The 448,721-nt window shown below is 70.6% G+C and carries 432 protein-coding genes, 6 tRNA genes, 1 other RNA gene and 4 pseudogenes (2 of these 443 only partly in view); 254 read left to right on the plus strand and 189 right to left on the minus strand.

All coding sequences use genetic code 11. The annotated features are described in order from the left end of the window. From ACR9Y5_RS06235 to ACR9Y5_RS06265, 7 genes are all read left to right on the plus strand, one after another. Positions 1-697: the final stretch of a ribonucleoside-diphosphate reductase subunit alpha gene (locus ACR9Y5_RS06235; protein WP_481297146.1), read on the plus strand. Its footprint begins 1,799 nt before the window's first position; 697 of the gene's 2,496 nt are visible here — the last part of the coding sequence; its start codon lies beyond the left edge, outside the window; the stop codon is at positions 695-697. 110 nt (positions 698-807) lie between these two features. Then, a complete protein-coding gene (locus ACR9Y5_RS06240; protein WP_481297147.1) occupies positions 808-1,797 on the plus strand; it encodes a ribonucleotide-diphosphate reductase subunit beta in 990 nt (329 codons plus the stop codon). Between the two features lies 1 nt (position 1,798). Next, positions 1,799-2,683, plus strand: coding sequence for a sulfurtransferase (locus ACR9Y5_RS06245; RefSeq protein ID WP_481297148.1), 885 nt, complete (start codon positions 1,799-1,801; stop codon positions 2,681-2,683). Between the two features lie 237 nt (positions 2,684-2,920). Beyond that, entirely contained in the window at positions 2,921-3,820 is a 900-nt protein-coding gene (locus ACR9Y5_RS06250) for an ABC transporter substrate-binding protein (protein ID WP_481297149.1), read from the plus strand. A gap of 5 nt (positions 3,821-3,825) precedes the next feature. Beyond that, positions 3,826-4,809, plus strand: a complete 984-nt coding sequence (locus tag ACR9Y5_RS06255; protein WP_481297150.1) for an amino acid ABC transporter permease — start codon at positions 3,826-3,828, stop codon at positions 4,807-4,809. After that, positions 4,806-5,579, plus strand: a complete 774-nt coding sequence (locus tag ACR9Y5_RS06260) for an amino acid ABC transporter ATP-binding protein (protein WP_018191676.1) — start codon at positions 4,806-4,808, stop codon at positions 5,577-5,579. The genes ACR9Y5_RS06255 and ACR9Y5_RS06260 overlap by 4 nt, the downstream gene beginning before the upstream one ends. 48 nt (positions 5,580-5,627) lie before the next feature. Next, positions 5,628-6,410: an SDR family oxidoreductase gene (locus ACR9Y5_RS06265; protein WP_481297151.1), complete on the plus strand. Its 783-nt coding sequence runs from the start codon at positions 5,628-5,630 to the stop codon at positions 6,408-6,410. An 85-nt stretch (positions 6,411-6,495) separates the two neighbouring features. Here ACR9Y5_RS06265 and hrpA read toward each other — a convergent pair whose 3' ends face one another. Next, the gene (hrpA, locus tag ACR9Y5_RS06270; protein ID WP_481297152.1) at positions 6,496-10,380 is read right to left on the minus strand and encodes an ATP-dependent RNA helicase HrpA; all 3,885 of its coding nucleotides are present in this window, start codon (positions 10,378-10,380) and stop codon (positions 6,496-6,498) included. Between the two features lie 119 nt (positions 10,381-10,499). Here hrpA and ACR9Y5_RS06275 point away from each other — a divergent pair, with 119 nt between their 5' ends. From ACR9Y5_RS06275 to ACR9Y5_RS06290, 4 genes are all read left to right on the plus strand, one after another. After that, positions 10,500-12,074: a long-chain-fatty-acid--CoA ligase gene (locus ACR9Y5_RS06275; protein WP_481297153.1), complete on the plus strand. Its 1,575-nt coding sequence runs from the start codon at positions 10,500-10,502 to the stop codon at positions 12,072-12,074. A 28-nt stretch (positions 12,075-12,102) separates the two neighbouring features. Further along, the gene (locus tag ACR9Y5_RS06280) at positions 12,103-12,936 is read left to right on the plus strand and encodes an aldo/keto reductase (protein WP_481297154.1); all 834 of its coding nucleotides are present in this window, start codon (positions 12,103-12,105) and stop codon (positions 12,934-12,936) included. 74 nt (positions 12,937-13,010) lie between these two features. Next, a complete protein-coding gene (locus tag ACR9Y5_RS06285; RefSeq protein WP_481297155.1) occupies positions 13,011-13,421 on the plus strand; it encodes a hypothetical protein in 411 nt (136 codons plus the stop codon). Positions 13,422-13,462: 41 nt separating this feature from the next. Further along, positions 13,463-15,379 (plus strand): thioredoxin domain-containing protein, encoded by a 1,917-nt coding sequence (locus tag ACR9Y5_RS06290; RefSeq protein ID WP_481297156.1) that lies wholly within the window; start codon positions 13,463-13,465, stop codon positions 15,377-15,379. Here the strand turns inward: ACR9Y5_RS06290 and ACR9Y5_RS06295 are convergent. The 4 genes from ACR9Y5_RS06295 to ACR9Y5_RS06310 all read right to left on the minus strand — a co-directional run bounded on the left by ACR9Y5_RS06295 (position 15,357) and on the right by ACR9Y5_RS06310 (position 17,813). Beyond that, positions 15,357-15,968 (minus strand): dihydrofolate reductase family protein, encoded by a 612-nt coding sequence (locus ACR9Y5_RS06295; RefSeq protein WP_481297157.1) that lies wholly within the window; start codon positions 15,966-15,968, stop codon positions 15,357-15,359. The two genes, ACR9Y5_RS06290 and ACR9Y5_RS06295, sit on opposite strands and share 23 nt — an antisense overlap. A gap of 13 nt (positions 15,969-15,981) precedes the next feature. Beyond that, a complete protein-coding gene (locus ACR9Y5_RS06300) occupies positions 15,982-16,317 on the minus strand; it encodes a hypothetical protein (RefSeq protein ID WP_481297158.1) in 336 nt (111 codons plus the stop codon). A gap of 132 nt (positions 16,318-16,449) precedes the next feature. Continuing rightward, complete coding sequence (locus ACR9Y5_RS06305; RefSeq protein ID WP_481297159.1) at positions 16,450-17,349, minus strand: aminodeoxychorismate lyase; 900 nt, start codon at positions 17,347-17,349, stop codon at positions 16,450-16,452. 188 nt (positions 17,350-17,537) lie between these two features. Continuing rightward, entirely contained in the window at positions 17,538-17,813 is a 276-nt protein-coding gene (locus ACR9Y5_RS06310; RefSeq protein ID WP_481297160.1) for an acylphosphatase, read from the minus strand. 260 nt (positions 17,814-18,073) lie between these two features. On the opposite strand from ACR9Y5_RS06310, the gene ACR9Y5_RS06315 reads away from it, so the two are divergent. Then, entirely contained in the window at positions 18,074-19,609 is a 1,536-nt protein-coding gene (locus ACR9Y5_RS06315; RefSeq protein ID WP_481297161.1) for a DUF7059 domain-containing protein, read from the plus strand. Between the two features lie 152 nt (positions 19,610-19,761). Here the strand turns inward: ACR9Y5_RS06315 and ACR9Y5_RS06320 are convergent, their stop codons facing one another. Next, positions 19,762-20,262, minus strand: a complete 501-nt coding sequence (locus ACR9Y5_RS06320) for a metallophosphoesterase family protein (protein ID WP_481297162.1) — start codon at positions 20,260-20,262, stop codon at positions 19,762-19,764. Between the two features lie 47 nt (positions 20,263-20,309). Here ACR9Y5_RS06320 and ACR9Y5_RS06325 point away from each other — a divergent pair, with 47 nt between their 5' ends. Then, positions 20,310-21,341 carry an aldo/keto reductase gene (locus ACR9Y5_RS06325; RefSeq protein ID WP_481297163.1) on the plus strand — a complete coding sequence of 344 codons (1,032 nt, stop codon included), beginning with the start codon at positions 20,310-20,312 and terminating at the stop codon, positions 21,339-21,341. A gap of 433 nt (positions 21,342-21,774) precedes the next feature. Here the strand turns inward: ACR9Y5_RS06325 and ACR9Y5_RS06330 are convergent, their stop codons facing one another. The 3 genes from ACR9Y5_RS06330 to ACR9Y5_RS06340 all read right to left on the minus strand — a co-directional run bounded on the left by ACR9Y5_RS06330 (position 21,775) and on the right by ACR9Y5_RS06340 (position 23,840). Continuing rightward, positions 21,775-22,524 carry a hypothetical protein gene (locus tag ACR9Y5_RS06330; protein WP_481297164.1) on the minus strand — a complete coding sequence of 250 codons (750 nt, stop codon included), beginning with the start codon at positions 22,522-22,524 and terminating at the stop codon, positions 21,775-21,777. 261 nt (positions 22,525-22,785) lie between these two features. After that, complete coding sequence (locus tag ACR9Y5_RS06335; RefSeq protein WP_481297165.1) at positions 22,786-23,241, minus strand: WapI family immunity protein; 456 nt, start codon at positions 23,239-23,241, stop codon at positions 22,786-22,788. Continuing rightward, positions 23,238-23,840, minus strand: a complete 603-nt coding sequence (locus ACR9Y5_RS06340; protein WP_481297166.1) for an NADPH-dependent FMN reductase — start codon at positions 23,838-23,840, stop codon at positions 23,238-23,240. Before ACR9Y5_RS06340 ends, ACR9Y5_RS06335 begins: the two co-directional genes overlap by 4 nt. A 529-nt stretch (positions 23,841-24,369) precedes the next feature. On the opposite strand from ACR9Y5_RS06340, the gene ACR9Y5_RS06345 reads away from it, so the two are divergent. Beyond that, positions 24,370-27,306, plus strand: coding sequence for a helix-turn-helix transcriptional regulator (locus tag ACR9Y5_RS06345; RefSeq protein ID WP_481297167.1), 2,937 nt, complete (start codon positions 24,370-24,372; stop codon positions 27,304-27,306). A gap of 119 nt (positions 27,307-27,425) precedes the next feature. On the opposite strand, the gene ACR9Y5_RS06350 is transcribed toward ACR9Y5_RS06345, so the two are convergent. Further along, complete coding sequence (locus ACR9Y5_RS06350; RefSeq protein ID WP_481297168.1) at positions 27,426-27,842, minus strand: TraR/DksA family transcriptional regulator; 417 nt, start codon at positions 27,840-27,842, stop codon at positions 27,426-27,428. Positions 27,843-27,942: 100 nt separating this feature from the next. Here ACR9Y5_RS06350 and ACR9Y5_RS06355 point away from each other — a divergent pair, with 100 nt between their 5' ends. After that, positions 27,943-28,233, plus strand: a complete 291-nt coding sequence (locus ACR9Y5_RS06355) for a hypothetical protein (protein WP_481297169.1) — start codon at positions 27,943-27,945, stop codon at positions 28,231-28,233. 200 nt (positions 28,234-28,433) lie between these two features. Here ACR9Y5_RS06355 and ACR9Y5_RS06360 read toward each other — a convergent pair whose 3' ends face one another. The 7 genes from ACR9Y5_RS06360 to ACR9Y5_RS06390 form a co-directional block, all read right to left on the minus strand. Next, positions 28,434-28,922, minus strand: coding sequence for a glutathione peroxidase (locus ACR9Y5_RS06360; RefSeq protein WP_481297170.1), 489 nt, complete (start codon positions 28,920-28,922; stop codon positions 28,434-28,436). 86 nt (positions 28,923-29,008) lie between these two features. Then, a complete protein-coding gene (locus tag ACR9Y5_RS06365) occupies positions 29,009-30,394 on the minus strand; it encodes an L-serine ammonia-lyase (RefSeq protein WP_481297171.1) in 1,386 nt (461 codons plus the stop codon). Positions 30,395-31,196: 802 nt separating this feature from the next. Beyond that, positions 31,197-32,015, minus strand: a complete 819-nt coding sequence (locus ACR9Y5_RS06370; protein WP_481297172.1) for an ABC transporter permease — start codon at positions 32,013-32,015, stop codon at positions 31,197-31,199. Continuing rightward, a complete protein-coding gene (locus tag ACR9Y5_RS06375; RefSeq protein WP_481297173.1) occupies positions 32,012-33,028 on the minus strand; it encodes an ATP-binding cassette domain-containing protein in 1,017 nt (338 codons plus the stop codon). Before ACR9Y5_RS06375 ends, ACR9Y5_RS06370 begins: the two co-directional genes overlap by 4 nt. Positions 33,029-33,144: 116 nt before the next feature. After that, positions 33,145-33,651, minus strand: a complete 507-nt coding sequence (locus ACR9Y5_RS06380) for a Clp protease N-terminal domain-containing protein (RefSeq protein ID WP_481297174.1) — start codon at positions 33,649-33,651, stop codon at positions 33,145-33,147. After that, positions 33,644-33,886 (minus strand): helix-turn-helix domain-containing protein, encoded by a 243-nt coding sequence (locus ACR9Y5_RS06385; protein ID WP_310130380.1) that lies wholly within the window; start codon positions 33,884-33,886, stop codon positions 33,644-33,646. The genes ACR9Y5_RS06380 and ACR9Y5_RS06385 overlap by 8 nt, the downstream gene beginning before the upstream one ends. Positions 33,887-34,064: 178 nt before the next feature. Then, entirely contained in the window at positions 34,065-37,406 is a 3,342-nt protein-coding gene (locus ACR9Y5_RS06390) for an ATP-binding protein (protein ID WP_481297175.1), read from the minus strand. Between the two features lie 51 nt (positions 37,407-37,457). Here ACR9Y5_RS06390 and ACR9Y5_RS06395 point away from each other — a divergent pair, with 51 nt between their 5' ends. Further along, a complete protein-coding gene (locus tag ACR9Y5_RS06395; RefSeq protein WP_481297176.1) occupies positions 37,458-38,039 on the plus strand; it encodes a class I SAM-dependent methyltransferase in 582 nt (193 codons plus the stop codon). Between the two features lie 110 nt (positions 38,040-38,149). On the opposite strand, the gene ACR9Y5_RS06400 is transcribed toward ACR9Y5_RS06395, so the two are convergent. The 4 genes from ACR9Y5_RS06400 to ACR9Y5_RS06415 form a co-directional block, all read right to left on the minus strand. Next, on the minus strand, positions 38,150-39,172 hold the full coding sequence (locus tag ACR9Y5_RS06400) for a YeiH family protein (protein ID WP_481297177.1): 1,023 nt from the start codon (positions 39,170-39,172) through the stop codon (positions 38,150-38,152). 40 nt (positions 39,173-39,212) lie between these two features. After that, positions 39,213-41,009, minus strand: a complete 1,797-nt coding sequence (locus ACR9Y5_RS06405) for a cell wall-binding repeat-containing protein (RefSeq protein WP_481297178.1) — start codon at positions 41,007-41,009, stop codon at positions 39,213-39,215. Between the two features lie 104 nt (positions 41,010-41,113). Then, positions 41,114-42,700, minus strand: a complete 1,587-nt coding sequence (locus ACR9Y5_RS06410) for a S53 family peptidase (protein ID WP_481297179.1) — start codon at positions 42,698-42,700, stop codon at positions 41,114-41,116. 61 nt (positions 42,701-42,761) lie between these two features. Then, positions 42,762-44,375 carry a dolichyl-phosphate-mannose--protein mannosyltransferase gene (locus tag ACR9Y5_RS06415; protein ID WP_481297180.1) on the minus strand — a complete coding sequence of 538 codons (1,614 nt, stop codon included), beginning with the start codon at positions 44,373-44,375 and terminating at the stop codon, positions 42,762-42,764. Between the two features lie 57 nt (positions 44,376-44,432). Between ACR9Y5_RS06415 and rsmI the strand changes: the two genes are divergently transcribed. The 5 genes and pseudogenes from rsmI (at position 44,433) to ACR9Y5_RS06440 (ending at position 49,666) form a co-directional block, all read left to right on the plus strand. Continuing rightward, complete coding sequence (rsmI, locus tag ACR9Y5_RS06420) at positions 44,433-45,263, plus strand: 16S rRNA (cytidine(1402)-2'-O)-methyltransferase (protein WP_481297181.1); 831 nt, start codon at positions 44,433-44,435, stop codon at positions 45,261-45,263. Between the two features lie 41 nt (positions 45,264-45,304). After that, positions 45,305-46,892, plus strand: a pseudogene (gene metG / locus ACR9Y5_RS06425) (methionine--tRNA ligase). Beyond that, positions 46,889-47,818 carry a TatD family hydrolase gene (locus tag ACR9Y5_RS06430; protein WP_481297182.1) on the plus strand — a complete coding sequence of 310 codons (930 nt, stop codon included), beginning with the start codon at positions 46,889-46,891 and terminating at the stop codon, positions 47,816-47,818. Before metG ends, ACR9Y5_RS06430 begins: the two are co-directional and overlap by 4 nt. Next, positions 47,815-48,678 (plus strand): 16S rRNA (adenine(1518)-N(6)/adenine(1519)-N(6))-dimethyltransferase RsmA, encoded by an 864-nt coding sequence (gene rsmA, locus ACR9Y5_RS06435; protein ID WP_481297183.1) that lies wholly within the window; start codon positions 47,815-47,817, stop codon positions 48,676-48,678. Before ACR9Y5_RS06430 ends, rsmA begins: the two co-directional genes overlap by 4 nt. 52 nt (positions 48,679-48,730) lie before the next feature. Further along, complete coding sequence (locus tag ACR9Y5_RS06440) at positions 48,731-49,666, plus strand: 4-(cytidine 5'-diphospho)-2-C-methyl-D-erythritol kinase (protein ID WP_481297184.1); 936 nt, start codon at positions 48,731-48,733, stop codon at positions 49,664-49,666. A 637-nt stretch (positions 49,667-50,303) separates the two neighbouring features. Here ACR9Y5_RS06440 and ACR9Y5_RS06445 read toward each other — a convergent pair. The 3 genes from ACR9Y5_RS06445 to ACR9Y5_RS06455 form a co-directional block, all read right to left on the minus strand. After that, entirely contained in the window at positions 50,304-50,447 is a 144-nt protein-coding gene (locus tag ACR9Y5_RS06445) for a response regulator transcription factor (protein WP_481299527.1), read from the minus strand. Between the two features lie 617 nt (positions 50,448-51,064). Then, positions 51,065-53,125 carry an AAA family ATPase gene (locus ACR9Y5_RS06450; protein WP_481297185.1) on the minus strand — a complete coding sequence of 687 codons (2,061 nt, stop codon included), beginning with the start codon at positions 53,123-53,125 and terminating at the stop codon, positions 51,065-51,067. A 140-nt stretch (positions 53,126-53,265) separates the two neighbouring features. Continuing rightward, positions 53,266-55,095 (minus strand): ABC-F family ATP-binding cassette domain-containing protein, encoded by a 1,830-nt coding sequence (locus ACR9Y5_RS06455; RefSeq protein ID WP_481297186.1) that lies wholly within the window; start codon positions 55,093-55,095, stop codon positions 53,266-53,268. Positions 55,096-55,139: 44 nt separating this feature from the next. Between ACR9Y5_RS06455 and ACR9Y5_RS06460 the strand changes: the two genes are divergently transcribed. Next, complete coding sequence (locus ACR9Y5_RS06460) at positions 55,140-56,819, plus strand: acyl-CoA dehydrogenase family protein (RefSeq protein ID WP_481297187.1); 1,680 nt, start codon at positions 55,140-55,142, stop codon at positions 56,817-56,819. 112 nt (positions 56,820-56,931) lie between these two features. Here the strand turns inward: ACR9Y5_RS06460 and ACR9Y5_RS06465 are convergent, their stop codons facing one another. From ACR9Y5_RS06465 to ACR9Y5_RS06505, 9 genes are all read right to left on the minus strand, one after another. Further along, on the minus strand, positions 56,932-59,421 hold the full coding sequence (locus tag ACR9Y5_RS06465) for a CDP-glycerol glycerophosphotransferase family protein (protein WP_481297188.1): 2,490 nt from the start codon (positions 59,419-59,421) through the stop codon (positions 56,932-56,934). Between the two features lie 73 nt (positions 59,422-59,494). Further along, complete coding sequence (locus ACR9Y5_RS06470; protein ID WP_481297189.1) at positions 59,495-59,863, minus strand: hypothetical protein; 369 nt, start codon at positions 59,861-59,863, stop codon at positions 59,495-59,497. Positions 59,864-59,883: 20 nt separating this feature from the next. Beyond that, positions 59,884-60,963 (minus strand): hypothetical protein, encoded by a 1,080-nt coding sequence (locus ACR9Y5_RS06475; protein ID WP_481297190.1) that lies wholly within the window; start codon positions 60,961-60,963, stop codon positions 59,884-59,886. 156 nt (positions 60,964-61,119) lie between these two features. Further along, positions 61,120-61,413, minus strand: a complete 294-nt coding sequence (locus tag ACR9Y5_RS06480) for a hypothetical protein (protein ID WP_481297191.1) — start codon at positions 61,411-61,413, stop codon at positions 61,120-61,122. Positions 61,414-61,982: 569 nt separating this feature from the next. Beyond that, positions 61,983-62,276 carry a hypothetical protein gene (locus tag ACR9Y5_RS06485; protein ID WP_481297192.1) on the minus strand — a complete coding sequence of 98 codons (294 nt, stop codon included), beginning with the start codon at positions 62,274-62,276 and terminating at the stop codon, positions 61,983-61,985. Between the two features lie 263 nt (positions 62,277-62,539). Continuing rightward, positions 62,540-63,220 carry a protein-L-isoaspartate(D-aspartate) O-methyltransferase gene (locus tag ACR9Y5_RS06490; protein WP_481297193.1) on the minus strand — a complete coding sequence of 227 codons (681 nt, stop codon included), beginning with the start codon at positions 63,218-63,220 and terminating at the stop codon, positions 62,540-62,542. 141 nt (positions 63,221-63,361) lie between these two features. Next, the gene (locus ACR9Y5_RS06495) at positions 63,362-64,387 is read right to left on the minus strand and encodes an N-acetylglucosamine kinase (protein WP_481297194.1); all 1,026 of its coding nucleotides are present in this window, start codon (positions 64,385-64,387) and stop codon (positions 63,362-63,364) included. Further along, a complete protein-coding gene (locus tag ACR9Y5_RS06500; RefSeq protein ID WP_481297195.1) occupies positions 64,375-65,646 on the minus strand; it encodes a 6-phospho-beta-glucosidase in 1,272 nt (423 codons plus the stop codon). Before ACR9Y5_RS06500 ends, ACR9Y5_RS06495 begins: the two co-directional genes overlap by 13 nt. A 3-nt stretch (positions 65,647-65,649) precedes the next feature. Next, complete coding sequence (locus ACR9Y5_RS06505; protein ID WP_481297196.1) at positions 65,650-65,859, minus strand: hypothetical protein; 210 nt, start codon at positions 65,857-65,859, stop codon at positions 65,650-65,652. 446 nt (positions 65,860-66,305) lie between these two features. On the opposite strand from ACR9Y5_RS06505, the gene ACR9Y5_RS06510 reads away from it, so the two are divergent. Further along, a complete protein-coding gene (locus ACR9Y5_RS06510) occupies positions 66,306-66,569 on the plus strand; it encodes a hypothetical protein (RefSeq protein ID WP_481297197.1) in 264 nt (87 codons plus the stop codon). Here the strand turns inward: ACR9Y5_RS06510 and ACR9Y5_RS06515 are convergent. Together ACR9Y5_RS06515 and ACR9Y5_RS06520 are read right to left on the minus strand one after the other, a co-directional pair. Further along, positions 66,547-66,951: a hypothetical protein gene (locus ACR9Y5_RS06515; RefSeq protein WP_481297198.1), complete on the minus strand. Its 405-nt coding sequence runs from the start codon at positions 66,949-66,951 to the stop codon at positions 66,547-66,549. The two genes, ACR9Y5_RS06510 and ACR9Y5_RS06515, sit on opposite strands and share 23 nt — an antisense overlap. 60 nt (positions 66,952-67,011) lie before the next feature. Beyond that, the gene (locus ACR9Y5_RS06520; RefSeq protein WP_481297199.1) at positions 67,012-68,157 is read right to left on the minus strand and encodes an ROK family transcriptional regulator; all 1,146 of its coding nucleotides are present in this window, start codon (positions 68,155-68,157) and stop codon (positions 67,012-67,014) included. A 157-nt stretch (positions 68,158-68,314) separates the two neighbouring features. On the opposite strand from ACR9Y5_RS06520, the gene ACR9Y5_RS06525 reads away from it, so the two are divergent. After that, the gene (locus tag ACR9Y5_RS06525) at positions 68,315-68,887 is read left to right on the plus strand and encodes a COG4315 family predicted lipoprotein (RefSeq protein WP_481297200.1); all 573 of its coding nucleotides are present in this window, start codon (positions 68,315-68,317) and stop codon (positions 68,885-68,887) included. 19 nt (positions 68,888-68,906) lie between these two features. Here the strand turns inward: ACR9Y5_RS06525 and ACR9Y5_RS06530 are convergent, their stop codons facing one another. Then, positions 68,907-69,902 carry an SDR family oxidoreductase gene (locus ACR9Y5_RS06530; RefSeq protein ID WP_481297201.1) on the minus strand — a complete coding sequence of 332 codons (996 nt, stop codon included), beginning with the start codon at positions 69,900-69,902 and terminating at the stop codon, positions 68,907-68,909. A 141-nt stretch (positions 69,903-70,043) separates the two neighbouring features. Here ACR9Y5_RS06530 and ACR9Y5_RS06535 point away from each other — a divergent pair, with 141 nt between their 5' ends. Both ACR9Y5_RS06535 and ACR9Y5_RS06540 read left to right on the plus strand, forming a co-directional pair. Further along, the gene (locus ACR9Y5_RS06535; RefSeq protein ID WP_481297202.1) at positions 70,044-71,408 is read left to right on the plus strand and encodes a mechanosensitive ion channel family protein; all 1,365 of its coding nucleotides are present in this window, start codon (positions 70,044-70,046) and stop codon (positions 71,406-71,408) included. After that, the gene (locus tag ACR9Y5_RS06540; protein ID WP_481297203.1) at positions 71,405-71,863 is read left to right on the plus strand and encodes a hypothetical protein; all 459 of its coding nucleotides are present in this window, start codon (positions 71,405-71,407) and stop codon (positions 71,861-71,863) included. Before ACR9Y5_RS06535 ends, ACR9Y5_RS06540 begins: the two co-directional genes overlap by 4 nt. Positions 71,864-71,891: 28 nt before the next feature. On the opposite strand, the gene ACR9Y5_RS06545 is transcribed toward ACR9Y5_RS06540, so the two are convergent. Then, positions 71,892-72,617 (minus strand): alpha/beta fold hydrolase, encoded by a 726-nt coding sequence (locus ACR9Y5_RS06545; protein WP_481297204.1) that lies wholly within the window; start codon positions 72,615-72,617, stop codon positions 71,892-71,894. Between the two features lie 883 nt (positions 72,618-73,500). Here ACR9Y5_RS06545 and ACR9Y5_RS06550 point away from each other — a divergent pair. The 6 genes from ACR9Y5_RS06550 (at position 73,501) to ACR9Y5_RS06575 (ending at position 77,573) form a co-directional block, all read left to right on the plus strand. Next, complete coding sequence (locus ACR9Y5_RS06550; protein WP_481297205.1) at positions 73,501-74,328, plus strand: type IV toxin-antitoxin system AbiEi family antitoxin domain-containing protein; 828 nt, start codon at positions 73,501-73,503, stop codon at positions 74,326-74,328. Positions 74,329-74,379: 51 nt separating this feature from the next. Then, positions 74,380-74,565 (plus strand): hypothetical protein, encoded by a 186-nt coding sequence (locus tag ACR9Y5_RS06555; protein ID WP_481297206.1) that lies wholly within the window; start codon positions 74,380-74,382, stop codon positions 74,563-74,565. A gap of 246 nt (positions 74,566-74,811) precedes the next feature. Continuing rightward, on the plus strand, positions 74,812-75,258 hold the full coding sequence (gene msrB, locus ACR9Y5_RS06560; RefSeq protein WP_481297207.1) for a peptide-methionine (R)-S-oxide reductase MsrB: 447 nt from the start codon (positions 74,812-74,814) through the stop codon (positions 75,256-75,258). A gap of 24 nt (positions 75,259-75,282) precedes the next feature. Next, on the plus strand, positions 75,283-75,792 hold the full coding sequence (gene msrA / locus ACR9Y5_RS06565) for a peptide-methionine (S)-S-oxide reductase MsrA (RefSeq protein WP_481297208.1): 510 nt from the start codon (positions 75,283-75,285) through the stop codon (positions 75,790-75,792). 99 nt (positions 75,793-75,891) lie between these two features. Then, the gene (locus tag ACR9Y5_RS06570; protein WP_481297209.1) at positions 75,892-76,764 is read left to right on the plus strand and encodes an ABC transporter ATP-binding protein; all 873 of its coding nucleotides are present in this window, start codon (positions 75,892-75,894) and stop codon (positions 76,762-76,764) included. Continuing rightward, entirely contained in the window at positions 76,761-77,573 is an 813-nt protein-coding gene (locus ACR9Y5_RS06575; protein ID WP_481297210.1) for an ABC transporter permease, read from the plus strand. Before ACR9Y5_RS06570 ends, ACR9Y5_RS06575 begins: the two co-directional genes overlap by 4 nt. A 97-nt stretch (positions 77,574-77,670) precedes the next feature. Here ACR9Y5_RS06575 and rlmC read toward each other — a convergent pair whose 3' ends face one another. The 3 genes from rlmC to ACR9Y5_RS06590 all read right to left on the minus strand — a co-directional run bounded on the left by rlmC (position 77,671) and on the right by ACR9Y5_RS06590 (position 79,565). Then, positions 77,671-78,798, minus strand: coding sequence for a 23S rRNA (uracil(747)-C(5))-methyltransferase RlmC (rlmC, locus tag ACR9Y5_RS06580; protein WP_481297211.1), 1,128 nt, complete (start codon positions 78,796-78,798; stop codon positions 77,671-77,673). A gap of 14 nt (positions 78,799-78,812) precedes the next feature. After that, positions 78,813-78,888 (minus strand) — tRNA-Arg (locus ACR9Y5_RS06585). 59 nt (positions 78,889-78,947) lie between these two features. Continuing rightward, positions 78,948-79,565 (minus strand): iron ABC transporter ATP-binding protein, encoded by a 618-nt coding sequence (locus tag ACR9Y5_RS06590; protein WP_481297212.1) that lies wholly within the window; start codon positions 79,563-79,565, stop codon positions 78,948-78,950. Positions 79,566-79,703: 138 nt separating this feature from the next. Between ACR9Y5_RS06590 and argS the strand changes: the two genes are divergently transcribed. Continuing rightward, positions 79,704-81,401 carry an arginine--tRNA ligase gene (gene argS, locus ACR9Y5_RS06595; protein WP_481297213.1) on the plus strand — a complete coding sequence of 566 codons (1,698 nt, stop codon included), beginning with the start codon at positions 79,704-79,706 and terminating at the stop codon, positions 81,399-81,401. 58 nt (positions 81,402-81,459) lie between these two features. Continuing rightward, a complete protein-coding gene (locus tag ACR9Y5_RS06600; RefSeq protein ID WP_481297214.1) occupies positions 81,460-82,257 on the plus strand; it encodes an LmeA family phospholipid-binding protein in 798 nt (265 codons plus the stop codon). Positions 82,258-82,275: 18 nt separating this feature from the next. Here ACR9Y5_RS06600 and ACR9Y5_RS06605 read toward each other — a convergent pair whose 3' ends face one another. After that, complete coding sequence (locus ACR9Y5_RS06605) at positions 82,276-82,530, minus strand: hypothetical protein (RefSeq protein ID WP_481297215.1); 255 nt, start codon at positions 82,528-82,530, stop codon at positions 82,276-82,278. 221 nt (positions 82,531-82,751) lie between these two features. On the opposite strand from ACR9Y5_RS06605, the gene lysA reads away from it, so the two are divergent. From lysA to prfA, 6 genes are all read left to right on the plus strand, one after another. Then, on the plus strand, positions 82,752-84,236 hold the full coding sequence (gene lysA / locus ACR9Y5_RS06610) for a diaminopimelate decarboxylase (RefSeq protein WP_481297216.1): 1,485 nt from the start codon (positions 82,752-82,754) through the stop codon (positions 84,234-84,236). Beyond that, a complete protein-coding gene (locus ACR9Y5_RS06615; protein WP_481297217.1) occupies positions 84,233-85,606 on the plus strand; it encodes a homoserine dehydrogenase in 1,374 nt (457 codons plus the stop codon). The genes lysA and ACR9Y5_RS06615 overlap by 4 nt, the downstream gene beginning before the upstream one ends. Next, positions 85,606-86,739 carry a threonine synthase gene (thrC, locus tag ACR9Y5_RS06620; protein ID WP_310128263.1) on the plus strand — a complete coding sequence of 378 codons (1,134 nt, stop codon included), beginning with the start codon at positions 85,606-85,608 and terminating at the stop codon, positions 86,737-86,739. The genes ACR9Y5_RS06615 and thrC overlap by 1 nt, the downstream gene beginning before the upstream one ends. Next, positions 86,736-87,707 carry a homoserine kinase gene (thrB, locus tag ACR9Y5_RS06625; protein ID WP_481297218.1) on the plus strand — a complete coding sequence of 324 codons (972 nt, stop codon included), beginning with the start codon at positions 86,736-86,738 and terminating at the stop codon, positions 87,705-87,707. Before thrC ends, thrB begins: the two co-directional genes overlap by 4 nt. A gap of 254 nt (positions 87,708-87,961) precedes the next feature. Beyond that, positions 87,962-90,196 (plus strand): transcription termination factor Rho, encoded by a 2,235-nt coding sequence (rho, locus tag ACR9Y5_RS06630; protein ID WP_481297219.1) that lies wholly within the window; start codon positions 87,962-87,964, stop codon positions 90,194-90,196. 90 nt (positions 90,197-90,286) lie between these two features. Beyond that, positions 90,287-91,360: a peptide chain release factor 1 gene (gene prfA, locus ACR9Y5_RS06635; RefSeq protein ID WP_481297220.1), complete on the plus strand. Its 1,074-nt coding sequence runs from the start codon at positions 90,287-90,289 to the stop codon at positions 91,358-91,360. A 135-nt stretch (positions 91,361-91,495) separates the two neighbouring features. Here prfA and prmC read toward each other — a convergent pair whose 3' ends face one another. After that, positions 91,496-92,404 (minus strand): peptide chain release factor N(5)-glutamine methyltransferase, encoded by a 909-nt coding sequence (gene prmC / locus ACR9Y5_RS06640; protein WP_481297221.1) that lies wholly within the window; start codon positions 92,402-92,404, stop codon positions 91,496-91,498. A gap of 103 nt (positions 92,405-92,507) precedes the next feature. Here prmC and cysK point away from each other — a divergent pair, with 103 nt between their 5' ends. After that, the gene (gene cysK / locus ACR9Y5_RS06645) at positions 92,508-93,446 is read left to right on the plus strand and encodes a cysteine synthase A (protein WP_481297222.1); all 939 of its coding nucleotides are present in this window, start codon (positions 92,508-92,510) and stop codon (positions 93,444-93,446) included. Between the two features lie 5 nt (positions 93,447-93,451). Beyond that, the gene (gene epsC, locus ACR9Y5_RS06650) at positions 93,452-94,021 is read left to right on the plus strand and encodes a serine O-acetyltransferase EpsC (protein WP_481297223.1); all 570 of its coding nucleotides are present in this window, start codon (positions 93,452-93,454) and stop codon (positions 94,019-94,021) included. A gap of 46 nt (positions 94,022-94,067) precedes the next feature. Here the strand turns inward: epsC and ACR9Y5_RS06655 are convergent, their stop codons facing one another. Beyond that, positions 94,068-95,036 (minus strand): TetR/AcrR family transcriptional regulator, encoded by a 969-nt coding sequence (locus tag ACR9Y5_RS06655; protein WP_481297224.1) that lies wholly within the window; start codon positions 95,034-95,036, stop codon positions 94,068-94,070. Positions 95,037-95,115: 79 nt separating this feature from the next. On the opposite strand from ACR9Y5_RS06655, the gene ACR9Y5_RS06660 reads away from it, so the two are divergent. Next, positions 95,116-96,021: an ABC transporter ATP-binding protein gene (locus ACR9Y5_RS06660; protein WP_481297225.1), complete on the plus strand. Its 906-nt coding sequence runs from the start codon at positions 95,116-95,118 to the stop codon at positions 96,019-96,021. Then, the gene (locus ACR9Y5_RS06665; protein ID WP_481297226.1) at positions 96,018-96,815 is read left to right on the plus strand and encodes an ABC transporter permease; all 798 of its coding nucleotides are present in this window, start codon (positions 96,018-96,020) and stop codon (positions 96,813-96,815) included. Before ACR9Y5_RS06660 ends, ACR9Y5_RS06665 begins: the two co-directional genes overlap by 4 nt. A 116-nt stretch (positions 96,816-96,931) precedes the next feature. On the opposite strand, the gene ACR9Y5_RS06670 is transcribed toward ACR9Y5_RS06665, so the two are convergent. Continuing rightward, positions 96,932-97,564, minus strand: coding sequence for an HAD family hydrolase (locus ACR9Y5_RS06670; protein ID WP_481297227.1), 633 nt, complete (start codon positions 97,562-97,564; stop codon positions 96,932-96,934). A gap of 60 nt (positions 97,565-97,624) precedes the next feature. Here ACR9Y5_RS06670 and ACR9Y5_RS06675 point away from each other — a divergent pair, with 60 nt between their 5' ends. The 13 genes from ACR9Y5_RS06675 to ACR9Y5_RS06735 all read left to right on the plus strand — a co-directional run bounded on the left by ACR9Y5_RS06675 (position 97,625) and on the right by ACR9Y5_RS06735 (position 108,384). Next, on the plus strand, positions 97,625-98,320 hold the full coding sequence (locus ACR9Y5_RS06675; protein ID WP_481297228.1) for an L-threonylcarbamoyladenylate synthase: 696 nt from the start codon (positions 97,625-97,627) through the stop codon (positions 98,318-98,320). A 3-nt stretch (positions 98,321-98,323) separates the two neighbouring features. Continuing rightward, positions 98,324-99,568 carry an MraY family glycosyltransferase gene (locus tag ACR9Y5_RS06680; protein ID WP_481297229.1) on the plus strand — a complete coding sequence of 415 codons (1,245 nt, stop codon included), beginning with the start codon at positions 98,324-98,326 and terminating at the stop codon, positions 99,566-99,568. Continuing rightward, positions 99,565-100,035 (plus strand): Cg1360 family ATP-synthase-associated protein, encoded by a 471-nt coding sequence (locus tag ACR9Y5_RS06685; RefSeq protein WP_481297230.1) that lies wholly within the window; start codon positions 99,565-99,567, stop codon positions 100,033-100,035. The genes ACR9Y5_RS06680 and ACR9Y5_RS06685 overlap by 4 nt, the downstream gene beginning before the upstream one ends. 174 nt (positions 100,036-100,209) lie before the next feature. Further along, positions 100,210-101,007 (plus strand): F0F1 ATP synthase subunit A, encoded by a 798-nt coding sequence (atpB, locus tag ACR9Y5_RS06690; RefSeq protein ID WP_481297231.1) that lies wholly within the window; start codon positions 100,210-100,212, stop codon positions 101,005-101,007. Positions 101,008-101,058: 51 nt separating this feature from the next. After that, positions 101,059-101,280 (plus strand): F0F1 ATP synthase subunit C, encoded by a 222-nt coding sequence (gene atpE, locus ACR9Y5_RS06695; protein WP_481297232.1) that lies wholly within the window; start codon positions 101,059-101,061, stop codon positions 101,278-101,280. A gap of 30 nt (positions 101,281-101,310) precedes the next feature. Then, positions 101,311-101,871, plus strand: a complete 561-nt coding sequence (locus ACR9Y5_RS06700) for a F0F1 ATP synthase subunit B (protein ID WP_481297233.1) — start codon at positions 101,311-101,313, stop codon at positions 101,869-101,871. Then, on the plus strand, positions 101,871-102,662 hold the full coding sequence (locus ACR9Y5_RS06705; protein ID WP_481297234.1) for a F0F1 ATP synthase subunit delta: 792 nt from the start codon (positions 101,871-101,873) through the stop codon (positions 102,660-102,662). The genes ACR9Y5_RS06700 and ACR9Y5_RS06705 overlap by 1 nt, the downstream gene beginning before the upstream one ends. 22 nt (positions 102,663-102,684) lie before the next feature. After that, on the plus strand, positions 102,685-104,322 hold the full coding sequence (gene atpA / locus ACR9Y5_RS06710) for a F0F1 ATP synthase subunit alpha (RefSeq protein WP_481297235.1): 1,638 nt from the start codon (positions 102,685-102,687) through the stop codon (positions 104,320-104,322). Between the two features lie 37 nt (positions 104,323-104,359). Beyond that, positions 104,360-105,259, plus strand: coding sequence for a F0F1 ATP synthase subunit gamma (locus ACR9Y5_RS06715; RefSeq protein ID WP_481297236.1), 900 nt, complete (start codon positions 104,360-104,362; stop codon positions 105,257-105,259). Positions 105,260-105,284: 25 nt separating this feature from the next. Further along, positions 105,285-106,748, plus strand: coding sequence for a F0F1 ATP synthase subunit beta (gene atpD / locus ACR9Y5_RS06720; protein ID WP_310128299.1), 1,464 nt, complete (start codon positions 105,285-105,287; stop codon positions 106,746-106,748). 2 nt (positions 106,749-106,750) lie between these two features. Next, positions 106,751-107,011 carry a F0F1 ATP synthase subunit epsilon gene (locus ACR9Y5_RS06725; protein ID WP_481297237.1) on the plus strand — a complete coding sequence of 87 codons (261 nt, stop codon included), beginning with the start codon at positions 106,751-106,753 and terminating at the stop codon, positions 107,009-107,011. Position 107,012: 1 nt separating this feature from the next. Further along, positions 107,013-107,573 carry a P-loop nucleotide/nucleoside kinase family protein gene (locus ACR9Y5_RS06730; RefSeq protein ID WP_481297238.1) on the plus strand — a complete coding sequence of 187 codons (561 nt, stop codon included), beginning with the start codon at positions 107,013-107,015 and terminating at the stop codon, positions 107,571-107,573. Between the two features lies 1 nt (position 107,574). After that, entirely contained in the window at positions 107,575-108,384 is an 810-nt protein-coding gene (locus ACR9Y5_RS06735; RefSeq protein WP_481297239.1) for a YaaA family protein, read from the plus strand. 375 nt (positions 108,385-108,759) lie between these two features. Here ACR9Y5_RS06735 and ACR9Y5_RS06740 read toward each other — a convergent pair whose 3' ends face one another. After that, on the minus strand, positions 108,760-109,353 hold the full coding sequence (locus ACR9Y5_RS06740) for a DNA-3-methyladenine glycosylase I (RefSeq protein WP_481297240.1): 594 nt from the start codon (positions 109,351-109,353) through the stop codon (positions 108,760-108,762). Then, positions 109,350-109,847, minus strand: coding sequence for a methylated-DNA--[protein]-cysteine S-methyltransferase (locus ACR9Y5_RS06745; RefSeq protein WP_481297241.1), 498 nt, complete (start codon positions 109,845-109,847; stop codon positions 109,350-109,352). Before ACR9Y5_RS06745 ends, ACR9Y5_RS06740 begins: the two co-directional genes overlap by 4 nt. Positions 109,848-109,978: 131 nt before the next feature. On the opposite strand from ACR9Y5_RS06745, the gene ACR9Y5_RS06750 reads away from it, so the two are divergent. The 4 genes from ACR9Y5_RS06750 to ACR9Y5_RS06765 are packed head-to-tail and all read left to right on the plus strand — an operon-like array spanning position 109,979 to position 115,358. Next, the gene (locus tag ACR9Y5_RS06750) at positions 109,979-110,947 is read left to right on the plus strand and encodes an aldo/keto reductase (RefSeq protein ID WP_481297242.1); all 969 of its coding nucleotides are present in this window, start codon (positions 109,979-109,981) and stop codon (positions 110,945-110,947) included. 45 nt (positions 110,948-110,992) lie between these two features. Then, positions 110,993-111,640 carry a TetR/AcrR family transcriptional regulator gene (locus ACR9Y5_RS06755; RefSeq protein ID WP_481297243.1) on the plus strand — a complete coding sequence of 216 codons (648 nt, stop codon included), beginning with the start codon at positions 110,993-110,995 and terminating at the stop codon, positions 111,638-111,640. Further along, complete coding sequence (locus ACR9Y5_RS06760) at positions 111,640-113,373, plus strand: ABC transporter ATP-binding protein (RefSeq protein ID WP_481299528.1); 1,734 nt, start codon at positions 111,640-111,642, stop codon at positions 113,371-113,373. The genes ACR9Y5_RS06755 and ACR9Y5_RS06760 overlap by 1 nt, the downstream gene beginning before the upstream one ends. 11 nt (positions 113,374-113,384) lie before the next feature. Next, the gene (locus ACR9Y5_RS06765) at positions 113,385-115,358 is read left to right on the plus strand and encodes an ABC transporter ATP-binding protein (protein ID WP_481297244.1); all 1,974 of its coding nucleotides are present in this window, start codon (positions 113,385-113,387) and stop codon (positions 115,356-115,358) included. Position 115,359: 1 nt separating this feature from the next. Here ACR9Y5_RS06765 and ACR9Y5_RS06770 read toward each other — a convergent pair whose 3' ends face one another. Beyond that, positions 115,360-116,151, minus strand: coding sequence for a DUF1206 domain-containing protein (locus ACR9Y5_RS06770; RefSeq protein WP_481297245.1), 792 nt, complete (start codon positions 116,149-116,151; stop codon positions 115,360-115,362). Between the two features lie 108 nt (positions 116,152-116,259). On the opposite strand from ACR9Y5_RS06770, the gene nusA reads away from it, so the two are divergent. Then, positions 116,260-117,267 (plus strand): transcription termination factor NusA, encoded by a 1,008-nt coding sequence (gene nusA / locus ACR9Y5_RS06775; RefSeq protein ID WP_481297246.1) that lies wholly within the window; start codon positions 116,260-116,262, stop codon positions 117,265-117,267. A 36-nt stretch (positions 117,268-117,303) separates the two neighbouring features. Here the strand turns inward: nusA and ACR9Y5_RS06780 are convergent, their stop codons facing one another. Beyond that, a complete protein-coding gene (locus ACR9Y5_RS06780) occupies positions 117,304-119,757 on the minus strand; it encodes a cell wall-binding repeat-containing protein (RefSeq protein ID WP_481297247.1) in 2,454 nt (817 codons plus the stop codon). Positions 119,758-119,896: 139 nt separating this feature from the next. Between ACR9Y5_RS06780 and ACR9Y5_RS06785 the strand changes: the two genes are divergently transcribed. From ACR9Y5_RS06785 to ACR9Y5_RS06800, 4 genes are all read left to right on the plus strand, one after another. Then, a complete protein-coding gene (locus tag ACR9Y5_RS06785) occupies positions 119,897-120,148 on the plus strand; it encodes a YlxR family protein (protein ID WP_481297248.1) in 252 nt (83 codons plus the stop codon). A 102-nt stretch (positions 120,149-120,250) separates the two neighbouring features. After that, a complete protein-coding gene (gene infB, locus ACR9Y5_RS06790; protein WP_481297249.1) occupies positions 120,251-123,025 on the plus strand; it encodes a translation initiation factor IF-2 in 2,775 nt (924 codons plus the stop codon). A gap of 80 nt (positions 123,026-123,105) precedes the next feature. Beyond that, the gene (gene rbfA, locus ACR9Y5_RS06795) at positions 123,106-123,597 is read left to right on the plus strand and encodes a 30S ribosome-binding factor RbfA (protein ID WP_481297250.1); all 492 of its coding nucleotides are present in this window, start codon (positions 123,106-123,108) and stop codon (positions 123,595-123,597) included. 67 nt (positions 123,598-123,664) lie between these two features. Further along, positions 123,665-123,964 (plus strand): YciI family protein, encoded by a 300-nt coding sequence (locus tag ACR9Y5_RS06800; protein WP_481297251.1) that lies wholly within the window; start codon positions 123,665-123,667, stop codon positions 123,962-123,964. On the opposite strand, the gene ACR9Y5_RS06805 is transcribed toward ACR9Y5_RS06800, so the two are convergent. Beyond that, a complete protein-coding gene (locus ACR9Y5_RS06805) occupies positions 123,949-124,812 on the minus strand; it encodes an HhH-GPD family protein (protein ID WP_481297252.1) in 864 nt (287 codons plus the stop codon). The two genes, ACR9Y5_RS06800 and ACR9Y5_RS06805, sit on opposite strands and share 16 nt — an antisense overlap. 39 nt (positions 124,813-124,851) lie before the next feature. Between ACR9Y5_RS06805 and ACR9Y5_RS06810 the strand changes: the two genes are divergently transcribed. Further along, complete coding sequence (locus tag ACR9Y5_RS06810) at positions 124,852-125,442, plus strand: nucleoside/nucleotide kinase family protein (RefSeq protein WP_481297253.1); 591 nt, start codon at positions 124,852-124,854, stop codon at positions 125,440-125,442. A gap of 53 nt (positions 125,443-125,495) precedes the next feature. Here ACR9Y5_RS06810 and ACR9Y5_RS06815 read toward each other — a convergent pair whose 3' ends face one another. Together ACR9Y5_RS06815 and ACR9Y5_RS06820 are read right to left on the minus strand one after the other, a co-directional pair. After that, complete coding sequence (locus ACR9Y5_RS06815; protein ID WP_481297254.1) at positions 125,496-126,500, minus strand: ketopantoate reductase family protein; 1,005 nt, start codon at positions 126,498-126,500, stop codon at positions 125,496-125,498. A gap of 130 nt (positions 126,501-126,630) precedes the next feature. After that, positions 126,631-128,127 (minus strand): DHA2 family efflux MFS transporter permease subunit, encoded by a 1,497-nt coding sequence (locus ACR9Y5_RS06820; protein WP_481297255.1) that lies wholly within the window; start codon positions 128,125-128,127, stop codon positions 126,631-126,633. Positions 128,128-128,200: 73 nt separating this feature from the next. On the opposite strand from ACR9Y5_RS06820, the gene ACR9Y5_RS06825 reads away from it, so the two are divergent. Genes ACR9Y5_RS06825 through ACR9Y5_RS06850 form a run of 6 tightly spaced genes read left to right on the plus strand, consistent with a single transcriptional unit; the run spans position 128,201 to position 133,047 of the window. Next, entirely contained in the window at positions 128,201-128,908 is a 708-nt protein-coding gene (locus tag ACR9Y5_RS06825) for a TetR/AcrR family transcriptional regulator (protein ID WP_481297256.1), read from the plus strand. Continuing rightward, on the plus strand, positions 128,905-129,828 hold the full coding sequence (gene truB / locus ACR9Y5_RS06830; RefSeq protein WP_481297257.1) for a tRNA pseudouridine(55) synthase TruB: 924 nt from the start codon (positions 128,905-128,907) through the stop codon (positions 129,826-129,828). The genes ACR9Y5_RS06825 and truB overlap by 4 nt, the downstream gene beginning before the upstream one ends. After that, positions 129,825-130,193 carry a hypothetical protein gene (locus tag ACR9Y5_RS06835; RefSeq protein ID WP_481297258.1) on the plus strand — a complete coding sequence of 123 codons (369 nt, stop codon included), beginning with the start codon at positions 129,825-129,827 and terminating at the stop codon, positions 130,191-130,193. The genes truB and ACR9Y5_RS06835 overlap by 4 nt, the downstream gene beginning before the upstream one ends. Before the next feature lie 30 nt (positions 130,194-130,223). Further along, entirely contained in the window at positions 130,224-130,799 is a 576-nt protein-coding gene (locus ACR9Y5_RS06840; protein WP_481297259.1) for a hypothetical protein, read from the plus strand. Further along, a complete protein-coding gene (locus ACR9Y5_RS06845) occupies positions 130,796-131,827 on the plus strand; it encodes a bifunctional riboflavin kinase/FAD synthetase (RefSeq protein WP_481297260.1) in 1,032 nt (343 codons plus the stop codon). The genes ACR9Y5_RS06840 and ACR9Y5_RS06845 overlap by 4 nt, the downstream gene beginning before the upstream one ends. Further along, entirely contained in the window at positions 131,827-133,047 is a 1,221-nt protein-coding gene (locus ACR9Y5_RS06850; protein WP_481297261.1) for an MFS transporter, read from the plus strand. The genes ACR9Y5_RS06845 and ACR9Y5_RS06850 overlap by 1 nt, the downstream gene beginning before the upstream one ends. A gap of 91 nt (positions 133,048-133,138) precedes the next feature. On the opposite strand, the gene ACR9Y5_RS06855 is transcribed toward ACR9Y5_RS06850, so the two are convergent. Then, on the minus strand, positions 133,139-134,119 hold the full coding sequence (locus ACR9Y5_RS06855; RefSeq protein ID WP_481297262.1) for an ROK family protein: 981 nt from the start codon (positions 134,117-134,119) through the stop codon (positions 133,139-133,141). A gap of 90 nt (positions 134,120-134,209) precedes the next feature. Here ACR9Y5_RS06855 and ACR9Y5_RS06860 point away from each other — a divergent pair, with 90 nt between their 5' ends. The 5 genes from ACR9Y5_RS06860 to ACR9Y5_RS06880 all read left to right on the plus strand — a co-directional run bounded on the left by ACR9Y5_RS06860 (position 134,210) and on the right by ACR9Y5_RS06880 (position 139,689). Then, on the plus strand, positions 134,210-135,214 hold the full coding sequence (locus ACR9Y5_RS06860; RefSeq protein ID WP_481297263.1) for a sugar-binding transcriptional regulator: 1,005 nt from the start codon (positions 134,210-134,212) through the stop codon (positions 135,212-135,214). Between the two features lie 13 nt (positions 135,215-135,227). Beyond that, positions 135,228-136,277 carry a deoxyribose-phosphate aldolase gene (gene deoC, locus ACR9Y5_RS06865; protein ID WP_481297264.1) on the plus strand — a complete coding sequence of 350 codons (1,050 nt, stop codon included), beginning with the start codon at positions 135,228-135,230 and terminating at the stop codon, positions 136,275-136,277. A gap of 37 nt (positions 136,278-136,314) precedes the next feature. Continuing rightward, complete coding sequence (locus tag ACR9Y5_RS06870; RefSeq protein WP_481297265.1) at positions 136,315-137,826, plus strand: aldehyde dehydrogenase family protein; 1,512 nt, start codon at positions 136,315-136,317, stop codon at positions 137,824-137,826. After that, positions 137,823-138,683 (plus strand): aldehyde dehydrogenase family protein, encoded by an 861-nt coding sequence (locus ACR9Y5_RS06875; RefSeq protein ID WP_481297266.1) that lies wholly within the window; start codon positions 137,823-137,825, stop codon positions 138,681-138,683. Before ACR9Y5_RS06870 ends, ACR9Y5_RS06875 begins: the two co-directional genes overlap by 4 nt. A 412-nt stretch (positions 138,684-139,095) precedes the next feature. Beyond that, positions 139,096-139,689, plus strand: a complete 594-nt coding sequence (locus tag ACR9Y5_RS06880; protein ID WP_481297267.1) for an SGNH/GDSL hydrolase family protein — start codon at positions 139,096-139,098, stop codon at positions 139,687-139,689. Positions 139,690-139,830: 141 nt separating this feature from the next. Here ACR9Y5_RS06880 and ACR9Y5_RS06885 read toward each other — a convergent pair whose 3' ends face one another. The 3 genes from ACR9Y5_RS06885 to ACR9Y5_RS06895 all read right to left on the minus strand — a co-directional run bounded on the left by ACR9Y5_RS06885 (position 139,831) and on the right by ACR9Y5_RS06895 (position 142,020). Further along, entirely contained in the window at positions 139,831-141,105 is a 1,275-nt protein-coding gene (locus ACR9Y5_RS06885) for a M20/M25/M40 family metallo-hydrolase (RefSeq protein ID WP_481299529.1), read from the minus strand. 94 nt (positions 141,106-141,199) lie between these two features. Further along, positions 141,200-141,733: an O-acetyl-ADP-ribose deacetylase gene (locus ACR9Y5_RS06890; RefSeq protein ID WP_481297268.1), complete on the minus strand. Its 534-nt coding sequence runs from the start codon at positions 141,731-141,733 to the stop codon at positions 141,200-141,202. 8 nt (positions 141,734-141,741) lie between these two features. Next, positions 141,742-142,020 (minus strand): metal-sensitive transcriptional regulator, encoded by a 279-nt coding sequence (locus ACR9Y5_RS06895; RefSeq protein ID WP_310134853.1) that lies wholly within the window; start codon positions 142,018-142,020, stop codon positions 141,742-141,744. Between the two features lie 195 nt (positions 142,021-142,215). Between ACR9Y5_RS06895 and ACR9Y5_RS06900 the strand changes: the two genes are divergently transcribed. The 3 genes from ACR9Y5_RS06900 (at position 142,216) to ACR9Y5_RS06910 (ending at position 145,431) form a co-directional block, all read left to right on the plus strand. Continuing rightward, complete coding sequence (locus ACR9Y5_RS06900; protein ID WP_481297269.1) at positions 142,216-142,644, plus strand: RbsD/FucU domain-containing protein; 429 nt, start codon at positions 142,216-142,218, stop codon at positions 142,642-142,644. A 110-nt stretch (positions 142,645-142,754) separates the two neighbouring features. Further along, the gene (locus ACR9Y5_RS06905; protein ID WP_481297270.1) at positions 142,755-143,102 is read left to right on the plus strand and encodes a DUF6804 family protein; all 348 of its coding nucleotides are present in this window, start codon (positions 142,755-142,757) and stop codon (positions 143,100-143,102) included. A gap of 169 nt (positions 143,103-143,271) precedes the next feature. Next, positions 143,272-145,431 (plus strand): DEAD/DEAH box helicase, encoded by a 2,160-nt coding sequence (locus tag ACR9Y5_RS06910; RefSeq protein ID WP_481297271.1) that lies wholly within the window; start codon positions 143,272-143,274, stop codon positions 145,429-145,431. A 48-nt stretch (positions 145,432-145,479) separates the two neighbouring features. On the opposite strand, the gene ACR9Y5_RS06915 is transcribed toward ACR9Y5_RS06910, so the two are convergent. Both ACR9Y5_RS06915 and ACR9Y5_RS06920 read right to left on the minus strand, forming a co-directional pair. Further along, positions 145,480-145,665, minus strand: a complete 186-nt coding sequence (locus ACR9Y5_RS06915) for a hypothetical protein (protein ID WP_481297272.1) — start codon at positions 145,663-145,665, stop codon at positions 145,480-145,482. Positions 145,666-145,693: 28 nt separating this feature from the next. Beyond that, positions 145,694-146,116: a DUF3224 domain-containing protein gene (locus tag ACR9Y5_RS06920; RefSeq protein WP_481297273.1), complete on the minus strand. Its 423-nt coding sequence runs from the start codon at positions 146,114-146,116 to the stop codon at positions 145,694-145,696. Between the two features lie 75 nt (positions 146,117-146,191). Between ACR9Y5_RS06920 and ACR9Y5_RS06925 the strand changes: the two genes are divergently transcribed. The 4 genes from ACR9Y5_RS06925 to ACR9Y5_RS06940 all read left to right on the plus strand — a co-directional run bounded on the left by ACR9Y5_RS06925 (position 146,192) and on the right by ACR9Y5_RS06940 (position 149,435). Further along, positions 146,192-146,806 carry a CYTH domain-containing protein gene (locus ACR9Y5_RS06925; RefSeq protein WP_481297274.1) on the plus strand — a complete coding sequence of 205 codons (615 nt, stop codon included), beginning with the start codon at positions 146,192-146,194 and terminating at the stop codon, positions 146,804-146,806. Positions 146,807-146,902: 96 nt separating this feature from the next. Then, positions 146,903-147,931 carry a 6-phosphofructokinase gene (locus ACR9Y5_RS06930; protein ID WP_481297275.1) on the plus strand — a complete coding sequence of 343 codons (1,029 nt, stop codon included), beginning with the start codon at positions 146,903-146,905 and terminating at the stop codon, positions 147,929-147,931. 134 nt (positions 147,932-148,065) lie between these two features. Further along, positions 148,066-148,989: an NADP-dependent oxidoreductase gene (locus ACR9Y5_RS06935; RefSeq protein ID WP_481297276.1), complete on the plus strand. Its 924-nt coding sequence runs from the start codon at positions 148,066-148,068 to the stop codon at positions 148,987-148,989. Positions 148,990-149,027: 38 nt separating this feature from the next. Next, positions 149,028-149,435, plus strand: coding sequence for a hypothetical protein (locus ACR9Y5_RS06940; RefSeq protein WP_481297277.1), 408 nt, complete (start codon positions 149,028-149,030; stop codon positions 149,433-149,435). A 4-nt stretch (positions 149,436-149,439) separates the two neighbouring features. On the opposite strand, the gene ACR9Y5_RS06945 is transcribed toward ACR9Y5_RS06940, so the two are convergent. The 3 genes from ACR9Y5_RS06945 to ACR9Y5_RS06955 form a co-directional block, all read right to left on the minus strand. Next, positions 149,440-150,762, minus strand: a complete 1,323-nt coding sequence (locus tag ACR9Y5_RS06945) for an alpha-hydroxy-acid oxidizing protein (protein ID WP_481297278.1) — start codon at positions 150,760-150,762, stop codon at positions 149,440-149,442. Positions 150,763-150,792: 30 nt separating this feature from the next. Next, a complete protein-coding gene (locus ACR9Y5_RS06950) occupies positions 150,793-151,032 on the minus strand; it encodes a hypothetical protein (RefSeq protein WP_481297279.1) in 240 nt (79 codons plus the stop codon). A 96-nt stretch (positions 151,033-151,128) separates the two neighbouring features. After that, positions 151,129-151,761, minus strand: coding sequence for a LysR family transcriptional regulator substrate-binding protein (locus tag ACR9Y5_RS06955; protein WP_481297280.1), 633 nt, complete (start codon positions 151,759-151,761; stop codon positions 151,129-151,131). 33 nt (positions 151,762-151,794) lie between these two features. Here ACR9Y5_RS06955 and ACR9Y5_RS06960 point away from each other — a divergent pair, with 33 nt between their 5' ends. Continuing rightward, entirely contained in the window at positions 151,795-152,193 is a 399-nt protein-coding gene (locus ACR9Y5_RS06960) for a DUF5997 family protein (RefSeq protein ID WP_481297281.1), read from the plus strand. Here ACR9Y5_RS06960 and ACR9Y5_RS06965 read toward each other — a convergent pair. Next, positions 152,190-152,612 carry a DUF1622 domain-containing protein gene (locus tag ACR9Y5_RS06965; RefSeq protein ID WP_481297282.1) on the minus strand — a complete coding sequence of 141 codons (423 nt, stop codon included), beginning with the start codon at positions 152,610-152,612 and terminating at the stop codon, positions 152,190-152,192. The two genes, ACR9Y5_RS06960 and ACR9Y5_RS06965, sit on opposite strands and share 4 nt — an antisense overlap. 29 nt (positions 152,613-152,641) lie before the next feature. On the opposite strand from ACR9Y5_RS06965, the gene ACR9Y5_RS06970 reads away from it, so the two are divergent. Together ACR9Y5_RS06970 and ACR9Y5_RS06975 are read left to right on the plus strand one after the other, a co-directional pair. Further along, on the plus strand, positions 152,642-154,144 hold the full coding sequence (locus tag ACR9Y5_RS06970) for an SDR family NAD(P)-dependent oxidoreductase (RefSeq protein WP_481297283.1): 1,503 nt from the start codon (positions 152,642-152,644) through the stop codon (positions 154,142-154,144). 40 nt (positions 154,145-154,184) lie between these two features. Then, positions 154,185-156,320, plus strand: a complete 2,136-nt coding sequence (locus ACR9Y5_RS06975) for an APC family permease (RefSeq protein ID WP_481297284.1) — start codon at positions 154,185-154,187, stop codon at positions 156,318-156,320. 211 nt (positions 156,321-156,531) lie between these two features. Here the strand turns inward: ACR9Y5_RS06975 and ACR9Y5_RS06980 are convergent, their stop codons facing one another. From ACR9Y5_RS06980 to ACR9Y5_RS06990, 3 genes are read right to left on the minus strand one after another with little or no spacing between them, the layout of a single operon-like run. After that, a complete protein-coding gene (locus ACR9Y5_RS06980) occupies positions 156,532-156,798 on the minus strand; it encodes a DUF6510 family protein (RefSeq protein ID WP_481297285.1) in 267 nt (88 codons plus the stop codon). Beyond that, entirely contained in the window at positions 156,795-157,547 is a 753-nt protein-coding gene (locus tag ACR9Y5_RS06985) for an FAD-binding oxidoreductase (RefSeq protein WP_481297286.1), read from the minus strand. The genes ACR9Y5_RS06980 and ACR9Y5_RS06985 overlap by 4 nt, the downstream gene beginning before the upstream one ends. Positions 157,548-157,561: 14 nt before the next feature. After that, positions 157,562-158,155 carry a sulfite oxidase-like oxidoreductase gene (locus ACR9Y5_RS06990; protein ID WP_481297287.1) on the minus strand — a complete coding sequence of 198 codons (594 nt, stop codon included), beginning with the start codon at positions 158,153-158,155 and terminating at the stop codon, positions 157,562-157,564. Between the two features lie 47 nt (positions 158,156-158,202). Between ACR9Y5_RS06990 and moaA the strand changes: the two genes are divergently transcribed. Both moaA and ACR9Y5_RS07000 read left to right on the plus strand, forming a co-directional pair. Beyond that, complete coding sequence (gene moaA, locus ACR9Y5_RS06995) at positions 158,203-159,300, plus strand: GTP 3',8-cyclase MoaA (protein ID WP_481297288.1); 1,098 nt, start codon at positions 158,203-158,205, stop codon at positions 159,298-159,300. Beyond that, entirely contained in the window at positions 159,293-159,544 is a 252-nt protein-coding gene (locus tag ACR9Y5_RS07000; RefSeq protein ID WP_481297289.1) for a MoaD/ThiS family protein, read from the plus strand. The genes moaA and ACR9Y5_RS07000 overlap by 8 nt, the downstream gene beginning before the upstream one ends. A gap of 104 nt (positions 159,545-159,648) precedes the next feature. On the opposite strand, the gene ACR9Y5_RS07005 is transcribed toward ACR9Y5_RS07000, so the two are convergent. The 9 genes from ACR9Y5_RS07005 to ACR9Y5_RS07045 form a co-directional block, all read right to left on the minus strand. Continuing rightward, positions 159,649-160,689 carry a sulfate/molybdate ABC transporter ATP-binding protein gene (locus ACR9Y5_RS07005; protein ID WP_481297290.1) on the minus strand — a complete coding sequence of 347 codons (1,041 nt, stop codon included), beginning with the start codon at positions 160,687-160,689 and terminating at the stop codon, positions 159,649-159,651. Further along, complete coding sequence (locus ACR9Y5_RS07010; RefSeq protein ID WP_481297291.1) at positions 160,686-161,531, minus strand: ABC transporter permease; 846 nt, start codon at positions 161,529-161,531, stop codon at positions 160,686-160,688. The genes ACR9Y5_RS07005 and ACR9Y5_RS07010 overlap by 4 nt, the downstream gene beginning before the upstream one ends. A 10-nt stretch (positions 161,532-161,541) precedes the next feature. Continuing rightward, positions 161,542-162,342: a molybdate ABC transporter substrate-binding protein gene (gene modA / locus ACR9Y5_RS07015; protein WP_481297292.1), complete on the minus strand. Its 801-nt coding sequence runs from the start codon at positions 162,340-162,342 to the stop codon at positions 161,542-161,544. Continuing rightward, on the minus strand, positions 162,339-162,743 hold the full coding sequence (locus ACR9Y5_RS07020; protein WP_481297293.1) for a TOBE domain-containing protein: 405 nt from the start codon (positions 162,741-162,743) through the stop codon (positions 162,339-162,341). Before ACR9Y5_RS07020 ends, modA begins: the two co-directional genes overlap by 4 nt. 39 nt (positions 162,744-162,782) lie before the next feature. Then, on the minus strand, positions 162,783-163,196 hold the full coding sequence (locus tag ACR9Y5_RS07025; protein WP_310128408.1) for a molybdenum cofactor biosynthesis protein MoaE: 414 nt from the start codon (positions 163,194-163,196) through the stop codon (positions 162,783-162,785). Next, positions 163,193-164,200 (minus strand): bifunctional molybdenum cofactor biosynthesis protein MoaC/MoaB, encoded by a 1,008-nt coding sequence (moaCB, locus tag ACR9Y5_RS07030; RefSeq protein WP_481297294.1) that lies wholly within the window; start codon positions 164,198-164,200, stop codon positions 163,193-163,195. Before moaCB ends, ACR9Y5_RS07025 begins: the two co-directional genes overlap by 4 nt. Then, the gene (locus ACR9Y5_RS07035) at positions 164,197-165,429 is read right to left on the minus strand and encodes a molybdopterin molybdotransferase MoeA (RefSeq protein WP_481297295.1); all 1,233 of its coding nucleotides are present in this window, start codon (positions 165,427-165,429) and stop codon (positions 164,197-164,199) included. The genes moaCB and ACR9Y5_RS07035 overlap by 4 nt, the downstream gene beginning before the upstream one ends. Positions 165,430-165,538: 109 nt before the next feature. Further along, the gene (locus ACR9Y5_RS07040) at positions 165,539-166,669 is read right to left on the minus strand and encodes a ThiF family adenylyltransferase (protein ID WP_481297296.1); all 1,131 of its coding nucleotides are present in this window, start codon (positions 166,667-166,669) and stop codon (positions 165,539-165,541) included. Between the two features lie 45 nt (positions 166,670-166,714). Next, entirely contained in the window at positions 166,715-168,241 is a 1,527-nt protein-coding gene (locus ACR9Y5_RS07045) for a molybdopterin-dependent oxidoreductase (RefSeq protein WP_481297297.1), read from the minus strand. 67 nt (positions 168,242-168,308) lie between these two features. On the opposite strand from ACR9Y5_RS07045, the gene ACR9Y5_RS07050 reads away from it, so the two are divergent. The 3 genes from ACR9Y5_RS07050 (at position 168,309) to ACR9Y5_RS07060 (ending at position 172,594) form a co-directional block, all read left to right on the plus strand. After that, positions 168,309-170,897, plus strand: coding sequence for a DEAD/DEAH box helicase (locus tag ACR9Y5_RS07050; RefSeq protein ID WP_481297298.1), 2,589 nt, complete (start codon positions 168,309-168,311; stop codon positions 170,895-170,897). A gap of 159 nt (positions 170,898-171,056) precedes the next feature. Continuing rightward, positions 171,057-172,265 (plus strand): inorganic phosphate transporter, encoded by a 1,209-nt coding sequence (locus tag ACR9Y5_RS07055; RefSeq protein ID WP_481297299.1) that lies wholly within the window; start codon positions 171,057-171,059, stop codon positions 172,263-172,265. Further along, on the plus strand, positions 172,262-172,594 hold the full coding sequence (locus ACR9Y5_RS07060) for a peptidase (protein WP_481297300.1): 333 nt from the start codon (positions 172,262-172,264) through the stop codon (positions 172,592-172,594). The genes ACR9Y5_RS07055 and ACR9Y5_RS07060 overlap by 4 nt, the downstream gene beginning before the upstream one ends. Before the next feature lie 260 nt (positions 172,595-172,854). Here the strand turns inward: ACR9Y5_RS07060 and ACR9Y5_RS07065 are convergent, their stop codons facing one another. Together ACR9Y5_RS07065 and ACR9Y5_RS07070 are read right to left on the minus strand one after the other, a co-directional pair. Then, positions 172,855-174,132 carry a uracil-xanthine permease family protein gene (locus ACR9Y5_RS07065; protein WP_481297301.1) on the minus strand — a complete coding sequence of 426 codons (1,278 nt, stop codon included), beginning with the start codon at positions 174,130-174,132 and terminating at the stop codon, positions 172,855-172,857. Between the two features lie 55 nt (positions 174,133-174,187). Beyond that, positions 174,188-174,373, minus strand: coding sequence for a hypothetical protein (locus ACR9Y5_RS07070; RefSeq protein WP_481297302.1), 186 nt, complete (start codon positions 174,371-174,373; stop codon positions 174,188-174,190). On the opposite strand from ACR9Y5_RS07070, the gene ACR9Y5_RS07075 reads away from it, so the two are divergent. The 5 genes from ACR9Y5_RS07075 to ACR9Y5_RS07095 all read left to right on the plus strand — a co-directional run bounded on the left by ACR9Y5_RS07075 (position 174,372) and on the right by ACR9Y5_RS07095 (position 179,969). Then, positions 174,372-175,697 carry an NCS2 family permease gene (locus ACR9Y5_RS07075; RefSeq protein WP_481297303.1) on the plus strand — a complete coding sequence of 442 codons (1,326 nt, stop codon included), beginning with the start codon at positions 174,372-174,374 and terminating at the stop codon, positions 175,695-175,697. The genes ACR9Y5_RS07070 and ACR9Y5_RS07075 overlap by 2 nt on opposite strands. Before the next feature lie 94 nt (positions 175,698-175,791). Further along, a complete protein-coding gene (locus ACR9Y5_RS07080) occupies positions 175,792-176,094 on the plus strand; it encodes a hypothetical protein (RefSeq protein WP_481297304.1) in 303 nt (100 codons plus the stop codon). Positions 176,095-176,118: 24 nt separating this feature from the next. Beyond that, positions 176,119-176,802, plus strand: a complete 684-nt coding sequence (gene trmB / locus ACR9Y5_RS07085) for a tRNA (guanosine(46)-N7)-methyltransferase TrmB (protein WP_481297305.1) — start codon at positions 176,119-176,121, stop codon at positions 176,800-176,802. A 44-nt stretch (positions 176,803-176,846) separates the two neighbouring features. Next, a complete protein-coding gene (locus tag ACR9Y5_RS07090) occupies positions 176,847-178,229 on the plus strand; it encodes an aldehyde dehydrogenase family protein (protein WP_481297306.1) in 1,383 nt (460 codons plus the stop codon). 168 nt (positions 178,230-178,397) lie between these two features. Next, positions 178,398-179,969, plus strand: coding sequence for an aspartate ammonia-lyase (locus ACR9Y5_RS07095; RefSeq protein ID WP_481299530.1), 1,572 nt, complete (start codon positions 178,398-178,400; stop codon positions 179,967-179,969). Positions 179,970-180,007: 38 nt separating this feature from the next. On the opposite strand, the gene ACR9Y5_RS07100 is transcribed toward ACR9Y5_RS07095, so the two are convergent. The 5 genes from ACR9Y5_RS07100 to ACR9Y5_RS07120 all read right to left on the minus strand — a co-directional run bounded on the left by ACR9Y5_RS07100 (position 180,008) and on the right by ACR9Y5_RS07120 (position 184,610). Next, positions 180,008-180,220, minus strand: a complete 213-nt coding sequence (locus ACR9Y5_RS07100) for a hypothetical protein (protein ID WP_481297307.1) — start codon at positions 180,218-180,220, stop codon at positions 180,008-180,010. A gap of 102 nt (positions 180,221-180,322) precedes the next feature. Next, on the minus strand, positions 180,323-181,246 hold the full coding sequence (locus ACR9Y5_RS07105) for an alpha/beta fold hydrolase (RefSeq protein WP_481297308.1): 924 nt from the start codon (positions 181,244-181,246) through the stop codon (positions 180,323-180,325). Positions 181,247-181,281: 35 nt separating this feature from the next. After that, positions 181,282-182,157, minus strand: coding sequence for a fumarylacetoacetate hydrolase family protein (locus ACR9Y5_RS07110; protein WP_481297309.1), 876 nt, complete (start codon positions 182,155-182,157; stop codon positions 181,282-181,284). A gap of 106 nt (positions 182,158-182,263) precedes the next feature. Continuing rightward, complete coding sequence (locus tag ACR9Y5_RS07115; protein ID WP_481297310.1) at positions 182,264-183,028, minus strand: glycosyltransferase family 2 protein; 765 nt, start codon at positions 183,026-183,028, stop codon at positions 182,264-182,266. Between the two features lie 109 nt (positions 183,029-183,137). Then, positions 183,138-184,610, minus strand: a complete 1,473-nt coding sequence (locus ACR9Y5_RS07120; RefSeq protein WP_481299531.1) for a DNA-3-methyladenine glycosylase 2 family protein — start codon at positions 184,608-184,610, stop codon at positions 183,138-183,140. A gap of 206 nt (positions 184,611-184,816) precedes the next feature. Here ACR9Y5_RS07120 and ACR9Y5_RS07125 point away from each other — a divergent pair, with 206 nt between their 5' ends. Together ACR9Y5_RS07125 and ACR9Y5_RS07130 are read left to right on the plus strand one after the other, a co-directional pair. Then, a complete protein-coding gene (locus ACR9Y5_RS07125) occupies positions 184,817-186,211 on the plus strand; it encodes an FAD-binding oxidoreductase (protein ID WP_481297311.1) in 1,395 nt (464 codons plus the stop codon). A 212-nt stretch (positions 186,212-186,423) separates the two neighbouring features. After that, positions 186,424-186,798 (plus strand): FKBP-type peptidyl-prolyl cis-trans isomerase, encoded by a 375-nt coding sequence (locus ACR9Y5_RS07130; protein WP_481297312.1) that lies wholly within the window; start codon positions 186,424-186,426, stop codon positions 186,796-186,798. Between the two features lie 87 nt (positions 186,799-186,885). On the opposite strand, the gene ACR9Y5_RS07135 is transcribed toward ACR9Y5_RS07130, so the two are convergent. Further along, positions 186,886-187,326 carry a carboxymuconolactone decarboxylase family protein gene (locus ACR9Y5_RS07135; protein WP_481297313.1) on the minus strand — a complete coding sequence of 147 codons (441 nt, stop codon included), beginning with the start codon at positions 187,324-187,326 and terminating at the stop codon, positions 186,886-186,888. A gap of 80 nt (positions 187,327-187,406) precedes the next feature. On the opposite strand from ACR9Y5_RS07135, the gene pdxR reads away from it, so the two are divergent. The 5 genes from pdxR to ACR9Y5_RS07160 all read left to right on the plus strand — a co-directional run bounded on the left by pdxR (position 187,407) and on the right by ACR9Y5_RS07160 (position 191,501). Then, positions 187,407-188,858, plus strand: coding sequence for a MocR-like pyridoxine biosynthesis transcription factor PdxR (gene pdxR / locus ACR9Y5_RS07140; RefSeq protein ID WP_481297314.1), 1,452 nt, complete (start codon positions 187,407-187,409; stop codon positions 188,856-188,858). A 7-nt stretch (positions 188,859-188,865) separates the two neighbouring features. Then, positions 188,866-189,522, plus strand: a complete 657-nt coding sequence (locus tag ACR9Y5_RS07145; RefSeq protein WP_481297315.1) for a TetR family transcriptional regulator — start codon at positions 188,866-188,868, stop codon at positions 189,520-189,522. Positions 189,523-189,586: 64 nt separating this feature from the next. Continuing rightward, a complete protein-coding gene (locus tag ACR9Y5_RS07150; protein ID WP_481297316.1) occupies positions 189,587-190,354 on the plus strand; it encodes a VOC family protein in 768 nt (255 codons plus the stop codon). A gap of 145 nt (positions 190,355-190,499) precedes the next feature. Continuing rightward, positions 190,500-190,769 (plus strand): 30S ribosomal protein S15, encoded by a 270-nt coding sequence (gene rpsO / locus ACR9Y5_RS07155; protein ID WP_090036365.1) that lies wholly within the window; start codon positions 190,500-190,502, stop codon positions 190,767-190,769. Between the two features lie 201 nt (positions 190,770-190,970). Then, entirely contained in the window at positions 190,971-191,501 is a 531-nt protein-coding gene (locus ACR9Y5_RS07160) for a DUF1269 domain-containing protein (protein ID WP_481297317.1), read from the plus strand. Between the two features lie 88 nt (positions 191,502-191,589). On the opposite strand, the gene ACR9Y5_RS07165 is transcribed toward ACR9Y5_RS07160, so the two are convergent. After that, positions 191,590-192,795 (minus strand): low temperature requirement protein A, encoded by a 1,206-nt coding sequence (locus ACR9Y5_RS07165; RefSeq protein WP_481297318.1) that lies wholly within the window; start codon positions 192,793-192,795, stop codon positions 191,590-191,592. Between the two features lie 18 nt (positions 192,796-192,813). Here ACR9Y5_RS07165 and ACR9Y5_RS07170 point away from each other — a divergent pair, with 18 nt between their 5' ends. The 3 genes from ACR9Y5_RS07170 (at position 192,814) to ACR9Y5_RS07180 (ending at position 196,643) form a co-directional block, all read left to right on the plus strand. Further along, a complete protein-coding gene (locus tag ACR9Y5_RS07170) occupies positions 192,814-193,227 on the plus strand; it encodes a VanZ family protein (protein ID WP_481297319.1) in 414 nt (137 codons plus the stop codon). Between the two features lie 18 nt (positions 193,228-193,245). Continuing rightward, a complete protein-coding gene (locus tag ACR9Y5_RS07175; protein ID WP_481299532.1) occupies positions 193,246-194,004 on the plus strand; it encodes a fructosamine kinase family protein in 759 nt (252 codons plus the stop codon). A gap of 344 nt (positions 194,005-194,348) precedes the next feature. Then, positions 194,349-196,643, plus strand: a complete 2,295-nt coding sequence (locus tag ACR9Y5_RS07180; protein WP_481297320.1) for a polyribonucleotide nucleotidyltransferase — start codon at positions 194,349-194,351, stop codon at positions 196,641-196,643. 58 nt (positions 196,644-196,701) lie between these two features. On the opposite strand, the gene ACR9Y5_RS07185 is transcribed toward ACR9Y5_RS07180, so the two are convergent. Further along, positions 196,702-197,166 carry an Lrp/AsnC family transcriptional regulator gene (locus tag ACR9Y5_RS07185; protein ID WP_481297321.1) on the minus strand — a complete coding sequence of 155 codons (465 nt, stop codon included), beginning with the start codon at positions 197,164-197,166 and terminating at the stop codon, positions 196,702-196,704. Between the two features lie 184 nt (positions 197,167-197,350). Here ACR9Y5_RS07185 and pdhA point away from each other — a divergent pair, with 184 nt between their 5' ends. Genes pdhA through ACR9Y5_RS07200 form a run of 3 tightly spaced genes read left to right on the plus strand, consistent with a single transcriptional unit; the run spans position 197,351 to position 200,903 of the window. Continuing rightward, positions 197,351-198,511: a pyruvate dehydrogenase (acetyl-transferring) E1 component subunit alpha gene (gene pdhA, locus ACR9Y5_RS07190; protein ID WP_481297322.1), complete on the plus strand. Its 1,161-nt coding sequence runs from the start codon at positions 197,351-197,353 to the stop codon at positions 198,509-198,511. After that, positions 198,508-199,518, plus strand: a complete 1,011-nt coding sequence (locus ACR9Y5_RS07195; protein WP_481297323.1) for an alpha-ketoacid dehydrogenase subunit beta — start codon at positions 198,508-198,510, stop codon at positions 199,516-199,518. Before pdhA ends, ACR9Y5_RS07195 begins: the two co-directional genes overlap by 4 nt. Then, positions 199,518-200,903 (plus strand): dihydrolipoamide acetyltransferase family protein, encoded by a 1,386-nt coding sequence (locus ACR9Y5_RS07200; RefSeq protein WP_481297324.1) that lies wholly within the window; start codon positions 199,518-199,520, stop codon positions 200,901-200,903. The genes ACR9Y5_RS07195 and ACR9Y5_RS07200 overlap by 1 nt, the downstream gene beginning before the upstream one ends. A 113-nt stretch (positions 200,904-201,016) precedes the next feature. Here the strand turns inward: ACR9Y5_RS07200 and dapD are convergent, their stop codons facing one another. Beyond that, entirely contained in the window at positions 201,017-202,006 is a 990-nt protein-coding gene (gene dapD, locus ACR9Y5_RS07205; protein WP_481297325.1) for a 2,3,4,5-tetrahydropyridine-2,6-dicarboxylate N-succinyltransferase, read from the minus strand. Positions 202,007-202,023: 17 nt separating this feature from the next. Between dapD and dapE the strand changes: the two genes are divergently transcribed. From dapE to ACR9Y5_RS07220, 3 genes are all read left to right on the plus strand, one after another. Next, complete coding sequence (gene dapE / locus ACR9Y5_RS07210) at positions 202,024-203,121, plus strand: succinyl-diaminopimelate desuccinylase (RefSeq protein WP_481297326.1); 1,098 nt, start codon at positions 202,024-202,026, stop codon at positions 203,119-203,121. Next, complete coding sequence (locus ACR9Y5_RS07215) at positions 203,090-204,355, plus strand: hypothetical protein (protein WP_481297327.1); 1,266 nt, start codon at positions 203,090-203,092, stop codon at positions 204,353-204,355. Before dapE ends, ACR9Y5_RS07215 begins: the two co-directional genes overlap by 32 nt. A gap of 68 nt (positions 204,356-204,423) precedes the next feature. Continuing rightward, positions 204,424-204,597, plus strand: a complete 174-nt coding sequence (locus tag ACR9Y5_RS07220; protein WP_310128484.1) for a DUF3117 domain-containing protein — start codon at positions 204,424-204,426, stop codon at positions 204,595-204,597. A 64-nt stretch (positions 204,598-204,661) separates the two neighbouring features. Here ACR9Y5_RS07220 and ACR9Y5_RS07225 read toward each other — a convergent pair whose 3' ends face one another. Then, a complete protein-coding gene (locus tag ACR9Y5_RS07225) occupies positions 204,662-205,294 on the minus strand; it encodes an O-methyltransferase (protein WP_481297328.1) in 633 nt (210 codons plus the stop codon). Positions 205,295-205,391: 97 nt separating this feature from the next. Between ACR9Y5_RS07225 and ACR9Y5_RS07230 the strand changes: the two genes are divergently transcribed. The 3 genes from ACR9Y5_RS07230 (at position 205,392) to ACR9Y5_RS07240 (ending at position 208,700) form a co-directional block, all read left to right on the plus strand. Further along, positions 205,392-205,754, plus strand: coding sequence for a twin-arginine translocase TatA/TatE family subunit (locus ACR9Y5_RS07230; protein WP_481297329.1), 363 nt, complete (start codon positions 205,392-205,394; stop codon positions 205,752-205,754). Positions 205,755-205,861: 107 nt separating this feature from the next. Continuing rightward, the gene (locus ACR9Y5_RS07235; protein ID WP_481297330.1) at positions 205,862-207,232 is read left to right on the plus strand and encodes an MFS transporter; all 1,371 of its coding nucleotides are present in this window, start codon (positions 205,862-205,864) and stop codon (positions 207,230-207,232) included. Continuing rightward, on the plus strand, positions 207,219-208,700 hold the full coding sequence (locus ACR9Y5_RS07240) for a pyridoxal phosphate-dependent decarboxylase family protein (RefSeq protein WP_481297331.1): 1,482 nt from the start codon (positions 207,219-207,221) through the stop codon (positions 208,698-208,700). Before ACR9Y5_RS07235 ends, ACR9Y5_RS07240 begins: the two co-directional genes overlap by 14 nt. Positions 208,701-208,757: 57 nt before the next feature. Here ACR9Y5_RS07240 and ACR9Y5_RS07245 read toward each other — a convergent pair whose 3' ends face one another. From ACR9Y5_RS07245 to ACR9Y5_RS07255, 3 genes are read right to left on the minus strand one after another with little or no spacing between them, the layout of a single operon-like run. Continuing rightward, complete coding sequence (locus ACR9Y5_RS07245; protein WP_481297332.1) at positions 208,758-209,912, minus strand: Mrp/NBP35 family ATP-binding protein; 1,155 nt, start codon at positions 209,910-209,912, stop codon at positions 208,758-208,760. Further along, entirely contained in the window at positions 209,905-210,444 is a 540-nt protein-coding gene (locus tag ACR9Y5_RS07250; RefSeq protein ID WP_481297333.1) for a DUF1003 domain-containing protein, read from the minus strand. Before ACR9Y5_RS07250 ends, ACR9Y5_RS07245 begins: the two co-directional genes overlap by 8 nt. Continuing rightward, complete coding sequence (locus ACR9Y5_RS07255) at positions 210,431-211,753, minus strand: magnesium transporter MgtE N-terminal domain-containing protein (RefSeq protein ID WP_481297334.1); 1,323 nt, start codon at positions 211,751-211,753, stop codon at positions 210,431-210,433. The genes ACR9Y5_RS07250 and ACR9Y5_RS07255 overlap by 14 nt, the downstream gene beginning before the upstream one ends. A gap of 77 nt (positions 211,754-211,830) precedes the next feature. Here ACR9Y5_RS07255 and ACR9Y5_RS07260 point away from each other — a divergent pair, with 77 nt between their 5' ends. Continuing rightward, positions 211,831-212,454 carry a YflT domain-containing protein gene (locus tag ACR9Y5_RS07260; RefSeq protein WP_481297335.1) on the plus strand — a complete coding sequence of 208 codons (624 nt, stop codon included), beginning with the start codon at positions 211,831-211,833 and terminating at the stop codon, positions 212,452-212,454. An 88-nt stretch (positions 212,455-212,542) separates the two neighbouring features. Here the strand turns inward: ACR9Y5_RS07260 and ACR9Y5_RS07265 are convergent, their stop codons facing one another. Beyond that, on the minus strand, positions 212,543-214,081 hold the full coding sequence (locus tag ACR9Y5_RS07265) for an aminopeptidase P family protein (RefSeq protein ID WP_481297336.1): 1,539 nt from the start codon (positions 214,079-214,081) through the stop codon (positions 212,543-212,545). Between the two features lie 24 nt (positions 214,082-214,105). On the opposite strand from ACR9Y5_RS07265, the gene ACR9Y5_RS07270 reads away from it, so the two are divergent. Both ACR9Y5_RS07270 and ACR9Y5_RS07275 read left to right on the plus strand, forming a co-directional pair. Further along, the gene (locus tag ACR9Y5_RS07270; RefSeq protein WP_481297337.1) at positions 214,106-214,978 is read left to right on the plus strand and encodes a PHP domain-containing protein; all 873 of its coding nucleotides are present in this window, start codon (positions 214,106-214,108) and stop codon (positions 214,976-214,978) included. 77 nt (positions 214,979-215,055) lie between these two features. Beyond that, entirely contained in the window at positions 215,056-216,156 is a 1,101-nt protein-coding gene (locus ACR9Y5_RS07275; RefSeq protein WP_481297338.1) for an aggregation-promoting factor C-terminal-like domain-containing protein, read from the plus strand. Positions 216,157-216,261: 105 nt separating this feature from the next. Here ACR9Y5_RS07275 and ACR9Y5_RS07280 read toward each other — a convergent pair whose 3' ends face one another. Further along, entirely contained in the window at positions 216,262-217,743 is a 1,482-nt protein-coding gene (locus ACR9Y5_RS07280) for a DEAD/DEAH box helicase (RefSeq protein ID WP_481297339.1), read from the minus strand. A gap of 124 nt (positions 217,744-217,867) precedes the next feature. Here ACR9Y5_RS07280 and ACR9Y5_RS07285 point away from each other — a divergent pair, with 124 nt between their 5' ends. Then, a complete protein-coding gene (locus ACR9Y5_RS07285) occupies positions 217,868-218,584 on the plus strand; it encodes a ferritin-like fold-containing protein (RefSeq protein WP_481297340.1) in 717 nt (238 codons plus the stop codon). 148 nt (positions 218,585-218,732) lie between these two features. On the opposite strand, the gene ACR9Y5_RS07290 is transcribed toward ACR9Y5_RS07285, so the two are convergent. Continuing rightward, positions 218,733-219,035, minus strand: a complete 303-nt coding sequence (locus tag ACR9Y5_RS07290) for a hypothetical protein (RefSeq protein WP_481297341.1) — start codon at positions 219,033-219,035, stop codon at positions 218,733-218,735. 10 nt (positions 219,036-219,045) lie between these two features. After that, positions 219,046-219,270: a DUF3107 domain-containing protein gene (locus tag ACR9Y5_RS07295; RefSeq protein ID WP_481297342.1), complete on the minus strand. Its 225-nt coding sequence runs from the start codon at positions 219,268-219,270 to the stop codon at positions 219,046-219,048. Between the two features lie 108 nt (positions 219,271-219,378). On the opposite strand from ACR9Y5_RS07295, the gene ACR9Y5_RS07300 reads away from it, so the two are divergent. Further along, entirely contained in the window at positions 219,379-222,549 is a 3,171-nt protein-coding gene (locus ACR9Y5_RS07300) for an ATP-dependent helicase (protein ID WP_481297343.1), read from the plus strand. Next, complete coding sequence (locus ACR9Y5_RS07305) at positions 222,546-225,947, plus strand: ATP-dependent helicase (RefSeq protein WP_481297344.1); 3,402 nt, start codon at positions 222,546-222,548, stop codon at positions 225,945-225,947. Before ACR9Y5_RS07300 ends, ACR9Y5_RS07305 begins: the two co-directional genes overlap by 4 nt. On the opposite strand, the gene ACR9Y5_RS07310 is transcribed toward ACR9Y5_RS07305, so the two are convergent. Further along, the gene (locus ACR9Y5_RS07310; RefSeq protein WP_481297345.1) at positions 225,878-226,951 is read right to left on the minus strand and encodes a phosphotransferase; all 1,074 of its coding nucleotides are present in this window, start codon (positions 226,949-226,951) and stop codon (positions 225,878-225,880) included. The two genes, ACR9Y5_RS07305 and ACR9Y5_RS07310, sit on opposite strands and share 70 nt — an antisense overlap. Positions 226,952-227,011: 60 nt before the next feature. Between ACR9Y5_RS07310 and nudC the strand changes: the two genes are divergently transcribed. Further along, positions 227,012-228,031 carry an NAD(+) diphosphatase gene (gene nudC, locus ACR9Y5_RS07315; RefSeq protein ID WP_481297346.1) on the plus strand — a complete coding sequence of 340 codons (1,020 nt, stop codon included), beginning with the start codon at positions 227,012-227,014 and terminating at the stop codon, positions 228,029-228,031. Then, a complete protein-coding gene (locus tag ACR9Y5_RS07320; RefSeq protein WP_481297347.1) occupies positions 228,028-229,881 on the plus strand; it encodes an ATP-dependent helicase in 1,854 nt (617 codons plus the stop codon). The genes nudC and ACR9Y5_RS07320 overlap by 4 nt, the downstream gene beginning before the upstream one ends. Here ACR9Y5_RS07320 and ACR9Y5_RS07325 read toward each other — a convergent pair. Continuing rightward, positions 229,826-230,632, minus strand: coding sequence for a TOMM precursor leader peptide-binding protein (locus ACR9Y5_RS07325; protein ID WP_481297348.1), 807 nt, complete (start codon positions 230,630-230,632; stop codon positions 229,826-229,828). The genes ACR9Y5_RS07320 and ACR9Y5_RS07325 overlap by 56 nt on opposite strands. 143 nt (positions 230,633-230,775) lie before the next feature. Next, positions 230,776-232,137: a zinc-dependent metalloprotease gene (locus ACR9Y5_RS07330; protein WP_481297349.1), complete on the minus strand. Its 1,362-nt coding sequence runs from the start codon at positions 232,135-232,137 to the stop codon at positions 230,776-230,778. Positions 232,138-232,310: 173 nt separating this feature from the next. Between ACR9Y5_RS07330 and ACR9Y5_RS07335 the strand changes: the two genes are divergently transcribed. From ACR9Y5_RS07335 to ACR9Y5_RS07350, 4 genes are all read left to right on the plus strand, one after another. Beyond that, on the plus strand, positions 232,311-233,477 hold the full coding sequence (locus ACR9Y5_RS07335; RefSeq protein WP_481297350.1) for a YlbL family protein: 1,167 nt from the start codon (positions 232,311-232,313) through the stop codon (positions 233,475-233,477). An 82-nt stretch (positions 233,478-233,559) separates the two neighbouring features. Beyond that, on the plus strand, positions 233,560-236,484 hold the full coding sequence (locus ACR9Y5_RS07340; protein WP_481297351.1) for a UPF0182 family membrane protein: 2,925 nt from the start codon (positions 233,560-233,562) through the stop codon (positions 236,482-236,484). Positions 236,485-236,657: 173 nt separating this feature from the next. After that, positions 236,658-237,851 (plus strand): ROK family transcriptional regulator, encoded by a 1,194-nt coding sequence (locus ACR9Y5_RS07345; protein WP_481297352.1) that lies wholly within the window; start codon positions 236,658-236,660, stop codon positions 237,849-237,851. After that, the gene (locus tag ACR9Y5_RS07350) at positions 237,851-238,324 is read left to right on the plus strand and encodes a hypothetical protein (protein WP_481297353.1); all 474 of its coding nucleotides are present in this window, start codon (positions 237,851-237,853) and stop codon (positions 238,322-238,324) included. Before ACR9Y5_RS07345 ends, ACR9Y5_RS07350 begins: the two co-directional genes overlap by 1 nt. A 27-nt stretch (positions 238,325-238,351) precedes the next feature. Here the strand turns inward: ACR9Y5_RS07350 and ACR9Y5_RS07355 are convergent, their stop codons facing one another. The 3 genes from ACR9Y5_RS07355 to ACR9Y5_RS07365 all read right to left on the minus strand — a co-directional run bounded on the left by ACR9Y5_RS07355 (position 238,352) and on the right by ACR9Y5_RS07365 (position 240,215). After that, positions 238,352-239,506, minus strand: a complete 1,155-nt coding sequence (locus tag ACR9Y5_RS07355; protein WP_481297354.1) for an ROK family transcriptional regulator — start codon at positions 239,504-239,506, stop codon at positions 238,352-238,354. 186 nt (positions 239,507-239,692) lie between these two features. Beyond that, the gene (locus ACR9Y5_RS07360) at positions 239,693-239,896 is read right to left on the minus strand and encodes a hypothetical protein (RefSeq protein WP_481297355.1); all 204 of its coding nucleotides are present in this window, start codon (positions 239,894-239,896) and stop codon (positions 239,693-239,695) included. A 242-nt stretch (positions 239,897-240,138) separates the two neighbouring features. Next, positions 240,139-240,215: transfer RNA gene (locus tag ACR9Y5_RS07365), tRNA-Met, on the minus strand. 119 nt (positions 240,216-240,334) lie between these two features. Between ACR9Y5_RS07365 and ACR9Y5_RS07370 the strand changes: the two genes are divergently transcribed. Genes ACR9Y5_RS07370 through ACR9Y5_RS07400 form a run of 7 tightly spaced genes read left to right on the plus strand, consistent with a single transcriptional unit; the run spans position 240,335 to position 246,350 of the window. After that, positions 240,335-241,402, plus strand: coding sequence for a PIG-L deacetylase family protein (locus ACR9Y5_RS07370; RefSeq protein ID WP_481297356.1), 1,068 nt, complete (start codon positions 240,335-240,337; stop codon positions 241,400-241,402). Positions 241,403-241,412: 10 nt separating this feature from the next. Further along, positions 241,413-242,426 carry an ATP-grasp domain-containing protein gene (locus tag ACR9Y5_RS07375; RefSeq protein WP_481297357.1) on the plus strand — a complete coding sequence of 338 codons (1,014 nt, stop codon included), beginning with the start codon at positions 241,413-241,415 and terminating at the stop codon, positions 242,424-242,426. Beyond that, on the plus strand, positions 242,423-243,196 hold the full coding sequence (locus ACR9Y5_RS07380) for a PHP domain-containing protein (RefSeq protein ID WP_481297358.1): 774 nt from the start codon (positions 242,423-242,425) through the stop codon (positions 243,194-243,196). Before ACR9Y5_RS07375 ends, ACR9Y5_RS07380 begins: the two co-directional genes overlap by 4 nt. Next, positions 243,193-243,351, plus strand: a complete 159-nt coding sequence (locus ACR9Y5_RS07385; protein ID WP_481297359.1) for a hypothetical protein — start codon at positions 243,193-243,195, stop codon at positions 243,349-243,351. Before ACR9Y5_RS07380 ends, ACR9Y5_RS07385 begins: the two co-directional genes overlap by 4 nt. Continuing rightward, positions 243,344-243,742: a response regulator gene (locus ACR9Y5_RS07390; RefSeq protein ID WP_481297360.1), complete on the plus strand. Its 399-nt coding sequence runs from the start codon at positions 243,344-243,346 to the stop codon at positions 243,740-243,742. Before ACR9Y5_RS07385 ends, ACR9Y5_RS07390 begins: the two co-directional genes overlap by 8 nt. Next, positions 243,739-245,517, plus strand: a complete 1,779-nt coding sequence (locus ACR9Y5_RS07395; RefSeq protein ID WP_481297361.1) for a sensor histidine kinase — start codon at positions 243,739-243,741, stop codon at positions 245,515-245,517. Before ACR9Y5_RS07390 ends, ACR9Y5_RS07395 begins: the two co-directional genes overlap by 4 nt. Next, positions 245,514-246,350 carry a carbon-nitrogen hydrolase family protein gene (locus ACR9Y5_RS07400; protein WP_481297362.1) on the plus strand — a complete coding sequence of 279 codons (837 nt, stop codon included), beginning with the start codon at positions 245,514-245,516 and terminating at the stop codon, positions 246,348-246,350. Before ACR9Y5_RS07395 ends, ACR9Y5_RS07400 begins: the two co-directional genes overlap by 4 nt. Here ACR9Y5_RS07400 and ACR9Y5_RS07405 read toward each other — a convergent pair. Further along, positions 246,337-247,536: a pyridoxal phosphate-dependent aminotransferase gene (locus tag ACR9Y5_RS07405; protein WP_481297363.1), complete on the minus strand. Its 1,200-nt coding sequence runs from the start codon at positions 247,534-247,536 to the stop codon at positions 246,337-246,339. The genes ACR9Y5_RS07400 and ACR9Y5_RS07405 overlap by 14 nt on opposite strands. Positions 247,537-248,145: 609 nt before the next feature. Further along, entirely contained in the window at positions 248,146-248,484 is a 339-nt protein-coding gene (locus ACR9Y5_RS07410) for a hypothetical protein (RefSeq protein WP_481297364.1), read from the minus strand. On the opposite strand from ACR9Y5_RS07410, the pseudogene ACR9Y5_RS07415 reads away from it, so the two are divergent. From ACR9Y5_RS07415 to ACR9Y5_RS07435, 5 genes and pseudogenes are all read left to right on the plus strand, one after another. Continuing rightward, positions 248,459-248,752, plus strand: a pseudogene (locus ACR9Y5_RS07415) (S1C family serine protease); the annotation flags it as partial. The gene ACR9Y5_RS07410 and the pseudogene ACR9Y5_RS07415 overlap by 26 nt on opposite strands. Before the next feature lie 79 nt (positions 248,753-248,831). Next, a complete protein-coding gene (locus ACR9Y5_RS07420) occupies positions 248,832-249,449 on the plus strand; it encodes a S1C family serine protease (protein ID WP_481297365.1) in 618 nt (205 codons plus the stop codon). A gap of 126 nt (positions 249,450-249,575) precedes the next feature. Next, positions 249,576-250,619, plus strand: coding sequence for a glycosyltransferase family 2 protein (locus tag ACR9Y5_RS07425; protein WP_481297366.1), 1,044 nt, complete (start codon positions 249,576-249,578; stop codon positions 250,617-250,619). Positions 250,620-250,621: 2 nt separating this feature from the next. Continuing rightward, complete coding sequence (locus tag ACR9Y5_RS07430; RefSeq protein ID WP_481299533.1) at positions 250,622-251,440, plus strand: CDP-alcohol phosphatidyltransferase family protein; 819 nt, start codon at positions 250,622-250,624, stop codon at positions 251,438-251,440. Then, the gene (locus ACR9Y5_RS07435; protein WP_481297367.1) at positions 251,433-252,338 is read left to right on the plus strand and encodes a glycosyltransferase family 2 protein; all 906 of its coding nucleotides are present in this window, start codon (positions 251,433-251,435) and stop codon (positions 252,336-252,338) included. The genes ACR9Y5_RS07430 and ACR9Y5_RS07435 overlap by 8 nt, the downstream gene beginning before the upstream one ends. A 27-nt stretch (positions 252,339-252,365) precedes the next feature. Here ACR9Y5_RS07435 and ACR9Y5_RS07440 read toward each other — a convergent pair whose 3' ends face one another. From ACR9Y5_RS07440 to ACR9Y5_RS07465, 6 genes are all read right to left on the minus strand, one after another. Continuing rightward, positions 252,366-253,373 carry a hypothetical protein gene (locus ACR9Y5_RS07440; RefSeq protein WP_481297368.1) on the minus strand — a complete coding sequence of 336 codons (1,008 nt, stop codon included), beginning with the start codon at positions 253,371-253,373 and terminating at the stop codon, positions 252,366-252,368. A 91-nt stretch (positions 253,374-253,464) separates the two neighbouring features. Further along, the gene (locus ACR9Y5_RS07445) at positions 253,465-253,776 is read right to left on the minus strand and encodes a helix-turn-helix domain-containing protein (protein WP_481297369.1); all 312 of its coding nucleotides are present in this window, start codon (positions 253,774-253,776) and stop codon (positions 253,465-253,467) included. 186 nt (positions 253,777-253,962) lie between these two features. Then, positions 253,963-254,280 (minus strand): hypothetical protein, encoded by a 318-nt coding sequence (locus ACR9Y5_RS07450; protein WP_481297370.1) that lies wholly within the window; start codon positions 254,278-254,280, stop codon positions 253,963-253,965. Positions 254,281-254,413: 133 nt separating this feature from the next. After that, on the minus strand, positions 254,414-255,148 hold the full coding sequence (locus ACR9Y5_RS07455; RefSeq protein ID WP_481297371.1) for an ABC transporter ATP-binding protein: 735 nt from the start codon (positions 255,146-255,148) through the stop codon (positions 254,414-254,416). Next, positions 255,149-256,012 (minus strand): ABC transporter permease, encoded by an 864-nt coding sequence (locus tag ACR9Y5_RS07460; RefSeq protein ID WP_481299534.1) that lies wholly within the window; start codon positions 256,010-256,012, stop codon positions 255,149-255,151. It abuts the gene before it with no gap. Between the two features lie 71 nt (positions 256,013-256,083). Further along, the gene (locus ACR9Y5_RS07465; protein ID WP_481297372.1) at positions 256,084-256,776 is read right to left on the minus strand and encodes a phosphocholine cytidylyltransferase family protein; all 693 of its coding nucleotides are present in this window, start codon (positions 256,774-256,776) and stop codon (positions 256,084-256,086) included. 346 nt (positions 256,777-257,122) lie between these two features. Here ACR9Y5_RS07465 and ACR9Y5_RS07470 point away from each other — a divergent pair, with 346 nt between their 5' ends. From ACR9Y5_RS07470 to ACR9Y5_RS07480, 3 genes are all read left to right on the plus strand, one after another. Continuing rightward, entirely contained in the window at positions 257,123-258,106 is a 984-nt protein-coding gene (locus tag ACR9Y5_RS07470) for an ABC transporter ATP-binding protein (protein ID WP_481297373.1), read from the plus strand. An 11-nt stretch (positions 258,107-258,117) separates the two neighbouring features. Next, positions 258,118-259,659, plus strand: coding sequence for a hypothetical protein (locus ACR9Y5_RS07475; RefSeq protein ID WP_481297374.1), 1,542 nt, complete (start codon positions 258,118-258,120; stop codon positions 259,657-259,659). A 70-nt stretch (positions 259,660-259,729) separates the two neighbouring features. Next, complete coding sequence (locus ACR9Y5_RS07480; RefSeq protein WP_481297375.1) at positions 259,730-260,008, plus strand: DUF3039 domain-containing protein; 279 nt, start codon at positions 259,730-259,732, stop codon at positions 260,006-260,008. A 28-nt stretch (positions 260,009-260,036) separates the two neighbouring features. On the opposite strand, the gene ACR9Y5_RS07485 is transcribed toward ACR9Y5_RS07480, so the two are convergent. After that, a complete protein-coding gene (locus ACR9Y5_RS07485) occupies positions 260,037-261,356 on the minus strand; it encodes a nicotinate phosphoribosyltransferase (protein ID WP_481297376.1) in 1,320 nt (439 codons plus the stop codon). 67 nt (positions 261,357-261,423) lie between these two features. On the opposite strand from ACR9Y5_RS07485, the gene murI reads away from it, so the two are divergent. The 4 genes from murI (at position 261,424) to ACR9Y5_RS07505 (ending at position 264,623) form a co-directional block, all read left to right on the plus strand. Then, a complete protein-coding gene (gene murI / locus ACR9Y5_RS07490) occupies positions 261,424-262,242 on the plus strand; it encodes a glutamate racemase (RefSeq protein WP_440743562.1) in 819 nt (272 codons plus the stop codon). Positions 262,243-262,272: 30 nt separating this feature from the next. After that, positions 262,273-263,022: a ribonuclease PH gene (gene rph / locus ACR9Y5_RS07495; protein WP_481297377.1), complete on the plus strand. Its 750-nt coding sequence runs from the start codon at positions 262,273-262,275 to the stop codon at positions 263,020-263,022. Then, complete coding sequence (rdgB, locus tag ACR9Y5_RS07500) at positions 263,019-263,648, plus strand: RdgB/HAM1 family non-canonical purine NTP pyrophosphatase (RefSeq protein ID WP_481297378.1); 630 nt, start codon at positions 263,019-263,021, stop codon at positions 263,646-263,648. The genes rph and rdgB overlap by 4 nt, the downstream gene beginning before the upstream one ends. A 72-nt stretch (positions 263,649-263,720) precedes the next feature. Next, complete coding sequence (locus ACR9Y5_RS07505) at positions 263,721-264,623, plus strand: cation diffusion facilitator family transporter (RefSeq protein ID WP_481297379.1); 903 nt, start codon at positions 263,721-263,723, stop codon at positions 264,621-264,623. Positions 264,624-264,920: 297 nt separating this feature from the next. Here ACR9Y5_RS07505 and ACR9Y5_RS07510 read toward each other — a convergent pair whose 3' ends face one another. The 4 genes from ACR9Y5_RS07510 to ACR9Y5_RS07525 all read right to left on the minus strand — a co-directional run bounded on the left by ACR9Y5_RS07510 (position 264,921) and on the right by ACR9Y5_RS07525 (position 268,290). Next, a complete protein-coding gene (locus ACR9Y5_RS07510; RefSeq protein ID WP_481297380.1) occupies positions 264,921-265,706 on the minus strand; it encodes a DedA family protein in 786 nt (261 codons plus the stop codon). 125 nt (positions 265,707-265,831) lie between these two features. Beyond that, positions 265,832-265,911: transfer RNA gene (locus ACR9Y5_RS07515), tRNA-Leu, on the minus strand. Positions 265,912-265,924: 13 nt separating this feature from the next. Next, positions 265,925-266,962: an LLM class flavin-dependent oxidoreductase gene (locus ACR9Y5_RS07520; RefSeq protein ID WP_481297381.1), complete on the minus strand. Its 1,038-nt coding sequence runs from the start codon at positions 266,960-266,962 to the stop codon at positions 265,925-265,927. 62 nt (positions 266,963-267,024) lie between these two features. After that, positions 267,025-268,290 (minus strand): MFS transporter, encoded by a 1,266-nt coding sequence (locus ACR9Y5_RS07525; protein ID WP_481297382.1) that lies wholly within the window; start codon positions 268,288-268,290, stop codon positions 267,025-267,027. A 79-nt stretch (positions 268,291-268,369) separates the two neighbouring features. Here ACR9Y5_RS07525 and prfB point away from each other — a divergent pair, with 79 nt between their 5' ends. From prfB to ACR9Y5_RS07555, 6 genes are all read left to right on the plus strand, one after another. Beyond that, entirely contained in the window at positions 268,370-269,488 is a 1,119-nt protein-coding gene (prfB, locus tag ACR9Y5_RS07530; RefSeq protein ID WP_481297383.1) for a peptide chain release factor 2, read from the plus strand. A 102-nt stretch (positions 269,489-269,590) separates the two neighbouring features. After that, complete coding sequence (ftsE, locus tag ACR9Y5_RS07535) at positions 269,591-270,706, plus strand: cell division ATP-binding protein FtsE (RefSeq protein ID WP_481297384.1); 1,116 nt, start codon at positions 269,591-269,593, stop codon at positions 270,704-270,706. After that, on the plus strand, positions 270,703-271,608 hold the full coding sequence (ftsX, locus tag ACR9Y5_RS07540) for a permease-like cell division protein FtsX (RefSeq protein ID WP_481297385.1): 906 nt from the start codon (positions 270,703-270,705) through the stop codon (positions 271,606-271,608). The genes ftsE and ftsX overlap by 4 nt, the downstream gene beginning before the upstream one ends. Before the next feature lie 86 nt (positions 271,609-271,694). Next, a complete protein-coding gene (gene smpB, locus ACR9Y5_RS07545) occupies positions 271,695-272,171 on the plus strand; it encodes an SsrA-binding protein SmpB (protein WP_310128589.1) in 477 nt (158 codons plus the stop codon). Between the two features lie 20 nt (positions 272,172-272,191). Then, on the plus strand, positions 272,192-272,932 hold the full coding sequence (locus ACR9Y5_RS07550; protein ID WP_481297386.1) for a tyrosine-protein phosphatase: 741 nt from the start codon (positions 272,192-272,194) through the stop codon (positions 272,930-272,932). Between the two features lie 65 nt (positions 272,933-272,997). After that, the gene (locus ACR9Y5_RS07555; protein WP_481297387.1) at positions 272,998-273,645 is read left to right on the plus strand and encodes a DUF5666 domain-containing protein; all 648 of its coding nucleotides are present in this window, start codon (positions 272,998-273,000) and stop codon (positions 273,643-273,645) included. Here the strand turns inward: ACR9Y5_RS07555 and ACR9Y5_RS07560 are convergent. Genes ACR9Y5_RS07560 through ACR9Y5_RS07570 form a run of 3 tightly spaced genes read right to left on the minus strand, consistent with a single transcriptional unit; the run spans position 273,578 to position 279,458 of the window. Then, complete coding sequence (locus tag ACR9Y5_RS07560; RefSeq protein WP_481297388.1) at positions 273,578-274,405, minus strand: FHA domain-containing protein; 828 nt, start codon at positions 274,403-274,405, stop codon at positions 273,578-273,580. The two genes, ACR9Y5_RS07555 and ACR9Y5_RS07560, sit on opposite strands and share 68 nt — an antisense overlap. Next, a complete protein-coding gene (locus ACR9Y5_RS07565; RefSeq protein WP_481297389.1) occupies positions 274,402-275,025 on the minus strand; it encodes a hypothetical protein in 624 nt (207 codons plus the stop codon). The genes ACR9Y5_RS07560 and ACR9Y5_RS07565 overlap by 4 nt, the downstream gene beginning before the upstream one ends. Beyond that, positions 275,022-279,458, minus strand: a complete 4,437-nt coding sequence (locus ACR9Y5_RS07570; protein ID WP_481297390.1) for an FtsK/SpoIIIE domain-containing protein — start codon at positions 279,456-279,458, stop codon at positions 275,022-275,024. The genes ACR9Y5_RS07565 and ACR9Y5_RS07570 overlap by 4 nt, the downstream gene beginning before the upstream one ends. Before the next feature lie 117 nt (positions 279,459-279,575). Between ACR9Y5_RS07570 and ACR9Y5_RS07575 the strand changes: the two genes are divergently transcribed. The 7 genes from ACR9Y5_RS07575 to ACR9Y5_RS07605 all read left to right on the plus strand — a co-directional run bounded on the left by ACR9Y5_RS07575 (position 279,576) and on the right by ACR9Y5_RS07605 (position 285,737). After that, positions 279,576-279,911, plus strand: coding sequence for a WXG100 family type VII secretion target (locus ACR9Y5_RS07575; protein ID WP_481297391.1), 336 nt, complete (start codon positions 279,576-279,578; stop codon positions 279,909-279,911). A 90-nt stretch (positions 279,912-280,001) separates the two neighbouring features. After that, positions 280,002-280,379, plus strand: a complete 378-nt coding sequence (locus ACR9Y5_RS07580) for a WXG100 family type VII secretion target (RefSeq protein WP_481297392.1) — start codon at positions 280,002-280,004, stop codon at positions 280,377-280,379. Then, entirely contained in the window at positions 280,376-280,705 is a 330-nt protein-coding gene (locus tag ACR9Y5_RS07585) for a type VII secretion target (protein WP_481297393.1), read from the plus strand. Before ACR9Y5_RS07580 ends, ACR9Y5_RS07585 begins: the two co-directional genes overlap by 4 nt. A 123-nt stretch (positions 280,706-280,828) precedes the next feature. Then, the gene (locus tag ACR9Y5_RS07590; protein ID WP_481299535.1) at positions 280,829-284,188 is read left to right on the plus strand and encodes an ADP-ribosyltransferase; all 3,360 of its coding nucleotides are present in this window, start codon (positions 280,829-280,831) and stop codon (positions 284,186-284,188) included. Beyond that, positions 284,185-284,592, plus strand: coding sequence for a hypothetical protein (locus ACR9Y5_RS07595; protein WP_481297394.1), 408 nt, complete (start codon positions 284,185-284,187; stop codon positions 284,590-284,592). The genes ACR9Y5_RS07590 and ACR9Y5_RS07595 overlap by 4 nt, the downstream gene beginning before the upstream one ends. 125 nt (positions 284,593-284,717) lie before the next feature. Further along, positions 284,718-285,112, plus strand: a transfer-messenger RNA (tmRNA) gene (gene ssrA, locus ACR9Y5_RS07600). A 205-nt stretch (positions 285,113-285,317) separates the two neighbouring features. Further along, entirely contained in the window at positions 285,318-285,737 is a 420-nt protein-coding gene (locus tag ACR9Y5_RS07605; protein ID WP_481297395.1) for a type II toxin-antitoxin system VapC family toxin, read from the plus strand. Positions 285,738-285,895: 158 nt separating this feature from the next. Here the strand turns inward: ACR9Y5_RS07605 and ACR9Y5_RS07610 are convergent, their stop codons facing one another. The 3 genes from ACR9Y5_RS07610 to ACR9Y5_RS07620 are packed head-to-tail and all read right to left on the minus strand — an operon-like array spanning position 285,896 to position 288,351. Beyond that, positions 285,896-286,423 carry a DUF1269 domain-containing protein gene (locus ACR9Y5_RS07610; protein ID WP_481297396.1) on the minus strand — a complete coding sequence of 176 codons (528 nt, stop codon included), beginning with the start codon at positions 286,421-286,423 and terminating at the stop codon, positions 285,896-285,898. 59 nt (positions 286,424-286,482) lie between these two features. After that, on the minus strand, positions 286,483-287,898 hold the full coding sequence (locus ACR9Y5_RS07615; RefSeq protein WP_481297397.1) for an MFS transporter: 1,416 nt from the start codon (positions 287,896-287,898) through the stop codon (positions 286,483-286,485). Between the two features lie 54 nt (positions 287,899-287,952). Then, entirely contained in the window at positions 287,953-288,351 is a 399-nt protein-coding gene (locus tag ACR9Y5_RS07620; protein WP_481297398.1) for a DUF7144 family membrane protein, read from the minus strand. Positions 288,352-288,473: 122 nt separating this feature from the next. Between ACR9Y5_RS07620 and ACR9Y5_RS07625 the strand changes: the two genes are divergently transcribed. Next, complete coding sequence (locus ACR9Y5_RS07625) at positions 288,474-288,740, plus strand: hypothetical protein (protein ID WP_481297399.1); 267 nt, start codon at positions 288,474-288,476, stop codon at positions 288,738-288,740. 33 nt (positions 288,741-288,773) lie between these two features. On the opposite strand, the gene ACR9Y5_RS07630 is transcribed toward ACR9Y5_RS07625, so the two are convergent. The 8 genes from ACR9Y5_RS07630 to ACR9Y5_RS07665 all read right to left on the minus strand — a co-directional run bounded on the left by ACR9Y5_RS07630 (position 288,774) and on the right by ACR9Y5_RS07665 (position 296,247). Further along, positions 288,774-289,619, minus strand: a complete 846-nt coding sequence (locus ACR9Y5_RS07630) for a hypothetical protein (RefSeq protein WP_481297400.1) — start codon at positions 289,617-289,619, stop codon at positions 288,774-288,776. Then, positions 289,616-290,254 carry a SatD family protein gene (locus tag ACR9Y5_RS07635; RefSeq protein ID WP_481297401.1) on the minus strand — a complete coding sequence of 213 codons (639 nt, stop codon included), beginning with the start codon at positions 290,252-290,254 and terminating at the stop codon, positions 289,616-289,618. Before ACR9Y5_RS07635 ends, ACR9Y5_RS07630 begins: the two co-directional genes overlap by 4 nt. 58 nt (positions 290,255-290,312) lie before the next feature. Continuing rightward, a complete protein-coding gene (locus ACR9Y5_RS07640) occupies positions 290,313-291,143 on the minus strand; it encodes an alpha/beta fold hydrolase (RefSeq protein WP_481297402.1) in 831 nt (276 codons plus the stop codon). Beyond that, positions 291,140-292,156: an adenosine deaminase gene (locus tag ACR9Y5_RS07645; protein WP_481297403.1), complete on the minus strand. Its 1,017-nt coding sequence runs from the start codon at positions 292,154-292,156 to the stop codon at positions 291,140-291,142. Before ACR9Y5_RS07645 ends, ACR9Y5_RS07640 begins: the two co-directional genes overlap by 4 nt. A gap of 13 nt (positions 292,157-292,169) precedes the next feature. After that, positions 292,170-293,165: an NAD(P)H-quinone oxidoreductase gene (locus tag ACR9Y5_RS07650; RefSeq protein WP_481297404.1), complete on the minus strand. Its 996-nt coding sequence runs from the start codon at positions 293,163-293,165 to the stop codon at positions 292,170-292,172. Next, a complete protein-coding gene (locus tag ACR9Y5_RS07655) occupies positions 293,165-294,418 on the minus strand; it encodes an ABC transporter permease (protein ID WP_481297405.1) in 1,254 nt (417 codons plus the stop codon). The genes ACR9Y5_RS07650 and ACR9Y5_RS07655 overlap by 1 nt, the downstream gene beginning before the upstream one ends. 4 nt (positions 294,419-294,422) lie before the next feature. Next, complete coding sequence (locus tag ACR9Y5_RS07660) at positions 294,423-295,298, minus strand: ABC transporter ATP-binding protein (RefSeq protein WP_481299536.1); 876 nt, start codon at positions 295,296-295,298, stop codon at positions 294,423-294,425. A 151-nt stretch (positions 295,299-295,449) separates the two neighbouring features. Continuing rightward, on the minus strand, positions 295,450-296,247 hold the full coding sequence (locus ACR9Y5_RS07665; RefSeq protein WP_481297406.1) for an inositol monophosphatase family protein: 798 nt from the start codon (positions 296,245-296,247) through the stop codon (positions 295,450-295,452). Positions 296,248-296,321: 74 nt separating this feature from the next. Here ACR9Y5_RS07665 and ACR9Y5_RS07670 point away from each other — a divergent pair, with 74 nt between their 5' ends. From ACR9Y5_RS07670 to ACR9Y5_RS07685, 4 genes are all read left to right on the plus strand, one after another. Continuing rightward, positions 296,322-296,606 carry a hypothetical protein gene (locus tag ACR9Y5_RS07670; protein WP_481297407.1) on the plus strand — a complete coding sequence of 95 codons (285 nt, stop codon included), beginning with the start codon at positions 296,322-296,324 and terminating at the stop codon, positions 296,604-296,606. 98 nt (positions 296,607-296,704) lie between these two features. Continuing rightward, positions 296,705-297,784, plus strand: coding sequence for an AI-2E family transporter (locus ACR9Y5_RS07675; RefSeq protein ID WP_481297408.1), 1,080 nt, complete (start codon positions 296,705-296,707; stop codon positions 297,782-297,784). A gap of 77 nt (positions 297,785-297,861) precedes the next feature. Beyond that, positions 297,862-297,937 (plus strand) — tRNA-Lys (locus ACR9Y5_RS07680). A 453-nt stretch (positions 297,938-298,390) separates the two neighbouring features. Then, entirely contained in the window at positions 298,391-298,624 is a 234-nt protein-coding gene (locus ACR9Y5_RS07685; RefSeq protein WP_481297409.1) for a hypothetical protein, read from the plus strand. Between the two features lie 135 nt (positions 298,625-298,759). Here the strand turns inward: ACR9Y5_RS07685 and ACR9Y5_RS07690 are convergent, their stop codons facing one another. The 12 genes from ACR9Y5_RS07690 to ACR9Y5_RS07745 form a co-directional block, all read right to left on the minus strand. Continuing rightward, the gene (locus tag ACR9Y5_RS07690; RefSeq protein WP_481297410.1) at positions 298,760-299,389 is read right to left on the minus strand and encodes a hypothetical protein; all 630 of its coding nucleotides are present in this window, start codon (positions 299,387-299,389) and stop codon (positions 298,760-298,762) included. A 69-nt stretch (positions 299,390-299,458) separates the two neighbouring features. Further along, the gene (locus ACR9Y5_RS07695; RefSeq protein ID WP_481297411.1) at positions 299,459-300,373 is read right to left on the minus strand and encodes a site-specific integrase; all 915 of its coding nucleotides are present in this window, start codon (positions 300,371-300,373) and stop codon (positions 299,459-299,461) included. Next, positions 300,270-300,914, minus strand: coding sequence for an SGNH/GDSL hydrolase family protein (locus tag ACR9Y5_RS07700; RefSeq protein WP_481297412.1), 645 nt, complete (start codon positions 300,912-300,914; stop codon positions 300,270-300,272). The genes ACR9Y5_RS07695 and ACR9Y5_RS07700 overlap by 104 nt, the downstream gene beginning before the upstream one ends. After that, entirely contained in the window at positions 300,915-302,999 is a 2,085-nt protein-coding gene (locus tag ACR9Y5_RS07705; protein ID WP_481297413.1) for an acyltransferase family protein, read from the minus strand. Between the two features lie 66 nt (positions 303,000-303,065). After that, positions 303,066-304,025, minus strand: coding sequence for an NAD(P)-dependent oxidoreductase (locus ACR9Y5_RS07710; RefSeq protein WP_481299537.1), 960 nt, complete (start codon positions 304,023-304,025; stop codon positions 303,066-303,068). Further along, positions 303,952-305,013, minus strand: a complete 1,062-nt coding sequence (locus ACR9Y5_RS07715) for a glycoside hydrolase family 130 protein (RefSeq protein WP_481297414.1) — start codon at positions 305,011-305,013, stop codon at positions 303,952-303,954. The genes ACR9Y5_RS07710 and ACR9Y5_RS07715 overlap by 74 nt, the downstream gene beginning before the upstream one ends. Then, positions 305,010-306,056 (minus strand): glycoside hydrolase family 130 protein, encoded by a 1,047-nt coding sequence (locus ACR9Y5_RS07720; RefSeq protein WP_481297415.1) that lies wholly within the window; start codon positions 306,054-306,056, stop codon positions 305,010-305,012. The genes ACR9Y5_RS07715 and ACR9Y5_RS07720 overlap by 4 nt, the downstream gene beginning before the upstream one ends. Continuing rightward, positions 306,053-306,976, minus strand: a complete 924-nt coding sequence (locus ACR9Y5_RS07725; protein WP_481299538.1) for a carbohydrate ABC transporter permease — start codon at positions 306,974-306,976, stop codon at positions 306,053-306,055. Before ACR9Y5_RS07725 ends, ACR9Y5_RS07720 begins: the two co-directional genes overlap by 4 nt. Further along, positions 306,973-307,929 (minus strand): carbohydrate ABC transporter permease, encoded by a 957-nt coding sequence (locus ACR9Y5_RS07730; protein WP_481297416.1) that lies wholly within the window; start codon positions 307,927-307,929, stop codon positions 306,973-306,975. The genes ACR9Y5_RS07725 and ACR9Y5_RS07730 overlap by 4 nt, the downstream gene beginning before the upstream one ends. Positions 307,930-307,931: 2 nt before the next feature. Continuing rightward, positions 307,932-309,224 (minus strand): ABC transporter substrate-binding protein, encoded by a 1,293-nt coding sequence (locus ACR9Y5_RS07735; protein ID WP_481299539.1) that lies wholly within the window; start codon positions 309,222-309,224, stop codon positions 307,932-307,934. A gap of 42 nt (positions 309,225-309,266) precedes the next feature. After that, on the minus strand, positions 309,267-310,286 hold the full coding sequence (locus tag ACR9Y5_RS07740) for a LacI family DNA-binding transcriptional regulator (RefSeq protein WP_481297417.1): 1,020 nt from the start codon (positions 310,284-310,286) through the stop codon (positions 309,267-309,269). Next, positions 310,283-312,373 (minus strand): hypothetical protein, encoded by a 2,091-nt coding sequence (locus ACR9Y5_RS07745; RefSeq protein WP_481297418.1) that lies wholly within the window; start codon positions 312,371-312,373, stop codon positions 310,283-310,285. The genes ACR9Y5_RS07740 and ACR9Y5_RS07745 overlap by 4 nt, the downstream gene beginning before the upstream one ends. Before the next feature lie 195 nt (positions 312,374-312,568). Between ACR9Y5_RS07745 and ACR9Y5_RS07750 the strand changes: the two genes are divergently transcribed. After that, positions 312,569-313,693: a baeRF11 domain-containing protein gene (locus tag ACR9Y5_RS07750; RefSeq protein ID WP_481297419.1), complete on the plus strand. Its 1,125-nt coding sequence runs from the start codon at positions 312,569-312,571 to the stop codon at positions 313,691-313,693. A gap of 74 nt (positions 313,694-313,767) precedes the next feature. Here the strand turns inward: ACR9Y5_RS07750 and ACR9Y5_RS07755 are convergent, their stop codons facing one another. From ACR9Y5_RS07755 to ACR9Y5_RS07765, 3 genes are read right to left on the minus strand one after another with little or no spacing between them, the layout of a single operon-like run. Further along, entirely contained in the window at positions 313,768-314,268 is a 501-nt protein-coding gene (locus ACR9Y5_RS07755) for a DUF2017 domain-containing protein (protein ID WP_481297420.1), read from the minus strand. Continuing rightward, the gene (clpS, locus tag ACR9Y5_RS07760; protein WP_481297421.1) at positions 314,265-314,570 is read right to left on the minus strand and encodes an ATP-dependent Clp protease adapter ClpS; all 306 of its coding nucleotides are present in this window, start codon (positions 314,568-314,570) and stop codon (positions 314,265-314,267) included. Before clpS ends, ACR9Y5_RS07755 begins: the two co-directional genes overlap by 4 nt. Then, positions 314,567-316,342, minus strand: coding sequence for a glycoside hydrolase family 15 protein (locus ACR9Y5_RS07765; protein ID WP_481297422.1), 1,776 nt, complete (start codon positions 316,340-316,342; stop codon positions 314,567-314,569). Before ACR9Y5_RS07765 ends, clpS begins: the two co-directional genes overlap by 4 nt. A gap of 29 nt (positions 316,343-316,371) precedes the next feature. On the opposite strand from ACR9Y5_RS07765, the gene ACR9Y5_RS07770 reads away from it, so the two are divergent. Next, positions 316,372-317,748, plus strand: a complete 1,377-nt coding sequence (locus tag ACR9Y5_RS07770; protein WP_481297423.1) for a glucose-6-phosphate dehydrogenase — start codon at positions 316,372-316,374, stop codon at positions 317,746-317,748. Between the two features lie 29 nt (positions 317,749-317,777). Here the strand turns inward: ACR9Y5_RS07770 and ACR9Y5_RS07775 are convergent, their stop codons facing one another. After that, entirely contained in the window at positions 317,778-318,293 is a 516-nt protein-coding gene (locus ACR9Y5_RS07775) for a hypothetical protein (RefSeq protein ID WP_481297424.1), read from the minus strand. A 99-nt stretch (positions 318,294-318,392) separates the two neighbouring features. Further along, a complete protein-coding gene (locus ACR9Y5_RS07780; protein ID WP_481297425.1) occupies positions 318,393-318,611 on the minus strand; it encodes a hypothetical protein in 219 nt (72 codons plus the stop codon). A 62-nt stretch (positions 318,612-318,673) separates the two neighbouring features. Here ACR9Y5_RS07780 and ACR9Y5_RS07785 point away from each other — a divergent pair, with 62 nt between their 5' ends. Beyond that, positions 318,674-319,828, plus strand: a complete 1,155-nt coding sequence (locus ACR9Y5_RS07785) for an SLC13 family permease (RefSeq protein ID WP_481297426.1) — start codon at positions 318,674-318,676, stop codon at positions 319,826-319,828. Positions 319,829-319,934: 106 nt separating this feature from the next. Here the strand turns inward: ACR9Y5_RS07785 and ACR9Y5_RS07790 are convergent, their stop codons facing one another. Then, positions 319,935-321,911, minus strand: coding sequence for a YhgE/Pip domain-containing protein (locus ACR9Y5_RS07790; protein WP_481297427.1), 1,977 nt, complete (start codon positions 321,909-321,911; stop codon positions 319,935-319,937). Further along, a pseudogene (locus ACR9Y5_RS07795) lies at positions 321,911-324,834 on the minus strand (MMPL family transporter). Before ACR9Y5_RS07795 ends, ACR9Y5_RS07790 begins: the two are co-directional and overlap by 1 nt. Positions 324,835-324,953: 119 nt before the next feature. Here ACR9Y5_RS07795 and ACR9Y5_RS07800 point away from each other — a divergent pair. The 9 genes from ACR9Y5_RS07800 to ACR9Y5_RS07840 all read left to right on the plus strand — a co-directional run bounded on the left by ACR9Y5_RS07800 (position 324,954) and on the right by ACR9Y5_RS07840 (position 335,203). Further along, positions 324,954-325,640 carry a TetR/AcrR family transcriptional regulator gene (locus tag ACR9Y5_RS07800; protein WP_481297428.1) on the plus strand — a complete coding sequence of 229 codons (687 nt, stop codon included), beginning with the start codon at positions 324,954-324,956 and terminating at the stop codon, positions 325,638-325,640. A gap of 64 nt (positions 325,641-325,704) precedes the next feature. Continuing rightward, the gene (locus ACR9Y5_RS07805) at positions 325,705-326,619 is read left to right on the plus strand and encodes an SGNH/GDSL hydrolase family protein (RefSeq protein WP_481297429.1); all 915 of its coding nucleotides are present in this window, start codon (positions 325,705-325,707) and stop codon (positions 326,617-326,619) included. 165 nt (positions 326,620-326,784) lie between these two features. Further along, positions 326,785-328,257: an alpha,alpha-trehalose-phosphate synthase (UDP-forming) gene (otsA, locus tag ACR9Y5_RS07810; protein WP_481297430.1), complete on the plus strand. Its 1,473-nt coding sequence runs from the start codon at positions 326,785-326,787 to the stop codon at positions 328,255-328,257. Between the two features lie 47 nt (positions 328,258-328,304). Further along, positions 328,305-329,129: a trehalose-phosphatase gene (otsB, locus tag ACR9Y5_RS07815; protein ID WP_481297431.1), complete on the plus strand. Its 825-nt coding sequence runs from the start codon at positions 328,305-328,307 to the stop codon at positions 329,127-329,129. Between the two features lie 72 nt (positions 329,130-329,201). Next, entirely contained in the window at positions 329,202-330,896 is a 1,695-nt protein-coding gene (ilvD, locus tag ACR9Y5_RS07820) for a dihydroxy-acid dehydratase (RefSeq protein ID WP_481297432.1), read from the plus strand. A 55-nt stretch (positions 330,897-330,951) separates the two neighbouring features. Then, positions 330,952-332,757 carry an acetolactate synthase large subunit gene (locus tag ACR9Y5_RS07825; RefSeq protein WP_481297433.1) on the plus strand — a complete coding sequence of 602 codons (1,806 nt, stop codon included), beginning with the start codon at positions 330,952-330,954 and terminating at the stop codon, positions 332,755-332,757. A gap of 3 nt (positions 332,758-332,760) precedes the next feature. Further along, positions 332,761-333,270, plus strand: a complete 510-nt coding sequence (ilvN, locus tag ACR9Y5_RS07830; protein ID WP_310128669.1) for an acetolactate synthase small subunit — start codon at positions 332,761-332,763, stop codon at positions 333,268-333,270. A gap of 64 nt (positions 333,271-333,334) precedes the next feature. Continuing rightward, entirely contained in the window at positions 333,335-334,363 is a 1,029-nt protein-coding gene (gene ilvC / locus ACR9Y5_RS07835; protein WP_481297434.1) for a ketol-acid reductoisomerase, read from the plus strand. A 108-nt stretch (positions 334,364-334,471) separates the two neighbouring features. Next, positions 334,472-335,203, plus strand: coding sequence for a copper homeostasis protein CutC (locus ACR9Y5_RS07840; RefSeq protein WP_481297435.1), 732 nt, complete (start codon positions 334,472-334,474; stop codon positions 335,201-335,203). A gap of 19 nt (positions 335,204-335,222) precedes the next feature. Here ACR9Y5_RS07840 and ACR9Y5_RS07845 read toward each other — a convergent pair whose 3' ends face one another. Further along, a complete protein-coding gene (locus tag ACR9Y5_RS07845) occupies positions 335,223-335,603 on the minus strand; it encodes a DoxX family protein (protein WP_481297436.1) in 381 nt (126 codons plus the stop codon). Between the two features lie 149 nt (positions 335,604-335,752). Between ACR9Y5_RS07845 and serA the strand changes: the two genes are divergently transcribed. The 3 genes from serA (at position 335,753) to ACR9Y5_RS07860 (ending at position 339,188) form a co-directional block, all read left to right on the plus strand. Beyond that, positions 335,753-337,345 carry a phosphoglycerate dehydrogenase gene (gene serA, locus ACR9Y5_RS07850; protein ID WP_481297437.1) on the plus strand — a complete coding sequence of 531 codons (1,593 nt, stop codon included), beginning with the start codon at positions 335,753-335,755 and terminating at the stop codon, positions 337,343-337,345. A gap of 103 nt (positions 337,346-337,448) precedes the next feature. Further along, entirely contained in the window at positions 337,449-337,814 is a 366-nt protein-coding gene (locus ACR9Y5_RS07855; RefSeq protein WP_481297438.1) for a YciI family protein, read from the plus strand. Further along, positions 337,815-339,188: an RNA polymerase sigma factor gene (locus tag ACR9Y5_RS07860; RefSeq protein WP_481297439.1), complete on the plus strand. Its 1,374-nt coding sequence runs from the start codon at positions 337,815-337,817 to the stop codon at positions 339,186-339,188. An 18-nt stretch (positions 339,189-339,206) separates the two neighbouring features. On the opposite strand, the gene ACR9Y5_RS07865 is transcribed toward ACR9Y5_RS07860, so the two are convergent. Further along, complete coding sequence (locus tag ACR9Y5_RS07865) at positions 339,207-339,770, minus strand: TetR/AcrR family transcriptional regulator (protein WP_481297440.1); 564 nt, start codon at positions 339,768-339,770, stop codon at positions 339,207-339,209. A 59-nt stretch (positions 339,771-339,829) separates the two neighbouring features. Here ACR9Y5_RS07865 and ACR9Y5_RS07870 point away from each other — a divergent pair, with 59 nt between their 5' ends. The 8 genes from ACR9Y5_RS07870 to ACR9Y5_RS07905 all read left to right on the plus strand — a co-directional run bounded on the left by ACR9Y5_RS07870 (position 339,830) and on the right by ACR9Y5_RS07905 (position 347,974). Next, entirely contained in the window at positions 339,830-341,365 is a 1,536-nt protein-coding gene (locus ACR9Y5_RS07870; RefSeq protein WP_481297441.1) for an MFS transporter, read from the plus strand. A gap of 98 nt (positions 341,366-341,463) precedes the next feature. Further along, positions 341,464-342,519 carry a 3-isopropylmalate dehydrogenase gene (locus ACR9Y5_RS07875; RefSeq protein ID WP_481297442.1) on the plus strand — a complete coding sequence of 352 codons (1,056 nt, stop codon included), beginning with the start codon at positions 341,464-341,466 and terminating at the stop codon, positions 342,517-342,519. Positions 342,520-342,544: 25 nt separating this feature from the next. After that, the gene (locus tag ACR9Y5_RS07880) at positions 342,545-343,675 is read left to right on the plus strand and encodes a branched-chain amino acid aminotransferase (RefSeq protein WP_481297443.1); all 1,131 of its coding nucleotides are present in this window, start codon (positions 342,545-342,547) and stop codon (positions 343,673-343,675) included. 5 nt (positions 343,676-343,680) lie between these two features. Beyond that, complete coding sequence (locus ACR9Y5_RS07885) at positions 343,681-344,544, plus strand: ketopantoate reductase family protein (RefSeq protein WP_481297444.1); 864 nt, start codon at positions 343,681-343,683, stop codon at positions 344,542-344,544. After that, on the plus strand, positions 344,541-345,326 hold the full coding sequence (locus ACR9Y5_RS07890; protein ID WP_481297445.1) for a fumarylacetoacetate hydrolase family protein: 786 nt from the start codon (positions 344,541-344,543) through the stop codon (positions 345,324-345,326). The genes ACR9Y5_RS07885 and ACR9Y5_RS07890 overlap by 4 nt, the downstream gene beginning before the upstream one ends. Positions 345,327-345,350: 24 nt before the next feature. Beyond that, entirely contained in the window at positions 345,351-346,868 is a 1,518-nt protein-coding gene (gltX, locus tag ACR9Y5_RS07895) for a glutamate--tRNA ligase (protein WP_481297446.1), read from the plus strand. Between the two features lie 11 nt (positions 346,869-346,879). Further along, a complete protein-coding gene (locus ACR9Y5_RS07900) occupies positions 346,880-347,845 on the plus strand; it encodes an NAD(P)/FAD-dependent oxidoreductase (protein ID WP_481297447.1) in 966 nt (321 codons plus the stop codon). A 57-nt stretch (positions 347,846-347,902) separates the two neighbouring features. Then, positions 347,903-347,974 (plus strand) — tRNA-Gln (locus ACR9Y5_RS07905). Between the two features lie 240 nt (positions 347,975-348,214). On the opposite strand, the gene ACR9Y5_RS07910 is transcribed toward ACR9Y5_RS07905, so the two are convergent. After that, positions 348,215-349,432, minus strand: a complete 1,218-nt coding sequence (locus ACR9Y5_RS07910) for a tyrosine-type recombinase/integrase (RefSeq protein ID WP_481297448.1) — start codon at positions 349,430-349,432, stop codon at positions 348,215-348,217. Beyond that, positions 349,429-349,641: a helix-turn-helix transcriptional regulator gene (locus tag ACR9Y5_RS07915; protein ID WP_481297449.1), complete on the minus strand. Its 213-nt coding sequence runs from the start codon at positions 349,639-349,641 to the stop codon at positions 349,429-349,431. Before ACR9Y5_RS07915 ends, ACR9Y5_RS07910 begins: the two co-directional genes overlap by 4 nt. 519 nt (positions 349,642-350,160) lie before the next feature. On the opposite strand from ACR9Y5_RS07915, the gene ACR9Y5_RS07920 reads away from it, so the two are divergent. The 6 genes from ACR9Y5_RS07920 (at position 350,161) to ACR9Y5_RS07945 (ending at position 354,309) form a co-directional block, all read left to right on the plus strand. After that, the gene (locus ACR9Y5_RS07920) at positions 350,161-350,283 is read left to right on the plus strand and encodes a hypothetical protein (protein ID WP_481297450.1); all 123 of its coding nucleotides are present in this window, start codon (positions 350,161-350,163) and stop codon (positions 350,281-350,283) included. An 809-nt stretch (positions 350,284-351,092) separates the two neighbouring features. After that, positions 351,093-351,677, plus strand: coding sequence for a hypothetical protein (locus tag ACR9Y5_RS07925; RefSeq protein WP_481297451.1), 585 nt, complete (start codon positions 351,093-351,095; stop codon positions 351,675-351,677). A 217-nt stretch (positions 351,678-351,894) separates the two neighbouring features. Beyond that, a complete protein-coding gene (locus tag ACR9Y5_RS07930; RefSeq protein WP_481297452.1) occupies positions 351,895-352,182 on the plus strand; it encodes a hypothetical protein in 288 nt (95 codons plus the stop codon). 17 nt (positions 352,183-352,199) lie between these two features. Further along, positions 352,200-352,496, plus strand: a complete 297-nt coding sequence (locus ACR9Y5_RS07935) for a hypothetical protein (RefSeq protein ID WP_481297453.1) — start codon at positions 352,200-352,202, stop codon at positions 352,494-352,496. 35 nt (positions 352,497-352,531) lie between these two features. After that, positions 352,532-353,401 carry a hypothetical protein gene (locus tag ACR9Y5_RS07940; protein WP_481297454.1) on the plus strand — a complete coding sequence of 290 codons (870 nt, stop codon included), beginning with the start codon at positions 352,532-352,534 and terminating at the stop codon, positions 353,399-353,401. A 230-nt stretch (positions 353,402-353,631) separates the two neighbouring features. After that, a complete protein-coding gene (locus ACR9Y5_RS07945; protein ID WP_481297455.1) occupies positions 353,632-354,309 on the plus strand; it encodes a GNAT family N-acetyltransferase in 678 nt (225 codons plus the stop codon). A gap of 755 nt (positions 354,310-355,064) precedes the next feature. Here the strand turns inward: ACR9Y5_RS07945 and ACR9Y5_RS07950 are convergent. Beyond that, the gene (locus ACR9Y5_RS07950; protein ID WP_481297456.1) at positions 355,065-355,460 is read right to left on the minus strand and encodes a hypothetical protein; all 396 of its coding nucleotides are present in this window, start codon (positions 355,458-355,460) and stop codon (positions 355,065-355,067) included. A gap of 482 nt (positions 355,461-355,942) precedes the next feature. On the opposite strand from ACR9Y5_RS07950, the gene ACR9Y5_RS07955 reads away from it, so the two are divergent. From ACR9Y5_RS07955 to ACR9Y5_RS07965, 3 genes are all read left to right on the plus strand, one after another. Further along, complete coding sequence (locus ACR9Y5_RS07955; protein ID WP_481297457.1) at positions 355,943-358,237, plus strand: cell wall-binding repeat-containing protein; 2,295 nt, start codon at positions 355,943-355,945, stop codon at positions 358,235-358,237. 401 nt (positions 358,238-358,638) lie between these two features. Further along, positions 358,639-359,289, plus strand: coding sequence for an HAD-IA family hydrolase (locus ACR9Y5_RS07960; RefSeq protein WP_481297458.1), 651 nt, complete (start codon positions 358,639-358,641; stop codon positions 359,287-359,289). Between the two features lie 110 nt (positions 359,290-359,399). Next, the gene (locus ACR9Y5_RS07965; protein WP_481297459.1) at positions 359,400-359,921 is read left to right on the plus strand and encodes a P-loop nucleotide/nucleoside kinase family protein; all 522 of its coding nucleotides are present in this window, start codon (positions 359,400-359,402) and stop codon (positions 359,919-359,921) included. A gap of 8 nt (positions 359,922-359,929) precedes the next feature. On the opposite strand, the gene ACR9Y5_RS07970 is transcribed toward ACR9Y5_RS07965, so the two are convergent. Then, positions 359,930-360,484, minus strand: a complete 555-nt coding sequence (locus ACR9Y5_RS07970; protein WP_481297460.1) for a P-loop nucleotide/nucleoside kinase family protein — start codon at positions 360,482-360,484, stop codon at positions 359,930-359,932. Between the two features lie 524 nt (positions 360,485-361,008). Further along, the gene (locus tag ACR9Y5_RS07975; protein WP_481297461.1) at positions 361,009-361,371 is read right to left on the minus strand and encodes a hypothetical protein; all 363 of its coding nucleotides are present in this window, start codon (positions 361,369-361,371) and stop codon (positions 361,009-361,011) included. Between the two features lie 496 nt (positions 361,372-361,867). Here ACR9Y5_RS07975 and ACR9Y5_RS07980 point away from each other — a divergent pair, with 496 nt between their 5' ends. Continuing rightward, positions 361,868-362,905 carry a hypothetical protein gene (locus ACR9Y5_RS07980; protein WP_481297462.1) on the plus strand — a complete coding sequence of 346 codons (1,038 nt, stop codon included), beginning with the start codon at positions 361,868-361,870 and terminating at the stop codon, positions 362,903-362,905. A gap of 151 nt (positions 362,906-363,056) precedes the next feature. Here the strand turns inward: ACR9Y5_RS07980 and ACR9Y5_RS07985 are convergent, their stop codons facing one another. Further along, the gene (locus ACR9Y5_RS07985) at positions 363,057-363,692 is read right to left on the minus strand and encodes a DUF4304 domain-containing protein (protein ID WP_481297463.1); all 636 of its coding nucleotides are present in this window, start codon (positions 363,690-363,692) and stop codon (positions 363,057-363,059) included. An 86-nt stretch (positions 363,693-363,778) separates the two neighbouring features. Further along, positions 363,779-364,321, minus strand: coding sequence for a phosphoribosyltransferase family protein (locus ACR9Y5_RS07990; protein WP_481297464.1), 543 nt, complete (start codon positions 364,319-364,321; stop codon positions 363,779-363,781). Positions 364,322-365,537: 1,216 nt separating this feature from the next. Here ACR9Y5_RS07990 and ACR9Y5_RS07995 point away from each other — a divergent pair. Continuing rightward, positions 365,538-366,557, plus strand: coding sequence for a tyrosine-type recombinase/integrase (locus tag ACR9Y5_RS07995; protein ID WP_481297465.1), 1,020 nt, complete (start codon positions 365,538-365,540; stop codon positions 366,555-366,557). Here ACR9Y5_RS07995 and ACR9Y5_RS08000 read toward each other — a convergent pair. Continuing rightward, positions 366,554-367,096: a type IV toxin-antitoxin system AbiEi family antitoxin domain-containing protein gene (locus tag ACR9Y5_RS08000; RefSeq protein WP_481297466.1), complete on the minus strand. Its 543-nt coding sequence runs from the start codon at positions 367,094-367,096 to the stop codon at positions 366,554-366,556. The genes ACR9Y5_RS07995 and ACR9Y5_RS08000 overlap by 4 nt on opposite strands. 711 nt (positions 367,097-367,807) lie before the next feature. Continuing rightward, complete coding sequence (locus ACR9Y5_RS08005; protein WP_481297467.1) at positions 367,808-368,554, minus strand: uracil-DNA glycosylase; 747 nt, start codon at positions 368,552-368,554, stop codon at positions 367,808-367,810. A gap of 112 nt (positions 368,555-368,666) precedes the next feature. On the opposite strand from ACR9Y5_RS08005, the gene ACR9Y5_RS08010 reads away from it, so the two are divergent. Further along, positions 368,667-368,993, plus strand: coding sequence for a hypothetical protein (locus ACR9Y5_RS08010; protein ID WP_481297468.1), 327 nt, complete (start codon positions 368,667-368,669; stop codon positions 368,991-368,993). 97 nt (positions 368,994-369,090) lie between these two features. Here ACR9Y5_RS08010 and ACR9Y5_RS08015 read toward each other — a convergent pair whose 3' ends face one another. Further along, positions 369,091-369,294 (minus strand): hypothetical protein, encoded by a 204-nt coding sequence (locus ACR9Y5_RS08015; RefSeq protein WP_481297469.1) that lies wholly within the window; start codon positions 369,292-369,294, stop codon positions 369,091-369,093. On the opposite strand from ACR9Y5_RS08015, the gene ACR9Y5_RS08020 reads away from it, so the two are divergent. The 8 genes from ACR9Y5_RS08020 (at position 369,287) to ACR9Y5_RS08055 (ending at position 373,977) form a co-directional block, all read left to right on the plus strand. Next, positions 369,287-369,511, plus strand: a complete 225-nt coding sequence (locus ACR9Y5_RS08020) for a hypothetical protein (protein ID WP_481297470.1) — start codon at positions 369,287-369,289, stop codon at positions 369,509-369,511. The two genes, ACR9Y5_RS08015 and ACR9Y5_RS08020, sit on opposite strands and share 8 nt — an antisense overlap. An 85-nt stretch (positions 369,512-369,596) precedes the next feature. After that, positions 369,597-370,286, plus strand: a complete 690-nt coding sequence (locus ACR9Y5_RS08025) for a hypothetical protein (protein ID WP_481297471.1) — start codon at positions 369,597-369,599, stop codon at positions 370,284-370,286. A gap of 103 nt (positions 370,287-370,389) precedes the next feature. Further along, positions 370,390-370,644: a hypothetical protein gene (locus ACR9Y5_RS08030; RefSeq protein WP_481297472.1), complete on the plus strand. Its 255-nt coding sequence runs from the start codon at positions 370,390-370,392 to the stop codon at positions 370,642-370,644. Further along, on the plus strand, positions 370,631-370,981 hold the full coding sequence (locus ACR9Y5_RS08035; protein ID WP_481297473.1) for a hypothetical protein: 351 nt from the start codon (positions 370,631-370,633) through the stop codon (positions 370,979-370,981). The genes ACR9Y5_RS08030 and ACR9Y5_RS08035 overlap by 14 nt, the downstream gene beginning before the upstream one ends. Further along, on the plus strand, positions 370,978-371,193 hold the full coding sequence (locus ACR9Y5_RS08040) for a hypothetical protein (protein WP_481297474.1): 216 nt from the start codon (positions 370,978-370,980) through the stop codon (positions 371,191-371,193). The genes ACR9Y5_RS08035 and ACR9Y5_RS08040 overlap by 4 nt, the downstream gene beginning before the upstream one ends. 767 nt (positions 371,194-371,960) lie before the next feature. After that, on the plus strand, positions 371,961-372,227 hold the full coding sequence (locus tag ACR9Y5_RS08045; protein WP_481297475.1) for a hypothetical protein: 267 nt from the start codon (positions 371,961-371,963) through the stop codon (positions 372,225-372,227). Positions 372,228-372,365: 138 nt separating this feature from the next. Further along, complete coding sequence (gene parA / locus ACR9Y5_RS08050) at positions 372,366-373,001, plus strand: ParA family partition ATPase (protein ID WP_481297476.1); 636 nt, start codon at positions 372,366-372,368, stop codon at positions 372,999-373,001. 373 nt (positions 373,002-373,374) lie between these two features. Beyond that, positions 373,375-373,977, plus strand: a complete 603-nt coding sequence (locus ACR9Y5_RS08055) for a hypothetical protein (protein ID WP_481297477.1) — start codon at positions 373,375-373,377, stop codon at positions 373,975-373,977. A 342-nt stretch (positions 373,978-374,319) separates the two neighbouring features. Here the strand turns inward: ACR9Y5_RS08055 and ACR9Y5_RS08060 are convergent, their stop codons facing one another. Next, a complete protein-coding gene (locus ACR9Y5_RS08060) occupies positions 374,320-375,057 on the minus strand; it encodes a TIGR02391 family protein (protein ID WP_481297478.1) in 738 nt (245 codons plus the stop codon). 544 nt (positions 375,058-375,601) lie between these two features. Between ACR9Y5_RS08060 and ACR9Y5_RS08065 the strand changes: the two genes are divergently transcribed. Further along, complete coding sequence (locus tag ACR9Y5_RS08065) at positions 375,602-377,680, plus strand: S53 family peptidase (RefSeq protein ID WP_481297479.1); 2,079 nt, start codon at positions 375,602-375,604, stop codon at positions 377,678-377,680. 68 nt (positions 377,681-377,748) lie between these two features. Here ACR9Y5_RS08065 and ACR9Y5_RS08070 read toward each other — a convergent pair whose 3' ends face one another. Next, positions 377,749-378,078 (minus strand): ferritin family protein, encoded by a 330-nt coding sequence (locus ACR9Y5_RS08070; protein ID WP_481297480.1) that lies wholly within the window; start codon positions 378,076-378,078, stop codon positions 377,749-377,751. A 122-nt stretch (positions 378,079-378,200) separates the two neighbouring features. On the opposite strand from ACR9Y5_RS08070, the gene ACR9Y5_RS08075 reads away from it, so the two are divergent. From ACR9Y5_RS08075 to solA, 3 genes are read left to right on the plus strand one after another with little or no spacing between them, the layout of a single operon-like run. Next, positions 378,201-378,590: a VOC family protein gene (locus ACR9Y5_RS08075; protein ID WP_481297481.1), complete on the plus strand. Its 390-nt coding sequence runs from the start codon at positions 378,201-378,203 to the stop codon at positions 378,588-378,590. Between the two features lie 41 nt (positions 378,591-378,631). Then, complete coding sequence (locus ACR9Y5_RS08080; RefSeq protein ID WP_481297482.1) at positions 378,632-378,970, plus strand: hypothetical protein; 339 nt, start codon at positions 378,632-378,634, stop codon at positions 378,968-378,970. 41 nt (positions 378,971-379,011) lie between these two features. Then, entirely contained in the window at positions 379,012-380,139 is a 1,128-nt protein-coding gene (gene solA / locus ACR9Y5_RS08085; RefSeq protein WP_481297483.1) for an N-methyl-L-tryptophan oxidase, read from the plus strand. A gap of 8 nt (positions 380,140-380,147) precedes the next feature. On the opposite strand, the gene ACR9Y5_RS08090 is transcribed toward solA, so the two are convergent. From ACR9Y5_RS08090 to hpaH, 7 genes are read right to left on the minus strand one after another with little or no spacing between them, the layout of a single operon-like run. Beyond that, positions 380,148-380,981 (minus strand): LysM peptidoglycan-binding domain-containing protein, encoded by an 834-nt coding sequence (locus ACR9Y5_RS08090; RefSeq protein WP_481297484.1) that lies wholly within the window; start codon positions 380,979-380,981, stop codon positions 380,148-380,150. Positions 380,982-381,015: 34 nt separating this feature from the next. Further along, entirely contained in the window at positions 381,016-382,149 is a 1,134-nt protein-coding gene (gene hpaD, locus ACR9Y5_RS08095; RefSeq protein WP_481297485.1) for a 3,4-dihydroxyphenylacetate 2,3-dioxygenase, read from the minus strand. A 40-nt stretch (positions 382,150-382,189) separates the two neighbouring features. Beyond that, on the minus strand, positions 382,190-383,737 hold the full coding sequence (hpaE, locus tag ACR9Y5_RS08100; protein ID WP_481297486.1) for a 5-carboxymethyl-2-hydroxymuconate semialdehyde dehydrogenase: 1,548 nt from the start codon (positions 383,735-383,737) through the stop codon (positions 382,190-382,192). Between the two features lie 26 nt (positions 383,738-383,763). Further along, a complete protein-coding gene (locus ACR9Y5_RS08105) occupies positions 383,764-384,447 on the minus strand; it encodes a GntR family transcriptional regulator (RefSeq protein ID WP_481297487.1) in 684 nt (227 codons plus the stop codon). Next, the gene (locus ACR9Y5_RS08110) at positions 384,429-385,904 is read right to left on the minus strand and encodes a fumarylacetoacetate hydrolase family protein (RefSeq protein WP_481297488.1); all 1,476 of its coding nucleotides are present in this window, start codon (positions 385,902-385,904) and stop codon (positions 384,429-384,431) included. Before ACR9Y5_RS08110 ends, ACR9Y5_RS08105 begins: the two co-directional genes overlap by 19 nt. A gap of 42 nt (positions 385,905-385,946) precedes the next feature. Next, positions 385,947-386,759 (minus strand): HpcH/HpaI aldolase family protein, encoded by an 813-nt coding sequence (locus ACR9Y5_RS08115; RefSeq protein ID WP_481297489.1) that lies wholly within the window; start codon positions 386,757-386,759, stop codon positions 385,947-385,949. After that, positions 386,744-387,547 carry a 2-oxo-hept-4-ene-1,7-dioate hydratase gene (gene hpaH / locus ACR9Y5_RS08120; protein WP_481297490.1) on the minus strand — a complete coding sequence of 268 codons (804 nt, stop codon included), beginning with the start codon at positions 387,545-387,547 and terminating at the stop codon, positions 386,744-386,746. Before hpaH ends, ACR9Y5_RS08115 begins: the two co-directional genes overlap by 16 nt. Positions 387,548-387,702: 155 nt before the next feature. Here hpaH and ACR9Y5_RS08125 point away from each other — a divergent pair, with 155 nt between their 5' ends. Both ACR9Y5_RS08125 and ACR9Y5_RS08130 read left to right on the plus strand, forming a co-directional pair. Then, positions 387,703-387,948 (plus strand): type II toxin-antitoxin system Phd/YefM family antitoxin, encoded by a 246-nt coding sequence (locus tag ACR9Y5_RS08125; protein ID WP_481297491.1) that lies wholly within the window; start codon positions 387,703-387,705, stop codon positions 387,946-387,948. Next, the gene (locus ACR9Y5_RS08130; protein ID WP_481297492.1) at positions 387,945-388,364 is read left to right on the plus strand and encodes a PIN domain-containing protein; all 420 of its coding nucleotides are present in this window, start codon (positions 387,945-387,947) and stop codon (positions 388,362-388,364) included. Before ACR9Y5_RS08125 ends, ACR9Y5_RS08130 begins: the two co-directional genes overlap by 4 nt. 25 nt (positions 388,365-388,389) lie before the next feature. Here the strand turns inward: ACR9Y5_RS08130 and ACR9Y5_RS08135 are convergent, their stop codons facing one another. From ACR9Y5_RS08135 to ACR9Y5_RS08160, 6 genes are all read right to left on the minus strand, one after another. Beyond that, on the minus strand, positions 388,390-389,211 hold the full coding sequence (locus ACR9Y5_RS08135) for a hypothetical protein (protein WP_481297493.1): 822 nt from the start codon (positions 389,209-389,211) through the stop codon (positions 388,390-388,392). Continuing rightward, complete coding sequence (locus tag ACR9Y5_RS08140; RefSeq protein WP_481297494.1) at positions 389,208-391,790, minus strand: DUF4062 domain-containing protein; 2,583 nt, start codon at positions 391,788-391,790, stop codon at positions 389,208-389,210. The genes ACR9Y5_RS08135 and ACR9Y5_RS08140 overlap by 4 nt, the downstream gene beginning before the upstream one ends. Positions 391,791-391,874: 84 nt before the next feature. Then, on the minus strand, positions 391,875-392,234 hold the full coding sequence (locus ACR9Y5_RS08145) for an MmyB family transcriptional regulator (protein ID WP_481297495.1): 360 nt from the start codon (positions 392,232-392,234) through the stop codon (positions 391,875-391,877). A gap of 593 nt (positions 392,235-392,827) precedes the next feature. Beyond that, positions 392,828-394,108: a polymorphic toxin type 44 domain-containing protein gene (locus ACR9Y5_RS08150; RefSeq protein WP_481297496.1), complete on the minus strand. Its 1,281-nt coding sequence runs from the start codon at positions 394,106-394,108 to the stop codon at positions 392,828-392,830. Positions 394,109-394,146: 38 nt separating this feature from the next. After that, complete coding sequence (locus ACR9Y5_RS08155) at positions 394,147-394,509, minus strand: hypothetical protein (RefSeq protein WP_481297497.1); 363 nt, start codon at positions 394,507-394,509, stop codon at positions 394,147-394,149. Beyond that, positions 394,506-394,790: a hypothetical protein gene (locus ACR9Y5_RS08160; RefSeq protein WP_481297498.1), complete on the minus strand. Its 285-nt coding sequence runs from the start codon at positions 394,788-394,790 to the stop codon at positions 394,506-394,508. Before ACR9Y5_RS08160 ends, ACR9Y5_RS08155 begins: the two co-directional genes overlap by 4 nt. A gap of 235 nt (positions 394,791-395,025) precedes the next feature. Between ACR9Y5_RS08160 and ACR9Y5_RS08165 the strand changes: the two genes are divergently transcribed. Further along, entirely contained in the window at positions 395,026-396,429 is a 1,404-nt protein-coding gene (locus ACR9Y5_RS08165; protein WP_481297499.1) for an MFS transporter, read from the plus strand. A gap of 67 nt (positions 396,430-396,496) precedes the next feature. Here ACR9Y5_RS08165 and ACR9Y5_RS08170 read toward each other — a convergent pair whose 3' ends face one another. The 3 genes from ACR9Y5_RS08170 to ACR9Y5_RS08180 form a co-directional block, all read right to left on the minus strand. After that, positions 396,497-397,300: an alpha/beta fold hydrolase gene (locus ACR9Y5_RS08170; RefSeq protein WP_481297500.1), complete on the minus strand. Its 804-nt coding sequence runs from the start codon at positions 397,298-397,300 to the stop codon at positions 396,497-396,499. A 73-nt stretch (positions 397,301-397,373) separates the two neighbouring features. Further along, a complete protein-coding gene (locus ACR9Y5_RS08175) occupies positions 397,374-397,571 on the minus strand; it encodes a hypothetical protein (RefSeq protein ID WP_310128730.1) in 198 nt (65 codons plus the stop codon). 38 nt (positions 397,572-397,609) lie between these two features. Beyond that, positions 397,610-399,277, minus strand: coding sequence for an HAD family acid phosphatase (locus ACR9Y5_RS08180; protein ID WP_481297501.1), 1,668 nt, complete (start codon positions 399,275-399,277; stop codon positions 397,610-397,612). Between the two features lie 143 nt (positions 399,278-399,420). Between ACR9Y5_RS08180 and ACR9Y5_RS08185 the strand changes: the two genes are divergently transcribed. Both ACR9Y5_RS08185 and sufU read left to right on the plus strand, forming a co-directional pair. After that, complete coding sequence (locus ACR9Y5_RS08185; protein WP_481297502.1) at positions 399,421-400,713, plus strand: cysteine desulfurase; 1,293 nt, start codon at positions 399,421-399,423, stop codon at positions 400,711-400,713. Beyond that, positions 400,710-401,150, plus strand: coding sequence for a Fe-S cluster assembly sulfur transfer protein SufU (sufU, locus tag ACR9Y5_RS08190; protein ID WP_481297503.1), 441 nt, complete (start codon positions 400,710-400,712; stop codon positions 401,148-401,150). The genes ACR9Y5_RS08185 and sufU overlap by 4 nt, the downstream gene beginning before the upstream one ends. Before the next feature lie 115 nt (positions 401,151-401,265). Here the strand turns inward: sufU and ACR9Y5_RS08195 are convergent, their stop codons facing one another. Both ACR9Y5_RS08195 and ACR9Y5_RS08200 read right to left on the minus strand, forming a co-directional pair. Beyond that, positions 401,266-401,547 carry a hypothetical protein gene (locus tag ACR9Y5_RS08195; RefSeq protein WP_481297504.1) on the minus strand — a complete coding sequence of 94 codons (282 nt, stop codon included), beginning with the start codon at positions 401,545-401,547 and terminating at the stop codon, positions 401,266-401,268. An 83-nt stretch (positions 401,548-401,630) separates the two neighbouring features. After that, entirely contained in the window at positions 401,631-402,596 is a 966-nt protein-coding gene (locus ACR9Y5_RS08200) for a Dyp-type peroxidase (protein ID WP_481297505.1), read from the minus strand. A gap of 63 nt (positions 402,597-402,659) precedes the next feature. Here ACR9Y5_RS08200 and ACR9Y5_RS08205 point away from each other — a divergent pair, with 63 nt between their 5' ends. Further along, positions 402,660-403,538 (plus strand): alanyl-tRNA editing protein, encoded by an 879-nt coding sequence (locus tag ACR9Y5_RS08205; protein WP_481297506.1) that lies wholly within the window; start codon positions 402,660-402,662, stop codon positions 403,536-403,538. On the opposite strand, the gene ACR9Y5_RS08210 is transcribed toward ACR9Y5_RS08205, so the two are convergent. Then, positions 403,501-404,052 carry a nuclease-related domain-containing protein gene (locus ACR9Y5_RS08210; protein ID WP_481297507.1) on the minus strand — a complete coding sequence of 184 codons (552 nt, stop codon included), beginning with the start codon at positions 404,050-404,052 and terminating at the stop codon, positions 403,501-403,503. The genes ACR9Y5_RS08205 and ACR9Y5_RS08210 overlap by 38 nt on opposite strands. Positions 404,053-404,115: 63 nt before the next feature. Next, positions 404,116-404,304, minus strand: coding sequence for a hypothetical protein (locus ACR9Y5_RS08215; RefSeq protein WP_481297508.1), 189 nt, complete (start codon positions 404,302-404,304; stop codon positions 404,116-404,118). 71 nt (positions 404,305-404,375) lie between these two features. Here ACR9Y5_RS08215 and ACR9Y5_RS08220 point away from each other — a divergent pair, with 71 nt between their 5' ends. Next, positions 404,376-404,639 carry a hypothetical protein gene (locus ACR9Y5_RS08220; protein WP_481297509.1) on the plus strand — a complete coding sequence of 88 codons (264 nt, stop codon included), beginning with the start codon at positions 404,376-404,378 and terminating at the stop codon, positions 404,637-404,639. Between the two features lie 10 nt (positions 404,640-404,649). On the opposite strand, the gene ACR9Y5_RS08225 is transcribed toward ACR9Y5_RS08220, so the two are convergent. Further along, positions 404,650-406,041 carry a cryptochrome/photolyase family protein gene (locus ACR9Y5_RS08225; RefSeq protein WP_481297510.1) on the minus strand — a complete coding sequence of 464 codons (1,392 nt, stop codon included), beginning with the start codon at positions 406,039-406,041 and terminating at the stop codon, positions 404,650-404,652. 13 nt (positions 406,042-406,054) lie between these two features. Next, entirely contained in the window at positions 406,055-406,693 is a 639-nt protein-coding gene (locus ACR9Y5_RS08230) for an MBL fold metallo-hydrolase (protein ID WP_481297511.1), read from the minus strand. A gap of 85 nt (positions 406,694-406,778) precedes the next feature. Between ACR9Y5_RS08230 and ACR9Y5_RS08235 the strand changes: the two genes are divergently transcribed. The 3 genes from ACR9Y5_RS08235 to ACR9Y5_RS08245 all read left to right on the plus strand — a co-directional run bounded on the left by ACR9Y5_RS08235 (position 406,779) and on the right by ACR9Y5_RS08245 (position 410,125). Continuing rightward, the gene (locus tag ACR9Y5_RS08235; protein ID WP_481297512.1) at positions 406,779-408,989 is read left to right on the plus strand and encodes a heavy metal translocating P-type ATPase; all 2,211 of its coding nucleotides are present in this window, start codon (positions 406,779-406,781) and stop codon (positions 408,987-408,989) included. 51 nt (positions 408,990-409,040) lie between these two features. Beyond that, the gene (locus ACR9Y5_RS08240) at positions 409,041-409,943 is read left to right on the plus strand and encodes a diacylglycerol kinase family protein (RefSeq protein WP_481297513.1); all 903 of its coding nucleotides are present in this window, start codon (positions 409,041-409,043) and stop codon (positions 409,941-409,943) included. Between the two features lie 106 nt (positions 409,944-410,049). Further along, positions 410,050-410,125: transfer RNA gene (locus ACR9Y5_RS08245), tRNA-Glu, on the plus strand. Positions 410,126-410,220: 95 nt separating this feature from the next. Here ACR9Y5_RS08245 and ACR9Y5_RS08250 read toward each other — a convergent pair. Both ACR9Y5_RS08250 and ACR9Y5_RS08255 read right to left on the minus strand, forming a co-directional pair. Continuing rightward, positions 410,221-410,409 (minus strand): hypothetical protein, encoded by a 189-nt coding sequence (locus ACR9Y5_RS08250; RefSeq protein WP_481297514.1) that lies wholly within the window; start codon positions 410,407-410,409, stop codon positions 410,221-410,223. A 19-nt stretch (positions 410,410-410,428) separates the two neighbouring features. Beyond that, entirely contained in the window at positions 410,429-410,725 is a 297-nt protein-coding gene (locus tag ACR9Y5_RS08255; protein WP_481297515.1) for a hypothetical protein, read from the minus strand. 115 nt (positions 410,726-410,840) lie between these two features. Here ACR9Y5_RS08255 and ACR9Y5_RS08260 point away from each other — a divergent pair, with 115 nt between their 5' ends. After that, entirely contained in the window at positions 410,841-411,182 is a 342-nt protein-coding gene (locus ACR9Y5_RS08260; protein WP_481297516.1) for a metalloregulator ArsR/SmtB family transcription factor, read from the plus strand. Next, complete coding sequence (locus ACR9Y5_RS08265) at positions 411,179-411,916, plus strand: DUF2071 domain-containing protein (RefSeq protein WP_481297517.1); 738 nt, start codon at positions 411,179-411,181, stop codon at positions 411,914-411,916. Before ACR9Y5_RS08260 ends, ACR9Y5_RS08265 begins: the two co-directional genes overlap by 4 nt. A 35-nt stretch (positions 411,917-411,951) precedes the next feature. Here the strand turns inward: ACR9Y5_RS08265 and ACR9Y5_RS08270 are convergent, their stop codons facing one another. The 3 genes from ACR9Y5_RS08270 to ACR9Y5_RS08280 form a co-directional block, all read right to left on the minus strand. Then, complete coding sequence (locus tag ACR9Y5_RS08270; protein WP_481297518.1) at positions 411,952-413,355, minus strand: GGDEF domain-containing protein; 1,404 nt, start codon at positions 413,353-413,355, stop codon at positions 411,952-411,954. After that, a complete protein-coding gene (locus ACR9Y5_RS08275; protein ID WP_481297519.1) occupies positions 413,352-414,167 on the minus strand; it encodes an alpha/beta fold hydrolase in 816 nt (271 codons plus the stop codon). The genes ACR9Y5_RS08270 and ACR9Y5_RS08275 overlap by 4 nt, the downstream gene beginning before the upstream one ends. A 117-nt stretch (positions 414,168-414,284) precedes the next feature. Further along, a complete protein-coding gene (locus ACR9Y5_RS08280; protein WP_481297520.1) occupies positions 414,285-414,512 on the minus strand; it encodes a KTSC domain-containing protein in 228 nt (75 codons plus the stop codon). A 235-nt stretch (positions 414,513-414,747) separates the two neighbouring features. Between ACR9Y5_RS08280 and ACR9Y5_RS08285 the strand changes: the two genes are divergently transcribed. From ACR9Y5_RS08285 to ACR9Y5_RS08330, 10 genes are all read left to right on the plus strand, one after another. Further along, positions 414,748-415,815, plus strand: coding sequence for a TerC family protein (locus tag ACR9Y5_RS08285; protein WP_481297521.1), 1,068 nt, complete (start codon positions 414,748-414,750; stop codon positions 415,813-415,815). After that, positions 415,812-416,630 carry a PP2C family protein-serine/threonine phosphatase gene (locus tag ACR9Y5_RS08290; protein WP_481297522.1) on the plus strand — a complete coding sequence of 273 codons (819 nt, stop codon included), beginning with the start codon at positions 415,812-415,814 and terminating at the stop codon, positions 416,628-416,630. Before ACR9Y5_RS08285 ends, ACR9Y5_RS08290 begins: the two co-directional genes overlap by 4 nt. A gap of 198 nt (positions 416,631-416,828) precedes the next feature. Then, the gene (gene leuC, locus ACR9Y5_RS08295; protein ID WP_481297523.1) at positions 416,829-418,328 is read left to right on the plus strand and encodes a 3-isopropylmalate dehydratase large subunit; all 1,500 of its coding nucleotides are present in this window, start codon (positions 416,829-416,831) and stop codon (positions 418,326-418,328) included. Further along, the gene (gene leuD, locus ACR9Y5_RS08300; protein WP_310128773.1) at positions 418,328-418,927 is read left to right on the plus strand and encodes a 3-isopropylmalate dehydratase small subunit; all 600 of its coding nucleotides are present in this window, start codon (positions 418,328-418,330) and stop codon (positions 418,925-418,927) included. Before leuC ends, leuD begins: the two co-directional genes overlap by 1 nt. Positions 418,928-418,965: 38 nt before the next feature. Then, on the plus strand, positions 418,966-420,294 hold the full coding sequence (murA, locus tag ACR9Y5_RS08305; RefSeq protein WP_481297524.1) for a UDP-N-acetylglucosamine 1-carboxyvinyltransferase: 1,329 nt from the start codon (positions 418,966-418,968) through the stop codon (positions 420,292-420,294). A 73-nt stretch (positions 420,295-420,367) separates the two neighbouring features. Next, positions 420,368-420,604 (plus strand): type II toxin-antitoxin system Phd/YefM family antitoxin, encoded by a 237-nt coding sequence (locus ACR9Y5_RS08310; RefSeq protein WP_481297525.1) that lies wholly within the window; start codon positions 420,368-420,370, stop codon positions 420,602-420,604. Next, on the plus strand, positions 420,604-421,008 hold the full coding sequence (locus ACR9Y5_RS08315; protein WP_481299540.1) for a PIN domain-containing protein: 405 nt from the start codon (positions 420,604-420,606) through the stop codon (positions 421,006-421,008). Before ACR9Y5_RS08310 ends, ACR9Y5_RS08315 begins: the two co-directional genes overlap by 1 nt. Before the next feature lie 54 nt (positions 421,009-421,062). Further along, positions 421,063-421,836, plus strand: a complete 774-nt coding sequence (locus ACR9Y5_RS08320; protein ID WP_481297526.1) for a lysophospholipid acyltransferase family protein — start codon at positions 421,063-421,065, stop codon at positions 421,834-421,836. Next, the gene (locus ACR9Y5_RS08325) at positions 421,829-422,959 is read left to right on the plus strand and encodes an NAD(P)H-dependent glycerol-3-phosphate dehydrogenase (protein WP_481297527.1); all 1,131 of its coding nucleotides are present in this window, start codon (positions 421,829-421,831) and stop codon (positions 422,957-422,959) included. Before ACR9Y5_RS08320 ends, ACR9Y5_RS08325 begins: the two co-directional genes overlap by 8 nt. Next, the gene (locus tag ACR9Y5_RS08330) at positions 422,871-423,968 is read left to right on the plus strand and encodes a D-alanine--D-alanine ligase family protein (protein WP_481297528.1); all 1,098 of its coding nucleotides are present in this window, start codon (positions 422,871-422,873) and stop codon (positions 423,966-423,968) included. The genes ACR9Y5_RS08325 and ACR9Y5_RS08330 overlap by 89 nt, the downstream gene beginning before the upstream one ends. Before the next feature lie 39 nt (positions 423,969-424,007). On the opposite strand, the gene ACR9Y5_RS08335 is transcribed toward ACR9Y5_RS08330, so the two are convergent. Then, positions 424,008-424,541 carry a DUF3515 family protein gene (locus ACR9Y5_RS08335; protein ID WP_481297529.1) on the minus strand — a complete coding sequence of 178 codons (534 nt, stop codon included), beginning with the start codon at positions 424,539-424,541 and terminating at the stop codon, positions 424,008-424,010. 25 nt (positions 424,542-424,566) lie between these two features. On the opposite strand from ACR9Y5_RS08335, the gene thiL reads away from it, so the two are divergent. Then, positions 424,567-425,571: a thiamine-phosphate kinase gene (gene thiL, locus ACR9Y5_RS08340; RefSeq protein ID WP_481297530.1), complete on the plus strand. Its 1,005-nt coding sequence runs from the start codon at positions 424,567-424,569 to the stop codon at positions 425,569-425,571. Here thiL and ACR9Y5_RS08345 read toward each other — a convergent pair. Beyond that, positions 425,562-426,146, minus strand: a complete 585-nt coding sequence (locus ACR9Y5_RS08345) for an RsmD family RNA methyltransferase (protein WP_481297531.1) — start codon at positions 426,144-426,146, stop codon at positions 425,562-425,564. The two genes, thiL and ACR9Y5_RS08345, sit on opposite strands and share 10 nt — an antisense overlap. Before the next feature lie 49 nt (positions 426,147-426,195). On the opposite strand from ACR9Y5_RS08345, the gene ACR9Y5_RS08350 reads away from it, so the two are divergent. The 11 genes and pseudogenes from ACR9Y5_RS08350 to mutM all read left to right on the plus strand — a co-directional run bounded on the left by ACR9Y5_RS08350 (position 426,196) and on the right by mutM (position 437,089). Next, complete coding sequence (locus tag ACR9Y5_RS08350; protein ID WP_481297532.1) at positions 426,196-427,032, plus strand: hypothetical protein; 837 nt, start codon at positions 426,196-426,198, stop codon at positions 427,030-427,032. Further along, positions 427,029-429,258, plus strand: a pseudogene (locus ACR9Y5_RS08355) (ATP-dependent DNA helicase RecG). Before ACR9Y5_RS08350 ends, ACR9Y5_RS08355 begins: the two are co-directional and overlap by 4 nt. Before the next feature lie 85 nt (positions 429,259-429,343). Then, complete coding sequence (coaD, locus tag ACR9Y5_RS08360; protein WP_481297533.1) at positions 429,344-429,826, plus strand: pantetheine-phosphate adenylyltransferase; 483 nt, start codon at positions 429,344-429,346, stop codon at positions 429,824-429,826. 38 nt (positions 429,827-429,864) lie between these two features. Next, positions 429,865-430,965: an AAA family ATPase gene (locus ACR9Y5_RS08365; RefSeq protein WP_481297534.1), complete on the plus strand. Its 1,101-nt coding sequence runs from the start codon at positions 429,865-429,867 to the stop codon at positions 430,963-430,965. A gap of 1 nt (position 430,966) precedes the next feature. After that, positions 430,967-432,298: a DUF58 domain-containing protein gene (locus ACR9Y5_RS08370; protein WP_481297535.1), complete on the plus strand. Its 1,332-nt coding sequence runs from the start codon at positions 430,967-430,969 to the stop codon at positions 432,296-432,298. Next, a complete protein-coding gene (locus ACR9Y5_RS08375) occupies positions 432,288-433,562 on the plus strand; it encodes a TgpA N-terminal domain-containing protein (RefSeq protein ID WP_481297536.1) in 1,275 nt (424 codons plus the stop codon). The genes ACR9Y5_RS08370 and ACR9Y5_RS08375 overlap by 11 nt, the downstream gene beginning before the upstream one ends. Beyond that, the gene (locus ACR9Y5_RS08380; protein WP_481299541.1) at positions 433,559-434,554 is read left to right on the plus strand and encodes a transglutaminase-like domain-containing protein; all 996 of its coding nucleotides are present in this window, start codon (positions 433,559-433,561) and stop codon (positions 434,552-434,554) included. Before ACR9Y5_RS08375 ends, ACR9Y5_RS08380 begins: the two co-directional genes overlap by 4 nt. A gap of 11 nt (positions 434,555-434,565) precedes the next feature. After that, positions 434,566-435,132 (plus strand): YceD family protein, encoded by a 567-nt coding sequence (locus tag ACR9Y5_RS08385; RefSeq protein WP_481297537.1) that lies wholly within the window; start codon positions 434,566-434,568, stop codon positions 435,130-435,132. A gap of 2 nt (positions 435,133-435,134) precedes the next feature. Further along, complete coding sequence (gene rpmF / locus ACR9Y5_RS08390; RefSeq protein ID WP_481297538.1) at positions 435,135-435,338, plus strand: 50S ribosomal protein L32; 204 nt, start codon at positions 435,135-435,137, stop codon at positions 435,336-435,338. Positions 435,339-435,423: 85 nt separating this feature from the next. Then, positions 435,424-436,137, plus strand: coding sequence for a ribonuclease III (gene rnc, locus ACR9Y5_RS08395; RefSeq protein WP_481299542.1), 714 nt, complete (start codon positions 435,424-435,426; stop codon positions 436,135-436,137). Next, complete coding sequence (mutM, locus tag ACR9Y5_RS08400) at positions 436,115-437,089, plus strand: bifunctional DNA-formamidopyrimidine glycosylase/DNA-(apurinic or apyrimidinic site) lyase (RefSeq protein ID WP_481297539.1); 975 nt, start codon at positions 436,115-436,117, stop codon at positions 437,087-437,089. Before rnc ends, mutM begins: the two co-directional genes overlap by 23 nt. On the opposite strand, the gene ACR9Y5_RS08405 is transcribed toward mutM, so the two are convergent. Continuing rightward, positions 437,025-438,086: a GNAT family N-acetyltransferase gene (locus ACR9Y5_RS08405; RefSeq protein WP_481297540.1), complete on the minus strand. Its 1,062-nt coding sequence runs from the start codon at positions 438,084-438,086 to the stop codon at positions 437,025-437,027. The two genes, mutM and ACR9Y5_RS08405, sit on opposite strands and share 65 nt — an antisense overlap. A 217-nt stretch (positions 438,087-438,303) precedes the next feature. Between ACR9Y5_RS08405 and ACR9Y5_RS08410 the strand changes: the two genes are divergently transcribed. From ACR9Y5_RS08410 to smc, 6 genes are all read left to right on the plus strand, one after another. Beyond that, positions 438,304-439,527 carry a branched-chain amino acid ABC transporter substrate-binding protein gene (locus ACR9Y5_RS08410; RefSeq protein ID WP_481297541.1) on the plus strand — a complete coding sequence of 408 codons (1,224 nt, stop codon included), beginning with the start codon at positions 438,304-438,306 and terminating at the stop codon, positions 439,525-439,527. Positions 439,528-439,640: 113 nt separating this feature from the next. Then, positions 439,641-440,654 carry a branched-chain amino acid ABC transporter permease gene (locus ACR9Y5_RS08415; protein ID WP_481297542.1) on the plus strand — a complete coding sequence of 338 codons (1,014 nt, stop codon included), beginning with the start codon at positions 439,641-439,643 and terminating at the stop codon, positions 440,652-440,654. After that, entirely contained in the window at positions 440,651-441,883 is a 1,233-nt protein-coding gene (locus tag ACR9Y5_RS08420; RefSeq protein ID WP_481297543.1) for a branched-chain amino acid ABC transporter permease, read from the plus strand. The genes ACR9Y5_RS08415 and ACR9Y5_RS08420 overlap by 4 nt, the downstream gene beginning before the upstream one ends. Beyond that, positions 441,880-442,791, plus strand: a complete 912-nt coding sequence (locus tag ACR9Y5_RS08425) for an ABC transporter ATP-binding protein (RefSeq protein WP_481297544.1) — start codon at positions 441,880-441,882, stop codon at positions 442,789-442,791. Before ACR9Y5_RS08420 ends, ACR9Y5_RS08425 begins: the two co-directional genes overlap by 4 nt. Next, positions 442,778-443,491, plus strand: coding sequence for an ABC transporter ATP-binding protein (locus tag ACR9Y5_RS08430; protein WP_481297545.1), 714 nt, complete (start codon positions 442,778-442,780; stop codon positions 443,489-443,491). Before ACR9Y5_RS08425 ends, ACR9Y5_RS08430 begins: the two co-directional genes overlap by 14 nt. A gap of 151 nt (positions 443,492-443,642) precedes the next feature. Next, positions 443,643-447,260 carry a chromosome segregation protein SMC gene (gene smc / locus ACR9Y5_RS08435; RefSeq protein ID WP_481297546.1) on the plus strand — a complete coding sequence of 1,206 codons (3,618 nt, stop codon included), beginning with the start codon at positions 443,643-443,645 and terminating at the stop codon, positions 447,258-447,260. Between the two features lie 27 nt (positions 447,261-447,287). Here the strand turns inward: smc and ACR9Y5_RS08440 are convergent, their stop codons facing one another. Then, on the minus strand, positions 447,288-448,145 hold the full coding sequence (locus ACR9Y5_RS08440) for a CHAD domain-containing protein (RefSeq protein ID WP_481297547.1): 858 nt from the start codon (positions 448,143-448,145) through the stop codon (positions 447,288-447,290). Between ACR9Y5_RS08440 and ftsY the strand changes: the two genes are divergently transcribed. Next, positions 448,144-448,721, plus strand: partial view of a signal recognition particle-docking protein FtsY gene (gene ftsY, locus ACR9Y5_RS08445; protein WP_310128818.1) — the 5' portion only. Its footprint extends 298 nt past the window's final position; 578 of the gene's 876 nt are visible here — the first part of the coding sequence; the start codon lies at positions 448,144-448,146; its stop codon lies beyond the right edge, outside the window. The two genes, ACR9Y5_RS08440 and ftsY, sit on opposite strands and share 2 nt — an antisense overlap.

The following is a 448,721-nucleotide window of genomic DNA, read 5'->3' on the forward strand; positions in this document are numbered from 1 at the left end:
CCTCGACTGGGACCGACTGCGCGAGAAGGTCAAGGGCGGCATGCGCAACGCGACGCTCATGGCCATCGCGCCGACCGCGTCCATCGGCCTCGTCGCCGGCACCACGCCGGGCTTCGACCCGCAGTTCTCGCAGATCTTCAGCCGGTCCACCTCGTCGGGCAAGTTCCTCGAGGTCAACCGCAACCTGGTCGAGACGCTGCAGGAGCGCGGCATCTGGCAGGACGTCCGCGAGGCGATCCTGCGCTCGCAGGGCGACATCCAGAACATCGCGGAGATCCCGGACGAGGTGAAGGCCACCTTCAAGACGAGCTTCCAGCTCTCGCCGTACGCGTTCATCGAGGTCGCGGCCCGTGCCCAGAAGTGGATCGACCAGGCGATCAGCCGCAACATGTACCTCGAGACGCGCGACCTCGGCGACATGATGGACATCTACTACGCCGCGTGGGAGAAGGGCGTCAAGACGACGTACTACCTCCACATGAAGCCGCGTCACCAGGCCGAGCAGTCGACGGTCAAGGTCAACAAGGCCGAGGAGATCAGCGGAGGCCGCAAGGGCTTCGCCTCCGTCGGCGCCGGTGCGCCGGGTCCCTCGGCGGCCCCGGCCGTCACCGAGACCGCTCCCGCGGCAGCACCCGCCCGCCGTGGCTTCGGCTTCGGCGGACTGACCTCCTCCACCTCCGCGGGGGGTGACAACTGATGAGCACCACCACCCGCGTCGAGGACTACTACGTGCCGGTCGACCCGATGGACGACCTGCAGTGCGAGTCCTGCCAGTAATCCGGCCGTAGCAACGAGGAGAGAAACACCATGGGGATTCTGGGCACCGGAATCGAAGAGGGTCTGCTGCTGAAGCCCGTGACGTACCAGTGGGCGATGGACCTGTACGACCAGGCCGTCGCGAACACGTGGTTCCCGAACGAGATCCAGCTGGGCGAGGACATCGCCGACTTCAAGCGGATGACGGACGAGGAGCGCCACGCGGTCACGTTCCTGATGAGCTACTTCAACCCGAACGAGCTGCTCGTCAACAAGGCGCTGGCCTTCGGCGTCTACCCCTACATCAACGCGGCCGAGGCGCACCTCTACCTCGCCAAGCAGATGTGGGAGGAGGCGAATCACTGCATGTCGTTCGAGTACGTCCTCGAGACGTTCCCGATCGACCGCGAGCAGGCCTACAACTCCCACGTCGATGTGCCGTCGATGGCGAAGAAGGAGGAGTTCGAGGTCCGCTTCATCAAGCGGATGACCGAGCAGGCCCTCGACATCACCACCACCGAGGGCAAGCAGGACTTCATCCGCAACCTGGTGGCGTACAACGTCATCCTCGAGGGGATCTGGTTCTACTCGGGCTTCATGGTGGCGCTGTCGTTCCGCCAGCGGAACCTGCTGCGCAACTTCGGGTCGCTGATCGACTGGGTGGTGCGCGACGAGTCGCTGCACCTCAAGTTCGGCATCAACCTCATCCTCACGGTGCTGGAGGAGAACCCCGACCTGCAGACGCCGGAGTTCGCCGACGAGATCCGCCAGATGATCCTCGACGCCGTCGAGATGGAGGAGCAGTACAACCGCGACCTCCTGCCGGGTGGCATCCTGGGCCTGAACGCGAACTACATCAACCAGTACGTGAAGTACCTGGCCGACCGCCGTCTGGAGGAGCTGGGCTTCGAGGCCGAGTACAAGGTCTCCAACCCGGCGAAGTGGATGGCCACGGCCAACGACACGCTCGAGCTCGTGAACTTCTTCGAGTCCACGAACACCTCGTACGAGTCGAACGCCAAGGCGTCCACCGGTCGCTGACATGCCGACGGAGCCCTCTCCGCTGATCACCGCCGCCGCGCTGGACGTCGCTCTCGGGGCCGAATCCCTGTGGAGCGGCGCCGGCCGACGGCGTTCGGGGTGGCGCGTGCTCGATGTGCGCTGGAAGCTGGGCGGACCGCCCGGACGTGGGGAGTACGAGCACGGCCACATCCCGGGCGCCGTCTACGTGGACCTCGACACGGAGCTGGCCGGCCATGGCGCACCCATCGATGGACGCCATCCGTTGCCGACCGAGGAGGACTTCCAGGTGGCCGCCCGTCGCTGGGGACTCGACGACGGCGACGCGGTCGTGGTGTATGACGACGCCTCCGGCACGTCGGCCGCCCGCGCCTGGTGGCTGCTGCGCCACGCGGGCGTGCGCGACGTGCGCGTGCTCGACGGCGGGATCGCCGCGTGGCGTGATGCCGGCTACGCCGTGGAGACCGGGACGCCGACGCCTCCCCGTCCGGGCGGCATCACCCTCCGGTTCGGAGCCCTCCCGACGCTGGATGCGGACGGGTCCGCCGCCCTCGCCGCCAGCGCCGACGGCATCCTGCTCGACGCCCGCGCCGCGGAGCGGTTCCGAGGTGATGTGGAGCCGGTCGACCCGCGGCCCGGCCACATTCCGGGAGCCGTCAGCGCCCCCACGACGGACAACGTCGACCCGAGTGGCCGGATGCTGCCCGCAGAGACCCTGCGGGAGCGGTTCACCGCGCTCGGCGTCGACGAGCACACCGCCGTCGGCGTCTACTGCGGCTCCGGCGTGACCGCCGCGCACGAGGCCCTGGCCCTGGTGGTCGCGGGCCTCCCGATGCCCGCCCTGTACGCCGGGTCGTATTCGGCCTGGTCGAACGACCCCGACCGTCCGGTCGTTACGGGAGCGTGACCTCGGCGCAGGAAGCGCCCGACCGGGCGCACCCCGCGACGGTTTTGCAGCGCCCCCGTGCACGAATCCACGGATTCCGCGGCCAGAATCGGCGAAACGTGCCGGAAACGTCCGCGAAAAACGCTGTTCCCTGCGCGAATTAGTGTTGAAGTGCGGCAACGCCGCTGGGGTATCCTCCCCTTACCCGTGCAATACGCATCGACACATTCCTGTACCAGGAAGAAGGACAACGACAACATGCGCATCCGTTCCGCGGCTCCCATCGCCGCAGTCGCCGCCGTTGCAGCGCTCGCGCTCACCGGCTGCGTCGACAACAGCACCCCGTCCGGCAGCTCAACGACGAGCTCGGTCTCGGACGTGAAGAAGGACGACACCCTCGCCGGGCAGCTGCCCCAGAAGGTCAAGGACGCCGGCAAGCTCGTCGTCGGCATGGACAACACCTACCCGCCGAACGAGTTCAAGGACGACAACGCCCAGCCCGTCGGCTGGGAGGTCGACCTCGCCAAGGCCATCGGCGACAAGCTCGGAGTGAAGACGGAGTTCGCGATCGCGAAGTTCGACAACATCATCCCGAGCGTCGCGGGCGGCAAGGACGACTACGGCATGTCCTCGTTCACCGACACCACCGAGCGGGAGCAGCAGGTCGACTTCGTCAACTACTACTCGGCCGGCATCCTCTGGGCCTCCCAGAAGGGCAAGAACATCGACCCGGACAATGCCTGCGGCCTGAAGGTCGCCGTCCAGTCGACGACGTACGAGGACACCGACGAGGTCCCCGCCAAGTCGAAGAAGTGCACGGATGAGGGCAAGCCCGCCATCCAGGCGCTCCGCTACGACACCCAGGACGACGCGACCAACGCGGTCATCCTGGGCAAGGCCGACGCCCTCAGCGCCGACTCGCCCGTCACGCTGTACGCGATCTCGAAGTCGGACGGCAAGCTGCAGGAGGCCGGGAAGACCTTCGACGAGGCGCCGTACGGCCTCCCCGTCAAGAAGGACTCGGAGCTCACCCCGGTGCTGCAGAAGGCCGTCCAGGCCCTCATCGATGACGGCACCTACAAGAAGATCCTCGACAAGTGGGGCGTCGCCGACGGCGCCGTCGAGTCTGCCGAGGTCAACGCGGCCTCGAAGGGCTGACCTTCATGTCACAGAGCAACACCGCCCGCCCGGCGATGGGATCCGTCCCGTCGCCGGGCGGGACCCGTCCCGAGCCGATCAAAGCGATCAAGCTCCGGCACCCCTGGCGCATCGTCATCGCGGCGATCCTCGTCCTCCTGCTGGTCTGGTTCATCGTCGACGCTTCCCAGCGCGAGGCCTACGGCTGGCAGTACGTCGGCAAGTACGTCTTCGACAGGCGCATCAGTGCTGCTGCGCTCGTGACCCTCCAGCTGACGATCTACTCGATGATCATCGGCGTCGTGCTCGGCCTCGTCCTCGCGGTCATGCGCCTCTCGCCGAACCCCGTCGTGAAGTCGGTCGCCTGGCTGTACCTGTGGATCTTCCGCGGCACCCCGGTCTACGTGCAGCTGGTCTTCTGGGGGCTGTTCTCGCTGATCTACCCGCAGATCTTCCTCGGCGTGCCGTGGACGAACATCGGCGTGGATCTGAACCTCGGGTTCATGCAGAACGCCTTCATCATCGCCGTCATCGGCCTCGCCCTGAACGAGGCCGCGTACATGGCGGAGATCGTGCGCGCCGGCCTGCTCTCGGTCGACGAGGGCCAGGAGGAAGCGGCGACCGCTCTGGGCATGTCGTGGTGGCAGACCATGACCCGGATCGTCATCCCGCAGGCCATGCGCGTCATCATCCCGCCGACCGGCAACGAGGTCATCTCGATGCTGAAGACGACGTCGCTGGTGGCGGCCATCCCGCTCACCACCGACCTGTACGGCGTCGCCCGGGACATCTCGGCGGTCACCTACACACCCATCCCGCTGCTCATCGTGGCGTCGCTGTGGTACCTGCTCTTCACGTCGCTGCTGATGGTCGGGCAGTACTTCCTCGAGAAGCGGTTCTCGCGCGGCGTCAACGCGCGCCGCCCCGACCGCAACGACCCGGCACTGGCGACGGGCGCGCTGCCCGCTGCGGGAGCACCCGACGGAAACGACCTCGGAGGCAAGGGATGACCGACACGAAGACCCCCATGGTCCTGGCGGAGGGCGTCTCGAAGAGCTTCGGCTCGAACGAGGTGCTCAAGAGCATCGACCTCAAGGTGAACCCGGGCGAGGTGCTCTGCATCATCGGGCCGTCCGGCTCGGGCAAGTCCACCTTCCTGCGCTGCATCAACCACCTGGAGCGCGTGGATGCCGGCCGGCTGTCCGTCGACGGCGAGGTCGTCGGCTACCGGCAGCACGGCGACAAGCTGTACGAGCTGAAGCCGAAGGAGGCCGCACGCCAGCGCCGCGAGATCGGCATGGTGTTCCAGCGGTTCAACCTGTTCCCGCACATGACGGCGCTGGAGAACATCATCGAGGCGCCCATCCGCGTGAAGGGGTTGTCGAAGGCGAAGGCCGTCGAACGCGCGACCGAGCTGCTCGCCCGCGTCGGCCTCTCGGACAAGGGCGACCACTACCCGTCGCAGCTGTCCGGCGGGCAGCAGCAGCGCGTCGCGATCGCCCGGGCGCTCGCGATGGACCCGAAGCTGATGCTGTTCGACGAGCCAACGTCGGCGCTCGACCCTGAGCTCGTCGGCGAGGTGCTCGACGTGATGAAGGGCCTGGCCGCCAGCGGTATGACGATGGTCGTGGTCACCCACGAGATGGGCTTCGCCCGCGAGGTCGCGGACGAGCTCGTCTTCATGGACGGCGGCGTGGTCGTCGAGTCGGGCGACCCGCGCGAGGTGCTCAGCAACCCGCAGCACCAGCGGACGCAGGCGTTCCTCTCGAAGGTGCTCTAGCCGGGAGACCGCGCCGAGCGGGCGTCGGCTGTCTGACAGAATCGTCGGATGGACAACGACGCCCGCTCCGCACGTCCGGTGGTGTTCGTGACCGGGGCCAGCCGCCCCGGGTCGATCGGCGCCGCCATCGCCCGCACGCAGGCGTCCCTCGGCTGGGATGTCTCATTCGCGTTCTGGGACGACTACGACGCGGAGATGCCGTGGGGAGCGGGCGAGCGCGCACACGACGCGCTGGCGGACGAGCTGCGCGCTCTGGGGGCGCGAGCGCTGCCCGTCGCGGTCGACCTGTCGCACCCGGAGGCCGCGGCTCGCGCCGTGGAGCGGGTCCGGTCCGGGCTCGGGCCGATCCAGGCCCTGGTCGCCAGCCACGCGCACTCGGTCGACAGCGGCGTGCTCGACACCAGCGTCGGGGCGTTCGACCAGCACTTCGCCGTGAACACCCGCGGCACCTGGCTGCTCATCAAGGCGTTCGCCGAGCAGTTCCCGTCCAGAGCATCGGGTCTCGGCCGCATCGTCGCGCTGACCAGCGACCACACCGCCCACAACCTCCCGTACGGCGCCAGCAAGGGCGCGCTCGATCGGATCGTTCAGGCCGCCGCCGTGGAGCTCGCGCACCTCGGCATCACGGCGAACCTGATCAATCCCGGCCCGATCGACACCGGCTGGATGACGCCCGAGCTCGCCGAGCAGCTGAAGTCGGAGACCGCCCTCGGCCGCCTCGGCACACCCTCCGACACCGCCGACATTGTCGCGTTCCTCCTGTCGCCCGCCGGCGGCTGGATCACCGGCCAGCTCCTCCATTCCAACGGCGGCTTCCACCTCCCCGTCTAGCCCCCACCGTCGAGTACACGAAAAGTGCACGCGAAACGCCGACCGAGCGTGCACTTTTCGTGTACTCGACGGAGGGGGAGTGGGCTCAGGGGGACGTGAGGACCTTGCGGATGCGGGGGAGGGAGACGGTCTCGGCGGTGCCGAGGGACTGGGCGAAGAGGGAGACGCGGAACTCCTCGAGCATCCAGCGGGCGTGCACGAGCGACGGTGGCGAACCGGGCGCCAGAGGGATGCGGCCGCCGGCGTCGGCGTACAGGGCGACCGCGGTCTCCACCTGGGTCTGCCAGGCGCGGTCGCGGCCCGGGTTCGTCGGGAGGGCCTGCATCCGCTGGGTGATTCCGGCGAGGTAGCGCGGGAGGTGCCGCAGCTGCTCCAGGCCGGTCGCGGAGACGAAGCCGGACCCTTTCGAATCAGCCCAGACCAGCCCGGCCAGCTGCCCCTTCGCGTCGTTGAGCGCCGGGAGGTAGGTCAGTGCTGTCACGCTCGAGATCGCCTTCTCGGCGGCCCGGGCGGCGGTGAGGATGCGTGTGACCAGCGCGACCGTTTCGAACATGGAGTCCATCACGATGCCGGACACGCGGTCGCGCACCGCCTCGAACTCGGCGCGCATGAACAGCTGGCCGTCGGGCTTCATCCGGTAGAGCACCGAGTCGACCACGGCCAGCAGGCAGTCGTCGAACAGGGCCTTGGTGTTCGGGTACGGGCTGGTCGCGAGCGTCAGCTTCTCGTTGGAGGTGAGGTGCTGCTGCACGTAGGCGACCGGCGAGGGGACGCTGGCGAGCAGCAGCCGCCGGACGCCTCCCGGCATGGCGCGCGCCTGCTCGGCCGGGGTGCCCATCAGGCGGATGGACACCGAGGCGCCGTCGTCGACGAGTGCCGGGTAGGCGCGGATGACGTTCTTCGTGCCGCCCGGCCCGGTGTGGGTCGAGTCGACGTAGCGCGGGAGTTCGTCGAAGTCCCAGGCGGTGAGGCCGGAGCGCTCGATGGCGTTCGGCGTCCGAGCCTCCGCGACCGCGGCGACCGAGTCGCGCGCCCGGGTGCGCAGCCGGTCCTGCAGCGCGGTCAGGTCCTTGCCACTCGCGAGCGGGCGGCCGCGCTCGCCGATCACCTGGAACGTCGGCCGGAGGTGCGGCGGCAGCCGGTCGAGGTCGAAGTCCGTGCCGCTGACGCGCGATCCGGTCAGCCGCGAGATCGTGGCGGCGAGGGTGTCGGCGAGGGAGGCGGCGGGCCGCTCGCCCTCGTGCGCGCGCATCCCCGCGGTGCCGCTCAGTTCGCCGAGCAAGCGCTGCGCCCAGTCGGCGGCCGGCACCACCTGGCGGCGGATCGCCTTCGGCAGCGACTTGATGAGAGCCGTGACCAGCTCGTGCCGGAGGCCGGGCACCTGCCAGTCGAATCCGTCCGGCAGCAGGCCGGCGAGCAACGGCAGCGGCACCTGGACGGTCACGCCGTCGTCCTCGGCGCCCGGCTCGAACCGGTACCGCAGGGTGAGCCGCTGGTCGCCCTGCCGCCACACCGGCGGGAACGCCTCCTCGTCCACCTCGGCGGCTTCGTCGTCGAGCAGCGCCTCCGGGGTCATCGTCAACAGGTCCGGCGTCTCCTGCCGCACCTTCTTCCACCAGCCCTCGAAGGAGCGGGTGGAGACGACATCCGCCGGGATGCGGGCGTCGTAGAACTCGAACACCGCTTCGTCGTCGTTCAGGATGTCGCGCCGCCGGGTGCGCTCCTCCAGTTCGCGCAGCTCGGCGCGCAGCTTGCGATTGGCGCGGTCGAAGGCCTGGTGCGAGTCCCACTCGCCGTCGACGAGGGCGTGCCGGATGAACAGCTCGCGGGAGAGCGGCGCATCGATCCGGGCGTACTGCACCCGGCGGCGCGGGATGATCGGCACGCCGAACAGGGTGACGCGCTCATAGGCGACGACCGCGCCCTGGTTCTTCTCCCAGTGCGGCTCGCTGTACTGCCGCTTGCACAGGTCGCCCGCGATCGGCTCGGCCCAGGCGGGGTCGATGGATGCGTTCATCCGGGCGAACAGGCGGGAGGTCTCGACGAGTTCGGCGCTCATCAGCGCGTTCGGCTGCTTCTTGGCGAGCGTCGAGCCGGGGAAGATCACGAACCGGGTCTGCCGGGCGCCGAGGTACTCCGCCTGCCGGGGGCCGCGCGCGCCGCCGCCCTTTCCGCCCGAACCCGACTCGCGCACATCCTTCAGCCCGATGTGCGAGAGCAGCCCGGCGAGCAGCGAGCGGTGGATGCCGTCCGGATTGACGGACGGCTCGCCGATCGTCAGCCCGAGCGGCTTGGCGAGCTGGCGGAGCTGGCGGTAGACGTCCTGCCACTCGCGCACGCGCAGGAAATTGAGGTACTCGGCCTTGCAGAGTCGGCGGAAGGCGCTGGACGAGAGTTCGCGCTGCTGCTCCTCCAGGTAGTTCCAAAGGTTGAGCAGGGTGAGGAAGTCGCTGGTCGGGTCGGCGAAGCGCGCGTGCTTCTCGTCGGCGCTGCCGCGCTTCTCGACGGGACGCTCGCGCGGGTCCTGGATGGTGAGCCCGGCGACGATGGCCATCACCTCGCGCGAGGTGCCGTGGCGCTTGGACTCGACCACCATGCGGGCGAATCGCGGGTCGATCGGGAGCTGCGCGAGCTGGCGGCCGATGGCCGTGAGCTTCGTGCCGTCCTTCGCGGTCGTGATGGCGCCGAGTTCGGTGAGGAGGTCGAGGCCGTCCTTGATGCCGCGGGAGTCGGGCGGCGTGAGGAACGGGAACGCCGCGATGTCGCCGAGGCCGAGCGAGATCATCTGCAGGATGACCGCGGCGAGGTTGGTGCGCAGGATCTCCGGTTCGGTGAACTCCGGGCGCTTCTCGAAGTCCTCCTCCGAGTACAGGCGGATGGCGATGCCGTCGCTCGTGCGGCCGGACCGGCCTGACCGCTGGTTGGCGCTCGCCTGCGAGATGGCCTCGATGGGGAGCCGCTGCACTTTGGCGCGCGTGCTGTACCGGCTGATGCGGGCCGTTCCCGCATCCACCACGTACTTGATCCCGGGAACGGTGAGGCTCGTCTCGGCGACGTTCGTGGCCAGCACCACGCGGCGGCGCACGCCGGGCTGCGTGGACGGCTGGAAGACGCGGTGCTGCTCGGCGGCGGAGAGCCGGCCGTAGAGCGGGAGCACCTCGGTGCCGGCCAGATTGCGGCCGCGGATCGCGTCGGCCGCATCCCGGATCTCGTTCTCGCCGGAGAGGAAGACCAGCACGTCCCCGCGGTCCTCGCGGGCGAGCTCGTCGAGCGCGTCGTTGATGCCCTGCAGGTAGTCGCGGTCGGCGGCGGGGATGGGGTCAGGATCGTCATCGTCCTCCTCCATCGCCTCGGAGACGAGCGGACGGTAGCGGATCTCGACCGGGTACGTGCGCCCGGATACCTCGACCACGGGTGCGGGCGTCCCGTCGGCGGCGGCGAAATGCCGGGCGAAGCTCTCCGGATCGATGGTCGCCGAGGTGATGATCAGCTTGAGGTCGGGCCGCTGGGGGAGCAGCTGCTTGAGGTAGCCGAGCAGGAAGTCGATGTTGAGGCTGCGCTCGTGCGCTTCGTCGATGATGATCGTGTCGTAGGCGCGCAGCAGCCGGTCGCGGCGTAGCTCGTTGAGCAGGATGCCGTCGGTCATCAGCTTGATCCGGGTCGCCTTCGACACGCGGTCGGTGAACCGCACCTGGTAGCCGACCAGCTCGCCGACGGACTGGCCGAGCTCCTCGGCGATCCGCTCGGCGATCGTGCGCGCGGCGATCCGGCGCGGCTGGGTGTGCCCGATGCTGGTCCGGCCCAGCTCGAGGGCGATCTTCGGGAGCTGCGTGGTCTTGCCCGAACCGGTCGCACCCGCGACGATGACGACCTGGTTGTCACGGATGGCGCGCGCGATATCCTCCCGCCTCTGGCTGACGGGCAGCTCGGGCGGGAAGACGATGCGGGGGAGGGTCGCGGTCGAAGACATCAGCCCTCCAGTCTAGTCGCGCGGCGGCCCCGGGGGCGGGGCGTTGCCCCGCGGCCCCGGGTGACGTAGGTTCGGCTCAACCCGATCGGGTCCTGTGTCGATGAGGACGAGGAGAACCCATGAGTCACGGCTATGCGACCATGTCCGTCGCGAGCATCCTGGCGGAGACGGCGCACCGGCTGCCGGACAGCGTCGCGCTGATCTTCGCCGGCGAGGAGATCCGGTACCGCGAACTGTGGGAGCAGACCCGCGCCTACGCGGGCGCCTTGCGCGACCTCGGCGTCGGGCCGGGCGACAAGGTCGCCCTGATGCTGCCCAACGTGCCTGATTTCCCCAGGTCGTACTACGCGGTGCTGGCCCTCGGCGCGGTCGTGGTGCCGATCCACGCGCTGCTGAAGGCGGAGGAGATCTCCTTCGTGCTGCGCGACTCCGGCGCCTCGCTGCTCATCTGCGCCGCGCCGCTGCTCGCCGAAGGCGCCCGCGGCGCGGGGCTCGCGGGCATCCCGACCATCTCGGTGCTCGTGCCCGACGAGATGTACGAGCAGGCGCCGTTCCCGCGGCTGGAGGAGCTGGCCGAGGAGACCGAGCCGATCGACACGTACGTGCCGCGCGAGCCGCTCGACACGGCCACGATCCTCTACACGAGCGGCACGACCGGCAAGCCGAAGGGCGCCGAGGGATGCCATTTCTCGCTCATCGAGCAGGTGAACGTGCTGCTCGCCGGCACCCTCGACCTCACGCCGGAGGACCGCATCCTGGGCTGCCTGCCGCTGTTCCACACCTTCGGTCAGACGTGCGTGATGAACATGGGCTTCCGCGCAGGCGCCGCGGTCGTCCTCGTGCCGAAGTTCGACGGGGCCACGGCGCTGCAGCTGTTGAACCGGCACGCGTGCACGATCATGACGGGCGTCCCGACGATGTACATCGCACTGCTGGAGGCGGCCAAGACCGACCCGGACCGGCCCCCGCTGCGGTACGGCATGAGCGGCGGCGCCGCCATCCCGGTCGCCGTGATCGAGCGGATGAAGGAGGTCTATGGGATCGACGTGCACGAGGGGTACGGGCTCACCGAGACCTCGCCGGTCGCCTCGTTCAACCACCGCGGCCGCCCGACGCGCGTCGGCACCGTCGGCACGCCGATCTGGGGCGTGGATGTGGAGATCGCCGACGCCGAGGTCGACGACCGCATCGAGCTGCTGCCGCGGGGTGAGCTCGGCGAGATCGTGGTGCGCGGTCACAACCTGATGAAGGGGTACCTGAACCTTCCGGAGGCGAACGCCGAGGCGGTCGTCGACGGCTGGTTCCGTACGGGCGACCTGGGCACCAAGAGCGACGACGACTACATCACGATCGTGGACCGGAAGAAGGACATGATCGTGCGCAACGGCTACAACGTGTACCCGCGCGAGGTGGAGGAGGTGCTGTCCACGCATCCCGCTGTCGCCATGGTGGCCGTATTCGGTGTCGCCCACGAGACGCACGGGCAGGAGATCGTGGCGGCGGTGACGCTCATGCCCGGAGGCGAGGCCGATCCGGACGAGCTGGTCGCCTTCGCGCAGGACAAGGTCGCCGCCTACAAGTACCCTCGCCGGGTCGAGATCCTCGAGGTGCTGCCGCTCGGACCGAGCGGGAAGGTGCTGAAGCGGGAGCTGGTGGAGCGGTTCGAACAGGAGGGTGCGCACCCGGTCGGCTGAGTCTGCGCGGGCTGGTACCGTGGCGGATATGGTTGCACACGCAAATACTCCGCTTCTGGCCCTGAACAACGGGACCAGCATCCCGCAGCTCGGCTTCGGCGTCTTCAAGGTCGACCCGGCCGAGACGACCCGGATCGTCACGGACGCCCTCGAGATCGGCTACCGCCACATCGACACCGCCGCCATCTACGGCAACGAGGAGGGCGTCGGTCAGGCCATCGCGTCGTCCGGCATCCCGCGCGACGAGCTGTTCGTCACCACCAAGCTGTGGAACGACCGCCAGACGGACGCCAAGAACGCCTTCGAGGAGTCGCTCGGCAAGCTGGGCCTCGACTACGTGGACCTGTACCTCATCCACTGGCCCACCCCGCAGAAGGACACCTTCGTGCAGGCGTGGAAGTCGCTGGAGAAGATCTACGCATCGGGCCGCGCCAAGGCGATCGGCGTCTCCAACTTCCTGGTCCCGCACCTGCGGAAGCTGCTCGCCGAGACGGACATCGTGCCGGCGGTCAACCAGATCGAGCTGCACCCGGCCCACCAGCAGCCCGAGGTGACCGCGTTCTCGCGCGAGAACGGCATCGAGATCGAGGCGTGGGGACCGCTCGGCCAGGGCAAGTACCCGTTGTTCGAGACCCCGGAGGTCGCTTCCGCCGCCGAGGCGCACGGCAAGACGCCTGCGCAGGTCGTCATCCGCTGGCACCTGCAGACCGGGAACATCGTGTTCCCCAAGTCGAACTCGCGCAGCCGCATGGCCGAGAACTTCGACGTGTTCGGTTTCGAGCTGACCGCCGACGAGGTCGCCGCCATCAGCTCGCTGGAGCGCGAGGGCCGCGTCAGCGCCCACCCGGACGAGGTCAACTGACCGCGATCCGACCGGGCGGTCCCGGGGATGCGCGGCGCGGACGCGGTGTCGCATCCTCGGGCTAGGCTCGAAGGGTGAGGATCACGTCGGTCGCGGGGAAGATCAGCTACATCGTCGGCGCTTTCGCGCTCATCCTCATCATCAACGTGTTCGTCATCGCTCGGCTGGTCAATCCCACGTTCGACGTGCTGATCGTCGCCGTGCTCAACGTCGCGTACGTCATCGTGGGCGTCCGCAGCTTCCGCGGCGCCGGAGAGAACAAGACCGACCCGCGCCCGTGGTGGCGAGCGACGGCCCGGCCCGCCGCCGGCTTCTGGATCGGCGCGCTGCTCGTCGTGCTGGCCTTCATCTCCGGTGTGGGAGCGTTCGCGAGCGATGCGGAGGATGCGTTCATCCCGGCGCTCGCCTGCCTGACGTACGCGGTGCTGGGCGCCTTCTACCTGAACTCGTCGGTTCGGCTGCAGGGGATGGACACCCCCAGCTGACCGGGGCTTCCGTTCGCGTGCCGCGGTCGTAGGGTGAGCCCATGGCCAACCGACTGGGCGACGCGATCAGCCCCTACCTGCGCGCGCACGCGGACAACCCGGTGGACTGGTTCCCCTGGGGCGCCGAGGCGTTCGGGGAGGCCAGGAGGCGGGACGCCCCCGTCATGATCTCGATCGGCTATGCGACCTGCCACTGGTGCCACGTCATGGCGCGGGAGAGCTTCAACGACCCGGCAACGGCCGAGGAGCTGAACGCGCGCTTCGTGGCGATCAAGGTCGACCGGGAGGAGCATCCCGACGTGGATGCCGCCTACCTGTCGGCCGCCAGCGCCTTCACCGGCAACCTCGGCTGGCCCCTGACGGTGTTCGCGACGCCTGACGGGAAGGCGTTCTTCGCCGGGACCTACTTCCCGCCCCAGCCGGTCGCCGGGCGTGCGTCGTTCCGGCAGGTGCTCGATGCGGTCTGGGACGCCTGGACGGAGCGGCGCGCCCAGGTCGAGTCCGACGCGGGCGCGGTCGTGACGGCGCTCGCCGCGGCGGCGGACGCGGCGACGGCCGTGGCGGACCTCCCCGACGGGCGGCAGCTGGATGCGGCGGTCGCCCAGCTGGCGGAGGCGGAGGACCCGGAGTTCGGCGGCTTCGGCACGGCGCCGAAGTTCCCCGTCGCGCCGGTGGTCGACTTCCTGCTCACGCAGCCGTCCGGCCACGAGCTGGCGGCGCGCACCCTTTCGCGGATGGCGGCCTCGCCGCTGCGCGACCCGGTCGACGGCGGGTTCTTCCGCTACGCCACGCGCCGCGACTGGAGCGAGCCGCACTACGAGCGGATGCTCTACGACAACGCCCTGCTGCTCGACGCCTACGCGCGGGTGTGGCGGCAGACCGGTGAGGACTGGGCGGAGCGGACCGCCGACGGGGTGGGGGCCTTCCTGCTCGGCGTGCTGCGGCGGCCCTCCGGCGGCTTCGCCTCGGCGCAGGACTCGGAGAGCACGATCGACGGAGCCCGTGTGGAGGGCGCGTACTACACCGTGTCCCCCGCCGAACGGGGCCGGCTCGACCCTCCGCCGATCGACGCCAAGGTGCTGACCGGATGGAACGGGTTCGCGATCGGTGCGCTCGCGCGGGCGGGGCGCATCCTGAACCGTCCGGCGTGGGTGGTGGCGGCGCGGGAGGCGGCGGACGCCGTGCTCGGCCGGCACCGCCGGGAGGACGGGACGCTGCTGCGCGCCTCCCTCGACGACCGCCGGAGCGAGGCAGGAGCGACCCTGGAGGACTACGGCGGGCTCGCCGCAGGTCTGCTGGAGCTCGCGCTCGCGGCGGGGGATGCGTCCGCCGCGGGCACCGCCCGGGACCTCGTGGACCTGTGCCTGGATGCCGCCGGCTCGGGAGACTGCCCGTTCGGGACGCCGGGTGGCGGCGACCCGGTGCTGGAGGCGACGGGGCTCGCGGTCAACGTCGACCCGTCCGAAGGCGCGTACCCCTCGGGCCTCGCCTCGCTGGCACAGGCCGCGCACACGCTGTACCTGACGACCGGGGAGCGCCGGTACGAGCGGGCGGCCCGCGAGGGGATGCGGATGGTCGCCGCGCAGGCCGTGCGGGTGCCGAGCGCGTTCGGGACGTCGCTGGCGCTCATGTCGCGGCTGGCGGGGGAGGTGGAGCAGCTGGTGGTCGTGGTGCCGGACGGTCCGGGGGCGGGGGTGCCGGGTGCGAGGGTGCCGGGTGCAGGGCTGCCGGGCGCGGGGGCGCCGGGCGACCTGCTCGCCGCGAGCCGGCGGCATCCCGCGCCGCTCGTCGCCGTGGCCACCGAGGCGCAGGCGCAGCAGCTCGCCGCGGGCGGCTTCGAGCTGTTCGCCGCGCGCACCACGCGCGACGGCCTGCCGACCGCCTACCTGTGCCGCGACTTCGTGTGCCGGCTTCCAGTGACGGACGCGGCCGGGCTCAGCGCCGCACGCGATAGGTGAGGTGAGCGACCTCCGGCGTGACCCGCGAACGAACCAGCTCGAGGTCGAGGGCGGGGACCCGGTCGAAGACCCGCTCGCCGGCGCCCAGGGTCACCGGGGTGACGTGCAGCCGGAGCTCGTCCACGATCCCGGCCCAGAGCGCCTGGTTCAGCGTCTCGGCGCCGCCCGCGATCGCGACGTCGGCGTCGCCCGCCAGCTCGCGGGCCCGCTCCACCGCCGCGTGGATGCCGTCGGTCACGAACGTGAAGGTGGTGCCGCTCAGCTCCAACGGCTCCCGCTCGTAGTGGGTGAGCACGAACACCGGCGCGTGATACGGCGGCTCGTCGCCCCACCAGCCGATCCAGTCGCCCAGCGGCTCGTCCGGCGCGGGCCACTCGTGCCGGATCGGACCGAACATGTTCCGGCCCATGACGTACGCGCCCGCGGCGGTGATGGCGTCGATCTCGGCCGCATGGGCGTCGCCGTACTCGAACATCCACGCGTGCAGCCGGTTCTCGGCGCCCTCGCCCAGCGGCTGCTCCAGCGACTGGTTCGGACCGGCGGCGAAGCCGTCGAGCGAGATGGCGATGTCAGCGGTGACGATACCCATGCGGGCAGCGTAGTCAGGCGCGCTCGACCTTGTCGAGCATCCCCCAGACGGCTTCGCTCAGCTCGGGATGTTCGAGCGCGATGCGGCGGAGGACCGAGTACTCGAAGCGGGTGAACATCTCGCGGCCGGCCGCGGGATGGTGCGCCCGGGACTGCTCCTCGGCGAGGTCGAACGCCTCGATCGCGCCGGCGCGCAGGGAGATGACCACCTGCTCGTCCACGCTCGGGAGCTCGGGGATGAACTGCCACGGGTCCTCGCCCGCGCGGCAGCGGTGCTCGATGATCGCGGACAGCTCGTCGCGCGCCTGCTGGCGCAGCAGCTCGATGCTGCGGGGCACGTGCTCGCTCATCTCGCACCTCCCTTCCCCGGGGTCGTCGACGCTTCAGCGGCCGCCGCGCGGTCGCCGTCGGCCGCGCAGTGGATTCAGCCTAGGCGCTGCCGCCGACGCTCGCGAATCGGGGTGACACGGTGTGTCTACCGGTCACTCCGTCCGTGCGAGGAGGTAGGTATTGAGCTCGGCGGTGAGCGCCGCATCCACCGGGTACTCTCGGCCGTCGAGGTGCGTGACCGGGGCGGCCTGCCGGACGCTGGAGACCAGCCAGATGGCGTCGGCGGACACGACGTCGTCGAGGGTGAGCGGAGCGAACTCGGTGCGGAGGCCGCGGCCCGCGAAGAAGTCGAAGACGGCCGCCTGGGTCGTTCCGGCGAGGATGCCCTGGTCGGTGTTCGGCGTGCGGACGACCCCGTCGGTGAGTGTGACGACGTTCGAGGTGGGGCCCTCGAGGGCGTAGCCGTCGCTGCTGACGAACAGCACGTCGTCGGCGCCGCGGCGCACGGCCTCGCGCTGGGCGGCGCGGTTCACCGCGTACGACAGGGTCTTCGCGCCGGCGAGCAGCCATGGTGAGGTCTCGGCGACGTCGTGCCGGACGCCGCGGTCGAGAGCCACGACCTTGATGCCGAGGCGGGCCTGGCGGAAGTCCTCGCCCAGGTCGACGAAGAGCCAGCCGCTCGGGGCGCCCGCGCCCTCCACACCGCGCGTGTAGATGAGCTTCGCGAACAGTTCGTCCCCGACGGAGCCTGCGCCGTTGCGGGTCAGGTAGTCGGCCACCCCGGCGTGGACGGCCTCGCGCCACACATCGAGCGCGGGCGCGGGCAGGTCGAGCAGCTCTGCGGAGTGCGCGAGACGGGCGAGATGCGGCTCCAGCGCCTGCGGGTGGCCGCCGATGACCGCAATGGTCTCGAATACGCCGTCGCCGCGGGTCACCGCGAGGTCGGTGATGCGCACCTGCGGCGTATCGAAGTCGGCGACGACGTATCCCGGATCACCCGCCTCCGGCGTCCCGGTCGGCGTGGTGATGGTCAGCAGTGTGGCGCGCGTCATGCCCCCATTCTGCCCGCGCGCCTGCTCCGCGTCTCCCCGTCGCGTCTCCCCGTCGCGTCTCGCCGTCGTCCGTCCCCTCCGTCGAGTCCACGAAAAGTGCACGCTCTGGCAGCGTGTGGCGTGCAGAAATCGTGTACCTGATGGTGGGGGCTCGACGGTTGGGGGCTCGACGGTGGGAGGCAGGGGCGTCAGGCGGTGGTGCGGATGCGGAAGGCGTCGTCGGTCTGGGGCGGCAGGTCGGTGACGGTGACGGAGTCGACGGAGGCGCCGGGCGGACCGGTGCGCAACCAGTCCAGCATCCGGTCGACCTTGTCCTGGTCGCCCTGCACCTCCGCCTCCACCGTGCCGTCGAGGCGGTTGCGCGCCCAGCCGGTCACCCCGATGCGCTGCGCGGCCTCCCGCGCGCCCCAGCGGAAGCCGACGCCCTGCACGCCCCCGGTCACGATCGCTCGCCTGCGGATCATGGCCCCATTGTGCCCCCGCGCACGCCCGCGGCGGGCGGGGCCGCGCCGGAGCCGCTCGGCGCCGGCCGCTGCGCGACCGCTGTCGGCGGAACGTCTGCCGGTGCGACTGCTGCGACGCGGAACGTGTGCGGGTGCGCGATGGGGCGCAGTCGTTCCCAGACGGCGCAGTCGTTTCCCAGACGGCGCAGTCGTGACCGGAGCGGCGTCCGCAGGGCGCAGGCGCGCCGCGGCAGCGGCCGCGCATGCGTTTCAATGGAGGGATGACCCACCCCGCCCTCCCGGCCGCCGACCGCCTCCCGGACCTCCGCTCCGACCTGCTCGCGGCGGGGCTGTCCGTCGACGCGCTGACCCGGCTGTGGGGCGAGGAGGCGGCGGAGGCGCTGCACCGGGGCCAGCGCGTCCCGGCCGTGCGGGCGCTGGCCCGGCGCGAGCCGTCCGGCCTCGCGACGTTGGCACGCTTGTTCGTGCTCGGCCTCCCGGTGACCGTCGACGCGGCCGGCGCCGCCCTGCCGGCGCTCGGCGTCGGCGGCGCGGTCGCGCTGGGACTCGTCAGCGCGGATGCGGCGTCCGGCACGATCTCCGCGGCCGTCGACCTCCGTCCGTACGGCTTCGTGGATGCGGCCGGCCCCGCCGAGTGGTGGATCGTCTCCGACCCGGGCGAGCTGGCCCTCGGCCACGCGCTCCCCGAAGACCACGTGCTCGGCGTCGGCGGCGCCTCCCTGACCCTGAGCGGTCTCATGCTGCAGGCGCCGGTCGAGAATGCGCTCGACCTCGGCACCGGATGCGGCATCCAGGCCATGCATGCCGCCCGCCACGCCCGCCGGGTGGTCGCCACCGACATTTCGCCGCGGGCGCTGCGGATCGCCGCGCTCAACCTGGCGCTGAACGAGATCGACGGGGTGGAGCTGCGCCTCGGCAGCATGTTCGAGCCGGTCGCCGGGGAGCGGTTCGACCACATCGTGTCGAACCCGCCCTTCGTCATCACGCCGCGCACCGACGGCGTACCCGCCTACGAGTACCGCGACGGCGGCATGGTCGGCGACGGACTGGTCGCGTCGTTCGTGAGCGGATGCGCCGAGCACCTGACCCCCGGCGGTGTCGCGCAGCTGCTGGGCAACTGGGAGTACCGCGGCACGGGGGACGGGCTGCTGCGGGTCCGCGACTGGGTCGGCGCGTCGCCGCAGCCGCTCGACGCGTGGGTGATCGAGCGCGACGTGGAGGATGCGGCGCGGTACGCCGAGACGTGGATCCGCGACGGCGGAACGCGCCCGGGAACGCCGGAGTTCGAGCGGCTGCTCGCCGCGTGGCTGGACGACTTCGACAGCCGGGACGTGCGATCGGTCGGCTTCGGCTACCTGCTGCTGCGCCGGGCGGAGGGCACGCCGACGCTGCGCCGTTTCGAGCGGTTGCACGGGTCGCTCGGCGCCAACGAGGCCGGTCTCGGCGTCCACTTGGGCGAGGCGCTGGCCGCGCACGACCTGCAGGCGGCGCTCACCGACGATGAGCTGCTGCGGATGCGGCCGGTGGTCGCGGGCGACGTGACCGAGGAGCGCCACCTGTGGCCGGGCGCCGACGCGCCCACCGCGATCCTGCTGCGGCAGGGCGGCGGCTTCGGCCGCGCGGTCGCGGCCGACACGGGGCTGGCGGCCCTGGTCGGCGCGTCCGACGGCGAGCTGAGCGTCGGCGCGATCGTCGCCGCCCTGGCGCAGCTGCTCGAGGTGGATGAGGACGCCCTCCGCGCCGACCTCCTCCCCGCCGTGCGCGGGATGCTGGTCGACGGCTTCCTGCGCGCCTGACGCGCGCGTCCCGCCGGGCCGCCGGCGTCACGCGGCCGTCGAGGGGTCGCAACACGCCGTTTTGGCGCGCGGATAACGGCGTGTTGCGACCCCTGGATGGAGTGGCCGGCCGCGGCTCCCGCCAGCCGCTGCGCACACGCGGGCGGCGGCCGTCAGGGCCGCGGGACCGGCACCAGCGTCACGTCGGCCACCCGGCCGCCGACGAGGTCGACGGTGAGGTACGTGCCGACCGGCTGGCGCCGCCGGTCGGTGGGCGAGCCGGGGTTGAGCAGCCGCAGACCGCGCGGCGTCACCGTGTCCCAGGGGATGTGCGAGTGCCCGAACACGAGGACGTCCGTCTCCGGGAAGTCCCGGTCGCACCGCGCCTCCCGTCCCGTCGCCGGGCCCGTCTCGTGCACGACCGCGACGCGGACGCCGTCCAGCGACACATGCGCCACCTCCGGCAGCCGCCGCCGCAGCTCCGGCCCGTCGTTGTTGCCGTAGACGCCGACCAGCCGTCTCGACCGCTGCTCCAGGAGGTCGAGCGTCGCCGCATCCACCCAGTCGCCGGCGTGCACCACGACGTCGGCCGCATCCACCGCCGCCAGCACAGCGTCGGGCAGCGAGCGGGCGCGCTTCGGGATGTGCGTGTCGGAGATCAGGAGGAGCTTCACGAACGCACAGAGTAGGCGAATCGCGGATGCGGGGCTAGGTTCGCGCTATGCAGCTACGGAATCTCGGAAACAGCGGAACGATCGTGTCGGAGTTCGCCCTCGGCACCATGACCTTCGGCGCGGAGGCCGACGAGCGGACCTCCCACGCCATCCTGGAGCGCTACCTGGACGCCGGGGGCAACTTCCTCGACACGGCCGACGTCTACACGGCCGGTGCGTCGGAGTCGATCATCGGACGCTGGCTGTCCCGCAACCCCGGCCGCCGCGACGGCGTGGTGATCGCGACGAAGGGCCGCTTCCCGATGGGCGGAGGACCGAACGACCTCGGCCTCTCGCGGGCCCACCTGCGGACCGCACTGGACGCGTCCCTCCGGCGCCTCGGCGTCGAGCACATCGACCTCTACCAGATGCACGCGTGGGATGCGCTCACGCCGATCGAGGAGACCCTGCGGTTCCTCGACGACGCGATCAGCGCGGGCAAGATCTCGTACTACGGCTTCTCGAACTACCTGGGCTGGCAGCTCACCAAGGCCGTGCACGTGGCCCGCGCCCACGGCTGGGCGCCTCCGGTGACGCTGCAGCCGCAGTACAGCCTCATCGTGCGCGGGATCGAGCACGAGGTGGTTCCGGCGGCCCTGGATGCGGGCATCGGACTGCTGCCCTGGTCGCCGCTCGCTGGTGGCTGGCTGAGCGGCAAGTACCGCCGGGATGAGCCGCCGACGGGCGCGACCCGCCTGGGCGAGAACCCGACCCGCGGGATGGAGGCGTGGGAGGCGCGTAACGCCGACCCGCGCACCTGGGAGATCATCGACGCCGTCGACGCGGTCGCACGGGAGACCGGCGCCTCCGCGTCTCAGGTCTCGCTGGCGTGGCTGAGCGGCCGCCCCGCGGTGACGTCCGTCATCCTGGGCGCTCGCACGGTCGAGCAGCTCGAAGACAACCTGGGAGCCGCCGACGTCCACCTGTCGGAGGAGCAGCGCGCCCGGCTCGACGACGCGAGCACGCCGCGGACCGACGTCTACCCGTACGGCGAGCAGGCGGTGCAGCAGCGGCACCGCAAGCGGGAGGGCGGCCGGTAGAGCGCCGCGACGGCGCAGCTGCGAGGCTCTCACAACGAGGGCGGCCCGGCCCGAAGGGATAGATACCTTCGGGCCAGGGCCAGGGCCAGGGCCAGGGCCAGGGCCAGGGCCACGGCCAGCGGACGGGCCGATCACCCGGGGACCAGGGTCACCTTCCCGTCGCCGGTGTCGTCCGCTGTTGCGGCGGTAGCCACACCCAGTGCCACCGCGACAACGATTGACATGCTGAGCAGGACGATCGCAGTGGTGAGTATCCCCACCGAACGGGGCCGTTGGCGGGCCAATCGCACCGAGGCCCAGACCAAGAGGACAACCGCGCCGATGAGAGCCGGCCACACGATCGGGGCGAGAACGCTCACTCCTACTGAAGCGACCAGCAGCCACCGGTTGGCTACGGCGGGGTGGGTTCGGGCCATCGCAGGGGTGGTCATGGCTAGATGTTCTTCAGGCTCGCGCTGATAAGCCTGGTGCCCGTGTACACGAGCTGCTGCTGCTTGTTGGTGCTGAAGAAAGACCCCTTGAAAGCAAGCGACATGTTGTACTTGACCGTGCATGCGCCCTGACCGCCGGAGACGTAGTTGCTTTGGCTGGTGCTGATGTTCCAGACTCCGGCTGCTCCGGTGAACCATCCCGTGCATTCCAGGTTCCGGGTGACGTTCGTCGACGTGGCCTCGAACACGTAGCGCAGGTTGAATGTGCCCGTCGTGATCCCGAACAGGCTTGCGTTCACCGGGTAGGTCGCCGTGTACCGAGGCGCAGCCGCGGCCGCCTGAATGTGGAGCCTGCTGGCGGCATTCCGTGCAGAGCCTAGTTTGGTGGTGGCGACGTTGAGATGCGCCGCAGTCGTGATGGAGCTGGCGATGTTGCGCGCCAGCGCCGGCTGAGCAGTGGTTCCCGTTCCAGACGTCAGCGTTGGTGCACCGGCGTCGAACTCCATCACGGACAACGGATTCTCCTCGATTGCGTCCGCGACCCGCTCCTGCTCGGCTGGTGGCAGGTCATCGAACCGCTCGCTCAACGCGGCATCGGTCTTGGCGTCGACTTTCAGGGTGTCCACGAATTCATCGAACACGGCCTCAGCTGAGCCGGGTGCCTCGTCCGCATGAGCCGCGGTGATGCCGGTCCCGAGGATCAGGCCCAGCGCAATGCCGCTTGCCGACGCCACCTTCGTCAGTCGGTTCATCTGAATCTTCCATTTCGTTCGTCTTCGAACGCGCGATCCTCGTGTCCCTCACCCGAAGTTCGGAAGGGGCGGTGCAGTTCGCGACCGTACGGGGGATGACCCCGTCACCCATGAAGACGACGCATCGGGCGGATCGTTACGCGGCATCCACCGAGGTGTTCGGTATGCACGCAATAAGCACCCCCGCTCCCTTCGCGTTGGAAAGGAGTGGGGGCACGTGATGCGGTGGTGGGGGAGAGGGCGGCCGGTAACGCCCGGTCCTCACACGTCCGCGGGCCGCTCCGCGAGCGCATCCACCTCGGCGATGAGCTCGCGGGCGGCCGCGATCACCGCCCCCTCCGACGTGCGCAGCCCGACGACGACGTCCGTCGTGCGGGTCCCTTCCGAGCGCATGCGCAGCACCGCGATGCGCAGGTCGACCGTGCCGCCCGGGATGCGGTGGCCGCTCATCGAGACGGCGTTCGACGCGAAGGCGATGGCGGTCCACTCGTCGGCGTCGGCGGTGGTGTCCTCGGCGAGGCCGGCCAGCCAGGCGGCGAGGTCGCGCGCCTCCGCGGTGGTCAGGCAGGCTTCGGAGAGCGTCCAGCGGCGAGCGTCGTCGTGCACGACGGCGTCGACAACGATGCGGCGGGCCCCGTCGTGCTCGGCGCCGCCGTCCTCCCGGGCGGCCGGGCGCAGCTCCACCGAGCGCGTGCCGCCCTCGTCTTGGAGCTTCACGATGCCGGCGGCACCACCGTCAGCACGCGCTCGATGTACTCGAAGAAGGCGTTCATGTAGCCGCGCAGGAATTCCTCGGTGCCCGGGTCGGTGACGGTGCCGTCCTCCTCGATGAGGCCGGGGCGCATCCAGATGTAGGCCTCCGGCGCGTTCATCTGCGGCGCCTGGAGGAAGCTCAGGATGCTCCGCAGGTGCTGCTGCCCGACCGCGGTGCCGATCTGTCCGGGGGAGGCTCCGATCACCGCAGTGGCCTTGCGGGCGATGACGTTCTCGCCGTAGGGGCGGCTGGCCCAGTCGATCGCGTTCTTCAGCGCGCCCGGGATCGAGCGGTTGTACTCCGGGGTGACGAAGAGCAGCGCATCCTGCCTGGCGATCAGGGCCTTGAAGTCGCGCGCCTCAGGCGGGAAGTCGCCGTCGAGGTCCCGGTTGTACAGCGGCAGTCCACCGATCGGGATCTCGGTGAAGGTGAGATCGGAGGGCGCCAGCCGGAGGAGGGCGCGGGAGAGCGTCCGGTTGACCGAGTGCGTGGACAGGCTGCCCACGAAGTAGCCGACCGCGTACGGAGGCTGGAGTTCGTTGATCGTCGCCATGCGCACCATGCTGCCCCCGCGCCCCCGCCCCGTGAAGCCCCTTATGCGTCGCGGTGTCTTAAGCGCAGGCAGGCAGTGCGGAATAGGGCATCCTCCCGATGTCCGGGGGATGCCTTAGCGAGCAGTCTGAAGTCATCGCCGGGCAGAGCGCGCGGCGGATGCAGGAGGGGAGCGACCATGCTGCTGGAGGAGTTCGTGGACATGCGGGTACGGGCCGGCGAGACGGCGCGTACCGAGGCCGAACGAGGACGGCGTGCGCGCGCTGCCGAGCAGGCCGGGGGACGGGCCGGGCGCCACGGCGGGGAGCGGGCTCACCACCGCTGGCAGCGTGCCCGACGGGCTCCTGCCGCGGCACCGGAGGCGTCTGTGGATGCCGCGGGTGGCGCGTCGCCGGAGACAGCTGCAGCAGCCCCGCAGAGGGAGCTCGCCCACGCCTCCCGCTGACCCGGAGCCGCCGGTCCGGTCCAGCCTGTCTGCCGCGAGCGAAGCGGGGCGGCAGGGTGGCCCGGATGTCGGTGGCTCGTGGCACGATGAGGCCATGCGAGCAGCGACGTCGAGCCTCACCCTGATCGGGCGCGAACCCGATCTCGAGGCTCTGCGCGCCGAGGCGGCGGCGGCCGCGGCGGGGGAGCCGCGGGCCGTCGTCATCGGCGGCGAGGCGGGCATCGGTAAGTCGAGACTGCTCGAGGAGTTCCTGGCCGGGCAGGAGCCCGCCGCCACGGTGCTGCTCGGACGCTGCGTCGATCTGGGGGCTGACGGCGCGCCGTACGCTCCGTTCGCGGCTGTGCTGCGGCGACTCGTCCAGGTCGCCGGGCTGGAGCGCGTACTCGAGATCGCCGGGTCGAGCGCCGGCGTCCTCCCCGCGCTGCTGCCCGAGCTGGCCGACGAGTCGGCGGTCCCGCCGCGCACCGGGGCCGAGCGGCTCTACGAGCTGGTCACCGAGCTGCTCGAGAAGCTGTCCGCCGAGCGCCTCGTCATCCTGGCGATCGAAGACCTGCAGTGGGCCGACCGGTCCACGCTCGAGCTGCTGCGGTTCATCGTCCGCATGTCCGAGCACGGGCGCCTCCTGGTCGTCCTGACCTACCGCAGCGACGAGGTGCCGCGCGGGCACGTCCTCCGCTCCTGGCTCCCCGAGCTCGAACGCACCCGCCGGGTCACCCGCTGGGAGCTCGCGCGCCTGGGCAGGGAGCAGGTGGCCGAGCTGGTCGAGCAGCTGCTCGGCCGAACGCCCGATGACGGGTCTCTGGAGCGCGTGACCGAACTCAGCGAAGGCGTGCCGTTCTTCGTCGAGGAGCTGGTCGGCATCGACGGCCTGCGCTCCGGCGACGACCTGCCCGAGACGCTGCGGGAGCTGGTGCTCGCCCGATTCGAGCGCCTGAGCGACCCTGCCCAGCGATTGCTGCGGGTGCTCGCCGCCGGCGGAGTCTGCGTCACCCACGACCTGCTGGCCGCGGTGTTCGAGGGCACACCGGAGGAGCTCGACGCCGCCGCGCGCGAAGCGGTCACCGCGAACATCCTGGCGGCCGACTCCACGGAGTACTCGTTCCGCCACACCCTGGTGCGGGAGGCCATCCACGCCGACCTGCTGCCGGGCGAGCGGACGCGGTTCCACACCCGCTACGCGGAGGCACTGGAGGCATCGCCGCAGTGCTCGGCGGTGCAGCTCTCCGCGCACTGGCTGGCCGCGCACGAGGTGCGGCGCGCGTTCGTCGCGTCGCTGGAGGCGATGGAGGAGGCGAAGCGCTCCTACGCCTACGCGACCGCGGCGGCGATGGGCGACCGGGTGCTCGAACTGTGGGACAGCGTCCCGGATGCGGAGGCAATGAGCGGCCGCGACCGCATCGCCGTCATCGCCCGCACGGCATCGGCGCTCCGCAACGCGGGCAACAACGAACGCGCACTGGCTCTCGTCGACGTGGCGCTCGCCGAGGCGGACGGGCTCGCGCCCTCGCGTCACGCGCGCCTGCTGCGTGACAAGGCGCAGTATCTGGCGAACCTGAACCGGCCCGGCGGGGCGCGGCTGCTGGAGCACGCGCTCGCCCTGGTGCCGCCGCAGGCGGTCCCCTCCGGCGATCCGCTGCGGCCGCACCTCCTCACCGAGCTGGCGGCGCTCCGGATGCTGTCGGGCGACTTCGAGGCCGCCATCGAGACGGCGCGTGCGGCGCTCGGGGAGGCGGAGACGACCGCGCCGCCCATGCGCTCGGTCGCGCACAACATCCTCGCGTCCTCCCTGGTCGCGTCCGACCGGCTCGACGCGGGGTTCGCCGAGTTCGAGCTCGCCGGGTCCCTCGCCGCCGGCGACGTGGGCGCCACACTCCGCTACGCCGTCAACGCGTCCGACGCGCTCAACTCGGTCGGCCGGTACGCCGACGCGGTCCGGCTGGCGCAGTCCGGCGTCGCCCGCGCGCGCGAGCGCGGGGTCGAGCGCACCTCCGGCATCTGGCTCGCGGCGAACACCGCCGAGCCGCTCATCGCCCTCGGCGAGTTCGAGCGCGCGGAGGACCTGCTGCGCGTGGCGCTCGGCTTCGACGACCGCGCCGGGCTGTGTGCGCAACTGCAGCGCGCCCGCCTGTGGGTGTGGCACGGCGAGCCGGAGCGGGCGGACGAGCTGCTCCGCCGGTTCCGCACGCCGTTGCGCGCTCTGGCCGAGCTGGAGCAGCAGACCCGGCTGTCGCTCGCCCGCGTCGCGGGGGAGACCGCGATCGCCCTCGGCGACTACGAACGGGCGTGGACCGAGACGCACGGGCTCGGGGCGCCGCCGTTCCGGCGCATGCCCGGCTACGACCTCCCGGTGCTCGTCAACGCCGCGCGGGCACTCGCAGAGCTGGCGGCGCAGGGCGGCGGCCGCCCGGTCGTCGAGGTCGCGGGAGCCGCACTCGACGTGACCGCCGAGACGAAGCGGCTGGAGGCCGTGCTGGACGACCTGCGGGGCTGGCCGACCGCGGCCGCCTGGGCGCCGCTGGCCGACGCGGAGATCGCGACCGCGCGGGCCGCCGTCTCCGGCGTGGCCGACCGTGCCGAGCGCTACGCGGACGCGCAGGAGGCGTGGCGCGTCGCAGCGGACGCCGGCGCGGATCCGGTCGCGCCCGTGCACGTGCGCCCCTACGCCTTGCTACGCGGCGCCCGGGTGGCTCTCGCCGCGGGTGACCGCGAGCGGGCGGCGGCCCTCATTTCGGACGGCCGCGCACTCGCGGAGGTCGACGGGATCCGCCTGCTGGTCGAGGCCGCGGACGCGCTCGGCGCGCAGCCCATGCTGCGCTCGGCGCCGGTCGCGGCGGCGCACGGCGCACCCCTGACCGAACGCGAGGAGCAGGTGCTCGCCCTGATCGAGCAGGGCCTGAGCAACAAGCAGATCGGCGAACGGCTCTACATCAGCGCCAAGACGGCGAGCGTGCACGTGTCCAGCATCCTGCGCAAGGTCGGCGCCTCCAGCCGCACCGAGGCGGTCTACCTGGCGGCGCGCTCGTCCAGTTGACCGCCGGCGCCTGGTCGAGTTGACCGCGGGCGCGCCGTCGAGTCGACCGCCGGCGCCTGGTCGAGTTGACCGCTGAGGCGTCGTCCAGCTGACCGCGGATGCTCACCCGGCCGGGCGGCTCAGCTCTCCACCGCGACCGCGCAGCGGATGCACAACTCCGCCGTCGGCCGAGCCCGCAGGCGGTCGACGCCGATGGATCGGCCGCACCGCAGGCACGTGCCGTACGTGCCGCGGCGAATCCGCTCGAGGGCCGCATCCACCGCCACGATGTCGTGCGCGGCATCCGACCGCAGCGCCTGCAGCCGGCTCCACTCCGACGACAGCGTCGGACCTTCCGGGTCATGCTCGTCGTCGGCGGTCGACTCCGACCGCGACGCCAGCAGCACCCCGAGCGACTCCGCCATCCGCTGCGCCTCGGCGACATCGCCGTCGCGCCTCTCCCGCAGCAGAGCCTTCAACTCATGCAGTTCGGCGGCCGTCAGAGCGTCGTCGTCGACCCTCGTCACCTCGAGCTCCTCCGTCCTCGCATCGTTCACGAGCGCACCCCTTCCGATCCCCCGATCGTGCCTTTCCCGACCGGGTCAGCGTACGCCTAGCCGCCGGGAACCGGGACAGCGACGCGCGTAGGCTCAGCGGGTGCCCTCCTTCCGCGTGATCGTCGCCGTCGGTCGTCTGCGGCCGGGTGTGGACCCGCGTTCCGTGGAGCCGACGGCGGCCGACGCGGCGCGCGAACTCGCCGTCGTGGAGGCCAGCAGCGTCGACGTCGTCGCCGGCGAGGCGCGCATCACCGTGCGGTTCACCGAGGACGGCGTGCCCTCGGCACTGCGCGTCGCCGAGCACACGGTCGCGCGGCTCAGCGCCGTCGCGGAGACGGGCGGTTGGCGGCTCACCGAGCGCGTCGGCGGACGCTGGTACCGGCGCGCTTGAGGCGTGGCCGCGGCGCTGCGCCGACCGCGCGCTTCAGCTGGCGGGGCGCGCGAGCCGGCCTGGCGCTTCAGCTGGCCGCGCGCTTCAGCTGGCCGCGCGCTTCAGCTGGCCGCGCGCTTCAGCTCGCCGTGCCTCAGCCGGGCGCGCGGTTCAGGCGACGTCGCGCGTCAGCCGACGGGGGCGTCGGGCGGCTGCGCGTTTCAGGCGGCCGCGGGCAGCGACTCCTCGATCAGGTCGATGATCGCGGCGTCGTCCGGCTCGGTCTGCGGGCGGAAGCGGTACACGGCGCCGTCGGGCGTGATGACGAACTTCTCGAAGTTCCACTTCACCCGGCCCGCCTTGCCGTCCTCGTCGGGCGACTTCGTGAGCTCCTGGTAGAGCGGATGCGCGTTGCGCCCGTTCAACCGCACCTTCTCCATCATCGGGAACGTGACGCCCCACGTGGTCGAGCAGTACTCCTTGATGGCGTCGGTCGTGCTGAGCTCCTGCAGGAACTGGTTGCTGGGGAAGCCCACGACCGTGAACCCGCGGTCGCCGTACTCCTCCTGCAGCTGTTCGAGCTTCTCGTACTGCGGTGCGAGCCCGCAGCGGGAGGCGACGTTGACGACGAGGATCACTTTGCCCGCGAATGCGGACAGGCTGGTCGGGGCGCCATCGATGGTGTGGAAGGGGATGTCCATGACGGTCATGATCGCGAGCGTATTGCGGAAGGCTCCGAACCGGCTCGGAGTCCGTGGCCGCGGTATGCGGCGGCGCCGTGTGCGTCGCCCCGCGGTCAGCACTCGATGACGTTCACCGCGAGTCCGCCCTCGCTGGTCTCCTTGTACTTGGTGGACATGTCGATGCCGGTCTGGCGCATCGTCTCGATCACCGTGTCCAGCGACACCAGGTGCCGCCCGTCGCCGTGCAGCGCCAGCCGCGCGGCGGAGACCGCGGTCGAGGAGGCGATCGCGTTCCGCTCGATGCACGGGATCTGCACCAGGCCGCCGACCGGGTCGCAGGTCAGCCCGAGGTGGTGCTCCATCGCGATCTCGGCGGCGTTCTCCACCTGCCGGGGAGACCCGCCGAGCACCGCGCAGAGGGCGCCCGCGGCCATCGCGCAGGCCGAGCCGACCTCCGCCTGGCAGCCTCCCTCGGCGCCCGAGATGGAGGCGTTCGCCTTGAACAGCGAGCCGATGGCCGTCGCGGTGAGCAGGTACTGGCGGATGCCCTCGACCGACGCTCCTGGAACGAAACGCAGGTAGTAGTGGGCGGCGGCCGGCACGATGCCCGCCGCCCCGTTCGTCGGCGCGGTGACCACGCGGCCTCCCGAGGCGTTCTCCTCGTTCACCGCCAGGGCGAAGGCGTGCAGCCACTCCAGGGCGGTCGCGCGGCCGGGGTCGTCCTGAACGGACTCCAGGTGCTCGCGCATGGCGGCGGCGCGGCGGCGGACGCCCAGCCCGCCGGGCAGCGTGCCGTCGCCCGCCAGTCCGCGGGCGACGCACTCGGCCATCGCCTCCCAGATCAGGTCCAGCCTCTCACGGGTCGCGTCGGCGCCGTGCAGGGCGATCTCGTTGCGGCGGGCGACCTCGCAGATCGGGATGCCGTCCCGCTCGCAGATCGCCAGCAGCTCCTCGGCGGTGTCGTACGGCAGCGGGTGCGACTTGCGGGCGGCGAGCTCGGCCTCCTCACCGTCGCGGCGGATGAACCCGCCGCCGATCGAGTAGTAGGTCTCCTCGAGCAGGGGGAGCGGCGACCGCTCGCCCGACTCCGACCGGCCCCAGGCGCGCAGGGTGAGCGCGTTCGGGTGGCCGGGCAGACGCGTCCGCGGCTCGAACGCGATGTCGTCCTTCGCGAGGGGGATGCTGCGGGCACCGGACAGCAGCAGGGTGGCGCCCGGCTGAAGGTCGGACCAGGCACCGCGGACGTCCTCCGGGCGACAGGTCTCCGGCTGCAGGCCGCGCAGGCCGGCGATGACGGCGTCCGGGGTCCCGTGGCCGATGCCGGTCGAGCCGAGCGACCCGTACAGGGTGCAGGTGACCTGGTCGACGCGGTCGAGCATCCCCTCGTCCCGCAGCCGGGAGGCGAACGCCGCGGCGGCCCGGAGCGGTCCGACAGTGTGCGAACTCGAGGGACCGATGCCGATCGAGAACAGGTCGAAGGCCGAGACGTACGCTGTCACTTCTCCAGTGTATGTCGCCTGGAGCGACGCTTTCCCGCGTCGGGCCGCGCATTCGCGCACGGATCGTGCGCGGGCCCCGTTTCGGCTGCGCGCCTCTCCCTCGCGCGCCGCGGCCGCGATTCGTGCCGAATGCGTGCCTCCCCCGCGCGGCAGCCGCGATTCGTGCCGAATGCGTGCCTCCGTCGCGCGCGCCGGGGCGCGATTCGTGCCGAATGCGTGCCTCCCCCGCGCGCGGCAGCCGCGATTCGTGCCGAATGCGTGCCTCCCCCGCGCGGCAGCCGCGATTCGTGCCGAATGCGTGCCTCCGTCGCGCGCGGCAGCCGCGATTCGTGCCGAATGCGTGCCTCCGTCGCGCGCGGCGGGCGCGATTCGTGCCGAATGCGTGCCTCCGTCGCGCGCGCCGGGCGCGATTCGTGCCGAATGCGTGCCTCCCCCGCGCGGCAGCCGCGATTCGTGCCGAATGCGTGTCGGCGTCGCGCGCGGCGGGCGCGATTCGTGGCGAATGTCGCCCCACGCAGCCGCAGCCCGGGCGCCAGGCGGGCTCGCGATTTGTGCCAAATCGCGGTTTTCGGGCGCCCAGAACCGGCATTTGGCACAAATCTCGGGCCTTCCCACGGCAAACGCCACGCGACGCTACGCCACGCGACGCCACGCGACGCCACGCCACGCCACGCGACGCCACGCGACGCCACGCGACGCCACGCGACGCCACGCGACGCGATGCGGCGCGCGCCCACGCGGAAGCGGCCGCCGCATCCCTCCGCAGGATGCGACGGCCGCCGTCGGGGGACCGGTGCGCCGGTCAGGCCTTCCGCATGTACGCGCGCACGGTGAGCGGCGCGAACACCGCGACGATCACGGCGGCGCCGGCGAGGGCGATCCAGCCGTCCGAGCCGAAGGTTCCGTTGTTCGCGAGGTCGCGGACCGCGGTGACCAGGTGCGACACCGGGTTGACGTTCACGAACCACTGCAGCCAGCTCGGGAGGGTGTCCACCGGCACGAAGGCGTTCGAGAAGAACGTCAGGGGGAACAGCACGAGGAACGAGATGCCCTGCACCGACCCGGCGGTGCGGGCGATCACGCCGAAGAAGGCGAAGATCCAGCTGATAGCCCAGGCGCAGGCGATGACGAGCAGTCCCGCCAGTACGACGAACCCGAGACCGGCCGCCGGGTGGTAGCCCATCAGGAAGCCGACGACGAAGGTGATCGTCGTCGCGATCGTGTAGCGCAGGGTGTCCGCCAGCAGGGCGCCCGACAGCGGCGCGATGCGCGCGATCGGCAGCGACTTGAAGCGGTCGAACACGCCCTTGTCCATGTCCTCCCGCAGCTGGACGCCGGTCACGACCGAGGTCGTGATGACGGTCTGCACGAGGATGCCGGGGATCAGCGCGGGGAGGTACGACTGCACGTTCCCGGCGATCGCGCCGCCGAACAGGTATGCGAACATGACGGTGAAGATGATCGGCTGGAGCGTCACATCCATCAGCTGCTCGGGCGTCCGCTTGATCTTCAGCAGGCCGCGGTGGGCCATGGTGACCGTGTTGGCGAGCGTCTGACGCAGGCTGACGTGGTTCTTCAGGGTGCGCTCGGAGGGCGCGGTGATGGTGGTGATGGCGGTCATGCGCGGATCCCTTCGACGGCGCCGGCGTTCTCTTCTTCTGCAGGCTGCTCGCCCGGCTGCTCCTCCTCGACACCGTGACCGGTCAGGGTGAGGAACACCTCGTCGAGCGTGGGCTTCTGCACGGACATCTCCTGCAGGTGGATGCCGGCCTCGCGGAACGTGACGAAGAGGTCGGTGACGGCGTCCGCATCGCGCATCGGGGCGGTGATGCGGGAGCCTTCGGGCGACACCACCGCATCCACGCCGAGTACGGTCTGGATGGCGCGCCGCGCGTCCTCGATGTCGGCCGGGTCGGTGAGGCGCAGCTGCAGCGAGGACTCGCCGACCGACGCCTTGAGCTCGTCGGCGGTGCCCTCGGCCACGACGCGGCCGCGGTCGATGACCGCGATCCGGTCGGCGAGCTGATCGGCCTCGTCGAGGTACTGCGTGGTCAGCAGCACGGTGGAGCCGGTGGAGACGAGGCGGCGGATGGTGTCCCACATCTGGGCGCGGGTGCGCGGGTCGAGACCGGTGGTGGGCTCGTCGAGGAAGATCAGCGGCGGCTGGGCGATCAGGCTGGCCGCGAGGTCGAGGCGGCGGCGCATCCCGCCGGAGAACTTCTTCAGCGGGCGCTTGGCCGCCTCGGTCAGTCCGAACTCCTCGAGGAGCTCGGCGGTCTTCCTCTTGGCCTCGCGGCCGCTCAGGCCGAGCAGGCGGGAGAAGATGATGAGGTTCTCATTCGCCGAGAGAGTCTCGTCGACGGAGGCGAACTGGGCGGTCACGCCGATCAGCTGGCGCACGACCTGCTGCTCGCGGCGGATGTCGTGGCCGAAGATGAATGCGTCGCCCGCGTCCGGCTTCAGCAGGGTGGCGAGCATGGAGATCGTGGTGGTCTTGCCGGCGCCGTTCGGTCCGAGGACGCCGTAGACGGTTCCGGCACGGACGGTGAGGTCGACGCCGTCGACCGCGCGGTTGTCGCCGAAGACCTTGACGAGCCCGTGGGCTTCGACGGCCCATTCGGAACTGCGAGTCATGGTGATCCTTTCCTGGTGGGAATGGTGATGCTCCGATGGTGCCGACCCGCGCTTACACCGCCCTCACGTGCGGCTTACAGCGGGAGAGGGATGGTGTAAGCGGAGGTGAGCGGGTGTCAGGCGGCCCGCAGTGCGCGGGCGAGCACAGCGTCCCGGTCGACGCCCGCGAGCGTCAGTGCGCGGGGGACGGTGCCCAGCTCCAGTCCGAACAGGGCGGCCAGGAGGTCCACTTCGGCCGCGCGCTGCCGGCGGCGGGCGATGGTGACGCGATGCGCGCGCACCAGTGCCTCCTTGGCGGAGGCCCCCCAGCGGGGACGCGCGACGCGGGGAGCCGCGGCGAGGCGTTCCTCGCTCGGCGGCGTGACGCCGGCGACCCGCAGGCTGGCTGCGCGCTCGGCGGCGAGCACCGCGACCAGTCCGTCGTGGTCGAGCCCCGCCTCGGCGAGCGCGGCGCGGACCGGCATCCCGCCGTCGGCGGAGAGCGCGAGCAGCAGGTGCTCCGCCTCGACGAGCGGGGCGCCCCGTCGTTGCGCCTCGCCGACGGCGCTGAGCACCACCGGCCGGAGCGCCCGCGACACGGGCTGGCCGGGGAGGTCGGCGGCGGGATGCGACTGCTCAGACATTTCGTCTCCTCAGGTCGACGCCGGCCGCGGCCACCCGGCGCAGGTGCTTCTTGTGGACCGCCTGCCGCGTGATGCCGAGCGCGTCGGCGATCTGGGTCCAGCTCCAGCCCTCGCGGAGGGCGCGTTCCACCTCGGCGTCTTCGAGGCGGTCGGCGAGTTCGCGCAGGGCGACCACCGCGGCGAGCCCATCGGCGACGCCTCCGACCGGGTCCGGGAACGGTGCTTTCGGAGTCATGGAAGCAACCTTAGTTGCTTATCCTGAGTTGTCAACCCGAGTTGCTTGAACGAGGGGTCGCAACACGCCGTTATCGGCGCCGGATAACGGCGTGTTGCGACCCCTCGATGGCGGGCGGGCGGGCGGGCGGGCGGACGCGGCGGGGCAGGCGGGGGACGGCCGCGCAGGGCGCCGGCCGCTACGGGCGCAGGTCGGACAGCAGCCGGAGGCCGCGGGCTACGGCGTCGGCGGGCGACAGCGCGCCGACGGCGGCGCTCGCCGCCGCGAGGCGATCGCGGCCCCACGTCGCGGCGATGCGGTCGGCGAGCGCGTCGCGGTGCAGGCTCGCGACGTCCTGCCGCGCGCTCGCGCGCCCGGCGAGCGCGAACAGCGTCAGGCCGTCGTCGACCCAGGAGGGGGATGCGGGATGCCGCTCCGCGGTACGCGCGTCCAGCATCCACACCGAGAAGCCCGACATCCCCGACCCGATCACCGGCCGGTCGAGCGCCGGCGGGTTGAGCCGCGAGCTGACCAGAATGCGCACGCGCAGGGCGACCGCCGCCGCATCGGTCTCGTCGCGATCCACCAGGTCCGGTTCGACGGCGAACACGTGCAGACGCGCCACCAGCGCAGCGGCGGCGAGCATGATCGTCCACGGGTTGAGGGTGCGCTCCGCCGCGGTCGGGGCGCTGCCGAAGGCGCCGAGCGCCTCGTCGTACAGCCGGACGGCCTCCGCCGGGTCCTCCTCGGCCAGGGCGATCTCCGCCATCCCGGCGTAGCCGATCGCGTAGTAGTCGGCGTAGTCGAAACCGGCGCGGTCCGGCTCGGCGGCCAGATACCGCTCCAGCAGGCGACGGCCCCGGGCGGTGTCGCCGGTCGAGATCGCGTTCACGGCGATCAGCCAGTCCAGCTGCCGGAGGTCGCCGTCCGCCTGCAGCTGCGCCAGCTGGTCGTACGCCCGCTGCCCCCATTCCAGAGCCTCGGCGGGATGCGCGAGCTGGCTGTGCGACTGCGCGATCGACTGCGCGGCCGACGCGAGCGACCACGCGTCGCCCGCCTCGTTCGCGCGTTCCCAGGCGCGGGTCGCGGCGGCGAGCGCCGCATCCAGCTCGCCGGAGTTCTCGTGCAGCTGGGCCAGCAGCAGATTTCCGATGGTGGCGCGTTCCGGGTCGGCCGACACCGCGTAGGTCTCCAGCAGCTGCATGCCTTCCGCGACGCGCCCGGCGTTGAGAACCAGGGCCGCCATCGCGTCGAGGCGCGAGTCGGCGAACGGCTTGGTCCGGCGGAGCCGCCGCAGTCCGGAGATCGCGCGGGCGGACGTGCGCACGTCGACGAACAGGAAGGTGCCGCCCAGGACGGTGTAGCAGGCGGCCGCCGCCTCGCGGAACGACCCCTGCGGCTCCCAGTGCGCGAGGGCGTCCATCACCGCGGGCCCGAAACCGATCACCTCCGAGTGCGCGCTGCGCAGGGACCAGTAGTACGACAGGGCCGCGAACACCGCGGCGACGGTCTCGCGCCGACCGCCCTCGAGGGCGGAGCGGAGCACGGTCACGAGGTTGTCCTGTTCAGCGGTGACCCGCTGGAATGTGGCGACCTGCTGCCGGCCGTGCATCACGGAGAGCGCGTCCCGGCAGAACGCGACGGCCCAGGCCTCCATACCGTCGCGCACCTCGTCCTCCTCGCCGGCGGCGACGAGCGCCTTGTCGCCGAACTCGCGGACCGTTTCGAGCATCCGGTACCGCAGCAGCCCGGTCGTGCCGTCCTCTGTGACGGTCACGAGGGACTGCACGACCAGCGCATCCAGGTCGTCGAGCACCGTGGAGGCGCGGCTGCCGGCCACCGCCTCCGCCGCCTCGGCGCTGAAGCCGTCGGGGAAGCGCGACAGCCGCCGCAGCAGCGCCTGCTCGGACGCGCCGAGCAGGTTCCAGCTCCACTCGATCACGGCGAACAGCGTGCGGTGCCTCTCGGGCGCGGTGCGCTCGCCGCCGGTCAGCAGGGCGAAGCGGTTGCCGAGGCGGCGCTCGATCTCGTCCACGGAGAGGGAGCGCGTGCGGGCGGCGGCGAGCTCGATGGCGAGGGGGAGGCCGTCGAGACGGTCGCAGAGCCGTGCGACCACGTCGAGCGGGAGCACGGCGGCGGGCCGCGCGGCGCGGGCGCGCTCCACGAAGAGGGCGACGGCCGGGCCGTAGCCGTCCACGGCCGCCGGGCGCGTTCCGCCGGCGCCGTCCGTGCCTGTCAGCGCGTCCGTGCTCTTCAGCGCGGCCGTGCTCTTCAGCGAATCGAGCGGATACACGCGCTCGGCGCCGATCGCCAGCGGCGCGCGGCTGGTGGCGAGCACCTGCACGGTGCTGGTCGAGTCGAGGATGTCCTGCACGTACGCGGCCACCGCATCCACGATGTGCTCGCAGTTGTCGACGATGAGCAGGGTCTCGCGCTCCGACAGCAGGCCCAGGATGCGCGAGCGCAGGTCGAGCTGCGACCCCGGGTCGGCCGGCCGCGTGGTCCGCGCCTCGCGGATGCCGAGCGTGGAGGCGAACGCGAGCTCCACATCGTCGTCCGACCGCACGCTGGCCAGTTCGACGACGATCACGGCCGGGGTGTGGACGGCGCGGTGGCCGACCTCCTGCGCGAGCCGGGTCTTGCCGAGGCCGCCGGGGCCGAGGATGGTCGTCAGGCGCGAGGTCGCGACGAGGTCCTCGACCGCCTCGAGGTCGTATTCGCGGCCGACCAGCGCGTTCGGGGCGCTCCGTAGCCCGATGCGCACGCGGCGGGGAGCGGCCGGCCGCTCGTCCTCGTCGGCGGCCAGCAGTTCCGCGTTGAGCGCCACCAGTTCGGGGCCGGGGCGCGTCCCCAGCCGGTCGAGCAGCGCCTCCTTCAGCTCGGCGAAGGCGAGCAGGGCCTCGCTGCGCCGGCCCGCGGCGGCGAGCGTGCGCAGCTGTTCGAGGCGCAGCGTCTCGTCGAGCGGCCGGGCTTCGAGCAGCGGGTGCAGGTCGGCGAGGGCACCGGCGTGGTCGCCGGTGGCCCGGCGGGCGCGCGCCCGGATCAGCAGCAGGTCGTCGCGCAGCTCGGCGGCGGTGCGCTGCAGCTCGTCGGCGAGCGCGGTCGCGCCGAGCTCGGCGCCCGGTTGCCCGCGCCAGAGCGACAGCGCAGCGGTGGACTCGGCGACCGCCGCGACCGGATCGCCTGCATGGAGGGCCGCCGCCGCCCGGTCGGCTGCCGCACGGGCGCGTCCCAGGTCGGTCTGCTCCGGGGCGATGGCCAGCGCGTAGCCGCCGGGAGTGGACTCGAGCAGGCCGTCGGCGCTCGCCGTCCGCACCCGCGAGACGAGGGTCTGCAGGGCGGCGCGCTCCTGCCGGGGCGGCCGGTCGTCCCAGAGATCCTCGACGAGCGAGGGGACGCTGGCCGCACCCCGGGCGAGCACCAGGGCGACGATGAGGCTCTTTCCGAGTGCGCCGGAGGGTTCCGTCAGCGCGCCGCGCCGATCCTCCACGAGCACCGGGCCGAGCACGGCGACGCGGGGTGGCGAGGGCGCGGTCTGCACCCGCCCGATCATAGCCAGTGCGCCCGGCAGCGCGTGTGTAGGCTCGGCCCCATGGCGTTCGACTGGTCCCAGTTCTACGAGAAGCAGGGCGGCCGCGGCGTGCGTCCCACCTTCCAGAGCGCCCTCGCCGCCTGGGACGGACCGCCCGGTCAGGCGATCGACCTCGGCTGCGGCGACGGCGTGGAGACCCGGCACCTGGCCGAGCACGGCTGGCGGGTGCTGGCGGTGGATGCGGACCCCGGCGTCGAGGAGAGGGTGCGGACAGGGCTCTCGCCGGAGGCGGCGGACCGCGTGACCATCCGGTGCTCGACGTTCGAGCAGCTCGGGGAGCTTCCGCCCGCCGACCTCGTCTACGCCGGCTTCGCGCTGCCGTTCTGCGACGAGAGCCACTTCCCGTACCTCTGGGCGGACATCCGCGAGGCGCTGCGGCCCGGCGGCCTCTTCGCGGGGGAGCTGTTCGGCCCGAACGACGAGTGGGCCGGCCGCCCCGGCATGAGCTTCCACGAGCGGCGCCAGGTGGAGGGGATGCTCGCCGGGATGGACGTGCTGCAGCTGGTCGAGGACGATCGCCGCGGCATGTCGTTCGACGGCCCGAAGCACTGGCACGTCTTCCACGTCGTGGCGCGCGCCTGACCGGCCGGTCGAGGGCGCGCATCCAGGGGTCGCGACACGCCGTTGACGCGCGCGCATAGCGGCGTGTCGCGAGCCCTCGATCGCGCCGGGCCGCCGCGGCGTCCGCCGGGCTACGCCGCCGTGCTCACCCAGACCGCCGCCAGGGCGAGCACGGCGATCAGCGCCCAGGAGGCCAGCGCGGCGACGAGCGCACGCCAGCCCGTCCCCAGCAGCGTCCGGAGCCGCACCGCGGTGCCCAGCCCGAACAGCGCCATGGCGAGCAGGATCGTCTGCGCCGTGTCCGCACCGTCCGTCACGGCGGCCGGGAGCGGGACGAACGTGCGGATCAGCACGGCGAGCAGGAATCCGGCGACGAACAGCGGGACGATCGGCGGACGCTTCACCGAGGGGTCACCGGCCACGTGGCGACGCCGCTCCACGACGGCGGCGATCGCGACCATCGGGGCCAGCATCAGGACACGGGTCAGCTTGACCACCACGGCGACCGCCAGGGCGGCGGCCCCGGCGAGCTGAGCGGTCGCGACGACCTGGCCGACATCGTGGACGCCCGCACCGACCCAGTGGCCGAACTGCTGCGCATCCAGGCCGAGGGGATGCCACAGCAGCGGCAGCACGAAGATCGCGAGAGTGCCGCAGAGCGTCACCAGGGCCACCGGGGTCGCGGCCTCCTCATCCTTCGGCTTGACGACGCCGCTCATCGCGCCGATCGCCGAGGCCCCGCAGATCGAGAATCCCGTCGCGATGAGCAGCGGCTGGTGACCGGGCAGCCGGAGCAGGCGCCCGATCCAGAAGGTGCCCGCGAAGCTGAGCAGGACGACCACGACCGTGGTGAGGATGGCGACCCAGCCGAGGTGCGCGATGTCGCCGAGGCTCAGCTTCAGTCCGAGCAGCACCACTCCGACCCTCATGAGGCGTTTGCCGCTCAGAGAGAGTCCCGGCGCCAGGGCTCCGGTCACCGCCGCACGGGCTGCCGGGAGCTGCCCGACGACGATGCCCAGAACCACCGCCGCCGTGAGCAGCGGGATCGCCGGCGCCAGCCAGTGCAGTCCCCACGCGACGGCTGCCGCGACCGCGCAGGCGACGAGGCCCGGGAGCCAGGGAAGGGGCCGGACAGTGTGGGAGGGAGTGCTCACCGTCCTATTCTGGCGAGCACTCCCTCCCGTTCGTGGCCGCTCAGTGCTTGCGCAGACCCTCCGACACCGCGGACAGGGCGCCGCGCAGGGTCGACGGATCGGCCTGCTCGGGCGACGTCGGCTTCGCGGTGACGGCGCCCGACTTGGTCGTCGCCGTGTAGCCGTAGGCTCCCTGCGGGCACTCGATCAGATCGGTGATGTTGTCGCTCAGCACGTTGACTCCGCCGACGGCCCAGTAGGTCGAGACTCCGAGGGCGGTCGAGTCGGACACCTCCCCGTACGGCAGGCACTGCGGCGGGGCGAGCAGCAGTGGCGAACCCAGGGCTCCCGCGACGGCGGAGATGGACAGCGCGTCCGGGAACCCGAGGCCGCTCGCCACGAAGGCGTCGTCGGCGAAGCGGAACACCTCGCGGTTCACGGCCTGCGCCGTGCCGAACCGGTCTCCGCCGGCGAGACGCACGACCTCCGGGACGCCCAGTGTCTGGAGGTCGGCCTGGATGCCCGCGGAGATCGTGTTCAGACCACCGACGATGTAGATGCGCGAGGGGGACAGCGAGGCGATGAGAGCCTTGGTGTCGGCGTCGACGGAGCTCGCCGCGCCGTCCACGAGGAGCAGCGGGCCGTACTGGTGCCCGGCCGCGGAACCGGCGACCAGCGCGTCGGGGAAGTTGCGCCCGGTCGCGATGAAGACGCTGGTCACGGGGCCGGTGCCGAAGGCGTCGCTCACGATCGCGCGCGAGGTGTCGAAGCGGTCGCCGCCGGCGACGCGGGTCACGGTGGGGGCCAAGCCCTGGAGCTGACCGAATGCGGCCGCGCCGACGGCGTTGATCCCGCCGACGACCACGATCTTCTGCGGCTCGAGCCGCTGCAGCTCGGTGATGACCGACGCCGGCACGTAGTCCGGCCTCGTCAGCAGCAGGGGGCCGCCGAAGTAGGCGGCCGCCGCGCTGGCGCTCAGGGCATCCGGGAAGTCCACGCCGCTCGCGACGTACGTCACGGGACCGCTGCCCACGCCTGTCCCTGGGATGAAGATGCTGCTCGAGACGGCGGCCGAGGTGGCGAACCGGTCGCCGCCGGCGATCCGGCCGCTGTACCAGGTGCGGGGGCCGACCGTTCCGTCGATTCCCGTCACGTTCTGGCCCGCGGTCACCGTCACCGGATCCGACTGCCACCAGGTGTTCGTGTTCTGGTAATACTGCGAGGAGGAGCCGGTGTCGCCGAGCCACGCCCCGAAACGGACGATGTAGGTGCCCGGTGCGAGGTTGCGGATGGTGTAGTTGCCGCTCGCCGTGGTGTTCACGTCACCGTAGCCCATGGACTGCTCGACCAGGCCGGTGGCGGGGTCGTACAGGAAGGCGTTCGCATCGGCCGGGTTGGCTGTGCCCTTGCTGTCCGTGATGGTGCCGCTGATGGATCCGCCGGCGGGGCGATCGACGTCCAGCCCGGTCAGGTCGTGGTCGACGGTGACGACCGTCGCCTGGTCCTCGAGCGACGTGTCGCCGTACCAGATGTCGCCCGTTCCCGGACCCACTTTGTCGCCGGAGAGGGCGTTGCCGAAGAAGATCCGGTAGCGCCCGGACGGGACGCCCGTGAGCTGCCAGGAGGTCGTCGTCCCATTGCTGTCCGCCGTGGCGACGTACTGGCCGGGGACGTGGGCGTCGCCGCTGACCGGGTAGAGCTCCACGAAGGTCTCGGTGTCGGATGTCGTCGTCGCGGCCCCGGCGTAGGTGATGGTCCCGCTCAGCGAGTAGGTCGGAGCCGCGCTGGCGGCGGGGGCGATCGCGAGGGTCGCGACGGTGGCGATCGCCGTGGCGGCGCCGAGGAGGAGCGAGCGCACTCGGCGCATTCTGGTGAGGTGGGGCACGGGGGGAGCGTACTGGGCGTTCTGCCTCTTCAGCACGCCCCACGAACAGGGGTGGCCGAAACCACCCCTGCCTGTTTTCAGAGTGCCGTCAGCAGTTTCGTGCCGTTCGGCACGCCGAGGCCGGTGCAGGCGTCCCAGCCGGGCGCGGCCCGGTAGGCGCCGTTGTCGCCTGCTGTGATGTCGCGGAAGCCGTCCGCGGCAGTCCCCGCCGGCACCGCGTCGTAGAGCGCGGGCTGCGCGAGCCCGAGCGGCTTTCCCGTCGACTGGACGATCCGTGCGACGAGGGCCGCCCACAGCGGTGCGACGGCGCTGGTGCCGCCGATCACCGTGTCCTGCCCGTCGACCCGGACCTTGTAGCCGGTCTGCGGGTCGGCGACCGCGGACACGTCGGGCACCCCGCGTCCACCCGGCCCGTTGGTGGTCCCTCCTGCATCGGTGCCGTCCGCGCCGGACGGCACGCCGACGCCCTTCTGCCACGACGGCAGCGGGAAGACGGCGCTCACACCGCCGCCGGTCGCCCCGCCCCCGGTCCCGTTGTTCCAGACCGTCTCCGAGTGCACGGTCCCGGTGCCGGCGTCCGCCTCCAGCCGTGTCCCGCCGCAGGCGAGGGCGTGCGGCGAGGAGGCCGGGAAGTCGACGTGGGGCCGGCCGTCACCCACCCGGTCGCTGCTGCCGTCGTCGCCCGCCGCGGCCGTCGTCGTCACGCCGAGCGCGGCCGCGTCCTGCAGCGCCTGGTCGAAGGCGGTGCGGGCCTGGGCCGTCCACTGGTCCTCCGACTGGCCCCAGCTGATGCTGATGGAGGCGGGGGTGGGGTCGGCGTGCGCGGCGGTCGACACCGCGTCCAGGAACCCGGCGTCGGTGTTCGGCGCGAAGTAGACGACGATCTTCGCGCCGGGGGCGAGTGCGCCCGCCACCTCGATGTCGAGCATCACCTCGCCGTCCGCGCCGTTCGGGTTGCCCTCCGGCGCACTGGACCCGCCGTCGACGCCGACCGCGGTGACGGACGGTGTCGGGATGCCGAGCCCGGCGAAGTACGTGTCGAGATCGGACTGCACGTACCCGCCGCCGAGCTCGATGATCGCGATGGTCTGACCGCTGCCGTCCGTCCCCTCGGGGAACTCGTAGACCCGGCCGAGCTCCGGCGGCGTGTAACTCGTGCTGACCGCCGCTGCCGGGACGTACCGGAACTGCGCCCGCGCCTGGGGACGGTCGTCGAGGCCGAGCACGGCCGTGACCACCCCGTCCAGCGCGGCCGGGATGCTGAGCCCGCCCGTTCGCTGCCGGTAGGTCGGTGCGTCGTCGCCGGCGTCGTCGGCCGTCGACTGCGCCAGGTCGGTGCCGAAGACGCGGGCCATGGTCTGCACCGGTCCGGACACGCGCACCCGGCGGGCGCCCGCATCCACCTCGTCGATCGTGAGGCCGAGACCCTCGAGGGTGTCGCGCACGAGCGACACGTCGTCGGGCGCCGCACCGTACCGCTCGGCCAGCTCCTCCCGGCTCAGCGGTTGCGCGAAGGCGCTCTCCGGCAGCGGCTCCCTGCGCCGCAGGACGAGGGTGGCGTCGACGCGCGAGTCCGGCGCGAGGCCGCCGTGGGCCTGGAATCCGGGTCGGTCGGGGCGCTCGCTCCCGGGCAGCGGGACGAGATCGAAGGGGCTGTTCGGCATCCGTCATACTCCTCGGTCTACCACCGCCCTCCGACACCGCCCAGTGCGTGCGGCCGTCGCGTCACACCCAGCTGGGCAGCCACATGTGGATCTGCCAGAACCAGAACGGCACCTGCTGGCCGGTCCAGATCGGCCAGAAGAAGACGCTCACCACCGTGCAGGCGGCCAGGTACACGCCGGTCACTGCGATGCCGCGCCGCCGTCTCCGCGCCGGATCATGTCGGCTGCCCAGGATCAGCGCGATGACGGCGGTGAGTGCCAGGATCAGGTAGGGCTCGAACGCGATCGAGTAGAAGGTGAAGATCGTGCGGCCCATGTACAGCCACCACGGCAGGTAGCCCGCCGCGAGTCCGGTCAGGATGAGGCCGATGCGCCAGTCCCGCGTGCGGACGAGCCAGTACAGCAGGAACAGGATCGCCGCAGTGCCCGCCCACCAGATCAGCGGGTTGCCGAGCGACGTGATCGCCGCCGAGCACGACGAGGACGTGCATCCGTTCTGCCCCTGCGTCGATCCGACGTAGTACATGCTCGTCGGCCGCAGCATCAGCGTCCACGTCAGCGGGTTCGACTGGTACGGATGCGGTGTGTGCAGGTTGATGCTGTAGTTGTACATCTCGGTCTGGTAGTGCCAGAGGTTCTGCACCCACAACGGCACCCACGAGAGCGCGCCGGTCCACTGCAGGTGAACCGACTGCGCCCAGTGCCGGTAGTAGCCGTCGCCCGTGACGATCCAGCCGGCCCAGGTGGCCACGTAGGCGACGAAGGCGAGCGGGACCATCAGCACGAAGGTCGCGGGCGCCTGCTTGAGCAGCGAACCGCTGACGTAGAAGGGCAGGCCCGCCCGGCGGCGGCCCAGCGCATCCACCAGCACCGTGTAGACGGCGAAGAACGCGAGGAAGTAGAAGCCCGTCCACTTGACGCCCGCGCACAGTCCGCACAGGATGCCGGCGGCGATCAGCCACGGACGCCACCACAGCACCGGACCCCACGCCGGGTCGCGGCCGCTCGCGCGCTCGGCGGCGACCCGCGCCGCCAGCCGGTCCGCCGCCCATTTCCGGTCGAGAAGGATGCAGCCGAACGCCAGCAGGGCGAAGAACATCACGAACCCGTCGAGCAGCGCCACCCGGCTCATCACGATCGCGTGGCCGTCGATCGCGAACAGGAAACCGGCGATCGTGGCGATCATCGTCGACCGGAACAGCATCCGGGCGATCAGGAAGACGAGCAGCACCGCGAGCGTGCCGGCGATCGCCGTGGAGACGCGCCAGCCGAACGAGTTGTCCGGGCCGGTGGCGGCCATGCCGAGCCCGATCAGCCACTTGCCGAGCGGTGGATGCGCGACGAACGACGGATCGGACGAGAAGATCTGCGTCTGGCCGGCGGCGAAGCGCGGGTCCGCCTTGTCGGGCCAGCTGCCCTCGTAGCCCAGGTTCCAGAGGGTCCACGAGTCCTTCACGTAGAAGGTCTCGTCGAACACGAGCGAGTGCGGCTGCCCGAGGTTCCAGAGCCGGAGCACCGCCGCCAGCAGCGTCACGCCGATCGGGGCGCCCCAATACCAGACCCGCAGCCGGGCGGGGGTGCGGAGGACGCGCGCCCACCAGTCGTCGAGGCGGGTGCCGGAGCGCTCCGGGGCGCGGTGCACGGCAGCGACGTCGGTGGCAGGAGCGGAAGTCACCCAGCCATGCTAGGGGCGCAGCCTCCGTGTCGCCTTTCGGCTGACAGACTAAGAGCCATGATCATCCTCGCGGCGACCCCGATCGGCAATCTGGGCGACGCCTCCCGGAGGCTCGTGGAGGTGCTCGGCTCCGCCACCGTCGTCGCCGCGGAGGACACGCGCGTCGCCCAGCGCCTGCTCGCCGGGCTCGGCGTCGAGAACCGGCCGCGGCTCATCGCGCTGCACGACCACAACGAGCGCGACCGGGCCGCCGAACTGGTGGAGCTGGCGCGCGACCAGGATGTGGTGCTGCTCTCCGACGCCGGGATGCCGACGGTCTCCGACCCGGGCTTCCACCTCGTGGAGACGGCCGCCGCCGCGGGCGTCGGCGTCACGGCGCTCCCCGGGCCGTCCGCGGTGCTGACGGCGCTCGCCGTCGCGGGGCTGCCCACCGACCGGTTCACATTCGAGGGCTTCCTGCCGCGCAAGCAGGGGGAGCGGCTGTCCGCCCTGCGGGCGCTCGCCGCCGAACCGCGCACGATGGTCTTCTTCGAGTCCCCGAACCGGTTGGCGGGCTCGCTCGCCGATCTCGCGACGGTGTTCGGCGACGACCGCCGCGCGGTGGTCTGCCGGGAGCTGACGAAGCTCTACGAGGAGGTCAAGCGCGGGACGGCCGCCGAGCTGGCGGCGTGGGCGGCGGAGGGCGTGCGCGGCGAGATCGTCGTCGTGGTGGGAGGGGCGCCGGCCCGGGAGGCCGACCCGGAGACCGCGGTCGCGCAGGTTCTCGCGCTGGTGGCGGCAGGGATCCGGCTCAAGGACGCGGCCGCGGAGGTCGCCGACGCGACCGGACTGGGCAAGCGCGACCTCTATCAGGCGGCCCTGGCGGCACGTTCTCCACAGGCGGAGTAACACGAGGGATCGCGCGCCCGCGCGCCCGTAGGATAGTCACCATGTCCGACGGCTCCTCCTTCTACATCACCACGCCGATCTTCTACGTGAATGATGTCCCGCACATCGGGCATGCCTACACGGAGGTCGCGGCCGACGTGCTGGCCCGCTGGCACCGCCAGGCCGGCGACGACACGTGGCTGCTCACGGGCACCGACGAGCACGGCCAGAAGATCCTTCGCACCGCGACGGCCAACGGCACGACGCCCAAGGCGTGGGCCGACAAGCTCGTCACCGAGGAGTGGCTGCCGCTGCTCGAGACCATCGACATCGCCAACGACGACTTCATCCGCACCACCGACGAGCGGCACGAGGTCAACGTCCAGAAGTTCCTGCAGAAGCTCTACGACGACGGCTACATCTACGCCGGCGAGTACGAGGCGCTCTACTGCGTGGGCTGCGAGGAGTTCAAGCCGCAGAGCGAGATCGTCGACGGCACCGGCGAGTACGAGGGCCAGAAGGTGTGCGCCATCCACTCGAAGCCGCTGGAGCTGCTGCAGGAGAAGAACTACTTCTTCCGCATGAGCCAGTTCGCCGACCGCCTGCTGGCGCTCTACGAGGAGCGCCCGGACTTCGTGCAGCCCGAGTCGGCGCGCAACGAGGTGGTCAGCTTCGTGCGCCAGGGCCTCAGCGACCTCTCCATCTCGCGGTCGAGCTTCGACTGGGGCATCAAGGTGCCGTGGGACGAGTCGCACGTCGTGTACGTCTGGTTCGACGCGCTGCTGAACTACATCACCGCGGTCGGCTACGGGCAGGACGACGAGGAGTTCGCACGCCGCTGGCCGGCGAACCACCTGGTCGGCAAAGACATCCTGCGTTTCCACGCGGTCATCTGGCCGGCGATGCTGATGGCCGCGGGCCTCGAGGTGCCGAAGCGGGTGTTCGGCCACGGCTGGCTGCTCGTCGGCGGCGAGAAGATGTCCAAGTCCAAGCTGACCGGCATCGCCCCGACGCAGATCACCGACACGTTCGGGTCCGACGCGTTCCGCTACTACTTCATGCGCGCCATCAACTTCGGCCAGGACGGCTCCTTCAGCTGGGAGGATCTCGCGGCGCGGTACCAGGCCGAGCTCGCGAACGGCTTCGGCAACCTCGCGTCGCGCGTCGTCGCGATGGTCACCCGGTACTTCGAGGGCATCGTGCCCCCGGCGGCCGCGTACCAGGACGTCGACCGGCACGTGCAGGAGGTGGTCCGCACGGCAGCGTCCGACGCGGACGCCGCGATCTCGCGCCTGGCGATCCACGACGCCCTCACGGCGATCTGGCGCATCGTCGACGAGCTGAACGGGTACATCACGGAGCAGGAGCCGTGGACGCTGGCGAAGGACGAGACGCAGCGCGAGCGGCTGGGCACCGTGCTGTACACGGCGGCCGAGGGGCTGCGCGCGCTCGCCGTCCTGCTGTCGCCGGTAGTCCCGGTCGCCACGGCGAAGCTGTGGGAGGCGCTCGGCGTCGAGGGCGAGCTGGGAGCGCTCACGGCGCAGCCCCTGCGCACCGCGGGGGACTGGGCGCCTGCCCGCCGGCACCGAGGTCAACGGCCTCGCCGCGCTGTTCCCGCGGATCGATGCGGAGGCGGTCGCCGCGGTATGACGGACCCGTCGTTCGTCCGCCAGCGGCACGTCACCGACGGCCGCGACCTGGCCTACCCGCCACTGCCCGAGGCGCTGACGGTCCCCGTGTACGACAACCACACGCACCTCGAGATGGCCGACGGCGCGGAGCCGCTCGACTACCGGGAGCAGCTCGACCGCGCGTCCAGCGTCGGTGTGCGCGGCGTCGTGCAGGTCGGGAACGACGTGGAGACGTCCCGCTGGTCGGCGGAGATGGCCGCGATCGAGCCGCGCATGCTGGCCGCGGTCGCGCTGCACCCGAACGACGCGCCCGACTACGAGGAGCGCGGCGAGCTGCACGACGCGCTGGCCGTCATCGCAGAGCTGGCCGGACGCCCCCGGGTGCGCGCCGTGGGCGAGACGGGTCTCGACTTCTTCCGCACCGAGGAGGGGCCGCGGCGGGATGCGCAGTTCCGCTCGTTCGAGGCGCACATCGAGATCGCCAAGCAGAACGACCTCGCCCTGCAGATCCACGACCGGGACGCGCACGCCGCCGTCGTCGCCACCCTCAAGCGTGTCGGCGCCCCGGAGCGGACCGTCTTCCACTGCTTCTCCGGCGACGTCGAGCTCGCCCGCATCTGCGCCGAGAACGGTTGGTACATGTCGTTCGCGGGCACCGTCACGTTCAAGAACGCACCGAACCTGCGGGAGGCGCTGGCCGTCGCGCCGCGCCACCTGATCATGGTCGAGACTGATGCGCCGTTCCTCACCCCGACTCCGTTCCGCGGCCGGCCCAACGCTCCTTACCTCATGCCGCACACCCTCCGCGCCATGGCAGAAGTGCTCGTCACCGACGCCTCCACCCTCGCCGCCCAGATCAACTCCAACACCGAGCTCGTCTACGGCCGCTGGGACAGCGAGCCGGTCGGACCGCCGCCCACCCGGCCCATCGGGATCATCGCGTGAGCGAGCTCCGGCTGCTCGGCCCGGCCGAGATCCGCGACCTCGCCGAACTGCTCGACGTCACCCCCACGAAAAAGCTCGGCCAGAACTTCGTCATCGACGCGAACACCGTGCGCCGCATCGTCCGCGTCGCCGAGGTGCAGCCCGGCGACCGGGTCGTCGAGATCGGCCCGGGCCTCGGCTCCCTCACCCTCGGCCTGCTCGAAGCCGACGCCGACGTGATCGCCGTGGAGATCGACGGCCGCCTGGCCGAGCAGCTCCCGAAGACCGTGGAGCAGCTCGCCCCGGACGCCGCAGACCGCCTGACCGTCGTGCATCGCGACGCCCTGCAGATCACCGAGCTGCCGGCCGACCCCGTCCGCCTGGTGGCGAACCTGCCGTACAACGTGTCGGTGCCCGTGCTCCTGCACTTCCTCGAGCACTTCCCCAGCCTGCGATCGGGGGTCGTGATGGTCCAGGCCGAGGTCGGCCACCGCATCGCGGCGGTGCCCGGCTCGAAGATCTACGGCGCGCCCAGCGTGAAGGCCGCCTGGTATGGCGCCTGGCGCACCGCGGGCGCGGTGAGCCGGCAGGTCTTCTGGCCGGTCCCGAACGTCGACTCGGTGCTGGTGGCCTTCGAGCGCCACGACGAGCAACCGGGTGACGAGGCCCTGCGGCTGCGCACCTTCGCCCTGGTGGACGCCGCCTTCCAGCAGCGCAGGAAGACCCTCCGCCAGGCGCTGGCACCCGTCTTCGGCGACCCGACCTCCGCGGCCACAGCCCTCCAGGCGGCGGGCCTCGACCCGAGCCTCCGCGGGGAGCAGCTCGCCCTCGCCGACTTCGCACGCCTGGCTTCCGTCCCCGTCGCGCCGCACGCCGCGTAAGGCACTCGGCGCGCGCCCAGCAGCCGGGCCGCCGGGTGTGTAGGTTGGAAGCATGGTGGACGGGTGGGACGTTGACAGCGTGCACGTTCGCGCTCCCGGCAAGATCAACGTCTTCATGCGCGTCGGCGCCGTCATGGAGGACGGCTACCACGACGTCGCCACGGCCTACCAGGCGGTCTCGCTGTACGAGGACGTCCGCGCGTACCCGGCGGACAGCTTCTCGGTCGTCTTCGGCGGCAGCATCGACACCAGTGGCCTGCCGCTCGACGACTCCAACCTGGCGCTCAAGGCCGCCCGGCTCCTGGCCAAGCGCACCGGCTTCAGCGGGGGCGTCCACCTGGAGATCGACAAGCACGTGCCCGTCGCGGGCGGCATGGGCGGAGGGTCCGCGGATGCGGCGGCTGCGCTCGTCGCATGCGACGCGCTCTGGGGAACCGACGTCGGGCGCGAGGAACTGCTCGCGCTGGCGGCCCGGCTCGGCGCCGACGTGCCGTTCGCGCTCGTCGGCGGCACGGCCATCGGCACGGGCCGCGGCGATCGCCTGAGCCCGGCCCTCGCGACGGGCCAGTTCCACTGGGTGCTCGCGCTCCCGGAGGGCCAGCTGAGCACCCCGCTCGTCTACAGCGAGCTCGACCGCCACCGGGAGCGCCACGCGCGCGACATCGCCCCGGCCCAGCTCACCCCGAGCGTCGACTCCGCGGTACTGCAGGCCTTGCGTGCCGGCGACCCGGCGATGCTCGCAGAAGCGCTCACCAACGACCTGCAAGCGCCGGCCATCCACCTCGTGCCCGAGATCGCCCAGGTGATCGAGCTGGGCGAGACGAACGGGGCGCTGGCCGGAATCGTGTCCGGATCGGGCCCGACGGTCGCGTTCCTGGCGGCCGACCTCGACTCGGCGCTCGACCTGCAGATCGCGCTCAGCGCGGCGCGGGTGCGCGCTGTGCGGGCCACCGGGCCAGTGCACGGGGCGCGCATCCTGAACGACTGACGCGTCGTGGGCGGCTGACGCCTCGTGGGCGGCTGACGCGTCGTGGACCGCTGACGCGTCGTGGGCGGCTGACGCGTCGTGGGCGGCTGACGCATGTCGAGCGACTGAGCGGGGGCGGCCGGAGGTCGGGCTTGCGACGTGTCGGTCGGTGGCGTCGGGACGGAAGAATGCGCTGGGGCTGGTGTCGAGGAGCATGCGCCCAGCCTTCCAGCGGCGGGGCGACCGACGGCACGAGTCCGGCGGATCTGTGGAGAGTCGTCGGGCGGCGCTGATTGTGGAACGGCGGAAAGGAGGCCCCAAATCTCCGACGGAAGGCGTTGCAGAAGGAGTTCCGCGCCCGGATCGGCCGGATCTCCGACGCAAGCCACCGGATCTCCGACGGAAGGCGTTGCAGAAGGAGTTCCGCGCCCGGATCGGCCGGATCTCCGACGCAAGCCACCGGATCTCCGACGCAAGCCCGCCGGACCTCCGACCGCCCCCCGAAAGACCTCCCCTGACGATGCCCGGCCGCAGCCGACGTCGGGTTGAGACGATTCGTCGATGTCGGGAAGCGTTTCCGCCTGCTGGGCCGGGCATCCCAGGTGTCATCACACTAGCGAGGGCCTTGGCGACACTCCCAGTCCGGCGGACGAAACCGTCAAGATTTGACGGGTCTCCTCTTCGCCAGCGTCCGCAGGTCGCGGCGTGACCGCAGGCCCAGCTTGGAGAGGATGTTGCGCACGTGGAAGTTGACGGTCGTCACCGACACGTACAGCCGCTCCGCGATCTCCTTGTTGGTCATGCCGGCGGCGAGCGCGTGGGCCACCTGGCGCTCCCGGGTGGTGAGGCCGGCGAGCGGGTCGACGGCCGACGACTCGACCGCGGCCTCTTCGAGCAGGTGCAGGCAGCGGGCCAGGTAGCCCGAGGCTCCGAGCGCACGGAATGTGGCCGCGGCCGACTCGAGCAGCGCACGACCCGCGGCCCTCTCCCCGCGGGAGCCGGCGAGCCGGCCCGCGTCCAGCGCGGCGACCGCACGAGGGAACGGGAAGCGGTCCGCACCCGGCTCCTCGACGGCCGCGCGGTACGCGGTGAGCGCCTCCGGCGCACGTCCCTCCGCTTCGAGGGTCCGTCCCTCCAGCCAGCGCAGCGACCCGTAGTAGGGACGCCACGCGCCGGGCGCGGCGCACCGGTCATAGGCCGCGCGCGCCTCGTCGGCTCGGCCGAGCGCCGCGAGCGCGTCGACCCGGTAGGTCAGCCAGCCGAGCGTCGAGCCGCGTGAGGCGGCGGCCTCCGCCTGCTCGGCGGCGGCCAGCTGCTCGGACGGCCGGCCGAGCGCGCGGGCGAGCTCTGCGCGTGCCAGGTACGGCAGGTCGCCGTCGTACGATCCGGTGATCCGCGGGTCGGCCTGCGCCGCGGCGCTCAGCCGCTCGTCGACCGCCTCCGCTTCTCCGCGTCCGGCGCGGACCAGGGCCGACGTCCAGAGGGCGATCGGCCAGCAGGAGAGGTCCGTCTCGTCGAGCGCGAGTGCGACGGCGGTGTCCGCCAGCGTGGCGGACTCCTCCCACTCGCCGACCAGATACAGGATGTGCGCGTACATCGTGCGCGCGAAGCCGGCCGTCCAGCTGGTCGGGAAGCGGCGCACCAGGTCGTTCGCCCGCGACAGGTCGGCGCGTGCACGGTCGATGTCGCCGCCGAGGATGAAGACGCGGGAGCGGCTGACCAGCGCATCCACCGCCGCGGGGACTCGTGGCCGTCGACCAGCTCGTCGAGTTCGGCCGCCAGCGGCACGAACACGTCGGGGCGCTGGGCGTGCGCCGCCGAGATCACCGACCAGCCCAGCAGACGCGTCAGGTCGTCGACCGGCGCGGCCAGCCACCGCAGAGCCGGGTCCGCCACCTCGGCGGGGGCCGGGCTGTCCGCGATGTGACGTCGCGCCGCGTCGAGGTGGTCGAGCACCGCCGGGAAGTCTCCCATCGCCATCAGCACTTTGGGCAGCGCCTCCGCCACGTGCGCGCGGATCGCCCGCTCGTCGGGCGTCCGGGCGGGTCGCTTCTCGAACGCGAGCGCGAGGGCGAGGGCGCCGGGCAGGTCGCCGGAGAGGGTCCGCAGTTCGACCAGCACGGCATCCCGGGTCCGCGACGGCGGCATCGCCTCGAAGGCGGGCCTCAGCTCCAGGATGCGCTCGTGCATCCGGAACCGCATGGCGATGAGTCCGAGTTCGCGGAGCGCCCGGTCCGCCTCGGCTCCGGAGGCGAGGTCCACCGCCGAGCGCGCGTAGCTGAGCGCCTGCTCGGCCTGACCGAGGTCGGACACGGCGAGGGCGGCGGTGAGCAGCTCGTCCACCAGTGTGGGGTCGGTGCGGTCCGCGGCCTCCACCCGGTGGCGGAGGGCGCGATGCCCGGAGAGCACCTCGGCGGCGACGCGGTGGATGGCGACCCGGCGGTGCAGCGGCACCCCCGCAGCGAGGGCGTCGGCCAGGATGGCGTGGGCCGGTTCGACGCGGACCACGCCGTCCCGGGTCTCGGCCAGCACGAGCCCTCGCGCGACCGCGCCGTGGACGTCGATGTCGAGGCCCAGCCGGTCGGCGATGGTGCCCACGAGCGGCAGCGGGAGGGGGTCCCGGAGCACGGCGACGAGCTCCGCCGCCACGCGGACGGACGGGGGAGCGCCCTCGAGCGACGCGGAGATCGCGGTCGAGAGCGGCGTGATGGCCGTGGCGGGCAGATCCCAGCCGGCGGGATGCAGCGCCTGCGCGAACGTCTCACGCAGCTGACCCAGCAGCACGCTGAGCAGCAGCGGCGAGCCCTGCGTCGCCTCGGTGAGGCGCGTCGCCGTTCGGCGCGAGACCGGGTGGCCCAGCAGGTGGCGGGCGAGCTCCTGCGTGTCGCCCACGGTCAGCGGGGTGAGCTCCACCCGGGCGTGGTTCGCCGTGGTGGAGGCGAGGTCGTCGAAGAGCGCGGTGATCCGGTTGGGCTGCGGGCGCGTGGCCGCCGTGAACAGGAAGCGCTGGTCCACGAGGCGCCGCGTCAGGAACCGCAGGGCGCGCGCCGACGGCTCGTCCACCCACTGCGCGTCGTCGATGATCAGGCACACGGGCCCGTCGATACCGTCGATCGCGTCGAGGAGGAAGCGCCCGACGGTGAGCGGGTCGTCCCCGGGCTCGGGCGGCCGGATGGGGGTGGCCGAGCCCGCCCGTGCGCCGGTGGCGCGCAACGCGTTCAGTCCGCGCACGAGCGTCTCGACCGTCGCGTAGGCGAGGTCGGATTCGAACGAGTCGGCGTGGACGCGGAGGACCGTCCAGCCCTCCAGGCGCTGTGCCACATCCGCCAGCAGGGCCGTCTTGCCGAGGCCCGCCTCGCCGGCGACGAGCAGCGCACCGCCGTGCTCGCGGGCCTGGTGGGCCACCAGGAGCATGGTCTCCCTGGCGCGGTCCCTGCCGAACAGGGGCCGCTGGTCCGCGGCCCGCTTCTGGTCACTCACGTGCCGCTCCCGTCCCCATCGGCCGCGTCGGGTCGGGTGAGCGACCGATGCTCTGGATCATGGCACAGCGACCGGAGGGCTTTCGTTCCCCAGTCCGGGGGTGCGGGCCCGCAGCAGGAGGCGCCGTGCACGGCGCCGGGTCAGCCCTCGAGCTGCTCGGAGAGCTCCAGCCAGCGCGTCTCGAGGTCGGCGATCTCGCCCTCCAGGGTGCGCAGCTCCTCGGTCAGCCGGCCGAGGCCGACGTAGTCGCTCTGGTCGTGCCGCGCCAGCTCCTCGTGCTTCGCCGCGACCTGGTCGGTGACCTTGGCGAGCCGACGGTCGAGGGCCGAGAGCTCCTTCTCGGCCGAGCGCAGGGCCGCGCCCGAGAGGGCGGGCACCGCGGCGGCGCCGGCGGACGGCGACGCGGAAGTCGCGGAGGCGTCGCCCGCTCCCGACAGACCGCCGCCGCTCGACGGCCCCTCCGCGCTCTGCGCGCGCCGGAGCCGCAGGTACTCGTCGATGCCGCCGGGCAGGTGCCGCAGCCGTCCATCCATGACCGCGTACTGCTGGTCGGTGACCCGCTCGAGCAGGTACCTGTCGTGCGAGACGACCAGCAGCGTGCCGGGCCACGAGTCGAGCAGGTCCTCCATCGCCGCCAGCATGTCGGTGTCGAGGTCGTTCGTCGGCTCGTCCAGGATGAGCACATTGGGCTCGTCGAGGAGGATGAGCAGGAGCTGGAGGCGGCGCTTCTGACCGCCCGACAGGTCCTTCACCGGGGTGGAGAGCTGCGCGTTCGAGAAGCCCAGACGCTCCAGCAGCTGCCCCGGCGACACCTCCTTGCCGCCGGCCAGGTAGGTGGACTTCTTGCCCGCCACGACGGCGCTCACGCGCTCCTCGGCGATGTCGTCCAGCTCGCTGAGCTGCTGCGTCAGCGTGGCGATGCGGACGGTCTTGCCGCGCTTCACCCGCCCGGAGTCCGGCTCGACGGTTCCGGCGACGAGGCCCAGCAGGGTGGACTTGCCGGCCCCGTTCACGCCCAGGATGCCGGTGCGCTCTCCGGGGGCGATCCGCCACTCCACGTCGCGCAGCACGGTCTTGGGCGGATAGGAGGCCGAGACGTCGAGCAGGTCCACCACGTCCTTGCCCAGGCGGGAGGTGGCGAGTGTGGTGAGCTCGACCGTGTCGCGCGGCGGCGGCTCGTCGGCGATCAGCACGGCCGCCGCATCCATCCGGAACTTCGGCTTCGACGTGCGTGCGGGGGCGCCACGGCGCAGCCAGGCGAGCTCCTTCCGCATCAGGTTCTGCCGCTTCGTCTCGGCGACCGAGGCCATCCGGTCGCGCTCCACCCGCTGCAGCACGTAGGCGGCGTACCCGCCCTCGAACGGCTCGACGATGCCGTCGTGCACCTCCCACGTCGCCGTCGACACCTCGTCGAGGAACCAGCGGTCGTGGGTCACCACGACGAGCGCGCCCGAGCCGGTGGGCCAGCGGCCCTTCAGGTGCTGCGCGAGCCAGGCGACGCCCTCCAAGTCGAGGTGGTTGGTGGGCTCGTCGAGGAAGAGGATGTCGTGGTCGTGCACCAGCAGCGCGGCCAGGGCCACCCGGCGGCGCTGTCCGCCGGAGAGCTCGCCGATCGTCGCATCCCAGCGGATGTCCGACACGAGCCCGGCGAGCACGTCGCGCACCCGGGGGTCGCCCGCCCACAGGTGCTCCTCGCGGTCGCCGACGATGGCGTGGCCCACGGTCAGCTGCGGCGGCAGCTCGTCGCGCTGGTCCAGCATCCCGACCGTGACATCCCGGCGCCGCGTGACGCGGCCCGCATCGGGTTCGAGCCGGCCGGCCAGCAGCTGCAGGAGGGTCGACTTGCCGTCGCCGTTGCGGCCGACGACGCCGATGCGGTCGCCCTCCGAGATGCCGAGGGTGACGGAGTCGAACACGGTGCGCGTCGGATACTCCAGGTGCAGCGCTTCCGCGCCGAGCAGGTGAGCCATGAGACCATCCAGCCTACCGGGGCCGGCCGCACTAGACTCCCGCCATGGTCACCCACACCGTCGTGAACCAGCCGCCGCCGCGCGTCGACGTGGACGAGTTCGCGGCCAACCCCGCCCTCCGGGAAGGGGTCGAGCGGTACGACGCCGCGTGGGCCACGACGTCGCTCGGCGAGGTCGGGCGGCTGGTGGGGTCGGCGTCGTTCCAGCGGGATGCGGAGCTCGCGAACCTCCACGAGCCCCAGCTGCGCTCCTTCGACCGGTGGGGCGCCCGGATCGACGAGGTCGAGTACGACGACGGATACCACCGGGTGATCGCAGCGGCCGTCGCGGCGGGAGCCCACACGTCGGCCTGGGCCGACCCGCGCCCCGGCGCGAACGTCGCGCGGGCCGCCGCGTTCATGCTGTTCGCGCAGATCGAACCGGGGCACGCCTGCCCGGTGTCGATGACGCACGCGGCCGTGCCAGCACTCGCCGTCTCCGAGGGGCTCGCCGCCGAATGGATGCCGCGCCTCCTCAGCCGGGAGTACGACGGCCGGCTGAGGGCGGACAAGAGTTCCGCGCTGTTCGGGATGGCGATGACCGAGAAGCAGGGCGGATCGGATGTGCGCGCCACCACGACCCGCGCGCTCGCCGACGGCGACGGCCGCTGGCTGATCACCGGGCACAAGTGGTTCTGCTCCGCTCCGATGTCGGACGCGTTCCTGGTGCTCGCGCAGACCGCGAACGGCCTCTCCTGCTTCGTGGTGCCCCGCGTGCTGGAGGACGGCGACCGGAACGTGTTCCTCATCCAGCGCCTGAAGGACAAGCTCGGCAACCGGTCCAACGCCTCCAGCGAGGTGGAGTTCGACGGGACGGTCGGGTACCTGCTCGGTGAGGAGGGGCGCGGTGTGCGCACCATCCTCGAGATGGTCAACCGCACCCGGCTCGACTGCATCCTCGGCAGCGCGGCGGGGATGCGGCAGGCCGTCGCCGAGGCCGCCTGGCACGCGCGGCACCGTTCCGCGTTCGGCGCGCGGCTGATCGATCAGCCGGCGATGACGGCGGTGCTGGCCGACCTCGCGCTGGAGGCCGAGGCGGCGACCGAGGTGGCCCTCCGTCTCGCGCGGGCGCACGACGCGGACGCGCCGGCGACGGATATCGCGTTCCGGCGCCTGGCGACCGCGGTCACCAAGTACTGGGTCTGCAAGCGCGGACCGGGCCACGCCTACGAGGCGCTGGAGTGCCTCGGCGGCAACGGCTACACCGAGGCGTTCCCGCTGGCCCGGCGGTACCGCGAGCAGCCGGTGATGGCGATCTGGGAGGGCTCGGGCAACGTGATCGCCCTGGATGTGCTGCGCGCGCTCCGCCGCGAGCCGGCGGCCTGGGACGCCTTCGACGTCGAGCTCGCGCACGCCCGCGGCCGCTACCGCACCTTCGACGCGCACCACGACCGGCTGCGCGCCCGGGTGGCGTCCTGCGTCGCGGGCGGCGCGGCCGGCGGCGGCGCCTCCGACAGCGACGCGGCCGCCTCGGACGCCGACGCGGCCGCCGCCTCCGCCGAGGCCTCGGTCCGCCCGCTGGTCGCGGCGATGGCCGTCGCGCTGCAGGCCTCCCTGCTGATCCGTCACGCACCGGCCGCCGTCGCCGACGCCTTCGTCGCCGCACGCGTCGGCCCCGAGCGCGGCTCCCTCTACGGCGAGCTCCCACCCGGCCTCGACCTCCGCGCCCTCCTCACCCGCGCCTGACCCCCCACCGTCGAGTACACGAATAGTGCACGCCTTTGCGGCGTGTCGCGTGCACTTTTTGTGTACTCGACGGCGGGACGAAGGGACGGAGGGGAGTCGCGGCGCGAGTCGGTCAGGCGCCGATGGCGGCGTAGAACTGGGCGACGGCCTTGCGGTTGTAGGCGTGGTAGTCGAAGTGGCTGTCGGGGACCGCGCCGTTCAGGAACGCGCGCATGCCGTCGGCGACGCCGTCGACCGACTGCGGCACGACCATCCCGCTCCCTGCGGGCAGCGCGTTCTTCGCCGACGCGAACTCGACCGTGACGATCGGCAGCTGCAGCACCAGCGCCTCCAGCAGCACCATCGGCTGGCCCTCGTAGTCGCTGGAGAGCACGAAGCAGTCCGCCTTGGCCATGATCGCGTGCGGGTTGCGCTGCATGCCCGTGAGGAAGACCGAGCCCTGCAGCCCCAGCTCGGCGACCAGCGACTCCAGGTCGCCGGCCAGCGGGCCCGAGCCGACGACGACCAGACGGGTCCGCGGGTTCTCGGCGTGCACGGCCGCGAACGCCCGGATCAGCCGCGTCTGGTTCTTCTCCGGCGACAGCCGCCCGACGTTGACGAACGTCGTCACGTCGTCGTCGGCGAGCAGCAGCTCCGCCCAGTCGGGGATGCTGCCGGTCTCCTCGTCGAAGGTGAGCTCGTGCAGGTCGGCGGCCGCGTTCTCCAGGATGTGCTCGGCGTCGACAGTGTTGAGGGCCGACACGAACTTCTCCGGCGGCGCGTACTCCGCCAGGGCGTCGCGGTTGATCTCCGACAGGGTCGGGGACACGGAGACCAGGTGGTCGTACTGCCGGTACAGCGTGAAGATCTGCGTGAGGCTGTGCAGCATCCGCTTCTCGCCGTTCACCTCGCGGTGGGCGTCCGCCGCGAGGTCGTTGTGCAGCCAGATCGCCCGCTGCGCGTCGGGGGAGTGGAGCAGCAGCGTCGCCCAGAACGGTCCGTAGCCGGAGAAGTCGACCACGTAGTCGAATCGGCTCTCGCCGAAGCAGCGGTACCACTCGTCGTCCCACAGCCGGTTCTGCGCCGGGATGTCGGCGTGCTGCGCGATGCGTCCGCGCCGGAAGTCGAGGTGGCGGGCGAGGTGCACGAGCTTCGCCCCGTTCATCCCCCCGACCCGCGGGAACTGGCGGACGCCGGGATGGATCTGCCGCTGCTTTCCGATGATGACCTGCGACCGGCTCTGGGCGAAGAACGCCGAGACGTCGAAGCGCTCGTGGTCGATGTTGTTGAGCAGGTTCAGCGCGGAGGTCGTGATGCCGTTGGGGCGCATCCCGCCCAGGTAGAGCAGGATCTTCTGGCGGCCGTCGTCGGCGAGATCGCTGCGCAGGCGGTAGCCGTCCCGCTTGCCCCGGAAGACGATGTCGACGATGCGGGCGGATGCGGACCCGTCCTCGTAGGGCGTGAACCGCTCCTGCATCGACCGGTAGCGGCCGGCCGATTCGGCCGGCAGTGCTCCTCCGGCCCCGGCGATCGCGTGCAGGGCGTCGCCGACTTCGCGGGCCGACATGAGCACGGGCCCCGGCCACTCGTCCGGCTCGAAGTACAGGCCGCGGGTGCCCGCGTAGTCGGCCAGGTCGGGCGTGAAGAACACGATCGGCCGGCCGGTCCGGAGGAAGTCGAAGAAGATGCTGGAGTAGTCCGAGATCAGCATGTCCGTCGCACCGAGCACGAGGTTCGTCGGGATCTCGTTCGGCACGAGCATGCGCGCCAGCTCCGGCCGGTCCGCGGCGAGCGCGTGCACCGACTGGTGGGTCTTCAGCAGCACGGCGTAGCGGCTGGTGTCGATGCGCTCCTCGATCTGGTGGATGTGCGCGAGCAGCGCATCCAGGTCGTCCTCGGGGCGGCCGAACACCTGGCCCTTCCAGGTGGGCGCGTACAGGATGACCTGCCGGTCGCCGAGCGGGATGCCCGCGGCGACGAGCCGGCGGCGCACCTCCTCGCGCCCGCGGTCGTCGAGGAACTGCCGGTCGATGCGCGGGTAGCCCTCCTCGACGAGGGTGCCGCGGTAGACGCCGGTCAGCTTGTAGCCGGTCTCGTACATCTGCTCCGACATGAACGGGTTCGCCGAGAGCAGGTAATCGGCCTGCACGAAGTTGCGGATGATGTTGGCGGTGCCGAGCGCGCCGTCGGCGATGTCGTACCCCATCCGCTTCAGCGGTGTGCCGTGCCAGGTGTTGAGGTACACCTGCCCCGGGCGCTTCGAGAAGTCGGGCGGGAACGTCGCGTTGTTGACGAGGTACTGGCTGGTCGCGAGCGCGCGGTAGTAGGCGACGGAGCCGTAGCGGACGAAGCTCACCCGGTCGTCGCCGGCGAACTCCTCGACCGCGGCCCGGTACTGGCGCAGATCGGAGAGCGCCCAGATGTGGGTGAGGTGACCGAGGTCGGGGGAGGCGAGCAGCTCGCGGAAGACGGCCTCCGGGTTGTCGAGCATGCCGTTGCCCGAGAACGACTCGTACAGCACGGCGCCCCGGACGATCGGCTGCCGCCGCCAGTGCGCGTGGATCTCGTAACGCGCGGCACGCTTGGCCCGGGACGGCAGTCGCTTCAGTCGGGAGAGTCTCATCGCCCTCGATTTTATGAGAGCGGCATAACGGCCACCTGGGAGCACGATCTGCGGCACGCGAGGGTGGGTGTGCTCATGTGATGCTGTTCACTCCGTGGGTGTAGTCGAGCGTGGAGGTGACCTGTTCGACGCCGTGTTCGATCTTTTTCTGGACCATTCCGGACTGCACGGCATTGCTGACCCTCACCGCGGCCGTACGTCCGCCGATTTCCAGGGTGTGGGCTTCGATCCGGGTCCAGGCGACGGAGCGGATCGACGCGTTCTGCGCGTGGACGATCGGCGGGAGCAGCGAGTTCAAGAGTCCGACGGCCGCGTTGTGGATCTGCGCATCGATCGCCTGCTGGATCCCCTCGACGACGTCGTGGACACCGCTGCCCAGCTCGCCGATCAGATCGCCCAGGCTCGGCTGTGCCGAGCCGTATGCCGTGCCGGAACGAGACATCCCGTCCCTCCTTTCGCGGGCTAACGCCCGCCATAGATGTGCGCCCACTGCGCGTCTTCCGCGAGGGCGTTCTGAACGGATGAGCCGATCCCGACAGCAAGCTGGGCCACGAGCGTGAGGTGGTCGTCGACCCGCCGGTCGACCTCGGCGAGGGCCTTCTTGTCGACGTTGTGCTGGACCTCCAACAGGTGAACGGCGACGCAGTTCTCGATATCCGCTTCGGTGATCGACGGGATCATCGCCACGGCGCTTTTCGCCCCGGCCAGTTCTTGTTCCATCTGCGGCACCAGCCCGCTGTTGATCGCCTTGATCGACTGCAGCGGGGTCTCCATCTGGAGGACAGCCGATGCCATGGAGGCGGCTGCCATCGTGTCAACGGTGACCGCCAAAGCCGAGACCGCCATCCCGGCCACCGCGCCGACCGCCGGATTCTGCACAAGGGCGACCATGCCCGTCAGCAGCGGACTCAGATAGATCCGGGCGCCTTCCGGCACTCCGCTCAAGAGGTTGTCCGTGATCTCGGTCACGCTGCGGCCCTTCGCGCCGTCTCCGATGATGCTGCCATCGGGGTTGAAGCCGAAACCGGGGCTGATGTTGTGGTTGTCGAAGAGACCTTGGCCTGGTTGGCCTGTGACGTAGTGGGCTGCGCCGGAGCCGTTGCCGTGGATGTTTCCGACCAGGTCCCATTCGTTGACGTAGTTCGTGAACGGGTTCTTCCCCGCGGCGATCTGAGCCAGCACCCATTCTTTCGCCTGGGGGGAGAGCGCCTCCCATGCGTCGGGGCCGTTGAAGGATGTCGACGACAGATGCAGTTCGCCCGCGACATACATCGCCAAGAACCCGCCCAGTGAATGGCCGACGGTCTGGAAGGTCGCGTTGGGATGCGTCTTCCGCACCTCCGCCATGGCTGCTTGGGCGTATGCCGTCGCCTGATCCGCTTGGGTTCCGGGGCCGGTCTGACCGCCCACGACGACTTGCCCGTCCGCGCTGTAGTCGGGGTGGTGGTTGGGATTGGTCCCGGCGTAAGCGATGAATGCCTGTGAATAGTCCAGCTCGCCGTTGAGCACCGGTACCACGGTCATCGCCTGGAAACCCGTCACCGGATCACTCACCGGAGGCGGAGGAACCACCTGGTACTCCTGGCCGGGTTTACCCGGGAGGATTGAATCGCTGCCCTGATTCAAGGGGCTGATTCGTCCGCAGCGGATCCGCGTCGTAAGCAGCCTCCGCGATGGTTGCGTAGTCTTCTGCCGTTGTCATCCGAGCGCCTCGGATGAGCCGTCACTGTAGGTGACGGGGACTGGTGAGTGCGTCGGATTTGGCTCCGGAGCGGGGAGCGGGTCCCCGCCAACGAGGCTGAGGCCCAGGTGCTCGCCATAGTCCTTGCCCGCAATTGTGACGATCGAGTACGCCGACCAGCCGCCGGCACCGTTATATCCGCCTTCTTCAGTGAATTTGATTCGTTCTGTTTCCGGCCGGTCGTGAACGAATAGAAGCGCTGCCTTCTTCTGGTTCGCGAGGTTCGTCGCTATTCTGCTCTGCTGGTTCATCCTGCCGTTTCCAAGTATCGAACAAGAGGTCAAGGCCACAAGGACCGTCGCGGCAACACCGAGGCCCAGGAGGAGCCGTTTGCGCCGCTGGCCCGCCCGGGCGCTACGTCCGCTCACCGTCGGACGGCCGCTGGAAGCTGGATGGCCGGGTGCATGCTCCCACCATACATGCTTGATGCGTCTACTTCCACACGGTATTTTACGTGCATTACCTGTTCGAGCGATCTGTATGCACGCGTCCGGCGGATGCCCTGCTTGGTTTGTGGGCCGGTCTGGCCACTCACGATCACATGCCGACCGCGCCGAAATCGGGGTGGTGAGCGGGATTGGTCCCTCGTACGTGATGAATGCCTGCGAGTAATCCAGCTGGCCGTGAACCACCGGCACCACGGTCATCGCCTGGAAACCCGTCACCGGATCACTCACCGGAGGCGGGGGAACCACCTGGTGCTCCTGGCCGGGATTGTGTTAGGTGCTGAATCTCTTTCCTGTGGCATACGGCGGGTTCTTCCACAAGGGATCCACGTTGTAGGCCGCGCCAGCGATGGCGGCATACTCTTCGGCTGCCGTCATCCGAGGACCTCTGACGAGCCGTCGCTGTAGGTGACGGGGACTGGTGAGGGCGTCGCGTCGGAGTCCGCAGTAGGGAGCGGATCCCCGGCTACCAATGCCAGTCCAAGGTCCTCTTGATAATCCTTGCCCGCAATAGTGACCATTGCGTATGCCGACCAGTAACCTGCACCGTTGGCGCCTCCCTCTTCTGTGAATTCAATTCGTTCTGTTTCCGGCCGGTTACCGATGAACAGGAGCGCTGCATTCTTCTGGTTGGCGAGATTCGTCGCCAGGGTGTCGTGGTGGTTCATCCCGCCGTTTCCAGATATCGAACAAGAGGTCAAGGCCACGACGATCGTCGTGGCAACACCGAGGCCCAGGAGGAGCCGTCTGCGCCGCCGGCCCGCCCATGCGCTGCGCCCGCTCACCGCAGGACGGCCGGTAGAAACTGAGTGCCCGGATGCATGCTCCGACCGTACATGATTTATTCGTACTGCAGCACGGTATTTTACGGCATTACTTGTCCTGATCGGTCACTACCTCTCGCAGGCTGCCACGCCCCAGCCGGGCACCGTCAGCCGGAGGCCGGCCACCCCTGGTCGCCGATGAGCGGCACGAACGCCACCGCCCCGAGGTTCGTCTCGTGCAACTCCCCGTCGTCCTGCAGCGTGTACGCGGCGAGGTGCTGGGCGCGTCCCGGCCGCCCGACCGGCATCACGATCCGTCCGCCCGGACGCAGCTGCGCCGCCCACGCCGCCGGCACCGACGGCCCGGTCGCCGCCGCGACGATCGCGTCGTACGGTGCGCGAGCGGGCCACCCCAGCGTCCCGTCGCCGGTGACGACCTCGACCCGGTAGCCGAGCGCCTCCAGCGTCGCCGCCGCCTCCACGGCGAGCCCGGGATGCCGCTCGATGCTGACCACCCGGTGCGCCAGCTCCGCGGCGACCGCCGCGGCGTAGCCGGAGCCCGTCCCGACGTCGAGCACGGCGTCCTCCGGCCCGATCCGGGCGGCCTGCAGCATCAGCGCGACGATGTACGGCTGCGAGATCGTCTGTCCCTCGCCGATCGGCATCGGGTGGTCCTCGTAGGCGTACGGCGCCGCCGCCGGCTCGACGAACAGGTGCCGGGGCACGCGTCTCATCGCGTCGAGGACGCGCTGGTCCTCGATCCCGCGGGCGGCGAGCTGCTGCTCGACCATCCGCGCGCGTTCGGTCAGGTGGTCGTACTGCGTGCGGCTATTGAACCACCGCGGCACCCCCGCCCGCACCCCGCCCCGCGCATCCCGCCACCGCAATCGAGGAGTCGCAACACGCCGTTATCCGCGTCGCATAACGGCGTGTTGCGCCCCCTCGAGGCCGCCCGGGGCGCCGGCGGGGCCCCGCCGCCGGGCCCGCCGTCAGGCGCCGGGCACCGGCACCACCGCCGCCGCCGGCCGCCCCTCCAGCGCGCTCCGCGCCGCGTCCACCGCGGCCGGGTCGGCGCCGGCCGACTCGAGGGCGAGCAGCGCGGCGCCGAGGATGGGCGCGGCCGTGACCAGCTCCATCCGGGCGGCCGGCGCGCCCTCCGCGAGCAGCCGCTCGATCGTCCCGAGAAGCCGCTCGTCGCGCCCGCCGATGACGCCGCCGCCCAGCACCACCGGCACCGGCCGGTCCAGCAGGTCGAGGCGCCGCAGGGTGGTGATCGCCATCGTGGCGATCTCCTCCGCCTGCTCGTCGACGAGGCCGATGGCGATGGCGTCGCCGTCGCGGGCGCAGGCGAACACGGTCGGGGCCAGCCGCGCGAGCCCGCTGCTCGGCAGGCGGCCGAAGTGGAGGGCTTCGATCACCTCCTGCACGCTGCCGAGCCCGAGAGCCGCCGGCACTGCGTCCGCGAGGGCCGTCGGACCGCCGCGACCGTCCACCGCCCGCGCCGCGTACCAGAGGGCGCGCTCGCCGAGGTGCCAGCCGCCACCCCAGTCGCCGGAGATCGTGCCGAGCGACGGGTAGCGCACCACCCGGCCGTCGGCCCGCACGCCGATGCAGTTGATGCCCGTCCCGCAGACGACCGCCACCGCGTCGGGCTCGCCCGTGCCCGCGCGCAGCAGGGCGAAGAGGTCGTTCTCGACCGTCGCCCCCGCCCACGGCGTGTGCGCGATCGCGGCGCGGAACTCCGCCAGCTCCGCCGGGAGGTCGAGCCCGGAGAGGTACAGGTTCACGGCGGCCAGCGGGCGCGGGCCGGTCCGTTCGAGCAGGGTGCCGATCAGGCCGGAGACGAGCTCGGCCGCCGCGTCCATCCCGATCGCGTGCGGGCTCGACGTGCCGGCCCGGGCCTCGGCGACCACCGTGCCGTCGAGTTCGAGGGCGACCGCATCCGTCTTCGAACCGCCGCCGTCGACCGCGACGACCAGCGGCGCCCCCTCGGGGCGATCGGTCACTGCGCCCATGCCAGGTGCTCCCGGTTGTGCGCGATGAGCAGGTCGGTGAGCCGCTCCGCCCGGTCGTACTGCCCGACCAGTGGATGCGCGAGCATCGCGCGCAGCACCCGGTCGCGTCCGCCGTGCACGGCCGCGTCGAGGGCGAGGCGCTCGTAGCAGGCGACGTGCGCCACCAGGGCGGCGTGGTCGGCCGGCAGCGGGTCGACGGGCAGCGCCGTCACGCCGCGCGCGTCGACCGTCGCCGGGACCTCGATGACGTGGTCGTCGGGCAGGAACGGCAATGTTCCGTCGTTGCGGAGGTTCACCACCTGCACGTCGCCCCGGTCGCCGGTGAGCGACGCGATCAGGTCGACGGCCGCCTCGGAGTAGAACGCGCCGCCGCGCTGCGCCAGCTGTTCGGGTTTCGTGTCGACCGCAGGGTCGCCGTACAGCTCCAGCAGCTCGCGCTCGACGCGCTGGACCGCCTCGGCGCGCGTCGGCGCATCCAGCTGCTCGCGCAGCACCTCGTCGTGCGCGTAGTAGTAGCGAAGATAGTAGCTGGGCACGTCGCCGAGCAGCCGCAGCAGGGAGGCGGGCAGCTCGACCTCGCCGGCCAGCTGGTCCAGGCGCCTGTCCAGCAGCTCCGGGAGCACGTCGCGCGTGCGGTCTCCGTCGCGCACGAGCACCGAGCGCTCCCAGGTCAGGTGGTTGAGCCCGACGTGGCCGAGCTGGACCTGCGCGGGTTCCAGCCCCAGCATCCCCGCGAACCGCCGCTGGAAGCCGATGGCGACGTTGCACAGCCCGACCGCGCGGTGGCCCTCCTGCAGCAGCGCCCGGGTGACGATGCCCACGGGGTTGGTGAAGTCGACGATCCAGGCGTCGGGCTTGGCGTGCCTGCGCACCTCCTCGGCGACGCGCAGCACCACCGGGACCGTTCGCAGCGCCTTCGCGAACCCGCCGGGGCCGGTCGTCTCCTGGCCGATGCAGCCGCACTCGTGGGGCCACGTCTCGTCCCCGTGACGTGCGGCCTGGCCGCCCACCCGCAGCTGCAGCAGCACCACGTCCGCATCCGCCACGCCGGCCACCAGGTCCGAGGTCGGCACGATGCGTCCGGGGTGCCCGGCGGCGCGGAACATCCGCTGGCTCATACCGCCGACCAGTCGCAGCCGCTCGGGATCGGGGTCGACGAGCCACAACTCCTCGACCGGGAGCACGGCGCGCAGCCGCGCGAACCCGTCGATGAGCTCGGGAGTGTAGGTGGAGCCGCCTCCGACGACCGTCAGTTTCACGAGTTATCCCTTCACGCCGGTGAGTGTGATGCCCTCCACGAAGACGCGTTGGGCGAAGAAGAAGATGAGGACGACCGGCACGGTGACCAGCATCGTCATGGCCATGCTGAGCCCCCAGTCGGTGCCGTGCACACCGCGGAACGACGCCAGCCCGTAGGCGACGGGCCAGGCGGCCGGGTTCTCCGAGGTGTAGAACCGTAGTAGTCGTTCCACGAGGCGAAGAACAGGAAGATCGCGGTGGCCGCGATGCCCGGCTTCGCCATCGGCAGCACCACGCGCCAGAGCACGCCGAACTCGCCGTTCCCGTCGATGCCGCCGCATCCGAGCGCTCGCTCGGGATCGTCAGGAAGAACTGCCGCAGCAGGAAGATCGAGAACGCGACGCCCAGCAGGTTCGGCAGGATGAGCGGCCACAGTGTCCCGGTCAGCCCCAGCTGCGACCCCAGCACGTAGATCGGGATCGCCGTCACCTGCGGCGGCAGCAGCATCGCGATGATGATCACGGTGAACAGCACACCCGACCCGCGGAAGCGGATCTTCGCCAGCGCGTAGGCGGCCGGAACGCTCGACACCAGCATGAACACGGTCGCGAGCACCGCGTACATCGCCGAGTTCGCGAACCACTGCGCGAGCGGCACGGTCGTGAACACCTTCACGTAGTTGTCCCAGTGGAACGGCTGCGGCCAGAGCGACGCCGTCAGCGTCTGCTCGCTCGACATCGCCGAGGTCAGGAACACGAACACGACCGGAGCGATGAACAGGACCGCGAGCACGACGAGCACGACGTGCTCGGCGATCCACGCCAGGATGCTGCGGGCGCGCGATGACCGAGGCGTCGGGATACGTCGCGAGGGCGGCGGTCCGCTGGTCGCGGTCGTGCCGGGGGAGAGCGTGGCGGAGGTCATTGGGCGCCTTCCGGGGTGAACGCCGTGAAGCGGCGCAGCAGCAGGACGAGGATGACGGCGGCGACCGCGAACAGCAGCACTGCGAGCGCCGAGGCGTAGCCGAGCTGGTACGTGCCGAAGCCGCGGACGTACAGCCACTGCGTGGAGGTGAGCAGCGAGCCCCCGGGGTAGCCGAGGTTGGCCGAGATGCCCTGGCCGACTACGGCCTTGCCCGACGCCACGGACGACGCGACCGCCGCCTGCTTGTCCCAGCCGATCTTCCAGAAGGAGACGTTGCCGCTGAAGTCTTTCGGGGCGGTGTCGCTGAAGTTCGCGCCGCCGGACCATCCGGAGCATCCGGAGAGGGCGAGCGCAGCGGCCGCGGTGATCGCGGCCGCTGCGACGAGGTGACGGTGTTTCACGGGTGTGGCTCCCTCACTGTCTGTGGTGCGGGTGGATGGTGCAGGGCGGGACGCGGGACGCTACGGTGCGATCCGCGACACTTCGGCGAACAGGGCGTCGCGCACGTCGCCGACGAGGTGCTCCCGGGCTCCGCGGAGCACGGGATGGGCGGCGACACCGGTGGCGACGACGCTGCGGTCGCCCCAGGAGGGGCGGAGCTCGGCGGTGACGAGCTCGGCGAGGCGCGGTCCGCCGGCCAGGCCGGTCGCGCCGCCGAGCACCACGAGCTCGGGGTCGAGGAGGGCGAGCACCGGCACGACGCCGACGGCGACGCGCCGTGCCAGCTCGCCGAGGAAGCGCTCGCGGGCACGGTCGTCGCCCTCGAATCGGTCGGTCAGGCCGTGGCCGGCCGCGAGCCGTGTCACCGCCGGGCCTCCGATGAGGTCCTGCAGGTCGCGCGCCTCCGGGTCGAGCTCGGCGGCGGAGCGGGGGATGGGCAGGTAGCCGATCTCGCCGGCCCCGCCCGAGGCGCCGCGGTGGATGCTGCCGCCCTGGTCGACCGACAGGCCGAGGCCTTCGTCCATCCAGAGCAGTGCGAATCCGCCGGTGTCGCGGCCGGCGCCGTCGGTCCGCTCGGCCAGGGCCGCCAGGTTCACGTCGTTGTCGATGTGGACGGCGATGCCCAGCGCATCCACGAGGCGGCGGCGGATGCCCTGCTTCGGCCAACCGGGGAGGGTCTCGATGTAGGTCAGCTCGTCCGTCCGGGGATCGAGGGCGCCCTGGACACCGATGCAGACGGCGCCGACGCGCTCGGGGTCCGCTCCCGACGCCGCGCAGGCCGCGTCGATCGCGGCGCGGATGTCGCCTTCGGGGCTCCGGGCGGCGAGCGGGGTGACGGCGATCGGCCGTTCCGCCCCCGCCGCGTCGACCACCGTGGCGCGGATGGCCTCCGCGCCGATGTCGACGGCCACGCCCAGCATCCGGTCCGTGCGGACGGCGTAGCTCGCGGCGTTGGGGCCGCGGCCGCCGGAGACCTCGCCGACGACGTGGATGAGTCCGGCGGTCTCGAGCCGCGCCACCATCTGGGCGGCGGTGGGCTTCGAGAGCCCGGAGAGCTCGCCGATGCGCGTGCGGGTGAGGACGCCGTGCTCGAGCAGCAGCGACAGCGCCGTGCGGTCGTTGGTCTCGCGCAGCCACCCAGGGGTGCCCCGAACCGGTCCGGTCATCCTCATCCCTCCGTCGGAACGATGTCCTCCGGCGAATGTATCAGGAAAGTTTCTTTATAGTAAAGCTCTTGTCTCCCCGATCGGCCTGTCTTTTCTCTCAGACGATGAACCTCCGGCACCGTGGGCAGCGTGCACCAGGTGGAAGGGAACATCCATCATGAGAAGCACCGTTTCACCCTCGCGCCTCGGCGCACTGGCCGCCGGAGCGGCCGCCGTCCTCCTCGCGCTCGCCGCCTGCTCGTCCGCCGGGGGAGGGACGTACGCCCCGCCCAGCGGTTCCGGCTCGTCGTCGTCATCCACTTCGAGCGCCTCCGGTTCGGCTGCCGGGTCCACCGCGCTCAAGACCGGCACGACGACGCTGGGCACCGTGGTCGTCGACGGGACCGGCCTCACCGCCTACGTCTTCGACAAGGACACCGCGAACTCGGGCAAGAGCGTCTGCACCGGCGCGTGCGCCGCGCAGTGGCCCGCGATCGAGACCAGCAGCGACCACCCGACCGTGTCCGGGGTCACCGGCACAGTCGGCACCATCACGGGCGTCGACGGCAAGAAGCAGGTCACGCTCGACGGCTGGCCGCTGTACACCTTCGCCGGCGACTCCTCCGCGGGAGACGTGACCGGTCAGGGCCTCGGCGGAATCTGGTGGGCGGTGGCGCCGGACGGCACGAAGATCACGTCGTCCTCCTCGTCACCGTCCTCCACGTCCGGCAGCGGCGGCTACACGAAGTGACGCCCGCCCGCGCGGCGGCTCAGCCGAACGCGCGGGCGTGCTCCACCAGCCGGTCGAACGCCGCATCCAGGTCGGGGTCGACGCGCTGGCGGTCGGCGTCCTCGAGGAACCAGTCCACGATCTCGCCGGCCCCGCGCGCGAACGGCACCCTGGCCTGGAAGCGGGGCACGAGCGCCTTCACCTTGCTGTTGTCGAAGTGCATCGAGTGGGCTTTGTCGCCCACGAGACCGGGACCGACCTCCGGGATCACGCGCGCGATCGTCTCGCTGGCCACGTGCACCAGCTCCGCCTCGACGCCGAGCGCCTCCGCGAGGTCGCAGTAGATCTGGTTCCACGTCGGAGCCTCGTCGCCCGTGATGTGGAAGGTGTCGCCCACGGCCTCCGGCAGGCCCAGCAGCCCCACGAAGCCGACCGCGAAGTCGGTGCTGTGCGTGATCGTCCAGCGGCTCGTGCCGTCGCCGTGCACCACGACCGGCGCGCCGCGGCGCATCCGCTCCAGGTCGGTCCAATTCCCGCTCGTCGGGATCATGGTGCGGTCGTACGTGTGCGACGGCCGCACGATCGTGACGGGGAAGCCGCGATCCCGGTACGCCTCCACGAGCAGGTCCTCGCACGCGATCTTGTCGCGGGAGTACTGCCAGAACGGGTTGCGCAGCGGGGTGGACTCGGTCACCGGCACCCGCGCCGGCGGCTTCTGGTACGCCGACGCCGAGCTGATGAACACGAACTGCCCGACGCGCCCTTCGAAGAGGTCGAAGTCGGTCCGGACATGGTCGGGAGTGAACGCGAGGAACTCGGCGGCGACGTCGAAGCTGCGCTCGCCGAGCACGCGGTGCACGCTCTCGGGGTCGCGGACATCGGCGTGCAGCACCTCCACGCCGTCGGGGAGCGGACGCGTGGAGCTGTTGCCCCGGTTCACCACCGTGACCTCGTGACCCTGCTCGAGCGCCTCCACGACGCACGCCGAGCTGATCACACCCGTCCCGCCGATGAAGAGTGTCCGTGTCGCTGCCATTCCCGCTCCTTACGCGCTCGGTCGGGACCTGCCCCGACTGCACAGGCTAGTCCCGGTTCGGGGTGCCCGCGAGCTCGGGCAGCAGGGGATGCTGCGCGTACACTGCATCGCGAATCCCGACCGTGAGGAGCCCGCCCACCCGTGTCCGCCCTGCGCACCTGGCCCGGCCTGGCCGTCGCCTGCCTGCTCGCCGTGATCGTCGCGGTGGTCGTCACGGCCGTCCTCGCCCTGATCCTGCGGCTCATCGGACGGCGCCAGCAGTGGCCGGCCGTGCTCATCCGGCGCGCGCGCATCCCGTTCCGGCTGTTCCTCCTGGTGATCGTTCTCTGGATCGCCGTCGCCGTCAGCCTGCCGCCGGAGACCACTTCGGCGTGGCGCGACGGCATCCGGCACACGTTCCTGATCCTCGCCATCGCCACCGGAGTGTGGTTCGCCGCATCGCTCGTGATCTTCGTCGAAGACCTGGGCCTCGCCCGGTACCGGCTCGACGTCCCCGACAACCGCTACGCACGACGCGTGCGGACGCAGGTGCTCATCCTGCGCCGTCTCACCGTGGTCGCGGCGGTCGTCATCGGGCTCGGCGCCGTGCTGCTCACGTTCCCCGCGCTGCAGGCGGCGGGAGCCAGCCTGCTCGCGTCCGCCGGGGTCGTCGGCATCATCGCCGGTGTCGCGGCCCAATCCAGCCTGGCGAACCTGTTCGCCGGCATCCAGCTCGCGTTCTCCGACGCCATCCGCATCGACGACGTGGTGGTCGTCGAGCAGCAGTGGGGCACCATCGAGGAGATCACGCTCACCTACGTGGTCGTGCACGTCTGGGACGACCGCCGACTGGTGCTCCCGTCCACCTACTTCACGACCAAGCCGTTCGAGAACTGGACCCGTCAGCACAGCGAGCTGCTCGGCTCCGTCGAGTTCGACCTCGACTGGCGCGTCTCCACCGGCGGGATGCGCGCCGAGCTGAACCGCATCCTCGCGACCACCGACCTGTGGGACCACCGCACCGGCGTCCTCCAGGTCACCGACGCCGTCGGCGGCTGGGTGCGCGTCCGCGTGCTCGTCACGGCGAAAGACGCGCCGACGCTGTTCGACCTGCGCTGCCTGGTGCGCGAACGCCTGATCGACTGGATGCAGCGCTACTCGCCGCTCTCCCTCCCGCGCCAGCGCATCGAGCTGACCGAGGAGCCGGTGCCGAATGAGCGGCCACCGCGGGTCCGCACGGAGGAGGAGGGCCGGCTGTTCAGCGGCTCGCCGGAGGGCGAGCAGCGGGCGCAGCAGTTCACGGACGCGATCCCCGTGATCCGGGAGCCGGACGGGGCGCCGGTTGCGGCGGAGCCGGCATCCGGAACGGCACCGGCTGCCACTGCGCCGACACCGATGACAGGGACACCCGCGACAGGGACACCGACGACAGGGACACCGGCGACAGGGGTACCGACGACAGGGGTACCGACGACAGGGATACCCGCGGCGGCGACGCCGGCACCCGCAGCGAAGGAGAACCGATGACCGAGTCCGGCGAGTCCCGCGAAGCCCGTGCCGACGGGCCCGACGAGCAGCACACGCGTCCCGACGGCCTCGACGATGCGACCGTCGACGCGCTCGGCACGCTGTCCGAAGCGCTGGAGGTGGTCGAGCACGCGCGCGGGCTGCTCTACGGCTTCCACCGCCTCACCGGCAAGGCCGACCTGACCCTCGGCGACGCGGTCGACAAGCTGCGCGAGGCAGGCCACGCCGACCTCGCCGACCGCATCGACCGCGAACTGCTCGGTCGCAACGTGATCGAGGGACGCTGGACCTTCCAGATCGTCGAGGACTACGACGACGGGTACTACGCCCTGTTCCGCGACCTGGAGCGCACCGCCCGCGACGAGCTCGCCGCTGGCCGCCGCCACCTCTTCGAGGCCGAGATGAAGGAGGAGCGGCGCACCCACGGCGAGCCGGGTCACGAAGCGCGGCCCTGACCGGCCGCCGGCCTGGTCGTCGTGCCGGTCAGGAGAGGGATTCGGCCGCCGCGACGATCGCGCCCGTCGCCACGTCCGGTGCCGAGAGCATGGACACATGGCTGGAGGGCGTCTCCACGATCGTGGCGTCCGCGCGTTCGGCCATCCGGCGCTGCAGGGCCGGCGGGATGATCCGGTCCTCCGTCCCGACCACCGCCCACACCGGGCGGCTCTGCCACGCCGGGACCGGCGCCGGCGACGTATTCGCCGCCAGTGCGATGGGCCGCTGGCCCGCCGCGATCTGGTCGCGCGCCTCCTCGGCCAGGTCCTGCGCGAAGAACTGATGGACGGTCGACGGCTTCAGGTAGGCATCCGCATCCCCCTCCGGAGCACCGGGGTAGCCCACGATGTCGAGCACCGCGGTGGGGTCGGGCACGTCGAGCGCCGAGCCGGAGCCGCCGAGCAGCCCGACCACGGTCTCACCCTCGTCGGGCAGGAACGCGTCGATGTAGACGAGGGCGCGCACGTCCCCGCCGTTCAGCCCTGCGGCGCTGATCACCGCACCGCCGTACGAGTGGCCGACGAGGATCACCGGCCCCTGGGTGCGCTGTGCGACGAAGGAGGCGACGTAGGCGCTGTCGCCCGCCGCGCCGCGGAGCAGGTTCGGTGGCGCGAGCACGTCGAAGCCGCGGTCGCGCAGATCGGTGATGACGGGGTTCCAGCTGGACGCGTCGGCCCAGGCTCCGTGGACGAGGACGATGGTGGGGTTCGGCATGGCGCTCCTTCGTTCGGTGCTGTGAACGGGTGCGATGACTCTCCGGGAACGCCGCCAGGCTAGGGGCCGCCCCGCTGGTGCGTCTACCCCCGCGGGCGCGCGGCGCGCGCTTCCACTGCCGGGCGCGGCGCATCGTCGGAGTTCTGCCACCCATCGTCGGAGATCTGGCCCCGCTCGTCGGAGATTTCGCCCCGTTCGCCGGAACCCTCCGTCGTCCGCGCGTTGTCCCGGCCGGCATCGCGAATCGTCGGAGTTCTGCCTCCCATCGTCGGAGATTTCGCCCCGTTCGCCGGAACCCTCCGTCGTTCGCGCGCTGTCCCGGCCGGCATCGCGCATCGTCGGAGTTCTGCCTCCCATCGTCGGAGATTTCGCCCCGTTCGCCGGAACCCTCCGTCGTTCGCGCGCTGTCCCGGCCGGCATCGCGCATCGTCGGAGTTCTGCCTCCCATCGTCGGAGATTTCGCCCCGTTCGCCGGAACCCTCCGTCGTTCGCGCGCTGTCCCGGCCGGCATCGCGCTCCTCGGAGTTCTGCCTCCCATCGTCGGAGATTTCGCCCCGTTCGCCGGAACCCTCCGTCGTTCGCGCGCTGTCCCGGCCGGCATCGCGCTCCTCGGAGTTCTGCCTCCCATCGTCGGAGATCTGGCCCCGATCGCCGCAAACCTCCGTCCGTCGTGCACTTTGCTCGCCGGCATCGCGCATCGTCGGAGTTCTGCCTCCCATCGTCGGAGATCCTCGGCATTTCGGCGCGGATCTCCATCCGCAGAGCGTTGCGTCGGAGATTTGGGCACTTTTTTCCGCCGTTCCACAGCCCCCGCCCTCGACCGGTTCTCCACAGATTCGCTTTCCGAGCGCCGCGCCGCCGAGGCGCCCGCGAGGCTGAACCCATGATCGATGAACACCTGCTCCAACGCCTCGGCGGTATCGCCACCACTCACCAGTTGCGGGCCGCAGGCGCATCCGCCCCAGAGCTCGCAGCCGCCGTCGCCGACGGCCGGCTTCGGCGCCTCCGCAAGGGCATCTACGCCGCACCGTCCGCGCCGCCTCTGGCGGTGGCCGCGGTCAACGCGCGCGGGCGACTCTCCTGCGTCTCGGCGGCCCGCACCTACGGTCTCTGGTCGGGCACCGACACGCGGCTGCATCTGCAGCATCCACCTCACGTCCGGGCGGGTCCGGCCGTCGCCGCGGTGCGGCACTGGCTCCCGACTGAGCACGACGAGCAACTGTGGCGGGTCACCCTGGCCGATTGCCTGCGTTCCGTCGCGCGCTGCGCAGACCGCGAGACGGCCGTGGCGGTCTTCGACACGGCCATCTCAGCCGGGCTGACGACGCCGCTGGCGATTCCGCGGATCCTGGACGGTCAGCCGGCGAGGGTGACGAGTCTCGCCGCGCTCGCCCGGCCGGGCTCGGAGTCGGGCGTGGAATCCCTCGTGCGGCAGCGGCTGCACGCTCTCGGCCACGTCGTGGAGCAGCAGGTGCACGTCCCCGGCGTCGGCCGCGTCGATATGCGGGTGGACGGGGTGCTCTTCCTCGAGATCGACGGGTTCGCGTTCCACGCCGACAGGCAGTCGTTCGAGCGTGACCGGGCTCGGGATGCGACGCTCGCGCGTCTCGGCTCCGCCCGCCTCCGGGTCTCCGCCGTCCAGGTTCTGGAGGACTGGCCGACCGTCCTCGCATCCATCCGCTCACAGCTGGGCCCGACTGCGGTAGCGTGACGCCATGCGGGGGAGGGGCGGCGCGACGCACGCTGCACGGCCGGTGGCGGGATGGTGAGCGTGCTCGTCCGGCTCGCCAGCGCCTCGTGCGCTACGGCTCCGCCGGACGGGCAGGAGTGCAACGACACGGTTGCAATGGTGGCGCTGCCATCGTGGGTGCCGCTGCTGGTGATCGCGGCGGGAGTGCTCGTCGTCGCGGTGGCGGTGTTCTTCGGCACGCGGGCGCCGCGGGACTGAACATCGGCCCTCGCGCGTGGCGGTTGCCCATAGCCAGACCGTTCCGCACTCGGCCGTTCCGCACCCGGCCGTTCCGCACCCGACCGTTCTGCGCTCGGAGGTTCCGCGCGCGATGGTTCCGCGCTCGGTGTGGTTCGTACCCTCCGGCACTCGGCGAACTCACAGGAACCCCGGGACCATCCCGACCCCCACCGGTGTTCCACCTACTGACGGCGTCGCAGCCAGCGCGCCGCACGAGGAGGAAACGTGACACAGGACTACCGCAAGAGCCCGGAGGCCGTCTCGAAGCTGACGCCGCAGCAGTACGCGGTGACGCAGGAGGCCGCGACCGAGCCGGCGTTCCGCAACGAGTTCTGGAACAACCACGAGGAGGGCCTGTACGTCGACATCGTGTCGGGCGAGCCGCTCTTCGCGTCCGTGAACAAGTACGACAGCCGTTCCGGCTGGCCGAGCTTCACCGTGCCGGTCGAGCCCGCCAACATCGTCGAGAAGACCGACCGCACCTACGGGATGGTCCGGACCGAGGTCCGCTCCGCCCACGGCGACAGCCACCTCGGCCACCTGTTCGACGACGGGCCCGCCGAGGCCGGCGGCCTGCGCTACTGCATCAACTCCGCGGCCATGCGGTTCGTGCCGCTCGCCGAGCTGGAGTCCGCCGGGTACGGCCAGTACGCACACCTTTTCAGCAAGTGACGAACCGAACGAAGGAGTAACACCATGACGCAGAAGGCCATCCTCGCAGGAGGCTGTTTCTGGGGAATGCAGGACCTGATCCGCAAGCTCCCCGGCGTGGTGAGCACGCGTGTGGGCTACACGGGCGGAGACGTCCCCAACGCCACCTACCGCAACCACGGCACCCACGCCGAGGCGATCGAGATCGAGTACGACCCGGAGCGCACCAGCTACCGCGACCTGCTCGAGTTCTTCTTCCAGATCCACGACCCGTCGACGAAGAACCGGCAGGGCAACGACATCGGCACCAGCTACCGCTCCGCGATCTTCTACGTGGACGACGAGCAGCGCCGCGTCGCCGAGGACACCATCGCCGACGTCGACGCCTCCGGTCTCTGGCCCGGCAAGGTCGTCACCGAGGTGACCGCGGCCGGTCCGTTCTGGGAGGCCGAGCCGGAGCACCAGGACTACCTCGAGCGCATCCCGTGGGGGTACACCTGCCACTTCGTGCGCCCGGGCTGGAAGCTCCCGAAGCGCGAGGCCGCCGCGAGCTGACCCGAAGACGCCGAGCCGCGGGGCCGCATGCCGGCCCCGCGGCGACGCCGCAGTCACGCGCCATCGTCACCCGCGACCGGCGTTTGCCATACTGACCCCGTGAGCAGCGACAGCGCGGTGGTGGTCCGCGGCCTGGCCAAGTCCTACGGGGCGGTCAGCGCCGTGCGCGGCGTGGACTTCGACATCGCGTCCGGTGAGACGTTCGCGCTGCTCGGGCCGAACGGCGCCGGCAAGAGCACGACGATCGAGATCCTCGAGGGCTACCGCCACCGCACCGCAGGGCAGGTGACCGTCCTCGGTGTCGACCCTGCGTCCGGGGGCACCGCCTGGAAAGCGCGGCTGGGGATCGTCCTGCAGACCAGCGCCGAAGCTCCGAACGTCACCGTCCGAGAACAACTGACGCACTTCGCCCGCTTCTATCCGGCGCGACGTGACGTCGACGAGGTCATCGCGGCCGTCGGCCTCACCGAGAAGGCCCGCACGCGCGTTCGCAACCTGTCCGGCGGCCAGCGCCGGCGGCTGGATGTGGCGCTCGGGGTGATCGGCCGGCCGGAGGTGCTGTTCCTCGACGAGCCGACCACCGGATTCGACCCCGAGGCCAGACGGCAGTTCTGGGAGCTCATCCGCTCCCTGAAACGCCAGGGCACCACCATCCTGCTCACCACCCACTACCTCGACGAGGCGGCGCAACTCAGCGATCGTGCCGCCGTGATCGCGCAGGGCCGGCTGATCGCCATGGGCGCAATCGACGAACTGGGCGGCCCGTCCGCCCGCATCCCCATCGTCCGCTGGCGCGACGCGTCCGGGGCGGAGCGGAGCGAGCGCACCGAGAACCCCGCGTCGGTCGTCGCGCGTCTCGCCGCCGAGGCCGGCGGTGAGCCGGCCGCGCTGGAGGTGGTGCGCCCGAACCTCGAGGACATCTACTTCGACCTGGTGCACCGGGCGAACGAGGCCGCGGAGGTGTCGCGATGACCGCGATCGGCCTCGGAGTGGAGCGCGCCCGCTACGAGACGATGATGTACTTCCGGCAGGGCGACACCATCTTCTTCACCTTCCTGTTCCCGGTCGTGATGCTCGGGATCTTCTCCGTCGCGTTCCAGGGACTCGGCAACGTCGGCGCCGCACCGGACGGCAGCGGAGGGATCACCCGCGCCGCCTACTACCTCCCCGGCATGATCGCAGCCGGGATCCTGCTCTCCGGTGTGCAGAACCTCGCCGTGGACATCGCGGGGGAGCGCAGCGACGGGACGCTGAAACGGCTGGGCGGGACACCGCTCCCGGTGTTCTCGTACTTCCTGGGCAAGATGGGGCAGGTCGTCGCGACGAGCGTCCTGCAGATCGCGCTGCTTCTGGTCGTCGCCCGTGTCGCGTTCGACGTGGCGCTGCCGACCGAGCCCGAGCTGTGGCTCCGCTTCGCGTGGATCTACGCGCTGAGCATCATCACCTCCGCGGTGCTCGGCATCGCGCTGTCGGCCGTCCCGCGCACGGGGAGGAGCGCGACCGCCGTCGTGATCCCCATCGTCCTGATCCTGCAGTTCATCTCGGGTGTCTACATCCCCTTCAACGTCCTTCCCGCCTGGTTGCAGAACGTGGCCTCCGTCTTCCCGCTGAAGTGGATCGCACAGGGCCTGCGCAGCGTCTTCCTGCCGTCGGACTTCGTCGCCCAGGAGCCCAACGGCAGCTGGGAGCTGGGCTGGATCGCGCTGGTTCTGCTGGTGTGGCTCGTCGGCGGCCTGATCGCCTGCCGCATCACGTTCCGCTGGATCCGCCGCGACTCCTGAGCGCTCCGCCCGCACCGCACCGCTCCGCCGCCCGCTCCGCGGTACCGCTCCGCCCCGCGCCACGCGGCACCGCTCCGCCGCCCGCTCCGCGGTACCGCTACGCCGTCCGCTCCAGCAGCACCGCGACCTCCATGTGACCGGTCTGCGGGAACATGTCGAGCACGCGTCCGGCGCGGACGCTGTACGACGGCATCCTGGCCAGATCGTGCGCGAGGCTCTTGGGGTTGCAGCTGGAGTAGACGACGCTCGGCACGCCCGACCCCTCGAGCCAGCCGGCGAGTTCGGCGCCGACGCCGCGCCGTGGCGGGTTCACGATCACGAGCTCCGGAGCCGTCGCTGCGTTCAGGGCGAAGGCCGTCGCGTCGCCCGCGCGGAACGCGACCTGCGGCAGTCCCGCGGCCGCAGCGCTCGCCCGGGCGCTGCGCACCGCCTCCCGGCTGGTCTCGACGCCGACGACCCGGCGGCCGGGCGCCGCGACGTGCAGCGCGAAGCCGCCGACGCCGCAGTACAGGTCCCACACGGATGCGGGGGAGACGTCGTCCACCCAGGATGCGACCTGCGCGTACAGCTCCCTGGCGACGGCCGTGTTGGTCTGGAAGAAGCTCTGCGGCCGCAGCCGCAGCGACACGTCGCCCAGCCGCATCGACAGCGCCGACTCCCGCGTGAGCACCACGTCGGTGTCGCCTTCGACGACGGCCTTGTGCTCCGGCTGGAGGTTGACGGTCACGACCCGAGCCTGCGGCAGCTGCGCCTGCAGCCACCCGAGTCCGGCCCGGACGCGCGCGACCGTCTGCTCCGACCGCGCGACGAATCGCACCATCAGCTCGCCGTCGGGCGTCTCCGTCACCAGCACGAACTTGAGCTCGCCGCGGCGCTCCGGCACGCGGTACGGCTCCAGCCGCTGCCGCGAGACGAATCGGGCGAGCACCGGCAGGGCCGCCCGGATGCCGGGGGCGCAGATGCCGCACTCCCGGAGGTCGACGCCGCGTCCTGCTTCGTCGAGGATGCCGATCGTCGGCGCCTCGATCGTGCCGCCCACGACCATCTTCGCCTTGTTCCGGTAGCCGGATTCGGCGCTCGCCACCGCAGGGAGCCAGACCGGATCGCCGAACGGCGCGAGCAGCTCCCGGGCGAGACGCTCCTTGCCCTCCAGCTGCTCCGCATAGGGCACGCCCATGAGGGTGCACGAGCGGCACACGCCGGCGTCGAAGTAGGAACAGTCCATGGGATCTCGATCAGTGGTGCCCCCAGTAGGATTTGAACCTACGGCCTTCTGCTCCGGAGGCAGACGCTCTATCCCCTGAGCTATGGGGGCCAGGGTGCCGAACCAGGCTAGCATCCCGCGGGCGGGCTTGTGACATCCCGCGGCCGCGCTCAGGATGCCGGGATGTTCCCCAGCACGCTCTCCATGAGCGGTGCCGCGTCGCCGGGCTCGAAGAACGCGGGCGACTCGGCGACGATCCAGTAGCTGCCCCGGAACACCTGCACCTGGCCCGAGGTGCCGGGCTTGAAGTACCCCTCGACCGTCGGCGGCACGCCGTAGGTCGGCACCGGCTTCGCGTCCGTGATGGCCGCGTTCTTCAGGCCCTCCAGCTGGCTGGCCGGCGGCTTCGCGACCGCGACCTCGATGACGTCGCCGCTCGTCTGGTTGAGCCAGGCGCACGCGACGCCCTGCCAGTCCGTGATCTTCTTCTCGAGCGATCCGTCCTTGGGCGCGTACCCGGGGTCGGTGCCGTAGTTCGGGTTGACGGCGTACAGCTGGTCGGCGGTCAGCACCTGGTCGCAGGTCAGCCCCACCGGCGTCGGCGGGTCGGACGGGGTCGGCGCCGGTGTCGCGACCGCGCTGGACGACACGCCGCCCGCGGCCGCTGAGCCGCTCGGCGAGGCGGCGGGCTTCGCGGACGGCGAGCACCCGGTCAGTGCGAGCGCGGCGACCAGGCCGAGCGCGGTCGTGGCGGTGAGGAGGGCGGAGCGGCGGGTGGTGGATGGCATGCTGCGTGTCGTCTCTCTGCTCGGCGCGCGCGGTGCGGGAGCGCGCGTCCGCGACGACCCTATATCAACCGAGGCACAGGCAACCCCCGCACGGGGGTGAGCCATGCCCCCACCGCCGCCCCAGTAGAATCGATCCTCATGACTCCTGCTGACCTCTCCGCCGCCCTCCTCGACATCGTCACGACGGTGGTCGAGCAGCGACGCGAGGCCGGCGCGGACGTGCCCGAGCTGACGCTCACCGTCGACGACGTGCCCCTGGAGCGGCCCAAGAACCGCGAGCACGGCGACTGGGCGTCCAACGTCGCGATGCGGCTGGCCAAGAAGGTCGGAGCGAACCCGCGCGAGCTCGCCGAGCAGATCGCGGCCGCCGCCGCCGGAATCGACGGGGTCGCGTCCGCCGAGGTCGCCGGCCCCGGATTCATCAACTTCCGTCTGGAGGCGGCAGCCGCCGGGCAGCTGGCGCAGACCATCGTCGAGTCGGGCGAGGCGTACGGCCGCGGCGACATCTACGACGGCCTCCGCGTGAACCTGGAGTTCGTCTCGGCCAACCCGACGGGGCCCGTCCACATGGGCGGCGCGCGCTGGGCGGCCGTGGGCGACAGCCTGGCCCGCATCCTGCAGGCCGAGGGTGCGGATGTGACCCGCGAGTACTACTTCAACGACCACGGCTCGCAGATCGACCGCTTCGCGCGCAGCCTGCTCGCCGCGTACCTGGGCGAGCCGACGCCGGAGGACGGCTACGGCGGCGCCTACATCGGCGAGATCGCCGAGCGCGTCGTCGCCGAGGCGGCGGCGCAGGGCACCGACCTCGGCACCCTGCCGCGCGAGGAGCAGCAGGAGGTGTTCCGCTCGATCGGAACCCAGCTGATGTTCGAGGAGATCAAGCAGCGCCTCCATTCGTTCGGCGTCGACTTCGACGTGTACTTCCACGAGGACTCGCTGCACGAGTCGGGCGCCGTCGAGCGCGCCATCCTGCGCCTCCAGGAGCAGGGCCACATCTTCGAGGCCGACGGCGCGATCTGGCTGCGCACCACGACCTTCGGCGACGACCGCGACCGCGTGGTGATCCGCTCCAACGGCGAGCCCGCGTACATCTCGGGCGACCTCGGCTACTACCTGGACAAGAGGGAGCGCGGCTTCGAGCAGAACATCATCATGCTGGGCGCCGACCACCACGGGTACATCGGCCGCATGATGGCGATGGTGGAGGCGTTCGGCGACGTCCCGAATGTGAACCTGCAGATCCTCATCGGGCAGCTCGTCAACCTGGTGAAGGACGGCGAGCCCGTCCGCATGTCGAAGCGCGCGGGCACCATCGTCACCCTCGACGACCTGGTGGATGCGGTGGGCGTCGACGCCGCCCGCTACGCCCTGGTCCGCTCGTCCACCGACTCGCAGCTCGACATCGACCTCGACCTGCTGGCCAAGCGCAGCAACGACAACCCGGTCTTCTACGTGCAGTACGCCCACGCGCGCACGCGCTCTGTCGCCGCGAACGCAGAGAAGGCGGGCGTCGACCACAGCACCTTCGCCCCGGAGCTGCTCACCCACGAGACCGAGTCCGCCCTGCTCGGCGGCCTGCAGGAGTTCCCGCGCATCGTCGCCCAGGCGGCGGAGCTGCGCGAGCCGCACCGCGTCGCCCGCTACATCGAAGAGCTGGCCGGGCTGTACCACGCCTGGTACGCCGTCCGCGACGGCTCCACCCGCGTGCTGCCGCACGGCGAGGAGCCCGTGACCGACCTGCACCGCACGCGACTGTGGCTGAACGACGCGACCGGTCAGGTCATCCGCAACGGCCTGGGCCTTCTTGGCGTGTCGGCACCGGACCGCATGTGACCGGCGCCCGCCGAGCGCACCAGCAGATTTCACGCAAGCACACCGGAGGGGATGGCCGATGAGCGACAGCACCACACAAGTTCTCACGGAGCCGGGGGAGCGGCCACCGCGGCGGCGGCGTCCGCTCTGGCTCCGCCTGCTCCTGTGGATCGGCATCCCGGTCGTCGTCATCGTCGTGCTGCTGGTCGTGGTGGATAGCGCCGCCCGCGCCTACGCCGAGCAGCGGGTGTCCGCCGAGGTGCAGAAGAACCTGCCGCCCGACGTCCAGGGCACGGTCACCACGCACATCGGCGGCTTCTCGGTCATCCAGCAGTACCTCTCCGGCTCGTTCCAGCGGGTGGAGCTGGACGCGCCGAACGCGGTCGTCCAGGGCGCCCCGCTGAGCGCCGAGCTTGTGGCGACCGGAGTGCCGACCGATCTCTCGAAGCCGATCGCCGCTGCGACGGGCACGATCTCCATCAGCCAGGACTCGCTCAACAAGCTGGTCAAGATCCCGGGCGCCACCGGTGACATCACCCTGGGCGACGGGACGATCGGCTACGACGGAACCCTCAGCCTCCTCGGGCTGCCGGTCGGCTACACCGTGACCGCGACCCCGGAGGCGGCGGGGAAGCAGGTCCTGCTCAAGCCCGAGAACGCCTCGCTCAAGACCGGCGCCGGCAATGTCAACCTCGACAAGCTGCTGCAGGCGCTCACCTCGCAGGGCCCGTTCCCGGTCTGCGCGGCGCAATACCTGCCGGACGGTGTGGAGGTGCAGGACATCGCCGTGACCCCGGGTCATGCGACGGTGACGCTGACCGCCTCGGACGTCGTGCTCGACCAGAAGTTCCTGAACAGCAAGGGCAGCTGCTCCTAGCCGAGCGAACCGTGACGCTCAGGAGCGCGGGCGCACCGAGACCAGCCGTCCCGTCGCTGTGAGCAGCCAGGCGAGCCGCGCGATCGTCGTCGCGGCGTCCAGGCCCGCACCGTCCGAGCGCACGATCACGCGGTAGGCGCCGTGGGTGCCGTCGGCGGGGGCGTCGACCGGCTGGATGCTCAGCACCGGCCGCTCGGAGACGCTTCGCGCGTAGGAGGCGAGCCGGCGTCGGCTGCAGCTCTGCACGCGGAGGTCGTAGGTGAAGGTGCTCATGGCGGTGTCCTCTCGACGGTGTCCTCTAGGTGGTCGTGGTCGCGCTTTCCTTCAGTGACCAGGGCAGAAGGCGGAGGCTGACGCGGTCGTCCTCCGTAACACGCACCGAGCGCGGCTCGCGGCCTCGATAGACTTCTGCTGTTTCTCCATCCGGCTTCAGGGGCCAATCCGGGTCCGCTCGCCTAGGAGGCCCCCACTCGTCGCCACCCGTGAGGATCCCTATGGCCGATTCCGACGTCGCTGCCCGCAGCGCGAACGCCCCCGCCGCCCCCAATCCGCTGGCGCCGGGGTGGCTGCACGTCCCCGCCGACGCCAACGCGCTCGCGCCGGGACTGTGGTCGCGCACGGTCCACCGCGACGGCGAGGCGCTGTCCGTCGGGGGCGTCCCGGTGGGCGAGCTCGCCGAGCGCTTCGGCACCCCGCTCTATGTCGTCGACGAGGAGGATGCGCGGTCGCGCGCGGTCGAGGTGCGTACCGCGTTCGAGCGCGCCTTCGCCCAGATCGGCACCGCCGCGAAGGTCTACTACGCGGGCAAGGCGTTCCTGAGCGTCGAGGTCGCCCGGTGGATGGACGACGCCGGCCTGTTCATCGATGTCTGCAGCGGCGGAGAGCTCGCGGTCGCGCTCGCGGCCGGCGTCGACCCCGAGCGCCTCGGCTTCCACGGCAACAACAAGTCGCTCGCCGAGATCGACCGGGCGGTCTCGGTCGGGATCGGCGCCATCGTCATCGACAGCGTCCAGGAGATCGACCGCGTCGCCGCGGCGGCCGAACGGCACGGCGTCGTGCAGCGCGTCCGTCTGCGGGTGAACAGCGGCGTGCACGCCCACACCCACGCGTTCCTCGCGACCAGCCACGAGGACCAGAAGTTCGGGATCGCGCTCGAGCACGCGGTCGGCGCCGTCGAGCGCATCCGGTCGCACACGTCCCTGGCTTTCCGCGGGCTGCACTGCCACATCGGCTCGCAGATCTTCGGGGCGGACGGCTTCGCCGAGTCCGCCGCGCGCCTCCTGAGCCTGCACGCCCAGCTGCTGGAGGGCGGCGAGGTGCCCGAGCTCAACCTCGGCGGCGGCTTCGGCATCGCCTACACGTCCGCCGACGACCCCGCGCCGATCCACGAGCTCGCCCACCGCATCGCCGAGACGGTGGCGGCGGGATGCGAGCAGCTCGACATCCCGGCGCCGGTCGTCGCCTTCGAGCCGGGCCGGTCCATCATCGGCACCGCCGGGCTGACCCTCTACACGGTCGGCACCACGAAGGATGTCCCGGTCGGCTTCCAGGACGACGGCGAGACCGCCGTCCGGCGCTACGTCAGCGTCGACGGGGGGATGAGCGACAACGCGCGCCCCGCGCTGTACGAGGCCGAGTACTCGGCCCGCATCGCGAACCGCACCTCGACCGCAGCTCCGGCCCTCGTCCGCGTCGCGGGGAAGCACTGCGAGAGCGGCGACATCGTGGTGAACGCCGAGTACCTGCCCGGAGACGTGGCGCCCGGCGACCTGCTCGCCGTCCCGGCGACCGGCGCCTACTGCTGGTCGCTGGCCAGCAACTACAACTTCCTCGGCCGGCCGCCGGTCGTCGCCGTGCGCGACGGCGCCGCCCGCGTCATCGTCCGCGGCGAGACGATCGACGACCTGCTCGCGCGCGACGCCGCGTACGACCCCGCCGCCGCCCGTCCCCTCGCATCGAAGGAGAGCGACCGCGCATGATCGAGTACCGCAACCTCCGTGTGGCCCTGCTCGGGGCCGGCTCCGTCGGCTCCCAGGTGGCCCGGCTGCTGCTGGAGCAGGGCGACGAGTTCGCCTCCCGCATCGGCGCCCGGCTGGAGCTCGTCGGCATCGCCGTGCGCGACGTGGATGCGCCGCGCGACGTCGACCTGCCGCGCGAGCTGTTCACCACCGACGCGAGCTCCCTCATCCTCGGCGCGGACATCGTCGTGGAGCTCATGGGCGGCATCGAGCCGGCCCGCGGGTACGTGCTCGAGGCGCTGAACTCCGGCGCCGACGTGATCACCGCCAACAAAGCCCTCCTCGCGACGCACGGCCCCGAGCTCTTCGAGGCGGCGGAGCAGGTCGGCGCCCAGCTCTACTACGAGGCGGCCGTGGCCGGCGCGATCCCGATCATCCGCCCGCTGCGGGACAGCCTGGCCGGGGACCGCATCAACCGCATCCTCGGCATCGTCAACGGAACCACCAACTTCGTGCTCGACCGGATGGACGTCCACGGCGAGACGCTCCAGGACGCCCTCGCGACCGCGACCGACCGCGGCTACGCCGAGGCCGACCCGACCGCCGACATCGGCGGCTACGACGCCGCGCAGAAGGCGGCCATCCTCGCCAGCCTCGCCTTCCACACCACCGTCCCGCTGGAGCGCGTGTACCGGGAGGGCATCACCAGCGTGACCAAGGCCCAGGTGGATGCGGCGCGCGAGGCCGGCGCGGTCATCAAGCTCCTGGCGATCTGCGAGCGGCTCACCGACCCGGAGACGGGAGAGGAAGGCGTCTCGGCCCGCGTCTACCCGGCGCTGATCAGCCGGGATCACCCCCTCGCCGCCGTGCACGGCGCGCACAACGCCGTCTTCGTGCAGTCGGCCGCCGCGGGCGACCTCATGTTCTACGGCGCGGGCGCGGGCGGCGTCGAGACGGCCTCCGCCGTGCTCGGCGACGTGGTCTCCGCCGCCCGGCGGCACGTCGTCGGCGGCCCGGGCGTCGCCGAGTCGACGCACGCCGACCTGCCGGTGCTCGACATCGGCCGCGTCGTCACCCGGTACCAGATCACGCTCGACGTCGAGGACCAGCCGGGCGTGCTGGCCGCTGTCGCGCGCATCCTGAGCGACGGCGACGTCAGCGTCGAGACCGTGCAGCAGTCGGTCCCCAGCCACACCGGTCCCGTCGTCATCGCGGGTAACGCGGAGCCGTCGGCGGCCCGCCCGATTCACGGCGGCGCGACCCCCACCGCTACCCTGGTGATCGGTACCCACGAAGCCGAGGAGGCCGCACTCGCGGCCACCGTGGAGGCTCTCGCGGCGAGCGACGTCGTGATCGCCATCTCTTCCGTTCTCCGAGTCGAAGGATCGTAATGCCCCAGCCGAAGGCCTACAGTCGTCAGTGGCGAGGCGTCCTGCACGAGTATGCGGACCGCCTGAACATCTCCGACGCCACTCCGATCGTCACGCTCGGCGAGGGCGGCACCCCGCTCATCCCGGCCCCGGCGCTCTCCGCGCGCACCGGCGCCGACGTGTACGTGAAGTTCGAGGGCATGAACCCGACCGGGTCGTTCAAGGACCGCGGGATGACCATGGCCATCTCCAAGGCCGTGGAGCACGGTGCGAAGGCCGTCATCTGCGCTTCCACCGGCAACACCTCCGCGTCGGCCGCCGCCTACGCGACGCACGCCGGCATCCAGGCCGTCGTGCTGGTGCCCGAGGGCAAGATCGCAATGGGCAAGCTCAGCCAGGCGATCGCCCACAACGCCCAGCTGCTGCAGGTGCAGGGCAACTTCGACGACTGCCTCGACATCGCGCGCGAGCTCGCCACCAACTACCCGGTGCACCTGGTGAACTCGGTGAACCCGGACCGCATCGAGGGCCAGAAGACGGCGGCTTTCGAGGTCGTCGAGGCGCTCGGGGACGCGCCGGACTTCCACCTCGTCCCCGTCGGCAACGCCGGCAACTACACGGCCTACCACCGCGGCTACTCCGAGGAGCTGCAGCGCGGCGAGTCGACGAAGCTGCCGCGCATGTTCGGCTTCCAGGCCGCCGGCAGCGCGCCGATCGTGCTCGGCCATGCCGTCAAAGAGCCCGACACCATCGCGACCGCGATCCGCATCGGCAACCCGGCCTCGTGGGAGCTCGCGCTCAACGCTCGGGACGACAGCGACGGCTGGTTCGGCGCGATCGACGACGCCAAGATCCTGGAGGCGCACCGCATCCTCTCCGCCGAGGTCGGCATCTTCGTCGAGCCTGCGTCCGCGATCAGCGTGGCCGGCCTGCTGGAGCGCGCCGAGGCCGGCGTGATCCCGGCGGGCTCCACCGTGGTGCTCACCGTCACCGGGCACGGCCTCAAGGACCCGCAGTGGGCGCTCCGCACCGCCGACGGCTCCGACGTGCAGCCGACCGTCGTGCCGGTCGACACCACCGCGATCGCCGATGTGCTCGGCCTGTCGCCCGCCGGCGGCACCTCCGCTGCGGAGAACGCCGGGGCGACCGCGTGAGCTCCCCCGACCTGCGCGGCCGCACGGTCGCGGTGAAGGTTCCCGCTACGAGTGCGAACCTCGGACCGGGCTTCGACACGCTCGGCCTCGCGCTGGCGCTCTACGACGAGCTCGAGGTGTCGGTCCGCGACGAGCCCGGCGCGACGGTCGAGGTGACCGGCGTGGGCGAGGGCGAGGTGCCGACCGACGAGAGCAACCTCGTCGTGCGGGCCATCGCGCACACCTTCGAAACCGTCGGCGTGCCGCTTCCCGGGTTGCGGCTGCGCGCCCGCAACAGCATCCCGCACGGCCGGGGGATGGGCTCCTCCGGCGCCGCGATCGTGTCCGGCATCATGGCTGCCAAGGGACTGCTCGAGGGCGTGGTCGACCTCGACGCCCAGCAGCTGCTGGCACTCGCCAACGACATGGAGGGGCACCCGGACAACGTTGCGCCCGCCCTGTTCGGCGGGCTCACCATCGCGTGGGTGACCCCGGAGGGTCCGCGCTTCAAGAAGCTCATCGTGCACCGCGGCGTCTCGCCGCTCGTCCTCGTGCCCGAGACGGTCATGTCGACGGCGCTTGCGCGCAGCCTCCAGCCGCAGTCCGTGCCGCACGAGGACGCCGTGTTCAACGTCTCGCGCTCCGCCCTGCTCGTCGCGGCCCTCATCCAGAGCCCCGAGCTGCTGCACGCGGCCACCGAGGACAAGCTCCACCAGAGCTACCGTGCCTCGGCCATGCCGGAGACCGACCGGCTGATCACCCTGCTGCGCGAGAACGGATTCGCCGCCGTCGTCTCGGGGGCCGGGCCGTCCATCCTGGTGCTCGGCAGCGACCCGGGGCAGCGTCTCGCCGCGGCCCGGCTGGTGGAGGAGGCGGCGCAGACCCGCTGGCAGCCGCTCATGCTGGCCGTCGACTTCAAGGGTGCGACGGTCGCGCGCCAGGAGGCCGTACCGGCGGAAGTGACGTCGTCGGACACACCGGCGGCCTAGCGTCCGAGGCGCCACCGCCGAGGTGGTAAACTGCACTCGCACCCGAGAAGGACCCGCGTAACGAGCGAATCCAGCTTTCCGGGTGATCTCCTAGCAATCATGCCGTCACTCCTGCCTGCCCGGCCCGGCACCCCTTTACGGGATTCCGGGGCGGCGACGTCGCGCGGATCAGAACGCAGCACGTACCGGCAGTTCATGTGGCGAAGCTTCACAGACGGCGCGCGAAGACGCGCCGGGGGAAAGGATCCTCTTCCGTGACTGATGTCGAACTCCACGCCGGGGGCGTGGACACCAGCGACCTGACCGGCCTCAAGGTGGCGGAGCTGCAGGCTCTCGCCGCCGGGCTCGGGCTCCAGGGCGCCACCCGGCTCCGCAAGGGCGAGCTGGTCGAGGCGATCGCCGCCGCACGCGCGGCCTCCGCTCCGGCCGACGCCGCCGAGCCGGTTCAGCTCGAGGGCTTCGGGGACGAGGCGGCGCAGCCCGCCGCGGCGTCCCAGGTGCTCACCGAGCCGCTGATCGCCGAGCCGCTCATCGCCGAGCCGGCCGGCGCCGAGCGCGTCGAGCCCACCGTGGGCGACCCGCTGCTTCCGACCACCGCGGACGCCGGTTCCGCCGAGCCGCGCCGCCGCGGCTCCCGCCGCGCCACCAGCCCCGACGGCACCGGCATTTCCGCCGGCACGGGTATCGCCGCCGGCAGCGGTATCGCCGCCGGCAACGGTGTGGCGGCCGGTTCACACGTCAACTCCGGCGCGACCGGCGTCGACTCGCTCATCCCCGACGTGGATGCGCTGCTCGACTCCGCCCTCGCCTCCCGCGAGCAGGCGCGGGGCCCGCAGAACGGCGAGCAGGCCCAGGGCACCGGCGGCCGTCGTCGCCGCGGTCGCGGCCAGGGCGGCCAGAACGGCGAGCAGGGTCAGGACGCCGCAGGCGCCCAGACCGCCGAGCAGCCGCAGCAGGAGCAGACCGACGGCCGCGCGGAGGCGCAGCAGGGCGACGAGGCCGGCTCGACCGAGCAGCAGGGCACCGGCCGCAACCGCCGCAACCGCAACCGCAACAAGAACAACGCCCAGCAGAACGAGCAGGGCCAGCAGGCTCAGGGCGGCCAGCAGGGCCAGGGCGGCCAGCAGGGCCAGGGCCAGCCGAAGGACCTGCAGCAGGGCGGCCAGGGTCAGCAGAACCGCGGCCAGAGCCCGCAGAACGACCAGCAGGCCGAGGGTGAGCGCGGCGGCCGCTACCGCGACCGCAACCGCAAGCGCCGCGGCGGTCCCGCCGGCGACGAGTTCGAGCCGGAGCTGACCGAGGACGACGTCCTCATCCCGGTCGCCGGAATCCTCGACGTGCTCGACAACTACGCGTTCGTGCGCACCACCGGCTACCTGCCGGGCGCCAGCGACGTCTACGTCTCGCTCGGACAGGTCAAGAAGTACAACCTGCGCAAGGGCGACGCCGTGGTCGGCGCCATCCGCCAGCCGCGGGACGGCGAGAACAACAGCCGTCAGAAGTACAACGCCCTGGTGAAGGTCGACTCGATCAACGGCCAGACCCCGGAGGAGGCGGCGACCCGCGTCGAATTCGGCAAGCTGACGCCGCTCTACCCGCAGGAGCGCCTGCGCCTCGAGACCGAGCCGACCAAGGTGACCCAGCGGATCATCGACCTGGTCGCCCCGATCGGCAAGGGCCAGCGCGGTCTCATCGTCGCCCCGCCGAAGGCCGGCAAGACGATCGTGATGCAGCAGATCGCCAACGCGATCACGGCCAACAACCCCGAGGTGCACCTCATGGTCGTGCTGGTGGACGAGCGGCCCGAAGAGGTCACCGACATGCAGCGCACGGTCAAGGGCGAGGTTATCGCCTCGACCTTCGACCGTCCTGCTGAGGACCACACGACCGTCGCCGAACTCGCCATCGAGCGCGCGAAGCGCCTCGTCGAGCTGGGCCATGACGTGGTCGTGCTGCTCGACTCGATCACCCGCCTGGGCCGTGCGTACAACCTGACCGCTCCAGCGTCGGGCCGCATCCTCTCCGGTGGTGTCGACGCCTCCGCGCTGTACCCGCCGAAGCGGTTCTTCGGCGCCGCCCGCAACATCGAGCACGGCGGCTCGCTCACCATCCTCGCCTCGGCGCTGGTGGAGACCGGCTCCAAGATGGACGAGGTCATCTTCGAGGAGTTCAAGGGCACCGGCAACATGGAGCTCCGCCTGTCGCGCCAGCTGGCCGACAAGCGCATCTTCCCGGCCGTCGACGTCAACGCCTCCGGCACCCGCCGCGAGGAGATGCTGATGGGCCAGGACGAGGTCAAGATCACCTGGAAGCTGCGCCGCGCCCTCGCCGGGCTCGACCAGCAGCAGGCCCTCGAGATCGTCCTCGGCCGCCTGAAGGAGACCTCGAGCAACGTCGAATTCCTGATGCAGGTGCAGAAGTCGATGCCCGCGCCCGCCAACGGCCACGGCACCGCGCACTCGCACGGCCACGAGAACGACCACCGCTAGCTGCGATCAGCGCCCGTCCGCTGTGCCCTGTGCACGGCGGGCGGGCGCTTCGTCGTTTCCCGGCCGCATCCTCCTCAGAAAGAAGACCCCATGTTCGAGTCCGTGAACACCCTCATCGCGGAGCACGACGACCTCCAGCGCCAGCTGTCCGACCCGGAGCTGCACAGCGATCCGGTCCGCTCGAAGCGCGTCAACCGGCGCTATGCCGAGCTCTCGCGCATCGTGGCGGCGTACAACGAGTGGCGGCAGCTCTCCGACGATCTGGAGGCCGCACGCGAGCTGGCGGCCGAGGACGTCGCGTTCGCCGAGGAGATCCCGGGCCTCGAGCAGAGCGTCGCCGACTCGTCCGAGAAGCTGCGCCGGCTGCTCATTCCGCGCGACCCGAACGACAGCCGCGACGTCATCATGGAGATCAAGATGGGGGAGGGCGGCGCCGAGTCCGCGCTCTTCGCGGGCGACCTCCTGCGCATGTACCTGCACTACGCGGACTCCAAGCGCTGGAAGGCCGAGATCATCGAGCAGACCTCGAGCGACCTGGGCGGCATCAAGGATGTGCAGGTCGCGTTCAAGGGGAACTCCTCCGACCCCGCCGAGGGGGTGTGGGCGCACCTGAAGTACGAGGGCGGCGTCCACCGGGTGCAGCGCGTGCCCGCCACCGAGTCGCAGGGCCGCATCCACACGTCCGCCGCGGGCGTCCTCGTGTTCCCCGAGGTGGATGAGCCGGAGGAGGTCGAGATCAACCCGAACGACCTCAAGATCGACGTGTTCCGGTCGTCCGGTCCTGGCGGTCAGTCGGTCAACACGACCGACTCGGCGGTGCGCATCACGCACGTGCCGACCGGCATCGTCGTCTCGATGCAGAACGAGAAGAGCCAGCTGCAGAACCGCGAGGCGGCGATGCGCGTGCTGCGCGCCCGGCTGCTCGCCCGCCAGCAGGAGGAGGCGGACGCCGAGGCGGCCGAGTTCCGCAAGGGCCAGATCCGCACGATGGACCGCTCGGAGCGCATCCGCACCTACAACTTCCCCGAGAACCGCATCGCGGACCACCGCACCGGCTACAAGGCCTACAACCTCGACGCCGTCATGAACGGCGCCCTGGACCCCGTCATCGAGTCCAACATCCACCTGGACGAAGAAACCCGCCTCACCAACCTCGCCGACTGACCCGCTTTCCCTTCGCGCCCCGCCCCCCCACCGTCGAGTACACGAAAAGTGCACGGGAAACGCCGTCGCGGCGTGCACTTTTCGTGTACTCGACGGAGGGGGACGCCCGAAGCGCGACGGGAGCCGCGGCGCGGGTCAGCGGAGGGCGGTCGTGGCTCGGTCGCGGGTGGTGAGGTCGCGGTGGGTGGCGGCGGCGCGCCAGCCGTCGGCGGTCAGGAGGTCGCGGATGGCGGCGCCCTGCAGTTCGCCGTGCTCAAGGACCAGCGTGCCGCCGGGGCGGAGGAGGCGTCGGGCGACGCGGGAGATCGTGCGCACGACGTCGAGGCCGTCCGGGCCGCCGTAGAGCGCGGCGTGCGGGTCGTGCAGCCGCACCTCCGGGTCGCGGGGGATGGCGTCGTCGGGCACGTAGGGCGGGTTCGAGATGACGACGTCGACCGTGCCGTCGAGCTGTGGCAGCGCGTCGGCGAGGTCGATGAACACGGGCGTCAGGTTGGCCGCGCCCACCTCGTCGATGTTGCGGCGGGCCCAGACATACGCCTCGGGGGAGTTCTCCACCGCGTAGATCCGCGCGTGCGGCACCTCGGTCGCCAGGGCCAGGGCGATCGCGCCGCTTCCCGTGCCGAGGTCCACCCCGACCGGCTCGGGCGACGGGACCGCGCGCAGCGCGTCGATCGCGAACTGCGCGACCTGCTCCGTCTCGGGCCGGGGCACGAAGACGCCGGGACCGACGTTCAGCTCCAGCGACCGGAACGGCGCGCGCCCGGTGATGTGCTGCAGCGGCTCCCGCGCAGCCCGGCGCTCGACGGCAGCGCGCATCCGCTCGACGTCCGGGCCGTCGACCTCCGCGTCCATCACCATCAGCGCCTGCACGCGGCCGCGGCTGACGCCGAGCACGTGGGCGAGCAGGAGCTCGGCGTCGACCTCGGGGTCCGGGACGCCCGCGCGCGCCAGCACGCCCACCGCGTCGTCGCGGAGGGCCCTGGCCGGGACGGGGGCGGATGCGGAGCCGGGAAGCGGGGTGGGGGTGGGCGCTGTGGGGGTCATCGCCCGACGAGCCTACCGTCCCGTCACACAGCTTCCGTGCCGGGTCACGGCGTCTAGAGTGGTGACGCGTTCCCATCCACCGCCCCGCACGAGGAAGAGACCTATGTCAGCGCAGATCTACGACAACGTCACCCAGGCCGTCGGACGGACGCCGCTCGTGCGGCTCAACCGGCTCACCGAGGGACTCGATGCGAGCGTGCTCGCGAAGCTCGAGTTCTACAACCCGGCGGGAAGCGTCAAGGACCGCATCGGCGTCGCCATCATCGACGCGGCCGAGAAGGCGGGGGCCCTGCGCCCCGGCGGGACCATCGTGGAGGCGACCAGCGGCAACACCGGCATCGCCCTGGCGATGGTGGGAGCGGCGCGCGGCTACCAGGTCGTCCTGGCCATGCCGGAGACGGCGAGCAAGGAGCGCCGCGTGGTGATGCGCGCGTTCGGCGCCAAGGTCGAGCTGACCCCGGGCGCCGATGGGATGCGCGGAGCGGTCGAGACCGCCAAGCGCCTCGTCGAGACGACGGACAACGCCATCTGGGCGCGGCAGTTCGAGAACGAGGCCAACCCTGCCATCCACCGCGCCACCACGGCGGAGGAGATCTGGGCGGACACCGACGGCGGCGTCGACATCTTCGTCGCCGGTGTCGGCACCGGCGGCACGATCACGGGCGTCGGCCAGGTGCTCAAGGAGCGCAAGCCCGAGGTGCAGGTCGTAGCGGTGGAGCCGCTGGACTCGCCCATCCTGAACGGCGGGAGCCCCGGTCCGCACAAGATCCAGGGGATCGGCGCGAACTTCGTGCCCGAGATCCTCGACACGACGATCTACGACGAGGTCGTCGACGTGTCGCTCGAGGACGCGCTCGACGTTGCGAAGCGCCTCGCCAGCGAGGAGGGCATCCTCGCCGGCATCTCGTCCGGCGCCATCGTCTGGGCGGCGCTGCAGCTGGCGAAGCGGCCGGAGAACGCGGGCAAGACGATCGTCGCGGTCGTCTGCGACACCGGCGAACGGTACATCTCCACGCCGCTCTGGGCGGATCTGCTGGACTGACCGGCGTGCCGATCTTCCGGGCGCGCGAGGACCTCCGCAACGCACGCCGGCACGACCCCGCCGCGCGGGGGTCCTTCGAGATCGCGGTCGCCTATTCGGGGCTGCACGCCATCTGGTCGTACCGGGTGGCCCACCGCATGTGGCAGGCGGGACTCCGGACGCCCGCGCGCTTCCTGTCGCAGTTCACGCGCTTCCTGACCGGCATCGAGATCCACCCCGGCGCGCGCATCGGCCGGCGGTTCTTCATCGACCACGGGATGGGCGTGGTGATCGGCGAGACGACGTGGATCGGTGACGACGTCATGCTCTACCACGGCGTGACCCTGGGCGGCCGGGGGAGCGGGCACGGCAAACGGCATCCCACCGTGCACGACGGCGTCGTGGTCGGCGCCGGGGCGAAGGTGCTGGGCGCGATCACGATCGGCGAGCACTCGGTGATCGGTGCGAACGCGGTGGTCACCCGCGACGCACCGCCGAACTCGCTGCTCGTCGGGGTGCCCGCGCACCCGCGTCCGCGCTCGGGCCACGAGCAGATCCCGGGCGACAGCTGGATCGACCCGGCCATCTACATCTGACCGCGCGGCGGCCGCAGCCTAGGGCAGCGTCCTATCGGGCAGGGCCTCAGCGCGCGGCCCGCTCCCGGGCGCGCTCGATCGCCTCCCGCTCGCGCTTCCGCGCCTCCCGCAGCTTCGACTCCGCCTCCCGCCGGGCCTTCGCCGCCTCGCGGACGGCCTTGTCCCGGGGGACCGGCTCGGGCAGGGGTTCGGGCGCGGCGGGCGGCTGCGCGCCGCGATCGGCGATATAGCGTTCGATCCCGTCGAGGATGCGGTCGAGCCCGAAGGCGAAGTCGTCCTGCTCGCCGCCGTCCGCGTCGGCGTAGGTGCCCGTCGCCACCAGCGGGCCGAGGTCCGGGAAGCGCTCGGGCGTCACCAGTTCGGAGAGGGCACGGGTGAAGGCCTCGCCGTTGGCGGGCGGACCGTCGGCCTGACGGGCGCGGTTGACGTCGCGTTCGACGATGCCGACGGCGCGTGCGTACGATGACAGGAGCAGCGCGGTCGACATCTTCTCGGCGTCGGTGAGCGGCAGCGTCCGCATCTCGCGCAGCCCCCAGTCGAGCACGGCCAGGTTGTTCGGCATGAGCGGGATGCCGTTGATCGGGATGTCGGGGAACCACGGATGCTCCCGCATCACCTCGATGGTCGCCATGGCCCAGCGGCGCAGTCCGCCGCGCCAGTCGTGGGCGGCCTCACTGCCCGTCGCGCCGTTGGTGAGGTCGTCGTCGGGCGGGATGGGGAGGGCGCAGACGGCGTCCTGCATGAGCGCCAGCACGTCGTCCTTGCTGGTGACGTAGCGGTAGAGCGACATCGTGGTGAAGCCGAGTTCGCCCGCGATGCGGCTCATCGACACCGCGCCGAGGCCTTCCGCGTCGGCCAGCTCGATGGCCGTGTCGACGATCCGCTCGATGCTGAGCTCTCGCTTCGGCCCGCGCTGCGGGTGCTCGGCGACGCCCCAGCTGAGCGCGACGGCGCGGGGAGGGCCTCTTCGACGTCTTCGGCCATGTGCGGCGCCCTTTCCGAGGAGTGTTGACACCCATCCTAGAACTGTGTATCACTTAAACAACTGTATGCGGCATAAACAGTTTACGAGACACACAGTCGAAGGGAAGATCATGAACCGACCGGCGATCGAGGTGACGGGGCTGCGCAAGGCGTTCGGCGCGCAGACCGTCCTCGACGGCATCGACCTGCGCGTGGAAGCGGGGAGCGTGTTCGCGCTGCTCGGCCCGAACGGAGCGGGCAAGACCACACTCATCACCATCCTGTCCACACTCGTCCGGCCCGATGCCGGGGACGTGACCATCGCCGGACATGACCTGGCGAGCGATCCGGACGGCGTCCGAGCCTCGATCAGTGTCACCGGCCAGGCCGCGGCCGTCGACGGCGTGCTGACGGGCGCCGAGAACCTCCGCATGATGGCGCGCCTCTCCGGCTTCACCGCGGCCGAGGCGCGGCAGCGCAGCGACGAGCTGATCGACCGGTTCGACCTGGCCGACGCGGCACGGAAACGGGTGTCGACCTACTCGGGCGGGATGCGCCGCCGGCTCGACCTCGCACTCAGCCTGGTCGCCGCGCCGCCGGTCATCTTCCTCGACGAACCGACGACCGGCCTCGACACCCGCAGCAGGCAGACGCTGTGGGACATCATCCAGGACCTCGCCCGGCGGGGGACGACCATCCTGCTGACCACGCAGTACCTCGAGGAGGCCGACCAGCTGGCCGACCGGATCGCCGTGCTCGACCACGGCACGATCGTCGCGGAGGGCACCGCAGCGCAGCTCAAGGCGCAGGTGGGCGGCGAGGTCGTCGAGCTGCGCGACGCCCGCGGCGACATCGTGCGCGAGCTCCCCACCGACGGCAGCGTGGATGCGCTCCGCGCCGCCATCGACGACCTGGACGCGCTCGCCGTGCCCGGTGCATCCATCGGCATCCGCAAGCCGTCGCTCGACGACGCGTTCCTCGCCCTGACCGGCCAGCAGAACACCAGCCACGAGACCGAGAAGGAGGCCGTCCGATGACCGCCCTCACCGTCCCCACACGCCCCGAGCGGCCGGTCACGCCGCTGACGAGCACCGTCGTGTTCGTCGGGCGCGGCATCCGCCATTCGCTCCGCGACGTCGAAGCGCTCACGATGGCGATCGTCCTGCCCGTGATGCTGATGCTGCTGTTCACCTTCGTGTTCGGCGGCGCCCTGGACCGTGAGGGCGGCTACGTGCAGTACGTCGTGCCCGGCATCATCCTGCTCTGCGCCGGGTTCGGCGCATCCAGCACCGCCGTCGACGTCGCGCGGGACCTCAGCGACGGGATCGTCGACCGCTTCCGCACGATGCCGCTGCGCTCGCGCGGAGTGGTGACCGGCCACGTGGTCGCCAGCCTCCTGCGCAACCTGGTGGCGACCGGTGTCGTCATCGCGGTCGCTCTGCTCGTCGGTTTCCGTCCGACGGCGAACGCGCTGCAGTGGGCGGGGGCGCTCGGTGTGGTGGCCCTGTTCATCCTGGCGATCACCTGGCTCTACGCCGGGATCGGGCTCGCGGCGAAGAGCCCGACCGCCGCGAGCGGGTACGGCTTCGCGCTGCTGTTCCTGCCGTACCTCTCGAGCGCGTTCGTCCCGACGGACACGATGCCGACCTGGCTGCAGTGGGTCGCCGAGAACCAGCCCATCACGCCGATCATCGAGACCATCCGTTCGCTGCTGTTCGGCCGAGACCCGGGCTCGGACCTGTGGTGGGCCCTCGGCTGGTGCGCGCTGATCATCGTGGCGGCCTACGTCTGGGCCGCCTGGCTGTTCCGCCGCTCCGCCGGCCGCCGCTGAGCCCCTCCACCCGAGCTCGCGCCCCTCCGCCCTCCGTCGAGTACACGAAAAGTGCACGCCCGCGCGGCGTGTCGCGTGCACTATTCGTGTACTCGACGGAGGGGGAGGGGGCGAAGTCAGCGGGGGCGGTTCGCGAAAGCGCGGATGGCGTCGCGCATGCCGTCGGTGTCGAACGTGCCGTCCTCGCGCTTTGCGAAGTGGTAGGCGTGCATGCCCGTCTCGCGTGCGCCCTCGACGTTGGCGATCGAGTCGTCGAACAGGATGGCGTCCTCCGGCTGCACCCCGTACCGCCCGAGTGCCCGGGTGTAGATGCGGCGCTCGGGCTTCCGGGCGCCGAGCACGGCGGAGACGAGGTCGTTGCCGCCCAGCACGTCCACGATCTCCGGGGTGAGCACGGGCAGCGAGTCCTTGAACGGGATCGGGTTGTTCGACAGCAGCGACACTGTGCCGAGCCCGGCTGCCTCGTGCAGGGCGGCGATGGCGCCGGGGATGGGCGTCATCGCGGCCTTCCGCGCCTCCTGCCACTGGGCGAGCGTGAGCCGGGCGCCGGTCACCTCGGCGAACGCGGCCAGGTACTCCTCGCTGGTGGCGTACTCGCCGATCTCCGCGGCGCGCTCGTGACCGCCCGCCCACCAGGAGGAGGCGAGCCGGTACTGGCTCACACCTCCGAGCTCCGCGAGCTTCGGGAGCCGCTTGTGGAAGTCGTAGTCGTAGAGCGTCTTGTCGCAGTCGAAGAAGTAGACATCCATCGACTCCAGTATCGTCCTCCCAGTTCCGCCCTCCGCGCCCCGGCTATCATTGGAGCCGTCATGGCTCCCATCTACGACTGCTCGGTCGACTCCGAACTGCTCACCGGCATGCGTCTCGCCCGGGCGGCGATCGGGCGCGGCGAACTCGTCGTCATCCCCACCGACACCGTGTACGGTGTCGCCGCCGACGCCTTCAACCCCGCCGCCGTGCAGCGCCTCCTCGACGCGAAGGGACGCGGCAGGCAGTCTCCGCCACCGGTGCTCGTCCCCGGCATCCCCACCCTGGCCGCGCTCGCCGAGCGGGTGCCCGACGAGGTGGACGCGCTGGTCCAGGCGTTCTGGCCGGGCGGCCTGACCATCGTGCTGCCCGCATCCCCGTCGCTCGTCTGGGACCTCGGTGAGACGAAGGGCACGGTCGCCCTCCGGATGCCGAAGGACACGATCGCGCTGGAGCTGCTGTCCGAGACGGGGCCGCTCGCGGTGTCGTCCGCCAACCTGACCGGGCGTCCCGCCGCGCGCACCGCCGCCGAGGCCGAGGCGATGCTCGGCGGCTCGATCTCCGTCTACCTCGACGGGGGAGAGGCCGGCGCCGCCTACGAGCGCGTCGAGGGGAAGGACTCCTCCTCGACGATCGTGGACGCGACCGCCCTGGCCTCCGGGTCGGGCGGACTGCGCATCCTCCGCCAGGGCGTGGTCTCGATCGATCAGCTGCGGGAGGTCGTCGGCGACGCCCTCGCCGTGCCCTCGGACGCCTGACCCGTGACCCTTCTCCTCGCCCTCGCCCTGATCTCGGCGGTCATCACCTTCGGGATGTCGTTCGTCGTCTACAAGCTGGCGATGCGCTACCGGCTCTACCCGAAGATCCGCGCCAGGGACGTGCACACCCGGCCGACGCCCCGGCTCGGCGGCGTCGCGATGTTCCTCGGCATCCTCGTCGCGTTCGGCGTCTCGTGGCTGCTGTCGAGCCAGTTCGGCGTGCTGTCGCTGATCTTCTCGGACCAGGGGCCGATCCTCGCCATCCTGGGCGCTTCGCTGCTCATCGTCGTGATCGGCGTGGCGGACGACATCTGGGACCTCGACTGGATGACGAAGCTCGCCGGTCAGTTCGTCGCCGCCGGTCTCGTGGCCTGGCTCGGCGTGCAGATCTATTCGCTGCCGATCGGCGGTCTTACGGTCGGCTCGCCCGTGATGTCGATCATCATCACCCTCTTCGCGATCGTGCTGGTGATGAACGCGATCAACTTCATCGACGGCCTGGACGGCCTGGTCGCCGGTGTCGCGCTCATCGCGAACGGCACGTTCCTCGTCTACACGTACCTGCTGCAGCGCGAGATCAGCCCGCAGAACTACTTCAGCCTCGCGGGGGTCATCGCCGCGATCCTCGTCGGCGCGTGCGCCGGGTTCCTTCCGCTGAACTGGCACCCCGCGAAGATGTTCATGGGGGATGCGGGGGCGCTGCTGATCGGTCTCCTGATGGCGACCTCGGCGATCTCGGTGACCGGCACGATCAATCCGGAGGCTCTCCAGACCCTCGGCAAGTCGTCGCTGGTGCCCGCGTTCATCCCGGTCATCCTGCCGTTCGCCGTGCTCGTCGTGCCCCTGCTCGACTTCGGTCTCGCCGTCATCCGGCGGCTGCGCGCGGGCAAGTCGCCGTTCAGCGCCGACCGCAAGCACCTGCACCACCGACTGCTCGACATGGGCCACACCCATCTGCACGCGGTGCTCATCTTCTACGCGTGGACGGCCGTCCTCTCCATCGGCTGCCTGCTGTTCTTCTTCGACCCGTACTGGATGGCGATCGTCTTCGTCGCCATCGGCCTGGTCGTCTGCACCGCCTTCACGCTCGCGCCGCTGAGCCGCCGCAAGGCCAACGAGGCCGTGGCCGAGCTCGCCCCCGCGGGCAGTCGCGAGGCCGAGGAGACCGCGCGCTTCGACCAGCTCGACGCTGCCAGCGAGCGCCCGGCCGCCCCCACCGAACCCGCCCTCACCGAGGAGTCCCGATGACCGACCGCACCGACGGCGCCCCGGCGCAGCCGTCCTCCAACCCCGTCCTGCGCGATGTGCTGCGCTACGGGCTGATCCTGGCCGGCGTCATCGCCGTCGTCGGGATGCTGCTGGGCGGGTTCTTCGCCGGCTGGATCGGCGTGACCAGCGCGCTCATCGGGACGGCGATGGCGGCGGTGTTCCTCTCGATCACCGCGCTGAGCATCCTCATCGCGAACCGGTTCATCGGCTCCGATCTCTTCGTCGGTCTCTTCTTCGGGATCGTCCTCGGGGGCTGGATCGTCAAGTTCGTGCTCTTCCTGGTGCTCGCCGTCGTGCTCAAGGACCAGCCGTGGATCAACCCCGCCGTGCTGTTCCTGAGCCTCATCGCAGGCGTCATCGGATCGCTCGTGGTCGACATGGTCGTGGTGTTCCGGTCGCGCGTCCCGTACGCCAGTGACGTCACCCTTCCGGGCGAGAAGCGCTGACCCGTATCCAATTCGTTATGGGCTGAAAACTCTTGTAGAGTTGTCAGTGATCCCCCACCCGTTCGCGCTCAGAAAACGTGACGTGCGAGTAGTGCAGGGTTACCCACCGTTCGTCGTCGCGAGAGCCATGAGCTCGACGCCCCGAAACAGGAGATAGCGCTGTTAGCTAACGCTGTGAACCTGCTGGTCCAGGCCGCAAGCTCCGATGATGGAAGCTTCCACGGGCCCTCGATCAACGAGTTCTTCCCGCCCGCCATCTTTTCCATCGGTGGCTTCGAAGTCAACCGCATCACGCTGGTGCGCGTCGTCGCCGTCGTCGCGATCCTCCTCATCTTCTGGCTCGGCACGCGGCGGATGAAGCTCATCCCGGGCCGGTTCCAGTCGGTGGTCGAGATGGGCCTGGACTTCGTCCGCGTCAACATCGCCGAAGACCTGCTCGGCAGGAAGGACGGCCGCCGCTTCCTCCCGATCCTGACCACGATCTTCTTCATGGTCCTGTTCATGAACCTCACGGGCATCATCCCGTTCCTGAACATCGCGGGAACCTCCGTCATCGGCGTTCCGCTCGTGCTCGCGATCGTCTCGTACATCTGCTTCATCTACGCCGGCGTCAAGAAGAGCCCTGGCAACTTCTTCCGCAACGCGCTCTTCCCGCCCGGCGTGCCGTGGTTCCTCTACATCCTCGTGACGCCGATCGAGTTCGTCTCGACCTTCATCCTGCGCCCGATCACGCTGACGCTCCGACTTCTCATGAACATGGTCGTCGGCCACCTGCTCCTGGTGCTCTTCTTCAGCGCCACCGCCTTCTTCTTCTTCACGGCGGGCAGCTGGTGGTCGCTCTTCGGAATCGGCACCTTCGCCTTCGGCTTCGCCTTCACCCTGTTCGAGATCCTGGTCGCAGTCCTGCAGGCCTACGTCTTCGCGCTGCTCACCGCTGTCTATATCCAGCTCGCAGTCGCCGAGGAACACTAAGAACGATCCGCGCACCCGCACGGATCGCCATCACGGAAGGAAACACACAACGTGGACATCGCTGCAATCTCCGGCAACATCGCCACCGTCGGTTACGGCCTCGCCGCCATCGGCCCGGCCATCGGCGTGGGCATCGTCGTCGGCAAGACCATCGAGGGCGTGGCCCGTCAGCCTGAGCTGGCCGGCCGTCTCCAGGTCCTGATGTACATCGGTATCGCGTTCACCGAGGCGCTCGCGTTCATCGGTATCGCCGTCGGCTTCATCTTCCAGTAACCCCTCTTTATCCCTCAGTAAGGAGGAGTGATGATAAACGGTGTGATTCGCGCCGCCGAGTCGGGTGAGACGATCAACCCGCTCATCCCGGCGTGGTACGACATCGTCGGATCGTTGATCTGCTTCGTCATCATCCTGGTCTTCTTCTGGCGGCTCGTGCTGCCACGCATGCGGAAGCTCCTCGATGAGCGCGCCGAGGCGATCGAAGGCAACATCGAGAAGGCCGACGAAGCGCAGCGCAAGGCCGAGGCCCTGCTGGAGGAGTACACCGCCCAGCTCGCCGAGGCGCGTGCGGAGGCGGGCAAGATCCGTGAGACCGCTCGTGCCGACGGACAGAAGATCGTCGCGGAGGCCCGTGAGGCCGCTGCGACGGAGGCCGCTCGCGTGACCGCCCAAGCGCAGGCGCAGCTCGAGGCGGAGCGCCAGACGGCGCTCGTCCAGCTGCGCAGCGAGGTCGGCTCGCTCGCGATCGACCTGGCGTCGACGGTGGTGCGCGAGGCGCTCGATGAGGACAAGCGCGCTCAGGCCATCGTGGACCGCTTCCTGGCGGACCTCGAGGCGGATGAGCAGAAGGCAGGATCGGGCAACTGATGGGAAGCGCCACCAGAGAAGCATTGGCCCGGTCCGTGTCGGCTCTCGCCGACCTGGGATCCAAGGCCGATCTGGCGACGGCTGAGGACCTGTTCGCCGCAGGACGGGTCGTCGCCGACTCGGCCCAGCTCCGAGCCGTCCTCAGCGACCCCACGGCCGATCCGGCGGCGAAGTCGACGCTCGTGAAGCGCATCTTCGCCTCGCTGCCGGCGGACACCGTCGCGCTGCTCGGCGTCGTCGTCGCGCAGCGCTGGTCGTCGCACGACGACCTGCTCGCCGCGATCGAGGAGCTCGGCATCCGCGCCATCGCCGCCTCGGCGCCGCGCGACGTCGACATCGTCGCCGAGCTGTTCGCCTTCGGAGGCGCCGTGACCTCCGACGCGCAGCTCGAACTCGCTCTGCGCAGCAAGCTCGCCTCGACGGAGTCGAAGGTCGCGCTGGTCGAGCGCCTGCTCGCCGGGCGCTCCTCGCAGCAGACGATCGCGATCGTGCGCCAGCTCGTCCAGCAGCCGCGCGGCCGAAGCATCCGCGAGTCGCTCCGCGCCGCAGCGCGCGTCGTGGCGTCGCAGGACCGCCTGACCATCGCGACGGTCTACACGGCGGCTCCGCTGCCGGAGGCCCAGACCGAGCGGCTGCGCTCCGCGCTCAGCGCCACCTACGGCGACCTGAAGATCAACCAGGTCGTCGACCCCTCGATCATCGGCGGATTGCGCGTGCAGATCGGTGACGACGTCATCGATGGAAGCATCGCGTCGCGTCTCGCCGAACTCCGGCTTCAGCTGGCGGGCTGACCGCCTCAAGATAGGAATCACAATGGCAGACATCCAGATCAGCCCCGACGAGATCCGCGACGCGCTCAAGGACTTCGTCAACAGCTACGAGCCGTCCGGCGCCGAGGCGACCGAGATCGGCCACGTGCTGGACGCCTCCGACGGCATCGCGCACGTCGAGGGCCTCCCCAGCGTCATGGCCAACGAGCTCATCCGCTTCTCGAACGGCGTCCTCGGCCTCGCGCAGAACCTCGACGAGAACGAGGTCGGCGTGGTCGTGCTCGGTGAGTTCGACGAGATCGTCGAGGGCATGGAGGTGACCCGCACCGGCGAGGTCCTCTCGGTCCCGGTCGGCGACGGATACCTCGGCCGGGTGGTCGACCCGCTCGGCAACCCGATCGACGGCCTCGGCGAGATCGCCAGCGAGGGCCGCCGCGAGCTCGAGCTCCAGGCGCCCGGCGTCATGCAGCGCAAGTCGGTGCACGAGCCCCTCCAGACCGGCATCAAGGCGATCGACGCCATGATCCCGGTGGGCCGCGGTCAGCGTCAGCTGATCATCGGCGACCGCCAGACCGGTAAGACGGCCATCGCGATCGACACGATCATCAACCAGAAGGCCAACTGGGAGTCGGGCGACGTCAACAAGCAGGTCCGCTGCATCTACGTCGCCATCGGTCAGAAGGGCTCGACCATCGCCTCGGTGAAGGGCGCGCTCGAGGACGCCGGCGCGATGGAGTACACCACCATCGTCGCGGCCCCCGCCTCCGACCCGGCCGGCTTCAAGTACCTGGCCCCCTACACCGGCTCGGCCATCGGCCAGCACTGGATGTACGGCGGCAAGCACGTCCTCATCGTCTTCGACGACCTGTCCAAGCAGGCCGAGGCGTACCGCGCCGTGTCGCTGCTGCTCCGCCGTCCGCCGGGACGCGAGGCCTACCCGGGCGACGTCTTCTACCTGCACTCCCGCCTGCTGGAGCGCTGTGCCAAGCTCTCCGACGAGCTGGGCGCCGGCTCGATGACCGGTCTGCCCATCATCGAGACGAAGGCCAACGACGTCTCCGCCTACATCCCGACCAACGTGATCTCGATCACCGACGGCCAGATCTTCCTGCAGTCCGATCTCTTCAACGCCAACCAGCGTCCCGCGGTCGACGTCGGCATCTCGGTCTCCCGAGTCGGCGGTGACGCGCAGGTCAAGTCGATCAAGAAGGTCTCCGGCACGCTCAAGCTCGAGCTGGCGCAGTACCGCTCGCTCGAGGCGTTCGCGATGTTCGCGTCCGACCTCGACGCCGCGAGCCGTCGCCAGCTGGCGCGCGGCGCCCGCCTGACCGAGTTGCTCAAGCAGCCGCAGTACTCGCCGTTCCCGGTGGAGGAGCAGGTCGTCTCGATCTGGGCCGGCACCAACGGCAAGCTCGACGAGGTCGCCGTGGAGGACGTCCTGCGCTTCGAGTCGGAGCTGTTGGATCACCTGCGCCGCAACACCGACATCCTGACCACGCTCCGCGAGACCAACGTCCTCGACGACGACACGGTCGCGAAGCTCGACTCCGAGGTTGACGCGTTCAAGCTCGAGTTCCAGACGGGCGAGGGCAAGCCGCTCGCCTCGGTGGGACGCGAGGAGTTCGAGGCCATCGACGAGGACGCGGTCGACCAGGAGCGCATCGTCAAGGCCAAGCGCTGAGCGCCGCCGCGATCGAAGACTGAGTAAGAGGAGACACATGGGAGCCCAGCTTCGGGTCTACCGGCAGAAGATCAGGTCTGCCCAGACGACCAAGAAGATCACCCGTGCGATGGAGCTGATCTCCGCCTCCCGCATCCAGAAGGCGCAGGCGCGGGTGGCCGCCAGCACGCCGTACGCCCGCGCGATCACGCGCGCGGTGTCGGCGGTGGCCACCTACTCCAACGTCGACCACGTGCTGACCACCGAGCCGGAGAAGATCGAGCGCGCTGCGATCGTGATCTTCTCCTCCGACCGCGGCCTCGCGGGCGCGTTCAACTCGAACGTGCTCAAAGAGTCGGAGAAGCTCGCCGAGCTGCTCCGCAGCCAGGGCAAGGAGGTCGTGTACTTCCTGGTCGGCCGCAAGGCGCAGGGCTACTTCAGCTTCCGTCGCCGCGCGTTCGAGCGGGTCTGGACCGGAAACACGGATGCCCCGGAGTTCGAGCAGGCGAAGGAGGTCGCCGACGCGATCCTCGAGTCGTTCCTGCGCGACGCCTCCGACGGCGGCGTGGACGAGATCCACATCATCTACAACCGCTTCATCAGCATGCTGACGCAGGAGCCGCAGGTCGTGCGCCTGCTTCCCCTGGAGGTCGTGGAGGGCGTGGAGGAGCCGGACCGCACGCAGGTCCTGCCGCTGTACGAGTTCGAGCCGGATGTAGGGACCGTGCTCGACGCTCTGCTGCCCGTCTACATCGAGAGCCGCATCTTCAACGCGATGCTGCAGTCCGCCGCCTCGAAGCACGCGGCGACCCAGAAGGCGATGAAGGCCGCGAGCGACAACGCCGACAAGCTCATCACCGACTACACGCGTCTCGCCAACAACGCCCGTCAGGCGGAGATCACCCAGCAGATCTCCGAGATCGTCGGCGGCGCCGACGCCCTGAGCTCGGCAAAGTAAACGTCCTAACGAGAGAGAACGAATCATGACTACCGCTACCGCCGAAGCCCAGGCTTCGACCGCGCAGCCGGGTGGCGTCGGGCGCATCGCGCGCGTCACCGGCCCGGTCGTCGACATCGAGTTCCCGCACGATGCGATCCCGGGTATCTACAACGCTCTGAAGACCACGATCACGATCGGCGAGGAGTCGACCGAGATCACGCTCGAGGTCGCCCAGCACCTCGGCGACGACCTGGTGCGTGCGATCGCCCTCAAGCCGACCGACGGCCTGGTCCGCGGCGGCGAGGTGCGCGACACCGGTTCGCCGATCACGGTGCCCGTCGGCGATGTGACCAAGGGCAAGGTGTTCAACGTCACCGGTGACATCCTGAACCTCGAGCCCGGCGAGAAGGTCGAGATCACCGAGCGCTGGCCGATCCACCGCAACCCGCCGGCGTTCGACCAGCTCGAGTCGAAGACGCAGCTGTTCGAGACCGGCATCAAGGTCATCGACCTGCTGACCCCGTACGTGCAGGGTGGCAAGATCGGCCTGTTCGGTGGCGCCGGTGTCGGCAAGACCGTCCTCATCCAGGAGATGATCCAGCGCGTGGCGCAGGATCACGGTGGTGTGTCCGTGTTCGCCGGTGTCGGCGAGCGCACCCGTGAGGGCAACGACCTCATCCACGAGATGGAGGAAGCGGGCGTGTTCGACAAGACCGCCCTCGTCTTCGGCCAGATGGACGAGCCGCCGGGGACGCGTCTGCGCGTCGCCCTCTCGGCGCTGACCATGGCGGAGTACTTCCGCGATGTGCAGAACCAGGACGTGCTGCTCTTCATCGACAACATCTTCCGGTTCACGCAGGCCGGTTCCGAGGTCTCCACGCTGCTCGGCCGCATGCCCTCCGCGGTGGGCTACCAGCCGAACCTGGCCGACGAGATGGGCCAGCTGCAGGAGCGCATCACCTCGACCCGCGGTCACTCGATCACCTCGCTGCAGGCGATCTACGTGCCTGCGGACGACTACACCGACCCGGCGCCGGCGACGACCTTCGCCCACCTGGACGCGACGACCGAGCTCTCCCGTGAGATCGCGTCGAAGGGTCTCTACCCGGCCGTCGACCCGCTGACCTCGACCTCGCGCATCCTCGACCCCCGTTACCTGGGTGAGGACCACTACCGCGTGGCCACCACGGTCAAGCAGATCCTGCAGAAGAACAAGGAGCTGCAGGAGATCATCGCGATCCTCGGTGTGGACGAGCTGTCGGAGGAGGACAAGATCACGGTGTCGCGTGCGCGCCGGATCCAGCAGTTCCTCTCGCAGAACACCTACATGGCGAAGAAGTTCACCGGTGTCGAGGGCTCCACGGTCCCGCTGAAGGAGACCATCGAGTCGTTCGACGCGATCGCCAAGGGCGAGTTCGACCACGTGGCCGAGCAGGCCTTCTTCAACGTCGGAGCGATCTCCGACGTCGAGGAGAAGTGGGCGCAGATCCAGAAGGAGAACGGCTAACGATGGCTGTCCTCAACGTCAGCGTCGTCGCCGCCGACCACGAAGTGTGGACGGGTGAGGCGAGCATGGTCGTCGCACGCACGGTGGAGGGGCAGATCGGTATCCTGCCCGGCCACGAGCCGCTGCTCGCCATCCTCGCCGAGGGCGAGGTGCGCGTGACCCTCAGCGGGGGCGAGTCCATCGCGGCCAGCGCCGACGACGGTTTCCTCTCCGTCGAGAACAACACCGTCACCATCGTGGCCCGCCAGGCCGAACTGGTCTGACATGGCTGCGACCCCGGGAGCCCCGTTGGAGCGCCAGTTCGGAGACGTCCACGTCCCGATGCTGGTGGCGATGGCGGGGCTTCCCGGTTCCGGCAAGTCCACCCTCGCCGAGATCCTGGCCGGACGTCTGGGCGCCACAGTGATCTCGGTGGACCCGATCGAGGCGTCCATCCTCCGTGCCGGCATCGACTCGGACCAGCCGACCGGGCTGGCCGCCTACCTCGTCGCCGAGACGATGGCCGAGCAGGTGCTCCTTTCGGGGCACTCGGTGGTCGTCGACGCGGTGAACGCCGTGGAGCCCGCGCGCCTGCAGTGGCGCGACCTCGCCGAGCGGTGCGATGTGAAGCTGCGGGTCGTCGAGACGGTGTGCTCCGACCCGGCGCTGCACGAGGAGCGTCTGGCGAAGCGCACCGGGATCGTCGCAGCATACGCCGTCGAACAGAGCGTCGACGAGTACGACGAGTGGCGCGGCGCCTGCGGAACGCTGCCGCGCATCACCCTCGACACGGCCGCCCCGCTGGGCGAGAACGCCAACACCGCTCTGGACTTCGTGGAGGGCTAGAGTGCTCATCCTGCTCCCGCCCTCGGAGACGAAGAGGGACGGGGGAGTGGGGTCCCCGCTCGCCCTCGAACGCCTGAGCTTCCCCGCGCTCACCCCGGTGCGGCGGGAGGTGGTCGACGCCGTCGTCGAGCTGGCCGCCGATCACGACACGGCCGTCCGCGCCCTGAAGCTCGGGCCGAAGCAGTCGGGCGAGGTCGAACGCAACCGCGGCATCCCGGACGCCCCGACGATGCGCGCGCTCGAGCGGTACACCGGTGTGCTGTACGACGCGCTCGATGCCGGGACGCTCGGCGACAGCGCGTGGGCGGCTGCCGCCGATGCGGTCGCTGTGCAGTCCGCCCTGCTCGGACTGGTGGGGGCGGCGGATCCGGTGCCCGCTTATCGGCTCTCGTTCGACTCGCGACTGTCGCTGCGTCGAGGCTCGCCGTCGCTGAAGAAGCGCTGGGCCGCCGCCGGGGCGGCCGTCCTGGCGGAGCGGGACGACCTGCTGCTGGACCTGCGCTCCGAGGGCTATGCCGCCCTGGCGCCGCTCCCGGACCGGGAGGGTGCCCACTACGTGCGTGTGCTCGCCCGTGATGAGGGCGGCCATATGCGGGCGCTCAACCATTTCAACAAGCAGGCGAAGGGTCTGCTCACCCGTGCGCTGCTGGAGGCGGGCGCCGGCTTCGCGACCGCCGAGGAGCTGCTGGCGTGGGCCGGAGCCGAAGGCTACGAACTGGAGCTCGCCGCCGACGGAACGCGCGACCTGGAGCTGGTCGTCCCCGAGGTGCGCGGCGTGCCCGGGCGGCTGATGGCCTCGCTGCGGGCCTGACCCGCCGCAGGCCGCTGGGCCGCGCGCATCGGCCGTCTCCTCCGAGGCCACGAGGAGGCACGACTCACTGCTGATTCACAGTGGTGCGCGACAAGAAAGTGAGCTATGCTCACAACCAAGAGAGAGGATCACTGATCCGAGGGCGTCGACGCACCTGGTGCGGCTTCGGCCTCACTTAGTCGGGCCGACGTGTGGTGGCCGGCGTGTCATCCCCATACGCCGTTTCCACACCGGAGTGTGAGCACCATCAATCCGCCTGCGGTCGGGCACGAGCGGTCGCGTCCTCACCAGCGAGAATCCGGCGTCGGAGCCATTTCCGCCGTCGGCCCGACTCTCTCGGTACTGTCTGCCGGCCGCGCGCGGTCGACGGCCGCGTCACGCGCGGAAGCAGCCTTCGACGTGGTCGTCGACCATTCCGGTCGCTTGCATCAGCGCGTACATCGTCGTCGGCCCGACGAACCGGAATCCGCGGCGACGGAGCTCCTTGCTCATCGCGGTGGACTCGGCCGTCACGGCCGGGATCTCACCCCACGAGCGCGGACGCGATCGGTCGTCCGCGGGCGGCGCGAACGCCCACATCAGCGCATCCAGCGGCTCCTCGAGCGCGAGCACCGCCCGCGCGTTCGAGATGGTCGCCTCGATCTTGCCGCGGTGCCGGATGATGCGCGCATCCTGAAGCAGCCGCTGCACATCGGCCTCGGTCATGGCCGCCACCTTCTCGGGCTCGAACCCGAGGAAGAGCTCGCGGAACGCAGGGCGCCGTCGCAGGATGGTGATCCACGAGAGCCCCGCCTGGAAGCCCTCCAGGCACAGCTTCTCGTAGAGCGCCCGCGGGTCGTGCTGCGGACGTCCCCACTCCTCGTCGTGATAACGCCGGTATTCGGGGTCGCTCGCCGACCAGGAGCAGCGCGCGAGCCCGTCGTCGCCGACGACCAGCGCCGACCGTGTCACTGCGGTGGTCTCGCTCATGCCGCCAGCAGGATCCCCTCGTGCTCCAGCAGCCACAGCTTGGTGGGGATGCCGTCCCCTCCGCTGTAGCCGGTGACCCGGCCGCTGGACGACAGCACGCGGTGGCAGCCCACGATGATCGGCACGGGGTTGGCGCCCACCGCACCGCCGATGGCGCGGCCGTAGCCGGCGTGACCGAGCGCCGCCCCCAACTCGCCGTAGGAGACGAACGTGCCGAACTCGAGTTCGGACAGCTGCTCCCACACCGCCTGCCGGAACGGGGTGCCCTGCAGGCGCACCGGCACATCGAAGGCGCGACGACTGCCCTCGAAGTACTCGTCGAGCTGCGCCGCCGCGTCGTCGAGCACGGCGGTGCTGCGTTCGGGATGGTCATCGAGCGGCAGGTGGCCGGCCTTTTCGATGGAGAGCGACGTCACCGCGGTGCCGTCGCTGGTGAGCTCGAGACGCCCGATGGGGCTCGTGGTGCGGAGGAGGTAGGCGAAGGAACTGCTCATGGGTCGACTCTAGAGCGCACCGCCGACGTCCACTCGCGGGATTCGGACATCGGGGATAACCCACCTTGAGGGCCGGTTGTGGAGGGATTCCGGATGATGGTCGAGCGAGACCGCGTGCCTAGACTCGGGGCATGGCGAACATCGAATACCGCACCCTCGGACCGTCCGGTCTGATCGTCTCCACGGTCGGCCTCGGCTGCAACAACTTCGGCCGCGCAGGCACCGTGACCGAGACGCAGGAGGGCACGGACGCCGTCATCGGCGCGGCCATCGACGCCGGCGTGACGCTGTTCGACACCGCCGACATCTACGGCAGTCAGCGAGGGCTGTCCGAGACCCTCATGGGCAAGGCGCTGGAGGGGAAGCGTGACCGGATCGTGCTGGCCACCAAGTTCGGGATGGACATGGCCGGGCTCAACGGGCCGGACTGGGGCGTCCGCGGGTCCCGCCGCTACATCCGGCTGGCCGTCGAGAGCTCGCTCCGCCGGCTCCGCACCGACTGGATCGACCTGTACCAGCTGCACCAGCCCGATCCGGTGACGCCGATCGAGGAGACGCTCGAGACGCTGGACGACCTCATCGCGGAGGGAAAGATCCGCTACATCGGCCACTCCAACCTGAGCGGCTGGCAGATCGCCGAGGCGGAGTTCACCGCGCGGCTGCACGGCCACCCGAAGTTCGTGTCGGCTCAGAACGAGTACAGCCTTCTGTCGCGGGACGCCGAGCGCGAGGTGCTCCCGGCCGTGAACCGGTACGGGCTGGGCTTCCTGCCGTACTTCCCGCTCTACAACGGACTGTTCACGGGCAAGTTCACCCGCGAAGGCGGTCCGGCCGACAGCCGGATCATGAACCTCCGCAAGCACCTGCTGGACAACGCTCCGTGGGATCGCATGGACCGGTTCCAGGCCTTCTGCGACCAGCACGGCGTCACGATGCTGGAGGCGACCTTCGCCTGGCTGCTCGCCCAGCCGGGGCTCACGAGCGTCATCGCGGGAGCGACGAAACCGGAGCAGATCGTCGCCAACGCCGAGGCGGCGACCGCGTGGTCGCCCACCGCCGCCGAGGTGGCGGAGATCTCCGAGATCTTCGCGCGCGACTGACGCGGAAACCTTGTGAGTGAGCACTCACTCCGTTAGAGTGAGCGCGTGAATCCGGATGCCGTGCGCGACGCTCCGCGCACCCGTGCGCCGTCGATGTCGGCGGACGACCGCAAGGCGATGATCGTCGACGCCGTCATCCCGCTGCTGCTGGAGCACGGACGGGGCATGACCTCCCGCCAGATCGCCGAGGCCGCAGGAATCGCGGAGGGCACGATCTTCCGCGCCTTCGGCGACAAGGAGACGCTGGTGCAGGCCGCCATCGAGAAGTACCTCGATCCCGAGCCGTTGCGTGAAGCACTGCGCAGCATCGACCCGGCGCTTCCGCTCGAGCACAAGGTCCGCGCGATCCTGTACCTGCTCCGCGAGCGGTTCCACAGCGTGATGCGGATCATGTCCGTGATCGGGCCGCAGCGGCCGCCCGTCCCGCAGGAGCGCGGCGAGTTCGCGCGCATCATCGCCCGCATCCTCGAGCCCGAGACCGACGACCTGAACTGGCCGCCCGAGCGCGTGGCGCATGTCCTCCGGCTCATCAGCTTCTCGGCCGCGTTCCCCGCTGTGAACGAGGGCATCGAGTTCAGCATCGACGACCTCGCCCGCTTGGTGCTCGTCGGCGTCGCGGGCGAGTCGCCGTACGTCGCCGACCTCCGCCACCAGATCCCATCCTCATCGACGTCGTCCACCACGGAGGCATGATGCTCCTCAGACTCCTCGGCCGGTTCCTGCGGCCGCACTGGCCCCTCCTGATCGGGGTGATCGTCTTCCAGCTCGCGCAGTCCCTGCTGTCGCTGTGGTTGCCGACGCTCAACGCCGACATCACCGACAACGGCATCGCGAAGGGCGACACCTCCTACATCCTCGCGGTCGGCGCGGAGATGCTGGGTGTGACGCTCGTCCAGATCGCCTGCGCGATCACCGCGGTGTACTTCGGTGCGAAGGTGGCCATGCTGGTGGGCCGGGATCTGCGCGAGGCGATCTTCCACCGCGTCGGCGAGTTCTCCGAGCGCGAGGTGACCGCCTTCGGCGCGCCCTCGCTGATCACCCGCAACACCAACGATGTGCAGCAGGTGCAGATGCTCGTCATGATGACCTGCACCCTGCTCGTCTCCGCGCCGATCCTGGCGGTCGGCGGCATCGTGCTCGCCATGCAGCAGGACATCGACCTGTCGTGGCTGATCGCCGTCAGCGTCCCGGCGCTCCTGGTCGCGGTCAGCATCATCATCGCGCGGATGGTGCCGCAGTTCCGCCGGATGCAGGACAGGATCGACCGCGTGAACCGCGTCCTGCGGGAGCAGCTGAGCGGCATCCGCGTGGTGCGCGCCTTCGTGCGGGAGGACGTCGAGACGAACCGCTTCCGGACGGCGAACGACCAGGTGACCGAGACGGCCCTGAAAGCGGGGCGCCTGTTCGCACTGATGTTCCCGATCGTCATGCTCGTGCTCAACGTCTCGAGCGTCGCCGTCATATGGTTCGGCTCGTTCCGCGTGCAGGACGGCACACTGCAGGTCGGGACGCTGACCGCGTTCCTGCAGTACCTGATGCAGATCCTGATGGGCGTGATGATGTCGACGATGATGGCCGTGCTGGTCCCGCGCGCCTCCGTCTGCGCCGACCGCATCGGAGAGGTGCTCGGCACCGAGCCGTCGGTCCGTGCGTCCACCGACCCGATCACGGAGGTGCCCGCGCACGGAACGGTCGAGTTCGTCGACGTCGGCTTCTCGTATCCCGGCGCCGAGCATCCCGTGCTCACCGACATCACCTTCCTGGCCGAGACCGGCAGGACGACGGCGATCATCGGCAGCACCGGCGCCGGCAAGACCACGCTGGTGAACCTCATCCCGCGCCTCTTCGACGCCACAAGCGGCATCGTCCTGGTCGACGGGGTCGACGCGGCCGACCTCGACCCCGAGGTGTTGTGGTCACGCATCGGGATCGTGCCGCAGAGGCCCTACCTGTTCTCCGGCACCGTGGCATCCAACCTGCGCTACGGCAACCCGGACGCCACGGACGACGACCTCTGGCACGCCCTCGAGATCGCGCAGGCCCGGGACTTCGTCGAGGCGATGCCGGAGGGTCTGGAGGCGCCGATCGCCCAGGGCGGGACGAACGTGTCCGGAGGCCAGCGTCAGCGTCTCGCGATCGCCCGGGCGCTCGTCCGGAAGCCCGAGATCTACGTGTTCGACGACTCGTTCTCGGCGCTCGACACCGCCACGGACGCGCGGCTCCGCGCCGCGCTCGCCCGCGAGGTCACCGACGCGACCGTGATCGTGGTCGCCCAGCGGGTGTCCACCATCGTGGACGCGGACCAGATCATCGTCCTCGAGGACGGCCGGGTGGTCGGCCGCGGGACGCACGACGAACTCCTGGAGAGCAATACGACCTACGCCGAGATCGTCTCGTCGCAGCTCGCGGCTCAGGATGCGGCATAGGGGGACAGGCGATGAGCGAGAAGACGACAGCGCCCGAGCGTCCTGCCGGCCCGCCGATGCGGCGGGGCCCGGGAGGCGGCGGCCCGTTCGCGGGCCTGGGGATGCCGGTGCAGAAGTCGATGAACTTCGGCCCGAGCGCGAAGCGGCTGCTCGGCCGGCTGCGCCCGGAGCGGCTGGCCATCGCCGCCGTGACGGTGCTCGCGGTGATCTCGGTCACGCTCGCTGTGCTCGGCCCGAAGCTGCTCGGCAACGCCATCAACCTGGTCTTCGCGGGCGCGCTGTCGCTGCAGTTCCCGTCGGGGCTGACGCAGGCGCAGGTGATCGCGGGTCTGCGCGCCCAGGGCCAGGGCCAGCTGGCCGACCTCGTCTCGGGAACGACGTTCACGCCGGGCGCGGGCATCGACTTCACCGCCGTGGGGCAGACGCTGCTGTGGGTGCTCGCGCTCTACGTGGCGTCGTCGGTCTTCAGCTACCTGCAGGCGTACGTGCTGAACGGCGTGACGCAGCGGACCGTCTACCGGCTCCGCGCCGACGTGGAGGAGAAGCTGCACCGGTTGCCGCTGAAGTACTTCGACGGGATGCAGCGGGGTGAGCTGCTGAGCCGGGTCACCAACGACATCGACAACATCTCGCAGTCGCTCCAGCAGACCATGAGCCAGCTGCTCACGTCGCTGCTCACCGTCGTCGGCGTCATCGTGCTGATGTTCGTGATCTCGCCGCTGCTCGCAGTGATCGCGCTGATCACCATCCCGCTGACCCTGCTCATCACCACGGTGATCGCGAAGCGCTCGCAGAAGCTGTTCGTCGCGCAGTGGCGCCACACGGGCGAGCTGAACGGCCAGATCGAGGAGGCGTTCACCGGGCACTCGCTGGTGAAGGTGTTCGGCCGCCACCGCGAGGTGGAGGCCCGCTTCCGCGCCAAGAACCAGGAGATGTACCGGGCCAGTTTCGGGGCGCAGTTCATCTCGGGGATCATCATGCCCGCGATGATGTTCGTCGGGAACCTGATGTACGTCGCGATCGCTGTGGTCGGCGGCCTCCAGGTGGCGAGCGGAGCGATGCAGCTGGGCGACGTGACCGCGTTCATCCAGTACTCGCGGCAGTTCACCCAGCCGCTCACCCAGCTCGGGTCGATGGCGAACCTGCTGCAGTCGGGAGTGGCCAGCGCGGAGCGCGTCTTCGAGCTGCTGGATGCGGACGAGCAGTCCGAGGACCCGCGAGAGCCGCGGAGTCCCGAGGGCACGAAGGGACGGCTCGCGTTCGAGGACGTGTCGTTCCGGTACACGGAGGACAAGCCGCTGATCGAGGACCTGTCACTGGTCGCGCAGCCCGGCCAGACGGTCGCGATCGTCGGACCGACGGGAGCGGGCAAGACGACGCTCGTCAACCTCATGATGCGCTTCTACGAGCTCGATGGCGGCCGCATCACCCTCGACGGCGTGGACATCGCCTCCATGAGCCGGCACGACCTGCGCAGCCGGATGGGGATGGTGCTGCAGGACACCTGGCTGTTCAAAGGCACCATCCGCGACAACATCCTCTACGGACGTCCCGACGCCACCGACGAGGAGGTGATGGATGCGGCCCGCGCCACCTACGTCGACCGCTTCGTGCACTCCCTCCCGGACGGCTACGACACCGTGCTCGACGACGAGGGCGCCAACATCTCGGCCGGCGAGAAGCAGCTGCTGACGATCGCCCGGGCGTTCCTCGCCCGCCCGAGCGTCCTCATCCTCGACGAGGCGACGTCGTCGGTGGACACGCGCACCGAGCTGCTGGTGCAGAAGGCGATGAGCGCGCTCCGCGCGGACCGCACCTCGTTCGTGATCGCGCACCGCCTGTCCACCATCCGCGACGCCGACCTCATCCTGGTGATGGAGGCGGGCCGCATCGTGGAGCAGGGGACGCACGCCGAGCTGCTCGCCCGTGGAGGCGCGTACTACACGCTGTACAACGCGCAGTTCGCGGGTGCGGCGGGGGAGTAGGTCAGGGGTCGCGGAGGCGCGAGGCGAATGCCCGGACGCACCAGAACGCTCCGTAGGCGATCAGGCCCAAGGCGATCAGGATCAGGAGGATGACGCCGAAGGGCACCTGGACGAGCGCCTTCAGGCTGCCGTCGAGCCCGCCCGCCTTCTCGGGGTCGGAGGTCAGTGCGCCGAACACCACCAGCCCGCCCACGATGATGAGGGCGATGCCCTTGGCGACGTAGCCGACGCGACCGAGCGTCGTGGTGATGGTCGCCCAACGGTTCGGCGGGAGGCGCAGGTCGCGTTCGAAGCGGTGCGTGACCCCGTTGACGATGAACACGACGCCGACGGCCACCACCGCGAGACCGATCGCCGCGAGCAGGAACACGCCACCGGGCATCGCCAGCAGCTTCGCGCTCGCGCTCTGCTCGGACGAGGAGGCGTTGCTCCGCCCTCCCGCGGCGATCGAGATCGCGATGGCGGCGAGGGCCGCGTAGACGATGCATTTTGCGACCTCTGTCACCTTCTCACCCGGCCGCCGCGCGGTGATCGCCTGGAGGATCTGCCAGAGCGACAGGAAGATCAGCCCGACGATGACCGCCCACAGCACGAACAGTCCGCCCGGCACGGCGACCAGCGCCTGAAGGGCTCCCGACTGGTCGGCGTTCCCGCCCGCCCCGGCTGCGACGGCGAGGGCGATGATGCCGATGAGGATGTGGAGGATGCCGATGGCGGCCAGCCCCACCCGCGCCAGCGCGCGGACGGCGGGCTGGCGCTCGATGCGCGAGGCGGCCCGGCTGGGGGAGGTCATGCGGTGAACGGTACCCGGCGTTCCCGCCTTCCGGAATCTCGGGTACCGTAGAGGACTGAGTCCGTCGCGCTGTCACGCGGCGGCGAGATCTGAATAGAGGAGGCCGGCATGGACATCGACCTCAGCGTCTTGCGTCTCATGGAGCGCGAGAAGGAGATCCCCTTCGATGAGCTGGTGCAGATCATCGAACAGGCGATCCTGACCGCCTATCTGAAGCACACCAACCAGGCCGACCACCGTCACGGCCACAGCGACCAGCCGCCCGCGGCCCGCGTGCACCTCGACCGCAAGACCGGCCACGTCAGCGTCTACGTGCCGGAGCACGACGAGGAGGGCAACGTCGTCGGCGAGGCCGAGGACAGCCCCAGCGACTTCGGGCGCATCGCGGCCTTCGCGGCCAAGCAGGTCATCAACCAGCGGCTGCGTGACATCGCCGACGACGCGGTCCTCGGCGAGTTCCGGGGCCGTGAGGGCGACATCGTCGCGGGCGTCATCCAGCAGGGCCCGAACCCGCGGATGATCCACGTCGACCTGGGCTCGGTGGAGGCCATCCTGCCTCCCGAGGAGCAGGTGCCCGGCGAGGACTACGCGCACGGCTCCCGCATCCGCGTCTACGTCACGAGCGTCAGCAAGGGGCCCAAGGGTCCGTCGATCACCGTCTCGCGCACGCATCCCGCGCTCGTCCGCAAACTGTTCGCGCTCGAGGTGCCGGAGATCGCCAGCGGCGTCGTGGAGATCGTCTCGCTCGCCCGGGAGGCCGGGCACCGCACCAAGATCGCGGTGCGCGCGACCGAGCCCGGCGTGAACGCCAAGGGCGCCTGCATCGGCGAGCTCGGTCAGCGCGTCCGCGCGGTGACCGCGGAGCTCAACAACGAGAAGATCGACATCGTCGACTACTCGCCCGACCTGGCCACGTTCGTGTCGAGCGCCCTGTCGCCGGCGAAGGTCACGAGCGCCTTCGTCATCGACGAGTCGCTGAAGGCCGTGCGCGCCCTCGTCCCCGACTACCAGCTGTCGCTGGCGATCGGCAAGGAGGGGCAGAACGCCCGTCTCGCGGCCAAGCTCACCGGCGCCAAGATCGACATCCAGCCGGACTCGATCCTCGACCGCGACTGACCCGGTCGCCGCTCCGGGCGGCCGGGCCGGCCGGGCTCACTTCACGTAGGCGCCCAGCGCCGCCTGCACGCCGTCGCTGACGACGTCGCTGCCGCCCACCAGCGCGATGTGCGTGGGGCCGAGCCGCGAGAGCTGCGCCCCGACCTCGTCGGGCAGGGCGCCGCCGAGGGTCAGCAGGAGCGGGGCGCCGCTCGTGCCCGCGGCAGCGGAGGCGGACAGGGCGTCGGGGAAGTCGACCCCCGACGCCACGAACGCGGAGGCGGTGCCCGCCGGGAACGCGCTCGCCGCGGCGGCCGCCGTGGCGAACCGGTCGGATCCGCTCACGCGGGTGACCGACCCGGTCGTGTACGCCTTCAGCGCGTTCAGCACCGTGTCCGAGACGGCGGCCGGGCCGCCGACGACCACGATGGACTTCGGCGCGAGCCGTTGCAGCTCCGTCACCGTCGGCGCGGGGATCCACGATCCTGCGGTCAGCAGCAGGGGCGCTCCCGCCGTCCGCGCGGCGAGGGCGCCGGCGGCCAGCGCGTCGGGGAACGACTCGCCCGAGACCAGGTACGCGACGGCGGGAGCGGTGGTCGCTGTCGCCCGCGAGACGGCCGCGCTGGTGTCGTACCGGTCGCCGCCGCTGACGCGCGTCACCGATCCGGTCGTATACGACTTCAGCTGCGTCACGACGGAGTCGGCGATCGAGTCCGATCCGCCGAGGACCACGATCTTGGCGGGATGGAGCCGCTGCAGTTCCGTCTGGATGGCCGCAGGCACGGCGCCCGGCTGCACGAGCAGCATCGGACCGCCCGCGCGCGCGGCGGCGGGGGAGCCGGACAGCGCATCCGGGAACTGCAGCCCGGAGGCGATGTAGGCGACGGGCGCGTTGGCCGGATAGGTCGCCGCGGAGACGGCGGCGCTCGTTCCGAAGCGGTCGGATCCGGCGAGGCGTCCGACTTTCTGGGCGCTGGCGGGCAGCGCGTAGGCGCGGAGCTTTCCGCCGCCGTCGGTGAAGTAGAGCCGGCCGTTCACCACGATCGGACTCTGCCAGTGCAGACCGCTCGCGCCCGCGCTGTCCGTCCAGAGCTGGGCGCCGGTGGTGGGGTTGAGCGCGCGGACGCCGTTCCTGGAGAGGTAGAACAGCACGCCGCCCGCGATGACCGGGGTCGTGCCGGCTGTCGTCTGCTGCCACACCGGGACGAGGGAGGGGGTGCCGTTGGTCGACACGAGCTTCAGAGCCGAGATGCCGCTGTTGTTGGCGATGAACACCCACGAGGTGCCCGAGCCGTCCACCCAGTTCGCCGGTTCGGTGAGCACCTGGCCGCCCTGCGGGACGTCGATGGACTGGAGCTCGCCTCCGGTTGCGCCCGGATGTCCGGTGCCGCTCAGGTCCGCAGTGTTGAGCAGGCGGATCTTCGCATCCTTGCCGCTCTGCACGGCGAGATGGGTCAGGTTCGAGCCCGCCGGAGGTGCGACGACCTGCGGAGCCGTGCTCCCCAGATCGAGATCGGCGGTGTTGAGGTTCGCGTAGTTCGACGGGGTGTAGCTGTCCACGGGGCCGCCGTTCGCGCCCGTGCCGTCGGGGTTGATGGCGAGGACCGTGTCGCCGAAGTCGTGCGTGCCGTCGAAGACCGAGTTGCCGGTGGAGAACAGGATGCGCTGCGTGCCCGCATCCCACACCACGCTCGGGCGCGCCCACACCGCCGACTGCACGTTCGCGCAGCCGCCCGGGGCGATGTGCCCGGTCTGGTCGCTGCACAGCGTGTTGAAGACCCGCTGCGCTCCGGACGCGAGGTCGATGGTCGTCACATGACCCTGGTAGTCGCCGCGGTCGCCGGGGTAGCCGCCGTTCGCGACGTAGAGGTACGTGTGCCCGCCGGTGGTCACGATCGTCAGCGCAGGGGAGCTCTTCTCGTCGTACGGCTTGACGGTGGCGACCTGGGGCCAGCCTCCGCCGGTGGTCTCGGCGCCGGTGCCGGTGGCGTACTTGTGCACCTTGCCGTCGAGGCCGTAGCTGTACACGTACGCGCCCGACGGGTCGACGGCCGGCGACGACGTGGTGTAGCAGGGGGTGCTGCCGTTGTTGATCGTGCAGGATCCTGGACCGTTCTGGTGCTTCCACACCTCCGCCCCGGTGGTCGCGTCGGTCGCGGTGATCCAGCCGTCCTTCGTCGTGGTGAACAGCAGGTCTCGGGTGCCGCCCGCGGTGGCGACTCCGGGCTGCTCGACCGGCGGGCCATCCGACACCCCGGGCAGCGTCGCGGTGAACAGCGGGGTCAACGACCCGACCGTCGACGGAATGATCTGCGTCTCCGCTGTGTTGACACCCGTGTGCGAGGGGCCGTTGCCGAACTGGCTCCAGGCGATCGACGCGGCCGATGCCGGTGCGACCACGGGTTGCGCCGCCTGGGCGGCGGCGATGGCCGTCGCGGCCAGGGTGCTGGCGAGCAGGATGCGCAGAGTGCGCCGTGCGGCGGAGTTCGCTTCGTCGCGGGGTGTGTTCATTGTCCCTCCCGCGCGCAGTTTCCGCCGCTCCGCGTCCGGCGGCAAGTCCTCCAGGCGACGGACACGCGTTCGCGCACCGGTAGCCTGGATGCGCCGCCGGGCGACCGTCCGTTCGGCGCAGAGCGCCCGGAGGAGTAAGATGGAACCCGTCAGAACGTGCGTCGGATGCCGTTCTCGCGCTCCCCGGTCCTCACTTCTGAGGGTCGTCGCCCAGAATTCGGAACTCGTGGTGGATCCGTCCGCCACTCTTCCCGGGCGGGGTGCGTGGCTGCATCCGGTCGACGAGTGTCTCGACCTCGCCCTGAAACGGCGTGCCTTCGGGCGTGCCCTCCGGGTGGACGGGGCGCTCGGCACCGCGACCATCCGGTCGCAATTCATAAGAACAGGCTGAAGAAGTTGACTTCACATGAGTGACAACCGATGAGCGGCTCGAAATGAGATCCGTCCGCTACTAACGCCTGCCCTGTCCGGGGTAGGCCCAGACAGGAGAATTGTGGCTGCAAAACCACGCGTACACGAGGTCGCGAGCGAGCTCGGCGTCGACAGCAAGGTCGCGCTCGCGAAACTCAAGGAGATGGGCGAGTTCGTCAAGGGACCGTCCTCGAGCATCGAGCCTCCGGTAGCGCGCAAGCTGCGTGCCGCCTTGGAGGCCGAGGGTGCGAAGCCGTCCGCCGAGAAGGCGACCGCCACCGCCCCGAAGGCGCCGTCGCAGGCGCCCCGTCCGGCCGCGCCGCGCCCGCCGCAGGCGCCCGCCGCGGCGACCGAGACGGATGCCGGGCCCAAGCCGCAGGCGCCGATGTCGGTCGCCGAGCGTCAGGCCGCGGCCGAGAAGGCCGCCGCCGAGAAGGCTGCTGAGAAGGCGGCAGAGAAGGCTGCCTCGAGCACGCCGGCCGCCGGAGCCCCGGCGACCCCGGACGCCGTCAAGCCGAGCTCCGCACCCCGCCCCGGCGGCGGTGGCATCCCGCGCCCGAGCGCCCCGCGCCCCGGCAACAACCCGTACTCGTCCAACCAGGGCATGGGCCAGCGCACGCCGCGTCCGGGCAACAACCCGTTCTCGTCGTCGCAGGGCATGGGCCAGCGGCCCTCGCCCGGCAACATCCCGCGTCCGACCCCGCCGCGTCCCGGCGCCCCGCGCATCGGCGCGCCCGGCCAGGGCGGCGGCAACCGTCCCGGCCCGCGTCAGGGCGGCGGCGGCGGTCGTCCCGGCTTCCAGCAGCGCCCCGGCGCCGGCGGTGCGGGAGCAGGCGCCGGCGGCGGCTTCCAGCGTCCTGGCGGCGGCTTCGGCGGCCCGCGCCCCGGTGGTGGCGGCGGCCGCGGTCGTGGACCGGGCGGCGGCACGGCCGGCGCGTTCGGCCGCGGTGGCGGCAAGAGCAAGGCACGCAAGTCGAAGCGCGCGAAGCGCCAGGAATTCGAGATGCGGGAGGCCCCGTCGCTGGGCGGCGTGACCGTTCCCCGCGGCGACGGCAGCACCGTCATCCGGCTGCGCCGTGGCGCCTCGATCTCCGACTTCGCCGACAAGATCGACGCGAACCCCGCGTCGCTGGTCACTGTCCTCTTCCACCTGGGCGAGATGGCGACCGCGACCGAGTCGCTCGACGAGGCCACCTTCGAGGTCCTCGGTGAGGAGCTGGGCTACAAGATCCAGGTCGTGTCGCCGGAGGACGAGGACAAGGAGCTCCTGGAGGGCTTCGACATCGACCTCGACGCCGAGCTGGAAGGCGAGTCCGACGAGGACCTCGAGATCCGGCCCCCGGTCGTCACGGTCATGGGTCACGTCGACCACGGAAAGACGCGCCTCCTCGACGCCATCCGGAACGCGAACGTCGTCGCGGGCGAGGCCGGCGGCATCACCCAGCACATCGGTGCGTACCAGGTGTGGACGGAGCACGAGGGCATTGAGCGTGCCATCACCTTCATCGACACCCCGGGTCACGAGGCGTTCACCGCCATGCGTGCCCGTGGTGCGCAGGTCACGGACATCGCGATCCTCGTGGTCGCGGCGGACGACGGCATCATGCCGCAGACCATCGAGGCGCTGAACCACGCCCAGGCGGCGAACGTGCCGATCGTGGTCGCGGTCAACAAGATCGACAAGCCGGACGCCAACCCGGCGAAGGTGCGCCAGCAGCTCACCGAGTTCGGCCTGGTGGCGGAGGAGTACGGCGGCGACGTCATGTTCGTCGACGTCTCGGCCCGGAACAACATCGGCATCCAGGACCTGCTCGACGCGGTCCTGCTGACCGCCGACGCCGGTCTCGACCTCCGCGCCAACCCGAACAAGGACGCCCGCGGTGTCGCCATCGAGGCGAAGCTCGACAAGGGCCGCGGCGCCGTGGCGACCGTGCTCATCCAGTCCGGAACGCTCCGGGTGGGCGACGCGATCGTGGCGGGCACCGCCTACGGCCGTGTCCGTGCCATGGCCGACGAGAACGGCGAGGCCGTCTTCGAGGCCGCCCCGTCGCGTCCGGTCCAGGTGCAGGGCCTCTCCAGCGTCCCGCGCGCCGGTGACGTCTTCCTCGTCACCGAGGAGGACCGCACCGCCCGGCAGATCGCCGAGAAGCGCGAAGCCGCCGAGCGCAACGCCCAGCTGGCCAAGGCCCGCAAGCGCATCTCGCTCGAGGACTTCACCCGCGCTCTGGAAGAGGGCAAGGTCGAGGCGCTCAACCTCATCATCAAGGGCGACGTGTCCGGTGCCGTGGAGGCGCTGGAGGAGTCGCTCATGAAGATCGAGGTCGACGAGTCGGTGTCCTTGCGCATCCTGCACCGCGGTGTCGGCGCGATCACCGAGTCGGACATCGACCTGGCCACGATCGACAACGCGATCGTGATCGGCTTCAACGTCCGCCCGGACGTGAAGGCGCGCGAGCGTGCGGCCCGCGAGGGCGTGGATGTGCGCTTCTACTCGGTCATCTACAACGCCATCGAGGACATCGAGAACTCGCTGAAGGGCATGCTCAAGCCCGAGTTCGAAGAGGTCCAGTCCGGTGTCGCCGAGATCCGCGAGGTGTTCCGCTCCTCGAAGTTCGGCAACATCGCCGGTGTCATCGTCCGCTCCGGGACGATCACGCGAAACGCCAAGGCGCGGGTCATCCGCGACGGCGTCGTGGTGGGCGACAACCTCACCATCGAGTCGCTGCGCCGGTTCAAGGACGACGTCACGGAGGTCCGTACGGACTTCGAGGCCGGTATCGGTCTCGGCAAGTACAACGACATCCAGATCGGCGACGAGATCGAGACGACCGAGCTTCGCGAGAAGCCGCGCGTCTAGTCGAACGCAGTGAAGGCCCGGCGGTTCATCCCGCCGGGCCTTCCGGCTTCACCGGGTTATTTCAGAGGGAGACACAGTTCATGGCCGATCCGGCACGCGCGAGGAAGCTCGCGGACAGAATCAAGGAGATCATCGCCAAGCGGCTCGACCGCGGGCTGCGCGACCCGCGGCTCGGCTTCGTGACCATCACGGACGTCCAGGTGACGGGCGACCTGCAGCACGCGACGGTGTTCTACACGGTCTACGGCAGCGAGCAGGAGCGCGAGGACAGCGCCGCGGCCCTCAAGGCGGCGACCGGGATGCTGCGGAGCGAGGTGGGCAAGAACATCACCGCCCGGCTCACGCCGACGCTCGAGTTCCAGCTCGACGCCATCCCGGAGAACGCGGCCCACATCGAGGACCTGCTGCGGGAGGCACGTCAGCGCGACACCGAGGTCGCAGGTCTCGCCGCGGGCGCGGCGTATGCCGGCGACGAGGACCCGTACGTGAAACCGCGGTCGCTCGATGACGATGACGATGACGATGACGACGCGGACGAGGACGACGCGCACGAGGACGACGACGAGGAGTGACGTGACATCGCGGCCGGCGGTGTGGATCCGCCGGCCGTGACGCCCGCCGCGGTCCTATGCTGACGACATGTACGCCGTCTCGTTCTACGATCCCGATCCGGATGCAGGCCCCGAGCACTTCCAGCGGCTGCTGGAGACCTATCCCCGCCACCGCGCCTACCTCGACGAGTTCGCGAAGAGCGGCGACGTGCTCATGATCGGGGCGTTCGGCGACCCGGCGACGCAGGGCTCCATGGCGATCTTCCGCTCCCGCGAGGCCGCTGAGCGGTTCCTCTCCGACGACCCGTTCATGACGGAGGGCCTGGTGCACAGCTTCCGCATCCTGGACTGGGATCCGCTGGTGTTCCCCGCTCAGGGCAGCGTGTAGCCGCCCTCGGCGGCGACCGCGAGACCGTCCGCGAGCAGGCCCGCGAGTGCGCGGCCGCGCTGCGCCGCATCCGGCCACACGCCCTCCAGCTCCGCATCGCTGACCGGTACGTGCGCCGCCCCGAGCTCGGCGAGGATGCGGCCGCGCGCCTGCCGGTCGCTTCCCTCGTAGCGCTTCTGCGTCGCCTTCCGCTGCCCGTCGTAGGGCGGATAGCCGGCGCGGCGCCAGGCGCACTGCGCGGCGAGCGGGCACTCGTCGCAACGCGGCGTGCGGGCGACGCACACGATCGCGCCGAGCTCCATCATCCCCGCGTTGAAGGCCGCGGAGGCCGGTCGGTCCTCCGGGAGCAGCGCCTCCATCGCGGTCAGGTCGCGCCGGCTCGGCGGACCGGGCTCCGCCTGGCCGTCGACCGCTCGGGCGATGACGCGCCGGATGTTCGTGTCGACGACCGGATGCCGGTCGCCGTACGCGAAGACGGCGACGGCGCGTGCCGTGTAGTCGCCGATGCCGGGCAGCGCGAGCAGCGCATCCACATCCTCCGGAACGACGCCGCCGTGGCGCTCGGTGATCGCGACCGCCGCGGCGTGCAGCCGGAGTGCGCGGCGCGGATAGCCGAGGGACTTCCACGCGCGCACCGCCTCGCCCGGCGGGACGGCGGCGAGGTCGGCGGGAGTCGGCCAGCGCGTCAGCCACTCCTCGAGCCGTGGGATGACGCGGCTCACCGGTGTCTGCTGGAGCATGAACTCGCTGACGAGCGTCCCCCACGGGGTGAAACCGTCGCGCCGCCATGGCAGATCGCGCCGGTTGGCGTGGTACCAGGCCACCACCGTCGCGGCGAAATCGTGCATGCATCGAGGCTAACCGGTGCGGCGGCCTATGCTCATCGCATGATGCTTCCCCCGACCCCGCGCGTGCAGTCGTTGCGCGGGCTGCTGGCCGCGATCCGGCGGTCCTACCCGGCGGGGAGGGTCATCGTCGCCGTTGACGGCGGCGGCCGGGGAGGTGGGACGGCGTTCGCCGACGACCTCGCCGCGGTCTTCCGGGAGTCGGGCGCCGACACGTTCCGCGCCTCCCTCGACGGCTTCCATGCCTCCCGGGCGTACCGCACACGGCTCGGGCGCGAAACGGCGGAGGGGTACTACCGCGACGCCTACGACGAGATCACCCTGCGGCGTGTGCTGCTCGACCCGTTCCGGCTCGGCGGCAGCGCGGGCTTCCAGCTGAGCGCCTTCGACGCGGTGCGCGACCAGCCGGCTGAGTCGCGCTGGCTGACGGCCGGTCAGGATGCGGTGCTCGTCGTCGACGGCGAATTCGTGCTGCGGCCGTCGCTCGGCGGCGCGTGGAACGTGTCCATCCTGCTGACGAATGCCGCTCTCGACCCGCTCTACGTCGCGGACGCCGACCCGGAGGGGAGCGCGGACATCCTGGTCGACGAGGGCGACCCGCGCGAGCCGCGGTGGGTCGAGCGGGGTCCCTGAGCCCTGGGAGATGGGGGGCGCTTTCGAGACCGGGGCCTCAGGAGACGGGGCGCTCAGGAGACGAGCGGCCGCATCCGCTCGGCGACCTCGGCCGGGGAGAGGAAGGAGCCGGTGCGCTCCACCTCGTGCACGAGCGCCGTGAGCCGCGCGTTGATCGGAGCCTCCCGCCCGGCCGCGCGGGCCTCGTCGACGACCGCGCCGTTCAGGTAGTCGATCTCGGTGAGCTGGCCGCGCCGGATGCTCTGCAGGGTCGAACCCGGGTTGGGCGTCGAGCCCATCCGGCGCCGCATCAGCAGTGGGACCCCCTGCGCCGCCCAGCGCGGAGCGCGTGCGACGACGTGCAGAAGCCGGTCGTCGAGCCCCTGGATGCTGCCGTAGCGGACACCGCGCGCGTAGCCGATCCGCGTCGCCTCCTGCAGACTCGCCGTCAGGATGGCGCGCAGCCGGCGGTCTCCGATGACCTCCTGGGCGCTCAGCCCGGTGGTCGCTGGGAGCGCGTTGATCTGGTTGACGATGAGCTTCGTCCACTGGGCGCCGGTGAAGTTGTCGATAGCGAACGCGGGCATGGCGGCGTCCAGGATGCGCGCGGCCTCCACCGCCGCGGCCGGTGGCGGCCCGTCCCCGGCGCCGAGATACGTGTTGGCGGTCGTGGTGACGGAGACGCGGCCGGGGGAGAGGAAGCTGGCGGCGTAGAGGGCCAGCGCTCCGACGCAGCTGGAGCCGGGCAGGAACTGCTGGGCCTCGCGCAGACCCGCGAGGCCGTTCTGCACGACGACGACGGTGATGCCGTCGAGGCGGTCGGCATTGGCGCGGATCGCAGCCGCCGCATCCTGCGCCTTCGTGCACAGGAACGCCAGCTCGGGCCGCGTCTGCAGGGTCTCCGCCGCGGCGACGTGCGCCGTGTGCGCGCCCCAGCCGCCGTCGAGGCGCAGCCCCCCGGTACGGATGGCGTCCAGGTGCACGCCGCGAGCGGTCACCTCGACGAGGTGCCCGACCCGGTCGAGCAGCGCCGCGATCGTGCCGCCGATGGCCCCGGTTCCGATCACGCCGATTCGCACGCGTTCCAGCCTAACGGCGTCGCTGCCGCCGCCGGCGCCCCGCCGGGACCCCGCCGGCGAGGCGAACAACGAGGGGTCGCAACACGCCGTCATCCGCGCGGGATAACGGCGTGTTGCGACCCTTGGGTGGTCAGTCGGCGACGAGCGGGACCGGCTCGGCGTTTGCGAGGGCGGCGACGGCCGCCGGCTCGCCGGCCGGCGCCGGCTCTGCGGCCGCGATCGCGGCGGCGGCCCGGGCGGCCGCGCGGCGGCTCGGCAGCGCGAGGGCGATCAGCGTTGCGGCCGCCAGCACGCCCGCGCCGACCCAGACGGCGGGGATCGCCGCATCCACGTAGCCCGTCGGGGTGAGCGTGCCGCCGGCTCCGGTGAAGACGGCGGTCAGCACGGCGACGCCCAGCGCCACGCCCACCTCCCGCAGCGTCGAGTTCGTGCCGGACGCCTTCGCGTGGTCGGCCGGGCGCATGTTGGCGAGCACGGCGGTCGAACTCGGCGCGAAGACGAGTCCCATGCCGATCCCCGCGAGCAGGAAGGGCGGCCACATCTGCGAGTAGGGGAGCGTCGCCGAGAGGGTCAGCGCGATCCAGCCCATCGCGATGGCGAGGAACGCGAGGCCCACGACGACGGGGAGCCGTGTCCCGGTGCGCGAGGAGAGCAGCCCGGTGAGCGGGGCCACGACCATCGGCGCGAGCGTCCACGGCATGGTCATGACGCCGGCTTCGAGCGGCGTGTGCCCCTGCACCACCTGGAGGAACTGGATCAGGATGAAGATCGCGCCGAAGATCCCGAAGCTGAACGTGACGCCGACGAGGTTCGCGACGGTGAAGCTGCGGTCGCGGAACAGCCGCAGCGGGAGCAGCGGAGCGGTGGCCCGCGACTCCCACAGCACGAACGCGACCAGGAGGGCGGAGCCGGCGATCAGCGGGATCAGCACCTCCGCGCTGTCCCAGCCCGCATCGTTGCCGCGCACGATCGCGTAGACGAGCCCGAGGACGCCCGGCGCCGCAAGGAGCAGGCCGACGACGTCGGCGCGGACGCGCTCGCCGAAGGTGTTCGGCAGGGCGAGCAGCACGAGGGGCACGGCGATCACGCCGAGCGGAACATTGAGCCAGAAGATGGCCTGCCAGTTCCAGCCCTGCACCACGGCTCCGCCGATCAGCGGGCCGAGCGCCACGCCGAGGCCGGAGATGCCGCCCCAGATGCCGATGGCCGCAGGGCGGAGGCGGGCGCTCACACTCCCGGCGAGCAGCGTCAGGGACAGCGGCAGGAGGGCGGCGGCTCCTGCGCCCTGCAGCGCGCGGGCGCCGATCAGCATCCACGGCTCGGTCGCCAGGGCGCTCGCCGCGCTCGCGAGGGTGAAGACGGCGATCCCGGCGAGGAACACCGACCGGCGGCCGAGCCGGTCGCCGAGGCCGACCGCCATGAGCATGAGCGTGGCGAAGCTCAGCGTGTACGCGTTGACGACCCACTGCAGTTCTTCGATGGATGCGGACAGGTCACGGGCGATGACCGGCAGGGCACTGGTGACGACCAGGTTGTCGAGCGTCGCCATGAACATGGGCAGCGAGGCGGCGACGATCGCCAGCCAGACGGGCACCGCGCGGGTGCGCGACGCGGTGGGAGCGGACATGCGACGCCTCCAATTGTTGTTATTGGATGATTACAAGAGTTGACCTTAGTAATCGCCTGATAACCTGTCAAGAGTGACGGACAGGAACAACGAACGGATCCCCTCGGCCGAGCGCCGGGCGCAGATCCTCGAGGCCGCGAGCCGCGTGTTCGGCGAGCGCGGCTACTTCGGCGCGACCACCGACCAGATCGCCCGCGAGGCCGGGATCAGCCAGCCGTACGTGGTGCGGATGTTCGGCGGCAAGGAGAACCTGTTCGTCGGCGTGCTCTCGCGCTCGCTGGAGCGACTGCTGGTCGCCTTCACCGAGACGATCGAGCAGTGGAAAGCGGACGGGTCGCCGGAGAGCACGGAGGTTCCGGAGGGCGCGCGGACGCCGGAGGGCGCGCAGACGCCGGAGGGCGCGTCCGCGGCGATGGTGGCGGGAGGGCACGGCGAGATCGCCCGTCGCCTCGGCCTGGCGTACGTGAACCTGATCGAGGACCGCGGCCTCCTGCTGTCGCTCATGCAGGCGTTCAGCATGGGACAGGATCCGACGATCGGCGGGAAGGCCCGCGACGGGTTCCTGACCATCTACCGGCTCCTGCGCCAAGGCGCCGGCTTCGCCCCGGAGGAGGCGCGCTCGTTCCTGGCGGAGGGCATGCTGCTCAACACCCTGCTGGGCCTGCGGATGACCGACGAGTACGACACGAACCCTGCCGCGAAGGAGCTCATCGAGTGCACCTTCCGCACCAAGCTGCAGCTGGTCCTCGACGTGTCGGCCCACGAGGGCGCTCGCGCATGACCGGAAGCGGCCTCATCCTGATCGACAAGCCGGGCGGGATGACGAGTCACGACGTCGTCGCGCGCGTGCGGAAGGCGGCGGGCACACGCAAGGTCGGCCATGCCGGCACGCTCGACCCGATGGCGACCGGGCTGCTCATCGTCGGGGTCAACTCCTCCACGCGCCTCCTGACCTACATCGTCGGAGCCGACAAGGAGTACCTGGCGACCATCCGTCTGGGTGCGGCGTCCACGACCGACGACGCCGAGGGCGAGCTGCTGGCCGCTGCGTCCCACGACGCGCTGGATGCGGTGAGCGGCGAGGCGGTCGCCGCGGGCATCCTCGCCCTCACCGGCGAGATCGAGCAGGTGCCGAGCTCCGTGAGCGCCATCAAGGTGGACGGCAAGCGCGCCTACGCCCGCGTGCGCGCGGGGGAGCAGGTCGAGCTGAAGGCGCGTGCTGTCACTGTCTCCGAGTTCGCACTGCTCGAGACGCGGCGCGGTGAGGGCTTCATCGACCTGGATGTGCGGGTCGTCTGCTCCTCGGGCACGTACATCCGCTCGCTCGCCCGCGATCTCGGTGCCGCACTGGCCGTCGGAGGGCACCTGACCGCGCTGCGCCGCACCCGCATCGGTGCCTTCGCGGTGCAGGATGCGCACGAACTGGCTACGCTCGATGCGCGGGCCGCCCTCATCCCGGCGGTCGAAGCGGCCACCCGGTTGTTCGAGCGGCTCGACCTCACCGAGCAGCAGGCCATCGACCTGACCCACGGTCGCCGCATCCACATCGCCGACCGGGAAGGCCCGGGCGGAGAGCCGGTCGCCGCCGTCGCCCCGAGCGGCGCGCTCGTCGGGCTCATCGAATTCCGCGGAAAGGAAGCCAGGACCCTCGTGAACTTCCCCACGGACGAAGCCGTCGGACCGGCGGACGGCAACGCATGATCGAGTGGTTCACCACGGTGCAGGTCGTCGTGGCCTGCGCCGCCGGCATCCTCTGCGTCGTGCTCGGCCTCGTCGGCCGGGTGCCCGGCGACCTCAGCATGGGGGCGGTCGCACTCGTGGAACTGCTGCTGCTCGCGCAGCTGGTGGTCGCGATCGTGGCGCCGGCGGTGGGCAACTCGCCGTCGGGGAGCCTCGCCGAGTTCTACATCTACCTGATCTCGGCGATCGTGCTGCCCCTCGCCGGCGGGTTCTGGGCGCTGATCGAGCGGAACCGGTGGAGCACCGTCATCCTGGGCGGCGTCTGCCTCGCGATCGCGGTCATGGTCTACCGGATGGGGCAGATCTGGTTCGTGCAGGGCGCCTGAGGTCCCCTCGCGGCAAATAGAATCGAGACGATGTCCCACCACACCATGTCCGCGCGCACGAATCCCGATCCCGCCTCCCCGAGACGGCGCATGTCGGGGCTCGGCCGGGTGCTCGTCTTCGTGTACGGCATCCTGGCGCTGGCGGCGACCGGACGCAGTGTGTTCCAGATCATCGACCGCTTTCACGAGGCGCCGGTGGCGTTCACGCTGTCGGCGCTGTCGGCGCTCGTCTACATCGTGGCGACCGTGGCGCTCGTCGCGCCGGGCCGCGTCTGGTACCGCGTCGCGTGGGTCACGATCAGCTTCGAGCTCGCGGGTGTGCTGGTGATCGGCAGCCTCAGCCTGTTCGCTCCGGCGGCGCTCGGACTGCACGACATCGACCCGTTCGGGCGCGACGCCACGGTGTGGTCGGTGTACGGGATGGGGTACCTCTTCATTCCTCTGGTGCTGCCGGTGCTCGGCCTTCTGTGGCTGCGCGCGCACCGTCCGGCGGTGGATCAGGCTGTGACGGCGCCGGCCGCGACTTCACCGGACGCGACGGCGCCGGCCGCGACTTCACCGGATGCGACCTCGCCGGACGCGACCTCTTCGGGAGCGGCGTCGTGAGGGTCTTCCACGAGGTCGCCGAGATCCCGGACGGCTGGGGGCCGAGTGCGGTCACGATCGGCAAGTTCGACGGCGTCCACACCGGGCACCGCGCGGTGATCGACCGGCTCCGGACCGTCGCGGCCGAGCGCGGGCTGGTGTCGACCGTCATCACCTTCGACCGCAACCCGCTCGAGGTGCTCGCGCCCGAGAAGTGCCCGGCGTCGCTCGTGAGCAACGCCCAGAAGCTGGACCTGCTCGCCGCTACGGGCGTCGACGCGACGCTCATGGTGACGTTCGACCGCGCGCTCGCGGCACTGGAGCCGGACGCGTTCGTGCACCACATCCTCGTCGACCGGCTGCACGCGGCCGCGGTGCTCGTCGGCAGCGACTTCCGCTTCGGCGCCCGCGGGGCGGGCGACGTGGACCTGCTGCGCCGCCTGGGCGAGACGTACGGCTTCGCGGTCGAGCTCATCGACGACGTGCGACCCGAGCACGGCCGCCGTGTGTCGTCGACGTGGATCCGCGAACTCCTCGCGGCCGGCGACGTCGGCCACGCGACCCAGCTGCTGGGGTCGGCGCCGACGGTGCGCGGGCTCGTGGTGCACGGGGCGGCGCGTGGACGCGAGCTCGGCTTCCCGACGGCGAATCTGTCCCCGGAGTCGGAGGGCCTCATCCCGGCCGACGGTGTCTACGCCGGCTGGCTGACGGACGCGGGCCGGCGCTATCCCGCCGCGATCTCCGTCGGAAACAACCCGACGTTCGAAGGTGTGCCGCAGAAGCAGGTCGAGGCCTACGTGCTCGACCGCGAGCTCGACCTGTACGACCACACCGTCGAGGTGTCGTTCGTGAAGCGCATCCGCGGGATGGTCGCCTACACCGGCGTCGAACCGCTCATCGCGCAGATCGCCGACGATGTGGAGCAGGCGCGCCGCATCCTCGGGACGGGGACCGGGACGGGGACGGGGACCGCCGTCGGCGCGACGGGCGGCGTCGACCGCTCCGCGGCCGCGACCGGCGAGGTCACGGCCGCGGGCGAGCCCTCCTGATGACGGACGCCTCCGCGGCCGCCGGCGCGCGGCCGCTCTGGCACGGACGCGCGATCGCGCTGATCGGCATCCTGCTTGTCGCCGCGAACCTGCGAACGGCGGTGGCCGCGCTGTCGCCGATCTTCGCCGAGATCCGCGCCGACTTCCCGGTCTCCAGCATCGGCGTCGGGCTGCTCGGGATGCTGCCGCCGGTATGCTTCGCCCTGTTCGGGCTGATCGCCCCGTCGTTCACCCGCCGGCTCAGCCTCGAGGCCGTCGTGCTGCTCGCGCTGGGCGTGATGCTCGTGGGCCACCTCCTGCGCGCCGCGGCGCCCTCCTTCGTCGTGCTGGCCATCGGCTCGGCCGTGACCTTCGCGGGAATGGGGGTCGGGAACGTCCTCCTGCCGCCGCTGGTGAAGCGCTACTTCCCGGACCGCATCGGCCTGGTGACATCGCTGTACGCGACCGTCATGTCGGTGTCGACGCTGCTGCCTCCACTGATCGCGGTGCCGGTCGCGGACGCGGCGGGGTGGCACGTGTCGGTGGGGATGTGGGGCGTCGTCAGTCTGCTGGCGGTGCTGCCCTGGCTGCGCATCCTGATCACCAGGCGGCCGGCGCACCCGGACCGCGACGTGGAGCTCGAGACCGCTCAGCCGGCCATGCAGGGCCGCGTCTGGCACGCACCGCTGGCGTGGGCGATGGCGGTGATCTTCGCGGTGTCGAGCCTCAACGCGTACGCCATGTTCGCGTGGCTGCCGGAGATCCTGCACGACGTTGCGGGCGTCCCGCCGGCGGAGGCGGGAGCCCTGCTCTCGGTGTATGCCGGCATGGGCATACCGGCCGGACTGCTGGTGCCGCTGCTCGCCGCGCGGATGCGGAACGTGGCGCTGCTGATCTACGCGGGCGTCGCCTTCTTCATCGTCGGGTACCTCGGCCTCATCCTCGTGCCCGGCACGGCGACGTGGCTGTGGGTGTCGTTCGCCGGTCTCGGCCCGCTGCTGTTCCCGCTCTGCCTGGTGCTCATCAACATGCGGACGCGCACCCACGCCGGTTCGGTCGCGCTCAGCGGCTTCACGCAGGGGATCGGCTACACCCTCGGCGCCTTCGGGCCGCTGGCCGTCGGCGTGCTGCACCAGCTCACCGACTCGTGGACGCTCGCCCTCGTCATCCTGACCGCGACCGCTCTGGCCGCGGCCGCCGCCGGCGCCATCGCCGCGCGCCCCCACTACCTCGAGGACTGACCCCCCTCCTGCCCCGCCCTCTATCGAGTCCTCACTCAATCCACGTTTCCGGCTCGAAAACGTGGATTAAGTGAGGACTCGATGGCGGGGGTCAGGGGAGGAGGTGGGCGCGGTGGATGAGGGCGGCGGCTCCGATGAGGGGGCCCTCGGACGAGAGGGCGGAGGGGACGATGCGGACCTTGCGCACGAACGGGAAGTAGTGGTGCTCGATCACAGTGCGCATGTGGTCGAAGAGGTCGGGCGTCGAGTGCGAGAAGCCGCCGCCGATCGCCACCAGTTCCAGATCGAGCAGGGCGGTCGCCGAGGCGATCGCGCGTCCGACCGCCTCGCCGGTGCGGGCGATCGCCTCGCGGGCGACGATGTCGCCGGCGGCGTATGCGGCCGCCAGCTCCTCGCCGGTCGCGCCCTGGAAGCCCTGCTGCCGGGCCCACGCGACGGTGTGCGGGCCGGAGGCCATCGCCTCCAGTGCGAAGGGGTTGCCGAAGGTGTCCTCACCCCGCAGTGCTTTTCCGCCGAAGGTGGCCCCGACCTCGACGTGGCCGATATGCCCGGCGTTCCCGGTAGGACCGGTGATCACGCGGCCGCCGACGATGAGGCCGCCGCCGATGCCGGTCGAGATGACCATCCCCATGACGTTGTCCACGCCCTGCGCGGCTCCCACCCAGTGCTCCGCCATCGTGATGGCGACGCCGTCCATCTCCAGCACGACCGGGACGTCGAGCCCGAGCTCGGCGGCGACCGAGGCGACGTAGTCGCGCATCGGGTAGTCGCGCCAATGCGGGACATTGAGGGGCGACACGAGGCCGCGCGCGCGGTCGATCGGGCCGGCGCTGCCGATGCCGACCCCGACGATCCGCGCCCCGTCGGGCAGGGAGGCCGCAGCCGCGCGTACGACCCCGCCGACCGACTCCTCGAGCTCCGGGACGGTGGCGTTCCGTCCGGTCGGACGGCGGTGGCGGGAGCCCTCGACGAGTCGGCCGTCGGTGTCGACGAGGGCGGCCTCGACCTTGGTCCCGCCGAAGTCGACGGCGAGGGCGTAGGCGAGGGCGGAGGCGGTGGGGTCTGTGGGCACGACCCAACGATAAACGAAACGCACCGTGCTCATTTGAGCAGCTACCACGCACATGTTGCTCGTGTGCGCGGCGCTTCCTAAGCTGGACGGGTGGCCCTCAACGATTCCGACGAGATCCTCGCCGTCAAAGCCGCAGAGCTCTACTACGAGGCAGGCAAGACGCAGGACGAGATCGGCGTCGCGCTCAACGTCTCCCGCTGGAAGGTGGGGCGGCTGCTGGTGGCAGCGCGCCAGCACGGTTTCGTCCGCATCGAGATCGTGCACCCCAGCGCGCGCCGTTTCTCGCTGGAGCGCGAACTGTGCGGCTTCTACGGCCTCACCGACGCGGTGGTCGTCCCCGCGGCCGACTCCGACGCCGACGTCCAGGGACGCGTCGCACAGGCCGCCGCCGACTACCTCACGACCCTTCGCCCGGTCCCGCGCACCCTCGGCGTCAGCTGGGGCCGCACCCTGCACGCCGTGGCCGCGCGCCTCCGACCGGGCTGGGCCGTCGGGGTCAACCCGGTCCAGATCAACGGGAGCGTATCGTCCACCCGGCAGGCGACCGCCGCCGCCGACACCGCCGTCGTCATCGCGCGCAAGGCGCAGGGCACCGCGACGCTGCTGCCGAGCCCCGCGATCTTCGAGCACGCCGCCACCCGTCGCGCGATCGAGGCCGACCGCTCGGTGCAGAGCGTCCTCGAACTCGCCCGCAGCGCCCACGCGTACCTGTTCAGCGCCGGCGTCGTCGACACCAGTTCGGTGCACGTCGACTCCGGCTACCTGTCCGTCGAGGATGTGTCAGCGCTCGCCGAGAAGGGCGCCGTCGGCGACGTGGTCGGCCGCTTCATCACCGACGACGGCCGGGTCGCCGACCCCGAGCTCAACTCGCGCACGCTGGGCCTCAGCCTCGACGAGCTGCGCGAAGCCCGCACCTCCATCGCCGTCATCGCCGGCGAGGCCAAGCACCGCGTGGCGCACGCCGTCGTCGCCAGCGGGCTGTGCACCATCCTGATCACCGACGAGGCGACCGCCAACGACCTGCTCGGCCGTTCCGATCTGTCGGGACAGCCCGAGCCCGCGGCTGCGACCGACGCGGTCGCCGCCCGGAACTGACCCCGGCACCACCATGGAGGAACACGTGACCATCGAGACAACGCCGCCTGTGCGCACCCTCGCGCCCGCGGCCCGGGCCGTCGAGGTGCTCGGCGGCGACCTGACGGAGGGATCCCTCCGCCGCTACCTGGGCGGCATCCCGGGTGTGGATGCGGTGGGCCTGGAGCAGCGCGCGGCCGGCCTCGGCACCCGCTCCATCAAGACGACCAGCAAGAAGCGGGCGCTCGACACCGTCATCGAGCTGATCGACCTGACGACGCTGGAAGGCGCCGACACGCCCGGCAAGGTGCGCTCGCTCGTGGCGAAGGCCCTGGTGCCGGACGCGTCCGACCCCTCGACGCCGCGGCCCGCGGCGGTCTGCGTGTACGGCGACATGGTCCCGTACGCGGTGGAGGCGCTGGGCGCCGCCCACGCCGGGGCCGTGCGTCGCGCCGGAGGCGACGGAGGCATCAACGTCGCGGCGGTCGCGACCGCGTTCCCGAGCGGCCGCGCATCCCTCAAGGTCAAGCTCGCCGACACGGCGGACGCCGTGGCCGCCGGCGCGGACGAGATCGACATGGTCATCGACCGCGGCGCATTCCTCTCCGGCCGCTACGGGCAGGTGTTCGATGAGATCGTCGCCGTCAAGGGGGCGTGCCGTCGCGAGGACGGCACGTACGCGCACCTGAAGGTGATCCTGGAGACCGGCGAGCTGAACACGTACGACAACGTGCGCAGGGCGTCCTGGCTGAGCATCCTGGCCGGCGGCGACTTCATCAAGACCTCGACGGGCAAGGTGTCGCCGGCGGCGACCCTCCCGGTGACGCTGCTGATGCTCGAGGTCGTGCGCGACTGGCACCGGCTGACGGGCGAGGAGATCGGCGTGAAGCCCGCCGGCGGCATCCGCTCGTCCAAGGACGCCATCAAGTACCTGGTCACCGTCGCGGAGACGGTCGGCGAGCGCTGGCTGCAGCCGCACCTGTTCCGGTTCGGTGCGTCCAGCCTCCTCAACGACGTGCTGCTGCAGCGGCAGAAGCTGGCCACGGGCCACTACTCCGGCGCCGACTACGTGACGATCGACTGAACGCCCCCCAGAGCCTGACAGACAGAGAGCTGACACCATGAGTTTCCTCGAATACGCCCCGGCTCCCGAGTCGCGGTCGATCCTGACCCTGCGCGACGAGTACGGCCTGTTCATCGACGGCGAGTTCGTCGCGGGCCACGGCACGCCGTTCCAGACCATCTCCCCCGCGACGGAGGAGCGGCTGGCGACCATCGCGACCGCGGACGCCTCCGACGTCGACACCGCCGTCGCAGCGGCCCGCCGCGCCTACGACCGGGTCTGGTCGCGGATGAGCGGCTCCGACCGCGGCAAGTACCTGTTCCGCATCGCCCGCCTCGTCCAGGAGCGGTCGCGCGAGCTGGCCGTCGCCGAGAGCCTCGACAACGGCAAGCCGATCAAGGAGAGCCGGGATGTGGACGTCCCGCTCGTCGCCGCCTGGTTCTTCTACTACGCGGGATGGGCCGACAAGCTGGAGCACGCCGGCCTCGGCCCGGCTCCGCGCGCCCTCGGTGTCGCCGCCCAGGTCATCCCGTGGAACTTCCCGCTGCTCATGCTCGCGTGGAAGATCGCGCCGGCGCTCGCCGCGGGCAACACCGTCGTGCTGAAGCCGGCCGAGACCACCCCGCTCACGGCGCTGCTGTTCGCCGAGATCGTGCAGCAGGCCGACCTGCCGGCCGGTGTCGTCAACATCGTCACCGGCGCGGGTGAGACCGGCCGCGAGCTGGTCGCGCACCCCGACGTGAACAAGGTCGCCTTCACCGGCTCGACCGCGGTCGGCCGCGAGATCGCGCGCAGCGTCGCCGGCACGCAGAAGAAGCTGACCCTGGAGCTCGGCGGCAAGGCGGCGAACATCGTCTTCGACGACGCGCCCATCGACCAGGCGATCGAGGGCATCGTCAACGGCATCTTCTTCAACCAGGGCCATGTCTGCTGCGCGGGCAGCCGTCTGCTGGTGCAGGAGAGCATCCACGACGAGGTCGTCGACCGGCTCAAGCGCCGGCTGTCGACGCTGCGCCTGGGCGACCCGCTCGACAAGAACACGGACATCGGCGCGATCAACAGCGCCGAGCAGCTGCAGCGCATCCGCGAGCTCTCCGACATCGGTGAGGCGGAGGGCGCCGAGCGCTGGACCGCCGACTGCGCCATCCCGGAGAACGGGTTCTGGTTCGCTCCGACGATCTTCGACAACGTGTCGACGAGCCACCGCATCGCCCGCGAGGAGGTGTTCGGCCCGGTGCTGTCGGTCCTGACCTTCCGCACTCCCGCCGAGGCGATCGCCAAGGCGAACAACACACCGTACGGACTGTCGGCCGGCATCTGGTCGGACAAGGGCAGCCGCATCCTCGCCGTCGCCGACAAGCTCCGAGCGGGCGTCGTCTGGGCGAACACGTTCAACCGCTTCGACCCGGCCAGCCCGTTCGGCGGCTACAAGGAGTCCGGTTACGGCCGCGAGGGCGGACGCCACGGTCTGGGCGCCTACCTGGTGCCCGGCCGGTCCATCCCCGCCGCCGGCTCGCTCTCGTCGCGCATCCCCTCCGTCCGCCCGGCCCGCAAGGGAGTCACCAAATGAGCCGCCTGGCCGTCCCCAAGACCTACAAGCTCTACATCGGCGGCAAGTTCCCGCGCAGCGAGTCCGGCCGCACCTACGAGGTCGTGTCGGCGAAGGGCGCCTTCCTCGCGAACGCCGCCAAGGCGTCCCGCAAGGATGCGCGGGACGCGGTCGTCGCGGCCCGCGCGGCGGTGTCCGGCTGGTCCGGCGCGACCGCATACAACCGCGGCCAGGTGCTGTACCGCATCGCGGAACTGCTGGAGGGGCGCCGGGCGCAGTTCGTCGACGAGATCCAGAAGGCGGAGGGCGTCTCGGCCGCAGCCGCGACTGCACAGGTGGACGAGGCGATCGACCGCTGGGTCTGGTACGCGGGATGGGCGGACAAGTTCGCGCAGGTCGCGGGCAACGCCAACCCCGTCGCCGGCCCGTACTTCAACATCTCGGTGCCCGAGCCGACCGGCGTCGTCGCCATCGTCGCGCCGCAGGACTCGAGCCTGGTCGGGTTCGTCAGCGCCGTGGCGCCGGCGCTGGTCGCGGGCAACACGGTCGTCGTGATCGCGAGCGAGCGCTTCCCGCTGTCGGCGATCAGCCTCAGCGAGGTGCTCGCGACGAGCGACGTGCCGGGCGGTGTGGTCAACATCCTCACCGGCTCGCCGGCCGAGATCGCGCCGTGGCTCGCCTCCCACGCCGACGTCAACGCGCTCGACCTGGTCGGCGCTGGCGACCTCGACTGGGTGGACCTGCAGGTCGCCGCCGCCGAGACCCTGAAGCGGGTGCTGACGCCCGAGAACGGACCGGACGCCGCGGCGCCCTCCCTCGACCGCATCGCATTCTTCACCGAGACGAAGACGGTCTGGCACACGAAGTCGCTGCTCTAGCCCTCGCCCCCGCCCCCTGCCCCCCCGCCGCCCCCGCCCCCCTCGATCGCTGAGGTGCACCTTGTTGCGCCCGACACGCCGTGCAGCTGCGCAACAACGTGCACCTCGGCGAGATGGGGAGGGATGCGGGGCGAGCTCCGGGCTCCAGGGGGCGACCGCGGGGTTCGCTCGCGCGACTCCCGCCGGAGCCTGGTCGGTCCGCTGAGCCGACACCACCGTCGGAGATCCGTCGCCGTGCGTCGGAGATCGCCGCGAATCCGGCCTCGATATCCGTCGCAGAGCGCTGTGACGGAGATTTCGGACCGGTTCTCCGACGCAAGGCCCGACGGCTCCCGCCGCCGCGCCCGCCCCTGCCGTTCCTTCCCCTCCGTGCGGTTGTGGGGGAGGATGGGGGTGACGAGGGAGGCTGAGGATGGCGGACGAGTGGAGACCGGAGCGCGGTGACCTGGCCCTCGTCGGAGACAGCCTCACGCAGAACGGCGACTGGGATGCGCTCCTCCCCGGCGAGACGGTCCGCAACTTCGGCATGGCCGGCGACACCACCGACGACGTCATCGCCCGCCTCGGCGAGGTGATGGATGCGCGGCCCGCCACGATCGCCCTCCTCATCGGCACCAACGACCTGGCCTGGCGGCGGTCGGTGGAGCACGTCGTGCGGAACATCGAGACCATGCTGGTGACGCTCCGCAAAGAGCTGCCGGACACGCGCATCCTGGCCCAGTCGGTGATGCCGCGCGGCCGCGAGTTCGCCGACCAGATCCGCGACATCAACCGCCACCTGTGGCAGTTCGCGCCGAGTGCGCACGCGGGGTGGCTCGACCTCTGGCCGGCGCTGGCGCTGGAAGACGGCGAACTCAACCCGGTCTACACCGAGGACCGCCTGCACCTGAACGCCGAGGGCTACCGCGCCTGGGCCGCCGAGCTCGCCCCAGCCCTCGAGCGCATCCGCGAACTCCCCCCGAACAGCCGCGCGATCACCCTCCCCGACCTCGGCGGCGCCGCCTAGCCCTCTGCGCCCCTCCGCCCCCACCGTCGAGTACACGAAAAGTGCACGCGACGCGCCGCTGGAGCGTGCACTTTTCGTGTACTCGACGGAGGGCGGAGACCCGGGGAGACCGGAGACCGGAGACCGGAGACGGGAGGCGGGTCAGGAGTGGCGGAGGAGGTGCGCGTAGACGTCGATTCCGCGCAGCCAGGTGGCGACGTGGATGCGCTCGTCGCGCGCGTGCAGCGCGGCGCGCTCGTCGGCGCTCAGCTCGAACGGGGTGAACCGGTACACCGCATCGCAGAGGCCGGTGAAGTGGCGGCTGTCGCTCGCCCCGAGCATGACGTAGGGCGTGACGACCGCCCGCGGGTGCACCGCCCCGATGGATGCGGCCAGCCGCTCCCACTGCGGCCCCTCGCAGGGCGAGACGGGTGACGGCTCGCTGGCGTCGAGTGCCTCGACCCGCACGGAGTCGTCGCGGATCGCCCGGCGCAGGTGCTCCAGCGTCTCGGCGACCGACGAGCCGACCGCGATGCGCGTGTTCACGATCGCCTCCGCCGTCTCCGGCAGGGCGTTCGCCGCGAGGCTGCCGCGCAGCTGCGTCACGGCCGTCGTCGTGCGCACGATGGCGCGCGTCTCGTCGCTGAGCCGGCCGAAGACAGCGACGAGCAGCGGACGCAGCCGCCGCGCGCGCGTGAACACCGCGCGCAGCGGCCCGCGGGCGTGGGCGCCCAGCGTCTCCACCATCCGCAGGTCCGTCTCGCTGAGCCGCGCGGGGAAGGGGCGGTCCGCGATGCGCGTGATGGCCCGCGCCAGGCGCACGGTCGCGGTGATCCGCGGGGGAGTGGAGGCGTGGCCGCCGTCCTGCTCCACGACCAGCCGGACGCTCGTGATGCCCTTCTCGCTGACGCCGACGACTGCGATGGGTGCGCTGACGCCGGGGAAGATGCGCTCGACCACCGCTCCGCCCTCGTCCAGCACGAGCGCCGGGCGGATGCCGCGGCCCCGCAGCACGTCGGCGATCGCCCGGGCGCCGGACCCGACGGTCTCCTCGTCGTGCCCGAGGCTCAGGTAGACATCGCTCTCCGGCTGGAAGCCCTCCGCGACCAGCCCGTCGACCGCCTCGAGGACGGCGGCCAGCGCCCCCTTGTCGTCGATCGTCCCGCGGCCCCACAGCAGGCGCTCCTCGCCGTCACCGGTGACCTCCGCTTCGAACGGTGGATGCGTCCATCCCTCGTCGGTCGCGGGCACCACGTCGTAGTGGGCCATCAGGACGGTCGGGGCCCCGTCGCCGCGGCCGCGCCAGCGGTAGAGCAGCGAGTGCCCGTGACGCTCCCGCTCGAGGGTCGCGTGGAGCGCGGGGTAGAGCCGGGGGAGGGTGCCGATGAAGTGCTCGAACGCATCCCAGTCGGTCTCCTCGACGGCGTTCCTGGACATCGTGGGGATGCGCACCAGCGTCCGGAACCGCTCCAGCGCCTCCTCGGGCCGGTCGGTCGCCCCGGCCCGCTCGCCGGCCGTCACTCGGCGGCCGTCACTCGCCGGCCGCCGCGCGGAAGGCGGCCAGCGCGTCGTCGTTGAACAGCACGAAGCGCACGTGCTCGACCGACCCGACACCTGACGAAAGCACGGCGCGCACGGTGCTGACGGCGATCCGGGCGGCGTCGTCGAGGGGCCAGCCGTACACGCCGGCCGAGATCGCGGGGAACGCCATCGTACGAGCACCCAGCTCGCGCGCCACGCGCACCGACGAGCGGTAGGCGTTCTGCAGGAGCGGCGTGCGGTCCTCGGTCGCCGACCACACCGGACCGACCGTGTGGATGACCCAGGTCGCGGGCAGGTCGCCGGCGGTCGTGGCGACGGCCTGGCCGGTGGGGAGCCCGTCCGGCAGCGTGGTCGCCCGCAGCTCGCGTGCCGCTTCGAGGATGGCCGGCCCGCCACGACGGTGGATGGCGCCGTCGACCCCTCCGCCGCCGAGCAGGGAGGAGTTGGCCGCGTTCACGATCGCATCGACCTGCTCGTCGGTGATGTCGCCGCGGACGATGGTGATCAGTTCTTCTCCGGTCACGATCGTCCTCAGCCCCGGTTGTTGGAGAGCTCGTACACCTTGAGCAGCTCGGCGATCGCGTCGTCGCGTGCGCTGCCGCCCTCCTCGAACATCTCGGAGACGTGGGTCTTCAGATGGTTCTCGACGAGCAGCTTGTTGAGCGAGCCGAGCGACTTCTGGATGGCGAGGGACTGGGTGAGGATGTCGACGCAGTAGTCCTCGTTCTCGATCATCTTCTCGAGCCCCCGGAGCTGGCCCTCCAGGATGCGCGTCCGATGCAGCGCGCGCTTCTTGATGTCTGCGATCACCTCCCCAGGATAGGCCCGCCGGGCGGATACCCCGAGGGGGTAGGTGCCGCGCCGGCGTTTGCGCACAATGGGAGCGGGTCGGAGGCGTACGCCGACAGTCCTCCCCCCTAATGGGGGGGTGGGGGTGGACATACCGCTGGGTCTATCCTCCAGGGAGGGGTTGAGAAATATTCGTTTAACAGGAAAGGCCCGACTTTGCTGAAGAACCTCAGCCCGCTGCTGTCCGGCGCGCTCCTGAGCGCGCTCGACGCCATGAGAGATGGCGAGACGCTGACCCTCGTGGGCAGCGGCTACCCGGAAGATCAGATCACCGCACCCGTCATCCACCTGGGTGACGACGTCACGACAGAGGCCGCCGCCGAGGCGATCCTCTCCGTGTTCCCGCTCGATCAGGACGACGCGTCGCCCATCGTGTTCCTCGACCTCGCCGACGAACCCTACGACGTACCCGACGTCGCGTTCGCGGTGAACGGGATCGCGTCCGACGCCGAACTCCGTCGAGTCCCCATGACCCGACTCGAGCTCGAGCCTTTCCTCGAGCTCGCCCGCGATTCCGCCGTCACCGTCCGTGTCGGCTCCGACGCGCCGCCGTGCGCGTTCCTGCTCCGCCGGGGAGTGCTGTAACCCGCAGCCTCCCCACCACTCACACAGCACCCTGCACCACAACGTCGCCCGTCCGGCCGGAGAGTGAGGTCTCCGTCACCGGGCGGGCGCACCACGTAGAGTGGTCCTTCGTGTCGAGACCACACACCCCGCAGCAGCCCGCCTTCAACCGTGCCGCTCTTGCGCCCGGCCTCCTCGGGGCGATCGTGCTGCTGGCCGGTCTCGCACTGGTCGGCGGCGAGTGGTACCTCTACGTGCGGTACGCGGTCAGCATCCTCGCGCTCATCCTCTGCGTGTTCGCCGGACAGGCGAAGCAGTGGTGGTGGCTGGCCGGACTCATCCCCGTGGCGGTCGTCTGGAACCCGGTCTGGCCGCTGCCGCTGAGCGACGCAGCGGTGCAGGGGCTCTCGCTCGCCGGCGTCGTGGTGTTCGTCGCCGCGGCGGTCACCATCAAGATCCCCGCCGACACTCGTCGCTGAACGGCTTCGCAGCCGGTAGAATGGGTGCTGCGCGGCCATCTCGTGCCGCGCTCCCGGCGTCACCCGCGTGAGCCCGGTCCACTCGGTACCGGTCCTCCCGCCTCCGCCGGCCTCATGACCACACGGCGTCGCGTCCTCCGGCAGCGCGCGACGCCTCCTCTGGAGGACCATGTCTCGTTCCGGTCAGCGCACCAGCCCGACCAGGCCGCAGCAGCGGAAGAACCGGCACGCCAACAACGACGGGCTGATCCCCGTGCTCGCGCGCAAGGTGCGCGAGGTGGAGGCGAAGGCCGCCGACGGCAAGAAGCTCGGCCCGACGAACCGCACCAAGTTCCAGGTCATCGCCTTCCTCATGCGCGAGGAGCGCGCCCGGGCGAAGTCCGACCCCGACCTGAGCGACGCCGCCCGAGCCGAGCAGCTGAAGCGCCTCGACGGCATCGCGACCATCCTGGCCAAGACGGCCGCTCGCGACACGTCGCTCATCTCGCTGCTCGAGAGCGAGTCGCCGTCGAGCGCCACCGCCCAGAAGATGCGCCGGGACTGGCTGCTCGAGTCGGGCACGGAGCTGTCGCCGGACGACCTGATCATCACGATCGAGCGTCCCGTCGCCAAGCAGGACAGCGTCATCCCGCCGGAGCTCGCCGAGAAGCAGGTCGTGCCCCCGTCGGTGAAGGCGCGGCAGCTGTCCAACCCGTTCCTCGCCCCCGACCTCTCCCGGTTGACGCCCGCGGCGCCCACGCCGCGCCGCCGCCTCGACTCGTGGGAGCTGCTCGGTCCGTTGTTCAAGTCGTTCGAGTACGGCGCGGGCGGCCAGGCGGCCAGCATGGAACTCCCTCCCGCACCGCTGATCGACCGCTACTCGCCGCACGACCTGGAGCTGATGCACCACCAGTCGCGCTTCATCGAGAGCGTCCGGCTGGGGCACCGCAGCTTCCTGCTGGCCGACGAGCCGGGTCTCGGCAAGACCGCTCAGTCGGTGCTCGCCGCCTCCGTCGCCGGCGCGTATCCGCTCCTCGCCGTGGTTCCCAACGTCGTCAAGATGAACTGGGCGCGGGAGGTCGAGCGGTGGACGCCGATGCGTCGCGCCACCGTCATCCACGGCGACGGGGAGGGCCTCGACGCCTTCGCCGACGTCGTGATCGTCAACTACGAGGTGCTGGACCGCCACCTCTCGTGGCTGAGCACACTCGGCTTCAAGGGCATGGTCGTCGACGAGGCGCATTTCATCAAGAACCTGCACTCGCAGCGGTCGCGGCTCGTGCTCGGACTGGCGGACGCCATCCGGCAGGCCACGCCCGATCCCCTGATGGTCGCGCTCACCGGTACGCCGCTGATCAACGACATCGACGACTTCAAGGCGATCTGGCAGTTCCTCGGCTGGATCGACGGAAACAAGCCGACCGCGCAGCTGATGGAGCACCTGGAGGAGACGGGGCTCACCCCGGCCGACTTCGGCTTCTACGCGGCCGCCCGTGAGGCGGTCATCGACATGGGCATCGTGCGTCGCCGCAAGATCGACGTCGCCGCCGATCTGCCGAGCCGTCGCGTCGTCGACTTGCCGGTCGAGCTCGACGACGAGCTGGGCCGCTCCGTCCGTCAGGCCGAGAAGGAGCTGGCCGCCCGCCTCGTCGCCCGGTACCACCGCGCCGCCGCGGCCGGTCGTCCGGACTCCTTCGACGGGGACGACGAGGCTCACCGCCGCCACCTCATCCGCCTGGTCGCCCAGTCGGAGCTCGAGGAGGCGAAGTCGGCCAAGACCGGCGACAACGTCTTCACCATGGTCCGCAAGATCGGCCAGGCGAAGGCGGGGCTCGCCTCCGACTACACCGCGCAGCTGGCGCGCTCGGTCGGCAAGGTCGTGTTCTTCGCGAAGCACATCGACGTGATGGATGCGGCGGAGGAGGCCTTCGCCGCCCGCGACCTGAAGACGATCTCGATCCGCGGCGACCAGTCCGCTCTCGCCCGACAGAAGGAGATCGACGCCTTCAACAACGATCCCGACGTGGCGGTCGCGGTGTGCTCGCTGACCGCGGCGGGCGTCGGCCTCAACCTGCAGGCCGCATCCAACGTCGTCCTCGCGGAGCTGTCGTGGACGGCGGCCGAGCAGACGCAGGCGATCGACCGCGTGCACCGCATCGGTCAGGAGGAGCCGGTCACCGCCTGGCGGATCATCGCGGCGCAGACGATCGACGCCAAGATCGCCGAGCTGATCGACGCCAAGCAGGGGCTCGCGGCGCGCGCCCTCGACGGCAGCGACGTCGAGCTCGGCTCGGCCGACTCGGTGCAGCTGGACGCGCTGATCACGCTGCTGGAGGACGCGCTGGACTAGCGGTCGCCCGTCGTGGTCGCTCGTCGGGTCGCCCGTCGTGGTCGCGGCTCAGGCGATCTCGGCATCGTCCGGGTCGAGCGGCACCGGGCGGTCGTCGTCCGGGAGCAGCTCGTCGTCCTCGTCGTCGACGACGGGCAGGTCTTCGGGGTCGTGCACCACCGGCTCCGGCTCGTAGTCGGTCTCCTGCGCCTCGCGGAAGTCGTCGAGGTCCTCGTCGTCTCTCGGGTCGCTCATGCCCCGAGGGTACCGCCGGTGGGGCCGCTCAGGAAGGCCGGTCTCCGTCGACCTCGAAGACGAAGAACGGACCGCGCTCGTCGTGCTCGATGCGGGCGCGCCCGCCGAACCCCGCGAAGTCCTCCGTGCCCGTCCCCGGCACGATGTAACCGAACGCCGACGCGTCCGAGGGATGCTGCAGCGCGCCGTGGTGGACCGTCACCGAGCCGGTCCTCCCGTCGTCGAGGCGTCCGCTGATCCGCTCGGCGGCGAGGTACCCGCGGCCGCCCTCCTCGGTGCCCGAGGAGACGAAGTGCGCCACCGACTCGCCGACGAGACCCTCGGTGTAGGTCTTGCGCATGACGACGGCTCCGAGCCAGTCGGCCGGGTCGCCGCCGAGTCCCAGCCCCGGGAGGTCTGCGGGCTCCCATCCGGTCACGTCGAAGCGGGCGATGATGGTCTCTGCTGTCATGCGTTCACCGTAGACCGGGCGCAGGCGGCCATCTTGTAATTTCGCGACAGAGGAAATCTGGGCTAGACAGGGGATATGCCCCATCACTCCCAGGTCGAGATCGAGCGCAAGTACGATGTGGACGCTGAGGCGCAGCACCCCCAGCTCGTCGGCGTCGGCGCGGTCGCCGTCCAGGGCGAGCCCGAGCGGCATGAGCTGGTCGCCACCTACTTCGACACGGCCGATCTGACCCTGGCCCAGCACCGCACGGCCGTGCGGGTGCGCCGCGGCGGCCACGACGCCGGGTGGCACGTCAAGCTGCCGGCGGACGAGGGCCGCACCGAACTGCACTGGCCGCTGACCGACGGCGACGAGCCGCCCGCCGAACTGCGCGAGCAGCTGCGCGAGTTCATCGGCGACCAGCCGCTCCAGCCGATCGCCCGGGTGACCAACCAGCGCGACAGCGTCCTGCTTCAGGATGCGGCCGGTTTCGAACTCGCCGAGCTGACCGACGACCACGTGCGCAGCGAGAACCTGCGCTCGGGAGGCACGCAGGAGTGGCGCGAGTGGGAGGTGGAGCTGCTCGCCGGGGCGCCGGACACGCGGGAACGCCGCACAGCCTTGCTCGAAGAGATCGAAGAGCGCCTGCTCGCCGCCGGGGCGCGTCCGTCCGCCAGCACGTCGAAGCTGCAGCGGGCGCTCGGGCTCTGATCCGCCTACCACTGCACGCGGCTCCTCGTCCAGTGCGATTTTGTGCAGCCCGGTCGGGGCGGGCATGATTCAAGCACGCACGAGAAACGGAGCAGCATGAAGATCGGCATCCTCACCAGCGGCGGCGACTGCCCGGGGCTGAACGCGGTCATCCGCGGCGCGGTCCTGAAGGGCGACCGCGTGTACCGCTCCGAGTTCGCCGGTTTCCGTTACGGCTGGCGCGGCGTGGTCGACGGCGACATCATGCCGCTCGACCGCCACAGCGTCCGCGGGCTGTCCCGCCAGGGCGGCACGATCCTCGGCTCCAGCCGCACCAACCCGTTCGAGGGAGACAAGGGCGGCCCGGAGAACATCCAGCGGATGATGGACGAGAACGGCATCGACGCGATCATCGCCATCGGCGGCGAGGGCACCCTGACCGCTGCACGCCGTCTCACCGACGCCGGCCTCAAGATCGTCGGCGTCCCGAAGACCATCGACAACGACCTGGCCGCCACCGACTACTCGTTCGGCTTCGACACCGCCGTGGAGATCGCGACCGAGGCGATCGACCGCCTGCGCACGACCGCCGAGTCGCACCAGCGCTGCATGGTCGTCGAGGTCATGGGCCGCCACGTCGGCTGGATCGCCCTGCACTCGGGCATGGCGGGAGGCGCGCACGCCATCCTCATCCCGGAGCAGCCGCAGTCGATCGAGCAGATCTGCGAGTGGGTGGAGTCGGTCCGCGACCGCGGCCGTGCTCCGGTCATCGTGGTGTCGGAGGGCTTCCACCTCGACACGATGGAGGAGGCGCACTCCCACAAGGGACTCGACGCGTTCAACCGTCCCCGCCTCGGCGGCATCGGCGAGATGCTCGCCCCGATGATCGAGGAGCGCACCGGCATCGAGTCGCGCGCGACCGTCCTCGGTCACATGCAGCGCGGCGGTGTGCCCAGCGCCTACGATCGTGTGCTCGCCACGCGTCTCGGCATGGCGGCCGTGGATGCGGTCTACGAGGGTCGCTGGGGCTCGATGGTGTCGCTGCGCGGCACCGACGTCGTCAACGTATCGATCGCCGACGCGACCGGCGGGCTCAAGACGGTTCCGGACGCTCGCTACGAGGAGGCGGCGCTGCTCTTCGGCTGAGCGCTGCTCCGGCCGGCTGCCGCTCCGGTTCCGCTCCGCCGCTGCTTCCGGTCGGCTGAGCGTCCGGCGCACTCCGTGCCTTTCGGTGGCCGGCGGGTCTAGGCTCCCTCCTGATAGAGGGAAGGAGCCCGTCCGTGCCGCGTTTCGTCCAGTTCGAGGAGTTCGGCTCCCGCGACTACCTGCAGGTCGTCGAGCGGGAGAAGCCCTGGCCGGGCCCGGGGCAGATCCTGGTCCGCGTGATGGCGGCCGGGCTGAACCCGATGGACTACAAGGCGTATCGGGACGAGCGGGCGGCCGCCCGGAGCGGCGTCACGCTGCCGAGCGGGATCGGCTCGGACTTCTCCGGCTTCGTCGAGGAGCTCGGCGAGGGCGTGACGCGGTTCGAGCTCGGCCAGGCGGTGCTGGGCACCGCTCCGTTCGCCGCGATCGCCGACTTCGTCGTGGTCCCCGAGGACGGCCAGGTGATCGTGAAGCCGGACGCGCTGACCTTCGAGGTCGCCGGGTCGCTCGGCGTCGTGGGCCGGACGGCCATGGCGAGCGTCCGATCCCTCGACCTGCACGAGCGTGACACGGTGCTCGTCAGCGCCGCGGCGGGCGGGGTCGGCGTGCTGGCCGCGCAGCTCGCCGTGCGGGCGGGCGCGACCGTCATCGGCACGGCGAGCGAGGAGAACCACGAGTACCTGGAGTCCCTCGGCGTCATCCCGGTCGCGTACGGCGAAGGCCTCGCGGACCGCGTGCGCGACGTGCTCGACGACGACCGGGTCACGGCCGTGCTCGACAATCACGGACCGGACACCATCGAGGCCGCGCTGGAGCTGGGCGTGCCGATGGAGCGGGTGAACTCGATCGCCGTCTTCGGGCCGGCCGCCCACGGCGCGCAGAACGTCGGAGGGCATTCCGCAGGCAACGACGAGCTGGCCGAACTCGCCGACCTGCTGGCGGAGAACGAGCTGGTGCTGCCCATCGACTCCATCTACCCGATCGAGCGGACGGCCGAGGCGTTCGGGCGACTGGAGGGCGGCCACGTGCGCGGCAAGGTCGTCGTCGTCACCGACTGAAGCCCGGCTGGCGCACCCGGCCGACGAGAGGAGCATCCATGATCGACGAGGACATCGCCCGCCAGCTGAGGACCGCGGGGCTGCGCTGGCAGCCGGCGTCGGGGGACACCTTCGCCATCGACCGCCCGGGGATGGACGGGGAGCGGTTCACGGTCAGCGAGATGACCATCGAGCCGCACCACTTCGACACCGGCACGATCCTCGGCTTCAACGGCACCACGGAGTGGGCGCTCGACTCCCTCGCCGTCGAGGACGCGCTGTGGATCCCGCGGGAGGACCAGCTGCGCGAGCTGCTCGGCGGCAGCTTCCGGCACCTCGCCCGGACCCCGGACGGCTACCGGGTGACCGTGTTCTTCGGCGAGCAGGAGCGGATGTTCGAGCACGACGACGCGGCGACGGCCTACGCGCAGGCGCTGCTCTCGCTGATCGGGGCGTCGGTCTCGTAGCGGCTCAGCGGCCGCGAGCGAGAACGGACGGTGCGAGCACCGACGGGTCGAGGTCGGCGACGCGGCGGACGCCCGCGAGCCCGAGGGTGATGTCGAGCTCGGCGATCGTGTTGCGCAGCAGTTCGCGCACACCCTCCTCGCCCGCGAGCGCGAGCGCGTAGACGTACGGCCGTCCGATCGCCACGGCCGCCGCACCGAGGGCGAGGGCGACCAGTGCATCCGGCCCGCCGCGGATGCCGCTGTCGAAGAGCACAGGGACGCGCCCGGCGACGGCGTCGACCACGCCGGGGAGCGCATCCAGCGCCCCGACCTCTCCGTCGATCTGGCGACCGCCGTGCGTGGAGACCTGCACGGCGTCCACCCCGGCATCCACGGCCCGTCGGGCGTCGTCGGGATGGAGCACGCCCTTCAGCACGATCGGCAGGCGTGTGCGCCCGCGCAGGAAGGCGAGGTCGTCCCAGGTCAGGGACGGGTCGGCGAACACGTCGAGGAACGTCTCGACCGCGGCGAGCGGCTCGCCCGAGCGCAGCTTCTCGCGCAGCGGTCCCGGGTGGTGGCGCAGGATGCTCGCGAAGGACGCGACCGCAGCGAGGGTGGGCGCGGTGGCCCGCCGGGCCTCGCCGTCGCGCTCGGTCGTGCGCGTCCGCCCTGCCCGCTCCCGGACCAGCTCCCGGAACACCGGATCGCTCGTGTATTGCGCGATACCGAGCCCGCGGCTGAACGGCAGGTAGCCGCGCACCAGATCCCGTGGCCTCCAGCCGAGCACGTGCGTGTCCAGGGTCACGACGATCGCCTCGCAGCCGGCGCGCTCCGCCCGCTCCACCAGGCTGGCGACGAGCTCGCGCGACGAGCTCCAGTACAGCTGGAACCAGCGCGACGCCCCGGGAGCCGCCGCATCCATCGCCGCCGCCACCTCCTCCATCGGCTGCGACGCCTGCGTGGACAGCACGGCCGTTACGCCGAGGCGTGCTGCGGCGCGGGCCGCGGCGGCATCCCCGCCGCGCCGGGCGAGCTCCAGCACGCCGATCGGAGCGAGCAGCAGGGGACTGGGACGGCGCACCCCGAACAGCTCCACCGAGAGGTCCCGCGACGACACGTCCCGCAGCACCCGGGGCACGATGCGGCGCTGCCGGAACGCGTCCAGGTCGGCGTCCGCCGTGCGCTCCAGCCCGGCGGACCCGGCGACGTAGGCGAACGCCGCACGGCTCATCCGGCGCTGCGCCGCCCGCTCCAGCTGCGGGAAGCCGACCGGGATGCGGGGGCGTCGCCCCGCGACACCGGCGCGGTAGATCTCGGACTGGGCGTCGCGTCCGGCGCTTGCGGTCATGCCCCCATCATGCTCCCCGGGACGGCCCGTTCACGCGCAGTCCGCGTCCTCGTCGGTCTCGTCGATCTCGTCGATGTAACGGTAGACGGCGCGTTCCGGCCAGGCGTCCCCGTCGACGAGCAGGAAGAGCTCCCAGATGCGGCGCCCGTTCGACCACGCCGGGTTCCGCAGCGCGGCGGGCGGCGAGCAGGAGTCCATGGGGAGCGCGAGCACGACATCCGCTCGACGGTACCGCTGGATCACCGCTTCGAACGTGCGCGTGCCGGCCATGGCTGAACGATAGGCACGCAGTCCACGACACTGATAGGCACTCGGCTCCGCACAACGACTCGATCCCGTGCCGCGAGCTTCCGGGACCGCCGCCCGCTAGCGGCGGCGCGGGCGCTTGCGCGCCGCGGGCGTCGCCGTGCGCGCCCGTGCGGGGGTCTTCCGGGTGCCGCCGGCCGCCTCGCGCGCCGCCACCTCGGGATTGCGCGAGCTGTGGGCGGTGCGCCCGCGCACGATGCCGATGAACTCGTCGACCAGGGGATGCTGCCGCTCGCGCGGCCAGGTCAGGCCGATGCGGCTCTGCGCGGCGTCCGCGACGCGGAGCGCGACCACGTCGCGCCGCCGCAGCGCCTTCGCCACCGAGGCGGGCAGGAGGGCGACGCCGCCGCCGGCGGCGACGCTGCGCATGAGCGCCTCCGACGGCTCGCCCTCGACGCGCGGCTCGTCGGCGAGGTCGGCCAGGTGCACGTCCCCCTCCTCGAGCGTGAGCAGGTGCTCGTGGTGCACGACCACCACCACGTCCTCCGCGTACAGCGGGATCAGGTGCCGCTCGTCGTCCGGCTCCGCATCGCGCGCGAAGACCATGTCGGCCTCCCCGGCCGCGAGGGCCGCCAGCGGGTCGGCGCTCGGCCGGGCCACCAGCTCCACCTGGGGGAAGCGCTGCTCGAAGGTGCGCGTCCACTTGCCCGGGGCGACACCCAGCGGGAAGGCGATGGCGAAACGGGAGGACACGAGTCGAGGGTAGCGAACGGTAGCCTGGGGGACATGAAGGCGCAGACCATGAAAGCGGCCACAGCGGCCAAGAAGCTCGGCATCTACCTGCCGGCGGCGCCCGACGACTTCCGCGACCGCGAGATCAGCCGCACCGAACTGGACGAGCTGATCGCGAACCCGCCGGAGTGGCTGCGCGCCCTCCGTGCGGACGGTCCGCACCCGCGCGACGTGGTCGCGCGGAAGCTCGGCGTCTCCAACTCCGGCCTCGCCCGCGGCGGCGTCACCGAGGCGCTGACCACCGCCGAGATCAAGGCGCTGCTGGAGGACCCGCCGCAGTGGCTCGTCGACGAGCGGGCGACGCAGGCGGCGGTCCGTGCCGAGAACGCGCGGGTCAAGCAGCGCGACGCCGAGCGCGCCGCCCGCCGGGCCGCCGACGGCGACCGGGCTTAGAGACCGGTCGTCTCCGTCCCGTCCGGCGACCGGGTCGCGTTCCGCGCGGCTCGGGCGATCGTCTCCGGTCCGGTGACCAGCGCCCGCCGCCACGGCGCGACGCCGTCGATCTCGACCTGCAGCGAGAAGCTCAGGATGGTGCGGATCAGCACGATGATGCCGAGCACGAACGCGTCGGTCAGCGACGGCGTCGACGTGACGGTCTTCACGAGGTCCGCGGCGACGAGGATCTCCAGGCCCAGCAGGATGACGCCGCCGAAGCTCTCGCGCAGCGTCCGGAACGCCGCCGCCCCGCTCCGCTGACGCACCCAGGCCACGAGCGCGAGTGCGACGGCCACGATCAGACCGACCGCCATCGCGGCCACCCCGACGAACTCGAACACCGTGCCGGTCGCCTCGAAGAAGGGGTGCGCATCCATGCGCTCATCGTGGCACGTAGAATTCACCGGTGCCTCCCGAAACCCCGGCCGTCCCCGGTCTCGATCCCGACGATCTCGCCGTCACCCTCCGCGTCCTGCAGCAGCTGCACGAGCTCGACCAGGAGCATCCCGACTATGTGAGCGTGCGTCGGGCGACCGCGCACATGTTCAAGGCGTCGAAGCAGGCACGGAAGCGCGAGCTCCGGCAACAGGTCGCCGAAGCCGACCGGGCCGTGATCGCGGCCACTGCCACGGGCGCTCCCGACCGCATCGACGACGAGACCCGTGGCCGCGAGCTGACCTCCAGTTCGACCGGATCCCGCACCGCCGGCACCCTGATCACGGCCCGCGCCTGCTACATCTGCAAGCAGCAGTACACCGAGGTCGACTGGTTCTACCACCAGCTGTGCCCGTCCTGCGCGGCCTTCAGCCACCTCAAGCGCAACGCGCGCACCGACCTCACCGGCAAGCGCGCTCTGTTGACCGGCGGACGCGCCAAGATCGGGATGCACATCGCCCTGCGCCTGCTGCGCGACGGCGCCCACCTGACCATCACGACCCGGTTCCCGCGCGACGCCGTGCGGCGGTTCTCGCAGCTGCCCGACGCGGGGCAGTGGATCGACCGGCTCCGCATCGTCGGCATCGACCTGCGCGACCCGTCGCAGGTGATCGCGCTCGCCGACTCGGTCGCGGAGCGCGGCTCCCTCGACATCCTCATCAACAACGCGGCGCAGACGGTGCGCCGCTCGCCCGGCGCCTACTCCCTCCTCGCGGACGCGGAGACCCAGCCGCTGCCGGACGGACCGCTGCCGGAGCTCGAGACGTTCGGCCACACCGCGGACCCGCATCCACTCGCCCTGGAGCGGTCGGTCGCGGCGCATCCACTGCTCTCGGCGGCGGATGTGCGCGGCACCATCGCCGAGCTCGCCGGCCCCGCCGCCCTGACCGCCGACGACCTGGCCACCGCCGCGATGAGCGCCGGCTCGTCGTCGCTCGCCCGGCACGCCGACGGCAGCGCGATCGACGCGGGCGGGCTCGTCCCCGACGTCGCGCACGTCAACAGCTGGACGCAGACCATCGGCGCGATCGACGCGCTGGAGCTGCTCGAAGTGCAGCTGTGCAACCAGACGGCGCCGTTCATCCTGATCGACCGGCTGCGGCCATCGCTCGCGGCGGCCGGGCGCTCCTATATCGTCAATGTGTCCGCGATGGAGGGCGTGTTCGGCCGTCGCTACAAGGGGCCCGGTCACCCGCACACCAACATGTCGAAGGCGGCGCTGAACATGCTCACGCGGACCAGCGCGGGGGAGCTGTTCGAGAGCGACGGCATCCTGATGACGAGTGTCGACACCGGGTGGATCACCGACGAGCGCCCGCACCACACCAAAGTGCGGCTCGCCGAGGAGGGCTTCCACGCACCGCTCGACCTGGTCGACGGAGCCGCGCGGGTCTACGACCCGATCGTCCGCGGCGAGGCGGGCGAGGACGTTCACGGGGTGTTCCTGAAGGACTACCGTGCCTCGGCGTGGTGAGCGCTACTCTGGCGACGGGGACGTGAGCGGAGGGACGCGGATGCCGGGCACTCCGGGACGACGGACGCCGCCCGAGGCGGCGGGTGCGCCGGCGCCGGGCGAGCCGGCCGTGCAGGCGCCGGGCGAGCCGGCCGTGCAGGCGCCGGGCGAGCAGGCCGTGCAGGCGCCGGGCGCGCCGGCGTCGGTTCCGCGCGTCACCCCGCGCAGCGGCATCCCCGTGCCGGGTCAGGCTCGTCCCGTGCCCGAGTCCGCCAAGGGCGGCTGGCTGCGCCACTGGCTGCTCACCGGTCTGGTGGATGAGCGCGGCACCCAGCAGGGACCCCACGGCCGCAACCCCGACCGCACCCACCCCTGGTGGCAGGTCATGTGCCTCACCGGTGTGGACTACTTCTCGACCCTCGGCTACCAGCCCGCGATCGCTGCGCTCGCCGCCGGGCTGGTCTCGCCGTTCGCGACCCTGGTGCTCGTCGCACTGACGTTGCTCGGCGCCCTGCCGGTCTACCGGCGGGTTGCGCGCGAGAGCTTCAAAGGCTCCGGCTCGATCGCCATGCTGGAGCGCCTGCTGCCCTGGTGGGCGGGCAAGCTGCTCGTGCTGGTGCTGCTCGGATTCGCCGCCACCGACTTCATGATCACCATCACACTGTCGGCCGCGGACGCCTCCGCGCACGCCATCGAGAACCCGTTCGCGCCGAGCTGGTTCCAGGGCAACAACGTCCTGATCACCCTCTTCCTCCTAGCGCTCCTGGGCGCGGTGTTCCTCAGGGGGTTCAAGGAGGCGATCGGCATCGCGGTCGTGCTGGTGGCGGTCTACCTGGCCCTCAACGTCGTCGTGGTCGGCACCTCCATCGTGGAGGTGTTCCAGCACCCCACCGCGATCGACGACTGGTGGAGCGCGCTGTTCCGCCAGAACGGCGACCCGCTGATCGTGGTGGGCGTCGCGCTGCTCGTCTTCCCGCGGCTCGCCCTGGGCCTCTCCGGCTTCGAGACAGGCGTCGCCGTCATGCCGCAGATCAAGGGCCGCCCGGACGACGACCCGGCGTACCCGAAGGGGCGCATCCGCGGCGCCGGCCGGCTGCTCACCACGGCCGCGATCATCATGAGCGTCTTCCTGATCACGTCGAGCTTCACCACCACGCTGCTCATCCCGCAGAAGGACTTCCAGCCCGGCGGCCCGGCCAACGGCCGCGCCCTGGCGTACCTTGCCCACGAGTACCTCGGCAACGGATTCGGCACGGTCTACGACATCAGCACCATCCTGATCCTGTGGTTCGCCGGCGCTTCCGCCATGGCCGGCCTGCTCAACCTGGTGCCGCGCTACCTGCCCCGCTACGGAATGGCTCCGCAGTGGGCGCGGGCCGTGCGTCCGCTGGTGCTCGTCTTCACGGCGATCGCGTTCCTCATCACCCTGATCTTCCAGGCCAGTGTGGATGCGCAGGGCGGCGCGTACGCGACGGGCGTGCTGGTGCTCATCACGTCCGCATCCCTCGCGGTGACGCTGTCGGCCTACCGCAAGCGGCAGCCGAAGCGCACGGTCGTGTTCGGCGTCATCACGGCGATCTTCGTCTACACGACGATCGACAACATCATCGAGCGGCCGGACGGCCTCCGGATCGCGACACTGTTCATCCTCGGCATCCTCGTGGTGTCGATCGTGTCCCGTGTCGGGCGGTCGTTCCAGCTCCGCGCCACCTCTGTCACCTTCGACGTGACCGCGCTGGACTTCATCCTCGAGGACGCGGAGGAGGGCGAGATCCGCATCATCTCGCACGAACCCGACGTCGACACCGGCACGGAGTACGCGCAGAAGAACAAGGACGAGCGCAAGTTCAGCCACATCCCGCAGCGCTCGCGCACGATCTTCCTCGAGGTGCTCCGCTCCGACTCCTCCGACTTCGAGGAGGACCTGGTCGTGCACGGCGTGGTCAAGCACGGCTACCGCGTGCTGCAGGTGAAGAGCGGCAACGTGCCGAACACGATCGCGGCGGTGCTGATCGAGATCCGTGACATCACCGGGGTGGTGCCGACCATCTACTTCGAGTGGACGGAAGGCAACCCGATCTCGAACATGTTCCGCTACCTGATCACGGGCGTCGGCGAGGTCGCCCCCGTGACGCGCGAGGTGCTGCGCGAGGCGGAGAAGGACGTCAAGCGGCGCCCGGCGGTGCACGTGTCCTGAGGTGCACGTGTCCTGAGGTGCACGTGTCCTGAGGTGCACGTGTCCTGAGGTGCACGGGTCCTGAGTGGATGGGCGTCCCCGTCCGTCTTGTCGTCGTTCCTATCGTCGGAGAAAGTGCCCCGAATCTCCGACACAGCGCTCTGCGGATGGAGATTTCGCGCCGAAACGGTCGGATCTCCGACGTTCGGCGTCGAATCTCCGACGATCGAAACTACTCGACCGCGAACTCCAGCCAGGCGAGGCCGCGCAGGTCGAGGAAGAGGCGGCCGGCGCGCTCGGAGGCGACCGCGAGCACGTCGCCGCAGACGGAGCAGCGCACCACCAGGCCGTGCTCGTCCACGTACACGCGGCTGCGGGCGACGACGGATTCGTCGCCGCAGCTGACGCAGCAGCCGACCGCCGTGGTGACGTCGGCGGCGAAGACCTCCGACAGCATCCCCGCGGCCGCGTTGCCGTCGAGGTAGTCCTGGTCCGTCATGTCGTGCCTCCGATGCCGCCGTAGCGCTCGGTGCGGATGCGTGCCGGGTCGTGGCCGGCGTCGACCAGCCAGCCGGAGACCGCCTCGACGAACGGCGTCGAACCGCAGATGTAGAAGGTGGGTGAGTCGGAGGCAGGCAGCACCCGCTGCATCAGCCCCTCGGCGGTGAGGCGGCCGGGCTTCGCGTCGGACCCGGGCGGCGCCTGCCGCGTGTACACGTAGTCGACCCGCAGCGGCGCCGCAGTGCCGGCGGCGAGGGCGCCGAGCTCGTCGGTGTAGTAACCCGAGAACGGCGCACGGAGCGAGTACAGCATCCGGAACGGCGCCGTGCTGGTCGCGGCGGCGTGCGCGCGCGCCATCGACATGAGCGGCACGACGCCCGAGCCTCCGGCGATCAGCTGGACGGGCGCCGTGTCGCCCGGCCGCCAGACGAACCAGCCGCCGACGGGACCGCGCACCTCCAGCTGGTCGCCGTTCTGCAGTCCGCGCACCAGGTACGGCGACACTTCGCCGTCGGCGAGCTCCTCGACCGTGAGCTCGAGCTCGTCGTCCGGCAGCTCAGGCGGTTCCAGCGCGCCGCGGCCTCCGCCGGAGGCGATGGAGTAGGAACGGACCGCCTGGTAGCCATCGGGCGCGGTCAGCCGGATGTCGACGTGCTGACCGGCCAGGTGGCCGTGCAATCCGGGGATGCGCAGCCGGATGGTGCGGGCCGTCGGTGTCTCCATCCGCGTGTCGACCACATCGGCCACTCGCCATACGCTGCTCACCAGTAGCGCTGTTCCTTCCACGGGTCGCCGTACAGGTTGTAGCCGTTCTGCTCCCAGAAGCCGGGCTGGTCCTGCGGCAGCATCTGCAGCCCCGAGACCCACTTGGCGCTCTTCCAGAAGTACAGGTGCGGCACGAGGAGGCGCGCAGGGCCGCCGTGCTCCGGCTCCAGGTCTTTGCCGTCGAAGCTGTGCGCGACCCAGGCCTTGCCGTTCAGCAGGTCGGCGAGCGGCACGTTGGTCGTGTAGCCGCCGTAGCTGTGCGCCATCGTGTACTCGAAGCTGGTGTCGACGTCCTCGAAGAGGGTGTCGAGGGCCACGCCGCGCCACGAGGTGCCGAGCTTGGACCAGCTGGTGACGCAGTGGATGTCGGTGCTGACGTCCTCCTGCGGCAGCGCCAGGAATTCATCCCAGCTCCAGCGGTGCACGTCGCCCTTCTCGGTGGTGATCGTGAACGCCCAGTCGTCTTTGGCGATGCGGGGCGTCGGCCCGGCGGACAGCACCGGGAAGCCCTCGGTCAGGTACTGGCCGGGTGGGAGGCGGGGGTCGTCGGTCCTCCGACGGCCGAGGAAGCCGGACGAGATGATTCCCATGGCGGAAGCTTATGGGGTCGGGTCCCGGCCGGTCTATGGTGAAGAGCATGACGGCCGTCAATCTGGGACTCCCGCTGCGGGCCGCGACCCCGCGGGCGTCGGGCGCGGGCGCTCCGCCCGAGACCTCGGGGCGGCCGGACCACCCCGGACTGATCGACCGGTTCGGCCGGGTGGCCCGTGACTTGCGGGTCTCGGTGACCGAGAAGTGCTCGCTCCGCTGCACGTACTGCATGCCGGCGGAGGGCCTTCCCGCGATCCCGCGCGATGACCTGCTGAGCGCTCAGGAGATCGCACGGCTCGTCGGGATCGGCGTGCGCGACCTGGGCGTGCGCGAGGTGCGGTTCACCGGCGGCGAGCCGCTGATGCGGGCCGACCTGGCCGAGATCATCGGCCTCTCCACGGACGCCGCGCCCGGCGTCGACCTGTCGATCACGACCAACGGGATCGGGCTGGAGCACCGCATCCACTCGCTCGTGGATGCCGGGCTCACCCGCGTCAACGTCTCGCTCGACACGGTCGACCGGGAGCACTTCGCCCGGCTGACGCGACGCGACCGGCTCCCCGCGGTGCTGGCGGGCATCCACGCCGCCCACGGGGCGGGGATGACGCCGCTGAAGCTCAACGCGGTGATGATGCGGGACACCCTGGGCGACGCGCCGGACTTGCTGGCGTGGGCGCTCGAGAACGGCTGCCGGCTGCGCTTCATCGAGCAGATGCCGCTGGATGCGGAGCGGTCCTGGCTGCGCGAGAACATGGTCCCCGCCGAGGAACTGCTCGCGGTGCTGAGCGAGCGGTTCGTGCTGGTCGAGGCCGGCCGCGACGACCCGCACGCGCCCGCCGAGGAGTGGCGGGTCGAGGGATGGACGGTGGATGGCGTGCCCGCGACGGTCGGCATCATCGCCTCGGTCACGCGGTCGTTCTGCGCCGCCTGCGACCGCACCCGCATCACGGCGGAGGGCACCGTTCGCTCGTGCCTGTTCGGGGACGACGAGACGGACCTCCGCGGACTGCTGCGCGCCGGCGCCGGCGACGCGGAGATCGCCCAGTGGTGGCGCGCGGCGATGTGGGGCAAGCAGGCCGGGCACGGGATGGACGCTGCCGGGTTCGCGCCGCCGGTGCGCAGCATGGGGGCCATCGGTGGCTGAGGTGCACGTCCGCTACTTCGCGGCCGCCGAGGAGGCCGCCGGGCGCCCCGAGGAGCGTCTGGACCTGACCGAGGCGACGATCGAGGGCCTCCAGCGCGAGCTGGTCGCCCGCTACGGCGCCCCGATGGAGCGCGTCGTCCGCTCCGGCTCCTTCCTCATCGGCGGCATCGTCTCCCGCGACCCCTCCCGCCCCCTCCCGCTAGCAACCCCCGTCGACGTCCTCCCCCCCTTCGCCGGCGGCTGACCCCCTCCTCGCCGCACCCGCCCTCCGTCGAGTACACGAAAAGTGCACGCGAAACGCCGGTCAAGCGTGCACTTTTCGTGTACTCGACGGTTGGGGGGGTGGGGTCAGGCGGGGTAGATGGTGACGGCGGAGGCGGGGACGTGGAGGGCCACGGGGGCGCCGGGGTGCAGGCGGAGGTCGGCGAGGTCGGCCGGAGGGATGAGGGCGTCGAGGCGGTCGGTGCGGATGCGCACGAGGTCGGCCTGGGGTTCGAGGGCCGTGACGGTGGCCGGGATGGTGTCGGCGGCGGCCGCCGAGGCCGTGGGCAGTGCGACGCGCACCGCCGAGGGGCGCACGGCCGCCAGCGCGGGCGCGCCGACCGGGACGCGCGCGGGCGCGGTGCCGCGGACGCGCATCCCGTCGGCGGTCTGCAGGCCCCCGGCGGTGCGCACGCCGCTCAGCAGGGTGAGACCGGAGAGCTCGGCCGTGAACGGGTGCCGCGGCCGTTCGAGCACCTGGCGTGTCGGACCCTCCTCGACCACGCGCCCGTCATGCACGACGGCGACCCGATCGGCCAGGAGGTAGGCGTCCAGCGCGTCGTGGGTGACCAGCACGGTCGTCCGGCCGGCAAGGACCTCCGCGAGCATTCCGCGCACGTCGGCGGCGACGGACACGTCGAGCGCCGAGAGCGGTTCGTCGAGGAGCAGCAGGCTCGGCTCGGCGGCGAGGGCGCGCGCGATCGCGACGCGCTGCGCCTGGCCGCCGGAGAGCTCGGAGGGCCGCCGGTCGGCGAGCGGCGTCGTGCCCGTGCGCCGCATCCACTCGTCCGCCCGTTGCGCGGCCTCGGCCCGCGACGCCCCGGCCGCGCGAGGACCGAAGGCGACGTTCGCACGCACGCCCAGGTGCGGGAACAGGAGGGCGTCCTGCGCCAGCAGTGCGACCCCGCGGCGGTGCGGCGGACGCCACGCGCCGGGCAGGTCGAAGAGGATGTCGTCGCCGAGCACCGCGCGGCCGGCGTCGGGGCGGACGAGTCCGGCCAGCATCCCGAGCACCGTCGACTTGCCCGCGCCGTTCGGGCCGAGCAGCGCGAGGGTCTCGCCGTCCGCGACGGCGAGGTCGACGCTCACGTCTCGCGACGCCGAGGTCGCCGCGAGGCGCAGGCTCACGCCGCCCCCTCGACCGCGCGCGCACGCTCGGCGGCCCGCCGGCGGGACCGCCAGGGCCGCACCCGCTCACCCGCACCGTGCGCCACCGCGACCACCACGATCGCCACGGCGACAAGCACGAGCGAAAGCGCCACGGCGGCGTCGGGATCGATCTCCCGCTGCAGGTAGATCTCCAGCGGCAGCGTCCGCGTGACGCCCTCGAGGCTACCGGCGAAGGTCAGCGTGGCGCCGAACTCGCCCAGGGCCCGCGCGAACGAGAGGATGGCGCCGGAGACGACCGCCGGCAGCACCAGCGGCAGCGTCACCCGGAACAGCACGGCCGACGGCCGCGCGCCGAGGGTCGCGGCGACCGCCTCGTAACGCTCCCCGCGCGCGCGCAGCGCCCCCTCGAGGCTCAGCACGAGGAACGGGAGCGCCACGAACGTCTGCGCGATGATGACGGCCGGGGTCGAGAACGCCACGTCCAGTGCGCCGCCGAGCAGCCCGCGGCGGCCGTACAGCGCGAGCAGCGCGAGCCCGCCGACGACCGGCGGCAGCACCAGCGGCAGCAGCACGACGGCGCGCACCACGCGTCGCCCGGCGAACGGCACCCGCGCGAGCACGATCGCCATCGGGACGCCCAGTACCAGGCAGCCGGCCGTCGCGATCAGCGACGTGCGCAGGCTCAGGAGGAGCGCATCCACCGACGACGGCGACGTGATCAGCGGGATGAACTCGGCCCAGTCGACGCGCGCCGCCATCGCCACGAGCGGGAGCAGTACGAACAGGGCGCCGATCGCCGCGACCACCACGATCCAGCGGGGCACGCCGAGCCGGGGTCCCGCCGCAGCACCGCCGCTCACGCCGCGCTCCTCACGGCGCCCCGAAGCCGGCGGCGGCGAGCACGCGGCGGCCTTCGGCACCGGTGACGAACGCGACGAACGCCGCCGCGCCGCGGGGGTTCGGGGCGTGAGCGACGGATGCGACCGGGTAGATGTTCACGGTCTTCGCGGCCTCCGGGAACGGCACCGATTGCACGGACGATCCCGCCCCCTTCACGTCGGTGCGGTACACGATGCCCGCGTCGGCCTCGCCAGAGCTCACCTTGCCGAGCACATCCGTGACCGACGACTCCTGACTCACCGGGTGCAGCGTCACACCCGCCGATCGCTCGACCTTCGCGGTGGCCGTCCCGCACGGCACCTGGGGAGCGCACACCACCGTCTTGACGCCGGGGGAGGCCAGGTCGGCGAAACTTTTCACGTGCGCCGGGTTGCCCGGCGGCACCGCGATCGCGAGCACGTTCGTGGCGAAGTCGGCCGGGGTGCCCTCGATCACCTTGGCGTCGACCGCCGTGGTCATGTTCGCCTGGTCGGCCGAGGCGAACACGTCGGCGGGCGCCCCGGCGGTCAGCTGGGTGACGAGGTCGGACGAGCCGGCGAACGAGAAGGTGACGTTGGCGCCGGGATGCGCGGCCTCGAACTCCCTGCCGAGCTCGGTGAACGTCTTGGTGAGGGACGCAGCGGCGAACACCGTGACCGTGCCGGTGACGCGCGCCCCCGAGCCCGAGGGCGTCGTGTTCGGTCCGGCGCCGGCGGCGCTGCAGCCGGTCAGCGCCGAGGCCGTGACGAGCAGTGCGGCGACAGCCGTCGCGCGACGCAGGCGGCCGCTCACCGCGGCCCCGTCGGAGCCTCGACCATGACGTTCGTGGCCTTGACGACGGCCACGGCGACCGAGCCGAGCTCCAGCCCGAGCTCGCGGACGGCCTCGCTGCTGATCAGGGACACGACGCGGTGCGGTCCGCACTGCAGCTCGACCTGCGCCATCACCCGGTCGGCCACGATGTCGGTGACCAGCCCGACGAAGCGGTTGCGCGCGGAGCCGGCGGAACCGGACGGGTCGGGCGGCAGCACGGCGTTCTGCTTGGCGAGCCGCGCGAGCTCGAGACCGTCGACGACCGTGCGCCCGGAGCCGTCTTGACTGCTCGTGAGCGTTCCCGCGTCGATCCAGCGGCGCACGGTGTCGTCGCTCACGCCCAGGTAGAGGGCGGCATCCTTGATCCGTATCTGCGGCATGGAACCCATACTAGAGGCGCGGATGCGGAAAAACGGGGATCAGAGGCCGACCCACTCCGAGTCGCCGTCGGTGAAGTGCTGCCGCTTCCAGATCGGCACGCGCGCCTTGATGATCTCCACGAGCTCCGCGCAGGCCGCGAACGCCTCGGCGCGGTGCGGCGCCGCGACGGCCGCGATCAGTGCGAGGTCGCCGATCGTCAGGGAGCCGACCCGGTGCTGTGCGGCCACTCGCAGACCGGTGCTGCGGGAGACCTCCTCGCAGCACTCGCGGAGGAACCTCTCGGCCTCGGGATGCGCGCGGTAGTCGAGCGAGACCACGCCCTTCCCGCCGTCGTGGTCGCGCACGATCCCCTGGAAGGAGACGACGGCCCCGGCCTCGGCGCGCCAGACGAACTCGTCGACGGTCGACGGGTCCAGCGGATCGCCGGTCACGGCGGCGAGCACGTCGCTCATCGGTGATCACCTCCGCGCAGCTGGTCGAGCAGGTGGGGGAGGAGGCCGTCGAGCACCTCGAGGCCGTCCTGGACGCCCCCGCGGGAGCCGGGGAGGTTGACCACCAGCGTCGATCCCGCGACACCGACCAGACCTCGGCTCAGCGCCGCGAGCGGTGTCGCCTGCGCACCGCGCGCGCGGAGCGCTTCCGCCACGCCCGGCAGCTCGCGGTCGAGCACTGCCGCCGTCGCCTCGGGGGTTCGGTCCGTTGGCGAGATGCCGGTGCCCCCGGTGGAGATCACCACGAGGGGACGCGCGGCGACCGCCTCGCGCAGAGCCGCATCCACCTCGGCGTCCGCGACGACGCGCACGACCGCGGGCAGGCGGCGCTCGGCCAGCCAGTCGGCGATGACCGGTCCGGTGGTGTCCTCGTAGACGCCCGTGGCGGCGCGCGTGGAGGCGACCAGGACGATCGCGCCGGCCACCGGTGCGGGCTGTTCCGCGTCGGCGGCGGATTCCGGATCGGGGCCGGAGGTGGCGGCGGCCTGCGCATCCCGCGTCCACTCGCCGCGCTTGCCGCCGCTCTTGGCGACGAGCCGGACGTCCGTCAGCATCGCGGCCGGGTCCACCGCCTTGACCATGTCGTGCAGGGTCAGTCCCGCCACCGCGACCCCGGTGAGCGCCTCCATCTCGACGCCTGTGCGACCGTGCGTCCGGGCGACGACTTCGATCTCGATCGTGCCGGACTCGGCATCCAGCTCGAAGTCGACCCGCACGCTGTTCAGCGGCAGGGGGTGGCACAGCGGGATGAGCTCGCTGGTGCGCTTCGCCCCGCCGATCCCGGCGATGCGCGCCGTGGCGAGCACGTCCGCCTTCGGCAGGTCGTCGGCCGCGACGAGCCGGATCACCTCCGGGGTGGTCACGAACCGTCCGCGGGCGACCGCCTCGCGGTCGGTCTCCGGCTTGCCGCCGACATCGACCATGCGGGCGCGCCCGTCGGCGTCGAGATGGGTGAGCTGCGTCATAGCGTCCAGACTGTCACGGGCGAGCCGGCTTCCAGGGTCTCCGCCTCCTCGGGCACGTCGATGAGCACGTCGGCCTTCGCCATCCCGGCGACCAGGTGCGACGAGGGTCCGGAGGCGGGGGAGACCGCGGCGCCGGCGCGGTCGAGCACGCCGCGAAGGAACTGCCGGCGGCCCGGGATCGACCGCACCTGCTCCCGGAGTGTCACCTGGCGCGGCGGGATGCCCGGCAGACCGGCCGCGGCGCGCAGCGGGTCGCGCAGGAACACGACGAACGACACCTGCGTGCTGACCGGGTTGCCGGGGAAGGCGAACACCGGGACGCCGCCGACCACGGCCGTCGCCTGGGGTCCGCCCGGCTGCATGGCGACGGTCGTCACGTCCGCGCCGCGCGGGTGCAGCACCTCCCGCACCACCTCGTACGCCCCGCGCGAGATGCCGCCGGAGGTGATGATCAGGTCGCTGATGTGGAGGGCGTCGTCGAGGATGCGCTCGAATGCCGCGGGGTCGTCGTCGCTGCTGGCGCGCACGGAGACGGTCGCCCCCGCCTCCTGCACCAGTGCGGCGAGGGCGATGCCGTTCGCGTCGTACACCTGGCCGAAGCCGGGCGTCCCGGTCGCGATCAGTTCGCTGCCGCTGGTGAGGATGCCCACGCGCAGCCGGGCGCGGACCGTCACCGACTCGACCCCTGCGGCCGCCAGCGCGGCCAGGTGCCGTGGCGCCAGCCGGGTGCCCGCTGGCACCAGCACGTCGCCGCGCCGGACGTCGCTGCCGCGCTCCCGCACGTACTCGCCGCGCCGGCGGCTGCGGCGGATCTCGACGATGGCGCCGGACAGGTCGTCGTCGCGCCCGAGGACCAGCTCGGTGTCCTCGACCGGGACGATGGTGTCGGCGCCGGTGGGCACCGGCGCGCCCGTCATGATGCGGAGGGCCGTTCCTGCGACCAGGGACACCGGGGTGGTGTGTCCCGCCGGGATGTCGCCGGTCACCTCCAGCGCGACCGGCACCGCGTGCACGTCGGCGGACCGCACCGCGTAGCCGTCCATCTGCGAGTTGCGGAACAGCGGCAGGTCGACCTGCGACCGCACCTCCTCCGCGGTCACCCGGCCGAGCGCGTGGTCGAGGGGGACGGACTCCTCCGCCGGCTCCTCGGAGAGCGGTTCGAGCATGCGCGCCACCAGGGCGGCGTGCTCCTCGACGGTGCGCGGTCGCGCGGACGGGTCGCCTGTCATGCGCCTAGTATCCCGCGTCCCTGCCGCCGCGCCACCGGCTGGTGCGACGAGGGGACGCAACACGCCGTTATCGCCCACGCATAACGGCGTGTTGCGACCCCTGGATGCGTCAGTAGCGGGGGAGCGACGGGTCGACGTCGCGCGACCACGCGTCGAGGCCCCCGGCGAGCACCAGCCCGGGCAGACCGGCCTCCGCCAGGAGGCGCCGGGCGGTCTCGGCCCGGATGCCGTGGTGGCAGACGATGACGAGGGGGTCGCCTGGGAGGCGCTCCGCCACCCCGGCGGGGTCGCGCTCCACGACCCCGAGCGGAACCAGCAGCGACCCCGGCAGCTCGACGATGTCGGCCTCCCACGGTTCGCGCACGTCGAGCAGCGTGTACGCCTCGCCCGCGCGCAGCCGCGCATCCAGTTCGGCCGCGGAGATGGTGTCGGTGACGCCGCAGAACAGGTCGTAGTCGATCAGGCCCGTGACGGGAGCCGCTTCGGGATCGCGCTCGTACGCCAGCTCACGGAAGCTTCCGCTGAGGGCGTCGTGCAGCACCACCCGTCCGAGCAGCGGCGTCCCGGTGCCGGTCACCAGCTTGACCGCTTCACCAACCATCAGGGCGCCGACCACTCCGCATTCCGACGGCAGCGCTCCGGCTTCGGCGCAGCTCGCGACGGTCCCGGGCGCGGGAGGCACCGGGAACAGGTCGCGGTACGTCGGGCCCTGCGCCGACCAGCTCAGGCCCACCTGACCGCCCGTCTGGTGCACCGCGCCCCAGACGACCGGGATGCCGGCCAGCGTCGCGGCGTCGTCCACGAGATAGCGGGTGGGGAAGTTGTCGCTGCCGTCGAGCACCAGGTCGAACCCCGACAGGATGCGCTCCGCGTTCTCCGCGCTGAGCCGCTCGGCGAAGATCCGCACCTCCACCTCGTCGCCGAGCGCACGCACGGTGTCGGCCGCCGACTCCACCTTCGGCCGCCCCACATCGGCGGGCGTGTGGATGTTCTGGCGCGGCAGGTTGCTCGGCTCCACCCGGTCGTCGTCCACGATCCCGATCGTGCCGAACCCGGACGACGCGAGGAGCGGCAGCACCGCAGAGCCGAGTCCGCCGGCGCCGACCACCAGCACGCGCGCGGCGCGCAGCCGGCGCTGGGCGTCCGTCCCGAAGCCGGGCAGCTGCGTCGTGCGCGCGTACCGGGAGACGCGGTCGGGCGTGAGGTCGGGGCCGGGTTCGACGAGCGGCGGGAGGGCCATGGGTTCAGCCAATCACACCCGGGCCGCCGGCCGCACTCCGGGTGGTCACACCACGGTGACCTGGATGCTGTGCAGCCCCGTCGCGCCGTCCGGCACGACGTCGCGCACCGCGGAGGTCTGCACCAGGCCCTCCGCGTCCGTGGCCCGCACGCGCAGCGTGTGCGTGCCGGGCGTCGCGTCCCAGTCGTACCGCCACTGCCGCCAGGTGTCGGCCGAGATCGCGTCCGCCAGGGTCGCCTGCTGCCACGGGCCGTCGTCCACGCGCACCTGCACGGCGCTCACGCCGACGTGCTGCGACCAGGCGACACCGGCGACGGTGACCGTGCCCGCCTTCACCTGGCGTCCGGACGCCGGGACGTCGATGCGCGACGACAGCTTGACCGGGCCCTTCTCCGACCAGCCGCGGTCGGTCCAGTAGGAGGTGTGCTGGTCGAACCGGGTGACCTCCAGCGACACGACCCACTTGGTGGCGGAGACGTAGCCGTACAGGCCAGGCACGACCATCCGCACCGGGTAGCCGTGCTCGAGCGGCAGCGGCGCGCCGTTCATCCCGACCGCGAGGATCGCGTTGCGGCCGTCGGTCAGCGCCTCCAGCGGCGTGCTCGCCGTCCAGCCGTCCTGGCTGGTCGAGAGCACCATGTCGGCGTCCGCGGACGGCTTCGCCCGCGCCAGCAGGTGCCGGATGGGGTAGCCGAGCCAGGTGGCGTTGCCGATCAGGTCGCCGCCGACCTCGTTCGAGACGCAGGTCAGCGTGGTCGTCGACTCCTCCAGCGGCAGCTTCAGCAGCTCGGCGAAGGTGAGCTCGACCTCCTGCTCGACCATGCCGAAGATGCGCAGTCGCCACGATGCCGGGTCGATCCCGGGGATCTGGAGGGCCGTGTCGATGCGGTAGAAGTCCGCGTTCGGCGTGATGATCGGCGACAGGCCCGCGATGTCGAAGGAAGCCGCAGCCGGGACGGGAGGCGCGGTGCGTGCCGGCTCCGGGAGGCGGATGGCCGCTCGCGCCGCGGAGGCGGCCCGGAAGCCGCCCGCGACGGCCTGACCGACGATCAGCGCGAGCGCGCCGCCCGCGGCAGTCGCGGCGGTCGTCCCCACGAACCGGCGGCGGCTCACCCGTCCGGCGGGCGCCACGCGGGTCGGCTCGGTGTCGCGCAGCATCCTCGTCAGCGTGCCGAGGAGGAGGATCGCCACGACGGCCGCGAGCACGGAGGGGATGCCCTCGAGCAGGCCGTTGCCCGAACGCGTCACCGCGGCGGCGACCCCGACAGCGCCGCCCAATCCGATCAGGATGCGCCCGAGCGGAGGGCGCATGCGTTCCAGCCACCCGGCCAGCGCCGCACCGACCAGCACCACGACGCCGAGCGACACGATCAGGAACGCCTTGTCGCCCGTGCCGAACAGGCCGATCACGGCCTCCTTCACCCACGCGGGCGCGAGGTCGATCAGCAGCGCGCCCACCGTGAGGACCGGGCTGCCGTTCTGGATCACGAACGCGCTGACCAGCTCGCCTGCACCGACGCCGGCGACCACGCTCGCCACGCCCGCGGCCGCCGGCCGCCAGAACTCCGTCACGGGCTCAACCTATGTCGCCCGGCTGGAAGCACGCCACGAGGCGGCGGGCATGACAGGCTTGGGGATCATGTCCGACACCACCGCACCCTCCGTCCGTCGTCTGCGCGTGGAGGACATCCCCGGCTGGTCGGGGCCCGGCTCCGTCAGCGAGGACGCGGTCTACGAGACGTTCGTCTCCTGGGTGGAAGAGGGCGGCATCCACCTGTACCCGGCCCAGGACGAGTCGGTGATCGAGGTCATCGATGCGGCCAATCTCATCCTGAGCACCCCCACAGGAACCGGCAAGTCGCTCGTGGCTATCGGCGCCCACTTCGCCGCCCTCGCGCGCGGCGAGCGCACCTATTACACCGCGCCGATCAAGGCGCTGGTCTCCGAGAAGTTCTTCTCGCTCGTCGACATCTTCGGCGCCGAGAACGTCGGCATGACGACCGGCGACTCCGCCGTCAACGCGGACGCGCCGATCGTCTGCGCCACGGCCGAGATCCTCGCCAACCTGGCGCTCCGCCACGGCGACGAGACGCCGGTCGGGCAGGTCGTGATGGACGAGTTCCACTTCTATTCGGACCCGGACCGCGGCTGGGCCTGGCAGGTGCCGCTGCTGACCCTGCCTCACACCCAGTTCGTGCTCATGTCGGCCACCCTCGGCGACGTCACCGCGCTCGCCGCCGACCTCGAACGGCGCACGGGTCGGCCGACGGCGACGGTCACCGGTGTCGAGCGGCCGGTGCCCCTGCACTACTACTACGAGGTCACGCCGGTGCACGAGACCATCGAGGACCTCCTGCACACCGGTCAGTCGCCGATCTACGTCGTGCACTTCTCGCAGCTGGCCGCCCTGGAGCGCGCGCAGTCGCTGTCGAGCGCGAAGATCGCGAGCCGGGAGCAGCGGGAGGCGATCGCCGAGCTGATCGGCGGGTTCCGGTTCACCACCAGCTTCGGCAAGACCCTGGCCCGGCTGCTGCGGCAGGGGATCGGCGTGCACCACGCGGGGATGCTGCCCAAGTACCGCCGCCTGGTCGAGCAGCTGGCCCAGCGGGGGATGCTGCGCGTCATCTGCGGGACGGACACCCTCGGCGTCGGCATCAACGTGCCGATCCGCACCGTCCTCCTCACCGCCCTCACGAAGTTCGACGGCACCCGGATGCGGCAGCTCAACGCGCGCGAGTTCCACCAGATCGCCGGGCGCGCGGGCCGGGCCGGGTTCGACACCGCCGGGACGGTCGTCGCGCAGGCCCCCGAGCACGAGTCGGAGAATCTCAAAGCGATCGAGAAGGCGGGCGACGACCCCAAGAAGCGCCGCAAGATCGTCCGCAAGAAGGCGCCGGAGGGCTTCGTCTCCTGGGGCGAGCCGTCGTTCCGCCGCCTGATCGAGGCGGAGCCCGAGACGCTCACCTCGTCGATGCAGATCACCAGCGCCATGCTGATCAACGTGATCGGGCGCGGCGGCGACGTCTACGGCCACGTCCGCGCGCTCGTCTTCGACAACCACGAACCCTGGAAGCGGCAGCTGGCGCTGGCCCGGCGCGCCATCGAGCTGTACCGCTCGCTGCTGACGGCGGGCGTGGTGGAGGCGGTCCGCAGCGGCGACCGGGTGGAGATCCGGCTCACCGTCGACCTGCAGCCCAACTTCGCCCTCAACCAGCCGCTGTCGCCGTTCGCGCTCGCCGCCTTCGAGCTGTTCGACATCGAGTCGCCCGTCTACGCCCTCGACATCGTCTCCGTCGTCGAGGCGACCCTCGACGACCCGCGGCCCGTGCTCTCCGCCCAGCAGTACCACGCGCGTGGCGAGGCGGTCGCGGCCATGAAGGCGGAGGGCATCGAGTACGAGGAGCGGATGGAGGCGCTCGAGGAGGTCACGCACCCCAAGCCCCACGACATCCTGCTGCACGAGGCGTTCGCCACGTACGCCTCCAGCCAGCCCTGGGTGGCCGACTTCGAGCTGCGGCCGAAATCCGTGGTGCGCGACCTGTACGAGCGGGCGATGACCTTCGGCGAGTTCATCGCCTTCTACACGCTGGCGCGGTCGGAGGGGGTGGTGCTCCGCTACCTGTCCGACGCCTACCGCGCGCTCAACCAGACGGTGCCGCTCGATCTCCGCACGGAGGACCTGCGCGACATCGTGGAGTGGCTCGGCGAACTCGTGCGCCAGGTCGACTCGAGCCTCCTCGACGAGTGGGAGGAGCTCGTCCACCCGGACGCCGCCCGCCACGCCGCCGAGGCCGCGGAGCTGGCGCCGCCGGCGCCCCGCAACGTGACGACCAACCGGCGCGCGTTCTTCGTGCTCGTGCGCAACGAACTGTTCCGGCGCGTCCAGCTCGCCGCGCTCGACCGGGTGCACGACCTCGGGGCGCTCGAGGCCGAGGCCGCCGTCCTCGCCGGAGGGATCGCTCCGTTCACCGAGGCGCAGTGGGACCAGGCGCTCGAAGGGTATTACGCGGAGCACGACGAGATCCTCACCGACGCCTCGGCCCGCTCGGCGGCGATGATCGTCGTCGACGAGCAGCCGGAGGGCGGGACCGGGATCTGGCGCGTCCGGCAGATCCTGGCCGACCCGGAGGGGCACCACGACTGGGGGATCGCCGCGGACGTGCTGCTCGAGGACTCGGCGCGCGAAGGGGTCGCGGTGGTGCGGGTGACCTCCGTCGGCCGGCTCTGACGCTCCCGGCCGTCCACCGGTTTGACCCTGCGGAGACGTCGTGTGAGTATCGTCACGGTGTCTGAACAGCGCCAGGTCCCTTGCATGAATTCCGAATGACGTCTTGCATCGGGAGGGACTGTATCCGACACGAGCAGCGACATCGCGAGAAGGGGAACGGTGGACCTCACCCTCATCGTCGTGCTGGTCATCCTGCTGGCGCTCTTCTTCGACTTCACGAACGGCTTCCACGACACCGCGAACGCGATGGCGACCCCCATTGCGACCGGCGCCATGCGGCCGAAGGTCGCCGTCGCACTGGCGGCGGTGCTCAACCTGATCGGCGCATTCCTGTCCACTGAGGTGGCCAAGACGATTTCGGGCGGCATCATCAAGGAAGGCAACGGCGGCGTGCAGATCACGCCGACGCTCATCTTCGCCGGGCTGGTCGGCGCCATCGTCTGGAACATGGTGACGTGGCTGTTCGGTCTGCCCTCGTCCTCCAGCCACGCGCTGTTCGGCGGCCTGATCGGCGCCGCGATCATCGGCGCCGGCATCCAGTCGGTCGACTTCCTGGTGGTGCTCGACAAGGTCATCCTGCCTGCCGTCATCGCCCCGTTCACCGCCGGCGTTGTGGCCTGGAGCGCGACCAAGCTCGCGTACTGGATCACCCGCCGCTACGACGGCCGCCCGGATGGCCGCGGAGGCTTCCGCTACGGTCAGATCTTCTCGTCGTCGCTCGTCGCCCTGGCGCACGGCACCAATGACGCGCAGAAGACCATGGGCGTGATCACGCTGACCCTCATCTCGGCCGGCCTCCAGCCGACCGGGTCGGGGCCGGAGACGTGGGTCGTCATCGCCTGTGCGCTCGCCATCGCGCTCGGTACCTACTCGGGCGGCTGGCGCATCATCCGCACCCTCGGCCGTGGCCTGACCGAGGTCAAGCCGGCTCAGGGCTTCGCCGCGGAGACCAGCACGGCCGCCACGATCCTGGCCTCGAGCCACCTCGGCTTCGCGCTGTCGACGACGCAGGTCGCCTCCGGATCGGTCATCGGCTCGGGACTCGGCCGCCGCGGGTCGTCGGTGCGCTGGGGGACCGCCGGCCGGATCGCCGTCGGCTGGCTGCTCACGCTGCCCTCCGCCGCCATCGTCGGAGCCGTCGCCGCACTGGTCGCCGATCTCGGCCCGATCGGCGTCGTCATCGACACGTTCGTGGGCGCCGCTGTCGTCACCTACATCTTCTGGCGCGCATCCCGGAACCGGGTCACCAGCGAGAACGCGGTCAAGCCGGTCCCGCTGCAGGGCAAGAGCGAGGTCGCCGCCTCCGGCAAGGCCGTCAAGATCGAGAAGGTCAAGCCGCTGAAGCGCCCGCGGAAGGAGTCCGCATGATCGACTGGGGAGCCTTCGTGCTCGTCTTCGCGGCGTCCCTGCTCGGGGCATGCGTCGTCGTCGCCTTCTACTCGCTCGGCACGCGCCTGCTCGCGGTCGCCGGTCGCGCCCTGTTCGTCGAGCCGGTGGAGTTCACGGACGCGATCACCGTGCTGACCCCGGAGAAGGCCGCGAAGCTGCAGCGCAAGGCCGAGAAGGCCCAGCGCAAGAGCCCGCTGACGGCCGGCCAGAAGCGCCTCGCCCTGACCGGCGCGTACGCGTGCTTCACCGGCTGCGCGCTGGCCGTCATCTACGGGCTGTACCTGATCATCCCGTACTTCCACCAGTAGGGGCTGGCCTCACCACTCGTCCCGTGCCGCACATTCGTCACGAATGCGGCGTGTACCGACGTGGGGGGCGACATTCGTCACGAATGTCCACCCCGCCGGTGCTCACACATTCGTCACGAAAGTGGCGTATGGGGGCAAACATTCGTCACGAAAGTGGCGTATGGGGGCACACATTCGTCACGAAAGTGGCGTATGGGGGCGCGAGAAGGCGACATTCGGCACGAATGTCGCCCTCGGCCAGCCGGTGTCGGCGGAGCGCGTCAGTCGGTGCCGCGCACCCGCGAGATCGCGTTCATCACGTGGTAGACGACGATCGCGGCGATGGCGCCGAGCGCGATCCCGTTGAACGTCAGCTGGCCGAGGTTGAGCGTGAAGTCGCCGATCCCGATGATGAGGGCCGTCGCCGCCGTGAACTGGTTCTTCGGCTTCGAGAAGTCGACCTTGTTGTCCAGCCAGATCTTCACGCCGATGATGCCGATGAGGCCGTACAGCGCCGTCGTGACGCCGCCGAGCACGCCCGCCGGGATGGTGTTGATGACCGCGCCGACCTTGGGGGAGAGGCCGAGCAGGATGGCGACGATGCCCGCGACCCAGTACGCGGCGGTCGAGTAGATGCGCGTCGCCGCCATCACGCCGATGTTCTCGCCGTACGTGGTCGTCCCGGAGCCGCCGAAGAACCCGGCGACGGTGGTCGCGAGCCCGTCCGCGAACAGTGCGCGGCCGGTGAGCCGGTTCACTGACGGATCGGTCAGCTGCGCCACTCCGCGGATGTGCCCGACGTTCTCGGCGATCAGCACCAGCACCACCGGCAGGAACGCCGGGAGGATGCCCCACGTCGACGCCGGAGCGGTGAACGGGTTCGCAGGGAGGGTGAACTGCGGCAGGCCGATCCAGTCGGCCTTGGCGACGCCGCTGAAGTCGACCTGGCCGACGAGGCAGGCGAAGACGTAGCCGACAGCGACGCCGAGGAAGATCGACAGCCGCCCGAGCATCCCGCGGAACAGCACCGTGCACAGGATGACCGCTGCCAGCGTGACGAGGGCCGTCACCGGCGCCTTGGCGAAGTTCGCGCCGGCCGCGGGGGCAAGGTTGAAGCCGATCAGCGCGACGATCGCGCCGGCGACGACCGGCGGCATGAGCCCGTCGATCCATCGCGTCCCGGTGCCGACGACGATGAGCCCGACGATGGCGAGCAGGATGCCGGTGACGACGATCCCGAACAGCGCCGACGGCATGCCGTGCGCCTTCGTCGCAGCGACGATCGGGACGATGAACGCGAACGACGAGCCGAGATAGCTGGGCAGCCGGTTGCCGGTCACGACGAGGAACAGCAGCGTGCCGACACCGGAGAACAGCAGCGTGGTGGCCGGCGGGAAGCCGGTCAGCAGCGGCACCAGGAACGTCGCCCCGAACATGGCGACGACGTGCTGGGCGCCGAGCCCGATCGTCCTCGGCCAGGTCAGCCGTTCGCCGGGCAGCACGATCTCGTGCGCCCCCACCTTCTTGCCGTCGCCGTGCAGCGTCCAGGGCAGAGCCATGCGTGTCCTTCACAGGTCTCGAGTCCGAATAGGCTTGATGCTGCGCATTCGCGCATTACCCGACCACGCTGAGTGCTCGCCGGGTCACCGCCCACAAGATCCTACGGGAGTCGACCATTTCCGCTTCGACCAGCGCGCCCACGTCCGCCCCCGGGCGCATCGACCGCTTCTTCGAGATCAGCGCCCGCGGCACCACCTGGGGCACCGAGGTGCGCGGCGGCGTGCTGACCTTCGTCACCATGGCGTACATCGTCATCCTCAACCCGCTCATCCTGGGCGGGACGAAGGATGTCGTCGGCCACACGCTCGGCACCACCCAGGTGGCCGCCGTCACGGCCCTCAGCGCCGGTGTGATGACCCTGCTCTTCGGCCTGATCGCCCGGCTGCCGTTCGCGTTCGCCGCGGGTCTCGGCATCAACTCGTTCCTCGCCGTCAATGTGGTCAAGATCCTGACCTGGCAGGAGGCGATGGGCCTCGTCGTCATCAACGGCATCATCATCGTGCTGCTGTCGGCCACCGGGCTGCGCACGCTCATCTTCAACGCGGTCCCCGCCCCGCTGAAGACCGCGATCACGGTCGGCATCGGCCTCTTCATCGCGTTCATCGGCTTCGTCGACAGCGGCTTCGTGCGCACCACCACCCTGTCGTCGCCGCCGGTCCAGCTCGGCGAGGCCGGGTCCATCGCGACCCTCCCCACCATCACCTTCCTGATCGCGCTGATCATCATGGGCGTGCTGATGGCCCGCAAGGTGAAGGGCGCCCTGCTGATCGGCATCGTCGCGGCGACCGTCGTGGCGATCATCGGCGAGGCGATCTGGCACGTCGGGCCGTCGTTCGGCAAGAACCCCGCCGGCTGGAACCTGACCGTGCCGCAGCTGCCGACCTCCCTCGTCTCGCTGCCCGACCTGAGCCTGGTCGGCCAGGTCGACCTGTTCGGCGCGTTCGGCCGGATCGGCGCGCTGGCCGCGATCATGCTCATCTTCACGCTGGTCTTCACCAACTTCTTCGACGCCATGGGCTCGATGACGGGTCTGGCCCGCAGCGCCGGCCTGGCCGACGAGGACGGCACGTTCCCGCGTCTCCAGTCCGCGCTGATCGTGGAGGGCGTCGGTGCGATCGTCGGCGGCGGCACCTCCTCGTCGTCCAACACTGTGTTCGTCGAGTCGGCCTCCGGCATCGGCGAGGGTGCGAAGACCGGCTTCGCCAGCGTGATCACGGGCGTGCTCTTCCTGCTGGCCATGTTCTTCACGCCGCTCACCCAGGTGGTGCCGCTGGAGGTGGCCGCCGCCGCGCTGGTGGTCGTCGGTGCGCTCATGGTGGTGCAGATCCGTCACATCGACTTCTCGGAGTTCTCGGTCACCCTGCCGGTGTTCCTGACGATCATCGTCATGCCGCTCACCTATTCGATCGCGAACGGCATCGGCGTCGGCTTCATCAGCTGGGTGCTCATCCGGTCGCTCGCGGGCAAGGCGCGCGAGATCAGCCCGCTGCTGTGGATCGTGGCCGCGGGGTTCCTGGTCTACTTCGCCCGCGGGCCCATCGAGGGGCTGCTCGGGCAGGTCTGACCGCCATTCGACGAGACCCTGAGGAGCTGCCCTCAGGGTCTAGTCGGGGGTTATCCGGATACCGGCGCGGAGCCGCCGCCGCTTGACTGGATCCATGACCACCACCACCACCACCACCAGTACCCCGTACCAGACCGTCGCTCCCGTCCGGACGCTCAGCATCACCAGCTTCGTGCTCGGTGCCGCCTCGATCGTCTTCGGCTGGACGCTCATCGCCCCCATCGCCGGCCTCGTCGTCGGCGTCCTCGCCCTGGGCCGCGAACCCGAGGGCCGCGCCTGGGCGATCGGGGGCATCGTGCTCAACGCCGTGATGCTCGCCGGCATCGTGCTCGTCGCCCTCTTCGCCCTGATCGGCGCCGGGATCGGTCTCGTCGCCCTGCCGTTCGCCTGGCTGTGAGCTTTCGTCCGCGACAATAGGGGGATGGAACCATCGCCCCTCGTCCGGCCGCGCAGCTACGTCGTCCGGGGACGCAAGACCGAAGCCCAGCAGCGGGCGATCGACGAGCTGTGGCCCGCCTTCGGGCTGGAGTTCGACGGGTCGCCGCTCGACCTCGACGCCGCCTTCGGGCGGACCGCCCCACGGGTCGTCGAGATCGGCTTCGGCAACGGCGAGAACCTCCTCACCCTCGCGGAGCGCCACCCCGACCGCGACTTCCTCGGGATCGAGGTGCACGGCGCAGGGGTCGGGCGCGTGCTCGGCGCGATGCGCGATCGCGCGCTGACGAACATCCGCATCGTCCGACACGACGCCGTCGAGGTGTTCGACGGGGGGATCGCCGCGGGCTCGGTGGACGAGATCCTGATCTTCTTCCCCGACCCGTGGCCGAAGGCCCGGCACCACCGCCGCCGGCTCGTCCAGCCGGACGTCGCCCGGCTGCTGGTCCGCGCCCTCCGGCCGGACGGGGTCCTGCGTCTCGCGACCGACTGGGAGCCGTACGCCGAGCACATGGTCGAGGTGCTGGACGCCGAACCCGGACTCGTCAACCTGGCCGGTGACGATCACTTCGTGCCCCGTCCCGTCGACCGCCCGGTCACCAAGTTCGAGCGTCGCGGCGAACAGCTCGGGCACGCCATCTTCGACCTGGCCTACCGGCCCGCCCGCTGACCCGAAGAGCGACTGCCGGCAGAGCCACTGCCTAGGATGAGCGCATGACGCATGCGCGCACGGTCGACGATCTCCGCTCATCCTTCGACCGGGGGGTCACCAAGCCGCTCGCCTGGCGTCTCGAGCAGCTCCGTGCGCTCCGCCGGATGCTCACGGAGCGCTCCGCGGAGTTCGAGGACGCCCTGCTCTCCGACCTTGCGAAGAACCCGACCGAGTCGCAGATCGCGGAGATCGGTTTCGTCGTCGGCGAGGTCGACCACGCACTGAAGCGCCTTCGCCGCTGGCTGCGTCCGCGGCGCGTGGCCGTGCCGGGTGCGCTGATGCCCGCGCGCGCCTCCACCATCCTGGAGCCGGTCGGCGTCGTGCTGATCGTCGCCCCCTGGAACTACCCGGTGCAGCTGCTGCTCGCGCCGCTGGTCGGCGCCCTCGCCGCAGGCAACGCCGTCGTGCTGAAACCGAGCGAGCTCGCGCCGGCGACCTCCGCCGCGATGGCCCGGCTCGTCCCCGAGTACCTCGACCGGCGAGCGGTCGCCGTGGCCGAGGGCGGCGTGGAGGAGACCACCGACCTGCTCGCGCAGCGCTTCGACCACATCTTCTACACCGGCAACGGACGCGTCGGCCGGATCGTCGCTGCGGCGGCGGTCGAGAACCTCACGCCGGTGACGCTCGAGCTCGGCGGGAAGTCGCCGGTGTACGTGGACGGCACGGCCGACATCGCCGCGGCCGCCCGACGCATCGCCTGGGGCAAGTTCATGAACGCGGGGCAGACCTGCGTCGCGCCGGACTACGTGCTCGCCGAGCGGGCGATCGCGCCGCGGCTGGTGTATGCGCTCCGGGACGCCGTGCGCGAGCTGTACGGCGACGACCCCGCGCAGAGCCCCGACTACGGGCGCATCGTCGACGACCGCCGGTTCGAGAGGCTGACGGGGATGCTGGGCTCGGGCGCGGCCGCGGTCGGCGGCGAGCACGACGCGGCGACCCGGTACCTGGCCCCGACCGTCCTCACGGGCGTGGCGCCGGACTCGCCGGTGATGGCGGAGGAGATCTTCGGTCCGATCCTGCCCGTCCTGCCGGTGGACGGGCTCGACGAGGCCATCCGGTTCATCCGTGCGGGCGACAAGCCGCTCGCGCTGTACGCCTTCACCTCCGATCCTCGCGCGCGCCGCCGCATCCTCACCGAGACGAGCTCCGGCGCTGTCGGGTTCGGAGTCCCCGCCGCGCACCTCGCGGTGGCCGGCCTGCCCTTCGGCGGGGTGGGGGAGAGCGGCGCGGGCGCGTATCACGGGGAGCGCTCGCTGCGGACGTTCAGCCACGAGAAGGCGGTGCTCAGCAAACCGCTCGGACCGGACACCCTGCAACTCGTCTATCCGCCCTACACAGAGGTCAAGGACCGCTTCGCGCGGGGTCTTCTGCGCAGGCTCGGCTGATAGACATGCTGTCGAAAGCCGCTGAGAGTGAGCGACAGGACGTCCAGCGGGGTCCCGGTGCCCGGGGGTAGGCTCGGCCATGCCGGAGGCCACGAACGTCCGGCGGAAGACAGACCTGCCACCGCACAACGAGAGGCAACGGTGCCAACCGTGAACCCGACAGCAACCATGGACGACTCGAAGACCTCACCCATCCCGGTGGTCACCGACGCGGTCGTCGCCGACCCCCTGATCGACGCATCCGAGAACGTCTCCGACGTCCCGACCCCCACCCCGGACGGTCGCCCCACGCGCACCGAGACGGACTCCCTCGGCAGCCGCGAGATCCCCGCCGACGCGTACTGGGGCATCCACACCTCCCGGGCGCTCGAGAACTTCCCGATCGCGAAGCGCCCGATCTCCGTCTACCCGGACCTCGTCGTCGCCCTGGCCAGCGTCAAGCAGGCCGCCGCCCGCGCCAATGTCGAGATCGGCGTGCTGGAGCCGCACAAGGCGGAGCTGATCGACCGCGCCTGCCAGCTGATCATCGACGGCCGCTACCACGACCAGTTCGTGGTCGGCGTCATGCAGGGCGGTGCCGGCACGTCGACGAACATGAACGCCAACGAGGTCATCGCGAACATCGCGCTCGAGCTCGACGGCCACCCGAAGGGCGATTACGCCCACCTGCACCCGATCGACGACGTCAACCGCAGCCAGAGCACCAACGACACCTACCCCACGGCGATCAAGATCGGCCTCACCTTCGCGCTCGCCCACCTGCTCGACGAGCTGGCACTCCTGCGCGACTCGTTCGCGAACAAGGCGGCGGAGTTCCGCAACATCCTCAAGGTCGGTCGCACGCAGCTGCAGGACGCCGTGCCGATGACGCTCGGGCAGGAGTTCCACGGCTTCGCCACGACCCTCACCGAGGACCACGCGCGGCTCACCGAGACCAAGTGGCTGCTCGCGGAGATCAACCTCGGCGCGACGGCGATCGGCACGGGCATCACCGCGGACCCGGGCTACGCCGCCGCGGCCGTCCGCCACCTCAACGCCATCACCGGACTCAATCTGGAGACCGCTCCCGACCTCATCGAGTCGACCAGCGACGCCGGTGCGTTCATGTCGTTCTCCGGCTCCCTCAAGCGCAGCGCGATCAAGCTCTCCAAGATCTGCAACGACCTCCGCCTGCTCTCGTCCGGTCCGCAGGCAGGTCTCGGCGAGATCAACCTCCCTGCGCGCCAGGCGGGCTCCAGCATCATGCCCGGCAAGGTGAACCCGGTCATCCCGGAGGTCGTCAACCAGGTCGCGTTCTCTGTGGCGGGGGCGGATGTGACCGTCACCATGGCGGCGGAGGGCGGCCAGCTGCAGCTCAACGCCTTCGAGCCGGTCATCGCGCACTCCCTGCTGCAGAGCATCACGTGGATGGCGCAGGCCTTCCGCACCCTCCGGATCAACTGCGTCGACGGCATCACCGCCAACGAGGAGCGGCTCGGCGCCATGGTCGGCTCGTCGGTGGGCGTGATCACGGCGCTCACCCCGCACATCGGCTACGCGGCGGCCGCGGCGCTCGCGAAGTCGGCCCTCCTGACCGGCCGCAATGTCGCCGACCTGGTGGTGGAGGCCAAGCTGATGAGCCGGGAAGAGGTGACCCGCCTGCTGTCGCCCGCGCGCCTCAGCGGCCTCGAGGTCATCACCACGGCCATCCCCGTCATCGAAGCGGACGCGATCGCGGAGGCGCGGCAAGAGTCGGAGTGACCTCCGTGGTCCCGCGGTCGCCCGCGGGGCCACGGACCTCACTGGAACGGCGCCCAGTCCTCCAGGTCGTACTCCAGCTCGATGCCGGAGTAGAGGCGGACCCGCCAGACGCGGCTGTCGCCGCCGACGAACTGCCCCCGCACCGTCTCCGCGCACCAGTCGCCGTCGCCCGACCGGCGCCAGCGCACCATCCCCACATGCTCCCGAACGCGCGGAGCGTGCGGTGGGTGGATGACATCATCCTCGGACATCCCAGCCTCCTCACCCGTGACTGCGCGACCATGGTCGGGCGGCGCAGATCGACGCGTCTACCCCTCAATCGGGGGACAGGGTGATGTCTGGATGCGGCGCGCTCAGCGCGAGGGGTGTGCGTCGCCGCCTTCGGCCTCCCGGAACAGGGCGATCATGTCCCGCCCGAGCTGGTGCGGAGCCGTCTCGCACGGGCTGTGCCCGGTGCGGTACACCGCGAGCCGCCCGCCCAGCGCTTCGGCGTTCGCCGCGTGCAGGTGCGTCGGCCAGAGGTCGTGGTCGCCGGTCGCGACCAGCACCGGGATGCCGCTCGCCGCGACCCGGGCGCGCACGTCCGGGACGCGCTTCATGAGGCCGACGATGTCGTCGACGCTCGAGCGGCGGGTGAACGCGAACCGCGACCGCACGAAGGCGAGGCGGCTGTCCGAGACGCGGTTCTTGTTCGTGGTGATGCCCCAGATCATCAGCGACGCGCCCTGCCGGGCGGTGGTCAGCCAGCTGAGCCACCCGATGATCCGCACGCCGCGGAACGCCTGGCCCGGCTCCGGCGGCGCGGTGAGCAGGGTCAGCGACCGGAACAGTTCGGGATGCCGCACCAGCGCCAGCTGGGCGAGGATGCCCGCGAACGAGTAGCCGAGCACGTGCGCCGCACCGCCCTCGCGCAGGAAGGCGACGACGTCGCCGACCAGCAGCTCGTAGGTGTACCGCTCGCCGGGCGGCGGCCCGGCGTCGGCGGACTCGTACTGCCCCGCGAGATCGTAGCTCTGCACGTAGTAGCCGGCGGCGACGAGGATCGGGGCGAGGAGGTAGAAGTCCTCCTTCGAGCCGGTCACGCCCGGGATGAGCACGACGCGCGGGTCGCCCGGGTCGCCGAGCGACGCCACGGCGAGCTCCCCGCTCGGCGCGCGGAACCGCGTGAACACGGTGCCCACCGGCGCGACGGACCAGTCGATGTCGGGCAGGGCGGCGTCGAGGCGCGCAGCCTCGTCGTCCCCACCCGTCACGGGTCGCCGCTCTCCGATCGACATGTGGCTACGCTAGCCCACCGCGGCGACGGCAGGTCTCACGTGACGCGGCAGTACGTGGTGAGGTAGCCGATCCCGCCGATGGACACCGTGACGGTGGAGCGATCGCGCAGGAAGACCGGCGGATTCCGCGAGTATCCGGCACCGCCCGGGCTGCCGGTGGAGATCAGGGTGCCCGGCGGGATGGTCGCCGAACGTGACAGGAACTCGATCAGTTCGGGGACCGACCGGACCATGTCGGCGGTGGACGCATCCTGCAGGATCGCGCCGTCCACGTTGGTCGTGAGCCAGAGGTCCTGCGGGTCGGGGATCTCGTCCGCCGTGACGACGACGGGTCCGGTGGGGGTGAACCCGTCGAACGACTTGCACCGCGACCACTGGGCCTCGGAGAACTGGAGGTCGCGCGCCGTGATGTCGTTGACCACGGTGTAGCCCCAGACGTAGTCCAGTGCATCAGTCACCGGGACGTCGCGGGCGGGCTTGCCGATGATGACGCCGAGCTCCGCCTCGTAGTCCACCTGCGTGGAGAGGTCGGCGGGCCAGACGGTGGTTCCGCCGTGGCCGGCGAGGGAGTTGGGCCACAGGTTGAAGACGGTCGCCGCCTTCTCGCTGCGCAGCTTCAGCTCGGAGGCGTGCGCGGCGTAGTTCGCGCCGATCGCGATCACGTGCGGCGGCCGCAGCACAGCGGACGCGTGGCGCAGCTGGTGGGCGGTGGGCAGCTCGTCTGCCTCCAGCTCCGCCTCGGCGATGATGGCGCGGACCTCGGCGAGCCCCTCGTCGCCGCGCTCGATCAGCTCCTGCAGGTCCCGCGGGGGCTCCGCCATCACCTCGTCCAGGAAGAGCGCCCCGTCTCCGATGACGGCGGCGAGGCGGGGCTTCTGATCGGCGGCGGTGCTGAGGTGCGAGAATCTCACCGATACAGGCTATCGGGATGCGCGGGCGCGGCCGAACGCGGGCGCTCAGGCGTCGCGAAGGCGATGGATCCCCGTTCATGCCCATCTCGCCGGGTCACCCACCGCGTCACGCGACGGCGCCCGGCGCCTCCTGCTCGCGCTCGCGCTCCAGGCGGCGGCGCGTCGTGCGGCGGCGCCAGGGGGACTGGTCGGGCAGGTGCATGCTCAGCGTGGTGTACGCCCAGTGGAGGCGGCGGCCCAGTCCGTGCCAGGTGGCGAAGGGGCGGGCGGAGATGCCCACGGTGAGGCGTTCGTCGTAGCGGACCACCGTCGTGGGGTCGAGATGGAACGACAGGTCGAGGTCGTCGTGGATGTCCGCGCGGTCGCGGTGCACGCGGGGGCGGACGTCCTCCCACACCTCGCGCCGCATGGCGAAGTTGGAGCCGAAGATGGGCGCGTTGCCGAGCCACAGCTCCATCGACCAGAAGTAGCCGCCGATGTAGAGCAGCTGGCCGAGCCCGGCGACGAGTGGGTTGCCGTCGTAGAAGACGCCCCGGCCGGTGACCACACCGACCTCCGGGGCGTCGATCAGTTCCGCCTCGATGTGCAGCAGCCAGTCCTCCGGCGGCCGCGAGTCGGCGTCGAGCCGGGCGATGATGTCGCCGGTGGCGGCGTCGTACCCGGCGGACGCCGCGGGCCAGATGCCGCGAACGGGCTGCTCGATCACGCGGGCGCCGGCGGCGCGGGCGATGTCGGCCGTATCGTCGGTGCTGCCGTTGTCGACCACGACGATCTCGTCGGCCGGGCGGAGCTGCACCGCCAGCGCCGCGAGGCAGCGGGCGAGCATCTCCGCGTCGTCGAGGACGGGGATCACGACGGAGACGGTGGGCACGGTGTGAGCTTACGCGCGGTGGAGCAAAAGGCGGCGCGGAGCGACGCCGCGACCCAAGCGCCGAGGGAGCCTGCGACCGAGGTAACCGAACCCCGAGCTCGCAGAGCCTTCACCCCCGCCACAGGTGCATCCCCGCGTAACTCCGCCAGGGCGCCCACCGCGCCCCGTACGCCTCGAGCGCCCGCGGCTCCGACGGCAGGCCCAGCCGCGCCGCGCCCTGGCGCAGTGCCAGGTCGCCGGTGAGGAGGACGTCGGGGCTGCCGAGCACGCGCAGGGCGATGTAGCCGGCCGTCCACGGTCCGACGCCGGGCAGGGCGAGCAGCCGCGCCTCCAGATCGTCCCGGGATTCGCCGACGTCGATGCGGAGGCTGCCGTCGGCGAGTTTCTCGGCGGCGCCGACGATCGCGTCGACCCTCCGCACCGGTCCGCGCAGCACCTCGCGGCCGTGCTCGGCGATCGCGCTCGCCGTCGGGAACAGCCGGGTGAACCCGCCGACCCCGCCGGATGCCGGAGCGCCGGGCATGGTCAGCGCCACGGGCTCGCCCAGCGCCTCGGTCAGCCGGGTCAGGGCCGTCCGTGCGGCGGCGACCGACACCTGCTGCCCGATGAGGGCGCGGAACACGATCTCCTCCGCATCCACCGCGCCCGGCAGCCGAAGTCCGCGCGTGGCCGCCACGCTGGGCGCGAGGGCGGGGTCGGAGGCGAGCGCAGCGTCGATGGCGTCGGCGTCGGCGTCCAGGTCGAGCAGGCGGCGCACGCGGGCGACGAGTGGCGCCAGGTCGGCCACATCGGCCAGCGCCGCCTCGCACTGCACCGCTGGCGCCTCCGGGCTGCCCGTCGGGGTCAGCCCGACGACCGCGGGTCCGTGCGGCAGCCGCAGTGCGCGCGCGTAGCCCGGTGCGCCGTCCCCGCTCGTCGCCGACTCCACCCCGCCGATGGCCCTGGCCGCCAGGAACGCGATCAGCGACGCGCCGTCGAACGGCGCCCGCGCGGGAAGGCGCAGGCTGATCGAGACCGCTCCGTGCCCGGGATGCGCGGCGACGGCGCTCCCGCGGCGGGCGGACGCCCGGAGCGCCCCGGGCGTGAGCCGATACACCTCCGCGATCGTCTCGTTGAACTGACGCACGCTGTGGAAGCCCGCGGCGAACGCGACGTCGGTGATCGGAAGGTCCGATCCGGTGAGCAGGAGCCGCGCGGTCTGCGCGCGGTGGGCGCGGGCCAGGGCGAGCGGACCGGCGCCCAGTTCCGCCGTCATCACCCGCGTGAGGTGCCGTGTCGTGTACCCGAGGCGGCGGGCCAGCCCGGGCACGCCCTCCCGCTCGACGGTCCCGTCGGCGATGAGCCGCATGGCCCGGGCGGCCAGATCGTCGCGGATGTTCCACTCCGGGGATCCGGGCACGGCGTCCGGCAGGCACCGCTTGCAGGCGCGCAGTCCGGCCTCGTGCGCGGCGGCCGCTGTCAGGTAGAACGACACGTTCCCCGGCTTCGGCGTGACCGCCGGGCAGCTCGGGCGGCAGTAGATGCCGGTGGTGTGCACGCCGGTGACGAACTGCCCGTCGAAGCGCGCATCCCGAGCACTCATCGCCCGGTACCGCTCGGCGAAGACCGGGTCGCCGAGCGGGTCGGCCGACCGTGCGCGCGGGGCTGCCACGCGTCGCGCTGCGGGATGCGAGGCGGGCTTCTCGATGGTGCTCATGCGTCCAGCCTGACACCCGCCGCCGACACCCGATAGCGGAAATCGGACATCACCGCGGAACGCCCTCGCCGCCCGATCGGTAGCCTGGGGGCATGGACGTCCTCGACTGGCTCTCGGCGGCGCTCGGCGAGGAGGCCATCGCCGAGGGCGTGCTCAGCACCGACCCGGCGCTGCTGGATGCGGCCCGCACCGATCGCTCCGGCTGGATCGCGGCCGGCTCCCCGCTCGCCATCGTCTCCGCCCGCACGGTGGAGCACGTGCAGGCGGCGCTTCGCGCGGCGAGCGAGTTCCGCATCCCCGTCGTGCCGCGTGGAGCCGGGACCGGGCTGGCCGGGGGAGCGAACGGCACCGAGGGCTCCCTCGTGCTCGACGTGTCCGGCATGAACCGCATCCTCGAGATCTCGGCGGAGGACCAGCTCGCGGTGGTGGAGCCGGGCGTCGTCAACGGCGACCTGAACGCCGCGCTGGAGCCCTACGGACTGTTCTTCGCACCCGACCCCGCGAGCAAGGCGATCTCGACGGTCGGCGGCAACATCGCCACCAACGCCGGCGGCCTGCTCTGCGCGAAGTACGGGGTGACGCGGGAGGCGGTGCTCGGCCTCACCGTCGTGCTGGCCGACGGGCGCATCGTGCGCACCGGTCACCGCACGGTCAAGGGCGTGACCGGCTACGACCTGACCGCGCTGTTCGTCGGGTCCGAGGGGACTCTCGGCGTGATCGTCGGCGCCACAGTGCGCGTTCAGCCCATCCCGCCCGGCGAGCCGGTGACGCTCGGCGCGCTCTTCCCCGACGTGCGCACCGCCGCGGAGGCCTCGGCGCGCATCACCGCCGCCCGCCTGCGCCCCGCGGTGATGGAGCTGCTCGACGCACCGGCGCTCGAACGCATCTCCGCCTACCTCGGCCGGGAGCGCATCGAGCAGGCGTTCGGCGCGAGCGCCGGTGCGGCCTACCTGCTCGTGCAGTTCGACGGCCCGGCCGCGGCGGCCGACGCCGGGGCGGCGGGCGCGGTGCTCACCGGGACGGGCGGCACCGTCCGGGTGGCGGCGGACGCCGACGAGGGCGAACGGCTGCTCGCACTGCGCCGCGCGTTCCATCCGGCACTGGCCTCGACCGGCGAGGTGCTGATCGAGGATGTGGCCGTGCCGCGCTCCCGCATGCCCGAGATGTTCGCGGCGATCGAGCGGATCTCCGCGCGCTACGGCATCCCGATCCCCACGGTCGCTCACGCCGGAGACGGCAACCTGCATCCGAACTTCGTCTACACCGGCGACGAGGTTCCTGCGGCGGTGTGGGATGCCGCCAACGACCTCTTCCGCACCGCCATCGAACTGGGCGGCACCCTGACCGGGGAGCACGGCGTCGGCGTGCTGAAGCGCCGCTGGCTCGCCGACGAGCTCGGGCCCGACTCGTACGAACTGCAGGTCAAGCTGAAGTCGGTGTTCGACCCGCTCGGCATCCTCAACCCGGGCAAAGTCTTCGGGGCCTGAGGAATTCGGGGCCTGAGGAATTCGGGGCCTGGCGAATTCGGGGCTTAACAGACTCGACCCCCGGTGGTGCGGCGATGCCTGCAGCGCTCCCGGGGGATCGAGTTATGGCCTTAAGGATGCTCCGCCCGGGGCGCGAGCGCAACCCCTGATCGCCGTGCGCGGTCAGCGAACGGCCTTTGACGCGGCCCCCGCGCACCGGTTGGATGGAACGCATGGCAGAGAACACCAACCAGAAGCCCGACGTCGACGCCCCCGAGGGCCCGGCTCCCGAGACGCTCGAGATCGTCGACATCATCGAGGGCACCGGCCCGGAGGCCACCCCCGGCTCCAAGGTCGACGTGCACTACCTCGGCGTCGAGTACGAGACGGGCGAGGAGTTCGACTCGTCGTGGAGCCGCGGCCAGTCGATCAACTTCCCGCTGAACAACCTCATCAAGGGCTGGCAGGACGGCATCCCGGGCATGAAGGTCGGTGGACGCCGTAAGCTCACCGTCCCGCCCGCGCTCGCCTACGGCCCGGCCGGCGGCGGTCACCCGCTCTCGGGCAAGACCCTGATCTTCGTGATCGACCTGCTCGGCGTGAGCTGAGCATCCCCTCGAACCGCGAAGCGCTCCCTCGGCACGGCCGGGGGAGCGCTTCGTCGTCTGCGGTGGGAGCCTCTCAGCGCGGGCCCCTCACAGGCTCGGCGGCTGCATCCGCGTGGGGATGGCGATCCGGTTCCAGATGTTGATCGTCGCGATGGCGAGCAGCAGGTTGGCCAGGCCCGTCTCACCGAACTCGGCGAGGGCCCGGGCGTAGAGCTCGTCGCTCACGCTGTCCTGGTGGATGAGGGTGACCGCCTCGGTCAGTTCCAGCGCGATGCGCTCGCGCTCCGTGAACCACGGCGACTCGCGCCAGGCGGACACGGCGAACACCTTGCGCAGCGGCACACCGCGGCCCTGGAGGTCGACCGAGTGCATGTCGACGCAGTACGTGCAGCCGTTCACCTGGGAGGCGCGCAGTTTGACGAGGTCGCCGAGCGGCTCTTCGAGCGCGCCGCCGACGTAGCCGTCGAGGTTGATGACCTTGCGGTAGCCCTCGGGGGCGAGGGAGGGGATCTGGATGCGTTCTGTCATGGCTTCGACGCTACGGAGCCGAATGGCGCGACGTAAGATCCAATCGGACAGCATCCGATCAGACCAATCCGGGGAGTGTCGTGGATCTTCACGTCGCCATCGAGGGCCGCGGGGACCGCGCCGAACGGATCTACCGTCAGCTCCGCGACGCCGTCCTCGACGGCAGGCTCCGCCGGGGCGAGCGCCTCCCGGCGACGCGCGAGCTAGCGGCGAGCCTCCAGGTCTCGCGCTCCACGGTCTCCACAGCGTACGAGCGGCTCGCCGCCGAGGGGTACCTGGATGCGCGGGTGGGCGCGGGGACGTTCGTCGCCTACACGCCGGCCGAGCGCCCCGCGCAGAGCACCGGCCGCCGGCGGGGAGCCGTCCGGCCGGCGCCGGCCTGGCGTGCGATCGACGACCCGCTCTGGAGCGAGCCACGACCGGTGGCGTACGACTTCCGGATCGGTTCGCCCGATCCGGCGCTGTTCCCCGTGGATGCGTGGCGGAGCATGATGACCGCCGAGCTGCGCGGGCCCGCGCTGCGGACGGCGTCCTACGACGACCCCGCGGGTGTCGCGCGGCTGCGCGAGGGGATCGCGCGCCACCTCGGCGTCGCCCGCTCGGTGGAGGCCGGACCTGCCGATGTCGTTGTCACGAACGGCGCCCAGCAGGCGTTCGACCTCCTCGCGCGGGTGCTCCTGCGCCCCGGCGACACGGTCGCGGTCGAGGACCCGGGCTATCCGCCGGTCCGGCAGGTGTTCGAGATGGCGGGTGCGCGGGTGGTGCCGGTGCCGGTCGACGGCGACGGTCTGCGCGTCGACCTGCTGCCTCCCGCCCGGCTGGTCTACGTGACGCCGTCGCACCAGTTCCCGCTGGGCGGCATCCTGCCCCTGGAGCGCCGCGTCGCCCTGCTGGAGTGGGCCGCCCGCCACGACGCCGTCGTCATCGAGGACGACTACGACAGCGAGTACCGTTTCGGCGCCCGGCCCCTCGACCCGTTGCAGCGGCTGGATGCGGAGGGCCGCGTCGTCTATGTCGGCACGTTCTCCAAGACGATGCTGCCGGCGCTCCGCCTCGGTTTCGTGATCTCGCCGCCCGCCGTCGTGGCCGCACTCCGGCACGCCCGGCGGCTCGCCGACTGGCACAGCGACACCGTGACGCAGCGGGCGATGGCCCGATTCCTGGACTCCGGCGGTTTCGCCCGGCACGTGCGCGCGGCCACCCGCGTCTACGAGGATCGCCACACGCTGCTGGGTCGGGCGGCGGAGCGGCTCGACCCCGGCCTCGTGCCCGTCCCCTCCGCGGCGGGGCTGCATCTCGCGCTGCTGCAGCGCGACGCGGACGCGCATTTCGACGCCGCGCGCGTCGCCGAGCGGGCGGCGGTGGCGGGCGTCGACGTGCAGCCGGTATCCCGTTTCCGGACCGGCGCGGGTCCCGATGGTCTGCTGCTCGGCTTCGGCAGCATCCCGGCCGCTCAGATCCCGGATGGGCTGCGCACCCTCTCGGAGGCGATCGCGCGCGAGGAGGCCGGCAGCGGCCGACCGGTGGAATGATCGGAGTATGACCGCGCCCGACGCCACCGCGCCCGGTACCGACGCGCCCGGTGCCACCGCGCCCGGTGCCACCGCGCCCGGTGCCACCGCGCCCAAGCGCAGGGGTCGACCGGCCGACGTGGACCCCGAGCGCGTCGCCCTCCTCGCGCTGCGGCACTTCGCCGAGCACGGCTACGAGGAGACGACGATGGACGACATCGCCGCCGTCGCCGGGATCGGCCGGAGGACGCTCTTCCGCTACTTCCCGAGCAAACCGGCGCTCGTCTGGGGCGGCGTCGAGCCGGTGGTCGGCCGGATGCACGCCGTGCTGGACGCGCCGCCGGACGGACGCGCCGTGGCCGACGTGCTGGCGGAGGCCGTCACCGCGGCCCTCACGCTGCCGCCGGAGGCGGAGGAGGCGACCCGGCGGCGGCTGGCCCTGATGGGCACGCATCCCGCGCTCGTCGGCTTCGGCGTCACCGCGATGGGGGCCGACCGCGACCTGCTGGTCGGCTTCCTCTCCACTCGGCTCGGAGCGGATGCGCAGGAGCTCCGGGTGCAGGTGCTCGCCGACGCGCTCAGCGCCGCGATCTTCTCGGCCCTGGTGTGGTGGGCGAGCCATGACGACGGGCCGCCGGCCCCGGTCGTCGTCGCCGCTCTGACGGACCTGCTGCGCGGGCTCTGAGGCTCCACCGGCGCGCCGTGGGCCGCCTCTCGCCGCCGGGGGTGCGGGCGAGTAGCGTGTGGCCATGCCGATCGAAGACGCGTTCCCGCACGGCACTCCCATCTGGGTCGACCTGCAGAGCCCGGATCACGCCGCCGCCGCCCACTATTACCGCGAGCTGTTCGGCTGGGAGGTGGGACCGTTCCTGCCGGAGACCGGCAACTTCGCCCTCGCCCAGAGCCGCGGTGTCGCGGTCGCGGCGATCGGCCCGCTGCCGAGCGCCGACGCCTCCGCCGCCTGGACCGCGTACTTCTCCGTGGACGACCTGCAGGCGGCCGCGGATGCGGCGCGCGCCGCGGGCGGCTCGGTGCTGCTGGAGCCCGGCGAAGCGGTCCCCGGCGTGTGGCTCGCCATCGTGGCGGATCCCGCCGGTGCGGTCTTCGGCCTGTGGCAGCGGATGGAGCGGAACGCGCCGTGGCTGCGCGACGAGCCGGGCGCGGTCGACTGGCTCGAGCTGGTGGCGCCGGACCCGGAGTCGACGTTCGAGTTCTACGAGTCCGTGCTCGGGATCGCGGTGAGCGAGATGCGCGTCGGCGAGCAGCCGTACGGGCTGTTCGACGTGGGGGAGACGAGCGTGGCCGGCGCGTACACCTCCGACGGCACCGAGCCCGCCCACTGGCTCGTCTATTTCAACGTCGCCGACCTGGACGCGGGTGTCGTGCGCGCCACGGAGCTCGGGGGCACCCTGAGGACCGAGCCGCTGTCCGCCCCGGGTGTCGGCCGGTGGGCCGAGATCGTCGACCCGCACGGCGCCGTCTTCGCCCTGCTCGAACCGGAGCCCGAACCGCTCTGAGCGCCCGCTCCGCGGCCGTCCGCGCGGACGGTTCCGCGTGGTGCTTCTGGTAGACTCTTCCAGTTGCCGTCTAACGGCCGCGGATCAAGAGAGCCCAGGCATACGGCCCCGGGCACCGCGCAACGAGCAGAAAGGGGATCCCTCTATGGCGCTGGATGCAGACACCAAGAAGGCGATCATCGAAGAGTACGCTACCCACCCCGGTGACACCGGATCCCCCGAGGTCCAGGTCGCGATCCTGACCAAGCGGATCAAGGATCTCACCGAGCACCTCAAGGAGCACAAGCACGACCACCACTCGCGTCGTGGCCTGCTTCTGCTGGTCGGCCAGCGTCGCCGTCTGCTGGGTTACCTGGCGGACATCGACATCAGCCGTTACCGCTCGCTCATCGAGCGTCTCGGGCTGCGCCGATAAAAGGCGTGCGTCGATAACTTCGATCGACACCGCGAACTTCTTCAGAACGGGCCGTCACCTTAGGGTGGCGGCCCGTTCTGTGTCTCCGGGGTTCGTCACGGACCACGCGATGTGCTGTATACCGCCGGACCCTCCTCGTGGGCGACCATGTCCGCGTGAGGACCGCCGCCCGGGCGGACCACCGAGAGGAAAGGCAGCACCATGGCAGCGGAGAGGAATCTCGTCCTGGTGGTCGGCGCGTACACGGACTCCACGTTGGCGGAGAGCGACTACGCCGCGCTCAAGTCCGGAGAGGACGTCGGCGACTACAAAGTGGACGGTGCGGTCGTGATGATTCGCGACGCCGACGGCAAGGTCACTGTGACCGAGCACGACACGGGCAAGGTGGGTCGCGGTGCGGGGATCGGGGCGGGCGCCGGCATCGTCGTCGGCCTGTTCGCGCCTCCGCTGCTGCTCGCCACCGCGCTCGGTGCGGGGATCGGAGCCGGCATCGGGGCGCTGCAGAAGCGGCACGACGAGAAGAAGCTCGGCGTCGACCTCGACGAGTACCTGCCGCCCGGATCGTCGGCGGTCGTCGCCGTCGTGGACGACACATGGGCGGACAAGGTCGAGGAGGCGCTGGTGAAGGCGGACAAGCGCATCGCCAAGGCCATCGACGAGGACGACTACAAGAAGCTTCAGGAGGCGATCGCGAAGTCGGAAGAAGAAGTGTCCAAAGCCGCGGACTCGTAGGCCCTGGATGCGGAGGCGCCGAGCCAGGGAGCCGCGGAGCTACGGAGGCGCGGCGGCGGCGAACCGGGCGGGGCAGGGCCGCCCCGGTCTAGGACTCGGCGCCCCCGGGCTGCCGGTCGGCCCTCTGCAGGGCGACCGCACGGTCGATCAGCGTCGCGGCCACGAGCCCCGCAGCGACCAGCGCGATCCCGATCGTGACGCCGACCAGGCCGATCACGGGGGAGGCGAGCGGCAGCAGGAGGATGAGCGCGATCGAGATCGCGGTCTTCAGCGGCCGGATGACGACCTCCGGCACCAGCGGTGCGTGCAGCACGTAGAGCATGAACAGGAAGACCGCCACGGGCACCGCGATCATGTACTCCACCGTCGTGTTCGCCGCGGCTTCGTGCGCGGCGCCCTCCTGCACCGCCACCTCCAGCCCCGCTCCCAGTGCGGCCAGCGACGCGAACACGAAGTAGTGCCCGTACCCCCAGTAGAACGACCGGCCGCGCCGCGAGCGGAGCCCTTCGGCGGCCGGCTCCAGGAAGTACAGCCACCACAGTGCGAACAGCAGCACCAGGCCGGCGACGGCGATCCACACAAGCGCGGCGGAGACGCCGGACCGGGCGAGCGCGCTCTGCACGCCCACGGCCGACGCGGAGACCGATTCGCCCAGGACGATGATCGTGAACAGGCCGTACCGCTCGGCGATGTGGTGCGGATGCCAGCTCGTCATCCCCGGACGCTCGGCCCACAGCGGAACCAGCAGCTCCAGCGTCGCACCCACCACGAACAGGTACACCGCGACGTGCGGCGGCAGGAAACCGTAGGCGACCCACAGCACCTGCACGGCCGAGACGCCGATCGCGTAGCGCAGCGCGGTCTTACGCCCGGCCGGGTACTCCACGGCCGCACGCAGCCACTGGCCGACCAGAGCGAACCGCATGATCAGGTAGCCGACGATGATGGCCGTGAAGCTCCCTCCGGAGAAGGCGGCGGGCACTCCCGCGGCGAGCACGAGCACCCCGCCCATCTGCACGAGCGTCATCACCCGGTAGAGCACGTCGTCGGTGTCGTAGGCCGAAGCGAACCAGGTGAAGTTCATCCAGGCCCACCAGATCGCGAAGAACACCTGCAGGTAGAGCGGCAGCCTCGCCAGCAGGTCGCCGCTCTCGCCCGCGTGGGCGAGCTGGCCGGCCACCTGCGCGATGGCCACGACGAACGTCAGGTCGAAGAGCAGCTCCAGGGGGCTCGAGACCCTGTGCTGCTCGTCGGTGGAGCGTCCGGTCATCGGGATGCGGAACGCGCTGGTCATGTGCGCCAGCATAGGAGGATGCGCCGCCGTGCCGTGCTCCCCGTCCTCACCGCCGTGTACCTCGCAGTGGTGGCGTGGATCACGCTGAACCCGACACCCGGGGACCCGGAGGGGAACCCGCTGCTGCGCGCGGTGCTGCGCGCGGTCTCCGGCCTGCCCGGCCTGCGCTGGGTGGACGCCGATGTCGCCGAGTTCACCGCCAACATCCTGCTGTTCGTCCCGATGGGCCTGCTGTTCACGCTCCTCCTCGGCGCCTGGCGGTGGTGGCTCGCTCTCGCGATCGGCGTTGCAGCGACGCTGGTCATCGAGTTCGTCCAGCTCTTCCTGCCCGAACGGGTGAGCGACCCGCGCGACCTGCTCGCCAACACGCTGGGTACCGCGATCGGCGTCGCCTTCTGCGCACTGGCGACTCGCGGGCGACGGTCGTCGTAGGGTGTCGGCGTGGAGACCCTGATCAAGCAGCGGCCGGATGCGCCCGCGCGGTTCTTCGAGGCGGAGGCGGCAGGGCTCCGCTGGCTCGCCGAGCCCGAGCGCGACGGGGGAGCGCGCGTCGTCCGGGTCGCGGACGCCGGGCCGGGCCGCATCGAGCTGGAACGGATCAGCGAGAGCCGGCCGACGGCCGATGCGGCGCGGGCGTTCGGAGCGGCGCTCGCCGTGACCCACGCGGCGGGAGCCGACGCCTTCGGCGCGCCGCCGGACGGCTGGGACGGTCCGCTGTTCATCGGCCGGCGCCCGCTGCCGGTCGCCCGGGAGACGACATGGGGTCGGTTCTACGTCCGTGACCGGGTCGCGCCGTACCTCGACATCGCGGTGGAGGCGGGAACGGTGACCTCGGCGCAGCTGCCGGTGATCCGCGAGGCGCTCGACCGGGTCGCGGCCGGCGAGTTCGACGACGACGAGCCCCCGGCGCGCATCCACGGCGACCTGTGGACCGGCAACGTGCTGTGGGATGCGCGGGGTGCGGTGCTGATCGATCCGGCCGCCCACGGCGGCCACCGGGAGACCGACCTCGCGATGCTCGACCTCTTCGGCGCGCCGTTCCTCGACGAGATCGTGGCGGGCTACGATGCGACCCGACCGCTGCGCACCGGCTGGCGGGAGCGCATCCCGCTGCATCAGCTGCACCCGCTGGCCGTGCACGCGGCCGGACACGGTCCGTCCTACGGACGGGCGCTCGCGGACGCCGCTCGCGCGACGCTGGCGCTCTGACCTGCCGGCCCTTCCCCGGCCCCGGCACCGCTCCGCATCCACCCACTGCACGGGCCCGACTGATAGGATGCTGGTGGTCGGCCGAGCGCCGTCCATCCAACTCAATACCGAGAAGGAACCCGGAGCAGGCTGGCAGGAGCTGGTCCTCGGTGGTGGTATCCGGATGCGGTGGCAGCGAGAGCGGCCCGCAACCGTGTATTTCTACTGATGGCCAGACGGGCTCAGCCCACGCGACCCGCATGGGATGCCGCGTACACACGACGTGTCGAACTGCCTGTTCCTGCTCCTTGAATGACAGTCGCGTCCACACGGGACAGCGACGTTAAACAAAGGAGAAAGACCTCTTGGAAGGTCCTGAAATCAAATTCGCCGAAGCCGTTCTCGACAACGGCCGCTTCGGCACCCGCACGGTCCGGTTCGAGACCGGACGCCTCGCCCAGCAGGCACAGGGCGCCGTCGCCGCCTACCTCGACGAGGAGACCATGCTGCTGAGCGCCACCAGCGCCAGCAAGCACCCGAAGGACAACTTCGACTTCTTCCCGCTGACCGTCGACGTCGAGGAGCGCTCGTACGCCGCCGGCAAGATCCCCGGCTCGTTCTTCCGTCGCGAGGGCCGCCCCTCCACCGAGGCGATCCTGGTCTGCCGTCTGATCGACCGGCCGCTGCGCCCCTCGTTCGTCGAGGGCCTCCGCAACGAGGTGCAGATCGTCATCACCGTCCTGAGCATCGCCCCGGACGAGTTCTACGACGCTCTGGCCATCAACGCGGCCAGCGCCTCCACGCAGATCTCCGGTCTGCCGTTCTCCGGCCCGATCGCCGGTGTGCGCCTCGCGCTCATCCCCGGCAACGGCACCCACGAGGACCAGTGGATCGCGTTCCCGAAGGCCTCGCAGCTCGAGGAGGCCGTGTTCGACCTCGTCGTCGCGGGCCGCGTGCTCACCAACGAGGACGGCTCGGAGGGCGACGTCGCGATCATGATGGTCGAGGCCGAGGCCACCGAGAACAGCTGGAACCTGATCCAGGGTGGAGCGGTCAAGCCGAACGAGGACATCGTCGCGCAGGGCCTGGAGGCGGCGAAGCCGTTCATCCGCCAGCTCGTCGGCGCGCAGAACGTCATCGCCGAGCAGGCCGCCAAGGCGATCGCCGACTACCCGGTGTTCCTGCCCTACTCGCAGGAGACCTACGACAACGTCGCGGGCCTCGCCTACGACGAGCTCGTGAACGTCTACCAGATCGCCGACAAGATCGAGCGCCAGAACGCCGACGACGCCCTCAAGGAGCGCGTCAAGGTCGCCCTGACCGAGAAGGTCGAGGCCGGCGTGCTCGACCCCGAGGTGCTGACGCAGTTCTCCGCCGCCTACAAGTCGGTCTCGAAGGTCGTCATGCGCGGCCGCGTGCTGCGCGAGGGCATCCGCATCGACGGCCGCGGGCTCACGGACATCCGTCCGCTCGACGCCGAGGTGCAGGTCATCCCGCGCGTCCACGGTTCGGCCATCTTCCAGCGCGGCGAGACCCAGATCCTGGGCGTCACCACGCTGAACATGCTCAAGATGGAGCAGCAGATCGACTCGCTGTCGCCCGTCACGAAGAAGCGCTACCTGCACCACTACAACTTCCCGCCCTACTCGACCGGTGAGACCGGCCGCGTCGGGTCGCCGAAGCGTCGCGAGATCGGGCACGGCTACCTCGCCGAGCGCGCCCTCGTGCCGGTGCTGCCCAGCCGCGACGAGTTCCCCTACGCGATCCGCCAGGTGTCCGAGGCTCTCGGCTCCAACGGCTCGACGTCGATGGGCTCCGTCTGCGCCTCCACCCTGTCGCTGCTGAACGCCGGTGTGCCGCTGCGCGCCCCGGTCGCCGGCATCGCCATGGGCCTGATCTCCGACGTCGTCGACGGTGAGACCCGCTACGCGGCGCTCACCGACATCCTGGGCGCCGAGGACGCGCTGGGCGACATGGACTTCAAGGTCGCCGGCACGAGCGAGTTCGTCACCGCGATCCAGCTCGACACCAAGCTCGACGGCATCCCGTCGTCGGTGCTGGCCGGCGCGCTGAAGCAGGCGAAGGACGCGCGCACCACCATCCTGAGCGTGCTCAACGCCGCGATCGACCGTCCGGACGAGATGGCCCCGACCGCGCCCCGCGTGATCTCGGTCCAGATCCCGGTCGACAAGATCGGCGAGCTGATCGGCCCGAAGGGCAAGACGATCAACGCGATCCAGGACGAGACCGGCGCCGAGATCTCCATCGAGGAGGACGGCACCGTCTACATCGGCGCCACCGACGGCCCGTCGGCCGAGGCGGCCCGTGCCCAGGTGAACGCGATCGCGAACCCCACCAACCCGGAGGTCGGCGAGCAGTTCCTCGGAACCGTCGTCAAGATCGCCGCGTTCGGTGCGTTCGTCTCGCTGCTCCCGGGCAAGGACGGCCTGCTGCACATCTCGGAGGTCCGCAAGCTCGCCGGTGGCAAGCGCGTGGAGAACGTCGAGGACGTGCTCGGTGTCGGCCAGAAGATCCTGGTGGAGATCACCAAGATCGACGACCGCGGAAAGCTGTCGCTCGCCCCGGTGATCGCCGACGAGTCCGCCGAGGCCCCCGCCCCCGCGGCCGAGACCCCGGTCGAGGCCCCTGCCGAGGCGTAACCCCTCTGCACACGAAGGCCGCGCCGACTGCTGTCGGCGCGGCCTTCTGCGTTTCCCGTCAGGCGTCTCGGGTGAGGAGGGGGCGCAGGCGGTAGGGGATGAGCTCGCCCATGTCGAGGGATGTCTCGGCGCGGTCGACGCCGTCGGTGGACTGGATGATGCCGGTGATCCGGAAGAGGTCCTCGGCGTCGACGCAGACCACCCGCAGCAGCAGGTCCGACGGGCCCGAGAGGCCGTGCGCCTGCACGATCTCCGGGATCGCGGCCAGCGACTCCACCACGGCGGCCAGCCGTTGCTGCTGCACGTGCACGTTGACGAACGCCGCCAGCGGGTACCCGGCGACACGTGCCGAGATCCGCCGTTCGAACGAGAGGAACGCACCGCTGCGCTCCAGCTCGGCGACCCGCGCCTGCACGGTGTTGCGGCTGAGGCCGAGCCGGTCGGCGAGGGAGACGTTGGTCGATCGCGGGTCGTCCGCGAGCGCCAGGAGGATGCGGCGGTCGGTGCTGTCGAAGCTGCGCATAGTGTGAAAGCTAGCAGTCGCCGCGTGCGCTGCATAGAGCACCCTGCACGGTCGACACGCCGATGGTTGTGCGGGCTGACCGCACAGCGTAGCCTTCCCACTAATTCCGGCAAGGAGGCCGGAAGCCGGTCGTGCGCGCCACAAGCAGCGACGGCCGGGCGCGAGAGTGAAGGTTGCGTGAACCGTGACGATCGACAATCAGCCGGCCACCCGTCGGGGTGGCACCCACTCGGACCTCGAATCCCTCGGCGAGCTCGGGCTCGGTGGGATCGACGTGGTACGCCTGCTCGACGCCGGCGGCGTCCGCCACGCGGACGACCGCTACGACGCCTGGGTCTCCGACATCGGAACCGACCAGCTGCTCGCGCTGTACGAGGACATGCGGGTCATCCGGCGCATCGACGCCGAGGCCACCGCGCTGCAGCGCCAGGGCGAGCTGGGACTCTGGCCGCCGCTGCTCGGCCAGGAGGCCGCGCAGATCGGCTCCGGCCGCGCCCTGCGTCACGACGACTTCGTCTTCTCCAGCTACCGCGAGCACGGCGTCGCCTACTGCCGCGGCGCCGGCCTCGTCGACCTGCTGCGCGTCTGGCGCGGCACCACCCAGAGCGGCTGGAACCCGTACGACATCAACATGGCGACCCCGCAGGTCATCATCGGCGCGCAGACCTTGCACGCGACCGGCTACGCCCTCGGCATCCAGGCCGACGGCACGGATGCCGTGGCGGTCGCGTACTTCGGCGACGGCGCCACCAGCGAGGGCGACGTGAACGAGGCGCTCATCTTCGCCGCGACCTACGCCGCCCCGGTCATCTTCTTCTGCCAGAACAACCAGTACGCGATCTCCGAGCCGGTGTCGCTGCAGGCGCAGCGTCCCATCGCGGACCGCGCGCCGGGGTTCGGGGTGCCGAGCATCCGCGTCGACGGGAACGACGTGCTCGCCGTGCTCGCCGTCACGCGCGCCGCCCTCGACCGCGCCCGCAGCGGCGGCGGCCCGACCTTCATCGAGGCGGTCACCTACCGGATGGGACCGCACACCACGGCCGACGACCCGACCCGCTACCGCGACGCCGCCGAGCTCGACGAGTGGCGCGGCAAGGATCCGGTGAGCCGTGTGGAGGCGTACCTGAACGCCCAGGGCGCCCTGACCGACGAGCGCATGGCCGGCATCATCGCCAAGGCGGACGCCGTGGCGGCCGAGATGCGCGCCGGCATCACCGCGCTCAGCGACCCGGAGCCGCTGTCCGTGTTCGACCACGTGTACGCGGAGCCGCACACCGGTCTCGCCCGCCAGCGCGACCACTACTCGCGCTACCTGCGCACGTTCGTGGGGAGCGACAGCCGATGACCGCACTGAGCATGGCGAAGGCCATCAACGCCGGCCTCCGCAAGGCACTGACCGCCGACGACCGGGTCGTCCTGATGGGCGAGGACATCGGCACGCTCGGCGGCGTCTTCCGCGTCACCGACGGCCTGCAGACCGAGTTCGGCCCGCGACGGGTGATGGATTCGCCGCTCGCCGAGTCCGGCATCCTCGGCACCGCGGTCGGCATGGCGTACCGCGGCTACCGTCCGGTGGTCGAGATCCAGTTCGACGGGTTCATCTACCCGGCCTTCGACCAGATCGTGAACCAGGTGGCGCGGATGCACTACCGCACCCAGGGCGCGGTGCGCATGCCGATCGTCATCCGGGTGCCGTTCGCGGGCGGTATCGGGTCGGCGGAGCACCACTCCGACTCGCCCGAGGCGTACTTCGCCCATACGGCGGGGCTGCGCGTCGTGAGCCCGTCCGATCCTCAGGACGCCTTCACGATGATCCAGCAGGCGATCGCGTCCGACGACCCGGTGCTCTTCTTCGAGCCCAAGCGCCGGTACCACGCCAAGGGCGACGTGGACGAGGATGCGCCCCTCGCGGACGCGCGCCCGATGGGCACCGCGCGGGTGCTCACGCAGGGCACCGACGTGACGTTGGTCACGTACGGCGGCCTGGTGCAGCTCGCGCGCGACGCCGCGCTCGCGGCGGGCGACGACGGCGTCTCGGTCGAGGTGATCGACCTCCGCTCGCTCTCGCCGCTCGACCTCGACACCGTGGTGGCCTCCGTGAAGCGCACGGGCCGCCTGGTCGTGACCCACGAAGCGGCGCTCTCGGGCGGCCTCGCGGCCGAGATCTCCGCATCCATCACCGAGCGCTGCTTCTACCACCTGGAGCACGCGCCGGTGCGCGTCACCGGGCACGACATCCCGTACCCGCCGGCACGGCTCGAGGCGGCGCACCTGCCGGACCTCGACCGCATCCTGGACGGCATCGACCGTGCGATGGACCGGCCCAACTCGCTGACCGGGGTGGAGGACTGATGGCCGTCCGCGAGTTCGCGCTGCCCGACCTCGGCGAGGGACTGACCGAGTCGGAGCTGGTGGCGTGGAAGGTCGCCGTCGGCGACACGGTTCACCTCAACCAGATCATCGCGGAGGTGGAGACCGCGAAGGCGCTGGTCGAGCTGCCCGCGCCGTACGACGGGCGGGTGTCCCGGTTGTTCGTGGAGCCGGGCGTCACGGTGGCGGTCGGGGAGCCGCTGGTGGCGTTCGAGGTGGATGTGGGGGAGCCGGCCCCGGAGCCGGCGCCCGAGGGGGCGGGTTCGCCTGAGGCGCCGGTGGATGCGGAGAAGCGCGAGCCGACGCTGGTGGGGTACGGGGCGCGGCCGGAGTCGGGCACCCGTCCGGCGAGGCGTCCGCGACCCGGGCTGGCGGTGGCGGCGGGATCGCCCGAGCGAGCCGTTGCGGCATCCGCCCGGGTGGCCGGCCCGGTGTCGCCGTCGCCGTCGCCGTCGCCGTCGCCGTCGCCGTCGCCGTCGGCGTCGCCGGTCGCGCTGGCGGAGCGCCCGCGGGCGACGCCGCCGGTGCGCAAGTTCGCGCGGGAGCACGGGATCGACCTGGCCTCCGTCGTCGGGTCGGGCGACCGCGGGCTGATCACGCGGAGCGACGTGCAGTCCTACGTCGAGCGTGAGGCGTCGCCCGCATCCGCGCCGGCGTCAGCCGGGTCGCGCGAGACGCGCATCCCGATCCGTGGCGTCCGCAAGGCCACGGCCGAGGCGATGGTGCGCAGCGCGTTCGGCGCGCCGCAGGCGACCGTGTTCCTGACGATCGACGTCACGCCGACCACCGAGCTCGTGGGGCGCCTCCGCGCCCGGCCGGAGTTCGCGGAGGTGCGGCCGGGGCTCCTGGCCGTCGTGGCCGAGGCGCTGCTGATCGCCGTGCGCCGCACGCCCGAGGTGAACGCCCGCTGGGACGACGCCGCGAACGAGATCGTCCAGACGGAGTACGTGCACCTCGGCATCGCGGCGGCGACGCCGCGCGGGCTGATGGTCCCGGTGATCCGGGATGCGGACGGGCTGTCGCTCGCCGGCATCGCGGGCGCGATCCGGTCGCTCGCCGAGACCGCACGCGCCGGGCGCACCGCGCCCGCCGACCTGAGCGGCGGGACGATCACGATCACCAACGTCGGAGTGTTCGGCGTGGATGCGGGCACGCCCATCCTGACGCCGGGGGAGGCGGCGATCCTCGCGGTCGGCGCCGTGCGGCGTCAGCCGTGGGAGTACGGGGGCGCCATCGCCCTCCGCGAGGTGCTCACCTTGGCGCTCTCGTTCGACCACCGCATCGTCGACGGCGAGCAGGCCTCGCGCTTCCTCGCCGACATCGGCCGCATCCTCGCCGACCCCGCCTCGACCCTCGCCATGCTCTAACCCCCTCCGCCCCCTGCGTCCCCCGTCGAGTACACGAAAAGTGCACGCAACACGCCGCGCGCGCGTGCACTTTTCGTGTACTCGACGGAGGGGGGAGGGGGGAGGGGGCGGGGTCAGGCGTGGAGGGCGGCGTTCAGCTCGACGCCGGTGCCGGCGCGGCGGAGCACCTCGACGGCGCCCGTGAGGGAGTTGCGGCGGAAGAGCAGGCCGGGCATCCCGGACAGCTCGGCAGCCTTGACGGTGCGGGGGCGGCCGTCGGCGGTGGGCGCCTCGCCGACGAGCACCACCTTCGTCCCGGCGGTCACGTAGAGGCCGGCCTCGACCACGGAGTCGTCGCCGATGGAGATGCCGATGCCCGAGTTCGCGCCCAGGAGCGCGCGCTCGCCGATGGAGACGCGGTGCGTCCCGCCGCCGGACAGCGTGCCCATGATGGACGCGCCCCCGCCGATGTCGGAACCGTTTCCGACCACCACCCCCTGCGAGATGCGCCCCTCGACCATCGAGGTGCCGAGCGTGCCCGCGTTGTAGTTGACGAAGCCCTCGTGCATCACGGTCGTGCCGGGCGCCAGGTGCGCTCCGAGCCGGACGCGAGAGGCGTCCGCGATCCGCACGCGCTCGGGCGTCACGTAGTCGAGCAGCCGCGGGAACTTGTCGATGCCCGAGACCTGGATGCCCGCGCGCTGCAGCCGGGGACGCAGGCGGTCGAGGTCGGCCGGGTCGACCGGGCCGGCGTTGGTCCAGGCGACCGTGGGGAGGTGCGCGAAGATGCCGTCGAGGTTCAGCCCGTTGGGGCGCACCAGCAGGTGGGAGAGCAGGTGCAGGCGCAGGTAGGCGTCCGGGGTCGACGCGGGAGGCGCATCCAGCTCGATCTCGACGGTCACGATGTCGATGCGGACGGCGCGGCGCGGGTCGTCGCCGGCCAGCTCCTCCAGCTCGGCCGGGGCGATCCAGCGGTCGCGCCCGGCGGGCAGCGTTCCCAGCCGCGGCTGCGGGAACCAGGTGTCGAGCACGGTCCCGTCGGCAGCGACGGTGGCGAGGCCGTATCCCCAGGCGGAGCGGGGAGCGGCGGGCGCGGCGGAACTGTCAGGCACGTCGGAAGGCATGCCCCTAGGTTAGTAGGGTGCAGAACAGCAGCGTGCCCCTGGACCTCAGCACCACCTCCATCGAGCTGACCCGTCAGCTGTGCGACATCGAGTCGGTCTCCGGCGACGAGAGGACGCTGGCCGACGCGATCGAAGCCGCGCTCAGCGGGCTGCCGCACCTGGAGGTGATCCGCGACGGCGACGCGGTCGTCGCCCGCACGAACCTCGGCCGGGAGCGGCGCGCGCTGATCGCCGGTCACATCGACACCGTGCCGCTGAACGGCAATCTGCCCACCCGTTTCGAGAAGCACGACGGCATCCGCTACCTCTGGGGCCGCGGCACGGTCGACATGAAGGCCGGCGTCGCGGTGCAGCTGAAACTGGCCGCCGAGCTCACCGACCCCGCCGTCGACGTGACGTGGATGTGGTACGACCACGAGGAGGTCAACGCCGAGCTCAACGGCCTCGGCCGCCTCGCCCGCAACCGCCCCGACCTATTCGTCGGCGACTTCGGCATCCTCGGCGAGCCGAGCAACGGCGTCGTCGAGGGCGGCTGCAACGGCAACCTGCGCGTGGAGGTGCGCACCTACGGCCTGCGCGCGCACTCGGCGCGGGGCTGGGTGGGCGACAACGCCATCCACAAGGCCGCGCCGATCCTCGACATCCTCGCCGCGTATCGGGCGCGCGAGGTCGAGGTCGACGGCCTCGTCTACAAGGAGGGCCTCAACGCCGTCGGCATCTCCGGCGGGGTGGCGGGCAACATCATCCCGGACGAGTGCATGGTGCACATCAACTACCGGTTCGCGCCCTCGCGCAGCTCGCAGGAGGCCATCGAGCACATGTACGAGCTCTTCGGCGACTACGAGATCACGGTCGTCGACCGCGCGGACGGCGCCCGCCCTGGCCTGGATGCTCCGCTCGCCCAGGAGTTCGTCGCCGCGGTCGGCGGCGTGGCCAAGCCGAAGTACGGGTGGACGGACGTGGCTCGGTTCAGCGCTCTGGGCATCCCCGCGGTGAACTACGGCCCGGGCGACCCGCTGAAGGCGCACGCCGACGACGAGCGCGTCGACGTGGAGCAGATCGTCGCGGTGGAGGAGGGGCTGCGTGCCTGGCTCACGGGTGCAGGCGCCCGCTGACCCGGGCGCGAGCGCGGAGACCGTCGGCCGGCGCGAGACCGGGCGCGGCGCATGGTGGGCGTCCTGGTGGGTGCGCGTCCTCGCCGTCTACGTGGCCTCGCGCGTCGTCACCACCGTCATCCTGCTGATCTTCGCGGCCGCCGAGGGCCCGAACGCGTGGACGTCCGCGTCGCCGGACTACTTCACCTTCGCCAACATCTGGGACGGACGCTGGTACGAGATCGTCGCGGCCTCCGGGTACCCTGCCGCCCTGCCGACGAGCGACGGCGTGCACGTGAGCGAGAACGCCTGGGCGTTCATGCCGGGGTACCCGGGCCTGGTGGATGCGGTGATGTTCGTCACCCGCGCGCCGTGGCCGGTGGCCGCGGTGCTCGTCTCGTTCCTGGCGGGAGCCGGTGCCGCGCTGGTCTTCCACCGGCTGATGCGGCGGGTCGGGCTGGGCCCGTCGCAGAGCCTGTTCGCGGTCGTCCTGTTCTGCGTGGCTCCCGTGGCCCCGCTGTTCCAGGTGGCCTACGCCGAGTCGCTCTACATCCTGCTGCTGGCCGTGGCGCTGCTCCTCCTCGTCGAGCGTCGCTACGGCTGGCTGTTCCCGGTCGTGCTGGCGATGGCCGTCACCCGGCCGAGCGGGCTCGCCTTCGCCCTGGCGCTCGCGCTGCACGTCGGCTACAGGTGGTTCCGCCGGCGCGAGGATCCGTTCCCCGCGCGCGAGCGCATCCTGAGTGTCGCGCTGACGGTGTTCAGCGGGCTCGCGGGCCTTGCCTGGCCCGCCGTCGCCGCGATCGGGACCGGGTCGCTCACGGCCTACACCGACACCGAGCTCGCCTGGCGCGCTCCGTACATCGGGTTCGCGCAGCTCCTGCCGTTCACCCCGTGGTTCCAGGGCGCCGACTGGTGGGCGAGCGCGATGCTCGGACTGCCCGGGTGGGTCGGCGTGGTCGCGCTGATCGTCCTGGTCGCCCTGTTCGCGGTGCTGCTGTTCTCGCCCGCGGTGCGGCGGCTGGGCGTCGATCTGCGGTTCTGGATCGCCGCGTACTCCCTCTACCTGCTCGCCGTGTTCTTCCCGCAGTCGAGCACGTTCCGCCTCCTGATGCCGCTGTTCCCGCTGCTCGGCGCGATGGCGCTGCCCCGCAGCCGCGTGTACCGGGTGGGCATGGTGGCGCTCTTCCTGGCCCTCCAGGTGGGCTGGGTGGCCGTCTGCTGGTCGATCGACGGATACGACTGGTCACCTCCGTGATGCCCACGATTTCCGCAGGCCCGCACGGATGGCGGATAATGGGAGGACATCCACGAAAGGGGAGCTGCATGGCGGCCATGAAGCCGAGGACCGGGGACGGGCCAATGGAGGCTGTGAAGGAGGGACGGCTCATCATCGTGCGTGTGCCGCTCGAGGGTGGGGGACGACTGGTGGTCTCCGTCAACGACGCGGAAGCCAAAGAGCTCCACGACGCCCTTGCGAACGTCGTGACCTCCGCCTGACCAACGTTTGCAACGAGAAGGGCCCCGATCGAACCGATCGGGGCCCTTCTCGCATGTGGTGCCGTTACGGGGCGAGTTTCGTGATCTGCAGCAGCCCCTCGCCTGCCGGCGACAGGGCGCTGATGACGGCCCCGGAGGCCGACGTCTCGGTGATCAGGGTGCGGAAGCCGGTGGCGACCTCGTCGCGGGCGGCGGGGTCGGCGACACGGCCGCGCCACAGCGCGCGGGCGACGAGGACCGTGCCGCCCGGCCGCACCAGGCGCAGACCGTGCTCGACGTACTCGATGACCGACTGCGGGTCGGCGTCGATGAAGACGATGTCGTAGGAGTTCTCGTTCATGCGGGGGAGCACCTCGAGCGCCCGGCCCGGGATGAGGCGCACCCGGTTCGACGGGATGCCCGCCTCGGTGAAGAAGGCGCGCGCGTGCTGCTGGTACTCGACCTCGACGTCGATCGAGGTGAGCTGCGCCTCCGTGCCGCCGGTGAGCAGCCAGAGACCGGAGACCCCGACGCCCGTTCCGATCTCGACCACGTTCTCCGCCCGGGTCGCGGCGACCACCACGGCGACCTGCGCGCCCGTCGCCGGCGAGATCGGCTCGACGCCCAGCTCCAGCGACTGCTGCCGGGCGCGGGCGATCACCTCGCTCTCCACGACGACGTCGTCGGCGAACCTCCAGTTCGAGTCCTTGTCTGACACAGTGCTCCCGTCGATCGACCGCGTTTCGTGGTCAACTCCGAGGATACGGTCGGCTCCCGCGGCATCCGTGCAGGCACCGCCGCGATACTCTGGAATGGTGTTCGGGCTCACCTTCGACAAGCTGCTGATCGTCGCGGTCATCGCGGCGTTCGTCATCGGGCCCGAACGCCTGCCCGCGTACGCCGCCAAGCTCGGTCAGCTGGTGCGCTCGCTGCGCGACTTCGCCAATGGTGCGAAGGACCGCATGCGCGACGAGATGGGCCCCGAGTTCGACGAGGTCGACTGGAAGAAGCTCGACCCCCGGCAGTACGACCCGCGGCGCATCATCCGCGAGGCACTGCTGGAGGACTCCGCGGAGCCCGCGAGCGCGATCAAGCCGGTGACGCAGTCGGCCTACGCGCAGCGGAGGATGCCGCTGGCGGCGGGCGCGATGCCGCCGTTCGACACCGAGTCCACCTGACCCGGCCGTCCGCCTGACCCGGCCGTCCGCCTGACCCGGCCGTCGGCCTGACCCGGCCGTCGGCACTGCGGCGCGGTCCGCGGGCGCGCATCCACTACGCTGCGGACATGATCGCAACGGAGCAGTCGCTGACCCGGGCGACCGTCGCGCGCTACGCCGTCGGCTCCCTGGGGACGGGCGGGTTCGCCACGCTCCCGGGCCTGGTGCTCGTCTACTACCTCACCGACTCGCTCGGCGTCGCGGCGATCGTCGCAGGCGTCGTCGTGACCGTCGCCAAGGTGTGGGATGTGCTCATCGACCCGGTGATCGGCGCCCGCAGCGACCGGATGCTCGCCGTGCGCGGCTCGCGCCGTCCGATGATGCTGCTCGGCGCGATCGCTCTGCCGGTCTTCTTCGTGCTCACCTTCGCCGTGCCTCCGGGGACGGCCGTCGGTGCCGCGGCCGTCTGGGTGCTGGTCGCGTTCGTGCTGACGGCCACCGCGTTCAGCCTGTTCCAGGTGCCGTACATCGCCCTGCCGGCGGAGCTCGCCTCCGGCTACGACCAGCGCACGCGGCTGCTCACCTGGCGCGTCGTCGTGCTGACGTTCGCGATCCTGCTGTTCGGCGCCGGGGGTCCGGCGCTGCGCACCCTCGGCGGCGGCAACTCGTTCGCGGGCTATCTGCTGATGGCCCTGGTCGCCGGCGTGGTGATCGGCGCCGGGATGCTGGTCTCCGCGTTCGTGGCGCCGCGCGGACTCCCGAGCGGCGTGGTCCCGCCGCGCGAGAGCATGTTCGCGACCGTGCGGTCGAACTACGCCGCGGGTGTGCGCGTGCTGCGCGAGAGCCAGCCGTTCCGCGTCCTGCTGCTGACGTTCCTCCTGCAGGGGCTCGCCACCGGTCTGATGCTCGCCGGGGCGAACTACGTGGCCACCTGGGTGCTGCACTCGGAGGACGCGGTCACGTTCCTCTTCGTCGCGCTGATCGCGCCCGCGCTGGTCGTCGCGCCGCTGTGGGGCGTGATCGCCCGCCGGATCGGCAAGGAGCGCGGGTTCGTCGCCGCGAGCATCCTGTTCGCCGTCGCCGCCCTCTCCATGGTGGGTCTGCTGTGGGCGCCCGGCGCGTGGGTCTACGCGCCCGTCGCCGTGGCCGGCGCCGCGTACGCCGGGATGCAGTCGCTGCCGATGGCGATGCTGCCGGACGTGATCTCGTACGACGCCCGCCGCAACGGCGAGGGCCGGGCCGGGACCTTCGGCGGCATGTGGACCGCGGGGGAGACCACCGGGATGGCGCTCGGCGCCACCGTTCTCAGCATCGTCCTCGCCGTCAGCGGGTACGTCTCGCGCAGCGCGACCGTCGCGGATGCTGCCGGCCAGCCGGCGAGTGCGGTCGCGGGGATCGCGCTCAGCTTCAGCCTGGTGCCCGCCGCGATCATCGCGATCAGTCTGGTGCCGCTCGCGCGCTACCGGCTGCGGAAGGGAGACATCGATGACGTCCTTTGACGCCGGGGCGATCCTGTCCCGGCTCTCCGCCCTCCGCGAGGCCGACGCCCCCACCCACGGCGGACGCGTCCTCAGCTACGTGTACGACTCCGGGATGCCGGAGCTCGACCGGCTCGCCACCGAGGCGATGCGGCTGGTGCAGCCGGTGAACGGCCTCGACCCGACGACGTTCACCTCGGTCGCGGTGATGGAGCGGGAGGTCGTGGCGTTCGCTCGTGAGCTGCTGCACGGCGACGACGACGTGGTCGGCTCCGTCACGTCCGGAGGCACCGAGTCCTGCCTCCTCGCCGTCAAGACCGCCCGCGACGTCTGGCGCGCCGCGGGAGGAACGGGGACGCCGAGGCTGGTGGCGCCGGTGACGGTGCACGCGGCGTTCCAGAAGGCTGCAGCGCTGTTCGACCTCGCGCTCGACCTGGTGCCGGTGGATGCGGTGAGCGGCCGCGTCGACGCCGGGAACGTCATCCGGCGGATCGGCCCGGACGTCGCGCTCGTCGTCGTCTCGGCCCCGTCGTACCCGTATGCGATCCTCGACCCCGTGGGGGCCGTCGCTGCGGCGTGCGAGGACGCGGGCGTCGCGTGCCACGTCGACGCCTGCATCGGCGGCTGGATCCTGCCGTTCTGGCGCGCGGCCGACGGTTCGGCGCTGCCCGCCTGGGACTTCCGCGTCGCGGGCGTCACCAGCGTGTCCGCGGACCTGCACAAGTACGGCTACGCCCCGAAGGGCGCGAGCGTGCTGCTGCAGCGGGGGCGCGACCGCCAGCGCCGGCAGTATTTCGCGACGACCGGCTGGCCGGGGTACCCGGTCGTCAACGCGACGCTCCTCGGCTCCAAGTCGGCCGGGGCGCTGGCCGCGTCGTGGGCGATCGTGCAGGCGCTCGGCGCCCGCGGCTTCGCCGAGCTGGCGGAGTCGTGCCGGCGCGCCACCCGCGGCCTGCGGGACATCGTGGGCGACATCGAGGGCCTGCGCGTGGTCGGCGAGCCGACCGGGCCCCTGCTCGCGGTCGCCGCCGACGACGCGGTGCCCGCCGAGCGGCGCGTCGACCCGCACCACTGGGCGGACCGGGCGCGTCGCCGGGGCTGGATCCTGCAACTTCAGCCGGGGCTCGCGCAGCCCGACGGCACACGTCTGCCGCACACCACGCACCTCACGATCACCCCGGTGACGGAGGGTCGCCTGGACGAGCTGGAGGCGGCGCTGCGCGGGGCCGCGAACGAGGCGCGCGGCGTCCCTGCAGTGGACCCTGAGGCGATGCTCACGGCGCTTCCGCCGCTGCCCGCCGGCGCGGTGCCCGACTCTGCGACCGCTGCGCACATCCTGAGCACGCTCGGCCTGACGGGAGCGGCGACGCCCGGTCTCCCGGACGAGCAGGCCCCGCTGCTCGCCCTCGTCGAGGCGCTGCCGCGCCCGGTCGCCGAGCGCCTGCTGGTCGAACTCCTCGCGCGCGCCGTCGAGCCGCCCGACGCCTGACGCACGCGGTTCCGCCCGCGAGTGGTGAGTCGCTGCTCGAACCGGCGCGTCGGCGCGTCAGCGCACGGAGAGGCCGAGCTTGCGGCCCGCCAGGCTGCGGGTGCGGGTGGCGAGCCGGTCCGCGACCGCGCGGATCGCGGCGGCAGCCGGGTCCGCCGGGTCGGTCACGACGATGGGCGCGCCCGTGTCGCCGCCCGCGCGCAACGGGATGCTGAGCGGCACGCTCGCGAGCAGCGGCACCTCCTCGGCCTGGCCGGCCGACAGCCGCCGGGCGACCTCCGCGCCGCCGCCGGTGCCGAACAGGTCGAGGATGCTGCCGTCCGGCTGCACCAGTCCCGCCATGTTCTCGATGACGCCGATGACGCGCTGGCCGGTCTGGCGGGCGACGACGCCGCTGCGCTCCGCGACGTCGGCCGCGGCGGGCTGCGGGGTCGTGACGACGAGCACCTCGGCCGTCGGCAGCAGCTGGCCGACCGAGATGGCCACGTCGCCGGTGCCGGGCGGCAGGTCGAGGAGCAGCACATCCAGGTCGCCGAAGAACACGTCGGACAGGAACTGCTGGATGGTCCGGTGCAGCATCGGGCCGCGCCAGGCGACCGCCGCCGAGGCGGAGTCCACGAACATCCCGATGGAGACCACCTTCACCCCGTAGGCGACCGGCGGCAGGATCATGTCGTCCACCCGGGTGGGACGCGGCGCCACGCCGTTCTCGTCGGTCAGGCCCAGGATGCCGGGGATCGAGAAGCCGTGCACGTCGGCATCCACGATGCCCACCCGCAGGCCGCGCTCCGCCAGGGCGACCGCCAGGTTGGCGGTGAGCGTCGACTTGCCGACGCCGCCCTTGCCGCTGGTCACGGCGTACACGCGGGTCAGCGAGTCCGGGCCGAACTGCGCCCCGCGCGCCGGACGCCCGGCCCGCAGCTTGTCCGTCAGGGCGCGCCGTTCGGCGGGCGTCATGACCGTGACGTCGACCTCCGCGGCGGTGACGCCCGGGACGGCGGAGGTCGCCGCCCGCACGTCCCGCTCGATGGCGTCGGCGGCCGGGCAGCCGACGATCGTCAGCTTGATGCTGACCGCGGCACGGCCCTCCGCATCCACCGTGACGTCGCCCACCATGTCGAGCTCGGTGATCGGCTTGCGGATCTCCGGATCGAGCACCGCCGCGAGCGCGCTCCGCACGGCGCCCGCGAGGTCGGCGCCACGCTCAGGCACGTGCTTGCTCGCCCTCGCCCGCCTCGGTCCGCTCCAGGTCTTCGAGCAGGGATCTCAGCTCGGCCCGGATGAAGTCCTTGGTCGCCATGTCCTTCACGGCGAGCCGCAGCGCGACGACCTCGCGCGCCAGGTACTCCGTGTCGGCGAGGTTGCGCTCGGCCCGCTGCCGATCCTGCTCGATCTGCACGCGGTCGCGGTCGTCCTGCCGGTTCTGCGCGAGCAGGATGAGCGGTGCGGCATACGACGCCTGCAGCGACAGCACCAGGGTGAGGGTGATGAAGCCCAGGTCGGCGGAGTCGAACCGCCACGTCTTGGGGGTCAGCGTGTTCCACGCCATCCAGGCGATGACGAAGATCGTCAGCCCGAGCACGAACCACGGGGTGCCCATGGCTCGGGCGATCCACTCGGTGAACCGCCCGAAGCGGTCGCTCGACTCCATGGGGTCGCGGCGGAGCACCGGCGTCCGCAGTCCCTTGGGCGTGTCGAGCCCCTTGGGGGCGTCGAGCCCCGAACCCTGCCTACCTCGTGCCACTTCCGCCCCTCCTTCCGTTCACGATGCGGATGCTGCCGGTCTCGTCGGACGGCGCCGTGCGTTTCACGGGCTCGTCCTCGTCTTGACTTCGCCAGTCGTCGGGGAGCAGGTAGTCGAGGATGTCGTCGATGGTCACCACCCCGACGAGACGGTGCTTGTCGTCCACGACCGGCACGGAGACCAGGTTGTACGAGGCGAGGATGCGCGACACCTCGGCCGCGGAGGTGTCGGCCGTGACCGGCTCCAACCCCGGGTCGAGCAGCGTGCCGAGGCGCACGTGTGGCGGGTAGCGCAGCATCCGCTGGAAGTGCACGACGCCGAGGAAGCGGCCGGTCGGCGCCTCGTAGGGCGGGAGCGTCACGCACACCGCTGCCCCGAGGGCCGGTGCGAGCTCGTGACGGCGGATGAGCGCCAGACCCTCCGCGACGGTCGCGTCGGCGGACACGATGATCGGCTCCGTGGTCATCAGGCCGCCCGCGGTGTCCGGGTTGTAGCTGAGGAGCATGCGGACGTCCTCAGCCTCCTCGGGCTCCATCAGTTCCAGCAGGTGCTCGCCGCGCTCGTCGGAGAGCTGGGCGATCAGGTCGGCGGCGTCGTCGGGCTGCATCTGGTCGAGCACATCGGCGGCGCGGTCGTCGTCGAGCTTGGCGAGGATCTGCACCTGCTCGCTCTCCGGCATCTCCTCCAGCACGTCCGCCAGGCGGTCGTCGGGCAGCTCCTCGGCAACCTCGAGCATCCGCTGCTGCGGCAGGTCGAGGAGGGTGTTGGCGAGGTCGGCCGGCTTCAGCTCGGAGTAGGTCGCGATCAGCTGCTCGGCGGACTGCGCCTCGCCGCGGTTCTGCTTCTCGCGCACCTCGTTCCAGGACACGAAGGCCGTCGCGCCCTTTCCGAAGGGCGAGGGGCCGGTCTTCGGCTTGCGCACGAACAGCTGACTGACGGCCCAGTCGCCGGTGTCCGTCTCCTCGATCGCGACGTCCTCGATCGTCGCCTCACCGCTGCCGTCGGCGAACACCACGCGGCGGCCCAGCAGCTCGGCGATGACGCGCACTTCTCCGCCGCGCTGCTCGAAGCGCCGCACGTTGATGATGCCGTTCGTGATGATCTGGCCGCTGCCGATGCTGGTGACGCGCCCGATCGAGAGGAAGACACGGCGTTTTCCGGGGATCTCGACGATCAGCCCGACGACCCGCGGAGGATCGTTCTTCCTGTACACGACCAGGACATCACGGACCTTCCCGACCCGGTCTCCCACGGGGTCGAACACGGTCGTCCCGGCGAGACGGGCGACGAAGACTCTGGCGGCACTCACCCTCATAACCTAGTCCTCGCGGGTGAACGACGGCTGGTCGCTGGGCCCGGCGCAGTCCCGGATGGGACAATGGGCGCATGAGCACACCTGGGTCCCTGAACGGGCGCAACCGCATCCTCTTCCCGACGCTGCCGCGCGGTGAGGTCGTGGCCACCTTCGAGAGCTACCCCGAGGCTCAGGAGGCGGTGGATGTGCTGGCCCGCGCCGACTTCCCCGTCGACAAGGTCTCCATCGTCGGCAGCGACCTGAAGAGCGTCGAGCGCGTCACCGGCAAGCTCACCTGGGGTCGCGTGGCACTCGCCGGGGCCGCCTCGGGCGCCTGGCTGGGCATCTTCTTCGGCCTGCTGCTGGTGATCTTCTCGCCGACGGTCAGCCTGGCCTTCGTTCTCGCCGCCCTCCTGCTCGGCGCGGGCTTCGGGATGCTGTGGGGCATCGTCTCGTACGCCGTCAACCGCCGGCGCCGCGACTTCACGTCGGTGCAGCAGGTGATCGCGACCAGCTACTCGGTGCTCGTCGACTCGGAGCTCGGCAACCGCGCCCGCAACCTGCTCGCGAGCGGGGGAGCGGAGCAGCAGCAGCCCGCAGCGCCGAAGGGCTGGACGCCGCCCGCACAGCCGCAGCACCCATCCGACCCGCCGCCCGCGCCCCCGGCTGCTGCGCCGCCCGCGGGCGACGACCTCCCGCCCGCGCCCCCCGCGTAGCGCTTCTCCGCCGAGGTGCACGTCGTTGCGGTCGACACGCCGTGCGACCGCACAACAACGTGCACTTCGGCGACGGGGAAACCGCGGGTCAGCGGGAGAGGCGGCGCACCCAGGCCTCGACGGCGTCGGGGGTGCGCGGGATGGCCGCCGAGAGGTTCTCGGCGCCGTCGGCCGTCACGAGGATGTTGTCCTCGATCCGCACGCCGATGCCGCGGAACCGCTCCGGCACCGTCAGGTCGTCGGGCTGGAAGTACAGCCCCGGCTCGATGGTGAACACCATCCCGCGCTCCAGCACCCCGTCGAGGTAGAGCTCGCGCCGCGCCTGCGCGCAATCGTGCACGTCGAGGCCCAGGTGGTGGCTCGTGCCGTGCACCATGTAGCGGCGGTGCTGCTGGTTGTCCGCCTCCAGCGCCTCCTCCGCCGTCACCGGCAGCAGCCCCCACTCGGCGGTCTTGCGCGCGATGACGGCCATCGCGGTCGCGTGGATCTCGCGGAAGCGGATGCCCGGGCGCACGATCGCGAACGCCGCGTCCGCCGCCTCCAGCACCGCCTCGTAGATCAGGCGCTGCGTCTCGCTGAACGTCCCGTCGACCGGGAACGTGCGCGTGATGTCCGCGGTGTAGTAGCTGTCCAGCTCCACACCGGCGTCCATGAGGATGAGGTCGCCGGGCACCACGGGTCCGTCGTTCCTGGTCCAGTGCAGGATGCACGCGTGCGGTCCGCTCGCCGCGATCGTGTCGTAGCCGACCGCGTTGCCATCGGCGCGCGCCCGGCCGTTGAAGACGCCCTCCACCAGTCGCTCGCCGCGCGGGTGCGCGGTGATCCGGGGCAGGTCCGCGATGACGTCCTCGAAGCCGCGGGCGGTCGCGGCGACCGCGGCGCGCAGCTCGCCGACCTCGAAGTCGTCCTTGATCAGCCGCAGCTCGGAGAGGTCGCGGGCGAGCTTGTCGTCGTCGGTGTGGTCCTCGGGGTCGAGCTCACCGCCGGCGCCGTCGGAGGCGTCGGCGCCCGTCCCCAGCAGCAGGCGGGCCGCATCCACCTCGTCGGTGATCGCCCGGTCCGCCTCGCGCAGCACGATCGTGTCGCCGTCCACCGCGTCGAGTACGGCCTGCAGCTCGGCAATGCCCCGGGTGGGGAGATTCAGGTCGCCCGCGACCTGCGCGAGCGACGGGCGCGGGCCGATCCAGAACTCGCCGATCTCGGGATTCGCGTAGAACTCGTCCGAGTCGCGCCCGGCGCGCTCGCGGAAGTACAGGGTCGCGTCGTGACCGGACGCGGTCGGCTCGAGCACGAGCACGCTGCCGGGCTCCGAGTCGGAGCCCCAGCCGGTGAGGTGCGCGAAGGCGGAGTGCGCGCGGAACGGGAAGTCGGTGTCGTTCGACCGCTGCTTCAGCCGGCCGGCCGGGACGATGAGCCGCTTGCCCGGGAACAGCTCCGAGATCCGCGCACGACGGGCCGCCGCGTACGCGGCCTGCCGGCGGGCACCCGGGACGATCTCCGGCCGGTCCGCCCATCCGCTCCCGATGTACTCGCGGAACGCGTCCGACCCGGGGGTCGTCGAGCGGTTCTGGGTGGCGCGGGGCGCCTGGTCGGCCGTGACGTTGGTGGACTGCGACATGCCGACCATTCTTCCACTCCTAGGATGGTGAGCATGGCTGATGCGCGACGGTTCCGCGGCCCCGTCGACCTGCACACGCACTCGAGCGTCTCGGACGGGACCGAGACCCCGGCCGAGCTGGTCCGCGCCGCTGCGGCAGCCGGTCTCGGGACGGTCGCGATCACCGACCACGACTCGACCGCCGGCTGGGCGGATGCGGCGGCCGAGTCCTCCCGCGTCGGCGTCACGGTCATCCCGGGCATGGAGCTGTCCACGCGCATCGAGTTCGCCAGCGTCCACATGCTCGGCTACCTGTTCGATCCGACGAACGAGCCGCTCACGGCCGAGACGCTGCGCATCCGGGATGGGCGGATGCGCCGTGCCGAGGACATGGTCCGGCGCATCTCGGAGGATTACGACATCACCTGGGACGACGTCCTGGCGCAGGCGACGGAAGGCGCGACGGTCGGACGGCCGCACATCGCCGACGCGCTCGTCGCCCGCGGGCTCGCGTCCGACCGCAGCGCCGCCTTCGCCGGCATCCTGCACTGGCGGAGCGGGTACTTCCAGCCGCACTATGCGCCGGAGCCGCTCACCGGCGTCCGCCTGATCCGCGGTGCGGGCGGGCTGCCGGTGCTCGCGCATCCTGCGACGGGAGGCCGCAGCCGCGTCATCCCCGAGGACCGGCTGCGCCGCCTGGTCGACGCCGGACTGTTCGGGCTGGAGCTCGACCACCGTGAGAACACCGCCGACGGCGTCGCCCGGCTGCGCGAGCTGGCGAACCGGTACGGCCTCCGGATCACCGGGTCCAGCGACTACCACGGTGCCGGCAAGCCCAACCGGCTGGGCGAGAACACCACCGACCCCGAGGTGGTCGACGCGATGATCGAAGAAGCGACAGGCGCGGCGCCTTTCTACGCTCCATGACGATCGGCCCGTACCCTGGACCCCGGACGGGGGAGAAGCGAGGTGCACGGGTGAGACGGTTCTGGCGAGGATCCGCAGTGGCTGCCGCCCTGACGGCTGCTCTGGTCATCGCGGGAGGCGCTGCCCCCGCCAGCGCGGACAGCTACCCGTCGTGGGATGACGTGCAGGCCGCCAAGAACAACGCAGCGGCCGCCCAGGCCGAGGTGGATCGCATCAACGGCCTGCTCCAGAGCCTCCAGACCGCGGCAAACGCCGCGGGCGACCTCGCGGTCAAGCGCCTCGGGGAGTACGGCACGGCCGAGGCGGCGCTTCAGACGGCGACCGCGAAGGCGCAGGACCTGGCCCAGCGCGCGCAGGCGGCCGGGGCGAAAGCCGACGAGCTGAAGGCGCAGAGCGGCACGCTCGCCGAGCAGCTCACCCGGGCGGGCACCTCCTCCGTGTCCCTGCGGCTGTTCCTCAGCCCGAACGCCTCGCGGTCCGATTCGCTGCTCTACCAGCTGGGCGCCGTGGCCAAGCTGGCGGACCGCTCCAGCGCCTTGTTCGCCCAGGCGAACGCGCAGAAGAACCTGGCCGCCTCGCTGAGCGCACAGGCGGCGGCGGCGCAGACCATCCGCGATCAGCTCGCGACAGCCGCCAAGAAGGCGCTCGACGTGGCCACGGCGGCGAAGCAGGCGGCGGATGCGCAGCTCGCCGACCAGAAGCAGCACGCGAACACGCTCTACGCGCAGCTGGCATCGCTGAAGAACACCGAGGCGTCGGTCGAGCAGAAGTACGCCGAGGGCGTCGCGGCGGCACAGGCCGCCCAGCAGGCCGCCAACTCCGGTGGCGGGTCCGACGGCTTCGCGCCTCCGCCCGGCATGGTGGTCGACCCGGCTGCAGCGCAGGCGTACGCCTCGAGCCGCCTCTCGGCCTTCGGCTGGGGCCAGGACCAGATGGGGTGCCTGATCAAGCTCTGGAACCACGAGTCGGGCTGGCGCGCCGACGCCTACAACACCTCGAGCGGCGCCTACGGCATCCCGCAGGCGCTGCCGGCCAGCAAGATGGCGAGCGCGGGCCCCGACTGGATGACGAACCAGAACACCCAGGTGAACTGGGGCCTCGACTACATCAACCGCGCGTACGGATCCCCCTGCGCCGCCTGGAACTTCGAGATGAGCCACGACCCCAACTGGTACTGACCCGCTGTCACTGATCGCCCCCCTTTCGCCGAAGTGCACGTTGTTGCGCGGTCGCACGGCGTGTCGACCGCAACGACGTGCACTTCGGCGAATGGACGGACGCGGTCAGCTGGCGGGGGTCGCGGGGGAGCCGCCGCGCGAACGGCGGCGACGCCGGCGCGGCGCGCTGTTGCCGTCGCGGTGCTGCGAGCCGCCGCCGTCGTGCGTGCCCGCGGCGGCCTTCTGCTCTGCGCCCTCGGACGCCTGGCCGCCCTCGGCCGGCGCCTCGGGCGCGCCACCCGGGGCGGACCCGCCCGACCCGCCCGTACGGCGCCGACGGCGGCTGCCGGAGCGCTCGGACGCCTCCGGGCCGCTCGAGTCGGTGCGGCCGCCGCGCGGGGTCTCCGGCGCCTTGACCGCCGGCGTGGACTTCAGCCGGCCCTTGGCGCCCGCCGGGATGTCGAGGTCGCTGAACAGGTGCGGCGACGACGAGTAGGTCTCGGTCGGCTCGGGCTGGCCGAACTCCAGCGCCCGGTTGATGAGGGCCCACTTGTGCAGGTCCTCCCAGTCGACGAAGGTCACGGCGATGCCGGTCTTGCCCGCACGGCCGGTGCGGCCCGCACGGTGCAGGTAGGTCTTGTCGTCGTCCGGGATGGTGTGGTTGATGACGTGCGTGACGTCGTCCACGTCGATTCCGCGCGCCGCGACGTCCGTGGCGATGAGGATGTCCTTCTTGCCGGCCTTGAACGCGGCCATCGCGCGCTCCCGCTGCTCCTGGTTCAGGTCGCCGTGCACGGCCGCCGCATTGAAGCCGCGGTCGTTCAGCTCCTCGACCAGCTTGGCGGCGGCGCGCTTGGTGCGCGTGAAGATGACGGTCTTCCCACGGCCCTCGGCCTGCAGGATGCGCGCGATCACCTCGTCCTTGTCGAGCGAGTGCGCCCGGTAGACGAGGTGCTTGATGTTGGCCTGGATCTGGCCCTCGTCCGGGTCGGTCGCGCGGATGTGCACCGGGCGCGTCATGAACCGGCGCGCCAGTGCGACGATCGGGCCCGGCATCGTGGCCGAGAAGAGCATGGTGTGACGGGTCGGGGAGGTCTGCGCGAAGAGCTTCTCGATGTCGGCGAGGAAGCCGAGGTCGAGCATCTTGTCGGCCTCGTCGAGCACCATCTCCTGCACATTCGCCAGGCTCAGCAGGCGCTGGCCGGCGAGGTCGAGGAGCCGGCCCGGGGTTCCGACGACGATCTGCGCGCCGCCCTTGAGCTGCGCGATCTGGCCCTCGTACGCCTTGCCGCCGTAGATGGCGGCGATGGAGGTCGGGCGGCCGGCGGCGGCGGTCTCGAGGTCTTCGTAGACCTGGATGGCCAGCTCGCGGGTCGGCACGACGACCAGGGCCTTCACGCCGGGCGCCGGGTCCGGGCCGAGCCGCTGGATCAGCGGGAGGCCGAAGCCGAGCGTCTTGCCGGTGCCGGTCTTGGCCTGGCCGATGATGTCCTGCCCGGTGAGGGCGAGGGGGATGGTCTGCGCCTGGATGGGGAACGGCTCGATGATGCCCTTGGCCGCGAGCGCGTCCACCATGTCCTGGTCGATGTTGAGTTCGGAGAAAGTCACTGGTGCGATGCCTGTCGATTCGATGGGAGGGTCCACGCCCTGTTCTCTGTCGCAGGCGTGAGGCCGTCGATCCTGCGCCGACGGCGTGACCAGCCTACTGGACTGTCCCGATACACTGCTGAGCGTGTCGACTTGGTTCACCCGTCGCCGGCCCTCCGGCGAGCTTCCGCGCCTGACCCCTCGGTCGCGCCCGGTCGCGACGGTGCGCGTCGACCTGCACGAGGTCATGCCGGACCTGCTGCCGTATCTGGGTCAGGCCGCCTACCTGCAGCTGGAGCAGTTCGAGACGCTGTCCCGGGTCGCGGCCGAGGCCGACGACCTGCGCGCGAAGGGGCTGGTCTCGGCCGCCGCCGGTCACGCGCTCTCGAAGCACCAGGGCATCGTGGCGGAGATCCGCCGCCGCGGCGACGACCCGGCGGCGGCGATGGAGCCGTTCGCGGTCGAGATCGAGGGCTTCAGCGCGCTCATCGTCGGTGCGGACTGGCGCGAGACGCTGCTCTCGGCTCTGGTGACCGGCGGCCTCCTGGACGACTTCTTCATCCGGCTCGCGGCGGGTCTTCCCGGCGACGTCGGCCCGCGCATCGCTCACCTGCTGGGCTCGGAGTCCGGCCAGGAGGGGGTGCTGGAGGTGCTCCGCACCGAGATCGGCGCGGACCCGCTGCTGGGCTCGCGCCTGGCGATGTGGGGCAGGCGGCTGGTCGGCGACACGCTGCTCGTCGCGCGATCGGCACTGCACCTCTCGGGCAACCGGGCCACCGACGAGGAGCGGATCGAACCGATCTTCACCGAGCTGATTGCAGCCCACACCCGCCGGATGGACGCCCTCGGCCTCACCGCCTGAGGGGCTCCCGCTCCGACACATTCGTCACGAATGCGCCCTCAGCGCGGGCGAGAGGCGACATTCGGCACGAATGTACGCGGAGCCACCGCGGAACATTCGTCACGAATGCGCGCTCAGCGGGTGCGAGAGGCGACATTCGGCACGAATGTCAGCGCGCGATGGCGCCCTTCGCGAGCGAGTGCAGCATGCGGGCGTCGCCCGCGGTGCGCAGGCGGCCGATCAGGAGGTCGGCGACCGCCACGATGAGGGCGGTGCCGAGCAGCGTGATCCACCAGATCCAGCCGCCGTCCCACTTCAGCCCCGCCCAGGTCAGGGCGACCCAGAGGACGGACGCCGACACGACGCCGACAGCCGGAATGAGCACGGAGCCGTGCGTGTGCCGGTTCGGCAGGAAATAGCGGCCGGCGAGTCCGATGATGGCGCCGCCGAGGACGACGAAGAGCAGTTCCACGAGAGGGAGGCTAGCCGACGAAGCCGATCCGGCGGGATTCCTCGGTGCCGAGCTCGACATACGCGATGCCCGCGACCGGCACGACGTAGAGGCGGCCCTTGTCGTCGGTGAGCTTGAGCACACCGCCGCCGTCGGTCAGCGCCGTCTCCACCTGCTGCGTGAGCTGCTCGGCCGGCTGCGACGACTCGAAGCTGAGCTCGCGGGGGGCGTTGACGATTCCGATGCGGATCTCCACGTTTGGTGCCTTTCGAGTCTGACCGGCGGGTGTGAGTTCAGACTACGGCACACGGCTCGCGGCCCTCGCTCGCGTTCTCTGTCGGCGGACGCCGATAGCGTGAAAGCCATGACGACGCAGGGCTTCCGGATGCGCGCAGCACGGGCTGACGGCGCGGGCGTCCCGACGCTCGACACCGCGCAGGCCGAGGTGCTGAAGCTGCCCGACGAGGCCTCCGCCGCGGTGCTCGGCGCACCCGGCACCGGCAAGACCACCACGCTCGTCGAGGCGCTCGCCGAGCGGGTGCTCGGCCGGGGCTACGGCACGGACGAGGTGCTCGCGCTCAGCGCATCCCGCACCGCCGCGACAGCACTCCGCGACCGGATCGCGCTGCGGCTCGCGGTCCCGACGCAGGGCCCGCTGGCGCGCACGGCGACCTCCCTCGCGTTCCAGCTCGTCGGCGAGCGGGCGCGCCGCCTCGGCGCCGAGCCGCCGCGGCTCCTCACCGGCGGCGAGCAGGACCAGATCATCGCCGAACTGCTCAGCGGCCACATCGAGGACGGCTCCGGCCCGCATTGGCCCGAGCCCTTGGTGGAGGAGGTGCGCATCCTCCGCGGGTTCCGCACCGAGCTGCGCGAGCTGATGGCGCGCTGCGCCGAGCGCGGCGTCACCCCGTCCCGGCTCTCGGAGCTCGGCGCCATCACCGGCCGCGACGAGTGGCGCGCGGCCGCCCGGTTCATCGCCGAGTACCAGCTCGTCGTCGACAGCTATCGCGGCGGGTTCGTCGACTCGGCCGAGCTCATCGCCTCCGCCGTGACGGTCGTCCGCGAGGGCAGTTCGCTCGACCGCCTGCGCGCGGTGTTCGTGGACGACCTGCAGGAGGCCACGGTCGCCACGGTCGCGCTCCTCCGCGCCTTCGCCGACCGCGGCGTCGCTGTGGTGGCCTTCGGCGACCCGGACGTGGCCTCCACCACCTTCCGCGGCGCCGAGGCGACGGCTCTGGGGCAGCTGGAGTCGCGGCTCGGCGTCCCGGTGACCCGGTTCGTGCTCACCACCGCCCACCGGCAGACCCCCGCACTACGCGAGCTCACCGCCCGCGTCACCGAGCGGATCGGCACGGCGGCGGCCGGCGTCCAGCGCATGGCGTCCGCCGGGCGCCCCGAGCCCGAGCCGAAGACGGAGCCGGATGCTCAGACCGCATCCGCCGAGGTCCCCCGCCCGGAGATCGTCCGCCTGGTCGCCGCGTCGGCGCCGGCGGAGGCGTCCCGTCTCGCCCGGAAGCTGCGCGAGCGGCACCTCCTCGACGGCGTGCCCTGGAGCGAGATGGCCGTCGTCGTCCGCTCCGGTGCCCACGTTCCCGCACTCTCGCGCGCGCTCGCCGTCGCCGAGGTTCCGACCACGACGAGCGTCGCCGGCCGTCCGCTGCGCGACGATGTGGCCGCCCGGCAACTGGTCACGGTCGCCGGCGTGCAGCTGGGGGCGATCGAGCTCACGCCGATCGTCGCGACCGAGCTGCTGCTCGGACCGTTCGGCGGCCTCGACAGTGTGAGCCTGCGACGGCTGCGGCTGGCGCTCCGCCAGGAGGAGCTGTCGGGCGAAGGCAACCGTCCCGGCGACGAGCTGCTGGTGGAGGCGCTGCAGCATCCCGCGCACCTGGCCACGATCGACGCGGCCCCCGCCCGCCGTGCCGGACGGCTCGCCGAGACCCTGCGCTCCGGGCGCGAGAAGGCCGCGCAGGGCGCATCGGTGGAGGAGCTGCTCTGGCACGTCTGGGAGCGCAGCGGCCTCGCGGCGCGCTGGCTGGAGCAGTCGGGGCGCAGCGGCATCGTCACCGACGAGGCCAACCGGCATCTGGACGGCGTCGTCGCCCTGTTCACCGCCGCGCGGCGCTTCGTCGAGCGGTACCCCGAACGTCCCGCCTCCGACTTCGTCGTCGAGCTGCTCGGCGCCGAGGTGCCGGAGGACACCCTGGCCGCCCGCACCTCCGGGGAGGCTGTGCTGGTGTGCACCCCGAGCGCGGCCGTCGGCCGGGAGTTCGAGGTCGTGGCGGTCGCGGGCCTGCAGGAGAGCGTCTGGCCCAACCTGCGGCTCCGCGGCTCGCTGCTGCACCCGCAGGAGCTGGCCGACGCGCTGGAGGGGCGGCCGACCGAGACCGAGGACCAGCGGGCGGAGGTGCTCGGCGACGAGCTGCGGATGTTCGCGCTCGCGGTGTCGCGCTCCCGGGGCCAGGTGCTTCTGACCGCGACGGCGAACGACGATGAGCAGCCGTCGCCGTTCCTGCGGCTGGCCGGTGAACTGGCGGTGGACGACCAGGACGACCAGCTGCATCCGCTCTCGCTCCGCGGCATGGTCGGCCGGCTGCGGCGGCGCCTGGTCGCGACCGGCGCTCCGGATGCCGCCGAGGCGCTCGCCCGGCTCGCGGACGCGGAGGTCGAGGGCGCCGATCCGGCCTCCTGGTACGGGCTGATCGAGCCGTCGACCACGGAGCCGCTGGTCGACCTCGCCGACCCGGAGGCCGTGGTGCGCGTGTCGCCGTCCCGGCTGGAGACGTTCGAGAAGTCGCCGCTCGCCTGGTTCGTGGACACGATGGCCGCGTCGCCGAGCGGGCTCGCGGCGGGCATCGGCACGGTGGTGCACGCGGTGATGGAGGAGGCGAGCACCAGCGACGACCGCGACCTCAGCGTCGAGCGGCTCTGGCGCGGCATCGAGCGGCGCTGGGGCGAGCTGGAGTTCGAGTCGCCCTGGCTCGAGGAGCGCGAGCGGCGGCGCACGCGCACGCTGGCCGCGGGCGTCTCCGAGTACCTGCGCGACTTCGAGCGCGCGGGTGGCACGCTGCTGGGCTCTGAGGGGGCGTTCGAGCTGCGGGTCGGACGCGCGCTGGTGCGCGGGACGATCGACCGCGTCGAGCGCACCCCGGACGGCACAGTGGTGATCGTCGACCTCAAGACCGGCAACCGGACGCCGTCGGCGGCGGAGGCGGCCGAGCACGCGCAGCTCGGCGCGTACCAGCTGGCGATGGAGCACGGCGCCGTCGAGCAGGCGGGCGGTCTGCCGTCCGGTGGAGCGAAGCTCCTGTTCGTCGCCAAGGGCGTGCGGGGCAAGGGCTACCGCGAGGTCGCCCAGGACAGGGTGGACGAGGAGCGGCTGGACCGGCTGCGCGACCGCGTGGCGGGAGCGGCCGAGGGGATGGCGGGGTCGACCTTCGCCGGAGTGGTCGACCTGGGCGAACGCGATCCGCACGGGAAGTACGAGTACCGCATCCACCTGGTGCCTGCGGTCAGCGCGGGAGGAGCAGCATGACGGACGAAGCCACCCGCATCGACGAGGACGGCCTGCTCGAATGGGCGACCGAGGAGGCGGGCCGCGACCTCGTCGAGCAGGCGTTCTCGCTGGCCGAGGCCCACGAGGCCGGCCACGCCGACGGGGATGGGGTCGCTGCGGCGGCCGGCCGCGGTCGGCCGCGCACCGCCCTCAGCGCTGCGGCGATCGCCGAAGCGCTCGGGCTGCCCATCCCGACCCCGCAGCAGCAGGCCGTCATCGAGGCTCCGCTGCGGCCCGCGATCGTGGTCGCGGGGGCGGGCAGCGGCAAGACCGAGACCATGGCGAACCGCGTCGTGTGGCTGCTGGCCAACGGACATGTCCGTGTGCCCGAGATCCTGGGGCTGACCTTCACCCGCAAGGCGGCGGGCGAGCTCGCCGGCCGCATCCGCACCCGCATCGAGCAGCTGGTGGCCTCCGGCGTGACCGACGTGGAGTTCGACCCGTTCGAGGCGCCCGAGGTCGCGACCTACAACGCCTTCGCGAACGCGATCTTCCGCGAGAATGCGCTCCTGATCGGGCGCGAGCCGGAGTCCGCCGTGCTCAGCGAGGCGTCCGCCTGGCAGCTCGCGCGGCGCCTGGTCGTGAGCAGCACGGACGACCGGCTGGTGGAGCTCGACCGTGGCGTGGAGGCGGTGACGAGCGCCGTCGTCGGCCTCAGCCGCGCCCTCAGCGAGAACGTCGCCGACGCGGGTGAGGTGGAGCGGATGGTGGAGCAGTTCGGTCGCACCGCCGAGCTGCCGACCGGCAACGGCCGGGTGAAGGAGCTGTACGCGTCGGTGCGCTCGGCGGTCGACGCAGTCGGCGCGCTGCCGCCGCTGCTCGACCTCGCCCGCGCCTTCGCCGACGAGAAGCGGCGGCGCGGGTTCGTCGAGTACTCCGACCAGGTGGCCCTCGCGCTCGACGTCTGCGAGCGGCTGCCCGCCGTCGTCGCCGACTACCGGCGGCGCTACCGGGTGGTGCTCCTGGACGAGTACCAGGACACCTCGGTCGTGCAGACGCGCCTGCTCTCGCGGCTCTTCGCCGGGCAGCCGGTGATGGCGGTCGGCGACCCGCACCAGTCGATCTACGGGTGGCGCGGCGCGAGCGCCGCCAACCTGGGCCGCTTCTCGGCCGACTTCACGGGCAGTCGGCCCGGTGCGCCGGAGGCCGCCGACGAGTACGCGCTGAGCACCAGCTGGCGCAACCCGACCCGGGTGCTCGACGCCGCCAACGTCCTGGTCGCGCCGCTGACCGCGGCCTCGCCCGTGCATGTCGAGCAGCTGCAGCCGCGGCCCGGCGCCGTCCCCGGCGAACTCACCGCAGTCTTCGAGCAGACGGTGGCGGACGAGGCGGACACGGTCGCCCGCTGGCTGGCCGCCCGCCTGCGCGACCGCGAGGCCGACGGCTCACCGCCGAGCGCGGCACTGCTCTGCCGCTCGCTCAAGAAGATCGACGTCTTCACCGGCGCGCTGGCGCGGCACGGCGTCCCGTACCACGTGCTCGGTCTCGGCGGACTGCTCGAGCAGCCCGTCATCGCCGACCTGGTGAGCGCGCTCCGGGTGATGCACGACCCGACGGCGGGCTCCGAGCTGATCCGGCTGCTCACGGGCGCGAAGTGGCGCATCGGGCCGAAGGACATCGCGGTGCTGCGGGAGGTCGCCTCCTGGCTCGCCGAGCGCGACCACCGCCACCGGCGTCTCGACCCGGAGCTGCGCGAGCGGCTCCGCCGGTCCGTCGCGGGGGAGGAGGGCGCCTCCCTCGTCGACGCCCTCGACTTCGTGCTCGACGCGCCCGACGGTCACTCCCTGCTCGCCGGCTTCAGCCCGGCCGGCCTGGAGCGGATGCGCGACGCCGGACGCAGACTCGACCACCTCCGCTCGCGGGTCGGCCTGGACCTCCTCGATCTGGTCACGCTCGTGCAGCAGGAGCTGCTGCTCGACATCGAGGTGGCCGCCAACGAGACGGCCCAGCTCGGCCAGGCCAGTCTCGACGCCTTCGCCGAGCAGGTCGCGTCGTACCTCGCCGCCGACGACCAGGCCACCCTCGGCTCGTTCCTCTCCTGGCTGGCCGAGGCGGAACAGCGCGACAACCTGGCGCCGCGCAGCGAGGAGCCGGAACCCGGCACGGTGCAGATCCTCACCATCCACGGCGCCAAAGGGCTCGAATGGGATGTCGTGGCGGTCCCGCGCCTGGTCGACGGCGAGCTGCCCGGGCCGCCGCAGAGCCGCAAGGGCTGGCTCGCGTTCGGCCAGCTCCCGAACGAGTTCCGCGGAGACTCGGCGGAGCTGCCGGTGATCGCCTGGCGGACGGCCGAGACCCAGAAGGACGTGCACGAGTCCATCGCCGCGTTCGAGGAGGAGAACGTCGTGCGGCACCTCGACGAGCAGCGCCGGCTGATCTACGTCGCCGTGACCCGCGCCCGGCGCCGGCTGCTGCTGAGCGGCTCCTACTGGTCGACGCAGACGAAGCCCCGCGGCCCGGGCGCGTACCTGCTCGAACTCCAGGAGGCCGGACTGCTGCCGGAGGACGCCTTCCCGGACTGCGACGAGCCGGACGAGAACCCGCTCGCCCTGACCGCCTCCACCGTCACCTGGCCGCTCGAACCGCTCGGCGGCCGCCGCACCCGCGTGGAGCAGGCGGCCGAGGCGGTCCGGGGCGCGCGTGAGCAGGGCACCGGCGACGGCGGCGTCTACGCCCGCGACCTCGACCTGCTGCTCGCCGAACGGGCGCGCCGCGCGGAGGACGCCGCACTGGTGGAGCTGCCCGCGCGCATCCCCGCCTCGCGCTTCAAGGACTACGTGACCGACCCCGCCTCGGTCGCCGCCGCACTGCGGCGTCCCATGCCCGAGCGGCCCTATCGGCAGACCCGGCTCGGGACGCTGTTCCACGGCTGGGTGGAGGAGCGGTTCGGCACCCTGGCGGGGGCTGCGGACGAATTGGATGCGTACAGCGCCGAACTCGACGACCCGGCGAGCGACATCCTGGAGGCCGAGCGGTTCGCCGAGCTGAAGGCCACGTTCGAGCGCAGCGAGTGGTCGGGCCGGCGTCCCGAGGAGGTCGAGCTCGAGATCCATATCACGCTCGCCGGCCAGGTGGTGGTCTGCAAGCTGGACGCGGTCTACCGTGCCGACGACGGTGCGCACGACTACCAGATCGTCGACTGGAAGACCGGGAAGGCGCCGCGCGACGCGGAGGACCTGGAGCGCAAGCAACTGCAGCTCGCGCTCTACCGGCTGGCGTTCGCCCGCTACGCCGGGGTGGAACCGGAGCGGATCGACGCCGTCTTCTACTTCGTCGCCGACGACCGCGTGGTGCGGCCGGAGCGGCTCTACGCGGAGGAGGAGCTGACGTCGCTCTGGTCGTCGGCCACGGGCTTCATCCCGCCGGAGCGGCGGTAGCCCTCGGGCCGGTCGCCGGGGGTCCGGTCGAGCATCGCCTCCACGTCGCCCACGGCCATGATCGGGCCGGTCGCGGTCGACAGCGGGTTCATCGAGTTGCTGTGCACCCGCTCGACCAGGCCGTCGAGCATCTCGACCGCGTCGTCCACGATGGACTGGTCGCGCACCTCGCGGCCGTGCAGCAGCCAGCGCGCCACCTCCAGCTCCGCGTACAGCATGGCGCGCTGGGTGAACTGGCGGTCGGTGGCGACCTGGCGGGTGGATGCGTAGGCGCCGAGCGCGCCGTCCGTCGCGTCCGGGTTCATGGCGAGCAGCCAGTGCAGGTCGCGGGCGGGGTCGCCGACGCGCAGCGCCGACCAGCCGAGAACCGCGCTCACCACGTCGTCCTGGACGAGGAACGAGTCGGCCGTGAGCGATCCGTTGATGACGGTCGGCTGGAACTGCCAGATCGAGTGGTCCGCCGCGGCGTCGCGCCAGCGGTCGCGCAGGGCGGTCGGCAGCAGCCCGGTGGAGGCCGCCGACTCGATGACCGCGTTGGCGGCGGTCAGGCATTCGGCGGCGGACATCACGGGGAGCCCGGCCTCGCCGACGAAGGCGGTCGGGAGCGCGTGGATGGCCGCGATCGCGTGCCCGATCGAGCCGGCGAGACCGTCGCCCGGGGGCACATCCTGAACCGCGATGTGGTGACCGGGCAGGAAGTCGTAGACGACCGCGCGGGTGCCGCCGATCGGAGCCTGGCCCAGGTACCGCGGCACGTCGAACGGCAGGCGGCTGCGGATGCCGGTGGTGAGCGCCCGCAGCGCCACCAGGTCGGCGCTCTGCTCGGTCTCGGCCACCTGCGACGTGGGCACGCGCACGATGACGGTGGAGCCGTCCCTCGTCGAGAGCAGCGCGGAGTCGAAGTCGCCGGACCCGCCGGCGCTGTGGGTGCGAGCGCCGGAGACGTCGAGGTCGGGGACGGCCGAGGTGGCCAGCGCGGCTAGAGTGAGATGGGATCTGGCCATGCACCCAGGCTAATCGGGCCTCCCTGCGACGGCCGTCCGCCACGCCCCGAAAGGACCTCGATGTCGTCCGCTTCGACCACCGCTCTGCCGCTCGCAGCGCTCCCCCTCTCCCGTCACGCGACCGACCGCGATCACTCCGCGCGCTCGCGTCCCGCTCTGTTCGACGAGCTGTGGCAGGAGCCGGCGACGCGCGTGCTCGCCCTCTGGAAGGGACGCGCCCTGCTCACCGCGGAGAGCGTGGCCGCAGCGACCCCCAGCGCCGACGGCTGGTCGGCCCCGGATGCCGGGCCGGCCGCCCTGGAGCTGCTGCCCGTCGATCGCGTGACGTCCGCCCTGATCCGCGTCTACCTCGGCCGCACCACCGTCGCGAGCGCGACCGAGCCGTCGGGCACGGCCGTGGTGCTGGAGGTGCTGACCGACGCCGCCGCGCAGGAGCTGGAGCCGGACGAGGCGCGCTGGGGCAACCTGCGGACGGTCGCGACGGCACTCAGCGACCGCGACGCGGGCCTGTTCACAGAGGCGCTGGCGATGGCGAACTGGCACGCGTCGCACACGCACTGCCCGCGGTGCGGCACGCCGACCGTCGTCGAGCAGGCGGGATGGGTGCGGCGCTGCCTCGAGGACGGCTCCGAGGTGTTCCCGCGCACCGACCCGGCGGTGATCGTCACGGTGCTCGACGCCGACGACCGGCTGCTCCTCGGCTCCAACGCCATGTGGGAGAACTCGCGCTACTCGTTGCTCGCCGGATTCGTCGAGCCGGGGGAGTCGTTCGAGGGCGCGGTGGAACGCGAGATGTTCGAGGAAGCGGGCATCCGGGTCGTCGACGCGCAGTACAAGGGGTCGCAGCCGTGGCCGTTCCCGGCGTCCGTGATGGTCGGCATGACCGCCCGGCTGGCCGACGACCAGGCCGCGGGCGCGCTCGACCCGGACGGCGAGGAGATCCTCGACGTGCGCTGGTTCAGCCGCCAGGAGCTGTGGGCGGCGCGCGAGCAGATCATCCTGCCGGGGCGCTCCTCGATCGCTCGCGCCCTCATCGAGGACTGGTACGGCGGCCCGCTCGACGAGCCGCCCGCGCCGTGACCGCGTCGCCCGCGGGGCCGGAGGCGCTGCTGGCCGGTCTGGACGCGCAGCAGCGGGTGGCGGCCGAGGCGCTGTTCGGGCCGGTCTGCATCCTGGCCGGGGCGGGAACCGGCAAGACCCGCGCGATCACCCACCGCATCGCGTACGGGGTCGCATCCGGCGCCTACGCGCCCAACCGGGTGATGGCGCTGACGTTCACGGCCCGCGCCGCGGCGGAGCTGCGGGGGAGGCTCCGGCAGCTGGGCGCCGGAGGCGTCTCCGCGCGGACGTTCCACTCCGCCGCGCTCGCCCAGCTCAACTACTTCTGGCCGCAGGTCGTCGGCGGCCAGCTGCCCTCCGTGCTCGACGGGAAGGGCCGCATCCTCGGCCATGCCGCCGAGACGCTGAAGCTGAAGGTCGACACGGCGACGCTGCGGGATGTGGCGGCCGAGATCGAGTGGCGCAAGGTCTCCGGCCTCGGCATCGAGCAGTACACCGCGGCCGGCCGGCCCACGCCGGGTTCCCTGTCGGCGGACCAGGTGGCCGCCCTGCTGCAGCGCTACGAGGACCTCAAGGACGAGCGCAAGCAGATCGACTTCGAGGATGTGCTGCTCGCCTGCGCCGGCATGATCGAGAGCGAGCCGGCGGTGGCGATGCAGGTGCGCGAGCAGTACCGCTTCTTCGTCGTGGACGAGTACCAGGACGTCTCCCCGCTGCAGCACCAGCTGCTGCAGCTCTGGCTCGGCACCCGCAAGGACCTGTGCGTGGTGGGCGACGCCAGCCAGACCATCTACTCTTTCGCGGGCGCCCGCAGCGAGTACCTGCTCGGTTTCGAGCGGGAGCATCCCGGGTCGACGGTGGTGCGGCTCGAGCAGAACTACCGTTCGACGCCCGCGGTCATCGAGACCGCCAACCGGCTGATGCGGGGCCGGTCGGGCGCCCTCACGCTGCGACCCGCGGAGGTGGTCTCCCACGGCGGCGGGGACTCGCCCGAGGTGGCCGTGCCCGAGCCCGCGGCCTATGAGGACGACCGGGCGGAGGCGCGCGCCGTGGCCGGGCAGATCGCGGGGGAGCTCGCCGCCGGTGCACGTCCGGAGCACATCGCGGTCCTGTACCGCGTGAACGTCCAGGCCGCGGCGCTCGAGCAGGCGCTCGGCGACCGGGGGATCAGCTACCAGATCCGCGGCTCGAAGCGGTTCTTCGACCTGCCCGAGGTGCGTCAGGCGCTCATGTCGCTGCGCGCCGCGAGCCTGGTGGCGACGGAGGAGCCGTTGTTCCGCACCGTCAGCGACGTGCTGCGCTCGCTGGGCTGGTCGGTGCAGCCGCCGGAGGGGCGTGGCGCCGTCCGGGAACGCTGGGAGTCGCTGAACGCCATCATGGGTCTGGTCGACGAGCAGCCGTCGGGGCAGACGCTGCGCGGCTTCACCGACGAGCTGCTCGCCCGCCAGGCCGGCCAGCACGAGCCGACCATGTCGGCGGTCACCCTGGCGACCCTGCACGCGGCGAAGGGCCTGGAGTGGCCGTCCGTCTACCTCGTCGGTCTCAGCGAGGGGCTCGTGCCGATCAGCTACGCCGGGTCGTTCGAGCAGGTCGACGAGGAACGCCGCCTGCTCTACGTCGGCATCACCCGCGCGCGGCAGCGCCTGCGCCTGAGCTGGTCGGCCCGGAGCAACCAGCCCGGCCGCCCCTCCCTGCGGCAGCCGTCGCGGTTCCTCGCCGAGTTGCGCCCGGCCGCTGCGCGCCCCGGGGGCGCCACGGCGTCCGGCGCCGCACCCGGTGGGGCACCCGGCGCGGCGGCGCCGGCCGGCGCCGGGGTCACGGCGGCAGCCCGAGGCAGCCGCACGCGGGGTGCGCCGACCACGTCCGGCTGACCCAGTCCGCGGAGCCGGGGGCGAGCCGCGCCGTCTCCCCGCTCGCGGGACCGCCGCCGCCGCGCAGGAGCGCGAGCAGCACCGCGGCGGCGCGTGCCGCCGTCGCGGCCGCGACGATCGGCGTCTCGCCCGGCGCGGGTCGCGTGTGCAGCTGTGCCGCCATCGCCGGCCAGGCCGGGTCGGCCTGCGTGCGGTGCAGGTCGAGGCAGCGCAGGCACGGTCCGTCGCCGGGCCGCACCAGCGGCCCGACCACTGCTCCGCCGTCGCCGAAGACGAGCGGCAGGTGCGGCACGTCGCGCCGGAGCCACCGCGCATGCCGCTGCGGTTCGATCGCGTACGAGGCGACGATCACCGCGACGTCCGCGCGTTCGACGGCCGGGTCCGTCCACGCCAGCCCGCTGCGAACCTCCACACCGGCGTCGGTCAGCATCCGTTCGAGCTGGATGGCCGTCGGTCCGGCCCCGTCGACCACCACCAGCGGGTCGCGAGCGGTCGGCGGCGCCGCAGAGGTCGGCGCCAGCACCGGGGCGAGCCGGCGCACCAGGTCCTCCTCCGCGCCTTCCGGCGCCCGTGCCCGGGAGGCGATCACCCGCAGCCCGTCCTCGGTGACGCCGGCGGCCAGCCCGGCCAGCATGCGCTCGTCGGCGTGGCTCACCGGTTCGAGCACGAGCACGGGTTCGTCGACGCCGAATTGGAGGCTGTCGGGGGTGCGCCAGACGCGCGGGATGCGGGAGTCGAGGACGAGGACCATGTCCGGAATCCTGCCCGACGGCCGAGGGCGATCCGGGGTTGTCCACAGCCCGGATTTCGTCAGCCCGTCCATCCACAGGTCGAGCGCCGACGACAGGGATCGTCAGCGGCTGGGGCGCCGGAAAACGGCCACCGAAGCGGACATCAGCCCTCGGTCGGACGGTCCCGGTCGTCGCGCAGCAGGTCCTCGATCGCCTGGTCCAGCGCGTCCTGCTCGGGCTCCTGGCCGGTCGCGGCCGCTGTCAGCCGGGCCACGAGCGCCGACGGGTCGTCGAGGTCCGAGGACTGGGGGAGGAGGTCCGGGTGCGACCACAGGTCGTCGCGCGCGTCCATCCCGACGGCGTCGGTGACCGCCTGCCACATCGCGGCCGCGTCGCGCAGGCGCCGGGGTCGCAGCTCCAGCCCCACCAGGGTCGCGAAGGCCGACTCCGCCGGGCCGCCCGAGGCGCGGCGGCGCCGCACGGTCTCGGCGATCGCGTCGGCGCGCGGCAGCAGCCGCGTGGCATTGGCGGTGACGACGTCCACCCACCCCTCGACCAGTGCGAGCACCGTCTCGAGGCGCGCGAGCGCCTCCTGCTGCTCTTCGGTGCGCGGCGGGATGAGCCGCCCGCTGACCATGGCCTCGCGCAGCTCCTCGGGATTCGACGGGTCGAAGTTCTCGGCCAGCGACTCCAGCGCGTCCGTGTCGATCGTGATCCCCTTCGCGAACGCGGTGATCTGCGTGATCAGCTGGAGGCGCAGCCATTTCGCGTGGCGGAACAGCCGAGCGTGAGCGAGCTCGCGCACCGCGAGGTACAGCTGGATCTGGTCCGCGGAGATGTCGAGACCATCGCCGAACGCCTCGATGTTCTGGGGGATGAGCGCCGCCTGCCCGTCCGGCAGCAGCGGGATGCCGATGTCGCCGCCGGAGACGACCTCCTTGGACAGCTGCCCGACCACCTGGCCGAGCTGCATCGCGAAGAGAGCGCCGCCGATCGAGCGCATCACCTGGCCGGCGTTCTGCAGCATCGCCTGCATCTCCTCCGGCGCCTGCTCCGAGAGCACCCGGGTCAGGGCGTCCGAGATGCTGAGCGCGACCGGCTCGGCGAGCTGGCTCCAGAGCGGCATGGTCTGCCGCGCCCACTCGGCGCGACCGATGAGCTCCGGGGTGGCGCTGAGCGACGCGACCCCGGTCGCCTGGTCGAGCCACAGCGACGCCACATGGAAGGCCTGGTCGAGGGATGCGCGCTCGGCCGGCGTCACGGAGTGCGCACCGTCCGCAGCGAGCTGCCGTGCCTGTTGGTCGGCGATGTCCCAGTTGATGCCGCCGCCGGGATTCATCAGCGCGTTCTGCAGCTGGCCGAGGAGGGCCTGGATGCTGGCCGGATCGTTCGGGAGACCCGCGGCGCCGGCCAGCCGGCTCGGGTCGATCGAGGCCCCGTTCCCGGACAGGAACTGGCTCAGCATGTCGCGGAACTCGTCGTCGTCGCGGTCCGGATCCCGGTCGTCGTTCCGATCGTCGGCCATGGTCAGCGTCCTCTTCTCGAAGTGAGCCGACCGTCGGCGCTTCGGCGCCGTCGGCGCGGCTTCAGGCTCGTGATCTACGCTAGCCGCTGGCGCCGGAGTGGCGGATGGGAATTGCCCTATGCTCGCCTTCGGGCCGTGCGCCCGTGGCGAACACTGACGGAGAGGACGGGCCCGTGACCCTGTTCAGCGACGACCGCCCGACTCCGGAGGGCACTGCTCCCGAGGGCTCCGCTCCCGGCGGCGAGCCGGTCCGGGTCGCGCCGCCGCGGCGCGTCATCGCCGGGTGGGTGGCCATCGGCGTCGCTGTGGTGCTCGCCCTGGTGCTCGCGCTGATTCCCGCTCCGTTCGTGATCGAGCAGCCGGGACCCGTCTTCAACACCCTGGGCACCGACCAGCAGGTCGGGTCGGAGCCGAGCGGCGACGCGAAGGAGCTCATCAGCATCCCCGGCCAGAAGACGTACCCGACCTCCGGATCGCTCGACCTGCTCACGGTCTCGGTCGTCGGCGATCCGGAGCAGCGGCCCAGCTGGCTCGAGCTCGCGGGGGCGTGGTTCCAGCCCAGCAAGGCCGTCCTCCCGCTCGAGACGGTGTTCCCGCCCGGCACCACCACCGAGCAGTCGAACGCCGAGAACGCCGCGCTCATGGTCGACTCCCAGCAGGATGCGATCGCCGCCGCGCTGAACCAGCTCGGCTACACCTTCCCCGAGCATGTCGCCGTCAAGCAGCTGATCACCGGGACCCCGGCGTCGAAGGAGCTGAAGGTCGGGGACGAGATCGCGTCCGTCAACGGCACGACGATCTCGAGCATCCAGCAGCTGCGCGACGCCGTGAAGGCGAACGGCACCGGCAAGGCCGCGCAACTCGGCATCCTGCGCGACGGTGCGGCGTCGACGGTCGAGATCACGCCCATCGAGTCGCAGGGTCAGGTGGTGCTCGGGATCGGCGCGGGGATGGACTACACCTTCCCGTTCGACGTCAAGATCCAGCTGAACAACGTCGGCGGACCGAGCGCCGGGCAGATGTTCGCGCTCGGGATCATGGACAAGCTCACCCCTGGTTCGCTGAACGGCGGCAAGCGCGTGGCCGGAACGGGCACCATCGACAACGCCGGCGAGATCGGCCCGATCGGCGGCATCCGTCAGAAGATGTACGCCGCGCGTGACACCGGCAAGGCATCGTACTTCCTGGCGCCCGCCTCCAACTGCGACGAGGTCACGGGCCACATCCCGTCCGGGTTGCATGTGTTCGCCGTGAAGACGCTCGCCGATTCGCTCAAGGTGCTCGACGCCGTGCGCGATGGAGGAAGCACGTCGGGGCTTCCCACCTGCCCCGCAGGCTGATCACCGCTGGACCGCAGCGTTCTCCAAGCGTTCGCTGCCTAGGATGGTTCTCACCTCCGCCACGAGACCAAGAAGGCCCTACGTGAGTTCAACTGCTGCAGTCCGTCCCGCAGGCCGCCGGCGCGCGGCGATCTGGATCACTCTCGGGGTGATCGTCGCGGTGGTCATCCTGTTCTTCGTCTTCGCGGGGCTCTACGCCGACATCCTCTGGTACGACCAGCTGGGGTACCTGAAAGTGCTGACCACGCAGTGGTTCGCCGGGATCACGATGTTCTTCATCGGGTTCTTCGGCATGGCCCTGCCGCTGTGGCTGTCCATCCAGCTGGCGTACCGGCTGCGTCCCGTGTACGCCAAGCTGAACTCCCAGCTCGACCGCTACCAGCAGGTGATCGAGCCGCTGCGCCGTCTCGCGATGTACGGCATCCCGATCGTGTTCGGCATCTTCGCCGGCGTCTCGACGGCGAGCCGCTGGCAGACCGCCGCGCTCTGGCTGAACGGCACGTCGTACGGCAAGACGGACCCCCTGTTCCACCTCGATATCGGCTTCTACCTCTTCGCGCTGCCGTTCTACCGCAGCGCGGTCGGCTTCGCCTCGGCGGTCGTCCTCATCTCGCTGCTGGCCACCCTCGCCACCTGCTACCTCTACGGATCGATTCGGGTGAGCGGCCGCGAGGTGCGCATCTCGCGGGCGGCACGGGTGCAGATCGCGATCATCGCCGCGCTCTACCTGCTGCTGCAGGGCGTCAGCATCTGGCTCGACCGCTACGCCACCGTCACCGACTCGAACGTCAACGACATGATCAACGGCGCCGCGTACACCGACGTCAACGCGACCATCCCGGGCCGGGCGATCCTCGCCGGCGCCGCCGTCTTCGTGGCCATCCTGTTCGTCCTGACCGCATTCATCGGCCGCTGGCGGTTCCCGATCGTGGGCACGGCGCTCCTGATCGTCGCAGCGCTCGTCGTCGGGGCCATCGTGCCCTGGGTCGTGCAGCGCTTCCAGGTCGACCCGAGCCAGAAGACGCTCGAGTCGCCCTACGTTCAGAAGGGGATCGACTTCACCCGCGAGGCGTACGGGCTCAGCGACATCGAGACGATCCCGTACAACGCGAAGACCACGGCCGAGCAGGGCGCCCTGCGTCAGGACGCCCAGACGACCGCACAGATCCGCATCCTCGACCCCGCGGTCGTCAGCCCCTCGTTCCGGCAGCTGCAGCAGTTCCGCCAGTACTACGCCTTCCCCGAGAAGCTGAACGTCGACCGCTACGAGGTGAACGGCACCCAGCAGGATGCGGTGGTCGCCGTCCGCGAGCTGCAGCAGTCCGGCCTCGGGGGCACGCGGAACTGGTTCAACGACACCATCGTCTACACCCACGGCTACGGCCTGGTCGCCGCGTACGGCAACCAGCGCTCGCCCGACGGGCAGCCGGTGTTCATGGAGTCCGGCATCCCGACCACAGGGACACTGGGCACGTACCAGCCGCGCATCTACTTCGGCGAGCAGTCGCCGACGTACTCGATCGTCGGCGGCCCGAAGGGCGGCAAGCAGGTCGAGCTCGACTATCCGGGCGGCGCGGACGGCGCGCAGCAGACCTACACGACGTTCAGCGGCAACGGCGGCCCCAAACTCGACAACATCTTCAAGCGTCTCGTCTACGCGCTGAAGTTCCAGGACGAGCAGATCGTGCTCTCCGACGCCGTCAACAGCAACTCGCAGATCCTGTACGACCGCGACCCGATCAAGCGGGTGCAGAAGGTCGCCCCCTATCTGACCCTCGACTCGCAGGCGTACCCCGCGGTCGTGGACGGCCGGGTCAAGTGGATCATCGACGGCTACACCACGAGCGACCAGTTCCCGTACTCGCATGTGGGCAGCCTCAGCGACGCGACGGCCGACAAGGACACGCCGAAGCCGGCGTACGCCTTCGACGACATCAATTACATCCGCAACTCGGTGAAGGCGACCGTCGACGCCTACGACGGCTCCGTGACCCTGTACGCGTGGGACACCACCGACCCCGTGCTGAAGACCTGGGAGAAGGTCTTCCCCGCGACGGTGAAGCCCGCGAGCGACATGAGCGCCCAGCTGATGAGCCACGTCCGCTACCCGTCCGACCTGTTCAAGGTGCAGCGCTCGGTGCTCGGCCAGTACCACGTGACCGACGCCGGCTCGTTCTACTCGCGCGAGGACGCATGGACGACGCCGAACGACCCCACCTCGCCGTCGAGCAACCCGGCCCTCCAGCCGCCGTACTACCTGACCATGAAGATGCCCGGCCAGGACAGCCCGGCGTTCTCGCTGTACTCGACGTTCATCCCGGCGGGCACCAGCGAGTCGAGCAGGTCGGTGCTGAAGGGCTACCTAGCCGTGGATGCGGATGCCGGGGACACCAAGGGGAAGGTGGCCTCCGGCTACGGCAAGATGAGGCTCCTGCAACTGCCCTCGAGCGATACCATCCCGGGTCCCGGGCAGATGCAGAACCAGTTCGACTCCGATCCCACCGTGTCGCAACAGCTGAACCTGTTGCGTCAAGGTAAATCGGAGGTGATCAACGGCAACCTCCTGACCCTGCCGGTGGGCGGTGGCCTGCTGTACGTGCAGCCGGTCTATGTCCGCTCGTCGGGGGAGACCAGCTACCCGTTGCTGCAGAAGGTACTGGTGGCCTTCGGCGACAAGATCGAGTTCGAGGACACTCTCGACCAGGCCCTCGACGCCCTCTTCGGCGGTGATTCCGGCGCCTCGGCCGGCGACAACAATGTGCCGACGGAAGGCACCGGCACGACGCAGCCCGGCACGGGCCAGTCCACCGGCGGGTCGACCGGCAGCGGTTCCGCCACGGGGAACACCGCGCTCCAGGAGGCGTTGCAGCGCGCCAACCAGGCGCTCAGCGACAGCCAGGCGGCACTGAAGGCCGGCGACTGGCAGGCGTACGGCGACGCGCAGGAGCGTCTGCAGCAGGCGATCGCGGACGCGGTGGCGGCCGAGGGGCAGCCGGCAGCCAAGTAGCGCGACTAGCAGCAACGGCCCGCACGGTTCCCGTGCGGGCCGTTGCGCTATCTTCGGGCGCCGTGCGAAGTGGCTGCGCCGCATCCTGGTGCCCGAACGCCGGTGTTCGTCGTCCGCAGAAAAATGCGTGCGAACAGTTGCCAGGACTTTGATTGTCAGCTTTACTAACAAACATGGCGATCGATCAGGGAACACGCTCCGCCCACTCGGAGCGGGCGGCAGCGCCCGACCGCGGCCTCGTTCCGGGGCGCGCGCTCCGGCCCCGCACCAAGGTGCTGCCGGAGCATGCCCGCGGCCACAACCGCTCCCTCGTGCTGCAGTCGCTGTACCGCTCCGGCCGGGTCAGCCGCGCCGACCTCGCCCGCACCACCGGGCTCACCCGGGTGACCATCTCCGACCTGGTGGGGGAGCTGATCGCCGAGGGACTCGTGGTGGAGCTCGGCCAGCGCGACGACGCCCGACCGGGCAAGCCGGCGGTGCTCCTCGACGTGAACCGCGGCGCGACGCAGATCATCGGCGTCGACCTCAGCGAGCACGCGGTGTTCCGCGGAGCCGTCCTCGACATGGACGGCCGCATCCTGACCGCCGTCGAGGTGGAACTCGCCGGAAGCCGCGGGGAGGAGGCCACCGAGAAGGTCCTGGCGCTGGTCGACCGGCTGGTGGAGGCCACGACGGCACCCGTGCTCGGCGTCGGCATCGGCTCGCCGGGCATCGTGGATGCGGAGGGCACGGTCGCCGCCGCACCGAACCTCGGCTGGGTCGAGGAACCGCTCCAGCAGCGGGTCGCCGCGCGCACCGGTCTCCCGGTGTTCGTCGCGAACGACGCCAACGTCGCCGTGCTCGCCGAGCACGGCTTCGCCGACGCGCAGGGCGACATGATGCTGGTGAAGGTCGGCCACGGCGTCGGCTCGGGCCTGCTGGTGGCCGGCGCCCTCGTCTTCGGCAGCCGGTTCGCCGCGGGTGAGATCGGCCAGGTGATGGTCGGCACCGACGGCGGTCCGGAGGCGCCCTACGACCGCGAACGCTGCCTGGAGGCCTGGCTGGCCGTCCCGCGGCTGGAGTCGCGCGTCGCAGCGGCCTCGGCGAAGGGCGAGCCGGCCGGTCCGGTGCTGCGCGAGGCGGGTCAGCGTCTGGGCGTCGCGCTCGCCCCGATCGTCGGCGCCCTGAATCTCTCCGAGGTCGTGCTCAGCGGGCCGGAGGAGCTCATCGACGGCGTCCTGCTGGAGGCGGTGGGCGAGACGCTCCGCAACCGCACCATGGCGGGCTTCCACTCGGGTGTCACCCTGCGGATGACGAGCCTGGGCCGCGACATCGTGCTCCGCGGCTGCGTGGTGATGGTGCTCTCCGCTCAGCTGGGGGTGTCCTGATGACCCTGGTGGCGGAGCCCGAGCTGCGGTCCGCGTCGCCCGTGACCTTCGGGTTCGCGAACGGCGTGCGGGATGCGCTGCCACGGTTCCGCGGACGCTGCACCGTCGTGCGGCTGGCCACCCTCGACAACGACGTGCTGGGTGTGCCGCGCTGGTACACCCTCCAGGACGCCTGGGCCGAGGAGGGCAGCGCGCTCGCATCCCGGTGGGCCGGCAACCCTGTCGTCGCGGTGGGGCCGTCGGACGGCCCCGAGCTCGTCCTGGCGACTGCGACCCCGGTGGTCGTCGTCGGCGCCGACAACGCGGCCACCCGCTGGGCCCGCCGGGTGGTGGATGCGGTGCGCGCCACCTGCCGCTCGGTGCTGGTGGTGGACATGGGCGCGCATCCCGAGCCGTCGTACGCCGACATCGCCACTTTCGGCCACGACCGGCGGCACGGCGCGGCTCTGCTGGCGCTGCTCAGCGCATCCTGAGCGCGCCGTTGCGACCGCGTCGCCGGGTCAGCCCGCCCAGCTGATCCCGAGGGTCGACCGCAGCGCATACTGCGCGGCGCCGCGATACGGCTGCTCCTGCGCGACCCGTGCGTACCGGAAACCGAGCGGCATCGCCGCCTTGACGGGATGCCGGGCCGCCTCGGCGCGCAGGTGACCGATGAAGTCGGGGCCGAGTCGCGGTGCGGCGCCGCCGATGACGATGTTGGGCACGTCGAGCGCCGCTCCCACCAGGAGCAGGGCGCGCGCGAGCACCCGCGCGCCGTCCGCGATCCGCTGCCGGGAGTCGGGCGCCGCGGCGAGGGCGGCGAGGTCCAGCGCCTCCAGGTCGGTGCCGTGGGGGAGCCCGAGCAGGCTGGTGACCGAGACCACCTCTTCGAGGCAGCCACGGTTGCCGCAGGCGCACACCGGCGCCTCGGGTCCGAACAGCACGGGGACGTGACCGATCTCTCCCGCCCGGTGCGAGGCGCCCGCGACCACCTCGCCGTCCAGGATGACGGCGGCCCCGACGCCCGTGCTGAGCGAGACGAAGAGCTGGCTGGCGCCGAAGTCGTCGGTTCCGGGCTCGTCTGCGGCGGTCGAGTCGGCGATGGCCTCGGCGTCGGCGTCGTTGATGAGATGGATGGGCGCCTCGACGATCCCGGCGAGCTCCCGAGCCAGGTCGACGTCCGTCCACCCGAGCTGCACGGATTCGCGGATGAGCGGGCCGTCCGCGATGCCGGGCACCTGGACGCCCACGGCCACGATGCGGGCGCTGGTGGAGGTCACCAGCTTGCGGACGACAGTGCGTACATCCTCGAGCGAACCCGGCGCGGCCGGGCGCTGGGAGGCGGTGGCGACCTCGGCGCCGAGCAGGTCGACCACGGCGCCGCGGACGAGGCCGGGCTGCACGATGAGGGCGAGCAGCACGTGGTCCTCGGCGGCGATCCGCAGCGTGGTGGCACGTTTGCCGCCCGTGGACTCGGCCAGTTCCCCTTCGGTGACGAGCCCGTCGGCGATGAGCCCGGCGAGCAGGGACGACACGGTCGCGCTGGTGAGGCCGGTGCGCCGGGCGATGCCGGCCCGGGTCGCCGTCCCGTTGCCCGAAAGCACGAGCTGCAGCGCGGTCGTCAGGTTGCGCTCGCGGACGGCGGCCTGCGTCGCCTTCCCGTGCTCCTCTGCCACTGCTGCTCCCGACGTGTCGTTGCGACACGACCCTAGCGAATCCGGCCGGAGCGGGCATCCGCCCCGTCCCTCCCTCGTCACGGCGTTCTGTCGGAGATGTGGTGCCGAGAGTCGGAGATCGGCTGAGATCCGCGTCGAAACTCCATCCGCTGGCCTATCCTGTCTCGGTCTAGCGAGACGCGGCCGTCAGGAGTTGCCGCGGTGGCGCCGATGCCACACGACGCAGAATCCGCCGTAGGCAGCGACGAGCAGCATCCACCCAGCTCCGGCCCAGTAGGTCCACTTCCAGTGCTCCCCGGGATCGGTCACCACGAGCAGAGCCAGTCCCACGCTGCATGCGAGCATCGCGACGAGGAGGAACCACGATCTCCGTTCGCTGCGGATGATCAAGGCTTCGTTCCCTGGGAAGCGCGAGGGCGGCACGAGATCGGTATGCCCGAGGGGACGTCGTAGCCGGCTGCCGGGCGCCCGCAAGAGGTGGTGTGTCTGCAGGGATCGGTTCGCGCCTCGCATTTGCCGGACGGACGATGAAATCGGTGGAGATCGTCTTCTGGCGAAGCACCTGAGAAGCGGACCCCTGACCCAAAAACAAAGACCCCCTGACCGGAGAATCCCCGGTCAGGGGGCCTTATTGGTTGCGGGGGCAGGATTTGAACCTACGACCTCTGGGTTATGAGCCCAGCGAGCTACCGAGCTGCTCCACCCCGCGGCACAAGAGACAACGTTAGCACGGGATTTCCGCGAGGTGAAATCGCGGGCACCCGCCCGGGCGCGTCCTGCCGTGTGGACCGGGCGTCCTACTAGAGTCGTTCCGAGATAGGGGATGCGATGGCGAGTGCCGTGACGAAGTTCCGGGTGGTGGTGGTCGAGGACGACCCGGATGTGGCCTTCTTCATGAAGACCGTGCTGGAGAAGAGGGCGGACGCCGTGGCGATCGCGGTCACCGACCCGTCGGTCGCACTGGACCGCATCGCGGAGTTCGAACCTGACCTCGTCATCACGGACATCGAGATGCCGGGCATCTCCGGTCTCGACCTGCTCAAGGAGCTCCGCAGCCAGTATCCGGGGATGCCGGTGGTCGTGATGACCGCCCACGTGTCCGTCGACTACGCGGTCTCTGCGCTGCGCGCGCAGGCCGACGAATTCCTGACCAAGCCCGTCGCGTCCGCCGAGCTCGTCGCGATCGTGAACCGCCTGGCGGCCGAGGGCCGCCTCAAGCGGGCCGCCTCGCGCCAGCAGGTGGTGCTCGCGATCGGCGCGCACCCGGACGACGTCGAGATCGGCGTCGGCGGCATCCTCGCCGCCCACCGCGACGCGGGCAACCAGGTCGTCATCCTCACCATGTCGCGCGGCGCGCGGGGCGGGGACGCGGACAACCGCCAGCACGAGTCGCTCGCCTCCGCCGAGCTGCTCGGCGCCCGGCTGTTCCTCGAAGACCTCGAGGACACGCGGATCTCGGCCGCGGATCCGACCGTCGGCGTCATCGAGCGCGTCGTGGCCGAGGTGCATCCCGACATCGTCTACACGCACTCGTCGCACGACCGCCACCAGGATCACCGGGCCGTCCACGCCGCGACCATCGTGGCCACGCGCTCGGTGCGCACGGTGTGCTGCTACCAGAGTCCCTCGGCGACCATCGACTTCCGGCCGACCCGGTTCGTGCCGATCGACGGCTTCACCGAGACCAAGCTGCGTCTCATCGACTGCTTCCGGTCGCAGAAGGAGCTCCGGGCCTACCTGGACCCGGACTTCGTGCTCGCGACGGCCCGGTACTGGTCGCGTTTCGGCGGCGGCAAGAACTGCGAACCGCTGGAGGTGATGCGTGACACCGCGGACATCTCCGTTCCGGCCTCGACGCTCTCCGCCGAGGCGCGCTACCCCGGAACCCGACCGTAGGGGACCGCGAATGACCGACTCGACACGAACCCGCGTCCTGGTCACGGGCGCCGGAGGTCCCGCGGGCGTCGCCGTCATCCGCTCGCTCCTCGCGCGGGCCGACGTGGACGTGTTCGCCGCCGACATGGACGGCTGGGCCAGCGGGCTGTACCTCGTCCCCGCCGAGCGGCGCCGCATCGTGCCGCCCGGACGCTCCGACGGGTTCGTGGATGCGCTCATCGCGATGAGCCGCGAGGACCGCATCGACGTGCTGTTCTCGACCGTGGACGTCGAACTGCCCGGCCTCGCCGCGCGTCGCGACGAGCTGAAGGCGGTCGGGACGGCGCTGGCGGCCCCGTCACACGACACGCTCGTGACCTGCCTCGACAAGTTCGCGCTGGTCCAGCGCGTCGCGGGGAAGGCTCGCGTGCCGGAGACGGGACTGCTGAACAGCGAGGGCGCCGGCGCCGATTGGACATTCCCGGTGATCATCAAGCCGCGGTCCGGCGCCGGTTCGCGCGGCGTCCGCCTGATCCCGGATCGCGAGGCGCTCGAGGCGCTCGGCACCGACGAGACCATCATCATCCAGGAGAACCTGCCCGGAGAGGAGTTCTCGGTCGACGTCCTCGCGAGCCTCGACGGCGATGTCATCGCCGCGGTTCCCCGGTCGCGCGAGCGGGTCGACTCCGGCGTCTCGATCGCCGGGCGCACCGTCCGCCGCCCCGAGCTCTCCGGCACGGCCGCCGCCGTCGCCCGCGCCATCGGGCTGACCGGCGTCGCCAACGTCCAGCTGCGCTACAGCACCGACGGCGTGCCCGCGCTTCTCGAGGTCAACCCGCGGTTCCCGGGGGCGATGCCGCTCACCATCGCGTCGGGCGTCGACATGCCGTCGCTGCTGCTCGACCTGGTGCTGGGGCGACCGGTGCCGTCCGCCGTCGACTTCGAGGAGCTGGCGAACGTGCGGTTCCTCGAGGACGTCTTCCTGCGCCCGGCCGACGTGCTCGTCTCGGAGAACGCCGCGCACACGGAGGGCTTCGAGGAGTGAGCGTCACCGAGGCCGAGCGGCTCCCCGCCCTGCTCCGCGGCGACTTCCACGTGCACTCGACATTCTCCGACGACGCCCGCAGCACGCTCGCCGAGAACGTCGCAGCCGCCTCCGCCGCAGGGCTCCGCACCGTCCGCCTGACGGACCACGTTCGTGCGTCCACCACCTGGGTGCCGGAGTTCGTCGCAGCGGTGGCGGCCGAGGGCGTCCCGGACGGCATGACGGTCATCACCGGTGTCGAGGCGAAGCTGCTGGACGCGTCCGGCGCCGTCGACACGCCCGCCGACCTGGTCGTCGGGCCCGGGGGAGTCGACGCCGTCGTCATCGGCGACCACCGGTTCCCGGGGACGGACGGCCCGTGGTCGCCCACGGCGACCCGCGAGCGGCTGGACGCCGGCCTGTCCGACGACGATGCCCTCGACCTGCTGATCGAGGCGAGCATCCGGGCGATGGAGCGGACGCGGCACGCCCAGCTGGCGCACTGGTTCTCGATCCTGCCGAAAGTCGGCCTGGACGAGGCGCAGCTGGGGCCGGCGCGCCTGCTCGCGTGGGCCGAGGCCGCTGCGGCGACGGGGACGATCGTCGAGGTCAACGAGAAGTGGGCGTGCCCGGGCCCGGCGGCGATCGCCGCACTGCTGGACGCCGGTGCGCGTATCGTTGCGTCCACCGACAGCCACGTCGCGAGCGATGTGGGGCGCTACTCGCGCGTCCCGCAGCTGCTCGATGCCGCCGCGGCATTCAGCCGCGCCGAACGGGAGGGAGGGCGATGAGCCCCGTCGAGCCACCGGCCGAGCTGCGCGAGCGCATCCAGGGCGAACTGGAACGCAACCGCCGTTGGGAGTACCGGCTGCCGGTGTACGGCGCCATCGCCCTGCTGATCTGCGCCGCCATCGTCGTCGTGCGGGTGGTGTTCCTGCATGTCTGACGTGGGACGCCTGAGGAGGGTCGTCATCGCCGACGACGACGACGACATCCGGGGCCTGATGACCATCGCGGCCAAGCGCGCGGGCGTCGAGATCGTGGCCGCCGTCGACAACGGCCGCGCGGCCCTCGACGCGGTGCGCGGCGGGGATGTGGACCTCGCTGTGCTCGACATCTCGATGCCCGGCCTCAACGGGGTCGAGGTGGCCGAAGCGATCCGCTCGGACGTCCTGACCCGCTCGACTCTGATCCTCATGGTCTCCGCCTCCGTTCAGCTGCTCACCGACCACGGCGTCGTGGCCGACCGCTCGGACAGCTTCATCGTCAAGCCGTTCAGCCCGCGCGTCCTGTCCACCCGCATCCGCGAGATGCTCGAACTGGGGGAACCGGCATGACCCTCGACCGCTGGCTCAGCCGCATCCCGATCGACTCGCCGTCGGCCTTCATGAAGCAGGTGCCGACGATCATCGGCTTTGCGATCGCCGCGGTGATCGCGGCCGTGCCGAACGGCGTCCCCGTGACCAACGGTCCGCTGTTCCTGGCCGGCATCGCGCTGGTGGTCGTCGCCACCGTCCTCTCGCTGATCGTTCCCTGGGGGCGCCTCCATCCCGAGTGGGCGGTCGTCATCCCGGTGCTGTCGATCCTCGCCGTCGGGCTGCTGCGGCTCGGGACCGGCTCGGCCACCTCGCCGTTCGCGGTGCTGATCCTGCTGCCGTTCGCATGGATCGCCTCGGAGGACGGCCGCGTCAACATCCTGATCGCCGGGCTCACCACCTTCCTCGTGCTGATCGCCCCGCTCGTGATGGACGGAGTCGCCCACACCGCAGGTGATGTCGTGCGGGCGTTCTTCTCGCCCGTGATCTACCTCATCGTGGCGATCGTGATCAACGAGATCGCCCATCGGATGCGCATCCAAATCGTGGCGGCCCGCGAGGCGAGCGAGCAGCAGCAGCAGCTCCTGGCGCAGGCGGTGCAGGTGCAGGACGAACTGGTGCTGAACGAGGCCCGGCTGAAGACGGCGAACCGGCTCATCCAGAGCATCTGGAACGCGGTGACCGAGCAGTCTGTGATCGGCACCGATCTCGACGGTCTCATCGACGTGTGGAACCCGGGCGCGGAGAAGATGTTCGGGATCACCGAGAAGCAGGTGCTCGACGCCAGGCGCCACATCGTCGACTTCCACCTCGAGTCCGAGCTGGCCGACCGGCTGCAGGACATGGACGCGCGTTTCACGACGGTCGCCAGCACCGACGAGTTCTCGGCGCTGGTCGACACGGTGCGCGCCGGGTCCGCCGACGTGCGCGACTGGACGTACGTGCGACCGGACGGCAAGCGCGTCTCGGTGCAGGTCGCGGCGACGCCGCGCCTGGACGAGAACGGCCACCGGGTCGGTTTCATCTTCGTGGCGACCGACATGACGCAGGCGCGCGAGTTCGCCCGGCTGAAGGACGAGTTCGTCGGCCTGATCTCGCACGAGCTGCGCACACCGCTCAGCTCGATCCTCGGCTACCTGGAGTTGATGCGCGACGACGAGGAGTCGCCGCTCTCGGAGGAGCAGCAGCAGTACCTCGGCGTCGCCGAGCGCAATGCGCACCGCCTCCTCCGGCTGGTCGGCGACCTGCTCTTCACCGCGCAGGTCGAGTCGGGGCGCTTCCCGCTGGATCTGAAGGATGTGGAGCTCGGCGGTGTCGTCTCCGCATCGGTGGAGTCGGCGCGTCCGGTCGCCGCGAGCTCGGGAGTGACCCTCGTGGGCGATGTCCCCGGGTCACCGCTCGAGTTGCGGGCCGACCCGCTGCGGCTCGGCCAGGCGGTCGACAACCTGATCTCCAACGCCGTGAAGTTCACGCCGTCCGGCGGCACGGTCACCGTGTCGCTGCGGTGCGAGGGCGAGCAGGCGGTGATCGCGGTGACCGACACCGGCATCGGCATCCCGGCCGTCGAGCTCAGTCAGCTGTCGCAGCGGTTCTTCCGGGCGTCGACGGCGACGCGTAACGCCGTCCCCGGCGTCGGGCTGGGCCTGAGCATCACGAAGGCCATCGTAACCGCGCACGGCGGCCGTCTCGACATCGCGAGCGAGGAAGGCGTCGGCACCTCGATCAGCATCGTCCTGCCCGTGGAGACGCCCCTGCCTGTCGTCGAGGCGATTCCGAGTGTGGAGGTGGCGCCGTGAGCGACCGGCCGGCCGAACTGACCGTGGACGACCGCTCCGTCGCCGTCGCGGTGGCCCAGTTCGCCCCGGGGGAGGACCGCGTGCACAACCGCGACATCGTCGCGGGGCTGGTGGCGGTGGCCGCGTCCCGGGGCGCCCGCCTCGTCGTCCTGCCCGAGTACTCCTCCTACTTCACCGACCCGCTCGGTCCGTCGTTCGCGCGGAACGCCGAGCCGCTGGACGGCGACTTCGTCGGCGGCCTGGCCGCGACGGCGCGCGAGCACGGCGTCTTCATCGTCGCCGGGCTGGTGGAGCGGACGGACGTGCACCACAAGTTCTCGAACACCCTCGTCGCCGTCGACCCGGGTGGGGATGTCGTCGCGACCTACCGCAAGCAGCACCTGTACGACGCCTTCGGGGCGCAGGAGTCCGACTGGGTCGTGCCCGGAGACCTGGATGCGCCGCAGACCTTCGCGGTCGACGGCATCGTGGTCGGCCTGCAGACCTGCTACGACCTGCGGTTCCCGGAGGTGACCCGGCGCCTCGCGGACGCGGGGGCCGACCTCGTCGCGGTCCCGGCCGAGTGGGTGCGCGGGCCGCTCAAGGAGCACCACTGGAACACGCTGCTGGCCGCCCGCGCGATCGAGAACACGCTCTACCTGGCCGCCGCCGACCATCCTCCGGCGATCGGCATCGGTGCGAGCGCCGTGGTGGACCCGATGGGGGTCACGCTCGCCGGGCTCGGCGAGACGACCGGGGTCGTGGTGGCCGAAGTGTCGTCGGCGCGCCTCCGCGAGGTGCGCGAGCGCAACCCGGCCCTGCAGCTCCGGCGGTACCGCGTCAGCCCGCTGTGATCGCGGCGAGCCGACTCGCCGCCTCCTCCAGCACCTCGATCCGCTTGCAGAAGGCGAAGCGGACGAGGGATGCGGTGCGCTCGGCGTAATCGTCGCGGGAGAAGGCCGACAGCGGGACGGCCACGACCCCGGCGAGTTCGGGCAGCTCGCGGCACAGTCGGACCGCGTCGTGGTAGCCGAGCGGCGCGGCGTCCGCGACCACGAAGTAGGTGCCGTCGGACGGGAAGACGCCGAACCCGGCCGCGCGAAGTCCGGCGGAGAGCACGTCCCGTTTGTGCGCGAGCGTGTCCGCGATTCCTGTGAAGAAGGCGTCGGGCAGCCGGAGGCCGGCCGCGATGGCGGGCTGGAACGGCGCGCCGTTCACGTAGGTGAGGAACTGCTTCACCGCGAGCACCGCCGTCACGAGCTCCGGGGGAGCGGTCAGCCAGCCGACCTTCCAGCCGGTCGTGCTGAACGTCTTGCCCCCCGACGAGATCGCCACGGTACGGCTGCGGGCGCCGGGCAGCGACTCGATCGGGATGTGCTCGGGACCGAAGGAGAGGTGCTCGTACACCGAGTCGGTGACGATGACCGCATCGTGCCGCTCCGCCAGCTCCACCACGAGCGAGAGCGTCTCCCGATCGAGGACGGCGCCGGTGGGGTTGTGCGGGGTGTTCACCAGGATGACGCGGGTGCGGTCGGTCACCGTCGCGCGGAGCCGGTCGAGGTCGGGCCGGAACGTGGGCGGTTCGAGCGGAACCGTGCGGTGGACGCCACCCGCGAGCGCGATGACCGCGCCGTACTCGTCGTAGTAGGGCTCGAAGGTGACGACCTCGTCGCCCGGTTCGAGCAGGGCGAGCAGCGCGGCGGCGATCGCCTCGGTCGCCCCCGCGGTGATCAGCACCTCGCGGTGCGGGTCCACCTCGAGCCCATAGAACCGGCGCTGGTGCTCGGCGACCGCCAGGCGGAGGTCCGGGATGCCGGGGCCGGGCGGGTACTGGTTGCGCCCGTCGCGGATCGCGGCGACCGCCGCATCCAGCACTTCGGCCGGTCCGTCCTCGTCGGGGAAGCCCTGGCCGAGGTTGATCGCCCCGGTGCGGGTCGCCAGGGCGCTCATCTCGGCGAAGATCGTCGGCCGCACCGTTCCGTCGGCGCCGAGCAGGCCCGCACCGCCCGCCGCTCGCCGCCACGCACCAGGAATCGTCATAGGACAACGCTACGGCCTTACTCGCATCGGACCCATCGGATACGTTGTGGAGAGTCATCGACATGCAGAAGGTCGCCCACAGCATCGGCAAATAGAACGCTCAGGTTGGCATCCCAAGCTGTCTGTGCTTGGAAGGAGCAACACCATGACCGACACCCCGAACACCCCGGAGCCCGCGAAGCCCGAGAACGACGCCGACACCGCCGCGGTCGTGGACGCTTCCACCGGTTCCGAGCAGACTCCGGCCGCGACGACCCCGGCCGCCCCGCAGCCGGCCGCCCCGCAGCCGGCCGCCCCGCAGCCGGCCGCCCCGACCCCCGCCGCACCGGCCCCCGCCGCCGAGACGCCCGTCGCACCGCAGCCCGCCGCCCCGCAGCCCGCCGCCGGATGGACCGCTCCCGCCGCCGATGGAGCCGCTCAGCCGACGGCGCAGCAGCCGACGGCGCAGCAGCCGACGGCGCAGCAGCCGACGGTCCCGGTGCAGCCGGCCGCCCACCAGACGCAGCCCACCCAGCCCGTGCCGCCCCAGCCGTACGGCCAGCCCTACGGTCAGCAGCAGCCGCACTACGGCAACGGCGCCTTCGGCCAGCCCGCCGGATACGGTCAGCCCTACGCGCCGAACGCCCACCAGCAGCCGTACGCGACCGCTCCGGGTGCTCCGGGCGTCGCCGCGCCCGCCCCGGCCAAGCCGGCCAAGCGCGGCAACACCGGCCTCATCATCGCGACGCTCGCGATCGGCGCCCTGATCGGCGGCGTCGCCGGCGCCGGCGCCGGCGTGGGCATCTTCGCCGCCACCGACGGCGGCAACGCGACGATCAAGACGGTGTCCGGGCCGCAGAACATCACGGTCAACGACGCGAACGACGCCAGCACGGTCACGGCCGTCGCGGCGAAGGCGTCGCCGAGCGTCGTCACCATCTCGGTGAGCGCGTCGAGCTCCGGGGGCACCGGCTCGGGCGTCGTGCTCAGCTCCGACGGCTACGTGCTGACCAACACGCACGTCGTGACCCTCGACGGCCAGGCCGCGAACGTCAGCATCACCGTCACCGACAACGACGGCAAGATCTACACCGCCAAGCTGATCGGCACCGACCCGACCACCGACCTCGCCGTGATCAAGCTGGACAACGCGTCCGGCATGACGCCGATCACCTGGGGCGACTCGAGCAAGCTGAACGTCGGAAGCACGACGGTCGCCATCGGCGCGCCGCTCGGCCTCTCCGGAACCGTCACCGACGGCATCGTGAGCGCGCTGAACCGCAGCATCAGCATCGCGTCCTCCGCCGCTCCGAAGGATGAACTCGAACAGCGGCGGCGGCAGCCAGAACCCGTTCAACTTCGACTTCCCCGACCAGGGCGGCTCCGGCTCGCAGCAGCAGCAGTCGGGCTCGCAGGGAACGATCTCGCTGCCGGTCATCCAGACGGACGCGTCGATCAACCCCGGCAACTCCGGCGGCGCGCTGCTCAACAACAAGGGCGAGCTCATCGGCGTGAACGTGGCGATCGCCAGCGCGGGCGGGTCCAGCTCCGACGGATCCCAGTCGGGCAGCATCGGCGTCGGCTTCGCCATCCCGTCCGACCTCGCCAAGCGCGTCTCCGGCGAGATCATCAAGAACGGCTCCGCCACCCACGGCCTCCTGGGCGCGTCGGTGGCCGACGCCTCCAGCGACAGCAAAGCGACCACGGTCGGTGCGCTGGTCAAGAGCGTCACCGGCGGCGGCGCCGCGGCGAGCGCGGGCCTCCAGGCGGGCGACATCGTCGTCAACCTCGACGACACCCCGATCACCGACGCCACCGACCTGACCGCGCAGGTGCGCGCGCAGGCTGCGGGCGCCAAGGTGGACGTCACCTACATCCGCGACGGTCAGACCAAGACCGCCTCGGTCACCCTGGGGTCGCTCCCGGCCGAGTGAGCCACCCTGCGCCCGGAAGGCCGTCCCGACATGCTCGGGGCGGCCTTCCGCCGTCCAGGCCGTCCCCGGTCTTGCGCAGAGCCCGGCTGATAGGCTCGACGCCGACCCGCTACACCGAAGGATCAGATGCCGGACGACACCGTGAACACCCTCCCGGGTGTCTCGTACGTGATGCCCGTGCTCAACGAGGTCACCCACGTGCGGGCAGCCGTCGACAGCCTGCTGGCGCAGGACTACGCGGGCCCCTTCGAGGTGACCATCGCCCTGGGACCGAGCATGGACGGCACCACCGAGCTGGTCGAGGAGCTGGCGGCGGTCGATCGCCGCATCCGGGTCGTCGACAACGCCATCGGCTCGACGCCCGCCGGCCTGAACCTGGCGATCCGCGAGTCCCGCTACCCGATCGTGATCCGGGTCGACGCCCACAGCGTCCTCCCGCCCGACTACGCCCGCATCGCCGTCGAGACCATCCTCGAGACCGGAGCCGACAATGTCGGCGGACTGATGGATGCGCAGGGCACGACCGACTTCGAGCGCGCCGTCGCGCGTGCCTACGGCAGCCGGGTCGGCCTCGGCGGCACCAAGCTGCACGTCGGCGGCGAGGCGGGACCGGCCGAGACGGTGTACCTCGGCGTGTTCCGCCGCGATCGCCTGCTGGAGGTCGGCCTCTTCGACGAGGAGATCAAGCGCGGGCAGGACTGGGAACTGAACCGCCGGCTGCGCACATCCGGTGGGACGGTCTGGTTCACCCCGCGCCTCAAGGTCACGTACCGTCCGCGACCGAACCTCTACCGCCTCGCCCGCCAGTTCTTCTCGACCGGCATCTGGCGCGGCGAGCTGGCCCGGCGGTTCCCCGCCTCCAACGGCCTGCGCTACTTCGCACCGCCGGTGATGGTGCTGGGCGTCGCGATCGGCACGCTGCTCGGCATCGCCGGCATCGCGCAGGCGGCCCTCGGCGCCGCTCCGTGGCTGCTGTGGGGCTTCGCGATCCCGGCGCTGTACGCGGTCGTCGTCATCGCCTCGGCGGTGCTGTGGGGACGCAAGGACGGCTTTCGCCCGTTCCTGTGGTTTCTCGTAGTCTTGCCGTGCATCCACTTCAGCTGGGGGGTCGGGTTCATCCTCGGATACCTGTCGCTCACCCGCAACATCACAGCCCACACCGGAAGGTAGGCATGACCGCACCCGGACCTTCGGCGCACGGCGCCCGTCCCACGTCGATCGCCGAGCTGCGCGCGGTGGCGCAGCCGCCCGAGGTGCGTGGACGCCGCAACGCCGAGCACTGGACCGCGTCGCTCTACCTCCGCAACCTGTCGCCGTACCTCACCTGGGTGCTCCTCAAGACATCGATCTCGGCCAACGGGGTCACCGGGCTGATGATCCTGACGGGATGGGCGACCGCCGCCTCGCTGCTCATCCCGGGCATCGGGGGGGCCGCCCTCGCGCTCGTCCTCGGCCAGCTGCAGATGCTCGTCGACTGCTGCGACGGCGAGGTCGCGCGGTGGCGCGGGACGTCGTCGCCCGCCGGCATCTTCCTCGACAACGTCGGCCACTACTCGACGGAGACGCTGATCGCCATCGCGCTCGGCATCCGGGCGGCGGGCTACCCGTTCGAGACGCCGCAGGACTTCCTCTGGACCAATCTGGGCACGCTGCTCGCGCTGGTCATCGTGCTGAACAAGGCGCTCAACGACATGGTCCGCGTGGCCCGCGCGAACGCGGGTCTGCCGAAGCTGGCCGACACCCAGTCGGAGTACGCGCCGACCCACGGTCTGGTCGCGACGCTCCGCCGTGCCGCCCGGTTCCTGCCGTTCCACCGGCTCTATCACTCTGTGGAGCTGACCATCCTGATCTTCGTGTTCTCGATCGTCGGGCTGTTCATCGGCGCGACCCTCGCCGACCGCATTCTGCTGGTGGTGCTGGTCCCGCTGTCGATCCTGGCACTGATCGGGCACTTCGTGACGATCATGGCGTCGCGGCGCGTCCGTGGCTGAGCAGCAGTCGCCCACCGGCGTGCGGCCGCGGGTGGGCGTCGTGGTGCTCACCCAGGGCACCCGGCCGGTCGAGCTGCGCCGCGGGCTGGAGTCGGTGCTCGCGCAGGAGGGTGTCGCCACGGACATCGTGGTCGTCGGCAACGGCTGGGACCCTGCAGCGGCGGATCCGGCCCTGCCGGAGGGTGTCCGCGCGCTGGCGCTGCCGGAGAACGTCGGCATCCCGGCAGGCCGCAACGCGGGCGTCCCGCTGGTGACCGGGGAGTGGCTGTTCTTCCTCGACGATGACGCGGACATCCCGTCGGCGACCTTCCTCGCCGACGCCATCGCCCTGCTCCGGCGCGACCCCTCCATCGGGATGCTGCAGCCGCGGCTGCGCGTGCCCGACGGCACGACCCCGCCGCGGCGCTGGATCCCGCGCATCCGCAAGGGCGACCCGGCCCGGTCGAGCAACGTCTTCGCCGTGCTGGAGGCGGCGATCGTGCTCCCGCGCGACGTCTTCGAGCGTGCGGGCGGATGGGCGGCTTCGTTCTTCTACGCGCACGAGGGCATCGACCTCGCCTGGAAGGTCTGGGACCAGGGCAAGCGCGTCTGGTACGCCGGCGATCTGGTGGCCGAGCACCCGTCGGTCTCGCCCACCAGGCACTCGTACTACTACCGGCTCAACGCCCGCAACCGGGTCTGGCTGGCCCGCCGCAATCTGCCCGCCGTGCTCGTCCCGCTCTACGTGGGTTCGTGGACCGGCATCCAGCTGCTCCGCTGGTTCCGCAAACCCGCTGTGCTGCGCGCCTGGTTCGGCGGCTGGGCCGAGGGCTGGCGCACCGACCCGGGGGAACGGCGTCCGTTGCGCTGGCGCACGGTCGCGCGGATGACCGCCGCGGGCCGGCCGCCCATCGTCTGACGACGCCCGACCGCGTCACGGCTTCGCTCAGCCGGCGACGCTGGTGCGCTCGTCGCCGTCGCCCCCGTTGTTGCGGGACTCGGCGCTCGGCTCCGCTGCTTCGGGGGGCGATTCGAGCGCCAGAGGCTCTTCCGGCCCGCCCGGGACCGGGACCGACTGCTCATCGGCCGCACGCTTGCGCGGCAGAGCGCCGCGCAACGCCTTCCCGAGCCGTGCCGCGCGCTCGCCCGTGGCCCGACCGATCCGAGCGGCGCCTCCGCCGGTCGCGCGACCGACCCGGCGCACGGCTCCCGGCCCCTCGATCGGGGCGAGCGCGGCGGGGATCACCAGCGGCGCCGGCCCGAAGGCGAGCCGGGCGTTCTGAACGACCCGGCGCCCGAGGATGTTGTTCCCGGTGCCGCCGATGACCGCGCCGATACCGAACGGAATCGCGCGGGCCAGGATGCTGGCGCCGCCGCGGACCGCGAACTGACGGATGAAGGCGCTCTTCAGCCGGTCCACGAGCGGTCCGACCACCATGGTCGGCAGGCTGGAGGTCACGAGCTCACCCCAGTAGGCCGTGCGTGTGACACCTCCGCCGAACTGACCGGCGAGCTGGCGGACGAGGTCCGAGCCTTCGCGCCCGAGCATCATCGTCAGCACCAGGGCCCGGGCGCGCTCGGGGTCGTCGACCGCGATCCCGTGCAGCTCGCTCATCGACTGCGCATACAGGGCCGTCGCCTCGAGGAACCCGGCCGTCTCGAGCCCGGAGAGCGCCAGCGTGACGCCCGTGCCGATCGCCGGGATCACGGCCGTGGCGCCGACGGCGGCGCCGCCGCTCGTGACGGCCGCCAGGTAGCGGCGCTCCAGGATGCGCGCGAGCTCGTCGGCGGACGCCTGCGGGTTGCGGCGCCGGATGCTCCGGAGGTGGGCGAGCACCACCGGCCGCTGGATGCCGAGGAACCGGTCCAGGGTCGTGTTGAGCGCGCGCGGTGTATCGCCGCCGCGCTGCGGGCCACCCGTGACGGAGATGATCGGTTTCTGCTTGGCTGCCATCTCGGTAGAGTGTAGGCCGCCCAGCCGGAAGCGCCATCCGTGCTCGGGCCATCCGAGCTCGGGCCATGCGTCGTGGCTCGGTCGGCAGCGATCAGCGCCCGGGCGTCCGGCGGCGCGAGCGCTCGTCGAGGTAGTCGCGCGCCGAAAGCACCCCGAGGTCGGCCGGAACCGAGTCGCGCGTGATGTCCTGCATGAGGGACGCCACGTCGGTACCGAGGGCGACCGCGATGCGCAGGACGGTCAGCAGACTCGGATTCGCACGCCCCCGCTCGATCTTCCCGAAGTTCGTGACGTGCATGCCGGCGAGACCGGCGATGGCTTCCTGGCTGAGCCCGAGGCCGATGCGGGCCTGGCGGATGCGTTCGCCGAGCAGTGCGGCGGCGGGTGCGACGGAGTGGTGCATGATGCCTCCACTACAGAGCCAACCGCGTGGCGACTCCAGAGCGCCTGCACCCGAATGCGCGGACCTCACGATTCGGTGACCGGAAATGATGTCGATGCATGCGTTCCGGGAGGACTCGTGGTGCCCTGACGGCACGCCCGTCAGGGCACCACGATGGCGGCCATCTGCGCCCGGCGGCGGCCGGCGTCAGAGGCTGATCTGCCAGAGGTACTCGCGGCCGTCCGGCGGGAACCACCGCACCACGAGCAGCGTGTCGCGCGAGGGGTGCGGGCCGGTCACACTGGCCCGGACCGACCCTCCGGGAGGAACGGCGGCAGGGATGCTCACCCGGAGCCGGGACTCGCCCGCGATGCTCACGGTGACGCCGCGCAGGGTCTCGCGACCTGTGTTGACGATCCGGTAGTGCGGGGCCGTGGTGCGGTCGACACTCCACGGAACGCGGTACGCGTGGCGGCGGGAGGGGATGGCGGGCGAGGGGGTGCGGAGGAGCCGGAGAGGATTCATGGCTCGAAACTAACGATCCCCTCCGACGCTCGAGGGCCGGAATCGGGCACGAAAGCCCCTTCTGGGGAGAACTCGCCGAACTATTTTCTGTGGACGATTCCTCGTCGGTCCGCTGGCGGCAGAACGCGTGCGTTCAGGAGCCGTAGTCGGCGTTGTACAGCGCGAGGACATCATCGATCGGACCATCGAGCACGAGGGCGCCCTTGTCGAGGTAGAGCCCGCGCTCGCAGAACCGTCGCAGGTCCTTCTCGTTGTGCGAGACGAAGAACAGGGTCCGGCCGCCGGCCAGCAGCTCCTCGATGCGGCGATAGCACTTCTCGCGGAACCCGCGGTCCCCGACCGCCAGGACCTCGTCCACCAGGAGCACGGGCTCCTCCAGCTGGGCGATGACGGAGAAGGCGATGCGCACCTTCATTCCGCTCGAGAGGTGCTTGTAGGGGGTGTCGATGAAATCCTCGATCTCGGCGAAGCCGATGATCTCGTCGAAGCGCTCATCGATCTGCGCCCGCGACATCCCGTGCAGGCCCGCGGTCAGGTACACGTTGTCGCGCACCGTCAGGTCGTCGACGAAACCGCCGGTGATCTCGATCAGGGGCGCGACGCCGTCCGTCACGCGCACCGTCCCCTCGTCGGGCAGCATGACGCCGGCGACCAGCTTCAGCAGGGTCGACTTGCCCTGACCGTTGCGGCCGACGACACCGATGGCCTCGCCGGGGCGGACGTCGAAGCTGACGTTCCGGAGCGCCCAGAAGTCGTCGGGACGCGAGCGCCGCTGCTTCGACGAGAAGAGGTCCTTGAACGTGCGCCGGGCGCCCCGGTTGCGGCGGAACCGGACGCCGAGGCGGTCGACCGCGATGACGGGTGCCACTCAGATCTCCTTCAGGATGTCGCGCTCGAAGCGCTTGAAGACGCCCCAGCCGACCGCCAGCAGCACGAGCGACATCGCCGCGCTGACCCCGACCAGGAACCAGTCGAGCTCCTCGGGGAAGAACGCGGCGCGGTACAGGCTGAAGATGCCGGTCAGCGGGTTGAAGGCGGACCAGAAGTGCAGGGAGAAGAGCACGTCGGTCTGCGCTCCGGGATGCGTGGCCACGTACGTGGCGCAGTGCTTGGCCGCCACCCCCGCGCCGCAGCCGCCGGGCAGGTCGCGCGCGCTGTAGATGATCGGGGACGCGTAGAAGAGGAAGCGCAGCGCGAGCTTCACCGCCCGCTCCAGGTCGCGGTAGAAGACCACCAGGGGCGCGACGATGAGGCCGACGCCGACGGTGAGCACCGTCTGGATGAGGATGGCCAGCGGGAATAGCAGCGCCTCGACGTTGAGCCGCGCTCCCGTGAAGATCGCGAAGACGGCGAGCACCGGCAGCGAGAGCAGGAACTCGATGCCCTTGGACGCGGCGATCCGGTTCACCCAGATCGTGCGCGGGATCATCGTCGAGCGGATCAGCTTGGCCTCGCGGATGAAGGCGCGCGTGCTGTCCGAGACCGCCCCGTTGAACCACATCCACGGCAGCAGGGCCGCGAGGAGGAACACGATGTACGGGTTCTCACCGACCGTGCGGTGGAAGATGACGGTGAAGACGAACCAGTAGATCAGGCTCATCACCAGCGGGTCGAGGATCGACCACAGGTACCCCAGCGCGCTGGTGGAGTAGCGGACGCTGAGGTCTCGCTTGGTCAGCAGCCAGAGGGAGTGCCGGTAGCGCGTGAAGCGCGAGCGCTGCGCAGGGCGCACTTCAGTCGGGGTGCTGGTCACGAGTACCCATCGTATTGATCGAAGCTGCGTGAGGGCTCACGCAGCGTCGACTACACGAAAAGATTCGCGCGCTCCAGGTCCTCCTGGAAGTCGACCTCGACGGCGTACAGGTCGGAGATGTCGACCGGCTCGGCCAGCAGGTGGTCCTGCTCGATCGCGAGCTCGATGCCGCGCTCGAAGTAGTCCTGGTCGCCGACGCGCTGCAGCTGGCGCAGCAGCGTGGCCTTGTCGGCCGACGAGATGTAGTTGATGCCGACCGCCTCGCCGAGACCGTTCTTGACGGTCTTCGACAGCTCCTGGATGTAGCCCTCCGGGCCGGTCGTGTACTTGACCTCTTCGTCGGCGACGGAGGAGGTGTTGACCGTGACGAAGGTCTGGTCGCGGGCCACCATGGCCGCGCCGCGCACGAGGACGGCCGGGTCGAAGACCACGTCGCCGTTCATCCAGAGCACGCCGCCGGGGGCGGACGCCTGGAGGGCGCGCATGAGACTCTTCGAAGTGTTGGTCTGGTCGTACTGCTCGTTGTAGACGAACTGGGCGTCGGGGAACGCCTCGATGATGTGCTCCAGCTTGTAGCCGACGACGATCGTCACCTGCGCGTCCTTGCCGAAGGCGGCGTGGATGTTGTCGAACTGCTGCTGCATGATCGTGCGGCCGTCGCTCAGCTCGGTCAGCGGCTTCGGAAGGCTCCGTCCGAGCCGGCTTCCCATGCCGGCCGCGAGAATCACTACCTGGGTCGTCACAATCATCTCCTTGGGTCTGCGGGCCCGGGACTGGTTCACCCAGGATTCATCCGCGTGTGGGTCGATCGACACGCGCTGTACCGAAATTTCCCCCGAACGACTGCCCCAGACTACCGGGGGCCCCTGTCGGGGGGCAGGGGTTGACGGATGTCGTTGTTGGGTCGTTATGTTCCTCACAGGACATTCGGAGGCGGCGAAGTCGGGTGCTCAGGCGCCGGGGGGTTCGCGCCGAACCAGGTCTTGGTACGTTAGCGGGGTGAGTTCCGAGCACATCCGTCCCCAGATCACCGAGCCTGCCGCGGACCGGGAAAAGGGAGCGGAGCCGGAACCGCAGAGGGGGGAGACCATGGCGGAGGCTGCCGAGCCGACGGCCGCGCAGATGGAGGCGGAGGCCGCGCCACCGCCGCGACCCGCCCCGAAGCGCGCGCCGGCGAAGACGGCCGCGGCCGCAGCCGGCACGAGCACCCGGGCGCCGCGGAAGCGCACGACGACGGCCAAGCCCCGGCAGACGACACGCACCGCCGCGCAGTCCCGCGCGACCGAGGCCCCGGCTCCCGTGGCCGACAGCCGCCCGACCGTGCTGTCGCTGGGCGGCCTGCACAAGCGCTACGGCGATACGGTCGCCGTCGACGGCGTGAGCCTGGAGATCAAGAAGGGCTCGTTCTACGGAATCGTCGGCCCCAACGGCGCGGGCAAGACCACGACGCTGTCGATCGTCACCGGCCTCCTCCGGCCGGACGCCGGCCGAGTGGTCGTGCACGGCGTGGACGTGTGGGCCGAGCCGGTCCGGGCCAAGCACATCATCGGCGTGCTGCCGGACAAGCTTCGGCTCTTCGACCGCCTCACCGGTGCGCAGTTCCTCCGGTACGCCGGCACGCTGCGGGGCCTGAGCGCGAAGACCGTGCGCGCTCGCACCGCCGACGTCGCCGCGGCCTTCGGGATCGAGGACGCTCTCGACCGCCTCGTGGCCGACTACTCCGCCGGAATGACCAAGAAGATCGCGCTCGCCGCGGCGATGATCCACTCGCCGCGCCTGCTGGTGCTCGACGAGCCGTTCGAGTCCGTCGACCCGGTCTCCGCCGCGAACATCATCGACATCCTCCAGCGCTACACGGCCGCGGGTGGCACCGTCGTCGTGTCGAGCCACGGCATGGACATGATCCAGCGGGTCTGCGACAGCGTCGCGATCATCGTGCGCGGACAGGTGCTCGCCTCCGGCACGATCGACGAGGTGCGCGGCGGGCAGACGCTCGAGGAGCGCTTCGTGGAGCTGGCCGGCGGCCGCAAGGCAGCGGAAGGCATGGAGTGGTTGCACAGTTTCTCGGACTGAAACTCCGGATCATGGGCAACGCCTTCCGGCGGTCGCCCTGGCAGGTGTTCGGCCTGGTGATCGGGCTGCTCTACGGAGGCTTCATCACCGTCATCGTCGTCGGCTCGCTCGTGGCCGCCCGGGTGGTGGACGACGCATCCGCGACGCACAGCGTCATCGTCGTCATCGGATCCGTGGTCGTCGCCGGATTCGCGCTGCTCCCACTCCTCTTCGGGATCGACGACACGCTGGATCCGCGGGAGTTCTCGCTGTTCGGCCTTCCGAACCGGACGCTGGCGACCGGCCTGCTGTTCGCGGGCCTGATCGGCATCCCGTCGCTCGTGCTCATCGTGTGCAGCGCGGCGACCGTCGTGACCTGGTCGCAGAACGCCGGGACCGTCCTGGTCGCTCTGGTCTCGGCGGTGGTCGTTGTGCTGACCTGCGTGCTCGCCTCCCGCGTGACGACAGCGGTCGCGCACTCGCTGCTGAACACGCGCCGGTCGCGTGAAGCGGGCGGCGTCGTCGGCATCCTGCTGCTCGTGCTCATCGTGCCCGTTCTGCTGCTGCTGGTGACGGTCGACTGGGGCCGCGACGGGCTGGGCGCCCTCGGCGGCTTCGCCCGTTGGCTGGCGTGGACGCCGCTCGGCGCCGCCTGGTCGGCTCCCGGCGCCGCCGCGCAGGGGGCGTGGGGGACCGCCGTGCTGCAGCTGCTGATCGCGCTGGCGACCCTGGGCCTGCTCTGGCTGGGATGGATCGGTCTGGTCGCACGGGTGGTCGCCTCGCCGGAACGGGAGGCCCGGTCGAAGGCGTACCACGGCCTGGGCTGGTTCGACCGCCTGCCGGGCGGGCCGACCGCCGCGATCGCCGCGCGCTCCATGACCTACTGGGGGCGGGATGCCCGCTACTGGGTGTCGATCGTGCTCATCCCGGTGATCCCCGTCCTCGTGATCGTCGCCCTCGCCGTCGCAGGCTTGCCGTCGCATTTCGTGGCACTGGTGCCGCTGCCGCTGGTCTGCCTGTTCCTCGGGTGGAGCATCCACAACGACCTCGCGTTCGACAGCACCGCGATCTGGCTGCACCTCGTCTCGGGCACCCGCGGGATCGCGGATCGCGCCGGCCGCATGTTCCCGCCGGTGGTGGTCGGGATCCCGGTGCTCATCGTCGGGTCGATCGCGACGACGATCGTCTTCGGCGACTGGGCCGTGCTCCCCGCCGTCGCCGCCCTCAGCGGCGCCATCCTGGTGATCGGCCTCGGGCTCTCCAGCATCTCGTCGGCGCTGTTCCCGTATCCGGCGACGAAACCGGGGGACAGCGCGTTCACGCAGCCGCAGACCTCCGGCGCGTCCGCCGCTCTGGCCCAGTCGCTGAGCTTCTTCGCCATCCTGATCCTCGCCTCGCCCGTCCTGGTGTTCCTCGTGCTCGGGCTGACCGTGAACCCGTTCTGGCTCGGCATCGCCCCCGTCGTCGCGGTGCTGATCGGGTTCGGGACGCTGTTCTTCGGGCTGTGGCTCGGCGGCCGGCTGTTCGACCGCCGCGGGCCGGAGCTGATGGCGTTCGCCAACCGCAACGACTGAGGCGCACCCGCCGGCCGTCGGGGCCCGACCGCCCCGGAGCGTTCGGACCTCGGGCGTCTACACTGGAGACATGAACGAAGCCAGCATCTCCGATCCCTTCGGTGAGCCCGGCGGCGGCGGTGCGACCACGCTCGATCGCGAGCTCGAGCAGCTCCTGCAGAACCAGGAGCCGGGCGATCACGAGCGCTTCTCGCACTACGTGAAGAAGGAGCAGATCCTGGAGTCCGCGATGACCGGCAAGCCGGTCAAGGCGCTCTGCGGCAAGATGTGGACGCCGAACCGCGACCCCGAGAAGTTCCCGGTCTGCCCGACCTGCCGCGAGATCTACGAGGGCCTGCAGGGCGACTGAGTCCCGGCCGCTGCCGGGCGGGTGCTCCTCACTCGAAGATCGTCGGGAGCACCGGGTCGCCGCGGCCCAGGCGGAACGCCTCGTCCGGGAGCTCGCTCATCGCGAGTTCGCGGTGCTCGCGCGCGCGGCGCGTCCCCTCGATGCCGAGGTGCTCCTGGTGCACCTCGCCGCGGGTGATCAGCGGCACGAGCAGGTCGCGACCGGTGTCGTCCGGGATCTCGCCCTTCTCGACGATGTGCACGACCTCCGCCACCGCGGCCCCGGAGGCGTCGTGGCGCCGTACGGGATGCTTCCTGCCCCCGACGCCCGCCTTGCCGTCCGACTTCTTGGCCACCGGGATCCACTCGCCCGAGCTGCCGTGGCTGCGGTGCGCCACAAGCTTGTACACCATCCCGGACGCCGGATTGCCGGAGCCGGTGACCACGGACGTCCCGACGCCGTACGAGTCGACCGGGGAGGCCGCGAGTGCCGCAATGGTGTACTCGTCGAGGTCGTTGGTGACGGTGATGCGCGTCTTCGTCGCCCCCAGCGAGTCGAGCTGCTGGCGCACCTGCTTCACCAGCTTAGGGAGGTCGCCCGAGTCGAGGCGCACGGCGCCGAGCTCGGGGCCGGCCACGCGAACGGCGGTGTCGATGGCCCTGGTGACGTCGAAGGTGTCGACCAGCAGCGTCGTGCCGGGGCCCAGCGCATCCACCTGCGCCCGGAACGCCGCCTCCTCGGAGTCGTGGAGCAGCGTGAAGGCGTGGGCGGCGGTCCCCATGGTGGGGACGCCCCAGGTGCGGCCGGCTTCGAGGTTCGAGGTGGCCGAGAACCCCGCGATGAAGGCGGCGCGCGCCGCCGCGACCGCCGAACGCTCGTTCGCGCGGCGCGAGCCCATTTCGGCGAGGGGACGCCCGCCCGCGGCGGCGACCATGCGTGCTGCGGCCGAGGCGACGGCGGAGTCGTAGTTGAACACGCTCAGCAGCAGGGTCTCGAGGATGACGCCCTCGGCGAAGGGCGCATCCACGATGAAGAACGGCGAACCCGGGAAGAACAGCTCGCCCTCGCGGTACCCGCGGATGGTGCCGGAGAAACGGTAGTCGGCCAGCCAGTCGATGGTCTCGTCGCGGACGACCCGGTTGTCCCGCAGGAACTGCAGCTCGGCGTCCCCGAAGCGGAACTGGTCGATCAGCTCCAGCAGGCGCCCGGTACCCGCGAGCACGCCGTAACGGCGGCCGGCCGGCAGGCGGCGGGTGAACGCCTCGAACACGCACTCGCGATCGTGCGTGCCGGCGAGAAGGGCGGCGTCGAGCATCGTGAGCTCGTAGCGGTCGGTGAGGAAGGCGGAGGACGCGGGTCTCTCGGTCACGCCGTCCAGCCTACCCACGACCACTGCAGCGGAGGCGGCGAGCGGACGGCGGGTAGGCTGGACTGCTGTGACGGATGCGCCGATTGGGATCTTCGACTCGGGTGTGGGCGGGTTGACCGTCGCCCGCGCCATCCGCGATCAGCTGCCCAACGAGTCGCTGCTCTACGTCGGCGACACCGCGCACTCGCCGTACGGGCCCAAGTCGATCGCGGACGTGCGCCGCTACTCCCTGGAGGTCATGGACTTCCTGGTCGAACAGGGCGTCAAACTTTTGGTGATCGCCTGCAACACCGCCTCCTCGGCCATGCTCCGGGATGCGCGCGAGCGCTACGACGTGCCCGTCATCGAGGTCATCCAGCCGGCCGTCCGCCGCGCCGTCGCGGCCACCCGCACGGGGCGCGTCGGGGTGATCGGCACGGTGGGAACCATCGCCTCCCGCGCCTACGAGGACGCCTTCGCGGCAGCGCCCACGCTCGAGCTCTTCACCCAGGCGTGCCCCCGGTTCGTCGAATTCGTGGAGGCCGGCATCACCTCCGGCGAGGAGGTGCTGCGCGTCACCGCGGAGTACCTGCGCCCGCTGCGCGAGGCGGACGTCGACACGCTCGTGCTGGGCTGCACCCACTACCCGTTCCTGAAGGGCGCAATCTCGTACGTGATGGGCGAGGGCGTCTCGCTCGTGTCCAGCGACACCGAGACCGCCAAGGACGTCTACCGCACACTGGTGGGGCAGGGGCTCGAGCGGCGCTCGCCGCTGCCGCCCACCATCCGGTACGAGGCCACCGGCTCCGACGCCGACACCTTCCTGCGCCTGGCGCACCGCTTCATCGGCCCCGAGGTCTCGCGGGTCGACCTGGTGCAGACCGGCGTCATCGACCTGCCCCTGTAGAGCAACCGTCCCCGATCCGAGGAGATCCCCGTGACCGACATCACCCGCGCCGACGGGCGCACCCCCGACCAGCTGCGGCCGGTCACCATCGAGCGGGGCTGGAGCCGTCAGGCCGAGGGTTCTGCACTGATCTCGTTCGGCAACACGCGGGTGCTGTGCACGGCATCCTTCACGAACGGCGTGCCGCGCTGGATGGCAGGCAAGGGCCGCGGCTGGGTCACCGCCGAGTACGCGATGCTGCCCCGCTCGACCAACGAGCGGATGGACCGCGAGTCGGTGAAGGGACGCGTCGGCGGCCGCACGCACGAGATCAGCCGCCTCGTCGGGCGGAGCCTGCGCGCCGTGGTCGACATGAAGGCGCTGGGCGAGAACACGATCGTGCTCGACTGCGACGTGCTGCAGGCCGACGGCGGCACGCGCACGGCGGCGATCACCGGCGCCTACGTGGCGCTCGCCGAGGCGCTGGAGTGGGGCCGCGAGCATCGCTTCATCGGTCAGAGGGCGATCCCGCTCATCGACTCCGTCTCCGCGGTCTCGGTCGGCATCATCGACGGCACCCCGATGCTCGACCTGGCCTACGTGGAGGATGTGCGCGCCGAGACCGACATGAACGTCGTCGTCACCGGTCGCGGACTCTTCGTCGAGGTGCAAGGCACGGCGGAGGGCGCGCCCTTCGACCGCCGCGAGCTGAACGACCTGCTCGACCTCGCCCTCGCGGGGACCACCGAGCTGGCGGGCATCCAGTCGGCCGCGCTCACCCCCGCCGCTGCGGAGGCGTGACCGCCGTGCGCGTGGTCCTCGCGACCCACAACGCCCATAAGGCCCGGGAGTTCCAGGGCATCCTCGGCAGTGAGCTGCCGGGACTCGAGATCGTCGCCTACGACGGTCCCGTCCCGGTCGAGGACGGCACCAGCTTCGAGGAGAACGCGTTGATCAAGGCGCGCGCGGCGGCCGAGCACACCGGGCTGCCGGCGCTCGCCGACGATTCCGGCATCTGCGTGGATGTCATGGGCGGCGCCCCCGGCATCTTCTCCGCCATCTGGTCCGGCACGCACGGCGACGCCGCCGCGAACCTGCGACTGCTGCTCGACCAGCTGGCCGACATCCCGGATCCGGCGCGCGCCGCGCACTTCACGGCGACGCTCGCCCTGGTCGTGCCCGGCGGGGAGCCGACGATCGTCCAGGGTGTCTGGCCCGGGCGCATCGCGCGAGAGCCACGCGGCGACGGCGGTCACGGATACGACCCGATCTTCGTGCCCGACGGGCACGACGTGACGGCGGCGGAGCTGACTGCCGAGCGGAAGAACGCGGAGAGCCACCGGGCGCGGGCGTTCGCGGCCATCGTCCCGGCGCTGCGGGAGCTCGCGGCGGGAGCCTGCTCGTCGGGTGAGCGCGCCGGCAGCTGAGAACGCCACTCATTCCCAACTAGTCGCCGCCTCTGGCGGACGCCGAGACTTCTATCTACCGTAGAAGTCGAGATGAGTCACGACCACGGCCACACCGCCAACCGAAACCGCCTGCTGATCGCCATCGGCATCGTGGCGGCGGTGCTCGTCGTCGAGGTGTTCGGCGCGTGGCTGAGCGGTTCGCTGTCGCTGCTCGCCGATGCCGGGCATATGCTCAGCGACCTCGCGGGCCTCATCATCGCGCTCATGGCGACCATCGTCGCGGCGCGCCCGGCGACCGACCGCCAGACCTTCGGATACCGGCGCGCCGAGGTGTTCGGCGCGCTCATCAACGGGCTCATCCTCGTCGTCGTGGCGGTCACGGTGACGATCGGCGCCATCGGCCGGCTGGTCGGCGGCGAGACGGAGGTGCACAGCATCCCGATGCTGATCGTCGCCGTCATCGGGCTGGTCGCGAACCTGGGCGCTCTGCTGCTGCTCCGGCCCGCCGCCGGACGGTCGATCAACATGCGCGGCGCCTACCTGGAGGTGCTGGGCGACCTGGTCGGGTCCGCGACGGTCATCGTTGCGGCCGTCATCATCCTGACCACCGGCTTCGTCCCGGCCGACGCGATCGCCTCACTGCTCATCGCCGTGCTGATCGTCCCGCGCGCGTTCTCGCTGCTGCGGGATGTGGTGCGCGTGCTCAGCGAGGCCGCCCCGGCGGACACCGACGTCGCCGAGATCCGCGACCACATCCTGGGCACGCCGGGCGTGGTCGCGGTGCACGACGTGCACGTGTGGGCGATCACCTCCGGAGCACCGGTGTTCAGCGCGCACGTGGTGTGCGAGCAGTCGGTCTTCCGCTCCGGCCGCACCGGCGCTCTCCTCGACGAGCTGTCCGGCTGCCTCTCGAAGCACTTCGACGTCGAGCACTCCACCTTCCAGCTCGAACCGGCCGAGCACGCCGCCCACGAGGACGAGTTCCACCGCTGACCCGCACCCGCCCCCGCACCCCCGCACCCCCTCTCCCTTCTCGCACACCTCGCCTCCCATCTCGTCGAGGTGCACGTCGTTGTGGGCGACACGCCGTGCGGCTGCGCAACAACGTGCACCTCACCGCCGCAGGGGAGACGTGACGGCAATTCTCCGACGCAAGCCCTCCCATCTCGTTGAGGTGCACGTCGTTGTGGGCGACACGCCGTGCGGCTGCGCAACAACGTGCACCTCAGCGGAACGGGCGGGGCGCTGCGGCGGAGAATCCGGACCGGTTCTCCGAGGTCGTCGGGCGGGCTAGGCCTCGGGGCGGGTGGGCGCCGGGTGCGCCGCGCGCGGGGCGGCCGGCGTGTCGTGCGACGACGGCTCGCCGGCGACCGGCTGGGGGCCCTGCGCCGCCGCCGCCGCCGCGGCGGCCTGCTCCGCGGCGGCCTTCCGCTTGGCCTTGCGGGACGACTGGAAGTAATGGATCAGCGTGGGGATGAGAGTGATCAGCACAGCACCGATCAGGATGACGTCGATGTAGCTGGAGACGAAGTTCGCGACCGGCGGGATGTAGCCGATCAGGTAGCCGAAGTACGTCACGCCGGCGCCCCAGAGCAGCGCGCCGAGGGCGTTGTAGAGCGAGTACTTGCGGTAGTTCATGTGACCCACGCCCGCCGCGACCGGTGCGAAGGTGCGGACGATGGGGACGAATCGGGCGACGATGATCGCGAGCGCGCCGAAGCGTACGAAGAACGTGTTGGTCCGGCGGACGTTCTCCATCGAGAAGAGCCCGGACTCCTTGCGTTCGAACACCTTCGGCCCGGCCTTGTGGCCGATCAGGTAGCCGACCTCGCCGCCGATGAAGGCGGCGAACGCGATGGCCAGGGCCACCCACCAGATATCGAGCCCGAAGACGTGGGAGGTGTGCGTGAGCAGCCCGGAGATGATCAGCAGGGTGTCGCCGGGGAACAGGAAGCCGATCAGCAGGCCGGTCTCCGCGAACACGATGCCGCACACGACCAGCAGGGCCCACGGCCCGGCCGAGTCGATGATCGTGTGGGGGTCGAGCCACGGGATGAGGCCGGCGTGATGGATCACTGTTCTCCAGGAGGGATCGGTGGGAAAGCTGTGGCCGAGTTTAGCGGCGGCTGGTTGCCGGAAGCTGCACGAAGCGTGCGAATCCGGCGCCTCGGGGAAAGATCATCCCGTGGTCGTACTGTCGGTGCGGGAGAAGGGACTCGAACCCTCACGCCGAAGCACAGGAACCTAAATCCTGCGTGTCTGCCAGTTTCACCACTCCCGCGCGCGGTGCGCGGCTACGACATTAGCTCATGGACGCGCGGTGCGACCTCCGTGCCGTACAGCTCGATCGAGCGCATCAGGTCGGAATGCGGCAGCGTCCCGTTGCTCATCTTGATGTCGACGCGCGAGGCGCCGAGGCCGCGGGCCGCGTACACGATCTTCTGCGCGACGGTCTCCGGCGAGCCGACGACGAGCGCGCCGTCCGGTCCCGCCTCGTGCTCGAAGCGGGCACGGGAGGCGGGCGGCCAGCCGCGCTCGCGGCCGATCCGGTTCGTCATCACCTCGTAGTGCGGCCACAGCGTGTCCTTGGCCTCCTCGTCGGTCTCCGCGACGAAGCCGGGGGAGTGGATGCCGATCGGCAGCGTCGTGTCCTGACCGAACTGCTCGAGCGCGTTGCGGTACAGCTCGGCCAGCGGCTGGAAGCGCATGGGGCCTCCGCCGATGATCGCCAGCATCAGCGGGAGCCCGTAGTGCGCCGCACGGACGACCGACTCCGGGCTGCCGCCGACACCGATCCACGTCTTCAGCGGCGCGTTCTCGACGTGCGGGTAGACGGACTGCTCGGTGAGCGGAGCCCGGAGCTGGCCGGTCCATGTCACCGGCTCCTGCGTACGCAGGGCGGCGAACAGCCCCAGCTTCTCCTCGAACAGCTCCTCGTACTGGGCGAGGTCGAGCCCGAACAGCGGGAACGACTCGATGAACGACCCGCGCCCGAGGATCACCTCGGCGCGCCCTCCCGAGACGCCGTCGAGCGTGGCGAAGCGCTGGAAGACGCGCACCGGGTCGTCGGAGCTCAACACGGTGACGGCCGAGCCGAGGTGGATGCGCTCGGTGCGGCCGGCGATGGCGGCCAGCACGACCTCGGGCGCCGAGACGGCGAAGTCTGCGCGGTGGTGCTCGCCGACGCCGAAGAAGTCGAGGCCGACGCGGTCGGCCAGCACACCCTCCTCGACGACGTTGCGCAGCACCTGCGCCTGCGGCAACGGCGTGCCGTCGGCGTCCAGCGTCACGTCCCCGAAGGTGTCGATCCCGAGTTCCAGTCGTGCGGCCATGTCATCCTCGTCTCATGCGTATGCATGGAAGCTAGCACCGTCGGGGACGAGCGTATTCCCTGTCAGGCCGTGCGGGCCTTCCTCGGCACGTAGCGGGGGATGTAGCGGGCCAGCATCCCGGCGCCGACCAGCCCCAGCACTCCCATGACCCCGCTGGCGAACGAGATCGAGACGAGTGCCGTCAGCAGCGAGACGAAGAGGGGAGCGGCGGCCTGCCCCGCGTCCGCCGAGAAGCGCCATGCGCCGAGGAAGGGCGCGGGCCTGTCCTTCGGCGCGAGGTCGGCGCCGAGCGTCATGACGATGCCGGAGCCGATGCCGTTGGCGAGGGAGAGGAACAGGGAGACGCCGATGTACCAGGCCACATTGGTGCTGAGATCGTGCGAGAACGCGAGCACGAGGAAGCCGAGCCCCAACCCGATCATCGACGGGATGGCGCTCCACATCCGGCCGAACCGGTCCATGATCTGGCCGCTGGAGTAGAACAGCGCGAAATCGACCGCGCCGGCGATGCCGATGATGAGAGCGGTATGCGACTCGCTCAGGCCGATGGACACGGCCCACAGCGGGAGCAGCACCGTCCGCGCCGAGCGGATCGCGGCGACCAGCGAGACGCCCGCGCCCATCCGGGCGAGCACCTCGCGGAAGGACCAGATCGTGCGGAACAGTCCGTGTGTGCGCTCCTCGGCATCCTCCTCGCCCTCGGTCACCTGGGCGCCGTACTCGTCGGCGACCCGCTGCGAGGGGCCGAACATCGCCTCCGGGTCGGGGAGGGCGATCAGCACGATCACCGAGCCCAGACAGCTGACGATGAAGATCCAGAACACGGACTGCGTCGAGCCGGTCACCGCGATGACGGCCGACGCGATCAGGGGCCCGATGAACCAGCCGCCGCGGAAGATGCCGCCCAGGGTCGACAGCGCGCGAGCGCGGTAGCGAGCCGGCACATACGTGGTCATGAAGGCGTGCCGGGCGAGGGCGAAGACCGCCGTCGCGATCCCGACCAGGAAGATGCCGCCCATCAGCACCCAGTAGTTCGGGGCGAGCAGGCAGATCACGACGCCGACGATCGCCACGACGGCCGCGCCGATCATGGAGGTGCGCTCGCCGAAGCGCGACACCACCCATCCGCTCGGGATGTCGCCCACCAGCTCGCCCAGCATCACCATGGATGCGATGAAGCCCGCCATCGCGAGGCCCGCGCCGAGGTTGCCGGCCGCGACGGGGATGATCGGGATGATCGCGCCCTCCCCGATCGAGAACAGGAGGGTCGGCAGGAAGGCGGCAAGGGCGACGGAGCGGAAACGGAAGGGGCGCTCGTCGGAAGTCATGTCGTTAACACCGTACAACTTTCCCGGGCGCCTCCGCGCCGTCCCGCGGCGGCGACCGCCCGGTAGGCTGGAGGACGACATGATCGAACTCGACCTCTCCTCCCAGATCGCCGACCTGCGCTCCACCTTCGACGACATCACCGCGGTGGTGGATGTGCCGCGCCTCCGCGCCGAGATCGCCGACCTCAGCGAGAAGGCCGGGGCGCCCGACCTCTGGGACGACACCGCCAACGCGCAGAAGGTCACCAGCGCACTCAGCCACCGCCAGTCGGAGCTCGGCCGCATCACCGCGATCGAGCAGCGGCTCGACGACCTGGAGGTGCTGGTCGAGCTCGCCAACGAGGCCGACGACGAGGAGTCCGCCGCCGAGGCCCGTGCCGAGCTGCAGTCGCTGCAGACCGCGCTCGGCGACCTCGAGGTGCAGACGCTCCTGAGCGGCGAGTACGACGACCGCGCGGCGATCGTGACCATCCGCTCCGGAGCCGGCGGCGACGACGCCACCGACTTCGCCGAGATGCTGATGCGCATGTACCTCCGGTGGGCGGAGCAGCACAAGTACCCGGTCAAGGTGATGGACACCTCCTACGCCGAGGGGGCGGGCATCAAGTCGGCGACCTTCGAGGTGGATGCGCCCTACGCCTTCGGCACGCTGTCGGTCGAAGCCGGCACGCACCGCCTGGCCCGGATCAGTCCCTTCGGCTCGGCGGACAAGCGCCAGACCTCGTTCGCGGCCGTCGAGGTCATCCCGCTCATGGAGGAGGCGACGGAGGTCGAGGTCCCGGAGGGCGACATCCGCGTCGACGTCTTCCGGTCCTCCGGCCCGGGCGGCCAGTCGGTCAACACGACGGACTCCGCCGTGCGCATCACGCACCTCCCCACCGGCCTCGTGGTCTCGATGCAGAACGAGAAGTCGCAGATCCAGAACCGCGCCGCCGCGATGCGCGTGCTCCAGACGCGCCTGCTGCTGCTGCAGAAGGAGGAGGAGGCCGCGAAGAAGAAGGAGCTCGCCGGCACGATCACGGCGAGCTGGGGCGACCAGATGCGCTCCTACTTCCTCTACGGCCAGCAGTTGGTGAAGGACCTGCGCACGGGATACGAGTCCGGCAACCCGAGCTCGGTGTTCGACGGCGACCTCGACGGCTTCATCGCCGCGGGCATCCGCTGGCGCGCCGGCAACAAAGCGGAGGCTCAGGCGTAACAGCGCCGGCGCCCATCCGGCGTCCTGCCGACTGTCAGGCTTGCCTCGCGCGGGCATGTCGCTACTGCGGATCGGGCCGGGACTGCATAGTCTCAAGAAGTCATGATCCGGTTCGAACACGTATCCAAGCAGTACGCGGGCACGGCGCGCCCGGCGCTGAACGGCATCAACCTGGAAGTGCTGCGCGGAGAGTTCGTCTTCCTCGTCGGCGCCTCCGGCTCGGGCAAGTCCAGCTGCCTCCGACTGATCCTCAAAGAGGAGAAGCCGACCAAGGGCAAGATCCATGTGCTGGGGCAGGACCTCAACACGATCTCGTCCCGCAAGGTCCCCTACTTCCGCCGCAACATCGGCGTCGTCTTCCAGGATTTCCGCCTGCTCCCGAACAAGAACGTCTTCCAGAACGTCGCGTTCACGCTGCAGGTCATCGGCAAGTCCCGCGGCTTCATCCAGGAGGCTGTTCCGGATGTGCTGAAGATGGTCGGGCTCGACGGCAAGGCGCAGCGCCTGCCGCACGAGCTCTCCGGCGGTGAGCAGCAGCGCGTGGCGATCGCGCGCGCCGTGGTGAACAAGCCGCAGGTGCTGCTGGCCGACGAGCCGACCGGAAACCTCGACCCCGCCACGAGCGCCGGCATCATGGCCGTGCTCGAGCGGATCAACGCCGGTGGCACGACCGTGCTCATGGCCACGCACGAGGCCGCGATCGTCGACCAGATGAAGCGGCGCGTGATCGAGCTCGTGGGCGGTCAGATCGTGCGCGACGAGCGTCACGGCGGTTACGGATTCACGGCGGCCGTGCCGATCGCCCAGCCGCTCGAACGCGACGAGCCGATCTCGGTCGCGACGCCCGCCTACGCAGGCGGAGTGCCCGCGCAGCAGTCGGCCGAGGCGCCGATGACCCGGCCGCACGCGCCGACCTCGACACCTACGGCGCCGGTGTCCGTGCCGCAGACCGCGCCGCAGCAGACGGCGCCGGTGCAGCCGGTTCCCGCCGCTCAGCAGCCCGCTGCACAGCCGGCGCCCACGCAGCCGGCGCCCACGCAGCCGGAGCCCGCACGTCAGGTGCCCGCGCCCGTGCAGTTCGCGACGGCGCCCGTCACGCCGGCTCCTGCATCGGAGGAGCTGCCGGACCACCTCAACTTCACTGCGAACCTCGACCTCAGCGGCCTGCGCGAGGGCGCGGACCGCGACGGCGACCAGAATGTGGGGCCGACGAAATGAGATTCGGACTCATCTGGTCGGAGGTCGGCAACGGCCTCCGCCGCAATCTCTCGATGGTGGTCTCGGTCATCCTCGTGACCTTCATCTCGCTGACCTTCGTCGGCACGGCCGTCCTGCTGCAGATGCAGATCGGCCAGATGAAGACCTACTGGTACGACCGTGCCCAGGTCGCCGTGTACATGTGCACGCAGACCGACAACTGCACCGGCGGCGCCGCGACCGACCAGTCGATCGAGGCCGTCAAGAAGCAGCTGGAGTCGCCGGAGCTCTCGCCGTACATCCAGAAGTTCTACTTCCAGGACCAGAAGCAGGGCTACGAGCAGTTCAAGCAGCAGTTCAAGGGCAACCAGATCGCCGACTTCGTCACGCCGGACATGATCCCGCAGACGTTCTGGGTGAACCTCAAGGACCCGAACAACTCCGCGGTCCTCACCGAGACGCTGTCCGGATCGGCCGGAGTGCAGAGCGTCGTCGACCAGCGCAGCTACCTGGACCAGATCTTCAGCATCCTGAACGCCGCCAGCTACACCGCGATCGGTATCGCCGCGCTCATGCTCGTGGCTGCCGTGCTGCTGATCGCGACCACGATCCGGCTCTCCGCATTCTCCAGGCGCCGGGAGATCGGGATCATGCGGCTGGTCGGAGCGTCGAACCGTTTCATCCAGACGCCGTTCATCATCGAGGGCGTCATCGCGGCGCTGATCGGCTCGGTGCTGGCGTCGGTCGTGATCGCGCTCGGCGTTCAGTTCTTCGTGCGCGGCTACCTGAGCGACCGCATCCAGTCGATCAACTTCGTCGGTATGGAGCAGGCCTGGCTGGTCATCCCGATCCTGGTGGTGATCGGCATCGTGCTGGCCGCAGCCTCGGCGAACTTCGCGATAAAGCGCTATCTGAAGGTCTGATCCGCCCGCGCACCGAGTCACGATAGACTGGTCCGCTGCCCGGCGAACGCGCCGTGCGCAGAACCGATCGAGTCGAGGAGTGAGCTGTGCCGAAGGAACGTGGTCAGAAGGTCGTGGCCACCAATCGCCGTGCGCGCCATGACTACACGATCGAGGACACCTACGAGGCCGGGCTCGTGCTCACCGGCACCGAGGTGAAGTCGCTCCGGCTCGGGCGCGCGTCGCTGGTCGACGGCTACGCGTTCGTCGACGGCGGCGAGGCGTGGCTCGACGCCGTGCACATCCCCGAGTACGCCGACGGCACGTGGAACAACCACGCGCCGCGGCGCAAGCGCAAGCTGCTGCTCCACAAGGCGCAGATCCTGAAGATCGAGAACAAGGTGAAGCAGGGCGGCTACACCATCGTTCCGCTGTCGATCTACTTCAACGACGGGCGCGCGAAGGTCGAGATCGCGGTCGCGAAGGGCAAGCGCGAGTACGACAAGCGGCAGGCGCTGCGCGAACGTCAGGACAAGCGCGAGGCCGAGCGCGCCATGTCCACCCGCAATCACCTCGGCGAGTGACGGAGTGCGAGACTGAGTCCATGGACTCGATCGCACAGCGCATCCCGATCGCCGGCACCTACAACTTCCGCGACATCGGCGGGTACCCGGCAGACGGGGGAGCGACCCGGCCGGGCAAGCTGTTCCGCGCGGATGCGCTCGGCCGGCTCGGGGAGGCAGGGCGGGAGGGGATGCGCGAGCTCGGCATCCGGATCGTCATCGACCTGCGCGACGACTTCGAGGTGCAGGCGCTGCCCGACGACCTCGACGGGCTCGACGTGGAGGTGCTGCGCCTGCCCGTCTTCGAGGGGTCCGGCGCCTCGGCCTCGACGGTCGGCGCGACCATCGTGCACCTTTACGACAAGATCGTGTTCCAGCACACCGATGTGATCGTGCGGGCCCTCCGCGAGATCGCCGACACGGGCGATGAGCCGGTGGTCGTGCACTGTACCGCGGGCAAGGACCGCACCGGCATCGTGATCGCCCTCGCTCTGCTCGCGGTCGGGGTGGACCGCGAGACAGTCGTCGACGACTACGCCGTCACAGAGGGCAACCTCGAGGGCCCGTGGCTGGAGGGCATGCTGGAGCTGGTGCGCGGCTACGGGGTCGAGGTCACGCCCGACCTGCGTGTCATCCTCGGCGGCAGTCCGCGTGAAGCGCTCGAGACCGTGATCGACCACATCGAGCAGCGGCACGGGAGCGTGCGTGGGTACCTGCTCGCCGCCGGGCTCGACGAGCTGGAGCTGGCGAAGCTCCGCTCCGTGCTCGTGCAGCCGGCCTGAGATTCTCGCCCGATCCATAACCCGCTCCCAGGGCGCCTGGTGCTCTGACCTGCTTATATGTGATCATGAGCAACACCCAGCCCACCGAGCCTCTGCCGCCCCATCACGAACCTGCGGCGTCCCCGTACGCGCCGGGAGTCCCGCGTCCGGCCGGCGCTCCGAATGGGCTTCGTGAGCCGTTCTACAAGCGTCACGGTCTCGCGTTCGCGATCTCGACCCTGGTGCTGTCCATCGTCATCCTGCTCGGACTCGTCGCCGCGGGCGGCTTCGCGGTCGCGAACGTCGCCATGCGCGTCGGTGAGCGATTCATCTCCCAGTCCCAGCCGCACCAGGTGCCGCCGGCGCAGCCCGGAATCCCGGGACTGCCGGGCCGTCCGGGCGATGGCAACGGAGGCGGCCCGGGCGGCAAGCAGGGCGACGGGAGCAAGCCGTCGCGCGAGCTGGTCCGCGGCACCATCGACTCCATCTCCGGCGACACCTGGACGCTGACCCGCCAGAACGGCGGCACGGTGACCGTGACGGTCGACGCGTCGACCGCCTACGGGCTCCCCGGGCAGCCGACGACGGCATCCGCCTTCGCGAAGGGCGATGAGGTCCTCATCATCGGCACCCGCTCGGCCGACGGGGTGACCGCGACGCGCGTTCTCAAGGTGAGTGCCTTCCCGATCCGCCCGCCGTCGACGCCGGGGACGCCGCAGACTCCCGGTTCGTGATCGGGCGGCCCGCGGCGCTCCGATCGCTCGCCGCGTGCGGCGCAGCGACGTGCTGAACGACCGCGGTGTACTGCCCCAGGCGGACGGCCGTTCCCGCGGTCACCTCGACGCGGACGCGCGGCGGCAGTGACACCCCATCGATGATGCTGCCGTTGACGGAGTCCTCGTCCTGCACCCACAGCCTGCCCTCGGCGGTAAGTCCGAAGGTCAGATGGGTGCGGGAGAGCAACCGTTCGTCGTCGGACAGCGCCACCACGTGCGTGAAACCCCCGTCAGCGTCCGGTCGGCGACCCACCACGCCGGGGCCCGCCACATGCACCACATCGCCCGTCGAGAAGGCGATCAGCCACGAGCCCGGGCTGTCGGCGTCGGTCGGTGGGAATGCTTTCGGGAGAGGTGAAGGCGCCGCCGGGGATGTCGTGCTCGTGTCCGCGCTCCGGCGCCGCCCTGTCGATGATGGAGCGATCGCCGGTGGTTCTCCGATCGCCGGTGGTTCTCCGATCGTCGGTGGTGCGCCGATCGCCGGAGGGTCTGCGATCGGGGGCGGCGGTACGGTCGCCCTCCGCCGTCCGTCCGTCGCCGGTGCGACCCGGATCGGCGGGTCGACGACGCGCCGGGGGAGCGGGCCCGGATCGGGAGCCGTCGGCGCGGCCCGCGGGAGCGGCGGCGGGGTCACCGTGACCCGAGCCCGGGATTCGGGTCCGAGCAGACCGAGCAGGGACGGCTCGTGCGTGGCGCGGCGGCGTCGCAGCAGTCTCATGCGGCGGCCGGGGTGTCGAAGGCGAAGGTGTCCGTGATGAGAGCGAAGAGCTCGTAGAGCTGTTCGGCGATGCCGGTCGATGGCGATGCGCAGGTGACGAGGGCCACACCGTCCGGGTACGGCACGAAGGTGTTCATCGTGACGTACGGGATGGGCGGCCGCGTCGGGGCCAGCTTGATCGGCTGGACGCCGAAGCAACGGACGGCTCGGCCCGCTTTGGGCAGGTCCGTCATGGTCGTCTCCCAGTTGTACTGCTCGCTGCGTGCGGTCGCGCCCTCGCGTGCGTGCTCGGCCACGACATCCAACGGGCTGCGCCCCTTGCCGTCGGCGGGCGGCAGCACCGTGATCATCACCGATCCGGTGATCAGGCCGTCGCCGGCCGGCTGCACGAACGTGGCGCAGTAGCGCGCTCCGACCTCCCAGGCCTGGCGCGAGAGGTCGCGCACGTGGGCGACGATCTCCGACCGTCGGGGACGGAGTTCCGGGATCTTGTCGAGCCGGTCGGCCACGATCGTCTTGATCGCACGGTCGCGGGTGCGAGGGTGGAGGTCGAGCTGATCCCACGAGGACGGGATGTTGATCGAGAACGTTGTGGGGCGATGTTCAGGGGTGTCGCTCACGAGGAGGCTCCTTCGGGGGTGTCATCACTGTCGGTGAGGTCGGTGTTGTCGACGGGCAGGGGCAGCTGGATGACGGTGAGGCCGCCGCGCGGATCGTGCGTGAAGCCGCGGCCGGGCGGGAAGTCCGCTCCCGCCGCGAGGTCGGGGCGGGTGAGCTTGATGCCCAGGTCCTGGCCTTCGAGGATCTCGCGGGGCGCGAGCACGACGCCCTGTCGCGCTTTCGCGATGTCCTTGATCCAGCTGGCGAACCCGCGGAACAGCTCTGCGGCGTCGCCGGCGACCAGGAAGGACAGATCCCGTTCCTCCGACTCGGCGACGACCGCGCGCAGCCATTCGCCGGCCTCGATGTCGCGCAGCAGCTCGATGTCGTCGACGATGACCACCGTGGGTCCCGTGGTCTCGAGCAGCAGGGGAGCGAGCAGTTCGGAGGTGGGGGCCGGGTCGGTGACCACCGCTCGCACTCCGGGCGTTCCCTCCAGCGAGCGAACGGGCGAGGTGCGCGGGGCCAGTACGACGAGCTCGAATCCGGCTGCGCGGGCGCGGTGGGACAGGTGGAGCAGCGCGGTCGAGCGTCCCGACTTCGCGTGACCCGTGATGACGAAGCCGCGGTGGATGCGCGGTGCGAGGGCGATGGGCTCGATGTCTGCTCCGCCGATGCCGAGGAACAGCCTCCCGGGCTCGGCCTCGACACCGCCGTGGGCGGCGGGATCGAACCGGTACGCCGACGGCATCTCGATGATCGCGAACGGTCGCGATGCGGCGGGGACGGCGGCGTCGCGGGCGGTGAGCTCGACGCCCAGGTCCGTGATCCACGCCGTCTGCTCCTGGCCGCTCAGCTGCGGCTCGACGACCGCGATCTGCGTCTCCACCCCGGTGATCGCGGCGAACGCGCGTCCGTCGGGGATCTCCTCGGGCAGGTCGCGCACCTTGAGGCCGGCGAAGGTCACATCCGACCGGTCGACCAGGCGCAGGATCAGCTTGTTCTCGGTCAGGGGAGCCAGGCGGCTGGAGGTCAGCAGCGTCCGGTCGCCGGTGAGGAGGACGTGCACGCCCGCGGCGGCGCCCTCGCGGAGCAGGAAGTGCACCGTCTCGATGAGCCGGCCGCCGTCGATCTGCTGGAACGAGTCGACGAACGTCTCCCACGCGTCGATCAGCAGCAGTGTCTGGGCGGGCCGGTCCTCTCCGGTCGTGATCCGGCGGAGCTCGGCGAGGCTCGACACGCCGGCCGAAGCCAGCCGGTTCTGCCGCTCCAGCACCGTTCGGGCGAGCTTGTCGAGCAGGCGGGACACCTTCTCGGGCTGATGACGCACCGCGACGGTGCCGACGTGGGGGAGTCCGCCCAGCGCGAGCAGACCGCCGTTGCCGCAGTCGATCGCCTGCACGTGCACGTCGGAGGTGGGGAAGGCGACAGCCGCGGACACCGCGATGGTGCGGAGCGCCTGCGTCTTCCCGGCGCCCGCGGTGCCGACGATGAAGAGGTGCCCGTCCTGGTCCGGGTCGAAGCCGACCGGTCGTTGCGCCTGCTCCGCCGGGAAGTCCTGCATGCCGAACACGATCCCCTCCGACGCACCGGGCTTCCGCGCACCCTCCAGCAGCGGAGCGAGTGCGAGTTCGGTCGGCAGAGGCGGGAGCCAGGGCTGGCGCTGCTCGGGGAGGTCGAGCGCGCCGTTCGCCCCCGTGATCGCCTCGACGAGCGCGCGGAGGTCGGTGAGCTCCACGTCGCCCGTGCCGGTCCGCGCCGGGTGCGTCGGGGCCGGGAGGGCGAGGTCGGCGAACCAGGCGGGCCGGACGATGGGCGCCGGTGCCTCGTCGTGGGCGGCTTCCAGCGGCGAGCGACCGCCGACGCGTGCTGTCTGGAACGGAATGAGCGAGTCGGCTCCGAGGCGCGCGTAAGCCCGGCCGGGCAGTGAGGTCGGGATGCGTCCCGCGTCCGGCGAGTTGATCACATCCGCCGATTCACCCCCGTCGGTCATCCGCAGCGCGACCCGGAGGTTCGTGTTGGCCCGGATCTCCGACGACACCGACCCGCTGGGCCGCTGCGTGGCGAGCAGCAGGTGGATGCCGAGCGATCGCCCCCGCTGAGCGAGGTTGACGAGACCGGTGACGAAGTCCGGCAGGTCGCGGACGAGCGAGGCGAACTCGTCGACGACCACCAGCAGCCGCGGGATGCGCTCCAGCCCACGGCGCGCGGCGAGGTCCTGGTAATCCTCGAGGTCCTTCGCGCCCGCCGTGGCGAGGAGGTGCTCCCGCCGTCGCAGCTCGGCGCTCAGGGAGGTGAGCGCACGGCTCACGAGGTGGGTGTCGAGGTCGGTCACCATCCCGACGGTGTGCGGCAGGTGGTCGCAGTCTTTGAACGCTGCGCCGCCCTTGTAGTCGACGAGGACGAAGTTCATCTCCTCGGGGGAGTTGGCCACGGCGAGAGAGGCGACGACCGTCTGGAGGAACTCGCTCTTGCCCGATCCGGTCGTCCCGCCGATGAGCCCGTGCGGTCCGTCCGCCACGAGGTCGAGGGCGAAGGGGCCGTCGAGCGACTCGCCGACGACGGCCACGGACGACCGCGGGTTCAGCACCCAGCGCGCCTGGACGCCCTCCGAGGTCGGGGGATCCAGCTGCAGCAGTTCGAGCAGGCGCGAGGTCGCCGGGATCGCGCTGTCAGTCTCCGCTGGGCTCGTGTCGACGATCGGGGCGATCGCGCGACAGGTCCAGTCGAGCCAGTCGGGTGACACGAGGTCGGGCAGCAGGACGAGCCGGGCGGCCGCCTTCTGCCGTCCCAGCCGGGCGTTCGTGCCGTCGACGATGAGCACGGTGTCGCACTCCTCGGCGAGCAGCCGCTCGTCGCTCTCGACGCAGATCGTGTAGATCCCGAGCTGTGGGCCCTCCTTGAGGATGCGCACGACGCCGGGCAGCGAGCGCAGCCGGCTGACGCCCTCCATGACCACCACGACGGACTCGCCGTCGAAGGCGCGCGAACCGCTCTCTGCCTGGCGAGCGTCCAGGATGCGCAGCAGCTCGGCGAGCCGGGCCGCCAACGACGTCGTCGTCGCGCCCACCGCGCGGAGCGATCGCTGCGACGCGGGCACCGTATGGGGCAGCCATGCCAGGAACTCCCACGGGTGCGGTCGCGTGGGCGCCTCCGGCTGCTGGATCGACGTCAGGAAGTACAGCTGAGCATCCTTCGGGCTGTGCAGCACGCCGATCTGGGCGCAGAGCCACTGCGCCACCTGGCGGGCGCTGTCGATCGACCCGGCCCCGCCCGCGATGCCGACGACGCCGGCGTCGCCGAGGCGGACGGTGACCGGCGCATGGGGGATGTCCCAGACGACGGTCTGCTTGTGACTCAGCTGGTCGGGGTCCGTCAGCGTCACCCGTGAGGGCTGCGTCGCGGTGCCGAACCGGAGGGACAACCAGGAGTCGTCGCCGCGGCGCCGCTCCCACAGCCGGGGGCTGGGGCCGACGGCGATGGAGGCGAGAAGCGTCGGGTCGGGATCGGCCCGCATCCGCTCTGCGCGCTCCTCGGCGAGGGCCTCCAGCGCATCCGCCTCGATCCGCTTGCGGAGCTCACGATGCTCCGCCAGCCGCTTCTTGTAGCGCTTGCGTCCGCTGCGGCGATTGGTGAGCCAGGAGCCCAGCATCATCAACGGTGACATCAATCCGAAGGCCATCATGGCCGGATTTCTCCAGACCAGGGACATCACGATCGCCATTCCCATGGGCATCAAGCCCACGATGAGGGGAAGGGGCGGCCGGTCCGGCGGGGCCGGCTCGACCGGCAGGCGGAACTTCGGGTCGGGCTCCGGCGGCAGCATCCGGGGCGGGCGGTTGTAGCGGACCAGCCCCTCCACCGGGTCGTCCTCCAGGGCCGCGCGCGTGGTCTCGACCGGGCCGACCTGGAGCACCCGGTCGGCGTAGGCCAGCTGGCTCTGGGGCGTCAGAGTCTGTCCGTCCTCCAACTCTGCGCCGTCGAGGGTGGCCGGACTGGCGTGCGCTCCGCGCGCCACTGTGACGGACCCGTCCTCTCCGATGAGGAGGCCGAGATCGATCTCGTCGGCGGCCGGATCTGTGACCGCAATGTGGCCTTCGCTGCCTCGGCCGATGAGAACGACGCCCGGCTCGCTGTGCACGCTGGATCCCGCGTCCGCTCCGGAGACCGTCCGAACCAGCTGTACCCCAGATGGGGGGCGGAATCGCCGCGGCATGCTCGCCTCGGTGTGCAGGGTCACGAGCGAGCCTTCACGGAGTCCGCTGGAATGGATCGGACCGTCGACGCTGACGAACGTTCCGTCGACGTCGTAACCCGCCGTCGCGCCCGAGACATCAGCTCCCGTAATGCTGACGAGCGTCGCGCCGAGCGTGGAAAAGGGCAGGTCGCGGTTGATTTCGACGAAGATGGGCAGGCGTCCGCCGGTGGCGGAGTCGTGCACGGTGATCAGCATTCGTCGGCTTTCTCGGGTGGGGGCGGGTGCGAGCGGCGAACTTGCGCGAGCTAAAGCATATGTCAGTAATATCGGGCTTCGTCGCATTGACTATGAAATCTCAAGCAAGGAGTACACGTGACAAATTTCAAGATTACCTATGACGACCTCGTTGCCACGGGGGCCAAGCTGGCCGCAGGCGAACAGGAGATCGACGCCAAGCTGAACGAACTGAAAGCAGCCATCGATCAGCTCATCTCCGAGGGATTTGTTACCGACCACGGATCCGTGGCGATGGGCACCATGTTCGCCGAGTTCAACAAGAACAGCGTCGACCTCATGGCGACGCTGTCGGGCATGAACAAGGCGTTCGGGCAGATCTGCGCGACGGTCGCGGAGTTCGATGCCAACATCGCGAACTCGTTCGCTGGCAAGGACGCCCCCGTCCTTGCTGTCGCCAGGCCAATGGACTAGCAGTAGGGCTCAGGACCTCGGCTGCCGACCCGGTTGCCAGCGCACCGGGTCGGCGCCATCCACCCGAGCACAGGGGAAGGAAGACGCACAGTGCCGATTACGGTCACCTATGAGGACCTTCGGGCGGTGGGCCGCCGAATGGAGGAAGGTGCCAACCAGGTTCGAGACGTCCTTGACGTGGTCGGGAACGCCGCGGTTGACCTGCTCCACGGGGGCGGATTCGAATCCGACGCCGGCGTTCCCGCGTTCCGGCGCTATTACGCCACCTTCGACGACTCCGCCCGCAAGGTCGCCACCAACCTGGAGGAGATGGCCACCAACATGGACAAGATCGCCACCAGCTACGAGAGCCAAGATCACGCGATCGCGATGAGCCTCCAGGGCAAGAGCGAGGGCAGCGGCGGGGGAGCCGGCAGCAAGAGCCCCTCGGCGAATTCGGCAGGGTCCGATCTGAGGAACGTCCGATGAACGACATCCTCAAGGTCGACCCCAACGAGCTCCGCGACCTGGCCGCCGCCCTGGAGCACGTCCGTGACCAGATGTGGGAGACCTGGGGCGCCGTCCACCAGTATGACGAGGCACTGGGGCCGCAGCGGCTGGTCGACAAGACCATCACGTTCGAGGAGCACTGGAACAGGGGTCGGCGTCTGCTGAAGAACCACGCCGACGAGCTGAGCCAGGCGCTCCGCCAATCGGCGGATGCCTACGAGAAGACGGATACGGACCTGGGGGAGCAGATCGATCCGCCTCCTATGCAAAGCGTGGGGATCTTTCTCACACATCCTGATTCGTAACGGCGCGGGATAGCCGGTCACGAGATCGGTTATCCGCTTTTTTCTTGTTGTCTTCGATGTGTTGTGGAGTGTGTGGTGTCGCGTTCGGGTGATTGGTCGGTGGTTGGTCGGGGTCGGGATCCGGTGCCGGGTGATCCGGGTGGGGTTCGGGCGTTGGGGTCGTTGTATGGGGAGATTGCGGAGCAGGCGCATGCGGTGTCGGTGGGGATTGCGCGGGTTGCGGATGCGAGCGAGTCGGGGGGTTGGCGTGGTGAGGGTGGGGATGCGTTCCGGCCGAAGGTGGGGAGTTTGCCGGAGGAGGCGGCGAAGGCGGATGTGAGTTTCCGGACGGCGGCGGATGGGTTCGGGGTGTTCGCGTCGGTGATGGAGTCGTGTCAGTCGCGGGCGGATGAGGGGTTGGCGCGGGCGGTGGTGGCGTCGGCGGATTTGGCGTCGGCGCAGAGTGCGTTGAGTGCGGCGTCGAAGGCGTTGGTGTCGGCGGATGCGGGGTTGCATTCGTTGACGGATCTGGTGGATAAGTATCGGGATGCGGAGCCGCCGAAGGGGGTGTCGATTCCGTCGGATTGGGAGTTGGCGCAGGCGCGGAGTTCGCGGGATGCGGCGGCGGGGGAGAAGTCGTCGGCGCAGGCGGGGATCCAGGCGGCGCAGGCGGAGCTGGATGCGGCGAAGCGGTTGGTGGATGAGGCGGCGCAGGAGTTTGATGCGGCGACCACGACGATGATGCATGCGTTGAACGAGGCCAAGGATCAGGGGGTGCGGGAGGACTCGTTCTGGGAGTGGTTGGCGAACTCGGATGCGTTCAAGTGGATCGTGACGGCGATCGCGGTGATCGTGGCGATCGTGTTGACCCTGCTGGGGGTGTCGGCGTTGCTGACGCTGGTGATCGGGTTCTTGATCTCGGAGATCCCGTCGGTGATCGGGTTGGCGACGGGGGAGATGAGCCTGGATGAGTTCCTGGTCGATTTCTTCGTGAACCTGTTGTTCGAGGGGCTGGGCGAGGGGGTCGGGCATGCGTTGGGGGCGTTGCTGAGCGCGGTGATGAAGGCGTTGCCGGTGAGTGTGATCGCGGCGCTGAAAACGCCGGCCGCGTTGCTGAACGGCGGGTTCTCTCGCGGGATCAACAATCTGCTCTCCCTGAGCGAGCTGATCGCGTCTGTCTCGCTCCTCTCCAAATACACCCCGCCGGGCGGCGGCGTGTTCGAGGCCGGCTTCAGCGGTGCAGCCAAGGCGCCCGCAGGGACTCCCGGCGGGACGCTGGCCACGAGTCCGGGGGACGCGCCCATCGGGACGGCGATGGCCACTGGCGACGGGCCGGGCATCGGGATCACGCCCGGCGGGGAGGGGACGCTAGCTGGCGTCACCGCGCCGACGGTGCAGACTCTCGATGGCCGCGCGGATCTTCCCATGGGCACCACCAAAACGATCAGCCACCCCGACGGAAGCTCCACGTTCTACATCGTCAATGAGTATGGCTATTGGAGCCCGAACGGCACGATTTATCCCTCGCTGCCGACGGTCGGACCGGGCTCCCGGTATCCGGCCGGCACCGAAGAGCTGGCTCAGGGTCACTCCCAATACGGAGTGACACTGACCGAGGGCGGCTTCCGGCTCCCTGACGGCGACCTGGATCTGCCGTGGGGAACGAGCGGGCAGCTGTCCAGCGGCCAGTGGTCGCTGCCGCCCTATACACGGGTCCATCCGGACGGCTCCGCAACCCTGGTGATCGGCGGCGTCGTCCACGGAGTGGATCTGCCGCGCGGCACCACGGTGCTGGCGAACGGCGACGTGCCGCTGGAGGCGGGCTTCACGGTCCACGGCGTGAAGCTGTCCGAGGGTGCCATGTTGCGACCCGGCGGCGACGTGGAGCTCGGGCCGGGCGCGCGCGTTGACGACGCGACCGTGACCGGCGGAACGCTGAAGCCGGACGGCACTGTGGCCTTGCGGCCAGGGGCCGACTACAACGGCATTTCGGTCGACGAGGGCGGGACCCTGCTCCGGCCGGGTATTGAGCACATTTCGGGCCTCGTGCTGACTCACGGTGGTGTGGTGCTCCCGTCGGGAGAGGTCTTTCTCCCGCTGGGCACGCGCATCGGTCGCGTGACGCTGACCGAGGGCGGGATGTTGCTGCCACCGGGGACCATGGTCTACGGGCAGGAGCTTCGGTTCGGTGGGGTGTGGATGCCTCCGGGCAGTCTCTACGGCGGTGTGAGATTGCCGACCGGTGGAACGCTCCTCCCTCCGGGCAGCCTGTTCGCCACCGACGTGGCCCTTCCCGACGGCGCAGTGCTGCTGAAGGCTGGCGCCAGCATTCACGACGTCACGTTGAAGACCAACGGTCTTCTATTGCCGAGCGGAGCCGTGATGCAGATGGACATGAGCTTCGTTCAGCCTGCCGGCGCCGTACTTCGGCCTGGTGGAGGACGCATCGTGCCGCACGGTGCGACGCTCGTCCTTCCCGGCGGCATGAAGGGGCCGAGCGGGTACATGATCGCGACAGGCGGGATGACACTCCCGAACGGGGGCGTGATGCTGACGAAGAGACCGGACGGTGTCGTGACCACGAGTTATCTGGACCCTGGTCATTCCTTCCCTCCCGACCATCACTTTTCGGGGAACGTGACGCTGCTCCCCAACCCGGACGTGCCCGGGCCGCTTCGGCTGGAGCTGCCCGGCGGCCTGGACCTCGGAAGTGGCGGGATCACCCTCCTGAAAGGCGGGACAATTGAAGAGATCATCGAAAGGGTCGCGCCACTCTCGTCGGACTCGTCGCCGCGCATCCGTCGGCCAGGTGAGGTGTTCGAGGAATTCAAGCCGTTCGGGAATCACACCGAGGGCCATGCGTGGGCCCAGGTCACCTGGTCCGAAGACTGGGCGAAGGGCCTGAGCTCGCCTCAGACGACTGCACTGAACAAGTACACCGGCCCTGCCTACGAGGAGATCAACGCATTTCTGCGCGATCAACCGCGGGAGAATCCACGATTCACGACCGATCAGCTGTCGCAGTGGGTCGATCAGATCCAGTCCACGATGACAGCGCTGCCGTCGGACGTCGAGGTCAGTCGTGGCACGAACCCTGACTTCCTGTACACATTCCTGGAAGGGAAGAATGCGCCGGAGATCACCAACTTGCTCTTTCTTGAGGGCAGCACGATCACGGAATCGGGATTCCTGTCGACGACCCTGGGGCCGATCGTGCCGTCTCACAGCCAGGGGGGCGTGCAGTTCTACCTTCGTGTCCCCAAGGAGATTCAGGGGGTGTATATGCGGCCCTTTTCTGAGTACCAGAACGAGTACGAACTCACGCTTCGGCCGCCGCTGGTGACCGTCATCGATAGCGATGGCGTCTACATCGTCCCCTCGCCGTCGGGGACGGGCATCACCTGGCAGATCTTCGGCTCCGTGAGACCCTGGACCTCTGCTGATGACCTGAAGCCGGGCATTCTCTCTCCCCACTCACCCTCGACCGACGGGACCACACCATGAACGATCGCGACAAACAGGACGCCGCTCGCGCGCGTGCCGAGAACAGACTGTCCGGCCCGTTCGGCACCTCGCTGGAGCTGCCCGCGGATTACAACAACAACGCCGCCGGCCCGGTGCTCGCTGTTCCAGTCACCGTGGACTCCGACGACACGACTCCCCTCCTCGTAGGCTACCTCTGGTTCGCCGACGATGAGGATGCGGCGGGATACCTGAGCCGCGGCACCTTTTTCATCTACGGCAGTCCCTACATCCGGTTCCTCCGTTCGGCGAGGGTCCGCGGACTGAGCGTGCAGCAGGCACGGGAGGAGCTGGCCGCGACGCCCCCCGAGGGCAGCGCGCAGCCCGACTTCGGGAGGGCCACCACGTTCGACAGCCTGAGCGCCGTGAGGGACGCCGCCCGCTGAGGGCAGCGGGGGAATGCTGAGCGCCGCACGGCGTTGTATACTGAGTAGCTCGCCGCTCGTCGGCGGGCTCCGTATCTGGACAACTCAACAGCGCGTGACAGCGACCCGGCCTTCAGGCCGCGCAGGGGGATGATCGGTTTCGACATTGACTGCGTGACTGTGAGAAGCGGGTCGAGGATGCATGGTTATCTCGTTAACGATCCATGCGAAAAAATAAGTGCCAATAACAAGAGCACTGTCTCGGCCAAGGCCGACTTCGCCCTCGCGGCGTAAGTTCGCCTCCGCCATTTGAGAGACCGTCAGTCCGGGAATCGTCTCCTACCCGGATCCTGGCGTCAGCTAGGGGACTTGCTTCTGCGTTGAGCATCAGGGCGCAGAGGGACTTCCACTGATACTGGGTCCGTCGGGGCAGGTGCCAGCGACAAGCTCCGGGACCGAGAAAGCGACTTCACTGGCTACGCCCGTAGAAGGCACATGACCACAGCAGTGGACGGGGGTTCGATTCCCCCCATCTCCACCACTCGGTCGCTGTCACGCGTTGCTGAAAGTCCTTCCTTCGCACTTGTGCGTCACCGCTGTTCCCTGCTCGCCCATCGCGGCCCGACGTAGACCCGCCAACGATGGCGATGGAGTGACAGCTCGAGGTCTTGGGAGCGGTACGCGGGAGGTCCCTGCTCGACGAACATCCGGTGGTGCTTGCAATTGGAATCGCGGATGATCGACAGATGACTCGATTCGCCATCGATGCGCCGACGTGCGTTGCCCTCATCCGTCACCGCGTCGTTCCTTCTGCAGGACACCACCTCGTGGCACCCGCGGTCCTCCGGTCGGACGTGTTGAACCTCCTGTTCAGCGAGGTTCGGACAGGGCATCTGGATGAGAACGAGGGACGGCGTGACTTGGAGCAATTCGCCGAGATGAAGATCCGGCTCTTGGGAGATCGGGTCTCACGGGCGACCGCGTGGAAGATCGCCCGTGACCTCGGATGGACCGATCCTCGACCGGCTGAATACCTCGCAGTGGCTCGCCTTCAAGCCGATCTTCTCGTCACGGATGACCCGCGCCTCGTCGAGGGTGCCGCCGGCATCACCCCGGTCGCCGGCCGCGCCGTGTTCACCCAGCGCTCATCCGAGAATTCTCCGTAAGCGATCCGCTTGCGCGCATGCGCCGGCCGCATGCTGCCACCACGGAACTCCCCGCTCGACGGAACCAGGAGGGGCGTGTTCGCCCCACACATCAGAGCGCCTCGGCGGGTTCGATTCCCCCGTCTCCACCACTCGGTCGCTGTCACGCCTTGTCCGACTCAGTCCCTCGCGTCGGCCACCTCGTCGTCGAGCTTCTCGTCGTCGACCGCGATCTCCTTGCGGGTGATGCCGGTGGCGTGCACCAGCAGCTTCTCGGCCTCGTCTGCCTGCGCCGGGGAGGCGACGACGACGATGCCCGAGCTTCCCGCGTGGAGCGTCTCGCTGATCGACTTCAGGTCCTCGGCCGACGACTTCTTCTTGATGTGCCCGGCGAGGGCGCCGATTCCGCCGCCCGCCACTCCGCCGGCGATCAGCGCGCCGCCGAGAGCGACCGCGGGGAAGAGGGCGACGACGAGTCCGCCGGCGAGCCCGATGGCGAGGCCTTTGCGGCCGCCGTGGTGCTTGTCGCCGTCGTCCCGCTTCGGGATGGAGACGTTCCCCTCCTTGTCGCGGACGACGACGGCCGCGTCGAAGTCCGTGTGCTTGCCGGAGCCTTTGTAGTGCTCGTGGAGCGCGTCGAAGTCGGTGACGGCTTCGTCCTCGCTCGCGTACTGTGCGGCGATCGCCACATACGGCTGGTCTGTCATGGTGCTATCCCTTCGTGATTTGGCCGCGCCCGGTGCGCGACTGCATGGTGCGGATGAGTTCAGGCGGCGCTCGGGGGAGCGGCCGCGCCCGCCCCGACGGGTTGCGGGGCGCGGCTGCCGGGGAGGAAGCCGCTGACCACAGAGCCGGCGATGGCGACGATCACCAGCGCAGCCATGGCCAGCACGTAGCCGCCCGCGCGCTGGTCGACGCCGAAGCCGAGGATGGTGCCGACGATGGCCGTGCCGAAGCTGGAGCCCAGGTTGGAGATGCTGCGCGACAGGCCCGAGATCTCACCCTGCTGGTCCTCGCCGAAGGCGGACTGGACCACGTTCACGCTCGGGGTCAGCATCACCCCGATCCCGAGGCCGATCACCAGGAGCCCCGGAACGAACGGCCACCCGCCCGGGATCGCGCCCACCAGGAGGAGAAGCACGACACCCACCGCGGTGACGATGAAGCCGGTGAGGATGAGCGTGCGCTGCGCCACCAACCGCACGAGCCGTCCGGCGGCGAGCGAGGACACGAGGATGCCGACGGTCGCCGCCGTGAAGATCACCCCGGTCTCGATGGCGTCGTACTGCCGTACCACCTGCAGGTGGCTGGAGACCAGGAACGAGATACCCATCAGCAGCAGCCACTGGAAGTTCTGCGTCACGAGCCCCAGGTTGGAGACCCTGTTGCGGAACAACGCCGTGGACAGCAGCGGCTCCCTCTTCCGGCGCTCCAGGCGCCGGATCCAGGCGAAGAAGGCCGCGATGATGGCGGCGCCGACGACCAGCAGCAGCAGCGCGAGCCACAGCGTCCGGTCGATCGCCAGGATGCCGGCCACGAACACGACGAGGCCGCCGCCGGAGAGCACCGCCCCCACGGTGTCGTAGGGCCGGCTCGGGTCGGCCGGCAGCGGGTCCTTGAGGGCCAGCGCGAACAGGATGATGACCACGATGATGAGCGCCTGGAACAGGAACGCCGCGCGCCAGCTGATGGCGCTGCAGATCCAGCCGCCGATGAGGGGCCCGGTGGCCGCGCCGACCCCGCCCGCTGCGCTGACCAGACCGAAGGAGCGCGCCCGCCCCTGGATATCCTTCCAGTACAGCGTCACCAAGATGTACACCGGAGGGATCAGCAGCGCCGTTCCGGCGCCCTCCAGGATGGAGTTGCCCAGGATGAGCAGCCCCAGCCCCGGCGCCAGGGCACTCAGCACCGCGCCGACGCCGTAGATCCCCAGCCCGAGCAGGAAGCACGTCTTGCGTCCGAGCAGGTCGGTGAGCTTGCCGAACGGCACCATGAGCGCCGCCATCGTGAGCAGGAACAGGGTGATCGACAGCTGAATGCCCGCCACCGTCGTGCCCAGATCCTTGCTCATGTCGTTGAGCATGACGTTCATGTTCGAGCCGGCGAACGAGCAGATGAACTGCGCGAGCGCGAGCGGGACCAGCGTCCATCCCGCGACGGTCCGGGCGGTCGTTGCGGTCATGCGGCGTCCTCTCCGGTCGGTGCGTCGGGTCTGCGCCGACGGGGGTGGTGCGGCTCAGCTCCGCAGTTCGCGCCCGTGGACCGTGACCGCGTAGATCACCAGCACGTCGATGGCGACCATGACGATCGACCACCACGGTTGCGCCGGCAACGACATGAGCTGCGAGATGGCGTTCACGCCCGCGACGATCACGGCGAACACCCGCGCCCACATCGCGCCACGCAGAAGGAACAGCCCGGCGAGCAGCAGCAGGACGCCGATGATCAGCGACCACCATCCCCACGCGGCGACGTTGAACGAGGCGACGCCCCCGCCGGAGCCCACGAAGTACGCCGTGTTCGGCCCGATGATCGCCATGATTCCGTAGAACAGGTCGATCCCGGCACCGATGAACAGCATGACCGCCGCGAAATACGCCCAACCGACCCAGCCTGTCGCTCTGACTTCAGACATCTCGGCACCTCCTCTTGGGGTTTCGGCGGCAGGATGCACCCCTCGCGTCCGGCGCGGCTAGACAGTGTCGCGGAGAATTCGGTGTCTAGCGACCGGGCGCCCTGGTTGGGCACACTCGACGCATGACCGAAGCCGACATCACGGGTCCCACCACGCTCGGTCCCGGCCACGTGCCCGGCGGGATGCCGCTGAAGATCCACCTGAGCGAGCCCGAGTACGCGGCGCTCGTGCGTATCGCGCAGCATCGCCGGACGACGGTTGCGCGCCTGGTGGAGGCGCTGGTCCTGCACGCGCTGGAGAACACGCAGGTTCCCCAGCCTGCGGAGCCGTCGGTCAAGCGGCGCCACACCACCTACGAGGCGGCCACCAGCGGGTATCGCCCGGACTGAGCGTCCCGCGGTTTCGCTGATATCGGGCGGATATCAGCTGATTCGTTGCACGACGAGGTAGGCGGCGATCAGCCCGGCGATCGTCCAGCTGACCAGGCTGCCGATCAGGAACTCCTCCGCCTTCGAGCCGCCGCGGCCATCCGCGCTGATCTCCGGGAAGCGGACGATTCCCTTGGCCGCCAGGAGGCCGACGATGACCGCCCCCGCGCCGACCAGCGCGAGGCCGACGATGAGGATCCGCTCCAGTGGACCGATCACCCGGCCGCCGCGCAACGTGGAGGCGGCCCCGGCCGGTACGCCGGTCGACGGCGCATCCTCGACGACCGACGCGACCGCGCGCGTCCCGAAGGCCACCGACCAGCGCCGGGGTGCGGGGGCGCCGGGATCGGCGGCACGGTCCGTCGTCATCGCACGGCCGAACGCCGCCCGGCAGACGACGTTCGCCGTGCGGGTGAGCACGACGGCGGCCGCCACGGATGCGACGACCAGCGACAGGGAGACGGGCAGCCTCGCCGTGGCCATGGCGTCCCCGAACGCGCGGGCGGCAGGGGAGACGGCGAACGTCGGACGCTCGGCCACGACGGCGACGGCCATGACCGGGACGCTGAGAATGGCCGCGGTCAGCAGCGCGAGGTGTCCTCGCCGTCTGAGGAAGCGGACCTCCGCCCAGAGCCAGAGCAGCCCGCAGAGGGCGACCACGAGCGCCCACCCGGGAGGCGTGCCGAGCCCGAGCCACCCGGCGAGCGGCACGACGAGGGCCGCGACGACGGCGCCCGGGACGCCAGCGGGTGCCTCGCGACGGCCTGCACCGCCGAGCTTCACCAGACCGAGGACGGCATCGAGTGCGCCGATGGTCAGCAGGAGGACTGCCGAGATCATGCGCGGGCAGCCTCCGAGACGAGCTCGATGCCGGCGACCAGGGCGGCGGCTCCCGAGCGGTGCAGAGTCTGTGAGACGGCGGACTGGGCGATCCGCTCCTCCCGGGCGAGCTCCTTCTGGGTCCGTCCCTCGAGCAGGCCGGCCGCGAGGCGGCGCTCGCGGGCCTTCATCCGCGAGATCGTGTGGTCCCGCTGCAGGAGCAGCGCATCCACTGCCGCCGTGAAGCCGGGGTCCTCCGCCACGAGCCAGGTGCGGACGGCCGGCTGCGCCCGGTCTTGCAGACGGTGGGCAGTCACGATCGCGTCCCGCGCGCGCCACCAGGCCGAGCCGTCCTGGATCGCACCGCCCGTGCGCGACGGCTCGATCTCGGTGGCCTCCCCGATGCCCAGGCCGAAACGGCAGTCGATCCCGTCCGGCAGGATGAGGCGCACCAGGGCGGTCGCACCCAAGGCGGCGCCGAGGTCTGGGTAGCGTGCCTGGAATTCGTCGCCCACCGTCGCCCAGAGCGTCTGCTCGGGGGAGAAGCGGTCGTCAGCGCGCGCGAACGCGGCGCGCACCGCATCCTGGGCATCGGAGCGGCTGGGCAGGTTGCGGGAGCCGACGATGTCCGCGATCAGAGCCACAGTCGACGTCATGACACCACGATATCGCTTATATCCGCAGAATATAAGGCTTTTTGCGGCGGATGCGGTGTCACAGTGCTGCGCGCGCCCAGTCGAGTCCCGTCCCGAGGGCGGTGAGAACCGAGACATGGCCCTCGCGCGGGCGGATCCAGAGCTCGCCGTGGCGAAGACGTTCCAGCATCGCGGCAGCGTGCGGAGCGGGCACGACGCGGTCCGCGCCGCCCTGGATGAGGAGCACGGGAGCCGCGACCGCCCGCAGCTCGACGCCCCACGACGAGACGTAGGCCAGGTCGTCATCGGCTTCGCCGTCGGGCCCTTCGGCTGCGCCGGCGCCCGCGTCCGCGCCTAGAGGACCCCACTCGCCGGCCAGCACCTCGTAGTCGCGGGCGGTGAAGGAGTCGGGGTCGAACTCCGCGGTCGCCGCGTACGCGAGCCGTGCCTCCCGGCCCGACAGCGCCGCCTGCAGGCCGCCGGGGGCGACCATGCCCGAGAACCAGTCGGGGGAGCCGTCGTAGGGTGCGATCCCCGCCAGAGTGACGGCGGCCCTCGTCCGGTCGGCGCCCGCGAGCGCTGCGAGGGCGAGCGCGTGCGGGCCACCGCCCGACGCGCCGGCGGTCACGAACCGGTCGATGCCGAGCGCGTCGAGGACGGCGAGCACGTCGGCCGCCGCATCGGCGACCGAGCGACCCGGGCGGACGTCGGAGCCGGGGTAGCCGGGACGCGTCACCGAGACGACGCGCAGCCCGCGAGCTGCGGCCGCGGTCGCCAGGGGCCGGATCACGGCCCCGGTCTGCGGTGTGCCGTGGTGCCAGACCAGCACAGGCGCGCCCGTCTCTCCACCGGTGTCGAAGTACCGCACCGCCCGCCCGTCGGCGGCGACGAACGACTGCGCTCCGGTCATGGGCGCCACGCCTCCACCTCGGCGAGAAGCGCGGCTTTGCGCTCGGGGGGCGCGAAGGACGCCTCGATCGACGTGCGGGCGAACCGTCGCGCCTGCTCCTGGGTCAGGCCGAGGGCATCCCAGACGGCCGTGAAGTTCTGCCCGGCGTAGCCGCCGAAATACGCAGGATCGTCGGAGTTGACCGTGACGCGCACGCCGGCGGCGTCGAGGCGCAACAGGGGATGGTCGCGGAGGTCCGGCGTCGCCTGCAGCCGCACGTTCGACAGCGGGCAGACCGTGAGCGGGATGCGCTCCTCGGCCAGCCGTGCGACCAGCCCGGGGTCCTCGATCGAGCGGATGCCGTGGTCGATCCGCTCGGCGCGCAGCAGGTCGAGAGCCTCGCGCACGTACTCCGGCGGTCCCTCCTCGCCGGCGTGGGCGACGGCGTGCAGCCCGGCCGCGCGCGCCCGCGCGTAGACGCCCTCGAACAGCGACGGCGGGTAGCCGACCTCGGCGGAGTCCAGCCCGACCGCCACGATCCGGTCGGTGCGCTGCAGCCCGGCAGTGAGCGCCTCCTCGGCGGAGGCGACCGGCTGGTCGCGCAGGAAGCAGAGGATGAGCGAGCCGGTCATCCCGAACTCGCGCTCCGCCTCGTCGAGGGCGTCGCCGATCCCGTCGACGACGTCGTCGAACGCCACCCCGCGCGCGGTGTGCGCCTGCGGGTCGAAGAACAGTTCGGCGTGGCGCACCCCCTGCGCGTGTGCGCGGCGCAGGTAGCGCCGGGTCAATTCGGCGAAATCCTCACGCGTGAGCAGCACGGCCATGGTGGCGTAGTAGAGGTCGAGGAAGGATTGCAGGTCGTCGAAGTCGTACTGCGCGGCCAGTTCTTCGACCGACGAGTACGGCAAGGTGACGCCGTTGCGGGCGGCGAGCTCGAACGCCAGCCCGGGTTCGAGCGTGCCCTCGATGTGCAGGTGCAGCTCGGCCTTCGGGAGGGCGAACAGGGCGTCGTCGGTGAGGGGGGCGTCTGTCATGTTCCCGATCCTCTCACCGACCGCCGACGTCTCCGACGCGCAGCAGGATCTTGCCGCGATGGGCGGAGGACTCCATCCGCCGGTGTGCGGCCGCCGCGTCCACCAGCGGGAAGACCGAGTCGATCACCGGCCGGATCCGACCGTCGGCGAGCAGGGGCCAGAGCTGCGAGCGCACCCCGGCGATAATCGCGACGCGCTCCGCGAGCGGGCGAGCACGGAGGGTGGTGCCCTGGATGCTGGCGCGTTTCCGCATCAGCAGGCCCATGTCGACCGACGCCGGCTCGCGGTCGCGGACGGCGATCGACAGGATGCGGCCCCCCGTCGCCAGGGCCTCGAGGTCCCGGGCGATGTAGGCGCCGCCGACGATGTCGAGCACCACGTCGACGCCGCGCCCGTCGGTGAAGGCGCGGACGGCCTCCACGAAGTCCTGCTCGCGGTAGTTCACCGCGGCGTCGGCTCCGAGCTCCCGGCAGAAGGCCGCCTTGTCGTCGCTGCCCGCCGTCGCGATGACCTCGGCGCCGAGGGCGCGCCCGACCTGGATGGCCATGGTGCCGATCCCGCTGGAGCCGCCGTGCACCAGCAGCGCCTTGCCTTCGGAGAGCCGTCCGAGGTCGACGACGTTCGACCACACCGTTGCGGCGACCTCGGGAAGCCCCGCGGCCTCCACGAGGTCGATGTCGTCGGGCACGGGGAGGACGAGCCCCGCATCCACCGTCACGAGCTCGGCGTAGCCGCCTCCGGAGAGGAGGGCGCAGACCCGGTCGCCGACGGTCCAGCCGATGACCTCGGAACCGACCGCGTCGACGACCCCGGACACCTCCAGCCCGGGCCACTCGGGCGCGCCCGGAGGTGGCGGGTAGAAGCCGCGGCGCTGGCTGAGATCGGCGCCGTTCAGGCCGGCGGCGACGACACGGATGCGCACCTCGCGCGCGGCCGGGACCGGCTCCGGCACCTCCGCGAGCGCCAGGACCTCCGGCCCGCCCGGCTGCGCGACGACGACCGCGCGCATCAGAGGCGTCCCGCCTGCTGCGGGGTCGCGCCGTCGGGGCGGCGCCCCAGCACATCCCGCACCCGCACCTTGCTCGAGTACTCGATCGATCCGTAGCGGAACAGCCGCACGGCGATGCGCAGCACGATATAGGCGAGCACGAACAGCTCGACGATGATGATGACCGCCTGCCAGAGCGGGAGCGAGCCGAACGCGTTCAAGATGAGCGCCGTGATCGGCGCCGTGTACGGGAAGTAGGCGAGCAGCTGGACGATGGGGGACTGCGGCGAGCTGATCGCGAACCCGGACGCGTACAGCGGGATCACGACGGCGAAGACCACCACCGAGAACACGGGAGCGGCGTCCTTCGCCGTCGGCATGATCGCGCCGACGGCGACCAGCGTCCCGGTGAAGAGGGCGAAGCCGCCGATGAGGATGAGCGCACCGACGATCATCTTCTGCGGATCGAAGACGAGGCCGCTCAGGTCGAAGTCCGGCAGTTGCAGCTGGTTGCGGAAGAAGAGGTACCCGATCACCATCGGCAGCGCGAAGACCGCGAGCTGGATGATCCCGATGGCGAACAAGGAGATGACCTTGCCGAGCAGCAGGTTGGTCGGGTTGATCGTCGTCAGGATCATCTCCGTGACGCGGTTCTCCTTCTCCTCCAGTGTGGAGTTCAGCATCTGGTTGCCGAGGAAGACGATGACGACGAAGAAGGCGCCGAGGAACAGCAGCGCGGGCAGGATCGCCTCGAACCCGGGCGCCCGCTTGCCGCCCGCGAACGTGGTGGTGGACGTCTTCACGTCGCCGCGCAGCACCGCGACGGTCGTCGGGTCGTCGAGCTTCTGCTCCACGCTCGCCGACAGCAGCGACTCCGCCACCGCTGAGTACTTGCTGTTCTGGAACACTCCGGCGTCCTCGCCGTAGACTCGGACCGTCTGCTTTGCCGGGTCCGCGGGGTAGGCGAAGTATGCCGGTGTCCCTCCGATCTGCACCTCCTCGACGCCCTCGGCCTGCGACGAGATCTCGGTGCCGCCGAACTGCTTGGCGATCGTCCGGTCGACGAGCCCCGACGCATCCGAGTAGAGGAACTCGAATCGCGCGTTCTTCTGCTGGTCGGCGGTGTTCGCGGTGGAAACATTGGAGGCGATGATCAGGCCGCCCAGCCCGAAGACGAGGATGGGGATGATGAGCGTGATCGCCCAGAACCGCCGCTTGGTGATGGTGCGGCGGAACTCGAAACCGATGACGGTCCTGAGATTGTGACGGGCCATGCTGTCAGTCCTCTTCCCGGCTCTCGGCGCCGTAGACCTCGACGAAGATGTCGTCGAGCGATTTGCGGGATGGGGCGTAGCGCGACACCCGCACGCCCGCATCCACCAGGTCGCGCAGGATGGTCGCGGGGTCCGTGCCGTCCGCCGGCTCCAGCTGGGCGTGGCCGCCGACATCGGACAGCACGCGGTAGGCGGCCGACGACGGCAGAGCGCCCTCGTGGTCGAGGTGCACGATGGTGCCGCCGAACTGCTCCTGAACCTCCTCGACGGTCCCGTAGGCGCGGGAGGTGCCGTCCTTCAGCAGGATGACCCGGTCGCAGAGACGCTCGACCTCCTCCATCTGGTGCGTCACCATCATCACCGTCGAGCCGGCGCGCTTCTGGTCGTCGATGATGTCCATCAGCAGCCGCCGGTTGACGGGGTCGAAGCCCTTCGTCGGCTCGTCGAGGATGAGCAGCTCCGGCTCGTTCATGATCGTGACGCCGAGCTGCACCTTCTGCTGCTGGCCGCCGGACAGCTTGTCGAGCCGCACCTTCTCCTTCTCGGGGATGCCCACGCGCTCCAGATACTCGCGCGACCAGCGGCGGGCCTGCTCGGCCCCGAGCCCCTTCAGCCGGCCGAAGTACACCATGACGTCGATCACGGACTCCTTCTTGTACAGCCCGCGCTCCTCCGGCAGGTAGCCGAGCCGCTCGCCGGCCTCCGGGCTGAACGCGCGGCCGTCGATGTGGAGCACCCCGGCGGTCGGCTGGTAGATGCCCAGCAGCGCCCGGATGGTCGTCGTCTTGCCCGAGCCGTTGCTCCCGAGGAAGCCGAACGTCTCGCCCCGCTGGATGTCGAACGAGAGGTCCCGGATGACGGTGGTGCGCCCGAAGTCCATGCGGAAGTTCGCGATGTGGACCAGCGGCTCCGTCGTCCGGGTGGAAGGGGGTGCGGATGCGGGTGTCGGTGCGCTCACCCGGGTCAGCCTAGGGCAGCCGCACAGTCGCGGGGGAGACCCGGCCGGGCGGGTCCGCCTGGCCGCCGCGCGCTCAGGCGAGCGCGGCGAGAAGGGCGTCGTGGATGAGGCCGTTGGACGCCAGCGACGAGCCGTTCCCGGGGCCCGGAGTGCCGTCCACCGAAGTGAACCGCCCGCCGGCCTCCTCGACGATCGGGATGAGCGCCGCGAGGTCGTAGGTCTTCACGCCGAACTCGCCCACCGCATCCACGAGTCCCTCCGCCAGCAGCATGTACGACCACATGTCGCCGTAGGCGCGGTCGCGCCACATGCGGCGGGTCAGGGCGATGAGCCGGTCGAGGTACCCCGCCTCGTCCCACTGGGCGATGCTCTGGAAACTCATCGACGCGTGCTCGAGGTCGGCGATGCCCGAGACGTGGATGCTGCGCGGCTCGGCGCCCGCCGCGTCCGTCGTCCACGCGCCCCCGCCGGTGACAGCCCACCAGCGGCGTCCGAGCGCAGGCGAGCTGACCACGCCGACACGGGGCACACCGTCGACGGCGAGGGCGATCAGCGTTCCCCAGACCGGGACGCCGCGCAGGTAGTTGGCGGTGCCGTCGATCGGGTCGATGATCCACTGCCTCGTCGCGTCGCCCTCGGTTCCGTATTCCTCGCCGAGGATGCCGTCGCCGGGCCGCTCGGCTGCGAGGGTGTCGCGGATCGCCCGCTCGACGGCGAGGTCCGCCTCGGTGACGGGGGAGCGGTCCGGCTTCGTCTCGACGTGCAGGTCGCGGTCGCGGAAACGGCTGAGGGAGATCCGGTCGGCTTCGTCGGCGAGGCGCAGCGCGAGGTCGAGGTCGGCGGTCAGGTCGGGCGTCGCGGTGTCGGTCACGGCACCGAGCCTACTGGTGGCCGGCTCGGCGGGCGGGCTTGGCGAGCGGCCCAGCGGAGAGTACCGATGGAGGCATGCGACGGATCGTGTATGCAGGGACGGCGTTCTACACCGGCGATGCGCTGGCGGAGGCGCTGCTGGAGTACTCGCGGGCTCTCGCCCGGCGCAACATCGCGGACACCGTGTTCGTGCCGGGCAGAACCGCGCAAGGCGACGTGGGGCCGGTGGAGGTGCTGATCGGGCCGGCGAGCCAGATCGTCAGCGAGCCTGCCGATGAGGTCGGGCCGGACCTCGAGGACGACGAGCTCGTCGACCGCCTCCGACGTCTCACGGACGAGCTGACCGCGCGCAAAGAGTAGTCCCCACGGGGGCTCTTGTTGACGGGTCGCGCAGCCCAATACGCTCGCGGTAGCCCGGAGGGCGGAGCGGAGGCGGCATGCGGTTCATCCGTCCACCCGTGAGCGGCCCTCGCCGGCCCCAGCCGGAGGCGGACTCGATCCTGCGGCGCAGCCCGCTGCTGTTCGGCTTCCTCGTCACGCTGGGCGCGATCGGCGCGGTCGCCACCGGCCTGATGCTGTACGGCCTCCGGTCGATCATCTTCTCGGTGTTCCTGGCGATGTTCGCCACCGTGGGCCTCGACCCGCTCATCCGCTGGTTCCAGCGCCGCGGGATGAGACGTGGATGGGCGATCACCACGGTGATCCTGATCATCATCGCAGTGCTCGTCGGAATCGTCTGGGTGATCGTCCCCCTCATCGCCAACCAGATCTCCTTCCTGGCGGCGGCGGTGCCCCACGAGATCGCGACCCTGCGCAGCCAGGGCTGGTTCGACTCCACCAACGACGCCACCAATGGCGTGCTCGGACAGGTCGTCGGCTGGATCTCGCAGCAGGCGCAGGACCCGAACACCTGGGCGACCATCGGCAACGGCCTCGTCGGGTTCGGCCTGTCGGTGCTGAACGCCGTGACGACGGGGTTCTTCATCGCGATCCTCACGATCTACTTCATCGCGTCGTACGACGCCACCAAGCAGGCCGCCTACCGCCTGGTGCGCCGCTCACGCCGGGACCGGTTCGAGAGCTACGCCGAACGCATCCTGCAGAACTTCGGCAAGTACCTCAGCGGGATGGTCATCCTCGCCTTCTGCAATGCCGTCTACAGCCTCGTCCTGCTGCTGGGCACTGGTGTGCCCGGGGCGTTCCTGATCGCGCTGGCGGCGTTCTTCATCACGCTGATCCCGCTGATCGGAACCGTGCTGACCACCGCCGTGATGTCGGTGCTGGCGTTCATCCACTCTCCGGTCAGCGGGGTGGTCGTGCTCGTGCTGATGCTCGTCTATATGCAGGTGGAGGCGTACATCCTCACGCCGCGCGTGATGGGCAAGGCCGTGCAGGTGCCCGGCTCGGTGGTGCTGATCTCGGCACTGGCCGGCTCGACGCTGTTCGGTCTGCCCGGCGCGCTGGTCGCCATCCCGATCTCGGCGGGCATCATCCTGATCATCAAGGAGATCGTGATGCCCCGGAAAGACCGCACCTGAGGCGAGCGATCCTCGATTGGCAACGCACCCGGATCGGATGCTAATGTTGAGCCTCGGTTCGGGAAACCGAATCGGATGCGCCTCTAGCTCAATCGGCAGAGCAATTGACTCTTAATCAATGGGTTCAGGGTTCAAGTCCCTGGGGGCGCACCACACACCGCGAGGTGGCGAGAAGCCCCCGATTCCTTTGAAACACTGGGATCGGGGGCTTCTTTGTTTTCGTGAGTCGGTGTCCTTTAAGGCCGTTTGCCCACATTTTGCCCACATCTGATTTCGTCGACGCGTGGTGGATCGAGTTTCGGAGCACGGACAACCGTGGACGACTGATGATGGTCAGCCGAAACGGCCAGGGGTTAGAGTCCCTCCACGGGTGAACGGATCGAGCACTTCCTCGATTGGGCTGCTGAGCCGAGCGGCCTTAGCGGCGGGAAGGACCTGCGGGTCTTCTGGAACGCCGTGCCTCACAACGAGGACGAGGCCTCCGCCGACGACAAGGACTGGGCTGCCAGCGAACCGGACCCTAACGCGCCATAGGCTCCAAGGGCCAGAAGTAGCGAGCGGAACGTCGACCCTAGTCCTACCCGCAACAGTGAAAGAGTTGATGCTGTGACCGATGCCGGCGAATTCAGCGTCCGATACTCGACGAAAGAGAGCGTCGAGTATCGGGAGGGTGGTAACGCCTTCGAGTTCTTCTTGGGTCGCTTCGTCGACATACCACGGGCCGAAGACTGGGATCGCGTGGTTCCCGAGGCCTTTCGCGGCCGTCGAGACGAGATTGTCGGGCGGTTGATGTGTAGCCGATTGCTGGTGGGCCCGCCCGCCCGGGATGTGTTCGCGTGAGGGACTTCATTCGCGGCTTGCTCGAAGCCGGAAGTCTGTTCCAGGGGTTGATTGCCTGCCAATATTGCTGCCGCTCTCGGCAAGCGCTGAGTCTCGAAAGCGGCGGACCCTAGCGAAACCTCAATCCGTAACGCCCTAGGTATCGTGTCCGGCGGTGACGGGAAGCGGTTCGTAGCCTGCCGGTTGACTTCGGCGAGCGAAGCCAAAGGCAAATGACGCCGCTATTAGCACTGCCCAGGCAACCAAACCGAGACCGAATGCCGACGCGAGTGGATGGGCGACCAGTGCGATTATCCCAGCGATGAGGGCGATGACTTTCAAGCGGATCCACGCGCGAGCCGAAAGTGCCGAGCGCACGCGTTCAACACCGAGCCCGCGATCGGCAGCGACCCTGTAGCCGGCCGTTGCAAACAGCGACGCGCTTGCCAGGCCATACCCGAACGGAAGTGCGAAGACAGCGATCGTCGCGATTGCCGCCGTCATGGAACGTGCGTGCCATTTGACATCGGCCTCGTCCCACCGCGTGTAGGCGCGAAAGCCGAAGACGCCGTGAACGGTCGCGGCGACGACGACGATCGCGGCAGTCGTGATCGCGTATGGCTTCAGCGAGGCAACCGGCATGAACCAGGCGACCACTCCGACCAGGACGACGATGAACACCGGAGGCAACAACCACTCCCACATGCTCAGTGGCACCCCACGCGGCACGGTGAGGGGCGCGCCTTCGCCCGCGGAGTCCGAGTCGGCCGCGTCAGCATGGGTCACGCGTGGAGCTTACAGACGCATGAATTCAGGGACAAGCAGAGCGACGGCCGAAGGCGGCTCCAATATGCCCTAGCCTCTGTTCCAAGGATTGATGGTCAACTTCGCGGCCGCCTCGTCGAGCCGCACGGCGACCATATCCAGATCCTCATCGAACAGATCCGCGTAGACGTCCAGGGTCATAGCCGCGCTCTTGTGGCCGAGCATCTTCTGCAGAACTTTGATGTTCGCGCCTGCGCTCACAGCCAGGCTTGCTGCAGTGTGTCGGAGGTCGTGCGGGGTCATGTACTCGAGGCCGGCGTTCGCCAATGCGATCGCGAACCAGGATGGGTTGTTCTCTCGATGATGCGGGCGCCCCAGAAACCCGCCGTGGCGGCGCTCAAAGATTAGGCTGTCTCTCGACTTGCCTGCGATCGCCCCCCGGATCGGACCGCCCATGATCGTCGGTAGAGGAACTGATCTGCGCTCCCAGCTCTTCGGCGTTCCGAGGATCACGTAGCCGTCGACCTGCGTCGCGGAGCGCACGATCGAGATCCGATGACGATCGAAGTCGACGTCGCGCGGCCGAAGAGCGATGGCCTCACCCCAGCGCAGACCGGTGTACGCCAGAAGCAGCACAAGAAGGGCCAGGTCGTCGTCCTCGATACATCGCACTAGGGAGGCGACTTGCGTGTGCGAGAGGTAGACACGCGGCTTCTCAGAGCTCTTCCGCGGGAGCCGCCGAGCGAGCTGCCGATGGTCATGAGGGCGTCGAGCAGGCGCCGCCCGGTCGCGGCAAGCGCGCGAGCGACGCGTGTCCGGCCGGTCCGCGGACGATCCCCCATGGCTGCTCCCTCGTCGTCTCGACCCTACGGGACTCGTCGATCCGCCCTCAAGAGCCCGGTCAGCCGCCGGTCGCCGCCTCCGCGATCGCCGGCCGGAGGACCAGGCCGGCCGCGTGCCCGCTCGCGGGCGTCGGGTGGATGCCGTCGACGGATGCTCCCGCACGCCACCGGCCGTCCGGGGTGCGGAGGGCCGCCCACGGGTCCACCCAGCGCCACCCGGAACGATCGGCGAGGGAGCGCAGGTCGGCGTTGTAGCGCTCCGAAACAGCGGCGAGCGCGTCGTTGCGTGGGGGAACCGCGCACAGGATGCGCCGCGGCGTCCCCGCCCGCTCGAAGATGCCGGCGATGTTGTTCAGCGTGGCAGCATCCACCCGCCCGTCCAGGGTGATGTCGTTCGTCCCCGCCATGACGACGGCCACCTGGGCGCCGGGGACCGGCCGCGAGCGTGCGAGGATCGCGGCCGTCGTGTCGCCCGAGTGGCGGTAGCCGCCGACATCCCGCACGTCGCCGGTCGCCGCGGTCGCGACCCAGGTCCAGTGGGTCGCGCGGCCGGTCCCGTCCGTAGCGGCGGTGATGGAGTCACCGTACGCCGCGAAACGGACTACGGGTGAAGCGGTCGTGCATCCGGACAGGATCAGACCGGCACTGATGACAAGGGTGAGCATCCGCACAAGCCGGACGGCCCGGTCACGTCGTCGCTGCACTCAGCCTCCCAGCTGCTCGTCGACGTAGGGGCCCAGCGCCGCCGAGTACTCCTCGCTCAGGTGCGAGAAGTCGCGGTAGACGATGATCGAGCCGACCTGAGGGTAGCACCACTGCCGATCGCAGAACCGGTCGCGCAGCGAGAGGCGGGTGACCTGACGGTCTCGCGCGGCGTCGGTCGCCGCGCGGGCGATCGACATGGTCGGCGGCAGCGCGTCCGCCAGCGGCACCGCACAGGCCATCGGGTCGGCCGCGTGTGCGGCGATGCAGGTGGGGACCGAGGAACCCAGCGTGCGGGGCACGTCGTCGAAGACGAAGACGTCCTTGCCCGCCGCGCGCCAGGCTGCCCATTCCTCCCGGAATCCCTCTGCCGCGGGATCGTCGAAGGTGCGTCCGGGTGGAGACGCGAACGTGTACGCCGACGAGAAGGCGGCGGTGAAGACGGCGCTGATGGACCGGTCCGATGCGAGATGCGCGTTCAGCCGTTCCAGCCAGGCGCGGCAGGCTGTCTGGTTGGCGTCCGTCGTCTCGTTGGGAAGCACCCGCACGGCCATCGTCGCCGGGCAGGAGGTCTTCGTGAAGGTCACGACCTGCCACCCGCGCTTCCTGCCGACGGCGGCGAGCGCGGGCACCCAGGCCGCGGCGTGCGAATCGCCGACGAGGGCCACCTTCTTGGTCGCTTTCGCCGCGGGTGCGCCGTAGGAGCAGCTCATGAGGTCTGAGCCCTCGAAGCCGGGGAGGCAGAGCGGCTGCTCCTTGGAGATGCTCACAGCCGAGCGGCTCGCATCCCGGCCGGTGACAGGCGAGCACGCGTTCGACGGGATGAGGGCGGCCGGGCCATGGCATGGGTCTGCGGCCGATGCGGCTGCGACGGGGTTGTTCGCGGCGGGGATGGCGACCAGGGCGACCGCGACGGCGACGACAGCGGCGCCGCCGGTCAGCGCGAAGGCGTACGGCCGCCACGCGACCTGGAGGAGACGTCCACGGCGCACCGGATCCTCGACCAGGACCTTCGTGGCCCAGGCGGCGGCGATCGCGGCCAGCAGGATGAGCACCTTGGTCCTCCAGCCGAGCGGGTGACCGAGGACGAAGGGCAGGATGACGATGGGCGGCCAGTGCCAGAGATAGAGCGAGTAGGAGATGTCGCCGAGGAAAGTCGCGGGCCTGCGCGACAGCCACCATCCCGGCGAATCCGGTCGCATCCGGCCCGAGCACAGGATGAGGGCGACCGTCGCCAGCACCGGGAGCGCGGCGGTGTAGCCGGGAAACGGGGTCGCCGACGTGTAGGCGGTGATGCTGAACGCCAGACCGCAGACGGCCGTCCAGCCGATCAGCGTCGCGGCCACGCCGCGGAACCGCCGGTCGCCTGCGAGCAGGGCGGCGAGCCCTCCGACTCCGAACTCCCAGACCCGCGTCGGCGTGACGAAGTAGGCGGCCGCCTGATCCACCGCCGTGTCGACGATGGAGTACGCGAACGAGAGCACGGAGACGGCGACCAGGCCGAGCACGAAGACGCGCCGTCCTGCGGAGACTGCCGAGCCGCGCCGCCGGGCCAGCGCGAACAGGGCGATGAGGAGGAGCGGCCAGGCGACGTAGAACTGCTCCTCGACGGAGAGGGACCAGAAGTGCTGCGCGACGGTCGCGCTGTCGTGCATGGCCGAGTAGTCGACGGCGTTCGCGGCCAACAGCCAGTTCTGCACGTAGAGTGCGCTGGCGGCGACCTGGCGCGCACACGCCTCCCACGTGGTGATCGGGGCCCACAGACACACCGCCACGCACGAGACGGCGAGCACCAGCAGCGCTGCGGGCAGCAGGCGGCGGATGCGCCGCCCCCAGAAGGCTGCGAGCCCGACCCGGCCGGTGCGGCCGGCGTCGCGGAAGAGGTGCGCGGTGATCAGGAAGCCGGAGATCACGAAGAACACATCCACCCCGACATACCCACCGGTGAGGCGTTCCGGCCAGAGGTGGTAGAGCACGACGGCCAGCACGGCGAGAGCGCGCAGTCCCTGGATCTCGGGACGGAAGCGATCGCCTGTCGCCCCCTCGGCGGGAGGGTCGTCGCGGAGACGGGAGGGGAGGTGGAGCACACCGGCGACCCTAGAGTATCCGCGAGCAGTGCTCCGACCTTACATGTATAAGGGATATTCTTCGGTTCAGCGGTCGCGAGCGATCACCGAGAAGTCCTGGTCCCCGTGTCCCGCGTCGATCGCTCGCTGGAGTTCCGCCGCGACGAGGGCCGCCGCCGGGAGCGGCACGTCGGCCGTCGCCAGGATCAGGCGCAGGTCTTTGGCCAGCAGGGCGGCGGAGAACTGCGTGTCGTCGAAGTCACCGGAGGCGACGACCGGCCCCTTCATCCCCGCGATCGGGGCGATGGAGGTGAGCGGCAGCACGTCGAGCACCTCCGCGGCGGAGAGCCCGCCCGCCGTTCCCAGCCGCAGTGTCTCGCTCAGCGCCTCCATGGAGATCGCCAGGGCCAGGTTGGCGACCAGCTTCGCGGCGGCCGCTTTCGCGGGCGTGTCGAATGTCCGGATCTTGTCCGGATCGGCCCACAGGCTGACGATGGTCCGCGCCTGCCGGACCGCGTCGTGCTCCCCGCCGATCAGCACGGCGAGACTCCCCGCGCGCGCCGGGGCGAGCGATCCGACGACGGGGGAGTGGACGTAGCGGACGCCCGCGCTCGACGCCCACGCCCCGAACTCGTCGGCGTCCGACGGGGCCACCGTCGTCACGTCGATCCACAGGGCGCCGGACGGGATCGGCAGCGACGGGCCGGTCACGGTCTCCCGCACGGCATCCGGGCCGAACAGCACGGTGATCACCGCATCGGCGCGGTCCACCGCCTCGGCCGCGGACGCCGCTATGCGCGCGCCGCGTCTGCCCACCGCCTCCGTCGGCTCCGGGGAGCGGTTCCAGGCGGTGACGGTGTGGCCGGCGTCGATCAGGTGGGTGACGAGCTCCCGGCCCATCCGGCCGAGCCCGAGCAGTGCGATGTCCATGGGGTCCACTGTCCGCCCTGGTCCGCTGACGCGGAAGGGGTGCTCAGCCTGCTCCCTGGTCCGGTTCGAGAAGCGCGACGCCGATCTTGGAGTCCGCCATCCCGTAGAACACCCAATCGCGGCCCTCGACCGTCTCGATGGCGGTCGGGAAGACGACGTTCGGCACGATGCCGCTGCGCTCGTCCTCCGTCTCGGCCGACAGCAGCGGCTCGCGGGTGCGGTCGAGCACCTTCCAGGGCTCGTCCGCGTCGAGGATCATGGCGCCCGCCGCGTAGTTGACGTTCTTCTGCTGGTCGACCCCCGGCTCCAGCCGGCCGGTGACGCCGTGGTGCAGCAGCAGCCAGCCCTCCGGGACGCGTCTCGGGGCCGGGCCCGCGCCGATCTTGAGCTCCTCGAACGGGTACTCCGGCCCCGCCAGGAACCGGTTCTGCCGCCAGCGCGCGAGCTCGCGCAGGTCGCTCTGCACGGCAGCGACCGGGATGAACGCGATCCAGATGCTCGGACGGGTCTCACCGGCCGGCGGATGCTCGCCCTCGCCGGGCCGGATGCCCCCGAGGTCCCACACCGGCCGGTGCAGCACGGCGAGCGACGGCGTGCCGTCCGGGGCGTGCACCGGCTCCGGGAAGAACACGGTGTCCTTGTTGTGGAAGAGGGCCAGGTCGATGCCGAGGTCGTCGTCGTATTCGAACGAGACCGGGCCGAGCCGTCGCCACGCGCGCAGGTCGTCGGACACCGCGACCGCCGTGTGCGGCCCGAGCGGCCCGTAGGCGACGTAAGTCATCACGTGCAGTCCGATCGACGGGATGAACGTGGTCCGCGGGTCCTCGACACCGGCGTTGCTGCGCCCGCGTTCGAACGGCCGGTCGGGTTCGAGCACGACGCCCTGTCGCTCGACGGCGACCGGGACGCCGTCCTCCACGACGACCCGGGCGAGACCGACGCGTGAGACGTTGCCCTCCGCGACCAGGCGCGGCAGGAGGTAGAGCTCGCCGTCGGGGCCGCGGCCGGAGGCGGGGTTGAGCACGCCCTCCGCCTCGAGCGGGTCGCCCGCCACGGGCGTCATCACGACGCCGGAGCGTGAGAGCCGATACGGAAACGGGGTCATGCGTCCACCTCCCGGTAGAAGTACAGTTCGCGCGTGTCGCGGGGTGCGTCCCAGCCCTGGGCGAACGACCAGCGGCCGCCGATCTTCTGCAGTCCGCCCCAGGCGAGCGAGCCGCCGCGGTTGAGCGCCCGCTGCGTGAAGGGGTCGTCGAGACGGTAGAGGGCCTGCGCCGCGGCGAAGTCGCCGTGCTCGTCGGCGTAGAAGAAGTCGAGCACCATCCGGTCGCCGTCGACGGCCGCGCAGGCGACCTCGAAGAGCGAGCCCGAGAGCGGCGACAGATCGAGGTAGGGCTGCTCGGCGAATCGCCAGTCGAGGCCGTCCGACGAGTGCCCGACCATCGGTCGGCCGCCGCATCCCTCCGACAGGAACATCAGGTACTCGCCGCCGACACGGACCGCGCGGCCGTGCTCGTCGCGCGGGATCACCGCCCCCTTCGCCCAGTATTCGGAGACCTCGTAGGGCACGACGAGGCCGCGCTTCTCCCAGTGCTCGAGGTCGTCCGAGACCGCCGACATGATGTCGACGGCGACCGAGCCGTCGTCACGCCGCCAGATGGCGTTGTAGAACAGCACGTAGCCGTCGTCGACCGCGTACACCTTGGGGTCCTCGCATCCGAGCACCTCGTTCGAGAAGGTCGGGTAGATCACCGGGTTGAGGGGCGAGTCGTGCCACCCCCCGTCCCGGCGCACGGCGTGGCCGATCCGGCTGGCCGTCGACTCCTTCCGCGGGGATGCGCGGTAGAAGAGGTGCAGTTCGTCGCCGCGCTCGATCACGGTCGGGTTGAAGATGGAGTCGCTCGTCCATCCCACCCCGGTCGGGTCGTCCCACTGGCCCTCCAGCCGGAAGGTCAGCGCGTCGTCCCGGCGGAACGGCCCGATCGCCCAGTCCGGGCGCTCCGGGTAGTGGGCGGAGAACTGGTCGGTCGAGATCCGGTCGGTGAGCGCGTTGGTGTGCGCGAGCGCCTCCCGGTAGCTGGCCAGCAGGGCGTCATGCCCCGCCGGGGGGATGCGGACGGTGTCCATGGTCTCCTTCGTCGGGCTCATCCCTTGACGGACGAGCCGATGTCGCTCGAGGTGAAGTAGCGCTGGAACACGATGAACAGGACGACCACGGGGGCCGCCAGCACGACCGCGCCGGCCAGGATGGCGCCGTACGGGTTCGCGGTGGAGCCCGCCACGGTCGAGATGTAGTTCGCCAGCGAGACGGCGAGCGGCTGCAGACTCGCCTCCTTCGTGATCAGGAACGGCCAGAGGAACTCGTTCCACGGGCCGATGAAGGTCAGCAGCAGCGCGGTCACCAGCGCCGGGCGGACGAGGGGGAGGGCGATCCGCCACAGCAGCGTGAACTCGCCCGCGCCATCCACCCGCGCTGCGTCGAACAGCTCGCGCGGCAGCTGCAGGAAGTACTGCCGGAAGATGAGCACCGCCGCCGAGTTGATGGCGAAGGGCAGGATCATCCCCAGGTAGTTGTCCGCGAGCCCGTAGTTGCGTGCGATCAGCACGTACAGCGGGATCATGAGCAGCTGGAACGGGATGGTCTGCACGAGCAGCGCCAGCGCGAACGTCACACCGCGGCCCCGCCACTGCAGGATCGCCAGCGAGTACCCGGCCAGCACGCCGAAGACCACGGTGCCGAGCAGCACGCCGCCCGTGAAGATGCCCGAGTTCACCAGGCCCGAGACCAGGTTGATGCGGGAGTCGATCTGGCTGTAGTTCTGGAGCGTCAGGTTGCCCGGGTTCGGGAACGCACCGGCCACACTGGTGTCCGGGGACGTCTGCAGCGATCCGATCACCATGTAGTAGAACGGGAACAGGAACGCGAACGCGCCGATGGTGAGCACGATGCCCTGCAGGATCGCCTGGCCCCGGCTGAGTCGTCGCGGGGCCGCGAAGTCGCGGCGACGCTTGCGCGGCTGGGGTACGGCCGCGGCGGATGCCGGCGGCGGAGTCGTCTGCGTCATCAGTCCCTCCCTCCTGCGAAACGGTTCTGGAGCCAGCCGATGATCAGCACCCCGATGACCAGCACGACGCCGATCGCGGAGGCGTAGCCGGGGTGGCCCTGCTGGATGCCCTGCTGGTAGATGAGCAGCACCGGGCTGGCCGAGTGGCCGTCCGGGCCGCCGCCCCCGGTGAGGAGGTACGGCTCGGTGAACAGGTTGGCGCCGGTGATCGTGGCGAGCAGCAGCACGAGCACGGTCGCCGGCCGCACGCCGGGGACGGTCACGGAGAAGAACTGCCGCACTTTGCCCGCCCCGTCGGTCGCCGCCGATTCGTACAGCTCGGTCGGGACGTTCTGCAGCGCCGCCAGGTAGAGCAGGATGTAGAACCCGAGGCCCTTCCAGGTGACGTAGATGGCGATGGTCGGCATGGCGAGCACCGGGCTGGAGAGCCAGCTCGGGCTGGGCGCCAGCGGTCCGAGGATGTGGTTGACCAGGCCGTTCTGGCCGAAGAGGAACAGCCACACCCCGATGATCGCGACGCTGGCCGTGACGTAGGGCACGTAGTAGCTGACCCGCAGGAACGTCCGGAACCGCACGATGCTGTTGAGCCCGGAGGCGAGCAGCAGCGCCAGCACGACCGTGAGCGGCACGTTGATGATCAGGAAGATCCCGACGTTGACGAACGACTGCTGCACCTGGGGGTCGGTGAACGCCTGGATGTAGTTGTCCAGCCCGACGAACGGCCGGTCGACCGTCGCGCCCGGGGCCGCGAAGAAGTAGTCGAAGAACGAGATGTACACCGCGAAGCACAGCGGGAACGCGAAGATCACCAGCACGAACACGATGTACGGCGCGCTGAACAGCCAGCCGAGCGGGTTCCTCCCGAGGATGCGCTGCACCAGCGGCGCGCGATGCCGCCGGGCCGCGCCGGCGGCGGGCGCGGTGCCCGCCGCCGGGGGAGCGGATGTGGTGCTCATGGTTACTTCTGCGCCTGGAGCTTGTCGATCTTGTCGGCGGCGGCCTTGAACGCATCCTCGACCGATCCGCTGCCGTTCACGACCGCCGTGGTGTAGGCGTCGCGCAGGGCCTGCATCTGGGCGATGGTGTTCGTGCCCGTCGGGTCATCGGCCGTGTGGGCGCTCTGCGCACCGAACTCCTTGTACGCCGGGTGGGCGTTGAAGTAATCCGCGAACGTCGTGGCGACGTCGGTCCGGATCGGCATCTGCCCGGTCACGTCGAGCAGCTTGCCGTCCTGCTCCTTGCTCGTCGCGAACTTGATCACATCCCAGGCCGTTCCCTGGTTCTTGCACGAGGTGTACATGCCGATGTTCTTCGCGTCCGGGAAGGTATAGGTCTCGTCGGCCGGCTTCCCGTCCTTGGTCGGCACGGGGACCGAGCCCCACTGCACCTTGTCGCCGTAGTAGGCGATCGCCCACGGTCCGACGATCGCCATCGCGGACTTGCCGTCCTGGAAGGCGTCGCCCTGGTACTGCTCCTTGCCGGCGAGTCCGTCGCTGTAGATCTGCTTCCAGAAGTTCGCGACGTCCAGCGAGTCCTGGCTGGTCACGGTGGCCTTGCCGTCCTCGATGAAGGTCTTGCCACCGGTCTGGGCGGCGAGCAGCGGCAGGTAGTCGAAGTTCACCTGGAAGAACTCGCTTGTCGGCGCCGGATAGATCGCGTAGGGCGCTGCACCGGACGACTTGATCTTCTGCGCGGCGGCCAGGAACTTGTCGTAGGTCGACAGGTCGGGGTGCTCGGGATCGAGGCCCGCCTTCTGGAAGATGGCCTTGTTGTAGAAGATCATCACCGGGTTCTGCTTCCACGGCATCTGGTAGTAGTCGCCGTCGGCGGACTTGTACTGCTTCGCGGCGTCTCCGCTGCGCGCCTCGATGTACTTGTCGCCGTCGGAGAACTTCGACAGGTCGACGAGGCCGCCCTGCTTCTGCCACTGACCGGTCGCGGCCGGGAGGTTGTTGAAGACCAGGCATGGCGTGGTCCCCGCGGTGATCGCGGCGCCGATCACCTCCTCGGTGCTCTTGCCGGCCGGCACCTCCTGCGCCTTGATCTGCTCCTTGGGGTGCGCGGAGTTCCAGGCCGAGACCATGGCCTTGCCCCACTGCACCTCCTGCGTGTTGTTGGAGTACCAGATGGTGATCGGACCGTGCGCCTTCATGGCGTCGCTCGCACCGCCTCCGCTCGACCCGCAGGCGGCGAGCGTGCCGGCGATCAGCCCGGCGGTGACGAGGGATGCGGCGAGTCTGCCTCTTCGCAGTGTGTTCTTTCGCATGGTGTGTGCCTTTCGATGGGGTGGGGTTCAGCGGGTGGGCGGCGCCGTGGAGGCGCGTACCACCAGCCGGGCGGGCGGTAGGGCGACGTCGTCGGCCTCGCCGTCCTCCACAAGCCGCAGCAGCGCGGTGGCGGCGGCGAGCCCGAAGCCCGCTGGGTCGTTGTCGAGGGTGGTGAGGGAGGGGTAGACGAACGACCCGATGTGGGATCCGTCCAGCCCGGTGACCGAGAGCTCGCCGGGGAGGGCGAGCCCGCGTTCGTGTGCGACGCCCATCCCGGCGATCGCCATGGGGTCGTTGCCGTAGACGATCGCGGTGGGGCGGTCCTCGCCGTCGAGGAGGGCCGCCGTGGCGGCCGCCCCCTGTTCGGGCGAGAAGTCGGTGGGGACGACGACCGGTTCGAGCCCCGCCGCACGGGCGGCCTCCTCGAACCGCTCGCGCCGGCGGAGGCCGTGCAGCATCCGCTCGTCTCCTGAGACGTGCGCGATGCGGCGGTGGCCGAGGCCGACCAGGTGCGCGACGAGCTCGTCGATGCCGCTGTCGTAGTCGCGGGTGATGACCGGGAACGGGCTGCCGCCGGGCGGGGCGCCCAGCGAGACGGCGAACGAGCCGAGGCGCTCGATGAGCGGGATGCGCGCATCCTCCGCCAGCAGGTCGGTGAGCAGGAAGCCGTCGACGCGCTTGTCGGCGGCGAGGCGGGCGTACGCGCGCTCCTCGGCCGCCGCATCCGGCACCACCGTCAGCACCAGCACGTTGCCGCGCTCGGCGAGCACCGTCTCGACGCCTGCGATGAACGCCGCGAAGAACGGGTCGACCTCGATCGTCCGCGGCTCACGACGCAGCACCAGTCCCAGTGCGTAGGCGCGCCGGGTGGTGAGCCCGCGGGCGCCGGGATTCGGCGTCCAGCCGAGCTCCTTCGCGGTCTGCAGGATGCGCTCCCGTGTCTCGCTCTTGACCCCCGGGCGGTCGTTGAGGGTGAGCGACACCAGCGACTTGCTCACGCCGGCGGCGCGGGCGACGTCGTTGATCGTGACGGCGGACGGGTTCATCGCGGGGTCACCGTGGTGAAGCCGCCCGGCGGGACGACGACGAGGGCGTGCGCGCCGACGGTCTGGGCGCGCCCGACCTGGCGCCCCGCCGCGTCGTAGGCGGTCGCGGTCATGGGCCCGGTCGCGTCGATCTTCTGCGGAACCGGGAGCTTCGTCGCATTCACGTACACATCGAGCGAGCTGGCGCCCGCGAGACCGAGGTGCGAGACGACCGGCTGGACGAGCAGCGCATCCAGGCGGGCCGTTCCGCTCACTTTCGCGGTCACGGAGGTGGCCTGCGCGGGCACCGGGACGGCCAGCGTCTGCGGCAGCAGGAACACCGGGCTGGGAGCGATGCCCTGCTCGGCGGGACGCACGTTGTCGGTGCGGCCGAGCGGGAGGGTGAACTTCCCCACCGAGGCCGACCAGCTGGTCGTACCGGATCCCCCGGGGCCGAGGTCGGCGATCGGGAGGATGCGCGCCGCCGGGTGGCCGGCGGGGAGCGCGATGGTGACCGTGGACCCCGCGTCGGCTTGCAGGTAGGCGCCACCCGACCAGTTGGCCGAGCCGGTCCAGGCTGACGGCGGTGTGACGGTCGTGACCGGACCGGTCGTCGTCCCGCTCTCCGCTTCGACGACCGTCAGGCCGCTCGTCGCGGTGGTGCGGCTCAGCGCGGTGGCGGCGCGGGCGATGGCTGGATGCGCATCCAGCGCGAGCATGCTGAGCTCGGTGTGGATGACCGACTCCGCGCCGCAGTTCCGGTTCACCGTGCCGTCGGCCGCGATGCCGTCGACGCAGACGCCGGTGGCCGGGTCGTAGGCGGCGACACCGGCGCGGTTGGCGCCGAAGTACCAGGCGGCCTGCGCGCCGGCGAGGGCGGCGAGCCCGCTCGCGCCGGTCGCATCGGCGGCGGCGGTCAGCCCTTCGAGCCGGGAGTCGACGCCGTACGCGATCTGCGTGCGGTCGGCCGGGGTCGGCGTCCAGCCGTTGTCCGGGCCGCCGGTGGCCAGCAGCTGAGCGGTGAACTGCGCCAGGTCGGTGGAGGCGGCGCGCTGCAGGGCGCTGTCGCCGAGCGTCTGCGCGGCGGCCGTGAGGGCGGCGGGCTCCATCCCGGCCCAGGCATGCCAGAAGGTGGGGGAGTTGGCCTCGGGGAGCAGCGCGCCGAACGGCCACTGGCCGACCCCGCCGCTCTGCAGGCGCGAGATGCCCTCGGCGTAGTGCGCCAGTGCGGTGCGCGCGTCCGTATCGGCGGGCTGGGCGGCTACGAAGGCGCTGAGCCCGAGCACGGCCTCCGCGGTCGCGCCCGCGCTGCCGACGATGAGCCAGCCGGGCACGGTCACGCCGTTCGCCACCTGGGTCGTCGGATACTGCGCGAGCGACTGGCGCTGCAGGGCGCCGAGAGCGAGGTGCATCCGGTCGGCGAGGAACGACGCGAAGGCCGGGTCGGCGGATCGGAAGCCGGCGTAGCCCTCGCCGAGAGCCCAGACGGTGCGCGCGAGCCAGAACGACTCGGCCGAGTCGGACGGGTCGGGCAGGTCCTTCGGGATGGCGGACGGGTTCAGCGTGCCGTCGTGCTGCTGCCAGAGCACCACGTTGCCGGCGTTCGGCCCGTCGGTCGTCTGAAGGTAGGTGATAGAGCGCAGCAGCTCGTACGCGCTGGTCCGGCTCGAGGCGGTGCCGTTCTGCTTCCAGTCGCGCAGGTAGACGACGGCCGCCCGGGAGATGTCGTCCGCGTCGTAGGCGCCCTGCGCGTACCACCCGCGGGCCGGGTCCGTGATCGGCCCGCCTCCGACCCGGTGGAAAGTGCCGTCGGGCTGGCGGTCGGCGTAGACCCAGGGAGCGCGGGCGGTGGGCTCCTGCGTCGCCCGGTAGGTGGTGTGCCCCGGCACGCCCGGGAGGAGGGGCACGTCGTCGAGCAGGAAGTCGAGGTGGGCCAGGTTGGTGAGCTTCGGCGGAGTGCCTGCGGCGGTGGTCTCCGCGGCGGCTTGAACGGCGCGCGGAGCCTGGCTCGCCGCCTGGGCGGGGAGGGCGGTGGCGCTGGCGGCGAGCGTCGCCCCCAGCAGTAGGGCGAGTGCCGCCCTCGGCATGGTCAGTTGTCGGTTGCGCATCGTTGCGACCCCTCGAATCGTGGGGCGCCGACGGTCGGAACATCCGATCGGCGACGTCATCTAAACCGGTTTAAAGGACGGTAGGCGCTCTTCGCCGAGAAGTCAATACGAGTCTTGTGAAGGCACCGGGAGTGCGGCCAGACTTGCCCCACCGCGACCGACCGCGCCGCACCGCTGGGGCAAGGAGGACCACACGTGGAGTACAAGGACATTCCCACCAGGGCCGACGTCGAACGGATCGCCGCACTGCGGCAGCCCGGGTGCGTGAGCATCTACCTGCCGACGGGGACGACACCTGCGGAAGCGGACCGCGCGAGGATCGAGCTCAAGAACCACCTCGCGAGCGCGGCACGGGCCCTCGAAGAGCTGAAGGTGGAGCGGGCCCGCATCCGCGCGGTGCACACCGAGGGGGAGCGCATCCTCGACGACCGGGATTTCTGGCGCTACCAGTCCCGATCGCTCGCCGTCTTCCTCGACGGCGAGCTGGCCGAGACCTTCCGGCTCCCCAACCGGCTCGGCACGTCCTGCGAGGTCGCGGACCGCTTCTACGTCAAGCCTCTGCTGCGCACCCTGACGTTCCCGCAGTCGGCGCTCATCCTGGCGCTCGCGGGCAACTCGGTGCGCCTCCTGCACATCACCCCCGACCGGCCGCCCGAGCGGATCGACGTGCCCGGGATGCCGCGCGACGTCGCCGCGGCCGTCGGGCTGGCCTCGGTGAGCGGTCGCTCGCCGGACGGGCGCATCCAGGGATCCGAGGGCCAGAAGGTGCGGATGCTGGAGTACGTGCAGGCGATCGACCGGGCCCTGCGGCCGATGATCGCCACCTCGACCGAGCCGCTCATCCTCGCCGCCGCGGAGCCGCTGGCGGGCATCTTCCGCGGCGCGGCCGAGCATCCGCGCCTGGTCGCCGAGACGATCTCCGGCAACCCGGAGGAGAAGACGGACGAGGAACTCGCCGCAGCCGCCCGGGGGGTGCTCGACCGGCTGTACGCGAGCAAGGTGAAGGCTCTGCGAGAGGGGTACGAGGCCCGGATCGCCGCGGGCACGGCCCTGGTCGACCTGAGCGACATCGCCCGTGCGGCCACGTTCGGCGCGGTCGAGTCGCTGGTCTTCGACATCGACCGGCGGGTGCCGGGCTCGGTCGACGACGAGACGGGTGCGATCACCTTCGCCGACGACGACGACGCACCCGGTGACTACGGGGTGGTGGACGAGATCCTGCGCCGCGCGCTCGGGTCGAAGGCGTCGGTGTACGCGCTGCGGGCGCAGGACGTGCCGGGCGGGGGAGCGGCGGCCGCGGCCGTCCGGTACCCGGTCTGATCGCAGAGCGCCCGACCGTCAGCGCCCGACCGTCAGCGCCCGACCGTCAGCGCCCGACCGTCAGCGTCCTAGGGTCAGCGCCGGGGCCGCACCGCCAGCACCAGGAACTCCTGCACGGCGGCCAGCCAGTCGTAGACCGCGCGCTGCATCGCCGACTCGTCGTCGTGCACGTCGCCCTGGTCGCCGTCCTCGTGGATGCCCAGCCGTGCCGCGAGCACCAGGCGCAGATCGGTGATGGTGCGGAGCCACGCGGTCGCCTGCTCCGCGTCGAGCACGACGTGCACAGGGCCGGTGGCAGGCGTGCCCAGACTGTCGATGACCGTCCGGGCGCCCGCCTCCTTGCGCTCGGCCAGCCCGGCGGCGGTGAAGCGGCGGAACTCCGCCGACGCCTCGGGATCGTCCGGGTACGCGTCGGGCAGCAGGCGGCGCAGCGCCGGATCGGCGGAGCCGTCGTCGGCGGCCGACGCGCGGGCCAGCTCGACGGCCTCCTCGGCGAGCGACCGCAGCAGCTGCGCCTCGTCGGCGCGGAAGCGGGCCGACACGCGCCCGTCCTTCCGCCGGTGGAACGGGATCACTCGTCCGCCTTCCGCAGCGTCGCCCAGAGTCCGTAGTCGTGCATCGCCTCGACGTGCCGTTCCATCTCTTCGCGCGTGCCCGTGGCGACCACGGCGCGGCCCTCGGTGTGCACGAGCATCATCAGCCGCTCCGCCTCGCGTCGCGGGAAGCCGAAGTAGGTCTGGAAGACGTAGGTGACATAGCTCATCAGGTTGACCGGGTCGTTCCAGACGATGGTGATCCAGGGCGAGCCCAGCTGGAGCAGTTCATCGGTGCCGGTCTGCTCGAGCGTGCCCGCGTCGGCGGCGGGAGCGGGGCTCACAGCGGGACGCCCCCGATCGCGTCCGCGGCGCGGACCAGGGCGAGGTGGGTGAGCGCCTGAGGCGTGTTGCCGGCGTGGGAGCGCCCTTCGACGTCGTATTCCTCGGAGAGCATACCGACGTCGTTGGCCAGTCCGACCAGCCGGTCCATCAGCCGGACGGCATCCTCGTGGCGCCCCGAGTGCGCGTACTGCTCGACCAGCCAGAACGAGCAGGCGAGGAACGGATGCTCGCCCGGAGGCAGCCCGTCCACCCCGCTCTCGGTGCGGTAGCGCAGCAGCAGGCCGTCCCGCAGCAGGTCCTCTTCGAGCGCGCGGACGGTCCCCAGCATCCGCGGATCGTCCGCGTCGATATAGCCGACCTGCGCCAACTGGAGCAGCGACGCATCCACCTCGGTGGAGCCGTAATGCTGCACGTACGTGCCGCGGTGCGGGTCCCATCCGTTCGCCTCGATGTCGGCGCGGATCGCGTCCCGTTCGCGCTTCCACCGCTCCACCGGGCCCTCGAGGCCGTAATCCTCGACGGCGCGGACGGCGCAGTCGAAGGCCGCCCACACCAGAGCGCGCGAATGCGTGAACTGCTTCGGCTCGTCCCGGATCTCCCAGATGCCGTGATCGGGATCCCGCCAATGCTGCTCCAGGTATCCCATCAGCGCCCGCTGGAGCGCCCAGGAGAACCGCGTCTCCGGGTTGCCGGCTCGGCGTCCGCGGTCGAGACCGAGCATGACCTCGCCGATCACGTCGGCCTGGAACTGGGTGGACGCGCCGTTGCCGACCCGCACCGGATGCGCCCCCTGGTAGCCGGGGAGGCTGTCGATGATGCGCTCATCGAGGTCGCGTTCGCCCGCCAGACCGTACATGATCTGCACGTCGCCGGGGTCGCCGGCGATCGCGCGCAGCAGCCAGTCGCGCCAGTGGTCGACGTAGTCGTTGTAGCCGTGCGCGAGCAGCACGCCGATGGTGAGCGACGCATCCCGCAGCCACACGTAGCGGTAGTCCCAGTTGCGCTCGCCTCCGAAGGCCTCCGGCAGCGAGGTGGTCGCGGCGGCCACGATGCCCCCGGTCTCCAGGTGCGAGAGCGCGCGGAGGAGGAGGAGCGAGCGGACCACCTCGTCGCGGTACGGACCTTCGTGCGCGCAGCCGCTCGCCCACCCGGCCCACCACTCGCGGGTGTGCTGCAGCGCGCGCTCCACGTCGAGAGCCGGGGGAGAGTCGCGGTGCGACGGGAACCACGTCAGGACGAGGTCGATGGTCTCGCCGGCATGCACGGTGAACGACCCCTGGTGGGAATGGTTCGCCGGGCGCAGCTCGGTGCCGCGCACCACGATCGCGTCGGGCCCGGCGACCGCGATCAGCGCGTGCGGGTGCTCCTTCTTCTCCTGGCGCACCCAGGGGATGGCCGTGGCATAGCCGAAGCGGATCCGGAGATCCTGCTGCATCGCGACGGTGCCGCTCACGCCGCGGACCCGGCGGATGATGTCCGCACGGTGGTCGTCCATCGGCATGAGGTCGGTGACCTCCACCTCCCCGCTCGTGGTGGACCACCGGGTGACGAGGATCATCGTGTCCGTCTCGTACCGACGGGTGCTGCTCGCGGACGCGTCGGCAGGCGCCACCAGCCAGCGTCCGTGGTCCTCGGTCCCGAGCAGCGCACCGAACATCGAGCGCGAGTCGTAGCGCGGGAGGCACAGCCAGTCGATGCTTCCGTCCTTCCCGACGAGGGCCCCGGTGAAGCAGTCACTGATCAGGGCGTAATCCTCGATGGGGAGCGACATATTCCCAGTATGGCCGTACTGTGATGGGCATGACGCAGTCCGTGGACACTCTTGTGATTCTCGGAGCATCCGGCGACCTCACGTCACGGCTCCTGCTCCCCGCCATCGGACAACTGCTCACGGATCAGCCGGATCGCGCGTTCGCCCTCGTGGGTTCGAGCAGCGACGACCTCGACGACGACGCCTGGAAGAAGATCGTCCGCACGTCGTTCGAGACGGTCGAGGCGAAGGGCGACGCGGTCGACCGGCTGCTCGACGGGACGCGGTACGTCAAGGCCGACGCGACGAGCGCCGACGACCTGAAGAAGCTGCTCGGGAGCGTGGACGGCGTGCCCGCCCTCTACTTCGCCCTCCCGCCGGCGGTCACCGCGAAGGCGTGCGGGGCCCTCGCCACGTTCGAGCTGCCGAAAGGCCTCACCCTCGCGCTCGAGAAGCCCTTCGGCACAGACCGCGAGAGCGCGATCGCGTTGAACGCGCAGCTCGCGCAGCTGGTGCCGGAGGACCAGATCCACCGGGTGGATCACTTCCTCGGCCGTTCGAGCGTCTTCAACATCCTCGGCGTGCGTTTCGCCAACGGCATCCTCGAGCCCGTCTGGGACGGCCTGCACCTCGAGCGCGTCGACGTGATCTACGACGAGACCCTGGCTCTGGAGGGACGCGCCCGCTACTACGACGGCGCCGGGGCGCTGATCGACATGATCCAGAGCCACCTCCTGCAGGTGATGGCGGTGCTCGCCATGGAGCCGCCGTCCACGCTCGGAGAGGCGGACCTCCGCGACGCCAAGCAGCTCGTGCTGCGCGCGACGAAGGTGTGGGGCGACGACCCCGTCGCCTCCAGCCGTCGCGCTCGCTACGGTGCGGGCGAGATCGACGGCCGGACGCTGCCCGCCTACGCCGACGAGGAGGGCGTGGACCCGGCCCGGGAGACCGAGACGCTCGCCGAGGTCACGCTGCAGATCGACACCTGGCGGTGGAAGGGCGTCCCGTTCACGCTCCGCTCCGGGAAGGCGCTCGGCGGCCGGCGACGCGAGATGGTCATCACGTTCGCCCCTGCGCGGCAGATGCCGGTCGGGCTGAAGGGCACGATGGAGCCGGCCAAGCTTCGGCTGATGTTCGCGCCGGACTCGATGGAGCTGGAGCTCAACATCAACGGCACCGACGACCCGTTGGAACTGGAGCGCACGACGCTGACAGCCGACTTCGGTCCCGGCGCGCTGCTCGCCTACGGCGAGGTGCTGGAGGGCATCCTCGACGGCGACCCGTCGCTGTCGGTGCGCGCCGACACGGCGGTGGAGTGCTGGCGCATCGTCGAGCCGGTGCTGGACGCGTGGCACCGGGGGCGCGTGCCGCTCGAGGAGTATCCGGCCGGGTCCGACGGGCCGAAGGACTGGGCGCCTCTCGGCTGAGCGGGATGCGGTGCTGAGCCGAGTGGCGGTCAGGCCGCCGAGCGGTGCGAGACCAGTGGGAACTCGCCGGTCACGGGCTTGCGCAGGTCGGTCCACTGGGTGATGGGCGCAGGCTCCCAGCCGAGGGCGGCAGGCTCGGCCTCGACCGGCGCCTCGGCGACGGCGGGCGTGGGCTCGGAGATCGCGGCGTCCGCATCCACGGCCACGGAGGCGGCGACGGGCTCGACGACGGCGGCGCTCTCGGTCGCGGACCGGTCGGTCACCGCGGCGGCCAGGTGCTGCGGCTCGGAGAGCGATTCACCGGCCTCGAGGCGGCGGCGCGCTTCGGCGATCGCGGCGGCGATGCCGACCGAGACGGACTGGGCGAGGATCGAGTGGAAGATGGTGTCGGTGTCGTTCTGGGCGCGGCGGACGACCGTCCACTCGCCCTTCTCGCCGATCAGTTCGGCCACCTTCGTGTGCACGAGCTCGAGGATCTGGGCATCCGTCAGCTGAGGGACCGGCGCCGCCGGCACCGCTGCTGCGTGCCGCCTACGACCAAACATCGCGCACCCCTTCCAGGTTCACCTTCGAATACAAGTGTCCTGGACGTGCGCGCCGTGAGACCGCGCAACACGCCGGGGAATTTGCCGGAAATCAGCGGGTCAACGCCCCTTTCGGGATCCGAGGGGGTGGGATTCGCGCTCGGACGCCTCCTTGGACTCCTGGAGCACCGCACCGACGGCCAGCACGAGCGAGATCCCGGCGTTGAGCCACATCAGCGGTATGCGCCAGTCGCGCGGCCCGCTCTTGGACGACTGGATGGTGGTCCACAGGCCGATCGCCGCACTGATCACGGCCCCGTTGAAGAGGTACTTGCGCATGCCGTTCCTTTCGGTGTCGCCCCGTAGCGTACGCTTCCACAGTCGGTACCGGGAGGAGGAGGATGCGCACCGCGATTGTGGGCGCCGTGCTCCTCGTGCTCGGCGGCATCGCCGTGGCGACGGGCCTTCTGCCCGTCCCGGAGGCCGTCGAACTGTGGGACCGCGTGTGGCCGATCCTGCTCTTCGTCATCGCCATCACAGTGGTGACTGAGCTGGCCGCCGAAGCCGGCGTCTTCACCATCCTGGCGCAGCAGACCGCCCGCTGGGGGCGCGGACGCGCCTGGGTGCTCTGGCTGCTGGTGGTGCTGGTCGCAGCGCTCAGCACGATCTTCCTGTCGCTGGACACGACGGCCGTGCTGCTCACGCCGGTCGTGATCGTGATGGCACGGCACGCCGGGCTCAACCCGCTGCCGTTCGCCCTCACCACCGTATGGATGGCGAACGCGGGGTCGCTCCTGCTGCCGGTGTCCAACCTGACGAACCTGCTGGCCCAGCATGCGATGGGGGATCCGGCCCCGGCCGCGTTCGCCGCGCTGATGCTCGCCCCGGCGCTGGTCGCGATGATCGTGCCGATGGTCGTCGTGTTCGTGATCGCCCGTAAGTCCCTGCTCGTGCGCTACGAGACGGGGGACGAGGACGGCATCGAGGACCGCGTACTGTTCTGGGTGTCGGGCGCGGTCGTCGTGGCGCTCATCCCGTTGCTGGTCTCCGGGATCCCGGTCTGGTTGCCGACCAGCATCGCGGCAGTGGTGCTCATCGTGCTGTTCCTGGTGCGGCGCCGGGCGGTCGTGCGGTTCGGGCTGGTGCCGTGGCAGCTGGTGCTGCTCGCCTCCGGGCTGTTCCTGTTCATCGAGGCGCTGCACGCGGCCGGCCTCGGGGCGATCATGGCGGTGATCTCCGGCACCGGCGAGTCGCCGCTGGCCCTACTGCGCCTGTCGCTCACGGGGCTCGTCGGCGCCAACGCGATCGACAACCTGCCGGCCTATCTCGCCCTGGAGCCGGTCGCGACGAACCCCGCGCGGCTGGCGGCTCTCCTCATCGGCGTGAACGCCGGTCCGCTGATCACGCCGTGGGCGTCGCTCGCGACCCTGCTCTGGCACCAGCGCCTGACGTCGTTCGACGTGGAGATCCGCTGGAGCCGCTACATGCTCCTCGGGCTGATCGTGGCGCCGGTGACGGTCGTGCTCGCGACGCTCGCCCTCTCCGCCACGCTCTAGCCGAGCGCCTGCCTGGCTGGTCATCGAGGGGTCGCAACACGCCGTTATCCCGCCCGGATAACGGTGTGTTGCGACCCCTAGATCGCGGCGAGCGGCGGGTCGGCGGCTACTCGGCGGGGAGCAGCTGCGCGGCGTTGACGACGCGGCGGCGGGCCACCGCGATCAGCGCGAGGGCGAAGCCGAACGCCGCCCACAGCAGCAGTCCGCCCAGGCCGCGCCAGGCATCCGCCGAGCCGTCGATCGCACCCTGGAGGGCGGTGATGGCGGGCGAGGTCGGCAGCCACGGCAGGGCCGCGTCGAAGAAGGTCGGGGCGGTCGAGACGATGCCGGAGGCGAGGGTCACCACCACGACCAGCATCGACAGGAACCGCCCGACGCCGCCGAGCAGCGCCACGAGTCCGTGGTTGACGGCAGCGAACGCGATCCCGGCCGCCCCCGCCAGGGCGGCGAAGCCGAACCAGTGGCCGACGTCCAGCCCGAGGGCGGGAGCCATGACGGCCGACACCAGCACGCCCTGCGCCACGCCGAGCACCGCCGCCGGGACGAACCCGTCGAGCGCGATGAGCCCGGCCGCACGCGCGGTCAGCAGCGCGCGCCGCGACAGCGCCTGCAGCACGAGGAACGTCGCCAGAGCGCCGAGCCACAGGGCGACGGAGGCGAACAGCGGGATGCTGGAGGTACCGAACGCAGTCGTGCCGGACGCCTTCTGCGTGACCGGCTGCGCGGCGACGTCGGCCAGGCTCTTCCGCTCGCTCGTGTCGTAGCTCGGGAGCTGCTTCACGGCCGAGTGCAGGCCGGTGGCGAGGGAGGATGCGCCCGAGGCGGACTGGTCGGCGCCGGAGGCGAGCGCCGGGATGCCGTCGCTCAGCTGCTGCACGCCGGTCGCGAACTGCTGCGCGCCGTCCGCCGACTGGGAGGCGCCGGAGGCGAGCTGCTGTGCGCCGGACGCCGACTGGGCGGTGCCGGAGGCCAGCTGCTGGGCCCCGGACGCCGACTGGGTGATGCCGTTCGTGAGCGCCGGCATCCCCGCCGCGAGCTTCTGCGTGCCGCCCGCGACCGTCGAGGCCAGGCCGGTGAGGCTCGGGTTGCCGCCCTGGGGAGTGGTCATCCCGGCACGCGTCTGCGCGATGCCCTCACAGGTCGGGTCGAGCGCGCCGTGCGCTGCGACGCATCCGTCGTAGAGCTGTCCGAGCCCGTCCGCGGTCTTCTGCACGCCGGCGGAGACGCCCGCTGCGCCCGCCGCCAGCTGCTGCGTCTGTGCGGGCAGACCGGCGGTGCTCTGCTCCAGGGTCGTCAGGCCGCCCGCCAGCGAGCCGGCGCCGCCCGACAGCTTCTGGAGGCCATCGGCCAGGCCCGAGGTGCCGTCGGACAGCTGCGAGATGCCGCTCGCCAGCGACGATGCGCCGGTCGACAGCTGCGCGGCGCCGTCGGCGAGCCGGTGCGTGCCGCTCGCCAGCTGCACCAGTCCGCCGGAGAGCTGATCGGCGCCCGTCGCCGCCTTGCCGAGCTGCTCGCCGAGGGTGTTGAAGCCGACGTACACGTTGGAGATGTAGGTGGAGGTGAGCTGCTTGTTCAGCACGGAGGTCGCCGTGGTGGTGACGGCCTGGCTGATCGCCGGGTCGACCAGTTTCGACTGGGGGCTGGTGCGCACGTCGATGGTCGCCTGGGTGGCGTCGGAGGCCGCCCCCGCGGTCGAGGTCGCCGCCTTCGAGAAGTTCTCCGGGATGGTCACCACCGAGACGTACTCGCCGCTCGCGAGGCCCTTGTCCGCATCCTTCTTGTCGCTGAGCACCCAGGTGAAGTTGTCGTTCGCGCTGTCGAGGAGCCCGGCGGACAGCTGACGTCCGAGCGGCACCGTCTGTCCGTCGACCTTCACCGGCTGGTCGAGGTTCACCACCGCCGCCTTGACGTCGTGGAGGCGCTCGGTCGGGTTCCACAGCGCCCAGACGAGGAGGCCGCCGATGACGATCGGCACGAGCAGGATGCCGACGATCGTCAGCCAGGTGACGCGCTTGTCGGAGCGCATCCGCTCCAGCGAGAACAGGGAGCGCGGACGGCGGAGCGGGGGCGTTGGCGTGGTCATCAGGCGTTGGTCTTCTCGAGGTGGGCGCCGTGCTCGGCGCGGTCGGTGTCGGTGAGGTCGGTGGCGGCGTCCGGACGCGTGCGGCGGCTGCGGGGCTCGCCGTCGAGGTCGACGGCGGTGGGCTCCACCGCCTCCGGGAGCAGGTCGTCGAGGCCGGACGGATCGACGCAGCTCACCACCAGGGCGAACGGGCGCTCTTCGACCCGGGCCCGGCTGAGGGCGGCGGTCAGCTCGGCGCGGATCCGCCGGCGCTCGACCGGGTCGGTGACGCCGTCGACGCCGTCGAGGGCGAGCAGCTGCGGGCGGCTGGCGAGGGCGCGGCGGAGGTCGTCCACCGGCGTCTCGGCCGCGTCCAGCCGCACCATCGATGTGCGGGAGCGGACGGCCGCACCGCGCGTCGGGAGCACGAAGCCGGCGACCTTCACGGTTCCGCCGTCGATACGCGTGCGGCCGGTGATGGCCATCAGCAGCGCGACCGCCGCAGTGCGGTCGCCGCCGTGGACGACCAGGACCTCGCCGTCGCGGAGCCGGAACGACACGTCGCCGACCAGCCGCCGCGAGCGCGCACTGACGCCCAGGCCCTCGGCCGCAGCGACATCGCGGGCGCCGGCCTCCGGCCAGTCGGCCAGCTCCAGCTCCTTCTGCAGTCCGTCGCCCTCCACGTCGAACGACGGCAGGATGCGGTCCAGCCAGCGCGGCATCCACCACGCCTTGTCGCCGAGCAGCTGGAGCACCGCGGGGACGAGGGTCATGCGGACGATGAAGGCGTCGACGAAGACGCCGACGGCGAGCCCCAGCGCGATCGGCTTGATCGAGGCGTCGCCTTCCGGCACGAACGCCGCGAAGACGGAGATCATGATGATCGCCGCGGCCGTGACGACCTTCGCTGAGCCCACGAAGCCGCTCTGGATGGCGCGCCGGGCGTCGCCGCCGTGCACGTAGTCCTCGCGGATGCGGCTGACCAGGAAGACCTCGTAGTCCATGGCGAGGCCGAACAGCACGCCCATGAGGATGATCGGCATGAACGAGATGATCGGGCCGGTCTTGTCGACGTGCATCACATCTGACAACCAGCCCCACTCGAACACGGCCGTGACCGCGCCGAACGCCGCTCCGACCGACAGCAGGTAGCCGAGGGCCGCCTTGATGGGAACTGCGATGGACCGGAACACCATGGTCAGCAGGATGAGCGAGAGCCCGACCACGAGCACGCCGAAGGGCAGCAGCGCCCCGGCCAGCCGCGACGACACGTCGATCTGCGCGGCCGTGTTGCCGGTCACCTTGAGGTCGACGCCGTACTCGTCGAGGAAGTGCTGGTGCTTGGAGCGGATCTCGGCGACCAGGTCGGCCGTCTTCTGATCGTCCGGTCCGGTCGTCGGCACCACCTGGACGATGCCGGTGTCGGCGGTCGCGTTCGGCGTGGCGAGCGGCACGGAGGCGACGCCCGGGAGCTCCGCGATCTCGTCGCCGATCTTGGTCATCAGACCGACGGGGTCCGTGCTCTGGATGATCGAGCCGGTGACGATGAGAGGGCCGTTGTAGCCGGGGCCGAAGTGCTCGGAGACCAGGTCGTAGGCGACGCGCGCGGGCTTGCCCTCCGGCTGCGACCCGGCGTCGGGCAGCGCGAGCCGCAGCTGCAGCGCGGGCAGCGCGGCGACGCCCAGCGCGATGATGACGGCCACGACGGTGATGATCGGGATGCGCGTGACCACGCGGACCCAGCCGCGGAAGAAGCCGGGCGGGATCTCGGCGGTCGCGGCGTGGGTGAACGACGGCGCGGCGGAGGGGGACGCTGTGGGCGTCGTTCGGATGGGCAGGTCGCCGGTCGCTTCCGCTCCGGCGTCGACCGCTCCAGCGGATCCCGCCGCCGCCCGCTTCGCCTTCCGGGCGGCCTTCCGCCGTCCCGGGGTGAGCCGGGCGCCCGCGAAGCCGAGCAGGGCGGGCGTGAGCGTCAGCGCGACCAGCACCGCCACGAAGACCGCGACCGACGCCGCGATGCCCATCGTCGTCAGGAACGGGATGCCCGCGACGGCGAGCCCGGCGAGCGCGATGATCACGGTGATGCCGGCGAACAGCACGGCTGAGCCGGCAGTCGCGACGGCCCGGGCGGTCGACTCCTCCGGGGGAGGCCGGATTTCAGCTGTCCCTGATGCCTCGAGATGATGAACAGCGAGTAGTCGATCCCGACCGCCAGCCCGAGCATGAGGGCGAGCATCGGGGTCGTGGACGAGATGGAGCCGAACAGCGTCGCGATGAAGATCAGGCACATCGAGATCGCGACGCCGAGCAGCGCGGTGAGCAGCGGCATCCCGGCGGCGAGGAACGACCCGAAGGTCACGATGAGCACGACGAGCGCGATCCCGACGCCGATGAGCTCGACGGCGGACAGCGTCGGCAGGTTCTGCGAGAAGAGCTGGCCGCCGACCGCGGACTTCGATCCGTCCGGCAGCTGCTTCGCCAGGTCGGCGCCCGCATCGTTGATCGCCGTCTTGGTGGCGTCGGTGACCGTGGTGATCTGGCCCTTCAGCTGAACCGTGATGATCGCCGCCGAGCGGTCGTCCGAGATGAGGTCCTTGACCTGGGTGGAGTAGGGCGAGCTGACGCCCGAGACGCCCGGGATGTCCTTCACCGCATCCACCGTGTGCTCGATCGGCTGCTTGACGTCGCCGTCGTCGACGGTCGTGCCGTCGGGTGCGACGACGACGATCTGGGCAGTCGTGCCGCTGACCTGCGGGAACGTGCGGCTGAGCGTGTCGAGCGCCTCCTGGGACTCGGTACCCGGGATGCTGAAGCTGTTGTCCGTGCCCTGGTTGAACAGCAGGGCGCCGCCGCCGAGGAGGGCGAGGAGGCCGATCCAGACGATCACGACCAGAGCGCGGGCGCGGTAGGCCCACCGGCCGACCGAGTACAGGAGCGATGACACGGGTTCTCCAGTGGGTGAGTACCGAAAGCGACGACAGGGATTCGATACATCCTTGTATCCGTACAGAACCGTATCGGATACACTGCTGTATCGAAAGTTGGATTCAGGAAGGTTTCAGCTTGGAAAGCACGACTCTCAGTGACGCGGTCCCGGCCGACGGACGCGAGGACGCGCCCGCCGAATCGGCGCGCCGCCAGCGCACCAGGACGCGCCTGCTCGACGCCGCGTTCGAGGTCTTCGCCGACCAGGGCGTTCGCGCCGCCAGCGTCGAGACGATCGCGGAGGCCGCCGGCTTCACGCGCGGCGCGTTCTACTCCAACTTCTCCAGCAAGGAGGAGCTGTTCTTCGCCCTCATGGAACGTGAGAAGACGATCCGGCTGGAGCAGCTGAACTCCGGCGTCGCGCAGTTCCTCACCCCGCTCGTGGGGGAGCACGGCGCCGACCTCGGCGACCAGGACGTCCTCCAGACGATCACGCGCATCCTCGAGCTGCAGTCCGACGACCGCCGCTGGTGGCTGGTGCAGGCCGAGTTCCAGCTGTTGGCGCTGCGCGACCACTCGATCGCCGCCGACTACCTGCGCTACCACGACGACTTCATCTCCGACCTGACGGAGATCGTCGTCGAGGCGCTGAGCAGCGCCCGGCGCCGGTTCACCATCGACCCCGAGGAGGCGGTACGGGTGATCGCGGAGCTGTGCGCCAACGGGGAGGCGCGCGCCGTGCTCGCCGACGACCAGCGGACGTTCACCGAGCGGCTCTCCGCGTCCGTCCCCGCCATCCTGCTGGCGCTCACCGAGCGCATCTGACGCCGGGCGATCCGGCCCGGCACGTCTGAGCGTTCCCCAAGGGTCCCGGGCTAGAGTCTGGGGGATGCGACCCGAAGCATCCCGAGACCGCCGCGCGCTGCGCGCATCCCGCCTGCTCCGTGCCGCCGCCGTCACGGCCGCCGCCACCCTCGCGCTCGTTCTGACCGGCTGCTCCGGCGCACCCGGCGGGGCGGAGACCCCGGATGCGCAGTCGCGCGCACAGACGGCCGCGCCGACGCCGGCCGCCACGCCCGATCCGTTCCCGAAGGAGCCTCTGACGCCGGAGACGCGGTACGTCGCCCTCGGCGACTCCTACGCCGCCGGATTCGGCGGGGGAGCGGAGCAGGGCTCATGCCGTCTCAGCGCGAACGGCTACCCGTCCGTGTTCGCGAGGAAGGCCGGGATCGACCTCGTCGTGAATGCGGCGTGCGCAGGAGCGACCACGTCGGACCTGCTCAAGCACCAGCTGATCGCGCTCGACGACCGCACGGACCTCGTCACGGTCAGCATCGGCGGCAACGACCTGGGCGTGGCGGAGATCGCCGGGGACTGCGCGGCGGGCAAGGCCGCCGCCTGCCGCAACGAGGTGACGGCCGCTCTCTCGCTGCTCAACGTCCTGCCCGACCGGCTGAAGACCGTCTACAGCGCCATCGCGCAGGCGGCGCCGAACGCGCGGATCGTCGTGACCGGCTACACGCTGCTCTACGACGTCTCGGCGCCGGGGGCCCCGGACTTCCAGACCTCCGCGGCGATCAACGCCGCCACGCTCGGCCTGAACGAGGTGATCCGGCAGGCGGTCGCCGACCAGCGCGCGGCGGGCAAGCCGCTCACCTTCCTGCCCGTCGACTTCGCCGGGCACGAGGTCGGCGATGCGAAGCCCTGGCTCAACACGAGCGGGGCGGGCGTCTTCCACCCGACCGCCGCCGGGTACGCCGAGTACGCGAGCCGGCTGGTCCAGCTGCTCGGAACGGCGCAGTGACGCCGAGCTGACCGGCCCGGGCCCGGCGGAGGGACGCTGGTACCCTGGCTGGTGTCTCACGTCCCGATCTCCCGAGGGAGTTGACCCACCATCACCACCACGCCTGCACCGACCGCCTCCACGTCCACCGCCGGGCCGGAAGCCGACACATACGACCTGATCATCGTGTCGAACCGGCTCCCCGTCGACCGCGTGCTCGACGAGAGCGGGAACGCCGACTGGCGGCCGTCGCCGGGCGGTCTGGTGGCGGCGCTGGAGCCGGTGATGCGGTCGCAGGACGGCGTGTGGATCGGCTGGGCCGGCGTCGCGGACGAGGACGTCGATCCCTTCGAAGCCGGCGGCATCAACATCCACCCGGTGCCGCTGTCGGAGCAGGAGCTGCAGGAGTACTACGAGGGCTTCTCCAACGACACTCTGTGGCCGCTCTACCACGACGTGATCGCGCAGCCGAGCTACCACCGGGAGTGGTGGGAGAGCTACGTGAGGGTCAACCGCCGCTTCGCGCAGGCCGCCGCCGACGTGGCCGCGAAAGGCGCAGTGGTCTGGGTGCACGACTACCAGCTCCAGCTGGTGCCTGCGATGCTGCGCGAGCTGCGGCCGGACCTGGTGATCGGGTTCTTCAACCACATCCCGTTCCCGCCGTACGGCATCTACTCGCAGCTGCCCTGGCGCCGCCAGATCATCGACGGCCTGCTCGGCGCGGATGTGATCGGCTTCCAGCGCGTCGCCGACGCGGGCAACTTCTCACGGGCCGTGCGGCGCCTGAAGGGTTACGAGACCCGCGGTCCGATCATCGAGGTGCCGATCGACACCGACGACCCGGAGGCGGGCTCCCACCGCCATGTGACGACCGACCGGCGCGGCGGTCTGGCCCGTACGGTGCTGGCGCGCCAGTTCCCGATCTCCATCGACGCCGACCAGTACCAGGAGCTCGCGCGCAGGCCGGACATCCAGGCGCGCGCCAGGGAGATCCGCGAGGAGCTCGGCAATCCCGAGAAGATCATGCTCGGCGTCGACCGCCTGGACTACACGAAGGGAATCGGCCACCGGTTGAAGGCCTTCGGCGAGCTGCTGGAGGAGGGTCGCGTCAAGGCCGAGGACGTCACGCTCGTCCAGGTCGCCAGCCCCAGCCGCGAGCGCGTCGAGACCTACCGCCAGTTGCGCGACGAGATCGAGCTGACGGTCGGCCGCATCAACGGCGACTACTCCACTCTGGGCCACACCGCCGTCGCGTATCTGCACCACGGCTACCCGCGCGAAGAGATGGTGGCGCTCTACCTCGCCGCCGACGTCATGCTCGTCACCGCCCTGCGCGATGGCATGAACCTGGTCGCGAAGGAGTACGTGGCGACCCGCGTGGACGAGGACGGCGTGCTGGTCCTCAGCGAGTTCGCGGGGGCGTCCGACGAGCTGCGCCAGGCGCTGCTGATCAACCCGCACGACATCGAAGGCCTCAAGGAGAGCGTGCTGCAGGCGCTGGCGATGCCGAAGCGCGACCGCACCCGCCGTATGCGCGCTCTGCGCAAGAAGGTCCTGACCAACGACGTTGCCCGCTGGTCGGCCTCGTTCCTGGATGCGCTCACGCGCCGTGCGCACGGCGACCACCCGCTCCAGGACCCGCCGGTCAACCGGCGCTGAGCCGACCGCCGCACCCTCCCGCCCCACCTCTCCGCTTTGAAGGACGCATGACCGACACCGCCTCCCACCGTCCCCCCGCCGCCGCGGTCGCGCTCGCCACCGCGTTGCAGGAGCTGGCACGCGCCGACCGCGTGCTGCTCGCGCTCGACTTCGACGGCACGCTCGCCCCGTTCGTCGACGTGCCGCGCGGCGCCCGGGCGCTGCCGGAGTCGAAGGCCGCACTCGACCGGCTCGAACACCTTCCCCGCACCTGGGTCGCGTACGTCTCCGGGCGTCCCCTCACCAGCCTCGAGACCGTCACGGAAGCGGACGAGGACGCGCTCCTGATCGGGTCGCACGGCGTCGAGATCCGGTTCGGACGCGACGGCGTCTCGCTCGACCTGACCGACGACGAGCAGCGGATGCTGGAGCGCCTGGGCCGCGTGCTGCAGGAGCTCGTGGACAGCGTCCCCGGCGCGAAGCTCGAGATCAAGCCGGTCGGGTTCGGCGTGCACTACCGGCAGGTCGATCCGGCCGAGGGCAGGACAGTGGTCGCTCGCGCGCGGGAGGCCGCCGCGGCCGTGAGCGACGCGCTGACCATCCGCGACGGCAAGGACATCATCGAGTTCTCGGTGCGCGGCGCCGACAAGGGCGACGGCGTCGAGCGGCTGCGCGAGTACACGAAGGCGACCGCCGTGCTGTTCGCCGGCGACGACGTCACGGACGAGGACGGCTTCGCCGTGCTGCGTCCGGAGCGCGGCGACGTGGGCATCAAGGTCGGTGCGGGCGAGACCGCCGCGCAGTACCGGGTCGCCGACGAGCGCGCGATCGCGGCTCTGCTCGGCCTGCTGGCGCAGGCGCGCGAGGCGCACCTGAACTCGTCCACACACTGACAGCCGGGCGAGCTCTCCCCAGCCAAGGGACACATGGTCGGAGCGGCATTCCAGACGTCCTAGAGTTGACCCATGCCAGAAGTCGATTGGAAACCGCGTTCGCGCGTCGTCACGGACGGGATCGAAGCCACCACCAGCCGCGGGATGCTCCGCGCCGTCGGAATGGGCGATGAAGACTGGGAGAAGCCGCAGATCGGCATCGCGTCCTCCTGGAACGAGATCACGCCCTGCAACCTCTCGCTCGACCGCCTCGCGCAGGGCGCAAAGGAGGGTGTGCACGCCGGCGGCGGCTACCCCCTGCAGTTCGGCACCATCTCGGTCTCCGACGGCATCTCGATGGGCCACGAGGGGATGCACTTCTCGCTCGTCTCGCGCGAGGTCATCGCCGACTCGGTCGAGACCGTCATGATGGCGGAGCGCCTCGACGGCACCGTGCTGCTCGCCGGCTGCGACAAGTCGCTCCCCGGCATGCTCATGGCCGCGGCCCGCCTCGACCTGTCCGCGGTCTTCCTCTACGCCGGTTCGATCGCACCCGGCTGGGTGAAGCTCTCCGACGGCACCGAGAAGGACGTCACGATCATCGACTCCTTCGAGGCGGTCGGGGCGTGCAAGGCCGGCAAGATGAGCGAAGAGGACCTCAAGCGTATCGAGTGCGCCATCGCCCCGGGCGAGGGCGCCTGCGGCGGCATGTACACGGCCAACACGATGGCGTCCGTCGCGGAGGCGCTCGGCATGAGCCTCCCCGGCTCCGCCGCGCCGCCCTCGGCCGACCGCCGCCGCGACTACTACGCCCACCGCTCCGGCGAGGCCGTCGTCAACCTGCTCAAGAAGGGCATCACGGCACGCGACATCCTCACCAAGGAGGCGTTCGAGAACGCGATCGCCGTCGCCATGGCGTTCGGCGGCTCGACCAACGTCGTGCTGCACCTGCTCGCGATCGCGCACGAGGCCGAGGTCGACCTCACGATCGACGACTTCAACCGCATCGGCGACAAGGTGCCGCACATCGGCGACCTGAAGCCGTTCGGCAAGTACGTGATGAACGACGTCGACCGTCACGGCGGCGTCCCGGTCGTGATGAAGGCCCTGCTCGACGCGGGCCTGCTGCACGGCGACTGCCTCACCGTCACGGGCAAGACCGTGGCCGAGAACCTGGCCGAGATCAACCCGCCCGCACCGGACGGCGAGGTCATGCGCTCGCTCGACAACCCCATCCACCCGACCGGTGGCATCACCATCCTCAAGGGCTCGCTCGCGCCGGAGGGCGCGGTCGTCAAGACCGCCGGCTTCGACGCCGAGGTGTTCGAGGGCCCGGCCCGCGTGTTCGAGCGCGAGCGCGCCGCGATGGACGCCCTCACCGAGGGCAGTATCAAGGCCGGTGACGTGCTCATCATCCGCTACGAGGGTCCCAAGGGCGGCCCGGGGATGCGCGAGATGCTCGCCATCACCGCCGCCATCAAGGGCGCAGGCCTCGGCAAGGATGTACTACTATTGACGGACGGACGATTCTCAGGCGGCACAACCGGCCTGTGCATCGGCCACATAGCACCCGAAGCGGTGGACGCAGGTCCCATCGCCTTCGTGCGCGATGGTGATCTGATACGGGTCGATATCGCGGCTCGCTCCCTCGACCTACTTGTCGACGAGTCAGAGCTGACCGCCCGCCGTGAAGGGTGGGCGCCTCTTCCTCCGCGCTATACCCGTGGCGTTCTCGCGAAGTTCTCCAAGCTCGTGCGCTCCGCAGCAGAAGGAGCCGTCACGGGCTGAGGCTCTCGCGCCGGCTCCATCCACCACTATTCGCACGTAAGGGACTGATACAGGCATGTCCACGGATGCAACCCCCAGCACTGTGTTGCCGTCCGCGACGCCGGGCAAGGCGTCGCCCGAGATCCTGACCGGCTCGCAGTCGGTCGTCCGCACCCTCGAGCTCCTCGGCGTCACCGACGTCTTCGGCCTGCCCGGCGGCGCCATCCTCCCCATCTACGACGCCATCATGGACTCGACCCGGATCCGCCACGTGCTGGTCCGTCACGAGCAGGGCGGCGGCCACGCGGCCGAGGGCTACGCGGTCGCGGCCAACAAGGTGGGCGTCGCGATGGCCACCTCCGGGCCGGGTGCGACCAACCTGGTCACCGCCATCATGGACGCCCACATGGACTCCGTCCCGGTCGTGTTCATCACCGGCCAGGTGTTCTCCACGCTGATGGGAACGGACGCGTTCCAGGAGGCCGACATCGTCGGCATCACCATGCCGATCACCAAGCACTCCTTCCTGGTGAAGGACGTCGAGGACATCCCGGCCACGATCGCGGCGGCGTACCACATCGCCGGAACCGGCCGCCCGGGCCCCGTGCTCGTCGACATCACCAAGGACGCGCAGCAGAACTCCGCGCCCTTCAACTGGCCGCCGAAGGTCGACCTGCCGGGCTACCGTCCGATCACCAAGGCGCACGGCAAGCAGGTGCTGGCCGCGGCCCAGCTGCTCGCCGAGGCGAAGAAGCCGGTGCTGTACGTCGGCGGCGGAGTGATCCGCGCCCGCGCGTCGCAGGAGCTGTTGGAGCTCGCGGAGGCGACCGGCGCGCCGGTGGTCACTACGCTGACGGCGCGCGGCGCCTTCCCGGACACTCACAAACAGCACCTCGGCATGCCGGGGATGCACGGGACGGTGCCGGCGGTGCTCTCGCTCCAGGAGTCGGACCTCATCGTGTCGCTCGGCGCGCGGTTCGACGACCGGGTGACCGGCAACACCTCCCTGTTCGCGCCCAACGCGAAGATCGTGCACGTCGACGTCGATCCGGCCGAGATCTCGAAGATCCGGACCGCCGACGTCCCCATCGTCGGCGATGCCAAGGATGTCATCGTCGATCTGACCGCGGCGTTCCAGGACGCCACCCGCAGCCAGAAGGCCGACCTCGTGGAGTGGTGGACCTACCTGAACGGCCTCCGCGAGGAGTTCCCGCTCGGGTACACGCCCACCAGCGACGGCCTGTTGGCCCCGCAGTACGTCATCCAGCGGATCGGCGAGCTGACCGGGCCGGAGGGCATCTACACGGCCGGCGTCGGCCAGCACCAGATGTGGGCCGCGCAGTTCATCAAGTACGAGCGCCCCAACTCGTGGCTGAACTCCGGCGGGGCCGGCACGATGGGATACTCCGTGCCGGCGGCGATGGGCGCGAAAGTGGCCCAGCCCGACCGCGTGGTGTGGTCGATCGACGGCGACGGCTGCTTCCAGATGACCAATCAGGAGCTCGCCACCTGCACGATCAACAACATCCCGATCAAGGTGGCGATCATCAACAACTCGTCGCTCGGGATGGTGCGGCAGTGGCAGACGCTCTTCTACGACGGCCGCTACTCCAACACCGATCTCAACACGGGCCACGACACCGTGCGGGTGCCCGACTTCGTGAAGCTCGCCGAGGCGTACGGCGCGCTCGGCATCCGGGTCACGAAGGAAGAGGAGGTCGACGCCGCGATCAAGCTCGCGCTCGAGACCAACGACCGCCCCGTGGTGATCGACTTCGTGGTGAGCGCCGACGCGATGGTGTGGCCGATGGTGCCGCAGGGCGTCAGCAACAGCTACGTGCAGTACGCCCGCGACCACAGTCCGTCCTTCGGAGGGGAGTGACCCATGAGCACGCACGTTCTGAGCCTCCTGGTGGAGGACAAGCCCGGTCTGCTGACCCGCGTCGCGGGGTTGTTCGCCCGGCGCGGGTTCAACATCCACTCGCTCGCCGTGGGCACCAGCGAGGTCGACGGCCTCTCCCGCATCACGGTCGTGGTGGATGTGGAGGACCTGCCGCTCGAGCAGGTCACCAAGCAGCTCAACAAGCTCATCAACGTGATCAAGATCGTCGAGCTCGAGCCGTCGCAGTCCGTCCAGCGCGAGCACCTGCTGATCAAGGTGCGGGTGGACAACTCGACGCGGTCGCAGGTGCTCGAGGCCGTGAACCTCTTCCGCGCCCGCGTCGTCGACGTGGCCACCGACGCCCTCGTCATCGAGGTCACGGGCGACAGCGGCAAGACGCAGGCGCTGCTCAAGGTGCTCGAGCCCTACGGGATCAAGGAGATGGCCCAGTCGGGGCTGCTCGCGATCGGCCGCGGCGGCAAGTCCATCACCGAGCGCGTCTTCAAGAACTGACTCGCCCCCCGGGCGACTCATGAACTAAGCAAGCACGAATCGAACCAGCAAGGAGAAGCACCAAGTGGCTGAGATCTACTACGACAACGACGCGGACCTGTCGATCATCCAGGGCAAGAAGGTCGCCGTCATCGGCTACGGCTCGCAGGGCCACGCCCACGCGCAGAACCTCCGTGACTCGGGCGTCGAGGTCGTCATCGGCCTCAAGGAGGGCTCGAAGTCGAAGCCGAAGGCGGAGGAAGCGGGCTTCCGCGTCCTGAGCGCGGCCGACGCGGCGGCCTGGGCCGACGTCATCGTCATCCTCGCGCCGGATCAGGTGCAGCGTCACCTGTACGCCGACGACATCAAGGACAACCTGCAGGAGGGCGACGCCCTCGTCTTCGGCCACGGGTTCAACATCCGCTTCGGCTACATCGAGGCGCCGGAGGGCGTCGACGTCATCATGGTCGCGCCGAAGGGGCCGGGCCACACGGTCCGCCGCGAGTACGAGGCCGGCCGCGGCGTTCCCGTGATCGTCGCCGTCGAGAAGGACGCGTCGGGCAACGCCTGGCCGCTGGTCCTCTCGTATGCCAAGGCGATCGGCGGCCTGCGCGCGGGCGGCATCAAGACCACCTTCACGGAGGAGACCGAGACGGACCTGTTCGGCGAGCAGGCCGTGCTCTGCGGCGGCGTCTCGCAGCTCGTCCAGTACGGGTTCGAGACCCTGACCGAGGCCGGCTACCAGCCGCAGGTCGCCTACTTCGAGGTGCTGCACGAGCTCAAGCTCATCGTCGACCTGATGTGGGAGGGCGGCATCGCCAAGCAGCGCTGGAGCGTCTCCGACACGGCCGAGTACGGCGACTACGTCTCCGGCCCGCGCGTCATCGACCCGCACGTCAAGGAGAACATGAAGGCCGTGCTGTCCGACATCCAGGACGGCACCTTCGCCAAGCGCTTCATCGCCGACCAGGACGCGGGCGCTCCCGAGTTCCTGGAGCTCCGCAAGAAGGGCGAGCAGCACCCCATCGAGGCCACCGGCCGCGAGCTGCGCAAGCTCTTCGCGTGGAACGCCTCCAACGACGACGACTACGTCGACGGCGAGGTCGCCCGCTGATCGCAACGATCCACCGGTAGAACCCGCGGTCCGGCCGCCGGGTCCTCCGCAGTAGTCTCAGGGTGCCGCACGCGACGCGTGCGGCACCCTTCTGCGTGAGGAGCAGCGATGGGCATCGCCGTCGAGATCGCCGTTCAGGACATCGCCGGCGTGCGGGTCGCCCTCACCGAGGGAGCCGACCGGATCGAGCTGTGCACGGCGCTCGCGCTGGGCGGTCTCACGCCGTCCGGGGGCCTGGTGCGGGCCGCGGTGGACGTGGCCCGGCGACGGGGACGCGACGGTTTCGTGCACGTGCTGGTCCGCCCGCGCGGCGGCGGCTTCCTCTACGACGCGGACGAGGTCGCGATCACGGTCGCCGACATCCGGTTCGCCCGCGAGGCGGGCGCGGGCGGCGTCGTCGTCGGCGCGCTCGACGAGCGCGGCACCGTCGACGGCGACGCGGTCCGCCGGTTCGTCGACGCGGCCGAGGGACTCGACGTAACCTTCCATCGTGCACTGGATGTGGCGGCCGACCCGCTGACGGCCGTCGAGGAGCTCGCCGACCTCGGTGTCGACCGTGTGCTGACCTCAGGCGGCGCGGCACGCAGCGTGGACGGCATCCCCGCCCTCCGCGAGCTGGTGGGTCACGCTGCCGGGCGGCTCCAGGTGATGGCCGGCGGAGGAGTCCGCGTCGACGACATCGCGCCGCTGACCACCGCCGGGGTCACGGCGGTGCACCTGTCCGCCCGGACGACCGTGACCGGCGGTCCGAGCGGGCCCGGCGGGGGAGAGGCGCGCTACGAGATCACCGACCCGGCGGCCGTCGCCGCAGCGGTCGAGACGGCCCACGACCCGCGCTGATCCGGGCGTCGCCGGTCCGTCACACCGTGCAGAACAGGCACGCCGCGATCAGCACGATCTGGAGGATGGCGCGCGGGACGAGCGGCGTGGCGAAGACCCCGAACCGCTCGGTCTTCCCGGCGGCGTAGACGTTCGCCGGGAAGACCGCGACGAGGAACACCGCCAGGCAGATCGCCGCGGCGACCCGGGTGGCGGGCACGAGCAGCCCGACGCCGCCCGCCAGCTCGCACAGCCCGGTCACGGCGACCAGGGCGCGCGGGAAGACGATCCGCAGGGCCGGCGGGATCATCGCCGCCATCCCACGGGCCGGCCCCGGCACGAAGTGCAGCGTGCCCATCGCGACGAACACCAGCGCGAGCAGGATGCGGGCGACGAGCTGTGCTGGCTCGAAGAGGGTCACCGGACCATCCTCCCCTGCGGGCATCCAGGGACGGCGTAACGCAGCGAAAGGCGCCGACGGCCGCCCGCTAGAGTCAAGCCGTTCCGCGCCCCACCGACCGTGGCGCACTTCTTCCCAAGCCAGCCCTCGCACCTCGAAGGAACTGCCACGTGACAAAGCCGGTCGTCCTGATCGCCGAAGAACTCTCGCCCGCCACCGTCGACGCCCTGGGGCCCGACTTCGAGATCCGCTCGGTGGACGGGACCGACCGGCCGGCGCTGCTCGACGCGGTGTCCGGCGCCGACGCCATCCTGGTGCGTTCGGCCACGAAGGTCGACGCCGAGGTCATCGGCGTAGCGAAGGCGCTCAAGGTCATCGCCCGAGCCGGTGTCGGCCTCGACAACGTCGACATCAAGTCCGCCACGAGCGCGGGCGTGATGGTCGTGAACGCTCCGACCTCGAACATCATCTCGGCCGCCGAGCTCACCGTCGGCCACATCCTGAGCCTCGCCCGCCACATCCCGGCCGCCCACAGCGCCCTGGCCCAGGGCCAGTGGAAGCGCTCCAAGTACACCGGCGTCGAGCTGTACGAGAAGACCATCGGTATCATCGGGCTCGGCCGCATCGGCGCGCTGATCACCGCGCGCCTGCAGGCCTTCGGCACGAACGTGGTCGCCTACGACCCGTACGTGACCAGCGCCCGCGCGCAGCAGCTCGGCGTCCAGCTGGTCACCCTGGACGAGCTGCTCGCGCAGTCCGACTTCATCACCATCCACATGCCGAAGACGCCGGAGACGACGGGCATGATCTCGGACGACCAGCTCGCGCAGATGAAGAAGACCGCCTTCATCGTCAACGTCGCCCGCGGCGGCCTGATCGACGAGGACGCACTGTACCGGGCCCTCACGACCGGCACGATCGCCGGAGCGGGCCTCGACGTGTTCGTCTCCGAGCCGCCGCAGGACTCCCCGCTGCTCGCGCTGGACAACGTGGTCGTCACCCCGCACCTCGGCGCCTCCACCGATGAGGCGCAGGAGAAGGCGGGCGTCTCGGTCGCCCGTTCGGTGCGCCTCGCGCTCTCGGGCGAACTCGTCCCGGACGCCGTGAACGTCGCCGGCGGCGTCATCGATCCGTATGTTCGTCCCGGCATCCCCCTCGTGGAGAAGCTGGGCCAGGTGTTCTCCGGTCTGGCGAGCAGCCCGGTCACCAGCGTGGACGTCGAGGTGCGCGGCGAGCTGGCCGACTACGACGTCAGCGTGCTCAAACTGGCCGCTCTGAAGGGCATCTTCACCAACATCGTCAGCGAGACGGTGTCGTACGTGAACGCACCGCTGCTCGCCGACCAGCGCGGCATCGAGGTACGGCTCATCACCGACTCGGTCAGCGAGGAGTACCGCAACCTGATCACCCTCCGGGGCGCGCTGAGCGACGGATCGCAGATCTCGGTCTCCGGAACGCTGACCGGTCCGAAGCAGATCGAGAAGATCGTCGGCATCAACGGCTACGACGTCGAGGTGCCGGTCGCCGAGCACCTGGTCGTCATGGTCTACGACGACCGCCCCGGCATCGTGGCGGTCTACGGTCGCGAGTTCGGCGAGGCCGCGATCAACATCGCCGGAATGCAGGTCGCCCGGACGTCGGCCGGTGGCAAGGCGCTGAGCGTGCTGACGGTCGACTCGCGGGTGCCGGACGGGCTGCTCGAGAAGGTGCGCCTGGCCATCGACGCCGACCTGATGCAGGAGATCGACATCACCGAGGCATGACCGGAACGGCGGCCGGGGAGAAATTCTTCTTCCCGGCTGTCGATTCCGGCGGTTGACTTGCGTCGTAGGGATGTCGATATCCCTACGAACCGAGGAGACCACGATGTCCGACGAGTACGTTCTGCTCATCCGCGAGCCGAACTGGAACCCCGACGAGATGACGCCAGAGCAGTGGCAGGCCGGCATGGCCGGTCATGCCGCCTTCCAGGAGGCGGTCGCTGCTGCCGGCGAGCGCATCGTCGCAAGCAGCGCCCTGCAGGAGGCCAGCCACGCCACCCGCATCGAGCCGAACGGGGGCGGCGAGCCGGTGTACACCAGCGGCCCCTTCGGCGAGACCAGCGAGGTGATCACCGGCTTCTACAGCTTCACGGCGTCCAGCCCCGAGCAGGCGCGCGAGCTGGCCGCGCTGTGCCCGACGCAGGGCTGGCTCGAGCTCTACCCGGTGCTGGTGCTGAATGCGGTGCGCTGAGTGACGCCGGCCGCTCCGCCCCCGCATGCTCCCGTCGGGCGCGCCGGGGCGGAGCGCGCCCGGGCCGAGGCGGGCCGGCGCGAGGCGGGCGGCCGCGATGCCGGCGCGCTCGATGCCGGCGCGCTCGATGCCGGCGGCCGCGATGCCGGCAGCCTCGATGCGGGCGCGCTCGAGGCCGCCTGGCGTGAGGAGGCTCCGCGCATCCTCGGCGCCGTCGCGCGCACGACCGGTGACCTCCTGCTCGCGGAGGACGCGGTGCAGGAGGCGTTCGCGCGCGCCCTGGAGGAGGCCGCCCGCGGCCGCATCCCGGCGAACCCGGCGGCGTGGATCACGACGGTCGCACGCCGTGTCGCGCTGGATGCGCTGCGGCGCGAGCAGACCGCGTCCCGTGCCGCGCCCGTCCTCGCCGCCGAGCTGGCCCGGGCCGAGCGCGCGACGTCCGACGACGCAGGGGAGGGGATGGTGTTCACCGGCGACGAGCGGCTGGAGCTCATCCTCCTGGTCGCGCATCCGGCGCTCTCGGCGGAGGCCCGCGTCGAGCTGGCTCTCCGGTTCGTGTGCGGACTGCCGACGGCCCGGATCGCCGAGGTCTTCCTCGTCCCCGAGGCGACGATGGCCGCCCGTCTCACGCGGGCGAAGAAGCGCATCCATTCGGCCGGCGTGCGGTTCGCGCTCGACGACCCGCGGGAGGTCGCCGATCGGATGCCGGACGCGCTGGCGACCGTCTACCTGCTGTACACGGTCGGACACCTGACCGCCGATCGCGCCCTGCGCGCCGATGCCGTCGCCCTCGCCCGCGACGCCCACCGGATCTCCCGGACCGACGAGAGCGCGGGGCTGCTCGCCCTGCTGCTGTTCACCGAGGCGCGCCAGGCCACCCGCCTCACCGCCGACGACGAGTTCGCCCTGCTCCGCGACGCCGACCGTTCGCGGTGGGACGTCCCGCTGATGGCGGAGGGCGAGGCGCTCGCGACGGCCGCACTGGCCGGGGGAGGGCGGTACGCGTTGCAGGCCGGGATCGCCGGGCTCCACGCCGTCGCCCCCAACTGGGAGGCCACCGACTGGCCGGCGATCGTCCGGCTCTACGACGGCCTGGTGCGGCAGTGGCCGAGCCCCGCCGCCCGGCTCGGCCGGGTGGTCGCGCTGGGTCACAGCCCGGACGCAGGACCGGAGGTCGCCCTCGCCGCTCTGGCCGCCGATCCGGAGCTCTTCCGAGGTCCCGCCGCCGCCCAGGCGTACGCCGCCCGCGCGGAACTGCTGCGGCTCTCGGGCCGCTCGGCGGAGGCGGTGCACGACCTGCGCCGTGCGGTCGAGGCGGCGGGGGATGAGCGGACCGCGCGGTCGCTCGCACGGATGCTCGCTGCCGTCGAGTGAGGGGCGGAACCGGGTCCGTTACTCGGCAGGGTGCGCGAACCTCTGCACGAGCGCGATGAGCTGGTCGACGTCGGTCTCGTCCCGGAGCACCGTGTTCGCGGCGGGGAGGAGGGCGGTGTTGTAGTACATCCCGTCGCCGATGAGCATCACCATGCGTGCCGCGAGCGGGTCGCCCACCGACTCTTCGAGCACGCCCAGCCAGACGCGCTGGGCGTCGGCGAGGGCATCCCGGGCCCGAGGGTCGGCCGCCTGGGCGAGCCGCGCCACCGCGACGACGGCGCGCTCGAACCGCGAATCGGTCGGGATGGAGGTGCGCAGGAAGTAGTCCACCGGCCCTGCCTCCGCCGCCCGCATCCGCTCGACATCATCGGCGACGAGCGCGGAGAAGCGGTCGAGCACGCCGTCGACCAGGGCTTCTTTCGAAGCGAAGTGATACAGCAGTCCGCCTTTGGACACCCCGGCGCGCGCCGCGACGGCGTCGAGGGTCGCGGCCCGCTCGCTCTGCTCGGCGAGCAGCTCCTCGAACGCATCGAGGATGCGGTCGCGTGCGGAGCGGGAGGGGGCGGGCGAGTCACTCGGCATGTGGCCATGCTAGCCCGGGCACGTTGACCACTGTACCGTCCAGACGGTACAGTTTACGCATGTCCTCGACCGCCACCCGTCCCGTCACGCCGTCCGATGTCCCGGCGCGCGCGGGCGGCCGGGCGTGGGCGGCCCTGGCCGTGCTGATGCTGCCCACCCTGCTGGTGTCGGTGGACAACACTGTGCTCAGCTTCGCCCTGCCGTCGATCTCCGAGGCACTGGAGCCCAGCGCGACCGGGATGCTGTGGATCGTGGACGTGTACCCGCTCGTCCTCGCGGGGCTCCTGGTGGCGATGGGGAGCCTGGGCGACCGGATCGGCCGCCGCAGACTGCTGCTGATCGGCGCGACCGGGTTCGCCGCAGTCTCGGCCGCCGCGGCGTTCGCGCCGACGGCAGAGCTCCTGATCGCGGCGCGCGCCGCGCTGGGTGTCTTCGGCGCGATGCTCATGCCGTCGACGCTGTCGCTGCTCCGCAGCACCTTCTCCGACCGCGAGCAGCGCCGGCTCGCCGTCGCCATCTGGGCAGCCGGCTTCGCCGCCGGGTCCGCGCTCGGTCCGATCGTCGGCGGCCTGCTCCTGGAGCACTTCTGGTGGGGCTCCGTCTTCCTGCTCGCGGTGCCCGTGCTCATCCCGCTGCTCGTGCTCGCCCCGCTGCTGGTGCGGGAGTCGCGCGATCCGGCTCCGGGGCCCGTGGATGCGCTCGGCATCGCGCTCTCGCTGCTGACCATGGCGCCGATCGTCTACGGCATCAAGACGCTCGCGGTCGACGGCTTCTCGGTGGTCTCCGTGGCGGCGATCGTCGTCGGGGTCGCGTCCGGCGCGCTGTTCGTGCGCCGCCAGCTGCGGCGTCCCGTGCCGATGCTCGACATGCGGCTCTTCACGCGGCCGGCGTTCAGCGGCGCGGTGGTCGTCAACCTCCTGAGCGTGATCTCGCTCGTCGGGTTCCTGTTCTTCGTGTCGCAGCACCTGCAGCTGGTGATCGGGCTGACGCCGCTGCAGTCCGGGCTGGTGCTGCTCCCCGGGCTCGCCACGATGATCGTCGCCGGGCTGCTGGTCGTCCCGGTGGCCCGCCGGGTGCGGCCCGGGCTCGTGATCGCCGGCGGCCTCACCCTCTCGGCCGGCGGCTATCTGCTGGTCGCGCTCACCGGCGGCGGGGCGCCGTGGGGCGTCCTGCTCGCATCGTTCGTGCTGCTCGGCGCGGGAATCGGAGCGGCCGAGACGGTCTCGAACGAGCTCGTGATCTCGACCGCGCCCGTCGAGAAGGCGGGCGCGGCGTCGGCGGTCTCCGAGACCGCCTACGAGCTCGGCGCCGTGCTCGGCACGGCGACGCTCGGCACGCTGATCACGGCGTCCTACCGTGCGGCGCTGGTCGTGCCCGATGGGCTGACGGCCGCGCAGTCCGACGCCGCGGGGGAGACGCTGGGCGGTGCCGTGTCGGTCGCCGGCGCTCTCCCGGGTCCGCTCGCCGGGCAGCTGCTCGCCTCGGCGCGCGCCGCCTTCGACAGCGGCGTCGGCGTCACCGCCGTGATCGGGGTCGGTCTGGTGGCCGCGGCAGCGGTCGTGGCGCTCCTGACGCTCCGGCATGTGCGGTCCTGAGCGGGAGCGCCGCGGGCGAGGCCCGGGCAGCGCCGGGCGAGCGCGGGCGCGGCGATAGGGTGGACGTACCGGTTCCGCATCCATCAGCGAGGAGTCCCATGTCGCGTACCGTCAAGCTCGCCGTCATCCCGGGTGACGGGATCGGTCCGGAGGTCATCGCCGAGGCGGTGAAGGTGCTGGACGCGGTGACGGAGGGCAACGGCCTCGCGTTCGAGAAGACCCACTTCTCGCTCGGGGCCGACCGGTATCTCGCGACCGGCGACGTGCTGACGGACGAGGACCTCGCGGCGATCTCCGCACATGACGCGATCCTCCTCGGCGCGGTCGGCGGCACGCCGGGCGACCCGCGGCTGGCCGGGGCGAACATCGAGCGCGGGCTGCTGCTGAAGCTGCGCTTCTCGCTCGACCACTACGTCAACCTGCGGCCCACCACGCTCTTCCCCGGGATCGCCAGCCCGCTCGCGAACCCCGGAGACGTCGACTTCGTCGTGGTGCGCGAGGGCACGGAGGGTCCGTACGTCGGCAACGGCGGCGCCATCCGCGTGGGAACGCCGCAGGAGGTCGCGAACGAGGTCTCGGTCAACACCGCCTACGGCGTCGAGCGCGTGGTCCGCTACGCGTTCCAGCAGGCAGCGCGGCGGCGCAAGAAGCTCACCCTCGTGCACAAGACGAATGTGCTGACCTTCGCCGGTTCGCTCTGGAAGCGGATCGTGGATGCGGTCGCCGCCGAGCACCACGGTGTCACGGTCGACTACCTCCACGTCGACGCTGCGACCATCTTCCTGGTGACGGATCCTGCTAGATTCGATGTGATCGTCACGGACAACCTCTTCGGCGACATCCTCACCGACCTCGCGGCCGCGATCAGCGGCGGCATCGGGCTGGCGGCCTCGGGCAACATCAACCCGGCCGGGGCCTTTCCGAGCATGTTCGAGCCGGTTCACGGATCGGCCCCCGACATCGCCGGCCAGCAGAAGGCCGACCCCACCGCCGCGATCCTCTCCACCGCGCTCCTGCTCCGCCACCTCGGCGAGGCGGAGCTCGCCGAGCGGGTCGAGCAGGCGGTGACCGCCGACCTCGCCGTCCGCACAGGCGCTGCGCGAACGACCGCCGAGATCGGCGACGCCATCGCCGCCCGAGTGGCGCAGAATTGATCCACCGTCGCACAAAGGACCTGTCATGACCTCGACCAGCATCTCTCTCACCAGCGGCCCCACCGAGACCTCCGGCCTGCTCTGGAACGTCACCCGCAACGAGGCGGCGCGCGACGCCGCCGCGCGCGCGGAGATCCTCGCCAACCCGGGCTTCGGAAACTTCTTCACCGACCACATGGTCGACATCTGCTGGTCCGTCAAGGGCGGTTGGCACCGCCCCCGCGTCTCGCCCTACGGGCCGATCCAGCTGGAGCCGTCCGCCGCCGTCTTCCACTACGCGCAGGAGATCTTCGAGGGCCTCAAGGCGTACCGCCACGAGGACGGCTCGATCTGGGGCTTCCGCCCGGAGGCGAACGCCGCCCGCATGCAGCGTTCGGCGTACCGTCTCGCCCTCCCCGAGCTGCCCGTCGAGCACTTCCTCGACTCGCTGAAGCAGCTCATCGCCGTCGACGGCGACTGGGTGCCGGACGCTCCGGAGACGAGCCTGTACCTGCGGCCGTTCATGTTCGCCAAGGAGGCTTTCCTCGGTGTGCGCCCGGCCAACAAGGTGGCGTACTACCTGATCGCGAGCCCCGCCGGCGCGTACTTCCCGAGCGGCGTCGCCCCGGTGTCCATCTGGCTCTCCGACCACTGGTCGCGGGCGGGCAAGGGCGGGACGGGCGCGGCGAAGACCGGAGGCAACTACGCGTCCAGCCTGCTGCCCCAGGCGGAGGCGTACGAGCACGGCTGCGCCCAGGTGCTGTTCCTCGACTCGGTCGAGGGGAAGTACATCGAGGAGCTCGGTGGGATGAACGTGGTGCTGGTCCGCAAGGACGGGACGCTGGTGACCCCCGACTCCGATAGCATCCTCGAGGGCATCACCCTCGACTCGGTGCTGCAGCTGGCCCGCGATCGCGGCCACGCGGTGGAGCGCCGCCGGGTCACGATCGACGAGTGGCGCGACGGCGTCGAGTCGGGCGATATCGTCGAGGTGTTCGCGTGCGGCACCGCCGCGGTGATCACCCCGATCGGCGAGCTGAAGTCGGACACGTTCACGGTCGGCGACATCACCGCGCCTCCGGGTGAGCTGACGATGTCGCTGCGGCAGGAGCTCACCGACATCCAGTACGGCCGTCAGCGCGACCGCCACAACTGGATGTACCGCCTGGACGCGTAACCGGGATGGTCTTCGCTGTCGTCGGGCCGGGCGCCGTCGGCGGGCTGTTCGCCTGGCTGCTGCAGCGCGCGGACGAGGAGGTCGTGGCCGTCGGGCGCCCGGCGACCGTCGAGGCGATCCGCCGCGACGGCATCGAAGTGCGCAGCGAGCTGTTCGGCGACGCCGTGCGGGCGGTGCGCGCCGAGACGGAGGTGCCCGAGGGCGCGAGCGTGATCCTGGCGACCAAGGCGTACGGGCTGCAGGATGTGCTGCCCACCATCGTCGCCGCACGGCCGGCCGAGGTCGTGTCGTTCCTGAACGGGGTCGAGCACATGGCTCCGCTGCGTACGGCGCTGCCCGGCGTCCCGGTCGCGGGAGCGTCGGTCGCGGTGTCCGCGCTGCGCGCATCCACCACCGTGATCGACCACCGCAGCCCGTTCGTCCGCATCGAGGCGCCGGAGGCGGCGGCCGGTTTCGCGGCCGTGCGCGCTCTAGCGGATGCGGGCCCCAGCGTGCGCGCCGGCGGCACCGAGGCCGAGGTGCTGTGGGCGAAGTTCCGGCTGCTCGCGTCGCTGGCGCTCCTGACCTCGTACTGGCGGCAGCCGGCGGGCGCGGCGCTCAGCGAGGACCCGGAGCTCACCGAGGCCGTCGTCGCCGAGGTCGTCACGTGCTCGGCGGCCGAAGGCGTCCGCGCCTCGGAACTCGACCTGATCCGCGCGCTGCGGAGCGTCCCCGGCGGCATGCGCACCTCCCTCCAGGAGGATCTGGCGGCGGACGCGCCGAACGAGCTCGATGCGATCGGCGGCGCACTCCTGCGGATCGGCGAGCGCCATGGCATCCCCACGCCCGCGCTCACCCGCATCGTCACGGCGCTAGGCTCGAACGCGTGAAGATCGCACGATTCAGCCACACCCGCGACGGCCAGAGCACCCCGGCGATCGACTACGGCATCGTCGACGACGACGCCCTGGTCGTGCTCGCGGGCGACCCGATGTTCGTCGGCTTCGACACGACGGGGGAGCGCGTGCCGCTCGGCAAGGTCGGCGCGCTGCTCGCACCGGTCATCCCGCGCTCGAAGGTGGTGGCCGTCGGCAAGAACTACCGCGAGCACGCCGCCGAGATGGGCGGAGAGGCGCCGGGCGAACCGCTGCTGTTCCTGAAGCCCAACACGTCGGTCATCGGCCTCGGCGACCCGATCGTCGTCCCGCCGCAGTCGGAGCGCGTCGACTACGAGGGCGAGCTGGCCGTCGTGATCGGTACGATCGCCCGCAACGTGCGTCGCGAGGACGCCGCCCAGCACATCTTCGGCTACACGGTCGCCAACGACGTCACCGCTCGCGACCTGCAGGAGAAGGACGGCCAGTGGACGCGCGCCAAGGGCTTCGACACCTTCTGCCCGCTCGGGCCGGTGATCGAGACCGACCTGGCGCCCGACGCCGTGCTGCGCACCCGCCTCAACGGCGAGCTGAAGCAGGAGGCGCCGATCTCCGACATGGTGCACGACATCCCGTCGATCGTCGCCTACGCGTCGAGCGTGTTCACCCTGCTGCCCGGGGATGTGATCCTCACCGGGACGCCGTCGGGCATCGGCCCGATGAAGGCCGGCGACACGGTCGAGGTGGAGATCGACGGGGTCGGTTCGCTCGTCAATCCGGTGCGCGACCCGAAGTAGCCCCACCGGTAGGATCGGAGTCGTATGTCTGACTCGATCGCTCACCTGTTCTCCGAAGCCACCGGCACCGATGTGCGCGTGCGCTTCTGCCCGTCGCCGACCGGCACGCCCCACGTCGGGCTGATCCGCACCGCCCTGTTCAACTGGGCGTACGCCCGGCACACCGGCGGCAAGCTGATCTTCCGCATCGAGGACACCGACGCGGCCCGCGACAGCGAGGAGAGCTACCAGCTGATCCTCGAGGCGCTGCGCTGGCTGCGCCTCGACTGGGACGAGGGTGTCGACGTCGGCGGCCCCGACGGCCCCTACCGTCAGTCGCAGCGCTACGACATCTACCGCGACCTCATCGAGCGGCTACGCGAGTCGGGCCACATCTACGAGAGCTTCGCCACGACCGAGGAGATCGAGGCGCGCAACGTCTCGCTCGGGCGCGACCCCAAGCTCGGCTACGACAACTTCGAGCGCGACCTCACTGACGCGCAGAAGGCCGCCTACCGCGCCGAGGGCCGCTCGCCGGCGCTACGCCTCCGGGTGCCGGACGACGACCTGAGCTTCGACGATCTGGTGCGCGGCGAGATCACGTTCAAGGCGGGGTCGTTCAGCGACTTCGTCGTCGTGCGCCCGAACGGGCATCCGCTGTACACCTTCGTGAACCCGGTCGACGACGCGCTGATGGGCATCACGCACGTGCTCCGCGGTGAGGACCTGCTGTCGTCCACGCCCCGCCAGATCGCCCTGTACCACGCGCTGATCGACGTGGGCGTGACGACCTTCGTGCCGCGCTTCGGCCACCTGCCGTACGTGATGGGGGAGGGCAACAAGAAGCTCTCGAAGCGCGACCCGGAGTCGAACCTGTTCCACCACCGCGACCGCGGCTTCATCCCCGAGGGCCTCGTCAACTACCTGGCCCTGCTGGGCTGGTCGCTCACCCACGACCGCGACGTCTTCTCGCTCGAGGAGATGGTGGCCGCGTTCGATGTGAAGGACGTCAACCCGAACCCGGCGCGTTTCGACCAGAAGAAGGCGGAGTCGATCAACGGCGACCACATCCGGCTGCTCGACGTCGCGGACTTCGCCGAGCGCACCATCCCGTACCTGGCCGCCGCCGGGGTCGTGGAGGACCCGCTGACCCCCGAGCAGCATGCGGTGCTCACGGAGGCCGCCCCGCTCGTGCAGGAGCGCGTGCAGCTGCTCGGCGAGACACCGGGGATGCTCGGCTTCCTGTTCACGGACGCGGCATCGCTGGTCATCGAGGACGACGCCCGCGCGTCCCTTCCGGCGAACGCCGGCGAGGTGCTCGCGGCCTCGCTCGGCGCGCTGGAGCTGGTGCCCGAAGCCGAGTGGACGCACGAGGCGATCGAGTCCGCGCTGCGCGACGCGCTGATCGAGGGGCTCGGGCTGAAGCCCCGGGTCGCGTTCGGTCCGCTGCGCGTCGCGATCTCCGGCCGCCGCGTGTCGCCGCCGCTGTTCGAGTCCATGGAGATCCTCGGCAAGGCGGAGACGGTCGCGCGACTCGACCGGCTGTCCGCAGCGCTGGCGTAGCGGTGAGCGGGATGCCGGGGGCCGCGGGCCCGGGGGCGTCGGTCGAGTCGGTCGAGGTCGTCGTCATCGGCGGTGGTCCGGCAGGGCTGTCGGCCGCACTGAACCTGGCGCGGGCGCGCCGGCGCGTGCTCGTGGTGGACGGCAACCGTCCGCGCCACGCCGCGACGCTGCTGGCGCACGGCTTCCTCACCCGTGACGGGGTGTCGCCGCTGGAGCTCCGCCGCCTCGGTCGCGAGGAGGTCGACGCCTACCAGAACGCGTCCGTGGTCTTCGCGCAGGCGAGCGCCGTCTCGATCGAAGGCGACGGTCTCCGGGTCACGGCGAAGGGCGTGCGCGGCGGCGGCGATGTCGACGTGCGGGCCGACGCCGTGCTCATCGCGACCGGCGTCACGGAGACGATGCCGGCCATCCCGAGCCTGCGCGCCTACTACGGCACCCAGCTGCACAGCTGCATCGAGTGCGACGGCTTCGAGTCGGCCGGGCGGCCGCTCGCGCTGATCGGCGAGACGGCCGACCTCGCCGAGCGGGCCCTGCTGCTCACCCAGTGGACCGACGACCTGATCGTCTTCACGAACGCCGCGGAGACCGTCGACGCCGACGAGGAGCGCACGCTCGCCCGGCTCGGCGTGCGGGTCGAACGCCGCCGCATCGACGACATCGTCGGCGAGAAGGGCGTCATGACCGGCGTCCGCCTCGAGGACGGTGCCGTGATCGAGCGGGCCGGCGGTTTCCTCCGTCCCGTCTGGTCGCCGGCGCTGGCGTTCGCCGACGCCCTCGACCTCGACCGCGACGCCGAGGGCTACCTGGTCACCGACGCGCAGGGCCGCACCTCGCTGCCCGGCGTGTATGCAGCGGGGGAGACGACGGCGCCCGGACCGCAGCAGCTGATCGTCGCGGCGGGCTCCGGCGCGGTGGTCGCCGCGGCGGTCAACCGCGACCTCATCGGCGTCGCGCTGGACGGCGCCGCCGTTTTGTAGTCCGCGCCGCGGGTAGGCTAGAGTTGGTTCTCGTGCCCGGGCCGCGGTCCGAAGCAGTGGGGTATGGTGTAATTGGCAACACGGCTGATTCTGGTTCAGTTGTTCTTGGTTCGAGTCCAGGTACCCCAGCAGTGACATGACGTCGAAAGGCCCGGATTTCCGGGCCTTTTTTGGATCGCGACCGGCCATTTCCCGTCGTCCGCCAAGCCCGGCGTCCGCGAAGTCTCTTCTTCTCTGGATCATCGCTGGTCATTGCAGATCACCCCGAGTTGTTCCAGTTTTCTACGACTTTTCTGCAACTCTGAACGTCCGCCCGAGACAGAAATGCCCCCGCCGGGTCGACGGGGGCATTCACTTTTTTTTGGAGCGTCAGCGAAGCAGGCTGGTCACGCTCGAGACGTCGGGTGCGATCTGGACCCTCTCGATGTACGACTCCCTGGTGGTAGCGACGGAAGCGTGACCGAGAACTGCTGCCGCTGCTTCTTCACCGTGCTCCCGGGCGACCGCGTTGCCGACTGTCCTCCGCATGGTGTGAGTGGAGAGCCAGCCCTCGAAGTCGGAGCCGCCGATGACCTCGCGAAGAGTCCGTCGCAGGTTGTTGAGGTTGAGCGGCTGACCGGTTTCCGTCGCGAACAGGAGCCCTGTTTGGGTAGCACCGGCGCGCCGAAGTAGGACAGCCGCCGCCCACTCATCTGCCCACACGAGGCGCCTCTGGTTCGTTTTGTTGTGCTCCTGGACGATGTAGCGCCCAGGTGTCTCGTAGATCGGACGTTTTCGTCCCGGCACGGTGGTCTTCGTGCCGCTTGCTTCCTTGTAGACCACGGCGCCGTGGACGCGGACTTGAACGCGTCCGTCGGAGTGCAGCACGAGGTCTTCGGCGCTGAAGGCCGCGACTTCGCTCACTCGGAGGCCGGTTCCGAGTTGCACGGTCAGCACGTCCCGAAGCGTGTCGTGAGCGCGCCGGGAATTGGGGCCGCTCCGAGGACGCTGCCTGTCGGATTCCAGCATCGTGAATAGCGCGTTGACCGAGGTAGCGGACAGGGCGCGGACCTCACCGCGACGCCTGGCGAGGCGCTTAGGGAGGCCCGATGCCCAGTCGTCTCGGATTGCTCGGCCTGCCCTCGTGTGCATCTTTCGGATGATGGTGCGGCAGCTACGGGCCTCGCTTGGGTGCTTCGAGTTGAGCTGAGTGAGGAACTCGCCGAGGAGGTGTCCGTCGACTTCATCGAGGCGCAGGTTGCCGATGGTCGGGATGATGTGGTTGCGGATGGACGCCCGGTAACGGCTCACCGTCTGGGTCGCCAGGTCGGGGCTCTGCTCATAGTCCTTCAGGACCAGCTCCGCCAGCTCACGGATCGTGGACTCCGACTTGAGCGTCGACGCGCTGCTGCGGCGGCCGGTGATCTTCTCGGCGGCAGCGAGACGCAGCTTGTCCGCGGCAGCGCGTGAGCCAGCCGTTCGCTGGATGCGGTGGGTGGTTCCCCACGGGTCTCGGTACGCACCGCTCACCCGGACGCGGCTGTCAGGGAGTGTGGTGTAGGAGAGTTTGCCCCACGATCCCAGTGAGGTGCGCGGACGGCCAGTCACCGCGCGCTCCGACGCGGGCCGAAGAAGGCGATCACGTCGTCATGGCGCCACCGCCGAGACCGACCGATGTTGTCCACCGGGGCGGGAAGCTGTCCTCGGGAAGACATGTTGCGGACGGTGCCGACCGCAACCTGGAGGTATGCCGCGATGTCCTCCATCGTCCAGAGCCGGTCGACTCGCAAGGTCTTCTTCGTGCTCTTGTCGCTCATGTGGTTCTCTCTCCCGCAAGAGGCGAGTCGTCTCCGAGGCGGGCGAGACGACCGTTGAGCTTGGTGCTCAGAGCGGAAGCGATCATCCGGGATCACTCAGGCTCAACACTGCTATGCGCGGGGGCGGCGTTTCAGCTGTGAGTGCCCGGCTGAGCGGCGTGGCCGGGGTGAGCCACGTAGCGGTTACTGGCCACGCTGCGTCGCCCAGGCGCAGTAAGCGGACCAGGCGCCCACGAACCGGCAGTGGGAGGGCCACCTGAGCCGACCCTTCCCGCACACGCAACCTCAGCGTTCATACGAGACGGCCGCCGCCACGCATCGCGAATAAGCGGACGTTCGCGCTGCAGCGAGACAGGCGGGCCCCGCACGGGTGCCCGAACCAACGTGACCGCTTGAGCACCTTGACGCACGCTCTGCCGAGTCCCGCCCACGGAAGGGATGTAGCGGGGGAGAAGGACCTTCGCAGAAACCAGAAGGAGCCCACCTACGATCGAGATCGCTGCCTCGAAAGGCCAGGTCGTGACCGCCCTCGTCGCGATCGCCGTCGGCATCATCGTCGTCCTCGGCAGCATCGCGTACGTGGCCACCACATACAGCGCCGCCGCACAGCACACGCGTAGCTCCAACGCGCTTTCGGACTAGACGAACGACTGCCCTCTGTGGCGCACGGCACGCCCAGCCCCGCCCACAGAGAGAGTGAAGGGCCAGAAGGCTCGTTCACCACCACAGAACGAAAGGCACCCATTGCACGGAAAGACCCTCGTGGCCGGCCTCGCCGGCGCCGCGATCACACTGGCACTCGTCGGCCTGGGAGGCTGCACCGCACAGCAGACCCCAAGCGCGGCGCAGCAGCCACACACCACAGCACCCGCAGCACCGAAGACCGCCGAGGCGAAGCAGCAGCCTGCACAGCAGACCCCGCTGCAGACCCTCGCTCCACCGGTCGCCCAGCAACCGGTGAGCTCCGCACCCGTGATCCAGACCATCCAGGGCCCTCGTGGTGCCGCGGGCGCGCGCGGCGCGACCGGCACACCTGGCGTGGGGGCTCCCGGAAAGGACGGCCAGCCCGGTCCGGCGGGCCCAGCGGGCCCCCAGCAGGTGACGGCGACGACAGCGGCGGCGACCCGCCCGTCGCCGACACCACGCCGTGGAACGTCCCGGATGCCACTCTCCGTACCGCCATTCTCATCTCGCTCGGCCTTGATGCCAACCATTCGCTGACTCTGAGCGACGCAGCGCAGCTCACGGATGCGAACGACTCGCCCGTTCTGGCTTACGCCGCGTCGAACGGTGCTGGCGCCCAGCACGACTACACGGGCCTGGACACCAGCAAGATCACGGCGCTCGGGTCCGTCTACCTCGGAACATCGACGACCACGCCGACTGCGGGCCTGGAGAGGATCCGCTACATTGGCGACCTCGAAGCCAACGGACTGAACGGTGACCTGACGATGCCGGCCCTCGAGTCGGCTGGAACGATCACCGTGAACATGGGAGCGGGCCTGACGGCGCTCTCTATGCCGAAGCTCGCCCACGTCCAGAGCGGGATGTACGTCGAACAGCTCGACAACCTGACCACAGTGGACCTCGCTGCCCTGCAGTCCGCGGGCGACCTCGAGTTCATCGCCTGCGACGCCCTGCCCGACATTCACCTGGATAGCCTCGTATCGGCGACGTACTCTGTCGGGTTCTCGGGCACGTCACTGGCGCAGATCGACATCCCTGTCCTCCAGACCGTGGGTGGCTTCGGCGTGAGCAGTACGGCAGTAACGGAGATCTCCGCTCCGCAGCTGGCCACGGTGGGTGCACAGGGTCTGGCGATCGGCGCCAACCCAGCGCTGACTGCGGTCGACTTTCCGCGGCTGAACAGGCTCCACGGGCAGATCATGCTGTACAACTCGCCGAACCTGGTCTGGGACCCGGCCGGGTTCCCTGCACTCACGGGAACCGTGGATCAGGGCGCCGCCGTTTACATCGACCCCTGGCCGGTGAGGGACCTGCCGACCACTCTGCAGGCATACCTCGCCGCCAACTAGTGGCTAGCGCAACGAGGCCCGGGAGCGCAGAGCTCCCGGGCCTTCGCGTCCCGCCAAGCAGCTGAGGACCGCAGTGGAGCTGAGACCACCCATTGAAACGGGCCGCCTTTCTCACCGGAGGCGGCCCGATTCCGTGCCGGCGCCATCCACGCCCGGGATCCCGCGCATAAGTAACGCGTCCGTCCGTACGATGTGGGAGAGCGAGAAGGAGACCGGTGTGACCACAGATGCCGCCCACCGCGCAGCCGACAGGCTGCTGGAGCTTTTCGGGGAGATCACACTGGCACTCAAGCCGGAAAAGGCTGACACCACCGAAGAGGCGCGGGTTCATTTCGCCCGTCAGGTCGCTGCCGCGAACGACTACTACCTCCAAACCGCGAACGTCGCGCTCCCGGCCGGCGACGTCACGGCGATGGAGGCGGCCGCAGTCAAGATGCGGGAGCTCCTCGACGCTCTTCGTGGGGGAGACGTCGACGTTGCCGAGTTTCTCGAAGTCGGCCGCTGATGGGTCGCCCGAAACACATGGAGATGACGACCAAGGAAGCAGAGCCGATTCCCGTCGCTCTCGACCATCTCCTGGACGCGTGGGGTGATCTGTGCTCCACCCTCGAAGGCCGCGCTGAGGCGGGCCTCATCAGCGACGAGCTTCTCTTACGCCAGGTCGCTGATTCCCATGCATGGCAGCGCAGCGTTGCGCGGGACGATCCCGAGGCGATGCGCGCAGCGGCCACGCGGTTCGCTGAGCTCTCCGCAGTCCTGCGCGAAACCCCGGAAGCGGCCGTCAACGTGAGCTCGTTTCTTAACCGGTCCGCGAGCTGATCCCGCTCGTCAGACGCACATCCTACGATCATCCTGTGCGTACCGAAGACGAGGTTCGAGCCGCTGCCGGCCGCCTACAGGTCACGGCTGATATTGCGGTCGAGCGGATCGGCGCTAGTGGACGCCCGGCCGCCGACGACGAGATCGCCGCGGTCCGCTCCTATGTCGCCGCGACCCCGGCCGACTGGTATCCCCTTGTGGTCGCCGAAGGACGGGTCTCCGCCATGATCAGCTGGCTCGAGCACCCTGTCCCTACCCCGAACTTGGCGGCGATTCTAGGCGCCCCACCGCCGGCCGGGCTCCCGGAGCCGTGGTTGCTGACCCATCTACGACCGCGGCCATCCGCCGAAGAGCTGGCCGCCCTGGATGTGCTGGTTGTCCTGGACGTGGATGGGGTAATCCTCAGGCAGCCCCCGCGCCCCGGTGTGAAGCACCCTCAGCTCGAAGACGACGCTGGCCGTGTCTATGACCTGGACATTGTCAGCGGAGTCGGCAAGCTCAGCGACGTTCTCTATCGGGAGGGCGTGGACTTCTGTTTTCTGTCGTCGTGGTCAGCGGCCGGGGCGCTCGACCTGGACCAACTTCTGAGGAGACTGCCGGATCAAAGCCTGTGGGGCGGGTTCGTTCTCGCCGGCCAGCCGGCGGACGGCTCCATCGCGAGCTGGAAGCTCAACGCCATCCGGAGGCTCGAGGAGGAACTGCCAGGGCACGTGGGATTGATCTGGCTCGACGACCAGTTGCGGCAGCTGACCGCACTGGACCCTGCCTGGGCTGCGGACACCACGAGCCGCGACCGGCTCCTTATCGCACCACACCCATCCACAGGACTGCTGCCTGGCCATCTCCGGCAGATCGCGGCGTTCGTCGACGCTCACCGAAGCGGGCGCGACACGGCGCAGCCATGACGCGACAATCGGCCCCGCCGAATCGTCCTCTGCGGCGGGAGCGGAGGCGTCGACCGCTGCACCTTCGCAGGCGTCCTGGCCTTCGGATCCTGTCGCGGCTCGCGCAGCTTGTCTCCTGACAGGTACCGTCAACCACTTTCGTGAGCACTTTGCCCACCACCCCGCCAAGATTGTTCGCCGCGTTAGTCAGTGCCGTTGCGGTGCACCGTTGTCGCCTCTACGATCGCGGCGTGACCTCGCCCACGGAACGCGCTGACCAGTACTGGGCCGCGGTGTTCGAGGTCGAGTGTTCGGCCCTGCGGCAGCCGGGGTTGCACATCTCCTACGTCGCCGACCGAAACGCAGGAATATACGTGCTTGAGCTTGACGAGGCGATCCGAGTACGGGCACCCAGAAGTCGGGCAGCCGAAGTCAACAGCCTCGCCGCTGACGCGGCTCTCGATCGAGATGCATGGATAGCCACGCTGCGTGGCCCGGAGCCCCTGGTCCTGGGACCGGCCGCTCACTACCTCGCTAGTGAGAACGTCGATTCGTCGCGCGAAACCGCCGACCCCTCCCTGGCCGAGTTGCACCAGATGGTTACAGGCATCTCCGCCGAAGAAGTCGAGGAGTCGGGCGTGCTCGAGCCGGAAATCGACCGCTTCGGGCTCTGGGTGGACGACACGCTCGCTGCGGTCTCTTCACTAAGCGCCTGGGTTGGCGGCCGCACGGATGTTGGCCTGCTCGTGGCGCCGGAGTTTCGAGGTCGAGGTCTCGGTCGGCAAGTCGCCGCAATCGCGCTCAACGCTGCCACCCGCCGGGCGGGCATCGCTCGCTGGCGCTGTCGAGAGGACAACGCGGCCTCGATCGCCCTTGCGACCGGGTTCCGGCTACAGCCGTATGCGCGGAACCTCGGCATCCGACTTTGAGGCGTAGACCGAATCGCGAACTACGGGACCGCAATCACCTGATATGCGTCCTCGTACACCACCCAACCGGGGCAGCGCTCTCGACACGGTCCCAGGCCACATCATGCGCGTCCAAGAGTTCCGTGTAGAGCAGCGTCTGTGCGATCAGCTCGCTTCCCGAGAGCTTGAACCAAGCCACCGCGCCAGGATTGGCAGCACGATCGTAGACGAGTCGACTCGTTCTCGAGGGCTCCGGATATGCAGCCTGGAACCAGTCATTGCTGCACCTCCACCGCTCGTGATCTTCGGTGCTCAGCAGCCCGGCGCGCGAGGCCGTTGGCATGTGCGAACACACCAACCTGGATCCCACGGGCGTTGGAGGTGGGTGAGCCGAAGCGCACGAGTCGAGGTTGAGACATCGCCTAGACACTAGCGGCAGAGCCACGTTCTCAGAGGCGACAGCACGCGATGCGGCAGTGTCGCCCCGGAGCTGAAGCCGAGATCACTTACGTTGCGCTCGACGATGCTGATCTCCTCATGCTCTCGTAGATCGAAGACGGCGTGCTTGATCAAAGTTTCGGCGTACGAGTTGAGCAAAATGCCACGGGAGCCGAGTTCGGCTAGCAGTTCGGAGCATGTCATTCCACCGACTTGAAGACACAGGGGGGTTCGTTTCATATCGATCCAGTGAACGCACGGAACAAGAGTATCCAGCCCACCGCACGTAAGCGGATCCCCCAATGAGACCTGCATGGGTGGGGTGGTCCCTGCGGTTCTCAAACTTGGATCGCCTGGTGCAGTAGGGCTGATGCGACGACGAAGGCAGCTAGCTCGAGGAGAATCCCCCAAATCGGGATCCACCAGCTTCGGATGACAAGGTGCTTCTGCACGGCTAGAGCGGCTGCGGTGCACGCGATGGTCAGAGCGGTCGCGCACGGGGTGATCCACGTGGTGGCGCCGAGTAGCTCGAAATCGCACGAAGTCGGGCTGCCCGAGCAGGCCGCCACGCCCATCTGCTGCATGACAACACCAAAGGACAGCAGGAACCCGATGAGGACTGCGACAGCAACAACGAGAATCGTGCCGGCACCTCCATCACCGTGGCCCGTATCGGTCGAGGGGCGGGACTGAATCTGAGCATCGAAGTCATCGTCCCAGTCGTCCCAACGCATCCCCACACCGTGACGATATCGCTCGCAAGTGATTGCTCACGCGGTTGCCAAGGGCCGCATGCACTTCAGGTCGGACGCAATTCGTAAACATGCAAGGAAGCGCATCTTCCATCGTGCGGAAGCCAACAGCCCTTCGTCGCCTTCAGTCTCACCCATGACAAGACTCCAATGATCGCGAGTTCGCGAAGGTCTAGCATGCGCTCTGAACTCGCTTCCGACTTCCCGGAAGAGCGAAGACCGCGGCCCTCCTTTGCGCACCCCGCTCCCCCTCACGGGCAGCCGGAAAGTCTGAGGCGAGTCCATCCGGTCGTCCTGCGGCCATCGCGCTCGCGCCCCGCGTTCGGGGGTCTTTGATGCTCCGCGTTGGTGGCATACGCTCAACCGACGCCCGGATTCGCCTGCGGCGACGAACGGGGAGTCCTCGCATGCGACGAGAGAAACATACGGCTCGAAATGGGCTGATCCGAGGCACAGTGGTCGTGGTGGGCGCGCTGGTGGCGGCGTCGCTCTCCGTCTCCGCGTCGCCTGCGCTCGCGGCGAACGCTGCGCCCGACCTGGTCCCCTCGGCCCCGCTCGGCCCAGTCGCGGACGCCACGTTCGACGGGACGCCCGTGGTCGACTCGGCGACGCACACTATGTACGCGATGGCGGGCAAGCTCAATGCCTATGGCGAATACGTAGGCGACGAAATCCTAGAGTTGAACGATCTGACCGGGCAGACCGTCGGAGCGCTGTCCCCGCTCGGCAGCGTCGCCACCGGCGAGTTGGCTCTCGACGAGAGCACGCACACGCTGTACTTCGCAAGCTCCCAGGCCGTCGAGTCGTTCGACACGGTGACCGGAGCGCAGACGGGTCTGAGGCTGTTCCCGTCCGGGACCGTCCACGACATCGCTCTGGACACCGCCACCCACGACCTGCTCGTCGCGTGGGACAGCGCTATGCCGTCGACGCTCTACGAGTTGTCGGGCGACCTCACGACGGTGATCGCCCAGGCGGCCCTTCCGCAGCCGATCACCTCGCTCGCGGTCGACAGCGTGACCGGGAAGGCGTTCCTCTCGGAGTACTGGACCGCGATGGCGGAGGTCGACCTCCCGACTTTCACTGTCGGGGCCACGACCTCGGCGACCCAGGTCGACTCGCTCGCAGTCGACACGGCGACGGGCCAATTGTTCGGGCGGCAGTACGTCGGCGTGGATCACGTGCTCACCGCGTTCTCCGAGACAACACTCGCCGTTACGGCCACCGCCGTGCCGCCGATCGCAGCCTTCGTCGTCGACTCGACCCGCGGATTCGTGTACGCCTCCAGCGCGGACCGCACGACCGTCTCCGAGATCGACACCGCAAGCGACACCGCAGTGCGGACCGTGTCGACTCCGTCCCCGAACCAGTTCAGCGTCACGACGGAGGACGTCGCGACCGGCAACGTCTTCGACAGCTCGAACGAGAACTCGAACGGCTTCATCCAGGTCCTCGCCGCGCCGTCCGCGATCACGTCCGCCGCTCCGCCCGCCGGCTCGACGTGGAACGACTACTCGTTCACGCCGTCGCTCTCGCCCGCGGGAGTCTTCTGGAACACGTACGGCAACCTCCCGCCGGGTCTCACGGTCGACCCGGCCACCGGTACCGTTTCGGGAACCCCCACGACGGCAGGCACCTACACCTACACGCTGACCGGCCGCGACGCGCACGGCGACGGGACGGCGGCGACCTACACGCAGACGATCCAGCTCAACCGCCTCGTGGACCAGGTCTACGGGTCTGACCGCTACCAGACGGCAGTCGCCGTCGCGCAGAACGCGTTCCCGACCAGCGCTCCGATCGTGTTCGTCGCGAGCGGCGCCTCCTTCCCCGACGCGCTCTCGGCGGGGCCGGCGGCGGCGAAGCTCGGGGGTCCGGTGCTGCTGACCGCGCCGTCCGTCCTCCCTGCGGAGGTCGCTGCGGAGATCACCAGTCTCCACCCGTCGAAGGTCGTCGTGGTCGGCGGCACCAGTGTCGTGTATCCAGAGGTCCAGGCTCAGCTCACCGCCCTCGTGCCGAACACGGTGCGCTGGTCGGGCTCGGACCGCTTCGCGACCAGCCGTGTGATCGCTCAGAACGTCTGGGGCACCGACTTCACCTACGTCTACGTGGCGACGGGCAGGAACTTCCCCGACGCCCTCGCGGCGGGAGCGGCAGCTGCCAACGGCCCCGGGGCTCCTCTCCTCCTGGTCGATGGAGGTGCGGCGGGACTCGACCCCGCCACCCGCGCATACCTCGCCTCGCAGGTGAACGCCTACAGCGTCAGCATCGCGGGCGGGGTCAACGCCGTCTCTGCCGGAATCGAACTCGACCTCAGGAACACCGGGGCGCGCGTCTACCGCTTCGCGGGCGCGGACCGGTACACCACTGCGACTTTGCTCGACGAGGCGGTGTGGAACGTGGCGGGAGCGAGCCCGACGCAGGCGACGGAGAATCTGGCATTCCTGGTCACCGGGCTCAATTTCCCGGACGCGCTGGCGGCGGGCCCCTGGGCCGGTGGCACCGGCGCGCCCATGTTCCTGGTCACCAGCACCTGCGTCCCGAACGGCGTCATCAGCGACCTCAACGCGCTCGGCGTAGACCTCGTTGTTCTGGTCGGCGGCCCGACGGTGCTCACCGAGCCTGTCGCGCAGCTCACCCCGTGCGACCTCTCCGCCGCCTCTGCGATCGTCGGCGCGAAGGCGACCGTCGGAGGCGCTCCGCTGCCGCGGCTGGACGTGGCGGCGCACGTTGGGGTGTCGCAACAGCAGTCGCGCTGATTCGAGCCGTTCCCAACAACGGCGCACGCGGTTGAGAGTTGTTTCGGCTGGTCAGGGTAGGTTTCCGCCGCTTGTCTGGCGGACGGCCTTGAGCTTGGTGCGCCGCGATGCCTTTGAGCTGGTGGTTTCCTGGATTTAACGCAGGTTTCGACGAGGAGGCGCGGAGTCGAATCGAAGGACCGCCCGCAGAAGGATGGGCGACTAGCGCACCGGCCACCTGGCCGCCCTGCGTCAGTAGCCCATCGGCTACCGGGCCTGAAGGCTGTGGCTCTTCGATAAAGGGTTCCCCAATATGCGCCCGATGACTCCGATTCGCCGTTGCTCACCCACCTAGTAGTGCGACTTCGAAGGAGTCCGTAGGGCATTGCCCGGAGGACCGGCGTCGATGGCAGCATGCTGTCATGGCTGAGAACACCGATACCGACGTCGCCGAGGCTCGGCGGTGGCTGCTTCTCGATATTGGCGGTGTCCTTGAACTGGTGGACGACACCGCTCGATCCGGGACGTTCGCTTCTCGGTGGGCGCCGATGCTTGGACTCACCAAAGAGGAATTCACGCTGCGAATAGCGGAAGCAGAGCTTCCGGACGCCACCCGTCAAACCGGCGTTGCCGAGGCCTACTGGCAGGGGATTGCCGATGCCGTGGGAGCGTCGACCGAGCAGCTAAGCCTGATGCAAGCGAACTTCTGGGATGACTACTGCGGGGTCGCGAACGATGAGCTCATTGCGTATCTAGCCGGACTTCGCGATCGAGTTGGGCTGGCCATCCTGTCCAACTCGGGAGATGGAGCTCGCGAGGAGGAAGAGCGACGTTTCCGGTTTTCAGAGTTGTTTGATCCAATCTGCTACAGCCACGAGATCGGCGTAACGAAACCAGAGGCTGCCGCCTTCCACATTGCGCTCGACCAGATGAACGCATCTCGAGGCGACGTCCTTTTCATCGACAACGTGCAGGAAAATGTCTCAGCCGCCCAAGGGCTGGGCTTCCAAGCCCATCTTCACGTCGACACCGAGACGACGATCGCAGCTATCGAGCGCGCCCTTCGCTGGTGAACACAGCGCCACCGAACGTCTAAATCTCGTCAGCCGTCGCGCACGTAATCCGATCCTCTGCGCGATAACCGATTCCGTTCCGGCTGCTGTCGAGTGGATAGTGTCGCAGGGTGTCGTTGACTTTGATGTGTGGGCTTTCGTTCTCCGGAAAGAGTACCTTTGCTGAGCTGCTGGCTGATGCCCTGGACGCCAACCTGCTCAGCTTGGACGCTATCAACGCGGAGCGAGGGCTCAACGGTGGCGAGGGCATCCCGCTCGAAGAGTGGGCTCGGACGAACGATCTCGCCCACGCTCGCGCCGCGGGGGCACTCGAAGCCGGGCGCGCTGTGGTTGTCGACGACACGGGGTCGCCGCGATTCATTCGAGATGGGTGGAGGAAGGTTGCGGCGGAGGCCGAGGCGAGTTTCTCGATCGTCTGGGTCCGAATCGACTCGGTTCGGCAACGGCAACGGCTTCTCGCCAATCGCGCTGTCGCGGGCCGTCACGACGTGACGGATGAGGTGATGGCTGCGCATGTGGCCAGCTTCGAGGCTCCGGTAGACGAGGATCCGCTTATCGTTGACGCGGACGACACTAGGAATCCAGAGACTGTGGCAGCGATCGCGAGAAATATCCGCCAGCGCGCCCGATGAGGGGTGGTTCAGCGGTCGAGTATGCGCTGGAGCTGGTCGAGTAGCTTCCCCGTGCCGTGTTCGGTGTTCGAATCGTAATTGACGATGGGCCCGTCGAGGTCGAGGGTTTCGATCCGTCCGTCCGTGAGTGTGCGGCGGAACTCATCAACGCGATCGGAATCGGCGTGTCCGGGGTGGCGGGTGCCGTCTGCGGAACGGGCGATGAAACGTTCGGTGAGCACTTCCGCGGGGGCTGTGCAGTGCACCTGCACGGCGCGAAAGCCGTATCTCTGCTGCCAAGCCTGAAACTTCGCGTTCTCGTAACGCGCGTCGTAGGCGGAATCGATGAGAAACGAATGACCGGTCTGCAACTGAAGCTCGATGACGTAGTCCAGCACCGCGAAGGATGCCCGACCGAGCTTGATCGACCAATCTGCGTCGCTCATGCCGAGCGTGTCGAACAGCACCTCCTTGATGGCGTCCTTAGCAACGACCGGGAGGCGCCATCGCTGCGCGATGTGCCGGGACAGGGTCGACTTCCCCGAACTCGGGCGTCCGACGACCAGCACAACATCGGTGCCCATCAACGCACCCACTGCTGTCCGGCGCTCATCCCGCAAGTCTCGCATCCCTCTGCCACGAGCTGCGGCCGGCGTAGACCCAGAAGCCGCCGCCGGCGCATAGCATGGTCGCGGCTACGACGGCCAGCGTTTTTCGCACGGCTCAGTGTCGCATGAGTTCTCGGCCGCTAAAGCGACGACCCGGGGGGCGATCAATCTGGGCCACTAGAGCGGCGGAGGCACAGCTTGCCGACAAGTAGCGCCTTTCATTTCGCACTGGTTCATGCCCGGAGGAGGATCCATGTGCGGGCGGTTCCCATTGCCAACGCCGGCACGATTGCACTGCTGGGGTCGTCGTAGTTTGCTAGCTGTGGCCGCCGCCGGGATGTGTCCTATCTGCCTGGTGCCCGGCAGATAAACGCCCGCGACGATCGCGACGACCATCAGTCCACTGACGACTGCAGTGACTGCCGGGCCGCCCCGGTCGAGCCAAAGCTGCCGAGCGGGAATCCGCCGGCCCAATCGGCCTGTAGCAAGATCAGACCGCTTCAGCGCTCCTCGCGGCGGGTCCAGTGCTCGCGCATGAACATACGGCCGAACCAGGCGCTCAGGCCGTTGCCCTGGTACTCCTCCGGGTCCGCCTCAAGCACTTCGTTGCCCTCCGGTCGTGGCAGCGCCTCGGCGTCATCTACCGTCAAGGTGGTGTGCACGCTAGAGGAGGTGATGCCGTCCACGAAGTTCGCATCCACGAACCGCAGCCCGGCGTCGGTGCTCACGGCGATTCCATCGAAGAGGTCGAGGCTAGGATCCTGCAGCACATGCTCGACAGTTCCGATGCGTGTGCCGTCGGCGGCAATCACGTCGACGCCCTTTTGCAGGGCGGTATAGGCGATGGGTGTCTCGTCGGTCATGTTCGTAACTCTAGGACGCTGCCCCGTCCGCTGTGGCGAATTCTGCTGAGGGACCGAACCGGCACGAAGGCACAGCGTTCGAGTCCGGACCCCCGCCCGTTAGCGATCCCGCTGCGGGCGCGAGTCATCCGCGTTCTTCCGCGTATAGCGCCGAAGCGTGTTGAGCTTTGAGTCTCACGAAGACCCATATCCGAATGGCGACGCCCACCCCGAGAATTGCGACGACCAGCGAAAGCACGACGAGCCCACCGATCGGCCAGCGGTTAAGTAACCCGTACACAAGACACGCAACGGCACCACCGAATACAATTGCACTCACGACGATGAATCGCAGCATCGACGCTCGGGACTCCGGGAAGCTTCTCGGAACAGTCACGTCGCGCACGACGCCAGTATCAGCCGGCGCTGGCGATCTGTCTATGGCAAAATCACTCCACAACGCACGATGGACGATCCTTCAGCGTGCGGCCCGCTGATGTGACAGGATTTTGCCAATATGGCTGACAGTGAGGTGCCGTCCCGACGACACGTAGAAGGGTTCCATCTTGAGTCCGCGGTGAAAGCCGCACGGCTGTCAGACTCGCATCGTTCCTTCGGGGCCGCCCTCTCTTCCGGCCGCCACGCCGAAATCGTCCCTCTTGACCCTGTTACCCTCGTCCCACCCACGGACGACTGCTCCACGGTCGGCTATTCCATCGATGTTGACAACCATGCGACTGTGGTCTGGGCTTCGGGAAGAAGACCCGATCGATGGTACGTCTCCCGCCAGCGAGAGCGAGAGGTGTTCGAGGTCGTAGAAACCGCGGCTCGAACGTGGCGCGGCGGCGCCTTATTCGTTCAACCACTACTAGGCGGTTTTGTGATCGCAACCTCCGACTGCGAGTGGCGCTCCAGTGGGGCAGACCGCAATGCCGTAATCATCGACGACCACGGACACGATATTGCCGCGGACACGATTGGCGGGGGAATTCGGCATCTTCAGGCCACGAGCACTGGGGAAATCTGGGTCGGCTACTCCGATGAAGGCGTCTACGGAAATTATGGATGGAACCACCCTGGACCCGAGACACCTGGGTGTTGGGGTATCGCGCGGTTCGATAGTTCGCTGACCAAGGTCTGGGACTACGCGCCTAGGTCGCTCCATGACCCGGATGCACCGGAGGACGTTATCTCTGATTGCTACGCGCTCAACGTGACTGACGACCGGGCCATAGCGTGCACATACACTGACTTTCCGATAGTCCAGATTGACCGCGGCGGCGACGTGACCGTTCACCGCGTTGGCATCGAAGGCGTCGACAACATTCTTGTTAGCGGCCAGGTGTGCGCGCTTTTCGGCGGTTACCGTGGCGACCAGGACCGCGTCACCATCGGCGAACTTGACGAAGGCGGCTTCGACAAGCGCGGTGCGGGAAAGCTACAACTCGACAGACTTCCCGAGGAAGACCTGAGGCCGGTCTTCGTTTCGCGTGGGAGCCAACTCAATCGGTTGAGCGACCGCTCTTGGCTGCGCTGGCGCCTCGAGGTGAATTAGCGACCCAATCGGGCGCTCAGTGCTCCCCGACCGATAGCGGGGTGCGTCAATTACCGATCCGCTTTCGTTCGGCCGGCGGAAGCGCTTGTGGCCCCAAAGGCCTGCGGAAGTGCAACCAGTCAGTATTCGAGCTCATGCGCCCAATGATGGGCTAGGCTTGCAATCGGTCAGCGATGTCCGAGAAGCCTTGTTTGCGCACGATCTTCGCCGCAACCGGCCAATGACTTGACGGCCCGCTCTTGGCAAGGAGGGCGTCCACGTGCGCACTGAAGAGGTCGCGCGCGCGGTCGCGGTTGCCCAGCTTCGCGTGGAGCGCACCGATATCGAGCGGTGCGTGCGGTGCGATTCCCAAAGCTTCTCCGCCATCACGATCGAATGCGGCGAGCAAAGCCGCAACACTGTCGAACTTGCCCAGTCGCTCCAGGCCCGCCGTCAGCAGAAGGTCGGACGCGACTTGGACCCCTGCTTCGTCATCGAGGCCCCACCAGAGGTCGCGTCCCTCGTGATGGAGTTCCCCGATCCGCCACCGAAGGTCGCAGTCATACTCGTTTACCCAGAGACCGCGGGAGCCTGAGCTGACCTGGTTGAGTCCTGGCACGAAGACGCCGAGATTGATCGTGAACTTGCCAGTGCGGTCGTAGGACCTGAGCTGCAACGAAACAACGTGCACTATCCCGTCAGCGACCTCGCGATTGAAGGAGTTGCGTCGCTTCCGGAATCCGGCCCGCTTCAGCTGCGGAGCAACGCTTGAGACGATCGCGGCCGCACGTTCCTGATTTTGCGTCACCCGCAGATCCTGTCATAGGTGCGAATTCCTGTCGCCCGTAAGGCGGTCCCTGAGCGGTCTAGCGATGACCGAGGTATATGGACGCTTCATAGGTCGCGGATGTTCAGGAGTGCGCGAACTTGCAGCGAACGGCGAAGCCCAGCTTCGTGCAGACCATCGACAACGACCGCGGCGCCGCACCATCGGGCGCCACTCATCTCCACGAGGGAACGGCAAGCACCAGCCTGTGCACCGGTGTCTACCCAATCGTCCACGAATAGGACCGAGTCACCTGACTTCAAAAGCGAGCGGCGAAGTCCCAGCCGAAGATGCCTATCGCGATAGTCAGGGGCCGTAGACACCTCCCACCACGCGTCACTGTCGGCGGCACGACCGGGATCCTTCCTAACCTCGGCGAACCCCACACCAAGATGATGCGCCACCAGGGCTCCGAGCAGGCTTCCCCTCGACTGCGTGCCCAACACCACGGTCGGCCGCTGATCAGAGAACAGCCCGGCGAGAGCTGCTCCGATCTGTCTAACAATCTCGGGATCCCTCCACCAGCCCGTGACATCGGCACGGTAGTCCGGATCAGTGCGGTCGCCGATCCAACGGAAAGACGTACGCAACCGGTGCCGCAGCTCTGACATCGCACCATCGTGACACACCACGCGACGGAGCAAGGAGGGATCCTTGTGCGCGTCCGAGAGGGCGTGCGGCTTGATGGATCCAGGAGAGGCTTGATCGCAGGTGGGCGATGAAAACTCAGTATGTCTGGCAGTCGTCGACGCCCTGGGCACTCAGCCTCGACCTGGGTCGAACAAGCTCGAAACATAGCGGGTTACCCGACCCGGAATCGATCCCAAATGCGATTGTCCGTTCGTTGTTCCGCCCGGTCACGAAAAGCACGCTGCCAGAGCACTCAGCCGGAGAAGGGTTTGCTGGAACCAACGTGAGGTTCTGGACCGATTTCATGAAGCTCCACCTACCAGAGCAGTTCAGCGTCGGAGAGTGTGATTCACCTGAATCCCCCTGGACGACATACTCCGGCATATCCGTCATCTCGAACGTGCCATCTCCGGCCAGCACGAGGCGCGCTGAACCATGCACCCACGATCCAGTGAGGTCGGCGCCACTTTTGGCTGGCGGGTGGGAATCAAGAAGTGAGCATCCCGTCAGCGCGGCGCAAAGAGCGACAGCCAATGCAACAAGAGCAGCGGCACTCGGTCGCCTGATATGTCGCATGAAGGCGAAGCTAGCAGACAACGACCTCGCACCATGAGTCCGGGGCAAGGTTCGTGATCGTTGCGTCTTCGACGGAATATGCGGCGAGCGAGCGGCCGACAATAACATTGGGCGCGGAGGAAACAGCCAGGGTCTCGTCGACAACATGGCCGACCTACTGCGACGAGTCGACAGATGGGTAGACCGTTTGCCGGTCGGGGTCCGAACGTCGTTTGCACCGCATAGCAAGCGCGACGATGCCAGCAATCAGCTGGACGGCTGATTCCCGTATACCTGTCCCGAAAAAAGGCCCGGTGAAGGGGCGCCAAACGCTACAAATGCGGCACTCACCATAAGGCGGACTTCCGACTCGACCCGCGACCCTCGGTGTCCGTGATCGGAAGTGTCGCGAGCACTCTTCATCGGCCGATGCAGCGTGGTGTCGCGCGAGGTCGGGCGACAGAACCCGCCACTTAGATTGTCCACGACCTGAAAAGGGACAAACTTCGTGGCGGGGAGACAATCTACGGCGACGGTTAACATCGGCTCTGAATCAGTGCTCACTCGTCCTGCACTAGCGGAAACGACGCTTATCGCTACTGGAGTGGCCATCCCGCGCATAGATGGACCGTGGACCCCGAGATGACCGTTTCCGTCGAACTCTTCGACTCTGCCGAGCTGGCGCCCCCGACCGACCCGGCCGCGTTCCTGCCCGGGATCGCCAAGCGGGTCGAGTCGGCCCTCAGCCCGAACACCCGCAAGGCGTATGCGAGCGCGTTGCGCCAGCTGGACCGGTTCGCGGCGGAGCACCGCTGGGATCCCAACCTTCCGGGGACGATCGCGTCGTATCTGACCTGGGCGCTGGATGAGCGCACCGACGCGTCCGGGAAGAAGGTGGGCATCTCCGCCTCCGCCATCGACATTCTGCTCGCGGCCGTCCGTCGCCGCGCCCGCGAGCTGGGCATCCCCAACCCAACCGAGACCCGGGTGCTGCAGGACTTCGTCGCCGGCGCCCGTCGGGAGCTCGCGGGCCACCGGGTGCGGAAGGCGAGCGTATTCACTACCGACCAGTTGCGGCAGGTGCTCGCCGCCATCGACCTCACCGACCCGGTCGGACGTCGCGATGCAGCGCTCCTCCTCACCGCCTACTCGGCGGCCCTCCGTCGCAGTGAGCTCGTGGCCCTCACCATCGGGGACCTGACCTTCACTCGCGAAGGCGTCGCCGTCTACATCAGCCGGTCAAAGACAGACCAGGAGGGTAAAGGCGAGGAGCTGGCTATAGCGCGCGGCAGCGGCATCACCGATCCGGTCGCCCATCTCGAGGCGCTCGTCGAGCAGCGCCGCCGCGAGGTGGGGCGTCTTACCGAGTCCACGCCCCTGTTCGTGCGGGTCTGGTCCAACGGCCGCGCCTCCGACCAGGCGCTCACCGGGCAGTCCGTCCCGCTGATCCTCCGCGCCCGGGCGGAAGCAGCCGGGCTCGACCTTCCCGCGCTGACCGGACATAGCCCGCGCAGATCACATATCACCACCGCGGCCGCGGCAGGGATTCCTCTGGAGCGGATCGCAAAGACGAGTAGGCATCGAAACCTCGCCGTGCTGGCCGGCTACGTCGACCGCAGTCGCATTTTCGACGCGACAACTTCGCGGGAGCTGGGCCTCTAACCCCGGAGCGCTTTCCTGACCCGCCGCGCCTCAGCCTCCGAGAGGTACCCGCTCCGGCGCGCGTCACCGACCGCGGCCAGCAGCCGGACCGTCTCGATCCGCCCTCGACACTCCAGCAGCGCGTCGCTGACCGGTTGGGCTCGCAGGCCCTCGTACTCGACGACGCGAACGGGCGGGGTGACCTGGAACAGTTCGATCGTGCCGGGGAGCGTGGGCCGGGTTCGGCCCGGCACAGCGACGTGGATCCGGCGCGGGTTCACATCCGCCAGCCGCAGCAGCGCCAGCACAGTCTCCCCGTGAAGGAACGCACTGTCGCCGACCCGCAGCAGCGCCTCCGCGTACGGGGCGAGCCCGTACGGTGGGAGGTCGGTCACCCGGTATAGGCCATACGCGATGCGTTCCATCCGGCCGCGCTGAGTCAGCTTGGGCAGCTCGACGGCGGGGACACCAGCGGCTTCGGCGGCTTTGGTCGTGACGTAGCCGAAGTTGTCCATCGCTACCTCGCGGACGATGTCGCGGTACGTGCGCCGCCGGGTCATCCCCGGACTCTACCCAAACCGGCCGTGTTGTGACGATCACGCCGGTTGTCTGTCACAGAACTCGGAGGGGTGTCCGCGCAGCGTCGTCATGGCACATCTATGCGCGGGATGCCGCTCGTCGCTGCGCTCCTCGCTCACGCCCTCGTCCCGCCCACCGCGGCGCCAACGACCCGCCACCGTCCCGCCCGTTCCGCTTCCGGCTCGTCCCGCGGCGCAAGCGAGGGCCCCTCGTCTTTGGCCACGAGGGGCCCTCATGGACTTCCAGTTCCCCTCCCGGGGGAGGGACCTCCACGGTACCGTTTCCCGAATCCACTCACCACAGTGGCCGCTGGCCGGGCCGGCGCTCGATTTCGTCGATCGCGACCACGGCGCCGACGCTCCGCCACGCCTCACCGGTTTCGCCAGCGGCCCGTCACCGCGGCGCTGTCTATCCGCGGCACCGGGCAACGCGGCATGCTGCTGTTGCGGTGGGTTGCGGCTGTGCAGAGCAGCCGGAACCGTCCGGGGTGTATCGCTATTTTTCTAGCGGCATCGCTACTATTCTGACGATCCACCGACGCCCCGCTCCGGACCGTCACCGGGTCCATCGCCTGCTCCCGCTCCCGGTCGCGGACCTCGTCCGCCTCGGCTGTGAGCTCGTCGTCCGGCAACGTGGCGGGAGACGTGAGGTTCGTCTCCGAGAACTCGGCAGACCCGTCGACTGTGGCGCCGTCATCGAATGCCTACGGAATACCGTCGCAACTTCCGCACCCCCGGATCGTGACGTGGGCGCCCCGCCGACGCTGAGGCCACGGCGTGATCCTTGCCAGCCGCGGTTACCCGTTCGTCTGACGCACCAGCCGGCCGACCTCCGCGAACGCCGCCTTCTTGGTGGGCGACCCTACGGGCCCGCTCGTCTTTGTCCGGAGTGAACAGGGCCTGCCGCCCCGGGTGGATCGTCGCGACGACGGACACTCCGCGGTCCTCCACCGGTTCCGGGAGTCGGCGTGCGACTCGCTTCCATCCTGCTTCCGCATCGCGTCCCTGCAGCAGCACCACCCGAAGGTGCGGCAGCAGCTCGAGCAGCTCGACGATGACCTGCCCGCCGGCGTCGAGCTCCGCCGCTGATGGCGCCCGGTTGACGTACCAGGGGTATGCGTTCCACGGCAGCACTTGCCGCGGGGAGATACCGGCCGACTCGAACAGCGCCATCTGCCGTTCAGCGGTCGGGTCATCGTTCTCCACGGCGAGGAACCCGGAGCCGACGCCGTCCTGGGTTGCGGGCCCCGGGTCGCGGAGGATCGAGAGCACTTCGGCGTCCGTCCCGCCGTGCAACGGGGCGACGTACGGCGCCCACCCGCGGCCGTCCCGGTCCCGGATCGAGTCGACGAACACGTTGATCGGGACGATGTGGGAAGCGGTGAACGCGGCAGTTTCCTGCGCGGCACGGAACGTGGGGTCCGCCATTCGACGAGGCATGGCTCCGACCGTAGCCGACACCGGCGACAGCCGGGATCGGCTCCCCTCGCTTGGGGGCTGAGCGCGCTGGGCCACCTAGCGCTACCATTCCCTCGAACTGTGAGGAGCTCTCATGTCTGATGGGGAACTGCCACCTGCGCTGGCGGAGGCCTACGGCAACCGGAAGCCGTTCGGTCGAGGCTTCGAGACCCGCCCAAACCCGAAGGACCTGCGATCCGCGAACGGCGCACTCACCGCACTAATCACCATCTATGTGCTGGCGCTCGCGATCTCCGTCGTCCTCTACTTCATCGCCGGAGCTACCTTCTCCGGTGATCCACTCGGTGCCGCTGGGAACATCGTCTGGGCCAACTACCTCGGCGCGATCGGTGTCCTCGGCGGGATGCTTCACCTGGCCGTTGCCGCCATCCGGCGCGTCATCGAAGACAACGCCGCCTGAGGATGACTGCGTTGACCGCTGCGCGCCAGGTCGGCGCGCCGTAGTGGTCTCCCGGCACAGCGCTGTCCGGCCACGGCGCGACACCATCCTGGGGTGGCTACTCATAGCGGCCGGCCTCCTCATCGTCGCCGCCGGCTTCCTGGCACTGATCTTCTTCCCCGACACGCACGGCGCGAGCCTGATCGAGCGGTTGCCGCGCCTCCCAGCGTTCCTCGCCGGGCCAGCCGGCGTCGCCGTCGGCGGATACGGCGCCCGCCTCCTCCGGCGGCGCTCTGAAACCGCGGAGCGAGACCATGACCATTGACCCATCCACTCCGGAAGGTCGACGACGGACCCGGCGTGGCCTGCTGCTGTTCGGCTTCGTGCTCGCGTTCCTCGCCGTGCAGGGTCTGCTTCTGCGGTGGGCTGTCGTGTCTGGATCGGCGGTGGTCTGGGCGTTGTGGGCGTCGTTCGTCGCGGGCGCCGTATTCGGGTTCGTGGTCGAGTCGTTGTCGGAGCGACGGCGGAGGCGTCGATGAGGCGGCGCATGTCCTCGTCTATCGGAAGGACAGGCAAGCTCGTGAATAGTGGGCGTCGCAGTGGTCCGACGGGCAACTCGCTCATATGCTGGCCTTCGTGCCGGAGAATGGTGAGATCGCGAAGTCGATCGGGGCCGCGCTCGCGATCCCTCTCAAAGCTGCCGGCTTTCGCAAACGGGCCAACAGTTTCAACCGCCTGGCCTGTGATGGCCTGGTGCATGTGGTGTCGATCCGGCTTGCGCCCTACGAATACTTCGGGGCACCTGCGGTCCCCGGACTCGAACCGGACCTTTGGGGTCGGTTCACGGTCAAGCTGGGTGTCTACGTGGCGGAGATGAGTCGGCTGGGTAGCCCGCGCAGTAGCTGGGTCAACGAGCCGAACTGCCAGCTCCGGTGGTCTCTCGGCAGAGTCATGCCTGGAGGGTTGGAGCAGTGGTGGGACCTGCGGGACCGGTTGTCGCTGGAGGAGATGCTGTCCGCCGTCGCGGAGTACGGGCTGCGGAAGCTGGACTCGTTTCCGGACGCTGACAGCGTACTTGCCGCGTACGCTGCGGAGGGATACCGCGCGTTTGGTAGTCTTTCCACTCGCTCGGCCGCGCTCGATGTTGCGGATCTCCATATCGCGCGAGGCGATCGGGCTGCAGCTGAAGTCCTGCTCCGGTGGTATATCGACGAACTCGTCTCTGACTCGGAACCGCACGTGCCGCATCAAGGTTACGTCCGCGAGTACCTGGCTGACCGCGGATTGGAGCATCTCGACGGCCCACTCCGGTAGACGCTCGAGCCTGGTGCGGTCTTCGCTACCGGGTTCCTGGTCGAGGCGGTGGCGGAGCGGCGGGTAAGACGAGGGCACCGCTGACCGGGAGTATGGTCGGCGTGTGAGCATTGCTCGGAAACGCCCCTGGTGGGTCCTCTCCTCCAGCAGCGGCGCACTGACGAAGGCCGTCATCTTGAGAGTCTGGGCGGCGCTGAACTGGTTGCTGGTCTTCCCGGACCGGCTGTGGGCCGCCCGTGTTCTGGTGCTGGTTGGCACCGGTCTGCTTGCGATCGCCGGATGGGCGAGCTACATCTACTACCAGCGACACCCCGAAGCGGAGCCGATCGCCTCTTCGTCGAGGCGTGATGGACGCTGAGCCTACCGGTGGTGAACCTGCCGTGCCGGCAGTGGGCGATGCCGCGGAAGAGACGCCCCTGATCCGGACCGGTGAGAGTGAACTGCGCAGCGGCAAATGGCTTCTTGCGGTTGGGATCGCCGCCGTCGTCTTCGGCGTCGTGATGCTGGTCTTCGCGATTCTTCGACCGCACAGCATCTTTGATTCGCTGCTGGTGATCACTGTTTCCGGCGCTGGGAGCATGCTCGTTCTTGGCACCCAGAAGTTCCGCAACGGCCGCGCCACGCTTCGAGACGAGACGAGGCGGCAGGCGGAAGCGGCGTCGTCCGGTACCACGGCTGACCCGGAGCGCGAGTGACGCCGGTGCAGATTCAGATCGGCCTCATCGTCGCCGCAGCGGCCCTCGTTCTGGCTGCTGCCGTCCTCTCCTGGCGTCGCATCCGGTCTCTTGGCAGCGATGAAACGCTCGACGGGAACCGTCCCGGTCTGATCCGCAATGTCGCTCTGGTTAGCGGAGCGTTCTGCGCGATCGTCGTCGTGGTAACGGTGACCGCGCTCGGCTTGCACTGACAACCCGCGGGTCAGCGACCGTGGCGGAGGCAGATGAGCGGCGTCAGTACCACGCCGACAACGACGGCGGTCAGTGCAAATACGCGAGCCCGGTTCGCTGCGTGGTGAGCGAACCATTCGGGGTCACCGGGCCGGGTTCTGTCAGAGCGCGACGCCACAACGACACGATGGCCCGGGGCGCGTTTCCGCGAGGTCAAGCGATGCCAGACCGGATGAGGGCCCAGATCACGCTCAGCGTCGCTCCGAAGATCAGCGCGACCCCAGCTGCGATGAAGAACGCTGCGTTCGTCGGGATCACCGGGCCAGATCCTGGACGTCGCGACGCCGCCCACAGGCGTTCGAACGTCCGGGCTAGGGGCCGTCGGGACACGACGAGAAGTACTCCGACGGCGATCACGATGGCTGGTATGACGAGCGAAGCGGGGTGGAGTGGCGTCACGTGCGTGGCCGCCGGAAGTCGAAGGGGTCGCATTTCTTCCTCGTCTCGACTCAGAAGATGTGGGCCGATGGGAAGAATAAGAAACTGGCAACCAGAAGCACGATCGCTATGCCGAGCAACACCATCCGCGTTCGAGGACTCAGCGGTTTTCCGCCGTGACGCTGGGCCACGTTGCCTCCTTCAACTGGTTCGCCTCTATGACGCGGTTAACGCACTCGTCCCCGTCGGACCCCTCTAGTGGGCCCCTACGGCTTCTTCGACGACGCACCGGTCACGGGCTGAACTCTACTCGCGGCACCGCGTGATCGGGCGGGCGTAGCATGCGGGCATGGCAGAACCTCAGTCGCCGCACGGGTTCCTCGGGTGGCTTCGTGAGCACTACCTCGGCTGGCAAATCGGTGTCGCCTGCTTCTGGGGCTTGTGCGCTGCCTGGTACGCGTTCCTTGTCATCGCGAACCCTTCGGACCGCGGGCACATTTTCATGCTCGTCCTCGCCATCGTGGTCTGCGGCTTGACGTCGGTCGGGGTTCTGCTCGAGCGCCGCCGCCGGAGGCAGCAGCCAAGCGAGGACAAGCCAGACGACGCGGCCAACTGAAGGGCAAATCCCGCGGGGCCCGGCACCCACTGTATCGGGGAGATTACGGCCAAGAGCGATGCCCCGAAAGTGCTGTGTCGGCGCCTCAAGCTACGCTCCAGCGCCTGCACTCAAGCGCTCACAGGAGGCGATACTCACATGAAGGTCATCAGCGTGCTCAACCAGAAGGGCGGAGTCGGCAAGACCACCGTCTCAACGAACCTCGGCCGCGCCCTGCAACTGCGCGGCATCTCGACTGCTCTCGCCGACAGCGACCCGCAAGGGTCGGCCCGCGACTGGGCTGCCGCACGGGAGGACCAGCCGCTACTCACGGTTGGACTGGACCGGCCAACTCTTGACCGCGACGTCGTTCGGCTTCCCGCGGACATCGTCGTCGTCGACGGCGCACCGCAGGTCGCCACGCTGGCCGCCGCTGCCACCCGTGCGGCGACCCTCGTCCTCATCCCCGTTCAGCCGTCTCCCTACGACGTCTGGGCAACATCGGAACTCGTGGACCTGGTGAAGCAGCGCCGCGACATCACTGGTGGACAACCCGCTGCCGCATTCGTCATCTCCCGCGCGATCGCCGGCACCGTCCTCGGCCGCGAGATCGGTGAAACGCTCGCAGACTACGGACTGCCTGTGCTCAACTCGGTCATCCACCAGCGGGTCGCATACGCGACGTCCGCGGCACGAGGCGAGACCGTCGTCGATAACCCACGGGCGTACCCCGAGGCGGCTGCCGAGGTCGATGCTCTTGCAGTTGAGGTCCTGGCTCTCCTGGAGCGGCCGTGAGCGCGGGGCTCCGCGCCGGTCGGCCTAGCAGGTCGACAGCGACGCCCAGCTTCGAGGAAGTAGCGAGCGTTCAGGAGGATCTCGTCAGGATCAACTTCAACGTGCCGCGCACGACCCGGACGGCGCTGAAGGTCTACGCGGCGGAGCGCGACACAACGATCAGTGAACTGCTGACCCGGTTTGTGGAGGGGTTGGTGTCTAGCGGGCGCTAGTTGGTAGGGAAGAGGCGGGGGCCGCCGACTGTACCGATCACCCACGGTCAACTATGCGGCGCGGCGCCAGAACTCTCCTAGTCTGGCCGCAAGAAGATTCTGGGCTACTTGCGGCTTTGCGCCCTGCGCGCGATAACGTCCGCTGACACAAGGAGAGGCGCGTGGCGGCTAGAGGTAAGCAGAACGCATGGTTCTCCCTTCTGCGCGGAGTGCTACCAGCCGAGAGTGTTCTCGAAGAAGAGCTGGCACCGAGTTGGCTGGTCCGCCCCGGCCGCAGCGAGGCCCGCGACGCCTGGCCTCTCCTCACCGAGGCGTACCAGCGGCTCACCGGACGTCAGCTGCCGAACACGATGCCGCCACGAGAGAGCCGCCGGCTCGATGTCCTGATGACTTACCCCGATGGCCGCCAGCGCGCCATCGAGTTCGACGAGAGGCAGCACTTCACCGCCGCCCGGCTGATCACCCTCGACCTCAGCCAAAGCGTCCGCGTCGGCTTCGATGTCGACGAGTGGCGTGCCCAGAGCACCGCCCGCATTGGACGGGAGCCAGGCGGTGGCTTCGCCCGACCCTGCCCGCCGCTGTTCGATGAACTCGGTGGACGGCACAAGCAGCGGGCGTTCCGAGACATGATCGCCGACACGCTCCCCGCCCAGTACGGGTGGCTGCCAACGGTCCGATTCCATGAATATGAAACCCGGGAAGTGCTCCGCGCATCGAGACCGGCGGAAGCGATGTCAAAGCTCTGGGCCGACAAGACGCGCTGATCGGTGCACAAGCGGGGCATAGGGCATCGTCGCGCGGGTGGTTCGGTCGGACAATCGGCAGTTGCCATCTTTGTTGGCAACACCACCCGACGACGCTGTCGGTGGCGCCCGAAACGCTGCAGCTCGTGCCTGTGGTGGCGGTCGTCGGCGGAGAACGCGTGGAAGCGTGGACCTTCGACGCGACCAGCTGGGAGACTCTGAAACGCGGATACCGTTCTACCGGGCTTGTGATGTCGTGTGGTCAACCCGGGATCCCCGGAGACACCCCCGGTTGCCCCCGAAATGGTCACGCTGTCCGCGGCGAAAGGAGGCGATCAGAGGTGGCATCTGGACGCCCGCCAACTACTCGTCGCCTCCGAGCGCTACGGAAGAGCGCCGCCGTTCGGCCTTGGCGAGTATCCGAAGCAGAAAATCCGCGAGTTGGACGGCCTCCGCTGCTTCTATCGGATCCTCATACTCGATCTCGCGGTGGCCGGAAGGATTGCGCAGAGCCCCCATCGCTCCGCTGAAGAGCTGCTGGATCGCAATCTGTTCGCTGGGCTCCGAGTCGGGATCGGTGAGTGGCCCGCCGTTCGACGAGAAGGCCTGCTCCATGAGCTTGGTGCCGATCAGCCGGTTCGGCAGCCCAGAGACGCGCCGCACCTCGACCTCGACGACCTTAAAGGCTTCGAAAATCGCGGTGGCATACGCCGCGCGCTCGAAGTTGGCTCGCGCGTTGTCCAACCGAGGGGAGAGCCCTCCGGCGAGACGCGTAGCCGCGTGAAGGCGAGTGATTCCCTCGGGATCATTCGCGAATTCGAGCCCTGCTGAGGTAACGCGCTGAACTCCGTAGATGCTCGGCTGACTGATCGTTGGGCCGACGAAGCCGTACTGGATCAGCCACGCCCAGGCATCTGAGAGCCGGTTCTTCAGATCCACCGAGTCAGGCTGGCCGTTGTAGCTTCGGTCGGCCAATCCGACGCCCGTAGCGAACTGCACGGCGTCAGGATCGGGCAGTACGGTGAGCAACAAGTGTTGTGCCAGCTCGGACGTGGTCAGTCGGCGGACCAAGTCGGCATCGGGAGGTATCAAATCACCCATTGGCTCACGTTAGCGTGGCGTCCACTTGGCCCCACTAGGGGCAGGCCACGAGAGGACCGTGTGACTGGGACCGGCGGGAGCCAAGGGGGTGGAAGTCGGGGGTACCTCCGATGAGAAGCGATGATCTCGGGTGATGTGGGCGGGGTTGAAACCCGTTTTCGACGCCTTTTCGGCAATTGCAAAGCCTGGTGGGTGCCCGGGCTACAAAAACATCCCGGTGAGAGCATAAATGTCAGGTGCCCGGACCTAGACTCAGTTGTTCTTGGTTCGAGTCCAGGTACCCCAGCAGTAGAAATCCCGTCGAAACCCCGGCCCTGACCGGGGTTTTCTGCTGTCCGGCGATGCGCGGTTCGCCGAAGTGCACGTTGTTGTGCGCCCGTACGGCGTGTCGGCCACAACGACGTGCACCTCACCGGGTGCGGGGCGGCGGGGACAGGGATTCCTGTATGGATTCTCAGACGGTGGCTTGTTGTTTCGGCTGTCGTGCAGGAGTTGGATGAAGCTGCGCCATCAGCGCGATTCCGCATCGATGAAAGGACCATCCGTGCGCACGACAACAAGAACCCTCAGGGCCGCAGCCGTCACCGCCGGCGCGGCCCTTCTGTTTGTCGCGGCAGCCGCCACACCGGCTGTCGCGGCATCGGGACGCAGTGCTCTGGCCGGCAGTCAGCCGGCGTGGGCGAATGCGAAGGCACTCCGCTCCGCCGCTCCCGCCACCGACACCGTCGACCTCCGGGTGTACCTCCCGTGGCAGAACGCCTCCGCCGCGGCGCAGACCGCACTCGCCGTCTCGACGCCCGGCTCCTCCAGCTACCGCAAGTTCCTCACGCCGCAAGCGTTCCGGCAGAAGTTCGCTCCGAGCCAGTCGAGCGTCGTGGCGGTGCAGCAGTTCCTGCGCAGCGCCGGCTTCACCATCGTGGACACGCCCAGTAACAACCGCTATGTGTCGGCCGAGGGCACCGTCGCCCAGGCGCAGAACGCGTTCGGCGTCACGCTCGGCGAGTACAGCGCATTCGGGACCACCCTGCGGGCCCCCGAGTCGGCCGTGACCGTCCCCGCGTCGCTGGCCGGCATCGTGGAGAGCGTCGCCGGGCTCGACCAGGGCGCGTCGCTCATCCAGCCGTCGATCACAGACGGCAGCGGGAACGGCAACAGCCCGAAGCAGAACCACGGCGCCCCCTCGGTCGGCTTCCGTGCCGGGGAGCCATGCTCCCTGTGGTACGGCGAGAAGACGGTGGCCATGCCGAACGCCCCGGCGTACGGGACCAGCACGAAGCCCATCGCTCCGTGCGGCTACACCCCCGCTCAGGTTCGCGGGCTGTACGGCCTCGACCAGGTCGCTGCGGACGGCTCCGGCCAGACCGTCGCGTTCGTCGGCGCCAACGCGAGCCCGACGCTTGTCCAGGATGTGACGAAGTACAGCAGCCTCCACAACCTGCCCGCCCCGAAGATCACCCAGCTGGTTGCGCCCGGTGTCTACAAGCACCCGGACACCCCGCAGCAGGTGCCGGGGGACTACTACGGCGAGGAGACGCTCGACGCCGAGGCCATCCACACGACGGCCCCGGGCGCGGACCTGCTGTATGTCGCCTCCGCGAACGCGCGGCAGGACTTCGACGCGTCGGTGAACCACATCGTCGACAAGCACCTGGCGAGCATCCTCTCGATCAGCTACGGGTTCGCCGGTGAGGCGGTGCCGCAGGGCTTCGTCAACAGCCTCAACAACACCTTCATCGAGGCCGCAGCGACCGGGGTCGGCGTCTTCGTCTCCAGCGGAGACAGCGGCGATGAGGTCGGTTCGTTCGGTACGCCGACGGTCGACTTCTACGCCGACAGCCCGTGGGTGACGGCGGTCGGCGGCAGCTCCGCCTCCGTCGTTCCGACGGCCGCGCCGTCGGGGCTGAGCTATTCGGCCATCGATGACCCGGCGTCGCCGCTCAACAACACCGGCTGGAAGCGGTCGTTCGAGGTCGGTTGGCAGACCGGGCTCGATGCGGTGAACCCGACGGCGACCGACCACATGTCCTCCGCCCCGTACGAGCTGGACGGCACCTTCGCGTCGCCGTTGCCCGGCACGTTCAACGGAGGTGGGGGCGGTGGCGTGAGCCGCCTGTTCGCGCAGCCCGCCTACCAGGCGGCCGCCGTCGGTGCAGCGTCAGGACGGCTGGTGCCCGACATCAGCGCACTGGCCGACCCGAACACGGGCCTCCTGGTGGGTCAGACGCAGACGTTCAGCGACGGCACCTACTACGACGAGTACCGCATCGGCGGAACGTCGGTCGCAGCTCCGCTCACCGCGGGCATCGCTGCGGTCGCGAACCAGGTGGCCGGTGCGCCGCTCGGATTCCTGAACCCGCGGATCTACGCGGCGTACGCGGCCGGAGGCTCGGCGTTCTACGACGTCGACCAGGCGGACATGTTCGGCACCACCGTGCAGTCCCCGCTGCCGTCGGTGCTGCGGGTCAACTACGTCGATAGCGAGAGCGCTGCGGGCGGTCTGAGCTACAGCCTGCGCACGCAGGAGGAGCCGAACCAGACCCTCCACAGCACGAAGGGCTACGACACGGCCACCGGGGTCGGGACGCCCAACGGCGCCGCCTTCTTCGCGGGCATCACGAAGTAGCCCGCATCCATCACACCGTGCGCCCCTTCCCCGACGGGAGGGGGCGCACGGCGCGTTCCGGGCGCTGTTCAGTCGGTGGGGGCGTCCTCGGCGGCTTCCTCGGCCTGCTCGCCGTGCTGGACGATGTCGCCGTCCTGGAACAGGATGCCCTTGGCGGTCTCCCGCCACTGCGGCTTGGCCCGCAGCAGGAACTCGAGCTCCATGCTGAAGTGCTTGTACTCCTCCGCCAGCGAGTCGAGCATGATCGCGCGGGCGACGTCGTCCTTCTCGACGGCGATCCGCTGCTCGTACCAGCCGATCGCCTCGGCCTCCTCGGAGAGGCTGGCGCACATCCGCGCGAATGTTCGCGTCTCCGCGCTGAGCTCCCCGGGGGGCTCGTGATATTGATCCGTCGACATGGATCTCCCTTCGTCGAGACCATCCAATGCCCGCCGATGGGAGCCGACAAGAGCGCAGGGTCCCCGACGTGCTCCGGACGCCGCCCTTATGCGGGGGCACCGGATGCGGCAGGATGTCGCGCATGACGGACACGGACGGAGCCGGCATCGTCGGCGTGAGCACGATCGGAATCCCGGTCGCGGATCAGGACAGGGCGCTCGCTTTCTACCGCGACATCCTGGGGTTCGAGGTGCGGGTGGATGCACCGCTCCCGCAGACCGGCGGGCGGTGGATCATGCTCGCGCCACCCGGCTCGCCGGTGTCGATCTCGCTGGTGCTCGCCGGCGACGGAGCGCCCGCCGGGGTGGAGACGGGCGTGCGCTTCGCTGCCAGGGATGCGGAGGTCGCCCACGCATCCCTGTCGCAGCAGGGCGTCGACGTGGGCGAGCTGCTGCGCTGGCCCGGCGTCCCGGCGATGTTCGCCGCGCACGACCCCGACGGCAACCGGTTCGAGATCGTGGAGGCTTCCTGAGCGGGATGCCGCGCCGCTAGAGTGCGGGCAGGGGGTGGCGCATGAACGCACTGATGGGGGCGCTCCAACGGGACGAGCGGCGGCGCCGGAAGGTGGCGTTCCTGGTCGTGCTGGCGTTGCTGGCCGGGGCCGGCGCATGGCTGACGGGGCCGTGGGGCGTCGTGCTGCTCACCCGGGGCGAGGCTGTCGGCTCGCTGCTCGTCGCGGCCGGTGCCGCGCTGCTCGCGGCGGCAGTGGCGGCCATCGTCGCGGCGCGCCGTCTGCACGTGCCCGCGGAGAGCCTCCCGGGCAAGCCGAACCCGCGCTTCGGGGAGCCGGAGCCCTCGCGCAACCCGAACGGCGGGTACTCGCTCGTCGATTCGCAGCTCGGGTCGCACTAGCCGCGACGGCACCTGGTCATGCCCACCGGTAGGGTGGCGGGATGGCCCCCAGCGTGATCGTCATCGGCGCCGGAGTCGTCGGCGCCTCGGCCGCCTGGTCGCTGGCGCGTGCCGGCGCGTCCGTCCTCCTGCTGGAGGCGTTCGAGCGCGGGCACGACCGCGGATCGTCGCACGGGGCCACCCGGATCTTCCGGCACGGGTATGCCGAGCAGGACTATGTCGCCCTCTCCGTCCGTGCCCTGGAGGGCTGGAAGCAGCTGGAGCGGACCTCGGGGCGCCGCATCCTCGACCGCACGGGCGCCGTCGACCACGGCGACCCCGCGGCGCTCTCGGCGATCGCGGCCGCGCAGGAGGCGGCCGAGCTGCCCGTCGAGTGGCTGACCGGCACCCAAGCGGCCGGGCGCTGGCCCGGGTTGCGATTCGAGGACCGGGTGCTGTTCAGCCCTGGCGGGGGACGGCTCCACGCGGCCGAGGCGGTGGATGCGCTGCTCGACGCCGCGGAGGCGTCCGGGGCGCGACTCCGGTTCGGCGTCCGCGTCTCGGGCATCGATGCGGACGACGACGCCGTGGCCGTGACGACTTCCGACGGCACGCACACGGCCGATCGGGTCGTCGTCGCCGCAGGGTCGTGGACGCCCGAGCTGGTGCGACCCTTGCTGGATGCGAACGGTGCCGCGATACCGACGGTCACCGTCACGGAGGAGCAGCCGGCGCACTTCCCGCTGCTGCCCGGCCCCGCGGACGAGGAGAGCAGGTGGCCGAGCTTCGTGCACCATCCCACCGGCGACGGCCTGCCGAGCGTGTACGGACTGCTCACGCCGGGCGACGGCGTGAAGGTCGGCTTCCACGGAACCGGACCGGCTGTCGACCCCGACCGGCGCGACCGGACCATCGACCCGACACGGCTCGGTCGCCTGCAGGAGTACGTCTCGGAGTGGGTGCCCGGCGTCGACGCGAGCCGGCCGGAGGGGATCAGCTGCCTCTACGACAGCACGGAGTCGGAGGACTTCGTCCTGGACCGGGTCGGCCCGGTGGTCGTCGCGACCGGGTTCTCGGGACACGGCTTCAAGTTCGGTCCGGCGCTCGGCGACATCCTGAGCCGCCTCGCGCTCGACGGCGAACCCGCGGAACCGCGCTTCCGGCTCGCGGTCGCGTCGCCCGACGTCTAGGCGTCGGCTCAGCGGCGCGCCGGGTCCAGGTTGATCCCGATGCCGGCCCTGAGCTCCGGGTCGGGACCGATCATCCACGGGTTCAGCCAGAGGAGCTGGACCTCGCTCACCCCGAAGCGGCGCGAGACGGCGTAGAGGGTGTCGTACGGATTCGGTGTGTAGCTGACGACGGCCCCGTCCTGGATCTGCGGGGTGCCGCGCGCGAACTTCTGTGCGCCCCCGTCGACGGCGTGCAGGCCCGGGTAGGGCGAGGGGAGCGTCCAGGTGAGGTCCGCCGCGGCGAACACGCGCGCATCGCCGGGCAGGGTCTCCTCGATCGAGTGCAGGTACGACGGGTCCCCGAGCGACGGAACGTCGGCGCCCACGACCGGGAGGACCAGTTCGCCGTCGGGGTCGACGCTGTCGAGACCCGAGATCAGGCCGAAGCGCAGCGTGCTCTGCGCCTGGATGTTCTCCGGCTTCCCGTCATGGCGTGTGGGTGTGAGGAGCAGGTCGATCCCGGTCAGCGACGCGGACTCCGGATCGTCCGGCCGGATGCGGACATCCACTCTCATGTCGCTGCCGACGACGAGCCGGACCGTCCCGGTGAGGGGATGGTCGGCCCGGGGGTCGTCCACCGGCTCGTGGTCGATGGGACGCAGCACACCGGCGCCGATGGTCTGCCCGGCCACCAGGAGGGCGGGGAGGCGCTGCACCAGCGGCACGGCGTCAGGCGTCTGCGTCGAGGTCGGAGGGGGCGACGGCTTCGCCGGAGGGGCGAGCAGCGCGCATCCCGACACCAGCCCGACAGCGACAGCCACCACCACGGCCGCGGCGACGCGGCCGGCCCCCCGACGAATCATGGCTCGACCCTACCAAGCGCCACGCCCCGGCGTGTCAGACCTGGGCGCCGAGCTTGAAGCCCCGGGGCTCGTCCTCCTTGCGGGTGTACGAGAAGCCGTCCGCTCCGATCGTGACCTCCAGCTCGGAGTCGTGGGTGCGACTGGTCAACGGCTGCGGGTTGCCGTCGAGGTCGAGCACGGTCGACGCCTCGGTGTACCAGGACGGGACCACCGGGTTGCCCCACCAGTCGCGGCGCTGGTTGTCGTGCACGTCCCAGGTGACGACCGGGTTGTCCGGGTCGCCGGTGTAGTAGTCCTGCGTGTAGATCTCGACGCGGTGGCCGTCCGGGTCGCGCAGGTACAGGTAGAAGGCGTTCGAGACGCCGTGACGGCCCGGTCCCCGCTCGATGCAGTCGCTGCGGCGCAGGGCGCCGAGCTTGTCGCAGATGGCGATGATGTTGTGCTTCTCGTGGGTGGCGAACGCGACGTGGTGCATCCGCGGGCCGTCGCCGCCGGTCATCGCGGTGTCGTGCACCGTGGGCTTGCGGCGCATCCAGGCGGCGTAGGTCGTGCCGTGCTCGTCCTGGATGTCCTCGGTCACGCGGAAGCCGAGGTCCTCCATGTACTTCACAGCGCGCGGGACGTCCGGGGTGACCTGGTTGAAGTGGTCGAGCCGCACCAGGGCGCCGGGGGTGTAGAGGTCGTAGCGCCAGGCGAGGCGCTCGACGTGCTGGACGTCGTAGAAGAACTCGTACGGGAAGCCGAGCGGGTCCTCGACCCGGACCGAGTCGCCGATGCCCTTCGTGAATCCCTCGGCCCGGCGTTCGACGCGGCAGCCGAGCTCGGTGTAGAACGCGACGGCGCGGTCGAGGTCCTCCGGCGTGCGGACGCGGTACGAGAAGGCTGCGACGGCCGCGACCGGGCCCTTCCGCAGCACGAGGTTGTGGTGGATGAACTCCTCGAACGATCGCAGGTAGACCGCGTCCTCGTCCTCCTCGGTCACGACGAGGTCGAGCACGTCGACGTAGAACTCGCGGCTGGCCGCGAGGTCGGTGACGACGAGCTCCATGTATGCGCAGCGCACGACGTCCGGCGGGGTCGCCGTGGGCGTCGGGATGCGGTCGGTCGGCGCCGGGATGGGGTCGGTGTCGGTCACGGTGGGCTCGGGGGAATCGGGGGTGATGGTCATGGTGGTGCGTCCTCTGCGTTGAGTCTGGGGGTCGGATCGGTCAGGCGTCGCCGGCGTCCTCGGCCGCCTCTGCAGCCTCTTCGGGCTGGTGCGCGCTCGCGCCGAACCGTGCGGTGTGGACGGGGCCCAGCGTGATGTGGACCGCCTGCTGGTCGGTGTAGAAGTCGATCGAGCGGTAGCCGCCCTCGTGCCCGAGGCCCGACGCCTTCACGCCGCCGAACGGGGTGCGGAGATCGCGCACGTTGTGGGAGTTCAGCCACACCATCCCGGCTTCCACGTTCTGGGCGAAGGTGTGCGCGCGCTCCAGGTCGCTGGTCCAGAGGTACGCCGCGAGGCCGTAGCGCACGCCGTTGGCGAGCTCCAGCGCCTCCTGGTCGGTGTCGAACGGCGTGATGGCCACGACCGGGCCGAAGATCTCCTCCTGGAAGATCCGCGCGTCGGGGGCGACGTCGGCGAAGACGGTCGGGGCCACGTAGTTGCCGTGGTCCAGGCCCTCCGGACGGCCGCCGCCCGCGAGCAGGCGGCCCTCCTGCTTGCCGAGCTCGACGTACGACATCACCTTCTCGTAGTGCTCGGGGTGCACGAGCGCTCCGACCTCGGTCTCGGGGTCGTGCGGGTCGCCGACGACGATGTGCTTGGCGCGTTCGGCGTATCGCTCCAGGAACTCGTCGTAGACCGGGCGCTCGACCAGGATGCGCGAACCCGCCGTGCAGCGCTCGCCGTTCAGCGAGAAGACGCCGAACAGGGTCGAGTCGATCGCGGCGTCGAGGTCGGCATCGGCGAAGACGACGGCGGGCGACTTGCCGCCGAGCTCCATCGAGAGCCCCTTCAGGAAGGGCGCGGCGTTCGCGAAGATGATCTGGCCGGTGCGGCTCTCGCCGGTGAACGAGATCAGCGGCACGTCCGGGTGCTTCACGAGCGCGTCCCCGGCCTCTTCTCCGAGACCGTTGACGAGGTTGAAGACGCCGTCGGGAACGCCGGCCGCCCGGAAGATCTCCGCCCACAGGCTCGCGGAGAGCGGCGTGAACTCGGCCGGCTTGAGCACGACCGTGTTGCCGGTCGCGAGGGCCGGAGCGAGCTTCCAGCTCTCCAGCATGAACGGCGTGTTCCACGGCGTGATCAGGCCCGCGACGCCGATCGGCTTGCGGTTCACGTAGTTCAGCTGGCTGCCGGGCACCTTGTACGCGTCGTCCGCCTGCGCGACGATCAGGTCGGCGAAGAAGCGGAAGTTCTCGGCCGCGCGCTGCGCCTGTCCCAGCGCCTGAGTGATCGGCAGGCCGGTGTCGAAGGTCTCCAGTTCGGCGAGCCGCGCATCCTGGGCCTCGACCGCGTCGGCGATCCGGTTCAGCACGCGGGCGCGTTCGCGCGGCTTCATCCGGGGCCAGGGGCCCTCCCGGAAGGCGCGGGTCGCCGCGGCCACGGCCAGGTCGATGTCCTCCTTCTGCCCGGCCGCGGCCTGCACGTAGACCTCGTTCGACACCGGGTCGAGCACGTCGAAGGTTCTGCCCGACACACTGTCGACGAAGCGGCCGTCGATGAAGTGCTGGATGCGATCGGGGAGATTCTCGGGGATGTGGTGCTGCGCCATGCGCGGCCTCCTGTCGGTGGATGCGGTCAGTGCTGCTGCTTGTGCTCGCTCTGGTACGCGTGCAGCGAGTCGAGGGTCGCCAGCCGGTGGCTGCGGGCGGCGAGTTCGATCTCCAGCGGGTCGGCGCCGGACTCGATAAGGGCGAGGATCTGCTCGTGCTCGTCGACCGACTCGCGGGCGCGGCCCGGCACGAAGCTGAAGGTGGAGTCGCGCAGCACGGTCAGGCGGTTCCAGCCGCGGTGCACCAGGTCGAGGATGTGCGGGTTCGGGCACTCCTCGAACAGCACCGCGTGGAACTCCTGGTTGAGCTGCGTGAAGCGGTGCGGGATGAAGTCGTCGAGGCAGGCGATCATCTCGCGGTTGATCATCCGCGCGCGCTCGATGTGGTCGCCGTCCAGCAGGGGAGCGGACATCCGGGTCGCCGCGCCCTCCACGAGGGCGAGCGTCTCCATCGTGTACGTGTACTCGGCCTCCTGCAGCAGGGCGACCTGGGCGCCGACGTTCTTCTCGAACGTCACCAGCCCCTCCGCCTCCAGCCGCCGGATGGCCTCCCGGACGGGGACGACGCTGATGTCGAGCTCGCCGGCGATCTGGCCGAGCACCAGGCGGAACCCGGAGACGTACCGGCCGTCGTCGATGCGCGTGCGGATGAAGTCGTAGGCGAGCTGCGACTTGCTCGGGGACGTCTGCTTCAGTGCTGCGTCGACCATGCGCTGTACCTCTCTCTCCACTCGGCGTTCATCGGGAACAGTCCGTCGACCGCGTGGCCTGCGGCGACCTGCTCGGCGATGAACTCCTCTTCCCGCTCCTGCTCGATCGCGTCGGTGACGACCTCCTCGACCAGCGCGGGCGGGATGACCAGGAGGCCGTCGGAGTCGCCCACGATCACGTCGCCGGGTTGCACGGTGGCGCCGCCGCAGGCGATGGTGATGTCGGTGTCCCAGGGGACGTGCTTGCGGCCCAGCACAGCAGGGTGCGGGCCGTTGTGATAGGTGGGGATGTCGAGGGAGGCGACCACGGCGAGGTCGCGCACGCCGCCGTCGGTCACGATTCCGGCGGCGCCGTTGACCTGCGCGCGCAGCGCGAGCACGTCGCCGACGGTGCCGCTGCCACGCTCGCCGCGCGCCTCGATGACGAGCACCTCGCCGCGCCCGACGGCGTCGAACGCGCGCTTCTGCGCGTTGTAGCCTCCACCGTGCGAACGGAAGAGGTCCTCCCGGTTCGGGACGTAACGGAGCGTGCGGGCCGTACCCACGACTCGCACGTCGGGTCGCGTCGAGGTGAGGCCGTCGATGGAGACGTTGTCGAGGCCGCGTTTGCGGAGCTGCGAGCTGAGGGTGGCGGTGGCGACGCTGCGGAGCTTCGCGCGCAGCTCGTCGGTCAGTGTCCATGCCGGTTCGGGCTGCGTTGCCCAGGCCTCGGCTCGCTGGAGGTCGTCGACGCTCGGCTTCGTGCCGAAGTCGCCGAAGGGGATGCGGCCCTCGGTGATGCGCGTCACCAGGCGGCCGGTGGTGGGCGCGCCCGGAGCGCCGGGCGCATCCACCTCGACCTCGACCGTGTCGCCGGGGACGGTGACGGAGGAGCCGGCGGGGGTTCCGGTCAGGATGATGTCGCCTGGCTCCAGGGTCATCAGCTGCGAGAGGTCGGCGACGAGCCGCCCGAACGGGAAGAGGAGGTCGTCGGTCGTGCCCTCCTGCACCAGCTCGCCGTTCAGCCAGGTGCGGACACGCAGAGCGGCGGGGTCGACTGCGGCGGCGCGCAGGACGTCCGGGCCGAGGGGAGTGAAGCCGTCGCCGCCCTTGGAGCGGACGTTGGACCCCTTGTCCGCGGCGCGCAGGTCGTAGAGGCCGAAATCGTTCGCCGCCGTCACCCCCGAGATCACGGACCAGCCGTCCTCGGGGGAGACGCGACGGGCGGCCCGTCCGACGATGAGGGCGATCTCGCCCTCGAAGGCCAGCAGTTCGGTGCCGGCGGGACGCTCGAGCGCGCCGCCGCTGGCGGCCACCGAGGACGACGGCTTGAAGAAGTAGGAGGGCTGGGCGGGGGTGCGGCCGCGCTGCGCGGCCCGCGAGCGGTAGTTCAGATGCACCGCGATGATCTTGCCGGGCCGAAGGATGTCCGTCACGGGTGGTGGCTCCTCATCGTCGGGGATCGGTCGCAGGACCATATCCGAAATGATATACGATCGGTCGGCGGTACGCAATTGCAATCAATAGGAGGCGGCAGCCGGCGCGTCGGGGGAGGCGCCGATGAAGCGGTCGGCGAGCGCCTCGGACGCGCGCGCGAGCAGGGTCACGTCCGCTCCGACGAGCACGTACGCGGCGCCCGCGCCGGCGTAGCGCTCGGCGGTGGCCGGGTCGAACGCGTTCACACCGACCGGGGTGCCCGCCTCCCGGCCGGCCTCGATGACGCGCTCCACAGCGGCGACGACCTCGGGGTGGTTCTGCTGCCCGAGCAGGCCCATCGACGCGGCGAGGTCCGCGGGGCCGACGAGCAGCGCATCCACACCGTCGACCGCGGCGATGCCCGCGGCCGCGTCCAGCCCGTCGGCCGACTCGATCTGGACCGTCAGCGACACGAGATCGCCCGCCCGCGCCAGGTAGTCCGGGATGCGGCTCCAGCGCGACGAGCGGGCCAGCGCGCTGCCCACGCCGCGCACGCCGTGCGGCGGGTAGCGGACGGCGCGGACCATCGCCTCCGCCTGGGCCACGCTGTCGACCATCGGAACGAGGATGTTCTGGGCGCCCAGGTCGAGGAGCTGCTTGAGGATCACCGTGTCGCCGAACGGCGCGCGGACGACCGGCACGGCCGGATACGGCGCGACGGCCTGCAGCTGGGCGAGGATCGACTCCAGGTTCACGGGGGAGTGCTCGCCGTCGATGAGCACGATGTCGAGTCCGCTGCCCGCGCAGATCTCCGCGACGAGCGGGCTGCCGGCGCAGGACCACATCCCGTACAGGGTGCGGTCCGCCTGCCGGAGGCGGTCGGCGAAGGTCGGCGTCGGGGCTAGACGAATCGGCATGTGACGGCTCCCAGGGTTCCGTAGTCGGCGTGGACGGTGTCGCCGCGCTCGACCCACATCGGGCGGGTGAACGAGCCGGCGAGGACGATGTCGCCGGCGTCGAGGCGGCCGCCGTGCTGGGCGAGCTTGTTCGCGAGCCAGGCGACGCCGGTGGCGGGGTGGTCGAGGACGGCCGCGGCGACGCCGGACTCCTCGATCGTCTCGTTGCGGTAGAGCAGGGCCGAGACCCAGCGCAGGTCGACGGCGTCCACGGCGACCGGGCGGCCGCCGACGACCATGCCGCCCATCGCGGCGTTGTCGGAGATCGTGTCGACGATCGTGCGGCCCTGCATCTCGATGCGGGACGACAGGATCTCGAGCGCAGGGACGACGTACTTCGTCGCGTCCAGCACGTCGAACAGCGTGACGTCGGGACCGGCCAGAGGCTTGGCGAGCACGAACGCCAGTTCCACCTCGACGCGCACGTTCGAGAACTGCTCGAACGGGATGACGGAGCCCGTCTCGTAGACCATGTCGGCGAAGATGGCGCCGTAGTCGGGCTCGGTGATCCCGGTGGCCTGCTGCATGACCTTGGAGGTGAGGCCGATCTTGCGGCCGACGAGCCGCCGGCCCTCGGCGAGCCCGCGCTCGACCCACAGGCGCTGGACGGCGTAGGAGTCCTCGACCGTCATGTCCGGGTGGCGCGCGGTCAACAGCGGGACGGTCGTGCGGTCGCGCTCGGCGGCGGCGAGTTCGTCGGCGATGGCCTGGATGGTCGGGCGATCGAGCACTCGGAGTCCCTTCGGCATCGGAGGAGGGGGCGATGAGCCCTGAGTGGATCGTATATCTTCCTGTACACCTCGGCCAGGCGCTCGGTCGCAAATGCCTTCATAGCCCGGCGGATTCGGGGCGCGCGCTCAGGCTGGCGGATATGATCCTACGTAGCTACATCGAAGGAGGCGGGATGGCCATCATCACGGCGCGGGAGTTCAACCAAGACACCTCAGCGGCCAAGCGGAGCGCCACCACGGAGCCGCTCATCATCACCGATCGTGGTGAGCCGTCGTTCGTCCTGCTGACCTACGCGGAGTATCAGCAGCTGACCGGTGGGGTTCGCAGCATCGTCGACATGCTGAGACAGGACGAGCGAGGAGACTTCGACATGGAGTTCCCGCGGGCCCGCATCGAATCGAAAGCGATCGACCTGTGAAGTGGCTGCTGGACACGGTTGCGCTTTCGGCCACCCGGCGGCCCGATCGGGCGGACCCGGCCGTCATCCGCTGGCTGGAGCTGCAGAACCCGTACTCGCTGTACATTTCGGCGATGACCATGTTCGAGATCGAGCTGGGCACAGCGCAGAAGGAACACACCGACCCAGCGCAGGGTGCGGATCTGCGACGGTGGGTGGACGACGTGCAGCTGACCTTCGGGGAGCGGATCCTGCCAGTGGACCACGAGATCGCGGGGGTCGCGGCGGCGTATCACGTCCCCGATCCGCGGCCGGAGCGCGACGCCCTCATCGCGGCGACGGCCGAAGTCGCGAATCTGGTCGTCGTGACCCGGAATGTGCGCGAATTCGAGGCCTTCGGTGTCCCCCTTTTCGACCCCTGGTCCGCCGGCTCCTGAGCCCACGAGAACAGCGGCGCCGGCGTCAGCGCGCCGCTGTCCGGCGCCGCCGCTCCCCCCAGACGTAGAGGGCGAGGTACACGACGAACGCGCCCGCCAGACCGCACACCAGCATCGGCGCGGACGGCCGCGACCACAGCAGTTCGCCGCCGCGGAGCAGGAGCGCCAGGAGGATCGCGGCGAGGCTCACCAGCTGCGCCTGGAAGATCTGCCGGAACGCGCTCCACCGGGCGTCGCCGAGCATCCACACGTTGACCATGCCCGGCAGGGTCAGGATGGCGCCGCAGACCCGGGCGGTCAGGGGTGTCAGCGGCCATGCCCACACCGTGATGGCGAGCTGCGGAGCGACGAACAGCACCAGTCCGACGACCAGCGAGCAGAGGCCGATCAGAGCGAGCAGGATGCGCACCCAGCGCGGGATCGTCGCGTCCGGCTCCGCGACGGCGCGTCCGAGGTCCTCGCCGCGGTTGACGATCATCGCGGCGAGTACGAGGAACGGTGTCGTGACGTACAGCGTCACCCACACGATGAACGACAGGTACCCGAAGTGGAAGCGGTCCCAGTGCAGGAAGGTCGCGACGGCGAGCAACGTCGCGAACAGCAGGACTGCGGGGAAGCCGTGACGGACGGCGTGCCAGCGGTTGGGGCGCACCACGTGCACGAAGAACACGATGCCGCCCGCGTAGGCGCTGCCGAGGAGCATCGCGGTGATCGATGGCCGGATGGTCCAGGCGAACAGCCGATCGGTCGTGTCGGCCAGAGGGTAGAGCAGCACGAAGGCGGCCACCAGGAACGGCAGGATGATCGCGCCGACGGCACGCGTGAACGGGTGCACGCGGTCGGTCACGGACGCAGCCTCTCCGCTTCGGCGACGGCCTGGTCCACCGGAAGGGACCGACCCTCCGCGACCGCTGCTTCGAAGGCCTTCGCGTCGATCCCTGCTGCGGAGCCCGCGGCGAGCATCCGGTCGACGAAGAGCTGGTGGAACGAGAACGCGGGAACGTTGTGCAGCCCGGTCCGCTCCCGGAGCGAGCGGGACGCGCCGAGCAGCCGGCCGGCGCGCCGGGCGTCGCCCGCGACCGCCGCGACAGCCACCATGCCCTCGAGCCCGTAGGCGATGCCCTCCGCATGCCCGAGCCGGCTCGACAGGGCGACGCACGCCGAGAAGTCGGACGCGGCCCCCGCGGCATCGCCGAGCAGCAGTCGCGCCCACCCCCGGTGATGCTGGGCGATCGTCACGCCGAGCTCGTCCCCGTTGTCGTTGGCCAGCGCCAGGCTCTGCTCGAAGTGGGCGAGCGCCGCATCCACCTGCTGCCGGAGCAGTGCCACGCGCCCCAGCATCACCTGCGCCATCGCCTCGCCCCAGCGGTCGCCGGAGCCACGGAAGAGATCCAGGCTCCGCGCCATGGCGTCATCGGCGGCGGCCGGGTCCGGTCGGGGTGAGGCGAGCACGGCGAGTGCGAGAGAGATCAGCGCCAGCGCTTCGCCGTCGTCGACCCCGGTGCGGTGGAACAGGTCGGCGCTCTCGGTGAGGCTCTCGGCGACCGTCCCCGCCGGGTCCTGCCAGAACGTGATCGCCTGCGTGAAGTACAGTGCGATCGCGCGGGTGCGGTCGTCCACGGGTTCGTCGGCGGCGAGGACCTCCTCCATCCAGCCCCGCACCTCGCCAAGCAGGCCGGCGATCCACCAGTACACGTACAGGCTCCAGGCGAGCTGGGCGGCACGCGGCCAATCACGCCGGTCGAGAAGGTGCCGGACCGCGGCGCGGAGGTTTCCTGTGTCCGCACCGAGGCGGACCACCCAGTCGTGCTGGGCCGCGCCTTCGAGGGCGGCGTCCGCGCGCTCGCCGAGCGCGAGGTAGAACGCGGCGTGGGCGTCGCGCACCGCCTCCAGCGCCCCCGCCTGCTGCGCCTGCTCCACCGCGTACTCGCGCACCGTGGCGAGGAGCGAGAACCGGGCGGCGTCGGTGTCCTCGTGCTGCTGGACCAGGCTGCTGTCCACCAGCGCGGCCAGGGCGGGCAGCACATCCACGACCTCGCCGTCGGCCGGCACCGCCGCAGCGACGGCCTCTGCCGCCTCCAGCGAGAAGCCTCCCTCGAAGACACCCAGCTGGGCGAGCAACGCCCGCTCGGGGCGGTCGAGCAGCTGGGCGCTCCAGTCGATCGTGGCCCGGAGGGTGCGCTGCCGCTCCGGGAGGTCACGGGCGCCGCCGACGAGCAGGGGGAGGCGGCGGTCGAGCCGGCTCGCCAGTTCGCGGGGCGGGAGGACGCGGACGCGCGCGGCCGCCAGTTCGAGTGCGAGGGGGAGTCCGTCCAGGGCGGTGCAGATCCGGGCCACGTCGTCGGCATTGTCCGCGGTGATCTCGAAGTCGGGGCGCACAGCGTGCGCGCGTTCCACGAACAGCGCTGCGGCCTCGTCGGCAGGCAGCGGTCCGAGCTCATACCGGTGCTCGCCGCCGACCCGCAGGAGCGAGCGGCTGGTCACGATCGCCGCCGTACCGGGGGCCGCCGCGAGCAGGGCGGTCACGACCGGCGCCGCCGGGAGCGCCTGCTCGAAGTTGTCGAGCACGAGCAGCAGACGACGGTCGCGGAGGGCCGTCGTCACCTTGTCGGCGAGAGGGGCCTCGCCGGTGTCCCGCACCCCGAGGGCCTGGGCGAGCGCACCGACCACCGCGCTCTCGTCGCGCGCCGGGGCGAGGTCGACGAACACGGCGCCGTCGGGGAAGCGATCGCCCGGATCGGCGGCCGCGGCGATCGCCAGCCGGCTCTTGCCCATGCCGCCGGGCCCGGTGATGGTGATGAGCCGGGCACCGCGTGCGAGCATCGCGCGCACTGCATCCACGTCCGCTGCTCGCCCGATCAGCCGGGTCAGCGGCGCCGGCAGGGCCGGACGCTCCGCGGGCGCCTCCGTCACGGTAGGGGGTTCGGGGGCTTCCGCGACGCGGCTCAGCTCGAACCGCTCGGCGAGCAGGATGGCCAGGTCGGCCTCCAGCAGCACCTGGAGCTCCTTGGCCGATTCGATGTACTTGAACGACGCCCGGTCGTCGTTGCGGATGCGGTCGAGCAACTCGGCCAGCCGGGGCTCCCGCCCCGGCGCCTGGTCCTTGATGTAGATCAGCCGCGGCAGCTGCGGCGGGCACAGGTTGTACTCGTCCTCGAGCCCGGAGACCTGCTCCTGCGGAGCGACCCAGCCGTACCGCTCCCAGTACAGGCCGACGAACACATCGCTCTGCTCCAGGTACGCCCGGTACAACTCGCGCGGCGGGTGCGGGCGGGCGCCGAGCTCGAACATCACCGGAGCGAGGTGCAGGCGCTCGATGGCGGCCCGCGCCGCCCGTCGCTCGGGGGCGAGCTCCTTGAGGGTCGAACTGACGAAGACCCGCAGCCTCTGATCCGGCGTGCGGATGACGCGAGGCGCCGCGCTCATGCACGCATTCTGTTGCACGCGTCTCGTGTCGCACCAGGGGGCATTCCGCTCCGGGCAGCGGCTGATCCGCGGCGGGACCGCGCCCTACTTCGCCCGCAACCGACCCGCCGAGGCTGTGGTCACGGTCAGGGCCGCGCCGTCCGCCGCCACCTCATCCCGCAGCGCCTGCAACGCGACGGCGGAGGCAGACCCTGGCGCCGCGTGGTAGATCACCAGCAGCTGACCGCCGGAGTCGCCGATGAGCGGCTTCTCGCGGCGGAGTTCCAGCATCCCGACGCGCGGATGGTCGAGCCGGGACGCGCCGCCCCCGAGCCCCTTCACGTCGTGGCGGGCCCACAGGCGCCGGAAGTGGTCGCTGCTCAGCGACAGCTCCCCGACCAGCTGCGCGATGCGCGGATCGTCGACATCGCTGCCGATGGAGGCGCGGAAGGACGCGACACGCACAGCTCAGCCCCCAGCGACGTGTCCCGGGGCTGCGCTGTGTTGGTGCACCTTGCCGCGCGGATCGGCGTCGGGGCGGGGCGCGCCCTAGTCACGGCAGGGCGGAATGTCCCCCGCGACGAGCCCGGGTTGGGCGCAGCTGATTTGCATGGACCAAAACTCGGGTCCAGGAGTACACGTGTAGATCCGCACCTCGCTCCAATCCGCAAGGATTTTGCCCGGGCCGTCCGAGACCCGGTACTTTGAGCCCGGAAAGGTTATCTCGAAGTCGTAGTCAGAGGCTTTCCGCCAAGTGATCCTGCCGTCATAGCGGTCCTCGCTGGTGACTTGGATACAGAGGTTGTTCGACATCTTCTGGTGTCCGCGAGGGACACCGACCGCGTAACCGGTTCCATCGGTCCGCAGCGTGAGCGTCATAGGCCCCAGGGGTGCTTGGATGAGGCCCTTCCCTTGACTGTAGAAGGTCCCGCCCTTCCATTCGGTTGTCTCGGTGAACAATCTGCCGTCCGAGCACCCAGTGAGTGAGAAACACATCAGGAGTGCAGCAACGAGCATGACGCATGTACGAACGCGTCTTCCTGCTCTCACGATGCCGGTCACCCGGTGAGGCCATTCAGGTGCGAATTCGCGATCTCCTCGTAGAACTGCTTCTCAGACAGCCCATTCGGGTACTTCTTGTAGAGGTCATAGCCAAATTTCACGGCTTGATCGTCCAGTTTGTCGTTCACTCCTGCATTGATGCCTGCTGCCGTTCCCAAGTTCGCACCATCGAGCGCGGTGTCGAGGTGTACGCCCCAGTGGGCGAGCATCGCTCCGTACATGACGTTGCCAAAGACATCCGACCGGACGACGCGCCCCTGGTCGTCATGGAGATAAAAGGCACTGCTCCCGTACCCGTAGTCTTCGGCGAGGTAGACCTTCATATCCCACTCCATACCAGTGGGGAAGTTTTTGATGAATGCTGCGACGCCCTGCAAAGCGACGATGTTCTCGAAGCTCGTTCCACCGATGTCCATGAGTACGGCGAAGTAACCCCAGGGGTCGTGCTTTGCCTTGGCGTTCATGCCGTCGCGCAGCAGCTGATCAAACTTCCCGGGGTTCTCACGCGCTAGCCGGTACAGCGCCTGCGCCTGATCGGAATTCATCCATTCCACGAGCTTGTCGTAGCTGAGCGCCGAAGCGTGCTCCAGGGTGTCGTAGTCGAGGTAGCCGTCTGGGATGCCGAGCCCGGCTTTGCTGTGGGTGGTGATCTTCGCCGTGGACAGCCCTCGGATGAGCGCGAGGTCCACACCGTTCGTGTAGTAGCTGCCGTCGGCCTCAACCGCGACCTTGTTCAACTCCAGTGCAGCTCGGGTGGAGAGACGCATCACTTCCCGGCTGTCGGTGAAGTACTTCGACACATCAGTGACGAACCACTCCAACTTCTGGATCTTTTTCTCGAGGTCATCAATCTCGTGCTCGACCTGCTCCTTGAGTCGCTGGAGCACGGTGTTCTGGTGGGCGAGTCGGTCCAGGTTGCCGGTGAACACTCCCTGTACCTGGGTGAAGAAGTCGGTGTTGTGTTCGATCTGCGCCTCGATCAGCCGTAAACGCTCCCGCGCCTCCTGCAACGCCTTCGTGAGGTCGTCGTGGTCGAGGGTGCCGTATTCGGCGACCACGGAGTGCGCGTGCTCGTAGGAGGCCAGTTCGGCTTGGATATCGCCAACTGCTTCACGGAGCTTCGCGATCCCTGGCAGGATCAACTCCGCGAACAGGCCCCGCCCCGCGGTGAACGCCGCCCCCTGGAGTACGCCCGCATCAAGCTGGGCGACCAGATGTTGCGAACCCGAATCCAGGCGGCCGACGATCAGGTCGGCGGTCGTGATGTTGTTGCGCATCGCGTTGATGAGATTGCTCGAATCAGCGGCACTGAACCTTACTCCCATGGCAACGCGTTCCTTTCCGCGAGCAGTTTCTCGCGTTCATCGTCCAACGACTGCCGGACCCGCGAACTCGTCTGCTCGACCTCGTCCACGGTTTCATCGACATATCGGTCGATCTGTGACAGCAACTCTTGGCGTGCCTGGAGTTGATGTTGCGCGCCGCTGTCGCCGGCTTGCATCTGCTCCCAGAGGGAGGTTTCCCGGTGCCGCCCCACCGCATGGAACTGTTCGCGGAACTGCTGCAACGAACGCACATGGCTCGCCCGACGTTCGGAGAGCTCATCCTCCTGCCGTTCTACCCGCTCGATCTGACGACCCAACGCGGCACGTTCCGTGGCACTGTTGTCGGCGCTCATCGCGTTTCGGCCCAGCGTGCGGCATCGGCGACATCACGCTTCTCGATGCTGCTGGCAAGTTCCGGGAACTTGTTCGCCTGCCCCAACACCGCAGCACAGAACCTGCTGACGGTCTGGAACATCTCGTTGGTGACATCGCGGCCGGCATCCATCCCGGGGACACCTGCCGTGAAACCGAAGGTCACGTGCTGATCGGCATAACCGGAGGTGTCGATACCGACCAACTCATTCACCGCGGCATCCGCACCGGCCGTACTCGAAATGATCTTTCCTACTGACATCTGTCCCCTGTCACTACATCGGCAGAGCGACACCACATCTGCACACTGGGGCATAAACATACCAGCTAAAGAAACGCACCCTCCGAGCCTTCTCGCGGGCCAGGGAGTTAACGTCTCGGGCTTTTGCGCGCATCGCGTACGTTCAGCACCCGTTGCGTCGGATCCGAAATCGTATATCATTGCCGCACGGAGCGCCGCTCCGGACAACGATGTCGCACCCCGGGAGTACACAACGATGAGCACATCCCCCTTCACCCCCACCGGCAGCATCCGCTCGCAAACGGACCGCCGCCGCGTCGTCTTCGCCACGGTCATCGGCACCACCGTGGAGTGGTACGACTTCTTCATCTACGCCTCGGCGGCCGGACTCGTCTTCGGCCAGCTGTTCTTCGCGCCGGCCGGACCGCAGTTCGCGACCGTCCTGTCGTTCCTGACCGTCGGCGTGAGCTTCCTGTTCCGGCCCCTCGGCGCGTTCCTCGCCGGTCACTTCGGCGACCGCTACGGGCGGCGCCAGGTGCTCGTCGTGACGCTCATCCTGATGGGCCTCGCGACGGCGCTCGTGGGCCTGCTGCCGACGTACGAGGCGATCGGGATCGCCGCGCCCATCCTGCTCGTCCTGCTGCGTGTGCTGCAGGGCATCTCGGCGGGTGGCGAGTGGGGCGGCGCGGTGCTGATGGCCGTCGAGCACGCGCCGACCGCCCGGCGCGGTCTGTTCGGCGCGTCGCCGCAGATCGGTGTCCCGCTCGGCCTGCTGCTCGCCTCCGGCGCCATGGCGCTGATGACCGTCATCGCCCCCGGGGACGCCTTCGTGGCCTGGGGCTGGCGCGTGCCCTTCCTGCTCTCCGTCGTACTGATCGTGATCGGCTACTGGGTGCGCCGCCGGGTCGAGGAGAGCCCGGTGTTCACCGAGATCGCGGAGCGCCGTGAGCGCACGCGGATGCCGATCGTGCAGGTGTTCCGCAAGCACGCGCTGCTGGTGATCGTCGCGGCGTTCGTCTTCGCGGGCAACAACGCGGTGGGCTACATGACCACCGGAGGCTACATCCAGAACTACGCAACGAACCCGGAGGGCCCGCTGAAGCTCGAGCGCGGACCGGTGCTGTGGGCGGTCGCCGCGTCCGCCGTGACCTGGCTGGCCGCGACCTGGTTCGCCGGGTGGCTGAGCGACCGCATCGGCCGCCGCACGACGTACATCGTCGGGTGGATCCTGCAGCTGGTCGGCGTGTTCGCGCTGTTCCCGCTGGTCAACACGGGGAACGTGGTCCTGCTGTTCCTCGGCCTCGCGATCCTCACGATCGGTCTGGGCTTCACCTACGGCCCGCAGGCGGCGCTGTACTCGGAGCTGTTCCCGGCGTCCATCCGCTTCTCGGGGGTGTCGATCTCGTACGCGATCGGTGCGATCCTCGGCGGCGCGTTCGCTCCGACGATCGCGACGGCGCTGGTGCAGGCGACGGGCACGACGCTGTCCGTCACCTGGTACCTGGCCGGCATGACGCTGCTCGGCCTGCTCGCCACGCTCGTCCTGCGCGACCGCACCGGGATCGCGCTCGGACCGGACCACGAGGCGGAGCAGGCGGTCAGCCCCATCCGCGGATTCTCGGGACGTCCCGAGCGCGAGGGCGCGACCGTTCGGGGCTGAGCCCGCCGCACAGCGGACGGCCCCGGTCGGCACTCTCACGTGCCGACCGGGGCCGTCCGGCTTCTCGTCAGTCCGTGACGAAGCGGAGCAGATGCGGCGCCAGGGCCTCGCCGGACACGTCGTGGGTCTGGCCGGCCACCAGCTCGAAGGAGCCGTCCTGTGCGCCCGAGGCCACACCCTCCGCGCCCAGCCGCAGGAAGTCGGGCGTCTGGTCGCCGGCGAGCCCCAGCACGGGGACGGAGATCGCCTGCAGCAGGTCATCCGGCACCCTGCTGTCGCCCATGGCGGCGTCGTCGTACGCGAGCGTGGGTGCGAGCGCGAGGGTGGCGTCCCAGCCGGGCGAGTTCTGCATCCCCTCGATCCCGGCCTCCGGCACGCCGACGCGCCGCAGGAACAGCTCGACGGCGGCGGTGCGGTCGTCGGTCGCCAGCGCCGCGAGCAGCTGCCGGGTGTACGCCTCGGCGGAGGGGAGCATCGGGTCGGGCAGGTACGGCGGCTCGTACACGACGACGCGCGGCACCCGGTCGGCGCCGAGCGCCGCGGCCGCTGCGAGCACCAGCGCGCCGCCCGACGACATCCCGAACAGGGATGCCCGCCCGCCCGCCGCGTCGATGAGGGCTCCCAGGTCGTCGATCTCGCGGGCGACCGCCGTGGCTCGCGCCGACGGGTCGGCGACGGCGTCCGTACTCGCCCCGCGGCCCCGTCGGTCGTAGAGCACGACGGTCAGGCGGTCTCGGAGTGCCGCGGCGATCGGGCGCATCGGACCGGCGTCGCGGAAGCACAGGGCGCCGTCCACGAGAACCAGCACGGGACCGGTCCCGTCCAGCTCGTAGGCGATGGTGCTTCCGTCGGGGGAGGTGAGCGTGCTCATGGGACGTCAGCGTAGCCCCCGGAGGGGCAGGTCGGCCGGACGAGTCGCACCCGGCAGGAAACCGGAGGTCCGGTTAGCGCCCCTGACGCCGACGCACCCCGAAGCCGATGAGCACGCCGCCGCCGATCGCGACCAGCACGCCGGCACCGCGGATCAGCCACTGGACGTCGCCGGTCGCCGCATCCACCAGCAGCGGACCGGCCAGGCCGACGACCACGAGCACGATCCCCACGATGAAGAACCAGGGGGAACCGTTCGTCCGCTCGACCATGCCCCGAGCCTACCGGGGCACGGCCGGGCGGACGTCGGTCACGGCAGGTAGTAGGTCGGGTTCGGCAGCTTGACCGTGCGGTCGGCGTGACCGCCGATCAGGTCGCTGAACTGGTCGCCGTAGTTCGCCACGATGTCGTACCCGCCGCCCGCGGCCGACTCGATGTGCGCCCGCGTCTGCGACTTGTACTCGATGGTCGTGCACTTGGGCGTAGCGCAGGTGATGTAGGAGGGCTGCTGGGACGCTCCGACGCCCGTCCACTTGGTGTAGAAGTTCTGCGCGGTGAAGCCCGTGTAGCCGACCTTCGCCAGGTTGCCGAGGGTCGCGGCCTTCTGGTCGTCGTTGCGTCCGGTGAGGCCGATCAGCGTGCAGCCGGCCTTCTGCGCCACGGCCGCGAGAGTCGTCATGTGGGGGGTCGCGGGGAAGCGCTCCTCCTGCACCCAGACGTTCTGCTCGACCGGGTCGAACGTGAAGTGCATGTCCGCCACCTCCATGTCGTACGTCCACAGGGTGGTGTCGTCGGTGTCGAGCACGATCGCCGGGTTCTTGTGCAGCTTCTTCTCGACGAAGCAGGTCGCTGCGAGCACCGGCAGCTGGCGCTGCACGATGCCGCGGAGCTCGCTGATGTAGGGCGACGAGGTCTTGTCGGCGATGCCGGTGCCGGGGTCGCCGTAGTAGGTGGCGATGGTCTTCTTCACCGAGTCGATGTTCGGGATGCCCTCGCCGCCCTGCGTCGCGCCGCTCGACCCGTCCGGCGCCATCGTGAAGTGCGTGCGCGCTGCGAGCTTCGGCTCGGAGACGCCCGGCAGGTCGGGCGACGGGAGGTAGTACGTCGGGTTCGGGAGCTTCAGCGCCTCCTGCGCGTAGCCGCCCTGCAGGTCCGACCACTGGTCGCCCACGTTGAGGGAGATCGTGTAGCCGAGGTCCTCGATGTGCTTGCGCGTGAGCGCCTTGTACTCGACGGTCGTGCAGCTGGCGGCGGCGCAGGTCACGTACGACGGCTGCTGGGAGGCGCCCTTGCCGGTCCACTTCGTGTAGAAGCGGTCGGCGGCGAAGGCGGTGTATCCCACCTTCGCGAGGTTGCCGAGGGTTGCCGCCTTCTGATCGTCGTTCCGTCCGGTGAGGCCGAAGACGGTGTACCCGATGGCGGCCGCCTGGTTGACGAAGTCCACCATCCCCGGGGTCGCGGGGAAGCGCTGGTCCTGCACCCAGACGTCCTGCTCGGCCGGGTCGAAGGTGAAGTGCATGTCCGCGACTTCCATGTCGTACGTCCACAGCGTGGTGTCGTCGGTGTCGAAGACGATCGCCGGCTTCTGGCCGTGCTTCACCGCCCGGTCGTAGCCCGCCTGCAGCTGTGCCTTCTCGCGGGACAGGATGCCGTCGAGCTCGCTGACGTAGGGCGAGGAGGTCTTGTTGGCGATGCCGGTGCCGGGGTCGCCGTAGTAGGTGGCGATGGTCTTCTTCACCGAGTCGATGTTCGGGATGCCCTCGCCGCCCTGCGTCGCGCCGCTCGACCCGTCCGGGGCCATCTCGAAGGTGGTCCGCGGCGCGAGCGCCGTGCTCCCGTGCCCGGAGCCCGGGCCCGGATCCCAGGCGAGCGCGGCCGGGGCGTCGGCGAGCCCGACGCCGAGCACGAGCGCGAGGGCGCCGGCGGCGCCGAGCAGCCCGCGGCGGAAGCGTGAGGTGGTGGAGGGAGTGGTCGTCATGAGAGCACCTTCGCCATCGATCGGATCGTCTGCCCCCGTTCAGGGGCCGGAAGCAGCCTACCCATGCCCCTCCGGGGAGGGAAGCGCGCGGATGCGCAACACCCAGCGGGATTGAAGCAGGCACCGCTAACGTTGACGCTCGTATGCGCACCGACACCGTCCTCGACCCGGCCGCCCTCCGCGCCGACTTCCCGATCCTCGCCCGCGAGGTGAACGGGCACCCCTTCGTCTACCTCGACTCGGGAGCGACCTCGCAGAAACCGCGACAGGTGCTCGACGCCGAGCGCGCGTTCGCCGAGCGGTACACCTCCGCGGTGCACCGCGGAGCCCACACCGTGGCGGGGGAGGCGACCGAGCTGTTCGAGGACGCCCGCGCACGCGTCGCCCGCTTCGTCGGCGCCCGGCCCGGCGAACTGGTCTGGACCTCCAACGCGACCGAAGGCATCAACCTCCTCGCCTACAGCATGTCCAACGCGTCCCTCGGGCGCGGCGGCGCCGCCGCCGAGCGCTTCCGGCTGGCCGCGGGGGACGAGATCGTGGTGACGGAGGCGGAGCACCATGCCAACCTCATCCCCTGGCAGGAGCTCGCTGCCCGCACCGGGGCCACACTCCGCGTGATCGGGCTCACCGACGACGGCGCGCTCCGGCTCGACCAGGCGGCCGACCTGATCGGTGAGCGCACCAAGGTCGTCGCCTTCTCCCACGTGTCCAACGTGCTCGGTGCGATCAACCCGGTCGCAGACCTCGTGACGCTGGCGCACGCGCAGGGCGCCCTGGTGGTGCTCGACGCGTGCCAGTCCGTCCCGCACCTGCCTGTCGATCTCCCGGCCCTGGATGTGGACTTCGCCGTCTTCTCGGGCCACAAGATGCTCGGCCCCACCGGAGTCGGCGCGCTCTACGGGCGGAGCGAGCTTCTCGACGCGCTCCCGCCGTTCCTCACCGGCGGCTCGATGATCACGCAGGTGACCCTGGAGGGCGCCGAGTACCTGCCGGCGCCGCAGCGGTTCGAGGCCGGAACGCAGCGCGTCTCCCAGGCGGTCGCACTGGCAGCCGCCGTCGACTACCTGGATGCGGTGGGCATGCAGGCGGTCGCCGCCCACGAGGAGGCGCTCGGGCGCCGGCTCCTGGCCGGTCTCGGCGAACTCGAGGGTGTGCGCATCCTCGGTCCCGGCCCCGACGTCCCCCGCGTCGGCCTCGCGAGCGTCGTTGTGGAGGGCATCCACGCACACGACGTCGGCCAGTTCCTCGACGACCGCGGCATCGCCGTGCGCGTCGGCCACCACTGCGCGCAGCCGGTGCACCGCCGGTACGGCGCGACGGCCAGCACGCGCATCAGCACCTACCTCTACAACACGCCCGACGAGGTGGATGCGGCGGTGCAGGCGATCGCCGATTCGCGCGTCTTCTTCGGCGTGACGGACGGAGCGGCCCGATGAGCGACCTGCAGAACCTGTACCAGCAGGTCATCCTCGATCACGCCCGCGAGAAGCACGGGTTCGGGCTGGCCGGCGACGAGGCGGCCTCGTCCCACCAGTTCAACCCGACCTGCGGCGACGAGGTCACCGTCGGCGTCCGCACCGCGGCCGACGGGCACATCCTGTCGATCGGGTGGGAGGGTCACGGCTGCTCGATCTCCACGGCGTCCGCGTCGCTGCTGAGCGACCTGGTGCAGGAGACCGACCGCGAGCACCTGGCGGCGTCCATCGGGGCGTTCCGCGAGCTGATGCACTCGAAGGGGGCGCTGGAGGGCGACGAGGAGCTGCTCGGCGACGCCGTCGCGCTGGCCGGCGTCTCGAAGTACGTGACGCGGGTCAAGTGCGCGATGCTGCCGTGGGTGGCGCTGGAGGACGCGCTCCTGAAGTCGGCCGCCTGACCGTTCGCCCGGGCTGTATTCGCCGCGCCAGGTGGGTGACTGCTGCGTTTCGGAACCTCTGCGCCCCGTCGACCGACCGCAGTCGTTCCGAGACGCCGCAGTCGCCCCGCCCGGATCAGGGGACGGGCGCCAGGTCGGCCTCGTCGGCGATCGCCTCCAGGGCCGAGGGGAGGGACGGGAAGGTTGTGCCGTAGACGAGGCCCGAGGGCCCGGCGGCCGTCCACGACTGCGTGCCCTTCGCGACCCGTCCGACCAGGTAGCGCCGGTGTCCGCCCAGCACCTGGCGCTGGGCGATGGGCAGGGTCAGCGGGAAGGCGTACACGTCGCCCTCGGGAGTGACCACCAGCTCCCAGCGGGCGCGGCCCGGGTTGAACTTGCTCGTGAAGATGCGCGACATGATCGACCGTTTCTACCGCGCGGCCGCCCGTGGCCGCCAGGAAGATGACGACCTGTTGCGAAAGCCTTCGTCACATGACGCGGTCAGTCGGCGAGGGACTCCAGGAAACCGCGGGTCGGCGCGAAGAACGTGCTTCCCGTCGCGGCCGTGGAGAAGTCGAGGATGCGGTCGTAGCTGCCCTCCGGATCGCCGACGAACATGCGCTGCAGCATCCGCTCGATCACCCAGAGCGCGCGCGAGTAGCCGATGAAGTAGGTGCCGAACTCGCCGTGGCCGGGGCGCCCGAAGGGCATGTTGTCGCGGAGGATCTCGTGCTCGACACCGGTCTCGTCGACGATCGTCGCCAGTGTCTTGTGCGACTTCTGGCCGTGCTGCGCATCCGGCAGCTCGATGTTCTCGACCTTGGTGCGGCCGATCACACCCTCCTGCGACGGCACGGGCAGGCGGTTCCAGCTCGACAGGTCGTGCAGGTACTTCTGAACGACGACGTAGCTGCCGCCGGCGTGCTCCGGATCCTCGTCGCCGACGCAGGTCGCCCCGGCCATGTCGCCGCCGGCCGGGTTGGCGGTGCCGTCCACGAAGCCGAGCAGGTCGCGGGCGTCGAAGTAGCGGAAGCCGACCACCTCATCCACCACCTGAACGGCGTCGCCGAGCGCGTCGAGCAGCTGGCGCTCCAGCTCGAAGGTGAAGTCCCCGCGCTCGGCGCGGATGTGGAACAGGATGTCGCCGGGGGTCGAGACGGCGGTGTGCACCGGCCCGGCGATCTCGCGGAAGGGGTGCAGCTCGCGCGGCGGGATGACGTCGGTCAGCCGCGACCAGAATTCGGCGCCGATGCCCACGTTGCACGACAGCCTCGCGCCCAGGTCGCGGAACCCGACGGTCTTCACTTGGTCGGTGATCCCGCCGAGGACCGCTTTCGCCGTGGCGAGCGCCTCCGGGGTGTCCGCGACGGTCACGATCAGGAACACCGCCGCACGCGAGAGCGGGGCGTCAATGCTCTGCGGGTCGATCGGAACGCGTTGCCAGGGCTGGTCGCCGGTGTTCGCCATAGCGTCATGCTGCCGCATCGGAGCCTCGCGCCGCCACCGGCCGCCGGACCCTAGGCTGGAGGGATGAGCCTCCCCAGCACCGACACCGTCGTCACCTATCCGGATGGCGACCTCACCGAGTCCGCGACGGTCGTGCACCTGGAGCCCCTCGCCGATGGGCGGACGGCCGTGGTGCTCGACCGCACCGCGTTCCACCCCGTCGACCCGGTCTGGCCGGACCAGCCCGCCGACACCGGAGAGCTCGTGCGGGGCGACCGTGCCTACCCGATCGTGGATGCGGTGGTCGGCGCGACCGACGGCGGCTCCCTCTTCGTCGGCGACGCACCCGTGCGCACCGGGACCGAGGGGTGGGCGTTCGTCGTCTGCCACCTGGTGGAGGATGCGAGCGGGCTGGAGGAGGGCGCCACCGTGGACGTCTCCGTCGAGGCCGAGCGCCGCCGGGCCCTGTCCACCGGTCACACCGCCTGCCACCTCGCCTCCCTGGCGCTGAACGAGGCGCTCGCGCCGCTGTGGACCAAGGAGGTCAGGGTGGATGGACATGGGCGCCCCGACTTCGACCAGCTCGCGATCGTGAGCTCCCGTATCCTTCCCGACGGCTCGATCGACGAGTACCGGGTCGGCAAGAGCCTGCGGAAGAAGGGCTTCGCCGCTGCGGAGCTGCCGGACCGTCTGAACGAGCTCAGTGCCACCATCGACGGCCTGCTCGCGGAGTGGGTCGCCACCGGCGCCCCGGTCGGGATCGCCCGCGACGGCGACGGCCACGGTCTCGGCGACCGCCGCCGCTGGCGCGCCGAACTGCCGGACGGTGTCGTCGAGATCCCGTGCGGCGGCACGCACCTGCACTCCCTGTCCGAACTCGCCGCGGTGACGGTGACGCTCGAACTCGTGGAGGCGGAGGGCGCCCTCACACTGACGATGCGGACCAGCGCCGAACGAGGCTGAGCGGGAACGCGCGCGCGTCATCGGGGGACGTGACCGGCTGCCATTTCGCGGGGTCGCCGAACAGTGCCGCGGCACGCGCCACGGTCTCCGCATCCACGCGGGCGGGCCGATGAGTCAGCCAGCGCAGCAGATTCTCCGAACGGACGACGGGAGCCCGGGCCGGTATCCCGCGCATCCGCAGTTCGCGGGCGCCCACCACGACGGTCACCGGCAGCACGGGCGCCTCGACGCCGGCGCGGAAGAGCAGACCACGCACCCGGGACGCGTGCAGCTCCGCATCGCGCAGGGACGGCTGCTTGACGCCGTCGATCAGCAGAGCGCGTTCCTCCACGGTGAGTCGCGCGCCGTGGTGGCGTCGCGTGCCGATCACGAACACGCCGCCCGGCCCGACGACGAGGTGGTCGGGGTCGGGACCACCGGATGCGGTGGGCGCCGTGCGGAAGGCGCTCCAGCCCTCGGGCAGCCGGGCCAGCAGCGTGTCGATCTCGCCCTCGCGCATCCGCCGTCCTCTCACCCCGCAACCGTACAGAGCGGCAGGCGCGCGCCCCAGTCCCCACCCGGGGACAGGCGGGCGCGGCTACCCCTGTTCCGGGGAGGGATGGGTGCGGGGGAGGTCCGTGTCGTCGGGGAGGCGCTCCTCGAGCGACTCGTTGTGCTCGGCCACGGCCTCCAGCCGGTCTGTGTCGGTTTCGCCCAGGTGGCTCACGCCTTCGGCGAGGTCGTCGGCGTCGCGGGGCTCTGCGGTGTCGTCCGGTCGATCGGTCATGCCGGGCACTGTACGCGCGTACGGACGCCGGACTTGACCGGCCAGGCGGCGGACGGGCTAGCATGCGGAGCATGAGCCGCATCGAAACCGGGATCGTCTCCTACACCGTCTCCGGCGACTACCTCGCCCGGGTCGGGGCCGACTTCGACACGGAGGCCGTCGACGACGCGATCCTCGCTGAGCTGAACCGGATGCTGCCCGAGGGCATCGTGGTGGAGCGCAGCGGCCGGGTGCTCGCCGAGGAGGAGCTCGCCGAGGAGGCGCGCTCGATCGACTGGGAGGCGCTGCTGCGGCAGATCGACGTGGACCAGATCCTGGCCGAGCACGGGCGCTGAGCCCGGCGCTTCAGCGTGAGCGCTTGACCGCGTCGTATGCGGCGAGAGCCGCGCGCCGTGTCTCCGCGAGATCGACGATCGGCTCCGGATAGTCGCCGGTGTCCCACTCCGGCACCCAGCGGCGCACGTAGTCGCCCCGCCCGTCGAACTTCTCGCGCTGCAGTTCCGGGTTGAACACTCGGAAGTAGGGCGCGGCGTCCGCGCCGCTTCCGGCGACCCACTGCCAGTTGAACGGGTTGTTGGCGGGGTCGGCGTCCACCAGCGTGTCCCAGAACCACTGCTCGCCGTGCCGCCAGTCGATGAGCAGGTTCTTGATCAGGAACGACGCCGTCACCATGCGCACCCGGTTGTGCATGACTCCGGTTGTCCACAGTTCCCGCATCCCTGCGTCCACCAGGGGCACACCGGTGCGACCCTTCTGCCAGGCCCGCAAAGCGGATGGATGCAGCCGGGGCCACGGGAAGGAGTCGTATTCACGATGGATGTTCACGGTCGCGATATCGGGATGCTCGAAGAGCGTGTGGTAAGCGAACTCGCGCCAGCCCAGTTCCGACTGGAAGGTCGACGCGCCCTCGGCGGTCGACCGGTCGCGCCGCTCGCTCGTGGCGTGCCAGACCTGATGCGGGCTCAGCTCGCCCCACCGCAGTCGCGGGGAGAGGCGGGAGGTCCCGTCCACGCCGGGCACATCGCGCTCCTCCTTGTATGCGGCCAGGTTCTCGGCGAGGAAGCTCCGCAGCTGGTCGTGCGCGGCCTTCTCCCCGGGAACCCAGGCCTCGCGGAGCCCGGCCGCCCAGTCCGGATGCGTCGGCAGCAGCCCGAGTTCGTCCAGGTCGACCGCCGGGACGCCCGGCGGCACGCTGCCGGCGCGCAGCGTGCGCGGGGTCGGTCCGGGCTTCCGTGGAGCGGGGGCCGCCAGGCAGGCGCGCCAGAAGGGGGTGTACACCGAGAACGCGGTGCCCTGGCCGGTGCGGATCGTCCACGGCTCGAACAGCAGGTTCGCGCCGAAGCTGGTCGCCTCGAGCCCGGCGTCGCGCGCGGCGGTCTTCACCGCCTCGTCGATGCGGCGCTCGACGCCGCCGTAGCGCCGGTTCCAGAACACCGCCGCGGCGTCCGTCTCCCTCAGCAGGTGCGCCATCGTGGCCTCGGACGCGCCGCGGAGCAGCGTGAGGGCCCCGCCGATGCCCTGCAACGACTCGGCGAGCGCCGCGAGGCTGTGGTGCAGCCACCAGCGGCTCGCCGCGCCCGGGGGCCGCAGGCCGGGCGTCTCCTCGTCCCAGACGATGGCGCAGATCACCGGGCGGCCGGATTCCGCGGCGGCGTGCAGGGCGGGATTGTCGGCGATGCGCAGATCGTCGCGGAACCAGACGATCGCCGGCCGGTCCTGCTCGCCTGTGGAGCTCACGGTCGCGCCGGGCTCAGAGGTCGAGGGAGTCGCCGGGCTCCAGGGCGTAGAAGGTTCCGCCGTTCTGCTCGGTGGCCCACTGCAGGCGGCCGTTCGCCATGTCCTTGCCGCCCCGTGAGAGCACCATCTCGTGGATGGGGAAGCTGCGCTTGGGCTTCACGGCCAGCACGTAATCCATCGTCTCCGCGATCTTCATCCACGGGGCGCCCGCCGGTGCGGCGAGCACGTCGACCTCGACCCCCTCCGGCACGAAGAACGAGTCGCCCGCGTAATAGAGGGTGTCGTTCACCAGCACGCCGACGTTGTCGACCACCGGGATGCTCTCGTGGATGACGGCGTGACGCCCGCCGAAGAAGCGCAGGGTGAAGGGCTCCGCCTCCACGGTGTCGCCCGGGTGGACGACGGTGACGTCGAAGTCCGTGGCGGCGGCAGCCACACCCTCCGGCGCGAAGATCGTGGCGTCGGGGGAGAGCTCGAGCACGCGGTTCAGTTGTTCGGGGGTCCAGTGGTCGGCGTGCTCGTGCGTGATGACGATGGCGACGGCGTTCGCGGTGTCGGTCAGCGGAGAAGTGAAGCTTCCCGGGTCGATGAACAGCTTGCGGCCGTCCTGTTCGAGGAGCAGGCCGGCGTGTTCGAACTTCGTGAGTCTCATGGCTCCAAGGAAATACCGGATGGGATGCGTACGCAAGCGCGGGGAGGTTGAGGAATATACCCTGGGGGGTACTGTTGGAGGCGATATGGACGACACGAACGAGCACACGGCCGTCGACCACGCGGAGCACGATCCCTCCGGACACACCGGACACGATCACTCGGCGCCCGCGGCGGATGACCACAGCGGCCACGATCACGCGGGTCACGCGGGTCACGCGGGTCACGCCGACCACGCGGGTCACGCGGACCACGGTGATCACGCCGACCACGCTGGTCACGCTGGTCACGCCGACCACGGCGGCCACGGCGGCCACGACCATTCCGGCCACGCCGGACACGACCCGGCCATCTTCCGTCGCAAGTTCTGGTTCACCCTCGTCCTGACCATTCCGACGCTCGTCTTCTCGCCGGGGTTGCAGGAGATCCTCGGGCTCTCCGGCCCCCGGTTCCCGGGCAGCCAGTACATCCCCGCCGTCTTGGGCGTCGTCATCTTCTTCTACGGCGGCCTGGTCTTCCTCCGCGGAGCGGTGGATGAGCTCCGGGCGAAGCAGCCCGGCATGATGACGCTCATCTCCCTCGCCATCGTCGTGGCCTTCGGCTACAGCGTCGCGGTGACCCTCGGTCTGCCCGGCATGGACTTCTGGTGGGAGCTCGCCACGCTCATAGTGATCATGCTGCTGGGCCACTGGATCGAGATGTCCGCGGTGATGGGCGCCCAGGATGCGCTCGGCGAGCTCGCGAAGCTCCTGCCGGACACGGCGGAGCGCGTCGCGGACCCGCACGCGGAGCCTGAGACCGTCGCAGTCGGCGACCTCCGCGTCGGCGACCTGGTCCGGGTGCGCCCGGGTGCCGCCGTGCCCGCCGACGGCGAGATCGTGGACGGCCGCAGCGACATCGACGAGTCCCTGCTGACCGGGGAGTCGAAGCCGGTCACCCGGGGCCCGGGGGAGCAGGTGGTGGCCGGGAGCATCTCGGGCAGCGGATCCCTCGTCGTCCGGGTCGGACGCACGGGCGGCGACACGGCCCTCGCCGGCATCATGAAGCTCGTCGCCGACGCGCAGGCCAGCAAGTCGGGCGCGCAGGTGCTCGCCGACCGCGCTGCGGCATGGCTCTTCTACGTTGCGCTCGCCGTCGCGGTGGTCACCCTGGTCGCCTGGACGATCATCCGCCCCGGCGATCCCGCGTTCATCCTCGAGCGGGTGGTCACCGTGCTCATCATCGCGTGCCCGCACGCCCTCGGACTCGCCATCCCTCTGGTCGCCCAGATCTCGACCGCGCTCGGCGCCCGCAAGGGGCTGCTGATCCGCGACCGTCACGCGATGGAGGACGCCCGGAGGATCGATGTCGTCCTGTTCGACAAGACGGGCACCCTCACCGAGGGCAAGCAGGGAGTCGCCGCCGTCTCCGCCGCCGACGGCGATGACGACCGGCTGCTGGCGCTCGCCGCGTCCGTCGAGGCGCCCGCGGAGCACCCCATCGGCGCGGCCATCGTGCGCGAGGCGCGCAGCCGCGGCCTGGCCGTGCGTCCGGTGTCCGGCTTCGAGGCGCTCGGTGGACGTGGGGCATCGGCGGTCGTCGGGGCCGAGGGCACCGTGACGGTGGGTGCGCCCCGGCTGCTCGCCGAGCGCGGGCTCGAGGCGCCCGGCGCCGTGATCGAGGCGGCGGAGCGGGCGGCGGATGCGGGTCAGACCGTCGTCTACGTGCTGTCGGCCGATCGCGTGCTGGGGCTGATCGCCCTGGCCGACGTCGTCCGGCCGGAGTCGCAGGAGGCCGTCCGCTCGCTGCGTGAGCGCGGCGTCCGGGTGGCCATGCTGACCGGCGACTCGCGCGCGGTGGCGACGGCCGTCGCAGCCCGACTCGGAATCGACGAGGTCTTCGCCGAGGTGCTGCCGGCCGACAAGTCCGGCACCGTCGCGCGGCTGCAGGCGGACGGATCGCGCGTCGCCATGGTGGGAGACGGCGTGAACGACGCGCCGGCGCTCGCGCAGGCGGATGTCGGCATCGCCATCGGCGCGGGCACCGACGTCGCCATCGAATCGGCGGGAGTCGTCCTGGCGTCGAGCGACCCGCGCGGTGTCGCCGCGGTCATCACGCTCTCCCGTGCCACCTACCGCAAGATGCTGCAGAACCTCGGCTGGGCCACCGGGTACAACGTCATCGCGCTGCCGCTCGCGGCCGGTGTCGCCATCGGTGCGGGCATCGTCGTCTCGCCGGCCTTCGGCGCGGTGCTGATGTCCCTCTCCACCATCGTGGTGGCGCTGAACGCGCAGCTGCTCCGCCGGCTGCGGCTCTGATCCGCCGCGTCGCCGCGGCCGGCGAGCGCGCATGTGCCATCATCGTGCACTGTGACTGCACCTTCGCGGACCGTCGTCGTCGCGGTCAACCCGATGGCCTCCTTCGGCCATCGGCGCGAGGTGGGCCCTCGCGTCGTGGAGCGTCTCCGGGCGGCGGGCCACCGCGTCGTCGCGATGGACGAGGCCAACATCGAGCTCCTGCGGCGCGAGACCGCCGCGGTGCTCCGCGAGGGGGCCGATGCGCTCGTCGTGGTCGGCGGCGACGGGATGGCCAACCTCGGGATCGACCTGGTCGCCCAGACCGGGATGCCGCTGGGCATCGTCCCGAGCGGAACCGGGAACGACCTCGCGGACGGCTTGGGCATCCCGGTCCGCGACACGGAGGCCGCGATCGACCGGCTCCTGGCCGCCCTGGACGGCGAGCCGCGGGTCATCGACGCGGGCACCATCCGTCACGGCGAGCTGACGACCTGGTTCGGGTGCGTCGTCTCCGCCGGTTTCGACGCGACCGTCAACGAGCGCGCCAACCTCATGACGCGTCCGAGGGGACGGAGCCGCTACATCGTCGCCCTCTTCCGCGAGCTCGCCACCCTGAAGGCGCGCGCGTACCGCATCCACGCCGACGGCCGGACGATCGAGGTGCGCGCGATGCTGGTCTCCGTTGCGAACAACCGCTCCCTGGGCGGTGGGATGCGCATCGTGCCCGACGCCGACCTCGCCGACGGCCGCCTCGACCTGTTCATCGTCGAGCGGATGTCGCGGCTGCGGTTCCTGCGCATGTTCCCGAAGGTGTTCCGCGGCGAGCACACCGCGCTGCCGGAGGTGACCATCCTACCGGTGAGCACCGTCCGCATCGAGGCGTCGGACGTGATCGCGTACGCCGACGGGGAGCGCATCGGGCCGCTGCCGATCGAGGTCGCCGTCGTCCCCGGGGCGCTCCGCATCCTGGCCTGACCGGGCGGCACGGAGGACCCGCGGAGCCCGTTGCGCCACGCCCGGGACGGCCGCCTCGTTTTGGCACGCACCCGCCATCTGTGGCATGATCTTCTAGTTGCCAGACGGCCCCATCGTCTAGCGGCCTAGGACGTCGCCCTCTCACGGCGGTAACGCGGGTTCAAATCCCGCTGGGGTCACCAACAGCCCGCTTCCCTTGGAAACACAGGGAAGCGGGCTTTTTGTCTCTCGGGATCAGGTAGCCCTGGAAAACGACAAACCCGCAGTTCCTGGTGCCTCATAACGCCTTTGCAATGTCGTGCAGCCAGTCGTTGGCGGCTTCAGAGGGAGGGCTCCCGGCCATCGCGGCCAAAGCTGTCTGATATCGGTCAGAGGAAATGATGGTCACGCCGATCCAGGTGGCGTCCACGGGCAGGTCTCGTTCGATGCCGACCAGATGACCCGGGACGAGAAGCGAGCGCAGCATCCCCTTTGTGCTATCCAGATCAAGGTTCCCGTTCACGGGAGGCAGCGCCGGCGGCCACTCCGGGGTCGTCTTCGCGAAATCGGTCCTCGAGAGACCGATCCGCCCGGACGCCTTTGATGTCGCTGATCCGAAGGACCGCGTGGCCGTCGAAGTAGCCTCCTTCGGTCGTCTTCGACAGCAGGACCCATCGTCGTCCGACGGCGAGGACGAAACCGTCGATTGTGTAGCCGGGTCGCAATCGCCGCCGAACGTTCACGATCCGGTCGGATCCGAGGTGGCTACCGAGCTTCGATCGAGCTGCTGCGGGCGATGTCACTTGCTGATCGTGTCATACAGGGCCGCCCGCCCCGGAATGCCGGCTCGCCGCGCGCGGCCGAGCCGTCACCTTGTGGCCTTCTTAGCTATTTAGCAATTATGCTATAGTGCGAATCATGCAAGACAACGTCAGTGACATCTTCGAGGCGCTCGCGCACCCGACCCGCAGGCAGATCCTCCAAGACCTGAAGGGCGGAGAGCTGGCGGCCGGCGAGATCGCTGCGAAATTCAGCGCATCCGGCCCCACCATCTCTCGCCATCTCGGGGTGCTCCGGAACGCGGGCCTCGTCAGCGAGCGGCGTGACGGGAATCGGATCCTGTACTCCCTCGTCGGCGACCGGCTGGCGCTGTCGGTCGGGGATTTCCTCTCCACGATCTGCCCCGAGCAGATCGTGTTGCGCGAAGTTCGCAAGCGGACGGGTCCCGCGGTACGCAACGCGAAGGGCGCGACCGCATGAGCGGCTTCAAGACGCTGCGGGCTCAGGTGCGTCGTCGTCTTCTCATCAGCTACCGGGTGAGCCCGGAGGTGGCGCAGACTCTGATCCCGCAGCCGTTTCGTCCGCAGATCGTGGACGGAAGCGCTGTGGCGGGTGTCTGCATGATCGGGCTCCAGTCGGTTCGGCCAGGTTGGCTCCGACCTCGACTCGGGTTCCGAACAGAGAACGTCGCGCATCGGATCGCCGTCGAGTGGGACGAGGGCGGGATCACGCGAAGCGGCGTCTACATCGTGGAACGTCACAGCTCGTCGCTGCTGCCCGTCCTCGCTGGTGGTCGGCTCTTCCCGGGAGTCCAGAAGCGGGCGAAGTTCACGCTCGACGAGACGGCAACGCGGTTCCGGGTGGCGATGTCCGCCCCAGGAACTCGAGTCGCCGTCGACGTGGAACTCGGTGGCACCTGGAGCAGCTCGCTGTTTCCTACCGTCGAAGCCGCCTCCTCTTTCCACGAACGCGGCGCCGTAGGGTGGTCACCCCGCAGAGACGGCCAAGGGGTGGAGCCGCTCGAGTTGACGTCGAACGACTGGATGGTCGAGCCCGGACGAGTGGTCAGCGTCCAGTCGTCATTCTTCGATGGACTCCCCGAAGGGGCGGCTGTCCTGGACAGCGTCGTCGTGATGCGGGACCTTCCCTTCTTCTGGGATACGCCGGCCATCGTCCCGGCGCGCGTCCCAGACCATTCAGGCTCTTCCCGGTGATCACAGGGGCCGCTGCGCAGTAGTCCGCGTCCTCCTCACAACGCGATGACGCTGACATGGTCCTTGCCGCGGTCCTTCGACCGGTACATCGCCTTGTCCGCGACGCGGAGCAGCTCCGGGCCGTCGAGGATGCGCGACTGCCCGGGCGTGTGCACGGTCACGCCGACGCTCGCGGTGATGGTGCGCGTCCAGCCGTCGTCGTGGAGCGGCTGCTTGATGGCGACGCGGATGCGCTCCGCGATGGCCGCGGCACGCTCGTGGTCGGTGTCGCGGCACACGATGATGAACTCGTCGCCGCCGTAGCGGCACACCAGGTCGTCGCCGCGCACCGCGCTGCTGAGGCGCGCGGCGATGAGTTTGAGGACGGTGTCGCCCGCGGTGTGGTCGAGGTCGTCGTTCACCGCTTTGAAATCGTCCAGGTCGACGAAGATCAGCGCGAGCGGCTCCTGCCGTTCGACCGCCGCCGTGACGCTGGCGGCGATGTGCGTCCGCAGCAGCACCCGGTTGGCGAGCCCGGTGAGCGGGTCGTGGAGGGCGATGGCGGCGAGCTGCGCCTGGAGCCGTAGCCGGGCCACGGTCTGCGCCGCCTGCCGGCACAGCGACCGGAGCAGATCGGTTGCGTGGTCGTCGAGTTCGGGGGGCCGGGAGAAGTAGCAGGCCAGCGTCCCGATCGGCGTGCCCGCCTGCAGCAGCGGAACGGTGAGCATCGTGTCGAGCCGGGCCGCGCGCAGCGCGGTGGCCGTGCCCGGATGCGTTCGATCGTCCCGCACCGTCCAGGTGAGGATCCCGTCGCCGGCCAGCGCCTCGGGCGGGACGCCGCCGGGCAGGAGGTCCGGGTCGAGGGGGACCGCCCCTCCGGCCAGTCGTGGATGGTGGTCGTCGAGGAAGACGGCGGCGGCAGCGGCTCCCAGGGCTTCCCGGGCGCTCTCCGCCAACGCCTGCGCCAGCCGCTCCACGGTCTCGCTCTCGCCGAACGCGGTCGTGGCGTTCTGCAGGACGCGCGTGCGCGCCTCCGAGCTCTCGGCGATCCGCCGGGCCGACAGCAGCTGGCGCTCGTAGTCCTGCCGCCGGCTGGCATCGAACACGGCGACGTGGACGAGCGGCGCCGCACCGCTGCGGTCGAGGGCTGCGTTGACGAGGACGGGCAGGGCCGCATCCCGCGTCGTGCGGAAGGCGAGCGCCACCTCGCGCACCTCGCCTTCGAGGTGGAGGATCGGCACGAAGCGCGTCTCGTAGAAGATCCGCGCGCCCGGTTCGAGGAGGTCGCTGAGCGGTGTCCCGGTCAGCTGCTCCGGCGTGATGCCGGTCCAGGCCGAGAAGGTGGCGTTCACCCGCACGATGCGGCCCGCCTCGGTGAGGGTCAGCAGGCCGCACGGGGCCCGGTCGTACAGCTCGTCCGGCGAGACCGGCGGCACGGAGGTCGCGGTCGGGTCGGTCATCGAAGGCGGCTCCGGATGGCGTGCGCGAGCTCGTCGGGGGCCGACAGGTTGGGGCAGTGGCCGCTCGCGCTGAGCTGCACGAACTCGCTGCCCGGGATGGCCTCGTGCACGTACCGCCCGACGGCCTCCGGCGCGATGGCGTCGTCGGAGCACTGCAGCACGACGGTCGGAACGCTGACGGCGGAGAGGTCCGCGCGGTTGTCGGAGAGGAAGGTCACCCGGGCGAAGTGCCCCGCGATGACCGGATCGGTGCGGCAGAAGCTGGCCGTGAGCTCCGCACCCACCTCCGGCCGGTCGGCGTTGCCGGCGATGATCGGCGCGATCGTCTCCGACCAGCCCAGGTAGTTGACGTCGAGGGCGTCGAGCAGCCCGTCGATGTCGGGACGGGTGAAGCCGCCGACGTAGCCGTCGTCGTCGGTGTATCGCGGCGACGGGCCCACCAGGATCAGCCGGCCGAAGCGATCGCGGGAGCGATTGGCGGCGAGGATGCCGATCATCGCGCTAACGGAGTGCGCGACGAGCACGACGTCCTCGAGGTCGAGGGAGTCGACGATCTCGAGCAGGTCGTCCGCGTAGCCGTGCAGCGAGTCGTACTTGGCGCGGTCGTAGGCCGCGAGGTCGGAGTGGCCGGCGCCGACGTGGTCGAAGACGATCACGCGGTACTCGTCCGAGAAGAAGGGGACGACCGCGTGCCAGACCTCCTGGCTGCACCCGAACCCGTGGGCGAACACGATGGGACGTCCCGCCGGGTTCCCGTACTCGCGAACGTTGTTGCGTCGCAGTACGTCGACGGCCTCGGTCGATCGCGTCATGCGCGGTCCCCTCTGTCATTCACACACCGATACGGGTGCGAGGACCGGTCCCTCCCGGCGCTCTCCCGCCGTATCCGCATTCCCGAGCCTACCCGCCGGTCGCAGTGCACGCGGCCTTCACCGCGTCGCCGCATCCGGCATCCACTCCTCGGGGTAGTGGTCGCGCACCTCGGCGTTGAAGTACGCGCCGGCGGAGTCGGCCGACCGCAGGTCGCGCCAGACCCTCGCGGGCACGAGGAAGTAGCGGTAGACCTCGCCGGAGACGAACTCCACCTCCAGCGTCCGCAGGACCGGGTCGTAGCCGGCCGACGCGATGACCGAGCTGTCGAACCCCTCCCGCTCCATGTGCTCCTCCCGGCCCTGCCGTTTCTGACCCGGACACTACGCCCGGCCGTCCGTCCCGCTAGGCTTGCTCCAGCGAAGGGGAGTATCCCGGACGGCCCCGCCCGCGGCGACGCGGAGCGACGGCCGGCGCTGCGCACGTCATCACGGCCCGCCACGACGGCGGACCCGGGCGCAGGGGCACCGCACGGTGCGGGAGAGACTTTCGGCGATAGCCCGCGCCCTTCGAGAGGTTTCCATGCATCTGGCCCTGCCCGCCTGGTTCGAGATCACGTCGTTCATCGTCCTGCTGCTGATCCTGGCGTTCGATCTGCTCTACGTGTACAAGCGGCCGCACATCCCGAGCCCGCGCGAGTCCGCGCTGTGGGTGTCGTTCTACGTCGTCCTCGCGCTGATCTTCGCCCTGCTCATGCTGGTGATCGGGGACGCGGAGCACGCCGGCCAGTTCCTGGCGGGCTGGCTGACCGAGTACAGCCTGAGCATCGACAACCTGTTCGTCTTCGTCATCATCATGGCCAGGTTCAAGGTGCCCAGGAAGTACCAGCAGGAGGTGCTCATGGTGGGCATCATCCTGGCGCTGATCTTCCGCGGCGTCTTCATCGTGCTCGGCGCCGGGCTTATCGCCAGCTTCAGCTGGATCTTCTACATCTTCGGCGCCTTCCTGCTGTGGACGGCGTTCAACCAGGCCCTCACGAACCACGAGGACGAGGGCGCCGAGGACTCGTGGTTCATCAAGTTCGCCCGCCGCCACCTCAAGGTGTCGACGCAGTACGAGGGCAACAAGCTGCGGACCACGGTGTCCGGGCGGCGGATGTTCACGCCGCTGATCATCGTGTTCCTCGCTCTCGGGACGACCGATCTCCTGTTCGCGCTCGACTCCATCCCCGCCATCTTCGGCATCACCCAGAGCCCGTTCATCGTGTTCACCGCGAACGTCTTCGCCCTGATGGGTCTCCGCCAGCTGTACTTCCTGCTCGGCCACCTGCTCGACAAGCTGGTGTACCTCAAGTACGGGATCGCGTTCATCCTCGCGTTCATCGGCGTGAAGCTCGTCTTCCACGCGATGCACGAGAACGAGCTGCCGTTCATAAACAACGGCGAGCACATCGAGTGGGCGCCCGACATCAGCACCTGGACGTCCCTCGCGGTCATCGTCGGTGCGATGCTTGTCGCTACGATTGCAAGTCTGGTGAAGCTGCGGATGAGCGGCACCACCGTCGCCGCGGCCATCCACGGCGACGACACCGAAGAGCACGACACCGACGACGCGGCCGTCGACGGCACCCAGGAGGACCCCCGCACATGAGCTCTCTCGTCGGCGTGAGCGTCCGCAGCGACACGGGTGCGGTCCGGCACGTCAACGAGGACAGCGCTCTGGCGCAGGACCCGGTGTTCGTCGTGGCGGACGGGATGGGCGGGCACGCCCGCGGCGACCTGGCGAGCCGCACGGCGGTGGAGAGCCTGGCGCGCACCCTGCTGCCCGGCTCCCGGCCGACGCCCGAGGAGGTCGTCCGGGCGATCGACGAGGCGAACGCCGCCGTCCGAGCCCTGTCCGGCGCCGACGAGTCCGGCGCGGCGGTCGCCGGCACCACGCTCACCGGCATCGTCCGGGTGCGCGTTCCCGAGCTCGCGGCCGAGCAGTGGATGGTCGTGAACGTGGGCGACTCCCGCGTCTACTCGTGGGACGGCCGGGTGCTGCGGCAGCTGACGGTGGACCACTCGGCCGTGCAGGAGCTGGTGGATGCGGGCCTGATCTCCGAAGCCCAGGCGGCCGTGCATCCCGAGCGCAACGTCATCACGCGGGCGCTCGGGGCCGAGGACTTCGTGGACACGGACAGCGCGCTCATCCCGGAGCAGGGGCGTCAGATCTTCCTGGTGTGCTCCGACGGGCTCACACGCGAGCTGAGCGACCGGCGCATCGCCGAGATCCTCGCCGAAGCGCCCGAGGACCCGGCCGCGGCCCTCGTGGACGCCGCCAACGAGGCGGGCGGCCACGACAACATCACGGTCATCGTGGTCGAATCGGTGACCGGAGAGGATGCTCCGGCCCCGGTCGACACGCGTGACCGTGCGGACGGCGGAAGCGATCGCAGGCTCGAAGACACGCAGCCGAGGGAGTAGTCCGTCCGTGTGCGGGTACGCGGCTGCGCGAGCTCCACTGGCCCGAGCAGAGGCCCCGCGCTGCCGGTGATAACCTGTCATTCGTGTACGCGGGTCTTCTCCTCCTTAGCCGCCGCGGCGAGTCCTAGACATCAGGCCACCCTCGCCGCGGAGTCCGTCGACGGCTGATCCGTTCACACGCTAAGGAGTTCGCACGACATGAGCACCCCCACTGTTCCCACATCCTCGGGACCGCTGACGCTGGCCGAGAAGGTCTGGAACGACCACCTGGTCGCGAAGGGCGAGGACGGCTCGCCCGACCTCATCTACATCGATCTGCACCTGGTGCACGAGGTCACCAGCCCGCAGGCCTTCGACGGCCTCCGCATGGCCGGGCGACCGGTGCGCCGGCCCGACCTCACCATCGCCACCGAGGACCACAACACCCCGACTATCGGCATCGACAAGCCGATCGCCGACCTCACCAGCCGTACGCAGATCGAGACCCTGCGCCGCAACGCCGAGGAGTTCGGCATCCGCCTGCACTCGCTGGGCGACGTCGAGCAGGGCATCGTCCACGTCGTCGGTCCCCAGCTCGGGCTCACCATGCCCGGCATCACCGTCGTGTGCGGCGACTCGCACACCTCGACGCACGGCGCCTTCGGCGCGATGGCGTTCGGCATCGGCACCAGCGAGGTGGAGCACGTGCTCGCCACCCAGACGCTGCCCCTCAAGCCGTTCAAGACCATGGCGATCACCGTCGAGGGCGAGCTGCGGCCCGGCGTGAGCGCAAAGGACATCATCCTCGCCGTCATCGCGAAGATCGGCACCGGCGGCGGCCAGGGCTACGTGCTCGAGTACCGCGGCAGCGCCATCCGCTCGCTCTCGATGGAGGGCCGGATGACGATCTGCAACATGTCCATCGAGGCCGGCGCACGCGCGGGCATGGTCGCACCCGACGAGACCACCTTCGCCTACCTGAAGGGCCGGCCGCACGCCCCGGAGGGCGCCGAGTGGGACGAGGCGGTCGCGTACTGGAAGACGCTGCAGACCGACGAGGACGCGGTCTTCGACGCCGAGGTCTACCTCGACGCCGCGGAGATCGAGCCGTTCGTCACCTGGGGCACCAACCCCGGTCAGGGCGTCTCGCTCAGCCAGGCCGTGCCGGACCCGGCTGCGATCGCGGACCCGAACGCCCGCGCCGCCGCCGAGCGCGCGCTGGAGTACATGGACCTGCAGCCCGGCACCCCGATGAAGAGCATCCCCGTCGACGCGGTCTTCATGGGCTCGTGCACCAACAGCCGGATCGAGGACCTGCGCGCCTTCGCGTCGATCATCAAGGGCCGCAAGAAGGCCGACGGGGTACGCGTCATGGTCGTCCCGGGCAGCGCCCGAGTGCGCATCGAGGCCGAGGCCGAGGGCATCGACAAGATCGTCGAGGAGTTCGGCGCCGAGTGGCGGTTCGCCGGATGCTCGATGTGCCTGGGCATGAACCCCGACCAGCTGGCGCCGGGGGAGCGCTGCGCATCCACCTCGAACCGCAACTTCGAGGGCCGCCAGGGCAAGGGCGGCCGCACCCATCTCGTCTCGCCGCTGGTCGCGGCGGCGACCGCGATCCGGGGCACGCTCTCGAGTCCCTGGGACCTCGAGCGCGAAGGCGGCGACACGCCGCGCGATGGCGGCACGGATGCACGTATCGGAGAGAAGGTGGGCGCCTGATGGAGAAGTTCGAGACCGTCACCGGAACCGCCGTCCCGTTCCGGCGCTCCAACGTCGACACCGACCAGATCATCCCGGCGGTGTTCCTGAAGCGCGTCACCAAGACGGGCTTCGAGGACGCCCTCTTCCACGCCTGGCGCCAGGACCCCGACTTCATCCTCAACCGGCCCGAGTACCAGGGTGCGACCGTGCTCGTCGCCGGCGCCGATTTCGGTACGGGTTCGTCACGCGAACACGCCGTGTGGGCGCTGCGCGACTTCGGGTTCCGGGTCGTTCTGAGCCCGCGCTTCGCCGACATCTTCCGCGGGAACGCGGGCAAGCAGGGCCTTCTGACGGGCATCGTGACCGAAGAGGATGCGGAGCGCCTCTGGGAGGCGATCGAGGCCCGGCCGGGAATAGCCGCGACGGTGGATCTGGTTGCCAAGACTGCGACCGTAGGTGAGGTCCAGGTGTCTTTCGACATCGACGACTACACTCGCTGGCGTTTGCTCGAAGGGTTGGACGACATCGCCCTGACCCTGCGCGACGAGGCGCTCATCTCCGAATACGAATCGGGCCGCGCGAGCTGGCGGCCCACGACCCTCCCGGTGAAACTTTGAACTCACTTCTTCAGGACGCACAGGCAGCAGGAGCCCGCGTGGGCCTCAAGGGCGATCGCATCACGATCAACGGCGGCATCCCCCTGCGGGGCCGCATCGAGGTCCGCGGCGCCAAGAACTTCGTCACCAAGGCGATGGTCGCGGCGATCCTCGGCGAAGGCCCCAGCGTGCTGCGGAACGTCCCGGACATCTCGGACGTCCGCGTGGTCCGCGGGCTGCTCGAGGTGCACGGCGTCAAGGTGACGGACGGTGCGGAGGAGGGCGAGCTCCTGCTCGACCCGAGCGCGGTCGAGTCGGCGCACATGGCCGACATCGACGCGCACGCGGGCTCCAGCCGCATCCCGATCCTGTTCTGCGGCCCGCTCCTGCACCGCCTGGGTGAGGCGTTCATCCCCGATCTGGGCGGCTGCCGCATCGGCGACCGCCCGATCGACTACCACCTCGAGGTGCTGCGCAAGTTCGGCGCGGTCGTCGACAAGCTGCCCAGCGGCATCCGGATGACCGCCCCGAACGGCCTGCACGGCGCGAAGCTCGAGCTCCCGTACCCGAGCGTCGGCGCCACCGAGCAGGTGCTGCTGACCGCGGTGCGCGCCGAGGGCATCACCGAGCTCAAGGGCGCGGCGATCGAGCCCGAGATCATGGACCTCATCAACGTCCTGCAGAAGATGGGCGCGAGCATCTCGGTCGACACCGACCGCGTGATCCGCATCGAGGGCGTCGACAAGCTCGTCGGCTACAGCCACACGTCGCTCTTCGACCGCAATGAGGCCGCCAGCTGGGCGGCCGCGGCGCTCGCGACGGGCGGAGACATCTTCGTCGGCGGGGCCCGCCAGCCCGAGATGCTGACCTTCCTCAACGTCTTCCGCAAGGTCGGCGGCGCGTTCGAGATCGAGGACGACGGCATCCGGTTCTTCCACCCGGGCGGTCCGCTCAAGCCGGTCGTGATCGAGACCGACGTCCACCCCGGCTTCATGACCGACTGGCAGCAGCCGCTCGTGGTCGCGCTGACGAAGGCCGAGGGCGTCTCGATCGTTCACGAGACCGTGTACGAGCAGCGCTTCGGCTTCGTGGATGCGCTGATCGACATGGGCGCGAAGATCCAGGTGCACAAGGAGTGCCTCGGCGGCCACCCGTGCCGCTTCGGCCAGCGGAACTTCAACCACTCCGCGGTCATCATGGGTCCGGTCGACCTGAAGGGCGCCGACATCGAGGTCCCCGACTTGCGCGGCGGCTTCAGTCACCTCATCGCGGCGCTGACCGCCGAGGGGCGTTCGACCGTGAGCAACGTGGGCATCATCAGCCGCGGCTACGAGAACTTCATCACGAAGCTCCAGCTGCTCGGTGCTGACTTCACCCTCGAGGGCTGAAACCGCTCACAGCCGGGGCGACCCCGCAGTTTCCACAGATCCCCCGCGGTCTCACCGGTGATACACTCCGATCATGGAGACTGTCAGCGTGAGAGACCTACGCAACCATGGCGGCGACATCCTCGACAGGGTGGCCCGCGGCGAACACCTGACCATCACGCGCGACGGCGCCGCCGTGGCGGAGCTGTCTCCGCTGGCGACGCCGGGGCGTGCCCTGTCGACGCTGATCGACGCGCGTCGCACACTGCCCGCTGTCGACCCCCGCGGCCTGCGCGCAGACGTGGACGCGGTGGTGGAACAGCAGTGGTGATGCAGCCCGGGCTCCTCGACACGTCCACGCTCATCCTGTTGGCGCGTGTGGCGGATCCGTCCGAGCTCCCCGACATCCCGTCGATCAGCGCGGTCACCCTCGCCGAGCTTTCGGTGGGGCCGCTCGTGGCTTCCACGGAGAGCGAGCGGGCGGCGCGCCAGGCCCACCTGCAGCTCGCCGAGGCCGACTTCGACCCCATCCCGTTCGACGCGTCGGCGGCCCGCGCCTTCGCGCGGGTCGCCCAGTCGCTGCGGCAGGCCGGCCGGAAGCCGACCTCGCGGGCGTTCGACGCCCTCATCGCCGCGGCGGCCATCTCCCGCGATCTGCCGCTGCACACCTGCAACCCCGACGACTTCGCGGGCATCCCCGAGCTCGATCTGCGGCCCGTCACGGTGGCGCCGTGAGCGCGCGGCGCGCGCCCGCATGCCCCGAGCGCCATGGCCGTCACGGATAATGGGATGGTGCCAGCAACCGATTCCCCTGCGAAGAAGCAGCGCTCCGAGAAGAGCCGTCCGTCGATCTTCTGGGTGCTGGCGGGCATCCTGCTGCCGATCGGTTATCTGCTGGCCCGGTTCAAGATCGTCGACGGCGGGAAGCTGCCGCGCACCGGCGCGTTCATCCTGACGCCCAACCATTACAGCGAGATCGACCCGGTGATGATGGGCATCGTCGCCTGGAAGCTGGGCCGCCTCCCGCGGTTCCTGGCGAAGGAGAGCCTGTTCCGCGTTCCGGTCGTCGGCTGGTTCCTGCGCAGGTCCGGGCAGGTCCCCGTCGCGCGCGGCGGGAGCGCCCGGGGAGCGGCGCCGCTCGAAGCCGCCCAGAAGGTCGCCGACGAGGGCCGGATCGTCGTCATCTACCCGGAGGGCTCCCTGACCCGCGACCCGGACATGTGGCCGATGCGCGGCAAGACCGGCGCGGCGCGGATGGCGCTGGAGCACGACATCCCGGTGATCCCCATCGCGCACTGGGGCACCCAGCAGGTGATGGCGCGTTACGCCAAGAAGATCAGCTGGTTCCCCCGCAAGACCATCGACGTCAAGGTGGGCGATCCGGTCGACCTGTCGGCGTTCCGCGGACGTCCGCTCGACAACGCGACGCTCACGGAGGCGACCGCCGTCATCATGGATGCGATCACCGCCCTCCTCGAGGATCTGCGGGGCGAGAAGGCTCCCGCGGAGCGGTGGGACCCGTCCCAGCACAACCAGAAGGAGACCGGCCGCTTCGATGGCTAAGGCAGTGAAGGCTCCCGTCGCCCGCCCCCGCCGGATCGCCGTCCTCGGCGCCGGCAGCTGGGGGACCACATTCGCGAAGATCCTCGCCGACGGCGGTTCCGACGTCGTCCTCTGGGCACGCAGGCCGGAGCTTGCCCGCGAGATCAACGAGGTCAAGCGCAACAGCGACTATCTCGAAGGCATCAACCTGCCGCGCAACCTGCGTGCCACGTCCCGGCTGGGGGAGGCGATGCGCGACGCCGAGCAGGTCTTCGTCTCCATCCCGAGCCAGACCCTCCGCTCGAATCTCGAGGCGATGATCCCGTTCCTCGGACCGGAGACCGTCGTCGTCAGCCTGATGAAGGGTGTCGAGAAGGGCACCGGCCTGCGCATGAGCGAGGTCATCGCTGAGGGGCTCCCGATCGAGCCGGACCGGATCGCGGTCGCCTCCGGCCCCAACCTGGCGCTGGAGATCGCCCGGGAGCAGCCGACGGCGGCCGTCGTGTCGTCGTCGAGCCTGGAGACCGCGCAGGCGGTCGCGATCTCCGCTACGAACCGGTACTTCCGCAGCTTCGTGAACACGGACGTCATCGGCACGGAGTTCGGCGGTGTCCTCAAGAACCTGATCGCCGTGGCGATCGGCATCGTCGACGGCGTCGGTTACGGCGAGAACACGAAGGCCTCCATCATCACGCGCGGACTTGTCGAGATGACGGATTTCGCCGTGGCCTACGGGGCGAAGCCGGAGACGCTGTCGGGCCTGGCCGGGCTCGGCGACCTCATCGCGACGTGCGAGTCGTCCCTCAGCCGCAACAACACCGCCGGACGTCTGCTCGGGCAGGGCTACGGCTTCCACGACGTCGTGAAGCAGATGAACCAGACCGCGGAGGGGCTCGCCTCCGTCGCCCCCATCCTCACCCTCGCCGAAGCGCGCGGGGTCGAAATGCCGATCGTCCGTCAGGTCAGCCAGGTGCTCGCCGGTACGCTCGATCCGAAAGACATCGCACCGCATCTCACGACGGATTCGGACGAGCCGCAAGGCGAAAGGACTACGGATGACGGACAAGGTCGCGGTCGCGCTTCTCTTTGGGGGTCGCTCAAGCGAGCATTCGATCAGCTGCGCGACGGCGGCGGGCGTCCTTGAGGCGATCGACCGCGACCGCTACGACGTCATCCCGATCGGGATCACCCACGACGGCGCCTTCACCCTTCAGCCCGACGACGCGGCGCGCTTCGCGCTGAATGCCGAGAAGCTCCCCGAGGTCGACGACAACGGCACACGGATCCTCTGGCCGGACAGTGCATCCAGCCGGGCCCTGTCGGTGGTGAGCCCCGACGGCTCCCGCTCGTCGCTCGGCGACGTGGACATCGTCTTCCCCATCCTCCACGGCCCTTGGGGCGAGGACGGCACGCTCCAGGGCATGCTCGAGCTCGTCGGGCTGCCCTACGTGGGCAGCGGCGTGCTGGCGAGCGCGCTCGGGATGGACAAGCACTTCACCAAGACCGTGCTCGAGCAGGCGGGAATCCCGGTGGCGCCGTGGCGCACCGTCACCGCCTACGAGTGGGGGTCCCACCCGGAGGCGATCCGCGAGGCGGTCCGCCCCCTCGGTCTTCCCGCGTTCGTCAAGCCGGCCCGCGCCGGTTCGAGCGTCGGGGTGACGAAGATCTCGGACTGGTCCGAGCTGGATGCGGCGATGGCGACCGCCCTCGCCGAGGACGACCGCGTGCTGATCGAGTCGATGGTGGCGGGTCGTGAGGTGGAGATCGCCGTCCTCGGCGGCCGCCCAGGCGAGCCCGCGCGCGCGTCGGTCGCCGGTGAGATAGTCCTCACCGGCCGCGAGTTCTACGACTTCGCCGCCAAGTACCTCGACGCTCCGGGCATCGACCTGGTCTGCCCGGCCGACCTCACCGACGATCAGCTGGCGGAGATGCGCGACCTGGGCATCCGTGCGTTCGACGCGATCGGCGGCGAGGGACTGGCCCGCGTCGACTTCTTCCTGACCGCGGACGGCTTCGTCGTCAACGAGATCAACACGATGCCGGGCTTCACGCCCATCTCGATGTTCCCGCGCTGCTGGCAGGAGTCGGGGCTCAGCTACCCCGCGCTGATCGACGAGCTCATCCAGGTCGCGCTGGCCCGCGCCGCCGCCTGACCCTCGCGGCACGGCTGCGCGCCGTCCGGCGCGTCCCGATCAGGGCGCCGTCGTCGCGCTCGGCGCAGGCGTCTGCGTCGGGCCCGTGTCCGTGTCCGTGTCCGTGTCGAGCGTCGAGAGGCACTTCTGGGTCTGCTTGATCGTGGAGATCGCGCTCGCGAACTCGGGCAGCACCGACGAGTCGGACACACCGGAGACGTGGTCGATGATGACCTCGGTCGCGGGGATGCGCCCGAAGGTCTGGTAGACGATCGTCTTGGCCGCCGGATCGGTCATCAGCACCCAGTCGACGCCGTTGACGTTGACGCAGGGCTTCGTCGTCGGCCCGATCGGCGGGACGCCGCAGCGCAGGATGACGACGGCCGGGTCGCCCCATGCGCCTGTCGCCTGGGCGTCCGTCTCGCGCGCCGGCTCGTCGGCGACGGTGTCGGGGAGGCGCACGCTGATCTCCGCGCATCCCGGCGCGTTGCTGCCGGCGGCCGGGTCGAGGGAGACGGTCGGCGCGCAGCCGGCGAGGAGGAGAGCCGCTCCGGCGAGCAGCAGGGCCGGGAGGGCGCGGCGACGGGAGTTCATCGGTTTCAGGCTACCGTTTCAGATCATGGGAATCTCTGGGAGCGACGCGTCCGCCATCACGATCGGGGAGGCGTCGGAACGGGAGGCGCTGCGGCGCATCTTCCCGCGGCTCCCGCAGTCGTCGGCGACCCTGGTCGGCCCGGGCGACGACGCCGCCGTGCTCGCCGCGCCGGACGGACGCTTCGTCGTGACCACCGACATGATGGTCCACGGACCGGACTTCCGTCTCGCCTGGTCCGGACCGGTCGACCTGGGCTGGAAGGCCGCAGCGACGAACCTGTCGGATGTTGCGGCCATGGGCGCCGTCCCGACGGCGCTCGTCGTCGCGATCGCCGCGCCCCCCGAGACTCCGGTGGCGTGGCTGGAGGGGGTGGCGGACGGCTTCCGCGAGGCGTGCGCCGAGCTCGCCCCGGGCTGCGGCGTCGTCGGCGGGGATCTGTCCGTCTCCGCCACGCTGACTTTCGCCGTGACCGCGTTCGGCGACCTCGAGGGCCGGACGCCGGTGCTCCGCAGCGGTGCGCGGCCGGGCGACATCGTGGCGGTGTCGGGCATTCTCGGGCAGGCGGCGGCCGGCTTGCGTGCCCTGTTCGCGGAGGCGGTGGATGCGTCGGGCGAGCCGGACGCGCACCGCTTCGCCGCCGTCGCGGCCGCGCATCCGGACACGGTCGCCGCGCAACTCCGCCCGCGCCCGCCCATCGCGGACGGACCGCGCGCCGCCGCCTCCGGTGCGACCGCCATGCTCGACCTCAGCGACGGCCTCGCGCTCGACGCGCGCCGCGTCGCGGAGGCGAGCGGTGTCGCGATCGACCTCGACACGTCGACGCTGGGTCCGGATGTCGCAACGGCACTCCGCGGCGGCGAGGATCACGGACTGTTCGCCGCCTTCCCGGCCGGCACCGAGCTCCCGGGCGGCTTCCGCCGCATCGGCGTCGTGCGCGAGGGGGACGGCCTGCTATTGGTGGATGGAGTCCCGTTCGGCGAACGCGGCGGATGGGATCCCTATCTGGAGTGGGACGGCGGTCAGGGCTGACCCGGCGCCAGCCAGAAGATCGCGGTCTCGCCGTAGTCCTTGCGGCGTTCGAGCACGAGGCCGTCGGGGAGTGAGGGCCCGGGTCCGCGGGCGCTGCGCTCGACGCAGACCACGGCATCCTCCGACAGCGTCGGTTGGAGGGCGCTCAGGACGGCCGTCAGCTCCTCCTCGCCGACCTCGTAGGGCGGGTCGATGAAGACGACGTCGAACCTCCCGGCCGCCTGACCGAGGTACGACTGCACGGAAGCGGCTCGCACGTCGATCGAGGGCGGAGGGCCGTGGTGCCTGCTCGAGCGGGCTGCCGCGGCCACTGCGGCCGCGTTGCGCCGGCACACCTGCGCCGCCGCGGGGCTCCGCTCCACGAGCACGACCGACGTCGCGCCCCGGCTCGCCGCCTCGAGCCCCAGCGCTCCCGAGCCCGCGTACAGGTCGAGCGCCCGGGCCCCGTGGAGCGCATCCCGCGCCTCCAGGGCCGAGAACACCGCTTCGCGCACGCGGTCGGAGGTCGGGCGGGTCCCGCTCTTCGGCACCTGCAGCGTGAGCGATCCTGCGAAACCGGAGACGATTCGGGTCATAGCCCCCTGAGCCTAGCGTCGCGGCGGACGCACCCGCCAAGATATGAGGATGGAGGAACGCCTGGAGCAGGCAGAGCTCGACCGCCTGTGGCTCCCCGGTGACCCGATCGCCTCCGAAGAACGCCTGGCCGACGCCGTCGCCCGTTCGGACCGGTCGGAGGTCGTCCGCGCGGAGCTGGAGACGCAGCGAGCGCGCGCCCTCGGCCTGCAGGGGCGCATCGAGGAGGGCGAGGCGCTCCTCGACTCCTTGGAGCCGGCGTCCGGAGTGCTGGAGGTCCGCGTGCTCCTGGAGCGGGGTCGCCTGCGTCTCGCCGCCGGCCGGCCGGACGAGGCGGTCCCTCTGCTTGAGGCGGCACTCCGCGCCGCGCGCCACGACGGCGACACGGGTCTCGCGCTCGAGAGCGCGCTGACCCTCGCCGAGGCCGATGCACCGAGATCGGAGCAGTGGGTGGAGGAGGGCCTCGCCGACCTCGCCGCGACGAGCGATCCCCGGTTGCTGCGCTTCGGCGCCGTGCTGTTCGACCTGCGCGGCTGGGCGCGGTTCGGCGACGGCGACGCCGCGGCCGCGCTGGTGTCGTTCGAGGACGCGGTACGTTCCGCCGAGCTGTACGGAACCTCCGACCAGCGCTTCGCCGCGCAGTGGGCGGTGGGAAGGGCCTTGCGGGCGCTCGGCCGGACGGCCGAGGCGCTGGCCGTCCAGCAACGGCTCCACGAGGAGCGACCGGGCGAGCGGGCGGTGGCCTCCGAGCTCGCCGAGCTTGCGGGGTCGGCCGACCAGGAGCCCACCGGCACGGATTCCTCCAGAGCGTCCGGGACGCGTCCCGATCCCACCGCACCGCCGCCGGACGGCGGAGTGCCGGGGGAGACGCATACGATCGAGTCATGACCTCCGCCTCCGCCCCGGCCGGCTCCGGGATCGACGCGGGCGCCGTCGGCCTCGACTCGCGGCTGAGCGGCGTCCTCGGGGGCCGCACGGCCTCCGCGTTCGAAGAAGGCGTTCGGGATGCGCACGGTCGCCGACCTCCTCAGCCACTACCCCCGCCGCTACGCCAAGCGCGGCGAGCTCACGGCCCTCGCGAATCTCCCGCTCGATGAGAACGTCACGATCATCGCCGAGGTGCTGCGGGTGCAGGAGCGGCCCATGCGCGCGCGGCGGGGGAGCATCCTCGAGGTGAAGATCTCCGACGGGGAGGGCATCCTGACCCTTACCTTCTTCAACCAGGCGTGGCGGTCGCGCGAGCTCACGCCGGGAGTGCGGGGCATCTTCGCCGGCAAGGTGTCGGCGTACCGCGGTGCGCTTCAGCTCGCGCATCCCGACTACGAGCTGTTCGAACCGGACGGGGAGAACGCCGTCGTCCCGGGCAGTTCCGCCGCGAAGGAGTGGGCGCAGACCCCGATCCCGATCTACCCCGCCACGGGCACCGTCGCCAGCTGGCAGGTGCAGAAGGCGGTCGGGCTGGCCCTCGACGCGCTGGGCGACGTGCCCGACCCCATCCCCGATTCCGTGGTGGTGGAGCGCGGACTCGTCCCGTTCCGCGACGCACTGGAGGGCATCCACCGCCCTCAGAAGGATGCGCAGTGGCAGCGCGCCCGTGACACGTTGCGGTTCCAGGAGGCGTTCGTGCTGCAGGCGGCGCTTCTGCAGCAGCGTGCGGCGACGCGCGAGGTGGCGGCCACGCCGCGGAAGGCGGTCGCCGGGGGCCTGCTCGAGCGGTTCGACGCCGCGCTGCCGTTCGCTCTCACGGGCGACCAGGATGTGGTGGGCGGCGAGATCGAGCGCGACCTGGCCGGCACGGCGGCTATGCACCGGCTGGTGCAGGGGGAGGTCGGGTCCGGCAAGACGCTCGTCGCGCTCCGGGCGATGCTCGCGGTCGCCGACTCCGGCGGACAGTCCGCGCTGCTCGCACCGACCGAGGTGCTGGCCGCGCAGCACCTGCGGTCGATCGCCGCGATGCTCGGTCCGGACCTCTCCGCTCAGCTGATGCCGACCCTGCTCACCGGTCAGCTGTCCGCCGCCGAGCGCAAGCGCGCGCTGCTGCGCACGGTGTCCGGCCAGGCGCGCATCGTGGTCGGCACGCACGCGCTGCTGGGGGACGCGGTCACTTTCTTCGATCTCGGTCTCGTCGTCGTCGACGAGCAGCACCGCTTCGGCGTCGAGCAGCGGGAGGCGCTGCGGGCGAAGGGCGGCACTCCGCCGCACGTGCTCGTGCTCACCGCCACGCCCATCCCGCGGACGGTCGCCATGACCGTCTTCGGCGACCTGGACGTCTCGACGATCGCCCAGCTGCCCGCCGGTCGGCAGGGCATCGAGAGCTTCGTCGTCCCGCTCGCCGACCGCCCCGGCTGGGAGCGGCGCATCTGGGAGCGGGCCTCCGAGGAGATCGCGAAGGGGCGCCAGGTCTTCGTCGTCTGCCCGGCCATCTCGGGCAAGGACGCGGAGGACGACGGCGAGGAGGCGGAGCCCGACGAGGAGCAGCCCGACGGCGCGCCGCCCCGGCCCATCGCGAGCGTCGAGGCGGTCGCCGCCCAGGTCCGCGCCGATCCGCTGTTCAGCGAGGCGCGCATCGGTGTGCTGCACGGCCGGCTGCCCTCCGAGACCAAGGACGAGGTGATGCGCGCCTTCGCCACCGGCGACATCGACCTGCTCATCGCGACGACGGTCATCGAGGTGGGCGTGAACGTCCCGAACGCGTCGGCCATGGTGGTGCTCGATGCGGACCGGTTCGGCGTGTCCCAGCTGCATCAGCTGCGCGGGCGGGTCGGCCGCGGCGACATCCCCGGACTGTGCCTGCTGGTGACGGCGGCCGAGCAGGACACGCTCGCCCGCGAGCGGGTGGAGGCGGTGGCGGCGACCCTGGACGGGTTCGAGCTGGCGAACGTCGACCTGGAACTCCGTCGCGAGGGCGACGTGCTCGGCAGCAGACAGTCGGGCGGCCGGTCGTCGCTGCGCCTGCTGCGCGTCGCCTCCGACGGCGAACTGATCGCCGAGGCCCGGGTCGCCGCCGAGGAGACGCTGGAATCCGACCCGGGGCTCGGCGCGCATCCTGCGCTTCGCGCCGCGCTCGCCCGCCGCCTGGACGAGAGCGAGCGGGCCTTCCTGGGCAAGTCCTAGCCGCCGGGCCGCGACGCGCGGCCGAAACCGTTTGGTAACGGATTCACAACGAAATGCCGGGATCCGCGGGATAGTCTGAAGGTCTATGAACAGGATCGCCGTTGTCCCTGGATCGTTCGACCCGGTCACGCTCGGGCACCTCGATGTGATCGAGCGTGCAGCGGGCATGTGGGACGAGGTCCACGTCCTCGTGGTCCACAACCCGGACAAGTCCGCGCTGCTGCCCATCGCGCAGCGGGTCGCGCTGCTGGAGCGGTCGATCGAGGATGCGGGGATCGTCGGCAACATCGTCATCGCCTCCTGGTCCGTCGGCCTGCTCGTGGACTACTGCACCGATGTGGGCGCGCACGTGCTGGTGAAGGGCATCCGCTCGCAGGTGGACGTCGCCTACGAGACGCCGATGGCGATCGTCAACCGTCACCTCGCCGACGTCGAGACGGTCTTCCTGCTCCCGAACCCCGCGAACGCGCACGTCTCCAGCTCGCTGGTTCGCCAGGTCTCCGCACTGGGCGGGGACGTCAGCCCGTACGTGCCGCCGGTCGTGCACGAGTACCTGCAAGAGACGTGAATCCAGAGACGTGAATCCAGAGACGTGAGCCGAGGGCAATGAACAGTTACGCGACGCGCCAGCCCACCGAGTCCTCCGTGGCCCCCGAGGAGGACACCGGCGCGGCCGCTCTCATGGACCTGGACGAGCTGCGGCGTGCCGCCGAGCAGATCACGGCGAACGTCGAGTCCGTCATCGACGGGAAGCACGAGGCGGTGCAGACAGCGCTGGTCGTCCTCCTCGCCGAAGGACACCTGCTGATCGAGGACGTCCCGGGTGTCGGCAAGACCATGCTGGCCAAGTCGCTGGCGAAGTCGGTCGACTGCACGGTCAGCCGCATCCAGTTCACTCCGGACCTGCTGCCGAGCGACGTGACGGGCGTGTCCGTGTACAACCAGGCGGAGCGGCGGTTCGAGTTCAAGCCGGGAGCCATCTTCGCGAACATCGTCATCGGCGATGAGATCAACCGGGCCAGCCCGAAGACCCAGTCCGCGCTGCTGGAGTGCATGGAGGAGCGCCAGGTCACGGTCGACGGTTCGACGTATCCTCTCACCGCGCCGTTCATCGTGGTGGCCACCCAGAACCCGGTCGAGATGGAGGGCACGTACGCGCTCCCGGAGGCCCAGCGCGACCGCTTCATGGCGCGGATCGCGATGGGGTACCCCGACGAGGGCTCCGAACTCGCCATGCTGACGACCCGCGACACGTCGAGCCCGCTCTCGCGCATCCGGCCGGTCGTGACCTCCGGCGAGTTGCGGGCGATGATGATCACCGCCCGCAACGTGTTCGCGTCGACGCCGGTGAAGCAGTACGCGGTCGATCTCGTGCGTGCCACGCGCGAGGATCGGGACCTGCGGCTCGGCGCCAGCCCCCGCGCGACGCTGCAGCTGATCCGCGCGGCGAAGGCCATGGCCGCCCTGGCCGGCCGCGACTTCGTGCTCCCCGACGACGTGGATGCGCTCGCGGTCCCGGTGCTCGGGCACCGCCTGCTGCCCACCAGCCGTGCGCTGGGCCACCACCACGAGAGCGCGCCGGTGATCGCGGACATCGTGCGCCGCATCGTCGCCTCCACGCCGGTCCCCGTCGGATCGGGCTCCGCCGGCTCCGCGCAGGCGCCGGGCCCGGTCGGCGCCGCGACCCTGGGTCGCTCGGGACGTTAGCGTGCTGGTCCGCGGTCGCGCCTCCTCGCCGCTGAAGCGGCCGCGCCCGACCGCGCGCGGATGGACGCTGGGCGCCGTCGGCGTCGTGGCGCTGGTCGCCTCCGCGCTGTTCGGGCGCACGGACGTGCTGTTCGCGGGCGTGTTCCTGACCGTCCTGCCGCTCGCCGCGATGATCTCGGTCACCGTCGATCGGCCGCGCCTCACCGTCACCCGCAGCTTCCACCCCGACGTCGTGGCCGTGGGCGAGCGGACCACCATCGTCACGAGCGCGCGCAACCAGTCGGCGCGGCCGAGTCCCGCGGCGCGCTGGCGCGAGTCGGCGCCAGCCGTGGTCGGCGTGCAGCCGTCCGCCGCGTTCCCGCGGCTGGGTGCGCACCAGCCCGACGGGAGCCTCGGCCGCGACACCGTCGTGCTGCGCCAGGACGTGGTCCCGGAGCGCCGCGGCGCCCATGCGGTCGGCCCGCTCGTCGTGAGCCGCACCGATCCGTTCGGTGTCGCATACGCCGAGTACGCCATCGGCCAGCCGAGGCAGCTGCTGGTGACCCCGCGTGTCGTCCCGCTGTCCCGCGGCGAGCTGGATGTCGCCCACAGCGAGGGCACGGAGCACGAGCTGCTTCGCCACAGCATCCCGAGCGCCGATGAGCTGATCGCGCGCGAGTACCGCCCGGGCGACCCGCTGCGGCGCGTCCACTGGCGCGCCACCGCGCGCCACGACCAGCTCATGGTTCGGCAGGAGGAGCAGCGCAGCAACCCGGAGGCGTGGATGCTGATGGACACCCGGGCGCCGGCCGCGCACACGCCGGCCGCCTCCGACGAGTTCGAGACCCTGGTCGACCTGGTCGCCTCGATCGGCGTGCACCTGCTCGACGAGGGGTTCGTCGTGAGCGTGGTGGAGACGGGGGACCGGCAGCTCTCCGGCCGCAGCGGAGCAGGCCGCACCGGCACGCTGGGCTCCACCACCGCGACGTACGACTCCGGAAGCGCGGACCGCATGCTGCTCGCCGACCTCGCCGCGGTGGAATCGTCCGGCCTGGGACGCGACGACGCGGTCGCCGAGCTCGGCGGCGGCCTGCGCAAGGCCGGGCGTCCCGTGCCGGTGTTCGCCGTGCTCGCCGGCTCGCCCCTTCCGGAGCTCGGCGCGCTGGCGTCGCTGCGCTCGATGGGCGACCCGGGGGTCGCCTTCGTCGCGTCGTCCACCCCTGTGGAGGCCGTCGAGGTTCTCGCGGACGGCGGCTGGCTCTGCGTCCGTTTCGAGGCCGGGGACGACCCCGCCGAGTGCTGGCAGCGCGCGCTGCACCGCCAGCGGGACCGGGTGGTGGCCGGTGGCGACTGAATCCCTCGCTCTCGCCGTCCCGCGCGTCGCGGCGCGCCGGCGCGTGGGCTACTGGCGCATCACCGGCGCCCTGATGCTGCAGGTGCTGGCCGTGAGCTACGCGCTGGTCGGTCTGATCCAGGGGCCCGGCTGGTGGTTCGCGCTCGTCGGGACCGCAGCGGCCGTCCTGGCGACCGGCGCCGGGCTGCGCAGCCTCGGCGTGCACCGCGGTCTCGTCCCGGTGCTCCTGTCCGCGGAGTCGGCGGCGATCATGACGATCGCGTTCGGCCGGGGGACCGGGTTGCTCGGGCTCATCCCGACACCCGCCACCGTCTCGGCCTGGTCCCAATCGCTGCAGCAGGCCATGCTCTCCATCTACCAGCAGGGGACGCCCGCCGAACCCCTTCCCGAGTTCCTGTTCCTCGTGGTCGGCGGCGGATGCCTGCTGGCGCTCATGCTCGACATCCTGGCCGTCGCCGTCCGGACCCCGGCGTTCACGGCTCTCGCCGTGGCGGCCGTGCTGGTGGTGCCGGGCGCCCTGCTCGGCGACGGGCTCGATCCGTTCGCCCTCGCCGCTTCCGCCGCCGCGTACCTCTGGCTGCTGCGCAGCGACGTCCGCACCCGGCGCTCGGCGACGCCCCGCCCCGGCGCTGCGCTGTCCGTCGGCGCTTCGGCCGTCGCGATCGCGGTCGTGCTCGCGGGCACCGCGCCCGGTTTCGACCAGGGCGGCGCCACCTCCTTCACCGCCGGGGGCATCTCGATCGGCGGCACAGTCACCCCGCTCGTGGACCTGGGCAAGGACCTGCGCCGGCCGGCGGCCGTCCGGGCGCTGACGTACACGACCTCCTCGGCGAACGGGCAGTACCTCAAGCTCGCGTCGCTGGATCAGTTCACGGGCTCGGTCTGGAAGCACCGCGAGCGCGACACCAGCCGGCTCACGGACGGCGCGACCATCGGCCCGGTCGCCGGCCTGTCCAGCGCCGTCAAGACGACGAAGATCACGACGACGATCGACATCGACAACATGACCAGCCGCTGGCTGCCGGCGCCCGCCCCCGTGCGATCGGTGAAGGGACTCAGCGGCACGTGGTCGTGGGACCCCGACGATCTCACCATCGGCGGCATCAACGCGACGACGCAGGGCCAGAAGTACACGGCCACGAGCCTGGTCCTGGAGCCGACCGCGGATCAGCTCAAGGCGGCGGGCGGCTTCGTGCCGGCGGACGTGCAGCGCGACCTCTTCCTCCCCCGAATCTGCCGACGATCATCGAGCAGACCGCCCTGACGGCGACGAAGGATGCGCTCACCGAGTACGACAAGGCCGTTGCGCTCCAGGACTACTTCCGCGACAACGGCTTCGTCTACTCGACCCAGACGCCGCTCAAACAAGGCTTCGACGGTGACGGTTCGCGCGTCATCGCCCGGTTCCTGGAGGTCAAGAGCGGCTACTGCGTCCACTTCGCCTCCGCCATGGCCCTCATGGCCCGCACGCTCGGCATCCCGTCGCGCGTCGCCGAGGGGTACCTGCCGGGCGCCACCAGCGGGGGGACCGCGACCAACCCCGGCGAGTACACGGTCACGAGCGACGATCTCCACGCGTGGCCCGAGCTGTACTTCGCCGGCGTCGGCTGGGTCCCGTTCGAGCCGACCGTCGGCCGCGGGACGGTGCCGGACTACACCCGTCCGCAGACCGATCCCGCCGCGCCGCCGCCCACGTCGGCCTCGACCTCCGGCGCGGCGCCGCGGGCGCTCGTGCCCACCGACCCTGCCAACCCGTCGGGTTCCGCGTCGTTCACGCCGCAGTCGAGCGCCCAGCCGATCGCCACGGGCATCGGTGTCGGCGTCCTGGTGATCGCCGTGCTCCTCGTCCCGGCCGCCTGGCGCCGGGTGCGACGCCGCCGGCGACTCCGGGAGCTCACCGACGAGTGGGGCGGAGCGACCATCGTGTGGGAGGAGCTGAGGGACACCGTCCGAGACCTGGGCTGGACCGCTCCGCCCACCGAGACGCCGCGCGTCTTCGCGAGCCGGGTGGAGGCGGCGGTGGCCGGCACGCCGGGGGAGGAGGCAGTGCGCCGTCTCCTGTCCGAACTCGAGCGCGACGCGTACGGACCGCCGACCCGGCGGTGGGCCGGAGGCCTCGCCGACGATCTCACTGCGGTGATCGCGGCGCTGGAGGCGCAGGCCGGAGCCGCCGTGCGGTTGAAGGCCGCGCTGATTCCTGTGTCCTTGCTGCCAGCGGGCTGGCCTTCCGCCGCACGACCCCGGAGCGCCGCGTAAAATAGTTCCTCGTGACCACGAAGAACTCCCCGTACGCCATCAATGTGTACGACCTCATCCGCCACCCCGGCGCCATGCGCGAGCAGCGCATCAGCATCCCCGTGACGGAGAAACTGGGCGAGGGGCTGATCAGCGTCCCGGAGGGCGAGACCATCGATCTCGACCTCCGTCTGGAGTCCATGCACGAGGGCATCCTCGCCACCGCGGACGCCGTGACGACCGCCACCGGCGTCTGCGGACGCTGCCTCACCGACATCGAGCAGACCGTCGAAGTCGATTTCCAGGAACTTTTCGCGTATCCTTCTGACGAAGCTTTCGATCATGAGGTTCACGACGACCACGTGGATCTTGAACCTCTGATCAGGGATGCGGTGGTGCTGTCACTGCCCTTCCAGCCGGTGTGCCGGCCGGACTGCCCGGGTCTCGACCCTGAGACCGGGGAGAGGCTGGCGGATGTACCGGATCGCGAACCCACGCAGACCATCGATCCTCGCTGGTCTGCGCTCGCGGGATTCCAGGCTTCCGACACCGATGAACCCCGACCGAACCCTCGCGGAACGAATACAGAGAAGAGATAGTCATGGCCGTCCCCAAGCGGAAGCAGTCGCGCGCCAACACCCACGCCCGCCGTTCGCAGTGGAAGGCCTCTGCCCCCACGCTGGTCAAGACCATCGAGGGCGGCAAGGTCACCTACAGCCTGCCGCACCGTGCGAAGGTCGTCGAGGACTCGGCGGGCACCGCCCTCTTCCTCGAGTACAAGGGCCGCAAGGTCGCCGACGTCTGATCGTCGCCCCGAAACGGCGAAGACAGACACGGTAAGCACAGACACGGTAAGCACAGACACGGTAAGCACAGACACGGTGAGCGCTGTGGTCGGAGAGAACCCTGACCGCAGCACACTTCTCGAGAAGCTCGGGGTCGACATCGACCCCGAGCTTCTCGAGCTTGCGCTGACCCATCGCTCGTACGCCTACGAGCACGGCGGCATCCCCAACAACGAGCGCCTCGAGTTCCTCGGCGACTCCATCCTGGGGCAGGCCGTCACGGTCAAGCTGTTCCGCGAGAACCCGGACCTCGACGAAGGCGAGCTCGCGAAACGCCGCGCCAGTCTGGTCAGCTCCGTCGCGCTGGCGGAGGTCGCCCGCGGCATCGGCCTGGGTGAATACCTCCGGCTCGGCCGCGGGGAGAACCAGAGCGGCGGTCGCGAGAAGGCGTCCATCCTGGCCGACACCGTGGAGGCGCTGATCGGCGCCACCTACCTGGACGCGGGCGGCGACGCCGCGACCGCGCTGGTCCTGCGCCTGATCGAGCCCCTGCTCGACGACCCGGAGCGCTTCGGCGCCGCCATGGACCCGAAGACGAGCCTGCAGGAGGCCGCCGCCCACCGCGGCGCCGGCCTGCCGGTCTACACGGTGACCAACACCGGGCCCGACCATTCCAAGACCTTCCACGCCACGGTCGCCGTCGGCAGCCTCGTGACGGCGACAGGGGAGGGCACCAGCAAGAAGCAGGCCGAGATGGCCGCGGCGCTCAGCGCCTGGACGGAACTGACGAGAAAACGTGCCAGAGCTCCCCGAGGTTGAGGTCGTCCGGGCGGGCCTGGCGCCCGCCGTCACCGGCGCCACGATCCTCGGCGTGGAGGTCTTCGAGCCGCGGTCGTTGAAGCGGCACGACCCGGTGGCCGGCGCGTTCGACGCGCTCCTCACCGGCCGGGTCATGGAGGGGCCGGTGCGCCGCGGGAAGTTCCTCTGGATTCCGCTCCAGGGCGCCCCTCGCCGCGCGATCGTCGCCCACCTCGGGATGAGCGGCCAGATCCTCCTCCGCGAACCGGGCACCGTCGAGGCGGGTCTTCTGCGCATCCGCCTGCACATCGAGAGCCCGGAGCACGGCGAGGTGTGGGTGCACTTCGTCGACCAGCGGATCTTCGGCTCGATGGCCGTGGATGCGCTGGTGCCGACGGACGACGGCGCCCACGGCGGTCTCGGCACGGACGAGCCGCTGATCCCGACGCAGGTGACGCACATCGCCCGCGATCCGCTCGATCCGGCGTTCGACGACGCCCGGTTCGCCGCAGCGCTCGCGCGCAAGAACACAGGCATCAAGCGCGCGCTGCTCGACCAGACCCTGATCAGCGGCATCGGCAACATCTACGCCGACGAGGCGCTGTGGGCGGCGCGCATCCACTACGCCCAGCCGGCGGCGTCGCTCAGCCGCGTCCGCGTGCGCAGCCTGCTCGCCGAGATCCGTCACGTGCTCGAGAAGGCTCTGGCCGAGGGAGGCACGAGCTTCGACGCGCAGTACGTCAACGTCAACGGCAACTCGGGCTACTTCTCGCACAGTCTGAACGCCTACGGACGCCAGGGCGAGCCGTGCCCGCGCTGCGGGACGCCGATCGTGCGCGAGCAGTTCATGAACCGCGGGTCGCACTTCTGCCCGCACTGCCAGCGCCTGCGGAACCCACCCGCGCCGGTCAGTCCAGCGTCTTCTGCCAGTGCCCGGTCAGGGCGTGCGGCCGGAAGCCGAACGCCCGGTTGATCGCCAGCATCGGGTCGTTCTCGTCGGCGTTCCAGGTGAGGATGCGGCGGATGTGCGGCGCACGCCGCCCGAGCTCCTGGATGTTCCGCAGCTTCACGGCCGTGCCCAGCCGGTGTCCCCGGTGGGCTCGGGCGACCAGCGTGTCGTACTGCTCCGCCTTCGTCCCGTCGGCCGGCACCGCCAGCTCCGTGTAGGCGGCGATCTCGCCCGTCTGCTCGTGCACCGCGGCCGTGACCAGCAACGGCTCGCCGCGCGCGACCAGCGTGCGCTCCTGCGACCGGACGCGCTCGCCGTCCCAGTCCTCCGGATCGACAGCGATACCGCTCTGCGGGATGTCGGTCGACATGCGGGCCTTCATCGCGGCGAACCGATCGAGCAGGTCGTCCGGCGCGGCCCCCCACCACGACACCAGCCGGAAGCCGTTCGGCGTCATGGTCAGGCCCGCCTCGCGCTCGGGCGGGAGGGGGAGGTGCAGCTCGCTCGACCGCTCGATCTGGCCGAGGGTGTAGCCGTGCTTCAGGGCGAAGCGCACAGCGGGGGATTCGCGGGGGAGGCCTGCTGTCCCGGCGGGTGCGCGCACCAGACGGTCGGCGCCTTCGAGCGTGCGCACCGGGTGCTCGGTGTAGGTCGAGATCACCCGCCTGCCGCCCTCGGCGGCGAGCTCCTCGCCCTTCTCGAGCAGCGCCGTTCCGATCCCGCGGCCGCGGAGTGCTGGCACCACGTCGACGAGCAGCGAGACCGTCTCCGAGTCCTCGTCGAGCGGGAAGACCGCCTCCACCCGCCCCACGATGGCGTCCTCCTCGACGGCGACGTGGACGATGCGCTCGACGTAGTCCTGCTCGCGGTACGCGGCGAGCGCCTGCTCGGCGGTCTCGACGAAGTCGTCGTCGCCCCACAGGTCGACCACGATGCCGTTCAGCACGCCCACGAGCTCCTCGAAGGCGGCCGACTCCCGGGTGCCGAGCGCGTCGGGGACGGGCAGCCGCGTCACACGCATCGGGGCACACCTCCTCGAGCCGATCCGGGCAGGGGATCAGCCTATCCGCGCGGTCGTCGCACTGTGAAGCGCGCGAACGGTTTGGTTTCGATCGTGTAAATCTGCGCCGCGATCACGGTTGCAAAACGTTGCGGGCACTGTATTCTCAGCACACATATTCGTGGCACGAACCAGCGAAAACGCAGGTTCGTGACGGATTTACGTCGAGAGGCAAGAGATGCTACGGAAGAAAGTCACCATCGGTGCGGCTGTTGCAGCGTCAGTCGCACTGTTCCTCGCGGGATGTGCCAACCAGCCGTCCACGGGAGGATCCACCAACGGGAACTCGTCGAAGGTCGACATCCCGGCGATCACGTCGGTCGATGTCCCCAAGGACGCGGTGCTCCCCGCCGGAGACGGAAAGGCCACCTGTCCTGCCGGCCTGACGATCGGCTACGTGGGCGCGGAGACGGGCCCGAACGCTCAGCTCGGCATCAACATCTACAACGGCATCCAGCTGGCCATCAACCAGCACAACGAGTCCAACAAGGGATGCCAGGTCGGCTTCAAGAAGTTCGACACCGAGGGCGACCCGAACAAGGCGACCGGTCCGGTGACCCAGGCCGTGAACGAGGCGGACATCGTCGGCGTCGTCGGCCTCCCGTTCTCGGGTGAGTCGAAGGCGACCGGCAACATCTTCGAGCAGCAGGGCCTCGTCCACATCACGCCGTCGGCCACCAACCCGGGCCTGACGCAGAACGGCTGGAAGACCTTCTTCCGCGGTCTCGGCAACGACGCCGTGCAGGGTCCGGCCGCAGCGAAGTTCCTCACGGGCAAGCTCGAGGCCAAGAAGGTCTACCTGGTCCAGGACGACTCCGACTACGGCATCGGCCTCGGCACCCAGACCTCGAAGGCGCTCGGCGACGCGCTGGTCGGCACCGACAAGGTGACCACCGGCCAGAAGGACTTCTCCGCGGTGATCTCCAAGATCATCAACGCGAAGCCCGACGCGGTCTACTACGCCGGCTACTACGCCGAGGGTGCTCCGTTCGACCAGCAGCTGGTCAACAAGGGCTACAAGGGCACCTTCGTGGGCCCGGACGGTGTGAAGGACGACCAGTTCATCAAGCTGGCCGGCGACGCGTCCAGCAACGCGTACTTCACCTGCCCGTGCATCCCGGGTGAGCTGATCCCCGACTTCGAGTCCGCCTACAAGAAGCTCGCGAACGCCGAGCCGGGCACGTACTCGATCGAGGGCTACGACGCCGCCACCGTCCTCCTCTCGGGCATCGACAAGGGCAAGACGACCCGCCCCGACCTGCTCTCGTGGGTGAAGGACTACGACGCCGACGGTCTGAGCAAGCACTACAAGTGGGACTCCACGGGTGAGCTTCAGGCTCCGGCCGTCTACGGCTACAAGGTCGAGAACGGCAAGATCGTGCCGATCGGCACCATCGGCTGAGAGCGACACCCCGGGGGTGCCGTGGGCCCCGGCCCGCGGCACCCCCGCTATTTCGACTACGCTCGCTACCGACCGGATCGACGGTGACCCGGCACTGAACCCTGGATGCTCGAATGCTCGAAACCCTCCTCCTCCATCCCGCCCTCGACAGCTCCTGGATCAACTTCGACGTCAACGCGCTCGTCCAGAACTTCTGGAGCGCGACGTTCGACGGGCTCACCTTCGGCGCTGTCTACGGCCTCATCGCCGTCGGCTACACGCTGGTCTACGGTGTGCTGAACCTGATCAACTTCGCCCACTCCGAGGTCTTCATCGTCGGCGCCTACGGCGTCGTCGTGACCCTCACCGCGCTCGGCTTCGGTCCGAGCGCACCAACGCTCGGCCCGGCGGCGATCATCGGCGACTTGATATTGGCGCTGCTCGTCGGAATGCTCGCCTCGGGAGCCACAGCCTGGATCCTCGAACGAGTCGCTTATCGTCCGCTACGCAAACGGAATGCGCCTCGATTGGTCTTCCTCATCACGGCGATCGGCGCCTCGTTCACGATCCAGTACCTGATCTTCCTCATCCCGGGGGTCGGCGCGAACGCGATGCCTGCGGTGACGATGTTCATCCCGCAGCCCATCTTCGACGTGTTCGGCACGATCGTGAACAGCCAGCAGCTGATCATCGTCATCGCCTCGGTGGTGCTGATGATCGCGACCGACTGGTTCATCCGCCGCACCCGCACCGGCCGCGGAATCCGCGCCGTGGCGCAGGACCCGGACACCGCGACCCTGATGGGCGTGAACAAGGAGCGGATCATCCAGATCACCTTCATCACCGGCGGAATCCTCGCCGGTGCGGCCGCACTGTTCTACGTGATGCTCGTGCCCTCCGGCGTGATCTACAACGGCGGGTTCATCCTCGGTGTCAAAGCGTTCGCCGCGGCGGTCCTCGGCGGCATCGGCAACGTCCGCGGCGCGCTGCTCGGCGGCCTGCTGCTCGGCGTCATCGGCAACTACGGGCAGATCCTGCTCGGCGACTCGCAGTGGACCGACGTGGTGGCGTTCGTCGTCCTCGTCCTGGTGCTGCTGGTCAAGCCGAGCGGCATCCTCGGCACTTCGCTCGGGAGGAGCCGCGCATGAGCATGACGGAAGGACCCCGGGTTCTGCCGGACGGTCGTGAGGAGCAGGCGGTCGACGCCTTCGAGGCGGCGCGCGCCAAGCGCAGCAACGGCCCGTTCGGGCAGCTCCGCGACCGCTGGAACAACCTGCCCCGCCCCGTGCAGTGGGCCTGGCTGCTCATCGTGGTGGTCATCGCGTACGCACTCCCGTACCTGAACTTCTTCCCCCTGAGCACGGCCCCGGGCAACGACTGGGCGCTGGCCTGCTTCTCGATGGCGGTCTACGCCCTCATCGCGATCGGCCTGAACGTCGTCGTCGGCTACGCGGGTCTGCTCGACCTCGGGTACGTCGCCTTCTTCGCGGTCGGCTCGTACACCGCGGCGATGCTGACCAGCCCGGACTCGCCGTTCCTGAAGATCCCGTACCTCTGGACCATCCCGGTCGCGATCGCCGTGACGATGACCTTCGGCATCATCCTGGGTGTCCCGACGCTTCGACTGCGCGGCGACTACCTGGCCATCGTCACGCTCGGCTTCGGCGAGATCGTCCGCATCCTCGCGACGATCATCCCGGCGATGAAGGGCCAGGTCGGCTTCCAGAACGTCGGCCACCCGCCGGGGACCAACGCGGACGGCGTCCCCATCTTCTCGAACTCCAACGGCGTGCCGTGGTACTGGCTGACGATCACCGTCATCATCGTCATCCTGCTGCTGGTCGGCAACCTGGAGCGCAGCCGTGTCGGCCGTGCCTGGGTGGCCATCCGCGAGGACGAGGACGCGGCGGAGATCATGGGCGTCCCGACGTTCAAGTACAAGGTGTGGGCGTTCGCCATCGGCGCCGGCGTCGGCGGCCTGTCCGGCGCCCTCTTCGCCGGCCAGGTGGGCTTCGTCAACAACCAGAAGTTCGACGTGCAGACCTCGATCCTGTTCCTCGCCGCCGTCGTGCTCGGCGGCGCGGGCAACAAGGTCGGAGCCATGCTCGGCGGTGCGATCGTGGCGTACATCCCGCTGCGCTTCACCGTCGTCGCGGACTACAAGTACCTGATCTTCGGCGTCGCGCTCGTGCTGATCATGATCTTCCGCTCGCAGGGCCTGTTCCCGGCTCGGCAGAAGCTGCTCGCGTACGGCAGGCACGCCTACCGCCGGGTGGCGGAGGCGGCGAAGGGACGGTCCGGGACACCGACGGCGGCGACGCCGGTGGTCGACCAGGGCTCGCTCGACGGAGACGGCGCGAAGGGAGGCGCACGATGACGGACGCACGCAACACGGTGCCGGAGGAGGAGCCCGCCCTCGGCGTGAACGAGGACGAGCTGGAGGCCGCGGGCATCGACCTGGAGGTCGCAGAGGCCGCGGCGCCCGACCGCGAGATCGCGGTCGAGGTGGGCGAGAACATCGTCGAGGTGCGCAACCTGACGGTGAAGTTCGGCGGCCTGACAGCCCTCGACGACGTCACGTTCGACATCCGCCGCGGCGAGATCCTGGGCCTGATCGGCCCGAACGGCGCAGGCAAGACGACGTGCTTCAACGCGATGACGGGCGTCTACAAGCCGACCAGCGGAGACGTGCTGCTGGAGGGCCAGACGATCAAGGGCCGCAAGCAGCACCAGATCACCCGCCTCGGCCTGTCGCGCACGTTCCAGAACATCCGCCTGTTCGGCGAGATGACAGCGCTGGAGAACGTGGTGGTGGGCCTGGATGCCCGGCACCGCACGTCGGTGCCGGGTGCCCTCCTGCGCCTCCCGCGCCACACCCGCGAGGAGAAGTCGTCCATCGAGCGCGGGATGGCGCTGCTCGAGTTCGTGGGCATCGCGGACCACGCCGGATCGCTGTCCCGCTCGCTGCCGTACGGCTACCAGCGTCGCCTGGAGATCGCGCGCGCACTCGCCACCGACCCCAAGGTGCTCTGCCTGGACGAGCCGGCCGCCGGCTTCAACCCGGCCGAGAAGGAGGAGCTCATGGAGCTCATCCGCACGATCCGGGCCGACGGCTACACGGTGCTGCTGATCGAACACGACATGAGGCTGGTCATGGGCGTCACCGACCGCATCGTGGTGCTGGAGTTCGGGCGCAAGATCGCCGACGACACCCCCGAAGCCATCCGGAACGACCCGCGCGTGATCGCCGCCTACCTCGGGGAGCCCGAAGATGACGTTGCTTGAGCTGAAGAACATCAGCGTTTCCTACGGCCGGATCGAGGCCATCCACGACATGTCCTTCTCCGTGGAGGAGGGCGAGATCGTGAGCCTCATCGGCGCGAACGGCGCCGGCAAGTCGACGACCATGAAGACGATCTCCGGCATCCTCAACCCGTCGAAGGGGTCGATCCTCTTCGACGGCGAGGACATCACCAAGATGAAGGCGCACATCCGCGTGGTCCGCGGGATCTCGCAGGCGCCGGAGGGCCGGGGCATCTTCCCCGGCATGACGGTGCTCGAGAACCTCGACATGGGCGCCTTCGGCCGCAAGGACCGCTCCAAGATGGGCGAGGACTTCGACCGTGTGTTCTCGCTGTTCCCGCGTCTCGCCGAGCGCAAGACGCAGGTCGGCGGCACGATGTCCGGCGGTGAGCAGCAGATGCTCGCCATCGGTCGCGCGCTGATGTCGAACCCGCGCCTGCTGCTCCTCGACGAGCCGTCGATGGGTCTGGCGCCCCAGTTCATCCGGCAGATCTTCTCGATCGTGACGGAGATCAACAAACAGGGGACGACCGTCCTGCTGGTGGAGCAGAACGCCAACCAGGCGCTGGCCCGCGCGCATCGCGGCTTCGTCCTGGAGACGGGCTACATCACGCGCGCGGGCACCGGCAAGGAGCTCCTCGCCGACCCCGCCATCAAGGAGGCCTACCTCGGCGTCGCCTGACGCCCCTCCCTCCCGGCGGGTCGCCCCCCGTCGAGTACACGAAAACTGCACGGAATCCCCCGGGATACCGTGCAGTTTTCGTGTACTCGACGGGGGAGTCGTGCGGCGCTCCGGCGCGGCGGCGGCCCGAACGTCCGGTAAATTCGCCTGCGTGTACTTGAAGAGTCTGACGCTCAAGGGCTTCAAGTCGTTCGCTCAGCCGACGACGTTCGCCTTCGAGCCGGGCGTCACCTGCGTCGTCGGCCCCAACGGGTCCGGCAAGTCGAACGTGGTCGACGCGCTCGCCTGGGTGATGGGCGAGCAGGGCGCCAAGACTCTTCGCGGCGGAAAGATGGAGGACGTCATCTTCGCCGGCACGGCCACCCGGGGGCCGCTCGGGCGCGCCGAGGTACAGCTCACCATCGACAACTCCGACGGCGCCCTGCCGATCGAGTACTCCGAGGTGACCATCTCGCGCACGCTGTTTCGCAACGGCGGCAGCGAGTACGCGATCAACGGGCAGTCCTGCCGGCTGCTCGACGTGCAGGAGCTGCTGAGCGACTCGGGCCTCGGCCGCGAGATGCACGTCATCGTCGGTCAGGGTCAGCTGGATGCGGTGCTGCACGCCAGCCCGGAGGACCGCCGCGGCTTCATCGAGGAGGCTGCCGGCATCCTGAAGCACCGGCGCCGCAAGGAGAAGACCCTCCGCAAGCTGGAGGCCATGCAGGCCAATCTGACCCGGCTGAGCGACCTGGCCGGCGAGGTGCGTCGGCAGCTGAAGCCGCTCGGGCACCAGGCCGAGATCGCTCGCGAGGCGCAATCGATCGCCGCAGTGGTCCGGGATGCGCGGGCGCGCCTCCTCGCCGACGAGGTCGTCACCCTGCGGCGCACTCTCGACGATCACAGCCGCACCGAGTCGGAGCGGCACAGCGAGCAGATCGTGCTGCAGGAGCAGCTGGAGCAGAAGCAGCTGCGCCGCACCCGGCTGGAGCAGGCGCAGGTCGGCGACGCGGTCGACACCGCACGCAGCACCGCCTTCGCCCTCGAGTCCGTGCAGGAGCGGCTCCGCAGCCTGTTCACGCTCGCCAATCAGCGGGTCGCCCTGCTCGGCAGCCAGGGGGACGCGCCGGACTCCGGCCCGAGCGTCACCCCGCAGAACGTGCAGGACGCCCGCGACGAGGTGGAGCGGCTGCGCGGTGTTGTCGCGGAGGCGGAGGCCGCCTGGACCGCGGCGCAGGGGGCGACCCGGGACGCGCGCGCCCGGCTCGACGCGGTCGACGAGGAGATCGCGGCGCAGAGCGCCCTCGTGTCCCGCCACGACCTGGAGATCTCGAAGCTGAACGGGCAGGCGGAGGCCGCCGCCCAGCGGCTCGCCGCCGTCCGCGGCGAGGTGCTGCGTCAGCAGAACGCGCTGGACGCGGCGACCGAGCGCCGCGAGCGCGCCCGCGCGGAGTTCGCCGCCCGTGAGGCCGAGGCCGCGACCGCCGACGTGGGCGAGGGCGACCTCGACGAAGCGTACGAAGTGGCCCAGGCGACCGTCTTCGAGGCGGAGGGCGAGATCGAGCGGTTGCGCGAGGAGCTGCACACGCTGGAGCGCGAACGCGACGCCCTCGCGGCGCGCACGAGCGCGCTGTCGCTCGCGCTCGATCAGAAGGACGGCTCGGCCGCGCTGGTCTCCGCCCGGCTGCCGGGCGTGCGCGGTCTCGTCGCCGAGCACGTCCGCGTGCATCCCGGTTTCGAGGCGGCCATCGCGGCCGCCCTCGGCACGCTCGCCGACGCCGTGCTCGCCGACGATCGCGGCGCGGCCCGGTCCGCGGTCGCACACGCGGCGGCCGACGACCTGGGGCGGGTCGAGGTGGTCGTCGCGGACGCGCCCGCCGCCTCCGTCGACCTGTCGGGCATGAGCGGCGTCGTCCCCGCGACCAGCGTGGTGGACGCGCCGGAGGGCGTGCGCGGCATCCTGGCGTTCACCGCCGTCGCCGACGACCTGGAGGCGGCCCAGAACGCCTTCGAATCGTTCCGCGCCCGGTCGCTCGGCGGACCGGTGACCATCATCACCAAGAGCGGGGATGTGCTCACCGAGCACGTCCTCCGCGGCGGCTCTGGCGCCAAGCAGAGCCGTATCGAACTCATCGCCGACCGGGATGCCGCCCAGGAGCGGCTGACCGAGGTCACCTCGCTCGGCGACCGCGCGAAGTTCGCCCTCGCGGAGCAGCGCGGGGTGCTGCAGGTGGCCAAGGAGCAGTCGCAGGCGGCCCTCGCGACGCTGCGGGAGTTCGACGCGAAGCTCGCGGCCCGCACCGAGCAGCTGAACCGGCTGAAGGTGCAGCTGGAGGCGTCCCAGGCCGAGTTCGACCGGCTGAGCCGGGCGCTGGAGCAGGCTGCCGAACGCGTCGCGGAGGCCGAGCAGGCCGCCGACAGAGCGAAGGCCGAGCTGGACGCTGCGCGATCGCGTCCGCGCCCCATCCTCGACGTCAGCGCCCGGGACGCTCTCGCGACCGAGCTCGACGCCGCCCGTGAGGCGGAGGTGGAGGCCCGGCTGTCCGTCGAGACGGCCAAGGAGCGGGTGCGTGCCGAGCAGGCACGCGGCGAGGTGCTGGCACGGCGGCTGGAGGCGGAACGCGCCGCCGCGGAGGAGGCGGCACGACGCGCAGTGATCCGCCGCCGGCAGCTGGATGACGCGGAGACCGTGATCTCGGCCCTCCCGGCCGTCCTGGCGTCGGTCGACCGCTCCGTCGCCCAGGCGCGCCTCGAGCTCGCGCAGGCCGAGGCGGAGCGCGCCAGCCAGAACGAGGAGCTGGCGACGCTGCGGCGCGACGAGAACGCCGTGCGGGAGCGCCTGCAGGCGATCACCGAGTCGGTGCACGGCCTGGAGCTGCAGATCTACGAGAAGAAACTGCACCTCTCCAGCCTCTTGGAGCGCGCGGGGAGCGAGCTGGGGCTCGTGGAGGACGTGCTGGTCGCCGAGTACGGCCCGGCCGTGCCCGTCCCGGTGGACGTCGCGCGCGGCGCAGCCGCCGAGCGAGACGTCGACGAGAGCGGCGACACCGCCGACGGCCACACCGCCGACGCCGCGGACACCGACGCCGTCCCGGAGACGGTCCCGTTCTCCCGCGAGCAGCAGCAGAAACGTCTCGCGGCCGCCGAGCGGAAGCTCGCCCAACTCGGCCGGGTGAACCCGCTCGCGCTGGAGGAGTTCGCCGCGCTGGAGCAGCGGCACAAATTCCTCACCGAGCAGCTGACCGACCTCACGAACACCCGCAAGGACCTCCTCACGATCATCGAGGACATCGACGAGCGGATGCAGACCATCTTCGAGTCGGCGTTCGCCGACACCGAGGCGGCCTTCACACGCGTGTTCCCGATCCTGTTCCCGGGCGGCCAGGGCAGCATCAGCCTGACCAACCCCGACGACCTGCTGACGACCGGCATCGAGGTCTCCGTGAAGCCCGCGGGCAAGAAGATCGAGCGGCTGTCGCTGCTCTCCGGCGGCGAGCGGTCGCTGGCGGCCGTCGCGCTGCTCATCGCCATCTTCAAGGCCCGGCCCAGCCCGTTCTACATCATGGACGAGGTGGAGGCGGCCCTGGACGACGCGAATCTAGGCCGGCTGCTCACCATCTTCGAGGATCTGCGCGAGAGCAGCCAGCTCATCGTGATCACGCACCAGAAGCGCACGATGGAGATCGCCGACGCCCTCTACGGCGTGTCGATGCGCCAGGACGGCGTGTCGGCGGTGGTGGGCCAGCGTGTCGCCCAGGAGCGCGAGCAGGACCAGGAGCGCGCGAGTTAGTCCGGCGCCCGGGGGCCGGGTGCGTTCTCAGAGCCCGGCCGCGGCCTCCACCGCACCCAGCTTCTCGTCCAGGCCGACGAGTTTCTCGGCCGCGCGCCGTTCGCAGTCCTCCGCCAGCGCCTCGACGCCGGCCGTGACCGGCGCGGACAGGCCGTCCACCTCTGCATGCTCGCGCAGGTGCCGCGCCAGCAGGACCAGGTCGCGGTGGTCGCCCAGCGCATCCTGCAGCTCCTCCGCCGCCTCGGCGAGCCGCACGGCACCGCCCCCGAGGTCGTCCGGCACCGCCTCCGCGGCGTAGCGGAGGCGCCGGGCCGCCTTGCGTGCGGCGTGGCGCTCCTCCAGACGCTCGCCTTCGACGCGCAGCACCCGGCGCGCGGCCTTGCGGAGGCCTTTCCGCGCGATCCGTCGAGGATGCGCGGAGCCGTCCTCGGTGAGCGGGGGCGCCGCGGCGAACGACTGCAGGTCGGCGAGCAGCTCGCGGTGGCCGCGGCTGCGGACGTGCCGGAGCAGGTCGTCGAGCGCACGCCCGTACTGGGCCCGGGTCCTCGCCGCCATCGCCTCGACGGCGTCGACGACGGCCGGGTCCGCCTGCTCGATCAGCAGTGCTTCGAGGTCGCGTGCCCGCACGTCCAGGTCGCGCACATCGCCCAGCCGGTGCCCCAGCCGCTTGAGCCGCGCGCGCAGGCTGCGCTGTTCCTCCCGGTCGAACGCCTTCCGGTACACCGCGAGGATGCTGCGCAGCCGCCGCACGCGCGTCCGCGCCTGGTGCACCGCATCCTCGCCGCCGGTCTCGATCGCCACCAGCTGCTCCGCCAGCTCCGCCGAGACCTCCACGAGCGCGTACATGAGCACACCGTACATCCGCGCGGCTAGGCTGATCGTCATGGCTGACCGCACCCCCTGGTCTCTGTCGGGCGCCCTCCGCGGGCTGTTCGCCAAGAAGACCATCGACGACGACACCTGGGACGACCTCGAAACGGCGCTGATCACCGCCGACTTCGGCCCGGATGTCACCGAGGCCGTGGTCGACGATCTGCGCGCCAAGGTCGAGCGGTACCACACCACCGACCCGGCCGACCTGCAGCGGATGCTGCGCGAGACGCTCGAGGAGCGCCTGTCGAAGCTCGACACCACCCTCAAGCTGAGCGACCGTCCGGCGATCGTGCTGGTCGTCGGCGTGAACGGCGTCGGCAAGACGACGACGATCGGCAAGTTCGCCAAGTTCCTGCGCACCTACGACCGCTCGGTCGTCGTCGGAGCGGCCGACACGTTCCGTGCCGCAGCCGTCGAGCAGCTGGCGACGTGGGCGGAGCGGGCGGGCGCCGAGATCGTCCGGCCGCAGCAGCAGGGCCAGGACCCGGCGTCCGTAGCCTTCCAGACGGTCGAGAAGGCCAAGCGGGACGGCACCGAGATCGTCATCATCGACACGGCCGGCCGGCTGCAGACCAAGGGCGGCCTGAT

Source organism: Leifsonia sp. KNZ13-11D (genome assembly GCF_056754895.1).

Bases quoted from the DNA above. Each gene is read 5' to 3' on its own strand.
- ACR9Y5_RS06240 (WP_481297147.1), top strand. From the start codon at position 808: ATGGGGATTCTGGGCACCGGAATCGAAGAGGGTCTGCTGCTGAAGCCC.
- ACR9Y5_RS06245 (WP_481297148.1), top strand. From the start codon at position 1,799: ATGCCGACGGAGCCCTCTCCGCTGATCACCGCCGCCGCGCTGGACGTC.
- ACR9Y5_RS06250 (WP_481297149.1), top strand. From the start codon at position 2,921: ATGCGCATCCGTTCCGCGGCTCCCATCGCCGCAGTCGCCGCCGTTGCA.
- ACR9Y5_RS06255 (WP_481297150.1), top strand. From the start codon at position 3,826: ATGTCACAGAGCAACACCGCCCGCCCGGCGATGGGATCCGTCCCGTCG.
- ACR9Y5_RS06260 (WP_018191676.1), top strand. From the start codon at position 4,806: ATGACCGACACGAAGACCCCCATGGTCCTGGCGGAGGGCGTCTCGAAG.
- ACR9Y5_RS06265 (WP_481297151.1), top strand. From the start codon at position 5,628: ATGGACAACGACGCCCGCTCCGCACGTCCGGTGGTGTTCGTGACCGGG.
- hrpA (WP_481297152.1), bottom strand. From the start codon at position 10,380: ATGTCTTCGACCGCGACCCTCCCCCGCATCGTCTTCCCGCCCGAGCTG.
- ACR9Y5_RS06275 (WP_481297153.1), top strand. From the start codon at position 10,500: ATGAGTCACGGCTATGCGACCATGTCCGTCGCGAGCATCCTGGCGGAG.
- ACR9Y5_RS06280 (WP_481297154.1), top strand. From the start codon at position 12,103: ATGGTTGCACACGCAAATACTCCGCTTCTGGCCCTGAACAACGGGACC.
- ACR9Y5_RS06290 (WP_481297156.1), top strand. From the start codon at position 13,463: ATGGCCAACCGACTGGGCGACGCGATCAGCCCCTACCTGCGCGCGCAC.
- ACR9Y5_RS06295 (WP_481297157.1), bottom strand. From the start codon at position 15,968: ATGGGTATCGTCACCGCTGACATCGCCATCTCGCTCGACGGCTTCGCC.
- ACR9Y5_RS06300 (WP_481297158.1), bottom strand. From the start codon at position 16,317: ATGAGCGAGCACGTGCCCCGCAGCATCGAGCTGCTGCGCCAGCAGGCG.
- ACR9Y5_RS06305 (WP_481297159.1), bottom strand. From the start codon at position 17,349: ATGACGCGCGCCACACTGCTGACCATCACCACGCCGACCGGGACGCCG.
- ACR9Y5_RS06310 (WP_481297160.1), bottom strand. From the start codon at position 17,813: ATGATCCGCAGGCGAGCGATCGTGACCGGGGGCGTGCAGGGCGTCGGC.
- ACR9Y5_RS06315 (WP_481297161.1), top strand. From the start codon at position 18,074: ATGACCCACCCCGCCCTCCCGGCCGCCGACCGCCTCCCGGACCTCCGC.
- ACR9Y5_RS06325 (WP_481297163.1), top strand. From the start codon at position 20,310: ATGCAGCTACGGAATCTCGGAAACAGCGGAACGATCGTGTCGGAGTTC.
- ACR9Y5_RS06330 (WP_481297164.1), bottom strand. From the start codon at position 22,524: ATGAACCGACTGACGAAGGTGGCGTCGGCAAGCGGCATTGCGCTGGGC.
- ACR9Y5_RS06340 (WP_481297166.1), bottom strand. From the start codon at position 23,840: ATGGTGCGCATGGCGACGATCAACGAACTCCAGCCTCCGTACGCGGTC.
- ACR9Y5_RS06345 (WP_481297167.1), top strand. From the start codon at position 24,370: ATGCGAGCAGCGACGTCGAGCCTCACCCTGATCGGGCGCGAACCCGAT.
- ACR9Y5_RS06360 (WP_481297170.1), bottom strand. From the start codon at position 28,922: ATGACCGTCATGGACATCCCCTTCCACACCATCGATGGCGCCCCGACC.
- ACR9Y5_RS06370 (WP_481297172.1), bottom strand. From the start codon at position 32,015: ATGACCGCCATCACCACCATCACCGCGCCCTCCGAGCGCACCCTGAAG.
- ACR9Y5_RS06375 (WP_481297173.1), bottom strand. From the start codon at position 33,028: ATGACTCGCAGTTCCGAATGGGCCGTCGAAGCCCACGGGCTCGTCAAG.
- ACR9Y5_RS06380 (WP_481297174.1), bottom strand. From the start codon at position 33,651: ATGTCTGAGCAGTCGCATCCCGCCGCCGACCTCCCCGGCCAGCCCGTG.
- ACR9Y5_RS06385 (WP_310130380.1), bottom strand. From the start codon at position 33,886: ATGACTCCGAAAGCACCGTTCCCGGACCCGGTCGGAGGCGTCGCCGAT.
- ACR9Y5_RS06395 (WP_481297176.1), top strand. From the start codon at position 37,458: ATGGCGTTCGACTGGTCCCAGTTCTACGAGAAGCAGGGCGGCCGCGGC.
- ACR9Y5_RS06410 (WP_481297179.1), bottom strand. From the start codon at position 42,700: ATGCCGAACAGCCCCTTCGATCTCGTCCCGCTGCCCGGGAGCGAGCGC.
- rsmI (WP_481297181.1), top strand. From the start codon at position 44,433: ATGATCATCCTCGCGGCGACCCCGATCGGCAATCTGGGCGACGCCTCC.
- ACR9Y5_RS06430 (WP_481297182.1), top strand. From the start codon at position 46,889: ATGACGGACCCGTCGTTCGTCCGCCAGCGGCACGTCACCGACGGCCGC.
- ACR9Y5_RS06440 (WP_481297184.1), top strand. From the start codon at position 48,731: ATGGTGGACGGGTGGGACGTTGACAGCGTGCACGTTCGCGCTCCCGGC.
- ACR9Y5_RS06445 (WP_481299527.1), bottom strand. From the start codon at position 50,447: ATGACCAACAAGGAGATCGCGGAGCGGCTGTACGTGTCGGTGACGACC.
- ACR9Y5_RS06455 (WP_481297186.1), bottom strand. From the start codon at position 55,095: ATGGCTCACCTGCTCGGCGCGGAAGCGCTGCACCTGGAGTATCCGACG.
- ACR9Y5_RS06460 (WP_481297187.1), top strand. From the start codon at position 55,140: ATGGTCACCCACACCGTCGTGAACCAGCCGCCGCCGCGCGTCGACGTG.
- ACR9Y5_RS06465 (WP_481297188.1), bottom strand. From the start codon at position 59,421: ATGAGACTCTCCCGACTGAAGCGACTGCCGTCCCGGGCCAAGCGTGCC.
- ACR9Y5_RS06470 (WP_481297189.1), bottom strand. From the start codon at position 59,863: ATGTCTCGTTCCGGCACGGCATACGGCTCGGCACAGCCGAGCCTGGGC.
- ACR9Y5_RS06480 (WP_481297191.1), bottom strand. From the start codon at position 61,413: ATGAACCAGCAGAGCAGAATAGCGACGAACCTCGCGAACCAGAAGAAG.
- ACR9Y5_RS06485 (WP_481297192.1), bottom strand. From the start codon at position 62,276: ATGAACCACCACGACACCCTGGCGACGAATCTCGCCAACCAGAAGAAT.
- ACR9Y5_RS06495 (WP_481297194.1), bottom strand. From the start codon at position 64,387: ATGGGCGCAGTGACCGATCGCCCCGAGGGGGCGCCGCTGGTCGTCGCG.
- ACR9Y5_RS06520 (WP_481297199.1), bottom strand. From the start codon at position 68,157: ATGACCGGACCGGTTCGGGGCACCCCTGGGTGGCTGCGCGAGACCAAC.
- ACR9Y5_RS06525 (WP_481297200.1), top strand. From the start codon at position 68,315: ATGAGAAGCACCGTTTCACCCTCGCGCCTCGGCGCACTGGCCGCCGGA.
- ACR9Y5_RS06530 (WP_481297201.1), bottom strand. From the start codon at position 69,902: ATGGCAGCGACACGGACACTCTTCATCGGCGGGACGGGTGTGATCAGC.
- ACR9Y5_RS06540 (WP_481297203.1), top strand. From the start codon at position 71,405: ATGACCGAGTCCGGCGAGTCCCGCGAAGCCCGTGCCGACGGGCCCGAC.
- ACR9Y5_RS06545 (WP_481297204.1), bottom strand. From the start codon at position 72,617: ATGCCGAACCCCACCATCGTCCTCGTCCACGGAGCCTGGGCCGACGCG.
- ACR9Y5_RS06550 (WP_481297205.1), top strand. From the start codon at position 73,501: ATGATCGATGAACACCTGCTCCAACGCCTCGGCGGTATCGCCACCACT.
- ACR9Y5_RS06555 (WP_481297206.1), top strand. From the start codon at position 74,380: ATGGTGAGCGTGCTCGTCCGGCTCGCCAGCGCCTCGTGCGCTACGGCT.
- msrA (WP_481297208.1), top strand. From the start codon at position 75,283: ATGACGCAGAAGGCCATCCTCGCAGGAGGCTGTTTCTGGGGAATGCAG.
- ACR9Y5_RS06575 (WP_481297210.1), top strand. From the start codon at position 76,761: ATGACCGCGATCGGCCTCGGAGTGGAGCGCGCCCGCTACGAGACGATG.
- rlmC (WP_481297211.1), bottom strand. From the start codon at position 78,798: ATGGACTGTTCCTACTTCGACGCCGGCGTGTGCCGCTCGTGCACCCTC.
- ACR9Y5_RS06590 (WP_481297212.1), bottom strand. From the start codon at position 79,565: ATGCCATCCACCACCCGCCGCTCCGCCCTCCTCACCGCCACGACCGCG.
- argS (WP_481297213.1), top strand. From the start codon at position 79,704: ATGACTCCTGCTGACCTCTCCGCCGCCCTCCTCGACATCGTCACGACG.
- ACR9Y5_RS06600 (WP_481297214.1), top strand. From the start codon at position 81,460: ATGAGCGACAGCACCACACAAGTTCTCACGGAGCCGGGGGAGCGGCCA.
- ACR9Y5_RS06605 (WP_481297215.1), bottom strand. From the start codon at position 82,530: ATGAGCACCTTCACCTACGACCTCCGCGTGCAGAGCTGCAGCCGACGC.
- lysA (WP_481297216.1), top strand. From the start codon at position 82,752: ATGGCCGATTCCGACGTCGCTGCCCGCAGCGCGAACGCCCCCGCCGCC.
- ACR9Y5_RS06615 (WP_481297217.1), top strand. From the start codon at position 84,233: ATGATCGAGTACCGCAACCTCCGTGTGGCCCTGCTCGGGGCCGGCTCC.
- thrC (WP_310128263.1), top strand. From the start codon at position 85,606: ATGCCCCAGCCGAAGGCCTACAGTCGTCAGTGGCGAGGCGTCCTGCAC.
- prfA (WP_481297220.1), top strand. From the start codon at position 90,287: ATGTTCGAGTCCGTGAACACCCTCATCGCGGAGCACGACGACCTCCAG.
- prmC (WP_481297221.1), bottom strand. From the start codon at position 92,404: ATGACCCCCACAGCGCCCACCCCCACCCCGCTTCCCGGCTCCGCATCC.
- cysK (WP_481297222.1), top strand. From the start codon at position 92,508: ATGTCAGCGCAGATCTACGACAACGTCACCCAGGCCGTCGGACGGACG.
- ACR9Y5_RS06660 (WP_481297225.1), top strand. From the start codon at position 95,116: ATGAACCGACCGGCGATCGAGGTGACGGGGCTGCGCAAGGCGTTCGGC.
- ACR9Y5_RS06665 (WP_481297226.1), top strand. From the start codon at position 96,018: ATGACCGCCCTCACCGTCCCCACACGCCCCGAGCGGCCGGTCACGCCG.
- ACR9Y5_RS06670 (WP_481297227.1), bottom strand. From the start codon at position 97,564: ATGGATGTCTACTTCTTCGACTGCGACAAGACGCTCTACGACTACGAC.
- ACR9Y5_RS06675 (WP_481297228.1), top strand. From the start codon at position 97,625: ATGGCTCCCATCTACGACTGCTCGGTCGACTCCGAACTGCTCACCGGC.
- ACR9Y5_RS06685 (WP_481297230.1), top strand. From the start codon at position 99,565: ATGACCGACCGCACCGACGGCGCCCCGGCGCAGCCGTCCTCCAACCCC.
- ACR9Y5_RS06700 (WP_481297233.1), top strand. From the start codon at position 101,311: ATGATAAACGGTGTGATTCGCGCCGCCGAGTCGGGTGAGACGATCAAC.
- ACR9Y5_RS06705 (WP_481297234.1), top strand. From the start codon at position 101,871: ATGGGAAGCGCCACCAGAGAAGCATTGGCCCGGTCCGTGTCGGCTCTC.
- atpA (WP_481297235.1), top strand. From the start codon at position 102,685: ATGGCAGACATCCAGATCAGCCCCGACGAGATCCGCGACGCGCTCAAG.
- ACR9Y5_RS06715 (WP_481297236.1), top strand. From the start codon at position 104,360: ATGGGAGCCCAGCTTCGGGTCTACCGGCAGAAGATCAGGTCTGCCCAG.
- atpD (WP_310128299.1), top strand. From the start codon at position 105,285: ATGACTACCGCTACCGCCGAAGCCCAGGCTTCGACCGCGCAGCCGGGT.
- ACR9Y5_RS06725 (WP_481297237.1), top strand. From the start codon at position 106,751: ATGGCTGTCCTCAACGTCAGCGTCGTCGCCGCCGACCACGAAGTGTGG.
- ACR9Y5_RS06730 (WP_481297238.1), top strand. From the start codon at position 107,013: ATGGCTGCGACCCCGGGAGCCCCGTTGGAGCGCCAGTTCGGAGACGTC.
- ACR9Y5_RS06740 (WP_481297240.1), bottom strand. From the start codon at position 109,353: ATGAGCGAGACCACCGCAGTGACACGGTCGGCGCTGGTCGTCGGCGAC.
- ACR9Y5_RS06745 (WP_481297241.1), bottom strand. From the start codon at position 109,847: ATGAGCAGTTCCTTCGCCTACCTCCTCCGCACCACGAGCCCCATCGGG.
- ACR9Y5_RS06750 (WP_481297242.1), top strand. From the start codon at position 109,979: ATGGCGAACATCGAATACCGCACCCTCGGACCGTCCGGTCTGATCGTC.
- ACR9Y5_RS06760 (WP_481299528.1), top strand. From the start codon at position 111,640: ATGCTCCTCAGACTCCTCGGCCGGTTCCTGCGGCCGCACTGGCCCCTC.
- ACR9Y5_RS06765 (WP_481297244.1), top strand. From the start codon at position 113,385: ATGAGCGAGAAGACGACAGCGCCCGAGCGTCCTGCCGGCCCGCCGATG.
- ACR9Y5_RS06770 (WP_481297245.1), bottom strand. From the start codon at position 116,151: ATGACCTCCCCCAGCCGGGCCGCCTCGCGCATCGAGCGCCAGCCCGCC.
- nusA (WP_481297246.1), top strand. From the start codon at position 116,260: ATGGACATCGACCTCAGCGTCTTGCGTCTCATGGAGCGCGAGAAGGAG.
- ACR9Y5_RS06780 (WP_481297247.1), bottom strand. From the start codon at position 119,757: ATGAACACACCCCGCGACGAAGCGAACTCCGCCGCACGGCGCACTCTG.
- ACR9Y5_RS06785 (WP_481297248.1), top strand. From the start codon at position 119,897: ATGGAACCCGTCAGAACGTGCGTCGGATGCCGTTCTCGCGCTCCCCGG.
- rbfA (WP_481297250.1), top strand. From the start codon at position 123,106: ATGGCCGATCCGGCACGCGCGAGGAAGCTCGCGGACAGAATCAAGGAG.
- ACR9Y5_RS06800 (WP_481297251.1), top strand. From the start codon at position 123,665: ATGTACGCCGTCTCGTTCTACGATCCCGATCCGGATGCAGGCCCCGAG.
- ACR9Y5_RS06805 (WP_481297252.1), bottom strand. From the start codon at position 124,812: ATGCACGATTTCGCCGCGACGGTGGTGGCCTGGTACCACGCCAACCGG.
- ACR9Y5_RS06810 (WP_481297253.1), top strand. From the start codon at position 124,852: ATGATGCTTCCCCCGACCCCGCGCGTGCAGTCGTTGCGCGGGCTGCTG.
- ACR9Y5_RS06820 (WP_481297255.1), bottom strand. From the start codon at position 128,127: ATGTCCGCTCCCACCGCGTCGCGCACCCGCGCGGTGCCCGTCTGGCTG.
- truB (WP_481297257.1), top strand. From the start codon at position 128,905: ATGACCGGAAGCGGCCTCATCCTGATCGACAAGCCGGGCGGGATGACG.
- ACR9Y5_RS06835 (WP_481297258.1), top strand. From the start codon at position 129,825: ATGATCGAGTGGTTCACCACGGTGCAGGTCGTCGTGGCCTGCGCCGCC.
- ACR9Y5_RS06840 (WP_481297259.1), top strand. From the start codon at position 130,224: ATGTCCCACCACACCATGTCCGCGCGCACGAATCCCGATCCCGCCTCC.
- ACR9Y5_RS06850 (WP_481297261.1), top strand. From the start codon at position 131,827: ATGACGGACGCCTCCGCGGCCGCCGGCGCGCGGCCGCTCTGGCACGGA.
- deoC (WP_481297264.1), top strand. From the start codon at position 135,228: ATGGAGGAACACGTGACCATCGAGACAACGCCGCCTGTGCGCACCCTC.
- ACR9Y5_RS06870 (WP_481297265.1), top strand. From the start codon at position 136,315: ATGAGTTTCCTCGAATACGCCCCGGCTCCCGAGTCGCGGTCGATCCTG.
- ACR9Y5_RS06875 (WP_481297266.1), top strand. From the start codon at position 137,823: ATGAGCCGCCTGGCCGTCCCCAAGACCTACAAGCTCTACATCGGCGGC.
- ACR9Y5_RS06880 (WP_481297267.1), top strand. From the start codon at position 139,096: ATGGCGGACGAGTGGAGACCGGAGCGCGGTGACCTGGCCCTCGTCGGA.
- ACR9Y5_RS06885 (WP_481299529.1), bottom strand. From the start codon at position 141,105: ATGTCCAGGAACGCCGTCGAGGAGACCGACTGGGATGCGTTCGAGCAC.
- ACR9Y5_RS06910 (WP_481297271.1), top strand. From the start codon at position 143,272: ATGTCTCGTTCCGGTCAGCGCACCAGCCCGACCAGGCCGCAGCAGCGG.
- ACR9Y5_RS06915 (WP_481297272.1), bottom strand. From the start codon at position 145,665: ATGAGCGACCCGAGAGACGACGAGGACCTCGACGACTTCCGCGAGGCG.
- ACR9Y5_RS06920 (WP_481297273.1), bottom strand. From the start codon at position 146,116: ATGACAGCAGAGACCATCATCGCCCGCTTCGACGTGACCGGATGGGAG.
- ACR9Y5_RS06925 (WP_481297274.1), top strand. From the start codon at position 146,192: ATGCCCCATCACTCCCAGGTCGAGATCGAGCGCAAGTACGATGTGGAC.
- ACR9Y5_RS06930 (WP_481297275.1), top strand. From the start codon at position 146,903: ATGAAGATCGGCATCCTCACCAGCGGCGGCGACTGCCCGGGGCTGAAC.
- ACR9Y5_RS06940 (WP_481297277.1), top strand. From the start codon at position 149,028: ATGATCGACGAGGACATCGCCCGCCAGCTGAGGACCGCGGGGCTGCGC.
- ACR9Y5_RS06945 (WP_481297278.1), bottom strand. From the start codon at position 150,762: ATGACCGCAAGCGCCGGACGCGACGCCCAGTCCGAGATCTACCGCGCC.
- ACR9Y5_RS06950 (WP_481297279.1), bottom strand. From the start codon at position 151,032: ATGGCCGGCACGCGCACGTTCGAAGCGGTGATCCAGCGGTACCGTCGA.
- ACR9Y5_RS06960 (WP_481297281.1), top strand. From the start codon at position 151,795: ATGAAGGCGCAGACCATGAAAGCGGCCACAGCGGCCAAGAAGCTCGGC.
- ACR9Y5_RS06965 (WP_481297282.1), bottom strand. From the start codon at position 152,612: ATGGATGCGCACCCCTTCTTCGAGGCGACCGGCACGGTGTTCGAGTTC.
- ACR9Y5_RS06975 (WP_481297284.1), top strand. From the start codon at position 154,185: ATGCCGGGCACTCCGGGACGACGGACGCCGCCCGAGGCGGCGGGTGCG.
- ACR9Y5_RS06980 (WP_481297285.1), bottom strand. From the start codon at position 156,798: ATGACGGACCAGGACTACCTCGACGGCAACGCGGCCGCGGGGATGCTG.
- ACR9Y5_RS06990 (WP_481297287.1), bottom strand. From the start codon at position 158,155: ATGGGAATCATCTCGTCCGGCTTCCTCGGCCGTCGGAGGACCGACGAC.
- moaA (WP_481297288.1), top strand. From the start codon at position 158,203: ATGACGGCCGTCAATCTGGGACTCCCGCTGCGGGCCGCGACCCCGCGG.
- ACR9Y5_RS07020 (WP_481297293.1), bottom strand. From the start codon at position 162,743: ATGCCGCAGATACGGATCAAGGATGCCGCCCTCTACCTGGGCGTGAGC.
- ACR9Y5_RS07025 (WP_310128408.1), bottom strand. From the start codon at position 163,196: ATGAGCGACGTGCTCGCCGCCGTGACCGGCGATCCGCTGGACCCGTCG.
- moaCB (WP_481297294.1), bottom strand. From the start codon at position 164,200: ATGACGCAGCTCACCCATCTCGACGCCGACGGGCGCGCCCGCATGGTC.
- ACR9Y5_RS07035 (WP_481297295.1), bottom strand. From the start codon at position 165,429: ATGACAGGCGACCCGTCCGCGCGACCGCGCACCGTCGAGGAGCACGCC.
- ACR9Y5_RS07040 (WP_481297296.1), bottom strand. From the start codon at position 166,669: ATGGCCCTCCCGCCGCTCGTCGAACCCGGCCCCGACCTCACGCCCGAC.
- ACR9Y5_RS07050 (WP_481297298.1), top strand. From the start codon at position 168,309: ATGTCCGACACCACCGCACCCTCCGTCCGTCGTCTGCGCGTGGAGGAC.
- ACR9Y5_RS07060 (WP_481297300.1), top strand. From the start codon at position 172,262: ATGATCGACTGGGGAGCCTTCGTGCTCGTCTTCGCGGCGTCCCTGCTC.
- ACR9Y5_RS07065 (WP_481297301.1), bottom strand. From the start codon at position 174,132: ATGGCTCTGCCCTGGACGCTGCACGGCGACGGCAAGAAGGTGGGGGCG.
- ACR9Y5_RS07075 (WP_481297303.1), top strand. From the start codon at position 174,372: ATGGCGTACATCGTCATCCTCAACCCGCTCATCCTGGGCGGGACGAAG.
- ACR9Y5_RS07070 (WP_481297302.1), bottom strand. From the start codon at position 174,373: ATGGTGACGAAGGTCAGCACGCCGCCGCGCACCTCGGTGCCCCAGGTG.
- ACR9Y5_RS07080 (WP_481297304.1), top strand. From the start codon at position 175,792: ATGACCACCACCACCACCACCACCAGTACCCCGTACCAGACCGTCGCT.
- trmB (WP_481297305.1), top strand. From the start codon at position 176,119: ATGGAACCATCGCCCCTCGTCCGGCCGCGCAGCTACGTCGTCCGGGGA.
- ACR9Y5_RS07090 (WP_481297306.1), top strand. From the start codon at position 176,847: ATGACGCATGCGCGCACGGTCGACGATCTCCGCTCATCCTTCGACCGG.
- ACR9Y5_RS07095 (WP_481299530.1), top strand. From the start codon at position 178,398: ATGGACGACTCGAAGACCTCACCCATCCCGGTGGTCACCGACGCGGTC.
- ACR9Y5_RS07100 (WP_481297307.1), bottom strand. From the start codon at position 180,220: ATGTCCGAGGATGATGTCATCCACCCACCGCACGCTCCGCGCGTTCGG.
- ACR9Y5_RS07105 (WP_481297308.1), bottom strand. From the start codon at position 181,246: ATGTCGATCGGAGAGCGGCGACCCGTGACGGGTGGGGACGACGAGGCT.
- ACR9Y5_RS07120 (WP_481299531.1), bottom strand. From the start codon at position 184,610: ATGAGTGCTCGGGATGCGCGCTTCGACGGGCAGTTCGTCACCGGCGTG.
- ACR9Y5_RS07125 (WP_481297311.1), top strand. From the start codon at position 184,817: ATGGACGTCCTCGACTGGCTCTCGGCGGCGCTCGGCGAGGAGGCCATC.
- ACR9Y5_RS07130 (WP_481297312.1), top strand. From the start codon at position 186,424: ATGGCAGAGAACACCAACCAGAAGCCCGACGTCGACGCCCCCGAGGGC.
- ACR9Y5_RS07135 (WP_481297313.1), bottom strand. From the start codon at position 187,326: ATGACAGAACGCATCCAGATCCCCTCCCTCGCCCCCGAGGGCTACCGC.
- ACR9Y5_RS07145 (WP_481297315.1), top strand. From the start codon at position 188,866: ATGACCGCGCCCGACGCCACCGCGCCCGGTACCGACGCGCCCGGTGCC.
- ACR9Y5_RS07150 (WP_481297316.1), top strand. From the start codon at position 189,587: ATGCCGATCGAAGACGCGTTCCCGCACGGCACTCCCATCTGGGTCGAC.
- rpsO (WP_090036365.1), top strand. From the start codon at position 190,500: ATGGCGCTGGATGCAGACACCAAGAAGGCGATCATCGAAGAGTACGCT.
- ACR9Y5_RS07160 (WP_481297317.1), top strand. From the start codon at position 190,971: ATGGCAGCGGAGAGGAATCTCGTCCTGGTGGTCGGCGCGTACACGGAC.
- ACR9Y5_RS07165 (WP_481297318.1), bottom strand. From the start codon at position 192,795: ATGACCAGCGCGTTCCGCATCCCGATGACCGGACGCTCCACCGACGAG.
- ACR9Y5_RS07170 (WP_481297319.1), top strand. From the start codon at position 192,814: ATGCGCCGCCGTGCCGTGCTCCCCGTCCTCACCGCCGTGTACCTCGCA.
- ACR9Y5_RS07185 (WP_481297321.1), bottom strand. From the start codon at position 197,166: ATGCGCAGCTTCGACAGCACCGACCGCCGCATCCTCCTGGCGCTCGCG.
- ACR9Y5_RS07195 (WP_481297323.1), top strand. From the start codon at position 198,508: ATGACCGCACTGAGCATGGCGAAGGCCATCAACGCCGGCCTCCGCAAG.
- ACR9Y5_RS07200 (WP_481297324.1), top strand. From the start codon at position 199,518: ATGGCCGTCCGCGAGTTCGCGCTGCCCGACCTCGGCGAGGGACTGACC.
- dapD (WP_481297325.1), bottom strand. From the start codon at position 202,006: ATGCCTTCCGACGTGCCTGACAGTTCCGCCGCGCCCGCCGCTCCCCGC.
- ACR9Y5_RS07220 (WP_310128484.1), top strand. From the start codon at position 204,424: ATGGCGGCCATGAAGCCGAGGACCGGGGACGGGCCAATGGAGGCTGTG.
- ACR9Y5_RS07235 (WP_481297330.1), top strand. From the start codon at position 205,862: ATGATCGCAACGGAGCAGTCGCTGACCCGGGCGACCGTCGCGCGCTAC.
- ACR9Y5_RS07240 (WP_481297331.1), top strand. From the start codon at position 207,219: ATGACGTCCTTTGACGCCGGGGCGATCCTGTCCCGGCTCTCCGCCCTC.
- ACR9Y5_RS07260 (WP_481297335.1), top strand. From the start codon at position 211,831: ATGAGCACACCTGGGTCCCTGAACGGGCGCAACCGCATCCTCTTCCCG.
- ACR9Y5_RS07265 (WP_481297336.1), bottom strand. From the start codon at position 214,081: ATGGTCGGCATGTCGCAGTCCACCAACGTCACGGCCGACCAGGCGCCC.
- ACR9Y5_RS07270 (WP_481297337.1), top strand. From the start codon at position 214,106: ATGGCTGATGCGCGACGGTTCCGCGGCCCCGTCGACCTGCACACGCAC.
- ACR9Y5_RS07300 (WP_481297343.1), top strand. From the start codon at position 219,379: ATGACGACGCAGGGCTTCCGGATGCGCGCAGCACGGGCTGACGGCGCG.
- ACR9Y5_RS07305 (WP_481297344.1), top strand. From the start codon at position 222,546: ATGACGGACGAAGCCACCCGCATCGACGAGGACGGCCTGCTCGAATGG.
- ACR9Y5_RS07310 (WP_481297345.1), bottom strand. From the start codon at position 226,951: ATGGCCAGATCCCATCTCACTCTAGCCGCGCTGGCCACCTCGGCCGTC.
- nudC (WP_481297346.1), top strand. From the start codon at position 227,012: ATGTCGTCCGCTTCGACCACCGCTCTGCCGCTCGCAGCGCTCCCCCTC.
- ACR9Y5_RS07325 (WP_481297348.1), bottom strand. From the start codon at position 230,632: ATGGTCCTCGTCCTCGACTCCCGCATCCCGCGCGTCTGGCGCACCCCC.
- ACR9Y5_RS07330 (WP_481297349.1), bottom strand. From the start codon at position 232,137: ATGGCCGACGATCGGAACGACGACCGGGATCCGGACCGCGACGACGAC.
- ACR9Y5_RS07345 (WP_481297352.1), top strand. From the start codon at position 236,658: ATGGCGATCGATCAGGGAACACGCTCCGCCCACTCGGAGCGGGCGGCA.
- ACR9Y5_RS07350 (WP_481297353.1), top strand. From the start codon at position 237,851: ATGACCCTGGTGGCGGAGCCCGAGCTGCGGTCCGCGTCGCCCGTGACC.
- ACR9Y5_RS07370 (WP_481297356.1), top strand. From the start codon at position 240,335: ATGGCGAGTGCCGTGACGAAGTTCCGGGTGGTGGTGGTCGAGGACGAC.
- ACR9Y5_RS07375 (WP_481297357.1), top strand. From the start codon at position 241,413: ATGACCGACTCGACACGAACCCGCGTCCTGGTCACGGGCGCCGGAGGT.
- ACR9Y5_RS07385 (WP_481297359.1), top strand. From the start codon at position 243,193: ATGAGCCCCGTCGAGCCACCGGCCGAGCTGCGCGAGCGCATCCAGGGC.
- ACR9Y5_RS07390 (WP_481297360.1), top strand. From the start codon at position 243,344: ATGTCTGACGTGGGACGCCTGAGGAGGGTCGTCATCGCCGACGACGAC.
- ACR9Y5_RS07395 (WP_481297361.1), top strand. From the start codon at position 243,739: ATGACCCTCGACCGCTGGCTCAGCCGCATCCCGATCGACTCGCCGTCG.
- ACR9Y5_RS07405 (WP_481297363.1), bottom strand. From the start codon at position 247,536: ATGACGATTCCTGGTGCGTGGCGGCGAGCGGCGGGCGGTGCGGGCCTG.
- ACR9Y5_RS07420 (WP_481297365.1), top strand. From the start codon at position 248,832: ATGAACTCGAACAGCGGCGGCGGCAGCCAGAACCCGTTCAACTTCGAC.
- ACR9Y5_RS07425 (WP_481297366.1), top strand. From the start codon at position 249,576: ATGCCGGACGACACCGTGAACACCCTCCCGGGTGTCTCGTACGTGATG.
- ACR9Y5_RS07430 (WP_481299533.1), top strand. From the start codon at position 250,622: ATGACCGCACCCGGACCTTCGGCGCACGGCGCCCGTCCCACGTCGATC.
- ACR9Y5_RS07440 (WP_481297368.1), bottom strand. From the start codon at position 253,373: ATGGCAGCCAAGCAGAAACCGATCATCTCCGTCACGGGTGGCCCGCAG.
- ACR9Y5_RS07445 (WP_481297369.1), bottom strand. From the start codon at position 253,776: ATGCACCACTCCGTCGCACCCGCCGCCGCACTGCTCGGCGAACGCATC.
- ACR9Y5_RS07450 (WP_481297370.1), bottom strand. From the start codon at position 254,280: ATGAATCCTCTCCGGCTCCTCCGCACCCCCTCGCCCGCCATCCCCTCC.
- ACR9Y5_RS07470 (WP_481297373.1), top strand. From the start codon at position 257,123: ATGGCGGAGGCTGCCGAGCCGACGGCCGCGCAGATGGAGGCGGAGGCC.
- ACR9Y5_RS07475 (WP_481297374.1), top strand. From the start codon at position 258,118: ATGGGCAACGCCTTCCGGCGGTCGCCCTGGCAGGTGTTCGGCCTGGTG.
- ACR9Y5_RS07480 (WP_481297375.1), top strand. From the start codon at position 259,730: ATGAACGAAGCCAGCATCTCCGATCCCTTCGGTGAGCCCGGCGGCGGC.
- ACR9Y5_RS07505 (WP_481297379.1), top strand. From the start codon at position 263,721: ATGAGTCACGACCACGGCCACACCGCCAACCGAAACCGCCTGCTGATC.
- ACR9Y5_RS07520 (WP_481297381.1), bottom strand. From the start codon at position 266,962: ATGGCCGCACGACTGGAACTCGGGATCGACACCTTCGGGGACGTGACG.
- ACR9Y5_RS07525 (WP_481297382.1), bottom strand. From the start codon at position 268,290: ATGACTTCCGACGAGCGCCCCTTCCGTTTCCGCTCCGTCGCCCTTGCC.
- prfB (WP_481297383.1), top strand. From the start codon at position 268,370: ATGATCGAACTCGACCTCTCCTCCCAGATCGCCGACCTGCGCTCCACC.
- ftsE (WP_481297384.1), top strand. From the start codon at position 269,591: ATGATCCGGTTCGAACACGTATCCAAGCAGTACGCGGGCACGGCGCGC.
- ftsX (WP_481297385.1), top strand. From the start codon at position 270,703: ATGAGATTCGGACTCATCTGGTCGGAGGTCGGCAACGGCCTCCGCCGC.
- ACR9Y5_RS07550 (WP_481297386.1), top strand. From the start codon at position 272,192: ATGGACTCGATCGCACAGCGCATCCCGATCGCCGGCACCTACAACTTC.
- ACR9Y5_RS07555 (WP_481297387.1), top strand. From the start codon at position 272,998: ATGAGCAACACCCAGCCCACCGAGCCTCTGCCGCCCCATCACGAACCT.
- ACR9Y5_RS07560 (WP_481297388.1), bottom strand. From the start codon at position 274,405: ATGAGACTGCTGCGACGCCGCCGCGCCACGCACGAGCCGTCCCTGCTC.
- ACR9Y5_RS07570 (WP_481297390.1), bottom strand. From the start codon at position 279,458: ATGCTGATCACCGTGCACGACTCCGCCACCGGCGGACGCCTGCCCATC.
- ACR9Y5_RS07585 (WP_481297393.1), top strand. From the start codon at position 280,376: ATGAACGACATCCTCAAGGTCGACCCCAACGAGCTCCGCGACCTGGCC.
- ACR9Y5_RS07595 (WP_481297394.1), top strand. From the start codon at position 284,185: ATGAACGATCGCGACAAACAGGACGCCGCTCGCGCGCGTGCCGAGAAC.
- ACR9Y5_RS07605 (WP_481297395.1), top strand. From the start codon at position 285,318: ATGACTCGATTCGCCATCGATGCGCCGACGTGCGTTGCCCTCATCCGT.
- ACR9Y5_RS07610 (WP_481297396.1), bottom strand. From the start codon at position 286,423: ATGACAGACCAGCCGTATGTGGCGATCGCCGCACAGTACGCGAGCGAG.
- ACR9Y5_RS07615 (WP_481297397.1), bottom strand. From the start codon at position 287,898: ATGACCGCAACGACCGCCCGGACCGTCGCGGGATGGACGCTGGTCCCG.
- ACR9Y5_RS07620 (WP_481297398.1), bottom strand. From the start codon at position 288,351: ATGTCTGAAGTCAGAGCGACAGGCTGGGTCGGTTGGGCGTATTTCGCG.
- ACR9Y5_RS07625 (WP_481297399.1), top strand. From the start codon at position 288,474: ATGACCGAAGCCGACATCACGGGTCCCACCACGCTCGGTCCCGGCCAC.
- ACR9Y5_RS07630 (WP_481297400.1), bottom strand. From the start codon at position 289,619: ATGATCTCGGCAGTCCTCCTGCTGACCATCGGCGCACTCGATGCCGTC.
- ACR9Y5_RS07635 (WP_481297401.1), bottom strand. From the start codon at position 290,254: ATGACGTCGACTGTGGCTCTGATCGCGGACATCGTCGGCTCCCGCAAC.
- ACR9Y5_RS07640 (WP_481297402.1), bottom strand. From the start codon at position 291,143: ATGACCGGAGCGCAGTCGTTCGTCGCCGCCGACGGGCGGGCGGTGCGG.
- ACR9Y5_RS07645 (WP_481297403.1), bottom strand. From the start codon at position 292,156: ATGACAGACGCCCCCCTCACCGACGACGCCCTGTTCGCCCTCCCGAAG.
- ACR9Y5_RS07650 (WP_481297404.1), bottom strand. From the start codon at position 293,165: ATGCGCGCGGTCGTCGTCGCGCAGCCGGGCGGGCCGGAGGTCCTGGCG.
- ACR9Y5_RS07655 (WP_481297405.1), bottom strand. From the start codon at position 294,418: ATGGCCCGTCACAATCTCAGGACCGTCATCGGTTTCGAGTTCCGCCGC.
- ACR9Y5_RS07660 (WP_481299536.1), bottom strand. From the start codon at position 295,298: ATGGACTTCGGGCGCACCACCGTCATCCGGGACCTCTCGTTCGACATC.
- ACR9Y5_RS07670 (WP_481297407.1), top strand. From the start codon at position 296,322: ATGCGACGGATCGTGTATGCAGGGACGGCGTTCTACACCGGCGATGCG.
- ACR9Y5_RS07715 (WP_481297414.1), bottom strand. From the start codon at position 305,013: ATGACCCCGTTTCCGTATCGGCTCTCACGCTCCGGCGTCGTGATGACG.
- ACR9Y5_RS07720 (WP_481297415.1), bottom strand. From the start codon at position 306,056: ATGAGCCCGACGAAGGAGACCATGGACACCGTCCGCATCCCCCCGGCG.
- ACR9Y5_RS07730 (WP_481297416.1), bottom strand. From the start codon at position 307,929: ATGAGCACCACATCCGCTCCCCCGGCGGCGGGCACCGCGCCCGCCGCC.
- ACR9Y5_RS07740 (WP_481297417.1), bottom strand. From the start codon at position 310,286: ATGAACCCGTCCGCCGTCACGATCAACGACGTCGCCCGCGCCGCCGGC.
- ACR9Y5_RS07745 (WP_481297418.1), bottom strand. From the start codon at position 312,373: ATGCGCAACCGACAACTGACCATGCCGAGGGCGGCACTCGCCCTACTG.
- ACR9Y5_RS07765 (WP_481297422.1), bottom strand. From the start codon at position 316,342: ATGTCGCTCCCCATCGAGGATTACGCCCTGATCAGTGACTGCTTCACC.
- ACR9Y5_RS07770 (WP_481297423.1), top strand. From the start codon at position 316,372: ATGACGCAGTCCGTGGACACTCTTGTGATTCTCGGAGCATCCGGCGAC.
- ACR9Y5_RS07775 (WP_481297424.1), bottom strand. From the start codon at position 318,293: ATGTTTGGTCGTAGGCGGCACGCAGCAGCGGTGCCGGCGGCGCCGGTC.
- ACR9Y5_RS07780 (WP_481297425.1), bottom strand. From the start codon at position 318,611: ATGCGCAAGTACCTCTTCAACGGGGCCGTGATCAGTGCGGCGATCGGC.
- ACR9Y5_RS07785 (WP_481297426.1), top strand. From the start codon at position 318,674: ATGCGCACCGCGATTGTGGGCGCCGTGCTCCTCGTGCTCGGCGGCATC.
- ACR9Y5_RS07790 (WP_481297427.1), bottom strand. From the start codon at position 321,911: ATGACCACGCCAACGCCCCCGCTCCGCCGTCCGCGCTCCCTGTTCTCG.
- ACR9Y5_RS07805 (WP_481297429.1), top strand. From the start codon at position 325,705: ATGCGACCCGAAGCATCCCGAGACCGCCGCGCGCTGCGCGCATCCCGC.
- otsB (WP_481297431.1), top strand. From the start codon at position 328,305: ATGACCGACACCGCCTCCCACCGTCCCCCCGCCGCCGCGGTCGCGCTC.
- ilvD (WP_481297432.1), top strand. From the start codon at position 329,202: ATGCCAGAAGTCGATTGGAAACCGCGTTCGCGCGTCGTCACGGACGGG.
- ACR9Y5_RS07825 (WP_481297433.1), top strand. From the start codon at position 330,952: ATGTCCACGGATGCAACCCCCAGCACTGTGTTGCCGTCCGCGACGCCG.
- ilvN (WP_310128669.1), top strand. From the start codon at position 332,761: ATGAGCACGCACGTTCTGAGCCTCCTGGTGGAGGACAAGCCCGGTCTG.
- ACR9Y5_RS07840 (WP_481297435.1), top strand. From the start codon at position 334,472: ATGGGCATCGCCGTCGAGATCGCCGTTCAGGACATCGCCGGCGTGCGG.
- ACR9Y5_RS07855 (WP_481297438.1), top strand. From the start codon at position 337,449: ATGTCCGACGAGTACGTTCTGCTCATCCGCGAGCCGAACTGGAACCCC.
- ACR9Y5_RS07865 (WP_481297440.1), bottom strand. From the start codon at position 339,770: ATGCCGAGTGACTCGCCCGCCCCCTCCCGCTCCGCACGCGACCGCATC.
- ACR9Y5_RS07870 (WP_481297441.1), top strand. From the start codon at position 339,830: ATGTCCTCGACCGCCACCCGTCCCGTCACGCCGTCCGATGTCCCGGCG.
- ACR9Y5_RS07875 (WP_481297442.1), top strand. From the start codon at position 341,464: ATGTCGCGTACCGTCAAGCTCGCCGTCATCCCGGGTGACGGGATCGGT.
- ACR9Y5_RS07880 (WP_481297443.1), top strand. From the start codon at position 342,545: ATGACCTCGACCAGCATCTCTCTCACCAGCGGCCCCACCGAGACCTCC.
- ACR9Y5_RS07885 (WP_481297444.1), top strand. From the start codon at position 343,681: ATGGTCTTCGCTGTCGTCGGGCCGGGCGCCGTCGGCGGGCTGTTCGCC.
- gltX (WP_481297446.1), top strand. From the start codon at position 345,351: ATGTCTGACTCGATCGCTCACCTGTTCTCCGAAGCCACCGGCACCGAT.
- ACR9Y5_RS07900 (WP_481297447.1), top strand. From the start codon at position 346,880: ATGCCGGGGGCCGCGGGCCCGGGGGCGTCGGTCGAGTCGGTCGAGGTC.
- ACR9Y5_RS07915 (WP_481297449.1), bottom strand. From the start codon at position 349,641: ATGAGCGACAAGAGCACGAAGAAGACCTTGCGAGTCGACCGGCTCTGG.
- ACR9Y5_RS07925 (WP_481297451.1), top strand. From the start codon at position 351,093: ATGCCGGCCCTCGAGTCGGCTGGAACGATCACCGTGAACATGGGAGCG.
- ACR9Y5_RS07935 (WP_481297453.1), top strand. From the start codon at position 352,200: ATGGAGATGACGACCAAGGAAGCAGAGCCGATTCCCGTCGCTCTCGAC.
- ACR9Y5_RS07950 (WP_481297456.1), bottom strand. From the start codon at position 355,460: ATGCGTTGGGACGACTGGGACGATGACTTCGATGCTCAGATTCAGTCC.
- ACR9Y5_RS07960 (WP_481297458.1), top strand. From the start codon at position 358,639: ATGGCTGAGAACACCGATACCGACGTCGCCGAGGCTCGGCGGTGGCTG.
- ACR9Y5_RS07970 (WP_481297460.1), bottom strand. From the start codon at position 360,484: ATGGGCACCGATGTTGTGCTGGTCGTCGGACGCCCGAGTTCGGGGAAG.
- ACR9Y5_RS07975 (WP_481297461.1), bottom strand. From the start codon at position 361,371: ATGACCGACGAGACACCCATCGCCTATACCGCCCTGCAAAAGGGCGTC.
- ACR9Y5_RS07980 (WP_481297462.1), top strand. From the start codon at position 361,868: ATGGCTGACAGTGAGGTGCCGTCCCGACGACACGTAGAAGGGTTCCAT.
- ACR9Y5_RS07990 (WP_481297464.1), bottom strand. From the start codon at position 364,321: ATGTCAGAGCTGCGGCACCGGTTGCGTACGTCTTTCCGTTGGATCGGC.
- ACR9Y5_RS07995 (WP_481297465.1), top strand. From the start codon at position 365,538: ATGACCGTTTCCGTCGAACTCTTCGACTCTGCCGAGCTGGCGCCCCCG.
- ACR9Y5_RS08000 (WP_481297466.1), bottom strand. From the start codon at position 367,096: ATGACCCGGCGGCGCACGTACCGCGACATCGTCCGCGAGGTAGCGATG.
- ACR9Y5_RS08005 (WP_481297467.1), bottom strand. From the start codon at position 368,554: ATGCCTCGTCGAATGGCGGACCCCACGTTCCGTGCCGCGCAGGAAACT.
- ACR9Y5_RS08010 (WP_481297468.1), top strand. From the start codon at position 368,667: ATGTCTGATGGGGAACTGCCACCTGCGCTGGCGGAGGCCTACGGCAAC.
- ACR9Y5_RS08020 (WP_481297470.1), top strand. From the start codon at position 369,287: ATGACCATTGACCCATCCACTCCGGAAGGTCGACGACGGACCCGGCGT.
- ACR9Y5_RS08015 (WP_481297469.1), bottom strand. From the start codon at position 369,294: ATGGTCATGGTCTCGCTCCGCGGTTTCAGAGCGCCGCCGGAGGAGGCG.
- ACR9Y5_RS08025 (WP_481297471.1), top strand. From the start codon at position 369,597: ATGCTGGCCTTCGTGCCGGAGAATGGTGAGATCGCGAAGTCGATCGGG.
- ACR9Y5_RS08045 (WP_481297475.1), top strand. From the start codon at position 371,961: ATGGCAGAACCTCAGTCGCCGCACGGGTTCCTCGGGTGGCTTCGTGAG.
- parA (WP_481297476.1), top strand. From the start codon at position 372,366: ATGAAGGTCATCAGCGTGCTCAACCAGAAGGGCGGAGTCGGCAAGACC.
- ACR9Y5_RS08060 (WP_481297478.1), bottom strand. From the start codon at position 375,057: ATGGGTGATTTGATACCTCCCGATGCCGACTTGGTCCGCCGACTGACC.
- ACR9Y5_RS08070 (WP_481297480.1), bottom strand. From the start codon at position 378,078: ATGTCGACGGATCAATATCACGAGCCCCCCGGGGAGCTCAGCGCGGAG.
- ACR9Y5_RS08075 (WP_481297481.1), top strand. From the start codon at position 378,201: ATGACGGACACGGACGGAGCCGGCATCGTCGGCGTGAGCACGATCGGA.
- ACR9Y5_RS08080 (WP_481297482.1), top strand. From the start codon at position 378,632: ATGAACGCACTGATGGGGGCGCTCCAACGGGACGAGCGGCGGCGCCGG.
- solA (WP_481297483.1), top strand. From the start codon at position 379,012: ATGGCCCCCAGCGTGATCGTCATCGGCGCCGGAGTCGTCGGCGCCTCG.
- ACR9Y5_RS08090 (WP_481297484.1), bottom strand. From the start codon at position 380,981: ATGATTCGTCGGGGGGCCGGCCGCGTCGCCGCGGCCGTGGTGGTGGCT.
- hpaD (WP_481297485.1), bottom strand. From the start codon at position 382,149: ATGACCATCACCCCCGATTCCCCCGAGCCCACCGTGACCGACACCGAC.
- hpaE (WP_481297486.1), bottom strand. From the start codon at position 383,737: ATGGCGCAGCACCACATCCCCGAGAATCTCCCCGATCGCATCCAGCAC.
- ACR9Y5_RS08105 (WP_481297487.1), bottom strand. From the start codon at position 384,447: ATGGTCGACGCAGCACTGAAGCAGACGTCCCCGAGCAAGTCGCAGCTC.
- ACR9Y5_RS08110 (WP_481297488.1), bottom strand. From the start codon at position 385,904: ATGGTCCTGCGACCGATCCCCGACGATGAGGAGCCACCACCCGTGACG.
- ACR9Y5_RS08115 (WP_481297489.1), bottom strand. From the start codon at position 386,759: ATGCCGATTCGTCTAGCCCCGACGCCGACCTTCGCCGACCGCCTCCGG.
- hpaH (WP_481297490.1), bottom strand. From the start codon at position 387,547: ATGCCGAAGGGACTCCGAGTGCTCGATCGCCCGACCATCCAGGCCATC.
- ACR9Y5_RS08125 (WP_481297491.1), top strand. From the start codon at position 387,703: ATGGCCATCATCACGGCGCGGGAGTTCAACCAAGACACCTCAGCGGCC.
- ACR9Y5_RS08140 (WP_481297494.1), bottom strand. From the start codon at position 391,790: ATGAGCGCGGCGCCTCGCGTCATCCGCACGCCGGATCAGAGGCTGCGG.
- ACR9Y5_RS08150 (WP_481297496.1), bottom strand. From the start codon at position 394,108: ATGCGCAACAACATCACGACCGCCGACCTGATCGTCGGCCGCCTGGAT.
- ACR9Y5_RS08155 (WP_481297497.1), bottom strand. From the start codon at position 394,509: ATGAGCGCCGACAACAGTGCCACGGAACGTGCCGCGTTGGGTCGTCAG.
- ACR9Y5_RS08160 (WP_481297498.1), bottom strand. From the start codon at position 394,790: ATGTCAGTAGGAAAGATCATTTCGAGTACGGCCGGTGCGGATGCCGCG.
- ACR9Y5_RS08165 (WP_481297499.1), top strand. From the start codon at position 395,026: ATGAGCACATCCCCCTTCACCCCCACCGGCAGCATCCGCTCGCAAACG.
- ACR9Y5_RS08170 (WP_481297500.1), bottom strand. From the start codon at position 397,300: ATGAGCACGCTCACCTCCCCCGACGGAAGCACCATCGCCTACGAGCTG.
- ACR9Y5_RS08175 (WP_310128730.1), bottom strand. From the start codon at position 397,571: ATGGTCGAGCGGACGAACGGTTCCCCCTGGTTCTTCATCGTGGGGATC.
- ACR9Y5_RS08180 (WP_481297501.1), bottom strand. From the start codon at position 399,277: ATGACGACCACTCCCTCCACCACCTCACGCTTCCGCCGCGGGCTGCTC.
- ACR9Y5_RS08185 (WP_481297502.1), top strand. From the start codon at position 399,421: ATGCGCACCGACACCGTCCTCGACCCGGCCGCCCTCCGCGCCGACTTC.
- sufU (WP_481297503.1), top strand. From the start codon at position 400,710: ATGAGCGACCTGCAGAACCTGTACCAGCAGGTCATCCTCGATCACGCC.
- ACR9Y5_RS08195 (WP_481297504.1), bottom strand. From the start codon at position 401,547: ATGTCGCGCATCTTCACGAGCAAGTTCAACCCGGGCCGCGCCCGCTGG.
- ACR9Y5_RS08200 (WP_481297505.1), bottom strand. From the start codon at position 402,596: ATGGCGAACACCGGCGACCAGCCCTGGCAACGCGTTCCGATCGACCCG.
- ACR9Y5_RS08205 (WP_481297506.1), top strand. From the start codon at position 402,660: ATGAGCCTCCCCAGCACCGACACCGTCGTCACCTATCCGGATGGCGAC.
- ACR9Y5_RS08215 (WP_481297508.1), bottom strand. From the start codon at position 404,304: ATGACCGATCGACCGGACGACACCGCAGAGCCCCGCGACGCCGACGAC.
- ACR9Y5_RS08220 (WP_481297509.1), top strand. From the start codon at position 404,376: ATGAGCCGCATCGAAACCGGGATCGTCTCCTACACCGTCTCCGGCGAC.
- ACR9Y5_RS08230 (WP_481297511.1), bottom strand. From the start codon at position 406,693: ATGAGACTCACGAAGTTCGAACACGCCGGCCTGCTCCTCGAACAGGAC.
- ACR9Y5_RS08235 (WP_481297512.1), top strand. From the start codon at position 406,779: ATGGACGACACGAACGAGCACACGGCCGTCGACCACGCGGAGCACGAT.
- ACR9Y5_RS08250 (WP_481297514.1), bottom strand. From the start codon at position 410,409: ATGCTGCGCTCGCTTCTCGTCCCGGGTCATCTGGTCGGCATCGAACGA.
- ACR9Y5_RS08260 (WP_481297516.1), top strand. From the start codon at position 410,841: ATGCAAGACAACGTCAGTGACATCTTCGAGGCGCTCGCGCACCCGACC.
- ACR9Y5_RS08265 (WP_481297517.1), top strand. From the start codon at position 411,179: ATGAGCGGCTTCAAGACGCTGCGGGCTCAGGTGCGTCGTCGTCTTCTC.
- ACR9Y5_RS08270 (WP_481297518.1), bottom strand. From the start codon at position 413,355: ATGACCGACCCGACCGCGACCTCCGTGCCGCCGGTCTCGCCGGACGAG.
- ACR9Y5_RS08275 (WP_481297519.1), bottom strand. From the start codon at position 414,167: ATGACGCGATCGACCGAGGCCGTCGACGTACTGCGACGCAACAACGTT.
- ACR9Y5_RS08280 (WP_481297520.1), bottom strand. From the start codon at position 414,512: ATGGAGCGGGAGGGGTTCGACAGCTCGGTCATCGCGTCGGCCGGCTAC.
- ACR9Y5_RS08285 (WP_481297521.1), top strand. From the start codon at position 414,748: ATGCATCTGGCCCTGCCCGCCTGGTTCGAGATCACGTCGTTCATCGTC.
- ACR9Y5_RS08290 (WP_481297522.1), top strand. From the start codon at position 415,812: ATGAGCTCTCTCGTCGGCGTGAGCGTCCGCAGCGACACGGGTGCGGTC.
- leuC (WP_481297523.1), top strand. From the start codon at position 416,829: ATGAGCACCCCCACTGTTCCCACATCCTCGGGACCGCTGACGCTGGCC.
- leuD (WP_310128773.1), top strand. From the start codon at position 418,328: ATGGAGAAGTTCGAGACCGTCACCGGAACCGCCGTCCCGTTCCGGCGC.
- ACR9Y5_RS08310 (WP_481297525.1), top strand. From the start codon at position 420,368: ATGGAGACTGTCAGCGTGAGAGACCTACGCAACCATGGCGGCGACATC.
- ACR9Y5_RS08315 (WP_481299540.1), top strand. From the start codon at position 420,604: ATGCAGCCCGGGCTCCTCGACACGTCCACGCTCATCCTGTTGGCGCGT.
- ACR9Y5_RS08320 (WP_481297526.1), top strand. From the start codon at position 421,063: ATGGTGCCAGCAACCGATTCCCCTGCGAAGAAGCAGCGCTCCGAGAAG.
- ACR9Y5_RS08325 (WP_481297527.1), top strand. From the start codon at position 421,829: ATGGCTAAGGCAGTGAAGGCTCCCGTCGCCCGCCCCCGCCGGATCGCC.
- ACR9Y5_RS08330 (WP_481297528.1), top strand. From the start codon at position 422,871: ATGACGGACAAGGTCGCGGTCGCGCTTCTCTTTGGGGGTCGCTCAAGC.
- ACR9Y5_RS08335 (WP_481297529.1), bottom strand. From the start codon at position 424,541: ATGAACTCCCGTCGCCGCGCCCTCCCGGCCCTGCTGCTCGCCGGAGCG.
- thiL (WP_481297530.1), top strand. From the start codon at position 424,567: ATGGGAATCTCTGGGAGCGACGCGTCCGCCATCACGATCGGGGAGGCG.
- ACR9Y5_RS08345 (WP_481297531.1), bottom strand. From the start codon at position 426,146: ATGACCCGAATCGTCTCCGGTTTCGCAGGATCGCTCACGCTGCAGGTG.
- ACR9Y5_RS08350 (WP_481297532.1), top strand. From the start codon at position 426,196: ATGGAGGAACGCCTGGAGCAGGCAGAGCTCGACCGCCTGTGGCTCCCC.
- coaD (WP_481297533.1), top strand. From the start codon at position 429,344: ATGAACAGGATCGCCGTTGTCCCTGGATCGTTCGACCCGGTCACGCTC.
- ACR9Y5_RS08365 (WP_481297534.1), top strand. From the start codon at position 429,865: ATGAACAGTTACGCGACGCGCCAGCCCACCGAGTCCTCCGTGGCCCCC.
- rpmF (WP_481297538.1), top strand. From the start codon at position 435,135: ATGGCCGTCCCCAAGCGGAAGCAGTCGCGCGCCAACACCCACGCCCGC.
- ACR9Y5_RS08405 (WP_481297540.1), bottom strand. From the start codon at position 438,086: ATGCGTGTGACGCGGCTGCCCGTCCCCGACGCGCTCGGCACCCGGGAG.
- ACR9Y5_RS08410 (WP_481297541.1), top strand. From the start codon at position 438,304: ATGCTACGGAAGAAAGTCACCATCGGTGCGGCTGTTGCAGCGTCAGTC.
- ACR9Y5_RS08415 (WP_481297542.1), top strand. From the start codon at position 439,641: ATGCTCGAAACCCTCCTCCTCCATCCCGCCCTCGACAGCTCCTGGATC.
- ACR9Y5_RS08420 (WP_481297543.1), top strand. From the start codon at position 440,651: ATGAGCATGACGGAAGGACCCCGGGTTCTGCCGGACGGTCGTGAGGAG.
- ACR9Y5_RS08425 (WP_481297544.1), top strand. From the start codon at position 441,880: ATGACGGACGCACGCAACACGGTGCCGGAGGAGGAGCCCGCCCTCGGC.
- ACR9Y5_RS08430 (WP_481297545.1), top strand. From the start codon at position 442,778: ATGACGTTGCTTGAGCTGAAGAACATCAGCGTTTCCTACGGCCGGATC.
- ACR9Y5_RS08440 (WP_481297547.1), bottom strand. From the start codon at position 448,145: ATGACGATCAGCCTAGCCGCGCGGATGTACGGTGTGCTCATGTACGCG.